The 456602-nt window shown below is 70.9% G+C and carries 412 protein-coding genes, 3 tRNA genes, 11 pseudogenes and 1 riboswitch (2 of these 427 only partly in view); of the genes and pseudogenes, 243 read left to right on the forward strand and 183 right to left on the reverse strand.

Translation table 11 applies throughout. The annotated features are described in order from the left end of the window. Positions 1 to 217: the 3' portion of a hypothetical protein gene (locus OO67_RS06105; protein WP_033297798.1), read on the forward strand. Its footprint begins 824 nt before the window's first position; only the last 217 of its 1041 coding nucleotides appear in the window; its start codon lies beyond the left edge, outside the window; the stop codon is at positions 215 to 217. 21 nt (positions 218 to 238) lie between these two features. Here the strand turns inward: OO67_RS06105 and OO67_RS06110 are convergent, their stop codons facing one another. Beyond that, a complete protein-coding gene (locus tag OO67_RS06110) occupies positions 239 to 1165 on the reverse strand; it encodes a LysR family transcriptional regulator (protein WP_051709171.1) in 927 nt (308 codons plus the stop codon). A gap of 169 nt (positions 1166 to 1334) precedes the next feature. On the opposite strand from OO67_RS06110, the gene OO67_RS06115 reads away from it, so the two are divergent. Together OO67_RS06115 and OO67_RS06120 are read left to right on the forward strand one after the other, a co-directional pair. Further along, on the forward strand, positions 1335 to 2486 hold the full coding sequence (locus OO67_RS06115; RefSeq protein WP_244300047.1) for a M20 family metallopeptidase: 1152 nt from the start codon (positions 1335 to 1337) through the stop codon (positions 2484 to 2486). Further along, a complete protein-coding gene (locus OO67_RS06120; RefSeq protein ID WP_033297799.1) occupies positions 2483 to 3088 on the forward strand; it encodes a hypothetical protein in 606 nt (201 codons plus the stop codon). Before OO67_RS06115 ends, OO67_RS06120 begins: the two co-directional genes overlap by 4 nt. Before the next feature lie 113 nt (positions 3089 to 3201). On the opposite strand, the gene OO67_RS06125 is transcribed toward OO67_RS06120, so the two are convergent. Beyond that, entirely contained in the window at positions 3202 to 3663 is a 462-nt protein-coding gene (locus OO67_RS06125) for a hypothetical protein (protein WP_033298729.1), read from the reverse strand. A gap of 705 nt (positions 3664 to 4368) precedes the next feature. On the opposite strand from OO67_RS06125, the gene OO67_RS06130 reads away from it, so the two are divergent. From OO67_RS06130 to OO67_RS06175, 10 genes are all read left to right on the forward strand, one after another. Continuing rightward, entirely contained in the window at positions 4369 to 5379 is a 1011-nt protein-coding gene (locus OO67_RS06130; protein WP_033297801.1) for a hypothetical protein, read from the forward strand. 166 nt (positions 5380 to 5545) lie between these two features. After that, positions 5546 to 6760, forward strand: a complete 1215-nt coding sequence (locus tag OO67_RS06135; protein ID WP_106972704.1) for an amidohydrolase — start codon at positions 5546 to 5548, stop codon at positions 6758 to 6760. Between the two features lie 206 nt (positions 6761 to 6966). After that, complete coding sequence (locus OO67_RS06140; protein WP_033297803.1) at positions 6967 to 8007, forward strand: BMP family lipoprotein; 1041 nt, start codon at positions 6967 to 6969, stop codon at positions 8005 to 8007. 254 nt (positions 8008 to 8261) lie between these two features. Further along, positions 8262 to 9872 carry an ABC transporter ATP-binding protein gene (locus OO67_RS06145; protein ID WP_033298730.1) on the forward strand — a complete coding sequence of 537 codons (1611 nt, stop codon included), beginning with the start codon at positions 8262 to 8264 and terminating at the stop codon, positions 9870 to 9872. Then, the gene (locus OO67_RS06150) at positions 9869 to 10984 is read left to right on the forward strand and encodes an ABC transporter permease (RefSeq protein ID WP_033297804.1); all 1116 of its coding nucleotides are present in this window, start codon (positions 9869 to 9871) and stop codon (positions 10982 to 10984) included. Before OO67_RS06145 ends, OO67_RS06150 begins: the two co-directional genes overlap by 4 nt. Continuing rightward, the gene (locus OO67_RS06155) at positions 10981 to 12270 is read left to right on the forward strand and encodes an ABC transporter permease (protein WP_033297805.1); all 1290 of its coding nucleotides are present in this window, start codon (positions 10981 to 10983) and stop codon (positions 12268 to 12270) included. The genes OO67_RS06150 and OO67_RS06155 overlap by 4 nt, the downstream gene beginning before the upstream one ends. Beyond that, complete coding sequence (locus OO67_RS06160) at positions 12267 to 12668, forward strand: cytidine deaminase (RefSeq protein WP_033297807.1); 402 nt, start codon at positions 12267 to 12269, stop codon at positions 12666 to 12668. The genes OO67_RS06155 and OO67_RS06160 overlap by 4 nt, the downstream gene beginning before the upstream one ends. A gap of 133 nt (positions 12669 to 12801) precedes the next feature. Then, positions 12802 to 14079: a thymidine phosphorylase gene (locus OO67_RS06165; protein WP_033297809.1), complete on the forward strand. Its 1278-nt coding sequence runs from the start codon at positions 12802 to 12804 to the stop codon at positions 14077 to 14079. Positions 14080 to 14177: 98 nt separating this feature from the next. After that, positions 14178 to 14768 carry a Uma2 family endonuclease gene (locus OO67_RS06170; protein ID WP_033297812.1) on the forward strand — a complete coding sequence of 197 codons (591 nt, stop codon included), beginning with the start codon at positions 14178 to 14180 and terminating at the stop codon, positions 14766 to 14768. Positions 14769 to 14788: 20 nt separating this feature from the next. After that, positions 14789 to 15133 (forward strand): STAS domain-containing protein, encoded by a 345-nt coding sequence (locus OO67_RS06175; RefSeq protein ID WP_033297814.1) that lies wholly within the window; start codon positions 14789 to 14791, stop codon positions 15131 to 15133. A 7-nt stretch (positions 15134 to 15140) separates the two neighbouring features. On the opposite strand, the gene OO67_RS06180 is transcribed toward OO67_RS06175, so the two are convergent. The 4 genes from OO67_RS06180 to OO67_RS06195 all read right to left on the reverse strand — a co-directional run bounded on the left by OO67_RS06180 (position 15141) and on the right by OO67_RS06195 (position 18646). Continuing rightward, complete coding sequence (locus tag OO67_RS06180; RefSeq protein WP_051709173.1) at positions 15141 to 15452, reverse strand: hypothetical protein; 312 nt, start codon at positions 15450 to 15452, stop codon at positions 15141 to 15143. Then, a complete protein-coding gene (locus tag OO67_RS06185; RefSeq protein ID WP_033297815.1) occupies positions 15449 to 16435 on the reverse strand; it encodes a sigma-70 family RNA polymerase sigma factor in 987 nt (328 codons plus the stop codon). Before OO67_RS06185 ends, OO67_RS06180 begins: the two co-directional genes overlap by 4 nt. Before the next feature lie 97 nt (positions 16436 to 16532). Then, on the reverse strand, positions 16533 to 17249 hold the full coding sequence (locus OO67_RS06190; protein WP_033297816.1) for a L,D-transpeptidase family protein: 717 nt from the start codon (positions 17247 to 17249) through the stop codon (positions 16533 to 16535). Positions 17250 to 17338: 89 nt separating this feature from the next. Beyond that, positions 17339 to 18646 (reverse strand): MFS transporter, encoded by a 1308-nt coding sequence (locus tag OO67_RS06195; protein WP_033297817.1) that lies wholly within the window; start codon positions 18644 to 18646, stop codon positions 17339 to 17341. A 62-nt stretch (positions 18647 to 18708) separates the two neighbouring features. On the opposite strand from OO67_RS06195, the gene OO67_RS06200 reads away from it, so the two are divergent. Next, positions 18709 to 19662 carry a LysR family transcriptional regulator gene (locus tag OO67_RS06200; RefSeq protein WP_033297818.1) on the forward strand — a complete coding sequence of 318 codons (954 nt, stop codon included), beginning with the start codon at positions 18709 to 18711 and terminating at the stop codon, positions 19660 to 19662. A gap of 29 nt (positions 19663 to 19691) precedes the next feature. Here the strand turns inward: OO67_RS06200 and OO67_RS06205 are convergent, their stop codons facing one another. Next, positions 19692 to 20450, reverse strand: coding sequence for an alpha/beta hydrolase (locus OO67_RS06205; protein ID WP_033297819.1), 759 nt, complete (start codon positions 20448 to 20450; stop codon positions 19692 to 19694). 103 nt (positions 20451 to 20553) lie between these two features. Between OO67_RS06205 and OO67_RS06210 the strand changes: the two genes are divergently transcribed. Together OO67_RS06210 and OO67_RS06215 are read left to right on the forward strand one after the other, a co-directional pair. After that, complete coding sequence (locus OO67_RS06210) at positions 20554 to 21708, forward strand: adenosine deaminase (RefSeq protein ID WP_033297821.1); 1155 nt, start codon at positions 20554 to 20556, stop codon at positions 21706 to 21708. A 134-nt stretch (positions 21709 to 21842) separates the two neighbouring features. Continuing rightward, positions 21843 to 22142 carry a hypothetical protein gene (locus tag OO67_RS06215; protein WP_033297823.1) on the forward strand — a complete coding sequence of 100 codons (300 nt, stop codon included), beginning with the start codon at positions 21843 to 21845 and terminating at the stop codon, positions 22140 to 22142. A gap of 74 nt (positions 22143 to 22216) precedes the next feature. Here OO67_RS06215 and OO67_RS06220 read toward each other — a convergent pair whose 3' ends face one another. The 5 genes from OO67_RS06220 to afsQ1 form a co-directional block, all read right to left on the reverse strand. After that, positions 22217 to 22420 carry a PspC domain-containing protein gene (locus tag OO67_RS06220; protein WP_033297825.1) on the reverse strand — a complete coding sequence of 68 codons (204 nt, stop codon included), beginning with the start codon at positions 22418 to 22420 and terminating at the stop codon, positions 22217 to 22219. 92 nt (positions 22421 to 22512) lie between these two features. Beyond that, on the reverse strand, positions 22513 to 23088 hold the full coding sequence (locus OO67_RS06225; protein ID WP_033297826.1) for a VanZ family protein: 576 nt from the start codon (positions 23086 to 23088) through the stop codon (positions 22513 to 22515). A 139-nt stretch (positions 23089 to 23227) separates the two neighbouring features. Then, the gene (locus OO67_RS06230; protein WP_051709175.1) at positions 23228 to 23872 is read right to left on the reverse strand and encodes a hypothetical protein; all 645 of its coding nucleotides are present in this window, start codon (positions 23870 to 23872) and stop codon (positions 23228 to 23230) included. Then, complete coding sequence (locus OO67_RS06235; protein WP_033297828.1) at positions 23872 to 25404, reverse strand: sensor histidine kinase; 1533 nt, start codon at positions 25402 to 25404, stop codon at positions 23872 to 23874. Before OO67_RS06235 ends, OO67_RS06230 begins: the two co-directional genes overlap by 1 nt. Next, positions 25401 to 26078 carry a two-component system response regulator AfsQ1 gene (afsQ1, locus tag OO67_RS06240; protein ID WP_078580519.1) on the reverse strand — a complete coding sequence of 226 codons (678 nt, stop codon included), beginning with the start codon at positions 26076 to 26078 and terminating at the stop codon, positions 25401 to 25403. The genes OO67_RS06235 and afsQ1 overlap by 4 nt, the downstream gene beginning before the upstream one ends. Before the next feature lie 169 nt (positions 26079 to 26247). Between afsQ1 and OO67_RS06245 the strand changes: the two genes are divergently transcribed. Then, complete coding sequence (locus tag OO67_RS06245; RefSeq protein ID WP_033297832.1) at positions 26248 to 26994, forward strand: SigE family RNA polymerase sigma factor; 747 nt, start codon at positions 26248 to 26250, stop codon at positions 26992 to 26994. Between the two features lie 266 nt (positions 26995 to 27260). Here OO67_RS06245 and OO67_RS06250 read toward each other — a convergent pair whose 3' ends face one another. Further along, positions 27261 to 27965, reverse strand: coding sequence for a uridine kinase family protein (locus tag OO67_RS06250; protein WP_078597665.1), 705 nt, complete (start codon positions 27963 to 27965; stop codon positions 27261 to 27263). A gap of 63 nt (positions 27966 to 28028) precedes the next feature. Here OO67_RS06250 and OO67_RS06255 point away from each other — a divergent pair, with 63 nt between their 5' ends. Then, positions 28029 to 28454, forward strand: a complete 426-nt coding sequence (locus OO67_RS06255) for a hypothetical protein (RefSeq protein WP_033297836.1) — start codon at positions 28029 to 28031, stop codon at positions 28452 to 28454. A 57-nt stretch (positions 28455 to 28511) separates the two neighbouring features. On the opposite strand, the gene OO67_RS06260 is transcribed toward OO67_RS06255, so the two are convergent. From OO67_RS06260 to deoC, 3 genes are read right to left on the reverse strand one after another with little or no spacing between them, the layout of a single operon-like run. After that, positions 28512 to 29414, reverse strand: a complete 903-nt coding sequence (locus OO67_RS06260) for an aldehyde dehydrogenase family protein (RefSeq protein ID WP_033297837.1) — start codon at positions 29412 to 29414, stop codon at positions 28512 to 28514. Continuing rightward, the gene (locus OO67_RS06265) at positions 29407 to 30843 is read right to left on the reverse strand and encodes an aldehyde dehydrogenase family protein (RefSeq protein WP_033297844.1); all 1437 of its coding nucleotides are present in this window, start codon (positions 30841 to 30843) and stop codon (positions 29407 to 29409) included. The genes OO67_RS06260 and OO67_RS06265 overlap by 8 nt, the downstream gene beginning before the upstream one ends. A 6-nt stretch (positions 30844 to 30849) precedes the next feature. Further along, positions 30850 to 31836, reverse strand: coding sequence for a deoxyribose-phosphate aldolase (gene deoC, locus OO67_RS06270; protein WP_033298733.1), 987 nt, complete (start codon positions 31834 to 31836; stop codon positions 30850 to 30852). A gap of 124 nt (positions 31837 to 31960) precedes the next feature. On the opposite strand from deoC, the gene OO67_RS06275 reads away from it, so the two are divergent. Then, positions 31961 to 32599: a PH domain-containing protein gene (locus tag OO67_RS06275; protein WP_033297846.1), complete on the forward strand. Its 639-nt coding sequence runs from the start codon at positions 31961 to 31963 to the stop codon at positions 32597 to 32599. Positions 32600 to 32881: 282 nt separating this feature from the next. Here the strand turns inward: OO67_RS06275 and OO67_RS06280 are convergent, their stop codons facing one another. The 3 genes from OO67_RS06280 to OO67_RS06290 form a co-directional block, all read right to left on the reverse strand. Continuing rightward, complete coding sequence (locus OO67_RS06280; protein ID WP_033297848.1) at positions 32882 to 34522, reverse strand: phospho-sugar mutase; 1641 nt, start codon at positions 34520 to 34522, stop codon at positions 32882 to 32884. Between the two features lie 183 nt (positions 34523 to 34705). Further along, entirely contained in the window at positions 34706 to 35530 is an 825-nt protein-coding gene (locus OO67_RS06285; protein ID WP_033297849.1) for a purine-nucleoside phosphorylase, read from the reverse strand. A gap of 104 nt (positions 35531 to 35634) precedes the next feature. Beyond that, positions 35635 to 36072 carry a gamma-glutamylcyclotransferase family protein gene (locus OO67_RS06290; RefSeq protein ID WP_033297850.1) on the reverse strand — a complete coding sequence of 146 codons (438 nt, stop codon included), beginning with the start codon at positions 36070 to 36072 and terminating at the stop codon, positions 35635 to 35637. Positions 36073 to 36324: 252 nt separating this feature from the next. Between OO67_RS06290 and OO67_RS06295 the strand changes: the two genes are divergently transcribed. Beyond that, positions 36325 to 37764: an NAD(P)H-quinone dehydrogenase gene (locus OO67_RS06295; RefSeq protein WP_033297851.1), complete on the forward strand. Its 1440-nt coding sequence runs from the start codon at positions 36325 to 36327 to the stop codon at positions 37762 to 37764. 123 nt (positions 37765 to 37887) lie between these two features. Continuing rightward, positions 37888 to 38859: a DeoR/GlpR family DNA-binding transcription regulator gene (locus OO67_RS06300; protein ID WP_078597667.1), complete on the forward strand. Its 972-nt coding sequence runs from the start codon at positions 37888 to 37890 to the stop codon at positions 38857 to 38859. Positions 38860 to 38886: 27 nt separating this feature from the next. Here OO67_RS06300 and OO67_RS06305 read toward each other — a convergent pair whose 3' ends face one another. Continuing rightward, the gene (locus OO67_RS06305) at positions 38887 to 39507 is read right to left on the reverse strand and encodes a TetR/AcrR family transcriptional regulator (RefSeq protein WP_208860967.1); all 621 of its coding nucleotides are present in this window, start codon (positions 39505 to 39507) and stop codon (positions 38887 to 38889) included. An 89-nt stretch (positions 39508 to 39596) separates the two neighbouring features. After that, positions 39597 to 41351: an acetyl/propionyl/methylcrotonyl-CoA carboxylase subunit alpha gene (locus OO67_RS06310; RefSeq protein WP_033297853.1), complete on the reverse strand. Its 1755-nt coding sequence runs from the start codon at positions 41349 to 41351 to the stop codon at positions 39597 to 39599. Between the two features lie 390 nt (positions 41352 to 41741). Here OO67_RS06310 and OO67_RS06315 point away from each other — a divergent pair, with 390 nt between their 5' ends. Beyond that, complete coding sequence (locus OO67_RS06315) at positions 41742 to 42182, forward strand: hypothetical protein (protein WP_208860968.1); 441 nt, start codon at positions 41742 to 41744, stop codon at positions 42180 to 42182. Between the two features lie 12 nt (positions 42183 to 42194). Here the strand turns inward: OO67_RS06315 and OO67_RS06320 are convergent, their stop codons facing one another. From OO67_RS06320 to OO67_RS06330, 4 genes are all read right to left on the reverse strand, one after another. After that, the gene (locus tag OO67_RS06320) at positions 42195 to 42806 is read right to left on the reverse strand and encodes a nucleoside triphosphate pyrophosphatase (RefSeq protein WP_208860969.1); all 612 of its coding nucleotides are present in this window, start codon (positions 42804 to 42806) and stop codon (positions 42195 to 42197) included. A 15-nt stretch (positions 42807 to 42821) separates the two neighbouring features. Further along, entirely contained in the window at positions 42822 to 42950 is a 129-nt protein-coding gene (mmpB, locus tag OO67_RS40435) for a morphogenic membrane protein MmpB (protein WP_279626891.1), read from the reverse strand. Positions 42951 to 43020: 70 nt separating this feature from the next. Further along, entirely contained in the window at positions 43021 to 43227 is a 207-nt protein-coding gene (locus OO67_RS06325) for an acyl-CoA carboxylase subunit epsilon (RefSeq protein WP_033297855.1), read from the reverse strand. Positions 43228 to 43241: 14 nt separating this feature from the next. Beyond that, the gene (locus OO67_RS06330; protein WP_033297856.1) at positions 43242 to 44831 is read right to left on the reverse strand and encodes an acyl-CoA carboxylase subunit beta; all 1590 of its coding nucleotides are present in this window, start codon (positions 44829 to 44831) and stop codon (positions 43242 to 43244) included. A 171-nt stretch (positions 44832 to 45002) separates the two neighbouring features. Between OO67_RS06330 and OO67_RS06335 the strand changes: the two genes are divergently transcribed. From OO67_RS06335 to hutH, 5 genes are all read left to right on the forward strand, one after another. After that, a complete protein-coding gene (locus tag OO67_RS06335; protein WP_033297857.1) occupies positions 45003 to 45872 on the forward strand; it encodes a biotin--[acetyl-CoA-carboxylase] ligase in 870 nt (289 codons plus the stop codon). A 153-nt stretch (positions 45873 to 46025) separates the two neighbouring features. Further along, positions 46026 to 47216: an adenylate/guanylate cyclase domain-containing protein gene (locus OO67_RS06340; RefSeq protein WP_033297858.1), complete on the forward strand. Its 1191-nt coding sequence runs from the start codon at positions 46026 to 46028 to the stop codon at positions 47214 to 47216. Positions 47217 to 47273: 57 nt separating this feature from the next. Continuing rightward, positions 47274 to 48086 (forward strand): enoyl-CoA hydratase/isomerase family protein, encoded by an 813-nt coding sequence (locus OO67_RS06345; protein WP_033297859.1) that lies wholly within the window; start codon positions 47274 to 47276, stop codon positions 48084 to 48086. A 74-nt stretch (positions 48087 to 48160) separates the two neighbouring features. Further along, positions 48161 to 49327: a GGDEF domain-containing protein gene (locus OO67_RS06350; protein WP_033297861.1), complete on the forward strand. Its 1167-nt coding sequence runs from the start codon at positions 48161 to 48163 to the stop codon at positions 49325 to 49327. A gap of 58 nt (positions 49328 to 49385) precedes the next feature. Then, positions 49386 to 50936 carry a histidine ammonia-lyase gene (gene hutH / locus OO67_RS06355; protein ID WP_078597669.1) on the forward strand — a complete coding sequence of 517 codons (1551 nt, stop codon included), beginning with the start codon at positions 49386 to 49388 and terminating at the stop codon, positions 50934 to 50936. A gap of 61 nt (positions 50937 to 50997) precedes the next feature. Here the strand turns inward: hutH and OO67_RS06360 are convergent, their stop codons facing one another. Continuing rightward, positions 50998 to 51318, reverse strand: coding sequence for a hypothetical protein (locus tag OO67_RS06360; RefSeq protein WP_033297863.1), 321 nt, complete (start codon positions 51316 to 51318; stop codon positions 50998 to 51000). Between the two features lie 108 nt (positions 51319 to 51426). On the opposite strand from OO67_RS06360, the gene OO67_RS06365 reads away from it, so the two are divergent. The 5 genes from OO67_RS06365 to gdhA all read left to right on the forward strand — a co-directional run bounded on the left by OO67_RS06365 (position 51427) and on the right by gdhA (position 57329). Next, on the forward strand, positions 51427 to 51828 hold the full coding sequence (locus OO67_RS06365) for a hypothetical protein (protein ID WP_033297864.1): 402 nt from the start codon (positions 51427 to 51429) through the stop codon (positions 51826 to 51828). A 181-nt stretch (positions 51829 to 52009) separates the two neighbouring features. Continuing rightward, positions 52010 to 53281, forward strand: coding sequence for a L,D-transpeptidase (locus OO67_RS06370; protein ID WP_033297866.1), 1272 nt, complete (start codon positions 52010 to 52012; stop codon positions 53279 to 53281). A gap of 177 nt (positions 53282 to 53458) precedes the next feature. Beyond that, on the forward strand, positions 53459 to 54928 hold the full coding sequence (locus tag OO67_RS06375; protein ID WP_033297869.1) for an ABC transporter permease: 1470 nt from the start codon (positions 53459 to 53461) through the stop codon (positions 54926 to 54928). Between the two features lie 45 nt (positions 54929 to 54973). Beyond that, the gene (locus tag OO67_RS06380; protein ID WP_033297871.1) at positions 54974 to 55657 is read left to right on the forward strand and encodes an ABC transporter ATP-binding protein; all 684 of its coding nucleotides are present in this window, start codon (positions 54974 to 54976) and stop codon (positions 55655 to 55657) included. Between the two features lie 292 nt (positions 55658 to 55949). Then, positions 55950 to 57329, forward strand: a complete 1380-nt coding sequence (gene gdhA, locus OO67_RS06385; protein WP_033297873.1) for an NADP-specific glutamate dehydrogenase — start codon at positions 55950 to 55952, stop codon at positions 57327 to 57329. Between the two features lie 163 nt (positions 57330 to 57492). Here gdhA and OO67_RS40440 read toward each other — a convergent pair whose 3' ends face one another. After that, complete coding sequence (locus OO67_RS40440; RefSeq protein WP_051709177.1) at positions 57493 to 59670, reverse strand: sigma-70 family RNA polymerase sigma factor; 2178 nt, start codon at positions 59668 to 59670, stop codon at positions 57493 to 57495. Positions 59671 to 59981: 311 nt separating this feature from the next. Between OO67_RS40440 and OO67_RS06395 the strand changes: the two genes are divergently transcribed. The 3 genes from OO67_RS06395 (at position 59982) to OO67_RS06405 (ending at position 62982) form a co-directional block, all read left to right on the forward strand. Continuing rightward, positions 59982 to 61202 (forward strand): pectinesterase family protein, encoded by a 1221-nt coding sequence (locus OO67_RS06395; protein WP_033297875.1) that lies wholly within the window; start codon positions 59982 to 59984, stop codon positions 61200 to 61202. Positions 61203 to 61250: 48 nt separating this feature from the next. Beyond that, complete coding sequence (locus tag OO67_RS06400) at positions 61251 to 62531, forward strand: RICIN domain-containing protein (RefSeq protein ID WP_051709180.1); 1281 nt, start codon at positions 61251 to 61253, stop codon at positions 62529 to 62531. A 100-nt stretch (positions 62532 to 62631) separates the two neighbouring features. Next, positions 62632 to 62982, forward strand: a complete 351-nt coding sequence (locus OO67_RS06405) for a helix-turn-helix domain-containing protein (RefSeq protein WP_033297876.1) — start codon at positions 62632 to 62634, stop codon at positions 62980 to 62982. Between the two features lie 16 nt (positions 62983 to 62998). Here OO67_RS06405 and OO67_RS06410 read toward each other — a convergent pair whose 3' ends face one another. The 4 genes from OO67_RS06410 to OO67_RS06420 all read right to left on the reverse strand — a co-directional run bounded on the left by OO67_RS06410 (position 62999) and on the right by OO67_RS06420 (position 66306). Next, positions 62999 to 64030 carry a hypothetical protein gene (locus OO67_RS06410; protein WP_033297877.1) on the reverse strand — a complete coding sequence of 344 codons (1032 nt, stop codon included), beginning with the start codon at positions 64028 to 64030 and terminating at the stop codon, positions 62999 to 63001. 191 nt (positions 64031 to 64221) lie between these two features. Further along, positions 64222 to 64932, reverse strand: coding sequence for a peptide-methionine (S)-S-oxide reductase MsrA (gene msrA / locus OO67_RS06415; protein ID WP_033297878.1), 711 nt, complete (start codon positions 64930 to 64932; stop codon positions 64222 to 64224). 69 nt (positions 64933 to 65001) lie between these two features. Next, on the reverse strand, positions 65002 to 65160 hold the full coding sequence (locus OO67_RS38910) for a hypothetical protein (protein ID WP_167748634.1): 159 nt from the start codon (positions 65158 to 65160) through the stop codon (positions 65002 to 65004). A gap of 42 nt (positions 65161 to 65202) precedes the next feature. After that, positions 65203 to 66306, reverse strand: coding sequence for a hypothetical protein (locus OO67_RS06420; protein WP_033297879.1), 1104 nt, complete (start codon positions 66304 to 66306; stop codon positions 65203 to 65205). Positions 66307 to 66385: 79 nt separating this feature from the next. Between OO67_RS06420 and OO67_RS06425 the strand changes: the two genes are divergently transcribed. Further along, positions 66386 to 67531 carry a cystathionine gamma-synthase gene (locus tag OO67_RS06425; protein ID WP_033297880.1) on the forward strand — a complete coding sequence of 382 codons (1146 nt, stop codon included), beginning with the start codon at positions 66386 to 66388 and terminating at the stop codon, positions 67529 to 67531. Between the two features lie 59 nt (positions 67532 to 67590). On the opposite strand, the gene OO67_RS06430 is transcribed toward OO67_RS06425, so the two are convergent. Together OO67_RS06430 and OO67_RS06435 are read right to left on the reverse strand one after the other, a co-directional pair. Then, positions 67591 to 67782, reverse strand: a complete 192-nt coding sequence (locus OO67_RS06430; RefSeq protein ID WP_033297881.1) for a DUF1059 domain-containing protein — start codon at positions 67780 to 67782, stop codon at positions 67591 to 67593. A gap of 70 nt (positions 67783 to 67852) precedes the next feature. Next, on the reverse strand, positions 67853 to 68383 hold the full coding sequence (locus OO67_RS06435) for a MarR family winged helix-turn-helix transcriptional regulator (protein ID WP_033297882.1): 531 nt from the start codon (positions 68381 to 68383) through the stop codon (positions 67853 to 67855). Between the two features lie 157 nt (positions 68384 to 68540). Between OO67_RS06435 and ilvA the strand changes: the two genes are divergently transcribed. The 3 genes from ilvA to OO67_RS06450 all read left to right on the forward strand — a co-directional run bounded on the left by ilvA (position 68541) and on the right by OO67_RS06450 (position 71776). Further along, complete coding sequence (gene ilvA / locus OO67_RS06440) at positions 68541 to 69770, forward strand: threonine ammonia-lyase (protein WP_033297883.1); 1230 nt, start codon at positions 68541 to 68543, stop codon at positions 69768 to 69770. 147 nt (positions 69771 to 69917) lie between these two features. Continuing rightward, the gene (locus tag OO67_RS06445; RefSeq protein WP_033297884.1) at positions 69918 to 70922 is read left to right on the forward strand and encodes a daunorubicin resistance protein DrrA family ABC transporter ATP-binding protein; all 1005 of its coding nucleotides are present in this window, start codon (positions 69918 to 69920) and stop codon (positions 70920 to 70922) included. Further along, positions 70919 to 71776, forward strand: coding sequence for an ABC transporter permease (locus OO67_RS06450; RefSeq protein ID WP_033297885.1), 858 nt, complete (start codon positions 70919 to 70921; stop codon positions 71774 to 71776). The genes OO67_RS06445 and OO67_RS06450 overlap by 4 nt, the downstream gene beginning before the upstream one ends. Positions 71777 to 71838: 62 nt before the next feature. On the opposite strand, the gene greA is transcribed toward OO67_RS06450, so the two are convergent. Further along, complete coding sequence (gene greA, locus OO67_RS06455) at positions 71839 to 72336, reverse strand: transcription elongation factor GreA (protein WP_033297886.1); 498 nt, start codon at positions 72334 to 72336, stop codon at positions 71839 to 71841. Positions 72337 to 72524: 188 nt separating this feature from the next. Continuing rightward, positions 72525 to 72929: a DUF4307 domain-containing protein gene (locus OO67_RS06460; RefSeq protein ID WP_033297888.1), complete on the reverse strand. Its 405-nt coding sequence runs from the start codon at positions 72927 to 72929 to the stop codon at positions 72525 to 72527. Positions 72930 to 73026: 97 nt separating this feature from the next. Here OO67_RS06460 and mca point away from each other — a divergent pair, with 97 nt between their 5' ends. Continuing rightward, entirely contained in the window at positions 73027 to 73908 is an 882-nt protein-coding gene (gene mca, locus OO67_RS06465) for a mycothiol conjugate amidase Mca (protein WP_033297889.1), read from the forward strand. A gap of 1 nt (position 73909) precedes the next feature. Beyond that, on the forward strand, positions 73910 to 74179 hold the full coding sequence (locus tag OO67_RS06470; protein WP_033297890.1) for a hypothetical protein: 270 nt from the start codon (positions 73910 to 73912) through the stop codon (positions 74177 to 74179). 44 nt (positions 74180 to 74223) lie between these two features. Here OO67_RS06470 and OO67_RS06475 read toward each other — a convergent pair whose 3' ends face one another. After that, positions 74224 to 77442: a tetratricopeptide repeat protein gene (locus tag OO67_RS06475; RefSeq protein ID WP_033297891.1), complete on the reverse strand. Its 3219-nt coding sequence runs from the start codon at positions 77440 to 77442 to the stop codon at positions 74224 to 74226. A 199-nt stretch (positions 77443 to 77641) separates the two neighbouring features. After that, positions 77642 to 77740: pseudogene (locus OO67_RS40770) on the reverse strand (Uma2 family endonuclease); the annotation flags it as partial. Between the two features lie 259 nt (positions 77741 to 77999). Between OO67_RS40770 and OO67_RS06485 the strand changes: the two are divergent. Continuing rightward, a complete protein-coding gene (locus tag OO67_RS06485) occupies positions 78000 to 80027 on the forward strand; it encodes a thioredoxin domain-containing protein (protein WP_033297895.1) in 2028 nt (675 codons plus the stop codon). A gap of 57 nt (positions 80028 to 80084) precedes the next feature. On the opposite strand, the gene trhA is transcribed toward OO67_RS06485, so the two are convergent. After that, the gene (gene trhA / locus OO67_RS06490) at positions 80085 to 80768 is read right to left on the reverse strand and encodes a PAQR family membrane homeostasis protein TrhA (RefSeq protein ID WP_033297897.1); all 684 of its coding nucleotides are present in this window, start codon (positions 80766 to 80768) and stop codon (positions 80085 to 80087) included. 206 nt (positions 80769 to 80974) lie between these two features. On the opposite strand from trhA, the gene OO67_RS06495 reads away from it, so the two are divergent. Next, positions 80975 to 82801 (forward strand): phosphoenolpyruvate carboxykinase (GTP), encoded by a 1827-nt coding sequence (locus tag OO67_RS06495; RefSeq protein WP_033297899.1) that lies wholly within the window; start codon positions 80975 to 80977, stop codon positions 82799 to 82801. A gap of 272 nt (positions 82802 to 83073) precedes the next feature. Beyond that, positions 83074 to 84810, forward strand: coding sequence for a hypothetical protein (locus OO67_RS06500; protein ID WP_051709181.1), 1737 nt, complete (start codon positions 83074 to 83076; stop codon positions 84808 to 84810). Between the two features lie 82 nt (positions 84811 to 84892). Here the strand turns inward: OO67_RS06500 and OO67_RS06505 are convergent, their stop codons facing one another. From OO67_RS06505 to OO67_RS06520, 4 genes are all read right to left on the reverse strand, one after another. Next, entirely contained in the window at positions 84893 to 85300 is a 408-nt protein-coding gene (locus OO67_RS06505; RefSeq protein ID WP_033297901.1) for an SCO4983 family protein, read from the reverse strand. Between the two features lie 83 nt (positions 85301 to 85383). After that, positions 85384 to 86595: a pyridoxal phosphate-dependent aminotransferase gene (locus OO67_RS06510; RefSeq protein ID WP_033297903.1), complete on the reverse strand. Its 1212-nt coding sequence runs from the start codon at positions 86593 to 86595 to the stop codon at positions 85384 to 85386. Between the two features lie 317 nt (positions 86596 to 86912). Further along, positions 86913 to 87725 (reverse strand): arylamine N-acetyltransferase family protein, encoded by an 813-nt coding sequence (locus OO67_RS06515; RefSeq protein WP_033297905.1) that lies wholly within the window; start codon positions 87723 to 87725, stop codon positions 86913 to 86915. A gap of 208 nt (positions 87726 to 87933) precedes the next feature. After that, a complete protein-coding gene (locus OO67_RS06520; RefSeq protein WP_033297907.1) occupies positions 87934 to 88782 on the reverse strand; it encodes a TetR/AcrR family transcriptional regulator in 849 nt (282 codons plus the stop codon). Between the two features lie 80 nt (positions 88783 to 88862). Here OO67_RS06520 and OO67_RS06525 point away from each other — a divergent pair, with 80 nt between their 5' ends. Further along, positions 88863 to 89699 (forward strand): siderophore-interacting protein, encoded by an 837-nt coding sequence (locus OO67_RS06525; protein WP_033297909.1) that lies wholly within the window; start codon positions 88863 to 88865, stop codon positions 89697 to 89699. A gap of 31 nt (positions 89700 to 89730) precedes the next feature. On the opposite strand, the gene OO67_RS06530 is transcribed toward OO67_RS06525, so the two are convergent. Both OO67_RS06530 and OO67_RS06535 read right to left on the reverse strand, forming a co-directional pair. Further along, positions 89731 to 91356 carry an N-acyl-D-amino-acid deacylase family protein gene (locus OO67_RS06530; protein WP_033297914.1) on the reverse strand — a complete coding sequence of 542 codons (1626 nt, stop codon included), beginning with the start codon at positions 91354 to 91356 and terminating at the stop codon, positions 89731 to 89733. 40 nt (positions 91357 to 91396) lie between these two features. Further along, entirely contained in the window at positions 91397 to 92698 is a 1302-nt protein-coding gene (locus OO67_RS06535; RefSeq protein ID WP_033297916.1) for a type III PLP-dependent enzyme domain-containing protein, read from the reverse strand. Positions 92699 to 92836: 138 nt separating this feature from the next. On the opposite strand from OO67_RS06535, the gene OO67_RS06540 reads away from it, so the two are divergent. The 4 genes from OO67_RS06540 (at position 92837) to OO67_RS06555 (ending at position 96694) form a co-directional block, all read left to right on the forward strand. Continuing rightward, a complete protein-coding gene (locus tag OO67_RS06540; RefSeq protein ID WP_033297917.1) occupies positions 92837 to 93895 on the forward strand; it encodes a sugar kinase in 1059 nt (352 codons plus the stop codon). After that, the gene (locus OO67_RS06545; RefSeq protein ID WP_033297918.1) at positions 93892 to 94650 is read left to right on the forward strand and encodes an IclR family transcriptional regulator; all 759 of its coding nucleotides are present in this window, start codon (positions 93892 to 93894) and stop codon (positions 94648 to 94650) included. The genes OO67_RS06540 and OO67_RS06545 overlap by 4 nt, the downstream gene beginning before the upstream one ends. 6 nt (positions 94651 to 94656) lie before the next feature. Then, complete coding sequence (locus OO67_RS06550; RefSeq protein WP_033297919.1) at positions 94657 to 95067, forward strand: RidA family protein; 411 nt, start codon at positions 94657 to 94659, stop codon at positions 95065 to 95067. 154 nt (positions 95068 to 95221) lie between these two features. Next, entirely contained in the window at positions 95222 to 96694 is a 1473-nt protein-coding gene (locus OO67_RS06555) for a GntP family permease (protein ID WP_033297920.1), read from the forward strand. Between the two features lie 144 nt (positions 96695 to 96838). Here the strand turns inward: OO67_RS06555 and OO67_RS06560 are convergent, their stop codons facing one another. Continuing rightward, on the reverse strand, positions 96839 to 98866 hold the full coding sequence (locus OO67_RS06560; RefSeq protein ID WP_078597671.1) for a serine/threonine-protein kinase: 2028 nt from the start codon (positions 98864 to 98866) through the stop codon (positions 96839 to 96841). Positions 98867 to 99036: 170 nt separating this feature from the next. On the opposite strand from OO67_RS06560, the gene OO67_RS06565 reads away from it, so the two are divergent. Continuing rightward, a complete protein-coding gene (locus OO67_RS06565; protein WP_033297921.1) occupies positions 99037 to 100341 on the forward strand; it encodes an Nramp family divalent metal transporter in 1305 nt (434 codons plus the stop codon). Positions 100342 to 100479: 138 nt separating this feature from the next. Here the strand turns inward: OO67_RS06565 and OO67_RS06570 are convergent, their stop codons facing one another. Beyond that, the gene (locus OO67_RS06570) at positions 100480 to 102210 is read right to left on the reverse strand and encodes a chitinase (protein WP_033297922.1); all 1731 of its coding nucleotides are present in this window, start codon (positions 102208 to 102210) and stop codon (positions 100480 to 100482) included. A 728-nt stretch (positions 102211 to 102938) separates the two neighbouring features. On the opposite strand from OO67_RS06570, the gene OO67_RS06575 reads away from it, so the two are divergent. The 14 genes from OO67_RS06575 to OO67_RS06640 all read left to right on the forward strand — a co-directional run bounded on the left by OO67_RS06575 (position 102939) and on the right by OO67_RS06640 (position 114984). After that, positions 102939 to 103799 (forward strand): hypothetical protein, encoded by an 861-nt coding sequence (locus OO67_RS06575; protein WP_033297925.1) that lies wholly within the window; start codon positions 102939 to 102941, stop codon positions 103797 to 103799. Positions 103800 to 103963: 164 nt separating this feature from the next. Then, on the forward strand, positions 103964 to 104674 hold the full coding sequence (gene cpaB, locus OO67_RS06580) for a Flp pilus assembly protein CpaB (protein WP_033297927.1): 711 nt from the start codon (positions 103964 to 103966) through the stop codon (positions 104672 to 104674). Between the two features lie 7 nt (positions 104675 to 104681). Beyond that, on the forward strand, positions 104682 to 105929 hold the full coding sequence (locus OO67_RS06585; RefSeq protein WP_033297929.1) for a CpaE/TadZ family protein: 1248 nt from the start codon (positions 104682 to 104684) through the stop codon (positions 105927 to 105929). 35 nt (positions 105930 to 105964) lie between these two features. After that, positions 105965 to 106381, forward strand: coding sequence for a TadE family protein (locus tag OO67_RS06590; RefSeq protein WP_051709183.1), 417 nt, complete (start codon positions 105965 to 105967; stop codon positions 106379 to 106381). After that, positions 106375 to 106773 carry a TadE family protein gene (locus OO67_RS06595; protein ID WP_051709186.1) on the forward strand — a complete coding sequence of 133 codons (399 nt, stop codon included), beginning with the start codon at positions 106375 to 106377 and terminating at the stop codon, positions 106771 to 106773. The genes OO67_RS06590 and OO67_RS06595 overlap by 7 nt, the downstream gene beginning before the upstream one ends. A gap of 37 nt (positions 106774 to 106810) precedes the next feature. Beyond that, positions 106811 to 108151 carry a TadA family conjugal transfer-associated ATPase gene (locus tag OO67_RS06600; RefSeq protein WP_033297931.1) on the forward strand — a complete coding sequence of 447 codons (1341 nt, stop codon included), beginning with the start codon at positions 106811 to 106813 and terminating at the stop codon, positions 108149 to 108151. A gap of 87 nt (positions 108152 to 108238) precedes the next feature. Then, entirely contained in the window at positions 108239 to 109177 is a 939-nt protein-coding gene (locus OO67_RS06605) for a type II secretion system F family protein (protein WP_033297933.1), read from the forward strand. Positions 109178 to 109193: 16 nt separating this feature from the next. Beyond that, entirely contained in the window at positions 109194 to 110081 is an 888-nt protein-coding gene (locus OO67_RS06610) for a DUF5936 domain-containing protein (protein ID WP_033297935.1), read from the forward strand. Between the two features lie 39 nt (positions 110082 to 110120). Next, positions 110121 to 111503 carry a sensor histidine kinase gene (locus OO67_RS06615; protein ID WP_033297937.1) on the forward strand — a complete coding sequence of 461 codons (1383 nt, stop codon included), beginning with the start codon at positions 110121 to 110123 and terminating at the stop codon, positions 111501 to 111503. Positions 111504 to 111560: 57 nt separating this feature from the next. Then, positions 111561 to 112652, forward strand: a complete 1092-nt coding sequence (locus tag OO67_RS06620) for a response regulator transcription factor (protein ID WP_033297939.1) — start codon at positions 111561 to 111563, stop codon at positions 112650 to 112652. Positions 112653 to 112855: 203 nt separating this feature from the next. Continuing rightward, entirely contained in the window at positions 112856 to 113092 is a 237-nt protein-coding gene (locus OO67_RS06625; protein ID WP_382055399.1) for a hypothetical protein, read from the forward strand. After that, on the forward strand, positions 113089 to 113733 hold the full coding sequence (locus tag OO67_RS06630) for a pilus assembly protein TadG-related protein (protein WP_033297941.1): 645 nt from the start codon (positions 113089 to 113091) through the stop codon (positions 113731 to 113733). The genes OO67_RS06625 and OO67_RS06630 overlap by 4 nt, the downstream gene beginning before the upstream one ends. A gap of 91 nt (positions 113734 to 113824) precedes the next feature. Continuing rightward, positions 113825 to 114349, forward strand: a complete 525-nt coding sequence (locus tag OO67_RS06635; RefSeq protein WP_078597673.1) for a hypothetical protein — start codon at positions 113825 to 113827, stop codon at positions 114347 to 114349. Beyond that, a complete protein-coding gene (locus tag OO67_RS06640; protein WP_033297945.1) occupies positions 114349 to 114984 on the forward strand; it encodes an OmpA family protein in 636 nt (211 codons plus the stop codon). The genes OO67_RS06635 and OO67_RS06640 overlap by 1 nt, the downstream gene beginning before the upstream one ends. Positions 114985 to 115084: 100 nt before the next feature. Here OO67_RS06640 and OO67_RS06645 read toward each other — a convergent pair whose 3' ends face one another. From OO67_RS06645 to OO67_RS06655, 3 genes are read right to left on the reverse strand one after another with little or no spacing between them, the layout of a single operon-like run. Continuing rightward, a complete protein-coding gene (locus OO67_RS06645) occupies positions 115085 to 115528 on the reverse strand; it encodes a DUF3592 domain-containing protein (protein ID WP_033297947.1) in 444 nt (147 codons plus the stop codon). Positions 115529 to 115548: 20 nt separating this feature from the next. Further along, on the reverse strand, positions 115549 to 116130 hold the full coding sequence (locus tag OO67_RS06650) for a hypothetical protein (RefSeq protein ID WP_033297949.1): 582 nt from the start codon (positions 116128 to 116130) through the stop codon (positions 115549 to 115551). A 20-nt stretch (positions 116131 to 116150) separates the two neighbouring features. Beyond that, positions 116151 to 118136, reverse strand: coding sequence for a TgpA N-terminal domain-containing protein (locus OO67_RS06655; RefSeq protein WP_033297951.1), 1986 nt, complete (start codon positions 118134 to 118136; stop codon positions 116151 to 116153). A 598-nt stretch (positions 118137 to 118734) separates the two neighbouring features. On the opposite strand from OO67_RS06655, the gene OO67_RS06660 reads away from it, so the two are divergent. From OO67_RS06660 to OO67_RS06680, 5 genes are all read left to right on the forward strand, one after another. Further along, on the forward strand, positions 118735 to 120201 hold the full coding sequence (locus OO67_RS06660) for a polymorphic toxin-type HINT domain-containing protein (protein ID WP_033297953.1): 1467 nt from the start codon (positions 118735 to 118737) through the stop codon (positions 120199 to 120201). Then, positions 120198 to 120611, forward strand: coding sequence for a hypothetical protein (locus tag OO67_RS06665; RefSeq protein ID WP_033297954.1), 414 nt, complete (start codon positions 120198 to 120200; stop codon positions 120609 to 120611). The genes OO67_RS06660 and OO67_RS06665 overlap by 4 nt, the downstream gene beginning before the upstream one ends. 331 nt (positions 120612 to 120942) lie before the next feature. After that, positions 120943 to 121386, forward strand: coding sequence for a hypothetical protein (locus OO67_RS06670; protein WP_244300050.1), 444 nt, complete (start codon positions 120943 to 120945; stop codon positions 121384 to 121386). 149 nt (positions 121387 to 121535) lie between these two features. Then, positions 121536 to 122723 carry a glycosyltransferase family protein gene (locus OO67_RS06675; protein WP_033297955.1) on the forward strand — a complete coding sequence of 396 codons (1188 nt, stop codon included), beginning with the start codon at positions 121536 to 121538 and terminating at the stop codon, positions 122721 to 122723. Between the two features lie 84 nt (positions 122724 to 122807). Beyond that, complete coding sequence (locus OO67_RS06680) at positions 122808 to 123581, forward strand: hypothetical protein (protein WP_033297956.1); 774 nt, start codon at positions 122808 to 122810, stop codon at positions 123579 to 123581. On the opposite strand, the gene OO67_RS06685 is transcribed toward OO67_RS06680, so the two are convergent. Next, a complete protein-coding gene (locus OO67_RS06685; protein ID WP_033297957.1) occupies positions 123553 to 123942 on the reverse strand; it encodes a DUF192 domain-containing protein in 390 nt (129 codons plus the stop codon). The genes OO67_RS06680 and OO67_RS06685 overlap by 29 nt on opposite strands. Positions 123943 to 124046: 104 nt before the next feature. Between OO67_RS06685 and OO67_RS06690 the strand changes: the two genes are divergently transcribed. The 3 genes from OO67_RS06690 (at position 124047) to OO67_RS06700 (ending at position 126299) form a co-directional block, all read left to right on the forward strand. Then, complete coding sequence (locus OO67_RS06690; protein WP_033297958.1) at positions 124047 to 124841, forward strand: prepilin peptidase; 795 nt, start codon at positions 124047 to 124049, stop codon at positions 124839 to 124841. A gap of 71 nt (positions 124842 to 124912) precedes the next feature. Continuing rightward, positions 124913 to 125740, forward strand: a complete 828-nt coding sequence (locus OO67_RS06695; protein WP_033297959.1) for a class I SAM-dependent methyltransferase — start codon at positions 124913 to 124915, stop codon at positions 125738 to 125740. A 103-nt stretch (positions 125741 to 125843) separates the two neighbouring features. Beyond that, entirely contained in the window at positions 125844 to 126299 is a 456-nt protein-coding gene (locus tag OO67_RS06700; RefSeq protein WP_033297961.1) for a hypothetical protein, read from the forward strand. A 36-nt stretch (positions 126300 to 126335) separates the two neighbouring features. On the opposite strand, the gene OO67_RS06705 is transcribed toward OO67_RS06700, so the two are convergent. Together OO67_RS06705 and mgrA are read right to left on the reverse strand one after the other, a co-directional pair. Next, complete coding sequence (locus OO67_RS06705) at positions 126336 to 127514, reverse strand: winged helix DNA-binding domain-containing protein (protein ID WP_033297962.1); 1179 nt, start codon at positions 127512 to 127514, stop codon at positions 126336 to 126338. A gap of 321 nt (positions 127515 to 127835) precedes the next feature. Further along, entirely contained in the window at positions 127836 to 128873 is a 1038-nt protein-coding gene (gene mgrA, locus OO67_RS06710) for an L-glyceraldehyde 3-phosphate reductase (RefSeq protein ID WP_033297963.1), read from the reverse strand. A 207-nt stretch (positions 128874 to 129080) separates the two neighbouring features. On the opposite strand from mgrA, the gene OO67_RS06715 reads away from it, so the two are divergent. The 5 genes from OO67_RS06715 to OO67_RS06735 all read left to right on the forward strand — a co-directional run bounded on the left by OO67_RS06715 (position 129081) and on the right by OO67_RS06735 (position 134945). Continuing rightward, the gene (locus tag OO67_RS06715; protein ID WP_033297964.1) at positions 129081 to 129842 is read left to right on the forward strand and encodes an isoprenyl transferase; all 762 of its coding nucleotides are present in this window, start codon (positions 129081 to 129083) and stop codon (positions 129840 to 129842) included. A 348-nt stretch (positions 129843 to 130190) separates the two neighbouring features. Beyond that, positions 130191 to 131513 carry an RNA 5'-3' helicase PhoH2 gene (gene phoH2, locus OO67_RS06720; protein ID WP_033297965.1) on the forward strand — a complete coding sequence of 441 codons (1323 nt, stop codon included), beginning with the start codon at positions 130191 to 130193 and terminating at the stop codon, positions 131511 to 131513. 390 nt (positions 131514 to 131903) lie between these two features. After that, positions 131904 to 132617, forward strand: a complete 714-nt coding sequence (locus tag OO67_RS06725) for an aggregation-promoting factor C-terminal-like domain-containing protein (protein WP_033297968.1) — start codon at positions 131904 to 131906, stop codon at positions 132615 to 132617. Positions 132618 to 132746: 129 nt separating this feature from the next. Next, a complete protein-coding gene (locus OO67_RS06730; protein WP_033297971.1) occupies positions 132747 to 134168 on the forward strand; it encodes an AI-2E family transporter in 1422 nt (473 codons plus the stop codon). Positions 134169 to 134240: 72 nt separating this feature from the next. Further along, on the forward strand, positions 134241 to 134945 hold the full coding sequence (locus tag OO67_RS06735; RefSeq protein ID WP_033297972.1) for a VOC family protein: 705 nt from the start codon (positions 134241 to 134243) through the stop codon (positions 134943 to 134945). A gap of 112 nt (positions 134946 to 135057) precedes the next feature. On the opposite strand, the gene OO67_RS06740 is transcribed toward OO67_RS06735, so the two are convergent. Continuing rightward, positions 135058 to 135594 carry an alkyl hydroperoxide reductase gene (locus OO67_RS06740; protein WP_033297974.1) on the reverse strand — a complete coding sequence of 179 codons (537 nt, stop codon included), beginning with the start codon at positions 135592 to 135594 and terminating at the stop codon, positions 135058 to 135060. 11 nt (positions 135595 to 135605) lie between these two features. Continuing rightward, positions 135606 to 136160 carry a peroxiredoxin gene (locus OO67_RS06745; RefSeq protein WP_033297976.1) on the reverse strand — a complete coding sequence of 185 codons (555 nt, stop codon included), beginning with the start codon at positions 136158 to 136160 and terminating at the stop codon, positions 135606 to 135608. A 132-nt stretch (positions 136161 to 136292) separates the two neighbouring features. Here OO67_RS06745 and OO67_RS06750 point away from each other — a divergent pair, with 132 nt between their 5' ends. Further along, complete coding sequence (locus OO67_RS06750; protein WP_078597677.1) at positions 136293 to 137252, forward strand: hydrogen peroxide-inducible genes activator; 960 nt, start codon at positions 136293 to 136295, stop codon at positions 137250 to 137252. Between the two features lie 33 nt (positions 137253 to 137285). On the opposite strand, the gene OO67_RS06755 is transcribed toward OO67_RS06750, so the two are convergent. From OO67_RS06755 to OO67_RS06775, 5 genes are all read right to left on the reverse strand, one after another. Next, positions 137286 to 139625: an ABC transporter permease gene (locus OO67_RS06755; protein WP_033297980.1), complete on the reverse strand. Its 2340-nt coding sequence runs from the start codon at positions 139623 to 139625 to the stop codon at positions 137286 to 137288. After that, on the reverse strand, positions 139622 to 140308 hold the full coding sequence (locus tag OO67_RS06760; RefSeq protein ID WP_033297982.1) for an ABC transporter ATP-binding protein: 687 nt from the start codon (positions 140306 to 140308) through the stop codon (positions 139622 to 139624). The genes OO67_RS06755 and OO67_RS06760 overlap by 4 nt, the downstream gene beginning before the upstream one ends. Continuing rightward, entirely contained in the window at positions 140305 to 140829 is a 525-nt protein-coding gene (locus OO67_RS06765) for a PadR family transcriptional regulator (protein ID WP_033297984.1), read from the reverse strand. The genes OO67_RS06760 and OO67_RS06765 overlap by 4 nt, the downstream gene beginning before the upstream one ends. A gap of 147 nt (positions 140830 to 140976) precedes the next feature. Beyond that, positions 140977 to 141246, reverse strand: a complete 270-nt coding sequence (locus OO67_RS06770) for a type II toxin-antitoxin system antitoxin (protein ID WP_033297985.1) — start codon at positions 141244 to 141246, stop codon at positions 140977 to 140979. Continuing rightward, a complete protein-coding gene (locus OO67_RS06775; RefSeq protein WP_033297986.1) occupies positions 141243 to 142214 on the reverse strand; it encodes an SPFH domain-containing protein in 972 nt (323 codons plus the stop codon). Before OO67_RS06775 ends, OO67_RS06770 begins: the two co-directional genes overlap by 4 nt. Before the next feature lie 223 nt (positions 142215 to 142437). Here OO67_RS06775 and OO67_RS06780 point away from each other — a divergent pair, with 223 nt between their 5' ends. Next, a complete protein-coding gene (locus tag OO67_RS06780) occupies positions 142438 to 144663 on the forward strand; it encodes a transglycosylase domain-containing protein (RefSeq protein WP_033297987.1) in 2226 nt (741 codons plus the stop codon). 32 nt (positions 144664 to 144695) lie between these two features. On the opposite strand, the pseudogene OO67_RS37805 reads toward OO67_RS06780, so the two are convergent. The 10 genes and pseudogenes from OO67_RS37805 to OO67_RS06820 all read right to left on the reverse strand — a co-directional run. Continuing rightward, positions 144696 to 144782 (reverse strand): annotated as a pseudogene (locus OO67_RS37805) (IS5/IS1182 family transposase); the annotation flags it as partial. A 4-nt stretch (positions 144783 to 144786) separates the two neighbouring features. Next, positions 144787 to 145161, reverse strand: a pseudogene (locus OO67_RS36270) (IS1380 family transposase); the annotation flags it as partial. Positions 145162 to 145227: 66 nt separating this feature from the next. After that, positions 145228 to 145983, reverse strand: a complete 756-nt coding sequence (locus OO67_RS06785) for a hypothetical protein (RefSeq protein WP_033297988.1) — start codon at positions 145981 to 145983, stop codon at positions 145228 to 145230. Between the two features lie 4 nt (positions 145984 to 145987). Further along, entirely contained in the window at positions 145988 to 146470 is a 483-nt protein-coding gene (locus OO67_RS06790) for a hypothetical protein (RefSeq protein WP_033297989.1), read from the reverse strand. Between the two features lie 6 nt (positions 146471 to 146476). Continuing rightward, positions 146477 to 148723, reverse strand: a complete 2247-nt coding sequence (locus tag OO67_RS06795; RefSeq protein ID WP_033297990.1) for a glycoside hydrolase domain-containing protein — start codon at positions 148721 to 148723, stop codon at positions 146477 to 146479. Positions 148724 to 149920: 1197 nt separating this feature from the next. Beyond that, entirely contained in the window at positions 149921 to 151870 is a 1950-nt protein-coding gene (locus OO67_RS06800) for an ATP-binding SpoIIE family protein phosphatase (RefSeq protein WP_033297991.1), read from the reverse strand. Positions 151871 to 152250: 380 nt separating this feature from the next. Further along, positions 152251 to 152970: a cytidylyl-2-hydroxypropylphosphonate hydrolase gene (gene fomD, locus OO67_RS06805; RefSeq protein WP_033297992.1), complete on the reverse strand. Its 720-nt coding sequence runs from the start codon at positions 152968 to 152970 to the stop codon at positions 152251 to 152253. Positions 152971 to 153014: 44 nt separating this feature from the next. Continuing rightward, a complete protein-coding gene (locus tag OO67_RS06810; protein WP_033297994.1) occupies positions 153015 to 154418 on the reverse strand; it encodes a class II fumarate hydratase in 1404 nt (467 codons plus the stop codon). Positions 154419 to 154582: 164 nt separating this feature from the next. Continuing rightward, positions 154583 to 155098, reverse strand: a complete 516-nt coding sequence (locus tag OO67_RS06815) for a hypothetical protein (protein ID WP_033297995.1) — start codon at positions 155096 to 155098, stop codon at positions 154583 to 154585. Positions 155099 to 155418: 320 nt separating this feature from the next. Beyond that, complete coding sequence (locus OO67_RS06820) at positions 155419 to 157086, reverse strand: fumarate hydratase (RefSeq protein ID WP_033297996.1); 1668 nt, start codon at positions 157084 to 157086, stop codon at positions 155419 to 155421. A 190-nt stretch (positions 157087 to 157276) separates the two neighbouring features. On the opposite strand from OO67_RS06820, the gene OO67_RS06825 reads away from it, so the two are divergent. Both OO67_RS06825 and OO67_RS06830 read left to right on the forward strand, forming a co-directional pair. Further along, positions 157277 to 157948 carry a DUF1707 SHOCT-like domain-containing protein gene (locus OO67_RS06825; protein ID WP_033297997.1) on the forward strand — a complete coding sequence of 224 codons (672 nt, stop codon included), beginning with the start codon at positions 157277 to 157279 and terminating at the stop codon, positions 157946 to 157948. A gap of 163 nt (positions 157949 to 158111) precedes the next feature. Continuing rightward, complete coding sequence (locus tag OO67_RS06830; protein WP_033297999.1) at positions 158112 to 158483, forward strand: WhiB family transcriptional regulator; 372 nt, start codon at positions 158112 to 158114, stop codon at positions 158481 to 158483. 64 nt (positions 158484 to 158547) lie between these two features. On the opposite strand, the gene glpX is transcribed toward OO67_RS06830, so the two are convergent. Continuing rightward, entirely contained in the window at positions 158548 to 159579 is a 1032-nt protein-coding gene (gene glpX, locus OO67_RS06835) for a class II fructose-bisphosphatase (protein ID WP_033298001.1), read from the reverse strand. Positions 159580 to 159722: 143 nt separating this feature from the next. Here glpX and OO67_RS06840 point away from each other — a divergent pair, with 143 nt between their 5' ends. Beyond that, positions 159723 to 160274, forward strand: coding sequence for a DUF4245 domain-containing protein (locus OO67_RS06840; RefSeq protein ID WP_033298003.1), 552 nt, complete (start codon positions 159723 to 159725; stop codon positions 160272 to 160274). A 105-nt stretch (positions 160275 to 160379) separates the two neighbouring features. Here the strand turns inward: OO67_RS06840 and OO67_RS06845 are convergent, their stop codons facing one another. From OO67_RS06845 to OO67_RS06860, 4 genes are all read right to left on the reverse strand, one after another. Then, positions 160380 to 160970 carry a malonic semialdehyde reductase gene (locus OO67_RS06845; RefSeq protein ID WP_033298005.1) on the reverse strand — a complete coding sequence of 197 codons (591 nt, stop codon included), beginning with the start codon at positions 160968 to 160970 and terminating at the stop codon, positions 160380 to 160382. Positions 160971 to 161101: 131 nt separating this feature from the next. Continuing rightward, positions 161102 to 161356 (reverse strand): exodeoxyribonuclease VII small subunit, encoded by a 255-nt coding sequence (locus tag OO67_RS06850; RefSeq protein WP_033298746.1) that lies wholly within the window; start codon positions 161354 to 161356, stop codon positions 161102 to 161104. A gap of 40 nt (positions 161357 to 161396) precedes the next feature. Then, the gene (xseA, locus tag OO67_RS06855) at positions 161397 to 162608 is read right to left on the reverse strand and encodes an exodeoxyribonuclease VII large subunit (RefSeq protein ID WP_033298747.1); all 1212 of its coding nucleotides are present in this window, start codon (positions 162606 to 162608) and stop codon (positions 161397 to 161399) included. Between the two features lie 30 nt (positions 162609 to 162638). After that, the gene (locus OO67_RS06860) at positions 162639 to 164018 is read right to left on the reverse strand and encodes an APC family permease (RefSeq protein ID WP_382055413.1); all 1380 of its coding nucleotides are present in this window, start codon (positions 164016 to 164018) and stop codon (positions 162639 to 162641) included. A gap of 48 nt (positions 164019 to 164066) precedes the next feature. Between OO67_RS06860 and OO67_RS06865 the strand changes: the two genes are divergently transcribed. Both OO67_RS06865 and ppgK read left to right on the forward strand, forming a co-directional pair. Continuing rightward, positions 164067 to 165053, forward strand: coding sequence for a 4-hydroxy-3-methylbut-2-enyl diphosphate reductase (locus tag OO67_RS06865; RefSeq protein WP_208860970.1), 987 nt, complete (start codon positions 164067 to 164069; stop codon positions 165051 to 165053). 145 nt (positions 165054 to 165198) lie between these two features. After that, a complete protein-coding gene (gene ppgK / locus OO67_RS06870; RefSeq protein WP_033298749.1) occupies positions 165199 to 165936 on the forward strand; it encodes a polyphosphate--glucose phosphotransferase in 738 nt (245 codons plus the stop codon). Positions 165937 to 165939: 3 nt separating this feature from the next. On the opposite strand, the gene OO67_RS06875 is transcribed toward ppgK, so the two are convergent. Beyond that, positions 165940 to 166557 (reverse strand): DUF6542 domain-containing protein, encoded by a 618-nt coding sequence (locus tag OO67_RS06875; RefSeq protein ID WP_033298010.1) that lies wholly within the window; start codon positions 166555 to 166557, stop codon positions 165940 to 165942. Positions 166558 to 166786: 229 nt separating this feature from the next. Between OO67_RS06875 and ychF the strand changes: the two genes are divergently transcribed. Further along, positions 166787 to 167875 carry a redox-regulated ATPase YchF gene (gene ychF / locus OO67_RS06880; RefSeq protein WP_033298011.1) on the forward strand — a complete coding sequence of 363 codons (1089 nt, stop codon included), beginning with the start codon at positions 166787 to 166789 and terminating at the stop codon, positions 167873 to 167875. A 132-nt stretch (positions 167876 to 168007) separates the two neighbouring features. On the opposite strand, the gene OO67_RS06885 is transcribed toward ychF, so the two are convergent. The 3 genes from OO67_RS06885 to OO67_RS36275 all read right to left on the reverse strand — a co-directional run bounded on the left by OO67_RS06885 (position 168008) and on the right by OO67_RS36275 (position 169242). Next, positions 168008 to 168400: a cupin domain-containing protein gene (locus OO67_RS06885; RefSeq protein ID WP_033298012.1), complete on the reverse strand. Its 393-nt coding sequence runs from the start codon at positions 168398 to 168400 to the stop codon at positions 168008 to 168010. Further along, positions 168400 to 168651, reverse strand: a complete 252-nt coding sequence (locus tag OO67_RS06890; protein WP_033298751.1) for a hypothetical protein — start codon at positions 168649 to 168651, stop codon at positions 168400 to 168402. The genes OO67_RS06885 and OO67_RS06890 overlap by 1 nt, the downstream gene beginning before the upstream one ends. Before the next feature lie 420 nt (positions 168652 to 169071). Next, positions 169072 to 169242, reverse strand: a complete 171-nt coding sequence (locus OO67_RS36275; protein ID WP_244300052.1) for a hypothetical protein — start codon at positions 169240 to 169242, stop codon at positions 169072 to 169074. Positions 169243 to 169280: 38 nt separating this feature from the next. Between OO67_RS36275 and OO67_RS39555 the strand changes: the two are divergent. Beyond that, positions 169281 to 169409 (forward strand): annotated as a pseudogene (locus OO67_RS39555) (IS256 family transposase); the annotation flags it as partial. Between the two features lie 98 nt (positions 169410 to 169507). Next, positions 169508 to 169984 (forward strand): annotated as a pseudogene (locus OO67_RS39560) (ATP-binding protein); the annotation flags it as partial. A gap of 70 nt (positions 169985 to 170054) precedes the next feature. On the opposite strand, the gene OO67_RS39255 reads toward OO67_RS39560, so the two are convergent. The 5 genes from OO67_RS39255 to OO67_RS06920 all read right to left on the reverse strand — a co-directional run bounded on the left by OO67_RS39255 (position 170055) and on the right by OO67_RS06920 (position 176530). Then, positions 170055 to 171122, reverse strand: a complete 1068-nt coding sequence (locus tag OO67_RS39255) for an RNA polymerase sigma factor (protein WP_051709189.1) — start codon at positions 171120 to 171122, stop codon at positions 170055 to 170057. 117 nt (positions 171123 to 171239) lie between these two features. Further along, the gene (locus OO67_RS06905) at positions 171240 to 171443 is read right to left on the reverse strand and encodes a hypothetical protein (RefSeq protein WP_033298013.1); all 204 of its coding nucleotides are present in this window, start codon (positions 171441 to 171443) and stop codon (positions 171240 to 171242) included. A gap of 635 nt (positions 171444 to 172078) precedes the next feature. After that, the gene (locus OO67_RS06910; protein ID WP_033298014.1) at positions 172079 to 172435 is read right to left on the reverse strand and encodes a DoxX family protein; all 357 of its coding nucleotides are present in this window, start codon (positions 172433 to 172435) and stop codon (positions 172079 to 172081) included. A 547-nt stretch (positions 172436 to 172982) separates the two neighbouring features. Next, positions 172983 to 173798: an alpha/beta fold hydrolase gene (locus tag OO67_RS06915; protein ID WP_033298015.1), complete on the reverse strand. Its 816-nt coding sequence runs from the start codon at positions 173796 to 173798 to the stop codon at positions 172983 to 172985. Positions 173799 to 173944: 146 nt separating this feature from the next. Continuing rightward, entirely contained in the window at positions 173945 to 176530 is a 2586-nt protein-coding gene (locus OO67_RS06920; protein WP_033298016.1) for a discoidin domain-containing protein, read from the reverse strand. 90 nt (positions 176531 to 176620) lie between these two features. Between OO67_RS06920 and OO67_RS06925 the strand changes: the two genes are divergently transcribed. Beyond that, entirely contained in the window at positions 176621 to 177103 is a 483-nt protein-coding gene (locus tag OO67_RS06925) for a cupin domain-containing protein (protein ID WP_033298017.1), read from the forward strand. A 39-nt stretch (positions 177104 to 177142) separates the two neighbouring features. On the opposite strand, the gene OO67_RS06930 is transcribed toward OO67_RS06925, so the two are convergent. Together OO67_RS06930 and OO67_RS06935 are read right to left on the reverse strand one after the other, a co-directional pair. Further along, on the reverse strand, positions 177143 to 178258 hold the full coding sequence (locus tag OO67_RS06930; protein ID WP_033298018.1) for a pyridoxal-phosphate dependent enzyme: 1116 nt from the start codon (positions 178256 to 178258) through the stop codon (positions 177143 to 177145). A gap of 90 nt (positions 178259 to 178348) precedes the next feature. After that, complete coding sequence (locus tag OO67_RS06935; protein ID WP_033298019.1) at positions 178349 to 179698, reverse strand: glycoside hydrolase family 18 protein; 1350 nt, start codon at positions 179696 to 179698, stop codon at positions 178349 to 178351. A 278-nt stretch (positions 179699 to 179976) separates the two neighbouring features. On the opposite strand from OO67_RS06935, the gene OO67_RS06940 reads away from it, so the two are divergent. The 5 genes from OO67_RS06940 (at position 179977) to OO67_RS06960 (ending at position 185428) form a co-directional block, all read left to right on the forward strand. Next, positions 179977 to 180729 (forward strand): GntR family transcriptional regulator, encoded by a 753-nt coding sequence (locus OO67_RS06940; RefSeq protein WP_033298021.1) that lies wholly within the window; start codon positions 179977 to 179979, stop codon positions 180727 to 180729. Between the two features lie 646 nt (positions 180730 to 181375). Next, on the forward strand, positions 181376 to 181558 hold the full coding sequence (locus OO67_RS06945; protein ID WP_033298025.1) for a hypothetical protein: 183 nt from the start codon (positions 181376 to 181378) through the stop codon (positions 181556 to 181558). A gap of 69 nt (positions 181559 to 181627) precedes the next feature. Then, positions 181628 to 182032, forward strand: coding sequence for a (deoxy)nucleoside triphosphate pyrophosphohydrolase (locus tag OO67_RS06950; RefSeq protein ID WP_033298027.1), 405 nt, complete (start codon positions 181628 to 181630; stop codon positions 182030 to 182032). Positions 182033 to 182217: 185 nt separating this feature from the next. After that, the gene (locus OO67_RS06955; RefSeq protein WP_033298029.1) at positions 182218 to 182652 is read left to right on the forward strand and encodes an ATP-binding protein; all 435 of its coding nucleotides are present in this window, start codon (positions 182218 to 182220) and stop codon (positions 182650 to 182652) included. Between the two features lie 193 nt (positions 182653 to 182845). Continuing rightward, positions 182846 to 185428 carry a SpoIIE family protein phosphatase gene (locus tag OO67_RS06960; RefSeq protein ID WP_033298753.1) on the forward strand — a complete coding sequence of 861 codons (2583 nt, stop codon included), beginning with the start codon at positions 182846 to 182848 and terminating at the stop codon, positions 185426 to 185428. Positions 185429 to 185457: 29 nt separating this feature from the next. Here OO67_RS06960 and OO67_RS06965 read toward each other — a convergent pair whose 3' ends face one another. Next, a complete protein-coding gene (locus OO67_RS06965; RefSeq protein WP_033298031.1) occupies positions 185458 to 186171 on the reverse strand; it encodes a PspA/IM30 family protein in 714 nt (237 codons plus the stop codon). Between the two features lie 66 nt (positions 186172 to 186237). After that, entirely contained in the window at positions 186238 to 188358 is a 2121-nt protein-coding gene (locus tag OO67_RS06970; protein ID WP_033298033.1) for a TPM domain-containing protein, read from the reverse strand. A gap of 245 nt (positions 188359 to 188603) precedes the next feature. Between OO67_RS06970 and OO67_RS06975 the strand changes: the two genes are divergently transcribed. The 15 genes and pseudogenes from OO67_RS06975 to OO67_RS39565 all read left to right on the forward strand — a co-directional run bounded on the left by OO67_RS06975 (position 188604) and on the right by OO67_RS39565 (position 207845). Continuing rightward, positions 188604 to 189611: an acetylxylan esterase gene (locus tag OO67_RS06975; protein WP_051709191.1), complete on the forward strand. Its 1008-nt coding sequence runs from the start codon at positions 188604 to 188606 to the stop codon at positions 189609 to 189611. A gap of 246 nt (positions 189612 to 189857) precedes the next feature. Then, a pseudogene (locus OO67_RS06980) lies at positions 189858 to 192076 on the forward strand (ABC transporter family substrate-binding protein). A 333-nt stretch (positions 192077 to 192409) separates the two neighbouring features. Continuing rightward, on the forward strand, positions 192410 to 194284 hold the full coding sequence (typA, locus tag OO67_RS06985) for a translational GTPase TypA (protein ID WP_033298037.1): 1875 nt from the start codon (positions 192410 to 192412) through the stop codon (positions 194282 to 194284). A 478-nt stretch (positions 194285 to 194762) separates the two neighbouring features. Then, the gene (locus OO67_RS06990; protein ID WP_033298039.1) at positions 194763 to 196385 is read left to right on the forward strand and encodes a peptide ABC transporter substrate-binding protein; all 1623 of its coding nucleotides are present in this window, start codon (positions 194763 to 194765) and stop codon (positions 196383 to 196385) included. Positions 196386 to 196505: 120 nt separating this feature from the next. Next, the gene (locus tag OO67_RS06995; protein ID WP_033298041.1) at positions 196506 to 197435 is read left to right on the forward strand and encodes an ABC transporter permease; all 930 of its coding nucleotides are present in this window, start codon (positions 196506 to 196508) and stop codon (positions 197433 to 197435) included. Further along, positions 197428 to 198369 carry an ABC transporter permease gene (locus OO67_RS07000; RefSeq protein ID WP_033298043.1) on the forward strand — a complete coding sequence of 314 codons (942 nt, stop codon included), beginning with the start codon at positions 197428 to 197430 and terminating at the stop codon, positions 198367 to 198369. Before OO67_RS06995 ends, OO67_RS07000 begins: the two co-directional genes overlap by 8 nt. 11 nt (positions 198370 to 198380) lie before the next feature. After that, positions 198381 to 199439 (forward strand): ABC transporter ATP-binding protein, encoded by a 1059-nt coding sequence (locus OO67_RS07005; RefSeq protein WP_033298044.1) that lies wholly within the window; start codon positions 198381 to 198383, stop codon positions 199437 to 199439. Next, on the forward strand, positions 199432 to 200574 hold the full coding sequence (locus OO67_RS07010; protein ID WP_033298045.1) for an ABC transporter ATP-binding protein: 1143 nt from the start codon (positions 199432 to 199434) through the stop codon (positions 200572 to 200574). Before OO67_RS07005 ends, OO67_RS07010 begins: the two co-directional genes overlap by 8 nt. A gap of 155 nt (positions 200575 to 200729) precedes the next feature. After that, positions 200730 to 202358: a peptide ABC transporter substrate-binding protein gene (locus tag OO67_RS07015; protein ID WP_033298046.1), complete on the forward strand. Its 1629-nt coding sequence runs from the start codon at positions 200730 to 200732 to the stop codon at positions 202356 to 202358. Between the two features lie 92 nt (positions 202359 to 202450). Continuing rightward, on the forward strand, positions 202451 to 203374 hold the full coding sequence (locus tag OO67_RS07020; protein ID WP_033298047.1) for an ABC transporter permease: 924 nt from the start codon (positions 202451 to 202453) through the stop codon (positions 203372 to 203374). Then, entirely contained in the window at positions 203367 to 204359 is a 993-nt protein-coding gene (locus OO67_RS07025) for an ABC transporter permease (protein WP_033298048.1), read from the forward strand. Before OO67_RS07020 ends, OO67_RS07025 begins: the two co-directional genes overlap by 8 nt. A 13-nt stretch (positions 204360 to 204372) precedes the next feature. Beyond that, the gene (locus tag OO67_RS07030; protein ID WP_033298049.1) at positions 204373 to 205350 is read left to right on the forward strand and encodes an ABC transporter ATP-binding protein; all 978 of its coding nucleotides are present in this window, start codon (positions 204373 to 204375) and stop codon (positions 205348 to 205350) included. Beyond that, on the forward strand, positions 205340 to 206575 hold the full coding sequence (locus tag OO67_RS07035) for an ABC transporter ATP-binding protein (protein ID WP_033298050.1): 1236 nt from the start codon (positions 205340 to 205342) through the stop codon (positions 206573 to 206575). Before OO67_RS07030 ends, OO67_RS07035 begins: the two co-directional genes overlap by 11 nt. A gap of 203 nt (positions 206576 to 206778) precedes the next feature. Next, complete coding sequence (locus OO67_RS07040; RefSeq protein ID WP_244300053.1) at positions 206779 to 207642, forward strand: hypothetical protein; 864 nt, start codon at positions 206779 to 206781, stop codon at positions 207640 to 207642. After that, positions 207606 to 207845, forward strand: a complete 240-nt coding sequence (locus OO67_RS39565) for a hypothetical protein (RefSeq protein WP_244300055.1) — start codon at positions 207606 to 207608, stop codon at positions 207843 to 207845. The genes OO67_RS07040 and OO67_RS39565 overlap by 37 nt, the downstream gene beginning before the upstream one ends. A 6-nt stretch (positions 207846 to 207851) precedes the next feature. On the opposite strand, the gene OO67_RS07045 is transcribed toward OO67_RS39565, so the two are convergent. Next, the gene (locus tag OO67_RS07045; protein ID WP_033298052.1) at positions 207852 to 209978 is read right to left on the reverse strand and encodes an alpha/beta fold hydrolase; all 2127 of its coding nucleotides are present in this window, start codon (positions 209976 to 209978) and stop codon (positions 207852 to 207854) included. Between the two features lie 166 nt (positions 209979 to 210144). Here OO67_RS07045 and OO67_RS07050 point away from each other — a divergent pair, with 166 nt between their 5' ends. The 4 genes from OO67_RS07050 (at position 210145) to OO67_RS07065 (ending at position 214058) form a co-directional block, all read left to right on the forward strand. Next, complete coding sequence (locus OO67_RS07050; protein ID WP_014154257.1) at positions 210145 to 210339, forward strand: hypothetical protein; 195 nt, start codon at positions 210145 to 210147, stop codon at positions 210337 to 210339. Positions 210340 to 210410: 71 nt separating this feature from the next. Then, a complete protein-coding gene (gene mshB / locus OO67_RS07055) occupies positions 210411 to 211328 on the forward strand; it encodes an N-acetyl-1-D-myo-inositol-2-amino-2-deoxy-alpha-D-glucopyranoside deacetylase (protein WP_033298054.1) in 918 nt (305 codons plus the stop codon). Next, positions 211325 to 211786 carry a DUF6113 family protein gene (locus OO67_RS07060; RefSeq protein ID WP_033298056.1) on the forward strand — a complete coding sequence of 154 codons (462 nt, stop codon included), beginning with the start codon at positions 211325 to 211327 and terminating at the stop codon, positions 211784 to 211786. Before mshB ends, OO67_RS07060 begins: the two co-directional genes overlap by 4 nt. A gap of 175 nt (positions 211787 to 211961) precedes the next feature. Further along, on the forward strand, positions 211962 to 214058 hold the full coding sequence (locus tag OO67_RS07065; protein ID WP_208860971.1) for a hypothetical protein: 2097 nt from the start codon (positions 211962 to 211964) through the stop codon (positions 214056 to 214058). Positions 214059 to 214155: 97 nt separating this feature from the next. Here OO67_RS07065 and OO67_RS36290 read toward each other — a convergent pair. The 3 genes and pseudogenes from OO67_RS36290 to OO67_RS07085 form a co-directional block, all read right to left on the reverse strand. After that, positions 214156 to 214750: pseudogene (locus OO67_RS36290) on the reverse strand (coagulation factor 5/8 type domain-containing protein); the annotation flags it as partial. Positions 214751 to 214964: 214 nt separating this feature from the next. Then, positions 214965 to 215816 (reverse strand): transglutaminase-like domain-containing protein, encoded by an 852-nt coding sequence (locus OO67_RS07080; protein WP_033298063.1) that lies wholly within the window; start codon positions 215814 to 215816, stop codon positions 214965 to 214967. A 30-nt stretch (positions 215817 to 215846) separates the two neighbouring features. Next, entirely contained in the window at positions 215847 to 216848 is a 1002-nt protein-coding gene (locus OO67_RS07085; protein WP_033298064.1) for a GNAT family N-acetyltransferase, read from the reverse strand. Between the two features lie 117 nt (positions 216849 to 216965). Here OO67_RS07085 and fdxA point away from each other — a divergent pair, with 117 nt between their 5' ends. Then, the gene (gene fdxA / locus OO67_RS07090) at positions 216966 to 217286 is read left to right on the forward strand and encodes a ferredoxin (RefSeq protein WP_014154250.1); all 321 of its coding nucleotides are present in this window, start codon (positions 216966 to 216968) and stop codon (positions 217284 to 217286) included. Positions 217287 to 217386: 100 nt separating this feature from the next. After that, complete coding sequence (gene dapC, locus OO67_RS07095) at positions 217387 to 218487, forward strand: succinyldiaminopimelate transaminase (RefSeq protein WP_033298065.1); 1101 nt, start codon at positions 217387 to 217389, stop codon at positions 218485 to 218487. A 94-nt stretch (positions 218488 to 218581) separates the two neighbouring features. Here dapC and OO67_RS07100 read toward each other — a convergent pair whose 3' ends face one another. Together OO67_RS07100 and OO67_RS07105 are read right to left on the reverse strand one after the other, a co-directional pair. Next, a complete protein-coding gene (locus OO67_RS07100) occupies positions 218582 to 218929 on the reverse strand; it encodes a hypothetical protein (RefSeq protein ID WP_033298066.1) in 348 nt (115 codons plus the stop codon). A 307-nt stretch (positions 218930 to 219236) separates the two neighbouring features. Next, the gene (locus OO67_RS07105) at positions 219237 to 220130 is read right to left on the reverse strand and encodes a VldE C-terminal domain-containing protein (RefSeq protein WP_033298758.1); all 894 of its coding nucleotides are present in this window, start codon (positions 220128 to 220130) and stop codon (positions 219237 to 219239) included. Between the two features lie 61 nt (positions 220131 to 220191). Here OO67_RS07105 and dapE point away from each other — a divergent pair, with 61 nt between their 5' ends. Beyond that, positions 220192 to 221271, forward strand: a complete 1080-nt coding sequence (dapE, locus tag OO67_RS07110; protein WP_033298759.1) for a succinyl-diaminopimelate desuccinylase — start codon at positions 220192 to 220194, stop codon at positions 221269 to 221271. A gap of 85 nt (positions 221272 to 221356) precedes the next feature. Then, complete coding sequence (locus OO67_RS07115) at positions 221357 to 222142, forward strand: LOG family protein (RefSeq protein WP_033298067.1); 786 nt, start codon at positions 221357 to 221359, stop codon at positions 222140 to 222142. Between the two features lie 203 nt (positions 222143 to 222345). Here the strand turns inward: OO67_RS07115 and folP are convergent, their stop codons facing one another. Beyond that, positions 222346 to 223218, reverse strand: coding sequence for a dihydropteroate synthase (gene folP, locus OO67_RS07120; protein ID WP_033298068.1), 873 nt, complete (start codon positions 223216 to 223218; stop codon positions 222346 to 222348). A 91-nt stretch (positions 223219 to 223309) separates the two neighbouring features. Between folP and OO67_RS07125 the strand changes: the two genes are divergently transcribed. Both OO67_RS07125 and OO67_RS07130 read left to right on the forward strand, forming a co-directional pair. After that, complete coding sequence (locus tag OO67_RS07125) at positions 223310 to 223699, forward strand: DivIVA domain-containing protein (RefSeq protein ID WP_208860987.1); 390 nt, start codon at positions 223310 to 223312, stop codon at positions 223697 to 223699. Further along, entirely contained in the window at positions 223696 to 224280 is a 585-nt protein-coding gene (locus OO67_RS07130; RefSeq protein ID WP_033298071.1) for a DNA-3-methyladenine glycosylase I, read from the forward strand. Before OO67_RS07125 ends, OO67_RS07130 begins: the two co-directional genes overlap by 4 nt. A 2-nt stretch (positions 224281 to 224282) precedes the next feature. On the opposite strand, the gene chcB is transcribed toward OO67_RS07130, so the two are convergent. Then, positions 224283 to 225092 carry a 2-cyclohexenylcarbonyl CoA isomerase gene (chcB, locus tag OO67_RS07135; protein WP_033298073.1) on the reverse strand — a complete coding sequence of 270 codons (810 nt, stop codon included), beginning with the start codon at positions 225090 to 225092 and terminating at the stop codon, positions 224283 to 224285. A gap of 314 nt (positions 225093 to 225406) precedes the next feature. Between chcB and OO67_RS36295 the strand changes: the two genes are divergently transcribed. After that, positions 225407 to 225574 carry a DUF3117 domain-containing protein gene (locus OO67_RS36295; RefSeq protein WP_003966491.1) on the forward strand — a complete coding sequence of 56 codons (168 nt, stop codon included), beginning with the start codon at positions 225407 to 225409 and terminating at the stop codon, positions 225572 to 225574. Between the two features lie 158 nt (positions 225575 to 225732). On the opposite strand, the gene OO67_RS07140 is transcribed toward OO67_RS36295, so the two are convergent. Further along, the gene (locus tag OO67_RS07140) at positions 225733 to 226398 is read right to left on the reverse strand and encodes an O-methyltransferase (RefSeq protein WP_078597687.1); all 666 of its coding nucleotides are present in this window, start codon (positions 226396 to 226398) and stop codon (positions 225733 to 225735) included. A gap of 176 nt (positions 226399 to 226574) precedes the next feature. Between OO67_RS07140 and sigE the strand changes: the two genes are divergently transcribed. The 5 genes from sigE (at position 226575) to OO67_RS07165 (ending at position 231616) form a co-directional block, all read left to right on the forward strand. Next, positions 226575 to 227336 (forward strand): RNA polymerase sigma factor SigE, encoded by a 762-nt coding sequence (gene sigE / locus OO67_RS07145; protein ID WP_208860988.1) that lies wholly within the window; start codon positions 226575 to 226577, stop codon positions 227334 to 227336. After that, complete coding sequence (locus OO67_RS07150; RefSeq protein ID WP_033298080.1) at positions 227333 to 228280, forward strand: anti-sigma factor family protein; 948 nt, start codon at positions 227333 to 227335, stop codon at positions 228278 to 228280. The genes sigE and OO67_RS07150 overlap by 4 nt, the downstream gene beginning before the upstream one ends. Before the next feature lie 90 nt (positions 228281 to 228370). Beyond that, the gene (locus OO67_RS07155; RefSeq protein ID WP_033298081.1) at positions 228371 to 230215 is read left to right on the forward strand and encodes a S1C family serine protease; all 1845 of its coding nucleotides are present in this window, start codon (positions 228371 to 228373) and stop codon (positions 230213 to 230215) included. Positions 230216 to 230335: 120 nt separating this feature from the next. Next, a complete protein-coding gene (locus OO67_RS07160) occupies positions 230336 to 230830 on the forward strand; it encodes a sec-independent translocase (RefSeq protein ID WP_033298082.1) in 495 nt (164 codons plus the stop codon). Between the two features lie 123 nt (positions 230831 to 230953). After that, entirely contained in the window at positions 230954 to 231616 is a 663-nt protein-coding gene (locus OO67_RS07165; RefSeq protein WP_033298083.1) for a hypothetical protein, read from the forward strand. A gap of 59 nt (positions 231617 to 231675) precedes the next feature. Here the strand turns inward: OO67_RS07165 and OO67_RS07170 are convergent, their stop codons facing one another. The 3 genes from OO67_RS07170 to OO67_RS07180 all read right to left on the reverse strand — a co-directional run bounded on the left by OO67_RS07170 (position 231676) and on the right by OO67_RS07180 (position 234731). Continuing rightward, positions 231676 to 232809, reverse strand: coding sequence for an Mrp/NBP35 family ATP-binding protein (locus tag OO67_RS07170; RefSeq protein ID WP_051709194.1), 1134 nt, complete (start codon positions 232807 to 232809; stop codon positions 231676 to 231678). 97 nt (positions 232810 to 232906) lie between these two features. Next, positions 232907 to 233467 carry a DUF1003 domain-containing protein gene (locus tag OO67_RS07175; RefSeq protein ID WP_033298085.1) on the reverse strand — a complete coding sequence of 187 codons (561 nt, stop codon included), beginning with the start codon at positions 233465 to 233467 and terminating at the stop codon, positions 232907 to 232909. Further along, positions 233457 to 234731 carry a magnesium transporter MgtE N-terminal domain-containing protein gene (locus OO67_RS07180; protein ID WP_033298087.1) on the reverse strand — a complete coding sequence of 425 codons (1275 nt, stop codon included), beginning with the start codon at positions 234729 to 234731 and terminating at the stop codon, positions 233457 to 233459. Before OO67_RS07180 ends, OO67_RS07175 begins: the two co-directional genes overlap by 11 nt. Before the next feature lie 173 nt (positions 234732 to 234904). On the opposite strand from OO67_RS07180, the gene OO67_RS07185 reads away from it, so the two are divergent. Further along, entirely contained in the window at positions 234905 to 235657 is a 753-nt protein-coding gene (locus OO67_RS07185; RefSeq protein WP_033298088.1) for a hypothetical protein, read from the forward strand. A gap of 37 nt (positions 235658 to 235694) precedes the next feature. Here the strand turns inward: OO67_RS07185 and OO67_RS07190 are convergent, their stop codons facing one another. Then, entirely contained in the window at positions 235695 to 236213 is a 519-nt protein-coding gene (locus tag OO67_RS07190) for a hypothetical protein (protein ID WP_033298089.1), read from the reverse strand. A 31-nt stretch (positions 236214 to 236244) separates the two neighbouring features. Further along, positions 236245 to 237360 (reverse strand): magnesium and cobalt transport protein CorA, encoded by a 1116-nt coding sequence (locus OO67_RS07195; RefSeq protein WP_033298090.1) that lies wholly within the window; start codon positions 237358 to 237360, stop codon positions 236245 to 236247. A gap of 410 nt (positions 237361 to 237770) precedes the next feature. On the opposite strand from OO67_RS07195, the gene OO67_RS07200 reads away from it, so the two are divergent. After that, on the forward strand, positions 237771 to 238355 hold the full coding sequence (locus OO67_RS07200; protein ID WP_033298091.1) for a suppressor of fused domain protein: 585 nt from the start codon (positions 237771 to 237773) through the stop codon (positions 238353 to 238355). Between the two features lie 67 nt (positions 238356 to 238422). Here the strand turns inward: OO67_RS07200 and OO67_RS07205 are convergent, their stop codons facing one another. Then, the gene (locus OO67_RS07205; protein ID WP_033298093.1) at positions 238423 to 239661 is read right to left on the reverse strand and encodes an MFS transporter; all 1239 of its coding nucleotides are present in this window, start codon (positions 239659 to 239661) and stop codon (positions 238423 to 238425) included. Between the two features lie 150 nt (positions 239662 to 239811). Here OO67_RS07205 and OO67_RS07210 point away from each other — a divergent pair, with 150 nt between their 5' ends. The 3 genes from OO67_RS07210 (at position 239812) to OO67_RS07220 (ending at position 242132) form a co-directional block, all read left to right on the forward strand. After that, positions 239812 to 240456 (forward strand): DUF6758 family protein, encoded by a 645-nt coding sequence (locus OO67_RS07210; RefSeq protein ID WP_078597689.1) that lies wholly within the window; start codon positions 239812 to 239814, stop codon positions 240454 to 240456. Between the two features lie 94 nt (positions 240457 to 240550). After that, the gene (locus tag OO67_RS07215) at positions 240551 to 241417 is read left to right on the forward strand and encodes a PHP domain-containing protein (protein ID WP_033298096.1); all 867 of its coding nucleotides are present in this window, start codon (positions 240551 to 240553) and stop codon (positions 241415 to 241417) included. 109 nt (positions 241418 to 241526) lie between these two features. Next, a complete protein-coding gene (locus OO67_RS07220; protein WP_033298098.1) occupies positions 241527 to 242132 on the forward strand; it encodes a MarC family protein in 606 nt (201 codons plus the stop codon). A 106-nt stretch (positions 242133 to 242238) separates the two neighbouring features. Here OO67_RS07220 and OO67_RS38915 read toward each other — a convergent pair whose 3' ends face one another. Then, complete coding sequence (locus tag OO67_RS38915) at positions 242239 to 242391, reverse strand: hypothetical protein (RefSeq protein ID WP_014154223.1); 153 nt, start codon at positions 242389 to 242391, stop codon at positions 242239 to 242241. Positions 242392 to 242602: 211 nt separating this feature from the next. On the opposite strand from OO67_RS38915, the gene OO67_RS07225 reads away from it, so the two are divergent. Then, positions 242603 to 243514: an NYN domain-containing protein gene (locus tag OO67_RS07225; RefSeq protein WP_033298100.1), complete on the forward strand. Its 912-nt coding sequence runs from the start codon at positions 242603 to 242605 to the stop codon at positions 243512 to 243514. A 39-nt stretch (positions 243515 to 243553) separates the two neighbouring features. On the opposite strand, the gene OO67_RS07230 is transcribed toward OO67_RS07225, so the two are convergent. Together OO67_RS07230 and OO67_RS07235 are read right to left on the reverse strand one after the other, a co-directional pair. Then, on the reverse strand, positions 243554 to 244420 hold the full coding sequence (locus OO67_RS07230; RefSeq protein WP_033298101.1) for an alpha/beta fold hydrolase: 867 nt from the start codon (positions 244418 to 244420) through the stop codon (positions 243554 to 243556). 108 nt (positions 244421 to 244528) lie between these two features. Then, the gene (locus tag OO67_RS07235) at positions 244529 to 246493 is read right to left on the reverse strand and encodes a DEAD/DEAH box helicase (RefSeq protein ID WP_033298102.1); all 1965 of its coding nucleotides are present in this window, start codon (positions 246491 to 246493) and stop codon (positions 244529 to 244531) included. Between the two features lie 473 nt (positions 246494 to 246966). Here OO67_RS07235 and OO67_RS07240 point away from each other — a divergent pair, with 473 nt between their 5' ends. Beyond that, entirely contained in the window at positions 246967 to 247713 is a 747-nt protein-coding gene (locus OO67_RS07240; protein WP_033298761.1) for a ferritin-like fold-containing protein, read from the forward strand. Between the two features lie 8 nt (positions 247714 to 247721). Here the strand turns inward: OO67_RS07240 and OO67_RS07245 are convergent, their stop codons facing one another. The 4 genes from OO67_RS07245 to OO67_RS07260 form a co-directional block, all read right to left on the reverse strand. Continuing rightward, on the reverse strand, positions 247722 to 247994 hold the full coding sequence (locus tag OO67_RS07245) for a hypothetical protein (RefSeq protein ID WP_033298103.1): 273 nt from the start codon (positions 247992 to 247994) through the stop codon (positions 247722 to 247724). A gap of 195 nt (positions 247995 to 248189) precedes the next feature. Next, on the reverse strand, positions 248190 to 248417 hold the full coding sequence (locus tag OO67_RS07250) for a DUF3107 domain-containing protein (protein ID WP_033298104.1): 228 nt from the start codon (positions 248415 to 248417) through the stop codon (positions 248190 to 248192). A 135-nt stretch (positions 248418 to 248552) separates the two neighbouring features. Then, complete coding sequence (locus OO67_RS07255; RefSeq protein ID WP_033298105.1) at positions 248553 to 249194, reverse strand: TetR/AcrR family transcriptional regulator; 642 nt, start codon at positions 249192 to 249194, stop codon at positions 248553 to 248555. Positions 249195 to 249362: 168 nt separating this feature from the next. After that, positions 249363 to 249578, reverse strand: a complete 216-nt coding sequence (locus OO67_RS07260) for a hypothetical protein (protein WP_033298107.1) — start codon at positions 249576 to 249578, stop codon at positions 249363 to 249365. Between the two features lie 110 nt (positions 249579 to 249688). Between OO67_RS07260 and OO67_RS07265 the strand changes: the two genes are divergently transcribed. The 12 genes from OO67_RS07265 (at position 249689) to moeZ (ending at position 264159) form a co-directional block, all read left to right on the forward strand. Further along, entirely contained in the window at positions 249689 to 250654 is a 966-nt protein-coding gene (locus tag OO67_RS07265; RefSeq protein WP_033298108.1) for an alpha/beta fold hydrolase, read from the forward strand. A gap of 8 nt (positions 250655 to 250662) precedes the next feature. Beyond that, positions 250663 to 251985 carry a DUF3152 domain-containing protein gene (locus OO67_RS07270; RefSeq protein WP_033298109.1) on the forward strand — a complete coding sequence of 441 codons (1323 nt, stop codon included), beginning with the start codon at positions 250663 to 250665 and terminating at the stop codon, positions 251983 to 251985. A 90-nt stretch (positions 251986 to 252075) separates the two neighbouring features. After that, positions 252076 to 252171, forward strand: coding sequence for an Ms4533A family Cys-rich leader peptide (locus OO67_RS40600; RefSeq protein WP_341864634.1), 96 nt, complete (start codon positions 252076 to 252078; stop codon positions 252169 to 252171). Positions 252172 to 252377: 206 nt separating this feature from the next. Next, a complete protein-coding gene (locus OO67_RS07275; RefSeq protein ID WP_033298111.1) occupies positions 252378 to 254114 on the forward strand; it encodes an ABC transporter substrate-binding protein in 1737 nt (578 codons plus the stop codon). 2 nt (positions 254115 to 254116) lie between these two features. Beyond that, the gene (locus OO67_RS07280; RefSeq protein WP_033298113.1) at positions 254117 to 255124 is read left to right on the forward strand and encodes an ABC transporter permease; all 1008 of its coding nucleotides are present in this window, start codon (positions 254117 to 254119) and stop codon (positions 255122 to 255124) included. After that, a complete protein-coding gene (locus OO67_RS07285; protein WP_033298115.1) occupies positions 255121 to 256110 on the forward strand; it encodes an ABC transporter permease in 990 nt (329 codons plus the stop codon). Before OO67_RS07280 ends, OO67_RS07285 begins: the two co-directional genes overlap by 4 nt. Next, positions 256107 to 257744 (forward strand): dipeptide ABC transporter ATP-binding protein, encoded by a 1638-nt coding sequence (locus tag OO67_RS07290; RefSeq protein ID WP_033298118.1) that lies wholly within the window; start codon positions 256107 to 256109, stop codon positions 257742 to 257744. Before OO67_RS07285 ends, OO67_RS07290 begins: the two co-directional genes overlap by 4 nt. Before the next feature lie 189 nt (positions 257745 to 257933). Beyond that, on the forward strand, positions 257934 to 259754 hold the full coding sequence (locus tag OO67_RS07295; protein WP_033298763.1) for a DUF3492 domain-containing protein: 1821 nt from the start codon (positions 257934 to 257936) through the stop codon (positions 259752 to 259754). 34 nt (positions 259755 to 259788) lie between these two features. Continuing rightward, entirely contained in the window at positions 259789 to 260985 is a 1197-nt protein-coding gene (locus OO67_RS07300) for a hypothetical protein (RefSeq protein ID WP_033298120.1), read from the forward strand. A gap of 133 nt (positions 260986 to 261118) precedes the next feature. Next, positions 261119 to 262084 (forward strand): NAD-dependent epimerase/dehydratase family protein, encoded by a 966-nt coding sequence (locus OO67_RS07305; RefSeq protein WP_033298122.1) that lies wholly within the window; start codon positions 261119 to 261121, stop codon positions 262082 to 262084. Continuing rightward, positions 262072 to 262896 carry a spherulation-specific family 4 protein gene (locus tag OO67_RS07310; protein ID WP_033298124.1) on the forward strand — a complete coding sequence of 275 codons (825 nt, stop codon included), beginning with the start codon at positions 262072 to 262074 and terminating at the stop codon, positions 262894 to 262896. Before OO67_RS07305 ends, OO67_RS07310 begins: the two co-directional genes overlap by 13 nt. Positions 262897 to 262980: 84 nt before the next feature. Further along, a complete protein-coding gene (moeZ, locus tag OO67_RS07315) occupies positions 262981 to 264159 on the forward strand; it encodes an adenylyltransferase/sulfurtransferase MoeZ (RefSeq protein ID WP_033298126.1) in 1179 nt (392 codons plus the stop codon). A gap of 80 nt (positions 264160 to 264239) precedes the next feature. Here the strand turns inward: moeZ and OO67_RS07320 are convergent, their stop codons facing one another. The 3 genes from OO67_RS07320 to OO67_RS07330 form a co-directional block, all read right to left on the reverse strand. Then, positions 264240 to 265739 (reverse strand): alpha/beta hydrolase, encoded by a 1500-nt coding sequence (locus OO67_RS07320; protein WP_033298128.1) that lies wholly within the window; start codon positions 265737 to 265739, stop codon positions 264240 to 264242. Between the two features lie 80 nt (positions 265740 to 265819). Further along, positions 265820 to 267415, reverse strand: coding sequence for an alpha/beta hydrolase (locus OO67_RS07325; protein ID WP_033298130.1), 1596 nt, complete (start codon positions 267413 to 267415; stop codon positions 265820 to 265822). A 76-nt stretch (positions 267416 to 267491) separates the two neighbouring features. Next, entirely contained in the window at positions 267492 to 270239 is a 2748-nt protein-coding gene (locus OO67_RS07330; protein WP_033298132.1) for a lysylphosphatidylglycerol synthase domain-containing protein, read from the reverse strand. A 216-nt stretch (positions 270240 to 270455) separates the two neighbouring features. Between OO67_RS07330 and OO67_RS07335 the strand changes: the two genes are divergently transcribed. From OO67_RS07335 to nudC, 5 genes are all read left to right on the forward strand, one after another. Then, positions 270456 to 270866 carry an MGMT family protein gene (locus OO67_RS07335; RefSeq protein ID WP_033298765.1) on the forward strand — a complete coding sequence of 137 codons (411 nt, stop codon included), beginning with the start codon at positions 270456 to 270458 and terminating at the stop codon, positions 270864 to 270866. 322 nt (positions 270867 to 271188) lie between these two features. Continuing rightward, positions 271189 to 274566 carry an ATP-dependent helicase gene (locus OO67_RS07340; RefSeq protein WP_033298133.1) on the forward strand — a complete coding sequence of 1126 codons (3378 nt, stop codon included), beginning with the start codon at positions 271189 to 271191 and terminating at the stop codon, positions 274564 to 274566. An 85-nt stretch (positions 274567 to 274651) separates the two neighbouring features. Continuing rightward, positions 274652 to 278248 (forward strand): ATP-dependent helicase, encoded by a 3597-nt coding sequence (locus OO67_RS07345; RefSeq protein ID WP_033298134.1) that lies wholly within the window; start codon positions 274652 to 274654, stop codon positions 278246 to 278248. 10 nt (positions 278249 to 278258) lie between these two features. Then, on the forward strand, positions 278259 to 279653 hold the full coding sequence (locus OO67_RS07350; protein ID WP_033298135.1) for a dipeptidase: 1395 nt from the start codon (positions 278259 to 278261) through the stop codon (positions 279651 to 279653). Positions 279654 to 279697: 44 nt separating this feature from the next. Then, the gene (gene nudC, locus OO67_RS07355) at positions 279698 to 280645 is read left to right on the forward strand and encodes an NAD(+) diphosphatase (protein WP_033298136.1); all 948 of its coding nucleotides are present in this window, start codon (positions 279698 to 279700) and stop codon (positions 280643 to 280645) included. Between the two features lie 83 nt (positions 280646 to 280728). Here nudC and OO67_RS07360 read toward each other — a convergent pair whose 3' ends face one another. Continuing rightward, positions 280729 to 280971: a mycoredoxin gene (locus tag OO67_RS07360; protein WP_014154194.1), complete on the reverse strand. Its 243-nt coding sequence runs from the start codon at positions 280969 to 280971 to the stop codon at positions 280729 to 280731. Positions 280972 to 281160: 189 nt separating this feature from the next. Between OO67_RS07360 and OO67_RS07365 the strand changes: the two genes are divergently transcribed. From OO67_RS07365 to OO67_RS07380, 4 genes are all read left to right on the forward strand, one after another. Then, entirely contained in the window at positions 281161 to 283383 is a 2223-nt protein-coding gene (locus OO67_RS07365; protein WP_033298137.1) for an ATP-dependent DNA helicase UvrD2, read from the forward strand. A 167-nt stretch (positions 283384 to 283550) separates the two neighbouring features. Continuing rightward, positions 283551 to 283880, forward strand: a complete 330-nt coding sequence (locus OO67_RS07370) for a hypothetical protein (protein ID WP_033298138.1) — start codon at positions 283551 to 283553, stop codon at positions 283878 to 283880. 170 nt (positions 283881 to 284050) lie between these two features. Next, on the forward strand, positions 284051 to 284419 hold the full coding sequence (locus OO67_RS07375) for a WhiB family transcriptional regulator (RefSeq protein WP_033298139.1): 369 nt from the start codon (positions 284051 to 284053) through the stop codon (positions 284417 to 284419). Further along, positions 284416 to 284775 (forward strand): hypothetical protein, encoded by a 360-nt coding sequence (locus OO67_RS07380; RefSeq protein WP_208860973.1) that lies wholly within the window; start codon positions 284416 to 284418, stop codon positions 284773 to 284775. Before OO67_RS07375 ends, OO67_RS07380 begins: the two co-directional genes overlap by 4 nt. A 386-nt stretch (positions 284776 to 285161) precedes the next feature. On the opposite strand, the gene OO67_RS07385 is transcribed toward OO67_RS07380, so the two are convergent. Continuing rightward, positions 285162 to 286574 (reverse strand): ABC1 kinase family protein, encoded by a 1413-nt coding sequence (locus OO67_RS07385; RefSeq protein ID WP_033298140.1) that lies wholly within the window; start codon positions 286572 to 286574, stop codon positions 285162 to 285164. 64 nt (positions 286575 to 286638) lie between these two features. Further along, the gene (locus OO67_RS07390) at positions 286639 to 287784 is read right to left on the reverse strand and encodes a ThiF family adenylyltransferase (protein ID WP_033298142.1); all 1146 of its coding nucleotides are present in this window, start codon (positions 287782 to 287784) and stop codon (positions 286639 to 286641) included. A gap of 182 nt (positions 287785 to 287966) precedes the next feature. Between OO67_RS07390 and OO67_RS07395 the strand changes: the two genes are divergently transcribed. From OO67_RS07395 to OO67_RS07410, 4 genes are all read left to right on the forward strand, one after another. Further along, positions 287967 to 288590, forward strand: coding sequence for a M48 metallopeptidase family protein (locus tag OO67_RS07395; protein WP_033298144.1), 624 nt, complete (start codon positions 287967 to 287969; stop codon positions 288588 to 288590). Between the two features lie 106 nt (positions 288591 to 288696). Continuing rightward, positions 288697 to 290343: a TerD family protein gene (locus tag OO67_RS07400; protein ID WP_033298146.1), complete on the forward strand. Its 1647-nt coding sequence runs from the start codon at positions 288697 to 288699 to the stop codon at positions 290341 to 290343. Positions 290344 to 290354: 11 nt separating this feature from the next. Then, a complete protein-coding gene (locus OO67_RS07405; protein WP_033298148.1) occupies positions 290355 to 291035 on the forward strand; it encodes an AIM24 family protein in 681 nt (226 codons plus the stop codon). 19 nt (positions 291036 to 291054) lie between these two features. Next, complete coding sequence (locus OO67_RS07410; RefSeq protein ID WP_033298150.1) at positions 291055 to 291810, forward strand: AIM24 family protein; 756 nt, start codon at positions 291055 to 291057, stop codon at positions 291808 to 291810. A gap of 70 nt (positions 291811 to 291880) precedes the next feature. Here the strand turns inward: OO67_RS07410 and OO67_RS07415 are convergent, their stop codons facing one another. After that, a complete protein-coding gene (locus OO67_RS07415; protein WP_033298152.1) occupies positions 291881 to 292426 on the reverse strand; it encodes an NUDIX hydrolase in 546 nt (181 codons plus the stop codon). Continuing rightward, positions 292423 to 293874, reverse strand: coding sequence for a zinc-dependent metalloprotease (locus tag OO67_RS07420; RefSeq protein WP_033298154.1), 1452 nt, complete (start codon positions 293872 to 293874; stop codon positions 292423 to 292425). Before OO67_RS07420 ends, OO67_RS07415 begins: the two co-directional genes overlap by 4 nt. A 191-nt stretch (positions 293875 to 294065) precedes the next feature. Here OO67_RS07420 and OO67_RS07425 point away from each other — a divergent pair, with 191 nt between their 5' ends. The 3 genes from OO67_RS07425 to OO67_RS07435 all read left to right on the forward strand — a co-directional run bounded on the left by OO67_RS07425 (position 294066) and on the right by OO67_RS07435 (position 297358). Then, positions 294066 to 295208, forward strand: a complete 1143-nt coding sequence (locus OO67_RS07425; RefSeq protein WP_033298156.1) for an SDR family oxidoreductase — start codon at positions 294066 to 294068, stop codon at positions 295206 to 295208. Between the two features lie 109 nt (positions 295209 to 295317). Beyond that, entirely contained in the window at positions 295318 to 295779 is a 462-nt protein-coding gene (locus OO67_RS07430) for a molybdenum cofactor biosynthesis protein MoaE (protein WP_033298158.1), read from the forward strand. Positions 295780 to 296251: 472 nt separating this feature from the next. Then, positions 296252 to 297358 carry a YlbL family protein gene (locus tag OO67_RS07435; RefSeq protein WP_033298159.1) on the forward strand — a complete coding sequence of 369 codons (1107 nt, stop codon included), beginning with the start codon at positions 296252 to 296254 and terminating at the stop codon, positions 297356 to 297358. A gap of 21 nt (positions 297359 to 297379) precedes the next feature. Here the strand turns inward: OO67_RS07435 and OO67_RS07440 are convergent, their stop codons facing one another. Continuing rightward, positions 297380 to 297949, reverse strand: coding sequence for a PPA1309 family protein (locus tag OO67_RS07440; protein ID WP_244300057.1), 570 nt, complete (start codon positions 297947 to 297949; stop codon positions 297380 to 297382). A 127-nt stretch (positions 297950 to 298076) separates the two neighbouring features. Here OO67_RS07440 and OO67_RS07445 point away from each other — a divergent pair, with 127 nt between their 5' ends. From OO67_RS07445 to OO67_RS07460, 4 genes are all read left to right on the forward strand, one after another. Next, positions 298077 to 301004: a UPF0182 family membrane protein gene (locus OO67_RS07445; protein ID WP_033298161.1), complete on the forward strand. Its 2928-nt coding sequence runs from the start codon at positions 298077 to 298079 to the stop codon at positions 301002 to 301004. 42 nt (positions 301005 to 301046) lie between these two features. Then, positions 301047 to 301120, forward strand: a tRNA-Met gene (locus tag OO67_RS07450). A gap of 211 nt (positions 301121 to 301331) precedes the next feature. Continuing rightward, entirely contained in the window at positions 301332 to 303371 is a 2040-nt protein-coding gene (locus OO67_RS07455; RefSeq protein WP_033298162.1) for a tetratricopeptide repeat protein, read from the forward strand. Between the two features lie 93 nt (positions 303372 to 303464). Beyond that, positions 303465 to 303538 (forward strand) — tRNA-Met (locus tag OO67_RS07460). 177 nt (positions 303539 to 303715) lie between these two features. Here OO67_RS07460 and OO67_RS07465 read toward each other — a convergent pair. After that, positions 303716 to 304135, reverse strand: a complete 420-nt coding sequence (locus tag OO67_RS07465; RefSeq protein ID WP_078597693.1) for a Fur family transcriptional regulator — start codon at positions 304133 to 304135, stop codon at positions 303716 to 303718. A gap of 174 nt (positions 304136 to 304309) precedes the next feature. On the opposite strand from OO67_RS07465, the gene OO67_RS07470 reads away from it, so the two are divergent. Further along, positions 304310 to 305761 carry a catalase gene (locus OO67_RS07470; RefSeq protein ID WP_208860974.1) on the forward strand — a complete coding sequence of 484 codons (1452 nt, stop codon included), beginning with the start codon at positions 304310 to 304312 and terminating at the stop codon, positions 305759 to 305761. A gap of 163 nt (positions 305762 to 305924) precedes the next feature. Here OO67_RS07470 and OO67_RS07475 read toward each other — a convergent pair whose 3' ends face one another. Beyond that, complete coding sequence (locus tag OO67_RS07475) at positions 305925 to 306326, reverse strand: CBS domain-containing protein (protein ID WP_033298165.1); 402 nt, start codon at positions 306324 to 306326, stop codon at positions 305925 to 305927. 353 nt (positions 306327 to 306679) lie between these two features. Then, a complete protein-coding gene (hisN, locus tag OO67_RS07480; RefSeq protein WP_033298167.1) occupies positions 306680 to 307480 on the reverse strand; it encodes a histidinol-phosphatase in 801 nt (266 codons plus the stop codon). A 135-nt stretch (positions 307481 to 307615) separates the two neighbouring features. Between hisN and OO67_RS07485 the strand changes: the two genes are divergently transcribed. Beyond that, positions 307616 to 308266 (forward strand): TetR/AcrR family transcriptional regulator, encoded by a 651-nt coding sequence (locus OO67_RS07485; RefSeq protein ID WP_033298168.1) that lies wholly within the window; start codon positions 307616 to 307618, stop codon positions 308264 to 308266. Here the strand turns inward: OO67_RS07485 and OO67_RS07490 are convergent. From OO67_RS07490 to OO67_RS07505, 4 genes are all read right to left on the reverse strand, one after another. Further along, entirely contained in the window at positions 308158 to 308481 is a 324-nt protein-coding gene (locus OO67_RS07490; protein WP_033298170.1) for a DMT family transporter, read from the reverse strand. The two genes, OO67_RS07485 and OO67_RS07490, sit on opposite strands and share 109 nt — an antisense overlap. A 109-nt stretch (positions 308482 to 308590) precedes the next feature. Further along, complete coding sequence (gene rsgA / locus OO67_RS07495; RefSeq protein WP_033298172.1) at positions 308591 to 309607, reverse strand: ribosome small subunit-dependent GTPase A; 1017 nt, start codon at positions 309605 to 309607, stop codon at positions 308591 to 308593. Between the two features lie 4 nt (positions 309608 to 309611). Continuing rightward, positions 309612 to 310988 carry a 3-phosphoshikimate 1-carboxyvinyltransferase gene (aroA, locus tag OO67_RS07500; RefSeq protein ID WP_033298173.1) on the reverse strand — a complete coding sequence of 459 codons (1377 nt, stop codon included), beginning with the start codon at positions 310986 to 310988 and terminating at the stop codon, positions 309612 to 309614. Positions 310989 to 311102: 114 nt separating this feature from the next. Next, on the reverse strand, positions 311103 to 311816 hold the full coding sequence (locus tag OO67_RS07505) for a M50 family metallopeptidase (RefSeq protein ID WP_033298175.1): 714 nt from the start codon (positions 311814 to 311816) through the stop codon (positions 311103 to 311105). Between the two features lie 73 nt (positions 311817 to 311889). On the opposite strand from OO67_RS07505, the gene OO67_RS07510 reads away from it, so the two are divergent. From OO67_RS07510 to OO67_RS07550, 9 genes are all read left to right on the forward strand, one after another. Beyond that, positions 311890 to 312705, forward strand: coding sequence for an SOS response-associated peptidase (locus OO67_RS07510; protein WP_033298176.1), 816 nt, complete (start codon positions 311890 to 311892; stop codon positions 312703 to 312705). Between the two features lie 9 nt (positions 312706 to 312714). Further along, positions 312715 to 313377, forward strand: coding sequence for an alpha/beta hydrolase family protein (locus tag OO67_RS07515; RefSeq protein ID WP_051709197.1), 663 nt, complete (start codon positions 312715 to 312717; stop codon positions 313375 to 313377). 304 nt (positions 313378 to 313681) lie between these two features. Next, complete coding sequence (locus OO67_RS07520; protein WP_033298180.1) at positions 313682 to 314338, forward strand: sigma-70 family RNA polymerase sigma factor; 657 nt, start codon at positions 313682 to 313684, stop codon at positions 314336 to 314338. Further along, positions 314335 to 314655 (forward strand): mycothiol system anti-sigma-R factor, encoded by a 321-nt coding sequence (rsrA, locus tag OO67_RS07525; protein WP_033298182.1) that lies wholly within the window; start codon positions 314335 to 314337, stop codon positions 314653 to 314655. The genes OO67_RS07520 and rsrA overlap by 4 nt, the downstream gene beginning before the upstream one ends. Before the next feature lie 245 nt (positions 314656 to 314900). Beyond that, positions 314901 to 316289 carry an HD-GYP domain-containing protein gene (locus OO67_RS07530; RefSeq protein WP_033298183.1) on the forward strand — a complete coding sequence of 463 codons (1389 nt, stop codon included), beginning with the start codon at positions 314901 to 314903 and terminating at the stop codon, positions 316287 to 316289. After that, positions 316286 to 317533: an HD-GYP domain-containing protein gene (locus OO67_RS07535; protein WP_033298184.1), complete on the forward strand. Its 1248-nt coding sequence runs from the start codon at positions 316286 to 316288 to the stop codon at positions 317531 to 317533. Before OO67_RS07530 ends, OO67_RS07535 begins: the two co-directional genes overlap by 4 nt. A 91-nt stretch (positions 317534 to 317624) precedes the next feature. Continuing rightward, entirely contained in the window at positions 317625 to 318617 is a 993-nt protein-coding gene (locus OO67_RS07540) for a tetratricopeptide repeat protein (RefSeq protein ID WP_033298769.1), read from the forward strand. Between the two features lie 80 nt (positions 318618 to 318697). Further along, positions 318698 to 319336, forward strand: a complete 639-nt coding sequence (gene def, locus OO67_RS07545; protein WP_033298185.1) for a peptide deformylase — start codon at positions 318698 to 318700, stop codon at positions 319334 to 319336. 217 nt (positions 319337 to 319553) lie between these two features. Next, positions 319554 to 320291: a D-Ala-D-Ala carboxypeptidase family metallohydrolase gene (locus OO67_RS07550; protein ID WP_033298186.1), complete on the forward strand. Its 738-nt coding sequence runs from the start codon at positions 319554 to 319556 to the stop codon at positions 320289 to 320291. Positions 320292 to 320357: 66 nt separating this feature from the next. Here the strand turns inward: OO67_RS07550 and OO67_RS07555 are convergent, their stop codons facing one another. Then, a complete protein-coding gene (locus OO67_RS07555; RefSeq protein ID WP_033298187.1) occupies positions 320358 to 321332 on the reverse strand; it encodes a GlxA family transcriptional regulator in 975 nt (324 codons plus the stop codon). A gap of 81 nt (positions 321333 to 321413) precedes the next feature. Here OO67_RS07555 and OO67_RS07560 point away from each other — a divergent pair, with 81 nt between their 5' ends. Beyond that, positions 321414 to 321626: a hypothetical protein gene (locus tag OO67_RS07560; RefSeq protein WP_033298188.1), complete on the forward strand. Its 213-nt coding sequence runs from the start codon at positions 321414 to 321416 to the stop codon at positions 321624 to 321626. On the opposite strand, the gene OO67_RS07565 is transcribed toward OO67_RS07560, so the two are convergent. From OO67_RS07565 to OO67_RS07590, 6 genes are all read right to left on the reverse strand, one after another. Next, positions 321623 to 322639 (reverse strand): ribonucleotide-diphosphate reductase subunit beta, encoded by a 1017-nt coding sequence (locus tag OO67_RS07565; RefSeq protein WP_033298190.1) that lies wholly within the window; start codon positions 322637 to 322639, stop codon positions 321623 to 321625. The genes OO67_RS07560 and OO67_RS07565 overlap by 4 nt on opposite strands. Next, positions 322639 to 325032 carry a ribonucleoside-diphosphate reductase subunit alpha gene (locus OO67_RS07570; protein ID WP_033298191.1) on the reverse strand — a complete coding sequence of 798 codons (2394 nt, stop codon included), beginning with the start codon at positions 325030 to 325032 and terminating at the stop codon, positions 322639 to 322641. Before OO67_RS07570 ends, OO67_RS07565 begins: the two co-directional genes overlap by 1 nt. A gap of 137 nt (positions 325033 to 325169) precedes the next feature. Further along, a riboswitch (cobalamin riboswitch) is annotated at positions 325170 to 325293 on the reverse strand. 53 nt (positions 325294 to 325346) lie between these two features. Beyond that, positions 325347 to 325847 (reverse strand): GNAT family N-acetyltransferase, encoded by a 501-nt coding sequence (locus tag OO67_RS07575; RefSeq protein WP_033298192.1) that lies wholly within the window; start codon positions 325845 to 325847, stop codon positions 325347 to 325349. A gap of 138 nt (positions 325848 to 325985) precedes the next feature. Next, entirely contained in the window at positions 325986 to 327620 is a 1635-nt protein-coding gene (gene mctP, locus OO67_RS07580) for a monocarboxylate uptake permease MctP (RefSeq protein WP_033298194.1), read from the reverse strand. After that, a complete protein-coding gene (locus tag OO67_RS07585) occupies positions 327617 to 327871 on the reverse strand; it encodes a DUF3311 domain-containing protein (protein ID WP_167748635.1) in 255 nt (84 codons plus the stop codon). The genes mctP and OO67_RS07585 overlap by 4 nt, the downstream gene beginning before the upstream one ends. 179 nt (positions 327872 to 328050) lie before the next feature. Next, positions 328051 to 328815, reverse strand: coding sequence for a GntR family transcriptional regulator (locus tag OO67_RS07590; RefSeq protein WP_033298198.1), 765 nt, complete (start codon positions 328813 to 328815; stop codon positions 328051 to 328053). A 286-nt stretch (positions 328816 to 329101) separates the two neighbouring features. On the opposite strand from OO67_RS07590, the gene OO67_RS07595 reads away from it, so the two are divergent. The 4 genes from OO67_RS07595 (at position 329102) to OO67_RS07610 (ending at position 333943) form a co-directional block, all read left to right on the forward strand. Beyond that, positions 329102 to 330400, forward strand: a complete 1299-nt coding sequence (locus OO67_RS07595) for a sugar ABC transporter substrate-binding protein (RefSeq protein WP_033298200.1) — start codon at positions 329102 to 329104, stop codon at positions 330398 to 330400. A gap of 124 nt (positions 330401 to 330524) precedes the next feature. Beyond that, positions 330525 to 331541, forward strand: coding sequence for a carbohydrate ABC transporter permease (locus tag OO67_RS07600; RefSeq protein ID WP_033298202.1), 1017 nt, complete (start codon positions 330525 to 330527; stop codon positions 331539 to 331541). Then, entirely contained in the window at positions 331538 to 332410 is an 873-nt protein-coding gene (locus OO67_RS07605; RefSeq protein ID WP_033298208.1) for a carbohydrate ABC transporter permease, read from the forward strand. Before OO67_RS07600 ends, OO67_RS07605 begins: the two co-directional genes overlap by 4 nt. A 9-nt stretch (positions 332411 to 332419) precedes the next feature. Beyond that, positions 332420 to 333943, forward strand: a complete 1524-nt coding sequence (locus OO67_RS07610) for a glycoside hydrolase family 3 protein (protein WP_033298210.1) — start codon at positions 332420 to 332422, stop codon at positions 333941 to 333943. Positions 333944 to 334011: 68 nt separating this feature from the next. On the opposite strand, the gene nagB is transcribed toward OO67_RS07610, so the two are convergent. After that, positions 334012 to 334797: a glucosamine-6-phosphate deaminase gene (gene nagB / locus OO67_RS07615; RefSeq protein WP_033298212.1), complete on the reverse strand. Its 786-nt coding sequence runs from the start codon at positions 334795 to 334797 to the stop codon at positions 334012 to 334014. A gap of 549 nt (positions 334798 to 335346) precedes the next feature. On the opposite strand from nagB, the gene OO67_RS07620 reads away from it, so the two are divergent. After that, positions 335347 to 336813 (forward strand): sensor histidine kinase, encoded by a 1467-nt coding sequence (locus OO67_RS07620; RefSeq protein ID WP_033298214.1) that lies wholly within the window; start codon positions 335347 to 335349, stop codon positions 336811 to 336813. 194 nt (positions 336814 to 337007) lie between these two features. Here OO67_RS07620 and OO67_RS07625 read toward each other — a convergent pair whose 3' ends face one another. Further along, positions 337008 to 337265 (reverse strand): WhiB family transcriptional regulator, encoded by a 258-nt coding sequence (locus OO67_RS07625; protein WP_003953983.1) that lies wholly within the window; start codon positions 337263 to 337265, stop codon positions 337008 to 337010. A 320-nt stretch (positions 337266 to 337585) separates the two neighbouring features. Then, positions 337586 to 338554, reverse strand: coding sequence for a diacylglycerol/lipid kinase family protein (locus OO67_RS07630; RefSeq protein WP_033298215.1), 969 nt, complete (start codon positions 338552 to 338554; stop codon positions 337586 to 337588). 149 nt (positions 338555 to 338703) lie between these two features. Here OO67_RS07630 and OO67_RS07635 point away from each other — a divergent pair, with 149 nt between their 5' ends. Next, positions 338704 to 339153 carry a hypothetical protein gene (locus OO67_RS07635; protein ID WP_208860975.1) on the forward strand — a complete coding sequence of 150 codons (450 nt, stop codon included), beginning with the start codon at positions 338704 to 338706 and terminating at the stop codon, positions 339151 to 339153. 28 nt (positions 339154 to 339181) lie between these two features. Here OO67_RS07635 and OO67_RS07640 read toward each other — a convergent pair whose 3' ends face one another. From OO67_RS07640 to OO67_RS07650, 3 genes are all read right to left on the reverse strand, one after another. After that, positions 339182 to 340147, reverse strand: a complete 966-nt coding sequence (locus OO67_RS07640; RefSeq protein WP_382055468.1) for an RNA polymerase sigma factor SigF — start codon at positions 340145 to 340147, stop codon at positions 339182 to 339184. After that, positions 340144 to 340557, reverse strand: coding sequence for an ATP-binding protein (locus OO67_RS07645; protein WP_033298218.1), 414 nt, complete (start codon positions 340555 to 340557; stop codon positions 340144 to 340146). The genes OO67_RS07640 and OO67_RS07645 overlap by 4 nt, the downstream gene beginning before the upstream one ends. 231 nt (positions 340558 to 340788) lie before the next feature. Then, complete coding sequence (locus tag OO67_RS07650; RefSeq protein WP_033298220.1) at positions 340789 to 341049, reverse strand: UBP-type zinc finger domain-containing protein; 261 nt, start codon at positions 341047 to 341049, stop codon at positions 340789 to 340791. Between the two features lie 35 nt (positions 341050 to 341084). Here OO67_RS07650 and OO67_RS07655 point away from each other — a divergent pair, with 35 nt between their 5' ends. Continuing rightward, a complete protein-coding gene (locus OO67_RS07655; RefSeq protein WP_033298222.1) occupies positions 341085 to 342686 on the forward strand; it encodes a Na+/H+ antiporter in 1602 nt (533 codons plus the stop codon). Here OO67_RS07655 and OO67_RS07660 read toward each other — a convergent pair. The 4 genes from OO67_RS07660 to OO67_RS07675 all read right to left on the reverse strand — a co-directional run bounded on the left by OO67_RS07660 (position 342662) and on the right by OO67_RS07675 (position 346145). Beyond that, a complete protein-coding gene (locus OO67_RS07660; RefSeq protein WP_033298224.1) occupies positions 342662 to 343597 on the reverse strand; it encodes a 1-aminocyclopropane-1-carboxylate deaminase/D-cysteine desulfhydrase in 936 nt (311 codons plus the stop codon). The genes OO67_RS07655 and OO67_RS07660 overlap by 25 nt on opposite strands. A gap of 29 nt (positions 343598 to 343626) precedes the next feature. Then, positions 343627 to 344217 carry an N-acetylmuramoyl-L-alanine amidase gene (locus OO67_RS07665; RefSeq protein WP_244300058.1) on the reverse strand — a complete coding sequence of 197 codons (591 nt, stop codon included), beginning with the start codon at positions 344215 to 344217 and terminating at the stop codon, positions 343627 to 343629. 141 nt (positions 344218 to 344358) lie between these two features. Continuing rightward, positions 344359 to 345564: a globin domain-containing protein gene (locus tag OO67_RS07670; protein ID WP_033298228.1), complete on the reverse strand. Its 1206-nt coding sequence runs from the start codon at positions 345562 to 345564 to the stop codon at positions 344359 to 344361. A 128-nt stretch (positions 345565 to 345692) separates the two neighbouring features. Further along, a complete protein-coding gene (locus tag OO67_RS07675) occupies positions 345693 to 346145 on the reverse strand; it encodes an RrF2 family transcriptional regulator (RefSeq protein WP_033298773.1) in 453 nt (150 codons plus the stop codon). A gap of 138 nt (positions 346146 to 346283) precedes the next feature. Here OO67_RS07675 and OO67_RS07680 point away from each other — a divergent pair, with 138 nt between their 5' ends. Next, entirely contained in the window at positions 346284 to 347669 is a 1386-nt protein-coding gene (locus tag OO67_RS07680) for an FAD-binding oxidoreductase (RefSeq protein ID WP_033298229.1), read from the forward strand. A 21-nt stretch (positions 347670 to 347690) separates the two neighbouring features. Here OO67_RS07680 and OO67_RS07685 read toward each other — a convergent pair whose 3' ends face one another. Beyond that, positions 347691 to 348701, reverse strand: a complete 1011-nt coding sequence (locus tag OO67_RS07685) for a questin oxidase family protein (protein ID WP_033298775.1) — start codon at positions 348699 to 348701, stop codon at positions 347691 to 347693. Positions 348702 to 348970: 269 nt separating this feature from the next. On the opposite strand from OO67_RS07685, the gene OO67_RS07690 reads away from it, so the two are divergent. The 9 genes and pseudogenes from OO67_RS07690 to OO67_RS38925 all read left to right on the forward strand — a co-directional run bounded on the left by OO67_RS07690 (position 348971) and on the right by OO67_RS38925 (position 357918). Next, on the forward strand, positions 348971 to 350374 hold the full coding sequence (locus OO67_RS07690; RefSeq protein ID WP_033298230.1) for a family 2B encapsulin nanocompartment shell protein: 1404 nt from the start codon (positions 348971 to 348973) through the stop codon (positions 350372 to 350374). A 98-nt stretch (positions 350375 to 350472) separates the two neighbouring features. After that, positions 350473 to 351516 carry a family 2 encapsulin nanocompartment cargo protein polyprenyl transferase gene (locus tag OO67_RS07695; protein WP_033298777.1) on the forward strand — a complete coding sequence of 348 codons (1044 nt, stop codon included), beginning with the start codon at positions 350473 to 350475 and terminating at the stop codon, positions 351514 to 351516. 92 nt (positions 351517 to 351608) lie between these two features. Then, complete coding sequence (locus tag OO67_RS07700) at positions 351609 to 352202, forward strand: GNAT family N-acetyltransferase (protein ID WP_033298231.1); 594 nt, start codon at positions 351609 to 351611, stop codon at positions 352200 to 352202. 78 nt (positions 352203 to 352280) lie between these two features. Continuing rightward, complete coding sequence (locus tag OO67_RS07705) at positions 352281 to 352949, forward strand: DUF6304 family protein (protein WP_033298232.1); 669 nt, start codon at positions 352281 to 352283, stop codon at positions 352947 to 352949. Between the two features lie 258 nt (positions 352950 to 353207). Continuing rightward, positions 353208 to 353611 (forward strand): annotated as a pseudogene (locus tag OO67_RS36305) (LysR substrate-binding domain-containing protein); the annotation flags it as partial. Between the two features lie 85 nt (positions 353612 to 353696). Further along, positions 353697 to 354689, forward strand: coding sequence for an NAD-dependent epimerase/dehydratase family protein (locus OO67_RS07710; RefSeq protein WP_033298779.1), 993 nt, complete (start codon positions 353697 to 353699; stop codon positions 354687 to 354689). 9 nt (positions 354690 to 354698) lie between these two features. Further along, positions 354699 to 355052 carry a DUF952 domain-containing protein gene (locus OO67_RS07715; protein ID WP_033298233.1) on the forward strand — a complete coding sequence of 118 codons (354 nt, stop codon included), beginning with the start codon at positions 354699 to 354701 and terminating at the stop codon, positions 355050 to 355052. Beyond that, positions 355049 to 355930, forward strand: coding sequence for an SDR family oxidoreductase (locus OO67_RS07720; protein ID WP_033298235.1), 882 nt, complete (start codon positions 355049 to 355051; stop codon positions 355928 to 355930). The genes OO67_RS07715 and OO67_RS07720 overlap by 4 nt, the downstream gene beginning before the upstream one ends. A 443-nt stretch (positions 355931 to 356373) precedes the next feature. Further along, positions 356374 to 357918 carry a hypothetical protein gene (locus tag OO67_RS38925; RefSeq protein ID WP_033298239.1) on the forward strand — a complete coding sequence of 515 codons (1545 nt, stop codon included), beginning with the start codon at positions 356374 to 356376 and terminating at the stop codon, positions 357916 to 357918. Positions 357919 to 357942: 24 nt separating this feature from the next. Here OO67_RS38925 and OO67_RS36310 read toward each other — a convergent pair. The 3 genes and pseudogenes from OO67_RS36310 to OO67_RS07740 all read right to left on the reverse strand — a co-directional run. Further along, positions 357943 to 358284 (reverse strand): annotated as a pseudogene (locus tag OO67_RS36310) (ASCH domain-containing protein); the annotation flags it as partial. Further along, positions 358281 to 359322, reverse strand: a pseudogene (locus tag OO67_RS07735) (hypothetical protein). The pseudogenes OO67_RS07735 and OO67_RS36310, both read right to left, overlap by 4 nt. Continuing rightward, on the reverse strand, positions 359319 to 359819 hold the full coding sequence (locus tag OO67_RS07740; protein WP_051709199.1) for an ATP-binding protein: 501 nt from the start codon (positions 359817 to 359819) through the stop codon (positions 359319 to 359321). Before OO67_RS07740 ends, OO67_RS07735 begins: the two are co-directional and overlap by 4 nt. 68 nt (positions 359820 to 359887) lie before the next feature. On the opposite strand from OO67_RS07740, the gene OO67_RS07745 reads away from it, so the two are divergent. From OO67_RS07745 to OO67_RS39585, 4 genes are all read left to right on the forward strand, one after another. After that, positions 359888 to 361261, forward strand: a complete 1374-nt coding sequence (locus OO67_RS07745; RefSeq protein ID WP_244300059.1) for a helix-turn-helix domain-containing protein — start codon at positions 359888 to 359890, stop codon at positions 361259 to 361261. Next, complete coding sequence (locus OO67_RS07750) at positions 361258 to 362076, forward strand: class I SAM-dependent methyltransferase (RefSeq protein WP_033298245.1); 819 nt, start codon at positions 361258 to 361260, stop codon at positions 362074 to 362076. Before OO67_RS07745 ends, OO67_RS07750 begins: the two co-directional genes overlap by 4 nt. 303 nt (positions 362077 to 362379) lie before the next feature. Further along, positions 362380 to 363426: a YaaC family protein gene (locus OO67_RS37825; RefSeq protein WP_106972708.1), complete on the forward strand. Its 1047-nt coding sequence runs from the start codon at positions 362380 to 362382 to the stop codon at positions 363424 to 363426. A gap of 127 nt (positions 363427 to 363553) precedes the next feature. Further along, entirely contained in the window at positions 363554 to 364555 is a 1002-nt protein-coding gene (locus OO67_RS39585; protein ID WP_244300060.1) for a HEAT repeat domain-containing protein, read from the forward strand. A gap of 82 nt (positions 364556 to 364637) precedes the next feature. Here the strand turns inward: OO67_RS39585 and OO67_RS07760 are convergent, their stop codons facing one another. From OO67_RS07760 to OO67_RS07775, 4 genes are all read right to left on the reverse strand, one after another. Further along, a complete protein-coding gene (locus OO67_RS07760; protein WP_033298250.1) occupies positions 364638 to 366341 on the reverse strand; it encodes a relaxase/mobilization nuclease domain-containing protein in 1704 nt (567 codons plus the stop codon). After that, a complete protein-coding gene (locus OO67_RS07765) occupies positions 366331 to 366900 on the reverse strand; it encodes a hypothetical protein (RefSeq protein ID WP_033298251.1) in 570 nt (189 codons plus the stop codon). The genes OO67_RS07760 and OO67_RS07765 overlap by 11 nt, the downstream gene beginning before the upstream one ends. Positions 366901 to 367213: 313 nt before the next feature. Further along, positions 367214 to 368653 carry a DUF3631 domain-containing protein gene (locus tag OO67_RS07770; protein WP_078597697.1) on the reverse strand — a complete coding sequence of 480 codons (1440 nt, stop codon included), beginning with the start codon at positions 368651 to 368653 and terminating at the stop codon, positions 367214 to 367216. Between the two features lie 143 nt (positions 368654 to 368796). Then, positions 368797 to 368991 carry a helix-turn-helix transcriptional regulator gene (locus OO67_RS07775; protein ID WP_033298252.1) on the reverse strand — a complete coding sequence of 65 codons (195 nt, stop codon included), beginning with the start codon at positions 368989 to 368991 and terminating at the stop codon, positions 368797 to 368799. A 120-nt stretch (positions 368992 to 369111) separates the two neighbouring features. On the opposite strand from OO67_RS07775, the gene OO67_RS07780 reads away from it, so the two are divergent. Continuing rightward, the gene (locus OO67_RS07780) at positions 369112 to 369612 is read left to right on the forward strand and encodes a helix-turn-helix transcriptional regulator (RefSeq protein WP_033298254.1); all 501 of its coding nucleotides are present in this window, start codon (positions 369112 to 369114) and stop codon (positions 369610 to 369612) included. 24 nt (positions 369613 to 369636) lie between these two features. Beyond that, on the forward strand, positions 369637 to 370791 hold the full coding sequence (locus tag OO67_RS07785; protein WP_033298257.1) for a tyrosine-type recombinase/integrase: 1155 nt from the start codon (positions 369637 to 369639) through the stop codon (positions 370789 to 370791). A 7-nt stretch (positions 370792 to 370798) separates the two neighbouring features. On the opposite strand, the gene sodN is transcribed toward OO67_RS07785, so the two are convergent. Next, positions 370799 to 371194, reverse strand: a complete 396-nt coding sequence (gene sodN / locus OO67_RS07790) for a superoxide dismutase, Ni (protein ID WP_033298259.1) — start codon at positions 371192 to 371194, stop codon at positions 370799 to 370801. Positions 371195 to 371373: 179 nt separating this feature from the next. Here sodN and sodX point away from each other — a divergent pair, with 179 nt between their 5' ends. After that, positions 371374 to 371811: a nickel-type superoxide dismutase maturation protease gene (gene sodX, locus OO67_RS07795; RefSeq protein ID WP_033298260.1), complete on the forward strand. Its 438-nt coding sequence runs from the start codon at positions 371374 to 371376 to the stop codon at positions 371809 to 371811. On the opposite strand, the gene OO67_RS07800 is transcribed toward sodX, so the two are convergent. Next, on the reverse strand, positions 371715 to 372344 hold the full coding sequence (locus tag OO67_RS07800; protein ID WP_033298262.1) for a CGNR zinc finger domain-containing protein: 630 nt from the start codon (positions 372342 to 372344) through the stop codon (positions 371715 to 371717). The genes sodX and OO67_RS07800 overlap by 97 nt on opposite strands. 116 nt (positions 372345 to 372460) lie before the next feature. Here OO67_RS07800 and OO67_RS07805 point away from each other — a divergent pair, with 116 nt between their 5' ends. The 3 genes from OO67_RS07805 to OO67_RS07815 all read left to right on the forward strand — a co-directional run bounded on the left by OO67_RS07805 (position 372461) and on the right by OO67_RS07815 (position 374646). After that, entirely contained in the window at positions 372461 to 373216 is a 756-nt protein-coding gene (locus tag OO67_RS07805; protein ID WP_051709201.1) for a class I SAM-dependent methyltransferase, read from the forward strand. A 135-nt stretch (positions 373217 to 373351) separates the two neighbouring features. Further along, positions 373352 to 373855 (forward strand): SigE family RNA polymerase sigma factor, encoded by a 504-nt coding sequence (locus tag OO67_RS07810; RefSeq protein WP_033298265.1) that lies wholly within the window; start codon positions 373352 to 373354, stop codon positions 373853 to 373855. Beyond that, on the forward strand, positions 373852 to 374646 hold the full coding sequence (locus tag OO67_RS07815; protein ID WP_033298266.1) for a hypothetical protein: 795 nt from the start codon (positions 373852 to 373854) through the stop codon (positions 374644 to 374646). Before OO67_RS07810 ends, OO67_RS07815 begins: the two co-directional genes overlap by 4 nt. Positions 374647 to 374706: 60 nt before the next feature. Here the strand turns inward: OO67_RS07815 and OO67_RS07820 are convergent, their stop codons facing one another. Genes OO67_RS07820 through OO67_RS07830 form a run of 3 tightly spaced genes read right to left on the reverse strand, consistent with a single transcriptional unit; the run spans position 374707 to position 377420 of the window. Beyond that, positions 374707 to 375468 (reverse strand): amino acid ABC transporter ATP-binding protein, encoded by a 762-nt coding sequence (locus OO67_RS07820; RefSeq protein WP_033298267.1) that lies wholly within the window; start codon positions 375466 to 375468, stop codon positions 374707 to 374709. Next, entirely contained in the window at positions 375465 to 376433 is a 969-nt protein-coding gene (locus OO67_RS07825) for an amino acid ABC transporter permease (protein ID WP_033298273.1), read from the reverse strand. The genes OO67_RS07820 and OO67_RS07825 overlap by 4 nt, the downstream gene beginning before the upstream one ends. Before the next feature lie 27 nt (positions 376434 to 376460). Further along, positions 376461 to 377420 carry an ABC transporter substrate-binding protein gene (locus OO67_RS07830; protein WP_033298274.1) on the reverse strand — a complete coding sequence of 320 codons (960 nt, stop codon included), beginning with the start codon at positions 377418 to 377420 and terminating at the stop codon, positions 376461 to 376463. 522 nt (positions 377421 to 377942) lie between these two features. Between OO67_RS07830 and OO67_RS07835 the strand changes: the two genes are divergently transcribed. The 5 genes from OO67_RS07835 to OO67_RS07855 all read left to right on the forward strand — a co-directional run bounded on the left by OO67_RS07835 (position 377943) and on the right by OO67_RS07855 (position 381677). Beyond that, positions 377943 to 379178 (forward strand): NAD(P)-dependent malic enzyme, encoded by a 1236-nt coding sequence (locus tag OO67_RS07835; RefSeq protein ID WP_033298276.1) that lies wholly within the window; start codon positions 377943 to 377945, stop codon positions 379176 to 379178. A gap of 178 nt (positions 379179 to 379356) precedes the next feature. Continuing rightward, positions 379357 to 380322, forward strand: coding sequence for a zinc-binding dehydrogenase (locus OO67_RS07840; RefSeq protein ID WP_033298784.1), 966 nt, complete (start codon positions 379357 to 379359; stop codon positions 380320 to 380322). Further along, positions 380319 to 380864, forward strand: a complete 546-nt coding sequence (locus tag OO67_RS07845; protein ID WP_051709202.1) for a GNAT family N-acetyltransferase — start codon at positions 380319 to 380321, stop codon at positions 380862 to 380864. Before OO67_RS07840 ends, OO67_RS07845 begins: the two co-directional genes overlap by 4 nt. Before the next feature lie 31 nt (positions 380865 to 380895). Beyond that, positions 380896 to 381105 carry a sigma factor-like helix-turn-helix DNA-binding protein gene (locus tag OO67_RS07850; protein WP_033298277.1) on the forward strand — a complete coding sequence of 70 codons (210 nt, stop codon included), beginning with the start codon at positions 380896 to 380898 and terminating at the stop codon, positions 381103 to 381105. Next, entirely contained in the window at positions 381105 to 381677 is a 573-nt protein-coding gene (locus tag OO67_RS07855; RefSeq protein WP_033298279.1) for a Clp protease N-terminal domain-containing protein, read from the forward strand. Before OO67_RS07850 ends, OO67_RS07855 begins: the two co-directional genes overlap by 1 nt. A gap of 49 nt (positions 381678 to 381726) precedes the next feature. Here OO67_RS07855 and OO67_RS07860 read toward each other — a convergent pair whose 3' ends face one another. After that, a complete protein-coding gene (locus tag OO67_RS07860) occupies positions 381727 to 382704 on the reverse strand; it encodes a PadR family transcriptional regulator (protein WP_033298282.1) in 978 nt (325 codons plus the stop codon). 1 nt (position 382705) lies between these two features. Next, positions 382706 to 383563 carry a DUF4097 family beta strand repeat-containing protein gene (locus OO67_RS07865; RefSeq protein WP_033298286.1) on the reverse strand — a complete coding sequence of 286 codons (858 nt, stop codon included), beginning with the start codon at positions 383561 to 383563 and terminating at the stop codon, positions 382706 to 382708. Positions 383564 to 383733: 170 nt separating this feature from the next. Between OO67_RS07865 and OO67_RS07870 the strand changes: the two genes are divergently transcribed. Then, on the forward strand, positions 383734 to 384597 hold the full coding sequence (locus tag OO67_RS07870; protein ID WP_033298289.1) for a hypothetical protein: 864 nt from the start codon (positions 383734 to 383736) through the stop codon (positions 384595 to 384597). Between the two features lie 8 nt (positions 384598 to 384605). Here OO67_RS07870 and OO67_RS07875 read toward each other — a convergent pair whose 3' ends face one another. The 6 genes from OO67_RS07875 to OO67_RS07900 form a co-directional block, all read right to left on the reverse strand. After that, positions 384606 to 384788 carry a DUF6104 family protein gene (locus tag OO67_RS07875; RefSeq protein WP_003961784.1) on the reverse strand — a complete coding sequence of 61 codons (183 nt, stop codon included), beginning with the start codon at positions 384786 to 384788 and terminating at the stop codon, positions 384606 to 384608. Between the two features lie 88 nt (positions 384789 to 384876). Further along, on the reverse strand, positions 384877 to 388692 hold the full coding sequence (locus tag OO67_RS07880; RefSeq protein ID WP_033298292.1) for a multifunctional oxoglutarate decarboxylase/oxoglutarate dehydrogenase thiamine pyrophosphate-binding subunit/dihydrolipoyllysine-residue succinyltransferase subunit: 3816 nt from the start codon (positions 388690 to 388692) through the stop codon (positions 384877 to 384879). 259 nt (positions 388693 to 388951) lie between these two features. Further along, complete coding sequence (locus OO67_RS07885) at positions 388952 to 390028, reverse strand: HAMP domain-containing sensor histidine kinase (protein WP_033298293.1); 1077 nt, start codon at positions 390026 to 390028, stop codon at positions 388952 to 388954. Beyond that, complete coding sequence (locus OO67_RS07890) at positions 390025 to 390762, reverse strand: response regulator transcription factor (RefSeq protein WP_014154105.1); 738 nt, start codon at positions 390760 to 390762, stop codon at positions 390025 to 390027. The genes OO67_RS07885 and OO67_RS07890 overlap by 4 nt, the downstream gene beginning before the upstream one ends. A 232-nt stretch (positions 390763 to 390994) precedes the next feature. After that, on the reverse strand, positions 390995 to 391678 hold the full coding sequence (locus OO67_RS07895) for a spermidine synthase family protein (protein WP_033298294.1): 684 nt from the start codon (positions 391676 to 391678) through the stop codon (positions 390995 to 390997). Between the two features lie 89 nt (positions 391679 to 391767). Continuing rightward, the gene (locus OO67_RS07900; RefSeq protein ID WP_033298295.1) at positions 391768 to 392607 is read right to left on the reverse strand and encodes a nucleotidyltransferase domain-containing protein; all 840 of its coding nucleotides are present in this window, start codon (positions 392605 to 392607) and stop codon (positions 391768 to 391770) included. Positions 392608 to 392737: 130 nt separating this feature from the next. Here OO67_RS07900 and lon point away from each other — a divergent pair, with 130 nt between their 5' ends. Further along, entirely contained in the window at positions 392738 to 395167 is a 2430-nt protein-coding gene (gene lon / locus OO67_RS07905) for an endopeptidase La (RefSeq protein ID WP_033298297.1), read from the forward strand. 94 nt (positions 395168 to 395261) lie between these two features. Here lon and OO67_RS07910 read toward each other — a convergent pair whose 3' ends face one another. Further along, positions 395262 to 396014, reverse strand: coding sequence for a polysaccharide deacetylase family protein (locus OO67_RS07910; RefSeq protein ID WP_106972710.1), 753 nt, complete (start codon positions 396012 to 396014; stop codon positions 395262 to 395264). A gap of 178 nt (positions 396015 to 396192) precedes the next feature. Further along, positions 396193 to 396327, reverse strand: a pseudogene (locus OO67_RS39590) (lysozyme); the annotation flags it as partial. 150 nt (positions 396328 to 396477) lie between these two features. On the opposite strand from OO67_RS39590, the gene OO67_RS07915 reads away from it, so the two are divergent. Next, a complete protein-coding gene (locus OO67_RS07915) occupies positions 396478 to 396975 on the forward strand; it encodes a MarR family winged helix-turn-helix transcriptional regulator (protein ID WP_382055485.1) in 498 nt (165 codons plus the stop codon). A gap of 74 nt (positions 396976 to 397049) precedes the next feature. On the opposite strand, the gene OO67_RS07920 is transcribed toward OO67_RS07915, so the two are convergent. Next, on the reverse strand, positions 397050 to 397835 hold the full coding sequence (locus OO67_RS07920; protein ID WP_033298302.1) for a protein phosphatase 2C domain-containing protein: 786 nt from the start codon (positions 397833 to 397835) through the stop codon (positions 397050 to 397052). A gap of 371 nt (positions 397836 to 398206) precedes the next feature. Between OO67_RS07920 and OO67_RS07925 the strand changes: the two genes are divergently transcribed. The 6 genes from OO67_RS07925 (at position 398207) to OO67_RS36325 (ending at position 404486) form a co-directional block, all read left to right on the forward strand. After that, the gene (locus OO67_RS07925) at positions 398207 to 401149 is read left to right on the forward strand and encodes a sensor histidine kinase (protein ID WP_033298304.1); all 2943 of its coding nucleotides are present in this window, start codon (positions 398207 to 398209) and stop codon (positions 401147 to 401149) included. Continuing rightward, positions 401146 to 401625: a roadblock/LC7 domain-containing protein gene (locus OO67_RS07930; protein ID WP_033298305.1), complete on the forward strand. Its 480-nt coding sequence runs from the start codon at positions 401146 to 401148 to the stop codon at positions 401623 to 401625. The genes OO67_RS07925 and OO67_RS07930 overlap by 4 nt, the downstream gene beginning before the upstream one ends. Continuing rightward, positions 401622 to 402035 carry a DUF742 domain-containing protein gene (locus OO67_RS07935; RefSeq protein ID WP_033298307.1) on the forward strand — a complete coding sequence of 138 codons (414 nt, stop codon included), beginning with the start codon at positions 401622 to 401624 and terminating at the stop codon, positions 402033 to 402035. Before OO67_RS07930 ends, OO67_RS07935 begins: the two co-directional genes overlap by 4 nt. Then, the gene (locus OO67_RS07940) at positions 402016 to 402666 is read left to right on the forward strand and encodes a GTP-binding protein (RefSeq protein WP_033298309.1); all 651 of its coding nucleotides are present in this window, start codon (positions 402016 to 402018) and stop codon (positions 402664 to 402666) included. Before OO67_RS07935 ends, OO67_RS07940 begins: the two co-directional genes overlap by 20 nt. A 37-nt stretch (positions 402667 to 402703) precedes the next feature. Further along, positions 402704 to 403939, forward strand: coding sequence for a styrene monooxygenase/indole monooxygenase family protein (locus OO67_RS07945; RefSeq protein WP_033298312.1), 1236 nt, complete (start codon positions 402704 to 402706; stop codon positions 403937 to 403939). Positions 403940 to 404264: 325 nt separating this feature from the next. Continuing rightward, positions 404265 to 404486 carry a YozE family protein gene (locus OO67_RS36325; protein ID WP_078597705.1) on the forward strand — a complete coding sequence of 74 codons (222 nt, stop codon included), beginning with the start codon at positions 404265 to 404267 and terminating at the stop codon, positions 404484 to 404486. 1034 nt (positions 404487 to 405520) lie between these two features. Here the strand turns inward: OO67_RS36325 and OO67_RS07950 are convergent. Together OO67_RS07950 and OO67_RS07955 are read right to left on the reverse strand one after the other, a co-directional pair. Next, positions 405521 to 406069 (reverse strand): P-loop nucleotide/nucleoside kinase family protein, encoded by a 549-nt coding sequence (locus OO67_RS07950; RefSeq protein WP_341864635.1) that lies wholly within the window; start codon positions 406067 to 406069, stop codon positions 405521 to 405523. Beyond that, positions 406066 to 406824, reverse strand: coding sequence for a GntR family transcriptional regulator (locus OO67_RS07955; RefSeq protein ID WP_033298314.1), 759 nt, complete (start codon positions 406822 to 406824; stop codon positions 406066 to 406068). The genes OO67_RS07950 and OO67_RS07955 overlap by 4 nt, the downstream gene beginning before the upstream one ends. A 236-nt stretch (positions 406825 to 407060) precedes the next feature. Here OO67_RS07955 and OO67_RS07960 point away from each other — a divergent pair, with 236 nt between their 5' ends. The 5 genes from OO67_RS07960 to OO67_RS07975 all read left to right on the forward strand — a co-directional run bounded on the left by OO67_RS07960 (position 407061) and on the right by OO67_RS07975 (position 412124). After that, positions 407061 to 407654, forward strand: coding sequence for a hypothetical protein (locus OO67_RS07960; RefSeq protein ID WP_244300061.1), 594 nt, complete (start codon positions 407061 to 407063; stop codon positions 407652 to 407654). After that, positions 407651 to 408331: an HNH endonuclease gene (locus OO67_RS36330; RefSeq protein ID WP_078597707.1), complete on the forward strand. Its 681-nt coding sequence runs from the start codon at positions 407651 to 407653 to the stop codon at positions 408329 to 408331. The genes OO67_RS07960 and OO67_RS36330 overlap by 4 nt, the downstream gene beginning before the upstream one ends. Continuing rightward, complete coding sequence (locus tag OO67_RS07965) at positions 408328 to 410004, forward strand: hypothetical protein (RefSeq protein ID WP_051709204.1); 1677 nt, start codon at positions 408328 to 408330, stop codon at positions 410002 to 410004. Before OO67_RS36330 ends, OO67_RS07965 begins: the two co-directional genes overlap by 4 nt. Positions 410005 to 410255: 251 nt before the next feature. Continuing rightward, on the forward strand, positions 410256 to 410477 hold the full coding sequence (locus OO67_RS07970; RefSeq protein WP_033298317.1) for a helix-turn-helix transcriptional regulator: 222 nt from the start codon (positions 410256 to 410258) through the stop codon (positions 410475 to 410477). 405 nt (positions 410478 to 410882) lie between these two features. Beyond that, positions 410883 to 412124, forward strand: coding sequence for a tyrosine-type recombinase/integrase (locus tag OO67_RS07975; RefSeq protein WP_033298319.1), 1242 nt, complete (start codon positions 410883 to 410885; stop codon positions 412122 to 412124). Between the two features lie 218 nt (positions 412125 to 412342). On the opposite strand, the gene OO67_RS07980 is transcribed toward OO67_RS07975, so the two are convergent. The 5 genes from OO67_RS07980 to OO67_RS08000 form a co-directional block, all read right to left on the reverse strand. Further along, positions 412343 to 413485, reverse strand: a complete 1143-nt coding sequence (locus OO67_RS07980) for a C40 family peptidase (protein ID WP_033298321.1) — start codon at positions 413483 to 413485, stop codon at positions 412343 to 412345. A 161-nt stretch (positions 413486 to 413646) separates the two neighbouring features. Next, positions 413647 to 416253: an outer membrane protein assembly factor BamB family protein gene (locus OO67_RS07985; RefSeq protein ID WP_033298323.1), complete on the reverse strand. Its 2607-nt coding sequence runs from the start codon at positions 416251 to 416253 to the stop codon at positions 413647 to 413649. 71 nt (positions 416254 to 416324) lie between these two features. Beyond that, the gene (locus OO67_RS07990) at positions 416325 to 416600 is read right to left on the reverse strand and encodes a hypothetical protein (RefSeq protein WP_033298324.1); all 276 of its coding nucleotides are present in this window, start codon (positions 416598 to 416600) and stop codon (positions 416325 to 416327) included. Positions 416601 to 416845: 245 nt separating this feature from the next. Then, on the reverse strand, positions 416846 to 417637 hold the full coding sequence (locus OO67_RS07995; protein ID WP_051709206.1) for a TetR/AcrR family transcriptional regulator: 792 nt from the start codon (positions 417635 to 417637) through the stop codon (positions 416846 to 416848). 83 nt (positions 417638 to 417720) lie between these two features. Further along, positions 417721 to 418656 carry an AurF N-oxygenase family protein gene (locus tag OO67_RS08000; RefSeq protein WP_033298325.1) on the reverse strand — a complete coding sequence of 312 codons (936 nt, stop codon included), beginning with the start codon at positions 418654 to 418656 and terminating at the stop codon, positions 417721 to 417723. Positions 418657 to 418845: 189 nt separating this feature from the next. Here OO67_RS08000 and OO67_RS08005 point away from each other — a divergent pair, with 189 nt between their 5' ends. Then, positions 418846 to 419955 carry a ferritin-like domain-containing protein gene (locus tag OO67_RS08005; protein ID WP_033298798.1) on the forward strand — a complete coding sequence of 370 codons (1110 nt, stop codon included), beginning with the start codon at positions 418846 to 418848 and terminating at the stop codon, positions 419953 to 419955. Between the two features lie 36 nt (positions 419956 to 419991). Here the strand turns inward: OO67_RS08005 and OO67_RS08010 are convergent, their stop codons facing one another. Further along, complete coding sequence (locus OO67_RS08010) at positions 419992 to 420306, reverse strand: SCO0607 family lipoprotein (RefSeq protein ID WP_033298326.1); 315 nt, start codon at positions 420304 to 420306, stop codon at positions 419992 to 419994. A gap of 122 nt (positions 420307 to 420428) precedes the next feature. Between OO67_RS08010 and OO67_RS08015 the strand changes: the two genes are divergently transcribed. Together OO67_RS08015 and OO67_RS08020 are read left to right on the forward strand one after the other, a co-directional pair. Further along, positions 420429 to 421319 (forward strand): ADP-ribosylglycohydrolase family protein, encoded by an 891-nt coding sequence (locus tag OO67_RS08015; protein WP_033298799.1) that lies wholly within the window; start codon positions 420429 to 420431, stop codon positions 421317 to 421319. A 76-nt stretch (positions 421320 to 421395) separates the two neighbouring features. After that, positions 421396 to 422286, forward strand: a complete 891-nt coding sequence (locus tag OO67_RS08020) for a hypothetical protein (protein WP_033298327.1) — start codon at positions 421396 to 421398, stop codon at positions 422284 to 422286. On the opposite strand, the gene OO67_RS08025 is transcribed toward OO67_RS08020, so the two are convergent. The 6 genes from OO67_RS08025 to ligD form a co-directional block, all read right to left on the reverse strand. Further along, a complete protein-coding gene (locus tag OO67_RS08025; RefSeq protein ID WP_033298328.1) occupies positions 422279 to 423349 on the reverse strand; it encodes an amidase family protein in 1071 nt (356 codons plus the stop codon). The two genes, OO67_RS08020 and OO67_RS08025, sit on opposite strands and share 8 nt — an antisense overlap. 44 nt (positions 423350 to 423393) lie before the next feature. Then, positions 423394 to 424851: a peptidoglycan D,D-transpeptidase FtsI family protein gene (locus tag OO67_RS08030; RefSeq protein ID WP_033298329.1), complete on the reverse strand. Its 1458-nt coding sequence runs from the start codon at positions 424849 to 424851 to the stop codon at positions 423394 to 423396. Beyond that, complete coding sequence (locus OO67_RS08035; RefSeq protein ID WP_033298330.1) at positions 424848 to 426212, reverse strand: FtsW/RodA/SpoVE family cell cycle protein; 1365 nt, start codon at positions 426210 to 426212, stop codon at positions 424848 to 424850. Before OO67_RS08035 ends, OO67_RS08030 begins: the two co-directional genes overlap by 4 nt. A gap of 82 nt (positions 426213 to 426294) precedes the next feature. Beyond that, entirely contained in the window at positions 426295 to 426615 is a 321-nt protein-coding gene (locus OO67_RS08040) for a zinc ribbon domain-containing protein (protein WP_033298331.1), read from the reverse strand. Then, a complete protein-coding gene (locus OO67_RS08045; protein ID WP_033298333.1) occupies positions 426612 to 428732 on the reverse strand; it encodes a HEAT repeat domain-containing protein in 2121 nt (706 codons plus the stop codon). Before OO67_RS08045 ends, OO67_RS08040 begins: the two co-directional genes overlap by 4 nt. 185 nt (positions 428733 to 428917) lie before the next feature. After that, a complete protein-coding gene (ligD, locus tag OO67_RS08050; protein WP_033298335.1) occupies positions 428918 to 429811 on the reverse strand; it encodes a non-homologous end-joining DNA ligase in 894 nt (297 codons plus the stop codon). 59 nt (positions 429812 to 429870) lie between these two features. Here ligD and ku point away from each other — a divergent pair, with 59 nt between their 5' ends. Beyond that, on the forward strand, positions 429871 to 430968 hold the full coding sequence (ku, locus tag OO67_RS08055) for a non-homologous end joining protein Ku (RefSeq protein WP_033298337.1): 1098 nt from the start codon (positions 429871 to 429873) through the stop codon (positions 430966 to 430968). A gap of 66 nt (positions 430969 to 431034) precedes the next feature. Here ku and OO67_RS08060 read toward each other — a convergent pair whose 3' ends face one another. Continuing rightward, complete coding sequence (locus tag OO67_RS08060) at positions 431035 to 432705, reverse strand: hypothetical protein (protein ID WP_208860976.1); 1671 nt, start codon at positions 432703 to 432705, stop codon at positions 431035 to 431037. A gap of 318 nt (positions 432706 to 433023) precedes the next feature. Here OO67_RS08060 and OO67_RS08065 point away from each other — a divergent pair, with 318 nt between their 5' ends. The 7 genes from OO67_RS08065 to OO67_RS08095 all read left to right on the forward strand — a co-directional run bounded on the left by OO67_RS08065 (position 433024) and on the right by OO67_RS08095 (position 440493). Next, on the forward strand, positions 433024 to 434304 hold the full coding sequence (locus OO67_RS08065) for a serine hydroxymethyltransferase (protein WP_033298341.1): 1281 nt from the start codon (positions 433024 to 433026) through the stop codon (positions 434302 to 434304). Positions 434305 to 434462: 158 nt separating this feature from the next. After that, positions 434463 to 435698 carry a nuclease-related domain-containing protein gene (locus OO67_RS08070; protein WP_033298342.1) on the forward strand — a complete coding sequence of 412 codons (1236 nt, stop codon included), beginning with the start codon at positions 434463 to 434465 and terminating at the stop codon, positions 435696 to 435698. Positions 435699 to 435792: 94 nt separating this feature from the next. After that, on the forward strand, positions 435793 to 436752 hold the full coding sequence (locus OO67_RS08075; RefSeq protein WP_033298801.1) for a D-2-hydroxyacid dehydrogenase family protein: 960 nt from the start codon (positions 435793 to 435795) through the stop codon (positions 436750 to 436752). Positions 436753 to 436866: 114 nt separating this feature from the next. Then, a complete protein-coding gene (locus tag OO67_RS08080; protein WP_033298343.1) occupies positions 436867 to 437547 on the forward strand; it encodes a formylglycine-generating enzyme family protein in 681 nt (226 codons plus the stop codon). A 53-nt stretch (positions 437548 to 437600) separates the two neighbouring features. After that, the gene (locus OO67_RS08085) at positions 437601 to 438137 is read left to right on the forward strand and encodes a DUF488 domain-containing protein (RefSeq protein ID WP_208860977.1); all 537 of its coding nucleotides are present in this window, start codon (positions 437601 to 437603) and stop codon (positions 438135 to 438137) included. A 75-nt stretch (positions 438138 to 438212) separates the two neighbouring features. Continuing rightward, entirely contained in the window at positions 438213 to 438944 is a 732-nt protein-coding gene (locus OO67_RS08090) for a DUF7873 family protein (protein WP_033298345.1), read from the forward strand. A 691-nt stretch (positions 438945 to 439635) separates the two neighbouring features. Next, the gene (locus OO67_RS08095; RefSeq protein WP_033298346.1) at positions 439636 to 440493 is read left to right on the forward strand and encodes a membrane protein; all 858 of its coding nucleotides are present in this window, start codon (positions 439636 to 439638) and stop codon (positions 440491 to 440493) included. A 1041-nt stretch (positions 440494 to 441534) separates the two neighbouring features. Here the strand turns inward: OO67_RS08095 and OO67_RS08100 are convergent. Together OO67_RS08100 and OO67_RS08105 are read right to left on the reverse strand one after the other, a co-directional pair. Beyond that, positions 441535 to 441954 carry a hypothetical protein gene (locus OO67_RS08100; RefSeq protein ID WP_033298347.1) on the reverse strand — a complete coding sequence of 140 codons (420 nt, stop codon included), beginning with the start codon at positions 441952 to 441954 and terminating at the stop codon, positions 441535 to 441537. 627 nt (positions 441955 to 442581) lie between these two features. After that, a tRNA-Arg gene (locus OO67_RS08105) sits at positions 442582 to 442653 on the reverse strand. 172 nt (positions 442654 to 442825) lie between these two features. Here OO67_RS08105 and OO67_RS08110 point away from each other — a divergent pair. The 11 genes from OO67_RS08110 to prfA all read left to right on the forward strand — a co-directional run. Next, complete coding sequence (locus OO67_RS08110) at positions 442826 to 443296, forward strand: response regulator (protein WP_078597709.1); 471 nt, start codon at positions 442826 to 442828, stop codon at positions 443294 to 443296. A gap of 91 nt (positions 443297 to 443387) precedes the next feature. After that, the gene (nrtL, locus tag OO67_RS08115; protein WP_033298352.1) at positions 443388 to 444452 is read left to right on the forward strand and encodes an ArgS-related anticodon-binding protein NrtL; all 1065 of its coding nucleotides are present in this window, start codon (positions 443388 to 443390) and stop codon (positions 444450 to 444452) included. A gap of 24 nt (positions 444453 to 444476) precedes the next feature. Then, complete coding sequence (gene lysA / locus OO67_RS08120) at positions 444477 to 445868, forward strand: diaminopimelate decarboxylase (protein WP_033298354.1); 1392 nt, start codon at positions 444477 to 444479, stop codon at positions 445866 to 445868. 95 nt (positions 445869 to 445963) lie between these two features. Beyond that, entirely contained in the window at positions 445964 to 447274 is a 1311-nt protein-coding gene (locus OO67_RS08125) for a homoserine dehydrogenase (RefSeq protein ID WP_208860978.1), read from the forward strand. A 6-nt stretch (positions 447275 to 447280) separates the two neighbouring features. Then, positions 447281 to 448351 carry a threonine synthase gene (gene thrC / locus OO67_RS08130; protein WP_033298356.1) on the forward strand — a complete coding sequence of 357 codons (1071 nt, stop codon included), beginning with the start codon at positions 447281 to 447283 and terminating at the stop codon, positions 448349 to 448351. 264 nt (positions 448352 to 448615) lie between these two features. Then, on the forward strand, positions 448616 to 449533 hold the full coding sequence (thrB, locus tag OO67_RS08135) for a homoserine kinase (RefSeq protein ID WP_033298358.1): 918 nt from the start codon (positions 448616 to 448618) through the stop codon (positions 449531 to 449533). A 388-nt stretch (positions 449534 to 449921) separates the two neighbouring features. Beyond that, a complete protein-coding gene (gene rho, locus OO67_RS08140) occupies positions 449922 to 452003 on the forward strand; it encodes a transcription termination factor Rho (RefSeq protein ID WP_033298804.1) in 2082 nt (693 codons plus the stop codon). A 209-nt stretch (positions 452004 to 452212) separates the two neighbouring features. Further along, the gene (locus OO67_RS08145) at positions 452213 to 454012 is read left to right on the forward strand and encodes a trypsin-like serine protease (RefSeq protein ID WP_051709207.1); all 1800 of its coding nucleotides are present in this window, start codon (positions 452213 to 452215) and stop codon (positions 454010 to 454012) included. A gap of 339 nt (positions 454013 to 454351) precedes the next feature. Continuing rightward, the gene (locus OO67_RS08150; RefSeq protein WP_033298359.1) at positions 454352 to 455455 is read left to right on the forward strand and encodes an LCP family protein; all 1104 of its coding nucleotides are present in this window, start codon (positions 454352 to 454354) and stop codon (positions 455453 to 455455) included. A 177-nt stretch (positions 455456 to 455632) separates the two neighbouring features. Then, the gene (rpmE, locus tag OO67_RS08155; RefSeq protein ID WP_033298361.1) at positions 455633 to 455857 is read left to right on the forward strand and encodes a 50S ribosomal protein L31; all 225 of its coding nucleotides are present in this window, start codon (positions 455633 to 455635) and stop codon (positions 455855 to 455857) included. 156 nt (positions 455858 to 456013) lie between these two features. Further along, a protein-coding gene (gene prfA, locus OO67_RS08160) for a peptide chain release factor 1 (protein WP_033298363.1) crosses the window boundary here: on the forward strand, positions 456014 to 456602 show its 5' portion. The gene runs 488 nt beyond the window's last position; 589 of the gene's 1077 nt are visible here — the first part of the coding sequence; the start codon lies at positions 456014 to 456016; its stop codon lies beyond the right edge, outside the window.

The following is a 456602-nucleotide window of genomic DNA, read 5'->3' on the forward strand; positions in this document are numbered from 1 at the left end:
TCACACGGTCCTCAGCTTCCCGTCCACGGTGGTCCACACCCTTCCGCTGGCCCTGGCGGGCACGGGCGTGAAGGTCGCGGTGTGCGACATAGCGCCGGACTGGCTCCGCGACACGGCGTCCCCGCGCGCCCAGGGCTTCCTGAGCGGCGTCACGGAGACGGCCAAGGACGTGCAGCGACTGGCGCCGTGGCGGGCCACAGCGGTCGCGGAAAGCTGAGCCGGCGGGCGCGGGCGGCCCTCATGCGGCGCCGGTACCCCGGTCGGCAGGTGTCGCCGACCGTGGACGGCCGCCGTCCAGGAGCAGATCGCGCAACGTCAGCGCCGACGGCAGCGGTGCGGCGGGCAGCGCGACGTGCACGGTCCGGCGCAGCGCGGGGTCGGTGAGCCGGACCAGCACCAGTCCGTCCGGTACCGCCCAGGCGGCCAGCGAGGGGATCAGCGCGACTCCGAGCCCCGCCGCCACATAACCGAACTTCCCCGTCCACTCCGCGATCCGGATGATCTTCCTCGGAGTGAAGCCCGCCCGCGCGCAGGCGTCGGCGAGCACCGTGGGGCGGTCCCCGTATGCGTGTTGCAGCCAGGCCTCGTCACGCAGTTCGCCCAGATCGATCACGTCGGCGCCGGCCAGACGGTGATCACGGGGGAGGGCGACCAGCAGCTCGTCCTCGCACAGCGGCGTCGTGGTGACACCGTCGGCGGAAGGCAGCCCGGACGGATAGTCGCTGACGACGGCCAGGTCCAGCGCCCCGTCGGCGAGCCGCGCCGTCAGCGTGCCGCTGCGGCCTTCGACCGCGATGACCTCGACAGCAGGCCGGGCCTGCCGGAACGCACGCAGGGCGGCGGGCACCAACGAGATGTTCGCGGTGGAGAACGCCCCTACGTGCAGCAGCCCACCGTCTCCCGTGTGGAGCACGGCCAGTTCCTGCTCGGCACGTGACAGGCGGTCGAGAACGTCCACGGCGTGGCGGTGCAGGGCACGGCCCGCCGGGTTCAGCCGTACGCCCCTCGGAAGCCTCTCGAAGAGTGGCCCGCCTGCTTCCTGCTCCAGCGTCGCGATGCGTCGGGAAACCGCTGACTGCGTGTAGTTGAGGCGGGCCGCCGCCCGGGTGAACGACCCCGTCCCGGCCACCGTCACCAGCAGCCGTAGCGCATCGATCTCGAACACCGGCCACTCTCCTCGCTCGATCCATTCCTGCGGCGCATGGCTCCCATGCAATGTAGTCGCTGGTGGAATGTATCGCCTCGTCCTAGCGTCGTTCGGGGCGGCCGCGCACGGGCCGTCCGGTCACTCCCCGGGGGTCCTGTTCCCCCATGCCGTCCGAGAGGGAACTGCGATGTTACGAAGACGATTCGACCCGGGCCCGGTATGCGCGTTGCCGACGATGCTGGCCGATCTGGAGGCGTTGGTGCGTTGCGAGTCCTTCTCGGCCGATCATGCCGCGCTCGCGCGGAGCGCCCGGGCGGTCGGCGCGATAGGGGCGAGGCTGCTGGGGGCCGGGCCCGAGACCATCGTGGTCGAGGGGGTGACCCATCTGCGCTGGGTCTTCGGCACACCGAGGGTGCTGCTGGTGGGGCACCACGACACGGTGTGGCCGGTGGGCTCGCTTCAGGCCCGCCCGTGGTCGGTGGCCGGAGGGGTCGCGCGGGGGCCTGGCGTGCTCGACATGAAGGCCGGGCTGGTCCAGATGTTCCACGCGCTGGCCTCCCTCCGCTCCCTGGACGGGGTGTGCGTACTGGTCAACGGGGACGAGGAGGTCGGCTCCCCGACCTCGCGCGAGCTGATCGAGGAGGCGGCGCGCGGGAGTGCGGCGGCGTTCGTGCTGGAGGCGTCCGGCGACGAGCACGGTGCCCTGAAAACCGCGCGCAAGGGGAGCTCGCGGTACGAGGTGACCGTGCACGGTCGGGCCGCGCATGCGGGGACGAGCCCTGAGAAGGGGGTCAACGCGGCGGTCGAGGCGGCCCACCAGGTGCTGGCCATCGACGGAATCGGAGCGACGGCGACAGGGAGTGCCGGGAGGGGCGCCACCGGTACCGGCCTGACCGTCACGCCCACACTGCTGGCGGCCGGCAGTACGCCCAACACGGTGCCGGCGCTGGCGCGGATAGCCGTGGACGTACGCGTGCCCTCCCTCGCCGCACAGGACGATGTGGACGCGCTCATGCGAGGGCTCTCACCCCGCACGCCCGGTGCCCGGCTGGAGGTGCGGGGCATCGGCGGACGCCCGCCCATGGAGGCGGGAGCCTCGGCCGAACTCTTCGCCCTCGCCTCCCGAATCGCCCTGGAGCTGGGACGGCGGCCTCTCCGCGGTGTCACCGTCGGCGGAGTCTCGGACGCCAACTTCACCGCCGCCGTGGGCTGTCCGACGCTCGACGGGCTGGGAGCGGTGGGCGGAGGTGCCCACGCGGACGACGAGTACGTGGAGGTCGCGGAGATGGTTCCCAGGGCCCGGCTGCTCGCCGGACTGATCAGCAGGACCCCGCGATGAACGGGGCCGAACGCCTCCGTGTACCGCTGCTCGTCGTCGTCTCCGCCGTGCTGTTCACCGGCTGCGCGGGAGCCGGATCCGAGCCGGCCCCGCCCGGCGCCACGCAGACCGTGCGACCGGCCCCCACTCCGTCGCCCCCCGCTCCGTCGCCGACCCCCTCGCCCACACCGAGTACGGCCGCCGAGATCGCCGAAGGCGTCACCCACTGGTACGAGTACGGAGGCGAGACAGCGATGGTCAGCCTGATCAACGAAGCCGCAGAGGTCCGAGCCGGCCGCCCCGACGAACCACTGGACCTCGTGACCCTCGACTTCGGAGATCTCATGAACGCGCTCGACACCGCCCGGATGCTGGGTTCCGTCCCCGACCCCGAGACCCGGACGGCCTGGTCGCTCGCTGTCGAACAGCTCGACGCCGGCGCGCGCGAGCTCCTCGGCTCGGCGCCGGAGAACAGCCTGTTCCAGTCGCCCGAGCAGGCCGGGCAGGCATGGCGCGGGTGGCACACGTTCGACGAAGGGATCAAGAGCCTCAAGGCGGCCGAGGCGCGGCTCCGCGACGCCTTCGGCCTGAAGCCGCCGTCGGACCCGTGGGCAGAGCGGTAGTCCTGGCACGGGCCGGTCTCGCCGGGAGGGGCTGAGAGACCGACGGCCGGATACCTGGGGGACTCCGGTCGGCGTGTTCCGCAAGTGCGGGCGGGGGGGCGTTCCGAGGCCCCTCATTCATCCCGGCGGGGGGCAGGATCGCCGACCGGCGCACCGGGGGTGCGAAGGCCGGAAGGGCGCAGGCTCCAGACCACGTCACGGACCGCCGGCACACCCTCGTCGTCCTGGTGCCGGTCGGCGATGACGCGCCCGCACTGCACGTAGCCCGTGCCGCTCCGGGACCTGAGCCGGACCACGAGGCGGGTGTCCCGCCATCGCTGCGGGACGCCGGATTCCTCGTAGACGCGTGCGAACTCGGAGTCGTCGACCGTGTGGAGTTCGAGGTCCTCGTACCGCGTCACGAGCCGCATGGAGTCGACCGCTTCGAAGTGGAGGTCCAGCCGGGTGTCCTCCACGCCGTCCTTACGGGAACGGAGCAACAGGTGGGAGTGGCCCACGCCGTAGTGCCAGACGCGGAAGGTCCGGTCGAAGCGGTGGAGGAGGGTGGACGGAGCGCTGCGGGAACCACTGGTCAACGGCTGTGCCACCTCTGTCGTCGATGCGTGTGGGTTCGTGAGGGGGTGCGCGGCGAAGCCGGCAGCGCCGGAGCGGCCGACTGCGCCGCCGGCGAGGCCGGACAGCCGCAGGTCAGCTGTTGCGGCATCCCGCCGGCGACTGACAGGCCGTCCGAGGCGGGAAGAAGCTGTACTCCAGGGCCCTGGGAGCATAGATCCCCCCGGTCCCCGCCCGCCGAGCAGGCCGGTGACGGTCCCGCGAGCAGCTTCCATCCGGCCGGCGCGTACAGCGGGAGGACCATGGAAGCGGTGGCGGTGACGCCGTACCGGTGCGGCGGACCTTCCCGGTCCTGGCTTGTCGAAGGTCTGGCACGAGGCCGCGTCCCGGGACTCGGGTCCCGGAGCTCGGCCCCCGAGCTCCGGAACCGCCGGTTCACTCCTTCGAGGGGTAGCCACGGGGTGTGGGCCCGACGCTCGAGCTTCGGGATCCGAGGGCCGGGAGCCGAGGTCCGGGAGTCGAGACGTGTAGTCGTCCGGGTGGGAAAAGAAGGATGGGAAAACCTCCCCGCCCTCCCGGACCCGTCATGGCCAGCAAGTATGACTAATCGTGACCGACTTGCGGCGCAGAGTCGCGGCTGCTTACGGTGCGCAGAACTGAACGACCCCGACGCGGTGTTCGAAGCACCGGGCCGGGGTCTCACCGCAAGATCGAGAAAAGGCGATCCAGTGGCTGTCCAGCACCCTAGCTCCGCCCCGTGCGCACCCGCACCCTCGCGCCCGTACGCGAAGGCCAACCCCGGCTACGGCAAGCGCTCCGCGCCGGACCAGCGCCCCTCCCGGCCGGACGACTTCGCCCTGCTGCCGGAGCGTGAGCGGTACGTCGCCGGTTACGTGGACCACCTGCCGGAGGGCGCGGCCATGGACATCAAGTCGCTGGCCAGGAGCTTGCCGCTGTACGGGCAGATGGCCGTCGGCAGCGCCCTGAGGGCTCTGGGGGTGGCCGGACACCTGCGCCACGTACGGATGCCCGCCGAGGCGGGCGGTGGCCAGGCCCGCTGGATCACCCGCACCTACTGGTCCCGCACGGCCCGTGACAACGCGTGGTGGACCGCGTTCCTCACCGGCGCGGCGGGCTGCGCGGCCCCCTCCGCACCCGCCCCCGCCCCCGCTCCTCCCGCCGTCCCCGAACCCCCCGCCCCGCCGCTGGTGCCGCAGCAGCGCACCCAGGAGCCGGGCCCCGTGCCCGCGGAGGCCTCCGGTGCCTCGCCCGCCTACCTCGCGCTCGCCCGGCTCGGCCGGACCGACGCCCGTCTCGCGCTCTCCGCCGCCGACTGCGCCGCCCTGGAGGACCTGGCCGCCGCCTGGCTCGCCCGGGGCGTGGGAGTGGAGTACATGGTCCAGGCCCTCGCGGCCGGGCTCCCCGCTGCCGTCGACTCCCCGGTCGGCTTCGTCAGGCGGCGGCTCCGCGACAGGATCCCGCCCGAGATGCCTGTCGCCCCCACACCCGGAGCGCCCGGTGCGCCCGTCCCCCGCCCGATGGTCGAATGCACGGAGTGCGGCGTCCCTGGCCGCCCCGAGGCGCTCCCCGACGGGCTCTGCCGTTCCTGCCGGGCCCCTGGCCCGACGTGCACGGCGACCACGGCGGCCACAGAGACGGCACCCACGCCCGCGCAGCCCGCCGAACGCGACGTGAAGGCGTACGTCGGTACGCTCCGTGAGCTGCTCAGGCTCCCCTGACGGACGGGGGTGCGGGCTCGCGCCTCACATCGCGGTGGAAAATGGGCGAGTTTACCCACCGACGCCATCCGTCACACGCCGCAGGCCCGTCTTTTGTTCCTCTAAGCGGCTGAACTTTTGTTGATCTGTGGCCAGTTGTGGGTACCGGGGGCCTACCCTTGACTGGGTGAACCAGTTGAAGTCCCGTGCGCCCCACGCCGAGGCCGTCCTGCCCGGCGCCCTGCCCGACGACCTGCGTGCCGAGCTCATCGCCTTCCGCCGTGATCTGCACATGCACCCCGAGCTCGGCAACCAGGAGTTCCGTACCACCGCCGCCATCAAGGCCCGGCTCGAGAAGGCCGGACTGGAGCCGCAGGTGCTGCCCGGCGGCACGGGACTCGTGTGTGACGTGGGGGAGTGGGACGGCGTGACGCCGATGCTGGCGCTGCGCGGCGACATCGACGCGCTGCCGATCCCGGACACCAAGGCGGGGGTCTCCTACCGGTCCACCGTGCCCGACCGGGCGCACGCCTGCGGGCACGACGTCCACACGAGCTGCGTCCTGGGGGCGGGACTCGTGCTGAGCGAGCTGGACCGGCAGGGGCTGCTGCCCCGTCCGGTGCGGCTGCTGTTCCAGCCCGCCGAGGAGGTGCTGCCCGGCGGCGCCGCGGACGCGGTAGCGGCCGGAGTGCTGGAAGGCGTGGGGCGGATCATCGGGGTGCACTGCGACCCCAAGGTGGACGTGGGCAAGATCGGACTGCGGATCGGGCCGATCACCTCGGCCTGTGACCGTGTGGAGGTCTCCCTCGACGGCCCGGGCGGCCACACCGCCCGGCCGCACCTCACCACCGACCTGGTCACGGCCGCCGCCCGGGTGGCCACCGACGTTCCCGCGCTGCTCGCCCGGCGGGTCGACGCGCGGGCAGGCCTGGCGGTCACCTGGGGACGGCTGCAGACGGGCCACGCGCCCAACGTCATCCCCCAGCACGCCGAGCTGTCCGGGACGGTGCGCTGCCTCGACCTGGAGAGCTGGCGGCAGGCGCCCGACCTGGTGCACGCGGCGATCGACGAGGTGGCCGGAATGTACCGGGCGAAGACGGTGATCGACTACGTCCGTGGTGTGCCGCCCGTGGTGAACGAGGCCGAGACGATCGGCCTCCTCGATGCCGCGATGACCATCCGCCGTGGTTCGTACGCGATCGAGGACACCGAACAGAGTCTGGGCGGCGAGGACTTCTCCTGGTACCTGGAGAAGATCCCGGGTGCCATGGCGAGGCTCGGCGTCCGTGCGCCGGGCGACACCCGTGGTCTGGACCTGCACCGGGGCAACTTCGACGTGGACGAGGAGGCGATCACGGTGGGGGTCGAACTCTTCACCGCCGCCGCACTCCTGGACGTCTGACCTGGGCCGGACAGGGAGGTGGCTGCCGTCCGGAACACACCATGTTCCGTGCTGGTAACGGCTCGTAACCGGACAGGACACCTCCTGTTCGCGACGATCCGATAACGGCTTCCGTAGGGGCCCTTATCTGACATCTACGCGCGTTACGATCGCCGCGAAACCAGCGCCGGAAGAGGCGCTTCGGTCAGGTTTGAAGGAGCCTTCCCTTGCGCCGCGTATCCAAGATCGCTGCTGCGTGTACCGTTTCCGCGGCTCTCGCCTTCACCGCTACCGCGTGCGGTGAAGCGTCCACCGAGAGCACCGGTTCCGACTCGGACCAGATGAAGATCGGCATGGCCTACGACGTCGGCGGCCGTGGCGACAACTCGTTCAACGACTCCGCCGCCCGCGGCCTGGACAAGGCCAAGGCCGAGTTCGACGCCGAGACCAAGGAGCTCACCGCCAAGAGCGGCGAGACCCCCGCCGACCGCGAGCAGCGCCTCGCGTCGCTGGCCGAGGGCGGCTACAACCCGGTGATCGGCGTCGGTTTCGCCTACTCGGACGCCATCGCCAAGGTGGCCAAGTCCCACCCCGACACCACGTTCGGCCTGATCGACTCGGTTTCCGACGCCAAGAACGTGTCGTCCATCGTCTTCACCGAGGAGCAGGGCTCGTACCTCGCCGGTGTCGCGGCGGCGCTGAAGTCCAAGGACGGTCAGGTCGGCTTCATCGGCGGCGTCGACCTCCCGCTGATCAAGAAGTTCGCGGCCGGTTTCCAGCAGGGCGTCACGGAGACGAACCCGAAGGCCAAGGTGCAGATCCAGTACCTGTCCACCGGCTCGGACCTGTCCGGTTTCGGCAGCCCGGACAAGGGTGAGGCCGCTGCCAAGGGCATGCTGGACAAGGGCGCCGACGTGATCTTCGCCGCGGCGGGCGGTTCCGGTGCCGGTGCGATCGAGGCCGTGGCCGGCAAGAAGGGCGCCTGGTCCATCGGCGTCGACTCCGACCAGGCCAAGGACCCGGCCCTGTCGAAGTACGCCGACACGATCATGACGTCGGTCGTGAAGAACGTCGACAGCGGTGTCTTCGACCTGGTGAAGTCCGTCAAGGACGGCAAGCCGATGACCGGTACGCAGACCTACTCGCTGGCCGAGGACGGTGTCAGCCTGACCACCACGGGCGACCACCTCAAGGACGTCCAGGCCAAGATCGACGAGGCGAAGAAGAAGATCGTCGACGGCTCGATCAAGGTCAAGACCACGACCTGATCCGCCCGCTGAACTCGGGGTCCGCAGGCGCGGTTTCCGCCGCGCCTGCGGACCCCGATTCACGTATACCTCCGGGCCGGGCCCCCTCCGTGTGTGCCGGTATCGTGCCCGTGGTTCGCCACCTGTCGCCGGGTGGCCGACGATTCGGCGGCGCTACGCGCGTAGTGTCCGCCGGGCACGGTATTTTTCGCCACCGGTCCCCGCGCTGTGTCCGTACATCGCCCGCCCTCCGCTCCTGCCAAGGAGAGTGCGCCATCAAAGCGTCCAGCAGTCCCCACGCCGTAGAGCTCCGCGGCATCACCAAACGATTTCCCGGCGTCGTGGCCAACCACGACATCGACATCACGGTGAGCCGCGGCACCGTCCATGCCCTCGTCGGTGAGAACGGCGCCGGCAAGTCCACCCTGATGAAGATCCTTTACGGGATGCAGAAGCCGGACGAGGGCACCATCTCCGTGGATGGTGAACAGGTCTCGTTCAGCAGCCCGGGTGACGCCATCAACCGCGGAATCGGCATGGTGCACCAGCACTTCATGCTCGCCGACTACCTCACGGTCCTCGAGAACGTCGTTCTCGGCTCCGAGAAGCTGCACGGCATCGGGGACAAGGCGCGGGCGAAGATCAAGGAGATCTCCGACGCGTACGGCCTCGGTATCCGCCCCGACGCCGTCGTCGAGGACCTCGGGGTCGCCGACCGCCAGCGCGTGGAGATCCTCAAGGTCCTCTACCGCGGCGCCCGCACCCTGATCCTCGACGAGCCGACAGCGGTCCTCGTGCCGCAGGAGGTCGACGCCCTCTTCGACAACCTGCGCGAGCTGAAGGCGGAGGGCCTCACCGTCATCTTCATCTCCCACAAGCTGGGCGAGGTGCTGTCGGTCGCGGACGAGATCACCGTGATCCGGCGCGGTACGACGGTGGGCACCGCCGATCCCGCGCACACCACCAGCAAGCAGCTCGCGGAGCTGATGGTGGGCAGTGAACTCCCCTCGCCCGAAACCCGGGAGTCGACCGTCACCGACATCCCGATGCTGGCCGTGGAGGACCTGCGGCTGACGGCCACCGACCCCGACGGCGTGGTGCGCGCGGTGCTCGACGGCATCACCTTCACGATCCACAAGGGCGAAGTCCTCGGGATCGCGGGCGTCGAGGGCAACGGCCAGTCCGAACTCGTCGACGCCATCATGGGCATGCGCCCCCTCGACACCGGGGCGCTCACCCTCGACGGCGCGGACATCTCCCGCGCGGCCACCCGCAAGCGCCGCGAGGACGGCATGGGCGTCATCCCCGAGGACCGGCACCGGCACGGCCTCCTCCTGGACGCGCCGCTCTGGGAGAACCGCATGCTGGGCCACGTCACCGAGAAGCCCAACAGCAAGGGCGCCTTCCTCGATCCCAAGGCGGCGCGCGCCGACACCGAGCGGATCGTGCGCGAGTACGACGTGCGCACCCCCGGCATCGAGGTCACCGCGGCCTCGCTCTCCGGCGGCAACCAGCAGAAGCTGATCGTCGGCCGCGAGATGAGCCACCACCCCAAGCTGCTGATCGCCGCGCACCCCACCCGGGGTGTCGACGTCGGTGCGCAGGCGCAGATCTGGGACCAGATCCGCGAGGCGCGCCATGAGGGCCTCGCGGTCCTGCTCATCTCCGCCGACCTGGACGAGCTCATCGGGCTCTCCGACACGCTGCGCGTCATGTACCGCGGCAAGCTCGTGGCCGACGCCGACCCGGCCACCGTCACCCCCGAGGAACTCGGCTCGGCGATGACCGGCGCGGCCGCCGGCCACCTGGAGGCACCGGGCGGCAGCGACCGCTCCGGGGCCGACAGCTCCGAAACCGACCCCCGGGACGGGGGAGAGGACCGATGAAGAAGTTCGACAAGGAGCGGCTGCTCCTGGGGATCGCCGCCCCGTTGCTCGCGATCGTGGTCGCGTTCCTGGTCACCGCTCTGGTGCTGGCCGCCACCGGCAAGGAACCGTTCAGCGCCTTCGGCATCATGTTCGACTACGGGCTCAAGTCGGACAGCCAGGTCTACATCCTCAACAAGGGGACGACCTACTACCTCGCAGGTCTCGCGGTCGCCATCGGCTTCCGCATGAACCTCTTCAACATCGGCGTCGACGGCCAGTACCGCCTGGCCGCGTTCTTCGCCGCCGCTCTCGGCGGGGCACTGACCCTCCCGGGCGCACTCCAGATCCCGCTGATCATCCTCACCGCGATGATCGTCGGCGCGATGTGGGCCGGTGTCGCCGGACTCCTGAAGGTCACCCGCGGAGTCAGCGAGGTCGTCTCGACGATCATGCTGAACTCCATCGCGACGGCGATCATCGGCTACCTCCTCCAGCAGGGCCGCCTGGGCCACCTGGACGAGGCGGGTACGAAGGTGTCCACCACCCCCATCCCGGAGTCCTCGCACTTCTTCGAGTTCCCGACCACGCCGACGCCCGTCTGGGGCTTCATCGTGATCGCCGTCGTCGCCGGGTTCGCGTACTGGTTCACGCTCGGCCGGACCCGGTTCGGCTTCGACCTCCGCACGGTCGGACAGTCCGGTTCGGCCGCCGAGGCCAGTGGTGTCGACGTCAAGAAGATGGTCGTCACCTCCATGCTGATCTCCGGCGGAATGGCCGGACTGATCGGGATGCCGACGCTGCTCAACGACAGCTACGAGTACAGCGGTGACTTCCCGGTCGGCATCGGCTTCACCGGGATCGCCATCGCGCTGCTCGGCCGTAACCACCCCATCGGCATCGCACTCGGCGCGCTGCTCTGGGGCTTCCTGGAGCGCGGCACGGGCAAGCTCGAATTCGAGGGCTACGACAAGGAGATCGTCGGCGTCATCCAGGGCGTCATCGTCCTGTGCGTCGTCATCGCCTACGAAGTCGTCCGCCGCTACGGCCTCAAGCGCCAGCAGAGCAAGGTCGGCGCGGAACTCGCCGCCAAGGCCGCACGTAACTCCGACCAGCAGGAGGTGTCGGCGTGAGCGCCACGGCGACTTCCACCCCGCCGCCCGCGGCCCCCAAGGTCTCCGGCGGCAAGGGCGGCCGCACCCGCCTCAGCTTTCCCGTCGTCCTGCTGATCATCGCGGGTGCCCTGCTCGCGCTGTCCGCCGTGCGGGCCGTCACCGGGGCACAGGACGTCACCTCGGCCGGTCAGATCAGCGCGGCGCTCGCGATGGCCGTACCGATCGGACTCGCCGGTCTCGGCGGACTGTGGGCCGAGCGGGCCGGCGTGGTCAACATCGGCCTCGAAGGCATGATGATCCTCGGCACCTTCTTCGGTGCCTGGGCCGGCTGGCAGACCGACCCCTGGATCGGCGTTCTCGCCGGTGTGGTGGGCGGCATGCTCGGCGGCCTGCTGCACGCGTTCGCCACCGTCACCTTCGGCGTCGACCACATCATCTCCGGCATCGCGATCAACATCCTGGCCCTCGGCTTCACGACGTACTTCGCCAAGCTCTGGTTCAACACCGGAGTCGCGGCGGAGAAGGGCGGCAGTCCCAAGCAGTCGCCGCCGGCCGACAGCATCACCACGGTCACGGTGCCCGGTCTCTCCGACTGGCTGCACTCGGTCGAGAAGCACCACTGGTTCTTCGTCTCCGACGTCGCGGGCATCCTCGGCGGACTCGTCACCCATGTCTCGCTGCTGACCCTCGTGGCCGTGGCGCTGTTCGTGGGCACGTTCTTCGTCCTGTGGAAGACCTCCTTCGGTCTGCGGCTGCGCTCCTGCGGTGAGAACCCCGTCGCCGCCGAGTCCCTGGGCGTGAACGTGTACCGCTACAAGTACATCGCCGTGATCATCTCCGGAGGCCTGGCCGGTCTCGGCGGCGCGTTCCTCTCGCTGGTCACCTCGCACATCTACAACGAGGGCCAGACCGGCGGCCGCGGGTACATCGGCCTCGCCGCGATGATCTTCGGTAACTGGCGGCCCGGCGGACTCGCCATGGGCGCCGGCCTGTTCGGCTTCGCCGACGCGCTCCAGCTGCGCAACGGCGGAGAGTCCGTCCACGCGCTGCTCCTCCTGCTCGTGGTGATGCTGGCCGTCCTCGCGGCCTGGAAGCTCTACCGCAAGCGCTTCGTGCCCGGTGTCATCAGCGCGGTCATCGCCGCCGCGGTGCTGGTCTGGTACCTCGCCACCGACACCGTGCCCACCGAGTTCGTCAGCGCCACCCCGTACATCGTCACCCTGCTCGTGCTCTCGCTCTCGGCTCAGCGCCTGCGCATGCCCAAGGCGGACGGCATGCGCTACCGGAAGGGGCAGGGGAAGTGACGGACGGCGCGGTACCCGTCGACTGGGACGTGCTGCGCGCGGCCGCCCGGGACGCGATGTCCCGGGCGTACGCCCCGTACTCGGGCTACCCCGTCGGCGTGGCGGCCCTCGTCGACGACGGCCGCCTCATCACCGGATGCAACGTCGAGAACGCCTCGTACGGCCTCAGCCTCTGCGCCGAGTGCGGGCTGGTCTCGCAGCTCGCCGCGACGGGCGGCGGCCGGCTGACCCACTTCACCTGCGTGGACGGCACGGGCGCGGTGCTCATGCCGTGCGGACGGTGCAGGCAGCTGCTGTACGAGTTCGGGGGACCCGCACTCGTCCTGGAGACGCCGGAAGGTCTCCGTACGCTCGACGAGATGCTGCCGCAGGCCTTCGGGCCGCAGCACCTGGGGTAGCACCCCGCAGCCGTTTCGCTTCCGGGCGGGCCCGACCGGCCCGCCCGGACGGCGTGGCGGAACGTCCGCCCTCTATGCGCGTAGAGTCAACGGGACTCTCGCCTACCCATCCGGCCGGAAGGACTCCCATCCCATGGACGCCATCTCCGTCATCCGCACCAAGCGGGACCGGGGCGAGCTCAGCCCCGAGCAGATCGACTGGGTCATCGACGCGTACACCCGCGGCGAGGTCGCGGACGAGCAGATGTCCGCACTGGCCATGGCGATCCTGCTGAACGGCATGAACCGCACCGAGATCGCCCGCTGGACCGCCGCGATGATCGCCTCCGGCGAGCGGATGGACTTCGGCGCCCTCTCCCGCCCCACCACCGACAAGCACTCCACCGGCGGCGTCGGCGACAAGATCACCCTGCCGCTCGCTCCGCTGGTCGCCGCCTGCGGCGCCGCCGTGCCGCAGCTCAGCGGCCGGGGACTCGGCCACACCGGGGGCACCCTCGACAAGCTGGAGTCCATCCCCGGCTGGCGCGCCCACCTCTCCAACGCCGAGATGCTGGACGTCCTGGACACCACCGGCGCGGTGATCTGCGCGGCCGGTGACGGGCTCGCCCCCGCCGACAAGAAGCTGTACGCGCTGCGCGACGTCACCGGCACCGTCGAGGCGATCCCGCTGATCGCCAGCTCGATCATGTCCAAGAAGATCGCCGAGGGGACCGGGGCGCTCGTCCTGGACGTCAAGGTGGGCTCCGGCGCCTTCATGAAGACGATCGAGGACGCCCGCGAACTGGCCTCCACCATGGTCGCACTGGGAACCGACAGCGGCGTACGGACCGTGGCGCTGCTCACCGACATGGCGACCCCGCTCGGCCTGACCGCGGGCAACGCCCTGGAGGTGCGGGAGTCCGTCGAGGTGCTGGCCGGCGGTGGCCCGAAGGACGTGATCGACCTGACCCTGGCCCTCGCCCGGGAGATGCTCGACGCCGCGGGACTGAAGGACGCCGACCCGGAGAAGGCCCTGGCCGACGGCTCCGCCATGGACGTCTGGCGCCGCATGATCTCCGCCCAGGGCGGCGACCCGGACGCCGAGCTCCCCGTCGCCCGTGAGCAGCACGTGATCAGCGCCCCGTCCTCGGGTGTCCTGACCCGCCTCGACGCCTACGACGTCGGCGTCGCCGCCTGGCGCCTCGGCGCGGGCCGCGCGCGCAAGGAGGACCCGGTGCAGGCGGGCGCGGGCGTCGAACTGCACGCCAAGCCGGGCGACACGGTGACCGAGGGACAGCCGCTGCTGACCCTGCACACGGACACCCCCGAGAAGTTCGAGTACGCCCTGAAGGCCCTGCCCGGCTCGTACGACATCGCCCCGGCCGGAACCCCCTTCACCGCCACGCCGGTGGTGCGGGAACGTATCGCCTGACCTGCGGCTTTCCCTTTCGGGTGAACGGGACCGGTGGACCGCCACCGGTCCCGTTCGGCATGCTGTTATCGGTGACGCACCGATAAGAGGAGACCGCCATGGGCGCACTCACCGTCGATCCCGGGCCGGGCCACGGTCAGGACTGGGACGACCTCGTCCGGATCTGGGAGGAGACGGACGCACCCGAGGGCTGCAAGGTGGAGATCATCGAGGGGATCGTCACCGTGTCGCCACCGCCGTCCAAGGACCACAACACCACTGCGGCGCTGCTCCAGCGCAGGCTCTACACCGTCATCCCGGAGGACTGGGAGATCTACCAGACGCTCGGCGTCTCCGTGCCCGGACGGGCCGGGCTCTACATCCCCGATCTCGTCGTCCTGCCGCGCGCGGTCGCGTCGGGCCCCGGCAATCGCGTACCGGCGGAGGACGTCCGGCTCGTCGTGGAGATCACCTCACCGGCCAACGCCAACCACGACCGCATCGGCAAGGCGCACGGGTACGCGAAGGCAGGGGTCGAGCTGTTCCTGCTGCTCGACCCCTGGCACACCGGCCGCCCGACCGCGACCCTGTACGGAGAGCCGAGCGACGGCACCTACCGGGTCCTGGAAGCGGTCGAGTACGGGCAGACGCTGACGCTGCCGAAGCCGTTCAAGCTGGATCTGGACACCGGGATCTTCCCGGTCAGCTGAGACACGAGCGCGCCCGGCCGATGAGTTCCGGGCATCCCACCGGTCTCCCTGGTGTGGATGCCATGACTCCGAACGCCCTCGTCCTCACCGGCCGGATCACCCGCGCCGATGTGCCGGCGCTCTGCGCCGAGCTGGAGGCACTGCTCAGTGGCCCCTCAGCGGTCGCCGTGGTGGACTGCGACGTGGGCGGGGTCGTGCGCCCGGATCTGGCCCTGGTCGAGGTGGTTGCCCGGCTGGGGCTCGTCGCACGCCGGGCCGGGGGCGTCGAGCTGCGGCTGCGCAACGTCCCGGCCGAACTCAGGGCGCTGCTCGACCTGGTGGGGCTGACCGACGTGGTGCGTAACATCCGGCCGGCCCCGGAGTGACCTATGCTCAGCGGGCCCTGGCGCTGTCGCGTGCCGTGACGTGTATGCAGGCGACCCCCTGCACGTACTCCTTGCTGTATTCGCCCGGCACCTTGGCGAGCACCGACGGATCGGCGCCGGCCGAGGGTGACGCACTCGGCGTCGGACACGAGCCGCCCTCCGGCTGCGGCCCCGGTTCGGGGTTGTCGCCCGTCACGCGGACCGCGGGTGAGGGGCCCGGCCCCGCCGTGGCGGCCGGCTCGCCCAGCCACAGCGTCGCCGCCCACCCACCGGCCGCCAGCAGGGCCCAGCCGATCACCACCGGACGACTCACCCTCACGCGTCGGCGTCCAGGTGGTCCGGAAGCCCGAACAGCGGGAACCAGCGCGGGGTGTCCAGGAAGCAGTGCATCCCGGTGATGGCGCCGTCCGAGATGTCGATGACCTGCACCGCCCACGGCACGAAGCCCGGGCCGTCCGGATCGGGTTTGTAGTGCGCGAAGGCCGGGGTGCCGTTGGCCTCAGTCGCCACCAGCCGCGAGCCGGCGCAGCTCGCGCCGATGCTGAGCATGAAGCCCGTGATGTCGTCGTGCCCCTGGAGCCAGAGGTCGAACGGCGGCATGGTCATCACGGCGTCCTCGTGGAGCAGCGCCGTCAGCGCCGCCATGTCGTACCCCTCGAAGGCCGCCACGTAGCGGTCCAGCAGCTTGCGCTGCTCGTCGTCCAGCGGGTTCGCGGTGTCCGGTGCCGTGTTCTCCGTGTCCGACAGGGTCGCCCGGGCACGCTGCAGGGCGCTGTTGACCGACGCGACCGTGGTGTCGAGCAGCTCGGCGACCTCGCTCGCCTTCCACGCCAGGACCTCGCGCAGGATCAGCACCGCGCGCTGCTTGGGAGGCAGGTGCTGGAGCGCGGCGACGAACGCGAGGCGCACCGACTCACGGGCCACGGCGGCCTCCGCCGGGTCGGCCACCGAGGGCAGGATGCGCCCGTCCGGCATCGGCTCCAGCCAGGTGTTCTCCGGAAGGGGGTTCAGCGCGGCCTGGGCCAGCGGAGTCGGGCCGGTCAGATCCACCGGCCTGGCCCGCTTGCTGCCCGCCTTCAGCATGTCCAGGCAGACGTTCGTCGCGATGCGGTAGAGCCAGGAGCGCAGCGAGGAACGGCCCTCGAACTTGTCGAAGTTGCGCCAGGCGCGCACCAGCGTGTCCTGGACCGCGTCCTCCGCCTCGAAGGCCGAGCCGAGCATCCGGTAGCAGTAACCCGTCAGCTCGACCCGGTGTCCCTCCAGACGGCTGTCGATGTCGGCCGCCGCTGTCAGATCACTCATCGCTCCACCCCTGTTGCGCTGTGACACCGCTCACTCAGCACTGTGGAAGCTACCGCAGGGCACTGACAACCGGGGCGGGAAGCGTGGAAACCGCTGCTCAGGTGCCGGGCTTGCGTCCGTAGACGTAGACGTCGTCGCCGTTCTTCAGCAGGTTCCAGTACGACTTCGCGTCCGCCGGGCGCATGTTGACGCAGCCCGCCGAGCCCGGGTTGTTGTACATGGACTTGGTGACCGAGTGGAACGCCTGCCCGCCGTCGAAGAACTGGGCGTACGGCATGCGGACGTCGTAGAGCGTCGACCAGTGGTTGATGCTGCGCCAGTAGATCTTCCTGGAGCCGGTCCGGGTCTCGTCGCCGTTGCGGCCCGTGCGCACCGGCACCGGGCCGAACTTCAGCTTGGAGCCGTCCTGGATCCAGCTCAGCTGCCTGGTCAGGTCCACGCACGCGATGCGCCCCTTGTTGGTGGGGCACTTCTTCGCGGCGTTGGGGTTCTTCCCCGCAGCCTTCTGGGCGGTGATCGTCTTCATCGTGCGCCAGGTGACCGGCCCCGCGTACCCGATGGCCGGGGTGAGGCCCTTCGAGACCTGGAACGAACGGATCGCCTTGCAGTCGGCCGCCGACTGCCGGCCGTCGGCCGTCCGGCCCAGCCACTTCTCGACCTGCTTCTGGTACGGACCCTTCGACGCCGTGCAGGACGCCGCCTGGGCGGCCGTCCCGGTGCCCAGGACCATGGCCGGAGCGGCCACCAGGCCGGCGACGGTCAGGACGGCCCCACGCCGCACCCGTACGCCGCGTATCTTCCCCATGTTCGTCATGTACGCCTGCTCCCCTTCGCGTTCGCCCGCGGTGTGTGACTCCGCTTGTTGGACGCGCTCAGGGGAGCAGCGGTTGTGCCGGGAAGGTCTCAGTTGTGCACCGGTGCCGGGGACGCGGCGCGGAGCCGCTCGGTCCGGGCGGCCCGGGTCCCGAACAGGGTGATCGACAGGACGCCGAGGACCGCCAGGACGCCCAGCACGACCGTGCCGGCCCAGCCCCCCGCGTGGAAGGCGACGGCGCCGAGCGTGCCACCCGCGCTGGAGCCCAGGTAGTAGGCGGACTGGTAGAGCGCGGACGCCTGGGCGCGGCCCGACGTCGCCGTACGGCTCACCGACGACGAGGCGACCGCGTGCCCGGCGAAGAAACCCGCCGTGATCAGGACGAGGCCGGCCAGGACGGCGGCCAGCTGGTCGGCCAGGGAGAGCAGCAGTCCCGCGGCCGTCGTGGAGACGGCGAGGTAGAGCGCGCCCCGGCGGCCCAGCCGGGCGACGAGCCGGCCCGCGGCTGCGGAGGAGAGCGTGCCGACGAGGTAGACCAGGAAGATCGAGCCGACGATGCCCTGGGGGAGGCCGAAGGGCTCCTCGACGAGCCGGTAGCCGATCACCGTGTAGACCGCGCCGAACACCGTCATGAACAGGGCGCCGATCGCGTACAGCCTGCGCAGCAGCGGGTTGGAGAGGTGGTCGCCGACGGTCTTCGCCAGGGCCTTCGGGTTGAGCGTGGAGGGGCTGAAGTGGCGGGCCTTCGGGATCATGAGGTGGAAGACCACCGCGCAGGCCACGGCGAGCAGCCCGATCGCGCCGAGCGCCATCCGCCAGCCCCACAGCTGGGCGATCCATCCGGCGAGGATGCGGCCGCTCATGCCGCCGATGCTGTTGCCCGCCACGAACAGTCCGATCGCGGCCACCAGGGCCTTGGGCCGTACCTCCTCGGCGAGGTAGGCCATCGCGGAGGCGGGCAGTCCGGCCAGTGCCGCGCCCTGGATCGCGCGCAGCGCGATCAGCCAGCCGAGCGACGGGGCGAAGGGGACGAGGAGGCCGATCACCACGGCGACCGCCAGGGAGGCCGTCATCATCTGGCGCCGCCCGAAGCGCTCGGAGAGCGCGCTGAGGGGCAGGACGCACAGGGCCAGCGCACCGGTCGCCGCTGAGACCGTCCAGCTCGCCTGGCCTGCCGTCGCGCCGAAGGAGGCGGAGACGGCGGGCAGCAGGGCCTGGGTCGAGTAGAGGAGGGCGAAGGTCGCGATCCCCGCCGCGAAGAGCGCGAAGCTCATCCTGCGGTAGCCGGGACCGCCGGGCGTGAGGCGGTCCGGGACGGCCGGGGAGACGGTGGCGGGGGATGACGGAACGGCGGCGCCCAGCACGATGGTGGACGCCCCGGTACTGGCAGGAGGCATACAGCGAACGTAGAGCGCGCGGTTTCATGCGTCCAATGCATGAAACGCTCATAATCGTTCCCATGGCGCATCAATACAGCTCACAGCAACGGCTGTCACCGGGCAGTTACGAAGAAGACATCCGAGCCGTGCTCGCGCCACGCCTCGCGTACTTCGAGGCGGTGGCCCGCCACGAGCACGTCACCCGCGCCGCGCACGAGCTCGGCGTCCCGCAGTCGACACTGTCGCGCGCCATGGTGAGGCTGGAACAGGACCTGGGGGTCGCCCTGTTCGCCCGCCGGGGCCGCACCGTCTCCCTCACCCCCGCGGGCCGCACGTTCCTCGGTTCCGCCGAACGCGCGCTGGCCGAGGTGGAGAAGGCGGCCGACTCGGTGCGCGCCGACGCCGACCCCACGGCGGGCAAGGTCGCCTTCGGCTTCCTGCACACCATGGGCTCCGAGACCGTGCCCGCCCTGATCCGCGCCTTCCGCGCCGACCACCCCCGTGTCCGCTTCCAGCTCGTGCAGAACTACGGCGAGGCGATGATCGACCGCCTGCGGGCCGGCGGCCTCGACCTCTGCCTCACCTCGCCCGTCCCCGACGCCCCGGACCTCGTGGCCCGGCGCCTGGACGAGCAGCGGCTGCGCCTGGTCGTCCCCGACGACCACCGGCTCGCGGGCCGTCGGCGCGTCCGCCTCGCCGAGGCCGCCGACGAAACGTTCGTCACCCTCGAACCCGGATACGGCCTGCGGCGGATCACGGACGACCTCTGTGCCGAGGCCGGCTTCACCCCGAGGGTCGCGTTCGAGGGCGAGGAGGCGGAGACGCTGCGCGGTCTGGTCGCGGCCGGGCTCGGGGTGGCGCTGCTGCCGCCGCCGGCCGTCGCCCGGCCCGGCGTGGTCGAGCTGACGGTGACGGCGCCGCGGGCGGCCCGCGAGATCGGGGTCGCCTGGCTGGACGGCCATCCCGACACACCGCCGGTGGCCGCCTTCAAGCGCTTCCTGCTGTCACGCCGGGGGAGCCTGCTGCCGGACTGAGGAACCGCCCCCGGCGCCGGCCGGCCCCCTCAGTGCCTCAGCGACCGCCCGAACCCCGCCGCCAGCGGCATCCGCAGTCCCAGCGGCGGGGGAGCGGCGAACGCGTCGGCGACCGGGCGCGCGTACGACCGGGCGAACAGCGAACCCCGGATGAAGTCCGAGGCCAGCGCCATCACTTCGGAGCGGTGCTGGCGCAGCGCGTGCCCGTCGGAGTGGACCTCGAAGCGGCAGGTGTCCCGGTTGGTCTTCTTGGCGCGCTCGGCAAGCCGGTAGGAGAGCTCCGGATTCGTCCGCGCGTCGTTCGTGCCGTGCACGATCAGGACCCGGCGCCCCGCCAGGTGCTTCACCGGTTCGGGTTCCGGCTCCGCGCCCTCCGGAAGGCTGGGGGCCATCGCCAGTACGGAGTTGACGGCGTCGTGCCCGGCGCCGCGCAGGGCGGCCCGGCCCCCCATGCCGTGCCCGACGAGGCACACGGGGATGTCGCCGTAGCGGCGTACGACCTCGTCGGCGGCCCAGTGGGCGTCGGCCGCCGGATCCGCGCCGGCGTTCCATCCCCGGCTGCGGTAGCGCACGACGTGCACCGCGAGCCCGTCGGTCCGGCCGGTGCGGGCCAGGGCGCGGGCGAACGGCAGCTGCGCCGCGTACGAGAAGAGGGAGGGGCGGCGTCTGGACTCCGTCTCGCCGTCCGGGAGCAGCAGGACGACGCCGCTGACCTCGGGTGCTGCTCCGGCCGTGAGGACGGCCCGTCCCAGCCTGGCGGCAGGCAGGGGAAGTGCGCGCTGTGCCATGACAGAACAGTGTCAGAAGGGCAGGTGTATTCCAGCTGGCTTCGCGGTCACTGTTACGTATCGACACCCAGCATTCTACGCGCGTAGGCGTTAGAGTGCCCGAATGACGAGCCAGACCCTGAACGTCCCCGGTCCCGACCAGATCCGCCGCGCGCCCAAGGTGCTGCTCCACGACCATCTCGACGGCGGCCTGCGCCCCGGCACGATCGTGGAACTGGCCCTGGCGCAGGGCTACGACGCCTTGCCCGAGACCGAACCCGACAAGCTCGGCATCTGGTTCCGCGAGGCGGCCGACTCCGGTTCGCTGGAGCGCTACCTGGAGACGTTCGCCCACACCTGCGCCGTCATGCAGACCCGTGACGCGCTGTTCCGGGTGGCCGCGGAGTGCGCCGAGGACCTCGCCGAGGACGGTGTCGTCTACGCCGAGGTGCGGTACGCGCCCGAGCAGCACCTCACCGCCGGCCTGTCGCTCGAAGAGGTCGTCGAGGCGGTCAACGAGGGCTTCCGCGAGGGCGAGCGCAGGGCCCGCGCGAACGGCCACCGCATCCGGGTCGGCGCCCTCCTCACCGCGATGCGGCACGCGGCCCGCGCGCTGGAGATCGCCGAACTCGCCAACCGCTACCGCGATCTGGGAGTGGTGGGTTTCGACATCGCCGGCGCCGAGGCGGGCTACCCGCCCACCCGCCACCTGGACGCCTTCGAGTACCTCAAGCGCGAGAACAACCACTTCACCATCCACGCGGGCGAGGCCTTCGGCCTGCCGTCGATCTGGCAGGCCCTGCAGTGGTGCGGCGCGGACCGGCTCGGTCACGGTGTGCGCATCATCGACGACATCGAGATCGCCGAGGACGGCAGCGTGACGCTGGGGCGCCTCGCCTCGTACGTGCGCGACAAGCGGATCCCGCTGGAGCTCTGCCCGACCTCCAACCTCCAGACCGGTGCCGCGGACTCGTACGCCGAGCACCCCATCGGACTGCTGAGGAAACTGCATTTCCGCGCCACCGTGAATACGGACAACCGGCTCATGAGCGGGACCAGCATGAGCGGGGAATTCGAGCGACTGACCGAGACCTTCGGATACACGCTCGATGACATGCAGTGGTTCACAGTCAATGCGATGAAATCAGCGTTCATTCCTTTCGATGAACGTCTGGCGATGATCAACGACGTCGTGAAGCCTGGATATGCGGAGCTGAAGTCCGAGTGGCTCTTCCGGCAGACGGCTGTGACCAGCGGGTCTTCATCCGTCGCGGGCTGAGTGAAACACAGGGGGAACGGCCGGGACCATCCGGTCCCGGCCGTTTTCCGTGTCCCGGCATGTTTGCGGGAGGGGTGCGGGGCTGATTACGTTGCGGAGCCGCTCACATCCCCTTCCCCAAGGATGAATTTCACATGAAGCAGTCAGCCGTCAGGACCCTCGGTGTCGCCGCTCTGGGCGCCGCTTTCGTCGCAGCCGGTGCGGGCAGTGCCTCCGCCGTCGCCGTGCCCGTCGACGCGGTGGCCGGCGCCCTGCCCGCCGGTGTCGCGCTCGACTCCGTCACCGACGCGCTGCCCGCCGTGCAGAAGGTGGCCGGCGGACTCCTCGACCAGCAGCAGCGCGGCAGCAGCAGCGACCTCTCGGCTCCCGGCACCAACCTGCTCGGCGGGCTGCCCGCCGGTGGCCTGACCGGTGTCCTGCCGCTCGGCGGCTGACCACCGCACCCGCATGTGGGGCGCACACCCGGACCGGGTGTGCGCCCCACGGCTTTCTCCCCGCGGCCCGGCGGTCACCAGGCCGTCGCGGCCTGGCTCTTCTCCGACGGCAGCAGAAGCCACAGCGCCAGGTAGAGCAGGAACTGAGGGCCGGGGAGCAGGCACGACACCAGGAAGATGACGCGCATGGTCCCTGCGGAAGTGCCGAAGCGCCGTGCGAGCGCTGCGCACACCCCACCGATCATGCGTCCCTCACGGGGGCGGACAAGTGCGGCCATGGTGAGCTCCTTCGCGAACCGTTTCGGGGAGCAGCTCCGTGGTGCTCCCGGTACCTCCATAGTGGCTCCGCGAAGGGGTACAAAGCATCGCTCTACGGGGCGATACCGACCCTGGTAATCGTCGGGGTCGCCCCCTGAGAGGCCTCGCCCAGGGACGCCCGGGTGCCGTTCCCGATCCGGGACAGGTCGCCGGCCCCCGCCCGGTTGCCACGGCGCAGCCGTGACCGCGACAGCGGGACGACCAGGAGGTGCGACAGCGCGACACCGGCGGTGTTCAGCAGCAGCGAGTCGACGTCGACGACCTGCCCCGGCACCCCCGTCTGCGCCAGTTCGATGGCCATCGAGATCAGTGCCCCGGCCGCGACCGTACGGGCGAGAGAGGCCCACGGGGAGACGAGCAGCCTGCCGCCGGCCATCGGCAGCAGTATGCCGAGCGGCGCGAGCAGCAGCAGGCCCTCCCCGATACGGCGCAACGCCTCGGCCCGGCCGAGGGCCAGATCCGCCCTGATCCCGGCGAACGGCTGGAAGTTCGCGGCCGTCACCCAGGGCACGTCGAGCGGGCGCAGCGTCAGCCAGCCGACGAACAGAAGATGCGCGAGGAGGAGGAAGACCCCCGCCGCACGGAAGCGGATGACGGCCGGGCCGTCCGGACTGTGACGCACGTGCACGAAGACGCCACGACCGGCAGGATCGGTTCCGCCCGGCTCCGGGAAGCTCTGTGACGAGCGGCACGGGGGCCCGGGCGCCCCGGGGCCCAGGGGTGAGCCCCGGGACCGTACCGGGCCTGCCGGCGGCTCCCCGGAGGCCTCAGGACAGTTCGACCGCGCCCAGCGTGGGCACCTCGGCGGGCCGGGTCTTAGTCTCCGACGTGCACAGATAGCCCCGGGGGGCGTAATTGCCCGGTCCGCCGAGCAGCACCGAACCTCCGGAGCCGAGCGGCTCGCTGTCCGCGTACGAGCACACCACCTGCGCGAGCGCCTCCGCCGGGAGGTCGTCCGGCTGCTCGCTGAGGCGCAGCGTGCCCTCCGGGTCCCCCTCGTGGGCGTCGGCCACCCGCAGCCCCGCCGGCACGTCGGTGGAGAAACCGGCGCGCCGCTCGTCGGCGTCCGGCTGCCGCTGCAGCTCGGTCAGGAGCGCCTGCGCGACCAGGAGGGGGTCCGACCGGGACTCGTCGACCTCGACCGTGCGCTCCACCGTCACCAGCTGCGACGCGCACACCAGGTAGACCCGCACCGAGACGCTCTCCGGCGGCGGCGACGCCTTTGCCGACGCCGTCCGGCACGGCATGCGGGACGGAGCCGCCCCGGCGTCGACCGGCACCGACGTGCTGCGGATGCCGCAGCCCGTGGCCAGCGCCGCACACGCCGCGACGGCGGCCAGCACGGCGACGGCCCTGCCGGGCCGCCCCGGCCCGCCCCCGCGCGGTGCGCCGTACGCCCGCTCACTGCGCATCACTTCGCGTCGCCCTTCTCGTTCCGGTCGGGGTCGTCGCTTCCCGGGGTGCCGGTCAGCCCTTCCGCGTCCCGGGGGAGCCGCAGTACGAACACCGCGCCCTCGCCGTCCGGGAGATTCGAGGCCGTGATGTCGCCGCCGTGGATGTGGGCGTTCTCCACGGCGATCGACAGGCCGAGACCGCTGCCCTCGGAACGCGGACGGGAGGCACTCGCCTTGTAGAAGCGGTCGAACACATGCGGCAGCACCTCCTCGGGGATGCCGGGGCCGTGGTCACGCACCTCGATGACCAGCTCGTCCTCGTCGGTCCGCACGGACACCCGGACGGGTGACCCGCCGTGCTTGAGGGCGTTGCCGATCAGATTCGCCAGGATCACGTCGAGCCGGCGCGGATCCAGCCGCACCATGATGCCGCGCTCCGCGTCCAGATCGACCGCGTCCAGCCAGGCGCGGGCGTCGATGCAGGCGGTCACCTGGTCCGCGACGTCGACCGTGTCCAGGACGAGGCGGGCCGTCCCGGCGTCGAAGCGGGTGACCTCCATGAGGTTCTCGACCAGGTCGTTCAGCCGCCGGGTCTCGCTCACCACCAGGTGCACGGCCGGTGCGATCATCGGGTCCAGGCTGTCCGCCTCGTCCTCCAGCACCTCGGCGACCGCGGTGATCGCGGTCAGAGGGGTGCGCAGCTCGTGCGACATGTCGGCGACGAACCTGCGGCTCGACTCCTCCCGCGCGCTCATGTCCGCGACCTTCTTCTCCAGGGAGCTCGCGGCCTTGTTGAACGTATGGGAGAGATCGGCGAGTTCATCGGTGCCGGAGACCACGAGACGGGTGTCCAGCTTGCCCTCGCCGAGCTTGCGGGCCGCGTCACCGAGCCGCTGCACCGGCCGCAGCACGGTCGTCGCCGCGGCCTGGGCGAGGAGCGCCGAGCCGAGGAGGGCCAGCGCGGTGGCGATCCCCAGGGACCACGCCAGGGAACTGAGGTCCTCGCGCTCCTGGTCGAGCGACTTCAGCATGTATCCGGCGGGGCCACCACCGATGATCTTCGTGCCGGCCACCAGGTAGGGGGTGCCGCCCAGGGTCGTGCGCTGCCAGAACAGGTGGTACTCAAAGGCGTTGGCCGACGTCAGCGGCTGCTTCTTGTTCACCTGCTTCTGCAGCGAGACGGGCACGTCCGCCTTGGTGAAGGAGTCGAGGTCGGACGTGCCGGTGACGGGTTTGCCGTCACGGGCGCCGATCAGCAGCACGTGGTAGCCCGGCCCGCTGCTCGCCATCTGCTCGGCGGCCTCCCGCAGATCGTCCGCGGTGGGCTCCAGCGGCAGCGAGGCCGCCCGGTTCTGCATCTGGCGGCGGAAGTCGCCCAGTGCCGTGTCCTGCGTACGCGTCAGGACGGCCTCCCGGTTGAGCCAGTACGCGATGCCCGACGCGGACACCGCCGCGGTGAGGGCCACCAGTGCGAACACGATCAGCAGCCGCAGCCGCAGGCTGGTCCAGCGAAGACCCGCGAGTATGGAACGCTTCGCGGAATCGCTCACTGAGGCGAGTCCAGCCGGTAGCCCACACCCCGCACGGTACGGATCAGGGTCGGCGAGGACGGCACGTCCTCCACCTTCGCCCGCAGCCGCTGTACACAGGCGTCCACCAGCCGTGAGTCACCGAGGTAGTCGTGCTCCCACACCAGGCGCAGCAACTGCTGCCGGGACAGGGCCTGTCCGGGGCGGCGGCTCAGCTCGAGCAGGAGCCGCAGCTCGGTCGGCGTGAGCTGCAGATCCTCCCCGTCCTTCGTGACGGTCATCGCCGAGCGGTCGATGACGACGCTCCCGAACGTCGCCGAGTCGGTGGACTCCCTCTCCCCGCGCCGCAGGACCGCGCGGATACGGGCATCGAGCACCCGGCCCTGCACGGGTTTCACGACATAGTCGTCCGCGCCGGACTCCAGTCCCACCACGACGTCGATGTCGTCGCTGCGCGCGGTCAGCAGAATGATCGGCAGCTGGTCGGTACGCCGGATCCTCCGGCAGACCTCGAAACCGTCGATCCCGGGCAGCATCACGTCCAGCACAACCAGGTCAGGCCGCTGCTCACGGAGCAGCTCCAGGCCGTCCTCTCCCGTCGCCGCGGTGGCCACACGGTGGCCCTGGCGTGACAGAGAGAGTTCGAGGGCTGTGCGGATGGCGTCGTCGTCCTCGATCAGCAACAGGAAAGGCACGGGGGTCATTCTGGCCCATGGTGGTGCCACGTTTCGACAATCCCCCCGACTTGATCCGCGGACATGCCCTGTGACAGCTCTGTGACAGTCGGGGGACAGCGCCATGAAACTGCCCCGGCAAGCTCGTTGACACACGGAACGAACGGACTCCACCGATGGGGGGCGCCAGATGAACGCACTGCACAGCACCACCTCAAGCGCAGTTGCCACGCGCCTTCACGACGTCGGGCGGAGCCAGGAGAAGTCCGGCGCCGGAGTACGGGGGTGCGTTCGTGGCGCCGGGCGTCAGCACGCGTCGTACCTGACGATGGTTGACGCGCCCACGGGGGAAAACGGGGGAAGCGCGTACGGGGAGGTCTCGGGGGAGCGGACGTCCCTGGACCGGGCGGAGGACGCCGAAGCGGCGTTCACCGCCTACGTCCAGGAGCGCCGCGCCTCCCTGTACGCCACCGCCTACCACCTGACCGGCGACCGGTTCGAGGCCGAGGACCTGCTGCAGAGCGCCCTCTTCTCGACGTACCGGGCGTGGGACAGGATCAGCGACAAGGCCGCGGTCGGCGGATACCTCCGCCGCACCATGACCAACCTGCACATCAGCGCGTGGCGCAGGCGCAAGCTCAACGAATACCCGACCGAGGAGCTGCCGGAGACGGTGGGCGACACGGACGCGATGCGGGGCACGGAACTGCGGGCGGTGCTCTGGCAGGCACTCGCGCGGCTGCCCGAACTCCAGCGCACGATGCTGGTCCTCCGCTACTACGAGGGCCGCACGGACCCGGAGATCGCGTCCATCCTCGACATCAGTGTCGGCACGGTGAAGTCGAGCATCTGGCGGTCGCTCCGCCGGCTGCGTGAGGACGAGGTCCTCAGCTTCGGACGTGACGAGGAAGAGTCCTTCGGCGAGCTGGTGGCCTGAGGTCTACGGGGGAACGGGGTAACGGGGAACGGGGGAAGGAACCGCCGCTTCGGGGGAGGCGGCGGTACGGGGGTGGTGTGCGGCGGGGGGGGACGGGCCGGGGGGTCCTGTCCGCCCCCGCCGCGCTTCTCCGGTTTACGGGGGCTCCGCACCCCCTCCTCCGCCGCGCCCGACAGGGCCTTGCCGACAGGCCGTGAGCCCCGCCGGCCGCCCCCACGACCTCTCGTGCGGATCATGCCGGGCTCGCGTGCCCCGGTGGACAGCCCTTAGTTCGGCACCCGGCTCCGAGGGGTCCGGCAGCGCCCCGCCGCCGCTGCGGCCAGGCGGCCCAGGGCCTCCTCCTTGGCGCAGGGGTACGCGCCCAGCGCCGTCTGGCGGGCCACGATGCGCCGCTCGGACCGCATCAGCCGCCAGCCGCGCCGCAGCAGGAACGGCACCGACTTCCGGCCCTCCCGCAGATCCCGCATCAGACGGCGGCGGAACGTCGTCGACGGCCGGCCGCGCAGGCACAGCGCGTCCGCGAGCAACCCCAGATCCTGGCAGCGCTCCACGATGTCCGCCGCGAAGATCCCCTCGGCGACGAACAGGGGCGTGCGCTCGATGTCGAGCGTCTCGCGGCCCGTCCGTGAACTCGTGGCGATGTCGTACAGGGGAACGGACGTACGCCCGGTGCCGCACAGCTCCTCTATGGCCGCGACCGCGCCGTCCGCGTCCCAGGACAGGGCGGAGTCCCAGTCGATGTCCGCGCTGCCGGTGACCCGCGGCAGTGTCGGATCGTTCGCCTCTTTGTAGAAGTCGTCCAGGCGTAGCACCGGGAGACCGCTGCGGGCCGCGAGGGACGACTTGCCGGAGCCGGACGGACCGGCGAGCAGCACGACACGCGTGGGGATCGGTTGGGAACTCACAGAACAGAAGTGTGAGGCATTGACCCGCGCAGGGGATCCCCGGGAGGTCCTGTTGGTATCGAGCATCACACCTCAACTACTCTGCGCGCACGGAAGATTACCCGACACGTCCCGATCAGGTGGGAAAACATGGCACGTCATGCACTGTCCAAGCCCCGGCACCGCGCTCTGCTGCGCGCAGGTCTGACCCTCACCGCGCTGGGCGCGGCGCTCGGTGCGGGGGGCGCGGCCGCCCAGGCCGCGCCTCTGCCCGTCCCGCCCGCCACCGGCGCGGACACCGCGGACAGCACCCTGGGGGCGGTCGGTGACGCGGCGGCGCCCGCGCTGACCAGCGCACTCGGCTACGGGCTCGCGGGAGCCGTCAAGCCCGTGACGGACCTTCAGCTCGACCCGCTGGCCGGGACGGGCGTGGACCCACTGGACAACGCGGTGGGCACCCAGGTCGCCGACTTCAAGCCGGTGACCACGGCTCTGGTCACCGACCCGCTCACCAGCGGTGCCGCGCTCGGTGATCTGCCCGTCATCGGAGAGGTCACCGGCCTGATCACCGGCTGATCCGGCGTACGCATGCGTGTGGGGCCGCCCATGAGGCGGCCCCACGCCGTGTCCGGGTCAGTACGAGGAGCCGGAGGCCCCCAGTGCACCCGTCGGGTGCCAGACCGTCTTGGTCTCCAGGAAGGCCGTCAGGCGCCGGGTGCCCGGCTCGGCGGACCAGTCCGCGCCGTCCACAGCCTGTGGACGGAGGACGCGCTTCAGGTTGTCCGCCGCCGCGACCTCCAGCTCCTTCGCCAGGGCCGGGTCGCCCGCCGCCCCCGTCAGGTCGATGGCGTTGACGTCCTGGTGGGACGCCAGCGGGGCCGCGAGCTCCGCCGTCCTCCCCGACAGGATGTTCACCACACCGCCCGGCAGGTCCGACGTGGCCAGCACCTCGCCCAGCGAGAGCGCGGGCAGCGGCGCGTCCGCCGAGGCGATCACGACCGCCGTGTTCCCCGTGGCGATCACCGGGGCGACCACCGACACCAGGCCCAGGAACGACGAGTCCTGCGGGGCGAGGACGGTCACGACACCCGTCGGCTCCGGGGTGGACAGGTTGAAGAACGGGCCCGCGACCGGGTTCGCGCCGCCCACGACCTGGCCGATCTTGTCCGTCCAGCCCGCGTACCAGACCCAGCGGTCGACCGCCGCGTCGACGAGGGCCGCGGCCCTGGCCTTCGACAGTCCCTCGGCGTCCGCCACCTCCCGTACGAACTGCTCCCTGCGGCCCTCCAGCATCTCCGCGACGCGGTAGAGGACCTGGCCACGGTTGTACGCGGTCGCGCCCGACCAGCCGCCGAACGCCTTTCGCGCGGCCACGACCGCGTCACGCGCGTCCTTGCGCGAGGACTGCGGGGCGTTCGCCAGCCACTTGCCCTTCGAGTCCGTCACCTCGTACACCCGGCCGCTCTCGGAGCGGGGGAACTTGCCCCCGACGTACAGCTTGTAGGTCTTGAAGACGCGTCGTCGCTCGTCAGACATCGAGGTAGGCCTCCAGACCGTGACGGCCGCCCTCGCGGCCGAAGCCCGACTCCTTGTATCCGCCGAACGGCGAGGTCGGGTCGAACTTGTTGAACGTGTTGGCCCAGATGACGCCCGCACGGAGCTTGTTCGCCACCGCGAGGATGCGGGAGCCCTTCTCCGTCCAGATGCCCGCCGAGAGGCCGTACTGGCTGTTGTTGGCCTTCGCGACGGCCTCGTCCGGCGTGCGGAAGGTCAGCACCGAGAGCACCGGGCCGAAGATCTCGTCGCGGGCGACGGCGTGCGCCTGGGTGACACCGGTGAAGAGCGTCGGCGCGAACCAGTATCCGGCGGACGGCAGTTCGCAGGGTGCCGACCAGCGCTCGGCACCCTCGGCCTCGCCCGTCTCGACCAGCGCGCTGATCCGGGAGAGCTGCTCAGCGGAGTTGATCGCGCCGATGTCGGTGTTCTTGTCCAGCGGATCGCCGAGCCGGAGCGTGGACAGCCGGCGCTTGAGGGAGTGCAGCACCTCGTCGTGCACGGACTCCTGGACGAGGAGGCGCGAGCCCGCGCAGCAGACCTGGCCCTGGTTGAAGAAGATGCCGGTCACGATGCCCTCGACGGCCTGGTCGACCGGGGCGTCGTCGAAGACGATGTTGGCGCCCTTGCCGCCCAGTTCGAGCGTGGCCTTCTTGTCCGTCCCGGCGATCTGCCGGGCGATGGCCTTGCCGACCGCGGTGGAGCCGGTGAAGGCGACCTTGTCGACGTCCGGGTGCTCGACGAGGGCCGCGCCCGCGTCCCCGTATCCCGTCAGGATGTTGACGACGCCCTTGGGCAGGCCCGCCTGGCGGCAGATGTCGGCGAAGAACAGCGCGGACAGCGGAGTGGTCTCCGCCGGCTTCAGCACCACGGTGTTGCCGGTGGCGAGCGCCGGGGCGATCTTCCACGCCAGCATCAGCAGCGGGAAGTTCCACGGGATCACCTGCCCGGCCACGCCGAGCGGACGGGGGTTCTGCCCGTAACCGGCGTGGTCGAGCTTGTCGGCCCAGCCCGCGTAGTAGAAGAAGTGCGCGGCGACGAGCGGGAGGTCCGCGTCCCGGGTCTCCTTGATCGGCTTGCCGTTGTCCAGGGTCTCCAGGACGGCCAGCTCGCGCGAGCGTTCCTGGATGATCCGGGCGATCCGGAACAGGTACTTGGCGCGCTCGGAGCCGGGCAGCGCCGACCACTTCTCGAAGGCCCTGCGGGCCGCCTTCACGGCCCGGTCGACGTCCTCCGTGCCCGCTCGCGCGACCTCGGAGAGCACCTCCTCGGTGGACGGGCTGACCGTCTTGAAGACCTTGCCGTCGGCCGCATCGGTGAACTCACCGTCGATGAACAGGCCGTACGAGGGTGCGATGTCGACGACGGAGCGGGACTCCGGAGCCGGTGCGTAGTCGAATGCGGATGCCATGGCGTATCAGTCCACCGTCACGTAATCGGGGCCGGAGTAACGGCCGGTGCTGAGCTTCTGGCGCTGCATCAGCAGGTCGTTCAGCAGGCTGGAGGCGCCGAAGCGGAACCAGTGGTTGTCCAGCCAGTCCTCGCCCGCGGTCTCGTTCACCAGGACGAGGAACTTGATCGCGTCCTTGGAGGTGCGGATGCCGCCCGCGGGCTTCACGCCGATCTGCACGCCCGTCTGCTCCCGGAAGTCGCGCACGGCCTCCAGCATCAGCAGGGTGTTCGCGGGGGTGGCGTTGGTGCCGACCTTCCCGGTCGACGTCTTGATGAAGTCCGCTCCGGCCAGCATCCCGAGCCAGGAGGCCCGCCGGATGTTGTCGTACGTGGACAGCTCGCCGGTCTCGAAGATCACCTTGAGCCGTGCGGAGCCGCACTCGGCCTTCACGGCGACGATCTCCTCGTGGACCTTGAGGTAGCGGCCGGAGAGGAAGGCGCCGCGGTCGATCACCATGTCGATCTCGTCGGCCCCGGCGGCCACCGCGTCGCGGACGTCCGCGAGCTTGACCTCCAGCGCGGCGCGACCGGCGGGGAATGCCGTCGCGACGGACGCGACCTTCACCCCCGAGCCGGCCAGCGCGGCCGCGGCCGTCGCCGCCATGTCGGGGTAGACACAGACGGCCGCCGTGCGCGGGGTCGTGCGGTCGGTGGGGTCGGGGTTGACCGCCTTGGCGGCGAGAGCCCGGACCTTGCCCGGGGTGTCCGCGCCTTCCAGCGTCGTCAGGTCGATCATCGAGATGGCGAGATCGATGGCGTAAGCCTTGGCGGTCGTCTTGATCGATCGGGTACCCAGGGAGGCGGCTCGCGCTTCGAGGCCGACGGTGTCGACGCCGGGCAGCCCGTGCAGGAAGCGGCGCAGCGCACTGTCGGACGCCGTCGCGTCGGCGAAGGAGGTGCCTCCCTGCCCGGACGGAGCTGAGGGCTCGGGGGAGGGTGCAGTGGTGGGCATGGTCACCACATGAGCATATCTACGCGCGTAGCGACCTGTACAGGGGCCTCCCCGTTTCGGCCCTTCCACGGGACGGACGAGGCCGCGCCCCGCGCACCGCGCCGCTTCAGGCAGAATCGGGACCATGACGAGCCCCACACCCCCCACCGAGCCCTCCTACGCCGACCGGACCTTCCGGTCGGGTGCCGGGCTGGTCAGCGGCGCGCTGCTGATCCTGCTGGCCGGCTGGATCGGCGGCGACGCGGTGGTCCGGGGAGCGGGATGGGTGCCGTGGCTGGCTCTGGCCACGCTGCTGACGGTGGTGCCGCTGATCGTGGCGTTCACGCTGCGCCCGGCCGTGTTCGCCGACGAGGAGCGGATCCGGATCCGCAACCCGTTCCGCACGATCGTGCTCCCCTGGTCGGACGTCTCCACCGTGCGCGCCGCGTACTCGAGCGAGATCTTCACCCACGGCGGCGCCAAGTACCAGCTGTGGGCCGTCCCCGTGTCGCTGCGCGAGCGCAAGCGTGCCGCCAGGAAGGCCACGCAGCAGGCGCACGACGATCCGTACGGCCGGACCTCCGTGCACGCGGACGTCCGCGACTCCCACGCCCGCGCGGCGGCTGCCGACCAGGCGGTGGGTGAGCTGAGGGAGCTGGCCGAGCGCGCCGCCGCCCGTAAGGAGCAGGGCACGACCACCGCGTCGGTGCGCTGGGCCTACGAGGTGATCGCCCCGGCCGCCGTCGGCGCCGTGCTGCTCGTGGTGCTGCTCGCGATCGCGTGACGGGCGGGCCCGACAGCACGATCGAGCCCTGGAACGGCGAGGACCAGGGCTGCCCGCGGCGGGTCTTGGGCGTACCGCTCGCGCTCCTCGACCTTGCCGACGGCGGCCTTGGGCTCCTCGGCACTCACCATGCCCACGGGCCCGTGGGAACGCCCTCGGCGCGCCGTGTGCTCGCGCCCCCGGCGGTCCGCCCCGCCGGTGGCGACGGCGGGGACGGCCGTGGTCCGCGGGCCATGCTGGACCGAGGAGCCCGGCCGTCGCGCCGTCGGACCACGGCCGCGGTCAGATGCCCGCCGCGGCTGACAGGTCCCGCGTGATGCCCGCCAGCAGCTCCGCGGCCCGCTCCCGCGCCCCGGGCAGCTCGTCCGCCGAGCCGACCGGGACGACGACCTCCAGGTAGCACTTGAGCTTGGGCTCGGTGCCGCTCGGGCGGACGATGACCCGGGCGCCCGTCAGGTGGTAGCGCAGGCCGTCGGTGGGCGGCAGGGAGTCCGTTCCCTGCGACAGGTCCTCGGCCGAGGTGACGGGGAGGCCGGCCAGAGAGGTCGGGGGAGTCTCCCGGAGGCGCCGCATGGCGTCCGCGATGACCGTCAGGTCCTCGACCCGGACCGACAGCTGGTCCGTGGCGTGCAGGCCGTGTTCGAGCGCGAGGTCGTCGAGCAGGCCGAGGAGGGTGCGGCCCTGCTCCTTGAGCGCGGACGCGAGTTCGGTGACCAGGAGGGCGGCCGTGATGCCGTCCTTGTCGCGGACCCCTTCCGGGTCGACGCAGTAGCCGAGCGCCTCCTCGTACCCGTACCGCAGGCCCTCCACGCGGGCGATCCACTTGAAGCCCGTCAGCGTCTCCTCGTGGCCGAGGCCCGCCTTGGCGGCGATCCGGCCCAGCAGGGACGACGACACGATCGACTCGGCGAACACGCCGCTCGCACCGCGGTCCACCAGATGGGCCGCGAGCAGCGCGCCCACCTCGTCGCCGCGCAGCATCCGCCAGCCGCCTCCGGCCGCCGGGTCGGGCACGGCGACGGCGCAGCGGTCGGCGTCCGGGTCGTTGGCGATGACGAGGTCCGGGCGGGCCCGGCGCGCGGTCGCGAACGCGAGATCCATGGCGCCGGGCTCTTCCGGGTTGGGGAAGGCGACGGTGGGGAAGGCCGGGTCGGGTTCGGCCTGTTCCGCCACGAGTACGGGCTCGGGGAAGCCTGCCCGGGCGAAGGCGGCCGTCAGGACGGAGGTGCCGACGCCGTGCATCGCGGTGTAGACGGTCCGGGCGGTGCGGGGCGAACCAGGGCTGAGGACGGCGTCCGTGCGTTCGAGATAGGAGTCCAGGACCTCGTCGCCGAGGGTCTCCCAGCCGGACTCCGGGCGCGGTACGCCGTCGAGCGGGCCCACCGCCGCGATCGCGGCGGCGATCTCCTCGTCGGCCGGCGGCACGATCTGCGAGCCGTCGCCGAGATAGACCTTGTAGCCGTTGTCACGCGGCGGGTTGTGGCTGGCCGTGACCTCCACGCCGGCGACGGCCCCCAGGTGCCGTATGGCGTACGCGAGGACGGGGGTGGGCAGCGGACGCGGCAGCACGGCCGCGCGCAGTCCGGCGCCGGTCATCACGGCCGCGGTGTCGCGGGCGAAGTCGGCGGACCTGTAGCGGGCGTCGTAGCCGATGACGACGAGCCCGCCGGAGCGGCCCTCCGCCTTGAGGTACGCCGCGAGTCCGGCGGCCGCGCGGATGACGACGGAGCGGTTCATCCGCATCGGGCCGGCGCCGATCTCGCCGCGCAGGCCGGCGGTGCCGAACTGCAGCGTGCCGGCGAAGCGGTCGGCGAGCGCGGTGAGGTCATCGGCGTCGATGAGCCCGGCGAGCTCCGCGCGGGTCTCGGGGTCCGGGTCCTCGGCCAGCCAGGTCCTGGCCTGCGTGATGAGGTCCTGCTGCACGGTGTCCGCCTTTCTGCGGGTACGGGTGCGGGGGTGGGGCCGCTGTTGCGGGGCTGCCGGGGGAGTGCCCCGGGCCCCCGCGCCCCGAACGCCGGCGGGGCCGATTCCGGTCGCCCGGCGCCGCGCACGGGGTGGGGACCGGTACCGCCCGGCCGGTGCCTCAGGCGAGGGGGCCGGCCACGCTCAGATCCGGTCCAGGACCCGCGCCAGCAGCGCGCCCATCCGGGTGGCCGAGTCGCGGCCCGCCTGGAGGACCTCCTCGTGGTTGAGGGGTTCGCCGCTCAGGCCGGCCGCGAGGTTCGTGACCAGGGAGATGCCCAGCACCTCGGCACCCGCCTCCCGTGCGGCGATGGCCTCCAGGACGGTGGACATGCCCACCAGGTCACCGCCCATGACACGGACCATGTTGATCTCGGCCGGAGTCTCGTAGTGCGGGCCGGGGAACTGCACGTACACGCCCTCCTCGAGCGTCTCGTCGATCTCCTTGCACAGGGCGCGCAGCCGCGGCGAGTACAGGTCGGTCAGGTCGACGAAGTTCGCGCCCACGATGGGCGAGGCCGCCGTGAGGTTGATGTGGTCGCTGATCAGGACCGGCTGGCCGGGGCGCATGCCCTCACGGAGGCCGCCGCACCCGTTCGTCAGGATGACGGTCCGGCAGCCCGCGGAGGCGGCCGTGCGGACGCCGTGGGCGACGGCGGCGACGCCGCGGCCCTCGTAGTGGTGGGTGCGGCCCAGGAAGACCAGGACGCGCTTCCCGCCGATCAGGTACGAGCGGATGGTGCCGCCGTGGCCCTCCACCGCCGGGGCAGGGAATCCGGGCAGCGCGGTGACCGGGAACTCGGCCTCCGGGATGCCGAGCGCATCGCCGGCGGGGGCCCACCCGGAGCCCATCACGAGAGCGACGTCGTGGGTCTCGGCGCCGGTCAGCTCGCGCAGGCGGGCGGCGGCGTCGGCGGCGGCGGCGTGCGGGTCGCCCTGGATGTGGTCCGGAATAACAGATGCGTTCACGCGGATGAGGGTAACCGCTGATTCCCTACGCGCGTAGATGCGGCCGTGCAGAGTGTGGCCGGTCGTGTTCGTACTTTCGTACAGAAGCGCCCCGGGGGCGGGGTTCAGCAGGGGCGCTTGCGGAGGTTCATCACATAGTCGTGCGGCGCGCCCGCGGACTCGGCGGCGTCCGCCACCTCGCCCAGGTAGCGGGCGGAGGGCAGCCCGCCCTCGTAGCCGTTGAGGACGTACATCCAGGCCGGTTCCTCGCCGTCCAGCGTGTGCACGCGCACCCGCATGCGCCGGTAGATGTCGAGGCCGACACCCTCCCAGCGGTCCATGGAGTCCTCGTCCATCGGAGCCAGGTCGTACAGCGCGACGAACACCTGGGAACGGGGCGCCTCCACCACCGTGGCCAGCGCGCCCTCCCAGCCCATCTGCTCCCCGCCGAACGTCAGCCGCCAGCCGTTGAGCCAGCCCGTGCCGCGCAGCGGGGAGTGCGGTGCGCGGCGCGTCATCAGCCGCGCGTCGAGGTTGCCAGCGTACGCGGCGTAGAGCGACATGGGGTCGAGGGTACGGGAGGTGGCGGGGAGTGTGCCGGTTCCGGAGAGGAAGCCGCCCGGTCGAGGGCGGTACGCGGCGCGCCGGAGGCCGTGCCCCGGCCAGGCCCGTTCCCGTATGGAGGGCCCCGGGGCGAAGCCGCTTGGCGCGTGCGGGACAATGAATTACGTACTGCATACGCCGGGGCGATCCCCCGGACCCCCGGCCGGGGCGGCAGACGGCCGCGGGATGACACCACGCGAGGCGGACTTTTCGTGACCCGGATCGTGATCATCGGCGGCGGCCCCGGCGGCTACGAGGCGGCACTGGTCGGCGCCCAGCTCGGCGCGGAGGTGACCGTCGTCGACTGCGACGGCCTCGGCGGCGCGTCGGTCCTCACCGACTGCGTGCCCTCCAAGACCCTGATCGCGACGGCCGAGGTGATGACCACCTTCGACTCCTCCTACGAGGAACTCGGCATCATCGTCGCCGACGACACCCCGCACGTCGAGCAGGCCGCCCGGGTGGTGGGTGTCGACCTCGGCAAGGTCAACCGACGGGTCAAGCGCCTGGCGCTCGCCCAGTCCCACGACATCACCGCCTCCGTCACGCGCGCGGGTGCCCGGGTCATGCGCGGCCGCGGCCGGCTGGACGGCCTCCAGGCCGCCGACGGGTCCCGCCAGGTCGTGGTGACCGCCGCGGACGGCACCGAGGAGCGGCTCACCGCCGACGCGGTGCTGATCGCGACCGGCGGACACCCCCGGGAGATCCCTGACGCCCAGCCCGACGGCGAGCGCATCCTGAACTGGACCCAGGTCTACGACCTGGACGAGCTCCCCGAGGAGCTCATCGTGGTCGGCTCGGGCGTCACCGGTGCCGAGTTCGCGGGCGCCTACCAGGCACTCGGCTCGCGTGTCACGCTCGTCTCCTCCCGCGACCGGGTGCTCCCGGGCGAGGACCCGGACGCCGCCGCCGTCCTGGAGGACGTCTTCCGGCGCCGCGGCATGAACGTCATGGCCCGCTCCCGCGCCCAGTCCGCCAAGCGCGTCGGCGACCGTGTCGAGGTCACGCTGGCCGACGGCCGTGTCATCTCCGGCACGCACTGCCTGATGGCGGTCGGCGCGATCCCCAACACCGCGGGCATGGGCCTGGAGGAGTCCGGGGTGCAGCTCAAGGAGACCGGGCACATCCGGACCGACCGGGTCTCCCGCACCAGCGCCCCCGGGGTGTACGCCGCCGGAGACGTCACCGGCGTCTTCGCCCTCGCCTCGGTCGCGGCGATGCAGGGCCGGATCGCGATGTACCACTTCCTCGGCGACGCGGTGGCGCCGCTGAACCTGAAGACCGTCTCCGCCAACGTCTTCACCGACCCCGAGATCGCCACCGTCGGTTACAGCCAGTCCGATGTCGACTCCGGCAAGATCGACGCCCGTGTCGTGAAGCTGCCCTTGCTGCGCAACCCGCGCGCCAAGATGCAGGGCATCCGGGACGGCTTCGTCAAGATCTTCTGCCGCCCGGGCACCGGCATCGTGGTCGGCGGTTGTGTCGTCGCGCCGAGGGCCAGCGAGCTGATCCACCCCATCTCGCTCGCCGTCGACAACAACCTGACGGTGGAGCAGATCGCCAACGCGTTCACCGTGTACCCGTCCCTGTCCGGCTCGATCGCCGAGGTCGCCCGGCAGTTGCACACCCGTAAGAGCACGGGCGAGGCGTAGCGCAACCTGCTCGTACCGTAGGCGGGGCCCTCTATACCACCGGGGGGCCCCGCCTGCGTACAACTTCTCTTATTCGGCGCAAACTGCTGAAAAGCAACCTACGGCCAGGTTACTGTCAGTTCCGTGTTCGCTGCAGAACGTCGTCAATTGATCCTCGAAATGGTGCGCGCCAACGGGGCGGTATCGCTCCGTGAGCTCGCCCGCGTCGTCCAGACCTCCGAAGTGACCGTACGGCGGGACGTGCGGGCACTGGAGGCAGAAGGACTCCTCGACCGCCGGCACGGCGGTGCGGTCTTGCCGGGCGGTTTTACGCGGGAGTCCGGCTTTCCGCAGAAATCCCATCTCTCCACCGCGGAGAAGACCGCCATCGCCGACCTGGCGGCCGGTCTGGTCGGTGAGGGCGAGGCCATCGTGGTCGGCGCCGGAACGACCACGCAGGAGCTGGCCCGCCGGCTCGCGCGGGTGCCCGGCCTGACGGTGGTCACCAACTCGCTGCTCGTCGCCCAGGCGCTGGCCCATGCCAACCGGGTGGAGGTGGTGATGACCGGCGGCACCCTGCGCGGGAGCAACTACGCGCTCGTCGGCAGCGGTGCCGAGCAGTCCCTGCAAGGGCTGCGGGTGAGCCGGGCCTTCCTCTCCGGGAGCGGTCTGACCGCGGAGCGCGGGCTGTCCACGTCCAACATGCTCTCGGCGAGCGTGGACCGGGCACTCGTACAGGCCGCGGCCGAGGTGGTGGTCCTGGCGGACCACACGAAGCTCGGCTCCGACACCATGTTCCAGACGGTGCCCACGGAGCTGATCACCCGTCTGGTGACGGACGAGCCGCCGGGCCACGACGAGCGCGCGGCCACGGAGCTCCAGGCCCTCGCCGACCAGGGCGTGGAGATCACGGTCGCGGGGCCCGACGCGGAGTCCGCGGCCGGTGACGCCCTGCCGCCCGGCCGGCAGTCGCGGCAGGACATGCCGCTGCCGGGCCAGCGGCGCACCACCCAGAGCGGCCACGGTGGGCCGGGAGGGCTCGGCCCGCAGCTGCGGAGCGCGGCCGCGATGGGGGAGGGGCCGGTGGGGCGGGTCGCGGATCTGCGGCGCCGGTAGGAGGAGCTGGGCCCGGGGGAGGGCCCGTCAGCCGGCGGGCTGGCTCGACGGCGCACGGTCGGCGGGGTCGGCCTTCAGTCCGCGGAGCGTCAGCCGCAGCAGGCGATCGGCCAGGGCGGGGTCGGCCGGGGTCTGTTCCGCGGCCAGCGCGATGGCGTTCGTCAGTTGCAGAAGGTCGTCGATCGACACGTCCTCCCGCACCGAGCCGCTCGACTGCGCGCGCGTCAGCAGTTGCGCGCCCGCCTGACGCAGCGGCACATGACACGACGTCAGGGCCGACGTCTCGTCCCCGGAAGCGGACATGAGCGCCTGCGCGAGACCTCGGTACTCACCCGCATGTGTCACGATCGCGCCCAGCCAGTCCACCAGCGCCGTGCACGGCCGGTCGGCCCGTGCCAGTTCGCGGGAGCGCGCGAGCAGCGCGGTCAGGGCCTCCTGGAACACGGCGTTCATCAGGGCCTGCCGGTTCGGGAAGTGCCGGTACAGGGTGCCGATGCCGACACCCGCCCGCCGGGCGATGTCCTCCAGGGAGGCGTCCGTGCCCTGGGCGGCGAAGGACGTACGGGCCTCGCTCAGCAGCCGGTCGTAGTTGCGGCGCGCGTCGGCGCGCATCGGCCGGGCCGGTGTCGGTGCCGTGCTCATCGCCATCGCCGTCTCCTCCTGGTGTCCGCTCCGCGTCCCAAGGATGCCACTGGGGGCCCGGCAGCCGCCGGGCCCCCAGTCGGGAGAACGAGCACTCAGTCCTTGATCTCGCAGATCGTCGCACCCGAGGAGATGGACGTGCCGACCTCTGCTGCCAGGCCCTTGACGGTGCCGGAGCGGTGGGCGTTGAGGGGCTGTTCCATCTTCATGGCCTCGAGGACGACGATGAGGTCGCCTTCCTTGACCTCCTGGCCCTCCTCGACGGCGATCTTGACGATCGTGCCCTGCATCGGGGATGCCAGGGTGTCTCCGGAGGCCGCCGAGCCGGTCTTCTTGGCCGCGCGGCGCTTGGGCTTCGCACCGGCCGCCAGGCCCGTACGAGCCAGGCTCATACCGAGCGAGGAGGGCAGAGAGACCTCGAGGCGCTTGCCGCCGACCTCGACGACGACGGTCTCGCGGCCGGACTCCTCATCGGTGTCCTGGTCGGCGGGGGCCGCGAACGGCTTGATGTCGTTGACGAACTCCGTCTCGATCCACCGGGTGTGGACCTGGAACGGGTCCGAGGTGAACGCCGGGTCGGCGACGACCGCGCGGTGGAAGGGGATGGCGGTGGCCATGCCCTCGACGTCGAACTCCGCCAGGGCACGCGCGGCGCGCTGCAGGGCCTGCTCACGGGTGGCGCCCGTGATGATCAGCTTCGCCAGCAGCGAGTCCCACGCCGGGCCGATGACACTGCCGGTCTCCACGCCCGCGTCCAGGCGGACACCGGGGCCGGTCGGCGGGGCGAAGAGGGTGACGGTGCCGGGGGCGGGCAGGAAGCCGCGGCCCGGGTCCTCGCCGTTGATGCGGAACTCGAAGGAGTGGCCGCGCACCGCCGGGTCGCCGTAGCCGAGCTCCTCGCCGTCGGCGATGCGGAACATCTCGCGTACGAGGTCGAGGCCGGTGACCTCCTCGGTGACCGGGTGCTCGACCTGGAGGCGCGTGTTGACCTCCAGGAAGGAGATCGTGCCGTCCACACCGACGAGGAACTCGACCGTGCCGGCACCCACGTAGCCGGCTTCCTTCAGGATCGCCTTCGACGCCGCGTACAGCTCGGCGTTCTGCGCCTCGGAGAGGAACGGCGCGGGCGCCTCCTCGACGAGCTTCTGGTGGCGGCGCTGCAGCGAGCAGTCACGGGTGGACACGACGACGACGTTGCCGTGGGTGTCGGCCAGGCACTGGGTCTCCACGTGCCGCGGCTTGTCGAGGTACCGCTCCACGAAGCACTCGCCGCGACCGAACGCCGCGACGGCCTCGCGCACCGCGGAGTCGTACAGCTCGGGGATCTCCTCCAGGGTGCGGGCCACCTTGAGACCGCGCCCGCCGCCGCCGAAGGCCGCCTTGATCGCGATCGGCAGACCGTTCTTCTCGGCGAACTCCACGACCTCCGCCGAGCCCGACACCGGGTCCGGCGTGCCGGCCACCAGCGGGGCACCCGCGCGCTGCGCGATGTGACGGGCCGCGACCTTGTCGCCGAGGTCCCGGATGGCCTGCGGCGGGGGGCCGATCCACGTCAGGCCGGCGTCCAGCACCGCCTGCGCGAACTCCGCGTTCTCCGAGAGGAAGCCGTAGCCGGGGTGGATCGCGTCCGCCCCCGAGTCCTTGGCCGCCTGGAGCACCTTGGCCATGTCCAGGTAGCTGGCGGCCGGGGTGTCACCGCCCAGAGCGAACGCCTCGTCTGCCGCGCGCACATGCAGGGCATCCCGGTCCGGATCGGCGTAGACGGCTACGCTCGCGATTCCGGCATCCCGGCAAGCCCGAGCAACACGGACAGCGATTTCGCCACGGTTGGCGATGAGCACCTTGCGCACGATGACTCCCTCCTTGAGAACAAGCTGAGTTTAGGGACTACCGACACGGCCGTACGACCCGTCCCCAATAGTGAACTTGCCCACACGGAGTGTGATTCGAGGCTTGCTCGAGTCGCGAAATCCCTTGTCGCACCACGGTACGCCGGGATCCTTAACCGCACAGTAGCCACGAAGTGTGGCTCAAGTCTCTGTTCGTACGGTCAACGCCGCGCGGCGTTTCTTTGTGGACTCCCTACGAACGGCCGAGAGAATCTTTGCCGCAGCCCCGGGACGGTGGCGCGGGGCGGCGCGTGGCGTTGCGAGGCGTGTGCGAACTCTTGTCCGGAGCATTACCGGTTAGTAGGGTCCGCGCTGTACCGGACGTACTACAGGTAACAGGGGGTGGGCGCCGTGGTGCGCAGACCAGTGGCCTTCGTGACCGCTGTCGTTCTGTTCGTGGAGGCCGTGGGCATCGTGATCGTCAACGGCGTCCTCGCGACGGTCGCCGGGAACCAGAGCATGTCCCTGGCCGGGATGGATCCGGACGCCATGGTCACCGGCACGTGGGTGATGGGCGCCCTCTCAGGGGTCCTGCTGGTGCTCTGCGGCCTGATCCCGCTGCTGGCCGGGATACGTGACCGGGCCCCGGGGCGTTTCGCCAGGATCGCCCTCATCGCGTGCGCGGTCGTCCACGGGGTGCTGGGCGCACTGGCGGTGGGGCTGATCGGCTGGGCGGCCTTCGCGTTCCTGATGGCCGTCCTGGCCCTGATCGTGCTGACCCTGGTGACGTTCGAGCGGCGTGAGCCGGAAGCGGGAAAGGCCGACGCCGGAAGGGCTCCGGCGCCGGTGTGAGGCCGGAGCCGCTCAGACCCACAAGTCGGTGACGGAGATGCCCAGTTCGCCGAGCAGGCGGCGCAGCAGCGGCAGCGACAGTCCGATGACGTTGCCGTGGCTGCCCTCGATCGCCTCGACGAACGGCGCCGAGCGGCCGTCCAGGGTGAACGCTCCGGCGACGTGGAGGGGCTCACCCGAGGCGACGTAGGCGGCCACCTCGGCGTCCGTCGGCTCACCGAACCTGACGACGGTGGACGCGGTCTCGGACGCCGTACGCCCGGTGGCGGTGTCGATGACGCTGTGACCCGTCTGCAGGATGCCCGAACGGCCGCGCATGGCCTTCCAGCGGGCGGTGGCCTCCTCGCCGTCGGCGGGCTTGCCGAGCGCCTCGCCGTCCAGCTCCAGCACCGAGTCGCAGCCGACGACGAGTGCGCCCGCGGCCTCGGGACGTGCCGCCACCGCGGCGGCCTTCGCCTCGGCCAGCACGAGTGCCAGCCGGCCCGGGGTCGGAGCGGTGAGCGCGTCCTCGTCCACACCGCTGACGATCACCTCGGGGGCGAAACCCGCCTGACGCAGGAGGCCGAGACGGGCGGGGGAGGCGGAGGCGAGCACGAGGCGGCGCTGATCAGTCATACCCGCCATCGTAGGCGGGGAGCCTCAACGGGTGCCCAGGACGAACATCGCCACGACCATGGCCAGGGCGAGCAGTGGTCCCGCGCGGCGCATCATGTCCTGGGCGTCGCGCAGTTCCTTCGGCGGCTTGTTCTCGGGATCGGACCACAGCATGGTTCCGATGGTGCGCCGGACACGGCGGCGGCGCCTGAGTACGCGTACTCAAGCGCCGCCCGGCCCGGCCTCAGGAGGGCCAGTACGTCCGTGCCCACGACCGGGGCCCCGGCCGGAGTGTGCCCCGGCGGGCTATCCGCTCCGGGTCCGACCACTGCTCGGGCGGCAGCGGCGCACCGGACGGCACCGCGGCCACCGCCGCCGCGCGCGCCCTGACCACGGCGAGGGCCGCGGCGAGCTCCTCGGGGGTCGGGTTGCCCCGTACGACCTTGATCATGGTGGCTCCCGTGGTTAGAGGGGGATGTTGCCGTGCTTCTTCGGCGGCAGGGACTCGCGCTTCGTACGGAGCTGGCGCAGGCCCTTCACGAGGTGGGCGCGGGTGTCGGACGGCATGATCACCGCGTCGACGTAGCCGCGCTCGGCCGCGACGTACGGGTTGAGGAGCGCGTCCTCGTAGTCGGCCATCAGCTCGGCGCGCGTGGCGTCGCGCTCGTCGGGGTCCGTGACTGCGGCGATCGTGCGGCGGTGCAGGATGTTCACCGCGCCCTGCGCGCCCATCACCGCGATCTGCGCGGTCGGCCAGGCCAGATTGAGGTCGGCGCCCAGGTGCTTGGACCCCATGACGTCGTACGCGCCGCCGAACGCCTTGCGCGTGATCACCGTGATCAGCGGGACGGTCGCCTCCGCGTACGCGTAGATCAGCTTGGCGCCGCGGCGGATGATGCCGCCGTACTCCTGGTCGACACCCGGCAGGAAGCCGGGCACGTCGACGAAGGTGATGACCGGCACGTTGAACGCGTCGCACGTGCGGACGAAGCGCGCGGCCTTCTCGCTCGCGTCGATGTCCAGACAGCCGGCGAACTGCATCGGCTGGTTGGCGACGATGCCGACCGGGTAACCCTCGACGCGCCCGAAGCCGGTGATGATGTTCGGCGCGAACAGGGCCTGTGTCTCCAGGAACTCGGCGTCGTCGAGCACGTGCTCGATGGCGGTGTGCATTTCGTACGGCTGGTTCGCCGAGTCCGGGATGAGGGTGTCGAGCTCGCGGTCCTCGTCCGTGGTCTCCAGGTCCGCCTCCTCCGGGAAGGCCGGGGCCTCGGAGAGGTTGTTCGACGGGAGGTAGGACAGCAGGGACTTGACGTACTCGATGGCGTCCTTCTCGTCGCCCGCCATGTGGTGGGCCACGCCCGACGTGGTGTTGTGCGTGCGGGCGCCGCCCAGCTCCTCGAAGCCGACGTCCTCACCGGTGACCGTCTTGATGACGTCGGGCCCGGTGATGAACATGTGCGAGGTCTGGTCGACCATGACCGTGAAGTCGGTGATCGCGGGGGAGTAGACCGCGCCGCCGGCGCACGGTCCGACGATCAGGGAGATCTGCGGGACGACACCGGAGGCGTGCACGTTGCGGCGGAAGATCTCGGCGAACAGCCCGAGGGCGACGACCCCCTCCTGGATGCGCGCGCCGCCGCCGTCGTTGATGCCGATGACCGGGCAGCCGGTCTTCATCGCGAAGTCCATGACCTTGACGATCTTCTCGCCGTAGACCTCGCCGAGCGAGCCGCCGAAGATGGTGAAGTCCTGCGAGTACACGCAGACGGGACGGCCGTCCACCGTGCCGTAACCGGTGACGACCCCGTCCCCGTAGGGGCGGTTCTTCTCGATCCCGAAATTGGTGGACCGGTGCCGTGCGAACTCGTCGAGCTCCACGAAAGAACCCTCGTCGAGGAGGAGATCGACCCGCTCCCGGGCGGTCAACTTGCCCTTGGCGTGCTGCTTTTCGACGGCGCGGGCGGAACCTGCGTGTGTGGCCTCTTCGATACGGCGCTGCAGGTCCGCGATCTTGCCCGCGGTGGTGTGGATGTCGCTCTGCGGCTCGGACATCGGGTGGCGGCTCCCTGCCTGGTCACGGGGACGGCTGGTACATCCAGTAGGTGGCTGGACCCATTGGTGCCCGACGGCTACCTGCTCGTCGGCTGTTGGCTACTGACCCGTAGCGTATCGGCGCGGATACCGTTCGGCAGTGCGTCGTTGGCCACACCTAATGTGGGTTGCATGACACCTCCGGATACGCCGCACAACCGCTGGTCGGACCTCGACAGGCCGCCTCTCAACGTCGCCGCGCTGCGCCGCGGGCTGCTGAGGCCCGGCGGCCTGTGGACCTCGCTGGACGTCGTCGACGAGACCGGCTCCACCAACTCCGACCTCGCGGCACGGGCCGCCGGCGGCGGGCAGGCCGAAGGCACGGTGCTGGTCGCCGAGGAGCAGACGGCGGGCCGCGGACGGCTCGACCGGAGCTGGACGGCTCCGCCCCGCTCGGGCCTCTTCCTCTCCGTCTACCTGACCCCCGGCGCCGTACCCGTCGAGCGGTGGGGATGGCTGCCCCTGCTGGCCGGTGTCGCGGCCGCCACGGGCCTCGCGCAGTCGGCGGGCGTCGACATGGCACTCAAATGGCCCAACGACCTGCTGGTGACGATCGCCGGTGAGGAACGCAAGACCGGCGGCATCCTCGCCGAGCGCGCCGGGGACGGCGTGGTCATCGGCATCGGCCTCAACGTGTCGCTCCGCGCGGCCGAGCTGCCCGCCCCGCACGCCGGTTCGCTGGCGCTCGCCGGAGCCGTCTCCACCGACCGTGAGACCTTGCTCCGGGCCGTGCTGCGTTCACTGGAACAGTGGTACGGGCAGTGGCGCGACGCGAACGGCGACGCCGCCGAGAGCGGGCTCCAGGCGGCCTACGCGGCGGGCTGCGCCACGCTCGACCGGACGGTGCGGGCCGAGTTGCCGGGCGACCGGTCGCTGGTCGGTGAGGCGGTCGCGATCGACGGCGACGGGCGGCTCGTACTGTCCACGGGCGACGGGCTCCAGGAGCCCGTCTCGGCCGGCGACATCGTCCACCTGCGGGGGGAACGGGGAGGTCTCACCTGATCCGGCCCTTCCGCACATTCGGGTGATGTCACGTATTCCGGACCCGCTACGGTGCGACCGGGGACGTGAGCCAGGGCACACCTGCCGTATCGTTGAGGCGATCCAGCGACAGATCGGCAGGGCAGTGCGCACGGAACGGGCAGGAGGCGGCCGGTGACCGTCGACGACACGAACTCCGACGACGGCGCGGAGCCCTCGTCGGGACCGTCGGTCCACTCGACACCGCATCATGAGGTCGACCACACGGCCGAACCGACCGACGACCCGCTGGCCATCAGGCTCGAGGCCTTGATCCTGGGGGCCGACCGGCGCTACACACCGTTCCAGGCGGCCAGGACCGCCGGGGTCTCCATGGACCTGGCGTCCCGGTTCTGGCGGGCCATGGGCTTCGCCGACATCGGGCAGGCCAAGGCGCTCACCGAGGCCGACGTCCTGGCGCTGCGCCGACTCGCCGGTCTCGTGGAGGCCGGGCTGCTCAGCGAGCCGATGGCGATCCAGGTGGCCCGCTCGACCGGGCAGACGACCGCCCGGCTCGCGGACTGGCAGATCGACTCCTTCCTGGAGGGCCTGACCGAGCCTCCCGAGCCCGGCATGACCCGGACCGAGGTCACCTACCCGCTGATCGAGCTGCTCCTGCCGGAGCTGCAGGAGTTCCTCGTCTACGTCTGGCGGCGCCAGCTCGCCGCCGCCACGGGCCGGGTCGTGCAGGCGACGGACGACGACGAGATGGTCGACCGGCGGCTCGCCGTGGGCTTCGCCGACCTCGTCGGCTTCACCCGGCTGACGCGGAGGCTGGAGGAGGAGGAGCTCGGCGAGCTGGTCGAGGCGTTCGAGACGACCTCGGCGGACCTGGTCGCCGCGCACGGGGGACGGCTCATCAAGACCCTGGGTGACGAGGTCCTCTTCGCCGCGGACGACGCGGGCACGGCGGGCGAGATAGCGCTCCGGCTGGTCGAGGTGATGGCCCAGGACTCGACGATGCCCGCGCTGCGGGTCGGCATCGCGTTCGGCACGGTCACCACACGCATGGGCGACGTGTTCGGTACGACGGTGAATCTGGCCAGCCGGCTCACCTCGATAGCGCCGAAGGACGCGGTGCTGGTCGACGGCGCCTTCGCCGAGGAGCTGATCAGGCACGGCGACGCCCCCGCCTCGGAGGCCGAGGAGGCCGCGGCGGCGGCCGAGCGGGCCCGGCTGGCGGAGAAGGAGGGCCACCGCCCGGACGAGCAGCCCGCGTCGTCGGGGTACCGCTTCGGGCTGCAGCCGATGTGGCAGCGGCCGGTGCGCGGTCTGGGCGTGGTGGAGCCGTGGCTGCTGGCCCGGCGGGGCAAGCCCTCGTCCTGAGCCGGACGGGGACCCTAGGATCCCCCGGTAACGCTCGTTAACCGGAGGGGTGCAGTCATGGGTGTCACGTCCGAGCAGAGGTTCGGGGAATTCGTCGTCGTACGGCGCCACGAGGGCCAGGACCACGTGGCCGAGCTGGTGCTCGACCGCCCCGAGGCGATGAACGCCGTGAGTACGGCGATGGCGGCGTCCATCGCCGAAGCCTGTGCCGCACTCGGCGCGGACCAGGGGGTGCGGGCGACCGTGCTCACGTCCAGCCATGGGCGGGCCTTCTGCGTGGGTGCGGACCTCAAGGAACGGAACTCCTTCACCGACGCCGAGCTCGTGCGGCAGCGGCCCACGGCGAGGGCCGCGTACACCGGCGTGCTGGAGCTGCCGATGCCGGTGGTCGCCGCCGTGCACGGCTTCGCCCTCGGCGGCGGTTTCGAGCTCGCGCTGGCCTGCGACGTGATCGTGGCCGACCGCACGGCCGTGGTCGGCCTGCCCGAGGTGTCCGTGGGTGTCATCCCGGGCGGCGGCGGTACGCAGCTGCTGCCCCGCCGGGTCGGCGCGGCGCGCGCCGCCGAGCTGGTCTTCACCGCCCGGAGGGTCGAGGCGGCCGAGGCGCGCGAGCTGGGCCTGGTCGACGAGCTGGTCGAAGCGGGCCGGGACCGGGAGGCGGCGCTGGCCCTCGGCGGCCGGATCGCGGCGAACTCGCCGGTGGGGCTCCGGGCCGCCAAGCGGGCGCTGCGCCTGGGGCAGGGGCTGGACCTGCGGGCCGGGCTGGAGGTGGAGGACGCCGCCTGGCGGTCCGTGGCCTTCTCCGGGGACCGGGCCGAGGGCGTGGCCGCGTTCAACGAGAAGCGGAAGCCGGAGTGGCCCGGCGAGTGAGACCGGACAGCGATCTGAAGATCATCAGCACTGCCAACTGATCAAAACGCCATAAACGTACCTAAGCTGGGGCGATGGGCGGTGATGATGCGCGGCTGCGCGCGGTGGTTGCGCTGGCACAGACGATGGCCGCGGCCTACACCCCGCGCGAGTCCTGGCACGCCGCGGCGGCGGGGGCGTGCACGGCACTGGCGGGCAGCTTCGCCGCCCTCTCCGTGTGGGAGAGGGAGCAGGGCAGGCTGCGCGTGCTGGTGAACGCGGGGGAGCGGGCCGAGGGGGAGGAGGAGTTCCCCGAGGCCGAGGCCTATCCCGTGCACCAGTTCCCGGAGATCACGGAGTTCCTGCACGAGCGCTGGGCCGGCGGTGGTGAGCCCGATGCCTGGGTGGAGACCGCCGACGGCGCCCCGGCCGCCGGCGCGCCGGCCCGGGGCGCCCGCCCGTACTGCCACCAGCGGGTCGCGGCGCTGCGCCGGCGCGGGCGGGGCTGCTGTGTGGTGGCGCCGGTCGTGCTGCACGGGCGGGCCTGGGGGGAGCTGTACGTGGCCCGCCCGGCGGGGTCCCCGGTCTTCGGCCGGGACGACGCGGACTTCGCGACCGTGCTGGCCGCCGTCGTCGCGGCGGGAATCGTGCAGACCGAGAGGCTCGAGGAGGTCCGCAAGCTGGCCTTCACGGACCCGCTCACCGGCCTGGCGAACCGCAGGGCCGTCGACCTCCGTCTCGACGAGGCCGTGGACCTGCACCGCACCGAGGGCGCGGTGGTCAGCCTGGTCGTCTGTGACCTGAACGGACTCAAGGCGGTCAACGACACCCATGGCCACGCGGTCGGTGACCGGCTGCTGGAACGTTTCGGCTCCGTACTCTCGCTCTGCGGCGCGATGCTTCCCGGTGCGTTGTCCGCACGTCTGGGCGGGGACGAGTTCTGTCTGCTGACCGTGGGCCCCCCGGCGGACGACGTCGTCCGGGTGTCCGAGGAGCTGTGTGCGCGGGCCGTGACCCTGGAGCCCGGTGACGGGGTCGCCTGCGGGGTCGCGTCCACGGGCGACGACATCGGACCGGTCCCGTCCGCGCGCAGGCTCTTCCGGCTGGCGGACGCCGCCCAGTACCAGGCGAAGGCCGCGCACTCCAGGAGGCCGGTGGTCGCGGGGCGGGACGGTGACGTGATCCGGCTCGCCGACTCCCCGCCCAGGTCCCCCCACGACCGTCGCCGGCTGCGCGGCAACCCGCCGGACGAGGGCCGGTAAGGGGCCAGGGGCACGACCACTGGTGACATGAAGGCTTTCAGTCCGTACGCTTCTGAATATGGATATGCATACAGTCGTGGTGGGGACGTCCGGTACCACCGCAGAGGACGTCATCGCCGTGGCCCGCCAGGGCGCCCGGGTCGAGCTCTCCGCGGCCGCCGTCGAGGCGCTCGCCGCCGCACGGGAGATCGTCGACGCCCTCGCCGCGAAGCCCGAGCCGGTCTACGGCGTCTCCACCGGCTTCGGCGCTCTGGCCAGCCGGCACATCGGCCCCGGCCTGCGGGCGCAGCTGCAGCGCAACATCGTCCGCTCGCACGCGGCGGGCATGGGCCCGCACGTCGAGCGCGAGGTCGTCCGCGCGCTGATGTTCCTGCGGCTGAAGACGCTCGCCTCCGGCCACACCGGCGTACGCCCCGAGGTCGCGCAGACCATGGCCGACGTGCTCAACGCGGGCATCACCCCCGTCGTCCACGAATACGGCTCGCTCGGCTGCTCCGGCGACCTCGCCCCGCTCTCGCACTGCGCGCTGACCCTGATGGGCGAGGGTGACGCCGAAGGCCCCGACGGCACCGTGCGGCCGGCCGGCGATCTCCTCGCCGCGCACGGCATCACCCCCGTCGAACTGCGCGAGAAGGAGGGGCTCGCCCTCCTCAACGGCACCGACGGCATGCTGGGCATGCTCGTGCTGGCCCTGGCCGACCTGGAGAACCTCTACACCGGCGCCGACATCACCGCCGCGCTCTCCCTGGAGGCACTCCTCGGCACGGACAAGGTCCTCGCCCCGGAGCTGCACGCCATCCGCCCGCACCCCGGCCAGGGCACCTCCGCCGGCAACATGCTGCGGGTGCTCGCCGGATCCGGCCTCACCGGCCACCATCAGGACGACGCCCCGCGCGTGCAGGACGCCTACTCGGTCCGCTGCGCACCCCAGGTCAACGGCGCCGGGCGCGACACCCTCGCGCACGGGCGGCTGGTCGCCGACCGCGAGCTGGCCTCGGCCGTGGACAACCCCGTGGTACTCGCGGACGGCAGGGTCGAGTCCAACGGCAACTTCCACGGCGCTCCCGTCGCCTACGTCCTCGACTTCCTGGCCATCGCCGCCGCCGACCTCGGGTCGATCACCGAGCGCCGCACGGACCGGCTGCTGGACAAGAACCGCTCGCACGGCCTTCCGCCGTTCCTCGCCGATGACGCGGGGGTGGACTCGGGGCTCATGATCGCCCAGTACACGCAGGCAGCGCTGGTCAGCGAGCTGAAGCGGCTCGCGGTCCCGGCCTCCGTCGACTCGATCCCGTCCTCCGCGATGCAGGAGGACCACGTCTCCATGGGCTGGTCGGCCGCACGGAAGCTCCGCACCGCCGTGACCGGCCTCGCGCGGATCGTGGCCGTCGAGCTGTACGCGGCCACGCGCGCCGTCGAGCTGCGCGCCGCCGAGGGGCTCACCCCCGCGCCCGCCTCGCAGGCCGTCATCGCGGCACTGCGGGCCGCCGGTGTCCAGGGGCCGGGTCCCGACCGTTTCCTCGCCCCGGACCTGGCCGCCGCCGACGCGTTCGTACGGGAGGGCAGGCTGGTCGCCGCCGTGGAGGCGGTGACCGGACCGCTGGCCTGAAGTCCCGCGCACGCGCGGGGGCCGCCGCATCCGTCACCGGACGCGGCGGCCCCCGCGTACCTCAGAGGCCGGTGCTCAGCGTTCCGCCCCGGCGTACCGAGTACACGACGAACCCGGCGCCGACGCACAGGGAGGCCGTGCCGCCGATCAGATAGGGAGTCGTGTCGATCCCCGCCCCTGTGTCGGCGAGCCTCTCGTCGGAGGTGAACTCCCCCGTGGCGGAGGCCTGCCGGGCCTCGGTGGAGGTGCCGGCGGACGAGCCGGTGGAACCGCTCTGCGTCTCTGCTTCGCCGGTCGCGTTGGCGGAGGGGACGAACCAGAGAGCACAGAGCAGGGTGCCTGCCGCTGTGGTGGTCAGCAGCGTGCGACGAGCCATGGACACAGAATCGATCCCCTTGCGACAACCATCGGTTAGCCCTGCGGGCCGATGCTAAGCAAAGCAGCGGGTCGGTGGAAAGTCACAGCTCCAGGGAGCCTTACGCTCCGGCATATGAGCACTTCGGAGACACCCTCATTTGTTCGGCTTCGTGTGGAGATGGTGCTGGAGATCAGCGACGCGGACGCCCTGACCGGTACCGCGCTGGAAAGCATCGCCGCCGATTTCACCGCCTCGGGAGCCTCCGCCGACGAGTCCGCGGAGGAACGCACGCATGCCGAGCAGACGGTCAGGGAAGACGCAGCGGAAGCCCTCGCCTCGCTGATCGACCCGTTCGATCTTGTCGGCCAGGTGCCCGGGGTCGAGCTCGCCCAGGCCTCCTGGAGCAGCGAGACGGTCGACTACGACCCCGACGCCGAGGACTGGGCCGCGGGAGAGGCCGGGGACGAGGCGTACTACGGGATCGAGGACAATGACACGGACGACGAAGAAGGCGGAGGGAACACGGAACGCTGACGCCCTCGGGCCCCTCCTCACAGGTGGCGGGAACCGCCGCGGTCCCGGGCGCGTCGATGAGTGGTGTTCCCCACATCTCCGGCGGATGTGGAACGGAAGACCCGGTCGCGGTGTTCTTGGAACATTGACGGGGAATCGCCGTCGGGCGACCCTGTCCGGGGATCTTGGGGAATCGGCAACGATGGAGAAGCGTGTGATGACGGACAGCAAGCGGCGCAGGGGCCTCGCGGCCGCGTCCGCACTGCTCGGCGGAGTGCTGGTGCTTTCGGCCTGCAGCGACGACGGCGGCAGCGGCACGGGGGCGAGCGCCGACAGCTCGAAGGCGTCACAGGCGCAGGTGGACGAGGCGGCCGCCAAGGACGCGTCCGAGGCGCAGATAACGATCGCGCCGAAGAACGGTGCGACCGACGCGAGCATCAACAACGCCGCGATGGTCACCGTCGCCAAGGGCAAGCTGACCGAGGTCACCATGACCACGGCCGACGGCGAAGCCGTCGAGGGCACCCTCGCGGCCGACGGCTCCAGCTGGAAGCCCAGCGGCCAGCTCGAGCGTTCGACGACGTACAAGATCAGCGCCACGGCCTCCGACTCCAAGGACCGCGCGGCGCACGCCAACAGCTCGTTCACCACGGTCTCGCCCGAGAACAGCTTCATCGGGAACTTCACCCCCGAGGACGGTTCGACCGTCGGCGTCGGCATGCCCGTCTCGATCAACTTCAACAAGGAGATCACCAACAAGAAGGCCGTCCAGGACGGCATCAAGGTGACGTCGAGCAGCGGTCAGGAAGTCGTCGGCCACTGGTTCAACAGCAAGCGCCTCGACCTGCGCCCCGACGACTACTGGCAGGGCGGCTCCACCGTCACGCTGAAGCTGGCCCTGGACGGCGTCGAGGGTGCGGACGGCGTCGTCGGTGTGCAGCAGAAGACGGTCACCTTCAAGGTCGGCCGCAACCAGGTCTCGACCGTTGACGCCAAGGCGCACACCATGACCGTCACCCGGGACGGGAAGACGATCAAGACCATCCCGATCTCCGCCGGCTCCTCGGAGAACCCGACCTACAACGGCCAGATGGTGATCTCCGAGAAGTTCAAGGAGACCCGCATGGACGGTTCGACGGTCGGCTTCACCGACGACGACGGCAAGGGTGAGTACGACATCAAGGACGTGCCGCACGCCATGCGGCTGTCCACGTCGGGCACCTTCATCCACGGCAACTACTGGGGCGCCAAGTCGATCTTCGGCAGCGCCAACACCAGTCATGGCTGCGTCGGACTCTCCGACACCAAGGGTGCGGACGACAAGGGCACGGCCGGTGCCTGGTTCTACGACAACTCCATGATCGGCGACGTGGTCATCGTCAAGAACTCCCCGGACAAGACCATCGCCCCCGACAACGGGCTCAACGGCTGGAACATGAGCTGGTCGGAGTGGACGGCCGGCTCCGAGGCCTGATCCCACACGCCCCTCCCCTTCCGACGGCGGCGGCACCCGGAATCCCCGGGTGCCGCCGCCTTCGGCGTATGCGGTCCGGTCCTGCCGAGGCGTGGGCGTATGCGGGCCCTGCCGGTTCTCATCCCGCTCTCATCGGAGACTTAACTCCTCATCACACCCGGTCCGTAGCTTCACGCCATGTTCTTCACCTACCTCCGGCGCGAGCTGCGCCGCCGCAGAAAGGCGGCGCTCGTCGTCGCCTCGGGGCTCGCCCTCGGCATTGCGCTCGTCATCATCGTCAGCTCGGTCTCCTCGGGCATGAGCAAGGCCCAGGACAAGGTCCTGGAATCGCTGTACGGCCTGGGCACGGACATGACGGTGACCAAGGCCGCGGCCGCCCAGGGCTCCGGCGGCACCGGGCGGCCCCGGTTCGAGTTCGACGCCCAGGACGACGAGGACGCGACCCAGAGCACCGACCGGGTCATGGTGCAGGGCTTCCAGACGCTGGCTGCCGGCATCGTCGGCAAGGTCGGGAAGCAGGACGGTGTCGCGGACGCCGTCGGCGGACTGAGCCTGACCGTCATGAAGGTCGACGGCCAGTTCCAGCGCGGCGAGTTCAAGCAGGACGAGAGCTCGGGCACGCAGGGCGGACCCGGCGGGGGCCAGGGCGGCGGCGGCCAGCCGCAGGGCCGGGTCGAGGGCGGCGGAGCATCCTTCGACGTCAACTCCTTCACCGTGTACGGCACCGACGTCACCCAGCAGGACCTCGGTCCGCTGACCTCCTCCACGATCACCGGGGGCCGTACGTTCAAGGCAGCCGAGACCGACGCCGAGGTCGCGGTCGTCGACGCCGCGTACGCCAAGGAGAAGGAACTCGCGGTCGACGAGACCGTCACGATCTCCGGCACCACGTACACGATCGTCGGCATCGCGACGGCGGACAGCGGGGACGCCTCCGCCAACGTCTACATCCCGCTGAAGCAGGCACAGACGGTCGCCGACTCCAAGGACAAGGTCACCACGGTCTACGTCAAGGCCGCGGACTCGCAGCAGATCGACACCGTCAAGGCCGCCATCCAGAAGAACATCTCCGGCACGACGGTCACCACCTCCGCCGACCTCGCCGAGACGGTCTCCGGCTCCCTCTCCACCGCCTCCGACCTGGCCTCCAGTGTGGGCAAGTGGCTCTCCATCGCCGTTCTGACCGCCGCGTTCCTCGTCGCGGGCCTGCTCACCTCCTCGGCGGTCAGCCGCCGCGTGAGGGAGTTCGGCACGCTCAAGGCGCTCGGCTGGAAGAGCGGACGCGTCACCCGCCAGGTCGTCGGCGAGGCCCTCGTCAACGGCCTGATGGGAGGAGTCCTCGGCATCGCGATCGGCCTCGCCGGTGCCTACGCCGTGACCGCCGTCAGCCCCACTCTCACCGCACAGCTCGGCGCCACGGGCGGCGGCGGAGGCATGGGCGGGGGCGGCGGTCCGATGGGCGGCGGCGGCCCCGGCCGCCAGACCGCGGCCAGGACCCTCGACATCGCGCTGACCGCACCGGTCTACCTCACCACCATCCTCGTCGCCGTCGGCCTCGCGGTGGCGGGCGGACTCGTCGCGGGGGCCTTCGGCGGCTGGCGGGCCTCCCGGCTGCGGCCGGCCGACGCGCTGCGCCGCGTCGCGTGACACCGCCCGCCCCTCCCTCTCCGTACGTACAGCAGGAGTCCACACGTGTACCAGCTCAAGGGCGTCACCAAGCGCTACATGCGCGGCAAGAACCCCGTCGACGCGCTCGCCGGGGTCGACCTGACCATCGAGGACGGCGGAAGGCTCGTCATCCAGGGCCCGACGGGCGGAGGCAAGTCCACCCTCCTGCAGATGCTCGGCGGTCTCGACCGGCCCACCTCCGGCACCATCGAGCTCGACGGTGTCGACCTGGCACGGCTCCCCGAGTCCCGGCTCACCAAGGTCCGGGCCGAGTCCATCGGATTCGTGTTCCAGAGCTTCAACCTGATCCCGACGCTCACCGCCCAGGAGAACGTCGAGACCGCCCTCGTCCCCCTCGGCCTCGGAGCGAAGGCCCGCCGCGAACGCGCCGCCGAGGCGCTGGAGTCGGTGGGCCTCGGAGACCGGCCCACCCATCTGCCGGGCGAGATGTCCGGCGGCCAGCAGCAGCGCGTCGCGATCGCCCGGGCACTGGTCAAGCGGCCGAAGGTGCTGCTCGCCGACGAACCGACCGGCAACCTCGACGAGTCCATGCGCGACGAGATCATGGACCTGCTCGACGGGCTGTGGAAGGAACACGGGCTGACCTTCGTGATGGTCACCCATGACAGCTCCCTCGCCCGCAAGGCACCCCGGGTGGCCACCATCCGCAAGGGGAAGGTCACCGTGACCGAGAACGCGGCGGCCTGATCCGGGGCCGGGCGAACCTCACGACCCCCCTCCTCCGGCTGTGAGGTTCGCCACCCGCACCGCCCCGCGACGCGGGGGCCGTGCGGCCCTTCGTCCCCGCGGGGACAGGTGTACGGGGGCAGAATCCCCCGTACCGGGACGAACAACCGTGGCCACTATGTGGATGTCGCCCCGGCGGGGCCGCGTCGCGCTGCGAGACTTGCCGGGTGCAACGGCCCCCACGGGCCGGTGGCGCCTCCGGGGACAGGGAGCGCCGACGCGCGACAGCCCACCCACGGAAGGTCTTGATCAGATGCCGGCCAGTTCCGACTCCCTCACCCCGCGCACCACCGAGAACCGTGTCATCGAGCCGCTCTACGCGGAGATCCTGCGGCGCAACCAGGGCGAGGGCGAGTTCCACCAGGCGGTGCGCGAGGTCCTCGACACCCTGGGCCCCGTGCTGGCTCAGCGGCCGGAGTTCGTCGACGCCCGCATCATCGAGCGGATCTGCGAGCCCGAGCGTCAGCTCATCTTCCGGGTGCCGTGGTCGGACGACGCCGGCGACATCCACGTCAACCGCGGCTTCCGCGTCGAGTTCTCCAGCTCGCTCGGCCCGTACAAGGGCGGTCTGCGCTTCCACCCCTCCGTCAACCTCGGCATCGTGAAGTTCCTCGGTTTCGAGCAGATCTTCAAGAACGCCCTCACCGGCATGCCGATCGGCGGAGGCAAGGGCGGCGCGGATTTCGACCCCAAGGGGCGGTCCGACGCCGAGGTCATGCGGTTCTGCCAGTCCTTCATGACCGAACTCCACCGTCACCTGGGTGAGTACACCGACGTGCCCGCCGGTGACATCGGCGTCGGCGGCCGGGAGATCGGCTACCTCTTCGGCCAGTACAAGCGGATCACCAACCGCTACGAGTCCGGCGTGCTCACCGGGAAGGGCCTCGGCTGGGGAGGCGCCCAGGCGCGCACCGAGGCGACGGGTTACGGCTGCGTCCTGTTCACCGCCGAAATGCTGCGCGTACGCGGTGAGTCCCTCGACGGCCAGCGCATCGCCGTATCCGGCTCCGGCAACGTGGCCATCTACGCCATCGAGAAGGCCCAGCAGCTCGGCGCGACCGTCGTGACCTGCTCCGACTCGGGCGGCTACGTCGTGGACGAGAAGGGCATCGACCTCGGCCTGCTCAAGGAGATCAAGGAGACGGGCCGCGGCCGGATCTCCGAGTACGCCGAGCGGCGCGGCGACCACGTGCGGTACGTCGAGGGCACGGGCGTCTGGAGCGTTCCCGTGGACGTGGCCCTGCCCTGCGCCACCCAGAACGAGCTCCACGAGGCCGACGCGCTCGCCCTCGTACGCAACGGGGTGAAGGCGGTCGCGGAGGGCGCCAACATGCCCACCACCCCCGAGGCCGTCCACATCTTCCAGGAGGCGGGCGTCGCCTTCGCCCCCGGCAAGGCGGCCAACGCCGGCGGCGTGGCCACCAGCGCCCTGGAGATGCAGCAGAACGCGTCCCGCGACTCCTGGACCTTCGCCCACACGGAGGAGCGCCTCGCGCAGATCATGCGCCACATCCACGACTCCTGCCACACCACGGCCGAGAAGTACGGCAGCCCGGGCAACTACGTCGTCGGCGCGAACATCGCGGGCTTCGAGCTCGTCGCGGAGGCGATGCTGGCCCAGGGCCTGATCTGACCCTGCCGCTCAGCGGGCCCGGGGCGGCGAGCTCCGGGCCTTCGCGCTGGGACGACTTCCGTGTGGTGAACGAGGTGCAGGGCGAGGTCCTGGTCATCCTCGTCGTCCACCTCGGTCGCGGGAGCGGCGTGGGCCGCAGGTTCTGACGGGTCTTCGCCGGGCGTCATCCGGGCTGCTTCTCCGGGGGCCCGTCGTCCACGGGCGTCATGCGAGCTCCCGGCGCGGACCCCGACGGGGCCAGGAACGAGGTCCTGGGCAGGGTCGCGTCGGCCGCGCGACGGGCCTCGGCGGTGGACGGGTCGGTGGTGGTGAACTCCGGCGGGCCGTCGCCCCCGCCGTCCCAGGTGTTGCCCTCGGACCGGGAGGACTCCGCGAGGACCGTGTCCGGGCCGTCGCCGCTGTCCGCCGCCGCGTTGGAGGTCAGTACGGCGGCCGCGGTGGGCAGGTAGAAGTTCGTGCCGTTGCGGAAAGCGGTGTTACGGGTGAGGCGGACCGCGCCGGAGTTCCCCTCGTCGTTGAAGCCGAGCCCGGCGTTGTCCCAGGCGGCGTCGTCGGTGAGCACATGCGCGACGGAGGCCGAGGTGTTGCCGCCGCCCAGGGTGAAGCCGTTGCCGTTGCGATAGGACCAGGTGGAGCGCACCGTCACCGGACTGGTGAAGCCGCCCAGATCGATCCCGTCCGCCCCGTTTCCGAAGGCGCGGCAGCCACGCACCGTGTTCCCGCCGCCCGAGCCGAATTTGACCGCCAGGCCGACCCCGCCCGCCGGCCCCGGCCCGTTCGCGTGGAAGTCGCTGTCCAGCACGGTGTTGTTCTCGGTGCCGGCGTCGCGCAGGGTGAGGCCCGACTCCGCGTTGTCGTGGAGGGACAGGCCGCGGAAGACGTTGTTCCGGCAGCTCCGGCAGACGTACGCGTGGCTGGCCGAGCCGTGGATCTCCAGACCCTGCACGGTCCAGTGGTCCGCCTCCTGGGTGACCGCCCAGGTGGAGCCCGGCAGCCCGGACGCGTCGATGACGGGCCGCTCGCCCTGGTAGTTGCTGAGGGTGATCCGCCGGGCCGCCGTGCCGTCGGTGGTGAGGGACGCGCCCTCGGCGGGGCGGTAGGTCCCGCCGCGCATCGCGATCGTCTGGCCGGGGCGGACCACGGAGACCGCCTTGTGCAGTGTGGCGTAGGGCCGGGCGCGGCTGCCGTCCCCGTCATCCGAACCGTCGGGCGCCAGATAGATGTCGGCGGTGAGCACACCGATCGCTCCCCCCGCCCGCCGGGCGGCGCCCGCGGTCGGCGGGGCGGACGGCGGGGCGGACGGCGAGGCGGTGGCGGCCGCCGCCCGGGAGGGCCTGGCGGCGGCCGTCGCGGCCGGCTCCGCGGGGCGGTGCGCGGCGGGCGGTGCCGAGGACGGCGCGGGGGCTGGGGTGTGCCACACCGGATAGGTCAGCGCCCCGGTCACGACGGCGAGCACCACCGCCGATGCCGCGACCGACCTGGCCGTGACGTGGTGCAGCAGACCGCCGGCCGTCTGCCCGGGCAGGGAAGCGGCCTCCACGGTGTGACGCACACCGTCGGCCAGCCCTCCGGGCACCGGTATGAGACCGAGTCCGGGCAACAGCTTCTCCGGGGCGACCAGGCCGGTCCCCTGCGCACCGCACTGCGGGCAGGCCCGCACATGGCGGGTGAGCCGCTTGCGCCACAGCGCGCCCGTGCCGCCGTCCCAGCCGTGCGCGGCATCGGCCAGCCCGGGGCAGCGGGGTGAGACGGCCAGGGCGCGGACCACCGTACGGGCTTCCTCCAGCCGCACCTTCATGCGCCGTACCCGGACCGCGGTGTGCCGGGCGTTCAGGCCGATGGCACGGGCCACGTCGGCCCGGGCGATGCGGCCCGCCTCCTCCTCCCACCACAGGGCCAGCAGCCGCCGGTCGTCCGCGTCCAGCCAGCGGGCAGCACGGGCCAGATCCCTGCGCTGGCCGGTGAGTTCGAGCTCGGCGACGGTGCGCTCGGCGAAGTCGGTCAGCGGATCGGCGGCGTCCTCCACCGCGTGTCCGTGGAACCGGTCGCGGGCCGTACGCCGCTGATGCTGCTGGATCTCGCGGTAGGTGATGGCCACCGCCCACGAGCGGAACCGCTCGGGCTCCCGCAGGGACGGCAGCGCGCGGACGATCCGCAGCATCACCTCCTGCGCCAGGTCGTCCACGTCGGCATGGCCGTTGAGCGCCCGGCCGACGATTCCGTATACCAGCGGCAGGTGCGTGGAGAGCAACTCCTCCATCGCACGGGGGTCGCCGCGCCGGGCCTCGGCCACGAGCGCCGCCGTGTCGCTCACGGACCGGCCGGTCCCGCTGTCCGTCATCCCGTCACGGCTCCTCATCGCTTCGGGGCCGGTCACCGGCGTCCCCGTGGAAGCGGCCGTACCGGCCAGGGGCCCAGAGGCACGCATCGTGGCACAAGGGAGGGGCCCCGTAAAGAAGTTGTCGCTCCCGCCCCTCGCGACCGCTGCGCCGCGCGCGCCCCACGGGCGCTCGTCCTCGGGCCCGGAAGAGTTTCTGGCCGGCCCCGGAAAAGTTTCTTCCGGATTTCTGTCATCCCCGCCCTGCCCACGCATCTACCTGGGCACTGCGGCCCACAGCACCTCACCTACCGGGCCATCCGAAGGAGCGAACGATGACCGAGAAACCGAACAGAAGGCGCCGCACCGTGGCCGTCGCGATGGCGGCGGGAGGTGTGCTGGCCGGCGGGCTGGTGTCCCCGGCGGGTGCGGCGACGCTGCCGGCGACGGGCGGTGTCTACCAGCTGGTGGTGAAGAAGAGCGGTAAGTGCATCGACGTGCCGGGGGCGTCGGCGGCTAACGGCGCGTTGTTGCAGCAGTGGGGGTGTACGGAGGGTGCGGCGTGGCAGCAGTTCACGCTGGCGGCCGACGGGTCGGGCAGGTACCGGCTGGTGAACAAGCAGAGCGGCAAGTGTGTGGACGTGCCCGACTACTCGAAGGTGAGCGGGGTGCAGCTCCAGCAGTGGGGGTGTGCGGGGCAGACGAACCAGCAGTGGACGCTGACGCCGAGCGGCACGGACACGTATCAGGCGAGCCGGGTCACCATCACCATCAAGCCCGGCACCTACCGCGAGCGGGTCGACATCCCCGCCGACAAGCCCTTCGTCACCCTGAAGGGGCTCGGCGACTCGCCGGACGACGTCGTCATCGTCAACAACCGCAACGCCGGCGACCACGGCCACGCCGGCTCCGCCACCCTCGTCGCGCTCGGCCGCGACTTCAGCGCCACCAACCTCACGCTGTCCAACGACTTCGACGAGAACAGCTCCGACACCGGTGACCAGGCCCTCGCTCTCTACCTGGACGCGGACAGGGCGGTGCTGGACGACGTACGGCTCCTCGGCGACCAGGACACCTTCCGGGTCAACGACAAGGCGCGTGCGTACATCGTCGACTCGTACATCGAAGGCACCGTGGACTTCATCTACGGCGGCGGCACCGCCGTCTTCCACGCGAGCACCGTCCACGAGAAGCGCAGCACGGGCGGCCCGATCACCGCTGCCAGCACCCCTGCCGACAAGACCTACGGCTTCCTCTTCTACCGGTCCACCGTGACGGGCGCGGCGTCGAAGAGCACCCAGCTCGGCCGTCCGTGGCGGCCCGACGCGCAGGTCCTGTACCGGGAGTCGACTCTCACCTCGGCGCTCGCGACCACTCAGCCGTGGACGGACATGTCCAGCAACTCCTGGAAGAACGCCCGGTTTTCCGAGTACCGCAACACCGGCGCCGGAGCGACCGTCAACGGCAACCGTCCGCAGCTGACGGACGCCCAGGCGGCGAACTACACACCGCAGAAGTACCTGGCCGGCACGGACGGCTGGAACCCGGTCCGCTGACCGGCCATCGCACCACGACCCGCACATTCGAGAGAGGGACGAGCACACATGCGCGAACACCGGAACAAGAGGAAAACCCTGGGCCTCGGAGCCCTGCTGACGGCTCTGCTCCTGGCCGTCGGCGGAATCCTGACCGGCGGTCTCGCCTCACCCGCGGGTGCGGCGACGCTCCCGGCGGCCGGCCAGACCTACCAGCTGGTGGTGAAGAAGAGCGGTAAGTGCATCGACGTGCCGGCTGCGTCGGCGGCGAACGGTGTGTTGTTGCAGCAGTGGGGGTGTACGGAGGGTGCGGCGTGGCAGCAGTTCACGCTGGTGGCCGACGGGTCGGGGAAGTACCGGCTGGTGAACCGGAGCAGCGGCAAGTGCGTGGATGTGCCCGGTTACTCGAAGGTGAGCGGGGTGCAGCTCCAGCAGTGGGGGTGTGCGGGGCAGACGAACCAGCAGTGGACGCTGACGCCGAGCGGCACGGACACGTATCAGACGGGCGGCGCGGCCGGCCCGACCGTCACCGTCAGGAACTACGCGGACCTGGCGAAGTACGTGACCGCCTCCGGGCCCTACGTCATCAAGGTCGCGGCCGCGATCACGGTCAGCCCGTACGGCCATGAGATACCGGTGAAGTCCGACAAGACGATCATCGGCGTCGGCACCTCGGGCCAGATCGTCGGTGGAGGCTTCTTCCTCGGCACCGGCGTCCACAACGTCATCATCCGCAACCTCACCATCCGCGACACCCGGATGACCGAGGACGACCCCGACGACAAGGACTACGACTACGACGGCATCCAGATGGACACCGCCGACCACGTCTGGATCGACCACAACCGCGTCGAGCGGATGAACGACGGGCTCATCGACAGCCGCAAGGACACCAGCTACCTCACCGTCTCCTGGAACGTCATGGGTGAGCAGAACAAGGCCTTCGGCATCGGCTGGACGGACAACGTCACCGCCCGGATGACCATCCACCACAACTGGATCCACGACACCAATCAGCGCAACCCGAGCATCGACAACGTCGCCTTCGCGCACCTCTACAACAACTACATGCAGAACGTGAAGTCGTACGGGAACCTCTCGCGCGGGGCCTCGAAGACCGTCATCGAGAACACCTACTACCAGAACGTGGCCAACCCGTACAACATCGACACCACCGCCGCGTCCCTGACCCAGACCGGCAGCATCTGCGTCTCCTGCACGGGCGAGCAGCGGACCAACGGGACGACCTTCAAGCCGTCCGACCACTACGGCTACACCCTGGACCCGGCCGCGGACGTCCCCGCCCTGCTCAAGCAGTACGCCGGCCCGCAGAGCAACATCGGCGGCTGACGCGGCACCTCCCGGCTGCCCTGTTCTGCCGACAGCAGATCCGCCCGGCGCGGAAGGCTTTCCCCTCCCGCGCCGGGCGCTTCCTTCCTACGCTGGGGCGATGAGCAGCCACGTGCCGAACCGCGCCCGCGTCATCCCCCTGCGTCCCGCGCCCGCCGCCAGGGAGCCCCTCTGGCGGGACGTCGTCGGGGACGTCCTGCGCCGCGAGCGGCTCGCCCAGGGGCGGACGCTCAAGGACGTGGCCCAGGACGCCCGGATCTCCATGCCGTACCTCTCCGAGGTCGAACGCGGCCGCAAGGAGGCGTCGTCGGAGGTGCTCGCGGCGGCTGCGCGTTCGCTCGGGCTCGGGCTGGCCGACGTACTGTCCCTGGCCCAGCGGGACCTCGCCCGGCAGAGCCGGACCGCACCGGCCCGGGCGGCCTCCATGGGCGAGGTGCGACTGGCCGCCTGAGCCGCCGGGAGAGCGCTCAGGCCCCGGCCCAGTACGCGGCCAGCACCTCCCCCTCCGCGAAGTCACGGCGCGGCAGACGCAGGCCGAGGGACTCCTCCAGGGCGTGGAAGTACAGCTCGAACGTGCTGGTCAGTTCGGGATGGTCCAGCTCGGCACGGCGCAGAGCCCGGTTGACGAAGTCCAGTTCACCGCCCCGCAGGAAGGGGGCGCGGCCGTGTTCGTACCAGATCAGCTCGACCGCGCCCATGTCGTCGGCGACGCGCCTGCCGTCCCGCACGTAGTCGAAGGTGTAGATGGCCTTCGCGGAGGTGGCGGTCAGCCACACGCTCTCCCTGATCCCGAGCGCCGCGTACGCCTCCTTGTCTGCGAAGGCCCCCGGCGGCGTTTCGTGGTGCAGCAGGAATGTCCACCCGCCCGCCTGCCCGAAACAGCAGCTCTTCCACTGCCTGTCCCAGTGGGCCCGGCCGCTGTCCACGGCCTTCAGGTCCTTCAGGCGTGTACCGGCCGCGACCTGCGCGGGATCGGCCCCGTAGAGCAGGGCGAGCCGCTCGGCGTCGACGGTTCGCCCGGGCGCCGTGCGGAAGAAGGCCAGCGTCGTGTACGGAGCCTGCTCACGCCAGGACCCGGCTATCCAGGCGAGACCCTCCAGCGGATCGCGCCCGCACGCCTCGAGCGTCCCCGGGTCGTCCAGGCCGCCGGCGCGGAACCGTCTGCCCCACCCCGGATCGATCCGGCCCAGGGCGTCGGCCACCTCCCCGAGGACGCCGCCGCGCTCCCGCATCGCGGCCTCGGCGATCAGGTACAGCACCTGTTCGAGGTCGCGGGTGGCGAAGGCCTCCTGGTAGGGACCGTGACGGCCGTGCACCGTGCCGTCCTCGTCCAACAGCAGGAACAGGCCACCTTCCCCCGCCTCCTCGGCGCGCTCGGCCCACTCCTCCAGCTCGTCCTCCGAGTACGTGACGGGCGGCAGCCCGACCCCGGCGAGCAGGGCGTGTCGTGCGGCTGCCCGCTGCCAGGCCTCTGCGAGCGTCCGCTTGGTGATCTCCATGGGCGGCAATATAGGAGGGGACACCGACAACCGGCCGACCCCGTCGGCCCGTCACCATGTCCTACGGGGCAGGCGTACCACTTCTTCGGTGCGGCCCGCCCGGCCCTGCGGGCGAACCCCGGCGCCGCCGTGGGCCCAGGAGCGACACCGGACGAGCCCACGCCCGCGCCGGGCGCGAGCTCGTCGGACGGCTACTCCGCAGCGGTCGGCGCAGGAGCGATCCCCGTCGGGCAGGCGCGGCCCCAGTTGGTCTCGGAGGGGGACTCCAGGGTGGCGCCCGTGCCGCCGATGCCGCAGTAGCCGTCGGGGTTCTTGTCCAGGTACTGCTGGTGGTACGCCTCGGCGGGCCAGAAGGTGCGGCCCTCCGCCGGGAGGATCTCCGTGCTGATCGTGCCGAAGCCGGCGCCCGTCAGCACCTGCTGGTAGGCCTCGCGGGACGCCTCGGCCGCCTCGGCCTGCTCGGGGGAGTGGGTGTAGAGCGCGGAGCGGTACTGCGTACCCACGTCGTTGCCCTGGCGGAAGCCCTGGGTCGGGTTGTGGGACTCCCAGAAGAGCTTCAGGAGCTCGGCGTAGCTGACGACCGCCGGGTCGAAGACGACGCGGACCGCCTCCGTGTGGCCGGTGAGGCCCGAGCAGGTCTCGTCGTACGACGGGTTCTCGGTGTAACCGCCCTGGTAGCCGACGAGAGTCGTCCAGACACCCTCCGTCTGCCAGAACTTGCGCTCGGCTCCCCAGAAACAGCCCAGTGCGAAGTCGGCGACCTCCAGGCCCTGCGGGTACGGGCCCGTCAGCGGGTTGCCGAGGACCGTGTGGCGGGACGGCACCGTGAATGCGGGGGTGGGGCGGCCGCGCAGCGCCTCCTCCGGGGTGGGGAGCTGCGGGGTGCGGTGGGTCAGGAACATGCGGGGCTCCTCCGGGGGGTCGGGGTTCGGTCCGTACAACGCCGAGGGGGCGCTGTGGATTCCGCGGTCTCAGGCCGCGGGTGCCGGGGGGTCGCGACGCTCGTCACCTTCACGGTTTCCGCCCGCCGGGTGCTCGTAGGAGGCCATGTACGCGGCGGTCTTCCTCCTCGCCCGCAGCCAGAAGTAGACGGCGAGGGCTATCAGGATGACGGGGATCAGTCGTGCCATGGGTGTGCCGGTCCAATCCGGAGGGGGCGGGGTCGTGCCGGGTCAGTGGAGCAGGGTCGCCGGGCTGCCGCCGTTCGCCTCGTAACCGGCGACGGCCAGCGCCCGGTACACCGTGTACTCGGCGGCCGGGTCCGGATTCTGGGTCCAGGGCAGCGCGCCCACGTGGCCGTCGATGTGGACGAGCTGGTGCATCGCCTCCGACCAGCGTTCCATGCGGACCAGGAAGAGGACCAGCAGGTGCCGGACATGGGCGAGCATCGGGTCGTCCGGGCGGGCCGCGTGCACGGCGAACATCGCGCCCTCGACCGCCTTCGACACGACGACGCCGCGGTAGAAGCCCTGCACCAGATTGACCTCGGGCAGGTGCTCGTACACGGCGAACAGCGGCAGCGCGGCGAGCAGCGAGCCCTGCGGGGCACGGGCGGCGGCGGTCGTCGCGAAGCGGTCGGCCTCCTCGCGGGAGCCGTGCCACTTCTCGCACCAGAAGTGCAGGGCCGCGATGTGCGCGCCCATGTGCGCGGGGGCGCGGTCGATGATCTTCACCCAGAGCTGGTCGAACTCCTCGTGGGAGTAACCCAGTCCACGGGCGACGGCCAGCTCCACGATGTACGGGATGGGGTCCCCCGGCGCCAGCAGGGCCGCCTCGCCGCAGACCGTGCGGGCCTCCTCCAGGATGATCCGGAAGTCGTCGGTGCCCACCGTGCCGGTGCGCCACGCCTGCTGCACCAGGAACTCCGCGTGCACCGCCGCGGCGCCCGCGTCCTTCGGGGCCTCGGCACGCCACGTCCTCAGCCACGCCCCTCCGGCGCCGGGCCGCTGGGCCAGCTCCAGGGAGGCGGCACCGGCGAACGCCTGCACCCGCTGCCAGCGGACCTCGCCCTCCTTGGGCGTCCCCGCGAGCAGCTGGGAGGCGGCTTTCCAGCTCTGGATGGCCTGGACGACATCGAGGACGTCGAGGAGGTCCTGGTCGGGACCCGGCATCCGGACGTCCAGCTCCTCCTGGCGGGCGAAGCCGTAGGTGTCCGGGTCGGCGGCGTCGGGCGAACCGGGCGCGACCTGGCGGATGCCGCCACGGCGTCGCAGCATGATCGGACCCACGACGGCGACGAGCATGCACACGGCGAGCAGGAACCACAGAATCTCCATGCGGTCCATTGTCCCCGGACGGGTATCCGGGCGGCGAGTGGCCTGTAAGTCCCCGCCCGACGAACTACGCTCGGGCCCCATGAGCGACCATCACAGCTTCGAGACCCTTGCGATCCATGCCGGCAACACGGCGGATCCCCTCACCGGCGCCGTGGTCCCGCCGATCTACCAGGTGTCCACGTACAAGCAGGACGGTGTCGGCGGCCTGCGCGGCGGTTACGAGTACAGCCGCAGCGCCAACCCCACCCGCACCGCACTGGAGGAGAACCTCGCCGCCCTGGAGGGCGGCCGCCGCGGGCTCGCCTTCGCGTCGGGCCTCGCCGCCGAGGACTGCCTCCTGCGTACGCTGCTGACGCCCGGGGACCACGTGGTCATCCCGAACGACGCCTACGGCGGCACCTTCCGGCTGTTCGCGAAGGTGGCCTCGCGCTGGGGCGTGGAGTTCTCGGTCGCGGACACCTCCGACGTGAGCGCGGTGCGGGCGGCCCTCACCCCGCGTACGAAGGCGATCTGGGTGGAGACACCGTCCAACCCGCTGCTCGGTATCACCGACATCGCGGCCGTCGCCGGAGTGGCCCGGCAGGCGGGCGCGCGGCTGGTCGTCGACAACACGTTCGCCAGCCCCTACCTGCAGCAGCCGCTCTCGCTCGGCGCCGACGTCGTCGTGCACTCCACCACGAAGTACATGGGCGGCCACTCGGACGTGGTCGGCGGCGCGCTCGTCGCCAGCGACCCGGAGCTGGCCGAGGAGCTGGCGTACCACCAGAACGCCATGGGCGCCGTGGCAGGGCCCTTCGACGCGTGGCTGGTCCTGCGCGGCATCAAGACCCTCGCTGTCCGCATGGACCGCCACGACGAGAACGCCACCAAGGTCGCCGACCTGCTGACCCGGCACCCCAAGGTGACTCAGGTCCTCTACCCGGGGCTGCCGGAGCACCCGGGCCACGAGGTGGCCGCCAAGCAGATGAAGGCGTTCGGCGGGATGGTGTCGTTCCGTGTCGCGGGCGGTGAGGAGGCGGCGGTCGAGGTCTGCAACCGCGCCGAGCTCTTCACGCTCGGAGAGTCGCTCGGCGGTGTGGAGTCGCTGATCGAGCACCCGGGCCGGATGACGCACGCCTCCACCGCCGGTTCCCTGCTGGAGGTGCCGTCCGACCTGGTCCGGCTGTCCGTCGGCATCGAGAACGCCGACGACCTGCTGGCCGACCTGACGCAGGCACTCGGCTGACGGCGCGCCGTCCCTGCGGGCCGGGACGGACCCGGCCGCGGGGACGGCGCGTACGACGCTCAGACCGCGACCTTCTCGTCCTCCAGGGAGGCGCGGACCTGCTCGCGCAGTTCCGGGCTGTCCGTGTGCTCGTGGACCGAGACGGCGTGCTCGGCGGCGGCGCGGACGACCTCGTCCTCCTCACCGGAAATGGTGAGCGTGCAGTTCGAGACGCTCGGGTACTTACGGCAGTCGGCGACCTTGCGTGTCATGGCGGGCCTCCTCGACTCGCGAGTGCAGGCCCTTCCAGGATAGATCCGGACGCTGGAGGAAGAAGGCCGGTCAGTTCTCCTGCACCGGCTGGTACGCCGCCTGCCGGGCGGCCAGCGAGGCGTTGAACCGGGTCAGCAGGGTGCAGAAGGTGTCGCGCTCGTCCTCGGTCCACTCGCCGGTGACCTGGGACATCAGCTCACGCCGCGAGGCGCGGACCTCCTCCAGGCGGGACTGGCCCCGCGGCGACAGCTGCAGTACGACGGCACGCCCGTCCTCCGGGTGGGAGGTGCGCTTGACCAGGCCCGTGTCGACCAGGGGCGCGACCTGGCGGGTCACGGTCGAGGAGTCGATCCCCATGCCGGCGGCCAGCGCCTTGACGCCCATGGGGCCTTCCACGTCGAGCCGGTTGAGCAGCAGGTAGGCCGCCCGGTCCATCGAGTTGCGGACCTGGCCGACACCGCCGAGGCGGGTCTGCTCGGCACGGCGGGCGAAGACGGCCACCTGGTGCTGGAGTGCGTCGAGCAGGTGGTCCGTTCCCGGATGTCCGGGGGTCGCGCCCCCGGAAGGAGACGCAGCAGTCGTCATGTCCTGAGGGGGCATGGCCGGGGGCTCTCTTCGTGCGGTGTCGGATGGGTGGGGGACAGAGTACGCGGCCCCGGGGCAACGTGTACCAGCGCTGCACAAACCTGTGGACACCACCGCAGGCCGCCATGAGATGCGACGGCCCCGACGGCTCCGAGCTGCAAGACTTGCTGTCATGACCTTCCGTACGTCAGGCCCCTTTCCGCCGCTGATCCTCGACGACGTCCGGGGCGCGCAGAAGATGCTGTCCGGGGTGGCAAGAACGACCGGGATGGAGGGAAGCCGCCATCTCAGCTCCCTCGTCGGTGCGCCGGTCCACTTCAAGTGCGAGAACCTCCAGCGCACCGGTTCGTTCAAACTGCGTGGCGCGTATGTGCGGATCGCCGGCCTCAGCCCCGTCGAACGGGCGTCCGGAGTAGTGGCCGCGAGTGCCGGAAACCATGCGCAGGGTGTAGCACTCGCGTCTTCTTTGCTCGGCGTACGCTCCACCGTCTTCATGCCGGTCGGCGCGCCCCTGCCGAAGGTCGCCGCGACCCGGGAGTACGGGGCGGAGGTCCGGCTGCACGGACATGTCGTCGACGAGACGCTGGCAGCCGCCCAGGAGTACGCGGAGGAGACCGGAGCCGTCTTCATCCACCCCTTCGACCACCCGGACATCATCGCGGGGCAGGGCACCGTCGGCCTGGAGATCCTCGAACAGTGCCCGGAGGTCCGCACCATCGTCGTCGGCGTCGGAGGGGGCGGTCTCGCCGCCGGGATCGCGGTCGCGGTGAAGGCGCTGCGCCCCGACGTGAAGATCGTCGGTGTCCAGGCGGCGGGCGCGGCCGCGTTCCCGCCCTCGCTGTCCGCCGGGTACCCGGTGGCGGTCGACCCGGTGCAGACCATGGCCGACGGGATCAAGGTGGGACGTCCCGGCGATCTCACGTTCCCGCTGGTCCAGGAGCTGGTGGACGAGGTCCGTACGGTCTCCGAGGACGAGCTGTCCAGTGCGCTGCTGCTGTGTCTGGAGCGGGCGAAGATGGTCGTCGAGCCGGCCGGGGCGAGCCCTGTCGCGGCGCTGCTGAGCGATCCGGAGTCGTTCCGGGGGCCCGTCGTCGCCGTGCTGTCGGGCGGCAACGTGGACCCCCTGCTGATGCAGCGCGTGCTGACACACGGCATGGTCGCGGCGGGCCGGTACCTGGGGCTGCGGCTGCGGCTCACCGACCGGCCGGGGGCGCTGGCCGCGATGCTCGCCACGCTCTCCGTCGCCGACGCCAACGTGCTCGACATCAGCCACGTACGGACCGATCCCCGGCTCGGGCTCACCGAAGCCGAGGTGGAGCTCCACCTGGAGACCAAGGGGCCGGAACACTGCGAGGAGGTCGCCTCCGCGCTGCGGGCCGCGGGCTATCTGGTGCGGTCCTGAGCGGCCGGGCCCCCGTAAAACCTGTTGTCGCTCGCGATGTATCGCGTTAACGTGCATCGCCGAACATTCCGGTGTTCCCGGTCCCGCGGGGCCGGAAACTCTACGATCCGCTCAGGAATTCACGCGAAGCAACTGGGGGAAGCCCGTATGCCAGGCGCCATCTATGCCGAAGGCCTGGTGAAGACCTTCGGCGATGTACGAGCACTGGGCGGCGTCGATCTCGACGTACCCGAAGGCACCGTCCTCGGCCTGCTGGGGCCCAACGGCGCCGGCAAGACGACAGCCGTACGTGTCCTGACCACCCTGCTCCAGCCGGACAGCGGGCGGGCTGTCGTGGCGGGCATCGACGTCCTGAAGAATCCCGACGAGGTTCGCCGCTCGATCGGCCTCTCCGGCCAGTTCGCGGCCGTCGACGAGTACCTCACAGGCCGCGAGAACCTCCAGATGGTCGGGCAGCTCTACCAGATGAGCGCGCGTGACGCGAAGAAACGGGCCGGTGAGCTCCTGGAGAAGTTCAACCTCGCCGACGCGGCCGACCGCACCGCGAAGACGTACTCCGGAGGCATGCGCCGCCGCCTCGACCTGGCTGCCGCCCTCGTCGTCTCCCCGCCGGTGATGTTCATGGACGAGCCCACCACCGGGCTCGACCCGCGCAACCGGCAGCAGCTGTGGGAGGTCATCGAGGAGCTCGTGGCGGGCGGTACGACACTGCTGCTGACCACGCAGTACCTGGAGGAGGCCGACCACCTCGCCCACGACATCTGCGTCATCGACCACGGCAAGGTCATCGCCCGCGGCACCTCCGACCAGCTCAAGGCCCGCACCGGCGGTGAGCGGGTCGAGGTCGTCGTCCACCAGCCCGACCAGATCGAGCCCGCCCGCTCGGTGCTCGCCGCGTACGGCAAGGGGGAGATCTCCGTCGCCGAACACACCCGCAAGCTGACCGTCCCGGTCACCGGCGGGGCCAAGCTGCTCGCCGAGGTCATCCGCGATCTCGACACCCGCGGCGTGGAGATCGACGACATCGGTCTGCGCCGCCCCACCCTCGACGACGTCTTCATCTCGCTCACCGGCCATGCCGCCGAGCTGGAGAGGAACGGCGGGAACGCATCGACCGAGGCCGCACAGGGCCGGAAGGAGGACGGCAAGTGAGTGCCGTCACGGACACGCCGAACCTGGCCCCGCTCAAATCACGCGGGGCGATCAGCCGGTCGGTGGCCGACTCGCTGGTCGTCGCCCGGCGGAACCTGATCCGGATGGCCAGGATCCCCGAGATGGTGATCTTCGGCCTGGTCCAGCCCATCATGTTCGTGGTGCTGTTCACCTATGTGTTCGGCGGTTCCATCAAGGTGGGCAGTTCCCTCTCGTCCACGGCCTACAAGGAATTCCTGATGGCCGGGATCTTCGCCCAGACCGTCACCTTCGCCACCGCCGGCGCCGGAGCGGGTATCGCGGACGACATGCACAAGGGGCTGATCGACCGCTTCAGGTCTCTGCCGATGGCCCGCGGCGCCGTCCTCACCGGACGTACCCTCGCCGACCTCGTGCAGACCGCGCTCACCCTCGTCGTGCTCGCCGGTGTGGCACTGATCATCGGCTGGCGGACCCACGAGAACATCGGCAAGGTGCTGCTCGGCTTCCTGCTGCTGCTCCTGCTCGGTTACGCGTTCTCCTGGATCGGTGCGCTGATCGGCCTCGTCGTGCGCACTCCGGAGGCGGCCACGTCCGGCGGACTGATCTGGCTCTTCCCCCTGACGTTCATCTCGAACGCCTTCGTGGACGCCAACCAGATGCCGACCGTCCTGCGCCACATCGCGGAATGGAACCCCTTCAGCGCCACCGTGGCGGCCTGCCGCGAACTGTTCGGGAACGTGCCGCCGGGCTTCGTCACCTCGGACGCCTGGCCGATGCAGCACCCGATCCTCGCCTCGGTGATCTGGTCGGTCCTGATCATCGTGGTCTTCCGCACCCTGGCGGTCCGCAGGTACCGCTCGGCCACCGCCTGAACCCGCACGACGACGGAGCCCCGGCCGCACGTGCGGCCGGGGCTCTCTGCGTGCTGGGGGGATCAGCCCTGGTACGGCTTCGCCGAGACGATCTTCACCGTGGCCTTCTTGCCGTTCGGCAGCTCGTACTCCGCGTCGTCCCCCACCCGCTTGCCGTTCACGCCCGTGCCGAGCGGGGACTGGGGGGAGTACGTCTCGATGTCCGTGCTCGCGTACTCGCGGGAGGCGAGCAGGAAGGTGACCGTGTCGTCCGGGTCGCCGTCGAAGGCGATGGTCACGACCATGCCGGGCTCGACCACGCCGTCGTCGGCGGGGGCCTCGCCGACCTTCGCGTGCTCCAGGAGTTGGGTCAGCTGGCGGACCCGGAGCTCCATCTTGCCCTGCTCCTCCTTGGCCGCGTGGTACCCGCCGTTCTCGCGGAGGTCACCCTCCTCGCGGGCCGCCGCGATCTTGACGGAGATCTCCGTGCGCGCGGGACCAGACAGGTACTCCAGCTCCGCCTTCAGCTGGTTGTACGCCTCCGGCGTGAGCCAGGTGACGTTATCGCTGGTCTGGGTCACAGGGTGCTCCTCGTCGGTGCTGGGAATACAAAGCAACGCCCTACCCCAAGCATGCGCTGCCACGGGTGGGCGAAACAACGAGCCTAACAATTCCGCGCGAAAAGGGGGAGAAGGTAAATCGTCACACGCGTATCCGCGCAGGTCGGTGCGGGAGCGTGGGCATCGGAGGCGGCGCGCGCCCTGCGCGGTCAGCCGCCCGCGGCGCACCCCTTCAGCTCGACCGCCGTCGCCCTGGAGGTGGTGCGCAGGGAGACGACCTCGTCGATCCGGCCGGTGCGCTCGTCGAACCGGAAGTCCGCCCGCCCGACCTCACCGCCGTCCTCGCTCAGGGCGCGGAGCGTGCAGTGCCCGTCGGCGTCCCGTTCCTTGCGGACCTCGAGATGGGCCTCGGCGAGGCCGTCCGAGACGATCCGTGACTTGATGACCTCGGCGCTGATGTCCTGGCCGGCCACGTAGTCGTAACCGAACCAGCCGACCATGGCGAGGAAGGCCACACCGAGCACCGAACCGATGATCTTCAGCTTGCGGTCCGCGCGCTCGTCCTGCGACCGGCCGTAGCGCCCTTCGGGCAAGGCCTCGCGGACCGCTGCCATGATCGTTCCTCCCGTGACGGAGATCGAGGAATTTTCCACCCCCCGGTTCAGTCACTATAGAAGCCGACCACTGCGACCAATCACTGAGGACCGAGTCTTGACCGAGCAGCTGAGACTGATGGCCGTTCACGCCCACCCCGACGACGAGTCGAGCAAGGGCGCGGCCACCATGGCCAAGTACGTGTCCGAGGGGGTGGACGTCCTCGTCGTCACCTGCACAGGGGGCGAGCGGGGATCCGTCCTCAACCCGAAGCTCCAGGGGGACGCGTACATCGAGGCGAACATCCACGAGGTGCGCCGTAAGGAGATGGACGAGGCCCGCGAGATCCTGGGCGTCAAGCAGGAGTGGCTCGGCTTCGTCGACTCGGGTCTGCCCGAGGGGGACCCGCTGCCTCCGCTGCCCGAGGGCTGCTTCGCGCTGGAGGACGACGAGACGGCGGCGGGGCGTCTCGTCGCGAAGATCCGCGCCTTCAGGCCGCAGGTGATCACCACCTACGACGAGAACGGCGGGTATCCGCACCCCGACCACATCAAGACCCACACGATCTCCATGATCGCGTTCGACGGCGCCGCGGACACCGAGAGGTTCCCCGAGGCGGAGTTCGGCCCGGCCTTCCAGCCGCAGAAGCTCTACTACAACCAGGGCTTCAACAAGCCGCGGACGGTCGCCCTGCACGAGGCACTCCTCGCCCGTGGGCTGGAGTCCCCGTACGGCGAGTGGCTGGAGCGCTGGAAGGAGTTCGAGCGCGCAGAACGCACGCTGACCACGCACATCCCGTGCGACGACTTCTTCGAGATCCGTGACAAGGCGCTGATCGCGCACGCGACGCAGATCGATCCGGACGGCGGCTGGTTCCGGGTGCCGATGGACGTCCAGCGGGAGGTCTGGCCGACCGAGGAGTACGAGCTCGCCAAGTCCCTGGTCGCTACTTCCCTCCCCGAGAGCGACCTCTTCGCGGGCATCCGCGACAATGCCTGATATGTACGCGACCCAGGCACTGACGCAGTTCGTTCCGCTCGCCGCCAAAGAGCTCGACGAGAACAAGGTGACTCCCGGCGTCCTCGGCTTCCTCGTCTTCGCGGCGCTCGCCGTCGGGGTGTGGCTGCTGATGAAGTCGATGAACCGCCACATGGGCAAGGTCGACTTCGAGGAGGCCCCCGACCCGGCGGCGGAGCCCGCGGGCACCGACGGGAAGGCGGAGGCGGCCACCTCGGGCACGGCGAGGACGACGGCCTCGGGCAAGAGCTGACGCGGCGGGGCCAGGCAGTCGTCCCGGCCCGCCACGGCCCTCTCTCAGGGCCGCACGCCCACCGGCACTCCCATCACCTCGCGGGCGTGCCGGGACGGCGTCAGTCCGAGGCGCCAGGCCTGCCAGCCGTCGTCCAGGTCCACCCCACGGTTCAGGACCACGCGGAAAGCCTCCGCGCAGTCCTGCAGCTCGGCGTCCCGCAGCGGGTGGGCGGCCTCCAGCAGGTCCGCGAGTTCCTGCTGGGCCACCGCCGTGCCCACCTCGCTGCCGCCCGGTGAGGCGTACGGCAGTAGCGTGCACCGCAGGAACGCCGCCCAGTCGCCGCCCCGGACGTCGCCGTACGACGCGAACAGGGTGACGGCTTCGCCGCAGAGTTCCAGCGCCTGCGCAGCGCGGTTGTTGCCGCCGTCGATCAGGGCCAGCTCCAGGCAGGCCCAGGCCTCGCCGTGGGCCACCCCGATCCGCTTGAAGTCCGCCCGGGCGTCCACCAGGAGCTGCCGGGCGAAACCGGAGTTGCGCAGGTTGCCCGTCTGCGTGGCCCGCTGGTCGCGTGTGACACGCCCCGAGTGGTGGCGGGCGCACGCCAGGCCGTACACGTCCCGCATCCGGGAGAACATCGTGCGCGCCCGCTCCAGCTCCCGTACCGCCTGGTCGGTGTCGCCGTCCTCCTCCAGCGCCTGCCCCAGGTAGTACCGCGTCCACGCCTCGCCGCGCGCGTCCTCGTTGCCCCGGTGCCGGGCGAGGGCCCCGCGCAGCTCCTCTACCGCCGGAGCGGCGTCGCCGTCCAGCAGCCGGGCGCGGGCCAGCTGGGTCAGGGCCCAGGCCTCGCCGCGCTCGTCCCGGGTGCGGCCGTACAGGTCGAGCGCGGTGGACAGCTCCTCCTCGGCCCTCGCGACCTCGCCCATCCGCAGGCAGACCTGGCCGAGCTGGAAGTGTGTCCAGGCCTCGCCGTGCAGCGACTCGCCCTCGCGGTGCAGGGCGAGCGCGGTGTCCAGCAGGGTCAGGGCCTCGGCGAGGTCGGCGCGGTCGCGTTCGACGGCGGCCAGGGCGTGCAGGGACCAGGCCCGGTCCTCCGCCAGTTCCGGCGATGCCTGCAGGGCGAGCGCCTCCCGGAGCCGCGCCGAGGCCTCACTCAGGTTCCCCTGGTGGTGCAGCGTGATGCCGAGCGAGCAGAGCGCGAGGGCGGCCCCCGCGTCGTTGTGGGCCTCGCGGTAGAGGCCGACGACGGAGGAGAGCGTGGTGCGGGCCTTGTCGAGCTCCCCGAGCTGCCGGGCCGCGATGCCGGTGCGCCACTGGACGGACCGCTCCAGGAGCCCCTGGTCGACGGCCTGCGTCAGCTCGCTGATCTCGCCGAGCCGGTAGAGGTCGCCGCGCAGCAGGCAGTAGTCGCACAGGGCGCCCAGGAGGTGGAGCACCGCCCCCTGGTCGACGCCCTCCGTGTGCCGCAGCGCCGAGGTGATGAAGCTCGACTCGTCGTCCAGCCAGCGCAGGGCGGCGTCCAGCGAGCTGAAGCCGTGCGAGCCGAACTGCCCGGCGCGGGTGGACATCTTGCCGTCCACCATGCGGATCACCGCGTCGGCCAGTTCCGCGTAGTTCTGGATGAGGCGCTCCTGCGCGGCCGTGCGGTCGGCCGCCGGTTCCTCGTCGAGCAGCCTCGCCAGGGCGAAGTCCCGTACGAGGTCGTGCAGCCGGTAGCGGGCCCCCCGCACGTGGACGAGGAGCCCGGCCCCGGCCAGGGCCTCCAGCAGGCGGCCGGCCTCCTGCTCGTCGGAGGAGAGCAGAGAGGCCGCCGCGGCCGCCCCCAGGCTGGCGCGTCCGGCAAGGGCGAGCCGCCGCAGCAGCCTGCGGGCCGCGTCGGACTGGTCGGTGTAGCGCAGCCACAGGGCACGCTCCACGGGTGCGACCGGACCGTAGGCACCGAGGGCGGCCGCGAGCTCGGCCCGCGTACGCGCGCCGAGGGCGGAGCCCGCGACCCGCAGGGCGAGTGGCAGCCCGCCGCACAGCTCGACGACGGTGTCGGTCGACGGGTAGTCGTACGGTCCGGCCTCCTCGTCGTGTGCCGACTCGCGCAGCAGCTCCTCCGCCCCCGCCGCGTCCAGACCGCCGACGGGCAGGTGGTACACCCGGGCCGGGGTGTCCTCGGGCAGCTCCAGGGGTTCGCGGGCGGTGACCAGGACGAGACTGTCGGAGCGCTCGGGCACGAGCGTGCGCACCTGGGCCGCGTCGGTGGCGTCGTCCAGGACGATCGTGACGGGCGTGCCCGCCAGATGCTGGTGGTAGAGCTCGCCCAGGCGCCGTACGTGCTGTTCGGCGGAGGACCTCTCCCGGAAGAGCAGCTGTTCGCGCGGCGCCCCCAGCCGGTTGAGCAGGTGCAGCAGGGCGTCCCGTGTCGGCAGCGGGGCCTCCCCGGCGACCTCGCCCCGCAGGTCCACCACGCATGCCCCGCGGAACTGGTCCTTCAGCGCGTGCGCGGCCCGCACGGCGAGTGTGGTGCGCCCGGAGCCCGGGGCGCCGTGCAGGACGACGACGGTCGGCCTGGTCTCGGTCGCGGCCCGGGCGGCGTGCACCCACCGGGCGATCTGCGCCAGTTCGGCGCGGCGGCCCGCGAACGGCCCGTCCACCGCGGGCAGATGACCGAAGGACTGTTCGAGGAGTGAGCGGGTGCGTGCGGCTCCACTGCGGTCGCCGCCGCGCAGCTGCGCCACGACGGAAGCGCCCGACTTCTTCGGCGGCCGGGTGGAGGCGGTCAGCATCCGCTGCTGGTCGAGGAACGGGCGGATGCCCCGCACCTCCAGGGCCGTCAGCCACGCCAGCCGCAGCTGTTCAGGGCCGCCGGGCTGGTTCCGTTCGCCCGCCCTGCGGTGGGCGGCCGGCCAGTGCGAGGCGGTCACCCGGGCCACCGTAGCGGTCGTCCCCGCGACGGCGACGACCGCGCCCGCGCCGAGGGCGAGACCGGTTTCGGTGCCGAGTGCGAGGTCCGCGCCGAACGCGGCCGCCGCGGCAACGCCCGTCACCAGCATCGGTGTTCCCAGCGACGCCCGGCTGAACCGTGCCGACAGCGGCTGCCGGCCGGCCCCCGCGGCGTCGAGCGCGCGGGTGTAGGTGGCGTACTCGTCGGCGGCGCCCGCCGCCATGGTGTCGAGCGCGCCCCGCGCACGCGCCAGCAGCGCGCCGGAGTCCGTCCGGCCTCCTGTCCGCCGTGCCTCTTCCTCCACGGCACGTACCAACAGCCGTTCGGCTTCCGCCCGATGGCTGTCCCGCATGCGTCCCCCTAGGTTCCGGCTGCTCCGCCCCGTCCGGCTGTCACGGGCGTCCAGTGTCCTGCGTACGGCCCGTCAGCGCGAGAGAGCGGGGCGATCGACCGGCGGGGGATCGGTGTGCGCAAGGAGCGCGTCGGAGGAGGCCCGCGGGGGCGGTGCCGCCTGCTCGGGTCGACCGCGCCGCCGGGCGGGATGCCGGTCGTCAGGTGGCTTGCAGGTCCACGGTGACGGAGAAGGGCGCGGCGGCCTTGATCACGCCGGTGAACATCTCGCCGTCCCGGTACGCCTTGGTGGCGGGGTCCTCCTCGGACCAGGAGTCGTACTGCTCCGCGCTGATCTGGAGGTGCATCCATGCGGGTGCGATCATCATGCCGGCGGTCATGAACGTGCCTCCTTCGAGGATGCTCGTCAGTTCCGGTGCTGCTCGGATCGGCCTACTGTTCCGTGCTGTCCAGGGGCTTGGTCCGCCGAGGCTCCGGGCGGGTGCCGGAGGCCCGAACCTCCTCACCCCGGTGAGCCCGTCCCCCCCGCCGTCACCCCCGGTGCGCAAGGATTGGGGTATGGCCAACCGACTTGCGCAGACCACTTCCCCGTACCTCCTCCAGCACGCCGACAATCCCGTCGACTGGTGGCCGTGGTCGCCCGAGGCGTTCGAGGAGGCCCGCCGCCGCGGCGTCCCCGTGCTGCTCAGCGTCGGCTACGCCAGCTGCCACTGGTGCCATGTGATGGCCCACGAGTCGTTCGAGGACGCGGCCACCGCCGACTATCTCAACGCGCACTTCGTGCCGGTGAAGGTCGACCGCGAGGAGCGGCCCGACGTCGACGCCGTGTACATGGAGGCCGTGCAGGCCGCGACCGGCCAGGGGGGATGGCCGATGACCGTCTTCCTGACCGCCGAGGCCGAGCCCTTCTACTTCGGCACGTACTTCCCGCCCGAGCCCCGCCACGGCATGCCCTCCTTCCAGCAGGTGCTCGAAGGGGTCGTGGCCGCCTGGTCCGACCGGCGCGAGGAGGTCGCGGAGGTGGCCGGGCGCATCGTCCGTGACCTGGCGGGCCGCTCCCTGACCACCGGGGAGGGGAACCTGCCGGGCGAGCCGGAGCTGGCGCAGGCGCTGCTGCGGCTGACGCGGGACTACGACGAGAAGCACGGCGGTTTCGGCGGCGCGCCCAAGTTCCCGCCGTCCATGGTCATCGAGTTCCTGCTGCGTCACCACGCCCGTACGGGCGCGGAGGGCGCCCTGCAGATGGCCGCCGACAGCTGTGCGGCCATGGCGCGCGGCGGGATCTACGACCAGCTCGGCGGTGGTTTCGCGCGCTACTCCGTGGACCGGGAATGGGTCGTCCCGCACTTCGAGAAGATGCTCTACGACAACGCCCTGCTGTGCCGCGTGTACGCCCATCTGTGGCGGGCCACGGGATCGGACCTGGCCCGCCGGGTGGCCCTGGAGACGGCCGACTTCATGGTGCGGGAGCTGCGGACCACCGAGGGCGGTTTCGCCTCGGCGCTGGACGCGGACAGCGAGGACGCGCAGGGGCGCCACGTCGAGGGCGCCTTCTACGTGTGGACGCCCGCGCAGCTGCGCGAGGTGCTGGGTGAGGAGGACGCCGCCTTCGCCGCCGAGCACTTCGGCGTGACCGAGGAGGGCACCTTCGAGGAGGGGTCCTCCGTCCTGCGGCTCGTGGGGGCCGGGGAGACGGACACCACCGACGCCGCGCGGGTCGACGACGTACGGGCCCGGCTGCTCGCCGCACGTGAGCTGCGGGTACGCCCCGAGCGCGACGACAAGATCGTCGCCGCCTGGAACGGACTGGCGATCGCCGCGCTCGCCGAGACCGGGGCCTATTTCGGCCGCCCGGACCTGGTCGAGCGGGCCACCGAGGCCGCGGACCTGCTGGTACGGGTGCACATGGGTGACGTCGCCCGGCTCTGCCGCACGTCGAAGGACGGCCGCGCCGGGGACAACTCGGGGGTCCTGGAGGACTACGGCGACGTCGCCGAAGGGTTCCTCGCGCTCGCCTCCGTGACGGGTGAGGGCGCGTGGCTGGAGTTCGCCGGCTTCCTGCTGGACATCGTGCTCCAGCACTTCACCGGGGAGGGCGGACAGATGTTCGATGCCGCCGACGACGCGGAGCAGCTCATCCGGCGTCCGCAGGACCCCACCGACAGTGCCACCCCGGCCGGCTGGACCGCCGCCGCGGGCGCGCTGCTCTCCTACGCCGCGCACACCGGATCCGAGGCGCACCGCACGGCGGCCGAGGGTGCCCTCGGGATCGTCGGGGCGCTCGGCCCGAAGGCACCCCGGTTCATCGGCTGGGGCCTGGCGGTCGCCGAGGCGCTGCTGGACGGCCCCCGGGAGGTCGCGGTGGCCGGTCCGGTCGCCGGGGAGCTGCACCGGGCGGCTCTGCTGGGGCGGGCGCCCGGTGCGGTCGTCGCGGCGGGCGAGGGGCCGGACGCCGGCTACGAGTTCCCGCTGCTGGTGGACCGGCCGCTGGTGGGCGGTGAGCCGACCGCGTACGTCTGCCGGCACTTCGTGTGCGACGCGCCGACGACGGACGCGGGGGAGCTCGCCGCCAAGCTGGGCGGCTGAGGCGAGGTGCGGCGAAGGGCCGGCCGTGGTGGCCCGGCCCTTCGCCGCACCGACGGCTCACTGCTGGTAGGCGACCAGGGAGATCCCGATGTAGTGCGCGACGAACGCCGCCAGTGTCAGTGAGTGGAAGACCTCGTGGAAGCCGAAGTAACGCGGTGAGGGGTTCGGGCGCTTGAGGCCGTAGATGACGCCTCCGGCGCTGTAGAGCAGCCCGCCGGCGACGACGAGGACCAGTACCGTGATGCCGCCGGTGCGCATGAAGTCCGGCAGGAAGAACACCGCGGCCCATCCCATGGCGATGTAGCACGGGGTGTAGAGCCAGCGCGGGGCGCCGACCCAGAACACGCGGAAGGCGATGCCGGCCGCCGCCGCGCCCCAGATCGCCCACAGGAGCGGGCGGCTCGTGGACTCCGGCAGCAGCAGGAGGGCCAGCGGCGTGTAGGTGCCCGCGATGATCAGGAAGATGTTCGCGTGGTCGAGCCGGCGCAGCACCGCTTCGCCGCGCGGCCCCCACGTACCCCGGTGGTAGACCCCGCTCACCCCGAACAGCAGGCAGGCGCTGAGCACGTACACGGCGCAGGCGACCCGCGCGCGTGAGCTGTCGGCCAGGGCGATCAGGGCGATTCCGGCGATGACCACCGCGGGGAACATTCCGGCGTGCAGCCAGCCGCGCATCCGTGGTTTGACCGGGACGGGGTCGGTGAGTTCGACGGGGCCGGACTCGGAGGCGGCAGAAGTCATATCCGCATGCTACCTACGCTCCCGTAGGTGCCGTCATGAGTGGCGATGCTCACGTGTGCGGCCCTCTGGACATATGGGCGGGATGGTCGGATGATCAAATGAGTGCGGTCGGCACCGGATGAGCGCCAGGGGAATTCGAAGGGGTCAGCATCCGGGTCGCAGCCCCCACGGGGCCTGACAACACACCCTCTCGACTAGGAGCGATCGTGGCGCGAGACATCGCGGCTCCCCTCACTGTTCCCACTCGTCACCAGGAGCTCGTCTCCTGGGTGGACGAGATCGCCGCCCTCACCCAGCCGGACCGCGTGGTCTGGTGCGACGGCTCGGAGGCCGAGTACGAGCGCCTGTGCGGGGAGCTCGTCGCCAAGGGCACCTTCACCGCGCTCGACCCGGTCAAGCGCCCCAACTCGTACTACGCGGCTTCCGACCCGAGCGACGTCGCCCGCGTCGAGGACCGCACCTTCATCTGTTCCGAGAAGGAGGAGGACGCGGGCCCGACCAACCACTGGAAGGCGCCCGCCGAGATGCGGGAGATCTTCGCGGGGGAGAAGGGCGTCTTCCGCGGCTCCATGCGCGGCCGCACGATGTACGTCGTCCCGTTCTGCATGGGCCCCGTCGGCTCGCCGCTCTCCGCGATCGGTGTCGAGATCACCGACTCCGCGTACGTCGCCGTGTCGATGCGCACGATGACGCGCATGGGCCAGGCGGTCCTGGAGGAGCTGGGCACCGACGGCTTCTTCGTCAAGGCCGTCCACACCCTCGGCGCTCCCCTCGCCGAGGGCGAGGCCGACGTCCCGTGGCCCTGCAACTCCACGAAGTACATCTCGCACTTCCCCGAGGACCGCGAGATCTGGTCCTACGGCTCCGGTTACGGCGGCAACGCCCTTCTCGGCAAGAAGTGCTACGCGCTGCGCATCGCCTCCGTCATGGCGCGGGACGAGGGCTGGCTCGCGGAGCACATGCTGATCCTCAAGCTCACTCCGCCCAGCGGCGGGAGCAAGTACGTCGCGGCCGCGTTCCCGAGCGCCTGCGGCAAGACCAACCTCGCCATGCTGGAGCCCACGATCCCCGGCTGGACCGTCGAGACCATCGGCGACGACATCGCCTGGATGCGGTTCGGCGAGGACGGCCAGCTGTACGCGATCAACCCGGAGGCCGGCTTCTTCGGTGTCGCGCCCGGCACCGGCGAGCACACCAACGCCAACGCCATGAAGACCATGTGGGGCAACTCCGTCTTCACCAACGTCGCGCTCACCGACGACGGCGACGTGTGGTGGGAGGGCATGACCGAGGAGCTCCCGGCGCACCTCACGGACTGGAAGGGCAACGACTGGACCCCCGAGTCCGGCACGCCCGCCGCGCACCCCAACGCCCGCTTCACCGTTCCGGCCGGCCAGTGCCCGATCATCGCGCCGGAGTGGGAGGACCCGAAGGGTGTTCCGATCTCGGCGATCCTCTTCGGCGGCCGCCGCGCCTCCGCGGTCCCGCTGGTCACCGAGTCCTTCACCTGGCAGCACGGCGTCTTCCTCGGGGCCAACGTCGCCTCCGAGAAGACCGCCGCGGCCGAGGGCAAGGTCGGTGAGCTGCGACGCGACCCGTTCGCCATGCTGCCGTTCTGCGGCTACAACATGGGCGACTACATGAAGCACTGGGTCGAGGTGGGCGCCGGCAAGGCGGACCAGTCGAAGCTTCCGAAGATCTACTACGTGAACTGGTTCCGCAAGAACGAGGCGGGCAAGTTCGTGTGGCCCGGCTTCGGTGAGAACAGCCGCGTGCTCAAGTGGATCGTCGAGCGCCTGGAGGGCAGGGCGGAGGGCGTCGAGACGCCGATCGGCATCCTGCCGGCCAAGGGATCCATGGACACGGACGGCCTGGATCTCTCCGAGTCCGACCTCGACTTCCTGCTGAACGTCGACAAGGAGGTCTGGCGCGAAGAGGCCGCGCTGATCCCCGAACACCTCAACACCTTCGGCGACCACACGCCGAAGGAGCTGTGGGACGAGTACCGCGCGCTGGTCCAGCGCCTGGGCTGATCCCCTTCGGCCCCGCGGCCGGGCTCTTCCGACATCCGCCCTGACCTGTGGGGTCAACGGCCCGCCGCGGCACGGCACCCGGAGCCCCCTCATGGTTCCGGGTGCCGCTCCCTTCCAGGAGACCGCCTCCGGCTGGGCGCCGCCCCGATTTCGGGGAGAACGTCCATGAATCACCAACAACTTGCGCACATAACCTTCACATCTGTTGCATGATGCCCACAGGGCGTCCGAGAGAGCCGTCGGATGCCGTCAACGCTTCTGTGGGGGAACAGTTGAACAGGTCAGGACAGAGGAAGCGCGGCCTCGCGACACTCCTCGCACTCACGCTCGGCGGTGCGGGTCTCACCGTGCTCGCGGCGCCGGCGGCCCACGCGGCGGACGACGACGTGGCGAAGCTGCCCATCTCGTCGTTCTCGTCCATGGTCGTGGACTCCGCGCACGAACGGGTCTACGTCAGTGACGACGCACGGTCCACGACGGTGAAGACCTCGGTGCACGTCTACAACTTCCAGGGCCAGAAGGTCGACGAGCTGCCCAGCACGTACGGCTCCGTCGGCGGCATGGCTCTCGCACACGACGGTTCGAAGCTGTACGTCTCCGAGATGAACCGGATCTCCGCGTACGACACCGAGACGTTCGAGAAGACCACCCACACCGGGACCAACTGGTCAGGTCAGTGCGGGCGTCAGGTCGCCTACGCGGGTGGCAAGGTGTGGCACACCGACATCGGCTACACCACCCTGTGCGACGAACGGCAGAGCTATCTGTACGGGAGCGCGAACGGCCTCCTCTCCTACACCGGCTGGGAGGGTGCGGGCAGGCTCCACTTCGCGACCACGCCCCAGACCCCGGACGTGCTCGCCGTGGGGCAGACGCTGAGCCCGGGCGGGACCGACCCCTACCTGACCGTCTTCGACAGCAGTGGCGACACCCTCGTGCGGGGACCGCAGCGCCGCTTCGCCGACAGCGCGGGCGCGGGCGCGCTCGACCTCAGGGACCTGGCCCTGTCGGGCGACGGCGCCAGGCTCGCCGTCGCCGACGCCGCGCACGGCACCCGCCTGCTCCGCACCGCCGATCTGTCGGACGCCCCGGTGCAGTACCAGCCGCTGCCGGAGGGGGCGAAGGCCTCGGCCGTCGCGTTCAGCGCCGAAGGCGGGTACGTCGCGCGAGGGGCCACCGCCACCGGGTCCACGGCGGACCTGCTGATCCAGAAGGCGGACCCGGCGGAGGGCACCACGGCGCTGGAGTTCGCCTTCGAGGGTGAACTCGACGGAGCCCGGGTCGCCCCGCGCGGCCTCGGGTGGTCCCAGGACGGCTCCCGGCTCTTCGCGGTGACCACCAACGCCTCGGGTACCGCCTACTGGCTGCACGTGATCCAGCCGCCCGCCGCCCAGTACGACTCCCGCTTCACGGGAGCGCTGTCCACCACCCCGGGCACGCCGGTCGTCGGTGAACCGCTCGGCATCCGGGGCCGGCTCGAACTCGACGGTCCCGCTCCGGCCGAGCCAGTCAAGGTCTCGGCGACGCGTCATGACGCCAACGGTGACCGCAAGCTGGCGGCCGTGGAGGTCGACCCGGACGGCACGTTCACGGTTCTCGACGTCCCGTCCCTGGTCGGAGAGGCCACGTACACCCTGTCCTTCCTCGGGGACGTGACCCACCGTCCCGCCGAGGACGTCTCACTCCAGGTCACGGTGGCCAAGGCGCCGACGGCCATCGCGCTCACGGCTCCGGCGGAGGCGACGAAGAACCAGAGCCTGGAGATCACCGGCACCCTGACCGGCCAGGGCCGCGCGCTGCCCTCGGGCATCACTCTGGCCGTGCAGCGGACGGACCGGAAGGGCACCGGCACGCTCACCTCGGCGGCGGTCGCGGCCGACGGCACCTTCAGGATCCACGACCTGCCGTCGGCGCGGGGCGAGGTCGTCTACACGGTCGCCTACGCGGGGGACGACCTGCACAGCGCCTCGACCGCGTCGGTCTCGGTGCGCGTCCGTCCCGCCTCGTAGGCGTCCGGGGCGGGGCGCGGTCCGCACCCCGCTCGTGTGTGGCACCCGGTCCACGTGTCTTCGCGACCGTGGACCGGGGCCGTCAGGGGGCGCCGACCAGTGCGGTCGGTGCGGTCGGTGCGGCAGGGGCGGCCAGGGCCGCGGCATGCGCGTCCATGGCTTCGGCCGCGAGAATCGCCACGGCGGTGTCGGCGCGGGACGCGGCCACCACGAGGGCCCGGCCGGCGAGGGCGTGGGCGCGGCGGTGCAGAGCGGCCGGGGAGGCCTCGCTCCGTCCGGCGTGCCGGGCGGGCGGCGCGGCGCGGAGCCTGGCCACCTGCTCCGCGATGCGGTCGCCCATGGCGGTGAGGCCCAGCTCGTCGGTGACGGCGAGCAGGGCGGCGAGGTGTCCGGCGAGCTGGATGTCCAGCGCGTCCTCGCGGCTGCGGTGCGGGAAATCGGCGTCGTCGGCCGATGTGTGGACCGACTTGGTGCGGATCGGCTCGTACATGGATGGCCTCCTGGCGTTGCAGTAAGGCCATCCTACATTGGATCGAGTCTAAAGTTGTGTCGGGTCCGAAAGATCTTCGTCGCTCAGGGCTGGCTGTACCCGTCCAGGAAGTTCCCGATCCGTGTCACCGCGTCGGTGAGATCCTTGGCGGGCGGCAGCGTCACCACCCGGAAGTGATCGGGTTCCGGCCAGTTGAAGCCCGTGCCCTGCACCACCATGATCTTCTCGGCCCGCAGCAGGTCGAGCACCATCTGCCGGTCGTCCTTGATCTTGAACACCTTGGGATCGAGCTTCGGGAAGAGGTACAGGGCCCCCTTCGGCTTCACGCAGGTCACGCCGGGAATCTGCGTCAGCAGGTCGTACGCGACGTCCCGCTGCTCCAGGATCCGCCCGCCCGGCAGCACCAGCTCGTTGATCGACTGCCGTCCTCCGAGCGCCGTGGCCACCGCGTGCTGCGCGGGCATGTTGGCACACAGGCGCATGTTGGCCAGGACGGTGAGACCCTCGATGTACGAGGACGCGTGCGCCTTCGGACCGCAGACGGCCATCCAGCCCGAGCGGTATCCCGCGATCCGGTAGTTCTTGGACAGCCCGTTGAAGGTGAGCACCATCAGATCCGGCGCGATGGCGGCGGTCGGGGTGTGCGTCGCGCCGTCGTAGAGGATCCGGTCGTAGATCTCGTCGGAGCAGACGACCAGGTTGTGGCGCCGGGCGATCTCCGTCAGCCCGCGCAGCATCTCGTCGTCGTAGACCGCCCCGGTCGGGTTGTTCGGGTTGATGATCACGAGCGCCTTGGTGCGGTCGGTGATCTTCCGCTCGATGTCGGCGAGGTCAGGCATCCAGTCGGCCTGCTCGTCGCACCTGTAGTGGACGGCCGTACCGCCGGCCAGCGAGACCGAGGCCGTCCACAGCGGGTAGTCCGGAGCGGGCACGAGGACCTCGTCGCCGTCGTCGAGCAGCGCCTGCATCGACATCTGGATCAGCTCGGAGACGCCGTTACCGAGGTAGACGTCCTCGACGTCGAGGTCGATCCCCTTGGTCTGGTAGTGCTGCATCACCGCACGGCGCGCGGACAGCAGGCCCTTCGCGTCGCCGTAGCCGTGCGCGCCCGACAGGTTGCGCAGGATGTCTTCGAGAATCTCCGGCGGGCACTCGAACCCGAACGCCGCGGGGTTGCCCGTGTTGAGCTTGAGGATGCGATGACCAGCGGCTTCGAGCCGCATCGCTTCCTCGAGCACGGGGCCGCGGATTTCGTAACAGACGCCGGAGAGCTTCGTGGACTGGATGACCTGCATGTCTGCGAGCTTACGACCGCGTTTCGCGGGGTGCGCCCAGTTCGCGCACCGGTTGCTCCCTCCGGGGCCGCGCGACCGTGCGCCGGGTCTTCCATCGGCATGCCGCCCCGGCCGTGAACCGTGGGAACGGCCGGTCGGGGCGGCGCCGCGGCTTGGAAAGCGGGCGTGAGGCGCCGGACCGGGTGAGATGCGCCACGCGGGGGCGCGTAACCGGCCGGACACGCCCCCGCCGGAGCCCGTCACGCCCTGCCCGCGTGCGCTCGCGCCGGGGCGCCGACGGGGAGCGGGCCCCGGGTCAGCCGGGAGCGGGTCCTGGGTCAGCCGGGCAGAACGGCCCCCTCGGGAGGGTGTACGCCGAAGTCATCGGCCAGCACGCGCAGCACCTCGGCGGAGTCGCTCAGCTCCCGCTCCTCGACCGTGCCGTCGTCGGCGGTCTCCACGAGCGTCCGCCCGGACAGCGACCGGTGCAGGCCCGGCAGGGTGCGCTGGGCGTACACCGCCTGCCGGAAGGGCGAACGCGGGTGCGTCGCGACGTACCAGTTGATGACCTCGTAGTCCGGGGACTCGAACGGCTCCAGGGTGAATTCGTACTGCGGCTCCCAGTAACCGCCCTTGTCCGTCTGCAGTTCCCACATCTCCAGCGGACCGTCGTGCGGGGCGTGCACGAGCCGGTGGCGGCGCGGGGTGTCGAGCAGCTCGGCGTCCGCCACCAGCGGGATCGGTTCCATCAGCGCGCCGTGCGCGCCGAAGCCGACGTCCGCCAGCCAGGGCGTGGAGTCCCCCTCGACGTCCACCTGCAGCAGCATGTGGGTGCGGGGCCGGATGTCACCGGGCGCGGCTCCCAGCACCACCCGCGCGGTCAGCAGCGTCACCCGGAATCCGAGCTGGGTCAGGGCTGCGGCGAGGAGGGTGTTGTGCTCGTAGCAGTACCCGCCACGCTCGCTGCGGACCAGCTTGCGCTCCAGGTCCGGGAGCGCGAGGGACGGGGCGGTGCCGAGGACGGGTTCCAGATTCTCGAACGGGATGCCCAGCGTGTGGGCGCGGTGCACTGACCGCAGCACCTCCACGGTGGGGCGGCGCTCCCCGGACCAGCCGATGCGGGCGAAGTAGGCGTCGAGGTCGAGTGTCATACCCCGACACTACGCAGACGCCTCAGGGGTTTCTCACATGCCCTGACGGTGCAGGAGACAAGGGGAACGCGGCCCGCGTGCGTCGAGTCGCGGCGTGCGCGCCGGGCTCCAGGGCCCCGATCTCGGCGTGCGCGACGGGCTCCATGGCCCCGATCTCGGCGTGCGCCGCCGTGCGTGCACACCGTCCACGCCGTCGGCCGGTGCGTCGTCACCGCGCCGGGGCGGTCCGTGCCGCGCCCGCTGCCGCGATGCCGTCGAGCAGTACGCCGAGACCGGTCGTGAACGTCCGCCTGGCCTCCCGCTCCAGATACGGGACGTGCTCCCCGGCGTCCGTGTCTGCGTCCGTGTCCGTGTCCGTGCCCTGGTCCTGGTACGGCTCGGGGGAGCTCTCGCTCTCCAGGCGGCTCACATGCGGGAAGCGGTCTTCGAAGTCGGGGGCCACCTCGGCGAGCAGCCCGGCGCGGTCCGTCCACCACTCCTCGTCCGACAGGCCGGTCGCCGCCGCGGCGCGACGCGCGTCGGCGACCGTCTGCGCGGCCCCGCGCACGAAGTGGAACAGGGTGCCGGTCAGCCGGCGCACGACGCGCGGGTCCAGCCCGGTCCCGTACAGCAGGCGTACGAGGGTGTCGAGGGCGGCGTACTCGTGGGGGCCCAGGACCGGCCGGGCCTGAGAGATCTGGAGGACCCACGGGTGGCGGACGTAGAAGTCCAGGGCCGACCCCGCCCAGGTGGTGAGGTCCTCCCGCCAGTCCCCGCTCCCCGCCGGGTCCGGCAGCTCGGCGTGCACCGCGTCGTACATCACGTCCAGCAGCTCGCTCTTGCCGGGGACGTAGGTGTAGAGCGCCATCGCCGTCCGGCCCAGCCGCTCGCCCACCGCGCGCATCGACAGCGCGGCCATGCCCTGCGTGTCGGCGATCGCGACGGCTGCGGCCACGATCGCGTCGACACTCAGGGCGGGCCGGGGGCCCGGACCGCCCTGGGAGGGCGGGTCGCCCTCCGTGCGCCACAGCAGATCCATGGAGCGGCGGGCGTCGCCCTGCCCGGCAAAAACCACCACTTGCGACTCCTTACGGCATAAAGTAATGTCTTCGAGGTAACTCCTTACGGCGTAAAGATATCAGGAGTGGGGGTCGTCCCATGAGTCAGGCGCTGCCTGTTTCGTATGTGCGGGTCACGGGTGTGGAGCGCCCTACACCCCGCACGGCGCGTGTCACCTTCACCGGAGAGGCGCTGCCCGAGCTGATGGAGGACCGGCCGGACCAGCAGATGAAGCTCTGCTTCCCGCGGTCGGGGCAGCGCGTTCCCCGCCTCCCCGAACAGGACGCCGACGACACGTACGGCATGCGGTGGTACGAGGCGTATCTCGCTATTCCGGAGGCGGAGCGTCCCTGGATGCGGGGGTTCACCGTGCGTGCCTACGACCGCGCACGGAACGCGATGACCGTGGACTTCGTGCTGCACGGCGACACGGGCCCCGCGGCACGCTGGGGGAGGGCGGCCCGGACCGGCGACGTGCTCGGCATGGTCGGCCCCTCCTCGGCGTACGCCAGACCGCTGCCCGCCTCCGAGTGGCTGCTGCTCGCAGGCGACGAGGCGGCCCTGCCCGCCGTGGCGACCCTGCTCGCCGACCTGCCGGCCGGGATGCGGGCGTATGTGTACGGCGAAGTCGCCGACGCCGATGAGGAGCAGGAGTTCGCGTCCGCCGCGGACCTGACCGTGCACTGGGTGCATCGTGACCAAGGCGGCTCACTGGTGGACGCTGTCCGCGCCGCGGCGCTCCCGGGGGACGGGGCCGGTGCGGCCTGGCTCGCCGGGGAGGCCGGGGCGATACGGGCGCTGCGCCGCCATCTCGTCGAGGACCGGCGACTCCCCAAGGAGGCCGTCGAGTTCAGCGGCTACTGGCGGCGCAGCCTCACCCAGGACGACGCCCCGACCGAGGAGGACCTCGCCTGGGCGGCGGAGCAGGCGGGGTAGGGGACCTCGGCCCTCGGCCTCTCGCCGGGCGTTATCGGTGTCGGGCGGCGCCTGTGCTCCGCACGGAGCGGCCGGCCAGGGTCGACGTCCGCCTGCCGTCCTCGATGACGAATCGGCCGTCGATCAGGACGTGCGGGATGCCCACCGGGAGGGTGCGCGGCTCGTCGAAGGTCGAGCCGGCAGCGACGGTGGCCGGGTCGAAGAGGACCAGGTCCGCGCGGTAGCCCTCGCGGACGTACCCGCGGTCCGGCAGGCGCAGGCGGGCGGCGGGGCGGGACGTGAGGTGGGCGACGCATTCCTCCAGCGTGAGGATGCCCAGCTCCCTCACGTACCGGCCGAGGTACTGGGGGAACGTGCCGTATGCGCGAGGGTGCGGCTTGTCGCCCTGGAGAATGCCGTCGCTGCCGCCGGTGTGCACCCGGTGGCGCATGATCTGCTGGACGTTCTCCTCATGGCCGACGTGCTGGAGGATCGTCGTACCCAGCCGGTCCTCGACGAGTAGTCGGCGGGCCGTCACCCAGGGCTCCTCGCCGCGCATCCGGGCGGACTCGGCCACCGTACGGCCGACGTAGCCGGACAGTTCGGGTGAGCCGACGCCGGAGATCTCGATCGTGTCCCACTCGATGGGCACGCCGTGGCAGCCGTCGGATCCGAGGACCTCCATGTGGTGGCGGATCCGTTCGGCCGTCGCCTCGTCCGCGAGCCGGGTCAGGATCGACTCGGGCCCGCCCTCGCTGGACCAACTGGGCAGCATGGCCACGAGGGTCGTGCAGCCGGGGGTGTACGGATAGGTGTCCAGGGAGATGTCCGCTCCTGTCGCGAGCGCGTCGTCCAGGAGGGAGAGGAGCTCGGGGGCCTTGCCCTTGTTCACGCCGAAATTCATGGTGGCGTGTGCCAGGTGAAGGGCGCAGCCCGCGTCGCGGGTGAGCTGCACCATCTCCTCGTACGCGGCGAGGGCTCCCGCGCCGTACGAGCGGTGGTGCGGGCAGTAGTAACCGTCGTGCGCCGCCACGACCCGGCACAGCTCGGTGAGTTCGGCGTCCTTCGCGTACATCCCGGGGGTGTAGGTGAGGCCCGAGGACATGCCGACCGCACCCTCGGCCATGCCCTGGGCGACCAGCTCCTTCATGCGGTCCAGCTCGGCGTCGGTGGCGGGGCGGTCGTCCCAGCCGACGGCGAGCATCCGGACCGTTCCCTGCGGGATGAGGTAGGCGGCGTTGACGGCGATGCCCTGGCCGCCGAAGTTGCGGTCGAGGCGGTCCAGGTAGCCGCCGACGGTGCGCCAGTCGAAGTCGATGTCGCTGCCGTCACCGTTCCAGCCGGCGATGGAGCGGCGCACCTCGGCGAGGGTGCGGTCGTCGGCGGGGGCGTACGAAAGGCCGTCCTGGCCGAGGACTTCCAGGGTGACGCCCTGGGCGGCCTTGGCGCTGTGGTCGGGGTCGCGCAGCAGAGCGAGGTCGCTGTGCGCGTGCATGTCTGTGAAGCCCGGCGAGAGCGCGAGGCCGTCCGCGTCCAGGGTGCGGGCGGCGGTGGGGCGGGGGCCGTCGCCCTCGGCGCGGATCTCGGTGATCCGGCCGTCTGTGATGCCCACGTCGGCGCGGTAGGAGGGGGCGCCGGTGCCGTCGACGACGCGGGCGTCGCGGATGACCAGGTCCATGGGGGTCGCCTTTCGGGGTGGGGGAGCGGTTCCGCCGGGATCAGAAGAAGGTGCGGATGTAGTCGGTGACGGTGCCGTCCGCCTCCACCAGCGGGATCAGCTGCCACTTGTCGAAGGAGGTGCAGGGATGCGAGAGGCCCATACCGATCCAGTCGCCCACCTCCAGCTCGGCGCCCGCCTCGGTGCGGACCCAGCCGTGCTGGTCGGACAGCCCGCTGACAGTGATGCCGGTGGCCGGACGCAGAGAGCCGTCGCGGCCGGAGCGGACGGCCTGCGCCTCGGGGAGGTCCAGGTCGTAGGCGGCGTCGCGCTTGCCGGCGTTGACGAAGGCCTGCTCGGGGGTGGGGCGGGAGACGACCTGGGCCCAGAGGCGGAAGGCGGGCTGGAGCGCGCCCTCTTCGGGGATGCGGTTGAAGGGGGTGAGGTGGCGGTAGTGGCCGTCGTCGTGGCTGACGTACGCGCCGGAGCGCAGTAGCTTGAGCACGGGCCGGCTCAGCGCGGGGATCTCGGCGAAGACGTCCGCGACCGCGTCGAACCACGCGCTCCCGCCCGCGCTGATCAGGATCTCCTCGTCGTCGGCCATCGCGGTGAAGCGGCCGGCCGCGTCGAAGTCGGCGGCCAGAGTGACGAGTCGGCGCAGCCACTCCCGTACCCGCTCGGGGGAGGCGTCCGGCACCTCGCCCTCGTAACCCGCGACGCCCACCAGGCGCAGGGTGGACACGGCGGCCACCGCGTCGGCGACCGCCGCGCAGTCGGCCTCCGTGCGGGCGCCGGTGCGGGCGGCCCGGCCGGCTCCCAGCTCCACCACGACGTCGACGGGGCGGACGGCACCCGCGGCGCGCAGGGCCTCGTCCATCAGCTCGACACCGCGCACGGAGTCCACGTAACAGGCGAACGTGAAGTCCGGGTCGGCGTCCAGCTCGCCGGCCAGCCAGCGCAGCGCGACCGAGTCGACGAGTTCGTTGGCCAGGAAGATCCGCCGGATGCCGTAGGCGCGGTACACCCGGGCCTGGTGGGGGACGGCGGCGGTGATGCCCCAGGCGCCGTACTCCAGCTGGCGGGCGAAGAGCTGCGGGGACATGGACGTCTTGCCGTGCGGCGCGAAGGCCAGGCCGTGCCGCTCGGCGTACGTCTCCAGCAGGGCGAGGTTGGCCTCGACCGACTCGGCGGACAGGGCCAGCACGGGCGTGGTGAAGCCGCCGGTGAAGAGGTTGCGGCGCTCGGCCGCCAGGGCGCCGACGGTCAGCCCCTCCGCGTCGGGCGGCAGCGCCTTGAAGCGGTGGTCGACCACTTCACCGGAGAGGGCCGTCACGGACTGTTCGGCGGACTGCTGGGCGGCCAAGGGATCCTCCTCGGGAACGTGATCGTTGCATTCTCCGCAACGGCCATTGCGCATATCGCTTAACGCTGTCTAACATCCGAGCCGATGCCGGGTCAATGGTGAGCACCGGCGCCCACGGCCGACCATGAGGAGCCCAGAGTGTCCGGACACGCAGCCAGGACAGCCACCGCGGACGTCGTCTGCCTCGGTGAGTCCATGGTGACGTTCCTGCCCTCGCAGCCGGGCCGCCTCGCCGACGTCCCCTCCTTCGGCCGGGGCATCGGCGGCGCCGAGTCCAACGTCGCCTGTGCGCTCGCAGCCGGGGGCCACCGGGCAAAATGGGTCGGCCGGGTCGGGGCCGACGGCTTCGGTGACCACCTCGTCGACACGATCGCCGACTACGGCGTCGACACCTCCGCGGTACGCCGTGACGCCGGACGCCCCACCGGTGTCTACTTCCGCACGGCGGCGGACCGGGCCACCGACACCCACGAGGTGGCGTACTACCGGGCAGGGTCCGCGGCCTCCGCGATGTCGCCGAGCAACGTCCCGTACGAGGACCTCTTCGCCACGCGCATCCTCCATCTGTCCGGCATCACCGCCGCACTCTCCGCCGACTGCCTGGCGCTCCTCCACGACCTCACCGCCCCCCGCGACGGCCGCCCGCTGATCTCCTTCGACGTCAACCACCGCCCCGGCCTGTGGCGCGACGGCGAGGCGGGTCCGGAGGTCCTGCTCGCCCTCGCCCGCCGCTGCGACCTCGTCTTCGTCGGCGAGGACGAGGCGGAAGAGGCCTGGGGCGTCCACGGCACCGAAGCGATCCGTGCGGTCCTCCCGGAGCCGGACGTCCTCGTCGTCAAGCGGGGCGCGGAGGGCGTCACGGTCTACGCGAGGACGGGCAGCGGCGCGGCGGACGACACCGTCACCACCGTGCCCTCCCTGCGCGTCGACGTCGTCGCCGCCGTCGGCGCGGGAGACGCGTTCGCCGCCGGGTTCCTCTCCGCCACCCTGCGCGACCTGCCCGTACGCGACCGGGCCCGGCACGGCCACCTCATGGCCGCCGCCGTCCTCACCGTCCCCGGCGACCTCACCGGCCCCCCGCCCCGCGCGTACGCCGACCGGCTCGCCGCCCTGGACGACGAGGCCTGGGGCACACTTCGTCTCGGCCCCGGCTGGACAGCCGCCCCCGGGGCGAACGAGGAGGTACGAGTCACATGAGCCAGACCGTCGACCGCGCGCTGAGCATCCTGCCGCTGCTCGCCCAGGGACCCGCCGACCTCGGCCAGGTCGCGATGCGGCTCGGCGTCCACAAGTCCACGGCGCTGCGCCTGCTCCGTACGCTCCACGAGCACGGGCTCGTCTACCGCCAGGAGGACCAGCGCTACCGCCTCGGCGCACGTCTCTTCGCTCTCGCGCAGGAAGCCGTCGAGAACCTCGACGTACGCGAGATCGCCCACAGCCACCTGGTCGCGCTCAACGAACAGTGCGGGCACACCGTCCACCTCGCGGTGTACGAGGAGAACGAGGTCCTCTACATCGACAAGGTCGAGAGCCGCTATCCCGTGCGGATGTACTCACGGATCGGCAAGCCCGTCGCGATCACGGTCGCCGCGGTCGCCAAGCTGCTCCTCGCCGACCTCGCCGAGCCCGAACGGCGCGCGATCGCCGAACGGCTCGACTACCCCATGTACACGTCCCGTTCGCTCCCGAACGCCGGTGCCTTCCTCAAGGAACTCGCCGTCGTGCGCGAACAGGGCTGGGCCACCGACCTCGGCGGCCACGAGGAGTCCATCAACTGCATCGGCGCCCCCATCCGGGGCGCGGACGGGCGGGTCGTCGCAGCCATGTCGGTGTCCGCACCGAACGTGGTCGTCACGGCCGAGGAACTCCTCACCCTGCTCCCGCTGGTGCGCCGCACCGCGGACACCATCAGCCGGGAGTACTCCGGCACCACCCCCACCAAGAAAGCCTGAACCGCCATGACCGAGAAGACCGCCCTCACCCCCAGCACCCACACCGCCCCGCCCGCCAAGTTCTCGCACGGCGTGAAGAAGGGGAACATCCTCCAGGTCGCCGGTCAGGTCGGCTTCCTGCCCGCCGTCGAGGGCCAGGCCCCCACCCCGGCCGGCCCGACGCTGCGCGAACAGACCCTCCAGACCTTCGCCAACGTCAAGGCGATCCTGGAGGAGGGCGGCGCGAGCTGGGACGACGTGATGATGATGCGCGTCTACCTCACGGACGTCGACCACTTCGCCGAGATGAACGCCATCTACAACGAGTACTTCGAGGAGCAGGGCCTCAAGGCCCCCGCCAGCGCCCGTACGACGGTGTACGTCGGCCTGCCCAAGGGACTGCTCATCGAGATCGACGCGCTCGCGGTCCTCGGCTGATCACCTGATCCGCCGGCCCGGCGATCCGCCCCCGGAGAGCCGGCCCACCTGAACCGCCCACCTCACGGCACGGCGCCCCACCCTTCCCCCGAGGGGCGCCGTGCCGCGCTCCCCCCTGCCCGAAGGGCCCCGTCACCAACGGAGTTGACCGCTCATGCTGCTCGCCGCCGCCCCCGCCCCCGAGGCGCCACCCCACACCGGTGGACTCCTCCTCCTGATCGGCGGTACGCCCGGTCTGCTGACCGTCGCCGCCCTCGGGATCGCGCTCCTGCTCTTCCTGATCATCAAGGTCCGGCTGCAGCCGTTCGTCGCGCTGCTCGCCGTGTCCATAGCCGTCGGCCTTGGTGCCGGTCTCTCCGTCACCGAACTCTTCGGCACGGTCCAGAAGTCGGCCGCCGTCTCGGTCATCGAGTCCGGCATGGGCGGCATCCTCGGGCACGTCGCGATCATCATCGGCCTCGGTACGATGCTCGGCGCGATCCTGGAGGTCTCGGGCGGTGCGGAGGTCCTGAGTGCCCGCCTGCTGAATCTCTTCGGCGAGAAGCGTGCCCCGCTCGCCATGGGCCTCACCGGTCTCATCTTCGGCATCCCGGTCTTCTTCGACGTCGGCATCTTCGTCCTCGCGCCGATCGTGTATGCCGCCGCCAAGCGCTCCGGCAAGTCGGTCGTCCTCTACGCGATGCCGCTGCTGGCCGGCCTCTCCATGACCCATGCGTTCCTGCCGCCGCACCCCGGACCGGTCGCCGCCGCGGGCCTCTTCAACGTCTCCCTCGGCTGGGTCATCCTGATGGGTGTCGTCGTCGGGATCCCGTCCGTCCTCGCAGCGTGGGGTTACGCCGCCTGGATCGGCAAGCGCGTCTTCGTCGAGGTACCGCAGGACATGGTCGAGGCGGCCGAGGAGTCCAAGGCCGCCGTCGTCGCCGAACAGCGCGCAGCCGGCGTCACCCCGCACGAGCAGCCCGTGGCGCTCGGCACCGTTCTCGCGATCATCGGCACCCCGCTGATCCTCATCCTGGCGGCGACGTTCTCGTCCATCGCGCTGGACCCCTCCACCCTGCGCTCCGTCATCGAGTTCTTCGGCAACCCCTTCGTCGCGCTGACGATCGCACTGTTCCTCGCCTACTACCTGCTGGGCATCCGGCGCGGCTGGTCCCGCAAGTCCCTCGAGTCGGTCTCCACGGCCTCGCTGAAGCCCGTCGGCAACATCCTGCTGGTCGTCGGTGCGGGCGGGATCTTCGGAGCGGTACTGAAGGGCAGCGGCATCGCCGACGCCCTCGCCGACACCTTCAACGACGTCGGCCTGCCGGTCATTCTGCTCGCCTGGCTGATCTCCGTCGTCCTGCGGGTGGCGCAGGGCTCGGCGACGGTCGCGATCGTCACCACCGCCGGCATCGTCGTCCCGCTCGTCGAGGGCCAGGACATGTCGCAGGCACACCTCGCGCTGATCATCATGGCGATCTCGGCGGGATCCATCTTCGCCTCGCACGTCAACGACGGCGGGTTCTGGATGGTCTCGAAGTACTTCGGCATCTCCGAGCGCGACACCCTGAAGACCTGGACGGTGCTGGAGACGGTCCTCTCGGTCGCCGGCTTCGTGGTCGCGGCGGCGCTGAGTCTGGTGATCTAGGGTCTCCTCTGCACCAGGCCAGCTCCCGCCCGGCCCGATCCGGGCGGGAGCCTGAGCCGGGCGGGGTCCTGGTCCGGGCGGGAGCCTGATCGGGCGGGAGCCTGGTCCGGGCGGGAGCCTGAGCCGGGCTGGGGTCCGTACGCCTCAGACCCACTTGGCGCAGAGCACCGTCCGGCCGTCGTCCACCTCGAAACGCCAGTACGACGTAGGGTCGTCCCGGTGCTGTGAGCAGTAGCCGGGCGGGTAGCTCGACTCCGCCCGCCAGCGGCCGGTGATCTGCAGGATCACGTCGTAGCCCTCGGGCACGGTGTCCTTGCCGCAGCTCCACACCGTCATGAGCCGGGCCCCCACCATCCGGTCGCCCTCGCGCTTGGACACGAAACACTGGCCCACGCGGAACTGGCGTTCCACACAGAGTGTGGTGCTGAACTCCGTCCTCGACCCGGAGTGGGTCCAGGACGACTCGCCGGAGCCGCTCGGGCAGTCGGAGGAGCTGATTCCGTCGTCCGTCGAGGTCACCCGGAGGTAGGCGTCGTCGGCATCGCAGCCCACGACCTGCGGGGTGTCGGTCGACCAGTCGCCGTACCCGTCGTCGTGGGCGGTGAGGCAGTCCCCTGACACCACCTCGCTGAAGGCCTGGTCCTCCGCGTCGGGCGTCGGCCCGAGGGTCGGTCCGGGCGCCTCGTAGCCGGAACCGGTGTCCGTGCCGGTGTGGGTGCCGGAGCCGCTCCCGGTGCCGGCGCTCGTGCCGGCACCGCTGCCGGAGCTCGGGTCGTTGTCGGACCCGCCGGTCTGCCAGAAGACCAGCGCGATGACGGCCAGGACCACCAGCCAGACCAGGGGGGAGGGCGTCTTCCCGGCCGGTGCGGGCGTGGGCCCGGGCGTCGGGGCCTGCGGCCTGCGGGACGCCGGGCGTGACGCCCCGGCCGGGGCGGAGGACGCTCTCGCTGCCTGCTGCCGTGCCATGGCCTGGGCGGCCCTGGTCCGGGCGGCCTGCTTCTCCGCCCGCTCCCGCTCCTTCCTCTCGGCCTTCTTCCGCTCCTTCTCCCGAAGCCGCTCCCGTTCGCGCTCGGCCTGCGCGCGCTCGGCCTGCGCGCGCTCGGCCTGCGCGCGCTGGGCTCGTTCCCGCTGGGCCTGCTCGCGCCCGGCCTGCTCGCGTTCCTGTGTGTACTCCCGGGTCAGGCCCGGCGACGGGACCACACCCGCGCGCTGGCCGACCGTGATCCCCTCGGGATCCGCGTCACCCGTACCGGTCCCGGCACCGCGCGCCAGGTCCCGCCCGTGACGCTCGTACGCGGTGATCAAATCCGTCCATCGCTGCGGCAGCCAACGGCCGCCGCCCTGAGTCACCGGGAGCCCGGCCGGCGACCGGTGGAAGCGTTCCAGCATCTCGGCCGGGACGGGCCGCTGCGCGGGATCGGCCGCCAGGCAGGGACGGATCAGCGTCGACAGTTCCTTGGGCAGGCCGTCGAGATCGAGCCGGCCCTGCTGCACCTGGGCCAGCAGGGCGAGCGTGTCGCTGTCCGCCCGGTACGGGGGCCTGCCGAGCGCCAGATGGAACAGGGTCGCCCCGAGCGAATACACGTCCGACGCCTCGGTCGACGGTTCGCCCCGGGCCTGCTCCGGCGAGGTGAACGCGATCGTGCCCAGGGTGACACTCGTCCGGGTGATGTCATTCGCGTGGGAAATGCCGAAGTCGATCACGCGTGGCCCCGGGAGCGGCAGCAGGATGTTCTGCGGCTTGAGGTCCCGGTGGATGATGCCCTCACGGTGCAGCGTGACCAGCGCCTCCGCGATGCCCGCGGCCAGCCACCGCACGGCCGAGGCAGGCAACACCCCCGCGGCGCGGACCAGCTCGGACAGGGACGGCGCGGCGATGTAGTCGATCGCCATCCACGGCCGCGCCGCCCGCGGGTCCGCCTCCCGCACCCGGGCCGTGAACGCGCTGTCGATGCGCTGGGCCAGTTCCACCTCGCGGGTGAACCGCCGCCGGTCCACCTCGCTGACCACACCCTCGGCGAGCAGCGTCTTCACGGCTGCCAGCCGCCCGTCGGCGCTCCGGGCGAGATAGATCCTCCCCATGCCCCCGGACGCCAGTCTCCCGAGCAGTTCGTATCTGCCGAGCGTTTCCGGATCCCCACTGCCCAGTGGATCAACTTGCGGGCCCGCCATGCCACTTCCCCCGTCCAGCGCCACACCGCCCAGCGTCCCACGGGGAGCCGTGCCGCGTACCGCCGCCTCCTGTCACGGAACGTCCACAGCTGTCCGCGACAGGAGAGGGCATGACGGCGGTATGCCGCGCCCCCTTGTGTGAACGGACACGATGCGCTTCGTTGATCGACATGGCGGACACAAGCGAAATCACAGAGGCGGGGGAGCAGGGCTCCCGGCCGCGCAAATCCAGCTGGCGCTACATCGGGCCCGGCATCGTCGTCGCGGCCACCGGCGTCGGAGCCGGGGACCTGGTCGCGACGCTCATCGCGGGAAGCAAGTTCGGCTACACCCTCATGTGGGCGGCCGTGATCGGCTGCCTCGTCAAGATCTCCCTCGCGGAGGCGGTGGGCCGCTGGCACCTCGCGACCGGCCGCACCCTCTTCGACGGCTGGCGCACCCTGGGCGGATGGACCACGGGGTATTTCGCGGTGTACGTGGTCATCTGGGGCTTCGTGTACGGCGCGACGGCCATGTCCTCCAGCGCCCTGCCCATCGTGGCGCTCTTCCCCGACGGGCCGGGCCTGAAGACCTGGGCGATCATCACCGGGCTGGTCGGTCTGGTCTTCGTCTGGTTCAACCAGTACGCCGTCTTCGAGAAGGTCATGACGGTCCTGATCGGCGTGATGTTCGTCGTGGTGGTCTACGTCGCCATCCGGGTGTCACCGGACGTCGGAGCCTCCTTCGCGGGACTGCTCCCCGTGCTCCCGGACGGCTCGCTGATCTACACGCTCGGGCTGATCGGCGGGGTCGGCGGCACCATCACCATGGCGGCCTACGGGTACTGGGTGAACGCCAAGGGGTGGTCCAACACCTCCTGGATGAAGGTGATGCGGATCGACAACCGGGTCGCCTACATCACGACCGGCATCTTCGTCGTCGCGATGCTCATCGTCGGCGCCGAGCTGCTGCACTCCTCACAGATCGCCCTGACCAAGGGTGACCAGGGGCTGATCGACCTCGGCCGGATCCTGGAGGACCGTTTCGGTGCGGGCACCGCGAAGCTGTTCCTGGTCGGATTCTTCGCGGCCTCGTTCTCGTCGCTCATCGGTGTGTGGCACGGCGTGAGCCTGATGTTCGCCGACTTCGTCGAGCGGATCCAGGCCGCCCGCAGCGGCGTGAGCGTGGAGAAGGCGAGCGGCGAGAAGGTCGGCCGGCAGCAGCGGTCCGTGCCCTTCCGCGCGTATCTGCTCTGGCTGACCTTCCCCCCGATGACGCTGCTGTGGCTGGACGAGCCGTTCGGGCTGGTCATCGGCTACGGGGTCCTGGGCGCGTTCTTCATGCCGTTCCTGGCCCTGACCCTGCTCTGGCTGCTCAACTCCGACCGCACGCCGCGCGAATGGCGCAACGGCTGGCTCAGCAACGGGATGCTGGGCGCGGCGGGACTGCTGTTCATCGTGCTGTGCGTCCAACAGGTGCGCGATCTGCCCTGGTGACGGCGGCGCACCCGTCCGTGACGCCGCAGCAGCGCCGCCGGGGGAGCGGCGGCGCTGCTGATCGTCGGCACGAAGGGGTCGCGCCCTACGGGGTCGCGGTCGAAGGGGCCACGGTCGAAGGGACCATGGTCGAAGGGACTACGGGAGTCCGTGGACGTGCGGGCCCACCGCGTTGGACCAGGCGTTGCCCGCGGTGGCGTCCCAGTTCGTGGACCAGGTCATGGCGCCGCGCAGGTCCGGGTAGGTCCTGGAGGGCTTGAAGGATCCACAGTTCGTGCCCTTGGTCAGGCAGTCCAGGGCGGCGTTCACGATGGACGGGGCGACGTAGCCGCTGCCCGCGCCGCGGGTGGAGGCGGGGACGCCGAGGCCGACCTGCGACGGGGCGAGGCCGCCCTCCAGCTGGATGCAGGCGAGCGCGGTGAGGAAGTCCACCGAGCCCTGCGAGTAGACCTTGCCGTCGCAGCCCAGCATGGAGCCACTGTTGTAGTACTGCATGTTGACGACGGTCAGGATGTCCTTGATGTTGAGCGCCGTCTTGAAGTACTCACCGGAGGTGGACTGCATGTCGATCGTCTGCGGAGCCATCGTGATGACGAGGCCGGGACCCGCCTTCGACGACAGGGAGCGCAGCGCCTTCGTCATGTAGGTGGAGTTGAGGCCGTTCTCGAGGTCGATGTCGACGCCGTTGAAGCCGTACTCCTGGATGAGCGCGTACACGGAGTCGGCGAAGGCGGTGGCGGAGGCGTCGTTGTTGACCGCGACGGAGCCCTTCTCGCCGCCCACGGAGATGATGACGTTCTTGCCGGCGGCCTGCTTGGCCTTGATGTCGGCCTTGAACCGGTCGACGGTGTAGCCGCCCAGCCCCGCCGAGTCCAGGTTGAAGGTGACGGCACCGGGCGTGGCCGTGGCGTCCGCGAAGGAGACGGCGATGATGTCGTAGTGCGCGGGCACGTCGCTGAGCTTCTGGACGGCGGCGCCGTTGTCGAAGTTCTGCCAGTAGCCGGTCACCGCGTGCTTGGGCACCGACGTCACCGGGCCGCCCGGGTCGGTGGCCTTCGCCGTGCGCCCGCTGACCGTGGCCGACTTGACGGACTCGCCGGCGGAGTTGGTCGCGCTGACCGCGAACTGGTACGCGGTGTCGGCGGCCAGGCCGGTCACCGTCGCCGAGGTGCCGGTGGCGGTGGTCGCCTTCGCGCCGTTCCGGTAGACGGTGTAGCCGGTGGCGCCGGAGACCGCGTTCCAGTTGAGGGTGACGGAGGACGTGGTCGTCGCTCCGACGGCCAGCCCGGCGGGGGTCCCGGGGATCGTGGGCTCCGGGTCCGTGCCGCCGCCGCCGTCCGGCCCGGTCACCTGGACGTCGTCCGCGACGTAGGCGGCCTGGCCGTACCAGCCGTGGGTGTAGACCGTCACCGAGGTGGTGGAGGGGCCGGTGGTGAAGCTGGTCCTCAACTGGGTCCAGCTGCTGGAGCCCGGCGACCAGGTGGAGACGTCGGTGGTGCCCGTGCCGCTCGCCCCGAGATAGGCGTAGCCGCCCTGCACCCAGGAGCTCAGGGTGTAGGTGGAGCCCGGTTTCACGGCCACGGTCTGCGTGCACCTGGCGTTGTCGTGCCCGGCCGGGGTGGCCTTGAGCGCGGAGGTGCCGCCGTGCACGGGGGAGGAGACCGTCGTGCCGCTGCCGCCGGAACAGGTCCAGTTGGCGAGGCCTGACTCGAATCCGGCGTTCTTGGCCACGTTGACGTCGGCCGCCTGTGCGGTTCCGACGAGTCCGGTGACGGCCAGTGCCGCGGCGGCGACGCCGGCGACGGCCCCGCCGAGGAGCGGCCGGACCCGGCGTCTTCTGTGCCTGATGCTGCCTGCGGAGCGTTCCACTTGCTGCCTCCGGTGGGGGAGTTGGGGGTGCTGGCGGGAACGGTGGCCACCGTTGGCCGATAAAACTGGTCCAGACCAATCAAGTTGTCAAGACCTCTGGTGGCAGCTCGTCGCATCCGCTCCCTGCGGCAGGCGATCCGGCGCCACGACTTCCGCCACCCGGACGCCAAGTCCCCTCGCGGCGGCGCCGCGCTCATCGAGCGGGGGCTGTACCCCGCGCTCATCGAGCGGGGGCTGTACCACCTCCTCCCGCCCTGCTGCCGGGAGTGCGGGAATATTCGCCCGATCCGGTCCGATCCGGAACCGGCCCGCGTGGCCGGCCGCAGCCGAGATCCGGGACCGGGTGGCCACGCAGCCGGCCGGGCGGCGGGTGTGCACCCGTGGTGGTGCGGGAGCCCCCGCCCGGACCCGCGGCTCCCCTTCCGCACGCGAATGCGCTGCCGCCTCTCCGGTGCGGGGTATCGAGAGGAGGCCGGACGAAACCAAGGGGTTTTCGATTAAACGTCTGCTGGTAAAGGATTTAACAACTGGTCGGCTCCGTCGATTCGGGGCCAAGGTTTTCGCGGGGACTCCTGTGTCCCGAACTACTGGGTGCCGAAAGGTGTTCTCTGCATCCGCGTACCTGGATAAAGTGCTCGAGCAGGAGCAGCACCGAGCAGGAGCGATTGCGGCCGGCGGTACGCGGCGGCCGGAGCCGAACGGGGAACAGCGTGCCGACCGCAATAGCAGTGACCAGCGCCGATCTGGTCCTACCGCCCACGGACCAGCAGACGCCGCCTGCGGCGCTCCTGCGGGCGCCCGGTGATCAGGGGCTGGACACGGCGCTGTCCGACATGCAGTTGCTGCTCGACCAGCACGGTTACGTGATCGCGGTGTATCCCGCCGGCATCGCTCCCGCCCACGAACGGCGCCTGCACACCATCCGATCCGTGCTGGAGAGCGACCGGATCGCCCTCCTCAAGGTGGACCTCCCGCCACTCGGGGTGGCCGTGCTGGTCCGGCAGCTGAGGCAGCTGTCCGTCTGCGACTTCAGCGCCGGTGTGGTGGCGTCGGCAGCCAGGCTGCTCTCGCACTACATCCACGCCGGAGCACTGCTGAACTCGGTGACCAGGCTCGACCGGGTCCCTGTCGGCCTGAAGGCCCACGCGAAGTCGTGGATGCCCGGCACGCAGTTCGGTGTGCTGGCCAACCCCAGCCCTCAGCTGATCAGGATCGGCCAGGGGGAACTGACCGGACCCGAGTTCGCGACACATCTGATCGTCGCCAAGGGGCAGTTGCAGTCGGACTGGGTGACCAGTACGGTCGCGCCGGCCTGGCAGGTCCAGGCGGTGCACGAAGTCGCGCCGCTCTCGGATTCACCGGGCTGGTGGGGAACCTCGAAGATGATCGAATTCGCCGCCTTCCTGCCCGATATCTCGGTCATCTACCAGCTGGTTTCCTCGGTCCGCAGGGAGGTCTGCACCTGGTGCGGAAATGAACTCATCGGTGACCGCTGCGGGTTGTGTTCCGCTCCGCTGAAGCCGCCGGAGAACCAAAGCAACGGTTCCGGTGTCCTGAACCAGGGAACGCCCATGGGGCACGGGTCGTAGATCACCGCACAGTGCTTCCCGGCCGAACTCCGCCGAGGCCGGACCCCGGCAGCCGGGCGAACGGCACACGCGTCCCGAGGCGGTTCGCCCTCCCGGCCCCCGGGACACAGTCCACCCGTCCACCCGCTCATCGGCCCCGACTCCCCAACGAGGTTGCTCCGCTCATGAACTCACGGCAACGCCGCGGCGTCATCCTTCTGCTCCTCTCGGTCCTCTGTGCCTTCGGTGCCTTCGCCGGTGTGCTGTCGGTGATCAGCGACGTCAATTCGAAGGTCGGGCCGGAGGTGACCGCCTACCAGGTGAAGACGGACATAGCGCCGTACACGGCTCTGAACCCGGGACAGTTCGAGAAGGTCGAGATGCCCAGGCGCTGGCTGTCCGAGAACGCGGTCACCGACCTCGCGGTCATCAACGGGAAGATCGCCGTCACCGCCCTCCGCCAGGGCTCCCTGCTCCAGGACGACATGGTCGTCCAGCGTCCCAGGGTGGAGAACGGCGAACAGGAGATAGCCATCATGATCGACGCTGCGACGGGTGTCGCGGGCAAGATCCGGCCGGGCAACCTCGTCAACATCTTCGCCACCTTCGCGGCCGAGGACGAGGGGGACAAAGCCACCTCCCGCGTCATCGTGCCCAACGCGAAGGTCATCGACGTCGGCCGGCTGACCGCTCTCGAGCCCCAGAAGGACGACCGTGGCGGCCCGACCGAGGCCGTGCCGATCACCTTCGCCCTCAACACCACCGACGCGCAGCGCGTCGCCTACGCCGAGTCGTTCGCCGAGCACGTGCGCCTGGCGCTCCTCCCCGAGAACAGCCCGACCACGCTCCGTCCGGGTGAGGGCAGCTACAACCTCGACGAAGACAAGAACAAGTGAGGGCCGGATGAGCACGAGAATCCTCCCGGCCGTCGGTGACGCCGACGCCGCCCGATCCATCACCACGCTGCTCAGCCAGCTCCCGGACGCGGAGCCGGCCGGACCGCTGGGTGACTCGACCTCGCTGCTCGACACCCTGGCGCGGCTCGCGTCCGAGTCGCTCGACGAACTGCCGGAGGTCGTGCTGGTCCACGAGCGGATAGGTCCGGTTCCGGCACTCGAGCTGATCCGGGAGGTGTCCCTCCGCTTCCCCGCGGTAGGGGTCGTGCTGGTCACCGCCGATGCGAGCCCCGGTCTGTATTCGGCCGCGATGGACTCGGGCGCCCGGGGCCTGGTGGGCCTGCCCCTCTCGTACGAGGAACTGGCGACCCGCGTGCAGGCGGCGGCGGGCTGGTCCGTGGGCGTCCGGCGGCATCTCGGTCAGGGAGCCGACGTCTTCACCGGGCCCGGCGGGACCGTGGTGACCGTGAGCGGGGCCAAGGGCGGTGTCGGGACGACCGTCACGGCCGTCCAGCTCGCGCTGGCCGCGAAGGCGTCCGGCCAGACGGTGGCGCTCGCCGACCTGGACCTGCAGTCCGGTGATGTCGCCTCGTACCTCGACGTGCAGTTCCGCAGGTCGATCGTCGACCTCTCCACCATCCAGGACATCTCGCCCCGCGTCCTCCAGGACGCCCTGTACAACCACGACACCGGGCTGGGGCTGCTGCTCGCGCCGGGGGAGGGCGAGCGCGGCGAGGAGGTCAGCGACCGGGTCGTACGTCAGATCATCAGCGCTCTGCGGCACCGCTTCGAGGTCGTGATCGTCGACTGCGGCACCCATATGAACGCGGCCAACGCCGCCGCCATCGAGATGGCCGACCGGACCCTGCTGGTCGTCACCCCGGACGTCGTCACGGTCCGGGCGGCGAAGCGCATGGTCCGGCTCTGGGACCGGTTGCAGATCCGCAAGGCGGAGGAGACCATCACGGTCGTCAACCGGTACACCCGCAACACGGAGATCCAGCCCCCGCTGATCGAGAAGATCACGTCCACGAAGGTGGCGCGCATCGCGATCCCCGCGAACTTCAAGGAGTTGCAGGGGGTCGTGGACGCGGGACGCATGCAGGATCTGGAGGCCAAGTCCACGGTGAAGCAGGCGATGTGGGGTCTCGCCGGGGACCTCGGTCTGGTGAAGAGTGCCGAAGGCGCGGACAAGCAGGGCAGGTTCAGAGGCGACCGGGGTGCGCTCGGTGGCCGCCGCGGACGTGCGAAGTAGGTCCGCTCACCGATGCCGAGGGGGACAGTTGAGTCATGAGACTTCCAGGAGAGGGACCCACCGCGACGGGCCGCCGTTACGGCCTTCGCGGTGACCGGGGGCAGACGGCCATCGAATTCGCCGGCACGCTCCCACTGATCCTGATCACGCTCGCCCTGATGTGGCAGGCCGCGGTGGTCGGCTACACCTTCATGCTCGCCGGGAACGCGGCGGACAAGGGCGTCGGTGCGGCGGCCTCCACCGACGGGGACCGGCAGGCGGCCTGCGCCCGGGCGGGCAGAGAGGACCTCCCCGGCGCGTGGGACGCGTCCTTCAGGTGCCGGCAGGAGGGCGACCTGGTCAAGGCGACGGTGGACCTGAAGGTGCCGCTGCTCTTTCCCGGAGCCTTCAGCCTGCCGATGACGCTGACGGGCGAGGCCGCGGCCGCCGTGGAGAGGCCAGGAGCATGGTGACGCACATACCGCCCGGCGCGACCGGGACTCCCGCACCTCGGCGCGGCACACGGCAGAGCGGCCAGGCCGCCATCGAGTACGTGGGTGTGCTGGTCATCCTTCTCTTCGTGGCCCTCGCCGCCGTCCAGCTCGGCATCGCCGTGTACGCCGCCCAGCAGGCCGGCACGGCGTCGCGGGCGGCAGCGCGCGCGGCCTCGTTCGACGGCAGGGCGGGGGCGTACGAGCAGGCCGGACGGGCGTCGATGAGCGGCTGGCTCGCGGACGGCGCCACCTTCACCCCGTCCGTGAGCAGTGAGGAGATGACCGTCACCACGAGGGTGGAGATCCCCGCCCTGCTTCCGTTGCTGGACTTCGGGTCGGTCACCAAGAGTGCCACCATGCCGCGCGACTGACCGGCGTACCACCGCACCACACCAGGGAGTTGAGAACATGAGCCTGCGGGCGCGCATCATCGGGCCCGAGCCGGCCGGTGGGCTGAGCGAGGAGAACCGGCTGGTCGGTGTCTACCGCGCCAAGCTGCTCGAGGAGATCGACCTCGCCGAGATGTCCGCCCTCGCGGCGGCCGAGCGCAGGGCACGTCTGGAGCGCGTTCTGGGCCACATCATCAGCCGTGAGGGCCCCGTCCTCTCCACCGTCGAGCGGTCGCAGCTCATCCGCAGGGTCGTCGACGAGGCCTTGGGGCTCGGCATTCTGGAGCCCCTGCTGGAGGACGCCTCCATCAGCGAGATCATGGTCAACGGGCCGGAACAGGTGTACGTGGAGCGAGGCGGCCGTCTCGAACTCCTCCCCATGCGCTTCTCGTCCACCGAGCAGCTGATGCAGACCATCGAGCGCATCGTCTCCACCGTCAACCGCCGTGTGGACGAGGCCAATCCCATGGTCGACGCCCGCCTCCCCTCCGGCGAACGTGTCAACGTGATCATCCCGCCCCTGTCCCTGACGGGCCCGATCCTCACCATCCGGCGCTTCCCCCGGGCCTTCACGCTCCAGGAGATGATCAGCCTCGGATCGCTCGACGAGCACATGCTGCTGCTGCTCGCCGGACTCGTGCGGGCGAAGTTCAACGTGATCGTCTCCGGCGCCACGGGCACGGGTAAGACCACCCTGCTCAACGCGCTGTCCGGGCTGATCCCTGACGGCGAGCGCATCGTCACCATCGAGGACTCCGCCGAGCTCCAGCTCCAGCAGACCCACGTGATCACGTTGGAGAGCCGCCCGTCCAACGTCGAGGGCAAGGGCCAGATCACCATCCGCGACCTGGTGCGCAACTCCCTGCGTATGCGACCCGACCGCATCATCGTCGGTGAGGTCCGTGGCGGTGAGACGCTTGACATGCTCCAGGCAATGTCTACCGGTCACGACGGCTCACTCGCCACCGTCCACGCCAACAGCGCGGAAGACGCCCTGATGCGCCTCCAGACACTCAGCTCCATGTCCGAGGTCGAGATCCCGTTCGCCGCGATCCACGACCAGATCAACAGCGCCGTGGACGTGATCGTGCAGCTCACCCGTCACGCAGACGGTTCCCGCCGGATCACCGAGATCGCCGTCGTCGACTCGCACGGCCGTGAGGACTACCGCATCGTCTCCGTCTGCCGGTTCGACGCCCGCCCGATGGCGGCCGACGGACGGGTCCACGGCAACTTCGCGTACTACCCGCTGCCCCGGCGCGTGGCGGAACGCCTCTACATGACGGGCGAGGCCATCCCCGCGGCCTTCGGCGTCGCCGCATCCGAGGAGCAGCTGGCCATGCGCAGATCGACCGCCTGACGTCACCGGAGGCCCGCCCGTCCGCCGCGCATCCGTCCGCCGCGCACCGTCCCCGTCCGCCGCCCACCGAGAAGGTCTTCGCCCGACATGGATAGTCTTCCGCTCCTGACGATCGGCGTCACGCTGCTCGCCGGCCTGTTCGCCGTCATCGGTGTGCACACGTACGCGTCCGGTCAGGCCCAGCGGCAGCTTCTGTTCGACCGGATGTCCCAGACGGGACAGATCACCATCGGCGGCCGCCGTCGGCGTTTCAGGAACGTCGACCGCCGTCTGCGCAGGACCCGTCTCGGCAAACGCATCGAGCGGAAGATCTCGGCCACGGGCCTGGACCTCACGCCCGGCGAGTACTTCGTGTACGTCCTCGCCGCCCTGGCCGGTCTGTACTTCGTCGCCGGGGCGGTCTTCGCACCGTTCTTCGGGCTGCTGGCGGCCCTCATCGGCCTGTGGGGCGGCAACGCGTTCCTCGACTGGCAACGCGCGAAGCGCACCGAGGCGTTCATCAACCAGCTCCCCGAGCTCACCCGCGTACTGGCCAACGCCACCCAGGCGGGCCTCGCCCTGCGCACGGCGATCGCCATGGCCGTGGAGGAACTCGACGATCCGGCCCACGAGGAGCTGCGCCAGGTCGCGGACCGTCTGGCAGTCGGCCATTCCCTCGACGACGCGCTCAACGAGCTCGTCGAACGGCTGCCCTCCCGCGAACTGACCGTGCTCGTCTCCACCCTGATCCTGTCCAGCCGGGCCGGCGGCGCGATCGTCTCCTCGCTGCGCAACCTCACGGAGACGCTCGAAGAGCGCAAGGAGACCAGGCGGGAGGTCACCACGGTGCTCTCCCAGGTGAAGGTGACGGCGGTCGCGGTCCCCATCCTCGGCCTGGGCTTCCTGCTCCTCATCAACGGGATGCGGGCCGGGGCGCTGGACGACATGACCAGCGCCTTCCCCGGCCGGGTCGCCGTGGTGGTCGCGGCAGGGCTCTACGCCCTCGGCTTCTTCCTGATCAACCGTCTGACCCGCGTACGAATCTGAAGGGGGAGAGTCCGACATGGAACTTCTGCTCGCACTGATCTTCGGGCTTGCCGTCTACGGAGTCTTCCAGGGCATCCGCATGTACCGTGCCGACGCCAAACTCCCCGGCGACCTCGCGATCGCCCTGGAGGTCGGCTCCAGCCGCACCACCGCCGCAGGTTCCGCGGTGGACCGGCTCGGGATGCGCTACGCCCCGAGGGTGCTGCGGCTGATGGGGCCGAAGCGGGTCGACAAGGTGCGCCGCAAGCTGGACATGGCGGGGAATCCCGGTGGCATGACCGTGGACCGCTACGCGGCGAGGCGGGCCGTCTACGGAGGGCTGGGGACCGTGGCCGCTCTGGCCATGCTGATGAACGGGCAGGTGGTCCTCGCGGTGCTGTTCTTCGTCTACGGCCTGTTCTGGACCGACGTGATCATCCGTTCCGCCATCGGCCGGCGCAAGGACGACATCGACCGGACCCTCCCCGACTTCCTCGACGTGCTCGCGGTCGTCGTGTCCGCCGGGCTCGGGTTCCGCCAGGCACTCGAGAGGGTGTCGGAGAAGTACTCCGGCCCCTGGGCCGACGAGCTGCGCATCACCCTGCGCCAGATGGACATGGGGATGAGCCGCAGAGAGGCCTTCGACCAGCTCCGCAAGCGGAACGAGTCGGAGCAGGTCTCCATGTTCGTCTCGGCGCTCCAGCAGGGCGAGGAGCTCGGTGCCCCCATCGTCGACACGCTGATCCAGATCGCCAACGACATGCGCCGCACCGACGCCCAGAACGCCCGGCGCAAGGCGTCCAAGGCGGTGCCGAAGGCGACGCTCATCGTGACCAGCTTCATGCTCCCCGGGACGATGATCCTGATCGGCGTGGGCTTCTACTACGCGGCCGACGTCAACATCGGCGACGTCTTCGGGGGCTGAGGGCATGGCGACGAGCGCGGACGAGGGGGTGAACCGCACATGGGGCCCAGGCCGGACGGCGCCGCACTGACCGGCGGCCCCGACGCCGTGACGGCGGGCAGCAGACCGGGACACGTCCCGCCGCTGCCCATCCAGGTCAACGCCCTGCAGGCCCTGTGCCGGCAGCTGTTCGGCTTCCGCCTGGCGATGACGGCCCTGGCCGCGCCTTTCGCCCTCGACGGCGTGGAGGACGAACTGGGCAGCTGGCTGGTCGGTGCGGCCGTCCTCGTCACGGTGATGGTGTCGTACCTCCTGATGCGGGACTGGGAGCGTTTCGGCCCGATCCTCCTGAGACACCCCGCGCTCCTCGGCGTCGACATGCTCTTCGGAGCCCTCCTGCTCTTCGCCGCGTCACCGGGATCCACCCTCTCCTACGTCACCGTCTGCACCCCGCTGCTCGCGGGCCTCGTCTACAGCTGGCGGGGCGGCGCCGTCTTCGCCGTCTTCCAGACCCTGCTCCTCGCCGCCGCCTACGGGATCAACGGGAAGGCCGAAGCCGACGCTTCGGCGCTGCTCATGGTCGGCCTCTGCATCATGGCCGGAGCGGTGGGGAGCAGCCTGCGCGGGCTCCTGCTCCGGTTCGGTGCCGCATCCCAGGCCCTCACCGAGACACGAGCCCGGCTGGCCGTGAACAGCGCGGTCGAGGAGGAACGGGCCCGTCTGGCCCGCGAGATGCACGACTCGGTGGCCAAGACGCTGCACGGTCTCGCCCTGGCCGCCGACGGCCTGGCCGGCACGGCCGACCGGATGGACCCGCTCACCGTCAAGCACCAGGCCGAGCTCGTCGCCCGGTCCGCCCGCCGGGCCGCCGCGGAGTCCCGGGAGCTGCTCTCCGACCTGCGGCGCGAGTCCGGCCTGGACGGCGGCGTGGACCTGCTGGACGAACTGCGCGCCCGTGCGGAGGACTTCGAGCGCCGCCACAGCGTGAGGACGGCGTTCCACCGGATCGGCGACGGCCCGGTCCCTCTCATCCCCCACGCCGTCGCCCGGCACGCACTCATCATCGCGACGGAGGCCATGGAGAACGCCCGACGTCATGCCCGCCCGCGCCACCTGGAGGTATCCGCGGGGCTGGTACGCGACGTGGTGCGGATCAGTGTGTACGACGACGGCGACGGCCTGCCTCCGGGTACCTCGCTCGCCGACCTGAGGAAGGCCGGGCACTTCGGTCTGGTCGGCATGGTCGAGCGGGCCGCCGCCGTCGGAGCCCGCATCCGGATCGGCAGAGGGAAGGCGACACGGGGAACCGAGGTCCGCCTGGACCTGTCCCTGTCTGCCATGAACCTGACACCGCCCGCACTCCCCGGCCCCTCCTCGTGCCCGCCGCCGTACCGGCCCCCGCTCGGGCAGGTACCAGGACCACCCGCAGGAACCCGCGAATGACGCCCGCGGTGCAGCCGTCACGCCACCGTCCCCACCTCCGAGAGAGGAGGCCGCACCATGCAGAACGAGTTCTCCCGTAACTCCGGAGAGCAGTGGACCCGGCATCCGCACGCCTCGCAGCACACGTCCTCGAATCCGAGTGACCTCAGCTCGAACCGCACCCCCGGTGCCACCACCCCCGCGACGTCCGGGGAGCCCGCCGGTTTCCCGGCCCTCCCTGGCCCCGCGCCCATGCCGGAGGCGATCCCCCTCCGGGTCGTCGTCGCGGACGACAACCCCGTCGTGCGGGCCGGGCTGACGGTCCTGCTCCAGGGCCGGGACGACATCGACGTGGTGGCGGAGGCCGGCGACGGCCGCGAGGCCTACGAGGTGTCCGTCAGGCATCGCCCGGACGTGATCCTGCTCGACGTACGCATGCCCGGCGTCGACGGCATCTCCGCCCTGCCGCACCTGGTGCGCCTCGCGCCCGTGCTGATGATGACCTACAGCCGCGAGAGCGAGATCGTCCACGAGGCGCTACGGCTGGGCGCCGGGGGGTATCTCGTGCACGGTGAGTTCACCGCCGACCAGCTGGTCGCGGCCGTCCGCGACACCAAGGAGGGCCGCGCGCACTTCACGTACTCCGCCACCAGCGCCCTGCTGCGGTCCGTACGCGGCGGGTCCGCGACCCCGGACCAGTCGGCCCGTCCACTGCCGGACGGGCTGGGAACGGCCTTCGACGGACCCGGCCGCGGGTCCGCCGGCGGGCAGCAGCATTCATCTGCATCCGCACACGCGCAGGAGCGGCAGGTGGGGGCGGGTCGAGGTCATGGCGGCGAGAGTGCCCAAGGCCAGGGCGAGTTGAGTCCGCCCCGGTTTGCTCAAAACTCTTCGCTTGAGCAATCCCCTGTGGGATATTCGTCCTCGGGGGTCCCCGCTGCGGCGCCCGAGGCGATGGTCGCCGAGCTGAGTGAACGGGAGGTGGAAGTGATGGATCTGATCGCGTCGGGCATGACGAACCAGCAGATCGCGGCCACCTGCTTCATCAGCCAGAAGACCGTCAAGAACCACATCAACCGCATCTTCGCCAAGTTGAACGCCGGTAGCCGGGGCGAAGCCATGGCCCTCTGGCACCGCATGTCGTCCGGGGGGTCGACGAGGCATGGCTGAGCCGCTGATGGGCCCGAAGGCCCAACTGGAGACATGGGCCCGGAGTTGGGCCCGGAGGCCCATGTGGGCGGGTGGCGATCCGACGTACGGTTCTCCTGTCGGAAGCGAGACCGGCCAGGAGGAAGCCGGAAGCGCGGACGACACGAGGACTTACGCAGCAGTGTCGGCCGGCCAGCGGTCGGCCGTACTCGGAGGGGATCACCATGATGAAGGACGCCGCACTCAAGGCCGCCGTCAACACCCGGGTGTACGTGAACAGCTGGGCGAACACCACGGTCGACCACATGAAGCGTCGCCGGGACAACGGTCAGGGTGCCCTCGAGTACGTAGGGATCACGATCCTCGTGGTGGCGATCGTCGTCGCGCTCCTGAACACGAAGATGGGCGACACCATCGCGAACAAGTTCAAGGAGAAGATCAACGAGGTCCTCAACAAGTGAGCCGACCGGCTCACCACGAGTCAGGGCAGGCCGCGCCGCTGTACATCACAGCGGTGGTCGGTCTGCTCTTTCTTGCGTTGGTCTTCTTCGTGTTCGGTGAGGCGGACGTCAAGCGAAACGGGGCGCAGAGCGCGGCAGACGCCGCTGCACTGGCGGCAGCGCAGGAATCCCGGGATCAGCTCGAGAACGACCTGCTGGGAAATCTCCTGGATGGCGATTATCTCCAGGACGTCTTCGGAGGCGATTTCCCGGGCACCTACAACGGCTGCGCCGAGGCATCCCGGTTCGCCGAGCGGAACGACGCGCGACGCGTGCGGTGCGACATGCTCCCAGGGCGCTGGGCGTTCGAGGTCGATGTCGAGTCGAACAAGGCGATGAGCGCGAACCTCGTGCCGGGCACCGAAGGGCAGCGTGCCGAAGCCTCAGCGGTGGCCGTCGTCGAACCGCGTTGCGCCTTCCGGGCGGCAGAGCCCTCCCCCGATGAGGGAAATCCGCCGTCCGATCCTGCGGAAGAGGACGAGTCGAAGCCCTCGCCTGGCAAACTCGTCTGCGACACCCGGGACTGGGTCATCGACCCCGAACACCTCGATGTCGTGCCTGACATGGCCGACCTCTTTGCCGTCCGACTGGCCGAAGACTGACCACGAACAAGACAAAGGATCTTTCATGACTTATCGGCACGCGAGGAATGGGCGCCGGGCTGGGGCTGCCGCCCTCCTGGCAGGGACGCTGATGTTCTCCGTTGCCGCATGCGGCGGCGAGGACGGCGGGAAGGACAAGGGGCCGGCAGCTTCGTCCGGCAACGCGAAGGACCAGGAGGACAAGTCCTCCGGTGGGCCGACGCTGCCGGACAGGAGCAAGACCCTGGCGACCCTGAAGAACGACGCGGGGATCGAGATGATCGTCCATGAAGCCAAGCGTGACAGCGGTGGTTTCCTGACGATCAGTGGTGACTTCAAGAACCCGGGCAGCGAAGGTTTCACGACGCCGGTCGAGTGGAGCGGGCAGGAGGAGGCGGTCAAGGGGGCCGGCCCCTCGTTGGCGGGCATGACGCTGGTGGACTCTGCCGGCAAGAAGCGCTACTACGTGCTGCGCGACACGGACAACCGGGCGCTGACGACGAGCAACTACACGTCAAGCATCGAAGGGGGCAAGAGCCTCAACTTCTTCGCGCAGTTCCCCGCCCCTCCGAACACGACGAGCAAGGTGGACCTCCAGTTCCCGGGTTTCCCGAACGCGACGATTGAGATTTCCTGATGAGAGGCGCTCTCACCCGTCCAGGACGGGCCGGTGCCCGCGTGGCAATGACTGTGATCGCGGGAGCGATCACCTTCGGGGTTGCCGGCAATCCCCAGGCTGCCGCCGACGACAGCCCCTACCCCTCGGCTTCAGCCGAGGCCCCGGTCGAGGTCGACGCCGGCGACTCCGATCTCAAGCTTCCGGAGGGGGCGACACTGGCCGCCCCCAAGGTCCTCGACATCAAGTCCGTCGTGGAGGACCTCGGAGGCGAGGAGCGTCGCGAGGACACCAACTCGGACATCAAGTTCGCGCTCCAGGCCGAGGTGCTGTTCGGTAAGGACAGTGCGAAGCTCAGCTCCGAGGCCAACTCGCGCATCCTCGCGATCGCCGCCGAGATCGAGAAGCAGAACGCCTCCAAGGTCCGTGTCTTCGGCTTCACCGACGACCTCGGCTCCTCCGCACACGGTGACGTGCTGTCCAGGCAGCGCGCCGAAGCGGTGAACGGGGTGCTGTCCAAGGAACTCGGTACGACGACCACCTTCGAGATCCGTGGCTACGGCGAGCAGTACCCCATCGCCGACAACAGCACGGAAGAGGGCCGGAAGAAGAACCGCCGCGTGGAGATCTCCTTCCCGCGCGGTGAGGGTTCCTGACTCCCGCCGCTGCGGGGGACCCGATGCCGCCGATACCGGGTGCCCCGCAGCGGTCGGAGCAGGTGTGTGCTGCCACGACTAGCCGTCCGCAGGTTGACGTTCACCCTGCCGTCGCCGCGAACGCGATCAGCAGCCCAAGGGAGAACAGCCCCAGCACCGCCGTGAAGGCCGCCGGCATCAGCACCGGCCCCCATACGCCCGGCCCCGCCACCGTGGCTCGCCGGTCCGGGGCCGAGGGGTCGAAGGAGACCCGCACCGGGGCCCCGACCTCGAAGCCGAACGGGCCGGGGGCGTGGTCGGTGAACTCCACCTCGCGGCCGTCCGGGGTGCGGAAGGCGAAGACGTACTCGGTGCGGTAGCGGTTCTCGGTCCCGGACCCACGGTCGACCACGCGCCGGTCCGCGCACCGGCCCTCGACGCGTTCGCCGTGCCGGACCAGCCGGAGCACCCGGACCAGCCGGAGGCCGGAGCGGACCGCGAACGCGCCGAGGAACAGTCCGAAGAGCAGCAGGAAGGTGGCCGTGCCACCGGGCAGTACGTCCATGAACCAGGCTCCGCTACGGGTTACTTGACGGTGATGGACTCGACGAAGGAGTCGAGGTCCGAAGGGCTCAGCGTGCCTTTCACCGCATTGATCCGGACGGCGAACGGTACGTCTCCCGAGTCGACCCCGGCCACCACGACGCCGGTCATCCGCGTCCCCTTCGCCGGGGTCGACTCCTCGCCCGTCGACGTGAACTCGTAGTCGATCCTGCGCGCGTCCCGGGCGCTCTCCTCACCCGCGAGGCGCACGTCCCGGGTGTCCTTGCGGGTCGCTCCGAGACCGATGCCGGCGCCTGCCGCCGCGGCGGCCTCACCGGCGTCGCCGACGCCCGTCGCGAAGTCCAGCTGGACGGACACCATGCCCGTGCGCAGCCCTCCCTCGCGCTTCAGCGCCACTGCCGCGTTGGCCTTGCCGCGTTCGGCGGACGGCTGCGGGGCGTACCCCTCGTCCGCGGGGTAGCCGACGGACACGCTCCTCGTGTCGAGCGTGCCCCAGCCGTCCGGAACCGCGGCGGCGTCCGTGCCGCCGCAGCCGCCGAGCAGGGTCAGGCCGAGCGTGGTGGAGACGGCCGCCCCGAGCGCCTTGGACTTCGTCAACGTCATCGCCTCTTCGTCGCGCGCGCTCACCGCGCGCAGTAGCTGTACGGGAGGTACGTGCGCTTGTCACCCTGCGGAGCTCCGAGGAACTGCGCGTTGGTCAGTGTCTCCTTCTTGTGCTCGTCGGAGACCGAGAAGCCGAGGCTCATGCCCAGCGACACCTCGAAGCCGAACTCCTGGGCATCCGTCTCACCGTGATAGCGCATCGTGCTGGACAGGCCGTCCTGGAACATCAACTGCTCGAAGGGGTCGGTCCCCGCCGGCTTCTCCTGCAGGGAATGGTCGCCGAACATGTACTCGAACGGGGCGGTGTTGTTGCCGGAGCCGTCGAGCCAGGCCTCGGCGAGGGAGCGCTTGGCCTCGGTGATCTTGTCGGTCTCCTTGCCGAAGACGAGCGAGTTCGTCCGGACCTCGATGCCCGTGTCCCCGGAGGAGTCGGTGACGCTGCCCTTGCCGCCGCGCTTGTCCGAGCCCTTCTCACCGTTGTCGCCGCCCACCTCACCCTTGTCGGACGTCGAGGTCTGCTCCACCGTCGTCGTCATGTCGATACGGACGATCCTCCCGGTCTCCTGGTCGCGGGTGACGGTGATGGCTCCGGTGCGTGAGTCCTTGGCGCCGGCGGTGCCGCCCAGCGGACCGGCGCTGCCGCCCACCTTGCCCTCGATCTCCAGCTTGGCGGTGTAGGTGTACGACTCGTTGCCGTTGACGTCGTCCTTGGTGATCGTCACGTCCGGCGAGAACTTGGCCTTGCCGCCCAGCTTGGCGCCGAGCGCGGTGTCGTCGCCCGGCTTGACGGAGAGACCGCCGTCCGCGTACACGTTGATGCCCAGGGTCGAGTAGGAGATCTTCTTGTCACCGATCTTCTTCTCGATGTCCTCCTTCTTGTCGGCCCACTTCATGCCGGAGTACCAGCCGCCGCCGTAGCCGCCGCTGTGCTTCATCGAGGTTTCCCACATCTTCATCTCCTCGATGTCGTCCCTCATCTTCTGGGCGTCCGCCTCACTCCTGAACACCCAGGTGTCACCGTTGGTGATCTTGATGCCGCCGCCTATGTCGACGTCCGCCTTGCCCAGGCTGCCCAGTTTGACGCCCGGCGTGCTGGCGTTGAGGCCCGCCGACGCGGCGTCGGTGAACGTCATGTAGACCAGCTTGTCGTTCTCGTCGACCTTGCCGTCCTCGTTCACGTCGGTGTTCGCCTGGGCGACCTTCTGCTGGAAGCCGTACTCCTCGCCCCATTCGAACCAGCCGACCTTGACCTTGCCGCCGGCGGTGTCGGAGACGTTGGAGACCTGGCAGAGCTTGGGCTCGTAGTCGGCGTCGGTCCTGGGCTTCGCCGTGCCGTCCCCGCCCGTCGTGCAACTGCCGCCGTCCCCGGTGAGCGCGCTGATGGCACAACGGAAGCGCTCGCTGATACGGCCGGCGACACCGGTCATGACGAGCGCGCCGACGAGCGCGACGATCAGGACGATGACCCCCGTGTACTCCAGGGCCGTGGCGCCGCCGTCACGCCAGTCGTAGGAGCGCGTGTACGTCGGAAGGGGCGCGGGCCCGGTGCGCCGTTCCTCCCACAGACGGTCGAGGCCGAGCCCCACGGCGCTGCCGGTGACCATCGCGGCCACCGGCATCAGGATGCCCTCGGCGTCCACCACGTCCCACGTGACGGCGTACCCGAAGGCGAGTCCGGCGACGGGGACGGCGAGTGTGGCGACGAGGTACCGGGGGCGCGAGTCGCGCTGCCGGCCGGGAAGGGTGCGGGCGGCGGCCAGGACCGTCAGCACGGTCACGAGGACGCCGGGCAGGTGCAGCAGGGCCAGTCGCCAGCCGAACAGCTCGAACCGTTCCTCGGTGGCGAGCGTCTCGACGAGCGCCCGCGCCACCAGGAACCCGGCTGCGGCGTAGACGAGGGCGCCGGATGCCCAGCTGCGGCACAGGGGGAGGAACCAGCCGCCCCCGGGCCCGGCGGTCGGTGCACGGCCCGCGCTTCTGTCTCCCCAGCCGCCGCCACCACTCACGGTTCTCCCTCTCGCCGACGCCTGCCCTGTTGCCTCTCGGGTGGTGAATGTACGGATGGGAAAGGCGGGTGACCTGGGCCCTCGGCCCCAAATACGGGCCCAACTTCGTCCGTCACCGGCCGGGTCGCGGGGCTGGGCCCGGGCCCGGGGAGGCAGGGGCGGCAGACGTTCTCGGAAAAGGGCGTCGGGAGCCGATGACCACCGGATGGCGCGGACACCCGCAGGCGAGGCCGCGGTCGCACGCGACCTGGATACGGCACGCCAGGACGGCGGAGGACGACGCGCGACCGTCGGCTCTCGAACCGGTGGTCGTCGGCCGGCGGTCCGGAGCCGAGCCAGGATGGCGCGGTCGATCTCGTCGAGTGATTCCGTCGTCGTCGCCCCGTCCTCTTCGCGATCGTTTGCGGGGCCGGTCGTTGCCGCTGGTCCGTCGCCGGCCGCCTCGGGTGCCGTCCACAGGACGGCCGGGCGGGCAGTTGGGTCCGTGGGCCCAAGACAGGTGTCGGGGGCGGTAGTTAGCGTCATTTGTATGTCTCGTCCGGGGGTTGTGCGTCGTCGGTTGCGCCGTTGGTCGCGGGGGAAGGTGCCGCGGACCGGGGTGCGTCTGCTCGGGCTGCGCCGGGGTCAGCGTGGTCAGGGAGCGATCGAGTACGTCGGTCTGGTCATGGTGGTGGTGGCGATCGTCGGCGCTCTGGTGGCGACGGGGATCGGCGCGGAGCTGTCGGAGAAGATCGGTGCGCAGGTGTGCCGGGTCACCGGGGGTGGTGACTGCGGCGACGGCGGTGCTCCTGAGGCGCAGGATTCGCCGGGGGACGGCACGCCGGCCTCTGACGAGGGGGCGCCGAAGTCGCAGGCTCAGATCGACTACGACGCCGCGCTGAAGGAGCTTCAGGACGCGCAGGCGGCGGAGAAGACCAGCTCGGACAAGGCGTTGGAGGCGGCGAAGGAGCTGGCGAAGATCCTGGCCGAGGAGCTGGGGATCACCGATGCGCTGGACTGCATCACCAAGGGCGACATGGGCGCCTGCACGGAGACGTTGATCAATGTGCTGCTGAGCCTGATCGGTGGTGCGGTCGGGAAGCTCGCCGCGAAGTACGGGGCACCGTGGAAGTGGAAGAAGGCCGCAGAGCTGATCAAGAAGCTCAAGAAGCACGGCGGGGACCTGTACGACGGGCTGAAGGGCCTGGTCAAGAACCGTAAGAGGGTCACGGACGCGGAGAAGGAGCTCGCGGACGCGAAGAAGAAGCTCGACACCGAGAAGAAGGATCCCCCCAAGAAGGACGACAAGCCGGTCACCTGCCCGGTGAAGCACAGCTTCCTTCCGGGCACTCCCGTCCTGCTCGCGGACGGCCGTCGCGTCGGGATCGAGAAGGTCACCGCCGGCTCCATGGTCTCCGCGACCGACCCGCTGACGGGGCGGCACGGACCGCGCGAGGTCGAGCGGCTGATCACGACCCACGAGGACGAGCACTTCACGCGCCTGGTGTTCCGGACGCCCACGGGCCCGGCGGTCCTCACCGCCACCGACACCCACCCGTTCTGGTCCGTGGACCGGCGGCGCTGGCTCGATGCCGGAGACATCCGCCCCGGCACCGGGCTCCGCACACCGGACGGCACCACGCTGACGGTGGGCTCCGTCTCCCGCTACACCCAGCGGCGGACGACGCACGACCTCACCGTCTCCGGCATCCACACGTACTACGTGCTGGCGGGCGGCACGCCCGTGCTGGTGCACAACAACAACTGCGGCTTCAGGCCTGGCGTCGCCGACGAGAAGTACGACAAGCACGTGCTGGGGCTCGATGACGCCGGCAACCCCACGCGCACGGCCGACATGCCGGAATACGACACGCCCGACGGGTTCGACAGGTACGTGGCGGATGCCGAAAGGCTGATGGACCCGGCGAGCCTGCCGGCCGGTGCGCGTGAGGCCGTCCGGAGTGACGGCGTCGTCATTCGGCTGGACGCCCAGGGGAGGATAGGCATGAGGAACGGGAACACCATCACGACCTACTTCCGACCGGACGATCCGGCCGCATACTTCGCGAACGAGGCAGCTCGATGACACAAGGTGACAGCGGTTTTCGCGACGAGTTCTCGCGCTTCGTCGCCGCGTCGGGACGGTGGCGTGACACCGAGCCCGAGGCGCTCCTGGCCCGCTGGTCGACGTTCGTCGACCAGTGCGAGCAGGGGTACCGAGGTGACGCCGAGGACTACTTCAACGACCTGACGTCAAGGAATTCGCTGGAGCGGGCCCTGGCCGCCGAGGAGCTGCAGCAGTTCCCCGAACTCGCCGGTCTCCGCCTGGAGGTGGAAGCGGTCGACGAGAGGTTCCGTGCGCTCATCAACCCGGACGCGTTCCCCAGGATCCCGGAGGAAACCTGGTGGGCCCGTGGTCTGGTGAGAGCGGGGAGGAAGCGTCTGGTGGAGGATCTGCGCCGGGAATACGGCGTCGAGGTGACGGAAGTGGGATAGGCAGGCGGCCGCACGCGGCCGGAGCGGAGCCCGCCGGGCATGCCCCCGGGGGGCTGCTTCGGGGGAGGCTTCGCATCACCGCCGAACCGCGGGCGACGCGGGATCAGCGGGCTCAGAGGGCTCCGCGGGATCAGCGGGCGCCACGGCGGAGGAGCGGTCCCGGCGGCCGGGGCGGCCGTCGAGCACGGGACGGCTGGGGGCCCGAGTTGGGCCCCTGGGCCCAAGACGACGGGCCCGCCGGGTCAATAGCGTCTGCGCTGCAGGTGATCGACGCCCGTCCCGGCGCACCCCCACGGCGCCGGGCCGGGCCGCAACCGGAAGGTGACGACGCGTGCCCACGGCCGAGCAACTGACCCTGACCGACGAGGAGTCCCGCCTCCTCCAGCAAGGGCTGACGGAATGGTGCGGCCCCGCCCGCTGCACCGAGGAGTTCGCCGTGGCCATGGGCTTCGACAGCGCCCAGGACCTGAGCCGCCGCGGCATGTCGATCCGGAGCGCCTTGGCGGAGAAGGGGGCGCTCGAGCCGATGGACTGGGCGCGGGCCCTGCTGGCGACGGAGCTGGCCTTCGTGAGCGAGGTGGTCGGCTCGGGGTACGAGTGGTCCACCACGACCGGCTGGGCCGACGACACCACGTTACGCATCCTGCGTTCGGCGCAGCTGAAGCTGATCCGCACGGTCGCTCCGCTGGTCGGCCGGGGGCTCGGCACACGGCAGGAGCCGCACACGGAGGTACTGCGGGCTGGAGGAGGGCTGCTGCCGGGCCTGGCTTGGTGACCCCGTGCGGACCCGTGCGTCATGGACGGGCCCGGCGAGGAGCCCCGGAGACCTCCGCTTCCCCACGGGCCCGGCGCGGACCCCGTACGCCTCTGCCTCCCGAGAGGCCCGGCCCGGTGGCCTCCCCGGCGGCGGACATAATCGGCCGTATGCCCGATCAGCAGCCGCGCTCCCGACCGGCGGCGTCCGAATCCCGAAGCACCCGGCACCGCGCCATGGCCCTGCTCACCGCAGCCGCCCCCGCGCTGGGCGCCTACGCGGCGGTCCGGGCCGTCGGGCTACTCGTCTTCTGGCTGTCCGCGTCCGCCGCCGGTAAGGACGCTCTGCACCTGCTGGGCGGACGCTGGGACTCCGTCTGGTACCAGCGGATCGCCGAGGACGGCTACGGCTACACCGTGACCCTCCCCGACGGCGGTGTCCATCCCGACCTGGCGTTCTTCCCGCTCCTGCCGGCCCTGGAACGCGGTCTCGCCGCGGTCACCCCGCTCACCGTGCAGGGCGCCGGGATCGCCGTCGCCTGGCTGGCGGGGCTGCTCGCGGCCTGGGGGATCTTCGCCGTCGGAGCCCGGCTGTACGGGCGGCGGACCGGGGTGGTGCTGGCCGCGCTGTGGGGCGCGTACCCGACCGCGTTCGTACAGTCGATGGCGTACACGGAGACCCTGTTCACCGCGCTCGCCGCATGGTCCCTGTACGCCGTCCTCAGGGACCGCTGGATCGCCGCGGGCGCGCTGTGCGTGCTCGCCGGGCTGACGCGGCCCTCGGCCGCCGCGCTCATCGCGGCACTCGCGCTCACCGCGGCCGTCGCCCTCGTACGGCAGTGGCGCGCGGGTGGCCGGCGGGGCCTGCCGCGCCGGAACGCGCGCATGCTGCTGGGCGTCTGCCTGGCGCCGCTGGGATGGCTGGCCTACGTGGTGTTCGTCGCCGTGCGGGAGGGCAGCCCCTTCGCGTACTTCGACGTCCAGGCGCAGTGGGGCAACAGCATCGACGGGGGCCGGGCACTGGCCGCGTTCATCGTCGGGCTGCCGCTTCCCGCCGCACTCGGGCTCTGCGCCGCGCTCGGGCTGCTGGGGTGGCTGGTGTACCTGTGCGTGCGGCAGCGGCAGCCGCTCCCCGTGCTGGTGTACGGCATCGCGGTCGTCGTGATCTCGCTCATCGGCTCCGGCTACTTCGGCTCCCGGCCCCGCCTGATGATGCCCGCCTTCCCCCTGCTCCTGCCCCCGGCCGTGGCGCTGGCACGGCTGCGTACGACGGTGCGCACGGGCGCGTTCGTCACCGTGCTGGCCCTGGGCTCCGCCGCGTACGGGGCGTGGACGCTGCTGGGGCCCGGGCCGCCGTGAGCTGGGCCCAGGGGCCCATGCGCGGGGGCGCCCCCGGTCGTTAGCATGCCGGTCCGGTGTACGGCGGGTCAGGAGCGGTGAGCGATGAAGGTACGTACCACTCTCGTGACGGCGAGCACGCTCGTCCTCTGTCTGGCGGCCGCCGGCTGCGGACCGGACGACGGTGGGGACAAGGGGGCCGGCGCGAAGGCCACCGCCTCGCGGACCCCGGTCTCCGGATCGGGCCCCACCGCCACGCCCGGGGCCGGTTCCGCTCCCGCCCCCACACCCACCAGCAACGGCAGGACCCTCACCGAGGCCGAGCTCGCGAAGGTGGTCCTCGCCACGGACGAGGTGCCGGGCTTCGAGATCGCGCCCCTGGAGGGCACCGACGAACGCGGCACCGAGGAGCCCGAGGACGAGGCCTGCCGGCCGATCACCGCGATCATCAACGGCTCGCCCGAACCGGCCCCGGCCGCCACCGTCTTCCGCACGGCGACGGACACGCGGGAGGAGGGCAAGGACGACCAGACGGTCGTCACCGAGATCCTCACCTCGCACCCGAAGGGCGGGGCGGAGGAACTGCTGCGTTCGGTCCGCGACGCGGCACGGAACTGCGCCGACGGGTTCCGTACGACGAGTGAGGACGGGCCGTCCACCTACACCGAGGTCAAGACGCTGCCCGTGGTCCAGGCCGGCCAGGAGTCGTTCGCCTACCAGGTGACGGGCAGCCTGGAGGGCGCGAGGGTCCCGCTCGTCTTCCACCTCGTACGGACCGGCTCGACGGTCGTCACCTTCTACGCGGCCGACTTCCTGACGGCGACGACACCGGAGGTCCCGGCCGCACTCGTCACCGCGCAGGCGGCGAAACTTCCGTGACGGGTGCGGAGACCCGCACCCGTGTCCCGGGCCGAAGGCCCCACCGCTCCATCGCCCCGGCCTCCGACTCCACCACGTGGCGGGCGCGGAGCCTGGGCAGGCCGAGCCGGCCGGGCTTCATGGTGCGGACCGCCAGGACGTTGAACCCGCGGTCCAGGTACGCCACATCGATGGTGAACCGCATCCGGAAGGTGTGCACGCTCCCGCACGGCGTGATCAGCAGCGCGCCGTCCACGCCGTCCACGCCGAGCAGCCCACGGGCCCGCGCCCGGTAGGAGGCGGCGATGCGCAGGGGCACCTCCCGCGCCCCGGAGTCCGTCCCGACCGTCAGTGTTCCGCCGCCGTCACGCCATTTCCCCATGGACCCGACCGTAGACCCGTCGGCCGGGGCGTGGGCCCGGAACGGCCGGAGGTGGGCCCCAGGGCCCAAGACCCCTCCGCGCGGGCCGGATTAGGGTCGGGTCCGTGGACGCCACACTGATTGCGGTCGCCGCGCTCTGGGGCGCTGCCGCCGGACTGCTGCTCCCGCGCGCCGCGTACCGCTTCTCCGTCGAGCCCGAGGAGCCCTGGAGGGACGCCTGCCCGGCCGGGCACGCCCTCACGGGGCTGGCCCGGGGCTGGCTGGGTTCGACCAGATGCGCGGCATGCGCCGTGACCGTCCCCTCGCTCCCGGGGGGCGCGGCGCCTTCGGCGGCCCCCTCGCCGGAGGGAGGGGGCCGTTACGCCCCCTCCGTCGTCGCCCCGGTGGTCACCGTGCTCGCCTGCGTGGCCCTCGCCGCCGCCACCGGCAACCGGCCCGAGGCCGTCGTCTGGCTGTTGCTGACCCCCGTCGCCGTCCTCCTCGCGGTCATCGACCGCCGCGTCCACCGGCTCCCCGACACCTTGACGCTGCCCCTCGCCGGTGCCGCGGCGGCGCTCCTCGGCGGTGCGGCCCTGCTGCCCGGGCACGGTGGATCCTGGATCTCCGCCCTGTTGGGCGGAGTGGCGCTCGGCGGCTTCTACTTCCTGCTCTTCCTGATCAACCCGAACGGCATGGGCTTCGGTGACGTGAAGCTCGCGCTCGCGCTGGGCGTGGCCCTCGGCTGGTACGGGTGGGCGGTGCTCTTCGCGGGCGGCTTCGCAGGCTTCCTGTTCGGCGCGGTGTACGGCGCGGGGCTGATGCTGGTGCGACGCGCCGGGCGCAAGACGGGCATCCCGTTCGGCCCGTTCATGATCGCGGGAGCGTTGTTCGGCCTGGTGTTCGGCGGCCTCGCCGCCTGAACTCCACCCGGCGCACTGACGTACGGAATATGAGGTCGCGCCGGGCCGTGCCCTGCTGACACCCTTCCCGTATGACCGGATCGTCCGTACCCTCCGTCCCCTCCGCCTCCGACGCCTCCGACGCGCGCTTCGACACCCTCGTCGCGGAGGCCGGCTCCGTCTCCGTGGACGGCTGGGACTTCTCCTGGCTCGACGGACGGGCCACCGAGCAGCGCCCCTCATGGGGATACGCGCGCGCCATGGCGGACAAGCTGGCACGTGCCGGGGCCGCACTCGACATCCAGACCGGCGGAGGGGAGGTGCTCGCCTCCGCGCCCGTGCTGGCACCGCTCACGGTGGCCACCGAGTCCTGGCCGCCGAACATCGCCCGCGCGACAGCCCTGCTCCACCCGCGCGGCGCCGCCGTCGTCGCGGACTCCGACGAACCGCCGCTGCCCTTCGCCGACCGCGCCTTCGACCTGGTCGTCAGCCGGCATCCGGTGACGGCCTGGTGGGACGAGATCGCCCGGGTGCTGGCTCCCGGAGGCACGTACTTCTCCCAACAGGTCGGGCCGGAGAGTGTGTTCGAACTCGTCGAGTACTTCCTCGGTCCGCGGGCCCCCGAGGAGCGCGGCGCCCGGGATCCGCGGCGCGCGCGGGACGACGCGGAGGCCGCCGGGCTCGAGGTGACGGACCTCCGTGCCGAGCGGCTGCGCATCGAGTTCCTCGACATCGGAGCCGTCGTCTACTTCCTGCGCAAGGTCATCTGGATGGTGCCGGGATTCACCGTCGGCGCCTACCTGCCCCAACTTCGCAGCCTCCACCGGGAGATCGAGGAGAAGGGTCCGTTCGTCGCCCACAGCTCCCGCTTCCTGATCGAGGCACGGAAGCCGGAACAGCCGCCGGCGGGCCTACGCTGAGGGCGGCCTCACGGGCCGCGGATGCAACGGCATCACCTGTCCCACCGTCCTACCCATGAGTAGTGCGACCCTAGTAGTTGAGCGCACAACGAAGGAGCAGGTCATGTCGGTGGGAAGGGAAATGACGGGCGGAGAGATCAGCCCGCCGGCCGGCAGGCCGCGCCATGGGAAGGCCGACTGGCTCACCGGGGCGCGGATCACCGCGGTCCACGGCCTGTTCTACCGGCCCGAGGGTCGTGCGGGGGAGCCGGAAGCCGTCGAATTCGTGCTGGAGGGCGGGCAGTCGGTCCTGCTGACCTGCGCCTCCGACCACACGCTGAACATCACCTCCGGAGCCTGGCCCCGTCTTCCCGACTGGTGCGTGCCCGCGGGGCAGTGGCAGTTCGAGCAGCTGAGGCACCTGCCGCCCCCTCCCTACGGCGGGGCCTGGACGGTCACCGGCACCCAGGAACGGCGCGACGAGCACGGCGAGGTGCGCGAGGCGGTGCTCCGGTGCGAGAACGGCGACTTCGTGGTCATCGGCGGCGACACGGTGACGATCCGCTTCGTGCCCTGCTGACCTCGCCCTGCCCCGCCGCCCCTCCCCGCCCCCACGTCACGCGTGACCGCCCACGGTCACCTTTCCCACCGTCAGCTCAGGGGTCCCCTCCAGCGCCTTGCCGAGCCCTTCCACCTGCTCCTCCAGCGCCCGGGTCCGCCCCGCGTCGAGAGGCTGCAGCGGCTCCACGGTCACCGCGATCCGCTTCCCCGACCGGCGCTGGTGCCACACGCCCGCGACCGCCCCGTCCACCAGCAGCACGGGGAAGTTGCCCGCCTGGCCGCCGGCCAGCGCGCGCTCGTAGGCCGCGCCGTGGAAGAGCCGCTCACGGGGCCGGGAGGCGATGGCGAACGCGTCGAAGTAGGGGAGCAGCCGCACACCTCGCGGCGCCCCCGACGGGAACCGGGTGTCGCCCGCCGCCACCCAGGCCGCCCCGCAGTCCTCGAACGTCACCTCCTCGATCTCGCCGGCCCCGGCCAGGTCCTCGAAGAGCCGCCCGGCCCAGCCGCGCGGCGCCGAGAGCCACTGGGCGAAGTGGACCGGCGTGGCGGGCCCGTACGCCCTCAGGTAGCGCCGGACGAGTGCGGCTGTCGCCTCGGGGCCGGGCATCGGCACGGTTCCCGGACTGGTGTACGTGGCCTTCCTGCCCCGGTTAGGCCCGTAGCACAGGGCGCCCCGGTGACCGGCCAGATGCAGCACCTGGCGCCAGCGGGGCCACATCCCCTGGAACGCGGGCATCACAAGGTCACCCGCCCAGGGGCCGGTGCGGCCGATCACCTCGTCGGAGAGCTCGTCGATCGTGAGCTCGGCACCCGCGAGCGCGTCGGCCACCGCGGCCACGACCGCTTCCACCTGGTCCGGCGTCATCCGTGCGGCCTTGGGGAACGGGCTGCTGCCCGCCGGCACGGCCGACAGGGCGCCGGTCCACATGGCCAGCTCCCCGGCGGGCAGCAGGTGCACGGTGCCGCGCGGGCCGAACGTCTTGACGAGGGTTCGGTCGGTCCACAGCGCCGTACGCACATCTGTACGTGTCACCCCCGGCGCGCGGAGGGCGACCGAGAGCTCGGCGGCGGACAGCACCTGGGCGTGTGCCCCGAGCATCGCGGCGACACCACCGGTGACGTCATGGGCGGCGTGACCCGCGGCTGCGGCACTTCCGGAGAGGGACTGCCGGTCCAGCCGCCGGGCGTTCGCCTCGGACCAGCTCACGGTCGTGCTGCGGGATCGTGTCGTCATGGGCCGAATCTAGGCCTCATGCAGGACAGAAACTGTCCTGCATGAGGTGCCCGGTGCGGGCGGAGCGGTGCCCCGGACGTGCCCGCAGCGCAGTCCGGCGAATTCGGAGAGTAATTATTCCGTGGCGTGGCACCCACCATCACTTACGAAGGGTTATGGTGGAAACCCCCCCTCGGGCCGGTCCGTAACCCCCCCCACGGACCGGCCCGTTTTTTGTGCCCGGACGATGTTCCTGACATGCGGCCCGTGTGCGGCACGGGCGGTTGCTCCGTGTCCGGTCCCGGAAACGGACACGAACCGGGCGGCGACAGGGCGGCGGTGTCAGCCCCGGTCAGCCCAGATGTTGGTGCGCGCGGTGTCCACGGCGAAGGTGTCGATCTCCTTCAGTTCGGCGGCCGTCAGCGCGGGGGCGGCGAGCGCGGCCACGTTCTCCTCCAGCTGCCGCACGCTCGACGCCCCGATCAGGGCCGAGGTCATACGGCTGTCGCGCAGGACCCAGTTGAGCGCCAGCTGCGCGAGGGACTGCCCCCGGCCCCGCGCGATGTCGTTCAGCCCGCGCAGCCGCCGCACCATCTCGTCGGACAGCAGATCCGGGTCCAGGGACTTGCCCTGGCTGGCCCGCGAACCCTCGGGGATGCCCGCCAGGTACTTGCCGGTGAGCAGCCCCTGGGCGAGCGGCGCGAAGGAGATGCAGCCCATGCCGGCCGTCTCCAGGGTGTCCAGCAGCCCGTCGCCCTCGATCCAGCGGTTGACCATCGAGTAGGACGGCTGGTGGATCAGCGCGGGTACGCCCATGTCCTGGAGGATCCGCGCCGCCTCGGCGGTCTGCGCCGCGTTGTAGGAGGACACGCCCGCGTACAGCGCCTTGCCCCGGTTCACGGCGGAGGCGAGCGCACCCATCGTCTCCTCGAGCGGGGTGGCGGGGTCGAAGCGGTGGGAGTAGAAGATGTCGACGTGATCGAGGCCCGTCCGCCGCAGGGAGGCGTCGAGCGAGGACAGCAGGTACTTACGGGATCCCCACTCGCCGTACGGGCCGGGGTGCATCCGGTAGCCGGCCTTGGTGGAGACGACGATCTCGTCCCTGTACGGGGCGAAGTCCTGGCGGAAGAGCTTGCCGAAGTTCAGTTCGGCGGAGCCCGGGGGCGGGCCGTAGTTGTTGGCGAGGTCGAAGTGGGTCACGCCGAGATCGAAGGCGCGGCGCAGGATCGCCCGCTGGGAACCCAGGGCGCGGTCGTCGCCGAAGTTGTGCCAGAGACCGAGCGAGACGGCCGGCAGCCTGAGCCCGCTGCGGCCGGTCCGGCGGTATTCCATGGAGTCGTAACGCGACTCGTCGGCGAGGTAGGAGAGGGAATCAGTCACGTTTCACTCCTTATCACGGAGTTGTGACAGACCGGGTTGGGCCCCTGTGACCCGTCCGCAGTAATGTGGCGGCTTCGGGACATGCCGGTCCGCGGCGCGAAAGCGCGGTGCGCGGACCGCACGGCGATCCCCCGGGGGGCGGCCCCGGACCCCCGGCGAGGGGGAGGGCGGGCCTCGGGCCCGTACGGAACCGAGAGGGTGAACTCAGTGAACTTGCGCGACCTGGTGTACGGGCTCTACGCACGCCGGGTGGAAGGCCGCCTGGATCACGACCAGGTGCCCAAGCACATCGGAGTCATCCTCGACGGCAACCGGCGGTGGGCGAAGGCATCCGGCGGCTCGGCCGTGCAGGGACACCAGGCCGGGGCGGACAAGATCTCGGAGCTGCTCGGCTGGTGCAGCGAGACCGATGTCGAGGTCGTCACCCTCTGGCTGCTCTCCACGGACAACTTCGACCGGCCGGAGGCGGAGCTCATCCCGCTGCTCGGCATCATCGAGAACACGGTGCGCCAGCTGGCTTCCGACGGGCGGTGGCGCGTCCACCACGTCGGCACGCTCGACCTCCTGCCGGCGCGGACCCAGACCGTCCTCAAGGAGGCGGAGGAGGCCACGGCGGGGGTCGACGGGATAATCGTCAACGTCGCCGTCGGCTACGGCGGCCGTCAGGAGATCGCGGACGCGGTCCGCTCCCTCCTCCTGGAACACTCCTCGCGGGGCACGACCTTCGAGGAACTCGCCGAGGTCGTCTCCACGGACCTGATCTCCGAGCACCTCTACACCCGCGGACAGCCCGACCCGGACCTGGTGATCCGTACCAGCGGGGAGCAGCGGCTGTCGGGCTTCATGCTCTGGCAGAGCGCCCATTCGGAGTACTACTTCTGCGAGGTCTTCTGGCCGGCCTTCCGCAAGGTCGACTTCCTGCGCGCCCTGCGTGACTACGCGGCGCGGCACCGGCGCTACGGGGCCTGAGAAACGCGGCGCGACCGGGCGGACGGCCGAAGGACGAGAGCGGCCCCGGAGGCCCGGCCGGACGCACCTTGTCGCAGGCGGGGGCATGGCTTCGCGTCCACGAGGGAATACAGCTCTCAGGTCGACGTCCGGTCAGCAACCAGGCGGACGTCGCAGCCAAGTGAGCGGCACCCAGCCCGCTCGCCCGGGAGGCCCTTTGCACACGAAGGACCGCACTCCGTGCGGCCGACGCGGAGGGCCGGCGTTCGGCCCGCGCACAGGGTCCGAACCCGGTCCGTCCTCTCCCTTCGGGAAGTTCCGCGACGCCCGTCGCACTCCCCGACCTCGTCCGAGGGGGTACGTCCTTCCGTGGTGACCAGCACTAAGCGCCGCATGCCCGACAGGCGCACCTATGTTCTCGACACCAGCGTCCTGCTGGCCGACCCCAAAGCCGTGACCCGGTTCGACGAGCACGAAGTCGTGCTGCCGATCGTCGTCGTCACGGAGCTGGAGGCCAAGAGGCACCACCCCGAGCTCGGGTACTTCGCCCGGCAGGCCCTGCGCCTGCTGGACGACTTCCGTGTCCGGTACGGCCGGCTGGACGCCCCGATCCCGCTCGGGGATCTGGGCGGGTCGCTCCGTGTCGAACTGAACCATTCCGACCCCGGCGTCCTGCCCGCCGGCTACCGGCTGGGGGACAACGACTCACGGATTCTCGCGGTCGCACGCAATCTGCAGGCCGAGGGGTACGACGTCACCGTCGTCTCCAAGGACCTTCCGCTCCGGATCAAGGCCTCCTCGGTCGGCCTCCTCGCCGAGGAGTACCGCGCCGAACTGGCCGTCACGGACTCCGGCTGGACCGGCATGGCGGAGCTTCCCGTCGCCGCGGAGCAGGTCGATCTGCTGTTCGGGGAGGAGAGCCTCTACATCCCCGAGGCCGCCGAGTACCCGGTGCACACCGGGCTGGTCCTCCAGTCCGAGCGGGGCAAGGCGCTGGGCAGGGTCACGGCCGAGGGCAACGTGCGTCTCGTACGCGGTGACCGGGAGGCCTTCGGGATCCACGGCCGCAGCGCCGAGCAGCGCATCGCGCTCGACCTGCTCCTCGACCCGGATGTGGGCATCGTGTCCATGGGCGGCCGGGCGGGTACGGGCAAGTCGGCACTGGCCCTCTGCGCGGGCCTGGAAGCCGTGCTGGAGCGCCGTCAGCACCAGAAGGTGATGGTCTTCCGGCCGTTGTACGCGGTCGGCGGGCAGGAGCTCGGCTATCTCCCCGGCAGTGAGGCCGAGAAGATGAGCCCCTGGGCGCAGGCCGTCTTCGACACGCTGTCGGCGGTCGCCGGGCGCGAGGTCATCGAAGAGGTGCTGGGGCGCGGGATGCTGGAGATCCTGCCGCTCACCCACATCCGGGGCCGTTCGCTCCACGACGCGTTCGTGATCGTGGACGAGGCACAGTCCCTCGAACGCAACGTCCTGCTGACCGTGTTGTCCCGTATCGGGGCGAACTCGCGAGTGGTGCTCACCCATGACGTGGCACAGCGGGACAACCTCAGGGTCGGCCGGTACGACGGAGTCGTCGCGGTGGTCGAGAAGCTGAAGGGGCATCCGCTCTTCGCGCACGTCACGCTCACCCGGTCGGAGCGCTCGCCGATCGCCGCGCTGGTGACCGAAATGCTGGAGGACGGCCACATCTGACCAGGAACACCCCATAGATGCCGCCCGGCGAGCCAAGGAGCTTAGCCGGGCGGCATTGTGCTGCGCCGTCATTTCCGAAAAAGTTGTGCGCCAAACGAGGTGTGAGCTTTCACACGCAACACAGAATTGCAACGCGCCGTGTCCTTCCGGCAGAGTCTTGCTTCCGTCAGGCCCCGCATACGGCACTTGGGCACCTCCAGAGGCGCCACGCACCACACAACTCAACAATCGCCGTCCGTATGCCGCCCGCGAGCACCACGCGGCGCTTCCGCAAGGGAGTCGCCCACCGGGCCCGTGCCTCCCCGTGACCCAAGCAGTAGGGAGGCCAGTGTCAGGGGCACGATTGCGCTCGCGAGGTCACCTAAGCGGGCGATGCTGGAAGGACACCGTGTGAGCCGGATCTCGGTCCGGGGGTTCGCCGTGGCATCTGCCACCGCGGTCACCACCGTAGGCGCCGTCGTAGGCGTTTCGTCGGGCGGCACTCCCGCTGTCGACGACAACAACTTCGAGGCGGCCGCAGCCGACACCACGCTGCTCGCAGACATCCCCGCGGGCCAGCAGGCCCAGGTCCAGACCGCTTCGCTGACGCAGCAGGCCGACGCTCAGGCGTCCGCGGCCGACGCGGCGGCGAAGAAGTCGGCCGAGGAGACGGCCCGCATCCAGGCCGCCAAGGACGCCAAGTCCAAGAAGCAGGCGGCCGAGGACAAGCTGGAGGCGGAGCGCGAGGCCAAGGAGAAGGCGAAGGAGGCCGAGCGTGCGAGCCGGTCCTCCGTCCGCGACGCCTCCTCGTTCTCGGCGCAGGGCTCCTACAGCGTGGCCGACGTCCAGGCGATGGCCCGCGCGATGATGCCGGCCGACCAGTTCCAGTGCTTCAGCAACATCGTGGAGCGCGAGTCGGGCTGGAACTACAAGGCGACCAACCCGTCCTCCGGTGCCTACGGCATCATGCAGGCGCTGCCGGGCTCCAAGATGGCGTCGGCGGGGGCCGACTGGCAGACCAACCCGGCCACCCAGATCAAGTGGGGCCTCAGCTACATGAACAGCGACCGCTACGGCAGCCCCTGCGCCGCCTGGTCGTTCTGGCAGGCCAACCACTGGTACTAGAGCCTCGCGAGGTTCCGCTCGCAACTCCGGGAAGCCCCGCACCGTCCTACGGTGCGGGGCTTCCGCGTGTACGGTCTTCCGGACAGTTCCGGGGGCGTGCGCGGGGCGTATGGGGGAAAGGGAAAGTCCATGTCGAAACTTCCGGGGTGGCTCGGTCGGCTGGGAGCCGAACTGACCGAGATCGGGGCGCGCCTGGAAGAGCGGCGCGCCGAGGACGAGCGTCGTGCCGAGGCGGATGCCGTGAGCGGCTCCTCGTCGACGCTCTCCACGGCCGTCGCCGAACAGGTGCCTCGCCCGCCCGCCTACGCCCCTTCCGTAGCCGCCAAACCCGATCCGGTGGCGGCCGTCCCCTGGGGGATGCGCGTCGCGGCCGAGGCGGGCTGGCGGCTGCTGGTCCTGGCCGGCACGCTCTGGGTGCTCATGCGGATCATCAGTGCCGTGCAGCTGGTCGTCCTGGCCTTCGTGGGCGCCCTGCTGGTGACCGCGATGCTCCAGCCGACCGTCGTACGGCTGAGGCGGCTCGGGCTGCCGCGAGGGCTGGCCACCGCGGTCACGGCGGTACTCGGCTTCGTCGTCATGGGCCTCGTCGGCTGGTTCGTCGTCTGGCAGGTGATGGACAATCTGGACACCCTGTCGGACCGGGTCCGTGACGGCATCGACGAGCTGAAGCGCTGGCTCCTGGACAGCCCGTTCCATGTCACCGAGTCGCAGATCAACGACATCGCCAAGAACCTCAGCGACACCATCGGCACCAACACCGAGGAGATCACCTCCGCCGGGCTCCAGGGCGTCACGGTGATGGTGGAGGTCCTCACCGGGCTGCTGCTGGCGATGTTCTCGACGCTCTTCCTGCTCTACGACGGGAAGCGCATCTGGCACTGGGTGCTCAAGCTGGTGCCCTCCCAGGCCCGGCCGGGCGTCGCGGGCGCCGGGCCGCGCGCCTGGCGGACACTGACCGCCTACGTCCGGGGCACGGTGATCGTGGCCCTGATCGACGCGATCTTCATCGGGCTCGGGATCTACTTCCTGGACGTGCCGATGGCCGTCCCGCTGGCCGTCTTCATCTTCCTCTTCGCCTTCATCCCCCTGGTCGGCGCGGTGATCTCCGGAGCCCTCGCCGTGGTCGTCGCGCTCGTCACCCATGGCGTGTTCACCGCCTTGATGGTGCTGATCGTGGTGCTGGCCGTGCAGCAGATCGAGGGCCACATCCTGCAGCCCTTCATCCTCGGCCGCGCCGTACGCGTCCATCCGCTGGCCGTGGTGCTCTCGGTCGCGGCGGGCGGCATGGTCGCCGGTATCGGCGGCGCGGTCGTCGCCGTGCCCCTGGTCGCGGTGACCAACACGGTGGTCGGCTATCTGCGCTCCTACGGGCCGGACGCGGCCGCGCTGCACGGGCCAGGGCCCCACGGGGCCACGGCGATCTCCGTGGCCCCGACGGAACCGCCCGCCCCCCAGCCCCTCCCCGCGGACGGTCCCGGCCCCGTGGAGGCGGACGAGGGCGGCGCCGACGGCGGAACCGGGGCCGGCTCGCCGGACGACGGGAAGCCGTAGGGGCGGAGTGCCGGCAGGGCGGGCGGCCGTGTCCGCGGCAGCCGTCCGACGGCCTGACCGATACGGAGTGCGATGACACCGCGTCAGCTCGGCGAGAGCGGCGAGTTCTGCTGGATGGACCTCAAGACGCATGACCCGCCCGGTACCGCGGCGTTCTTCTCCGCGGTGCTGGGCTGGGACTTCGCCGTGGACGGGAACGACTGGCGAAAGGCGGTCAAGGTCTCCGCGGGCGGCCACCGTATAGGCGGCGTCAGCGATCTGACGGGCCCGCTCTACCCGGCGGGGCTCCCCGCGCACATCGCCTTCTACCTCGCCGTCGAGGACGTCGACGCGGCCACGGACCGGGCCCTGGAGGCGGGCGCACGCCTGGTACTCGCTCCCTTCGACGCCGGTGACCAGGGCCGCATCGCGACGCTCATCGACCCCGTCGGGGCCGTCTTCTCCCTGTGGCAGACCGACGAGAGCAACCGGTGGTCCCCGGCGGCAGGCGTCCCGGAGGACATGATCCTCGCCTGTACGGACCCCGGGCAGGCGAGGGACTTCTACGCGGCGATGCTCGGCACGGCACCGGACCGTACCCGCTTCGTGCCGGCCCACGGGCCTGAGGCGTCAGCCCCGCGGTGGGAGCTCGCGATCGTCGCCGACGACCTGGACGTCGTCGCGGCCCTGGCTCTCGACCACGGCCGGGAGGCGCGCGGGGAGCGTGATCACGACGGCCGGCCGAGTCTCCGGCTGAGCAGTCCGGAAGGGCTGACGTTCCACGTCCGGAAGGGCTGACCTTCCACGTCCGGCCCCGCGCCCCGGGCCCCGTCACCGGGGTGGCGTGAAAGAAGGGCCCCGTCGACGGTCGGTCGTCGACGGGGCCCTTCTCGTACAAAGGTACTGCGGGTTACTGCTCGGCGAGCACGGCCTCGGATTCGAGGGTGACGCCGACCGCCTGGATCACCGAAGCGATCTTGACGGCTTCCTGAATGGTCTCACGGTCCACGCCGGCCTTGCGCAGCACCTGCTCGTGGGAGTCGAGGCACTGGCCGCAGCCGTTGATCGCGGAGACGGCGAGCGACCACAGCTCGAAGTCGACCTTCTCCACGCCCGGCTTGCCGATGACGTTCATCCGCAGACCCGCACGGAGGTTTCCGTACTCGGGGTCCGACAGCAGGTGCCGGGTGCGGTAGAAGACGTTGTTCATCGCCATGATGGCGGCGGCCGACTTCGCCGCGGTGTACGCCTCGGCGGAGAGGTTGGCCTTGGCCTCCGGCTCCAGCTCGCGCAGCACCTTCGGCGAGCGCGAGGCGATCGCGCAGGCCAGGACGGTGCCCCACAGCTGCTGCTGGGGGAGCTCGCTGTTGCCGATGACCGAACCGAGGTTCAGCTTCAGGTCCTTGGCGAAGTCCGGTATGGCCGACTTCAGTTCATCGAGTGCCATGTCGTATCAGCTCACTCGCCCGAGAGGAGCGCGACCGGGTCGAGGGTGTTCTCGCCCTTGGTCCAGTTGCAGGGGCAGAGCTCGTCGGTCTGCAGGGCGTCGAGGACCCGCAGGACCTCCTTGGGGTTACGGCCCACGGAGCCGGCGGTCACCATCGTGAACTGGATCTCGTTGTTCTGGTCGACGATGAAGACGGCGCGCTGGGCGAAGCCGTCCTCGCCCTCGATGCCGAGGTCACGCATGAGCTCGTGCTTCGAGTCGGCCAGCATCGGGAAGGGCAGGTCGGTCAGGTCCGGGTGGTCCTTGCGCCAGGCGTGGTGCACGAACTCGGAGTCGCCGGAGAAGCCGAGGACCTGCGCGTCACGGTCGGCGAACTCGTCGTTCAGCTTGCCGAAGGCGGCGATCTCGGTGGGGCACACGAAGGTGAAGTCCTTCGGCCACGCGAAGACGACCTTCCACTGACCCTCGTAGGTCTTGTGGTTGATCTGCTCGAACTCCTTGCCGCTCTCCAGCGACACGCAAGCGGTCAGGTCGAACTCGGGGAACTTGTCACCGACAGTGAGCACGCGCACTCCTTGCTGCGTAGGAAATCCCCTTTTGAGGGCGTTCCTGGGGGTTGGACGTTCCCCACCTTGGCACAGAGTGCATTGATCACGGAAATAGCTACACTCGGTCGGGATGATCGGAGGTGCCTATCAGTGGCGTATGTAAATCAGGCTATTAGGGTCAAGCAGCCCAGCCTCTCGCAGCTGCGCGCTTTCACGGCCGTGGCGGAGCATCTGCACTTCCGGGACGCGGCGGCAGCAATCGGGATGAGTCAGCCCGCGCTCTCCGGGGCGGTGTCCGCGCTGGAGGTGGCACTGGGTGTCCAGCTCATCGAGCGTACGACGCGCAGGGTGCTGCTCTCGCCCGCGGGGGAGCGCCTCGCGGTGCGGAGCCGGGCGGTGCTGGAGGCGGTCGGCGAGCTGATGGAGGAGGCCGAGGCGGTCCGCGCGCCGTTCACCGGGATACTCAGGCTCGGCGTGATCCCGACGGTCGCGCCGTATCTCCTGCCGGCCGTGCTCAGGCTGGTCCACGAGCGCTATCCGGACCTGGATCTCCAGGTGCACGAGGAGCAGACCTCCTCGCTGCTGGACGGGCTGGCGGCCGGGCGCCTGGACCTGCTGCTGCTCGCCGTGCCGCTCGGGGTGCCCGGCGTCACGGAAATGCCCCTGTTCGACGAGGACTTCGTGCTCGTCATGGAGAAGGGGCACCAGTTCGCCGGACGCACCGGTCTGCCGCGCGAGACCCTGCGCGACCTGCCGTTGCTGCTGCTCGACGAGGGCCACTGCCTGCGCGACCAGGCGCTGGACATCTGCCGCGAGGCGGGACGTACCCAGGGGGCGCCGGTGACGACGACCGCGGCCGGGCTCTCCACACTCGTACAGCTCGTCGCGGGCGGGCTCGGGGTGACGCTCCTGCCGCGTACGGCGGTGACGGTGGAGACCGGGCGGAACGAGGCGCTGTCCACCGGGTACTTCACGGATCCGGCCCCCTCGCGGCGGGTGGCGCTGGCGGTACGGACGGGCTCGGCGCGGCACGAGGAGTTCGAGGAGCTCGCGACCGCGCTGCGCGGTGCGATGGCGGAGCTGCCGGTGAGGGTGCCCGAAGAGGGGTGAGCGCGCGCCCCCGGCGCGCTCACCCCTCCGGTGTCACTCCGTCCGCAGGCCGTCCGGGCGCATCAGGCGCCACAGCAGCGGCAGGGACAGCAGGGTCACGGCCACGACGAGGGCCCCGCCCGCACCCGCCAGCGGCAGGAACAGCCACCACCGGGTCACCGTCTTGGCCAGCATCCAGGTCATGACGGCGCCGAGCCCGAGGCCGCCCGCGGTCGCGATCAGCAGGCTGATGACCACCGGCACGGCGGTCTGCCAGAGCACCGACCAGCCGAGGGTGACGCGCCTGGTGCCGAACGCGACCAGGACCGAGAGCAGCCTCCTCCGTTCCCGGAGCTGTTCCATCTGGGAGATCAGCATCGACGCGGCGATGAGCATCAGTGTCGCCACCGCGCCGAACCGCAGGCCTGTCTGCACACTCTCGTACTGACGGTCCCGCGTCACCGAGGTGAGGGCGGCGACCCGCATCGCCGGGTCGATCCTGGCGGCCGTGTTCCGTACGTGCTCCGCGACGTCCTTCACGTCCTCGTCGACCTTGATCTGCGCGACGGTACGGGCGGCCGGCAGTGTGCGCGGGTCCACGGCTCCGACCGTCGCCATGATGCCCCAGTGTTCCTCGCCGAGGGGGTCGGGGGCGGCGGTGACGGTCCTGGCATCCGCGGGAAGGGTCCAGCGCACGGACCTGGCGCCGGGGTTCGAGTCGATGGTGGGGTTGAGCTCGATCTCCTTGCCCTTGCGCGCCGTTTCGTCCATCCAGTCGCTCATCCTCTTGTTGTTCCTGGGGTGGACGACGAAGGCGTCACCCTCCTCGCAGGAACCGATCTCGGCGAGTTCCTTCAGGGTGGCGCAGTCCCCGATGCTGAGGGAGGTGGTGGGCGTGATCTCGCCCTCCTCGACCTTCCCCGGCCTGGTCACGTACGTCTCGACCGTGCCGATGACGCGTTCCACACCCTCGGTGGACCGGAAGGCCTCGATGGTCCGGGTCGCGGCGTCGCCGCCGACCGTCTCCGAATAGGTGTGGAACTGCGCCCGTGCCGGGTCCTGCCCCGTGATCTGCTTGAACTCGTCGCCCATCGCCGCGAACAGCATCTGCAGGGCCACGGCCCCCGCCACCGCGACGGCGATTCCGCTGACCGCGCGTGAGGCGGCCCCGCTGTCCAGCTGGAGCCGGCGGACGGCCAGTTGCCAGGACGGCGGGCCGCCGCGCAGAAGGTTCACGCAGGCTTCGACCAGCCAGGGGAGCAGCAGCGCGAGCCCGAAGAGGACCAGGACGGCGCCGACCGCGATCGGGTACGGGTCGACGGGCGTGAACTCGTCCACCCTGCCCGTCAGCCCCAGGACGGCCAGCCCCAGGGCCGGTACCAGCACACGCCACCAGAGGCGGCGCCTGCGGATGCCCGAGCCGCGCACGACGCCCAGAGGCTCGGCAGTCACCGAGCGCATGGCGACGAGCGTGACCAGCACGGCGGAGAGAGGCACCGCGACGGCGATCAGCGCCGCCGGCCAAGCGGCTGGCGTCAGGTCGGACGGGAAGGCGCTGTGGTTCCACACCTCGATGTGACCGACGAACCTGCGGCCCACGAGGAAGAACACCAGCCCGGCCAGCAGCCCGAGCAGCGAACCGAACAGGGCCTCGCCCGCCGCGATCCGGCGGGTCGTCCGGATGTCCGTACCGATCAGGCGCAGGGCTGCGAGCCGGCGGTCACGGCGGTCGCCGCCGAACCGTACGGCCGTGGCGATGAAGATCGCGACGGGCGCCAGCAGTACGACGCAGATCAGGATGACGAGGACGACCAGGACGGGCGTGAGCGGTGTGCCCGGGGTGTCGTCGCCGTAAGCGGCCAGCCGGTGTCCGCCGGTGGCGGGGGTCAGTGAGTCGCTGCCCGCGTAGAAGTACAGCTCGCCGGGGGAGCGCAGTCCCTCGTCGGCGATGGTCGCGGTGATCCCGTAGGGCAGGCGCTCCTTGAGGAGCCCGCCCTCGGGGGACGCCAGCAGGTCCCGGAGGGCGGGCGAGGCGGCCATCTCCCCCGGCGCCGGGAAGGCCGTGACGCCGGGTGGGAGGGCCGGGCGGGAGCCCTCCGCACGCATGAGGAAGCCCTCGACCTCGCGTCCGCGGTAGACGGTCGCGGCACCGGCCCGCAGGACCGTCGTCTCCGACTTCGGGACGCCGCCCTCGGTGCGCGACACCGCGGCTTCCTCCCGTGCCTGGTCGCGCAGGGAACGCTGCTCCAGCAGGTGCGGCACGGACGAGGCGACCAGCAGCATCGCCACGCCGAGTCCCACGCCGACCGCGGTGAGCGCGGTCCGAGCCCAGCCCTCGCGGCCGCCGGCGGCCGCGAAGCGTATGCCGAGGCCGAGGTCACGCAGCCAGGTCATACGGCGTACTCCGGGTCGCGGGACCGGCCGTCGCGTACGACGACGTCGCGGTCGGCGTACGCGGCGACGCGCGCCTCGTGCGTCACGAGCACGACGGCCGTTCCTGCGGTCCGGGCGGATTCGGTGAGCAGTTCCATGACCCGCTCGCCGTTCAGGGAGTCCAGCGCTCCGGTCGGCTCGTCCGCGAAGACCACCTTGGGGGAGGGGGCCAGGGCGCGGGCCACGGCGACGCGCTGTCCCTGACCGCCGGACACCTCGCCGGGGCGCTGGGCGGCGAGGTCCTCGACCTCGAGGCGCTCCATCCACTCCAGCGCGGTGCGTTCCGCCTGCTTGCGCTTCACGCCGTTGAGCCGGAGGGGCAGGGCGACGTTCTCCACGCAGGTCAACTCGGGGACGAGCTGGCCGAACTGGAAGACGAAGCCGAAATCGCTGCGGCGCAGGGCGCTGCGCTCGGCGTCGGACATCGCGGAGAGCTCGCGGCCGCCGTAGGTGACGGTGCCCGAGTCTGGGGTGATGATCCCGGCGAGGCAGTGCAGCAGGGTGGACTTGCCGGAGCCCGACGGGCCCATGACGGCGACGACCTCGCCGGGGTGGACGGAGAACGAGGCGCCGTCGAGCGCGGGGGTCGGGCCGTAGGTCTTGCGGAGGTCGTGGGCTTCGAGCAGGGAGCCGGCGGGGGTCACGGAGCGACCACCTCGGCGAGCCGGCCGAGGCGGGCGGAGGTGAGTTCCAGCCAGCGCAGATCGGCTTCGAGGTGGAAGAGGGCGTGGTCGCAGATCAGCTGGTCGGCGAGGTCGCCCTGGCGCTTGCGGTCGGTGAGGATGCGCATCAGGCGCAGATGCTCGGAGCGCTGGGCGTCCAGGAGGTCGGCGGCGTCGCGGCCGGTGAGCAGGGCGAGGACGACCTTCGTGTACAGGGTCGACTGGAGATACGGCTCAGGCTTCTCCGGCTGCGCCAGCCAGGCGGCGACATCGGTGATGCCGGCGTCGGTGATGGCGTACCGCTTGCGCTCGGGCCCGCCGTCCGTCTCCACCCCGTCGACTTCGACGAGCCCGTTCTTCAGCAGGCGGGACATGGTCGCGTAGACCTGGCCGTAGTGCAGGGGCCGGTCGTGGCCGAACTTCTCGTCGAAGGCGCGCTTGAGGTCGTAGCCGTGGCGGGGGCCGGACTCCAGGAGCCCGAGGAGGGTGTGACCGATTGACATGCGCCGCACTGTACACGGTGTGTATACCTCGCATGTATACGAGTCCTGGGCCTCGACCGCCGGTGGGGCTCGGGGTGCGGCCCCGCACCGGATGGCGCCGGGCGCGGGATCGGGTCCCTCCGGCGGTCGAGGCGGCCCCGGCCGGGGTCACCCCTCCGGTTCGGGCGGCTCCGGCGGCCCGGCCTTCGGGGGCCGGCCGCGGCGGGGGATCGGGGCCGCGCCGCCCGGCAGGCGGCCCGCCTCCGCCAGCGCCCGCCGCAGCAGGAACTCGATCTGCGCGTTCGCGCTGCGCAGCTCGTCCGAGGCCCAGCGGGCCAGTGCGTCGTGCACCGCGGGATCCAGCCGCAGCAGCATCTGCTTGCGGGCGGGGCCGCGCCGGGCCGGCCGTCCGGGCGGAGGGGCCGCGTCGCCGGTCACTGGTAGAGCGTGCCCGTGTTCAGGACCGGCTGCACCGCACGGTCACCGCACAGCACCACCATCAGGTTGCTGACCATCGCGGCCTTGCGCTCCGGGTCGAGCTCGACGATGTCCTGCTCCGCGATCCGGGTCAGCGCCATCTCGACCATGCCCACCGCGCCCTCGACGATCTGCTGGCGGGCCGCGACGACCGCGCCCGCCTGCTGCCGCTGGAGCATCGCCGAGGCGATCTCGGGGGCGTACGCGAGGTGGCTGAAGCGGGACTCGATGATGCGTACGCCGGCCGCCTGCACGCGGGCGGTGAGTTCGACCGCGAGCTTCTCGGTGATCTCCTCCGCGTTGCCCCGCAGCGAGAGGCCGCCCTCCTCGTGGGCGTCGTACGGGTACTCGATCGCGATGTGCCTGACGGCCGCCTCGGTCTGGGTGGCGACGAACTCCAGGAAGTCGTCGACCTCGAAGAGCGCCTGCGCGGTGTCCTCGACCTTCCAGACGACGATCGCCGCGAGCTCGATCGGGTTGCCGTACGCGTCGTTGACCTTGAGGACGGCCGTCTCGTGGTTCCGCACCCGGGTGGAGATCTTGCGGCTGGAGGTCAGCGGGTTGATCCAGCGCAGGCCGTCCGCGCGGATCGTGCCGACGTAGCGGCCGAAGAGCTGGATGACCCGGGCCTCGCCCGGGGCGACCATCTTCACACCGCTCATGCAGAAGAACGAGGTGACGACCAGGAGCAGCCCGAGGACGACGAGCGGGATGCCGACGCCGTTGTGGCCGTTGGATCCGAGGACGGCGCCGACGATGACCAGGGCCACGCCGAGGAGCACCCCGGCGACGGTCAGCAGGAGTCCCAGTCCGCCGGGGATGGAATGGGCGGTCGACTCCCTGACCTGGGGTGCGGGCATCTCGGGGGCGTCCGGTGTCAGGTCGGCGCCTGGGCCGGTGGGGCCGGGAAGGTCGTGCGGTGCGGACATGGGTCCCCCGTTTCGTGCGGCATAGCGCCGCGCTAGCAATGTGATTACACATTAACGCGATTCGCAACCTTGCGCATCCCTCGGGAGTCGGTTCCTTGGAGGGCGGGTGCTGATTCTCACGCCCGGAAAAGACCGGATCGCTTGCCTTTTGTCCGGGCTTTCAGTGTTAGCTGGCAGGTCTGACCGGAGCGGTTACGAGCAGAAGAACAGGAGCACCACAGCGATGGGTCGAGCAGACGCGCGGCGAGCCCAGGGGCGGGAAGCGCGCCGGGCCGGGAGCGGCGGTACACGCCGGCTCTTCACCTGGCGCAGGATTCTGGGCACGTTCTTCGGGCTCTGCCTGCTCGGGTTGGGTGCCTTCGCGGCGCTCTACGCGTACGTCGACGTGCCCGCGGCCAACGCCCAGGCCCAGAAGCAGAGCAACGTCTACAAGTACAGCGACGGCACGCTCCTGGCCCGCAGCAACTCCGAGGTCAACCGGGAGATAGTCGATCTCGGCGTCGTGCCCAAGAGCGTCCAGCACGCCTTCGTCGCCGCCGAGAACAAGTCCTTCTACCGCGACCAGGGCGTCGACCTGAAGGGCACGGCGCGCGGCGTGCTCAACACGCTCTCCGGCAAGGGCAAGCAGGGTGGCTCGACGATCACCCAGCAGTACGTGAAGAACTACTACCTCACGCAGGAGCAGACGGTCACCCGCAAGCTCAAGGAGCTGGTGATATCGCTCAAGGTCGACCGGAGCACGAAGAAGGACGACATCCTCGCCGGGTACCTCAACACGGTCTACTACGGGCGCGGCGCGAGCGGCATCCAGGCGGCGGCACAGGCCTACTACGGCGTCGACGCCAAGGACCTCGACACGTCCCAGGGCGCCTATCTCGCGGCGCTGCTCCAGGCCCCCAGCCAGTACGACTGGGCGAACGCCACGCCGTCCGGCAAGAAGCTGGTCAAGGAACGCTGGGGCTACACCCTGGACAACATGGTCGACGAGGGCTGGCTCGACCAGACCGAGCGGGACAAGATGACCTTCCCCGTCCCCGACTCGCCCAAGGCGGCGCCCGGCATGGAGGGCCAGACCGGCTACCTCGTCGAGGCGGCGAACGACGAGATGAAGCGGCAGGGCATCACCGACGAGATGCTGGACGCCGGCGGCTGGACGGTCACCCTCAACATCGACAAGAAGAAGCAGAAGCAGCTCGTGAAGTCGGTCGACCGTGAGCTGGAGAGCCAGCTGGACCGGAAGAACAGCAAGGTCGACGCGACTGTCCAGGCCGGCGCCACCTCGGTGGATCCGAAGACCGGCAAGGTCGTCGCGCTGTACGGCGGTGTCGGCGCCACCGAGCACTACATCTCCAACGCCACCAGGCGGGACTACCAGCCGGCCTCCACCTTCAAGCCCCTGGTGCTGGCCTCCGCGCTGGAGAACGGGTCGACCACCCAGGACGGCGACCTGATCGGCCTGGACACGGTCTACGACGGCACCAGCAAGCGCCCCGTGGTCGGCAGCGACATCCCGTTCAGCCCGCAGAACGAGGACGACATCAGCTACGACGACCCGACCGTACGGACGGCGATGGACAAGTCCATCAACTCCGTCTTCGCGCAGATGGTCGTGGACGTCGGCCCCGCCGCGGTGAAGAAGACCGCGCTGGCCATGGGCGTACCGGACAAGAACTTCCCCGAGACGCCCTCGCTGACCCTGGGGACCATGAACGCCTCGACGTGGGACATGGCCGGGGTGTACGCCACGCTCGACAACCACGGCAAGAAGGTCACCCCGACCATCGTCAAGACCGCCGAGCACCGCGACCGCACCATGGAGCCCGTCGACGGTGTGGGCGGACAGGTGATCAGCCGGGCCTCCGCCGACACCGTGACGGACGCGCTGACCGAGGTCGTCGACATCGGCTCCGGCCGCGAGGCCGACACCTCCGCGTACGACGCCGCGGGCAAGACCGGTACCTCCGAGAACAACAAGGCGGCGTGGTTCACGGCCTACACCCCGGAGCTCACCACGGCTGTGGCCCTCTTCGGCGAGTCCACCGCGGACGGGGGCGGCCAGGTCAGTCTCACCGGCACGGCCAACTCCGGCCGGGCCAACGGCGGCGGGTTCCCCGCGAGGATCTGGGCGGACTACACCCTGGGCGCGCTCGGGGGCGGCTCGGACGCCACCTTCGACCTGCGGGGGGTGGAGCGCGGTGAGACGGCGGTGACCGAGACCACCCCTCCGGCGACACCGTCGGAGACCCCGGAGCCGTCGGAGACCCCGTCCAAGGAGTCGGAGTCGCCCTCCGCCTCGCCGAGCGAGACGCCGAGCGAGGAGTCCCCGTCGGCCGAGACGCCGAGCGAGAGCCCCTCCTGGACGCCGAGCGGGACGCCCAGCACCACGAAGGACCCCGAGGACGAGGAAGAGCCGCCGGGCGAGCGCCCGGGCAGCGAGATCGATCAATAGGGAGATGAGCGCGGAGAGGGTCCGCCTACGGGGTGGGGCATGACGAGCTCGGTACCGGGGTAGCCGCCGTCGGCGATCGTCATGGTCGTGCCGACGGCGGCTTTGGCGCAGGATTCCTCTGACCGGCCGGAGCAGGCCGGGCCACCGGCTCCCCCTGCCACCGCTTCCGTGATCGACGAAGGCCATCAGCGGATGTTGTCCGAAGGTCTTCTTCCAGGTCGCGGTAGCACCCTGCTTTTCCTGCGCGGCCCGAATCGCGTGCAGGGCCTTCGGCCCGGCCACCGCGAGGGTGTCGATGGGACAGGAGACCGTCGGGTCGGAGGCCACCGGACCGAACACGGCCGGCTCGGCCCGCAGCATGGCGACATCCGCGAGGCAGTCCCCGCCCAGCGCGACCGCGAGGGCAACGTCCAGCAAGATCTTGCCTGGATCGCGCACCGCCCGAGGACGGCGTCAAGGTGTCAGCGCGCCGTTGTCGCCCTGGTCCAGCGCGGCTTTGCAACGCCTTCGCGAGAGGACGTACGCCGGCCCGGAGCAACGACTCCGGGCCGGCGTATGTCCGCGTCAGCTGTAGCGGGCGGCCCGTCGGCGTCGGGACGAGTCCGTCACGTCGGGTACGGCCCCGGCACCCGCACCCGGGGTCTCGCCCCAGGTCCGGATCTTGGTGGAGACCCGCCGCAGACGGGCGTCATCGGGCTTCACGGTGAGGTAGAACAGACCTTCGTAGGGGCGGTGGTCCTCGCCGCCCCAGCGCACGACGCCTTCGGTGTCCGCGACGATGTCCCGGATCGTGACCCGCTGCCACGAGTCGAAGCCCCCGCGGGCGCCGGGCGGATAGGAACCCGGCCGGATCACGACGGCCGTTCCGGACGCCTGGTTCGACTCCGGGAGGCTGCTGTCACGGACTGCGGAAGGAGGCACCCAGCCCTGCACAGGGTCAGGCTCGCCCTGGAGGCCGAGGGCGTCGACCTCGTAGTGGAAGCGGCGGACCACGTGGAGCAGGACCGTCTGCACGTCCCCCATGCGTACGGAGATCTTCAGACCTGTACCCGCGATGTCACGGGTCACGATGTCTCCGCCGTCGTCGACGGCCTTCTGCATCTCCCACCCGCCGGCCGACGGCCGGTCTGTGAGCAGGCGGCGGCGCCGGGCTTCGACGCGGCGCAGCGCCGCCTTCAGCTCGTCGTTCCGGAGGGGCTGGGGCCGGGGCGCCGCGGCGGCGGGCGTGGCCAGCAGTCCGGTCGAGGTGAGGCTCACCGCGGTTGTGACGCCGACAGCCGTGGTGAGTACGTGTCTGCGGTGGATCGGGGTGGGGCTCAACAGGTCAGCCTTTCTCGCGTGCGGTCGTGCGCTGTTTGAGGTGGAGAAGGGTGGAGACGGCGGCGCAGACGAGCGCCAGCAGCAGCAGGACGGCGATGGACGGATTGATGTAGTCAGGGATGACGACGGTGTAGTCGCGACCGTCGGACGCTTCGCACACGAGGCGGAGCGGGACGAAGTCGCCTCTTCGGCCGACCAGGGTCGGCGTTCCTTCGGGGCGGTGCTGTTCGCACTCCATGGCCTGGTCCTGTTGATCGAGGAAGAGGACATGGAGGCAGCCCCACATGTACAGGGAGAGCCCCAGCACGGCCGTCGTCAGACCCAGGTCCCGCCACACAGCGGGGGCTGTACGCCGCCGGCGGGCCCGGCGCGTGAACCTGGAGAACAGGAAGGCGGTCAGGCCCAGGGCGGTCGGCGCACCGGCGATCAGGACGGTGAACAGCACCGCGAAGTCGTGCCCCTGCCAGGGGTCGGATGCCATCACCATGACGTGTCAGCCGCCGCGGCTGATGCGGTTGAACTTCTCGAAGATCTCGTAGAGCGGCAACCGCAGCTTGGCGTGGGCCACGGCCTCGTCGCCGGACCCCTGGTACCTGCGCAGGATCTCGAGGGTCTCCCCGCTGCTGTAGTCGAGGGCGGGCCGGCGCATCGGAGTTTCCTCCTTGACGTCGCCGCTCTTTCCGTCCGCTCCCCAGATGTGCAGGATCGGCACCGTGTTCAGGTTGAAGAGGTTGTCCTGGTTGCACTTCTGCCACATCGTCCACCGGTCTCCGTCGGCCGCGGAGTCCATGGTCTCGCCCTCGATGAGACCGGCACGGATGGCGTTGTTGCGGGAGAGGATGCAGGTACGCCCCGAAATCTTGGCGACGCCCGTGCTGCTGTCGACGAGCCGGCTGACGCCCGGCAGGTCCTTGCCCCAGTCCGGGATGAGGTCGGTGTGGTACCAGACCACCCCGGCGTCCTGGGCGATGTCCGCGTAGCTGTAGTGGCAGAACTCCCAGAAGGCGGAGGTCTGGATGAGTGCTTTGCGCATGCGCCACCGTCGGGAGGCCGACGAGATGGCGGCGTCGAAGCTCATTATCGTCTCGAGGCACTCCTGCAGGGTGTAGACGTACCCGGTGCTGCCGGGCTTGCCGATCGACGTCATGTAGGTCTCGACCTCTGTCAGCAGGTCGTCCCAGTAGGAGATGTCGAAGCCGATGTCGAGTTTCTCGGCAGGAGGGGGATAGAAGGACCCCTGGCCGGTGTCGCGTCCTGAGGCGATGTTGTTGTCGATCTCGATCCGGCCGTCCCCGGAGCCGACCCACTTGGTGACGATCTGGTCGAAGGCCCAGTTCTCCGGCATCGCGTAGCCCAGGTTCCCGGAGAAGCCGGAGGACATGTTGGACACGAAACTGGTGCCCGCGTAGCCGGCTTCGGAGATCCGGGAGCACGCGTTTCTGGGGCCGTAGACCCCGATCTTGTAAGGGCTCCCCAGCGCGTCCATCTGCTCCTTGACCTTGCGGAAGTAGGGAAGGATGTGCGAGGTCACCTCCTCGTCCATCGCGTCGTAGTCGACCGCGAAGTAGATCCGGCTGCCCGGCTTGAACCCGTGCTCCTCGGCCTTGTATGCGGCGTTCATGCAGTCGGTGACGCCCTGGGCGGGGCTGTAGTAGTCGACCGAGCGCGCCCAGGTCTGGTAGATCGGGAAACAGCGAAGCCCGTACTCCTCGATCGTGGCGAGCTCTCCGGGCTGAATCTCCTTCTCCGGCAGGTCGGTGGTGGAGGGGTTGTACAGATAGCGGCCGATGTACTTGTATCCGGCGCTCTTCAGGGCCTGCGCGCGGGCCGGGGTGATCTTGGTGACGCCGTCGCAGGCCTCGCCCTGGCGGGTCTGGTCGCCGTAGGAGACCAGGAGAGAGGACCAAGTGCGGAAGTCGGCCTGCCCGTTGACGGCGAGTTTCATGAAGGACTGGAAGGTGCTGACGGCCGACGCCAGCGAGGAGGTGAACGAGGACGAGAAGGCCACCGGGCGCTTGTTCAGCACCATGCCCGCGGTGAAGAGCCGGACCCATACCCCGGAGCTGCCGGTGGCCAGCGTGTGACTCTTCAGCCCGGATTGCGTTCCGGGTCCGAAGACTCCGTTCGCCGTGCCGTCGGCCATGCCCAGTTCGTACTGGATGGCGTACAGCATGGACTTGGCGACGTCACGGGAGTGGTGGCCGTCGCAGGGGATGATGTAGAAGTCCTTGCGCAGGACGTACTGGCCGTTCAGCCATTGCTGGATGGAGCGGATGGTGTCCGACCCGGAATTGACCGTCACGTAGGCGTCCATGTTGAACAGCCCCTTGACCGTCTTGGGCCACAGAGCGCTGCCCGGGTAAGTCACGCTCACACCCATGTTCTGATGCAGCTTCTCCACTGCCGCCTGGACGCGGGAGTTGTATTTGCCGTCGATTTCACCTCCGTCATAACCCTTGCAGTACAGGGCGGACTGGATGATCCGGCAGAAGTTCGCCGAGGGAATCGTATTCGCGTCGAGCTTGCCGTATTTCTCGGCTATCGCCGCGAGAGTGCCGGCACCGAAGTTGTTGGAAAGCGAGCTGAGGCCCATCTCGTACTGCAGCGCACGGGTGAGGGCATACATGACGGTCCAGCTCGTCTGACCGTTCTCGACCAGTTTCGAGATGCCGAGAGTGGCTCCGTTACCGTACGTGGTGTTGATGAATCTCTGGGCGCGAAGCACCAGTTCGTCAGCCATGTGATTCCTTTTCTGCGGACGTGAGAACGGGACTGAGGGGGATAGTTGGGTGTGTTGTTCCGGCGCAGCCCGGAAACGGCCGGTAACGGGATGTGGCGCATTCCGGGGCGTACGGCGCCGAGCGTGGTGCTGGAATGGGCCGAAGCGTCGCTCGGTCACGGGAGCGGGCGCGCGGGCAGTCAGCCGATGTGGTCCGGCCGGGCTGAGGGTGGAGTCGACGCGGCGTCTCTCGGGCGGGGTTCGGATGGCGCTACGAGATGTGCCGGCAAGCCGGCCGCAGGTGAAGGGCGGTCCAATACACGGGGAGCGCGGGCGCCGGACTGCGGCGAGGCGCGGCACTCGGCGACGTCCTCGCGGTCGCCGAAATGGTCACCTTGGTCCGTGCTCATGCCTCAAGGCCCCCCGGAAGTGCGGCAATTTTCCCCCATGCACGAGTCGGCCTGCGCCGGACTCCCGTGCCATCGATGAACCTAGGTCAGCCGAGGCGCCGTTGAGAAGCCCTTTTGCCTGCCAGGGGCTTCCTGTGGGTGGCCCTCAGAGCGCCACGATGAGCGACATGGCGGTGGATTCGTCGGGTTCTGTGAGCGAATCGATCACCATCGGGCGTTCCGCTGAGTCTTTGTTGCTTCATACCTTTGATGAGGAGGCGATGTTCGGTCGATCGGGCAGGCAGATGTTTCTGCCTCGATCCATTGATCTTGAGGGGGGCGTCGGGGCAAGTGCGCGACGCCGTGCGGGGATCGGGGGTGCTTACTGCGTAGATCTGGGCCAGGAGTGAGGGGCGATATCCAGCCGATGTGCGCTGTGGCGCCGCGCTGATGGGGTGTCGGCAGCGAGGAAGGGGTGAAGGTGCTGCGCACACCGTGTGCGTTTGGTCACAGGTGGCGTGTCGCGGCGTGCCATCCACTCCGAAGGCCGACCCGAGGACCGTCGGTGTGCCGACGAGGCGCCGGTCGGGTCGGCTTCCGAGCAGCCCGGGGCGGATCTCGCGCATGCCGTTGCGACTGAGTCATGCCGGACCGCCGGCTGTCGGGCACCACACGCCGCCGAGAGGCATGCTGACACCCTGACACCCACAAGACGTCTTCACGGCACCGTCATCGCCGGCGGTGGACCTTCAGCGCAGCCGGCAGCAGAGGGCCCGAGCAACACCGCACAGCATGCGCAGCCGCTCGCCACCCCGGAGGCGCGGGTGTCTCAGGAGCCGGGCACGGTCATCTCGAACCAGACCACCTTGCCCGTCGACAGCCGGGTCGCTCCCCACCGCCGTGCCAGCCGGTTGACCAGGAAGAGTCCGCGTCCGCCCTCGTCCGTCTCCCGTGCACGCCGCTGCCGGGGCAGCTGCGGGGAGTCGTCTCCGACTTCGCAGCGCAGGATGTCCGTACGCAGCAGCCGCAGTGTCACCGGCCGCTCCGCGTAGCGCACGGCGTTGGTGACCACCTCGCTGACCAGGAGCTCCACCTCGTCCGAGAGGTCGTCCAGGCCCCACCGGCTCAGGGCCCTGCGGGCCAGCCTGCGGGCCCGGCCGGGTGCCGCGTCCTCCGGCTCCAGGAACCAGTACGCGACATCGCTCGGCGCGATTCCGTCGAAGCGGGCGGCCAGCAGGGCGATGTCGTCGTCCCGGTCGCCGGGGCCGAGCATGTCCAGCACGTCGTCGCAGAGCGCCTCCAGCGGCGGCGAATGGTCCGGCCCGGTCAGCTGGGCGGTGGCGGCGAGCCGCTCCCGCAGGATCTCGATGCCCGTCCAGACGTCCCGCATCCGGGACTCCACCAGGCCGTCCGTGTACAGCAGCAGCGTCGCTCCGGCCGGCGCGTCCAGCTCGACCGCCTCGAAGTCGACCCCTCCGACACCGATCGGCGCACCCGGCGGCACCCGCAGCACCTCGGCCCGTCCGCCCAGGTGGAGCAGCACGGGCGGCGGGTGACCCGCGTTGGCGATGGTGATGCGGTGGGCGACGGGGTCGTAGACCGCGTAGAGGCAGGTCGCCATGCGGTCGCTGCCGAGCCGCTGCGCCTGCTCGTCCAGATGGTGCAGGACCTCCTGCGGGGGCAGGTCGAGCCCGGCGAGGGTCTGCGCGGTGGTGCGCAGCTGGCCCATGATCGCCGCGGACGTCATGGAGTGTCCCATCACGTCGCCGACGACCAGGGCGACCCTGCTGCCGGGAAGCGGGATCGCGTCGTACCAGTCGCCGCCGACCCGGGCAGTCTCGGCAGCCGGGAGGTAGCGCGAGGCCAGACGCACGCCCGTCGGCTGGGGCAGCGAGTCGGGCAGCATGGTGCGCTGGAGCTCGTCGGCGATGTACGCCTCGCGGCCGTACAGCACGGCCTTGTCGATGCCGAGCGCGGTGTGCGTGGCCAGCTGGGCCGCGACCAGGAGGTCGTCGGCCTCGAACGGGGGACGGTCCGTGCCGCGCAGGAAGACGGCGGCACCGATCACCCGGCGACGGCCGCGCAACGGGGCCAGGATCGCGCGGTGCCCGGTCGGCACGGTCCGGCCGGCCCCCAGGAGCTCGGGCAGGGCGACACGGGCCGCCGCGGAGTCCCCGAAGACGGGCCGCACTCCGCGCAACACCTCGGCGAGCGCGCCGCCCGCCCGGATCTCGCACAGCTCGGCTGCGGGCAGCAGCCCGGCCTGGGCGTCGGTGACGGGCAGCCGCAGCCGCTCGCCCTCCGGGCCGCTCTCGCTCTCCTCGTCGGCCAGCCGCAGCCTGTCGGTGCGCCGCAGCCGCAGCACGAAGGGGTTGACGGGCCGCTCGTCGCCCACCGGGAGCGGGTCGCGGAGGTAGACGAGTATGGCGTCCGAGAACGTGGGTACGCTCGCCCGGCACAGGCCCAGCACGATCTCGTCCAGGTCGATGCCGCGCGCGATCCGGCGGGTGGCCGCGCCGACGAAACGCAGCCGGTCCCCTTCGCGGCGGGTGACCGTCTGGGTGTCGGCCACCGGTCCTGCCGCGTCCGCGCCGGGCACCGGATTCGGTACGGAATCGGGCGCGGGGGCCTTCGCCGCGTGCGGCACCGGGGAGGGGCCGGGGATCGCGGCGGTGGCAGCGGCGCCCGGCTGGGCCTCCTGCTGCCGGGGCCGGGCGCGTTCCTGATGCCGGGCGGCCAGGGGCTGCCGGCCTTCGTGGGAGGTGGGATGCTCCGTCACGCGTGGGATTCCGTCCGTCCGGGCCGGTTGTATGAGGCAATCACCTCGTGGGGCGCCACTGTGCCCCGGCAACAGCGGTGAGAACAACGGCTGTCACCGGATGCCCTCGGAAAACGGGCCGAAACCGTACGGCCGCCGGAGGGGCCGGTATGAGGTCTTCCGGTGGCCGGGCAGCGGTCAGCGAGCACGTCTCCACCCCCTCGAAGTGGTCGTGCGACCGCACGGTGCACCCGGCTCCGTGGACCGTGTGACTCATGCGACGCGTGCGGTGACTTGTGGTCAGGCCCTGTGCCGGCCACGCCGGTTGTGGCACATGCGTCCGGCGGAGCGGTTCATGGAAGGCGATCCTACGGTTGCCCCCCTGGGGTGCATCAAGGGTCTCACGACGGCGTGGGGGCAGGGGTGCGGTCCCAGTCATCGGGCAGCGGGGGGACCGGCCACCGCGAGTCGGGCCGCCAGTGCTCCCAGCCGTCACTGAACGGAGCGCCCCAGCGTTCGATCACCTCGACGGCCGCCAGCCCCGCCGCGCGAACCCGCCGGGCGGTGGCCCGGTCCATCAGCCCGACCCGCTGCGCCTGCGCGAACTCGTCCTCGTCGAGCCACTCCCAGCTGTGGTCGGGGCGGACCGAGATGTCGAGGAAGTGGTCCTGCGAATCGACCCCGCCGGCCCAGCGTGACCGCGGCTCCTCGAGGTTGACGTACCAGTTGCGGAAGAGCCAGCCGCGGTCCCAGAACAGCCACACCGACCAGGGGTCACCGGGGCGGGCGAGCTTCAGCACGCCCGAGCCGAACCACCGGGAGCGCACGGTCGTGCGCGGGCGCGTGTAACGGGTGGCGAGCGGTTCGGCGTGCACCTGGGTGCCGTCGGCGAGCACCGGCCGTACGCACTCCGTGCCGGAGGCCATCCACACCGCCAGCAGTTCGTCGGTGTCCTGGACGACGGTGACCGGGCGGCAGATGTGCACCGCCTGGCCGTCGCCGTCGCCGGGCGTTCCGTTGGCCCTGTAGCGCCAGAGGATCCGGTCCCCCGGTGACCAGCGCACGCCGTCCCCCGCACCCGCCCCGGTGCCTGCTCCCGTACCCGCTTCCGTCGCTGTCATGAAGAGATCTTAGGGACGCACACGCCGGCGCGGCGCGTTACGCGTCAAGGCCGGGTCATACGCAACACGTCCAAGGCCTCGTCGAGCTGTTCCGTGGTCAGGTCGCCGCGCTCCACGTACCCTCCGGCCAGCACCGTCTCCCGGATCGTCGTGCCGTCGGCCAGGGACTTCTTGGCGACCTTCGCCGCTTCCTCGTAACCGATGTACTTGTTCAGCGGGGTCACGACCGACGGCGAGGACTCCGCGTACCGACGCGCCCGCTCCACGTCCGCCGTGATGCCGTCGACCGTGCGGTCGGCGAGCAGCCGGGAGGCGTTGGTGAGCAGCCGCACCGACTCCAGCAGGTTCTTCGCGATCACCGGAAGCATCACGTTGAGCTCGAAGTTGCCGGCCGCTCCGGCGGCGGCGACCGTGGCGTCGTTGCCCGTGACCTGGGCCGCGACCATCAGCACGGCCTCCGGGATGACCGGATTGACCTTGCCCGGCATGATCGACGAGCCGGGCTGCAGATCGGGCAGACTGATCTCGGCGAGCCCGGTGCGGGGGCCGGAGGCCATCCAGCGCAGGTCGTTGGAGATCTTGGTGAGTGACACGGCGACCGTACGGAGCTGGCCCGACGCCTCGACGAGCCCGTCCCTGGCGCCCTGCGCCTCGAAGTGGTTCCGGGCCTCGGTGAGCGGCAGGCCGGTCGAGCGGGCGACCTCCGCGATCACCGCGGCGGAGAAGCCGGGCGGTGTGTTGATCCCGGTGCCCACCGCCGTACCGCCCAGGGGGAGTTCGGCGAGGCGGGGGAGCGAGGCGTGCAGCCGCTCGACGCCATGGCGGATCTGCGCCGCGTAACCGCCGAACTCCTGGCCCAGGGTGACGGGGGTGGCGTCCATCAGATGCGTACGGCCCGACTTCACGACCTCCGCGAATTCGGCCGATTTCCGCTCCAGGGCCGCGGCCAGGTGTTCGAGTGCCGGGATCAGGTCGGCGGTGACGGCCGCGGTCGCGGCGATGTGGATGGACGACGGGAACACGTCGTTCGACGACTGGGAGGCGTTGACATGGTCGTTGGGGTGCACCTCGCGCCCGAGGCGCTCGGTGGCGAGCGTGGCCACGACCTCGTTGGTGTTCATGTTGGACGAGGTGCCGGAACCCGTCTGGAACACGTCGACGGGGAAGTGCTCGTCCCAGCGGCCCGCCACCACCTCGGCGGCGGCCTCCTGGATGGCGCCCGCGATCTCCGGATCCAGCACCTTCAGCTCGGCGTTGACCTTGGCCGCCGCCGCCTTGATCCGGCCCAGGGCCTCGATGTGGGCCCGCTCCAGCCGTTGTCCGGAGATGGGGAAGTTCTCCACCGCGCGCTGTGTCTGGGCGCGCCACTTGGCGTGCGCGGGTACCTTCACCTCGCCCATCGAGTCGTGCTCGACGCGGTACGCCGTTTCCTCGGCCGATCCGTTCATGGTCTACAACCTCCTGATGCAGGTGAGCACGCGGGACGTTCCGCGTATTCCCCGGGTGCCGCCGCCCAGGAGCCGTCCGGAGAAGAACCGTCGACCGGGCCGTGCACGGCGGGGAGCGGGCGCGCCGTGAGGCGGCCGCTCCCCGCCGTCGAAGCGCCGGACGATCAGTTGCAGGGGAACAGGTAAGAGGACGAGTAGTTGATGAAGAGGCTGCTGGACGAGGTGCCCATCTTGGCCGTGACCTTGGCACAGGCGATGCTCGACACGTAGACGGGGCCCGCGTACTGGGAGAAGTTTCCGGTGTCGGTGTCGCAGCCGGTTCCGTCGACCTTGCAGATCTTCAGGGACATGTAGCGCGAGACGCCCACGTTGTTGTCCATGATCGCGCAGCCCTTGGCCCCGTTGGTGTAGGAGAAGAGGGTCGCGAGGCGCATGCCCGGGTCGGTCCCCTCCGGCAGGGGGACCGCTCTGCTCAGGGTGTACCCGGTGCCGCACACCGTCGCGGCGGCCGCCGCCGTCCGCGGGTCCTCATGGGCCAGGGCCCGTGTCATGGCGTCGGCCTCGCCGGAGACGGCCACCTCGGGGCGGTCCGCGGCGACGGCCTGGGGAGCGGTGAGGACGGCGGCGGCGAGGGCGGCGGCGGCGAGGGCGGCGCGCATGACGACTGCGGAACGAGACATGGCTGAGTCCATTTTCTGCGGAGGCGGATGCTGCCCGAGGGCGGGCTGACGGTCAGGTGGCCGGGTCGTCCGCAAGGACGTCCCGGCGCTCGCCCAATTTAGGTGTGGCCTGCATCCGAGGTCATGACCTGGACGAACTCTGGCGCGAATGCGCCTGGAGCGCCTTGGCAGGAGGGGCCTTGGCGGGCAGCGGGCCCGGAGCGCCGGGGGCGCGGTGGCCGATATGCGGCGCCCCGGTGCGCGCACGGACCGGAGCGGGAACGCCGCAGGGGGTGCCCGGCCGCCGGCCGGACACCCCCTGAAGCCCTGGGACGGGTAGGTCAGCCGAGGCCGGGGCCGCGGACCGGGATGCTCGTGAAGGTCGGCGCCGGGGCGGGCTCGGTGAAGAAGTCGTTGCCCTTGTCGTCGACCACGACGAACGCGGGGAAGTCCTCGACCTCGATGCGCCAGACCGCCTCCATGCCGAGCTCCTCGTACTCGACGACCTCGACCTTCTTGATGCAGTCCTGGGCGAGACGTGCGGCGGGGCCGCCGATCGAGCCGAGGTAGAAGCCGCCGTGCGCGCCGCACGCGTCCGTGACCTGCTTGGACCGGTTGCCCTTGGCGAGCATGACCTTGGAGCCGCCCGCCGCCTGGAACTGCGCGACGTAGCTGTCCATGCGGCCGGCCGTCGTCGGACCGAAGGAACCGGACGCGTAGCCCTCAGGGGTCTTCGCCGGGCCGGCGTAGTACACCGGGTGGTCCTTGAGGTACTGCGGCATCTCCTCGCCCGCGTCGAGCCGCTCCTTGATCTTGGCGTGCGCGATGTCGCGGGCCACGACCAGCGGGCCGGTCAGCGAGAGCCGGGTCTTGACCGGGTACTTGGTCAGCTCGGCGAGGATGTCGTCCATCGGCTGGTTCAGGTCGATCTTCACCACGTCCCCGGACTCGTCCAGGTGCTCGTCGGTGGTGTCCGGGAGGAAGCGCGCCGGGTCCTTCTCCAGCTGCTCCAGGAACACGCCCTCGGCGGTGATCTTCGCGGTCGCCTGGCGGTCGGCCGAGCAGGACACGGCGATCGCGACGGGCAGCGAGGCGCCGTGCCGGGGGAGGCGGACGACCCGGACGTCGTGGCAGAAGTACTTGCCGCCGAACTGGGCGCCGATGCCGATCTTCTGCGTCAGTTCGAAGACCTTCTGCTCCAGGTCCTCGTCCCGGAAGCCGTGGCCGGCCGGGGAACCCTCGGAGGGCAGCTCGTCCAGGTAGTGCGCGGAGGCGTACTTCGCGGTCTTCAGCGCGAACTCGGCCGACGTACCGCCGACGACGATCGCCAGGTGGTAGGGCGGGCAGGCCGCCGTGCCCAGTGAACGGATCTTCTCCTCCAGGAACTTCATCATGGAGGCCTCGTTGAGGACCGCCTTGGTCTCCTGGTAGAGGAAGGACTTGTTGGCCGAGCCGCCGCCCTTGGCCATGAAGAGGAACTTGTAGGCGCCGCCGTCCGTCGCGTACAGCTCGATCTGCGCCGGCAGGTTCGAGCCGGTGTTCTTCTCGTCCCACATGGTCAGCGGGGCCATCTGCGAGTAGCGCAGGTTGAGCTTCGTGTACGCGTCGAAGATGCCGTGCGACAGGGCCTCCTCGTCACCGCCCTCGGTGAGCACGTTCTGGCCGCGCTTGCCCATGACGATCGCCGTGCCGGTGTCCTGGCACATCGGCAGGACACCCGCGGCGGCGATGTTCGCGTTCTTCAGGAGGTCCAGCGCGACGAACTTGTCGTTGGACGAGGCCTCGGGGTCGTCCACGATGCGGCGCAGCTGTGCCAGGTGGGCGGGCCGCAGATAGTGCGAGATGTCGTGCATGGCCTCGGCCGCGAGGGTGCGCAGGGCCTCCGGAGCCACCTTGAGGAACGTACGGCCGTCGGCCTCGAAGGTCGAGACGCCCTCGGCGGTCACCAGCCGGTAGGGCGTGGTGTCCTCTCCCAGTGGGAGCAGATCGGAGTACGCAAACTCTGGCATTACGGCCATTCCTCACTCGGCGACAGCAGCTGACCACCCTTGGGCAGCGCATCCACCAGGGTAGGACCCCCCGGACCTCCCGGACCTGTGAGGTAAGGCTCACCCGGGATCCCCTGCGCCGGAGGCCGGATCGCGAGCAAGGCCGGTGAGGCACTGGTCGCGATCTATCGCGTTTCGGTAGGCTGGTTCGGTGGACCTCGAAAAGCAGCCCCAGCAGCCCGTCGCTCCGGCCGGTCCCGCGCCCGCCGGAATCCGCGCCTCCGACGCGGACCGCGACCGGATCGCGGATATCCTGCGGGAGGCCATGGCCGAGGGCCGGCTGACCGCCGAGGAGCACGCCGAGCGGGTCGACCTCGTCTACCGGGCCAAGACCGTCGGTGAACTCGAACCACTGGTCCAGGACCTGCCGGCGCCTGGCGGTACCGCCAGGCAGGCCGCCTCGTCCTACGGATACGGCCCCGAGGGGACCCCTGGGCCCGCCGAGAATCTGGTGGCGGTCTTCAGCAGCTCCACCCGTAAGGGCCGTTGGCGCGTGGGTGGCCGTACGAACGCCTTCGCCCTCTTCGGGAGTGTCGAGATGGACCTCACGGAGGCGCTGTTCGGCCAGCGGCTGACGGTCATCAACGCGACGTCCATCTTCGGCAGCGTCGAGGTCAGGGTGCCCGAGAACATCTCTCTGCGCGGCAGCGGAACGGGTGTTTTCGGCAATTTCGAGGTCGACACCCTGGAATCCGCCGACCCGGAAGCCCCGGTGGTCGTCGTGAACGGCTACTCCGTCTTCGGGAGCGTCGAGGCGAAGCCCAAGCGTGGCAAGCTCATCGCCAATCTGCACCGCCAGTTGCGCAAACACCTCGGCCACTGAGGCCGGACGGCTGGGCCACGGCGGATTCCGGCCAACCGGCGACGCGGTGTGGACGCGGCGGCCGCAAGGCGGCGCCACTCAGTGCATAGGCGTGCGTACAGCGGGTAGGGAGAGCTGCATCGCCTCTCGCTCACGAAGCCCAAGCCGTCGTCAGGAGTGGGCCGTGCTGCACATGCCGCATCAGCCCCTGCAGGTCGCCGCCGTACCGTCCCCACGCGCGCCCGCGCGCGAGGACCAGGCGGGGCCCTGGCACTCGGAGGCGGTGTGCCGCCGGGACGAAGCCGGACTGTTCTTCGCCCCGTCGAAGGAGCCGACTGCTGCCCGGCTGTCCCGTGAGGAAGCCGCCAAGCAGGTCTGTGCGAGGTGTCCGGTGATGGTGGAGTGCCGGGAGCACGCGCTCATACAGCCCGAGCCCTACGGGGTGTGGGGCGGTCTCACCGCAGCCGAACGCCGCGTGGTCCTCGCCCGGCGCCGGAGGCGCGACATGGAGCTCAAGGCGGCGGCCCCGACGGGGCACATAGCCGCGGCGGGCTGATCCCCGCGCGGACGGATGTGGGGGCCGCTCTGCCCGGGCGGCCCCCACATCCGTACCGACGGAGCTACTTGGCGCGGTCGAAGTCGATCGCGCTGTAGGCACGCAGCTTCGAGAGCCGGTGCGTCGAGTCGATCCGCCGGATCGTGCCCGACTTGGAGCGCATCACCAGGGACTCCGTGGTCGCCGTCTCCGCGCGGTACCGCACACCGCGCAGCAGTTCGCCGTCGGTGATCCCGGTGGCGACGAAGAACACGTTGTCCCCGCTGACGAGGTCATCCGTCGACAGGACCCGGTCCAGGTCGTGACCGGCGTCCAGCGCGCGCTGCCGCTCGGCCTCGTCCTTGGGCCAGAGCTTGCCCTGGATGACCCCGCCGAGGCACTTTATGGCGCAGGCCGAGATGATGCCCTCGGGGGTTCCGCCGATGCCCATGAGCAGGTCGACGCCGGTCCCCTCGCGGGCCGCCATGATCGATCCGGCGACGTCGCCGTCGGAGATGAACTTGATCCGGGCGCCGGTCTCCCGGATCTCCCGGACGACGCCCTCGTGCCGGGGCCGGTCCAGGATGACGACGGTGACGTCCTCGGGCGTCGAGCTCTTGGCCTTCGCGACGCGCCGGATGTTCACGGAAACGGGCGCGTTGATGTCGACGAAGTCGGCGGCCTCGGGGCCGGTGACCAGCTTGTCCATGTAGAAGACGGCGGACGGGTCGAACATCGCGCCTCGGTCCGCGGCGGCCAGGACGGCGATCGCGTTGGGCATGCCCTTGGCGTTCAGTGTGGTGCCGTCGATCGGGTCGACGGCGATGTCGACCTCGGCTCCGGTGCCGTCACCGACGCGCTCGCCGTTGAACAGCATGGGGGCTTCGTCCTTCTCGCCCTCGCCGATGACGACGATGCCGTTCATCGACACCGTGGAGACGAGCGTGCGCATGGCCTTCACCGCGGCGCCGTCGGCGCCGATCTTGTCGCCGCGGCCGACCCAGCGCCCGGCGGCCATGGCGGCGGCCTCGGTGACCCGCACCAGCTCCAGGGCCAGGTTGCGGTCGGGGGCCTCCGGGGAGACCTCGAGCTGGGACGGCAGATGATGCTCGGACATCGGAGCGCACCTTTCTGTACGACGACGACCGGAAAGAGGGTGCTGTGACTCTATCGGTAGGTCGATAAAATGAGCAGAGCGGGTCACGTTTGAGCGGGTGCCCGATGGCTGGGCCCCGGGCGGCGCATGCCACCATTGAGTCCGTGGCAAGCAAGCGAGGCAAGCAGACCGTCCGGGACATGATCCTGTCGATGCTCGTGATCACCGCTGTGGCGGGCGTCGTCTACATCTTCATCCCGCACGACGACAAGGCCGACCCGATCAAGGCGGTCGACTACCGGGTCGAGCTCGCGACGGCCCGTCGTGCCGCGCCGTACCCGGTGGCGGCCCCGGCCGGACTGCCGGAGGGCTGGAAGCCGACCTCCGTCTCGTACGAGGGACACAACGCCGCCGGCTGGCACCTCGGCTACCTCGACCCGGACGACCGGTACGTCGCCGTGGAGCAGTCGACGACCCCGGCGAAGAAGTACGTCCCCCAGGTCAGCCAGGCCGCCGAGAACACCGGCCGTACGCGCGAGGTCTCGGGCCGGGCGTGGGAGGTCTGGGAGGGCCCGAAGTACGACGCGCTGGTACTGCGCGCCGAGGGTGTGACGACGGTGGTCACCGGCTCGGCCCCGGCGGAGCGGCTGGCCGAGATGGCCGCCGCACTGAAGACCGCGCCCGTCGGAACCGCCTCCGCCCCGGCCGCCTCCTGACGGCGGCCACGCCGCCCGGCCGGGGGACCCGCTGGGCCGGAGGAACCGCGAAGAGCCCCTCGACGCCGAGCGTCGCGGGGCTCTTCCGCTGGTTCCGGGAGCGGGTCAGACGGTCGTGACGACCTCGTCGTAGGACAGGCGCGGCAGGCGCGGGAACCAGGCGTCCTCGCCCGGCTTGCCGATGTTGACGGCCATGAGCAGCTTGTGGTCGCCGTCCAGGAACTCCTTCTCGATGCCCGCGGCGTCGAAGCCGGTCATCGGGCCGGCGGCCAGGCCGGCGGCACGGACGCCGATGATGAAGTAGGCGGCCTGCAGCCCCGCGTTCAGCGCGGCGGACTGCTCGCGGACCGGGCGCTCGGAGAAGAACGCGTCCTTGGCCTGCGGGAAGTGCGGCAGGAGCGCCGGGAGTTCGTCGTGGAACTCGTGGTCAGCGACGAGGAGGGCGACCAGCGGGGCGGCCGCGGTCTTCGGGCGGTTGCCCTCCGCCATGTGCTTGACCAGACGCTCACGGCCCTCGGCCGAGCGGACCAGGACGACGCGCAGCGGCGACTGGTTGAAGGCGGTGGGGCCGTACTTGACCAGGTCGTAGATCGCCTGGACCTGCTCGTCGGTCACCGGCTCGTCGGTGAACGTGTTGGCGGTGCGGGCCTCGCGGAAGAGCAGGTCCTGGGCGGCGGGGTCAAGAACGAGGGACATCTGGAGCGGTACCTTCCGAACGGAACGGGTCAAGCGACGGAGTCACCGTAACCGGAAGATAGATTAAGCTTCAACTAAATCCGTCCCGGGGTGATCCACCGCACAAGCGCGCCCGAAGAGCCCCCGCCCGCTCAGTCCGTGCCGTCGCCCGCCCCGGAGGCCTCCTCGGGGCGCGCCAGCGCCGCGTCCAGCCGGGCCCGCGCACCCTCCAGCCAGTGCCGGCACACCTTCGCCAGCTCCTCGCCGCGCTCCCACAGGGCAAGCGACTCCTCCAGCGTCGTGCCGCCCGCCTCCAGGCGGCGTACGACCTCGATCAGCTCGTCCCGCGCCTGCTCGTACCCGAGCGTGCCCGTCGCGGCAGCCGTCGTCGTCCCGTCGTCCGTCATGCCGACCACCCTATGCGCGGGCTCCGACAAACCGGCCCGGTCACTCCGCGACCCGTACGGTGAACTCGCCCTCGGAGACCCGCGCCCGCAGCTCCTCGCCCGGCGCCCCGGCGTCCGCGGGGGAGCGCACCACATGACCGTCCGGCCGCTGCAGCACGGCGTAACCCCGCTCCAGCGTCGCCGCGGGCGACAGCGCCACGACCCGGGCACGGGTGTGCGCGAGCTCGGAGTCGGCGCGGTCCAGCAGGTGCCCGAGCACCCTGCGGCTCCGTCCCACCAGCGCGTCGATCTCCGCCTCCCGCTCGTCCACCATCCGCTGCGGCCGCTCCATGGAGGACCTGCCCAGCGCGTGCGCGAGCCCGCGCTCCTCCCGGTCGATCAGGCCCCGTACGGTCCGCAGCGCGCGGTCCCGGAGCTGCTGGACGCGGTCGAGCTCCTCGCCCACGTCCGGCACGACCTTCTTCGCCGCGTCGGTCGGTGTGGACGCCCGCAGATCGGCCACCAGGTCGAGCAGCGGCGAGTCCGGCTCGTGCCCGATGGCGGAGACCACCGGCGTGCGGCACGCGGCCACGGCACGGATCAGCGCCTCGTCGGAGAACGGCAGCAGGTCCTCGACGCTGCCGCCGCCGCGGGCGACGACGATCACGTCGACCGCGTCCAGCCCGTCCAGCTCCTGGACCGCCTGGACCACCTGATTCACCGCGTGCACCCCCTGCACCGCGGTGTTGCGCACCTCGAAGCGCACCGCCGGCCAGCGCCGCCTGGCGTTCTCCAGCACGTCGCGCTCCGCCGCCGACGCGCGCCCGGAGACCAGGCCGATCAACTGCGGCAGGAAGGGCAGCGGTTTCTTCCGGTCCAGTGCGAAGAGGCCCTCGGCGGCCAGTGACTTCTTCAGCTGCTCCAGCCGCACCAGCAACTCGCCGATGCCCACCGGCCGTATCTCCGTGGCCCGCAGCGACAGCTGCCCGCGCGGGGCGTACCACTCCGGCTTGGCGAGGACGACGACCCTCGCGCCCTCCGTCACTACATCGGCGATCCGGTCGAAGACCTGCCGGAAGCAGGTCACGCTCACCGAGATGTCGTGGGACGGGTCGCGCAGCGTCAGGAACACCACCCCGGCTCCCGGCCGGCGCGACAGCTGCGTGATCTGCCCCTCGACCCAGACCGCGCCGAGCCGGTCGATCCACCCGCCGATCAGCCGTGACACGTCGCCGACGGGCAGCGGGGCTTCCGGGGACGTAGTGAGAGCCATACGGGCGAGGGTATCGGCCGGTGCCGACAATCAGGCGGCCCGCCGCCCCCACTGCACGGCCAGCACCACCAGCCCGATCCCCAGCCAGCACAACCCCACCAGCTGGGCGCTCGTCGTCGCCTCCAGGATCACCGCGACCAGGATGGCCGCACCCACCACCGGCATCAGCACGTGGCGCCACCAGCTCGGCGTACCCTCCATCCGGCGTACCGCGAACCAGCCCACCACCGACGCGTGCAGCAGTACGAACGCCGTGAGCGCGCCGACGTCCACCACCGACACCAGATGGTCGAGCCCGTCGTCGCGCCGGGCCGCCCACACCGCCGCCACCAGCGTCACCACGGCGGCGCACATGATCGCCACGCGCGGCACCCCGGACCTGGCGTCGATCTGGGACAGGAACGTGGGGAGCCGCCGCTCCCGGGCCATCGCGAACACCAGACGGCCGGCGGCCGCCTGCCCCGCCAGCGCCGCGAAGGCGGCACCGATGGCCTTGCTGACGGCCACCAGATCGTGCAGCCAGCTCCCGACCGAGGCATCCACCGCGTCGTAGAACGCCGACCCCTGCTTCGCCGGATCCGCCGCCAGCTCCGCCGAACTCACCGGTTCCAGCAGCGCCGCAAGATAGGACTGCACCACGAACAGCGCCCCCGCGAGCACCAGGCAGAACAGCACCGCCCGCGCGACTTTGGCCGACCCCCCCGTCACCTCCTCCGCGAACGAGGCGATCGCGTCGAAGCCCAGATAGGACAGCACCGCGATGGACACCGCGCCCAGCACCGCGGCCATCGAGAACTCGGAATCCCCGGTGAGCGGCGTCAGCCAGCCACGCCGCGCCCCGTCCCTGACCAGCACCACCACGGCCGACACCACGAACACCAGCAGCACCACGATCTCCATGGCGAGCACCGCGAAGCCCACCCGGGCCGCGGCCCTCACACCCCAGAGGTTGAGCAGGGTCGTCACGACGACCGCGATGGCCGTCCACACCCACTGCGACACCTCGGGGACCAGCGCGTTCATCGCGATCCCGGAGAAGAGGTAGGCCACCGCCGGGATGAGCAGGTAATCGAGCATCGCCATCCACCCGGCGATGAACCCGGGCCCCTCCCCGAGCCCCTTGCGGGCGTACGCGAAGACAGACCCGGCGAGCGGCGCTACATGGACCATCTGGGCGTAGCTGAACGCCGTGAAGGCCATCACCACGGTCGCCACGAGGTACACGAGAGCCACGGCCCCGTCGGACCGGGCGTCCAGCGTGCCGAACACGCCGACCGGGGCCATGGGTGCGATGAACAGCAGCCCGTAGACCACCAGGTCCCGGAACCCGAGTGTGCGCCGCAGCTTTCCCTCTTCCGCGCTGCTGCCGCTGCCCGCCATGAAGCCTCCGTCGCTTGATTGCGTACGCATCAGTCTCGCGACCCCGCTGTCCCGGCGCCTGTTCGGTACGGCCTTACGATGGGACGCATGACTGCAACTCCTGCCCGCCGTGTCCTGCTCGCCGCACCCCGTGGCTACTGCGCGGGCGTGGACCGCGCCGTGATCGCCGTCGAGAAGGCCCTGGAGCAGTACGGTGCGCCGATCTACGTCCGTCACGAGATCGTGCACAACAAGTACGTCGTGCAAACGCTCGAGAAGAAGGGTGCGATCTTCGTCGACGTGACCGCGGAGGTGCCCGAGGGCTCCATCGTGATGTTCTCCGCGCACGGAGTCGCCCCGACCGTCCACGCGGAGGCCGCCGAGCGCAAGCTCGCCACCATCGACGCGACCTGCCCGCTGGTCACCAAGGTCCACAAGGAAGCCGTCCGCTACGCCAAGGAGGACTACGACATCCTCCTGATCGGCCACGAGGGCCACGAGGAAGTCATCGGCACGAGCGGTGAGGCGCCCGACCACATCACACTGGTCGACGGCCCGGAGGACGTGGCGAACGTCGAGGTCCGCGACGAGTCGAAGGTCGTCTGGCTCTCCCAGACCACACTCTCCGTCGACGAGACGATGGAGACCGTCGGCGCGCTCAAGCAGAAGTTCCCGAACCTTCTCTCCCCGCCGAGCGACGACATCTGCTACGCCACGCAGAACCGCCAGGTCGCGGTGAAGAAGCTGGCCGAGGACGCCGAGCTGGTCATCGTCGTCGGCTCGAAGAACTCCTCCAACTCGATCCGCATGGTCGAGGTCGCCCTGGACGCCGGTGCGCCCGCCGCCCATCTGGTGGACTTCGCCGACGAGATCGACGAGGCGTGGCTGCAGGGCGTCACCACGGTCGGCCTCACCTCGGGCGCCTCGGTGCCCGACGTACTGGTCGACGGCGTGCTGGAGTGGCTGGGCGAGCGGGGTTACGCGGACGTGGAGACGGTGAAGACCGCCGACGAGTCGATCACCTTCTCGCTCCCCAAGGAACTCCGCCGTGACCTTCGCGCGGAGGCCGCGGCGCTCTCCGAGTGACCCGGGTGGAGCCCGGTGCGCCCGCTCTGCGCGGAGTGACGCCGGGCGCCACCGCCGGTCCCACCGCCGCGGAGTGACCCGGGCGCTCCCACCGGATCCCCCCTCCGGGGAGTGATCCGCGCCACCTGCCCGTACCGTGGACGGCATGAAGATCTTCGGTGTGGACATCGGCGGTTCAGGGATCAAGGGTGCGCCCGTGGACCTGGACCGCGGAGAGCTGGCGCAGGAGCGCCACAAGGTACTGACACCTCACCCGGCCACGCCCGCGAGCGTGGCCGACGGTGTGGCCGAGGTCGTCGGGCACTTCGACTGGCAGGGGCCGGTCGGCATCACGTTCCCCGGAGTCGTCACCGGCGGCATCACCAGGACCGCGGCCAACGTGGACAAGGGCTGGATCGACACGGACGCCCGGGCGCTCCTCAGCGACCGCATCGGGCAGCCCGTGACGATCCTCAACGACGCGGACGCCGCCGGAGTCGCCGAGATGACCTTCGGCGCGGGCCGCGGCCGCAAGGGCACGGTGATCATGCTGACCCTCGGTACGGGCATCGGAAGCGCGGTCTTCACCGGCGGGCAGCTGGTACCCAACACCGAGCTCGGCCACCTGGAGCTGCACGGCCACGACGCCGAGAAGCGCGCCTCCACGAAGGCCAAGGAGGACGAGGACCTGAGCTGGCACCACTGGGCGCACCGGGTGCAGAAATACCTGGTCCACGTGGAGATGCTGTTCTCGCCCGAACTCTTCATCATCGGCGGGGGCGTCAGCCGCAAGGCGGAGAAGTTCCTGCCGCTCATCGAACACGTACGGGCCGAGATGGTCCCCGCCGAGCTGCAGAACAACGCGGGCATCGTCGGCGCGGCCATGGCGGCCGCAGGCAAGTAGGACCTACGCGCGGGGGCGGCGGGCGGCCCGGTCTGCCCGGTCGGCCCGGAGCAGGTGGCGCTGCCGCTCCCGCATCTGCCGGACCTTCCGTACGGTGGCGATGAGACCGGCGATGAGCGTGCCCCCGTACAGCCAGCCCGCGTGGACGGCGAGCGCGGTCACGACGGCCATCGCCTGTCCGCCGAAGCCGCCCGTGCCGCCCGCTACGGGGATCACGCCGACCGCGAAGGCGATGGGCACGATGATCGGGGCCGTGACCAGGTCGGCGGGCCGGACCCAGAGGGCGGTCAGGGCACTGACGGGCAGGAACAGCAGCCCGTACACGAGTTCGGAACCGCCGAGAAGAAGCCGGTCCAGGCACGCCAGCAGGAACATGGCCAGCGCCGCGAAGAGTCCGGCGCCGATGCCGGTCAGCCGGGGGTTGGGGAATCGGCGCAGCGCCCTGACCACAGGCGGAACGCCGCCGGGCCGGGAACCCGGCGCCGGGCTCGTCACCGGTGCGACCGCCACCGTCACCGGGTATGCGGCCGGGGCCGTGACCTCACCGAGGCCGCCGGGCTGGGCGGGCCGGCCCTGCGAGGGCTGCCTGCGCTGCGGGGTACGTGTCCTGTGCTGCTCCACCCCGACAACCTAGGTCGCCGGGTGCACTCTTTCGGGCGTTGGACACGCGCTTTGGGTGACCTTGGCGTTGCGTTCGATCCCACACGGCTGAAACAGGACCGTTCGGCCGTGGACGGGCCTCCGCCTCCGCACCCGTGACGGGCCGCCCGGCCCCGCCCGTAAACTGGAGAACCGGTCCACTCCCGGCCCGCCCGGACAGCCCCTCTCCTCACTCCAGGAAGTCGCCAAAGTGTCGCTCACGATCGGAATCGTCGGCCTGCCGAATGTCGGCAAGTCGACCCTGTTCAACGCCCTGACCAAGAACGACGTGCTGGCGGCCAACTACCCGTTCGCCACCATCGAGCCGAACGTCGGCGTCGTGGGCGTCCCCGACCCCCGGCTGAACAAGCTCGCAGAGATCTTCAACTCGCAGAAGCTGCTCCCCGCCACCGTCGACTTCGTGGACATCGCGGGGATCGTGCGGGGTGCGAGCGAGGGCGAGGGCCTGGGCAACAAGTTCCTCGCGAACATCCGCGAGTCCGATGCGATCTGCCAGGTCATCCGCGCCTTCAAGGACGAGAACGTCGTCCACGTCGACGGCAAGGTCTCGCCCAAGGACGACATCGAGACGATCAACACCGAGCTGATCCTGGCCGACCTCCAGTCCGTCGAGAAGGCCGTCCCGCGCCTGACGAAGGAGGCCCGCCTCCAGAAGGAGAAGGCCGCCGTCCTCGCCGCCGTCGAGGAGGCCCAGAAGATCCTCGAGGCGGGCGACACGCTCTTCTCGAAGGGCATCACGGCCGGTACCGAGAAGGGCCGGCTCCTGCACGAGCTGCACCTGCTCACGACGAAGCCCTTCCTGTACGTCTTCAACGTCGACGAGGACGAGCTGGTCGACGAGGACTTCAAGGCCGAGCAGCGCGCACTGGTCGCCCCGGCCGAGGCCATCTTCCTCAACGCCAAGATCGAGTCCGAGCTGATCGAGCTCGACGACGACGAGGCCCTCGAGCTCCTCCAGTCCATGGGCCAGGAAGAGCCCGGCCTGGCCACCCTCGGCCGCGTCGGCTTCGACACCCTGGGCCTCCAGACCTACCTCACGGCAGGCCCGAAGGAAGCCCGCGCCTGGACGATCAAGAAGGGCGCCACGGCCCCGGAGGCGGCCGGTGTGATCCACACCGACTTCGAGAAGGGCTTCATCAAGGCGGAGATCGTCTCCTTCGAGGACCTCGTCGAGACGGGCTCGGTGGCCGAGGCCCGCGCCAAGGGCAAGGCGCGCATGGAGGGCAAGGACTACGTGATGCAGGACGGCGACGTGGTGGAGTTCCGCTTCAACGTCTGACGACCAGTCAAGAAATGTGCCCGGCCCGCTTGTTGGTGGGTCGGGTGCAGGCGTACGTCCGCGTGGAGTCCTTGTGCCGCGAAGCGCTGAGGTGCTGGTGACGGGTCTGGTTGGTGCGACTGCGGTCGGCGTTCAGACTTTGACGACCTCTACGGCGGCGCCGCACAGGAGCGTCAGGTCCTCGGGGTCGGAGGTCAGGACGGTGACCGGCTGGGGTGCGGTGCGGGCGATGACGGCGAAGGCGGCGTCGACGGCGTACTTGTGGCCGTGGAGGCGGTGGCTGCGCAGGAGGGCTGCGGCCTGATCGGTGATCTCCTTGGTGACGTCGTGAACGTCGACGCGGGAGAGGACCCACTTGATCCGGGCGGGGTGGATGCGCTCGTAGTCGGCCTCGAGGGTGGTCATGGCGCTTGTGGCCACGCGGATGCCTTCCTCCGATGCCGCTTGGATCAGGGCCATGACGGTGCGGTCCTTGCGGTAGAGCTTGGAGAGGCCTTCGCTGTCGAGCAGCAGGGTGCCGGGCATCAGGCTGCGGCCCCGCCGACCTGCCGGTGGTCATGGCGCAGCAGCGCGCGGGCGGCTTCGACCTCCTCGCGGGTGAGCTCGTCATTGTCGGTCGCGAAGTCGGCGACGATCTCCCGGAGCTTGTCCATGGCGACCCGTTGTTCGAGGGCTTCGGCGACGTAGGAGGAGAAACCGCCGGGCCCGACGTGGGCGCGTGCGGCTTCGGCGAGGTCCTCGGGCAGGCTGATCGAGTACTTCTTGCTACTGCTCATGGTGCCCATGCTACCGGTGGTCGTAAGTCTCTGGGTGTAAATGGTCGTGGCCGCGCGGACTGTGCGGACGGGTATCCGTCCGGTCCGCAGAGAGTCCGCAGGACACCCGTAGGCGCCCGTCGCAGGCCAGCGCGAGCCAACGGGGAAATGGCTGGTCAGGGCCCTAGACAGGGCTCCGCCGCAGGTCAGGGTCAGTCCGCAGGCGTTCCGCTTCAACGTGTAGCGAGTAATTACCATCACGTCGATGACCTGGCAGACATGCAGATCAGAAGGGGTCCGACCTTTCGGGGTCGGGCCCCTGGTTCGTTTCCGTGCTGGGATGGTGCTGGGATGCCTGACCGTCGTCACCTGTCATCACCTCTGGTCAGCCCTACCGTGCTGGGACAGTGAGCGCGGGCCGATCACGGCGAGGAGCGCCTCTCACTCCTCCACCACCCTGACCAGTTCCACCGGGAAGCGGTGTCCGAACTCGATCGAGTTGCCGGCGAAGAAGATCCGCTCGCCGCCGAACCGCCGGGCGAGCTTCCGAGCGATCATGGTCGCTGCGGATTCCTCGTCGCCTGTGCGGTAGTTGACGAAGACGTCGGGCATGAAGGTTCCCTACGTGAGAGGAAGGCGGTGACGGTCGGCTGATCGACGCGTCGGTCGGCCGTGCTCAGGCCGACGGCCTCCGACTGACTGGCGAGGGTGGACTGCTTCAGCAGCTGGCCAAGCGGCTGCTGGAGTCCGCGCTCCAGGGTGAGATCGCCGGCCACCTCCTCGGCATCCACCTGGACGACGAAAAGCGTGAACCTCGCCAACGACGCCGGCACGGCCCTCGGTGACATCGTGTTCGTCAGGGATGCCGGCCTTGGCCCCTGCTCCCGTGCGACCGGCCCGGTGCCGCACTCGAAACGCAGGTCCGTGGCTCGTGATCGTGACAGATCCCTACCTGCGGTTTGGCTGCACCTGCTCGGCCCGTCCATGGAGGAGATCGAGCGGGGGCGGGGCGATCTGGCCTTGGCGCGCATCCGGGAGGACTGGACCAGCTGGCGCGGCCGAGCCGTCGAGCCCCTTGTCCGCGAGGCCCGGGACCCGTACCAACGACGTCGAGATCGATATCGTCGGGGCGGACCGCGCCCCCATTGCCAAGGAACTGCTCTTCGTCGGCTCCATCAAGTGGCTGGAGCAGTCGCCCTTCGATCGGCACGACCTGGCAGCTCTCCATCGACACCGGGCTGCCCTCACTGGGGAACCTGTTCCAGTCGTGGCGGTCTCGCGCAGCGGAGTCGACTGTCCGGGGCTCGATGCCGCCTACGGCCCTGGCGATTTGCTGACCGCCTGGCCGCTGTGAGTGGCGGGTGGCGGGCGACGCAAGGGAGGTGGGGAGCGCGATCAGATGCGGTAGCGCGTGCGACGGCCGGTCAGCGTGGGAGAGCGCCCCTGCGGTCCGGCCGCGGCAGATGCGAAAGTGCGGTCGCCGTGTCGGTCGCGATGCGGGACGGTGCCGAGGGCGCCTGCGTGAAGGAGGCGTGGGGCGCTTCCACGGGCAGGGGCGGTATCGACGTGGGCGTGGACGCCGACGGCAGTCCCGCTGTCAGCGTGACGGATCCGATCCGTATCCCCACCGCTGCCGCGGCCCCCGGCTCGTGGTTCCCCGGCGGGTTTCCCGGATCGGGCTGGGGGGCGTCCCGGGTCACGCGAGCGACGCGGTCCGGGGCCGGGGAGGGGGACGGTGCCTGCGGACGTTCCGGAGCCGGGCGGGGAGTGGAGAAGTCCGTGGCCGGGGCGGGGCGCAGCGCACCGGCGTCGGCCCTCGGAGGGTGGCCGTCCGGCCGGTCGGGGGGAGCGGCGGGCAGGGACAGTCCCACTGTGGCTGCCGTGACCGCGGCCGAGGCCGCCACTGCTGACCGGGTGGCCCCCGTGCGCGGGAACCTGCGTACGAACGTCCAGACGAGCATGGCCAGGACGAAGCTCCCGGCCAGGACATCACGCAACGACCTTCTGGCCCTGGCGAGCAGGGACTCGGTCGCCCGGTAGCTCAGCCCCATGGCCCGGGCGACCTCTGTGACGTCGAGGTCCTGGGACCGGAGCCGCAGTGCCTCCGCCTGGCGGGCGGGCAGCAGTTCGTCGCTGAGGTCTGCCAGCCACCGGGCCTCTGCCCGGTCGCATGCCACTTCCTCGACCGGAAGGGGCTCGGCGGGAGCAGTGGAAGGGCTCGTGCTCAACTCCGCGTCGCGGGCGAGCTGACGGTGCCGTTCGGCGCACGCGCGTACGGTCGCGTGCCTGAGCCATGAGCGCACCCGGCCGTACTGGACGTTCTTGTCCTCCACCGCGCGGAGCATCGCTTCCTGGACGGCGTCCTCGGCCTCATCGGCGCTCGACGAACGGCGGCGTGCGATCTCGAGCAGCTCGTCCCGGTGGCTCCAGACGAGCTCCCACCGGTTGCCCGGGCCGATCGGCCGACGAGTCGTGCGTGGGTGGTCCCTCACGTTCCAAGCTCCCCGGACTGTGGTCTCGGGCTCTGTCGTGCGCTGATCACGGCGCCACACGGCCCCTATGCCCCACGACCTGTCCGGCATCGGGGGGCATACGGGCACGGCGTCGGGTCAGGCCGAGAGCGTGGAGGCGGTCCCGAGCCCGGCGACACCCAGCCCGTCGGCGCCGACGGCGCCCGACAGCCCGGCGGAGAGCGAGGAGAGCGGCGTGTCGAGGGAGACCTCGCCTGCCAGGCCGGCGAAGACGCCACCGGACACGTTGTCCAGGTCCGCGTCGGTGATTTCCTGGGTCTGTATCTGGGGGGCGGAGCTCATGAGGTGAATTCCTTTCACGCTGATTCCGAACGGCCGAGGCCGACTCCGTCAGGACGGAGTGGCCTCGCCGTTGTCGCGGTCGGGGCCTCCGCGACGTGAAGGATGAAAGCACGTGGGCGCGTGGCGAGGCCACCCACCCGACGGCCCCTCACCATGCATTTCCCCATCGAAAAGCCGGTGCGGTCACATCGGTTCGTGGACCGGTACGTTTTCTTCACCTGAGCGGCCGACGGACGACGCGCCGGCCAGATCTTTACTCCGCCGCGAACGGGACATTCTGCGTGACGGGCACGAGGGGTTCGCTCCGCACATGGGGAGCCGTCGCAGGTGACGGGGCACCTGCGTGCGCCTTGTGGAGATCCGCCGCAGACAGCCGGGTCCGGCGCCCTGCGGGGGAGACCGGGCCCGGAATACCGGGCCCGCCGGCCCACGACCTCGCGTACCGGGCGGGACCGGAATACGGGGCCCGCCCGTCCTCGGCCTCGCGCCCCGGCTCCGCGTCGTGGTTGCTCATCGGCCGGAGGGCCGGAGTCGCCGTCCATTGCGCCGGGCGTGGGAATGCCCGTCACGCCTCCGCCGGAATCGGTACGGGAGCGGCAGCCCGGCCGGCCGCGGAGCCCGGCCGGCCCCGAGTGTCACCAGGCGCCGCGGTGCGGCACGCCCAGGACGAGGGCGGCCGACGCGGTGATCAGGAACGCGATACCGCCCACGATGTCGCGGGAGCCCACGCGCAGGTGGGCGATGATCGCGCCGGTGAAGTACAGCACGAGGCACGCGGCGGCGAGGGTTCCCAGCAGCGGCACGGCGAACCCGCCCAGCAGCCCGATGGTGCCCGCCGCGAGCAACGAGCCCAGTACCGGAACGTACTTCCTGGGTATGCCTTTCATGTCCGCTTGGGTCTTGGGGAATTCATGCCCGATCAAGTACGTGACGGCGGCGGCACCGATGAAGACCGCGCCGAGAATGGTGACCGTGACGTAGGCGATGTACACATTCTCCCCGCTCTGTTGGGGCAGTGCTGCTGGTGCCCGTCGTGGGATGCCGTCGTCCGGATGACAAGCCGGCGACGCTACAGGTGACATCGGCTGGCCGCCGGGTGGGGCAGTGACCCGAAATCCTGGTAGCTGCTGCTCGACACCGCTACTGCATAACGTTGTTGGGGTCAAAAACGCTGCATGTGCGCTGAGACCGTACGCGTCGGAACGGTGCGATATTCCGCCGTATTGCTTTTCTCGGCGGCATATCGCTTTGTGATCGATCCATGGAATGCGCCCTCGTGATGGCGACCGATCCGGTAAGCCGCCTTGCGCGGGCCGGGAGAAACCGGCCTGCCGTGAGCAGGTGTTGATCGGGCCGTTCGGGCCGTTCAGGCCGATCGGCGAGAACGGCCCGCACTCCGCGCCGCCGTGTCATTTGTTCGAGGTGAGAGCCGCCGGTCCGGGGCCTGCGGAAGTGGCGGGAAATTGGCTCAGGACTTCGGCACACGGCCGACGGCGCCCACCCACCGCTGCGGAGGGCGAGGGCAAGGGGCGGCACCACTCAGCCGTGGACGGCCACCCTCGTCCGGAGGAACGCCAGGAGCGCGTCGTTGAAGGCCGCGGGCTGTTCGGCACCGGGGAGGTGTCCTGCCTGCTCGATGACGACGAGCTCGGCGGACGGGATCAGGCGGTGCGTGGCCCGGGCGTCGCTCACCGGGGTGTAGAAGTCGTCGGCGCCGACCACGACGAGGACCGGCACCGAGGTCCTGGCGAGGGTGTCACGGTAGTCGGGCCGCTCGGCCCGTCCGCGCAGCGCGGCTGCGGCCCCCTCCGGGGCCGTGCCGCGCATCATGGCCAGGACGTGCTCGGCGACGTCGGGACGGGCCGTGACGTTGTACGGGGCGATCATCTTGTCGATGACCTCGTCCGCGTAGCCGCCCATGCCTTCGGCGAGGAGCCGGTCGGCGAGGGCGTTGCGGAAGGCCTTGCCCTCGTCGGTCTCGGCGACCGGGGAGGTGTCCGACAGGACGAGCGCGCGGACCCGCTCCGGGTGGGTGCGCTGGAACTCCATGGTGATCTGGCCGCCCATGGAGACACCGCCGACGACCACCCTGTCCAGGCCGATCGTGTCGAGGAGTGCGGCGATGTCGTCGGCGTGGTCGGAGAGGAGACAGGCCCCCGGCACGACTTCACTGCCGCCGTAGCCGCGGAGGTCCGGTGTCACGACCCGGTACCCGGCCGCCGTGAGTGCGGTGACCTGAGGGGCCCACAGGGTGTGGTCGAACGGATGGCCGTGCACGAGCACCACGGGTATGCCGTCCGACGGCCCCTGATCGTCGTACCGGATGGACACACCGTTGACCACTGACCTGATCATGTCGGCACTGTAACGCCGCCCACCGCTGACGCCTCGAGTTTTCGGCCATGCGGGACGACCGCACGTGCGCGCGCCCGCACCGGCGCCCGGTGAGGGCGCGGGTGAGGTCGGTGGGCCGGGCCGCCCGTCTCCGGTCCCGCGGCCGCCTATGCGCCGGCGACGACGGTCAGCGCGGTCACCCCCGTCGGTTTCTCCGCGTCCGCGGAGCGGACCGTCAGCCTGACCTGGCGGGCCACGTCGCCCGGTTCGTACGGACGCCAGGTACGGCCGTCCAGGGAGGTCTCCAGGGTGTGGGAGGCCGGTGCGGCGTCCGCCCAGCGGGGTGCGATCGACGCGATCCGGGTCACCTGGCGCAGCGTCACCGTCAGCGTGCCCGTCGCGCCGTCCGGCGACCAGGAGGTCGACGGGCTGCCGTCCACCGCCGCCTCGGCGTACAGGCCGGGGGCCTCGGAGGTGGCCGTCGCGGGGCGGCAGCGGGCGGCGTCGGGCGTCGGCGTGAGATCGGGGCGACGGGTGGGAAGCGTGAGGGTGCCGGAGAGGCGGCGCGGGCCCTCCGGGGTGTGGACGGTGAAGGGCTCGCCGTCCGTCAGCCGGACCGAAGTCGTCCTGGGGCCGATGGTGATGTCGTACGTACGGCCCCGGTAGCGCAGCCCCGTCAGCTCCACGCCCTCGCGGAGCTGCGGGGGCAGGAGCGGGTCGAGGCGTACGCCGTCCTCGCGCAGCCTGAGTCCCGTGAGGCCGTGCGTGAAGACCTGGAGGAAGCCGCCCTTGCCGGTGAGGAAGTCCTCGGCGGGGAAGCCCGAGAGCGGGTCCTGCGCGCCGGACTTCTCGCCCCGCGCCTCGGAGAAGAGGTCGTACGGACCGCGGACGAACGGGCGCACGGCGCGCTGGAGGTAGGTGTACGTGGCGCAGCCCGGCCCCCCGATCGCGGCGGCGTCGATCGCGTGCACCGAGTCGGTCATCGCGGGGCCGTCCGGGTCGGTGCGGGCGGCGTAGTGGTCGAGCGTCGCGGCGGCGGCTCCTTCCGCCATCGGCCACTCCAGCGGGTAGACGAGCAGCACCGTGTCGGCCTGCTTGATCGTCGAGCCGTTGTAGCCGGCGTACTGGAGGTACAGCTTCCGCTCGGCGTCGTAGGGGATGCGCAGCCCGTCGGCGACCCGGGTCCAGCCGGCGGGCGCCGGGTGGCCGAGGAGGCCGGCGGCACGGGTGGCGTTGCGCAGGGCGGTGGCGGCGACCGCGTTGGTGAAGACGCCGTCCGTGACCCCGTTGCTGTACTCGTCGGGGCCCGCGACGTCCTTCACCGAGTAGCTGCCGTCGGCGTTGGCCGTGGCCCGCGATTCCCAGAAGTCGGCGATCCCCTTCAGCAGCGGCCAGCCCCGGCCGGCCAGCCAGGCGCGGTCACCGGTGGCCAGGTAGTACTGCCAGACGGCGAGCGAGACATCGCCCTGGAGATGGATCTGGGTGAGGCAGTGCGGCGGGTCCCAGCTCTGGCACTCGGAGTCCAGCCGCCCCTTGCTCGCGCTCGTCCAGGGGTAGAACAGCCCTGCGTGGCCCAGCTTCCCGGCGTTGGCGCGCGCGGCGTCCCGGGTGCGGTAGCGGTACTCGACGACGGAGCGGGCCAGTTCGGGGCGGGTGGCCAGCAGCCCCGGATACATCCAGGTCTCGGCGTCCCAGAACACCATGCCCGCGTAGTTGTCGCTGGTCAGACCGGCCGGGGCGATGCTGTCCGAGGAACCGGGCCGGGTGTTGGCCAGCAGCCCGTACTGCGCCGCTCGCAGCCAGGCCTGCAGGTCCGCGCTGCCGGGTACCCGGACGTCGGACGCCCAGGCCACACGCCAGGCCGCCGCGTTGCCGGCGAGAACCCCGGACCATCCGCGCCGGGCCGCCCGGTCCGCCGCCGCCGTGGCGGAGGCGAGCGGGGTGCGGGAGGTGAGCGAGGTGTCGACGCCGACGTACTTCTCGAAGGTGTACGAACGGCCCGCCCTGACCGTCGCCGTGCGGGCGCCGTCGGTGCCCCGCTGGACGACCGCCCCCTCCGTGCCCGTGCCGAGTGTGCGGAACGTGCCGTCACCGGCGACCGTGACCCGGCGCGCCCCGCGCTCGTCCAGCCGGCCCGTCACCGTCGCGGTGCCGCTCCAGTGCGGGGTCATCCGCAGGCGTACGGCGCCGGTGTGCGTGTCGGAGCGGTCGGCCAGCACCTCGTAGACCAGGTCGGTCGCGCGGCCGTCGGCCGTGGTCCACCGCAGGGAGGTGACCACGACGCCGCAGCGCAGGTGGAGGGTCTGGCGGTAGCGCGAGATGCGGCCGGCGGGGGTGGTGGAGCCGTACGTCTCGGAACCGACGCGTACGTCGAGCGTGGTCCAGGACGGAAGCGCGGCGATCACCTCGCGGCCCTCGGCGAGGCTCTCGTCACGGGAGTAGAGCCCGGAGACGAAGGCACCGTCGTACCGTGGGGTGTAGAGGGGCCAGCCCGTCTTCCCGCCCGTGGCGGCGTATCCGGCGCCCGTGGCGGGGACGCGGTGACCCAGGTAGCCGTTGCCGACGTATGGGTCGTATCCCCCGGCCTCGCCGAAGGTGGTGGACGTGGGCGCCCACGAGGTGCCGGAGGGCGTGCCGGTCCTGCCGCACACGGGGGCGGGGGCGGGGCCGGCGGCGTGGGAGAGCGGTGGCAGGGGGGCGATCAGCGTGCCCGCGATCAGGGGCGCGAGGAGAGAGATGCGCGTGAGGCTCACCGTACGAAGGTAGGGAAGACGACGCCGCCGGTGCGGTACCGGCGCGCGGGACGAGCGGACCGGCCCCGGGCCGGAGACAGGGAGAGCGGCATGTCGTATCCGGAACCCGTCTACACGGGCGGCGCGGGCGAGATCAACGCGCAGTACCGGCCGGCCGGCACCACCCCGAACTTCCTGCCCCGCAGCGGAGGCAGCACCCACTACCTGGCCACGACGGAGTCGACCCACGGCGAGTTCGGGCTGTACCGGATCAACATGGGCCCCAGGGCGGGCGGGCCGGCCGAGCACTTCCACCGGTCCATCTCGGAGTCGTTCTTCATCCTCGACGGGACGGTGCGGATCTACGACGGCGAACGGTGGACCGACACCACGCCGGGTGACTTCCTGTACGTGCCCCAAGGCGGCCTGCACGCGTTCCGCAACGACTCCGACGAGCCCGCCTCGATGCTGTTGCTCTTCACCCCGGGGGCGCCCCGGGAGGAGTACTTCGAGACGGTGGGGCAGGTCTCCGACTGGCCGGAGAAGGAACGGGCGGAGTTCTTCATCAAGCACGACACGTACTGGACGGACTGAGCGCGCCGAGCCCGCGGGAACCCGGGGTGCGGGTCGCCCTCACGGCGCGAGGCCCGTCTTCAGGCCGGCGCCGCAGAGCGGGACGACGACGCTCCGGTCCGTCACGGCGCCCACAGCCGCCCAGCAGGCGACCCCGGTCGTCTCGACGAAGAAGCCGCGGGCGGCCAGGTCCTTCTGCGCCGTGCGGATCTGGTCCTCCGTCACCGTCAGGAAGGTGCCGCCCGACTCCCTCACGGCGGCGAGGATCTGCCGTGCGCGCGGTGGCCGGGGGATGGCGATCCCCTCGGCCAGTGTGGGCCGTGCCCCGGCCGGGGCGGCGGACAGCACGTCGGAGCCGGCCCGGAAAGCCGCCGCCAGCGGGGAGACCGCCTCGGCCTGTACGGCGATCAGGGCGGGGCGGCGGTCGATCAGGCCGTGGGCGAGGAGTTCGGCCGTGGCGAGCGCGGCGCCCAGGAGGAGCGTGCCGTTGCCGACCGGTACGGCGATGGCGTCGGGCAGGGTGCCGCCGAGCTCCTCCCAGATCTCGTAGACGTACGTCTTCGTGCCGTGCAGGAAGTACGGGTTGAAGACGTGCGAGGCGTAGAAGGTGCCGGGCGCGCCGGCGGCTGTCCGCGCGGCGGCTGCCGCGGCCTCGCGTCCGCCGGGCACGGTCTCCAGCGGGGCACCGTGGGCACGGATCTGCTCGGTCTTCTTGGGGGAGGTCCCCTCGGGGACGAAGACCGTGCACCGCAGCCCGGCCCGGGCGCAGTACGCGGCGACGGCCGTCCCCGCGTTGCCGCTGCTGTCCGCGACGACCCGTTCCGGGGAGAGTCTGCGGGCCAGTTCGGCCAGCATCACCGCGCCGCGGTCCTTGAAGGAGAGCGTGGGCATCAGGAAGTCGAGCTTGGCCGAGACCTGCTCCGTGAGGGGGACGAGGGGGGTCCGCCCCTCACCGAGGGAGACGGCGGGGGCGGCGAGAGGCAGGGCCTCGGCGTAACGCCACAGCGAATTGACGCGCCCGTTCAACGCGTCGAGCGGGACCGGTGCGGAGGTGCCGGTGTCGAGGTCCCAGGGGCCCCCGCAGACCGGGCAGCACCAGGCGAGAGTCGTGGAGTCGGCCCGGGATCCGTCCTGCGGGCAGAGGTATGACGCCGTGGGCACGCGGGTGTCGGTCATCCGCTGAACCTATTTCCCCCGCACGCCGGTGATCCACTCCGGGGAGGGCGCACGAGGGCCTGTTCCCCGCGCGCCCTCCCCGGACGGCCCTCAGCGCCGGCGCAGCCCCCGGTCGACCGCGGTCATCAGCTCGCCGTCGTCCGTGTCGCCGTCCAGCGACCAGAACATCGCGCCGCCGAGACCGTGGTCCCGGATGTACGAGGTCTTGGCGCGCAACACCTGGGGATCGTCGTACGTCCACAGGGTCGTGCCGTCGAAGAGCCAGGCGTGGCCGTTCCGGATGTCCCGGTGCACCGTGTACTGCCCGGATTCCGCGAGCTTCCTGAGCGCCTTGTAGTCCTCGTAGCCGGGGGCGTACGTGGCCGGGGCGGGGGAGGCCGCCGGCTGGCCGAGCCCGTCGCCGCCTCCGGTGACGCCGGTCCAGCCCTGGCCGTAGAACGGCATGCCCACCACCAGCTTGCGGGCCGGGGCGCCGCGTCCGATCCAGTCACGGACCGTCTGGTCGACGCTGAAGTCGCCCTTGGCCCGGAGCGCGGACTGCTGGGCGGTCGTCGTCTCGCCGGAGACGTGGAAGTCGTAGCCCTGGAGGTTGACGAAGTCGAAGTCCCGCATGATGCGGGGCACGTCGAACCCGGCGTCGATCTTGGCGGGAGCGGTGGGGACGAAGGCGGACAGCTCGTAGTGCTTAGGCTTCCCCTTCCGGCTGCTCTTCGCGTGGGCGTCGAGCTGGGTACGGAACTCGTGCACCAGGGCCGTGAAGTTCCGCTTGTCCTCCGGCCGGAAGACGGTGTCCGTGTCCCCGGCGGAGCCGGGCCACTCCCAGTCGAGGTCGATGCCGTCGAAGAGGCCGGCGGCGGCCCCCTCGCCTCCGCGTGCGCCGTCCACCGGCAGGTTGCCCTTGATGTACAGGTCGATGCAGGACGAGACGAGCGCCTTGCGGGAGGCGGCGGTGCGGGCCGCGTCCGAGAAGTGGGTGGACCAGCTCCAGCCGCCCAGGGAGATCATCACCTTGAGGCCGGGGTGCGCGGCCTTCAGCTCGCGCAGCTGGTTGAAGTTGCCCGCGAGAGGCTGCGTATCGGTGTCGGCGACGCCGTCGACCGATCCGGCGGCGTCCAGCGGGCGGGCGTAGTCCGCCCAGGCGTCGGCCTCGCCGGGCACGTTGCCCGTGAAGCACCGGCCTTCGGCGCTGACGTTGCCGAAGGCGTAGTTGATGTGGGTGAGCTTGGCCGCGGTGCCGCTGGTCTCCAGGTCCTTGACCTGGAAGTCGCGCCCGTAGACGCCCCACTGGGTGAAGTAGCCGACGGTCCGGTACGAGCGCTCGTGGTGGCCCGCACCTCGGTCGTGGCCGGCCCCGCCGGCCGTCGCGGCGGGGGCGAGGCCGGCCAGCAGGGCCAGGGCGCAGGCGGCTGTGGTCAGTCCGGTCAGGGTTCTTCGGCGCATGGGGCTCGTTCCTGTGCGTGGTCCGGGATGGGTGCCGGGTGCGGATGCCGGGGTGTTCCGGGTGCCGGCGGGGCAGCGGGAGCCGTGCTGTGCACAGGGAAGGTATTGGTCTGGACCAAACAGGGTCAAGAGTGCGCGCACGTCTGGCCCGCGTCCGGGTCAGGTATGCGCTGGTGAGCGGGGAATCATCACTTCGGGTGAAACTCTGGCCCGCGCTTGCGGTACTCAACCCACGGTTGCCACGCTGTTGCTGTCTGTCAACCTGTTGGGAGTGGCCTGTGCCTTTCGGTGAGCAGCCCGCCTATCTGCGCGTGGCGAGCGATCTCAGGGAGAAGATCGTCAACGGCGCGCTGCCTCCCCATACCCGCCTGCCGTCGCAGGCCCGGATCCGTGAGGAGTACGGGGTCTCGGACACCGTGGCGCTGGAGGCGCGCAAGGTGCTGATGGCCGAGGGGCTCGTCGAGGGGCGGTCGGGCTCGGGCACGTATGTGCGCGCGCGTCCGGTCCCGCGCCGGATCGCGCGCTCGGGCTACCGGTCGGGGGCCGGCGTCGATCCGTTCCGTCAGGAACAGACGGCGGAGGGGGCGCGGGGGACCTGGGAGTCCCGCAGCGAGCAGGAGGGGGCGAGCGCCGAGGTCGCCGAGCGGCTCGGGATCGAGCCGGGTGACCGGGTGATGCGCACGAGGTACGTCTTCCGGGAGGCGGGTGAGCCGATGATGCTGTCCACCTCCTGGGAGCCCCTGGCCGTCACGGGGCGCACGCCGGTGATGCTGCCGGAGGAGGGCCCGCTGGGCGGCTGCGGCGTCGTCGACCGCATGGCGGCGATCGACATCGTCGTGGACAACGTGGCGGAGGAGGTCGGCGCGCGCCCGGGGCTGGCGGAGGAGCTCCTGGCGCTCGGCGGCGTGCCGGGGCACGTGGTGATGGTGATCGGGCGGACGTACTACGCGTCGGGGCGGGCGGTGGAGACGGCCGACGTGGTCGTCCCCGCCGACCGCTACCGGGTCGCCTACCATCTGCCGGTCAAGTGACCGCCGGGGCGGCCGGGGGGAGCAGGGGGAGCGGGCGGCGGTGGTGACCGCCGCGGGGGCCCGGCCGGTCGTCTCCCGTGACGCGGAGACGACCGCGCGCCGTCGCGTGTGACCGGTGGGGAGCCCTCGGCCGTCTCAAATTGACATGTCCAGGACCTAGCTGCACGTTCGTCACCACGCACCGGACCGATGGGCGGGCGTCGCTCACCGCCGCCCTGGTCATCACCGGGCGGATCGGGCAGAGCGCCCGTCGCGCCGGGTTTCGAGCGCGCGCCCGCCCGCGCACCGCCGATCCGGCAGGTTCCGGGCCGGCGGCGCTCGCGTCGGCCGTCTCGGCCCTCGCCCCCGTCGGCCTGTCCGGCGGGCGCGCCGAGGGCTTGCGGCCGGACGGCGGGATCGCGGGCACGTCACCGCCGCCCCCACCGATGCCGGTCGTGCGGGCACCGCCTGATGGGGGCGAGGGAGGCGCATTGGGGGAGTGCGCCCCCCCATGGGTATGGCCGGATGCGTGTCTCTTTGTGTAAACACGCATCCGCTGAGTGAAGGTCAGGCGTACGCTCGGGCATATGCGTACTGCGGTTTCCCGGGGATCCTTAGAGACGTGCACGCCGGTGGGGAGAGGGGCGGGATGGTGGGGAGGAATGCCATGACGGACAGCGGCGCCGTGCTCCCCTGGCTGGTGATCAGGCAGGACGACAACGGCAACAGGTATCGCGTCGGGCGCTACGCGACGCAGGACGAGGCGCAGAAGATCGCTGACGGCCTGGACCGTCATGGGCACAAGCAGCTCTACTGGGTGGAGCGTACGAGCCGGAGCGCACGCCCGTAGGGCCTCTCGTCCCGGGCAGGCCCGGACGGGGAGCCGCGGGACGGCAGGCCACCGGCTACGCTCCGGCGCATGAGTGATTCCGTCGTGGTGGCCGGGGCCGTCTTCAGCGGTGGGCGGCTGCTGGCCGCCCGCCGCAGCGCTCCGCCGGAGCTGGCCGGGCGCTGGGAGCTGCCGGGCGGAAAGCGGGAGCCCGGGGAGAGCGGCGAGCAGGCGCTCGTACGAGAGCTCCGGGAGGAGCTCGGCGTCGAGACCGAGCCCCTGGAGCGCATCCCCGGGGAATGGCCGCTGAAGCCCGGCTACGTGCTCCGGGTGTGGACGGTCCGGCTGCTGTCGGGCGAGCCGAGTCCGCTGGAGGACCACGACGAGCTGCGCTGGCTCGCCCCGGAGGAGACGGGCACCGTCGACTGGCTGGACCAGGACCGCCCCGCCGTGGCCGAAGCCGTACGCCGTCTGCGGGAGGCCTCGCGGGCCTGAGCCGCACGGCCCGCGAGCTCTTCGGAGGAGGGGTGGCGCTCCGGTTCCGGCGTGAGGGCGCTCAGGGGGGTCGCTTACGCCCGTAGGCCCCATTGGTCACCTTCTGCGATATGTTGCGACAAATTTCGGGTATGTGCCGATGAGGCCCTTTGAACAGGGTGCGCCCCCGCTGCCGGCCCTGGGAAGTGATCGGCGTGACCGATACCGAAGGCGATCGTGCCGAGTGGAGCTTTCCGGCGGTTCCGGGCTCCGTACGCAGCGCCAGGCACGCGGTCCGTGACGCGTTGCACCACTGGGGGTTCGACGCGGCCGTGGGCGACGTCGCCGTGCTGCTCGTCAGTGAACTGGTGACGAACTCCCTGCGCTACGCCTCCGGCCCCATCGGTGTCAGGCTCGTGTGGCCGCATCCCGACGGTGACGATCCCGGGGAGTCCGACGGGCGGGGTCTGCTGGTGGAGGTCTCCGATCCGGTTCCGGATCCGCCCACCGAACGTAACGCCGGACCCGAGGACGAGGGCGGTCGTGGACTGCAGCTCGTGGCTTGTTCCGCACGCCGGTGGGGGACCCGGCGCGGAAATGGTGGCAAAACCGTGTGGTTCGAGCTCGCTCTGCCTGGTTAGGAGTGGGGAGGGACGCACAGCGATCACCGGAGGTCGGGCAGAACCTGGCTGAAAGGGACTGAGACCGTGCTGTGATCGTGAACGCCGTGCCGGTGAGGCCCGTAGTGCTGAATACTGCGGGCAGGACCGGTCCGGTGTGTGAGCTGGAGGGGACGGTCGCGTGAGCGAGATACCTGGGACGGCGGGCGACGTCATGTGGCAGAACAGCCCGCCCGGCTCGATCTATGACTACATCAGGGTCGCCTCTTTCTCGATCGGGCCCGACGGCCTGATCGAGCAGTGGAGCCGGAGGGCCGCCGGCCTCTTCGGCATGGCCTCCGAAGAGGTGGTGGGCAGGGACCCGGTCGAGGCGTTCATGCCCGCCGAGCTGCGCCCCGACGCCCACAGGCGGGTCGGCGAGATCCTGGACGGCAAGGAGTGGACGGGCCTCGTCCCGTTCCGGATCCCGGGCGAGAACGCGGTGCGTGGGCTGGCCGAGATCTACGTCATGCCGAGCGAGACGGAAACCGGGGAGCGTGCCGCGCTCTGCATCGTCGTGGACGTCAGAGCGCTGCGGCGCATCGAGACCGACCTTGCAGCCTCGCAGGCGATTTTCGGCCAATCTCCCTTCGGTTTCGTCCTTTTCGGTACCGACTTCACCGTCGTACGGGCCAACAGGCGTTTCGCCACCGTCTTCGGGGGCGAGGCAGACGATCACCGTGGCCGCACGGTGGACGACTACCTGGCCCGCCCCGAGGCCGAACGCCTCTCCATGACGCTCAAGCGCGTCCTGGAGACCGGTGACGCCGTGACCGACCTCCAGCTGGTCGGCACCCCGCCCGGGGCCGTGGGCCGGCGCCACTGGTCCATGAACCTCTACCGGGTGCACAGCGGCTCCGGGCGCCCCGTGGGCATCGCCGGTCTCGCCACCGATGTCACGCAACGGCACATCGCGGCCCGCGAGGCGGCCAGCGCCCGCCGCAATCTGGCCCTGCTCAACGAGGCCAGCGCGCGCATCGGCAACTCCCTCGACCTGGAGACCACGGCCCGGGAGCTGCTCGACGTCGCCGTGCCGGGTTTCTGCGACCTCGCCTCGGTCGACCTGTTCCAGGGACTGCTCACCGGTGAGGAGGCCTCGCCCGCCAGCTGGGGCAGGCACCACCAGGAGTCCGGTACGGGCACGGCCGACCTGCGCCGGGTGGCCCACGCCAGCGCCGTGTCCGACGCGCTCCCGGGAGTCCTCGGCGGCACCGGTGGCGGAAGCGGCGCGGAGACCCACGGGGACACGGGCCCGCCCGCTCTCGGCTCGGTCCACCGCTACCCGTTCCACTCGCCCTGTGCCGTCGCCCTGCGGACGGGCCGTGTCGAGGACGTGCCCGGCGACGGACTCGGTTTCGTCCACTCCACGCTCGCCGTGCCGATGGTCGCGCACGACATCGTCGTCGGCCTCGTCCAGTTCTCCCGCACCAAGGGCAGCGAGCCCTTCGGCGAGCGCGACCGGGCGCTGGCCACCGAACTGGCGGCCCGCGCCGCCGTCTGCATCGACAACGCCCGCCTCTACCGCCGGGAGCACGAGCGCGCGCTCATCCTCCAGCGCAGCCTGCTCCCGCCGGGCGACCCCGAGGCGGCGGGTCTGGACATCGCCTGCCGCTACCTGCCGGGCAACACGGCCACCGAGGTCGGCGGCGACTGGTTCGACGTGATCGAGCTGCCGGGCCACCGCACGGCCCTGGTCGTCGGCGACGTCATGGGCCGCGGGCTGCGGGCGGCCGTCGCCATGGGTGAACTGCGCACCGCCGTACGCACACTGGCACTGCTGGACCTGGAACCCGCCGAGGTCCTCTCCGCCCTGGACGAGGTCGCCCGGGGCCTCGGGACCCCGGGGGGCGGCGAACGGAGCGAGGGCTTCGGGGCGGGCGGCGGCGCCCAGTGGCCCTCACGGGCCGCCCACAAGTCCCGCGAGGCCGATCTCTCCGAGGTGTACCTGGCGACCTGCGTGTACGCGGTGTACGACCCGGTCACCCGGCGGTGCACCTTCGCCAACGCCGGGCACCTCCCCCCTGTCGTGGCCGAGCCGGGCGAACCCGCCCTGCTGCTCGACGTACCGCCGGGCATGCCGCTCGGCGTCGGGGGAGAACCCTTCGAGGAGGTCGAGGTGGAGCTCAGGGAGGGGTCCCTCCTCGCCCTCTACACCGACGGGCTCGTCGAGTCCCGCGACCATCCGCTCGACGAGGGGCTCGACTCCTTCCGGGAGGCCCTCACCGATCCGTCACAGCCCCTCGAAGACGTCTGCGACCACGTGCTGACGACGCTCGACACCCGGCACGGCGAGGACGACATCGCCCTGCTGATGGCCCGTATCCAGGGTCTCGCGCCGGACGCGGTGGGCGACTGGCGGCTTCCGCGTGAGCTGCGTTCGGTCGCCCTTGCCCGGGAACTGGCGCGCGAACAGCTCACCGCCTGGGGCCTGGACGACCTGGTGGACACCACCGAACTGCTCGTCAGCGAGCTCGTCACCAACGCCCTGCGCTACGGCGAGGGCGAGATACGGCTGAGGCTCCTCCGCGACCGCACGCTCGTGTGCGAGGTGTGGGACGCCGGCCTCGTCCAGCCGCGGCGCCGGCGCGCACGCGACACCGACGAGGGCGGCCGCGGGCTCCAACTGGTCGGGCTGCTCAGTGCGGCCTGGGGTTCGCGGCGTACCCCGCGCGGCAAGACGGTCTGGTTCGAACTGGCGCTGCCGCACGGGGAGCCGGCCGCCGAACTCTCCGTGGAGCAGCTGCTGAGCATGTACTGAGGGGGCGTACGTCCCGAGGCGGCGTCCCGTCACGCGGCTGACTTCAGAGCGGCGAGCCGGGCCTCGATCTCCGCGCTGTCCCCGAGGCTGTCCAGCTGCTCGAACTGGGCGTCCAGGGACGACGCGGCGAGTTCCTGCTTGCCCACCGCCCTCGCCTCCTCGCGCCGCACCTTGTCCTCGAAGCGGCCGAGCTCGCTCGTCGGGTCCATGACGTCGATGCTCCTGACGGCGTCCATCATCCGGTTCTGCGCCTGCGCGGACGCGGCGCGAGCGACCAGTTCGTCGCGCTTGGACTTCAGCTGGGTCAGCTTGGCCTTCATCTGGTCCAGGCCCGACTTCAGCTTGTCCACCACCACCGTCTGCGAGGCGATCGTCGGCTCCGCCGTCTTCGCCTCCTGCTCCGACTGGAGCTGCCGCCCCAGCGCCACCTTGGCGAGGTTGTCGAACTTGTCGGCGTCCACGCCCGACCCCCCGGCCCGCAGCTCGTCGGCCTTCCTGCTGGCGGCGAGCGCCTTCCGGCCCCACTCCCTGGCCGCGTCGACGTCCTCCCGGTGGTCCTCCTCCATCAGCCTGAGGTTGCCGATGGTGGCGGCCACCGCCTGCTCGGCCTCCACGATGTTGTCCGTGTAGTCGCGGATCAGCTGGTCCAGCATCTTCCGCGGGTCCTCGGCCTGGTCGATCAGGGCGTTGATGTTGGCCCGCGCCAGCTGAGTGACGCGGCCGAGGACGGTCTGCTTGGTCATGGCACCTCTCCTTGTGCGAGATCTCGTCGTACGCAACCCGGTGTCCGGGCTCGGCCCGTGCGGGCTTCAGAAGCGGCCGCCTCCGCCCCGCCGGCCACGGGTCCCTCCGCCGCCGAAGCTGCCCGGTCCGCCACCGAAGCCGCCGGAAGGGCCGAACCCGCCGCCGAACCCTCCTCCCATGCCGCCGCGCCCGCCGCCCAGCAGCCCGCCGAGGATGATGCCTCCGAGAACGGCGCCGCCCGTTCCGCCTCCGCCGCGCGGACCGCCGAAGCCGTTGCGGTCGCGATAGCCGCGTACGTCCTGCTCGGCCAGGCTCCGTGCCTGCGCGGCCAGTGCGTCCGCCTGCCGTGCCTCGGCCAGGGCCCCCTGGGGGTCGTTCCCGGCCGACAGCTCCCCTGCCCTCTCCCACCGGCGCTGGGCCTCCGCCAGCCGGGTCCGCGCCTGACTGCCGACCGCTCCCCGGTTGGTGGCGACGAAGTCCGCGGCGGCGCCGATCGCCGCCCGTGCGGTGAGCATCGCCTGATCGAGCAGCGAACGCGCCCGTCGGCCGCCGTGCTCCTGCTCCCGGGCTCCCGCCAGCGCCTCGTCCAGCGCCGCGTCGGCCTCCTCCACCCTGCGCAGCGCGTCGACGGGGTCGTACGGCCCGGAGGCGAGCTCCCCCCTCACATCGCCGACCACCGCCTCGGCACGGGCGACCCTGCCCCGCAGGTCCGCGGTCGGCACTCCCTCCGGGGTGCCGTCGAGCAGCCCTCTGGCGTCGGCCAGGTCCGTCTCCGTCTCCGTGAGCGCGCCCGGCAGCTTCTCCGCGGCCTCGGACAGCTCCCCGGCCCGCCGGCCGACCGCGTCCACGAGGGTGGACACCTGCCTGATCGCCCCCTCCGCGGCACGGACGTACACCGCGGCCCGGGAGTTGTCGCCGCTGTCCACGGCCTGCCGCGCCTGGTCGAGGGTGGACGTGGTGAAGTCCAGCCGGTCCTGCGCCTGTTCGATGTCCTCGGCGGCGGGTGCGGAGGCCGACTCGGCGTACCGGTCCCGCATCGCGCCGAGAGCCGTCTCCGAGGCGGAGACGCGTGCGACCAGGTCGCGGAGCGTGGTCTCGGCGGTGGCCACGGCCTCCGGGGCGGTCTGTTCGAGGGCGCGCAGCCGGTCGAAGTCCTCCGACATGGCGTCCAGCCGTCCGTTGGCGTCCGCGCAGCGGCTGATGATCTCGTCGAGCATGCGGCGACGCGTCGCGTCGTCCTCGGGAACGGCGTCGTCCACCTGCTGCCGCAGCCGGAAGGCGGCGGTCAGCCCGGCCTTGGAGTGCTGGACCGCCTCGGCGAACGGAGCTGCGGCCTCCTCGCCGAACTGGGCCGTGGCGAAGCCGAGTTCCTCCTCGCTGGTGCGCACGGCGTCGTCCGTGTCGACCAGGTCGGCCTTCGCCCGCGCGTCGAGTTCCGGCAGCGGAACCGGCGGCTCCGCCGCAGCTCCGGCCGCACCGCCCCAGCCGCCCGCCGCAGGTGTCGTCCTGGTTCTCGTACGGCGCCTGCGGCGGGTGAAGGCGAAGGCCGCGACGGCGAGGGCGACGACGAGCACCGCCACGGGCACGATCAGGCCGGCGGAGGCGCCGCTGTCGGAGCCGCCCCCGGGATCCGCGGCGCCCGGGGTGACGGCGGGGGCCGGGACCGGGTCGCCGGCGAGCACCGCGGCGTAGCCGTCGGCGGCGCCGACGGCAGCTCCCGCCCAGTCGTTCTGCCGGAGGGCCGGCTCGATCGCCGTGTTCGCCACGTCCTGGAGCTGGGCGTCGGTGAGGCGTGACCCCTGGTCGGCGGAGTAGGCGTACTGCCGGTCGTGCGTGGCCACCGCCAGCAGCACGTCCTCCTGGCCCAGGCCGTTGCGGTTCGCGGTCTCGTCGGTCCAGGTCCGGGCGTCGCGGCCGGAGAAGTCACGGACGTACGCCACGAACAGCTGCACCTGCCGTTCCTCGAACAAGCGGTCGAGGGCGGCTTCGACCTGGGGCTCCCGGTCTCCGAGCGCCCCCACCCGGTCGGTGACCTGTCCGTCGCGGGACAGGGTCAGGGGGTCCTCGGCCCGGACGCCCGGGCCGCCCGCCAGGGCGATCCAGAGCGCCGCTGTCAGGGCGGCGAGGAGGGCTCTGCCGGGTATCGAAGACCGGAGCGTCCCGGTACGACTCGCTGGCGGTGTCACATTTGGGAGGCTATGTCCGCCCAGTATCGCCCGCGACCCGGCACGTTCCGCCCGGTCGGCGGCACGCCCGCACCGGGCCGCGTCCGGGGCTTCCCGGAGCCGGGGGCCCGGGAAGCCCCGGACGGTCGGATGCTGGAGCGTTCCGCGGCGAGCGGCGGGCGCACCCGCGACCGGAAGCCGCCCGTCCGGAACGCCGCCGCAACACCGGGACCCGGGGCTTCCGGAGGACGGTTACCGTCCTGTTCATGGCCCCGTTCGCACACGACTTCCCCTTCGACCCCGCCTACGGCAGGACGCTCGACGACCTGCTTCGCATACCGGCGCCTGGCCCGCCCGAAGGCTTCGAGGTCTTCTGGAAGGCGCGTCACGACCAGGCCCGCGCGGTGGCGACCGCCCCCGAGGTGGGCCCGGTGGAAGGGGAGCGCGACGGGGTCCGGCTGCACGGCGTGACCTTCACCTCCGTGCGCGGCGTACGCCTGGGCGGCTGGCTCGCGCTGCCCGTCGAGGGTGCGGCGGAGCACGGTTTCGTCATCGGGCACGGGTACGGCGGCCGCCTGGGGCCCGGTCCCGACGTGCCGTTGCCGCTGCCCCGGTCCGCCGCGATCCTGCCCTGCGTGCGGGGCATGGGCTCCCGTGGTCTGCTGCCCGGCGTCCCGGGTGACGCCGCGGAGCACGTCCTGCACGGAATCCGGTCGCGCGACACCTACGTCATCGGCGACTGCGTGGCCGACCTGTGGTGTGCGGCCTCGGCGCTCCAGGAGCTGGCGCCCCAGCTCGCTGGTCCGGGTCGCCTCGGCTACCTGGGGGAGAGCTTCGGCGGCGGGCTCGGGGCCCTCGCGCTCCCCTGGGACGAACGGTTCGGAGCCGCGCAGCTCACCGTCCCGACCTTCGGCAACCACCCGCTCCGGCTCACCCTGCCCTGCGCCGGCAGCGGGGAGTCCGTACGCGCCCACCACCGCGAGCACCCCGAGGTGACGGAGGTGCTGCGGTACTTCGACGCGGCGACGGCCGCCGCACGGCTGGAGCTGCCGACGCTCGTCGCAGCGGCCCTGTTCGACCCGGCGGTGCCGCCGCCGGGGCAGTTCGCCGTGCACAACGCGCTGCCCGGCCCCCGGGAACTGATGGTGCTGCGGGCGGGCCACTTCGCGTACGAGGGTCTGGCCGAGGAGAGCGCCGGGCTCGCCCGGCGGCGCGCGCGCTTCTTCGGCGCGTGGCTCCGAGGCCCGCGCCGAGGGACCCCGGCGCGGCACTGAGGGAGTGCAGCATCGCCGCGTCGTCGGCCCCGCTGCGGCCTCCGCGTCCACTGCCGGGCCGGTGACGAGACCGGGGCCGCACGGGTGACTTCCGCGGCCCCGGCGGCCGTGTCTGCCCCCGCCCGCGCGTGCAGGTGCGTTCAGTGGGTCAGCGAATCAGTCTGATCAACTGCAAATGCCACCAGAACGCATCATCCGGTCCATTCCGGTACGGGGTGGGCCGGGCCGGCCCCGGAGGTATCAGCCATGGCCCACGTCGGCGTCCCACGCGGGACGGCCCGAAAGCGCCGCTCGGTCGCGCTCCTGGCGACAGGTGTGCTCACCATCCCGGTACTGGCGGGCTGCACCTCGCACAGCGAGGGCCCCACCCCGGTGGCCGCACCGCAGGACATCACCCCGGTGTCCCGGGAGCGGGTGAGCGAGGGCTCCACCCTCACCTGGGCGATCGACGCGGTCCCCGCCACCCTCAACACCTTCCAGGCCGACGCCGACGGTGCGACCACGCGTATCACCGGCGCCCTGCTGCCCTCCCTCTTCCCCATGGACGCGCGGGGGGAGCCGAGGCTGAACCCCGACTACCTGGAGTCGGCGAAGGTCATCGAGCAGGAACCCAAGCAGGTCGTCCTCTACAAGCTCAACCAGCAGGCCGTGTGGAGCGACGGCCGGGAGATCGGCGCCCCCGACTTCGTCGCCCAGTGGCGCGCGCTGAGCGGCAAGGACTCGGCGTTCTGGACCGCGCGCAACGCGGGGTACGAGCGGATCGAGAAGATCGAACGCGGTAAGGACGATCTGCAGGTCCGCGTCACGTTCTCCAAGCCGTACGCCGACTGGCGCTCGCTCTTCTCGCCGCTGTACCCGAAGGAGGTGACCGGTTCCCCCGGCACCTTCAACGACGGCGCCAGGACCACCCTCAAGAACACCGCCGGGCCGTTCCGGCTGCGCAGCGTGAGCAAGGCCAAGGGGACGGTCGTGCTCGACCGGAACCCGCGCTGGTGGGGGAACGAGGCCAGACTCGAATCCCTGGTCTTCCGCGCCGTCGAGCCCGAGGACCGCACCGAGGCGCTTACCGAGGGCACGGTGGACGTCGCCGACATCGATCCGGCGACGGCGGACAGCATCGCCCTCGCGGCCCGCTATCGCGACGGGAACGGCGCGCCGCCCGCCCACGGCCCGGGCGCCGGCATCACCCCGGCCGCCGCCCTGCGGTCCTGGGCGCTGGCCCACGGTTCCGACGAGGAGGCCGCCGAGACGGCGAAGGCCGCCCGCGCGAAGAACCGGGAGGCCGTCGCGGCGTACGCCGCCGAGCAGAAGTCGCTGCGCGAGTACGCCGTACGCAAGTCGCTGGAGCCCGCCTACACACAGCTCGCGCTGAACGGGGAGTCGGGGCCACTCTCCGACGACAGGGTGCGCCGCGCGGTCGCCCGCACCCTGGACCGGCAGGAGCTGGCCGACACCGTACTGAAGCCGCTCGGGCTGCCCGCGAAGCCGCCCGGCAGCCACCTGGCCCTGGCCGGGCAGCCCGCGTACAAGGACGGCAGCGGCGCGCTCGGCGAACAGGACACCAAGGAGGCGCAGGCGCTGCTGGCCGACGCGGGGTGGACCCGGGGTGGAGCCGCCAAGAAGCGCGAGGACACCAAGGCGGGCAGCGAGGCCGGGAAGACGGCAGCCGAGGAGAAGGCTGCGAAGGCGCCGGAGGAGAAGGCCGGGAAGGCGGCCGAGGAGAAGGACGGCGAGGCCTCGCGCGACGAGGGGATGTACGTCGTCGGCGACGGGAAGCCGGGTGACCGCCGCGCCGGCGACGCCGGGGTCACCGCGCAGGACAAGCAGCCCGGCGGTGCCGCTGGTGCCTATGCCCCCGCGGGGACCGCGGCACCGGCCCCCGTCTCGGTCAAGGACCGCCTCGGCAAGGGCGGCAAGCCGCTGACCCTCCGTTTCGTCCTGCCCTCGGGTCCCGGATCACAGTCGCTGCGCGCCGTCGGTGAGAAGATCGTCGAAATGCTGGACGCGGTGGGTATCAGCACCCAGATCACCAAGGTCGACGACGACAGCTACTTCAAGGACCACATCGCCTCGGGCGACTACGACCTGGCGCTGTACTCCTGGCCCGCCACCGCCTATCCGGCGACCGACGGACGTCCCATCTTCGCCAAGCCGGAGCCGGCCACCGACGGTTCGCTGCTCGTCGAGCAGAACTACACGAGGGTCGGTTCGGACCACATCGACCAGCTCTTCGACCGCGCGGTCGCCGAGCTCGACGCCAAGGCGTCGAGGGACCTGCTGAAGCAGGCCGACGCACGGATCTGGGCTGCCGCAGGATCGATTCCGCTTTATCAGAGGCCTCAGCTGGTCGCCGTCGACAAGAAGCTGGCGAACATCGGCGCCTTCGGCTTCGCGGACCCCCGCTACGAGGACATCGGATTCACCGGGCGCTAAGCGGCACGTTTCCCGCGAATCGTAAGAAGTAGCAGGTCAAGGCCCTGCGCGAAGCTCAGAAGGAGCTCAACTCCCTTGCCCGCCGGATCCCCGGCGGGCAAGGTGTTGTCCGACCCGACCCGGGCTGCTCGTCTTCTCACACCCCTTGCCGTCCGGCCGCTCACCGGCTGGATGATGACGTAATACCGGCTGAATATCGGCTGAATTGTGGCTGTGGTCCCGCCCTGGGGATCGGCCCGGGAAGCCCCGGACCCATCGGGCCCGTACCATTGGACTAGCCGTGGCGTGCCGCCCGGCGGGCGTACGAGGACTCGAGACCGACTGAGACGCCTGATCCCACGATCCGAGAGAAGCGCAAGCCACCCATGCCCACGCGCCACGACATCCGTAACGTAGCCATTGTCGCCCACGTCGACCACGGCAAGACCACGCTGGTCGACGCCATGCTCAAGCAGGCGGGCGCCTTCGCCGCGCACGCCGCCGAGAACCTCGACGAACGCATGATGGACTCGAACGACCTGGAGCGTGAGAAGGGCATCACGATCCTCGCCAAGAACACGGCGGTGAAGTATCACCCCAAGGACGGCGGGGACCCGATCACGATCAACATCATCGACACCCCCGGCCACGCCGACTTCGGCGGCGAGGTCGAGCGTGGTCTGTCGATGGTGGACGCGGTCGTCCTGCTGGTCGACGCCTCCGAGGGCCCGCTGCCCCAGACCCGCTTCGTCCTGCGCAAGGCCCTGACCGCCAAGCTGCCGGTCATCCTCTGCATCAACAAGACGGACCGCCCGGACTCCCGGATCTCCGAGGTCATCGACGAGACCTACGACCTCTTCCTGGACCTGGACGCGGACGAGGACCAGATCGAGTTCCCGATCGTCTACGCCTGCGCCCGTGACGGCGTCGCCTCGCTGACCAAGCCGGAGAACGGCACCGTCCCCGCGGACAGCGACAGCCTGGAGCCCTTCTTCACGACCATCCTCTCCACGGTCCCGGCACCGGAGTACGACGAGGACGCCCCGCTGCAGGCCCACGTCACCAACCTGGACGCCGACAACTTCCTCGGCCGTATCGCGCTGTGCCGCGTCGAGCAGGGCGAGCTGCGCAAGGGCCAGACGGTCGCCTGGATCAAGCGCGACGGCACGATCTCCAACGTGCGCATCACCGAGCTCCTGATGACCGAGGCGCTCACCCGCAAGCCCGCCGAGAAGGCGGGCCCGGGTGACATCTGCGCCGTGGCCGGTTTCCCGGACATCATGATCGGCGAGACCCTCGCCGACCCCGAGAACCCGATCGCGCTCCCGCTGATCACGGTCGACGAGCCGGCCATCTCCATGACCATCGGCACGAACACCTCGCCGCTCGTCGGCAAGGGCGGCAAGGGCCACAAGGTCACCGCCCGCCAGGTGAAGGACCGCCTGGACCGCGAGCTGATCGGTAACGTCTCCCTCCGTGTCCTGGACACCGAGCGCCCCGACGCCTGGGAGGTCCAGGGCCGTGGTGAGCTCGCGCTGGCGATCCTGGTCGAGCAGATGCGCCGTGAGGGCTTCGAGCTGACGGTCGGCAAGCCGGAGGTCGTCACCAAGCAGATCGACGGCAAGACGCACGAGCCGATCGAGCGCATGACCATCGACTCCCCCGAGGAGCACCTCGGTGCCATCACCCAGCTGATGGCGACCCGCAAGGGCCGCATGGAGACGATGACGAACCACGGTTCGGGCTGGGTCCGCATGGAGTGGATCGTCCCCTCCCGCGGTCTCATCGGCTTCCGCACGGAGTTCCTGACGCAGACCCGTGGCACGGGTATCGCGCACTCCATCTTCGAGGGCCACGAGCCGTGGTTCGGCGAGCTGCGCACCCGCCACAACGGCTCGCTGGTCGCCGACCGCTCGGGCACGGTGACGCCGTTCGCGATGGTCAACCTCCAGGAGCGCGGTGTCATCTTCACCGAGGCCGGCACGGAGGTCTACGAGGGCATGATCATCGGCGAGAACTCGCGCGCCGACGACATGGACGTGAACATCACCAAGGAGAAGAAGCTCACCAACATGCGTGCGGCTTCCGCGGACACCACCGAGAACGTGGTGCCCGCGCGCAAGCTCTCCCTGGAGCAGTCGCTGGAGTTCTGCCGCGAGGACGAGTGCATCGAGGTGACCCCGGAGACGGTCCGTATCCGCAAGGTCGTCCTGGACGCGAAGCAGCGTGGCCGCACGGCCTCGCGCGCGAAGAACGGCTGACCTGACGGATCAGGGCGGCCCGACGAGGAACGCCGGCCTGCCGGGGTTCGTCCGCCGCGGCCGGCGAACCGTCAGTACGAGCCATTGACATGAGGCCCGGACCCCCGCAGACACTGTGGGGGTCCGGGCCTTTCGTCAACTCGTTTTTCTGACCGAGGTGTCCGGATATCGTGCGTCGCTCTCCGGAACATGTGTTAACGGTCCGTTTCGGGGGTGTCTGTCTGGGATCACTTTGTCCGGATTTCGGGCAACCATGGCTTCTGGATGTTGTCAAACCGAGACCCTTTAAGTGTGGTTTACAGCCCGGTGTTACTTAATAGTTGGCTCCATTGAGCTCGGGTCAATGGGTCGGCGCACTGTGGGGAGTGCGGACTCACGAGCACACTCGGGGCACTGAAAACGATCACCGTCAGGGGTGTCGGTGGATCTCTCCAGTGCCCCTCTTGTAGTCAAAAGTGGACTCATGAGGAGGAAACCCATGCGCGGTGCCAAGAGCGCCAAGTGGGTCGCGGGAGCGGCAATCATCGCCCTGGCCGCGACTGCCTGTGGCGGCGGAGACAGTGACAGCGACTCGGCATCGAAGGAGAAGGGCAAGCCCGAGGGCTATGTGTCCATCGACGTCGGCGAGCCGCAGAAGCCGCTGATCCCGGCCGACACGAACGAGTCGCTCGGCAGCTACGTCATCCAGTCGATCTTCACCCAGCTGCTCGACTTCGATGCGGACGGCAAGATCGTCTACACGAACGCCGAGTCCGTCGAGACGACCGACTCCAAGACGTGGACCGTCAAGCTCAAGCCCGGCTGGAAGTTCCACGACGGCACCCCCGTCACGTCCGAGTCGTACATCAAGGCGTGGAACTGGTACGCCAACATCAAGAACGCCCAGCAGAACGCGTTCTGGTTCGAGGACATCAAGGGCTACGCGGACGTCCACCCCGAGAAGGGTGACCCGAAGGCCACGGAGATGTCCGGCCTGAAGGCCGTCGACGACACCACCTTCACCATCGAGCTCAACCAGGCCGTCCCGTACTTCGAGTACAAGCTCGGCTACGCGACCTTCGCGCCGCTGCCCGAGATGTTCTACAAGGACACCAAGGCGTTCGGCCAGGCCCCGGTCGGCAACGGTCCCTACGTCTTCGAGAAGTGGGACCACAAGAAGCTCATCCAGGTCAAGGCCAACCCTGACTACCAGGGCCCGAACAAGGCCAAGAACAAGGGTGTCCTCTTCAAGAACTACGCGACCGTCGAGGCCGCGTACCAGGACCTCCTCTCCGGCAACCTGGACATGATCCGCCAGGTCGGCCCGAAGGACCTCCCGAAGTACAAGTCCGACCTCGGCGACCGGGCGATCGACGAGCCGTACGCGGCGATCCAGTCGCTGGTCCCGACCTTCTACTCGAAGACCTTCAAGGACATCGACCCGAAGGTCCTCCAGGGTCTGTCGATGGGTATCGACCGCGACACGATCACCAAGACGGTGCTCAACAACACCCGCAAGCCCGCCACCAGCTTCACGCCTCCGGGCGTCGCCGGTAACCAGGACCTGGGCACCGACGTGTTCAAGTTCGACCCGGCCAAGGCGAAGCAGCTCGTCACCGAGGGCGGTGGCGTCCCGGAGAACAAGATCTGGATCCAGTACAACGCCGACGGTGGCCACAAGGAGTGGGTGACCGCGGTCTGCGAGTCCATCCGCAACTCGACCGGGGTCGACTGTGTCCCGGACGCCAAGCCGGACTTCCAGACCGACCTGGAAGCGCGTGACAACGACCAGGTCAAGTCGATGTACCGCGGCGGCTGGGTGGCCGACTACCCGCTGAACGTCAACTTCATGCGGGAGCTCTACGGCACCACCGCCGAGGCCAACAACGGCCGGTTCTCCGACAAGGAGGTCGACGCGGCCTTCAAGAAGGGCGACAACGCCAAGACCCTGGACGAGTCGATCAAGGCTTACCAGGAGGCCGAGAAGCTCGTCCTGACGAAGATGCCGGCGATCCCGCTCTGGGAGTACAAGACCAACGGTGGTTACTCCAAGGCTGTCGACAACGTGACGATCGACTTCCACGGTGACTACAACATCACCGAAGTCACCGTCGCCAAGTAGTAACGCCTGAGGGCCCCCACTCGGCCGTCAGCCGCCCACACCAGGCAGTAGGTCCCGGGGGGCCGCTCTCCGCATCCGGAGGGCGGCCCCTGGGCTGCTTTATCCCTATCGGAGGCAAACATGGGGCGTTACGTCGCGCGGCGACTGCTCCAGATGATCCCGGTCTTCCTCGGGTCAACGTTGCTGGTCTTCTCCATGATGTACGCGCTGCCCGGCGACCCCGTGCGCGCACTCGCAGGTGAACAGACCGTCGACCCGCAGCAGATCGCGGCAATGAAGAAGGAGCTCGGGCTCGACCTGCCGCTCTGGCACCAGTACTGGAACTATCTCGTCGGTCTCTTCCAAGGTGACTTCGGCACGCAGATCGCCAGCGGCCGGCCGGTCGCGGACATCATCTCGGAAGCGTTCCCGATCACGGTCCGGCTGGCCCTGTTTGCCTTCATCTTCACGGTCGTCGTCGGTATCTCCATGGGCGTCTTCGCAGGTCTGAAGGCCGACACCCTTCGCGACCGTGGTCTGCTCGTCCTGACGCTGCTGCTCATCTCGGTCCCCTCCTTCGTCCTGGGCTTCCTCGGCCAGTACTTCTTCGCCTTCCAGCTCGGCTGGGTCCAGCCCAACGTGAGTCTCGAAGCGAGCTCCGACGAGCTGATCCTGCCCGCTGTCGTCCTCGGGTCCCTGTCACTCGCCTACGTGGCACGACTGACCCGCACCTCGGTCGCGGAGAACCTCCGCTCCGACTACATGCGCACCGCCGTGGCCAAGGGGCTGCCGCGCCGTCGCATCGTCGGCGTCCACCTGATGCGCAACTCGATGATCCCCGTGGTCACCTTCCTCGGCACCGACCTCGGTGCCCTGCTCGGCGGGGCCGTCGTCACCGAGGGCATCTTCAACGTCAAGGGTGTCGGTTACAACGTCTTCGACGCGCTCCGGCACCGTGAGGGCGCCACCGTGGTCGGCATCGTGACCCTGATCGTCGTCGTCTATCTCGTCGCCAGCCTGGTCGTCGACCTGCTCTACGCGGTCCTGGACCCGAGGATCCGTTATGCCTGAGACGCTCAAGGAAACCCCCGCGGGCACCTCCGCCGAGGTCACCGCCCCGGCTCCCGCCGCCAAGGTGGGCAAGCCCCGCAGCCTGTGGTCGGACGCCTGGCACGACCTGCGGCGCAGCCCGCTGTTCGTCGTATCGGCCGTCCTGATCTTCTTCCTGCTGGTGATGGCGATAGCACCCGGCCTGTTCACCGGTGCCGACCCGCGCTACGCGGACCTGGCCAACCACTACCTGCAGAAGCCCAAGTGGGGGAACTTCTTCCAGGAGGACTGGTTCGGGTACGACATCCAGGGGCGCTCGATCTACGCGCGTGTCGTCTACGGCGCCCGTGCCTCGATCATGGTCGCCGTCATCGTCACCGCCCTGGTCACGATCCTGGGCACCGTGGTCGGCATGCTCGCCGGCTACTTCGGCGGCTGGATCGACACGATCCTGTCCCGGGTCACCGACATCTTCTTCGGCGTGCCCTTCATCCTCGGTGCGATGGTCGTCCTGACCTCGTTCGAGGAGCGCAAGATCTGGGTCGTCATCCTGGCCCTGGCCTTCCTCGGCTGGACCCAGATAGCCCGTGTCGCACGCGGCTCCGTCCTGACGATCAAGCAGGCCGACTACGTGATGGCGGCCAAGGCGCTGGGCGCCTCGACCACCCGCATCCTGCTCCGGCACATCCTGCCCAACGCGATCGCCCCGGTGATCGTCGTCGCGACCATCGCGCTCGGCGGCTACATCTCGGCCGAGGCCACCCTGTCCTTCCTGGGCATCGGCCTCGCCGAACCGACCGTGTCGTGGGGTGTCGACATCTCCTCCGGCCAGGAGCAGCTGCGTAACGCCGCGTTCGTTCTGATCATCCCGTCGGTCATGGTGTCGATCACCGTTCTGGCGTTCATCATGCTCGGCGATGCGGTACGCAACGCCCTCGATCCCAAGCTGCGCTGAGGGAGGCGTACATGACCATCATCGACAAGACGGCGGATGTTCCTGCTCCGCGTGGTTCGAACGACGAGAGCGGCCCGCTGCTCGAAGTCCGCGACCTGCACGTGGAGTTCCACACCCGCGACGGCGTCGCCAAGGCCGTCAACGGAGTCAACTACAGCGTCAGCGCGGGCGAGACCCTCGCCGTGCTCGGCGAGTCCGGCTCCGGCAAGTCCGTGACCGCTCAGGCGGTCATGGGCATCCTGGACATGCCCCCGGGCCGCATCCCCAAGGGGGAGATCTTCTTCCGCGGCCAGGACATGCTCAAGATGTCCAACGAGGAGCGCCGGCAGATCCGCGGCCAGAAGATCGCCATGATCTTCCAGGACGCGCTCTCCTCGCTGAACCCGGTCCTCTCCGTGGGCTACCAGCTCGGCGAGATGTTCCGCGTCCACCAGGGCCTCTCCAAGAAGGACGCCAAGGCCAAGGCCATCGCGCTGATGGACCGCGTGCGTATCCCGGCGGCCAAGGAGCGGGTCAACGACTACCCGCACATGTTCTCCGGCGGTATGCGCCAGCGCATCATGATCGCGATGGCACTCGCCCTGGAGCCCGACCTGATCATCGCGGACGAGCCCACCACGGCGCTCGACGTGACGGTCCAGGCCCAGGTCATGGACCTGCTCGCGGAGCTCCAGCGCGACTTCAACATGGGCCTGATCCTGATCACGCACGACCTGGGTGTCGTCGCGGACGTCGCCGACAAGATCGCCGTGATGTACGCGGGCCGGATCGTCGAGACCGCTCCGGTCCACGAGATCTACAAGCGCCCGGCGCACCCGTACACCAAGGGTCTGCTGGAGTCGATCCCGCGCCTGGACCAGAAGGGCCAGGAGCTCTACGCGATCAAGGGCCTGCCGCCCAACCTGCTGCACGTGCCGTCCGGCTGCGCCTTCAACCCGCGCTGCACGATGGCGCAGGACATCTGCCGTACCGAGGTCCCGGCGCTGCGCCCGGTGACCGAGCAGGACGGTACCGAGCTGGTCGGCCGCGGCAGCGCCTGCCACTTCTGGAAGGAGACGATCCATGGCTGAGCTCGACAAGGAGTCCGTGGACGCCACCCCGAACGTCACCGAAGTGGCGACGGTCAACGCGGCCACCGATACGGAGGCAGTGGCCGCCCTGGACGCGCCGGTCGCGCAGGGCGAGCCGATCCTCCAGGTCCGCAACCTGGTCAAGCACTTCCCGCTGACCCAGGGCATCCTGTTCAAGAAGCAGGTCGGCGCGGTCAAGGCCGTGGACGGGATCTCGTTCGACCTCTACCAGGGCGAGACCCTCGGCATCGTGGGCGAGTCCGGCTGTGGCAAGTCCACGGTCGCCAAGCTCCTGATGACGCTGGAGCGGGCCACCGCCGGTGAGGTCTTCTACAAGGGCCAGGACATCACCAAGCTGTCCGGCCGCGCGCTGAAGGCCGTGCGCCGCAACATCCAGATGGTGTTCCAGGACCCGTACACGTCGCTGAACCCGCGTATGACGGTCGGCGACATCATCGGGGAGACCTTCGAGATCCACCCCGAGGCCGCCCCGAAGGGCGAGCGGCGCCGCAAGGTGCAGGACCTCCTCGACGTCGTCGGTCTGAACCCGGAGTACATCAACCGGTATCCGCACCAGTTCTCCGGCGGTCAGCGCCAGCGCATCGGGATCGCCCGCGGCCTCGCGCTCAACCCGGAGATCATCATCTGCGACGAGCCGGTCTCCGCGCTCGACGTGTCGGTGCAGGCGCAGGTCATCAACCTGATGGAGAAGCTGCAGGACGAGTTCAACCTCTCCTACCTCTTCATCGCGCACGACCTGTCGATCGTCCGGCACATCTCGGACCGGGTCGGTGTCATGTACCTCGGCAAGATGGCCGAGATCGGTACGGACACGCAGATCTACGACCACCCGACGCACCCCTACACCCAGGCGCTGCTGTCGGCGGTCCCCGTTCCGGACCCCGACGCCCGTGAGGGCCGCGAGCGGATCATCCTCTCCGGTGACGTCCCGTCGCCGGCGAACCCGCCGTCCGGCTGCCGCTTCCGTACCCGGTGCTGGAAGGCGCAGGACAAGTGCGCCACCGAGGTGCCGCTGCTGGCGATCCCCGAGCGCTTCAAGGCCTCGGACACGCCGGCGGCGCACGAGTCGGCATGCCACTTCGCCGAGGAGAAGGACGTCGTGCACGCGGCGTAGCACTCGGATACGACCGACCAGGACGCCCGGCCCCCGAGGGGCCGGGCGTCCTGTCGTTCCGGCAGCCACGTACGGCGGACAAGGACATGCGACGGAGTGTCATATGGGGTGATATGGGGCATTGAGCCACTCAAGGGAACCCTAGGAGGCACTCCATGCGCGGAGCCACACAGGCCAGGTGGGCCGCATGCGCCGTCGCTGTCGTGCTGACGGCCACGGCCTGCGGCGGCGGCGACGACGGCGGCGGCAGTGGCGCCGACGGGATCGTGAGCTCGTCCTGGGGTGACCCGCAGAATCCCCTGGAGCCGGCGAACACCAACGAGGTGCAGGGCGGCAAGGTCCTCGACATGCTCTTCCGCGGGCTCGTGCGGTACGACCCGAAGACCGGCGAGGCCCAGAACGAGATCGCCGAGAAGATCGACACGACGGACTCGCAGAACTTCACCGTCACGATCAAGGACAACTGGACCTTCAGCAACGGCGAGAAGATCACCGCGAAGTCGTTCGTGGACGCCTGGAACTACGGCGCCGCGCTGAAGAACAACCAGAAGAACGCCTACTTCTTCCAGTACATCGACGGCTACGACAAGGTGCACCCGGAGTCCGGCAAGGCGTCCGCCGACACCCTGTCCGGTCTCAAGGTGGTCAACGGCACTACCTTCACGGTCAAGCTGTCCCAGAAGTTCTCGCTCTGGCCCGACACCCTCGGCTACGCGGCCTTCGTGCCGCTGCCCCAGGCCTTCTACACCGATCACGACGCCTGGCTCTCCAAGCCGGTCGGCAACGGCCCCTACACCGTCGACCAGTACGCCAAGGGCTCGTCCATGAACCTGCGCCGGTGGGACGGCTACCCCGGTGCGGACAAGGCGCAGAACGGCGGCATCGACCTCAAGGTCTACACCGACAACAACACCGCCTACACCGACCTGACGGCGGGCAACCTCGACCTGGTCGACGACGTGCCCGCCTCGCAGCTCAAGAACGTCGAGGCGGACCTGGGTGACCGGTACATCAACACGCCCGCCGGCATCATCCAGACGCTCGCCTTCCCGTTCTACGAGAAGGCCTGGAACACCCCGGGCGCGATCAAGGTCCGTCAGGGCCTGTCCATGGCGATCAACCGTGAGCAGATCACCAACCAGATCTTCCAGAAGACCCGCACTCCGGCCTCCGACTGGACCTCACCGGTCCTCGGCGAGGAGGGAGGCTTCAAGGAAGGCCTCTGCGGCCCCGCCTGCGAGTACGACAAGGCGGAGGCCAAGAAGCTGATCCAGGAGGGCGGCGGCATCCCCGGCGGCCAGCTCAAGATCTCGTACAACGCCGACACCGGCTCCCACAAGGAGTGGGTCGACGCGGTCTGCAACAGCATCAACAACGCCCTGGGCAACAACAAGGCGTGTGTCGGCGGGCCCGTCGGCACCTTCGCCGACTTCCGCAGCCAGGTCTCGACCCAGAAGCTGACCGGAGCCTGGCGTGCGGGCTGGCAGATGGACTACCCGCTGATCCAGAACTTCCTCCAGCCGCTCTACTACACCAACGCCCCGTCCAACGACGGCAAGTGGAGCAACCAGGAGTTCGACGACCTGGTCGACAAGGCCAACGCGGAGAGCGACAAGGCCAAGGCCGTCACGACCTTCCAGGACGCGGAGAAGGTCCTCGCCGAGCAGATGCCCGTCATCCCGCTCTGGTACCAGAACGGCAGCGCGGGCTACTCGGACAGGGTCGAGAACGTCTCGCTGAACCCCTTCAGCGTCCCGGTGTACGACCAGATCAAGGTCAAGTGACCCCCTGAAGCCGGGGGCCGGTGCGGCGTACCGCACCGGCCACCCGGCTTTCCGGTCCCTCCGCCCGTTCACCCCGACCCCCGGAGCCCCTCATGGGACGTTATGTGATCCGGCGGCTGCTGCAGATGATCCCCGTGTTCTTCGGCACCACGCTGTTGATCTTCCTCATGGTGAACGTGATGGGCGATCCCATCGCGGGCCTCTGCGGCGACCGCCAGTGCGACCCCGCGACCGCCGCCCGGCTGCGCACCGAGTTCGGCCTCGACAAGCCGGTCTGGCAGCAGTACCTGACCTACATGGGCAACATCTTCACCGGTGACTTCGGCACGGCCTTCAACGGGCAGAAGGTCACCGAGCTGATGGCCACCGCCTTCCCCATCACCATCCGGCTCACCATCGTCGCGATCGTGTTCGAGATCGTCATCGGGATCAGCCTCGGTGTCGTCACCGGACTGCGGCGCGGACGGCCCGTCGACACCGTGGTGCTGATCCTGACCCTGGTCGTCATCGCCGTACCGACGTTCGTCACCGGCCTCCTGCTCCAGCTCCTCCTGGGTGTGGAGTGGGGCGTCATCAAGCCGTCCGTCTCCTCCGAGGCGCCGGTCGACGAGCTCATCGTCCCCGGGCTCGTCCTGGCCTCCGTCTCCCTGGCCTACGTCACCCGGCTCACCCGGACCTCGATCGCCGAGAACGCCCGCGCCGACTACGTGCGTACCGCCGTGGCCAAGGGCCTCCCCAGGCGCCGGGTGGTCGTGCGGCACCTGCTGCGGAACTCCCTCATCCCGGTCATCACCTTCATCGGCACGGACGTGGGGGCGCTGATGGGAGGGGCGATCGTCACCGAGCGCATCTTCAACATCCACGGAGTCGGCTACCAGCTCTACCAGGGCATCCTCCGCCAGAACTCGCAGACCGTCGTCGGCTTCGTCACCGTCCTGGTCCTCGTCTTCCTGGCGGCGAACCTGATCGTCGACCTCCTGTACGCCGTACTCGACCCGAGGATCCGCTATGCCTGAGCAGAAGCCGTGGGACGGGACGACGGGCAGCGGAGCGATCTCGGGGGCCGGCGCGGGCGGGGCGATGGACCTCGCGATGGACGAGGGCACCACGCTGGAGAAGACACCGGGCGGCCCCGAGGGCACCGGGCCCGCGGGCAAGCCGCGCAGCCTGTGGTCGGACGCCTGGCGCGACCTGCGCCGGAACCCGGTCTTCATCATCTCCGGACTGATCATCCTGTTCCTGGTGATCATCTCGATCTGGCCGTCACTGATCGCCACCCAGGACCCGCTCGACTGCGACCTGGCCAGGGCACAGGAGGGCTCCCGGCCCGGACATCCCTTCGGCTTCGACGGGCAGGGCTGCGACGTCTACACCCGCACCGTCTACGGCGCCCGGACCTCGGTCACCGTCGGCGTCCTGTCCACCCTCGGGGTCTCGCTGCTCGGTGGCGTGCTGGGCGGCCTCGCCGGCTTCTTCGGCGGGGTGTGGGACGCCGTGCTCTCCCGCATCACCGACGTCTTCTTCGGCATCCCCGTGGTCCTCGGCGGACTGGTCTTCCTCTCCGTGGTCACCAGCTCCACCGTCTGGCCCGTGATCGGCTTCATCGTGCTGCTCGGCTGGCCCCAGATCGCCCGTATCGCACGCGGCTCCGTCATCACCGCCAAGCAGAACGACTACGTCCAGGCGGCCAGGGCGCTGGGTGCCTCGAACTCGCGGATGATGCTGCGCCACATCGCGCCCAACGCCATCGCTCCCGTCATCGTCGTCGCGACCATCGCCCTGGGGACGTACATCTCGCTGGAGGCGACCCTCTCGTACCTCGGCGTCGGCCTGAAACCGCCGGCCGTCTCCTGGGGCATCGACATCTCGGCCGCCTCCCAGTACGTCCGCAACGCGCCGCACATGCTGCTCTGGCCCGCCGGGGCGCTGGCCGTCACCGTGCTCGCCTTCATCATGCTCGGCGACGCGGTGCGCGACGCCCTCGACCCCAAGCTGCGCTGAGGAGTCCGCTGCCATGTTGCTCGAAGTGCGCGATCTGCACGTGGAGTTCCACACCCGGGACGGCGTGGCCAAGGCCGTCAACGGGGTCAACTACTCGGTGGCCGAGGGCGAGACCCTCGCCGTCCTCGGCGAGTCCGGCTCGGGCAAGTCCGTCACCGCCCAGGCGGTCATGGGCATCCTCGACACCCCGCCCGGGAGGATCAGCGGGGGAGAGATCCTCTTCCAGGGCCACGACCTGCTGAAGCTCAAACCCGAGCAACGGCGCAGGATCCGTGGCCAGGAGATGGCCATGATCTTCCAGGACGCACTGTCCTCGCTGAACCCGGTACTCAGCGTGGGGGAGCAGCTCGGCGAGATGTTCGTCGTGCACCGCGGTATGTCCCGCGGCGACGCCAAGGCCAAGGCCATCGAGCTGATGGACCGGGTGCGCATCCCGGCAGCGCGCGAGCGGGTGGGCAACTTCCCGCACCAGTTCTCCGGCGGCATGCGCCAGCGCATCATGATCGCCATGGCGCTGGCGCTGGAGCCCGACCTCATCATCGCCGACGAGCCCACCACCGCCCTCGACGTGACCGTCCAGGCGCAGGTGATGGAGCTGCTCGCGGAACTGCAGCGCGAGCTCAACATGGGGCTCATCCTCATCACGCACGACCTCGGCGTGGTCGCGGACGTCGCCGACAGGATCGCGGTGATGTACGCGGGCCGGATCGTCGAGACCGCTCCGGTCCACGAGATCTACGAGGCGCCCGCGCACCCGTACACCAAGGGGCTGCTGAGGTCGATCCCGCGCCTGGACCAGAAGGGCCAGGAGCTCTACGCGATCAAGGGCCTGCCGCCCAACCTGCTGCACATCCCGCCCGGCTGCGCCTTCCACCCGCGCTGCCCCATGGCCCAGGCCGTGTGCCGTACGGACGTGCCGCCGCTCCACACCGTGGACGAGGAACGCCGGAGCGCCTGCCACTTCTGGAAGGAGACGCTCGATGCGCGCTGAGGGCGCGGGACCTGAGGACACCGGGGGCGCAGGCTCCACCCTGCTCCCGGAGGCAGGGGAGGCGGGCCGAACGGCGCCGCACGCCGGGGGTGAGCCGATCCTGGAGGTGCGCGGCCTGGTCAAGCACTACCCGCTGACGCGGGGCATCCTCTTCAAGAAGCAGATCGGCGCCGTCAAGGCCGTCGACGGCGTCGACTTCGACCTGGCGGCGGGGGAGACGCTCGGCATCGTGGGGGAGTCCGGCTGCGGCAAGTCGACCGTCGCCAGGATGCTGGTGCACCTGGAGCCGCCGACCGGCGGCGTGATCCGCTACAAGGGCGAGGACGTCACCAAGCTGTCCGGCCGTGCGCTGAAGGCCGTGCGCCGCAACATCCAGATGGTGTTCCAGGACCCGTACACGTCGCTGAACCCGCGTATGACGGTCGGCGACATCATCGGGGAGCCCTATGAGATCCACCCCGAGGTGGCGCCCAAGGGGAGCCGCCGGCAGAAGGTGCAGGACCTGCTCGACGTCGTCGGTCTGAACCCGGAGTACATCAACCGCTACCCGCACCAGTTCTCCGGCGGTCAGCGCCAGCGCATCGGGATCGCCCGCGGCCTCGCGCTGAACCCCGAGATCATCGTCGCCGACGAGCCGGTCTCCGCGCTCGACGTGTCGGTCCAGGCGCAGGTCGTCAACCTGCTGGACCGGCTCCAGACCGAGTTCGACCTGAGCTTCCTCTTCATCGCGCACGACCTGTCGATCGTCCGGCACATCTCCGACCGGGTCGGCGTCATGTACCTGGGACGCATCGTCGAGATCGGCACGGACGAGGAGATCTACGACCACCCCACGCACCCGTACACGCAGGCTCTGCTCTCGGCCGTCCCGGTGCCCGACCCGACGGCCCGTGAGCACCGCGAGCGGATCATCCTGCACGGAGACGTCCCTTCCCCGGCGAACATCCCGTCCGGCTGCCGCTTCCGCACCCGCTGCTGGAAGGCGCAGGAGAGGTGCGAGCTGGAGGTGCCGCTGCTGGCGGTGCCGGCGGTCTTCCGGGAGGCGGACACCCCCGCCCGGCACGACTCGGCGTGCCACTTCGCCGAGGAGAAGCAGGTGGTGCCACAGGAAGACCTGCGGGAACAGCCCGGCGCCAGGCGGCCACCGGCGCTGCGCGAGGAGGACGGAGGCCCGGGTGGCCCGGAGCCGGGAGCGACCGGGGGCCCGGGTGACAAACAGGGATGAACAGGCCTCATGTTCGTTAACACGGAGGCAACTTGACCGTTGTCACACCGATATACGGACGTCCCACCATGGAGAACGTACGGCCGTGCGGGTGCCGTGAACCGGCCGGGGCGTTCATCACGTCGCCCCGGCCGGTTACCCGTCCCCGCCCACCCCCACAGGTCCCCTTGTCCATCGGCGCACCGCGGTGGAGTATCGCTGGGGTGATACTCACACGGGGAGCCAGGATCACCGGAGCGGTGCTGTGCGCCGTACTCGCGGCCCTGGCCGCGGGCTGGATCGTGCGGGATCTCCGGGCCGCCGGTGACGCGCCGGCCCTGCTGCGCTACTGGGCCGGTTACACCGGCGGGTGGCCGAGGGAGCTGCCCGCCACCGTGCAGGCCGATCCGGTGCTGCTCGTCGTGTACGTCCTCGCCCTGTCCGCCGCGCTGCGCTCCTCGGTCGCCGCGTCCACGCTGGTCGTCACCGGGCTGGTCACGCTCGCCCTGCGGCTGCCGGGCGTCTGGACCATCGGCTCGTCCTGGATGGACGGCAGGTTCGGTGACGAACTGCGCACCCGGGCCCTGATCGGCACCTTCGTCGCCCTGGCCGCCGGCCTCGCACTCGTCGTCGTCGGAGCCGCGGGCCGCAGACGGCCCGAGGACTCCCACGAACCGCTGCCGACCAGGCCCGGCAGCGGGGCCGGGGTCGCGGCCTTCCTGGTGCTCGGCGCCTCGGGAGCCGTCATGGCCGGGTGGGAGATCCGCCAGTTCTTCCGGCTCCCCGGCCTGCTCCACCCCGACTGGTTCCTCGGCGGGGAGGCCATCACGACCGGACTGACGGCCGCCCCGCCGGGCTGGAGCAGCGCGGTACTGGCGGGGCTCTGCATGGTGGTGGCGTGGACCGCGCTCTTCCGCGCCGTTCACGCCCGCCCGCTCGGCATGATCGTCGCCGGCTTCCTGCTGGTCTCCGGCGGATGCGGGATCGCCGGAACGTCGACAACGGATGGCTGGAACAGTTCGGGGAGGCGCCGGCCGAGCAGCAGCTCATCATGCTCACCTCGTTCCTCTTCGCCTTCGCCGGGGTGACGGCTCTCGTCGTCCTGGCGCGCGGGGGTTTCGAGAGCACCGACCGGCAGAACGAGGGCTACGGCCCTCCGTGGGAGGGGGCGCCGGGCCACGGCTACCCGCAGGGCGGGGCGCCCGGCTACGGCTACCCGCAGCCCGGCCACGGCTACCCGCGGGGCGGCGGCAACCCACCGCCGCCCGCGTCCCCGCCCCCCGGCTGGTGACAGTCCCTACACCACGGGCAGTCCCAGGGACCGCCTGAGGAAGTCCACCTGGAGCAGCAGCAGGTTCTCGGCGACCTGCTCCTGCGGGGTCATGTGCGTCACTCCGCTCAGCGGCAGCACCTCGTGCGGGCGTCCGGCCGACAGCAGTGCGGAAGAGAGCCGCAGCGCGTGGGCGACCACCACGTTGTCGTCGGCCAGGCCGTGGACGATCATCATCGGCCGCACCTCGTCGGCCGGCTCGGAGAGCCCCTCGTCGGTCACCAGGGAGTTGCGGGCGTACACCTCGGGCCGGCTCGCGGGGTCGCCGAGATAGCGCTCGGTGTAGTGGGTGTCGTACAGCCGCCAGTCCGTCACCGGTGCTCCGACCACGGCCGCGTGGAAGACGTCGGGGCGCCGCAGCACCGCCAGCGCCGAGAGGTAGCCGCCGAACGACCAGCCGCGCACAGCCACCTTCGAGAGGTCCAGCGGGAAGCGCCCGGCCAGGGCGTGCAGCGCCTCGACCTGGTCGTCGAGTGTCAGGGTGAGATCGTCTTTCACCGCCTTCTCCCAGCCCGGCGAACGGCCCGGTGCGCCCCGCCCGTCCGCGACGATCACGGCGAAACCGTGGTCCGCGAACCACTGGGACGTGAGGTGCGGATTGTGGGCGGCGACCACCCGGCGGCCGTGGGGGCCGCCGTAGGGGTCCATCAGGACCGGGAGCGGACCGTCCGATTCCTTGTACCCGGTGGGGAGCAGCACGGCGCACGGAATCCGCCGTGCGCCCCCCTCCGTCAGGCGCACCCTCGCGGCCAGGACCGGCTCCTGGGCGAGGTTCGCCACGGTGGCGACCCCCTTGCCGTCGCGCAGCACCCGTACGGCGGTTCCGGGGTGTTCCAGGGATGCCGACACGAGTACGGTCACACCGCCCCCGCGCACCGCGGAGTGCACTCCCGCGCCCTCACTGACACGTTCCACGCCCAGCTCGTTGACCCGGTACACATGGCTCTGTCCCGTCTCCGGGTCCGCCGCGCCCTCGCCCGCGGTCGCCTGCACCAGGATGTCCGACTCCCCGATGTCCAGTACCGCCTGGACGTGCAGCTGGCCGCCGGTCAGCGGCCGGTCGCCGACCGAGAGCACCCGTGCGCCCGCCTCGTCGGCGACCCGGACGAGCCGCCCGTCGGGCGCCCACGCGGGCACTCCGGCGAAAAGATCAAGCCACACGGCATCCTCGTCGACATGCACCGTACGGGTCGCGCCGCTCTCCGTGTCGACGGCCAGATACAGCTGGATGCGCTGGTCACGGGCCTGCACCAGCAGCAGCGGGGCGCCGTGCGACGACCAGTGCACCCGCGCGAGGTAGGGAAAGCGTGAACGGTCCCAGACAATCTCCGTGCGCCTCCCGTCCAGGCCCATCACGAAGAGCCTGACCTCGGCGTTCGCCGTCCCCGCCGCCGGATAACCCACCTCGGCGGGCTTGCTCCCGGGGTGCGCCGGATCGGCGATCCACCACCGCTGTACGGCGCTGTCGTCGACCCGGGCGACCAGCAGGCGGTCCGAATCCGGCGACCACCAGAACCCGCGGTAGCGGCTCATCTCCTCGGCCGCGACGAACTCCGCGACGCCGTACGAGACGTGCGCGTCCTCCGGCTCGGCGATCGCCCGGTCGCCGTCACCCTCCGCCCCCACGACGCGCAGCGCACCCCGGGCGGTATAGGCGACGTGCCGGCCGTCGGGGGAGGGGCGCGGGTCGATCACCGGGCCGGGCACCGGCAGGGCACGCGCCGTGCCCGCCCGCAACTCGGCTACGTACGCCTTCCCGGAGAGCGCGAAGGCGGCCAACTCGACCGCGTCGTCGACCGCGTAGCCCACGATGCCGGCCGAGCCCTCCCTGGTCCGTTCGCGCCGCGCCTTCTCCTGCGGTGACAGCTTCTCCGTCGAACCGCCCAGCAGGACGTCGGGGTCGGCGGCGATCCGCTCCTCGCCCGTCCCGGTGTCCAGTACCAGGAGCCGGTTCGTCCGGTCGGTGCCGGAGGCCGAGCGGAGGAAGAGCACCCGCGTCCCATCCGGTGAGACGGTGAAGGCCCGGGGTGCGCCGAGAGTGAACCGCTGGGTTCGGGCGTGCTGGCGGGGAAAAGACAGCTTCTGCGAGGTCATGGCCCTGAACCTAGCCCGCGGCGCCCGGTCCGTGCGCCCCTCGTGCTGCTGTGCCCCGATCAATGCGTCGGCACGGATAGTTATGATCCGTAGCGCTCGGTGGGTAAGAACCTGCTGGCTCCATGTGTGCTGCCCGTCCCGACCGTACTGATGGAGGTGAACCGCCGTGGCACTCTCGATTTCGGCGGTGGTGCTGCTGGCGATCGTCGTCTTCCTGCTGATCCGGAAATCCGGACTGAAGGGCGGACACGCGGTGGTCTGCATGTTGCTCGGGTTCTACCTCGCGAGCTCGTCGATCGCACCGACGATCTCCGAGGTGACGTCGAACGTGGCAGGCATGATCGGGGGGATCAAGTTCTGACGGGTGGGCCGGGAGCCCCGGACGCCGTGGGGCGTTCGGTCCGTGGGGCGGCCTGCTCGTAGGGTGGTCCCATGAAGGACGTTCCCGCCCGCCGTCTGCTCCTGGTGCACGCGCACCCCGACGACGAGTCGATCAACAACGGCGCCACCATGGCCAGGTACGCGGCCGAGGGCGCCCACGTGGCCCTGGTGACCTGCACCCTCGGCGAGGAGGGTGAGGTCATCCCACCGGGCCTCGCGCACCTCGCCGCGGACCGGGACGGCGGCCTGGGGGCCCACCGCATCGGCGAACTCGCCGCCGCGATGCGGGAACTCGGGGTCACCGACCACCGGTTCCTGGGCGGCCCCGGCCGGTTCCGCGACTCCGGGATGATGGGCACCGAGCAGAACCACCGGCCCGGCGCCTTCTGGGCCGCCGGGCTCGACGAGGCGGCCGGCCACCTCGTCGGAGTGATCCGCTCCCTGCGCCCCCAGGTCCTGATCACGTACGACCCCGACGGCGGCTACGGGCACCCCGACCACATCCAGGCGCACCGCGTCGCCATGCGCGCGGCGGACCTGGCCGCCGATCCCTCGTACGGCACCGGCGCCGGAGCCCCGCACACCATCGCCAAGGTCTACTGGAACCGGGTGCCCCGCTCCGTGGCCGAGGAGGCCTTCGCGCGGCTGCGTGACACCGCCTCCGGCGCCTTTCCGGGCATCGCCGCGGTCGACGACGTGCCCGGTGTCGTGGACGACGCGAGGATCACCACGGAGATCGACGGTTCGGCGTACGCCGCGGCGAAGACCGCGGCGATGCGGGCGCACGCCACCCAGATCGCCGTGGACGGACCGTTCTTCGCTCTTTCGAACGACCTGGGGCAGCCCGTCTTCACCACCGAGTACTACGAGTTGGTGCGTGGCGCCCCGGGCGGGGACGATGGTGTGCGGGAGCACGACCTCTTCGCGGGCGTGCCGGAGCCGGCACCCGCACCAGGAGCGCAGACATGAGCAGCAGGCAGAGGCCGCGAGCCTCGTCGCAGGCACCGCGTACCAACGCCCCGCCCAGGAGCCCCGCCCCGACCGGTCTCGCCGCGCCCCTCAACCCCGCACGGATCCCCCTGTACGTGGGCCTCGCGGTGCTGGGCGCGGCCGTCGGGCTCGCGGGCACCCTCCTCCAGGCGGCCCTGTTCCCGGGCGGGTTGCTGCTCGTGCTCGCGGCGTCGGCGGGGCTGTTCTACGGCGGCCGGGTGCTGACCGGCACACAGCTCGGCGCGCTGGTACCGGCGGTGGGCTGGTTCGTCGCCGTCATCGTCCTCCTCGGAGGGCGGCCCGAGGGCGACTACGTCTTCGGTGAGGAGATCGGCCTGGCCCTCTTCATGCTCGGAGGGATGGCCGTCGCTGTGATGTGTGCCACGATGTCGCGGCTGCCTCTTCCGGCCAACGACCCCGGTCGAAGCGGCACGTGATGTGGTATGTCCGCAGCCGGATTGCCACTCCGCGCGGTGATGGGTGCATCCTTGTTTCCCCCGGGGGCCGCGAGTCCCGCGGGGGCGGCCAGTATGGTGGTGCGCGCGCCGAGCCGTCCCCTGGCCTGCGGCATGGGGGAAGTACGGGCGGCGGAGCCAATCGGGAGAACCTGCTTTGAGTCGTGAAACTGACAGTTCGTCCTCCGGGCCCCAGGGGCGCGGAGGAGCCGCGTACCCCTCGGGTACGCCGCCGTACGGATCACGCCAGTATCCGTCGCTGCACCCGTCCCAGGACGGGCCGGAGGAGACTCCGGAGCCTGCGGACCCGCCTCAGCCCGAGGAGCCCAGAACAGAGACGACGCTGACGACGCGTATCCGGATCAACATCCCGGGCTCGCGGCCGATTCCGCCCGTCGTCATGCGTACGCCGATGAGTGACACGGACCCGTCCGGCGGCCGTCCGGACGCCGAGCGCACCGGCAGCACCCCGAGGCCCGGCGCACCCGCGCCGTCGCCCGGCGGGGCGCCCGGGGGCGGTCCGGACGCGCGTGACGGCGGCCCGGGGGCCGAGGCCCCGGCCGAGAAGCCGGCCAGGGAGAAGAGCGGCAGCGACTGGTTCGCCCCGCGCAAGGCCCCGGCCTCCGTGCCCGGTGCGGCTCCCGCCGCTTCTGCTCCGGGAGTGCCGGGCCCGGGGCAGGGTCCCGGCACCGGTCAGGGTCCGGGCCCGGGTCAGGGCCCGGGTCAGGGTCCCGGCGGCGGCCCCGGTGCGGGCCGTGACTCCGGGCCGACACCGCCGCGTACGGACTCGCCCTTCTTCCCGGACGGTCCGCAGCAGCCCGGCGACCGGGGCGGTGCCCCCCGACCGGGCCGCAGCGCCCTGGACGACCTCGACTCCGGTCCGCGGTCCGCGCCGCATCCCGGTGTGCGGCCGCCGGGCGGCCCGGGTCCCTCCGGGCCCACCACCGGTCCGGTCACCGGGACTTCGTCCCTGACGCCGGACCTCGACCGTCTGCCCGGCGGCCCGGCCGGGCCCCGGCCGGGCGGACCCGGTGCCGTACCTCCGCGGATGTCGGACGACACCGCGATCCTGACGCCGCAGGTTCCCGCTCCGGCCCCGGGGCCCGGATCCGGCGGCCACGTCTCGGGCGACACGCTCACCAGCGGTATCCCCGTCGTGCCTTCGGAGCCGCGCCCGCCGTTCCCGGGCGGACCCGGCGGGATCCGGCCGCCCGAGGGCCCCATGGGCGGCGGACCGGCGGATCCGGGTGCCCCGGCGCCCGCCCCCGCCCCCAGGCCCGCTCCGAAGGCCGCGCCGCCCGCCAAGAAGGGCCGCTCCAAGCTGGTCCTGCTGGGCGTGGCTGTCTTCGTGCTGTTCGGCGTGGCCTACGGTGCCGGACTGCTGATGAACCACTCCGAGGTGCCCAAGGGCACCACCGTGCTCGGCGTCGACATCGGCGGCGGCACGAAGGAGGAGGCGGTCACCAAGCTCGAGGCAGCCCTCGGCAAGCGGGCCCAGGCACCTCTCCAGCTGTCCGTGGACGGCAAGAAGGAGAAGCTCGCCCCCGAGAAGGCCGGTCTCACCCTGGACAGCCAGGAGACCGTCCGGGGCGCCGCCGGCAGCGACTACAACCCGGTCTCGGTGATCGGCTCCCTGTTCGGCGGGGCACGCCCCGCCGACCCGGTGATCCCGGTCGACGAGGAGAAGCTCGGGGTCGCGCTGACCGACCTGGCGGGCGTCTCCGGTTCCGCCGACGACGGCACGATCAGGTTCGAGCCGAACAAGGCCGTGGCCGTCCCGGGGAAGGCGGGGAAGTCGCTGGATGTCAGCCGGTCGATGATCTCCGTGCGCGATGCCTACCGTGCGCAGGTCCAGACCGGTGAGCCGGCCCTCGTCGAACTGCCCGTGGCCGCCACCGAGCCCACCATCACCAAGGCCGAACTGGACCGGGCGATGAAGGAGTTCGCCGAGCCGGCGATGTCCGGTCTGGTCACCATCAAGGCCGGGCCCAAGCAGATCGATTTCGGGCCCGCGAGGTCCCTGCCGCAGATCCTGTCCATGAAGCCGGTCGACGGCAAGCTGGTTCCCGTCTACGACAGGGAAGCGATCGACACCCTGCTGGACGGTGTCTTCGACGGCGTCATGATCACCAAGGGTGACGGGCAGAAGCACCAGGTCAGCTCGAGTGACGTGGCCCAGGCCATGCAGGGCGCGCTGCTCGGCAAGACCCCCGCCGAGCGCACGGTCGCGATCGACCTGAACGGCGAGGGCTGACCGGCCCCCGACGCATCCGCACGACCGCCCCCGCCCGGGTCTCCGGGCGGGGGCGGCGTCGTCCGGCCTCCGGCTCATCCACGGGCCCTCACGGTGGCTACGGGAAGGAGACCACCTGGGACGGGATGGTGTCCGTACCGGACGTGGGGGATCCGGTGTTGTTGACGACGTGGTCGTACCGGCCCTGGCCGCCGAGGGACACGACGAGCAGGTCGTGGAACTTGACCCCGGGTTTCACGGGGGCCTGGAAGCCGTGCTGCTGGCGGATGGCCGGACCGACGTCGTAGTAGCAGTGGCTGCCCATGCCTCAGCCCTCGTGGGTGGTGACGGAGTCGTCGACCTTGTAGGCGGCGTAGCCCTTGATGTCGCCGTTCTGGATGGCGGCCTGGTCCGGGGCGTCGTAGGCCTTCTCGTTCTGGAAGAAGATCGTCCTCCCGTCCCCCCCCCGACCACCGGACGTCGTACTTGTCGAAGTGCTCGACGGACAGGCCGGTGGCCAGCACGTCGTCGCCCTTGACGTGGACGCCGTGGTCGGCGCGGTTGGTCTCCCAGCCGACACCCTCGCCGTGGTCGGCGCGCCACACCCACGTGTGCCCGATGATCGTGTCGTCGCTGTTGACCACGATGCTGGTGGTCGCCTTGCCGGGGCCGGCGCCGCCGATGCGTACGGACACGTCCTGCAGGGACGTCGGTCGGCCGAGTTGTCGACCTGGACACGTCAAGAGGTGTGCATCAAGGGCCTCGACGGGCCGGCGCTCGGGCGACAAGTGGCGTCGCCGGTGCGGCATTCAGGGTGTTCCGTGCCTGGATCGCACGGCGGCCGGATTCACAGGATGACCGCTCGGTCCCGGGGCCGGGCGGGAGGAGCCGATCCCGGGCCACGGGACCAGGGCCGGCCTGACGCGTTCAGTTCAGCAGCGCCCTGGCGGCCTGGGCGCGGTGACGGATGGCCTCGGCCGCCGTCGGCTCGATGCCGTCGACGATCTCGGCGTACTCGTCCATCTCCGCCGCCCCGCGCAGGAACTCCCCGCGCTGCACGAGGAGCTGGGCCCGCTCGTAGCGGAGTCTGGCCGGGTGCGAAGGCAGCAGCAGGGAGAGCTCGAGTGCCCACAGTGCGACGTCCGTACGCTCCGGGCGGGCCGCGGCCCAGGCCCGGATGTTGTTGAGGATCCGTAGCACCGTCTCCAGTGGCCTCGCGGGCACGAGCATCGACGGCTCCAGCCGTTGTCCGGTCGCCCCCGTCACCATCAGCTCCGCGTCCTCGCCGCTCAGCGGGGCGCCACCGGTGAAGGGGTCGGCCAGCACCCGCTCGGCCGGGTCGCCGAAGCCGACCACGTAGTGGCCCGGGAGGGCCACCCCGAACACGGGCGCCCCGGCCCTCCGCGCGACCTCGATCCAGACCACGGAAAGCAGGATGGGCAGCCCTCTGCGGCGCCGCAGCACCTGCTGGAGCACGGAGGAGTCCAGCCGCTGGTAGTCGTGGGACGAGCCCGCGAAACCGCAGCGTTCGCCGAGCAGTTCGGCGAGCGCGGACGCCCATGAGCGGGCGTCGCGGGCCCCGTACGGGAGGAGCCCCGCCAGCCGGTCCAGCTCGATCTGCGCCGCGTCGACGCCGTACGGATCGGCCTCCCCGGGTGCGGGCGGGGACGCCTCCGCGCCCAGCAGCAGGCACAGCAGTGCGAGATCCGGCCGTTCGGCCCGCGCCTCCTCGGCGAACCGCTGCCGTCGTCCGGCCGTGACGGGATCCTCGGCGTTCATGTGTGACACGTACCCCTGCTGCTGTCTCCGCTACGCGGACCGGAAATGGTGGTAGTGGTGGTGGGTGGCGAAGCCCATGCCGTCGTACAGCGCACGGGCACCTTCATTGTCCGTCTCCGCCTGGAGCCACGCGGCCGAGGCGCCCTCGTCCAGAGCCGTGCGGGCGAGCGCCGTCATGACGGCCGTGGCGAGACCGCGGCGCCGGTACTCCGGGCCCACCTCCACGGCCATGAACCCCGCCCAGCGGCCGTCCACCACACAGCGTCCGATCGCGGCGGGGACTCCCGCCGGACCGTCGCCCGGCACCGAGGCGAACCACACCGAAGGGCCACTGCCCAGCACCTCCAGGACATGAGGCCCCGGTGCCTCGAAGCGCTGGTACCGGGAGAGCCACGCGTCGTCCGGCTCCCGGGACATCCGTACGGCGGAGACGTCCGCGGCCAGGTCGCCCACCGGCGCCAGGGCCGCGATCCGCACTTCCGCCGTCACCTCACGCCGCCACCCGTGCTCCTCCAGGTCCGCGCAGAGCCGCTCCTGCGTGCCCTCGGCGCCCGTGGCGGCCTGGACATAGGCGGGCAGGCCCCGCTCGCCGTACCAGCGCCCGACACGCCCGAGCGCCTCGCCGACCGGGAGGCCCGGATCGCCGAGCGGCAGCACGGAGTTGGCGCGGCGGGTGAATCCGCCGGCCGCACGCAGCCGCCAGTCGCCCAGGAGTTCGCTCTCCACGGGCTGCCAGGCACGCGCGGTGGCGCGGGCGAGTTCCTCGAAGGAGGCGGCGGGGCCACGTCGGCGGGCGGGGGCCGGGGGCACCACCTTGCCCGCCACCAGGGTGGATTCCGCGATGCGGACGGATTCGCCGCTCCTCGTCGTGACGGACAGCACTTCGTCGTCCCACGATGTGAGAACTCCGACCGTGTCGGTGAACTTCGGGCCCTCGCCGGGGTCACCGGTGACGCGCCGCAGGGAGACCCGTTTGCCCACGTCAGCGGGCGTCATGCGAACCTCGAGCCGTCCGCCCATAGTGAATTCCACAGCCTTGTCTGCCCCTCCTGTTCGGATCGTGCCCCGGAACGGAGATACTAGGGGCGGGCATCGACGACGCCGCGCTCCCGCGCGAGAGCCAACGCCCTACCGAGGAGGAACGACAGCGTGACCTACGTCATCGCGCAGCCTTGTGTCGACGTGAAGGACAAGGCCTGCATCGAAGAGTGCCCCGTCGACTGCATCTACGAGGGCTCCCGGTCCTTGTACATTCATCCGGACGAGTGCGTCGACTGCGGAGCCTGTGAGCCGGTCTGCCCGGTCGAGGCCATCTTCTACGAGGACGACACCCCGGAGGAGTGGAAGGACTACTACAAGGCGAACGTCGAGTTCTTCGACGACCTCGGCTCGCCGGGTGGCGCCTCCAAGCTGGGTCTCATCGAGCGCGACCACGCGTTCATCGCCGCGCTGCCGCCGCAGAACCAGTAAGCGGCCGCACGAGCGCCGCCCGGTCCCGTACGGCTCGTCACCGTGCGGGACCGAGGTGTTTCCGGGCCGCGACGTCCCCCGTACGAGAAAGCAGAGTTCCGTGTCCGCAGTTCCCGTCTCCTCCCGTCTCCCGGTCTTCCCCTGGGACAAGCTCGCGCCCTACAAGGCGACGGCCGTGGCCCACCCGGACGGCCTCGTGGACCTGTCGGTCGGCACGCCCGTCGACCCGGTGCCCGAGCTGATCCAGCAGGCGCTGATCGCCGCGGCGGACAGCCCCGGCTACCCGACGGTGTGGGGGACCGAGGCGCTGCGTGACGCCCTGACCGGCTGGGCGGAGCGCAGACTCGGCGCGGTGGGTGTGGAGCACGAGAACGTACTGCCGGTGGTCGGGTCCAAGGAACTGGTCGCCTGGCTGCCGACCCAGCTCGGTCTCGGCGCGGGTGACAAGGTCGCCTACCCGCGGCTCGCGTACCCGACGTACGAGGTCGGGGCGCGGCTGTGCGGCGCCGAGCCCGTCGTCTACGACGACCCGACGGAGCTGGACCCGGAGGGCCTGAAGCTGCTCTGGCTCAACTCGCCGTCCAACCCGACGGGCCGCGTGCTGCCGAAGGACGAGCTGATCCGGATCGTGGCCTGGGCGCGGGAGCACGGTGTGCTGGTCTTCAGCGACGAGTGCTACCTGGAGCTCGGCTGGGAGGCGGAGCCCGTCTCCGTGCTCCACGCGGACGTCTGCGGCGGTACGTACGAGGGCGTCGTCGCCGTCCACTCGCTCTCCAAGCGCTCCAACCTCGCCGGCTACCGCGCGGCCTTCGTCGCGGGCGACGCGGCCGTCCTCGGCGAGCTGCTCCAGATCCGTAAGCACGGCGGGATGATGACGCCGGCCCCGGTCCAGGCGGCGACGGTCGCGGCCCTGGGCGACGACGCGCACGTCGCGGAGCAGCGGGAGCGATACGCGCGGCGGCGCACGGTGCTGCGGGCGGCGCTGGAGGCCCACGGCTTCCGGATCGAGCACAGCGAGGCGAGCCTCTACCTCTGGGCCACGCGGGACGAGCCGTGCTGGGAGACCGTGGCGCACCTGTCGGAGCTCGGCGTCCTCGTGGCACCGGGCGACTTCTACGGGCCGGCCGGAGACCGCTTCGTACGGGTGGCGCTGACCGCCTCGGACGAGCGCGTGGACGCCGCGGTCGAGCGGCTGTCCTGAGCGGGGCGGCCGGCCCCGGATGTGACGAGGGGCCTCGGGAGTGCGCACTCCCGAGGCCCCTTCGCGCGTTCTCGAGGGCGCGTGTTCCGGCGGATCAGCCGATCGGGAGGCCCTTGGTGGGCAGGCCCTTGGTCGGCAGGGAGTCCTCGGAGAGCTCGCCGTCCGCAACGGTGCCGGCCTTCTCGAGGGCCTTGCCCGCGGCGGGAAGGGTCGTGCCGACCACCTTGCCGCCGGTCTCGTTCGCCACCGCGGAACCCTGCTTCGAGGCGGAGTCCAGCGTGCTGCTGACCCCGGCACCGTCGAGCGAGGTGAGGCCGCCGAGCGCGGGGGTCTGCGGGAGCCCCGCGGCACCCGCGGCACCGGCCGCGCCGACCACGGGGGCCGCACCTGCGGCGATCAGCAGCGCGGCACGGGCGATCCTGCGGGTCAGGGGGAGGGACATGATGCTCCTTCGACGGGACGTCAGCGGTTCGCGGCGGATGTGGAGTCCGCCTGTCCGGTGATCGGACGCACTGAACAACCGGTCGTGGGGCAGGGAAGGTTGCGGGCCACCGAGGTAAAGACTGGGTAATGCGTCAGATAATCCGCAACGGAGGAACCCGGGCGAACAGTGCATTCCCCGGACCCCTGATGAACCGTCACTTCACCTTGTAAGCATGGGAATTGAGGTGCACGGTGGGGGTGCGAGAAGGGTGCCGGGGGCAGGTGTCGGCGGGCGCCGAACCACCCCTACGGGATGACGGGCCGTACTACTGAGCGAGCCGCATTCGGACCGCGGTGGTGCCCGATTCCTTACGTTCCGTCCGCCAGCCGGTGTCGGTGGTCCATACCCGGCCCGCGTACGCGACCTCTTCGATCCGCAGGGTGCCGGCCTGTGCGACCGCCCAGTGGGCGAGCTCCCAGCCGCGCCGGGAGGTGGCGTCGCCCTCGGCCCGCACGGGCACCGACACCGTGCCCGCCGCGGAGGCGCCCGCCGACCCGGCGGAGGGCAGCACGTCCTTCCCGAAGGCGCGCACCAGGCCCGACCGCACCTCGGCCGCGTCCCCGGGGCCGTCGGCGGCCGCCGGCAGCGAGCAGGTCAGCGAGGCGGGGGCGCGTCCGGTCAGCGCGGCGGCCAGCAGCGCGGCATCCGGCTCGTGTTTGGCGTACGCCTGCGGGAATCCGCTCTTCTGCACGCGCTGGGCCGCGACCGTCAGCGGCAGCCGCGAGTAGCCCGGGACCTCGGCGAGGTGCTCGTAGAACTCGGCGGACGCATAGACGGGGTCCATGATCTGCGCGGGCGTCCCCCACCCCTGTGAGGGGCGCTGCTGGAAGAGCCCGAGCGAGTCCCGGTCGCCGTGGTCGATGTTGCGCAGCGCGGATTCCTGGAGTGCGGTCGCCAGCGCGATGGTCACCGCGCGTTCCGGCAGCCCGCGCGTGGTGCCCACGGCGGAGATCGTGGCGGCGTTCGCGGCCTGGGCGGGGCTCATCCCGTACGTACGCCCCTCGCCTCCGTCGGCGGAGGCCACGGTGCAGCGGGGCGCTCCCTCGTGGCCGGAGAGGTACTGCACGGCCAGATAACCGGCCAGGGCCACGAGCACGGTGAAGGCGGCCGCGGTGCGGAAGAGGCGGCTGCGGCGGGGGGAAGCGGTGGTCCGGGGCACGGAGCCCACCGTACTGGAGGGTACGACCGGGGTGGGGACGAAGTCGCTTAGGCTCGTGACCATGGATGGACACACGCTTGACCTCGCGCTGGACGGCCCGGAGCTCACCGCCCGGCTGGTCGACTTCCCGTCGGTCAGCGGGCAGGAGAAGGACCTCGCGGACGCCATCGAGGCGGCCCTGCGCCCCCTGCCGCATCTGACCGTCGACCGTCACGGGAACAACATCGTCGCCAGGACGCGGCTGGGCCGCGCCGAGCGCGTCGTCCTGGCGGGGCACATCGACACCGTCCCGATCGCGGACAACGTGCCGTCCAGGCTCGACGACGACGGCGTGCTGTGGGGCTGCGGGACCTCCGACATGAAGTCGGGCGTAGCCGTCCAGCTGCGGATCGCGGCGACGGTGCCGGAGCCCAACCGCGACCTCACCTTCATCTTCTACGACAACGAGGAGGTCGCCGCCCACCTCAACGGCCTCGGGCACGTGGCCGAGGCGCACCCGGAATGGCTCGACGCGGACTTCGCCGTCCTGCTGGAGGGCTCCAACGGTGAGGTCGAGGGCGGCTGCCAGGGAACGCTCCGGGTCCATCTGCGCTTCGCGGGCGAGCGCTCCCACTCCGCACGCGGCTGGATGGGGTCCAACGCGATCCACGCGGCCGCCCCGGCGCTGGCCCGGCTGGCCGCGTACGAGCCGCGCCGCCCGGTCATCGACGGACTGGAGTACCGGGAAGGGCTCAACGCCGTGGGCATCGAGGGAGGCGTCGCCACCAACGTCATCCCGGACGCCTGCACCCTGGTCGTCAACTACCGCTACGCCCCCGACCGGACGGCCGAGGAGGCCGAGGCGCACGTCCAGGAGGTCTTCGCGGACTGCGGCGTCGCCGAGTTCGTCGTGGACGACCACACCGGCGCCGCGATGCCCGGTCTCTCGCATCCGGCGGCCAAGGCGTTCATGGAGGCGGTCGGCGGCATCGCGCTGCCCAAGTTCGGCTGGACGGACGTGTCCCGCTTCGGCTCCCTGGGCATCCCCGCGGTGAACTACGGCCCCGGTGACCCCCTCTTCGCCCACAAGCGGGACGAGCACGTGCGGGTCGAGAGGATCACGCACTGCGAGGACCGTCTCCGCTCCTGGCTCACCAGCTGACTCACGGCATTCCCCTGCGCGTAACCTCCGCCGATCTACGCTGAAGCGACACACGCACATCGCAGGTCGGCGGAGGGAGCAGGTCATGGGCAACCCGGAGGACGCACGGATCCCCGAGGGCGCGCAGATTCCCGAGGGCGCGGTGAAGCCCGAGGAACAGCGACTGGGCCCGGTACTGCGCCGCAGGGACCAGGTCCAGCCGGGCACGACCGATCAGCGGCTGCTGGATACCGAGGGCGACTCCGAGTGGGTCCACACCGACCCCTGGCGGGTCATGCGGATCCAGTCCGAGTTCGTGGAGGGCTTCGGCGCGCTGGCGGAGCTGCCCAGCGCCATCAGCGTCTTCGGCTCGGCCCGCACTCCGGCAGGCGGACCGGAGTACGAGGCGGGCGTACGGATCGGGAAGGCGCTGGTCGAGGCGGGGTTCGCCGTCATCACGGGCGGCGGTCCCGGAGCGATGGAGGCGGCGAACAAGGGTGCCCGGGAGGCGAACGGGGTCTCCGTCGGACTCGGCATCGAGCTGCCCTTCGAGTCCGGGCTGAATCCACATGTCGACATCGGCGTCAACTTCCGCTACTTCTTCGTCCGCAAGACGATGTTCGTCAAGTACGCGCAGGGCTTCGTCGTCCTGCCCGGCGGGCTGGGCACCCTCGACGAGCTCTTCGAGGCACTGACCCTGGTGCAGACGGGCAAGGTGACGCGCTTCCCGATCGTCCTGTTCGGCACGGCGTACTGGGGCGGCCTGGTGGACTGGCTGCGGGACACGGTCGTCGCGGGCGGCAAGGCCTCCGAGCGCGACCTGATGCTCTTCCACGTCACGGACGACGTGGAAGAGGCGGTCCGGCTGGTGACGAAGGAAGTCGGCCGCTAGACGCCCGTGCCCGCCGGACGGGGCGAGGCGGGGCGGGACTGTGCGGAGCCTCCCGGGGCCGGGGTACCTCCCCCGGCCCCCCTGGGCGGCGGGTCACTTCCCCGGCCCCTCTGGGCGGCGGGTCACTCCCCCGGCCCCTCTGGGCGGCTTCCCCGGCCCCCCTGGGCGTCCGCCTGCGGGGGAGGGCGTAGGCGTACGGGCGCCTACGCCAGGCCTCGCCGTGCGACCGCCGGCGGCCTGTGGCCCGCGATGGACGCGACCATGTCCAGGACCTGCCGGGTCTCGGCCACTTCGTGCACCCTGTACACCTGCGCCCCGAGCCACGCCGACACGGCGGTCGTCGCGAGCGTACCGATCACACGTTCCTTGACCGGTCTGTCGAGCGTCTCCCCGACGAAGTCCTTGTTGGAGAGCGAGACCAGCACCGGCCACCCCGTGGCCGTCATCTCGTCGAGCCGGCGTGTGGCCTCCAGTGAATGCCTGGTGTTCTTCCCGAAGTCGTGACCCGGGTCGATCATGATTCCGTCCGCCCTGACACCGAGCTCCACGGCCCGCTCGGCGAGACCCAGGGTCACCCGCAGGATGTCCGCCATCACGTCGTCGTACGCGATCCGGTGCGGCCGTGTGCGGGGCTCGGCGCCGCCCGCGTGCGTGCACACGAGCCCCGCTCCGTACCGCGCGGCCACCTCCGCCAGCTTCGGGTCGACACCGCCCCACGCGTCGTTCAGCAGGTCCGCCCCGGCCTCGCAGACCGCCTCGCCCACGTCGTGCCGCCAGGTGTCCACGCTGATCACGACGTCCGGGTGACGGCGGCGCACCTCGGAGACGAAGCCGACCGTGCGGCGCGCCTCCTCCTGAGCCGTCACCTCCTCGCCGGGGCCTGCCTTCACCCCGCCGATGTCGATGATCGCGGCGCCCTCCGCGACGGCCTGCTCGACCCGGGAGAGGGCGGGTTCGTCGCGGAACGTCGCCCCCTGGTCGTAGAAGGAGTCGGGAGTCCGGTTCACGATCGCCATGATCACCGGCTCGTGCGGTCCGAACTCCCGCCGCCCCAGCCTGAGCGCCCCGCTTCGCATTCCTGGTTCCTCCCTGTAGCTCGCCTGCGACCCTAACTGTCGGTGCCGCATGGCACGATCTGACCTGGACAGGTATTCCGCTCGCTGGGAGATGCGCGTGTTCTGGTTCTTGCTGCTCACGATGGCCGTGGTCGTGGCCGCGGTCACCCTGGCGGTGGTCGGCGGAGGCGGAAGCGCGGTGCTGCAGGACGTCGAGCCCGAGCGGCTCACCGACCCGCTGCCCGCGAACCGCCCCGTCGGCCGCGCCGATGTCGAGGCCATGCGGCTGCCCATGGCCGTGCGCGGCTACCGCATGACGGACGTGGACGAGGCCCTCGGCAGGCTGGGTGCCGAGCTCGCGGAGCGGGACGCCCACATCGCCGAGCTGGAGTCGGCGCTCGCCGGGGCCCAGGCGACCGCGGTGAACGGCCCCGATCTGTTCAAGCGGCCGGGCGAGGGGCTCGCGGAGGACGGCCCGCAGGGCGAGGACGGCGAGCGGTGAGCGGCGCCGAACCGGCGGCCGACGGGCGCCTGCGCTGCCCGTGGGGCCTGTCCACGGACGACTACCTCGCGTACCACGACACCGAGTGGGGCCGTCCCGTCCACGGTGACGACGCCCTCTTCGAGCGTCTCTGCCTGGAGGCTTTCCAGTCCGGGCTCTCGTGGCTGACGATCCTGCGCCGCCGGGAAGGGTTCCGCAGCGCGTTCGCCGGATTCAAGATCGCCGCGGTCGCGGAGTTCACCGACGCCGACAGGGAGCGGCTGCTCGCCGACGCCGGAATCATCCGCAACCGCGCGAAGATCGACGCCACGCTCGCCAACGCCGAGGTGCTGGCCGGATGGGGCGTGGGCGAACTGGACGCCCTCATCTGGTCGTACGCACCCGATCCGGCCACGCGGCCGGTCCCGCGCGCCCTCGGCGACGTCCCGGCGGTCACCCCGGAGTCCACGGCGCTGGCCAAGGAGCTGAAGAAGCGGTCCATCCGCTTCGTCGGCCCCACGACCGCGTACGCGCTGATGCAGGCCTGCGGTCTGGTCGACGACCACCTGGCCGACTGCGTGGCCCGGGGCGGCGGCCGGTAGTCCTACCTGCCGAGATACTTCGGCGGCTGCTTGGCGAGGAAGGCATCGACCGCGATGGTGTGGTCCTGCGACGCGCCCGCCTTCGTCTGGAGTTCGTCCTCCTTCTCCAGCGTCTCGGCGAGCGAGTGCCCGGCGCCGTACGCCACGGACGCCTTCAGGGCCGCGTACGCCACCGTGGGGCCGTCCGCCAGGGCGCGGGCCACCGCGTGCGCCTCCTTCGCCAGGTCGGCCGCGGGCACCACCTTGTTCACGATGCCCAGCTCGTAGGCCTCCTGGGCGGAGAGCGAACGCGGGAAGAACAGCAGGTCCGTCGCGCGGCTCGCGCCGATCAGCCTGGGCAGGGTCCAGGAGACGCCCGAGTCGGCGGTCAGCGCGACACCGGCGAAGGACGTGTTGAAGGCGGCGGTGTCGGCGGCCACGCGGTAGTCGGCGGCGAGCGCGAATCCGAAGCCCGCCCCCGCCGCGACCCCGTTGACCCCCGCGACCACCGGCTTCTCCATCTCGGTGAGGGCGCGGACGATGGGGTTGTAGTGCTCCCGCACCGTGCTCAGGGCGTTGCCGCCGTCCGACTCGCGGGCCTCGGAGAGCTTGGCGACGTGCTCCTTGAGGTCCTGGCCCACGCAGAAGGCGCGCCCGGTGGCGGTGAGGAGAACCGCCCGCACGGCAGGGTCGTCCGCGACTGCCCGAAGAGCGTCACGGAGCGCGACCTTGGCCGCGGTGTTCATGGCGTTCATCGCGTCGGGGCGATTGATCGTGATCGTCGCGAGCCCGTCGCTCACGTCCGTGAGCACGGTGTCAGCCATGTCGGCCATTGCTGGGTCTCCCTACGGGTCCGGCGTCGTGCCTGTCCAGGCAAGCATGGCGGACTTCCGGCCGCCCGGACATGTGACCTGCGTCTAACGATTGGACCTCGGCTGAGGGCCGGAGGGGGCGCAGTATCGCAGCCGGATCGCCGAATTGAGTGGTTTTGAGAGAGCGCGTTGCGCAAGCGATGCCTACCGATGTTGGTCATCGGGGTCTCTGATGCGGGATAATGCGGAGGAAGCATTGTGTTCGACGCCGGTGAGGCAGCGCCTGTCATGGGGCCGCCGGCTGCGATGAGCTGGTTTCAGGAAGGGGAACGAGCATGGCGGCCATGAAGCCGCGGACGGGCGACGGCCCGCTCGAGGTGACAAAGGAGGGGCGGGGCATCGTCATGCGCGTTCCGCTCGAAGGCGGCGGTCGGCTTGTCGTCGAGCTGACTCCGGACGAGGCCGATGCACTCGGTGACGCGCTGAAGAAGGTCGTCGGCTGAGGCGGAGGCGCCCACACTTCACCACTGCCCCGGTACGGAGTCCGTGCCGGGGCAGTGGTGCGTCCGGGGCGGACCGGCAGAGCGTCAGGGCCGGATCCCGGCCGGACGGGCTGGCCCGGGGCCGTCTGCGGCCGCTCCCCTTCCTCGCGGCCGGGGAGTCAGCCGCGCCGTACCGCGCACAGCAGGCCGTCGCCCACCGGCAGCAACGTGGCCATGAGCTCCTGGCTCTCGCGGACGGCCCGCAGCAGTTCGCGCAGGCGCAGGACCTCGGCCGGCTGTGCGGCGGAGTCGATGGTGCGGCCGTCCGCGAAGACGCCCTCGAAACAGACGAGGCCGCCGGGCCGCAGAAGGCGCAACGATTCAGCGAGACAGTCCAGACTCTCGAGCCGGTCGCCGTCGCAGAAGACGAGGTCGTACCCGCCGTCCGCGAGCCGCGGCAGCACGTCGAGGGCGCGCCCCGGGATGAAGCGGGACCGGTTCGTGGCGAAGCCCGCGGCGCGGAAGGCCTCACGGGCGAACTGCTGGCGCTCGGGCTCAGGATCGACGGTGGTCAGGACGCCGTCGGGGCGCATGCCCTGCAGCAGGTAGATACCGGACACGCCGGTTCCGGTGCCGATCTCGGCCACCGCTTTGGCGTCCGCGGTGGCAGCGAGCAGGCGCAGTGCCGCGCCGGTGCCCGAGGACACCGGGCGGAGCCCTGTCTCGTGGGCCCGGTCCCGGGCCCAGAGCAGAGCTTCTTCCTCGGCGACAAAGGCGTCGGCGAATGCCCAGCTCGTCTGCCGGTTGGCGGTAATGACCCTCTCCTGTCCCCGTAGTTGGCGCAACGGTGACTGTATCCGCTGGACCCGGGAACCCGCAGATGGGACCAGGCGTTAGGTAGGGGCGGAGGGGAACAGGTGGGCCGGACCCCGCGGCCGGGCCCGGAATGTTCCTCTTGCTCCCGGGACACCGGGGAATCAGCAGGGAAAAGGCTTATCCGGAGCTAACGGGCGAGGTGGCTATGGTAGGGGCTCCACTGGACACCACCAGAGCCGATAGGGGAGGTGCGGCTGCGCCTGTGGATCGGAGACGTGCGCTGCGGCGCTTTCTCAGGTCGGCGGGTGAGCCGAAATCCGTGACCGACATTGCTGACCGTTCTTCCAACGTTTCCGCACCGACCGCGACCTTCGCATCAGATGCGGATTCCCAGGCGTGGACCCCGCCCTCATGGGAAGAGATCGTCAGCACGCACAGCGCTCGTGTGTACCGACTCGCCTACCGGCTGACGGGTAACCAGCACGACGCCGAGGACCTCACCCAGGAAGTCTTCGTCCGCGTATTCCGGTCGCTGTCGACCTACACGCCCGGCACCTTCGAGGGCTGGCTCCACAGGATCACGACGAATCTCTTCCTGGACATGGTCCGCCGCAAGCAGCGGATCCGCTTCGACTCCCTCGGCGACGACGCCGCCGAGCGGCTGCCGAGCCGTGAGCCGTCCCCGCAGCAGGTCTTCAACGACACGCACTTCGACGCGGACGTACAGCAGGCGCTGGACACCCTCGCGCCCGAGTTCCGTGCGGCGGTCGTGCTCTGTGACATCGAGGGCCTTTCGTACGAGGAGATCGCCGCCACGCTCGGCGTCAAGCTCGGGACGGTGCGCAGCCGTATCCACCGTGGCCGCTCGCACCTGCGCAAGGCTCTCAAGCACCGTTCGCCCGAGGCCCGCGCCGAGCAGCGTTCCCTTGCGGACGCGGTCCTGGCGGGGGAGGGCGGTACGGCGTGAGCGGCACAGGTCCGACCCCCGCGGAACAGCATCTGGGGGACCGGCTCGCCGCGCTTGTCGACGGCGAGCTCAAACACGACGCCCGGGAGCGGGTCCTGGCTCATCTGGCGACCTGCGCCAAATGCAAGGCCGAGGCCGACTCCCAGCGGCGGCTGAAGAGCGCCTTCGCGACATCCTCCTCCCCTTCGCCCTCCGAGGGGTTCCTCGCCCGTCTGCAGGGCCTCCCCGGCGGTCCCAGTGGCGGAGACGGCCCGGGCGACGGCTCGAGTGGTGGCCGGCGCTTCGGTGACGGGATCTTCCCCGTCATGCAGCCCGGTGGGCCGGCTGAGCCGGGGCGCTCGCCACTCGACTTCGGATATCTCCCCACCGCCCACGGTTCGACCGCCGTGCTGCCGGGAGGTGTGCCCGGTACGGGCTTCCGCATCCATGACGTGGGCCGGGAAGCCGACCGGTCGCCCTGGCGCGCCCGGCGCTTCGCGTTCGTCGCGGCCAGCGCGGTCTCGCTCGCGGCCATCGCTCTGGGAGGTTCCCTCCCGCTCGACTACGGCCCCGAGGCACCGTTCAGTGCCGAGGGCACGGGCCGCAACACCACCCCGCTCGACGCGGAGGACCGGACCGGCGGTGCCACCGCCGTGGCCAGCCGCGGTGGCGGCGGCGCGCTCGCCGTCGGAGGGGGCCAGGGGGCCGGGCGGAGCGCCGCGCCGTCCTCGTCCGCCCATCCGGTAGCCGTCTCCGCGCCCTCGTCGCTGAGCACCTCGGCGCTGACCGGGGGCACGTTCACCTTCCCGGTGCTGAACGTGACCGTGCCGCCGCTGATACGCCCGACCGACGCCGGCCCGCTGTACTCCGCCGCGCTCGGTGAGGCGGCGGCCCCGAAGCCGTCCGCGACCACCTCCGCCCCGCCGCTGCACGACCGCGCGATGCCGCTTTCTCCCCTGCGCTGACCCGGACACTGCGCGCGGATTCGCAAACCTGGTTGAATTCCGGGAGGGACGCCTCCGTGGGGGCGTGCAAGGGCCAGTGGCGGGGAGAGCATGGACGACGGGAAGCCCAGCGGGCCGAAGACGAAGTGGTGGAGCCGTCCCTCTACGGAACGGAGCCGCCCGGCCGGGCCGGAGGACGTGGCGCCCGCCGCCGACGCGGGCGTGCCCGCGGACGCCGGAGAGGCGCCCCCGCCCACGGATGGAGCGCCGCCCGCGTCGCCGGGCGGTGACTTCATCCCCGCGCCGCCGGCCGCCCCGGGCGGTGACTTCACCCCTCCGCCGCCGGCCGCCGAGCGGGAGACGCCCGCGACGCCGGACGGTGACTTCATCCCCGCGCCGCCCGCCGCCGAGGCGGCGGCACCCGCGCCGAGCGCGAGCCGTGCGCAGCCGCTGCACGCGCCCGACGAGTACAGCACCCCGCCCTACGGCGGCCCCGGGCCGTGGGCGCCCGCGCCGCCCGTTCAGCGCCCGGTGCAGACTCCCGCCCACGGAACCCCCGTACCGCCGCCGTACGCCGGGACGAACGGCCGCGGTGCGGCCGCGCCGCTCCCCGCCCAAGCCCCCGTACCGGGCGGCCAGGGGCACGCGGAGGCCTGGGCGCCCCCGCCCCCGCCGCACACCGTGTCGCAGCAGCACGCGGCGCCCCAGCCCTCCGCGCCGGCCCAGCAGACCCCTCAGGGCACGCAGCAGACCTCGCAGTGGCTGCGGTACGACCCGTGGGGCGCCCCCGGGCAGCAGCCGCTGAGCCACCCCGGTCCCGGCCAGGGCACGGACACCCGGCCCCGCAGGAGCCGCCGGGGGCAGATCCTCGTCGGAGCCGCGCTGCTGGCCCTCGTCGCCGGTGGCATCGGCGGCGGAATCGGAGCGTACGTCGAGCGCAACGGCGGCCTGACCACGGTCGAACTTCCCCAGTCCGGCAGGGACGACGGCGGCCGTGCACCCGACAGCATCGCCGGTATCGCCTCCAGCGCGCTGCCCAGCGTCGTCACCCTGCACGTCAGCGGCTCGGGGGAATCCGGCACGGGGACCGGCTTCGTCCTCGACGGCAAGGGCCACATCCTCACCAACAACCACGTGGTCGCCCCCGCGGGATCCAACGGCGACATCACGGTCACGTTCAGCAGCGGGGAGAGCGCGTCGGCCGAGATCATCGGCAAGGACAGCGGCTACGACCTGGCCGTCGTCAAGGTGACCGGCGTCTCGGGCCTCAAGCCGCTGCCGCTCGGCAACTCCGACAACGTGCGGGTGGGCGACCCCGTGGTGGCCATCGGCGCGCCCTTCGACCTGTCCAACACGGTCACTTCCGGCATCATCAGCGCCAAGCAGCGGCCCATCACCGCGGGTGGTGAGAAGGGCGACGGCACCGACGTCAGCTACGTCGACGCGCTGCAGACCGACGCGCCGATCAACCCGGGCAACTCCGGCGGCCCCCTGGTCGACGCCGAAGCCCGGGTCATCGGCATCAACAGCGCCATCCGCGCCGCCGACAGCGGGTCCGGTCTCGAAGGCGGCCAGTCCGGCTCGATCGGCCTCGGTTTCGCGATACCGATCAACCAGGGCAAGCGGGTGGCCGAGGAGCTGATCAACACCGGCAAGGCCACTCATCCGGTGATCGGCGTCACCCTGGACATGGAGTTCACCGGCGACGGGGCCAAGGTCGGGGGCAAGGCGGCCGACGGCGGAGCCGCGGTGACCGAAGGGGGCCCGGCCGACAAGGCGGGCATCCGGCCGGGCGACGTCATCACCGAGGTGGAGGGCCGTCGCGTGCACAGCGGGGAGGAGCTGATCGTCAAGATCCGTGCCCACCGGCCGGGTGACCGGCTCGGGCTCGTCCTGACCCGCGGTGGTGAAGAGCTCTCCATGACTTTGACGCTGGGTTCGGCGAGCGGCACCTGACGGACACCGGCAGGTACCGTCCGGACAGCTTCGCCGGGTACCGTGGAGCGGTCCGGGCCCCTGATGACCTGGCGGCGGAGAACACGCGGAGACCACGCAGAGAACACGAGGAGCAGCAAGGTGTTCAATGACATAGGCGCACTCGAGCTGCTGACGCTCGTGGTTCTCGCCGTGCTCGTATTCGGCCCCGAGAAGCTGCCGAAGGTCATCCAGGACGTCACGCGCACCATCCGCAAGATCCGTGAGTTCTCGGACAGCGCGAAGGAAGACATCCGCTCGGAGCTCGGACCGCAGTTCAAGGACTTCGAGTTCGAGGACCTCAACCCCAAGACGTTCGTCCGTAAGCAGCTCATGGACGGGAACGACGACCTGGGGATCAAGGAGATCCGCGAGAGCTTCGACCTGCGCAAGGAGATGGCCGAGGTCACCGACGCGGTCAACGGCCGCGAGAGCGCCTCCTCCGCCGCGGCAGAGTCCGGAGCCGCCGCGGCGTCCGGTGCCGCGGCCACGTCCGACCTCCTCAAGAAGCCCGCGTCGCCGGCCGACGACCTCCTCAAGAAGCCTGCGCAGCCCGTCAAGGACGAGCGTCCGCCCTTCGACGCAGACGCCACCTGAGACGTCAATCCCGACTCGTCCGGGCCGTATGGCTATTCTCCATCTGTCCGGTTGCGAGTTGCCCATGCCCATGGGGGGAGGGCCGCTCCGGATCAGTGAAAGATCGAGGAGGCGGCCGGGCAGATGGAGACGACGAGTCGGGTAGGGGCGGATGGTGCGCCCAGCACAGTCACCGCAGAGGGGGTGCCGGCGACCCGGCGTACTGTCGACGGCTATCTCAAGGCGCCGTTCCCCTGGTACGGGCTGGACGAGGCCTTCACGGGTCCGCGCTGGCTGATGCACGTCACCGCCGCGGCGGACGACACGGTGCAGCACGGTTCCACCGGGCACGGCGAGGAGCCCGTCGTACGGGCCGACGCGGGGGCGGAGAAGGCGCGTTTCGCGGTGGTCGTGACCGTGGGCAGCAGCCCCGTGCGGCACAGCGACGACGGTACGGGGGTGCTGGACGCCACCACGGTGTCGTCGGCGGCCTGGCTGGCGGGCTCGGGCCTGCTGGACTGCACCTGGCCCCCGCAGATGGATCACACCCTGCGTGGCGAATGGCTGAACCAGCAGACGGACACCGCGTTCGAGCTCGCGGACGACCTGGGCCGGGAGCCCTGGTCGACGCTGTCACTTCCGGTGGACGGCGTACCGGTGGACTTCCACTACCGTGAGTCCGAGTTCGGCTGGGTGCTCGCGGGCTCGGCCCCCGAGGGGGTGCACATCGGCGCGTACGGGCGCGGCATGAGCGCCTACGGCCTGGGGTTCGCGGTGATCGGGGACATCGCGTCGTACGAGAGCTGAGAGACACGCGTACGGGTGGGGTCAGCCTCCTCAGGAGGCCGCCCCCACCCGTACGGCGATCAGAACTTGTTGCGCGGGGTCAGCCCCAACGACATGCCGGACAGGCCACGCTGACGGCCGCTCAGCTTCTCCGCGATGGAGCGCAGCGCGGAACCCGCGGGGGAGTCCGGGTCGGACAGGACGACGGGCTTGCCCTCGTCGCCGCCCTCACGCAGGCGTACGTCGATCGGGATGGACCCGAGCACCGGCACCTCGGCGCCGACCGTCTTCGTCAGCCCCTCGGCCACCCGCTGCCCGCCGCCCGAACCGAACACGTCGACCATCTCGTCGCAGTGCGGGCACGGCATGCCCGACATGTTCTCGACGACCCCGACGATCTTCTGGTGGGTCTGAACGGCGATGGAGCCGGCCCGCTCGGCCACCTCGGCAGCGGCCTGCTGCGGGGTGGTGACGACCAGGATCTCGGCGTTCGGGACGAGCTGCGCCACGGAGATCGCGATGTCACCGGTGCCCGGCGGCAGGTCGAGCAGCAGGACGTCCAGGTCGCCCCAGTACACATCGGCGAGGAACTGCTGGAGCGCGCGGTGCAGCATGGGGCCGCGCCACACCACCGGGGCGTTGCCCGGGGTGAACATGCCGATGGAGATCACCTTCACGCCGTGCGCGGACGGCGGCATGATCATGTTCTCGACCTGGGTGGGCTTGCCGTCCGCACCGAGCATCCGGGGCACGCTGTGCCCGTAGATGTCCGCGTCGACCACACCGACCTTGAGCCCGTCGGCCGCCATCGCCGCCGCGAGGTTCACCGTCACCGAGGACTTGCCGACGCCGCCCTTGCCCGACGCGACCGCGTAGACGCGGGTCAGCGAGCCGGGCTTGGCGAACGGCACCTCGCGCTCGGCCGTGCCGCCGCGCAGCGACGAGGCCAGCTCCTTGCGCTGTTCGTCGCTCATCACGTCGAGCGTGACCTCGACCCGCGACACGCCCTCGACGCGGGCCACCGCGTCGGTCACGTTCTTGGTGATGGTCTCGCGCATCGGGCAGCCGGAAACCGTGAGATACACGGTGACAGAGACCACACCGTCAGGATCGATCTCGACCGACTTCACCATGCCCAGCTCGGTGATCGGTCGGTGGATCTCCGGGTCGTTCACTGTCGCCAGCGCTTCGCGCACCGCGTCTTCCGTAGCCATACCCCGATAGTACGGTGCGCGCGAAGCGCTCCTTGGAAGGGTGGCGGCGGGCGACGGGAGGGAGGTACGGCGCCGGGGGCTACGCGCGGGCAGCGCCTCAGCGGTCGCCTTCGTCACTCTCGGCCCGGGAGAGGAGCCGGCGCTCGTCCATGTCCTTCACCATGGCCTCGAGCTCCGAGCGGATCCAGTCCCGGGTGGCGACCTCGCCGAGGCCCATCCGGAGCGCGGCGATCTCCCTGCTGAGGTACTCGGTGTCCGCGATCGAGCGCTCGTTCTGCTTGCGGTCCTGCTCGTGGGTGACGCGGTCGCGGTCGTCCTGCCGGTTCTGCGCGAGCAGGATCAGCGGGGCCGCGTAGGAGGCCTGGAGGGACAGCATCAGGGTCAGGAAGATGAACGGGTACTCGTCGAAGCGCAGGTTCTCCGGCGCGAAGATGTTCCACACCACCCACAGGATGATGATCAGCGTCATCCAGACGATGAACCGTCCGGTGCCCAGGAAACGGGCGATGCGCTCGGAGAACCGGCCGAAGGCCTCGGGGTCGTACTCGGGCAGCAGCCGGCGCCGGGGCGCCTTGGGCTGGTCGAGCCGTGGCCGCGGGGGGCGCACGATGCCCGAGGCACCGGTGGGCACGGCCCTCGAACGGTCCTCAGCGGCCACCGGCGATCCCCTCCTCGCCCTGGAAGTCGGTCTCGCGCCAGTCCTCGGGGAGCAGGTGGTCCAGCACGTCGTCCACGGTCACCGCGCCCAGCAGCGATCCGCTCTCGTCGACCACGGGCACCGAGACCATGTTGTACGCGGCCAGGTAGCTGGTCACGGCGGGCAGCGGGGTGTCCGGCGTCAGGGGGACGAGATCGCTGTCGACGATCGAGCTGACCAGGGTGAACGGCGGATCCCGCAGCAGCCGCTGGAAGTGCACGGTGCCGAGGTACCTGCCGGTCGGGGTCTCGTCCGGCGAGCGGCAGACGTACACCTGGGCCGCCAGCGCCGGTGACAGGTCCTGCTGGCGGACCCTGGCCAGCGCGTCCGCGACCGTCGCGTCGGGCCGCAGGATGATCGGCTCGGTCGTCATGAGGCCACCCGCGGTCCGCTCCTCGTACGACAGCAGGCGGCGTACGTCGGCCGCGTCGTCCGGCCGCATCAGGGCGAGCAGCCGTTCCTTGTCCGCCTCCGGCAGCTCCGAGAGCAGGTCGGCCGCGTCGTCCGGGTCCATCGCCTCCAGCACGTCCGCGGCGCGGTCCTCCTTCAGCTTGCCGAGGATCTCCACCTGGTCGTCACCCGGGAGTTCCTCCAGGACGTCCGCGAGCCGGTCGTCGTCCAGGGCCGCGGCGACCTCGGCGCGGCGCTTGGGCGTCAGGTGGTGCATGGCGTTGGCGACATCGGTGGGGCGCAGCCGCTCGAAGGTGGCCACCAGGCTCTCGGCGCCCTGCCCGTGCTCCTCCAGTGAGAAGCCGCTGATCGCCGACCACTCCACGGTCAGCGTCTCGCCCTTGCGGCGCAGGGCCCCGCCGCGCCCCTTGCGTACGAAGAACTTGTCGATCTCCCAGTCGCGGCGGGCCGGGAGCTGCTGGATGGCGACGTCGAGGACGGTCACCTCCTCGTCCGTCTCCACGAGACGCACCCGCCGGTCAAGGAACTCACCGAGGACGAGTCGCTCGGTCGGGCGCTGCTCGAAGCGCCGCATGTTGACCACGCCGGTGGTGATGACCTGGCCCGACTCGACCCCCGTCACCCGGGTCATCGGCAGGAAGATGCGCCGTCGGCTCACGACCTCGACGACCATGCCGAGCAGCCGTGGCGGCTTGCCCCCGACGCGGAGCATCGCCACGAAATCGCGGACCCGGCCGACCTGATCACCGTTCGGGTCGAACACCGGTACGCCGGCGAGGTGCGAGACGAAGACCCTGGGAGTGACTGCCGCCATCCTGTACGCCTCCCTCTGCCCCTCGCGTCCTCGTTCGCCGTGATCAGGCTAGCCGGTGCCGGTCCGTGACGCTCTGGCGGACCGTCCGTGAGGCGCTCTGCCGAATGGCGTACCGGGCACAGGTACGCTGCCGTCTGCCAACCCCCGACAGACAGACGAGAGGCAGTGCGCCCGTGACCTCTTCCGCCCCGGCCGTCCGGGCCCGTCGCCGGACCGCCATCGCCGTGGTGCTCAGCGCGGGGCTGGCCGTCGCGCTCACGGCCTGCGCCGGAGAGGACCCGGACAAGGGGACCAACGGCGTCGGCAAGCTGACGGCGTCGCAGATCGACAAGAAGGCGCGGGCCGCCGCCGACGCCGCCGACGCGGTGCGGCTCACGGGCAAGCTGGTCAGCAAGGGCGGGACGTACGTCCTGAACATGCAGCTCAGCGGCAACGGCGGTACGGGATCGGTCACCTCGAGGCAGAACACGTTCGCGTTGCTGCGCGTCGGGGACGAGCTCTTCCTCAAGGCGGACGCGGCCTTCTGGAAGGACGAGAAGGCCGACGACGAGAGCGACCAGGCCGCCGACAAGCTCGGCGGCAAGTACGTGAAGGTCCCCGAGGACGATCCCACCTACCAGCAGTTGCGCGGCTTCACGGAGAAGAAGACGCTCCTCGACGGTGTGCTCGGACTGCACGGAAAGATCAACAAGGGTGACCGGGACACGATCGGCGGGGTGCGCACCGTGCAGATCATGGGCGGAAAGGGTGAGGGGGGCACACTGGACGTGTCCCTCAAGGGCACCCCGTACCCCCTGCGCGTGGCCCGCGGGGGAGGCGGCGGCACCCTGACCCTCGCGGACTGGGGTGAGGCCTTCGCCCTGGAGGCACCGGCCGAGCACGAGACCGTCGACTACGGCGGCGAGTTGCCCAGGTCCTCCGGCTGACGGAGCCGGCGCCGCGGGACCTCCGGCTGAGGGCCGGTCAGCGCTTCCCGCGGCGCTTCAGCAGCAGCCGGGGGAGTGCGGCGGGCGCCGTCCGCCGGGTGGTCGCCCCGGTGGGCAGCGGCCGCGCGGCCAGCGAGGAGTCCGGCAGGTCGGTGCTGGAGGCGCCGGGCGTCAGCCGCAGGACCCGGCATTCGCGGGCCCAGCGCTCCGTCATCCGCTCGGCGTCCGGGGCGTTCAGCCGTTTGCCCTTGAGTTCTCCGACCGCCGCCGCCCACTCCTCGGAGTGCGGCTCCAGCACGGTGACGGCGGCGGTCCAGGCCACGAGCCTGCCGCCCTTGTCCTTGCTGCGTACGGTCACCTCGGCGGCGGATCCGGCGTCCAGCCCGGCGGGGAGCGGCTGCTCCCCGGGGCCGTCCCCGACGAGCACGGCCGCACCCTCGTGCCACACGTGCCACAGCGCCCGGGAGGGGCCGGTGCCCCGTACCCAGATCAGGCCGGACTTCTTGGTGGCCTCCTCGACGAGAGCCCGGGCAAGCAACACGTCAGCAGCAGTCATGCCCGAACTCTATTGGGTCTGGCGACAGGGCCTAGAGCCAGCCGTTGCGCTTGAGGGTGCGGTGGATGGAGAAACAGACGACGCCGATGAGCGCCAGCACCATCGGATAGCCGTAGGTCCACCGGAGTTCGGGCATGTGCTTGAAGTTCATCCCGTAGACCCCGCAGATCATCGTCGGCACGGCGATGATGGCCGCCCAGGAGGTGATCTTGCGCATGTCCTCGTTCTGCGTCACGGTCGCCTGCGCCAGATTGGCCTGGAGGATCGAGTTGAGCAGTTCGTCGAAGCCGATGACCTCTTCGTGCACCCGGGCCAGGTGGTCGGCCACGTCGCGGAAGTACTTCTGGATGTCGGGGTCGATCAGCCGCATCGGGCGCTCGCTCAGCAGCTGCATCGGCCGCAGCAGCGGTGAGACGGCGCGCTTGAACTCCAGCACCTCGCGCTTCAGCTGGTAGATCCGGCCCGCGTCGGAGCCGCGCGGGCTTCCCTTGGAAGGGGTGGAGAACACGTCGATCTCCACCTCGTCGATGTCGTCCTGCACCGAGGAGGCCACCGCGATGTAGCCGTCGACGACATGGTCGGCGATGGAGTGCAGCACCGCGGACGGCCCCTTGGAGAGCAGCTCGGGGTCTTCCTGGAGCCGGTGACGCAGGGCGCGCAGTGACCCCTTCCCGCCGTGCCGGACGGTGATGACGAAGTCCCGGCCGGTGAAGCACATCACCTCACCGGTCTCGACGACCTCACTGGTCGCGGTCAGTTCCGTGTGCTCGACGTAGTGGATCGTCTTGAAGACGGTGAACAGCGTGTCGTCGTACCGCTCGAGCTTGGGCCGCTGGTGGGCGTGGACCGCGTCCTCGACGGCGAGCGGGTGGAGCCCGAACTCCCTTGCGATACCGGCGAATTCCTCCTCGGTCGGCTCGTGCAGCCCGATCCAGGCGAAGCCGCCCTCCTCCCGCACGCGCAGCATCGCCTCGCGCGGTGTCAGGCAGGAGGCCTCGGTGAGGCGGCGTCCGTCCCGGTAGACCGCGCAGTCGACGACGGCGCTGGAGGCGGAGGGGTCACGGGTGGCGTCGTAGCTGTTGTACGGGGTGCTGCTCTTGCGCAGGGACGGGCGCACGGCGGCGCGCAGGTCACGGATCATCGACATGGCTGGCTCCTCTTCACGGAGGGCCGTCGGCGGGCACGTGGAACTGCCCGGAATGAAGACGTGTGCTCACGTCCGCAAAGCGGGCGGCACCGCGCGGGCACGATGACGGCGTTCGCTACAGACAGGCAAAAACGCGGGGCTCTTCCGGTGCGCGAACTGCCGTGCTGAGGTCCGGGAAGGACGTCAGATCACAGAAGGAAGGCGTCGTGCGGAAGGGCGGTTGGTACTGCACGGTCGACTTGGATCCACCGCAGCCCCACCTCCTCCGGCCGGTCCCCCGTGGGGGATCACGTGTTGTCAGGACTGAGAGCGCGCTCCGCGTGCTGTCCCGACCGACGCCTCAGGCTATCAGCCAGGTGAGGAGCCAATCCCTTTCTGTTCCCATTCCTTACGCGTTCTATGCTCGCGGCATGGGAGAAATTCTTGATCTGGTCGAGGCCCGGCTGCGTACGGCGCTGGGCGAGCCGGACGCACGCGCCGATGTGACGTTCCTCGGCACGGACCGCATCGAGGTGCTCCGCTTCATCGACGGAGACGTGGTGCGTTACGCCACGCTCGGTATGTCCGCCCAGCCGATGGCCGATCCGACCTCGCCCCTCGCCGACCCGGTGAAGGGCCCGCGCGCCGAACTGCTCCTGTCCGTACGGGTGGGTCTCGCCGAGACCGACCAGGTGTTGCGACCCCTCGCGGTACTGGCGGCGTCCCCGCAGGTCGAGGGGTTGATCGTGGCCCCCGGGGCGTCGCTGGACCTCGGGCAGCCGCTGTGGGCCGGGGCTCCCTTCAGCTCCGTCCTGGTCGCCGAGCCGGGCGGCCTCGTCGAGGATCTGGAGCTGGACGCCCCGATGGACCCGGTGCGCTTCCTGCCGCTGCTGCCGATGACGCACAACGAGGCGGCGTGGAAGCGGGTCAGGGGCGCGCAGGAGCTCCAGGAACGCTGGCTCTCGCAGGGTACGGACCTGCGGGATCCGCTCCGCGCGTCCGTACCGCTGGACTGACCCACCGGCGCCGGAAGCCCCGCGCGCGGGGAGGTACGCGCGCGGGTCCGGGACGGGAGACCGTGCGTCAGTCGGCGAAGACCGTGACGCCGTCCTCCGTGGCGTGGCGGGGCTCCAGCACCTCGGCCTCGTGGGTGAGCGCCGTGCGCCTGGCCCCGACGATCACGGCGCCGGCCAGGGCCGCGACGGCGGCGACCACGAACGGGACGTGTACGTCGCTCCACTCCTCGATCTTCGGGGCGAAGTACGGGGCCGCGGCCGCGGCGAACCAGCGGACGAAGTTGTAGCCGGCGCTCGCCACCGGGCGGGGTGCGTCCGAGACGCCGAGGGCCAGCTCGGTGTAGACGGTGTTGTTCATGCCGATGAACGCGCCCGAGACGATGGTGCAGACGACGGCCGTCGTGTGGTCTCCGTAGCCGAGGACCACCAGGTCCGCGGCGAGCAGCACCAGGGAGCCGCCGACCACCTTCAGTGAGCCGAAGCGCCGCTGCAGGCGCGGGGCGACGACCACCGAGAAGACGGCGAGCAGCAGGCCCCAGGCGAAGAAGACCGCCCCCGACCTGTACGGCGACATGTCCAGCACGAACGGCGTGAAGGCCAGGATCGTGAAGAACGCGTAGTTGTAGAAGAACGCGGACGCGGCGACCGAGGCCAGTCCACCGTGACCGAGCGCCCTGACCGGGTCGAGCAGCGCGGTCTTCCGGGCGGGCTTGGGCTGTTCCCGGAGGAACGCGGTGATGCAGAGGAACCCGATCGCCATCAGGGCGGCGGTGCCGAAGAACGGGTAGCGCCAGCTGGCGTCACCGAGCAGAGCGCCGGCCAGCGGCCCGCACGCCATGCCGAGGCCGAGCGCCGATTCGTACAGCAGGATCGCCGCCGCACTGCCGCCGGCGGCGGCGCCGACGATCACGGCGAGCGCGGTGGACACGAACAGGGCGTTGCCCAGGCCCCAGCCCGCCCGGAAGCCGACCAGCTCGGCGACGGACGAGGAGGTGCCGGAGAGCGCGGCGAAGACGACGACCAGTGCCAGGCCGGCCAGCAGGGTCCTGCGTCCGCCGATGCGGCTGGAGACGAAGCCCGTCACCAGCATCGCGACGGCGGTGATCAGGAAGTACGAGGTGAACAGCAGCGACACCTGGCTGGGCGTGGCATCGAGCCCCTCGGCGATGGACGGCAGGATCGGGTCCACCAGGCCGATCCCCATGAAGGCCACGACCGAGGCGCCCGCCGTGGCCCAGACGGCCTTCGGCTGGCGCAGGATGCCGGTCGCCCCCTCGTCGGACGGATTTTCTCCGTTCAGGGTCATCTCGCCCTCCTCAAAGTAGTTGCGCTGTGCACAGAATAAGTTAGTCGTTCTAATAAGTGCAAGATGCATGTATTTTCACCGGCCGGAGCCGCGCTGCGGACGGGTGATCGTCCTTGACGCGGCGACGACCGGAGAGGACCGTGGGGCGTTATGAGGGGCGAACCCAGTTGCCCGAAATGCGGTGGCCGGGTCAGGGCGCCCGGTCTTTTCGCCGACGCCTGGCAGTGCTCCGCGCACGGCCAGGTGCACCCGATGCAGCCGGTGGTCCCGCCCAGCGTCGAGGCGCTGGGCGTGGTGGTGCACCGGGCCCGGGTGCCGGTGTGGATGCCCTGGCCGCTCCCGGTGGGCTGGCTGTTCACGGGCGCGGCGTACGCGGGTGACGACCGCAGCGGCGGCCGGGCCACCGCCGTCGCGTGCTCGGGCCCCGGGCCGCTCGGGGGGATGGGTGAACTCCTGCTCGTCGCCGAGGAGCTCGGCGTCGGGCTGGGCGCGCGCTATGCCGGCATCGACGGCCCCGACCCGGGCCCCGGCCTGCGCCTCGACGCGGCACCCGACGCCAAGCTGCTCGCGGCCGGACGCCCGACCGCGCTCTGGCACGTCAAGGACGCCCCCGGCGACCGTGCGGTCTTCGCGGGGGAGGCGCGTGGTCTCTGGCTGTGGGCGATCGTCTGGCCCGAACAGTCCGGGCTCCTGATGTACGACGAGCTGGTGCTGACGGATCTGCGCGACGCCGGCGGTGAAGTGGATCTGCTGCCGTGCGGAGCGCTCACCCCCCGGCTGCTCACGCCGCCCTGAGCCCGCCGGGGTGCCGGGACGGGGCCGGAAGGGTGGCGCCCGGCGGTTATCCTGGAGCGTCCCCTGTCCGCCCGCCAGCCATGGAGTACGCGTCGTGCGCATCGATCTGCACACCCACTCCACCGCGTCGGACGGCACGGACACCCCCGCCGAGCTGGTGGCCAACGCGGCAGCCGCGGGCCTCGACGTCGTCGCCCTGACCGACCACGACACGGTCGGGGGGCACGCGGAGGCGGCAGCCGCCCTCCCCGAAGGCCTCACACTCGTCACCGGCGCCGAACTCTCCTGCCGCCTCGACGGCGTCGGCCTGCACATGCTGGCCTACCTCTTCGACCCGGCCGAGCCCGAACTCGCCCGCGAGCGTGAGCTCGTCCGGGACGACCGGGTGCCGCGGGCGCAGGCCATGGTGCGAAGGCTCCAGGAGCTGGGCGTGCCGATCACCTGGGAACGGGTCGCGCGGATCGCCGGGAACGGTTCCGTCGGCCGCCCGCACGTCGCCACCGCGCTCGTGGAGCTCGGCGTCGTCGACACGGTCTCCGACGCCTTCACCTCGGCCTGGCTCGGAAACGGCGGACGCGCCTACGCGGACAAGCACGAGCTCGACCCGTTCGACGCGATCCGGCTGGTCAAGGCCGCGGGCGGCGTCACCGTCTTCGCGCACCCGCTCGCCGTGAAGCGCGGCGCGGTGGTCCCCGAAGCCGCGATCGCGCGACTGGCCGCCGCGGGCCTCGACGGCATCGAGGTCGACCACATGGACCACGACGAGCCCACCAGGGCCCGGCTGCGCGGGCTGGCCGCCGAGCTGGAGCTCCTTCCCACCGGGTCCAGCGACTACCACGGCTCCCGCAAGACCGTCCGGCTCGGGGAGTACACCACCGACCCCGAGATCTACGGCGAGATCACCCGGCGCGCCACGGGAGCCTTCCCCGTGCCGGGAGCCGGCGGACCGCTCCCCGCGTAACGGGGCGCCCACTCCTCCTCCGTCGTACCCCCGTGCGCCCGGACGTCGTCAGGACGTGCCGGCGCGCGACCCCTCCTGTTCGGCCCGCTCTTCTCTCGCAAGGCTCACCGTGTTCGACATCGCTGTCTTCGGATCACTTTTCCTCACCCTTTTCGTGATCATGGATCCGCCCGGAATCACCCCGATCTTCCTTGCCCTCACCGCGGGCCGTCCCGCCAAGGTGCAGCGCAGGATGGCCCTCCAGGCCGTCGCCGTCGCCTTCGGCGTGATCGCCGTCTTCGGCCTGCTCGGCCAGCAGATCCTGGACTACCTGCACGTCTCCGTACCCGCGCTGATGATCGCGGGCGGGCTCCTGCTGCTGCTCATCGCCCTGGACCTGCTCACCGGCAAGACGGACGAGCCGACGCAGACCAAGGACGTCAACGTGGCCCTCGTGCCGCTCGGCATGCCTCTGCTCGCCGGGCCGGGCGCGATCGTCTCGGTGATCCTCGCGGTGCAGGACGCCGAAGGGACGGCCGGTCAGTTCTCGGTCTGGGCGGCCATCGTGGCGATGCACGTCGTGCTCTGGGTGACCATGCGGTACTCGCTGCTGATCATCCGTGTGATCAAGGACGGCGGCGTGGTCCTGGTGACCCGGCTCGCCGGAATGATGCTCTCGGCCATCGCCGTACAGCAGATCATCAACGGCGTCACCCAGGTCATCCAGAACTCCTGAGGCGCGCCGGACACCACAGCGCCCCCGCACGGAGCATCCGTGCGGGGGCGCGTCGTCTTCAGCTCGTCATCCGCTCGACATCAGCGACTCGAAGCAGAGCAAGGTGTCACGAAGCCGACGTGTCGGCCGGCCGGATGTAGATGCGCTGGCCCATTGCCGCGGCCTGCTGCACGATCCGGTTGACGGAGGCGGCGTCCACGACGGTGCTGTCCACGGCGGTACCGTCGACATCGTCGAGTCGCATGATCTCGAAGCGCATATGGCTTCCCTTCGTCTGATCCTCCTGCTGGAGAACTACTGGGAGGACGGGCTTGCCGTCCGCAAGGATGGGGAGCGCAAGGCGTCCTGCCTCTCGCGCTCCACAGGGGGTACAACGGCTTGCCTACTGCAAACATTCCCTACGCTAAGGAAATTTTTTGGATGTCTAAGTACCCGTCGGTAATCAGCCATGCGCACACAATGAGGTCCGTATGAGTCACGCGGACGCGCGGACGGACGAAGGACCGGACATCCGCGAACAACTGGACCGCACCAACGCGCTGCTCCTGCGCGTACTCGCGGAGGTGTCGAAGACCCCTTCCACCCATGCGATCTTCGTGGACGCGGGTTACGTCTACGCGGCGGCCGGGCTGCTCGTCACGGGCACCGAGGACCGCCGGTCCTTCGACCTGGACGCGGAAGGGCTGATCGAGGCCTTCATCGACAAGGCCCGCACGATCTTCGCGGACAGCAGGCTGCTGCGCGTGTACTGGTACGACGGGGCCAGGCGCCGGATCCACACCGTCGAGCAGCAGTCCATCGCCGAACTCCCGGACGTCAAGGTCAGGCTCGGCAACCTCAACGCCAACAACCAGCAGAAGGGCGTCGACTCGCTCATCCGTACCGACCTCGAGTCGCTCGCCCGGCACCGCGCCATCAGCGACGCCGCACTCGTCGGCGGCGACGAGGACCTGGTCTCGGCCGTCGAGGCGGCCCAGGGATACGGCGCCCGCGTCCACCTCTGGGGCATCGAGGCGGGTGAAGGCCGTAACCAGGCGGAGCCACTGCTCTGGGAGGTCGACAGTCAGCGCACCTTCGACCTCGACTTCTGCCGCCCGTACGTGACCCGGCGTTCCGTCACGATGTACGAGGACGACAGTCCGGCACCCGCGCGCGAGGACGTGCGCTTCGTCGGCGCGCAGATCGCCGCCGGCTGGCTCTCCTCGCGCGGCCGTGAGGCACTCGCCGACCTGCTGCCGGGCCACCCCTATCTGCCGGGCTCCGTGGACCAGGACCTGCTCGTCGAGGCCGAACGGCTCCTCCAGCACTCGCTGCGCGGCCACGCCCATCTGCGCCGGGCGCTGCGCGACGGCTTCTGGCAGCACCTGCAGGCGCAGTACTGACCCGGGCCACCGGGGAGGAACGGACCGCACGGCGACCGGTCACACGGGTGAAGGCCGGACGCCGTTCCAGAACGAGACGAGGGCTGCCGCCGTCTCCTGCGGCCGGGCCGTGTTGGGGGAGTGTTCGGCGCCCGCGACAACGGTGCGGCGGGCGCCCAGCCGCCGGGCCATGAGGTCGAGCAGCGGTACCGGCCAGACGTCGTCCCGCTCGCCCGAGACCACGTGCACGGGGAGGGACAGCGCGGCCAGCTCGGACACCCGGTCCGGCTCGCACGAGAGCTGGGCGCCGGTGGCGATCAGCTGGGCGGGGTTGTGAAGTGTCCAGCGGCGGCGCAGATCCTCGCCGTCGCCCGTGTCCGCGTCCTCGGGCGGGTCCATCGCGCGCATCATCTGCCAGACCTCGGCCATGCTCCAGCGGCGCAGCGCGTCGCTGAGCAGTCGCGCCTTCTTCTGCTGTCCGGGGTCGATCTCCGCGGGTCCGGACGACATCAGGGTCAGTGAACGGAAGGGCGTGGCATCCAGCAGCACCGCCGCGCGGGCGATCTGGCCGCCCAGGGAGTGTCCGAGCAGATGGATGCCGCCGGACGGCGGGTCGTCGACGGCAGCGGCCTGGGCCAGTACATCGCGGGCCAACTCCGCCTGGGCGTAAGGCTCCTCAGTGTCCGGCCCCTCCGTCTCGTACTGCCCTCGGCCGTCGACGGACAGGACGCGGAACCCGGCTGCGGCGAGGGGGTCCAGCAGCGCGATGAAGTCCTCCTTGCTGCCGGTGTACCCGGGCAGCAGGAGGGCGGTGGAGTGCGCCCCGGCAGGCGGCGTGGCGTCCAGCACGGCGAAGTCCCCTCGCGCGGTACGCAGTACGCGGGCACGGGCACAGGGGGGCGGGGTGAAGGTGGGCGGCCGGCTCATGGGGCCGAGGGTATCGCCGGGCGCCCGGCCGCGCCCGGGCAGACGTACGGCCCCGGCCCCCGCAGCGCGGGGAACCGGGGCCGTACGAAAGCGCACCGCGGCCGGAGATCAGCCCTCGGTCGTCTCGGCGGTGGCGGCCGCCGTCGCGCGCGAACGGCGCCTGCGCGGCTTCGCGGGTGCCGCCTCGCCGTCCGGAGCGGCCTCGGTCACCGCTACGGTCTCCGCCTTCTCGGTGGCGGCGGCGCGCGGCCGGCGACGGCGCGGCTTGGTCTCCGCCGCGTCCTCGGCGGGGGCGGTCACCGTCTCGGTCTTCGGCTTGGCCGCGGCACGGGTGCGGCGGCGCGGCTTGGTCTCGGTCGCGGGCTCGGCGACCGGAGCGATCTGGAAGTCGACCTCGTCCGCCGGCTTCACGACCCGGGTGCGGCGGCGCGGCTTGGTCGCCACGGGCTCCGCCACCGGTGCGGCCATGGCCACGGTCTGGAAGTCGACGACGGGCTCCGCGGCGGGGGCCGGTGCCACGGGAGCCGCGACGGCCTCCTTGGCGGCCGTCGCACGCGTACGGCGACGACGGGGCTTCGCCTCCGCGGCCGGCTCGGCCTCGGCGACGGGCGCGGGCTCGGCGACCGGGGCCTCGGCCACGGCCACCGCGGTCTCGGTCACGGCCTCCGCGACGGCGGCGCGGGCGCGGCGGCGGCGGCGCGGGGTGCGCGGCTCCGCGTCGTCACCGGCCGTCTCCGCGGCGGGTGCGGGCGCGGGCACGGTGACCGCACCCTCTTCGAGGGTGCTGCCGCCCCGCGTGCGACGACGCTGGCGCGGCGTGCGCGGCGGGCGCTCCTCGCGGGGAGCCGGGGCGGAGGCGGCGGACTTGCGGCCACGGCCGCCGGTCTCGCCGAGGTCCTCGACCTGCTCGGCCCGCAGGCCCGCACGGGTCCGGTCGGCCCGCGGGAGGACACCCTTGGTGCCCGCGGGGATGTCGAGCTCCTCGTACAGGTGCGGAGACGTGGAGTACGTCTCGACCGGGTCCGGGAACTTGAGGTCCAGGGCCTTGTTGATCAGCTGCCAGCGCGGGATGTCGTCCCAGTCGACCAGGGTGATCGCGATGCCCTTGGCACCCGCCCGGCCGGTGCGGCCGATGCGGTGGAGGTAGGTCTTCTCGTCCTCCGGCGACTGGTAGTTGATGACATGGGTCACACCCTCGACGTCGATGCCGCGCGCGGCGACATCGGTGCAGACGAGGACGTCGACCTTGCCGTTGCGGAAGGCGCGCAGCGCCTGCTCACGGGCGCCCTGGCCGAGGTCGCCGTGGACCGCGCCGGACGCGAAACCGCGCTTCTCCAGCTGGTCGGCGATGTCGGCGGCCGTGCGCTTCGTACGGCAGAAGACCATGGCCAGTCCACGCCCGTCGGCCTGGAGAATGCGGGAGAGCATCTCCGGCTTGTCCATGTTGTGCGCGCGGTAGACGTGCTGGACCGTGTTCTTGACGGTCGTGCCCTCGTCGTCGGGCGAGGTGGCGTTGATGTGCGTCGGCTGCGACATGTAGCGGCGCGCGAGGCTGATGACGGCGCCGGGCATGGTCGCCGAGAACAGCATCGTCTGGCGCTTCGGCGGCAGCATGGTGATGATCCGCTCGACGTCGGGCAGGAAGCCCAGGTCGAGCATCTCGTCGGCCTCGTCCAGGACGAGGACACGGATGTGCGAGAGGTCGAGCTTGCGCTGGCCCGCCAGGTCGAGCAGTCGGCCCGGGGTGCCGACGATCACGTCGACGCCCTTCTTCAGGGCCTCGACCTGGGGCTCGTAGGCACGGCCGCCGTAGATCGCGAGAACGCGTACGTTACGGGCCTTGCCCGCGGTCAGCAGGTCGTTGGTGACCTGCTGGCAGAGCTCGCGGGTGGGGACGACGATCAGGGCCTGCGGCGCGTCCGTCAGCTTCTCGGGCGCCGCCCGGCCGGCCTCGACGTCGGCGGGGACGGTCACACGCTCCAGGAGCGGGAGACCGAAGCCCAGCGTCTTGCCGGTGCCGGTCTTGGCCTGGCCGATGACGTCGGAGCCGGAGAGCGCTACGGGGAGCGTCATCTCCTGGATGGGGAAGGGGGACGTGATGCCGACCGCCTCGAGGGCTTCGGCCGTCTCGGCAAGGATTCCGAGGTCGCGGAACGTAGTCAGGGTGCTGCCTCTTCTGTGAGACGCGGCCCGAGGCGAACGCTGGGGGTCGTACCGTGCCGGGGTTGGTCATCCGGCCGTGGATGGGCCGGGTGGCGCGGGACCACTGCCGTCGCTCGAGCGCTCGTGCCGCTGAGGGGGCCCCTCATCTGCGGTCGTACATGGCGTACGCCCCGCGTGGAGGGCTGTCGGGTCGGAGCCGATCGGGCCACCGACCGGGCATCCTCATTCAAGGTCGCGCTCCTGGCACAAGAAATGCTCAGTAAGCGCAATACCACTGTACCCCGGATTCCCGCATGCGTGTTGGGCGAATTCATCGGAACGGTGTGATGTCTCCCGTCGGCCAGGCCCTTCCGCCCCTGCCGGGGCGGGCTATTCTGCGCTCCATGGAGACGCCTGACAACGCCACTGAAACATCCGACGAAGCGCCCGTACCGACCGGAATCGCCGCCCAGGACTGGGCCACCGCGTCCGCCGAACCGCAGTACCGGGCCGCGGTCGTGGACCTGCTCGGCGCGCTCGCCTACGGGGAACTCGCGGCCTTCGAGCGCCTCGCCGAGGACGCCAAACTCGCGCCGACACTCGGTGACAAGGCGGCACTGGCAAGGATGGCGTCCGCCGAATTCCATCATTTCGAGCAGCTGACCGACCGGCTCACCGCCATCGAGGAGACGCCGACCGCGGCCATGGAGCCGTTCGCCAAGCCGCTGGACGACTTCCACCGCCAGACCGCCCCGTCGGACTGGCTGGAAGGCCTGGTCAAGGCGTACGTCGGTGACTCGATCGCCAGTGACTTCTACCGGGAGATCGCCGCGCGCCTGGACACGGACACCCGCTCCCTCGTCCTCTCCGTGCTCGACGACACGGGCCACGGGAACTTCGCGGTGGAGAAGGTGCGGGCCGCCATCGAGGCGGAACCCCGGGTCGGCGGCAGGCTCGCCCTGTGGGCGCGCCGGCTGATGGGTGAGGCGCTCTCGCAGGCGCAGCGGGTGGTCGCGGACCGCGACGCCCTGTCCACCATGCTCGTGGGAGGCGTGGCGGACGGCTTCGACCTGGCCGAGGTCGGCAGGATGTTCTCCCGGATCACCGAGGCCCACACCAAGCGGATGGCCGCGCTCGGTCTCGCTGCCTGACGGGGCCCCTACTGGGCAGCCGCCGATCGCACAGGCCTGCTGCCACGCGGCCGGATCAGCAGGGACAGCGTCACCGCCCCGACCAGCACGGCGCCGATGGGGGTCGCCAGGACATGGCCGGAGCCCAGCGTCGAGTGCGTCAGATACGCACCGAACAAGGCGCCCAGCCCGCCCGTGGCGAACACCACGCGGGAGGACGGGAGCCGGCCGGGCAGGGAGTGCAGCGCGACCCAGGACAGGGCGAGTCCGAGCACGACGGAGCTGATGGATTCCCAGAGCACAGAGGGGTCACCTCGCTTGTTGGCGCGGCGGGCGGTCGGTCGTAGGCCGTCCTACCCGTGGCCGGCGGAATACAACCCTCCTCGGCTCCCGTGAACCCCTCCGAGGGAAGGACCGGGAGTGGATCCGGAGGAGAAAAGGTGGAGGCCCGGCGGACGATTCCGCCGGGCCTCCACCTCTGCTGCCGCGTGCGCGGGCTACAGCGCGCCGAATCCCACCCGCCGGACGCTGGGCTCGCCGATCTCCACGTAGGCGATCCGGTCGGCCGGCACCAGGACCTTGCGGCCCTTGTCGTCCGTGAGGCTGAGCAGCTGCGCCTTGCCGTTGAGCGCCTCGCCGACCGCGCTCTCGACCTCTTCGGCGGAAAGTCCGCTCTCCAGAACGATCTCGCGGGGCGTGTGCTGCACCCCGATCTTGACCTCCACGGCTATGTCCCTCCGACGGTCCGTCTCTGCGCGGTGAACCGCGCCGTACGCAGCACACATTAGCCCGGTGAAGGGACGGAGCACGGGTCGACCGGCAACGCCCGCAGCGAACACAGGCTCCGGTCCCCGCCGGGCTCAGTGCTGATCGGCGCCGTGCAGCGGGAATCCGGCGATGCCCCGCCAGGCGAGCGAGGTGAGCAGCTGTACGGCGGTGTCACGCGGAATGCCCGAGCGGCTGGAGAGCCAGTAACGCGCCACGACCTGTGAGACGCCGCCGAGGCCGACCGCCAGCAGCATCGATTCGTCCTTGGACAGGCCCGTGTCGCCGGCGATCACGTCGGAGATGGCCTCCGCGCACTGCAGCGACACCCGGTCGACCCTCTCCCGGACCGCCGGTTCGTTGGTCAGGTCGGACTCGAACACCAGACGGAAGGCGCCACCCTCGTCCTCCACGTACGCGAAGTAGGCGTCCATGGTCGCCTCGACGCGCAGCTTGTTGTCCGTGGTCGAGGCGAGCGCCGTCCGGACCGCCTGCAGCAGTGATTCGCAGTGCTGGTCGAGCAGGGCGAGGTACAGCTCCAGCTTGCCGGGGAAGTGCTGGTAGAGCACCGGCTTGCTGACGCCGGCCCGCTCCGCGATGTCGTCCATCGCCGCGGCGTGGTAGCCCTGGGCGACGAAGACTTCCTGGGCGGCGCCCAGCAGCTGATTGCGTCGGGCACGGCGGGGCAGCCGGGTGCCCCGCGGGCGCGCCGCCTCTGTCTGCTCGATGGCTGTCACGCCGCCTCCCAAATTCGTGATCGAACACAGCCGTACCGTGCACGCTGCGCCGTCGGGCCATCGTACTTTTGAGTAACCCGGGTGTGCGCGGCGCGGACGCAGAATTTCACGGACCGGACGGCTGCGGTAGCCACAGATTGCTCGGCCCGTGCCGCAAAGCGGTACGTATTACCGGTAATCGTCCTCATCGTGTGCGACAAGGCGTGCCTGCTCCGTCGCGTCCGCCTCATCGACGGTGCTGCGGTCGATGCCGGTGAGCGGTTCGTCGCGCTCCGGCCGGACGGTGGCCTGCTGTTCGGCGCTGTCGGCCTCGGGGGCTTCGGGGTCCGGTTCGTCGGGCTGCGGATCCTCGAAGGTGTCCGGGTCGCTCGGGTCGACCGTCATGGTGGCTCCCTTCCTTCCCTTGCAGCCTAGGAGCAACCCTTCCGGGGCGCTATGCGGCCTGTGACGGCGAACACACGAACCATCGCGTGATCGTCTCGTAACATTGCCGCATGTCTTCGACCGAGCTGCCCGGAATCGAGGCCGCCGCCGCAGCGGTGGCGCCCACGGTCAGTGCCGTCCGGATCGCGGAGGGGGAGAAGCTGCGCTCCGTCGAGCTGCCCGGCCTCACCCTGACGGTCCGCTCCCGCCCGGCGGAGGCGGCCGGAACCGCTCCCGCTCTCTTCGTGCACGGCCTGGGCGGCTCCTCCCAGAACTGGTCGGCCATGATGCCGCTGCTTGCGGACACGCTCGACAGCGAGGCGGTCGATCTGCCCGGTTTCGGCGACTCCCCGCCGCCGGACGACGGAAACTACTCCGTCACCGGACACGCCCGGGCGGTCATCCGGCTGCTGGACGCCGGCGGGCGCGGGCCCGTTCACCTTTTCGGTAACTCTCTGGGCGGCGCGGTTGCCACCCGGGTGGCGGCCGTCCGGCCCGATCTGGTGCGTACGCTCACACTGATCTCCCCGGCCCTGCCCGAGATCCGGGTCCAGAGGCCTGCCGTGCCGACCGCCCTGCTCGCACTCCCGGGCGTCGCATCCCTGTTCGTCCGGCTCACCCAGGACTGGACCGCGGAACAGCGGACCCGTGGCGCCATGGCACTCTGTTACGGCGATCCGGCACGTATCTCCGACGAAGCCTTCCGTCACGCGGTGGCCGAGATGGAGCGCCGGCTGGAGCTGCCGTACTTCTGGGACGCCATGACGCGCTCGGCACGGGGCATCGTCGATGCCTACACGCTGGGAGGACAGCACGGGCTGTGGCGCCAGGCCCAGCGGGTGCTTTCACCGACCCTGCTGGTGTACGGCGGGCGGGACCAGCTCGTCTCGTACCGGATGGCACGCAGGGCGTCCGCGGCCTTCCGCGACTCGCGCCTGCTGACACTGCCCGACGCGGGGCACGTGGCGATGATGGAGTACCCGGAGGCGGTCGCCCAGGCGTTCCGGGAACTGCTCGACGAACGCGGCGGGAGCTGATCCGGGGCGTGGGACGACACAGTCGAAAAGGCCCCGGGGTCACCCGGCGTGAAACCGGGGCCGCGGCCGGCGCCGGCGCGGAGCGCGGTACCGGCCGGCGGGGGCGTGACTCCGCCACGCCCCCTTCCAGGGACGGCCACAGCCCGTTCCGCGAGGCCCCACAGGTGCGTGGCGGGCACCCCGAGCAGCATGAGCCCGGTGGCGGCTGGGGGAGCGGGCCGCAGCCGCAGTACGACAGCCGACGGGACCCGGCGGGCCCGGGCGGCCAGGAGATCTTCCGCGCCGGGCAGGCCGCCATGGCGCGGCAGCAGGAGGCACAGCAGGAGGCCGGGCGGCGCACGGCGGGTCCGCAGACCGGCAACGCCACCCTGATACCCGGCCCCCGCAGGGAGTTCCTGGAGGCGTTCGACACGTCGCCCTCGCGCCCCGCACCGCCGGCCCCGCCCGAGGTCACGGACCGGGCCTCCGCGGGCCCCGACGCGCCCGACGACGTGCCGGACGACAGGAGCGACCGGGGCCGGAAGGGGAGCAGGGGCCGTACGTTCACGGGTATCGCAGCCGCCGCCGTGACCACGGTGCTCGCGGTCGTGGTGGCCGGGCAGGTGGCTCAGGACGGTGGCGCGGTGGACGGCCCGCAGACCGGGGGCGTCGACCGGCAGGACTCCGAGGACGCCTCCCGCTCGGTGGACCGGCCGGATCCGCAGGTGCAGCGGCAGGAGGTCAAGCCGCTGTCGTACGCGCAGAAGATGGCCACCGCCTTTCCGCTGGCACCCGACCTGAAGGCGTCCGGGACCTTCGAGGCGGTACCGGGGCTGGCGAAGGCACCGGGCAAGGGCCACAAGTACCGCTACCGGATCGATGTCGAGCAGGGACTGGGCCTCGATTCCGGACTGTTCGCGGAAGCCGTGCAGAAGACGCTGAACGACGACCGCAGCTGGGCGCACAACGGCGCCATGACCTTCGAGCGGATCTCCTCCGGTGAACCCGACTTCGTCATCACCCTGGCGAGCCCGGGGACCACGGGCGTCTGGTGCGAGAAGTCCGGTCTGGACACCACCGAGGACAACGTCTCCTGCGATTCCGCCGCCACCGACCGCGTGATGATCAACGCCTACCGGTGGGCGCAGGGTGCCGCCACCTTCGGCCCGGACAAGCTCCTGTCCTACCGTCAGATGCTGATCAACCACGAGGTGGGCCACCGGCTGGGGCACAACCACGTGAGCTGCCGTACCCCGGGTGCCCTGGCGCCCGTGATGCAGCAGCAGACCAAGACTCTGGACCTCGACGGCATCAAATGCCGCCCCAACCCCTGGGTCCACCCGGGGAGTTGAGTGACCGGCAGGGCTGGTCGGTCCACATCGTGGGACGGCTGTCTCGCCGCGCGTTGACATCGGGGGGAGAGGTCGTTCATATTTCTCCGCATGTCACGCAGCCCCGCATTCCCCGAGCGCGCCGCCCTTGAGCTGGCGCTCCTCGGCGTGGCCGGGCACTGCGTAGCCGACGTTCTCTGTCGCTGACGCCTGCTCGAGCGCGCGTCGGCCCCCCCCCGAAGAGCCCTGTTTCCGGGCTCCTCGGCTCCTTCCTCCGCCGCGCCCGGGCGTATTCCGTCCGCGGGCGCGGCATTTCGGTACCCGGCCCCCTTCCCCGTCACGGGGCGGGGCCCGCTGCGCCGCACGGACATGTCTCCCGCTTCTGCCGCAGCACACCGAGAGGTCATCTTCCGATGAGTCAGCCGTCCGTCATACCGCGCCGCGTGGCAACCACAGCCGCCGTCATTCTCGTCCTGGTCGCCGGCCTCGCGGGCTGCGCAGGCCCCCGGAGCGACGACGGCGGGGGAAGCGGCGGCGGCTCCGGCGCTTCGGGCAAGCCGCGGAAGGGCGGCACGCTCACGGTGCTCAACAGCAACCCGCAGGAGGACTTCGACCCGGCGCGGCTCTACACCTCCGGCGGAGGCAACGTCCCCTCCCTGGTCTTCCGTACGCTCACCACCCGCAACCGCGAGGACGGCGCGGCGGGCGCCCAGGTCGTCCCCGACCTGGCCACGAGCCTGGGCACGCCCAGCAAGAACGCCACCGTCTGGACGTACACGCTCAAGGACGGGCTGAAGTACGAGGACGGCACCGCGATCACCAGCGCGGACATCAAGTACGGCATCGAGCGCTCCTTCGCCGCCGAACTGTCCGGCGGCGCGCCCTACCTGCGTGACTGGCTGATCGGCGGGGCCGACTACCAGGGCCCCTACAAGGACAAGAAGGGCCTCGACTCGATCGAGGTGCCGGACGACAGGACCATCGTCTTCCACCTGAACAAGCCCGAGGGCGAATTCCCGTTCCTCGCCACCCAGACCCAGACCACCCCGGTGCCGCGGGCCAAGGACACGGGCACCACGTACGAGGAGCACCCCGTCTCCTCGGGTCCGTACAAGGTCGTCTCGAACGAGAACGACGGCGAGCGGCTCGTCCTGGAGCGCAACCCGCACTGGTCGGCGAAGACCGACGAGGAGCGCAAGGCCTACCCGGACAGGATCGACGTACGCTCCGGCCTGGACTCCGCCGTCATCAACCAGCGGCTCTCCGCCTCGCAGGGCGCCGACGCCGCCGCCGTCACCACCGACACCAACCTCGGCCCGGCCGAGCTCGCCAAGGTCTCCAGCGACAAGAAGCTCGCCGCCCGCGTCGGCACCGGCCACTTCGGCTACACCAACTACATCGCCTTCAACCCGAAGGTGAAGCCCTTCGACAACCCGAAGGTGCGCCAGGCGATCTCCTACGCCGTCGACCGGTCCTCCGTGATCAACGCGGCGGGCGGCTCCTCGCTCGCCGAGCCCGCCACCACCTACCTGCCGAACCAGAAGTCCTTCGGTCACACGCCCTACGACCACTTCCCGGCGGGCGAGACCGGCAACGCCGCCAAGGCCAAGGAGCTGCTGAAGGAGGCCGGTTACGCCAAGGGGCTGACCGTCACCCTCACGCACTCCAACGACAAGGACTTCGAGACCAGCCCGGAGATCGCCACGGCGCTCCAGGCCGCTCTCAAGAAGGCCGGCATCACCGTCGAACTCAAGGGCCTGGAGGGTAACGACTACTCCGACACCATCCACAGCGCGGCCAAGGAGCCGGGCTTCTTCCTCGCACACTGGGGTGCCGACTGGCCCTCCGGAGGCCCGTTCCTCGCCCCGATCTTCGACGGCCGTCAGATCGTGAAGGACGGAGCCAACTTCAACACCGGCTTCCTGGACGACCCCTCGGTCAACAAGGAGATCGACGAGATCAACAAGCTCACCGACCTGGAGGCAGCCGCCCAGCGCTGGGGCGCGCTCGACAAGAAGATCGGTGAGAAGGCGCTGACGGTGCCGCTCTTCCACCCGGTCTACAAGCGGCTCTTCGGCCAGGACGTCAAGAACGTGGTCATCAGTGACTGGACCGGCGTTCTCGACATCTCGCAGGTCGCGGTCAAGTAACCATGTCGGAAGCACTTCTGGTCCAGGAGGCGGGTGCGGCACCGGCCGCCGCCCCCGCCTCGGGGGCCCGGCAGTTCTGGCGGCGGCTGCGCGCACAGCGCGCGGCCACCGTCGCTGCGGCCGTGGTCCTCCTGCTCTTCCTGGCCGCGCTCGCCGCGCCGCTGCTCGCCGCGCTCGCGGGCCAGGATCCCGACACCTATCACCCAGGACTCGTCGACTCGGCGGCCGGCGGGGTCCCCGTCGGCTCCTTCGGCGGCATCAGCGCCGACCACTGGTTCGGCGTCGAACCGCAGACCGGCCGCGACCTCTTCGCCCGCGTCGTGTACGGGGCCCGGGTCTCGCTCGGCGTGGCCGTCGTGGCCACCGTCCTCCAGGTCACCATCGGCGTGACCGTGGGGCTCGCCGCTGCCCTGGGCAGCCGCCTGCTCGACCAGGTCCTCAGCCGGATCACCGACATCAACGTCGCACTGCCGCTCATGGTCATCGCCCTCGGACTCCTCGCGATCGTGCCGTCCTCCTTCCCCCGGCCCGTCCTGATCGCCCTGGTCATCGGCGGCATCAACTGGGCGGGGACATCGAAGATCGTGCGCGCACAGGCGCTCGCCCTGAAGTCCCTCGACTTCGTCTCCGCGGCCAGGCTCAGCGGACGCGGCCGGTGGAGCATCGCCCGGCGCGAACTGCTGCCCTCGCTCGCCGCGCCCGTCATCACGTACGCGGCGCTGCTCTTCCCCGTCAACATCACCGTGGAGGCGGCCCTGTCCTTCCTCGGCGTCGGCATCAAACCGCCCACACCGTCCTGGGGCCAGATGCTCACCGAGGCGGACACCTGGTACCAGTCGGCACCCACCTATCTCCTGCTCCCCGCCGGGCTGCTCTTCGTCACCGTGCTCGCCCTCACCGTCCTGGGCGAGGGCGTCCGTACGGCACTCGACCCACGGGCCGCCTCCCGGCTGCGGATCGGCACCGGACGCGAGGAGCGCCAGGAACGTACGAAGGAGCGGGCGTCGTGACCGGATTCCTGCTGAGGCGGCTCGGCGGCGCCGTCTTCGTGCTCCTCTCCCTGACCGTCGTCCTGTACGCGGTCTTCTACGTGGCACCGGGCGACGTCGCCCAGATCGCCTGCGGCCCGCGCTGCTCACCCGCCCAGGTCGCCCAGGTCACGGCACAGCTCCGGCTCGACGACCCCGTGTACACGCAGTACCTGCACTTCCTCCAAGGCATCGTCGCCGGACGCGACTTCTCCACCGGCACGGGCGTGGAGCACTGCTCCGCACCCTGCCTCGGGGTCTCGTACCAGAGTGACCAGCAGGTCATGCGGCTCATCCTGACCAAGCTGCCGGTCACCGGCTCGCTCGTCATCGGCGCCTTCGCCCTCTGGATCCTGCTCGGCGTCGGTACGGGGGTGCTGTCCGCCTGGCGGCGGGGCCGGATCACCGAGCGGCTCCTCACCTGGCTGACCCTGGCAGGGACGGCCACGCCGGTCTTCGTCATCGGGCTTCTGCTCATCATCATCTTCTGCTCGACGCTGCAATGGCTGCCGTCGCCCACCTACGTGCCCTTCACCGAGAACCCCGAGCAGTGGGCCTGGGGCCTGCTGCTGCCCTGGGTGTCGCTGGCACTCATCGAGTCCGCCAAGTACGCCCGGCTGACCAGGAGCTCCATGCTGGAGACGCTCGCGGAGGACCACGTGCGCACCTTTCGCGCGTACGGCGTCAGCGAACGCGGCATCATCGGCCGGCACGCCCTGCGCGGCGCGCTCGCGCCCGTGATCGCGCTCAGCGCGCTGGACTTCGGCACCATGTTCGGCGGCGCGGTCCTGACCGAGTCCCTCTTCGGGATCCCGGGTATCGGGCGCGAACTGGTCCACGCTGTCAAGGTTGTCGACCTGCCCGTGGTCGTCGGCATGGTGCTGGTGACCGGCTTCTTCGTGGTGCTCGCCAATGCCGTCGCGGACATGCTGTACGCGCTGGCCGACCGACGGGTGGTCCTGTCATGACAACACCGCTGGTCCAGGTCGAGGACCTGACCATCGACTTCGGCACCGTCCGCGCCGTGGACCGGCTCTCCTTCACCCTGGAGGCGGGTGCCGCCCTCGGCGTCGTCGGTGAATCCGGCTCCGGCAAGAGCGCGTCCGCCTCCGCACTGCTCGGGCTGCACCGGGGCACCGGTGCCAGGGTCACCGGGACCGTCCGCGTCGCCGGTACGGATGTGGGCGCGGCGGACGACGCCGAACTGCGGCGGCTGCGGGGTGCCAAGGCCGCGATGGTCTTCCAGGACCCGCTCTCCTCGCTCGACCCGTACTACACGGTCGGCGACCAGATCGCCGAGGTGTACCGGGTGCACAACTCCGTGTCCCGGCGGGCGGCACGGGCCCGGGCCGTCGAGGTCCTGGACCGGGTCGGCATCCCGGACGCGGCCCGCCGCGCCCGGTCACGGCCGCACGAGTTCTCCGGCGGGATGCGGCAGCGGGCGCTCATCGCGATGGCCCTGGCCTGCGAACCCCGGCTGATCGTGGCGGACGAGCCGACCACCGCGCTCGACGTCACCGTGCAGGCCCAGATCCTGGACCTGCTGCACGACCTGCGCCGCGAGACGGGCATGGGGCTGCTGCTGGTCACCCACGACGTGGGCGTCGCCGCGGAGAGCGTGGACGACGTCCTGGTGATGCAGCACGGCCGTGCGGTGGAGCGCGGCCCCGTCGCCGAGGTGCTGGGCGCCCCCAGGCAGCCGTACACCCGCGAGCTCCTGGCATCGGTGCCACGGGTCGACGAGAAGCGGGCCGGTGTCCCGGGCCCGAGGACCGCGACGGAGGCCGGACCGCTCATCGAAGCCGTGGGCCTCCGGCGCGAGTTCGGCCGGGGCGCGGGCCGTGTCACCGCCGTGGACGGGGTGTCGCTCACCGTCCACGCCGGAGAGACCCTCGGCATCGTGGGGGAGAGCGGCAGCGGCAAGACGACGCTCGGCCGCATGCTCGTGCGGCTCATCGATCCGACGGCGGGCCGGCTCCGGTACGGGGGTACGGACATCGGCTCGCTGCCGGAGAGGGAACTGCGGCCGTTCCGCCGTGAGCTCCAGATGGTCTTCCAGGACCCCGTCGCCTCACTCAACCCGCGCCGCTCGATAGGCGAGTCCGTGGCCGACCCGCTCCGTGCCGCGGGGGAGACCGACGAGGCCCGGATCCGGGACCGCGTGCGCGAACTGCTCGAGAGGGTCGGGCTCGACGCGGGCCGGTACGAACGCCATCCGCACGAGTTCAGCGGTGGGCAGCGCCAGCGCATCGGCATCGCGCGTGTGCTCGCCGCCGAGCCGAAGCTGATCGTCTGTGACGAGCCGGTGTCCGCGCTCGACGTGACGACCCAGGCCCAGGTGATCTCTCTCCTCGCGGAGCTCCAGCGGGAGCTCGGCATCGGACTCGTCTTCATCGCCCACGACCTGGCGGTCGTCCGGCAGGTCAGCGACCGCGTAGCGGTGATGCGGCAGGGCCGGATCGTCGAGCAGGGCGTGGCCGACGACGTCTACGGGTCGCCGCGGGACCCGTACACGAGACAACTCCTGGCGGCGGTCCCCGCACTCGACCCCGTACGGGCCGCTGCACGCCGGGCGGCCCGTAGGGAGCTGGCCGCAGCCTGACTCCGCGTCACCGAACGCCCGGCTGTCGCAACAGAACGCGACTGGAGCGGGAAAGTTACGCCGGTTCACCCCTTTCGGTGGTGCGACGGACAACCGTCCGTCGCACCACCTGTGTATCCGCATACGGTCGTCCCGCTGCGAGTCGCCGGGCAACGGCGGCTGTCCACAAGGGAGATCGGGGGTGTGCTCGTGCGGATCGGACTCCTCACGGACGGTGGTTACCCGTATGCGACGGGTGAGTCCAGACTCTGGTGCGACCGTCTGGTGCGCGGCCTGCCCCGGCACCAGTTCGACCTCTTCGCGCTCAGCCGCTCCGCCGACCAGGAGCGACAGGGCTGGGTGAGGCTCCCCGACCGGATCGGGCGGGTGCGGACGGCGCCGCTGTGGGCGTACCCGGAGGACGCCCGGCACACCGGCCGCCCCAGAGGTCTGCCGGGCCGGCTCGCCACCGGCCTCGGGCGGTCGTACGGGCGGCGGGACCGACGGCGCTTCACGGCGCACGTGACCGCCCTCGTCAGCGGGGTCTGCGCCGGTACGGAGACCGGGCCGGGCTCCTTCGGCGCGGATGCCGGCGCGGCGGCCGGCCGCTTCACCGGCGGCCTCTACGGCCTCGCCGAACTGGCCCGCGAACGCGGCGGGCTGTACGACGCCCTGCGCTCCGAGGCGACCGTACGCATCGTGGAGACGGCCTGCCGTGCGCCGGGAACGGGGCGGACCGTCCACGGCGCGACCGTCCCCGACTACCTCGCCTTCGTGGCCGGGCTGGAGCGCGCCCTGCGTCCCCTCTCCCTCGACTGGTACGACGGGGACGGCCTCGGCGCGGTCGACCTCTGTCACGCGGCGTCCGGGGGCGCGGCGGCCCTCCCGGGGCTCTTGGCCAAACGCTTCTTCGGTGTGCCGCTGCTGGTGACGGAGCACGGTGTACCCCTGCGAAGCCACTACCTCGCGGCGCCCGAAGCCCCGCTCGGCGCGCCGGTGCGCGCTCTGCTGGCCAACTTCCACGGGCTGCTCGCCTCCGAGATCTACCGGCAGGCGGCGCTCATCACCCCCGGAAACACCCATGTCCGCCGGTGGCAGGAGCGGTTCGGCGCAGACCGGGCCAAGCTGCGCACGGTCTACCCGGGCATGGAGGCGGAGCGGTTCGGGTCCGTCGGCGAGGGTGAGGACGGGGGCGGGCCCGGCACGCTGGTGTGGATCGGGCGGATCGAACCCGCCAAGGACCTGACCGCCCTGCTCCACGCCTTCGCCGAGGTCCACAGGGCCGAGCCGGACGCCCGGCTGCGGATCTTCGGCGCGCCGGACCAGGGCCGCGACGGCGACAGCTATCTCGCCCACTGCCGGGCTCTCGCCGCCCAGCTCTTCCCCGACGAGGCCACGGACGCGCACGCCGTCGGCGACAACCCGGTGACCTTCGAGGAGATCGGCGGCCCCGAGGTGCCCGACCTGGCGGAGGCCTACGCCTCGGGCGGCATCGTCGTTCTGTCCAGCGTCGTCGAAGGTTTTCCCATCAGCCTGGTCGAGGCGATGTTCTGCGGCCGGGCCACCGTGTCGACGGACGTGGGCGCCGTGGTCGAGGTCGTCGGCGGAACGGGCCTGGTGGTGCCCCCGCGTAATCCGCGGGCGCTCGCCGACGCCTGTGTCGCGCTCCTGCGCGACCCGGAGCGCCGTGCGCGCCTGGGTGCGGCGGCGCGCGCCAGGGCGCTCGAACTCTTCACCGTCGAGCAGAATCTCGCGGCGTATCGCGGCATCTACCAGGACCTGGTAGGGCACGCCCCGACCCGTCGGGCGACGCCTGCGGAGCCCTTGGACCCGGACGGCCCCCCGCGCCCGTTCGCCACGCCCCCGGAGGCCCATGTGCTGGGCGCGCCGCCCCCCGGACCGGTTGCCGCGGGGGTCTCCGCCGACGCCTTCTCCCGTGCTCACGTCCGTGCCTCCCGGGTGCCGAGCTGGGCCGTCGGCGCGGAGGGCGTGTGCGCGGGCGCACACGGAGCGGGGGACGGCGATGCGTGACGAAGCGAGCGGCCTCGAGCACGGAGGAGTCCCGATGGGCAGACCGGCCGACGCCGCGGACGCCGGTGGCCGACAGCCGGCGGACGAGGGCTCGGGGGCGGTCCGTTCCGCCGTCCGGGCACCCGAGATCGCCTACCACCCCGCCCGCAGGTCCGTGGCCCGCCGCGGACCGGCGGACCCCGTGAAGGTGCTCATGCACCGGCACCGGGAGCTGTGCGAGCGCGCCGTCGACCCCTTGGAGATCGCGGCCGGTCTGGAGGCGCACGGACTCACCGACAGGACCGCCGCGCGCTACCGGCACCGTGACGTCTTCTCGCTCGCGGAGGAGCTCTACGCCCGTGTCCCCGGAGTGGGCAGGCCCGCTGCCCGGGCCCCGGGGTCGCAGCAGGACCCCGGCGACGGCGCGCGGTCCGGATGGGCGCTCCCGGCGCTGCTGCCCGGCGTCGCCTGTCTCGCGACGGCAGGGGTGCTCAGGGCCTCCGAGGGGGTGCTCGGCGGCGGGGCCCGTTTCGCGGTGACCGCCGTCGGAGCACTGCTCGTCGTCCTCTCGCTCCGGTTCTGCCTGCGCGGCGGCCCGCTGCGCACCCCGGACGGCGCCGAAGGCGTCACGCTGTACGTCTGCTGGCTCCTCGGCTACGTCGTGTACGGCGACGACCTGCTCGCCCAGGTCATCAGCGGCGGTCCCGACGGCGACTGGACCGCCGCGCCGGGCCCCCTGCTCGGGCTCGTGCCGGCCCTGGCGCCCGCAGCCTGGTGCGCCCACCTGTTCGCGGTGCACGCGCGCCACCGTCTCGCCGGGTCGCACGGCCTGTCGGAGTTCGGTGCCGGCGTACGCCCTCTGCTCTTCGGCGTGGTCGCGCTCTTCCTGGGTGCGCTGACCGCGCTGCTGTTCCTCGCCGACCTCGGCCACCCCGGTGCGGGCGGCGGCCTCGGCGGCCCGGTCGCCCTCGGCGCCCTGCTCTTCCTGGCTCGCCTGCTCGCCGTCCACGGCTTCCCGGAACCCGCCGCGACCGGACTCGCCGCCGCCTGCGCGGCAGAGGTGGCAGCCACCTTCCTGGTCCTCGCCGGGCGACTGCCGGGCCTGGGGCTCCTCGCCCGGCCGGTCGAGGCCGTCGTCGCCGCGGCGGGCACCGGCGGCGTACCCGTTCTCGCCTGTGGCGTCGCCGCCTTCGGGCTGCTGGTCCACGCATCGGTCACCCTCACCCGGGCATCCGCCCACGCCTCGGCCTAGCCGGGCCCGCCCACCCCGCGGAGCCGACGCCGCGGGTTTTCCGTACCGCACACACCTTCCTCAAGGAGAAACCGGACATGACCCCCCAATCCCCCGCCCCGGCAGCTTGCCGTCGGCACCGAGGGGGCGCGCGATGAGGGTTCTGCTGCTCGGAGCGAACGGATTCCTCGGCCGCTTCGTCGCCGACCGCCTGCTCGCCGACCCCGCCGTGCATCTCACGGCACTCGGCCGCGGCGACGACGCCGACGTGCGCTTCGACCTCGCGGGCGGCAGCCCCGGAGCGCTCACCCGCTTCCTGGACGCCGTCCATCCCGGGGTCGTCGTCAACTGCGCGGGTGCCACCCGCGGTGGCGCCCGGGACCTGACCCGCCACAACACCGTCGCGGTTGCCACCGTCTGCGAGGCCATGCGCCGCAGCGGCTGCAGCGCACGTCTCGTCCAGGTCGGCTGCGCGTCCGAGTACGGGCCCTCGCAGCCCGGCTCGTCCACCGCCGAGGACGCCGTGCCCCGCCCGGGCGGGCCGTACGGCGTGAGCAAGCTCGCCGCCACCGAGCTGGTCCTCGGCTCCGGTCTGGACGCTGTCGTCCTGCGGGTCTTCTCACCGGTGGGGCCCGGAACCCCGGCCGGCTCCCCGCTCGGCAGGCTCGCCGAGACCATGCGCCGCGCCATGCAGACCGGGGACCCCGAGCTCAAGCTCAGCGGCCTCGGGGTGCAGCGCGACTTCGTCGACGTACGCGACGTGGCGCGGGCCGTGCACGCCGCCTCGCTCTCCGCCGCCCAGGGCGTCGTCAACATCGGCACAGGCAGGGCCGTGCGGCTGCGGGACGCGGCGGCGGTGCTCGCCAGGGTCGCCGGATACGCGGGCGCACTCCACGAGCTCGACACGCCCCCCGGCCGGCTCCCCATCGGCGCCCCCCGCTCCTCCACCGAGTCGGTCGTGGAGCACCTCGCCGCGACTCCGTCCCCCTATCCCGACGGATGCGGTGCCTGGCAGCAGGCCGATGTGCGCACCGCGCGCGACCGGCTCGGCTGGCGTCCCCGCATCAACCTGGAGGAGTCCCTCGCGGACATCTGGATGGAGGCGGCGTGCCGTATCTGACCAGCACCGGCTCCACTCTGCGGACCGGCGGAGCGGAACAGCTCGGCGTCGGGGTGCCCGGATACGCCCATCCGCTGCTCGCGCCCGCCGAATGGGCCGGTCTCAACCGGCCGGGTACGCCGCTGCACTGGGCTGTGCTCAACATCGACGACGGGCCGGGCGCCCGGCCCGACCGGCACTGTCTCGAGGCCGCGGGCCGACTGCGCGACGCCCGCGAGCGGGCGCTGCACGGGGAGGCGCCCGAGGACACCGTCCGGGCCTCGGGGGGCAGGTTGCTGGGCCATCTCGACCTGGCCTTCGGCAGCCGCCCGTTCGGCGAGCTGGTCGCCGACGCCCAGTCCTATCTCGACTGGTACCGCGTCGGCGGCTTCTACCTGGACCACTGCCCGGCCGAACGCGACGGGCTTCCGGCGGTCCGTCGGCTGACCAGCACCCTCTCCGCGCTCCTGGCCGACAGCGACAGTGCGGACGAGGGCGGGCGGCTGGTCCTGGGGCACGGAACCCACCCGCACCCGGGCTACGCCGAGGCCGCCGACCAGTTGGTCACCTTCCGTGGGCCGTGGGTCGACTACCGCTGGTCTCAGGTGGCCGAGTGGACCGCCGTGTACGAACCGGGACGCTTCGCGCACTTCGTCCATGGCGTCCCGCGCACGCACCTGGAGGAGGCCATGCGCATCGCCCGCTGGCAGGGCGCCGGAACGATCTTCTTCACGGACCGGGACGGCACACACGGGCAAACCGACCCATTCGCGGCACTGCCCAGCTACTGGGACGAATTCGTCTCGCGGATCGGACCCGGTATCTCGGAATGAGGAGGGGCGTGGCAGTGTTACGGGAGAACAACCGTACGTAGATGAAGTACGTAGAATCCGACCACCTGCATTGTTGAGGTTCCTGTGTCGCTGCCACCCTTGGTCGAGCCAGCTGCTGAGCTCACCGTCGACGAGGTCCGCAGGTACTCCCGCCACCTGATCATCCCGGATGTCGGGATGGACGGACAGAAGCGGCTGAAGAACGCGAAGGTGCTCGCTGTCGGCGCCGGCGGCCTCGGCTCGCCGGCTCTGATGTACATGGCCGCGGCCGGCGTCGGCACGCTCGGCATCGTCGAGTTCGACGAGGTCGACGAGTCGAACCTGCAGCGGCAGGTCATCCACAGCCAGGCCGACATCGGCAAGTCCAAGGCCCAGTCGGCCAAGGAGACCGTGCAGGGGATCAACCCCCTGGTGAACGTGGTCCTTCACGAGGAGCGGCTCGAAGCCGAGAACGTGATGGACATCTTCGCCCAGTACGACCTGATCGTGGACGGCACGGACAACTTCGCCACCCGCTATCTCGTCAACGACGCCGCGGTCCTGCTGAACAAGCCGTACGTCTGGGGCTCGATCTACCGCTTCGACGGTCAGGCGTCCGTCTTCTGGGCCGAGCACGGTCCCTGCTACCGCTGCCTCTACCCGGAGCCGCCGCCCCCCGGCATGGTTCCCTCCTGCGCCGAGGGCGGTGTCCTCGGCGTGCTCTGCGCGTCCATCGGTTCCATCCAGGTCAACGAGGCCATCAAGCTGCTCGCCGGTATCGGTGACCCGCTGGTCGGCCGTCTGATGATCTACGACGCGCTGGAGATGCAGTACCGCCAGGTCAAGGTCCGCAAGGACCCCGACTGCGCGGTCTGCGGCGAGAACCCCACCGTCACCGAGCTCATCGACTACGAGGCCTTCTGCGGCGTCGTGTCCGAGGAGGCCCAGGAGGCGGCGGCCGGTTCCACGATCACTCCCAAGCAGCTCAAGGAGTGGATCGACGGCGACGAGAAGATCGAGATCATCGACGTCCGCGAGCCGAACGAGTACGAGATCGTCTCGATCCCGGGCTCCCGGCTGATCCCGAAGAACGAGTTCCTGATGGGCAACGCCCTCCAGGACCTGCCGCAGGACAGGCGCATCGTCCTGAACTGCAAGACCGGCGTCCGCAGTGCCGAGGTCCTCGCGGTCCTCAAGTCGGCGGGCTTCGCCGACGCGGTGCACGTCGGCGGTGGCGTCATCGGCTGGGTCAACCAGGTCGAGCCGGAGAAGCCGGTCTACTAGACCTGCGGTGTGACGTACGAAGGGGCCGGTTCCGCCGAGGAACCGGCCCCTTCGCGTGGGGTGGGACGTGTGGCCGGACCTCAGGAACAGGTGCGTTCGTCCGCCGGGACCTTCCCCTCGAGGAAGTAGGCGTCGACGAGCGAGGTCACGCAGGCGCTCTCGCCGTACGAGCCGTGTCCCTCGCCCTTGTTGGTCAGCATCACGCCGACCCCCTCACCGAGTTCGTCCGCCATCCGACGCGCGCCCTCGTACGGGGTGGCCGGGTCTCCCGTCGTGCCGATGACCAGGATCGGAGCGGCGCCCGGGGCGCTCGCCTCCGGGGTGTCGTGCTCCCCTTCGACCGGCCACCCCGCGCACCAGCCGGCCGTGTCCCAGGCGAGGAACGGGCCGAAGACCGGTGAGAGCTCGCGGAATTCGGGGAGCAGCGCCCGGGCTTCGGCAACCGTCGGCCTCGCCTTGGCGTCGGCGCAGGAGATCGCACGCTGCGAGTGGTTCCGGGTGTCGTAGTGCCCGTTCGCGTCACGGCCGTTGTACGAGTCGGCCAGCTGGAGGAGGCGGTCACCCCGGCCGCTGTTCTCGGCCTCGTCGAGAGCGGCCGTCAGCGTGGGCCAGTCGCTCCGCGAGTAGAGGGGCGTCACGATGCCGGTGACGGCGAGCGATTCGTTGAGCTCGCGGCCGGACGTGGTCGGCAGCGGCTCCTTGTCGATCCGCTCCAGCAGGTCCGCTATCCGCCGGGTGCCGGCGGCGGGGTCCTGGCCGCGGTCCCTCAGGTAGTTGTCGAGGGCGCGCTGGAAGCCCGTCGCCTGGTTGCGGGCATGGCCCACCGAGTCCGCCGTCGGGTCGACGACGGCGTCCAGGACGACTCTTCCCACGGTCTCCGGGAAGAGGTGCGCGTAGGTCCCGCCGAGCTCCGTACCGTACGAGATGCCGAAGTACGACAGCTTCCTGTCGCCGAGCGCCCGGCGGATCGCGTCCATGTCCCGGGCGGCGTTCGTCGTGCCGACGTGGGGGAGGACTGCGGGGGACAGGCGCTCGCACCCGGCCCCGAAGTCCGTGCCGTCCGCGACGAACGCGGTCTCCTCCGCCGCCGTGTCCGGGGTCATGTCGACCTCGCGGTAGGCGGTCTCCTGCTCCTCGTCGCCGCGGCAGCGGACCCCCGCACTGGCGGCGACCCCGCGCGGGTCGAAGCCCACCAGGTCGTAGCGGGTGTTGAGCTCCCGGTACGAGGCGGCGGCGCGCGGCAGGATGTCCACTCCCGAGCCACCGGGGCCGCCGAAGTTGAAGAGCATCGAACCGAGCCGCTCGCTCTTCCTCGTGGCCGCCTTGCGGATCAGTGCGATACCGATCGTCTCTCCGTCCGGCCGCGCGTAGTCCAGGGGCACGTCGAGAGTGGCGCACCGCCAGCCGGAGCCGGGTGCGGTGCCGCCCTCCGGGGCGTCACAGCGCTTCCAGTCCAGGGAGCGGGACTTCGACGACTGCGGGGGCGCCGGACCGTCGTCGCACCCGGCGAGGACCGCCGTCAAGAGCAGGACCGCGACGGCCGGTGCCGAGCCCCTCCGGGCCCGTCCCCGTACGCGCATGCGCGCTCCCCTCCCCGTGCCCGAAGGGCGCCACCCGGGGCGGCCCGGGCGTCACCGATGTCCGCCAGTCCAACGAGTGGTCACCCGCAGACCGTTCCCGACTTCGGGACCTTCCCTTCGAGGAGGTAGCCGTCCACCACCCTCTGCACGCAAGTGCTGCCGCCGTTGTACGCCCCGTGGCCCTCGCCCTTGTACGTCAGCTCGATCCCGACTCCCTTGCCGAGCTCGGCGGCCATCGCCTTCGCGCCGGCGTACGGCGTCGCCGGGTCCCCGGTGTTGCCGATGACCAGGATCGGGGCCGAACCGGGCGCGCTGACGTCCGGAGTGTCCCAGGCGCCCGCGACGGGCCAGCCGGTGCAGGACATCAGCCCCCAGGCCATATAGTCCCCGAACACGGGGGACGCCTCGCGGAACTCGGGGAGCGCCTTCCTGGTCTGTTCCAGGGTGAACCGCTGCTCGGAGTCCGCGCAGTTGATGGCCGCGTTGGCGGCGTTCGAGTTGTCGTAGTGCCCGTCCTCGGACCGGCCGTTCAGCGAGTCGGCGAGCGCGAGCAGCAGCCCGCCGTTCCTGCCGTCCGCCTCGTCGAGGCCCTGTTCGAGCAACGGCCAGGTCTCCTTGGAGTAGAGGGCCGACGCGATGCCGGTGGTGGCCTGGGTCCCGGTCAGCTGCCGTTCGCCGAGCCCGGGGACGGGCTTCTTCTCCAGCTGGTCCAGCAGCTCGGCGATCCAGTCCTGGACCTCCCGCGCGGTGGCCCCGGGGAGTCTGCAGTCGTCGCGCTCGGCACAGTCGGCGGTGAAGTTGTCCAGGGCGAGCTGGAATCCCTGGGCCTGGCCGAGCGAGGACTCCAGGGAGTCCTCCGTCGGGTCGACGACCGCGTCCAGGACGGCCCGGCCGACCTTTTCGGGATACAGGTGGGCGTAGACACCGCCCAGTTCGGTGCCGTACGAGATCCCGAAGTAGTAGAGCTTGTCGTCGCCGAGCACCTGGCGCATCAGATCCATGTCCCGGGCCGCGTTCGTCGTGCCGACATAGGGCAGCTCGTCCCCGGAGTTCTCCTCGCAGTCCGCGATGTAGGACTTCTGGTCCTCGACGAAGGCCTTCTCCTCCTCGGCGTCGTCCGGGGTGCCGTCCTGCTCGTACCGCGCGTCGAGCGCCTTGTCGTCCGAGCACTCGACGCCCTCGCTGCGCCCGACCCCGCGGGGGTCGAAGCTCACCAGGTCGTAGCGGGTGCGGAGGGTGTCGTAAGCGGTGCCGAAGGACGGCAGCGTGGCGACACCGGAGGCGCCCGGTCCGCCGAAGTTGAAGATCAGCGAACCGATCCGGCGGTCCTGGTTCCTGGCGGCGGCGCGGATCAGCGCCAGTTCGATGGTCCGGCCCCCCGGATCGGCGTAGTCGAGGGGGACGTCCATGAAGGAGCACTCCCAGGCCGCCCCGCCCGGCAGCGGCGAGGGGGACACGCCGCTGCCCTGGGCCTGGTTGGGGGCCGGGCAGGGCTCCCAGTCGAGCTTCTGGGACGTCAGCTCCTCCGTCGTCGCGGTGGGGGCCGCCGTCGACGCGGCCGACGGCGTCGACCTCTCCGTACCTCCGTCGTCGCCGTCGTCCGAGCAGGCGGCCAGCGGCAGCAGCACGGTGGCGGTGGCGAGGGCGGCGGCACGCAGAGCGGGAGAGGTCCTCATGAACCCATCGTGCGGCGGAGCGTGGGGGATCGCGCGGGGCGCGGTCCATGCGAGTGGCGCGCCCCGCGCATACGTTCTACAGCTCGCCCTTGCGGGTCAGCTGGTTGAAGCAGATCCAGCCTGGGAGCACCGGGAGCCAGAGCGTCATCACGCGGTAGAGCAGTACGGACGGCACCGCGGCCTCCGACGGCAGGCCCACCGCGATCAGACCCAGGGTCAGCGCACCCTCGACCGCGCCCATGCCGCCCGGGGTGGGCGCCGCGGACCCGAGGGCGTTGCCCGCGAGGAAGACCACCGCGATGCTCGCGTAGCTGAGCTCGGGGACGCCGGGGCCGCTGAAGGCGCGGATCGACGCGTCGAGGCACATGACGAACAGCCCGGTCAGCAGCAGCATGCCGCCGATGCCGGTGACCAGCTTCTGCGGCCGCTGCACCACGTCGAGCATGCGGGGCACGACGCCGGCGAACAGCGACCGCACCCGGGTGACGACGAACTTGCGCAGGAACGGGATCGCGGTCACCACCAGTACGAGGACGGCGACCGTGAGCAGGCCCGCGATGACCGTCCTCGACGGGGTGAGTGAATCCGGGGTCCTCTCCGTGCCGGTCAGGTAGCCGAACAGGGCGAGCAGCAGGATGTGGCAGCCGAGACCGAACAGCTGGGACGCGCCCACGCTCGCGACGGCGAGCCCCGGGCGCACCCCGGCGCGTTGCAGGAAGCGTGTGTTCAGAGCCACTCCGCCGATCGCAGCGGGGGCCACGATCTTCACGAACGACCCCGCGACCTGCGCCAGCACGGTCTTCCCGAAGGCCACCCGCTCGGGCACGAAGCCGAGCAGGCTCATGGCCGCGGCGACGTAGCTCAGGGCCGAGAAGCCCAGCGCCGCCGCCACCCACCCCCACTCCGCCTGCTCCACGACCGTGCTGAAGTCGGCCTTGGTGACCTGGGAGATCAGGTAGTAGGCGGCGATCGCGCCCGCGATGAAGCTCAGCAGGGTGCGCGGCTTGATGCGCTCCAGGCGGACCGGCTCGACCGGCGCCTGCGGCCTGATCAGCAGCACCTGGCGGCGGATCTGGGCCAGCATGTCCTCCTCGCGGGCCTCCTCCATGGCATCGTCGATCGCCCGCTTCTCGGCCTGCTTCTCGGTGCGCAGGGACTTGCGGACGGCCTTGCGGTCGTTGGCCGCCGAGGCGTCGGGCTCCTCGGCCTTCGCCTCCTTGGCCGCCTGCGAGGCCTCCAGCACCGCCTCACGCTCCCGCTGCGAACGCTCCCGGGCGAGTCTGCGGAGCGTCGCCCTGGTGGAGCGGCTCAGCGCGATCGGCTGGAGCAGCGGCAGGCAGTCGGCGACGGCGTCGGGCCCGAGCACGGCGAGTGCCCCGGCGACGGCCCGCTCGGCGCCTACCCGCAGACCGGTGGTGGTGAGCAGCTGGGCCACGTCCATGCGGAGGATCAGGTCACCGGCCGCGATCTCGCCGCCCCGCAGGTCCGTGACGAACACCGAACCGGAACGGTCCACCAGGATGGCGTCCCCGGTGAGCCTGCGGTGCGCGATCCGCCGCGACTGGAGCGCCTGTACCTGGCGCCAGGCGCCGCGCACCAGGTCGTCGGTGATCTCCTCGTCCTCCATCGCGTCCAGCGAGCGCCCGCCGATGTGCTCGTACACGAGCATCACGGCGTCGGGTCCGAGTTCGGACGTGGCGATCAGCTTGGGCGCGTTGGCGCCGGCGGCGATCGCCGCGTACGCGAGGAGCGCTTCCTGTTCCAGGGCCTGGCGCAGCGACTGGATGGAGCGGCGCTGGGTGATGCTGCGGAGGGTGAGCCTGCGCCACACCCGGTAGAAGAAGCCCTGGGCCTGCTGTTCGCGGTCGACGACCGTCACGTCCAGCGGTGGCCCCTCCTCCAGGGTGACCAGGTAGCGGCGCCCCTGGTCGCTCTGGTCGGTGTGGTCGGCGGCGTCCTCGGTGCGCATCGCGGCGACCGGCCGGAAGCCGACGTGGCGCAGACCGGCCATCAGGTGCTGGCCGGTCGGGCGGACGTTCGGCGAGCCGACCGCGTACAGCGTGCCGTACGCCACGGTCCAGCCGATCAGCACGGTGAGGACGATCGAGAACGGTGTGGTGTAGCCGCCGACCAGCATCGCGAAGGCGTCCAGGAGCAGCACCACCCACAGCACGACCCGCCAGCGCGGTCTGCGGGCCATCCCGACCGCCGTCATGTAGGCGATGACGGGCGCGAGGTATCCGTGCACGGGGTCGGTGAGCGAGTCCCCGGGCTGGAGCTGCGTCAGGGCCTCCCTGATCGTCCCGGGCGCCGACCGGGCGACCCAGAGATCGGTGGCCAGGGTCACCCCGTGGGCCAGCACGGCGGCGAGCACCCCGTCCGCGATCCGCAGCCCGTCGCGCTTCACCAGGCGCTCGATCGCGAAGGCGACCGGCACGAGGAGCACGGCGATGCTGGACACCAGGCCCGCGAGCTTGATCAGCAGATCGGGGGCCTGGTCGGTGCCCTTCGAGATGTCGTTCTCGAGGCCCGTGGTGGTCCCCTGGGCGAAGGCGGCGATGGAGAACAGCAGGGCGATCGCCAGGACGCCGACGAGGAGGCGCAGCAGATCGGAGGGGCGGTGGACCCGGGCCGGGAGCAGTGGCTCGTCCCCCGAGACGCGGTCGGTCAGGCTCGCGTCGGCCGACGCGAGCGTCGAGCCCGAGAGGTGCTCGCGGGAGCGCCCGGTGGCCTCCCCGGCACCGGGGGCACCGGTCTCCGGGGCGTCGGGCGCGTCCGGGCGCGGCTCGGCGTCAGAGGCGTCCGCCGCCTTCGGTGGCTGCACGCCCTGCTCCTTAGCCTCTGATGAATCTTCGTGTTCTCGTATCACCGGTCACCGCCCGCATGATGGTGGCACGGCCTGCAGACAGAGGGGGGCATCAGGGTGCATTGCGCGGGCGCGATGCGCAACATACGCTGCTTCGCCCGCGCGCGCACGGTGTGTGACCAGCACGACACCGTGCACGGCTCGTTGTCGGTGGCGTACGGCAGGATGGGACGGATGAGCGAAGACCGGACGAGCGGCAGCCGGACCGGGGCCGCGCCCGCCGACCCCGCGCCCGCCGAGCTGCCCGTCTACGCGGAGCGGGTCCTGGACGTGGCGGACCTCATTCCGCCCGGCCGCGTCATGACGTACGGCGACGTCGCGGAGTGGCTCGGTGACGGCGGCCCGAGGCAGGTCGGCCGGGTGATGGCTCTGTACGGCTCGGCGGTGCCCTGGTGGCGTGTGGTGCGCGCCGACGGAGTGCTCCTGCCGGGCCACGAACCGCGGGCGCTCGGCCACTACCGCGAGGAGGGCACGCCGCTGCGCGGGGCACCGCGCGACGCGGAGGGGCACGTACCGCGCCTCGACATGAAGCGCGCCAGATGGGACGGCGTGACCGGCAGTCCGGGCGAGAAAGCTCACATCTGACAGCTTCCGCCTTCGCGCCCCGCCGGGACAGGCGCCTGGCCGGTGAACGGGACGCACCGGTGCCGCGGCGGGCTCCACATGTGACGGGGGACGCCTCCCACCGCCTGATTTCCCTCTCACCGCTGGCGTAGCGTCGTCCACACGCGGCACCCTCGCTCCCTCATCCGTTTCCGTCACCGCCAACCGTTCCCGTCACCGCCGGGCCGCCGTACCGGGCTCTCGGCACCGTCCTCCACCACCAGGCGTCGGACCCGGGCCGTCACACCACCGACGGCCGGGCCACCGCGCAGACCCAGTACACCCACCAGGACCGGCGATCCACGTGAGCTCCTCCTCCACCACCCGGAACAGCCCGCACCGTCAGGCACGGCGGCGGGCTCCGGGCGCGTACCGGCTGGTGCGTACGCCGCCGGGCTCCGTGGACCCCCCTCTCCTGGACGCACCGCAACGCGCCGTGGTTGACCACCGGGACGGCCCGCTGCTGGTCCTCGCCGGACCGGGCACGGGCAAGACCACGACGCTGGTCGAGGCGGTCGCCCGGCGCGTCGCCCGGGGGACCGACCCCGCCCGCATCCTCGTCCTCACGTTCAGCCGCAAGGCGGCGGTCGAACTGCGCGACAGGATGGCGGCCCGGCTCGGCGGCACCCGGGGTCCGCAGGCCACCACCTTCCACTCGTACTGCTACGCACTGGTCCGTGCCCACCAGGACGCCGACCTCTTCGCCGATCCGCTGCGCCTGCTCTCCGGGCCGGAGCAGGACGTCGCCGTCCGTGAACTGCTCGCCGGGCAGCTCGGCCTCGAGAAGGCGGGGCTGGCCCACGTCCGCTGGCCCGACGAACTGCGCGCCTGCCTGACCACCCGGGGCTTCGCCGACGAGGTGCGAGCGGTGCTGGCCCGCAGCCGTGAACTGGGCCTCGGCCCGGACGCACTGGCCGCCTTCGCCCGCCGCACCGGCCGGCCGGACTGGAGCGCCGCCGCCCAGTTCCTCGCCGAGTACCTGGACGTCCTCGACGCCCAGGGTGTCCTCGACTACGCGGAGCTGGTCCACCGGGCGGTCCTGCTCGCCGAACGGCCGGAGGTGGCGGCCGCGCTGGCCCGGAGCTACGACGCCGTACTCGTCGACGAGTACCAGGACACCGACCCCGCCCAGGTCCGGCTGCTCCACGCACTGGCCGGGAACCGGGGGAGCGCCGCGCCGGGCGCGGGCGGCGGCCGGACGCTCATCGCCTTCGGCGACCCCGACCAGTCGATCTACGCCTTCCGGGGCGCCGACGTGAACGGCATCCTCGACTTCCCGGACACCTTCCGCCGCGCCGACGGCGCGCCCGCTCCCGTCGGCGTCCTCACCACGTCGCGCCGCTCCGGCGCACTGCTGCTCGAGGCCACCCGGATGCTCACGCGCCGGATGCCGCTCACCCGGCTGCCCTCGGCCAAGGTCCGCGCCCACCGTGAGCTGTCCGCCGTGCGCGGCGGCGGCCGCGTCGAGACGTACACCTATCCGACGCCCTCCACGGAGCTGGAGAACATCGCTGATCTGCTCCGGCGCGCGCACCTGGAAGAGGGGGTGCCCTGGAGGGACATGGCGGTACTCGTACGCGCCGGCGGACGTTCGATCCCGGCCGTGCGCCGAGCGCTCACCTCGGCCGGAGTCCCGCTGGAGGTCGACGGTGACGATCTTGCGCTGCGCCACGAGCCGGCGGTGGCACCGCTCCTGTCCGCCCTGCGCACCGTCGCCACGGCGGCGCTGCACCCCACAGCGGCCGACGACCCGGAACAGGACGGGGAACAGGACGGGGCCGGAGCCGAGGGAGACGGGGCGGCACCCGGCCGGATCGACACCGAGACCGCCCTCGCCCTCCTCACCTCGCCCCTCGGTTCCATGGACGCCGCCGACCTGCGGCGCCTCGGACGGGCCCTGCGCGACGAGGAGCGGGCCGCCGGGAACCGCGTACCGCCGCCGTCCGGAGCGCTGCTGGCCCGCGCACTCGCGGAGCCCGAGCGCCTGGTCACGCACGATCCGGCGTACGCCCGCGGAGCCCAGCGGCTCGGCGCGCTCCTGCGCGAGGCCCGTGAGCTCCTCGAGGGAGGCGGCACCGCCGAAGAGGCCCTGTGGACCTTGTGGAACGGCACCCCCTGGCCCGGCCGCCTGGAGCGGGCGGCGCTGCGCGGCGGCGCGGGAGGCCGGAACGCCGACCGGGATCTCGACGCCGTGTGCGCCCTCTTCGACACCGCGGCACGCGCCGAGGAACGCACCGGCGGGCGTGGCGCGCTCAACTTCCTGGAGGAGGTCGACGCCCAGGACATCGCCGCCGACACCCTGTCCCGGCGTGCCGTACGTCCCGACGCCGTACGCCTCATGACCGCGCACCGCTCCAAGGGCCTGGAGTGGCGTCTGGTGGTCGTCGCCGGGGTGCAGGAAGGGCTCTGGCCCGACCTGCGCCGCCGGGGTTCGCTCCTGGAGGCGGACCGGATCGGGCGCGACGGTCTGGCCGAGCCCCTCACCCCGGGGGCCCTTCTGGCCGAGGAGCGCCGGCTGTTCTACGTCGCCGCGACCCGGGCCCGTGAACGTCTCGTGGTCACCGCGGTCAAGGCACCCGCCGACGACGGTGACCAGCCCTCGCGCTTCCTCACCGAGCTCGGCACCGAGCCCCGGGACGTCACCGGACGCCCCCGCCGCCCGCTCGCGGTGGCCGCACTGGTCGCCGAGCTGCGGGCGACGACCGTCGACCCCGCCGCCTCGGACGCCCTGCGCGACGCCGCCGCCCACCGGCTCGCCCGGCTCGCGGCGCTCACCGACGACGAGGGGCAGCCGCTCGTGCCCGCGGCCCACCCCTACCGCTGGTGGGGGCTGAACGAACCCACCCGCTCCGAGGTCCCGCTGCGTGACCGCGACCGCCCCGTCACGCTCTCCGGCAGCGCGCTCGACCAGCTCGCCAACACCTGCGCCCTCCAGTGGTTCCTGGGCCGTGAGGTCAAGGCCGACGCCCCGGCGACGGCGGCGCAGGGCTTCGGCAACGTGGTGCACGTCCTCGCCGACGAGGTGGCCTCCGGACGTACCGCCGCCGACCTGGACGTCCTGATGGAACGCCTGGACTCCGTATGGGACGGCCTGGTCTTCGACGCCCCCTGGAAATCGGAGCAGGAGAAGGGCCAGGCCCGCGCCGCCCTGGAACGCTTCCTGCGCTGGCACGTCATGGACCGGGCCGGCCGCACCCCCGCCGCCAGCGAGCACGACTTCGACGTCACCCTCGAAGCGGGCGGGTACGCGGTACGCATCCGGGGCTCCATGGACCGGGTCGAACAGGACACCGAAGGCCGGGCGTACGTCGTGGACTTCAAGACCGGCAAGGGAGCACCGACCAAGGACGAGGTGGCCTCCCACCCCCAGCTCGCCGTGTACCAGCTGGCGGTCCGGGAGGGCGCCGTCGACGAGGTCTTCGACGGCCGCCGCCCCGACACCGGCGGCGCCGAGCTCGTCCAGCTGCGCCAGCCCGCCCCGAAGAAGGAGGGCGGCGACGCGCTTCCCAAGGTGCAGGCGCAGGAACCCCTCGCCGGGGAGTGGGTCTCCGGCCTGCTGGCCACGGCGGCCGGCAAGGTCCTGGACGAACGGTTCACCCCCACGACCGGGCAGCACTGCACCCACTGCACCTTCAGGGCCTCGTGCAGTGCGCAGCCCGAGGGCCGTCAGATCATCGACTGACCGGGCCCGCGGAACGCCGGACGACCGCCCCGGCACAATCCGGCGTGGCTCCGTGTTGTCGGTGCGTCCGGTTAGCCTCTCTGGGGTGTCCTCCCGAATCACCGACCCCGAGCAGCTCAAGGAGCTCCTGGGGATCCCCTTCACTCCGGAGCAGACGGCCTGCATCACCGCGCCGCCGGCCCCGCAGGTGATCGTGGCCGGAGCCGGTTCGGGGAAGACGACCGTGATGGCCGCCCGGGTGGTGTGGCTCGTCGGGACCGGACAGGTCGCCCCGGAACAGGTCCTCGGCCTGACGTTCACCAACAAGGCCGCCGGCGAACTCGCCGAACGGGTCCGCAAGGCCCTCGTCGCGGCCGGGGTCACCGATCCGGACGTCATCGATCCGGACAACCCCCCGGGCGAGCCGAGCATCTCCACCTACCACGCCTTCGCCGGCCGGCTCCTCACCGACCACGGCCTGCGGATAGGCCTCGAACCCACCACCCGCCTCCTGGCCGACGCCACCCGTTACCAGCTCGCGGCCCGGGTACTGCGCGAGGCGCCCGGCCCCTATCCGGCACTGACACGGTCCTTCCCCACCCTCGTCAGCGACCTGCTGGCCCTGGACGCCGAGCTCGCCGAACACCTGGTCCGCCCCGAGCAGCTCGACGAACACGACACCGGGCTTCTCCAGGACCTGGCGACGGCGAAACTCAGCAACGCCGAGCTGCGCAAGATCCCCGAGACGGCCGGGGCGCGCCGCGAACTCCTCGAACTGACCCGGCGCTACCGGGCCGCCAAGCGCAGCCGCGATCTCCTCGACTTCGGTGACCAGATCGCCCTCTCCGCCGAGCTGGCCCTCACCCGGCCCGAGGTCGGCGCCGTCCTGCGCGACGAGTTCCGGGTCGTCCTCCTCGACGAGTACCAGGACACCTCCGTGGCCCAGCGACTGCTCCTGGCCGCGCTGTTCGGCGGGGGAGGCGACAGCGGCACGGCAGGCCACGCCGTCACCGCCGTCGGCGACCCCTGCCAGGCCATCTACGGATGGCGCGGCGCCTCCGTGGCCAACCTCGACGACTTCCCGCACCACTTCCCGCACGCCGACGGCACCCCGGCCACCCGCTACTCCCTCAGCGAGAACCGGCGCAGCGGCGGCCGGCTCCTCCACCTCGCCAACGGCCTCGCCGAACCGCTGCGCGCCATGCACGAGGGGGTCGAGGCGCTGCGCCCAGCCCCCGGAGCCGAGAGGGACGGCCTGGTCCGGTGCGCCCTCCTGCGCACGCACGCCGAGGAGATCGACTGGCTCGGCGACTCGCTCGCCCACCTCGTACGGACCGGGAAGGCACCGGGGGAGATCGCCGTCCTGTGCCGGACCGCGGGGGACTTCCCCCGCATCCAGGCCGCTCTCGTCGCCCGGGACATTCCCGTCGAGGTCGTCGGTCTGTCCGGACTGCTCCACCTCCCCGAGGTCGCCGACCTCGTCGCCGTCTGCGAGGTCCTGCAGGACCCCGGGGCCAACGCCTCCCTCGTCCGGCTTCTCACGGGACCGCGCTGGCGCATCGGGCCGCGGGACCTCGCCCTCCTGGGGCGTCGCGCCCGCCTCCTCGTCCACCGGGCCGCCTCCGGTGACGACGCCGACCCGGACCGGCGTCTCGCCGAGGCCGTCGAGGGCATCGACCCCGCCGAGGTGATCTCGCTCGCCGACGCCCTCGACACCTTCCTGGAGTCCGGCGGGTCCGAGGACGACCAGCTGCCGTTCTCCGCGGAGGCGCGCGTCCGTTTCGCCCGCCTCGCCACCGAGCTCCGCGACCTCCGGCGCTCGCTGGCCGACCCCCTCATGGACGTACTGCACCGCGTCCTGGCGACCACCGGCCTCGAAGTGGAACTGTCCGCGTCGCCGCACGCCCTGGCCGCACGCCGCCGTGAGACCCTCGCCAACTTCCTGGACGTCGCGGCCGGTTTCGCCGCGGTGGACGGGGAAGCGACCCTGCTCGCCTTCCTCGGCTTCCTGCGCACCGCAGCGCAGTACGAGAAGGGCCTGGACAACGCCCTGCCCGGTGGCGAGAACACCGTGAAGGTCCTCACCGCCCACAAGTCCAAGGGCCTGGAATGGGACGTCGTGGCCGTCCCCGGCCTCGTCGGCGGCCAGTTCCCCAGCACGCAGTCCCGGGACGCGTGGACCTCGCAGTCCCAGGTCCTCCCGCACGCCCTGCGCGGCGACGCGGCCACACTCCCCGGCCTCCACTCCTTCGACGCCAAGGGCCTCAAGGCATTCAAGGAGGAGATGAAGGGGCATCAGCACACCGAGGAGCTCCGCCTCGGCTACGTCACCTTCACCCGCCCCCGCAGCCTGCTGCTCGGCTCCGGTCACTGGTGGGGCCCCTCCCAGAAGAAGCCCCGCGGCCCGTCCGCCTTCCTGGACGCGCTGTACGAGCACTGCGCGGCCGGGTACGGCGAGATCGAGGTCTGGGCGGACGAGCCGGGGGAGGACGAGGAGAACCCGGCGCTCCAGGAGAAGGACGCCGACCAGGCCTGGCCGCTCCCGCTCGACGACACGGCGATGGCCCGTCGCCGAGCCGCCCGGGACACGGTGCTGGCCCACCTGGAGGCCCTGGCGGCCACACCCGTACCAGACGTGTACGAGGCCGTACCGGACGTGTACGAGGCCGTACCGGACGTGTACGAGGAGTCCGGGCACGCCGGGAAGCCGCAGTACGAGCAGGAGCCTCCCTACGGGGACGAGCCTCCCTACAGCGACGAGCCGCCGTACGGGGACGAGCCGCTGTACGAGGACGAGGTGCCGCCGTACGACGAAGCGGACGCCCCGTACGACGACCCGTTCCCGGACGGCGCGCCCGCCACTTCCACCGAGGGGGCGTCGCCCTCCGGCGGTGCCCCTTCCCACGACGGTGGGCGGGGCACGCACGACGCCGTGCCGCCTCCGCCCCCGGCGGCCCCCACACCCCACGTCCCGGCCGCGCGTGCCCCCGCGGACGCCGGCCTCACCCCGGAGGAGTCCCGCGCCCTCGCCTCCTGGGACCGCGATCTCGACGCCCTCGCCGGTGAGCTGCGCCGTTCCCGCGCGGCCGTGCGGGACGTCGTCGTACCCGCCACGCTCTCCGCCACCCAGCTCCTGCACCTCGCCGACGACCCCGACGGCTTCGCGCGGGAGCTCGCCCGCCCCATGCCCCGCCCCCCGCAGCCCGCCGCACGCCGGGGAACCCGCTTCCACGCCTGGGTGGAGTCCCGGTTCGAGGAACTGCCGCTGCCCATGCTGGGCCCGGACGAACTCCCCGGGGGCGACGAGAACGACGCGGACATCGCCGACGAGCGCGATCTCGCCGAGCTCAAGGAGGCCTTCGAGCGCACCGCGTACGCCCGGCGCATCCCCTACCGCGTCGAGACACCGTTCCAGATCACGCTGGGAGGCAGGGTGATCCGCGGCCGGATCGACGCGGTCTACCGCACCGGTGACACGTACGAGATCGTCGACTGGAAGACCGGCCGGCACCGCACGGCCGACCCGCTCCAGCTGGCCGTCTACCGCCTGGCCTGGGCAGAGCTGCACGGCCTGCCGCTGGAGGCGGTCACGGCGACCTTCCTCTACGTACGCACCGGGGAGACGTCCCGTCCCGCCGGGCTGCCGGGCCGGGAGGAGCTGGAAAAGCTCCTGCTGGACGAGCCACCTCCGCGGGGCCGATAGGCTCATAAGCATGAGCGACACCCCGGACAGCGCCGTCCGTACGTACACCGAGCAGCACCGCACAGCCTTCCTCGACGACCTCGCCGAGTGGCTGCGCATCCCGTCGGTATCAGCTCAGCCGGAGCACGACGGGGACGTACGGCGCAGTGCCGAGTGGCTGTCGGGCAAGCTCGCGGAGACCGGCTTCCCGGTCACCGAGATCTGGGAGACGGCCGGAGCCCCGGCGGTCTTCGCCGAGTGGCCCTCGGAGGATCCGGACGCCCCCGTCGTCCTCGTCTACGGCCACCACGACGTGCAGCCCGCCTCCCGCGAGGACGGCTGGAACAGCGACCCGTTCGACCCGGTGATCCGCGACGGCAGGATGTACGGACGCGGCGCGGCCGACGACAAGGGCCAGGTGTTCTTCCACACGCTCGGCGTCCGGGCCCACCTCGCGACGACCGGCCGCGAGACCCCCGCCGTGCACCTCAAGCTCCTGGTCGAGGGCGAGGAGGAGTCCGGCTCGCCGCACTTCCGCGCACTGGCCGAAGAGCGGGCCGCCCGCCTCGCGGCCGACGTCGTGATCGTCTCCGACACCGGCATGTGGGACGAGAACACCCCCACCGTCTGCACCGGCATGCGCGGCCTCGCGGAGTGCGAGATCGAGCTGTTCGGCCCTGGCCAGGACATCCACTCCGGATCGTTCGGCGGTGCCGTTCCCAACCCCGCGACCGCGCTCGCCCGGCTCGTCGCCGCCCTCCACGACACGGAGGGCAGGGTCACGGTCCCCGGCTTCTACGACGGCGTCGCCGAACTCACCGAGACCGAGCGCGCCCTCTTCGCCGAACTGCCCTTCGACGAGGACACCTGGCTGCGTACGGCCGCTTCGCACGCCACCGCGGGCGAGGCCGGCTACTCCACCCTCGAGCGCATCTGGGCACGCCCCACCGCCGAGGTCAACGGCATCGGCGGCGGGTACCAGGGGGCGGGCAGCAAGACCGTCATCCCCTCGTCGGCCCTGGTCAAGCTGAGCTTCCGGCTGGTCGCGGGGCAGGACCCGGAGCGGATCCAGGACGCGGTCCGCACCTGGGCCGAGGCACGGGTCCCGGCCGGTGTCCGCCACCGGATCACGTTCGCCCCCGCCACCCGTCCCTGTCTGACGCCGCTGGACCACCCCGCCCTCCAGGCGGTGGCCCGCGCGATGGGACGGGCCTTCGGGACGAAGATCCTCTTCACGCGCGAGGGAGGCTCGGGCCCCGCCGCCGACCTGCAGGACGTGCTCGGCGCACCCGTGCTCTTCCTGGGCATCTCCGTACCGTCCGACGGCTGGCACGGCCCTGACGAGAAGGTCGAACTCGACCTCCTCCTCAAGGGCGTGGAGGCCACCGCCCACCTGTGGGGCGAGCTGGCCGACGCACTCCGCTGAATCTCTGAACGCCCGATCCGCCCCCGGGGGAGTAGGAAGCACCTGTGAGCACCTTCGACAACGCCACCGCAGACCGCCCGATCGGTCTCACCGCGCCCAGCGGCATCGACCGTGCCGCGCACCACCGGCTCGACGAGGCCTGGCTCGCCGCGGCCTGGAGCCACCCGACGACCAGGGTCTTCGTCGTCTCCGGGGGCCAGGCGCTCATCGACGACACCCCGGACGGCGGCACCGAGCTCGTCATGACACCCGCCTTCGAGGCGCCGGTCACCGAGACCCACCGCTACTTCCTGGGGACCGACGAGAACGGCGTGCGCTACTTCGCGCTCCAGAAGGACTCCCTCCCGGGCCGCATGGACCAGTCCGCACGGCCCGCCGGCCTGCGCGAGGCCGGGATGCTCCTCGGCCCCCGGGACGCCGGGCTGATGGTGCACGCGGTGGCGCTCGAGAACTGGCAGCGACTGCACCGCTTCTGTTCACGCTGCGGCGAGCGCACCGTGATCGCGGCGGCCGGGCACATCCGCCGCTGCCAGGCCTGCGGGGCGGAGCACTACCCGCGGACCGACCCCGCGGTGATCATGCTCGTCACGGACGACCAGGACCGTGCCCTTCTGGGGCGCCAGGTGCACTGGCCCGAGGGCCGCTTCTCGACCCTCGCCGGTTTCGTCGAACCGGGGGAGTCGATCGAGCAGTCCGTGGCCCGCGAGGTGTTCGAGGAGGCGGGCGTCACCGTCGGCGAGGTCGAGTACATCGCCAGTCAGCCCTGGCCCTTCCCGTCCAGCCTGATGCTCGGCTTCATGGCGCGCGCCACGTCCTTCGAGATCAACGTGGACGGTGAGGAGATCGAGGAGGCCCGCTGGTTCTCCCGCGAGGACCTGACGGCCGCCTTCGACTCGGGCGAGGTGCTGCCCCCGTTCGGCATCTCGATCGCCGCGCGTCTGATCGAGCTCTGGTACGGCAAGCCGCTCCCCAGGCCGGGCAGCGCGACCTGAAGGACCGGCCCCCGCGTACGACGAAGGCCCCGCCGTGGCGGGGCCTTCGTCGTACGCGGGGGCCTTGGCCGCAAAGGACGCGGTCAGGCGCCGATCTTCTGCTTGACCTGGGCCAGCGAGGGGTTGGTCAGCGTCGAACCGTCGGGGAAGAGCACGGTCGGAACCGTCTGGTTCCCGCCATTCGCCTTCTCGACAAAAGCTGCCGAATCCGGGTCGTGCTCGATGTTGACCTCGGTGTACGCGATGCCTTCGCGGTCCATCTGCCCCTTGAGCCGGCGGCAGTAGCCGCACCACGTGGTGCTGTACATCGTCACAGTGCCCGGCATGTCGTCGGCGCTCCTTCGTCTTCGTCCGTCTCGCTGAGGTGCGGGGCCGCACGCACGCGCACGCTCCCGCATGGAAGGAACGTACGAGACCCGACCACCATTCCCACCGGTCGCCCCACCGGTATGACGAACGGCACCCCCTGTGGACAACCGCCGCAGCGGCCACTCACGACCTGGCAGCATGGCAGGGTGACAGCAGCAACGCATTCCACCCTCTTCCCGCAGGTCCCCGACTCCGCGGACGCCGTGCTCGACGGGCTCGACCCGGAGCAGCGCGAGGTCGCGCTCGCCCTCGGCGGGCCGGTGTGCGTGCTGGCCGGAGCCGGTACGGGCAAGACGCGGGCGATCACGCACCGCATCGCCTACGGGGTGCGTGCCGGGATCCTCCAGCCGACGACCGTGCTCGCCGTCACCTTCACCAACCGGGCGGCCGGGGAGATGCGGGGCAGGCTCCGTCAGCTCGGCGCGACCGGGGTCCAGGCCCGGACCTTCCACTCCGCGGCTCTGCGCCAGCTCCAGTACTTCTGGCCGAAAGCAGTCGGTGGTGAGCTTCCGCGTCTGGTGGAGCGCAAGGTCCAGCTGGTCGCCGAGGCCGCGGCCCGTTGCGGGATCCGGCTCGACCGCAACGAGCTGCGGGACGCCACCAGCGAGATCGAGTGGGCCAAGGTCACCCAGACCGTCCCCGCCGACTACCCGGCCGCGGTCGTGAAGACCCAGCGGGACGCACCGCGCGACCCGGCCGAGCTCTCGCAGATCTACGCGATGTACGAACAGCTGAAGCGCGACCGGTCGGTGATCGACTTCGAGGACGTGCTGCTGCTCACCGTCGGCATCCTCCAGGACCGTCACGACATCGCCGAGCACGTGCGCCGTCAGTACCAGCACTTCGTCGTCGACGAGTACCAGGACGTCAGCCCGCTCCAGCAGCGGCTCCTCGATCTCTGGCTCGGCGAGCGGGACGATCTCTGTGTCGTGGGCGACGCCGGCCAGACGATCTACTCCTTCACCGGTGCGACCCCCGACCACCTGCTGCACTTCCGGACCCGTCACCCGGACGCGACGGTGGTCAAGCTGGTGCGGGACTACCGCTCCACGCCTCAGGTCGTCCACCTGGCCAACGGCCTGCTGAGCCAGGCCCGGGGCAAGGCCGCCGAGCACCGGCTCGAGCTGGTCTCGCAGCGGGACAAGGGGCCCGAACCCGTCTACACGGAGTACGCGGACGAACCCGCGGAGGCCGAGGGCACCGCTCGCCGGATCCGTGAACTGATCGCCGCGGGGGTCCCGGCCGGTGAGATCGCCGTGCTGTACCGGGTCAACTCCCAGTCCGAGGTCTACGAGCAGGCACTCGCGGACGCGGGCGTGCCCTACCAGCTGCGCGGTGCCGAGCGTTTCTTCGACCGCCCCGAGGTGCGGGAGGCAGGTGTCGCCCTGCGCGGCGCCGCCCGCGCGGGAGGCAACGACTCGCTGCTCGACGGTGCCGACGACCTGCCCTCCGAGGTGCGGGCCGTGCTCTCCACCAAGGGATGGACCTCCAAGCCGCCCGCCGGCTCGGGAGCGGTGCGTGACCGCTGGGAGTCCCTTGCCGCGCTGGTGCGGCTCGCGGAGGACTTCGAACAGGCCAGGCCGGGCGCGACACTGTCCGACCTCGTGGCCGAGCTGGACGAGCGGGCCGCCGCCCAGCACGCACCCACGGTCCAGGGCGTCACCCTGGCGTCGCTGCACTCGGCGAAGGGGCTGGAGTGGGACGCGGCGTTCCTCGTCGGGCTCACCGAGGGCATGATGCCGATCGCCTACGCCAAGACGGACGAACAGGTCGAGGAGGAACGCCGGCTGCTGTACGTCGGTGTCACCCGCGCCCGCTTCCACCTCTCGCTGTCCTGGGCCCTGTCCCGGTCGCCGGGTGGCCGCGGGAACCGAAGGGCGACCCGTTTCCTCAACGGCCTGCGGCCGGGCTCGGCCGCGCTCGGCACGCGGGGTGGGGCGGGAGGCGGTGGAGGCATCGACCGGGGCTCCCGCGCGGGTGCGGGCGCCGCCGGTACGCAGACGCCCGCCCGTCCCGGCCGTAGGGGCCCCGTGCGGTGCAGGGTCTGCGGCAAGACGCTCACCGAAGCCGGCGAGATGAAACTGATGCGCTGCGAGGACTGCCCCTCGGACATGGACGAGGCGCTGTACGAGCGGCTGCGCGAGTGGCGGGCGGACCGGGCGAAGGAGATCAGCCAGCCCGCCTACTGCGTCTTCACCGACAAGACGCTGATGGCGATCGCCGAGGCGGCGCCGGGAACCGAGGGCGAGCTCGTCGTCATCGCCGGGGTCGGCAACCGGAAACTGACCCGGTTCGGGGCCGACGTGCTGGCCATCTGCGCAGGCCGGACGCTGGGTCAGGAACCGGGGGAGGGCGACGGCGAGGTGTGAGAAAAACTCGTCGAAAAAATAGTTTGCGCGCGCAGCAGCAAGCACCATAGGTTCTTAACCACGGGAACAGCGACTTCTCTGAAGCCCTGACTCCGTGCTGTACTTATCCGAATACCGCAGGACCAGCCCCGGCCGGTCCCTTGAGACGCCGAGAGGAGGCGATTGTCGTGATCAGCATCATCAACACCATCAAAATGACCGATCCGTCGGTCGTCTCCGCCTGCTCGCTCGGCCTCACCCGCTCTTCCGAGCTCTCGCTTCGTGGCATCCGTGTGTCCGGCGCCGCAGTGGTCAGCCCGCTGTCCCCGGCGAGCCTGCCCGTGCGGGAGCGCAATGAGCGACCGACCGGGGCACCGGAAGCAGCAGTAGTGAAGGGACAGGCCTCGGCCTATGCCTTTGCGGCAGCCGCAGCCGGTGCCGGAGCCAAGAAGCAGACGACGCACCACCACACGATGTGGGCCTTCCGTGGGCCTGAACCCTGGAGTGATCCAGCCTGATCTCCATCAGGCCGGCGCCTTCAGGGCCGCGGAACCCCACTCGGGATCCGCGGCCCTTTTGTTTTGTCCGAACGGATGAGACGAGACGAAGGAGCCTCGGGACAGCAGGACCTGGTACCAGCCGCCAACCGGCCAACAGGCCGGCACGACCAGACGAGGACAACGCCACCGTGCAACTCGAGACGCACGCCCCGTCCGTACCGCCTTCCGACACGATCTCCCCGCCCGGCCTCACGGAGGACTCCACCTTGATCCCCCTCACCGCGCTCACCGCGCTCGACGACGCCATCGAGAACCTCGGCGTACCCGTCCCCTGCCGTTCCTACGACCCGGAGGTCTTCTTCGCCGAGTCGCCGGCCGACGTCGAGTACGCCAAGTCCCTCTGCCGGACCTGTCCGCTGGTCGAGGCCTGCCTCGCCGGAGCCAAGGAGCGGCGCGAGCCGTGGGGTGTCTGGGGCGGTGAGCTCTTCGTCCAGGGCGTCGTCGTCGCCCGCAAGCGTCCGCGGGGCCGTCCGCGTAAGAACCCGGTCGCGGCGTGACCGCCGGCCTGGGGGTCATGGCCCCCACACGAACGAAGCGCATCGGAACCATCGACCGTCCCCAGACCCATGACCCCCGGAATCAGGCACCAATGACCACCACCACGAGGGAGCCCGTCGGCTCCGCGACCCCGGACGTCACCATCATCGGCGCGAACGACTCGCGTCAGAACAGGACCCGCGAAATGCAACTCATCCCAGAAGCCCTGGCTCGTGCGCATATGCACGACCGCCTGAGGGAGGCCGAGGAGGGACGTCAGGCAGTCCGCCTGGTCGCCGCCCGGCGGATGCAGCGTCGTGCGGAGCGTGCCTCGATGCGCGCCCGCCGTGCGCTCGCCATGGCTGTCATGCACTGACAGATCCACCAGCAGTAAGGCGCACCACGGCTGCCGGGCCACCGCTCGGCCCCTCAGGCAGCCACCCTCCCCTTCCGCGGGGCCGGTCCGAACGGGCCGGCCCCGCGGTGCGTCACCCCGCGCGCCGTTCGACCGACGGCGTCGACGTCGCGAGGTGGACGAGGAGACTCATCACCCCGCGGAGCCCGATGCCGGCCACGTGACGTGCGCCCGCTGCGGCGTGGCCGCGGAGTCGGACGCCCCACCTTTGACATGGCTCCGCTCCGTCGGGAACGGCGGGCCGTCGGTACGTCTGCGACGACTGCGCCCGCAGTCGCATCAGGGCGATGGGGAGCCGGCTCGATCCCGAGTGGGGGTGACCCGAGGACGAAGGGGTGGAATGTCGCCTACACGTCGACGGCCGCACCCTCGTCGGCGCCGTCCTCGTCCGGTTCGGGTTCCGGCAGGAACCCCGGCAGCCAGGACTCGAGTTCGTCCCGCAGACGGACGGTCGCGCCCAGCTGGCACAGCACACCGATCGTGCTCAGCGTCACGCGGTGTATCAGCAGATAGGACGGGGGCAGATTCAGCTGCTTGCCCAACTGGTGTGCCGGGGAACGCGGATCAGCTATTCGCGCGGCCTGGCTGCGCAGCCAGGCACGGCTGAAGGTGAACTCGTCCACCTGCGCGGGCTCGATGATGGGAAGCAGGTATTCGAGCACGGCGTCCGGTTCGAGGTCGATCGAATCCCTGACGAAGCCGGCCTCCCGCAGCATGGCGTACACGGCGTCGGCGTCCCCGTCCAGTGTCATCCGCAGGGCGTCGCCGATGGTCCGGGGCAGGCCGCCGGGAAGCCGGTCGACCGTGCCGAAGTCCAGTACGCCCAGGCGCCACAGGCCGGAATCGCCTTCCTGCCCGTCCACGTCCGCGGCCGGCATGTCTGCCGGGGCGAGCAGCCGGAAGTTTCCCGGATGGGGATCCGCGTGCAGCAGACCGGTGCGCGCGGGCCCCGAGAACAGGAAACGCGCCAGCAGCTGGCCCGCCCGGTCCCGCTGCTCCGGCGTGCCGTCAGCGATCACCTCGGACAACGGGGTTCCTTCTATCCACTCCGTCACCAGAACCTGTTCGGACTGATGGACCACACCCGGAATCACCACATCCGGATCGTTCTCGAACTCCGCAGCGTGTTCGTGCTGCGCCTGGGCCTCGAGCTCGTAGTCCAGCTCCTCGGACACCCGGTCGCGCAGCTCCGTGATGAGTGGCTTGATGTCCATGCCGGGAACCAGCGGGCCGAACAGACGCGCGAAGCGGCTGAGTTGAGTGAGATCCGAGAGCAACGCCTCGCCTGCGCCCGGGTACTGGACCTTCACGGCGACGTCGCGTCCGTCGTGCCACACCGCGCGGTGGACCTGCCCGATCGAGGCGGCGGCAGAGGGCCGGTCCTCGAACTCGGCGAACAGCTCACGCCAGTCCTCTCCGAGCCGCTCCGCCAGCACCGCGTGGACCGTGCGGGTCGGCATGGGCGGGGCCGCCTCCTGAAGCTTGGTAAGTGCCGCCCGGTAGGGGCCCGCGACGTCTTCGGGGAGTGCGGACTCGAAGACGGACAGCGCCTGCCCCAGCTTCATGGCGCCGCCCTTCAACTCGCCGAGCACTTTGAAGAGCTGATCAGCCGTGCGCTGCTGGACCTCGCGTGCCACGATCTCGGCGGACTTCCCGCCGATCCGCTTGCCCAGGCCCCATGTGGCACGGCCTGCGAAGCCGAGGGGCAGAGCTGCCAGCTTCGCGGTACGGGTGACCGCCTTCCTTGGAAGATCAGACATGTGCCCCTCCAGTTCCCGGACCGCCGTGCCGCGTGCGTATCCGGCTCCGCTCCGTCGGCGGCGGTCACCCCGCCATTGTGTCCTGCGGGGCGCCGGCCGCGGAGGTGAGCTCCGCCTCAGTGTGCCCGGCGGCACCGCAGGGGCAGTCGAGGTGCGGGCCCAGGCGTTCCGACCGCCAGTCCAGGAGAGGCATGGCGGCCTCCCATCGTGCACCCGTGCTGGCGGGGAGCTCTCCGTCGAGAAAGGACAGCGCGTGGGCCGAGGCAAGGCCGGCCACCGCTGTCGCCAGACCCAGATCGCAGGCCTGCACATGAGCACGCCGGCCCGACCTCCACTGCGCGAGCATCCGAGGCCACTGGGGGTCCCCGTCCGCCCGCCGCAGCGCAAGGCAGCCCGCACAGCCGGTGCCCCCGGGCAGCACCAACGGCCCTACCACTCCGGTGGCTTCGATCACGCCCGCATAGAGATGCGGCGTACCCGAAGCGATCCACGGGGCGGCGGTGTCCGGATCGGGGGCGTAGACGGAGAGTCCGTCCCTGGGGGCCACCACGACCAGGGACAACGCGGGTTCGCAGCCCCCCGGAGCCGCGCCGGCCCCGCCCGGACGTGGAGGCCCGCCGACCGCGGACCTGCGCACCAGCTGCCGGGCCGCCGTGTCCCGGCGTTCCCCGACCGAGGAAGAAGGGAGTCCGCCCGGTGCCACGTCCCAGGGTTCGGCGCGACCCCCGTCGAGCACTTCGACGTGACCCACCCCTGACCCGGACAGCACTGCGGCGATGGCCGCTCCGACCCTCCCCGCGCCGCGCACCTGCACCCGTGTCGCGCGCCGTGCCGCAAGCCTGCGCAGCCCGCTGCCCGGAGCCGGATGGACCACGGAGAGGGCCGCCGCGTCCGGCCGCTGCCGCTCCAGGGTCTCGGCGTGGCGGCGTAAGGCGTCGGCCTCCGGGCCGCCCGCGTCGGAATCGTCCAGCAGGCCGGCTTCCATAAGGCGCGATACCAGAATGTCCACGTGGCGGTCCGACAGGTCCAGGGCCCTGGCCTCTTCGCGGAGCAGAGGAAGTCCGCGTGTTCCGTCCAGCAGTTCCAGAAAGGTGCCGGTGGCGATATCCATCGGCCCCAGCGTTACCGCGTGCGCGGGTGTCACACCGAATTGCACGGTGTTCCGTCCACGCCAGGCCCGGCGGAGCGCGGGCTTCAGCATCGGGTGCATGACTTCTCCCAGGTCGGTGTCGGTGGATCCGTTGCCAGAATGCAACGTGGCGGCGGAACGGGCCGAAAGTTATCCACAGGCTGGGGTATTAGTCGTTCAAATGGTGCGAGCCGAGAAGTGGATCAACGCCGAACCGTCGAGGAGGCGGGACTTCCCGCACCGCCAGCGGGTAACGTCGTGACGTGCCCGCAGACTCCTCTCCCGGTCTTGCCGGGGAGACCCCCGCACGCAGCGCCTCACGCCGGCAGCGCGGCCCAGCCACCCGGCAGCCCCGCGCGTCGGTGACGAGCGCGGTCGAGGTCCGCAGGAGCACCCGGCGCAACAGGACGGTCTCCGCGTACCGGGAGGGCGATCGCACGATCGTGCTGATCCCTGCCCGGATGTCGGAGGCCGAGGAACAGCGCTGGGTCGGCGTGATGCTCGACAAGCTCGCCGCGCAGGAGAGCAGGCGCGTCATCGGGGACAGTGCGCTCGCCGATCGCGCCGAGCGGCTGTCCGGCCAGTATCTCGGGGGCCGGGCGCGGCCCGCCTCCGTGCGGTGGGTGACCAATCAGAACACCCGCTGGGGCTCCTGCACCCCGGCCGAGGGCAGCATCCGCCTGTCGCACCGCCTGCAGGGTATGCCCGAGTACGTCCTCGACTACGTGCTCCTCCACGAGCTGGCCCATCTGCTGGTTCCGGGCCACGGGCCGCGCTTCTGGCGGCTCCTGGAGGCGTACCCCCGTACCGAGCGTGCGCGCGGCTACCTCGAAGGAGTCGTGGCGGCCGACCGGCTTCCGCATCTGCCTGCCGCACGCGAAGAGTGACGTCACCGGTTCTGTACCGGCTCTGTACCGGCTTGGCTCATTGTCGTCGTTTGCGGTTAGCCTGACGCGACGCATTCACCTTCGGGATGGGGGACGGTCGTTACGCATGGCCAGGGAATTTCAGCGCGGCCACAAGGCCAAGATCAGTGATCTCACGTCAGGGACGGATCTGTACGTAGGTGTGCAGATCGCCGGCCCGGGCCTGACGTTCGACATCAGCTGCTTCGGTCTCGACGCCAACGAGCAGCTCTCCGACGACCGGTATTTCATCTTCTTCAACCAGCCGAAATCGCCTGAGGAGTCCATTCAGCTTCTCGGCGCCCAGGCCGGTGACACCGAGTCGTTCCGCGTCACCCTCGACCGTATTCCGGCGAACATCCACAAGCTGTCCTTCACCGCTACTCTCGACGGTGCCGGGCAGATGTCCCAGGTCGGTCCCGGATACATCAGGATCGTGGCGGGCGGCGAGGAAGTGGTGAAGTACGCCTTCACCGGTTCGGAGTTCACCACCGAGCGCGCGGTCATGCTCGGCGACTTCTACCTCAAGGACGTCTGGCGGTTCGCAGCGGTCGGCCAGGGCTTCGACGGCGGGCTCGACGCGCTGCTCAAGAACTTCGGCGGTGAAGTCGCCGAGGAAGCTGCCGCCGAACCGCCCCAGGGTGCAGCGCCCTCGTTCGCGCCGCCTGCCCAGGCTTCAGCGCCTCCGGCCTTCGGTGCTCCCGCCGCCCCCCAGGCGCCGCAGCCCGCACCGGCATTCGGTGCGCCGGCTCCCGCGCCGCAGCAGCCGATGCATGCCGCGCCGACCATCGCGGCACCAGTGGCACCGGCGCCGCAGGCACCCGCTCCGTATGGTCAGCCGCCCCAGCAGCCGCAGTTCGGACAGGTCCCCGGCCAGGGCGCTCCGCCCGCCGCCCCGCCCTACGGACAGCAGTCCCCGGCCGTCCCGACCTTCGGCCAGCAGCCCCCGGCCCCGCCGTACGGACAGCAGCCTCCCGCCGCCGCCCCGCCCTTCGGTCAGCAGGCTCCGCCGCCGTTCGGTCAGCAGCCGCCAGGCATGCCGCAGGGCGTACCGCAAGGTGTTCCGGCGGGCGGCGCGGGCCTGCAGGCCGCTCTGCAGCCCTACAAGGAAGCGGCCACCGGACAGCGCTGGACCTCCCAGAACCAGCAGCTCATGCGGGTGGACCTCACGATGGGCGGAATGCCGGTGCTGGCCCGTCAGGGCAGCATGGTCATGTACCAGGGCAAGGTCGACTTCGGTTACAAGGGTGCCGGTTTCGCGGGCCGCATGGTCGGCAACGCGACCGGTCAGGAAATGCAGCTGATGCGCTGCACCGGCCGTGGCCAGGTCTTCCTCGCCGAGGAAGGGGCGCATCTGCATCCCATCGAGCTGCAGGGCGACGGCATCTGCGTCTCCGCCGAGAGCGTCCTCGCCTTCGACGAGTCCCTGCAGTACGAGGTCCGCAGGATCGAGGGGCACGGGATCCCCGGTGGAGCCCTGTTCACCATGCTGTTCCAGGGCACCGGCACGGTCGTCGTCAAGACCCACGGCGTGCCGGTCGTGCTTCCGGTCACGCCGACCACCTTCGCCGACTGCAACGCCGTGGTGGCCTGGTCGTCCGCGTCCCAGGTGATCATCTCCAGCCAGGTCCGGCTGCGCCGCAACGCGTACCCGGGGCACAGCGGGGAGACCGTGAACCTCCAGTTCCGGGGAGCACCCGGAAACTTCATCGTCGTCCAGCCCTACGAGGTCTGAGGGAGCCCGTCATGAATCAGCAGCTCGCGGGCTTCGCCCCGACCCCCGTCACGGCCCGCATGGAGAACCACGGCCGCACGATGCTCAAGGTCGCCATGGCCACCGGCCAGGACCTCTACGCGCGGACCGGCTCGATGGTGGCCTACGAGGGCTTCATCCAGTACGAACCCAATCCGCCCGCCGTCCGTCAGATCGCCTCCCAGTGGATCAGCGGCGAGGGTGCGCCCCTGATGAAATGCGCCGGCGACGGACTGCTCTACCTCGCCGACTACGGCGCCGACGTGGTCGTGATCAACCTCGACAACGACTCGCTCTCGGTCAACGGCACCAACCTCCTGGCCTTCGACGGTCACCTCACCTGGGGCGTCGAGCGGGTCAAGGGCCTGGCCAAGTTCGCAGGTCAGGGCCTGTGGAACGTCGGGATCCAGGGCACGGGGTGGGTCGCCATCACCTCGCGCGGCACCCCGATCGTCGTCGACTGCGGCCGTGGTGAGGACGAGACGTTCGTCGACCCCGACGCTCTCGTCGCGTGGTCCCCGAACCTCAAGGTGAAGGGCAAGCGCAGCTTCAAGGCGGGCTCGCTCATCGGGCGGGGCAGCGGAGAGGCCTACCAGATGGCCTTCTCGGGCCAGGGCATCGTCGTCGTCCAGCCGAGCGAGGACAGTACCGACCGCCTCCGGGTCCGGAACTGAGCGGGGGAAGAGACACATCATGCAGAGTCCGCTTTTCAGCCACATCGAACAGCAGTCGCAGGACCGCTACACCGTCCAGAATCCGCAGCTCCTGCGGGTCTCGCTGACCGGACACGACGACGTCCTCGCCCGCAAGGGCGCCATGGTCGCCTACCAGGGGCTCATGGAGTTCGACGGGGAATACCAGTCGCAGAGCCAGCGCCGCGCCCGCAGGAACACGGGCGAGGGCCTCGACCTCATGCGCTGCTCGGGTCAGGGGACGGTCTTTCTGGCCAACCTCGCGCAGTACATCCATGTGGTCGACGTCGATCACGAGGGCATGACGGTCGACAGCGCCTACGTCCTCGCGCTCGACTCGTCGCTGCACACCGAGGTCATCGCGGTCGACAGCCAGCACGGGGTCTCCGGCACCGGCAAGTACCAGCTCAGCATCTCGGGGAACGGCAAGGTCGCGCTGATGACCTCGGGCCAGCCGCTGATGATGCAGGTCACCCCGGACAAGTACGTCAATGTCGATGCCGACGCGATCGTCGCCTGGTCGAGCGGGCTCAGGGTGCAGATGCAGGCCCAGACCCACTCCACAGGCGTGCTGCGACGCCGGGGCAACACGGGGGAGGGCTGGGAACTGAGTTTCCTCGGCCAGGGCTTCGCCCTCGTCCAGCCGAGCGAGGTGATGCCGCCGCAGAACGCCCAGATCGGGCAGGGCGCCGCGGCCCAGTTCGGTGTGGGGCAGCACGGCGCTCACAGCCAGAACCAGAACAACGCCTGGAACTGAGCCGCTCCCGTGTCAGGCGGGCGTCGGCGGTGAGGGGCGGTTCCCCGCGGGAACCGCCCCTCACCGGTGTTCAGCGGCCTTGGTCCAGCCGTGCGCGGGTGTCCTCCAGCAGCCGTCCGACCGAGGCGTCCGCCACACCCGCCACCTCGTCGTAGGGGAACCAGCGCAGATCGAGGGACTCGTCGCTGATCTGCTCCACCGCCCCGGCCGTCGCCGTCGCCGCATACTGCACATCGAGGTGCCAGTGGCAGGGCGCCGGAATCGGGTGCCGGTCCAGCCGCACCGGCCCGCCGGGCAGCAGGGTGAGGCCGGAGATCCCCGACTCCTCCGTCGCCTCGCGCAGGGCAGCCGCCGCCAGGGTGGTGTCCTGGGGCTCGCAGTGACCGCCCATCTGCAGCCACATCCGCAGCTTCCTGTGCAGGGTCAGCAGGACCCTGCCCCTCTCCGGGTCGACCACCAGTGCGCTGGCCGTCAGATGCCCGGCTCCGCACCGCTTCCACATGCCGTCGGGGTGCCCGGCCAGATGCTCCAGGTACGCCAGGCGCAGCTCCGCCTGCTGGGCGTCAGCCCCGTCGTAACCCCGGAGCACCGAAACGGCGTCTTCATGCAGGCTCACCGGCCGGTGTCGTCCTTGCCGTCGCTCTTCGGGCCGTCGTCCCCGGGCCCGTCCTTGCCCTCGTCCTCGGAGGCAGGCTTCTGCGGGCCCTTCGCCGCCTCGCCGAGCATCTTGTCGAGCTCGGAGAAGTCCAGCTGCTCGTGGTGGACGAATCCGTCCGGGTCGTCCAGGTCCTGGGCCGTCGGCAGCATGTCAGGGTGCTCCCACAGGCCGTCACGGCCGTCGACGCCCCGGGCGTCCGTGAGCGAGGCCCACAGTCGAGAGGCGTCCCGCAGCCTGCGCGGCCGCAGCTGGAGTCCGATCAGCGTGGCGAAGGTCTGTTCGGCGGGACCGCCGGAGGCCCGGCGCCTGCGCATGGTCTCGCGCAGCGCGTCCGCGGAGGTCAGCCGGGACCTGGCGGCCTCGTGCACCACCGCGTCCACCCAGCCCTCGACGAGGGCGAGAGCGGTCTCCAGGCGGGCCAGCGACGCCTTCTGCTCGGGGGTGTCCTCAGGCTGGAACATGCCCTGCTGAAGAGCGTCCTGCAGCTGCTCGGGCTGCGAGGGGTCGAACTGGCCGACGACATCCTCGAGCTTGCTGGTGTCGACCTTGATGCCACGCGCATACGCCTCGACAGCGCCGAACAGGTGCGAGCGCAGCCACGGAACGTGGGCGAAGAGCCGCTGGTGGGCCGCCTCGCGCAGCGCCAGATACAGCCGCACCTCGTCCTGCGGCACGCTCAGGTCCTTGCCGAACCGCTCGACGTTCAGCGGAAGCAGCGCGGCCTTGCCCGCGGGCGCCAGCGGGAGGCCGATGTCGGTGGAGCCGACGACCTCACCGGCGAGCACGCCCACGGCCTGCCCGATCTGCTGGCCGAACATGGCACCGCCCATGGACCGCATCATGCCGATCAGCGGGCCGGCCATGGCCTGCATCTCCTCAGGCAGGACGTCGCCCATGGCCAGACCGACGCGCTCGGCCACCGGGTCCACCAGCTGCTGCCAGGCCGGCAGGGACGCCTCGACCCACTCGGCGCGGCTCCAGGCGACCGTCGAGACGGAACCCGAGGGCAGCGACGTCACGCCGTCGAGCCAGAGGTCGGCGAGACGCAGCGCCTCGTCGACGGAGGACCGCTCCGCGGGGCCGACGCTGGCGTCCTTGCTGCCGTCCGTGGTGCCCTGCGAAACCGTCTGGCGGGCGATCTGCTTGGCCATGTCCCAGTTGACCGGGCCGCCCTCGTAGCTCAGCATCTGGCCGAGCTGCTGGAAGGCCGCACCCAGGTCGTTCGGGTTCATCGAGCCGAACATCGCGGCGAACGGGTTGTCCCCGCCCGCGCCGGGCCCGAAGCCGAACGGGTTCGCCGGCCCGCCCGGGCCCTGCCCACCACCGGTGGGGTCCTTCTTCTTGCCTTCGTCGCCGTCTTCCGGCTCCTCCGGCGGAAAGCCGAATCCGAATGGGGTGTCACTCACGGGTTTCCTCGGCTCGTAGGGCCGCCGGCTCGAACCGACGGCGACTGCCCGACATCACCATCCAGCGTAGACACCGAAGCCCGCTCGGGGCCTCAGTGCTCCGCCGGCTCCCGGCCTGCGGCAGGATGGACGCCACCTGGTACGCACACGTCATTCGGGTACGTACTGAAGACAACCGCTGGAGACGCCCGGTGAGTTCCCCAGATCCGCAGGTTCGCGCAGCGCGAAACCTGGCCGACCCCTCGCCCGAAAGCAAGCCCACGAAAAATCATTCCCGGAGCCGCGGCCCTGTCGTCGCGGTCACCGGTGCCGCGACCGGTGTCGGTGAGCTGCTCACCGCCCACCTCGCCGCATCGGACGAGATCAAGCAGGTCATCGCCATCGACGAACGCCGGGGGGACGTCTCCGAGGCCACGTGGCACATCCTGGACGTCCGGGACCCGGCCATCACCGAGAAGCTGCGCGGCGCGGACGTCGTCGTGCACATGGCGCTCGACCTCGACCTGGAGACCGATCCCGCCGCCCGGACCGCGTACAACGTACGCGGTACCCAGACCGTGCTGACGGCAGCGGCGGCCGTGGGCGTCCATCGGGTGGTGCTGTGCACCTCGGCGATGGTCTACGGCGCGCTGCCCGACAACGACGTCCCCCTCTCCGAGGACGCGGAACTGCGGGCCACCGCTGAGGCCACCGGTGTCGGAGACCTGCTGGAGATCGAAAGGCTCGGCCGCCGCGCCCCCCGCGCCCACCCCGGCCTCAACGTCACGGTGGTGCGTCCCACGGTCCTGGTCGGCGGCACGGACACGGCGCTCACCCGGTACTTCGAGTCCCCCAGGCTCCTCGTCGTCGCCGGCTCACGCCCGGCCTGGCAGTTCTGCCACGTCGACGACCTGGTGAGCGCACTGGAGTACGCGGCTCTCGAAAAGATCGAGGGGGAGTTCGCGGTCGGCTGTGACGGCTGGCTGGAACAGGAGGAGGTGGAGGAGCTCTCCGGTGTGCGCCGTATGGAGCTGCCGTCCGCTGTCGCTCTCGGTGCCGCGGCCCGGCTGCACCGGATCGGTCTCACGCCGTCCCCCGCGGGCGACCTCGCTTACACCATGCACCCCTGGGTGGTCAGTGTGAGCCGGCTCCATGACGCGGGATGGCGCCCCCGGTGGACCAACGAGGAGGTCCTGGCCGCGCTCCTGGAAGAGGTGGAGGGGCGCCACACGGTCGCAGGCCGGCGACTCGGCCGCAAGGACGCCACCGCGGCGGGTGCAGCGGGGGCGACGGTCGCGTTGCTCGGCACGGCGGCGCTGGTCCGACGGGCCCGCAAGGCCCGCCGTCGCTTCTAGGCGGGCGGGGCCCGATCGTCCCGTCTGGTAGGAGGCTCCAAGGGGGCAGGCGTGCCACCGGTCGAAAAGGCTATTCCGAGATGTCGGTACGGTGCGGCACGATGGCCCCATGGCACGCACCCACGACCACCCCGGCGAGCAGGCCGCCCAGGACCCCATCCGGCTTCTGGACATCCGTGACACACCGCTCTCCGTCGACGAGATCTTCCGCGCGGTCGGGGACGACGCCGCCGGCGGCATGGCTCTCTTCGTCGGCACGGTGCGCAATCACGACGACGGTCAGGACGTCGGCTCCCTCGGATACTCCTGCCATCCGACGGCCGGCGACGAGCTCCGCAGAGTGGCCGAGAAGGTGGTGGCGGAGTTCCCGGTACGGGCGCTGGCCGCCGTCCACCGGGTGGGCGAACTGGGTGTGGGCGATCTGGCGGTGGTGGTCGCCGTGTCCTGCGCCCATCGGGGTGAGGCCTTCGACGCCTGCCGCAAGCTGATCGACGACCTCAAGCACGAGGTGCCGATCTGGAAGCACCAGCGTTTCTCCGACGGTACGGAGGAGTGGGTCGGATCCTGCTGAGCGCAAACCGACCCAGGGGGCATCAGCCCCGATTTGCGTAACCGCACCCCTGCCGTGAGCGTTGGTTCTGCAAGTGGTTAATCTTCTGATCGTCAGTTGCGGTCGCTCACGGGGCAGGGAGGTCGTGATGGCAGCACTCGCTTGGCTTTTGATTCCACTTATAGCTGCTCTCGGTGCGGCGATATGGGGCGGGTGGGCAGCCCGCAATCGAACGACCGGTGACGTCACCGAACTCGCCGGCTACGCCAGGTTCCGTGAAGCGATGGAGAAGTCGCACTCCGGTTCCGAGGCTCTCTGAAGACTCCGCAGCTGTACGCAGTTGCCAACTCCGCACCGCACCCGCTCCCCGTAGGCGCAGTCCGCGCAGCGAGCCGCACGCGATGCCCCCGGTCCTTCCGGCCACCCGGCCGTCCGGCCACGTACGGCCCGGCCCCGACGGTGCACTGACAGGCCGTTCCCGTACTGTCGTTCCATGCCACGCCGCACCGCGACGATGCTCGCCTCCACCCTCATCCTGATCGCGCTGCTCTGCGCAGGCGTGCTGATCCGCGTGCCGTATTCGGAGATGTCCCCCGGGCCGACCGTGAACACGCTCGGCGATGCTCGTGGCGAGCCGGTCCTGCACATCAGTGGGCGCAAGACGTACCCGACGTCCGGGAACCTCAACATGACCACGGTTCGTGTCACCGGCGCGGACTACGACATGAACATCGTCGAGGCCGTTTACGGCTGGCTGGCGCACGACAGCGTGATCGTGCCCCACGACACCCTCTACCCGGACGGCAAGACCGAGGAGGAGTCGACGCAGGAGAACGCCGAGGAGTTCAGCCAGTCCCAGGAGAGCGCCAAGGTCGCCGCCCTGGAGGAGCTGAAGATCCCCGTCACCTCGCGGGTGGTGGTCTCCACCGTCGTCAAGGACAGTGCCGCCGAAGGCGCGCTCCACGCGGGTGATGTGATCAAGGCCGTCGACGGCACGGCGGTCGGGAAGCCGGAGGACGTCGCGAAGCTCGTGACGAAGCACGAGCCGGGCGAGGACGTCGTCTTCACGGTCATCCCGGCCAAGACCGCGGCCGCCGCCGAGAAGGCGGGCAAGGAGCCCAAGGGCTCACGCGACGTCACCCTCACCACTCGCAAGGCCCCGGAGGACCCCTCGAACCCCTCGGAGGACCGGGCGATCGTCGGAATCCAGGCCGGGACCGACCACACCTTCCCGTTCGAGATCGACATCAAGCTGGCCGATGTGGGCGGCCCGAGTGCCGGGCTGATGTTCTCGCTCGGCATCATCGACAAGCTGACACCCGGAAATCTGACGGGCGGCGAGTTCGTCGCCGGCACCGGCACCATCGACGACGACGGCAAGGTCGGTCCCATCGGCGGGATCAACATGAAGCTGGTCGGCGCGCGCGACGCGGGGGCCCGGTACTTCCTGACTCCGGACGACAACTGCACCGCCGCGGCGTCCGACACCCCGAGCGGCCTCACCCTGGTGAAGGTGAAGACCCTCGACGACGCCAAGAAGTCCCTGGAGAAGATCCAGGCGGGGGACACGGCCGGCCTGCCGGCCTGCTCGACGGGCTGAGGCCGGCCCCCGCCGGGGAGATCAGGACTCGAAGGTGGCCGCGAGGGCCTCCGCCAGCCCGGGCACCAGCCCCGCTCCGGTCAGGACCTCGGTCGGCGAGTCCTTCTCCCGCAGTCGCACGGCGGAGTCCCGCGCCCCGTCCCGCAGCACCGCCACGGTCATCCGCACCTCCTGCCGGTCAGGGTGCTCGGCGACCCACTTGGTCAGCTGGGCGTCGCTCAGACCGTCCGGTACGGACGCCTCCGCGGAAGGCGGCAGCATCATGCGTTCCACGGTCATGGCACAGCCGACGACGGCGTCGGGCCAGGCGATCGTCGCGAGGAACTCGTCCAGGGCCGTGCCTTCGGGGAGCTCCTCCTGTTCGACAGGGGTGAGAGTGGCGGTCGTGGAAGCGGTCTCGTCGAGGCCGAGCTGTGCGGCGAGGCCCGGTTCATGGGCACGCAGCCGGGCGGTGTCGACCAGGGCGAACAGCCGGGCCGGCTGGTCCCAGCCGAGACCTGCCGCGTAGGCGTCGATTTCGAGGACGGCGACGGTGAGTGGGCTCGCGGCCATCGGAGGGCCTGAGGGGGAAACGTTGGGCATGCACAACATCCTGCCTCCTTCCGCCCCGGGAACGGGAACTAGGTAAAGCCTCAGTAAGTTGCATAGGTGGGCTCTACGATCGCTGGGCCTGCTTCACACGACCGCGAACTTCGAGGTGCGCACGTTGGCTTTCCAGATGCCGGACCGCGGCGGAGGCCCGACCGGGCCACGGATCAGAGTCGGCCGCCCGTCCCGGCGCGTCCGTACCCTGCTCATGACATTGGGGGTCCTGGCGATTCTCGCCATGGCCTTTGTCATGTTCGCGGGGTTCTGGACGGACTGGCTCTGGTACAGGTCGGTCGCGTTTTCGTCAGTTTTCACCACCACCCTGTGGACCAAGATCGGGCTGTTCCTCGTCTTCGGACTGCTGATGGCCGTCGCCATCGGTGTGAACATCTGGCTCGCGCACCGGCTCCGGCCGCCGCTGAGCGCGATGTCGCTGGAGCAGCAGAGCCTGGACCGCTACCGGATGAGCGTCGCCCCGTACAAGAAGTGGGTGCTGCTCGCGGTCACCGCGCTCGTCGGGCTGATCGCCGGCGCGTCCGCGTCGGGCCAGTGGCGTACCTGGCTGATGTACGTCAACGGCGTGTCGTTCGGGCAGAAGGACCCCCAGTTCAAGCTGGACGTCTCCTTCTACGCCTTCGACCTGCCGTGGTACCGCTTCATGCTCGGCTTCGGCTTCGCCGCTGTGGTCCTGTCGCTGATCGCGGCGGCGCTGACCCACTACCTCTACGGCGGACTGCGGATCACGAGCCCCGGCGCACGGGCCACGGGGGCGGCCACCGGTCATCTCTCCGTGCTGCTCGGCATCTTCGTGGCGCTGAAGGCCGTGGCGTACTGGCTCGACCGGTACGGCCTGGCCGTGAAGTCCAGTGACTTCAAGGCCACGGACAACTGGACGGGCCTGCGGTACGTCGACGCCAACGCCTACCTGCCGGCCAAGACGATCCTGTTCTGCATCGCCGTGATCTGCGCGCTGCTGTTCTTCGCGACCCTCTGGCGGCGCACCTGGCAGCTGCCGGTGATCGGCTTCGGCCTGATGGTGCTGTCGGCGATCCTGATCGGCGGCCTGTATCCGGCGATCGTGCAGAAGTTCCAGGTCCAGCCCAACGAGCAGGCCAAGGAAGCGCCGTTCATCCAGAAGAACATCGACGCGACGCGCGACGCCTACGACATCGACGACGCGAAGGTCGACGACTACTCGGGCACGAGCACGACCGATGACAGCACCAAGCTGAGGGCGAGTGCCGACACCGCCGCCAGCTACCGCGTGATGGACCCGAACGTCGTCTCCCCGGCCTTCCAGCAGCTCCAGCAGAAGAGGAACTACTACCAGTTCCCCCAGACGCTGGACGTGGACCGCTACAAGGGGGCCGACGGCAAGGAGCAGGACACCGTCATCGGTCTTCGGGAGCTGAACCTCGAGGGCCTCCCCAAGCGCAACTGGATCAACGACCACTTCACGTACACCCACGGCTACGGCGCCATCGCGGCCCGGGGCACCACGACGGGCACCAACCCGGCGGGCTCTCCGGACTTCACCGAGTCGGGTCTGCCGACCACCGGCGACCTGGACAAGGGGTACGAGCAGCGGATCTACTACGGCGAGAAGACCCAGCAGTACTCCATCGTCGGCGGGCCCCAGAAGGAGCTCGACTACGAGGAGGACGGCGAGAAGACCACGAGCTACAAGGGCGACAGCGGCGTCAGCCTCTCCAACGCCTTCAACCGGGCGGCCTACGCCGTGTCCTTCAGCGAGCCGCAGATCCTGTACTCGGGAGCTATCGGCGAGGGTTCGCGGGTCCTCTACAACCGCACGCCCAAGGAGCGCGTCGAGGCGGTCGCCCCCTGGCTGACCATCGACGGCGACGCCTACCCGGTGGTCGTCGGCAAGCGGATCCAGTGGGTCGTCGACGCGTACACCACCACCAACGGCTACCCGTACGCCTCGCGTACGACGCTGGGTGACACCACGGCCGACTCGCTCACCACCAACCAGCGCGCGGTCGTCGCCCAGCAGAACCAGGTCAACTACATCCGGAACTCGGTGAAGGCCACCGTCGACGCCTACGACGGCACGGTCAAGCTCTACGAGTGGGACACCAAGGACCCGGTGCTCAAGACCTGGCGCAAGGCGTTCCCCGGCACGGTGGAATCACGGTCGGACATCCCGCAGGACCTGATGGACCACCTGCGCTACCCGCAGGACCTGTTCAAGGTCCAGCGGGAGCTGCTCACGCGGTACCACGTCGAGGACCCCGCGCAGTTCTACAGCGGCAGTGACGCCTGGCAGGTTCCGGACGACCCCACCAACAAGGAACCCGGGGCCGTTCCGCCGTACTACCTGAGCATGAAGATGCCGGGACAGGACGCACAGACGTTCTCCCTGACCACGACCTTCACGCCGAAGGGGCGGCCCAACCTCGGGGCGTTCATGACGGTGGACGCGGACGCGGCCAGCAAGGACTACGGCACGATCAGACTGTTGAGAGTCACCAGTACGGTCAAGGGGCCGGGTCAGGTCCAGAGTGAGCTCAACGGTAACGACGACGTCGCCGAGTTCGTGAGAAACCTCAAGGGAACCGACTCGGACATCGAGTACGGCAATCTGCTGACCGTGCCGCTCGACGGAGGCTTCCTCTACATCGAACCGGTCTACACGCGCGGTGGCACGCAGAACTACCCGCTGCTGCGCAAGGTGGCCGCCTCGTACGGTTCGAAGATCGTCTTCGAGAACAGCCTCGGGGAGGCGCTCAACGCGGTCTTCGGGGTCGAGGGTTCCGATACGACCACCCCGCCGACGGAGCCGACCGATCCAGGTGACACGACCGAACCGCCGGCCACCGGGGAAGCCGCTCTGAAGAAGGCCATCGCGGACGCCCAGAAGGCGTACACGGCGGGCGAGGCGGCTCTCAAGGAGCAGGACTGGGAGGCCTACGGCAAGGCCCAGGCGGACCTGCAGGCTGCTCTCGAGCGGGCCGCGGCGGCCCAGCCCGACGGGGCCGGCAGCCCCCCGAGTGCCGAGGGCGCCAAGAAGCCCGAGGGCGACGACCAGGGCAGTTGAGAAAGGTCCACCCCGCGTCGTGGTACTGTTTGAACACAACGACGCGGGGTGGAGCAGCTCGGTAGCTCGCTGGGCTCATAACCCAGAGGTCGCAGGTTCAAATCCTGTCCCCGCTACTGAATGGTGAAGGCCCGGATCCTTTTGGATCCGGGCCTTCGTCGTGCCGTGAGGCTTTTTTCAAATTGTCGGAGTGAAGTGCGGTTTGCGGGGCATGAGTTGAACTCAACCGTGTTTCACTTGTCTCTCTGTGGGCATGTCGACAAAACGCTGAAGAGACCTCACTCGCCGCGGTATACCAGGTGTACGCGGGTTGCAGGTGGTGCGACGATGGTATTTATGGGGGACAGGGCAACTCTGTTGGAGACAGGGCGGTTTGTGCAGCGACGCGGCCGGAAGACGGAAAACGTGGCAGATGCGGCATTCGCCGCTGCCCTTGCCGGGACCGCTGACACCGCCGACGGCGACCGCGAGGCCGCCGTCCTCACTGCGGACTTCACCGATGTGACCGGCGCCGGCGAGATCGCCGACGCCGCCGAAGGTACGGACACCACGGACACCACCGATCACGCCGACGAGACCGAGGCGCGTCACCGGCGTGCCGCTGAGGCCGGTGACACGGCGTCGATGAGCGTTCTGGGCGCTCTCCTCCTGCGTCGCGGGGAGCTGGACGGCGCGGAGACCTACCTGCGCGCGGCCACCGCCGAGGGGGACCGGGCCGCCGCCAACAATCTCGGTGTGCTCCTCCATCAGAGGGGATACGCGGACGAGGCGGCCGGGTGGTGGCGGATCGCCGCCGTCGCCGGATCGGCGGCCGCCGCTCACGCCCTCGGGCGGCACTTCCGGGAGCGCGGGGACGAGCCCGGGGCCGAGTACTGGCTGCGCCAGTCCGCCGAGCAGGGGCACGCGCTGGGCGCGTACGCACTGGCCGACCTGCTGGAACACCGTGGTGACACCGGCGCCGAGCGCTGGCTGCGCGCCGCCGCGGAGCAGGGCCACAGGGAGGCGGCGTACCGCTTGGCGCGGACGATCGAGCGCACCGCCGTGGGTGACGCGCACGATGCCTTCGGCCTGGGCCGCGTCGTGGGCGAAGGCCGCCGGGGGCTGGACGCCGGGACGCCTGTGAAGCGGGACAGCCCCGTCGCGGGTCCCGACTCCCGGCGGGTCGGCGAGGCCGAGCAGTGGTACCGCCAGGCCGCGGCGCGTGGTCACCGCCGTGCCGCCCTCCATCTCGGGGCGATCCTGGAGCAGCGCGGTGAGCTGAAGGAGGCCGGCCGCTGGTACCTCACCGCCGCCAAGGACGGCGAGCCCCGGGCTGCCTGCGCCCTCGGTTTCCTGCTGCGCGACGCGGGTGACGAGGAGAGCGCGGCCGTGTGGTGGCTCCGGGCCGCTCAGGACGGTGACGGCAACGCGGCCAACGCGCTGGGCGCACTGCACGCGGCCAGGGGTGAGCAGCAGACCGCCGAGCGCTGGTACCGCGCCGCCATGGACGCGGGGGACGTCAACGGCGCGTACAACCTCGGCCTGCTCTGCGCAGCCCAGGACCGGATACCGCAGGCCGAGCAGTGGTACCGCCGCGCCGCGTACGCCGGGCACCGTGAGGCGGCGAACGCGCTGGCGGTGCTGCTGCTCCAGGCGGGGGACGCGACCGGGGCCGAGCCCTGGTTCTCCAAGGCGGCGGAGGCGGGCAGCGTGGACGCCGCCTTCAACCTCGGCATCCTGCACGCCGGACGGGACGAGGACCGCACGGCGCTCGGCTGGTACCAGCGCGCGGCGGCGGCCGGGCACACCGACGCCGCGCTCCAGGTCGGCATGGCGCTGCTGCGGGACGGTGACGAGCGGGAGGCCGAGCGCCATCTGCGCTGCGCGGCGGGCGGCGGCAGCGCCGAGGCGGCCTTCCGGCTGGCCGGCGTGCTCGACCTGCGCCAGCCGGCACCGGGGCCTCTCGCGCTGGGAGAGCCGATGCCGGAGAAGACCGAGTGCGAGGAGTGGTACGAAAGGGCGGCTGAGCAGGGTCATCGCCGTGCCCAGGTCAGGGCCGGGATGCTCGCTGCCGCGCGTGGTGACATGGCCGGCGCTGCGCGCTGGTACCGCGAGGCGGCCGAGTCGGGCAGCCGTAACGGGGCCTTCAACCTCGGCCTGCTGCTCGCCCGTGAGGGCAGTGAGCGCGAGGCGGCCCTGTGGTGGAGCCGTGCCGCCAACGACGGGCACGGACGGGCTGCCCTCCGTCTCGCGCTCCTCGCCGCACGCCGGGGCGAGCTCACCGAAGGGCAGCGCTGGTGTGCCCGGGCGGTCGAGCTGGGGCCTGCTGAGGTGGCCGAGCGGGCCGCGCGGCTGCTGGAGGCGCTGCACCAGGAGCTCACCGCGTGACGAGGAGCCGGTCGGCTCATGGCTTCGCGCGGGTGTCCGGCGAATGAATTTGCTCAGGTCGGTGGGGGTGCCGTACTGTTGCACTCACAACGACGCGGGGTGGAGCAGCTCGGTAGCTCGCTGGGCTCATAACCCAGAGGTCGCAGGTTCAAATCCTGTCCCCGCTACTGAAAGTCAGAGGCCCGGATCCTTCCAAGGATCCGGGCCTCTGACGTGTGCCCGCGCAAAGACTGCCCGCGCAAGGCCCGTGAACGCCAGGAGTGTCCGCGCGGGACAGTCTGCGCAAAGGCGGTCCGTGCCGCGCGAAGAGCGCCGGTGGGGTGCGGGGCAGGGTTCCTCGCCCGTCAGACCGTGGCGGCGCAGTTCGGGCAGGTACCGCGGTAGGTGACCTCGACGTCCGAGACGGTGAACCCGAAACGCTCGTCGTCCGGCAGGTCGGCCAGAGGGTTTCCGGACGGGTGTACGTCGCGGATCGCTCCGCAGCGCCCGCACACCAGGTGGTGGTGGGGGCGGTGGGCGTTCGGGTCGTACCGCTTCGCCCGGCGGTCGGTGGAGACCTCGATGACCTCTCCGAGGGACACCATCTCGCCCAGGGTGTTGTAGACGGTGGCCCGGGAGATCTCGGGCAGCCGCTCGACGGCCCTCGCGTGGACCTCATCCGCAGTCAGATGAACATGGTCCCCCTCGAGAACCTCGGCCACCACGCGCCGCTGTGCCGTCATGCGCCAGCCGCGTCCACGAAGTCGTTCCAAGAGGTCACTCATGGGGCCCAGCCTAACAGTGGGGAGGCCGAGTCCCGAATAGGTGTGACTTTAGATGGCAGCTTGACTTGGACAAAGTCCATTGTAGGATCGGTGAGGAATTGGCCAAGGACAGGCTGCGGCCGAGAACAGGCTGCACAGGACGACGCTGTGCAGGACATGACGCAGGAGGCGCGCGTGACTCAGGGACCGCTCACCACGGAGGCCGGCGCTCCGGTGGCCGACAATCAGAACAGCGAGACCGCTGGCCCGGGTGGACCGGTTCTCGTTCAGGACCAGGCTCTTCTCGAGAAGCTCGCGCACTTCAACCGCGAGCGCATCCCGGAGCGTGTCGTGCACGCCCGCGGCGCCGGTGCGTACGGCACCTTCACGCTGACCCGTGACGTCTCGCAGTGGACCCGGGCGAAGTTCCTCTCGGAGGTCGGCAAGCAGACCGAGACCTTCCTGCGCTTCTCCACCGTGGCGGGCAACCTCGGCTCCGCGGACGCGGCCAGGGACCCGCGTGGCTGGGCGCTGAAGTTCTACACCGAAGAGGGCAACTACGACCTGGTCGGCAACAACACCCCGGTGTTCTTCATCAAGGACGCCATCAAGTTCCCCGACTTCATCCACACCCAGAAGCGCGATCCGTACACCGGCTCGCAGGAGGCGGACAACGTCTGGGACTTCTGGGGGCTGTCTCCCGAGTCGACGCATCAGGTGACCTGGCTCTTCGGTGACCGCGGCATCCCCGCCTCCTACCGCCACATGGACGGCTTCGGCTCGCACACGTTCCAGTGGAACAACGAGGCCGGCGAGGTGTTCTGGGTCAAGTACCACTTCAAGACCGACCAGGGCATCAAGAACCTCACCACGGAGGAGGCCGTCCGCCTCTCCGGCGTCGATCCGGACAGTCATCAGCGCGACCTGCGCGAGTCCATCGAGCGCGGTGACTTCCCGTCCTGGACCGTGCAGGTGCAGATCATGCCGGCGGCCGAGGCGGCCACGTACCGCTTCAACCCGTTCGACCTGACCAAGGTGTGGCCGCACGCGGACTACCCGCCGATCGAGATCGGCAAGCTGGAGCTCAACCGGAACCCGGAGAACGTCTTCGCCGAGGTCGAGCAGTCGATCTTCAGCCCGGCGCACTTCGTCCCCGGTATCGGCCCGTCCCCCGACAAGATGCTCCAGGGCCGACTCTTCGCGTACGGCGACGCCCACCGCTACCGCGTCGGCATCAACGCCGACCACCTGCCGGTGAACCGCCCGCACGCCACCGAGGCGCGGACCAACAGCCGGGACGGCTACCTCTACGACGGCCGTCACAAGGGTGCGAAGAACTACGAGCCCAACAGCTTCGGCGGCCCGGCCCAGACGGGCCGGCCGCTCTGGCAGCCCGTTCCCGTGACGGGCGCCACGGGTAACCACGAGGCCCAGGTCCATGCCGAGGACAACGACTTCGTGCAGGCGGGCAACCTCTACCGGCTGATGTCCGAGGACGAGAAGGCCCGGCTGATCGACAACCTCGCCGGTTTCATCGCCAAGGTCTCGCGCGACGACATCGCCGAGCGCGCGATCAACAACTTCCGTCAGGCCGACGGAGACTTCGGCAAGAGGCTGGAAGCCGCGGTCCAGGCCCTCCGCGGTTAGGGCTCCTGGCCGGAACAGGCCGGGCTTCGTCTGCCGGCCTGACCGGCCGGAGACCCTGCGGTCCTTGTCGTCGACGGTGGGCCGGATCCCCCGGGTTGTCCCGGGAGGTCCGGCCCACCGGTGTTCCCGGGGGCCGGACCGTCCGTCGCGGACGGGTCCGGGGTCAGCGGGTCAGGCCGGCCGTCTGTCTCCTGGCCGGCGTCCAGCACCGGATGATGTCGCGTACCGAGACGATGCCGACGGGGCCGTCGCCGTCCAGCACGATCAGATGCCTGAAGCCGCCGTGCGTCATGGCCTCCGCGGCCTCCTCCAGGGTCCAGGCGGGAGAGGCGAAGACCACGTCGGTGGTGGTGTGGGTGGACGCGGTCTCGACGTCGGGATCCATTCCCGCGCCGACCGCGTCGAGGATGTCGCGCTCGGTGATGATTCCGAGACCGCAGGTGTCGGGATCGTGGACGACGGCCGCTCCGATACGGCGGGCCGACATCAGCCGGGCCGCCTGACGGAGCGTATGGGCCGGGCCGATGGTGAGGACCAGGGTGCTCATGGCGTCACGGACAAGCATCTAGGGAGCCACCTCCTTCGATAAGTGATCTGCGAAGCGGCCCTCGTGAGCCAATTCACAAGTTCACAAGTAGGGGGACTCTCAGAGTCGCACCCGAAGAGGGCTCCAACAAGGGGGCGGGCGGCCCCTGTCGGCGAATCTCCGGCTCGGGCCCCCGGCCCGCCGGGCGGGGCCCCTGGCGGACGCGGCGAAGGGCTGTCCCGTGATCCCGGGTGGGTCAGCGCGCGGCGTCGGATGCGGTGCATCGCAAGGCGGAGGGACGTCCGCATACCGGATGCATTCGGGCGTTCCGGCAACGCGGCGAGGTGCCGTAGCTGTCGTCGTGCGCCCGCCGGGGATTGCGGGTCAGCCCCTTAGTAGCGCTGGTTGAGGTAGCCGAGCAGCTCGTGGTGCAGCAGCCCGTTGGACGCCGCCGCGTTGCCGCCGCCCGGTCCGGAGACCCCGTCCAGGCTGGTGAACTGCCCGCCGGCCTCCTGGACGATGATCGCGTTCGCCGCCATGTCCCACAGGGAGAGCTCCGGCTCCGCGCAGATGTCCACCGACCCCTCGGCGACCATCATGTAGGGCCAGAAGTCCCCGTAGCCCCGGGTGCGCCAGCAGGCCCGTGTCAGATCCATGAAACCGTCGAGCCGGCCCTGCTCCTCCCAGCCGGTCATCGAGGCGTACGCGAACGAGGAGTCCGCGATCCTCTCGACCTTCGACACGTGCAGCCGCGTCGCGGAGGTCAGACTGCGGCCGGAGAAGGCGCCGGCCCCCTTCGCGGCCCACCAGCGGCGGTTCAGCGCGGGGGCCGACACCACGCCGACCACCGGCTGGAAACCGTCGGCACCCGCCTCCATCAGAGAGATCAGGGTCGCCCAGACGGGGACGCCCCGGACGTAGTTCTTGGTGCCGTCGATCGGGTCGACGACCCAGCGCCGTGGACCGCTGCCCTCGATCCCGTACTCCTCGCCCAGGATCGCGTCGCGCGGACGAGCCCGGTGCAGATGCCCGCGGATCAGCTCCTCCGCGTGTTTGTCGGCCTCGCTCACCGGGGTCATGTCCGGCTTGGTCTCGACCTTCAGGTCCAGAGCCTTGAACCGGTCCATCGTCGCCGCGTCGGCGGCGTCCGCCAGTACGTGGGCCAGGCGCAGATCATCGTGGTAATCGGGCATGCCGTCACAGTATCCACAGCCACCCGCCCGGGCTACACGGCCCCGCGCCGGGGCGGGGCGCGCGTTGCGCGGACCCTTGACAGGGGCCCCGGGCGCGCCGACGGTGAGGCCAGGTCCCCGGCGTGGGAGGCGACGATGCCGTCAGCGCGAGAAGCCCTGCTGGACTCCGCACAGTCGGCGCTCCGCACGCTGCCCTGGACATCCGTGCGCATGGTCGACGTGGCGGCCGGGGCACGGGTCTCCCGGCAGACCCTCTACAACGAGTTCGGCAGCAAGGACGGTCTGGCCCGCGCGTTGATCAGGCGCGCGGCCGACGGCTACCTGGCCGGGGTGGAACGGGCGCTGGGCCGCACCGGGGGAGAGGGGCCGCTGGAGCTCGCCCGCTGGACGGTCCGGGCGGCCCGTGGGGACGTACTGGTCAAGGCGCTGCTCACCGGTGTCCGGGGAGACCACCTGCCCGCACCGAAAGGCCCTGGCGCCGGGCGGCGGACCGGGACGGCGCTGCCCACGCCCTCCGAGGTGCTCAGGCTCGTACGCGACCGGGCCCTGGCCGCGCGGGAGGGCGAGTCGTCTCCACGCGACCCGGCGGAGCACGCGCTGACCTGCGAGATCGCGTTCCGTCTCGCCCTCTCGTACGCCTTGGTCCCGGCGGACCCGCCGTGCCCGTCCCGCAGGGCTCAGTGCGCCGAACCGGACAGCTGCAGACCGATCACACCGATGATCACCAACGAGATCGACACCAGCTTGAGCGTGGAGACCACGTCGTCGAGGAAGACCATCCCGTAGATCGCGGTTCCCGCGGCTCCGATGCCCGTCCACACCGCGTACGCCGGCCCGACGTCGAGCTTCTTGAGGGCCATGGTGAGCAGACCGAAGCTGCCGAGGGCGAACGCGCAGAACGCGATCGTCGGCCAGAGGCGGGTGAATCCGTGCGAAAGCTTCAGACACACGGCGAAGCCGGTCTCGAGCAGTCCAGCGACCACGACCAGCAACCACGCCATCGTCCGGTGCCTCCCACGTAGGTGACGCTTCGTCTCGCTTGCGCGATTATGCCCTTACCAACCGTGGGAGCCCGCAAACGTGCGCGAGTCGGGCGGCATCCGCCGTGTCTCAGTCGCCCTCGCGACGCTCCCGGGTCGAGAGCAGCCTCCGCAGTGAGTCGAGCCGCGCCGGATCGGCGTGCCCCTCCGTGACCCACGCGTCCAGTGCGCACTCGGGCTCCTGGCCGTCATGGGTGCAGCCGCGCGGGCAGTTCTCCGTGCCCGGCTGAAGGTCGGGGAAGGCGTTGATGACCCGCGACGGGTCGACGTGGTGCAGTCCGAACGACCTGACGCCCGGGGTGTCGACCACCCAGCCGCGGCCGTCCGGCAGCGGCAGGGCGAGCGCCGACGTGGTGGTGTGCCTGCCGCGGCCCGTCACCGCGTTGACCACCCCGGTCGTCCGCCTCCGGTCCTTCGGCACGAGGGCGTTGACCAGCGTCGTCTTGCCGACCCCGGAGTGCCCCACGAAGGCGGTCACCCGGTCGTTCAGCAGCTCACGGACCCGTCCGGCGGCGTCGCCGTTCTCGAGCTCCTCACGACTGGTCACGACGTAGGGGACACCCAGCGGGGTGTAGGCCTCCAGGAGTTTGTCCGCGGAGGCCAGATCGGACTTGGTCAGCACCAGGAGTGGGGTGAGCCCGCCGTCGTACGCCGCCACCAGGCAGCGGTCGATCATGCGCGGGCGGGGTTCGGGATCGGCGAGCGCGGTGACGATGGCCAGCTGGTCGGCGTTGGCGACGACCACCCGCTCGAACGGATCGTCGTCGTCCGCCGTGCGGCGGAGCACCGACGTGCGCGCGCCGATCCGCACGATGCGCGCCAGGGTGTCCTTCTCGCCTGAGAGGTCACCCACCAGAGAGACCCGGTCGCCGACCACGGCGGCCTTGCGGCCCAGCTCGCGGGCCTTCATGGCCGTCACCGCGCGGCCGTCGACGAGACAGGTGAGCCTGCCGCGGTCGACGGTGAGGACCATGCCGTCCTGGGCGTCCTCGTGCTTGGGGCGCGTGTGGGTGCGGGGCCGGTTGCCCTTGGGGTTGGGGCGGACGCGGATGTCGTCCTCGTCGGGGTTCTTCCCGTAGCGGCGCATGCCCTCAGACCCCGCGCCCCGGTGAGACACCGAGCGCACCGGGCGAGACGCCGACGGCCCCGGAGGGTTCCCCGAGCATCCCGGTCCACATGGCCGGGAAGTCGGGCAGGGTCTTGGCCGTCGTGCCGACGTTCTCGATCTCCACCCCCGCCACGGCGAGGCCGATGATCGCGCCCGCGGTCGCCATCCGGTGGTCGTCGTAGGTGTGGAAGGTGCCGCCGTGCAGCGGGCGGGGATTGATCCGCAGGCCGTCGGCGGTCTCGGTGACGTCGCCCCCGAGACCGTTGATCTCCTTGGTGAGCGCCGCCAGCCGGTCCGTCTCGTGCAGCCGCAGGTGGGCGACGCCGCTCAGGGTGGACGGGGAGTCCGCGAGGGCGGCGAGGGCCGCGATGCCCGGTGTCAGCTCACCGACCTCGCTCAGATCGACGTCGATGCCGTGGACCGTGCCAGAGCCGGTGAAGGTGAGGCCGCGCTCGGTCAGCTCGCACGAGCCACCCATCGCGGTGAAGATCTCGCGCAGCGCGTCACCCGGCTGGGTGGTCCGCAGCGGCCAGTCGGGGACCGTGACGCGCCCACCGGTCACCAGCGCGGCGGCCAGGAACGGCTGGGCGTTGGACAGGTCGGGCTCGACGGTCAGGTCGCGGCCGAGCAGTGCGGAGGGGGAGACCCGCCAGACGTTCGGCTCGCCGCCCGTCTCGGGCTCGTCGACCTGGGCGCCGACCGAACGCAGCATGTCCACGGTCATCCGGATGTGGGGCATGGACGGCAGGGCCGAGCCGGTGTGGCGTACCTCCACCCCCTGGTTGAACCGGGGCGCGGACAGCAGCAGCGCGGAGACGAACTGGGAGGACGAGGACGCGTCGATGGACACCGCGCCGCCGTCCAGTGCGCCCGCGCCGTGCACGGTCAGCGGCAGGGTTCCCCGGCCGTCGTCGTCGATCCGGGCTCCCAGGGACTTCAGCGCGCCGATCACACCGTGCAGGGGCCGCTCGTAGGACCGCGGGTCCCCGTCGAAGTGGACGGGACCGTCCGCGAGACAGGCCACGGGCGGCAGGAAACGCATCACCGTTCCCGCGTTACCGACGTCCACCCGGGCCGGGCCGTGCAGACCGGCGGGGATGACCCGCCAGGCCTCGCCCGAACCGTCCGGGCCCACGCCCTCCTCGATGCCGACGCCCATCGCGCGGAGCGCCTGGGCCATCAGCAGGGTGTCGCGGGAGCGCAGCGGGCGCCGCAGCCAGCCCGGCTCCGAGGAGAGGGAGGCGAGGACGAGGGCACGATTGGTGACCGACTTCGATCCGGGCACGGTGACGGTCGCGTCGACGGCCCCGGTCGCTCGGGGGGCGGGCCAGAGGGCGGGGTGCACGGAACTCTCGGTCATGCCCCTTACTTTAGTGGCTCAGCGCAAACCCAGATCCTGGGCAAATGGGCCGAAACCAGGACGTAATACAAGAGTGGTAAGAGCGGGCCTCCGCCCGCGACCGGTCGGGGGCCCTCACAGCCCGAGGAGCCAGCGTCCGCCGCCGATCAGCGAGCTGAGCGACACCGCGTGGAAGAGGAAGAGCCAGATCGCCGCCGGCGCGTGCGTCAGCCGGGCGAGCTGGTCGGCGTCGGAGTCGGGTGCGCCGCCGTGGCGGCGCTTGGACTGGAGCTCGAACGCCGGGCGCACGCCGCCGAGCAGCAGGAACCAGACCACGGTGTACGCGAACGCCGACTGGACGTCCGCCGAGGTGAGCCAGGACACCAGCAGGAAGGTCGCACCCGTGAGGATGACCGTCAGTGCCCCGTAGAGGTTGCGGATCATCACCAGCATGACCGCCAGGAGGGCGGTCGCCAGCCACAGGAGCAGCGTGATCCGGCCGTTGGTCAGCAGCCAGGCACCACCCAGCCCGAGCAGCGGTGGCGCCGTGTAGCCGGCCGCCGCGGTGAGGATCATGCCGATGCCGGTGGGCTTTCCGCGGCTGACGGTGAGGCCGCTGGTGTCCGAGTGCAGCCGGATGCCGGAGAGCTGCCGCCCGGTGAGCAGGGCGACCAGTCCGTGCCCTCCCTCGTGGGCGATGGTGATCGCGTTGCGCGAGAGCCGCCATATGAGGTTGGGCACCACCGCGACGAGCGCCGCCGTGGCCGTGACGACCACCAGCCACTGCTCGGGGGCGGGCTGGGTCCCGAAGACGCGATCCCACAGATCGCCCAGTTCGGTGCTGTCCATGGCGGGGCGGCTCCTTGAATCGCTCGAGGGATCGGCGTCCACTCGGGTGGTGGGTCGTGGCAGTCTGGCACTTATGTGCGGACGGTATGCAGCGAGTCGGCGGCCGGAAGATCTGACCGGGCTCTTCGGCGTGGAGAAGTGGGAACCCACGGAGACCCTGGAGCCCGACTGGAACGTCGCGCCGACCAAGGAGGTCTACGCGGTCCTGGACCGTCCTGTGAAGGACGCAGACGACCAGCGTCCGGTTCGCCAGCTGCGTGCCCTGAAATGGGGGCTGGTGCCGTCCTGGGCGAAGTCGCCGGAGGGCGGCGCCCGCATGATCAACGCCCGCGCGGAGACCGTCCACGAGAAGCCGTCCTTCCGCCGCCCCTTCGTGTCGAGGCGCTGCATCCTGCCCGCCGACGGCTACTACGAGTGGGTCACCGGAGCAGACGAGCGGCAGCTGGAGGAGAAGGGGAAGAAGAAGCGGCCCCGCAAGCAGCCGTACTTCGTGACGCCCGCCGACGGCTCCGTCTTCGCCATGGCCGGCCTGTACGAGTTCTGGCGCGACCGGACCCTCCCCGACGACCATCCGCAGGCCTGGTGGGTGACGTGCTCGGTCATCACCACCGAGGCGGAGACGGCCCCGCTCGCCGTGGCCCCCGCCGAGGGGCCCGCCTCGCTCGCCGACATCCACCCCCGGATGCCGCTGATGCTGACCCCGGACCGCTGGGACGACTGGCTCGATCCCTCGCGCACCGGCGTCGAGGAGCTCAAGGCGCTCCTGGAGCCGCCGCCCGGCGGACTGATGCGGGCCTATCCGGTGGCCACCGCCGTCAGCAACGTCCGCAACAACGGTCCGGAGCTCCTGGAGGAGCTGGCCGCGCCGGAGGTGAGCACGCTCTTCTGACCCGGCAGGATGGGCGCTGTGAGCCGTACTACAGGGACAGCGCAGAAGACCGAGAGCGTCGGCACGGACGCCGGAGAGGCCAGGATCACCTGGATCCCCGCGAAGGGGGCCCGTCTGGTGCTCGCCGTCAGCCACGGGGCGGGCGGCGGCATCGAAGCCCGGGACCTCCAGGCCCTGGCCGCGGTACTGCCGGGCCGCCGGGTGACCGTCGCCCTGGTGGAGCAGCCGTGGCGGGTGGCGGGGAAGAAGCTGGCGCCCGCGCCCCGGACCCTGGACACCGGCTGGCGGGGGCTGTGGCCCGCACTGACGGCCCCGGGGCTTCCCGTCGTCGCCGGGGGACGCAGCGCGGGGGCCCGGGTGGCCTGCCGTACGGCGGCGGAACTCGATGCCCGCGCGGTGCTCGCCCTGAGCTTTCCGCTGCATCCTCCGGGCAAGCCCGAGAAGTCCCGCGCGGACGAGCTGCTCGGCGCGGGCGTCCCCGCGCTCGTGGTGCAGGGCGGCAGGGACCCGTTCGGGCGGCCGGAGGAGTTCCCGCCCGGGGGGCACGGGCTCGTCGAGGTGCCGTACGCGGATCACGGCTTCGCCGTACCCAGGAAGGCGCCGCTGACCCAGGATCAGGCGATGGACCTCCTCTCCGGAGCTGTGGCCGAATGGCTGGACGGTCTCTCCTGACCACGTGGCTCCCCGCACACGCCGCCCCCTGGCCGAGCCCCGGGAATGCGCCGTGCGAGGCGGCTGTTGTGGGTGATGTCGGTACAACAACGTCGTACGTGGAGAGGGAGTCCGTCGCATGGGTTCGACCATCTGCCCGAGCCGCTCGAACGCCGCAGAGCTGGAGTGGACGGTGCTTCACGCGGCCAGGAGCACTCCGGCGCGCGCCCCGGGCGGAGCCGATCGACAGCCCGCGCAGAAGCAAGGTCGACTATTCTCCGATGCGAGTGGGTCCGGTTTCGGCCCCGCCACATCGTTGGAGGAGGTGGGTCCGGTCACTGGGACCGACACAGGGACCGACGACGGCCGCGCGCAGGAGACGACCGCGGAGCGCAACGCGCGCTTCGAGCGGGACGCCCTCGGATATCTGGACCAGATGTACTCGGCCGCGCTGCGCATGACGCGCAACCCCGCGGATGCCGAGGACCTGGTCCAGGAGACGTACGCCAAGGCGTACGGCTCCTTCCACCAGTTCCGTGAGGGCACGAACCTCAAGGCGTGGATGTACCGCATCCTCACGAATACCTTCATCAACTCGTACCGCAAGAAGCAGCGTGAACCCCAGCGGAGCGCCGCCGAGGAGATCGAGGACTGGCAGCTGGCGCGTGCGGAGTCGCACATGTCGACAGGGCTGCGCTCGGCGGAGTCACAGGCGCTCGACCACCTGCCGGACTCCGACGTGAAGTCCGCGCTGCAGTCGATCCCCGAAGAGTTCCGCATCGCCGTGTATCTCGCCGATGTGGAGGGCTTTGCCTACAAGGAGATCGCGGACATCATGGGGACACCCATCGGTACGGTGATGTCCCGGCTGCACCGGGGGCGCCGTCAGCTGCGCGGCATGCTGGAGGACTACGCGCGTGAGCGCGGGCTCGTCCCGGCCGGAGCCGGTGAGTCGGACGACAGGAAAGGCTCGGCCTCATGAGCTGCGGAGAGCCGCACGAGACGGACTGCTCAGAGGTTCTCGATCATCTCTACGAGTTCCTCGACCGGGAGATGCCCGAGGGCGACTGCACCAAATTCGAGGTGCACTTCGAGGAGTGCTCCCCGTGCCTGGAGAAGTACGGCCTGGAGCAGGCCGTGAAGAAGCTGGTCAAGCGCTGCTGCGGGCAGGACGACGTCCCGGCCGACCTGCGCTCGAAGGTCATGGGACGGATCGACCTGATCCGTTCGGGGCAGGCCGTGCCCGAGCAGGACGTGGCCGTGGGCGGCGCGGAACGTCCGGCCGCAGCCGCCGAATGACGGCCGTCGGCTCCGAGTGACGGTCGCCCGTCCGGCCGCGGCCGGACGGCGAATGACGGCCGCCGTTTCCGTCTGACGGTCGCCCGTCCGGCCGCCGCCACCTGGTGTCGGCCGCACTGCGTGCGCCGAGCACGAACCCCGGTCGCGTCACCCGAACGTGCTAATCCGGCCCGTTCGGGCCCTGGGCCACCTCCAACTCGCTAGCGTGGCGCCTCCATTGACCAGGCTGGGGGCGGGTGGCAGGGGTGAGCGGCACATCGGCGGCGGCGCGCGTCTACATCCTGTGCGCGGTGGTCTGCGCCGCGCTCGGCGCGGTTCCCGCGCTGTCCCCGGAGGCCGGCACCCCCTGGGGCACGCTCGGCCTGCTCGCCGCGCTCTACTCCGCCTGTGAACTCCCCGGCCGCTTCCGCGTCTTCGGCGGCTCCGTGCCGATCACCGCCGGATCGTTCTTTCCCCTGCTGCTCGCCGCGGCGTTCCTGCTGCCACCGTCCGCCGCCGTCCTCGTCGCCGTACCCGGCGCACTCGTGAGCCATGTGGACGGGCCGCCCGTCACGGCCCGCCGTGTCTGGCGGGCCGCTCAGCTCGCCCTGACCGTGGGTGCGGCCTCATGGGCCTACGCGCTATCGGGCGGCCCCGCCACGCTCGGCGGTGGCCCGGAAGGGGCCGTACCCGCCCTGCCCCACGCCCTCCTCCCGGCCTGCGCCGCCGCGCTCGTCTTCGGCCTGGTGCTTGCCGCGCTGGACGGCGGCATCATCGCCACCGCCGAGCGCGTGGCCGTCAGGCACGCCTGGCGCGGGCTGCCGGCCCGCTCCGTGGGGCCGCACCTGGTTCACGCGCTCGCGGGGCTGATGATGGCGGTCCTGTGGCGCAGCACCTACGGGCCGCTCTCCGCCCTGGTCGTCCTGCTGCCGATGTACATCTCCTGCTGGGTCTTCGCGCAGTACCACCGCCGGCACGCCGCCCACCGCGCCACCATCAGGGCGCTCGTCCAGGCGGTCGACATCAAGGACGGCTACACCCGCGGCCACAGCGAGCGGGTGGGCCGCGCCTCCGAGCTGATCGCCCGCGAACTCGGCATGGAGGAGAGCCGGACGGAAGCCCTCCGCTTCGCCGGCATCCTGCACGACGTCGGCAAGCTCGGCGTGCCGACCCGGGTCCTGCGCAAGGACGGGCCGCTCACCCCCGAGGAGCGCCGCGTCATCGAGCTGCATCCCGAGTACGGCCATGAGATCGTCCGCGGAATCGGCTTCCTGGACGAGGCGCGTGCCGCGATCCTGCACCACCACGAGCGGCTCGACGGCAGTGGCTATCCGTACGGGCTCACGGGTGACAGGATCCCCGAGTTCGCCAGGGTCGTCGCCGTCGCGGACGCGTTCGACGCGATGACGTCGACGCGCTCCTACCGGCGCGGGCGGCCCGTCCCCGCGGCTGTGGAGGAGCTGAGGCGCTGCGCCGGGAGCCAGTTCGATCCGCGCATGGTCCGGGCGCTGGCGCGAGCCCTGGACCGCCATGGCTGGTCCGCCGCGGCCAACACGGTCACCTCGGACGAGGATCCGGCCGGACTTCCTACGCAGCGGGCGGATGTACGGGCGCCCGCCGCCGGCACCCCGGACCGTCCGGGTCGGCACCGGTGACCCCGGTCCACCCGCCGCCGGCCGTCCTCGCGGTCCGTGGCGGCGCACTGGCCCTCGCGGTCGCCGCGCTGGGGCACACCCTGTGGAACGGCGTCGTCGAGCCCGGCCACGCCCTCGCCTTCGGGGTCCTGGTCACCGTCGGTGAGCTGGCCCGCTGGGGCGCTCTGCCCGGTGAGCGTGAGCCCGCGCCCCTCGGGGCGGCGGGCGCACTCGCTTACGCGCTGCTGGGGCGCAGCGGGGGACAGGACACCGCCCATGGTGTCCTGCAGGTGGTCACCGTCGTCGCCGCGGCACAGCTGCTCGCCTCCGTGCCCCACGTGGCGCGCGGAAGCGGCCCTGGCCCCGACCAGGCTGCCCGTCGCTTGCTGACAGTGGCCTTCGCCGCCGTGTGCTTCCAGCCGTTCCACCACGCGGGCCGGTCGGAACACTGGTTCGGCGAGGGGCCGTACTTCGCTCTCTTCCTGCTCGTGCTGCTGGTTCTCAGCGCCCTGTGCGACGCCGTTCTCGCGGCGCTCACGGCGGGTACGTCCCGTCGGTACGGGCCGCAGTTGCGCGACGAACTCCGGAGGCTCAGCGGCATCGGCTCGGCGGTCTGCGCGACCGGCGCCGTGATGGCGCTCGGGGTGGCCGTCGCGGGGCTGTGGGCCCTGCCGGTGCTGTGCGTACCGCTGCTGCTGACCCAGGTCTCGTACCGGCGGTACGCCGCCGTCCGTACGACGTACCGGCAGACCATCGCGTCGCTGGCCCGGTCCACGGAGATCGCGGGCTACACCCCGCACGGGCACGCCCGCAGGGTGGCCGAACTCTCGGCCGCCGTGGGGCGGGAGCTGGGGCTCGGCGGCCACGAGCTGACCGTCCTCGAATACGCGGCGCTGATGCACGACATCGGCCAGCTCTCGCTCGTCGATCCCGTGGCCGACGGGGCCACCGCCCTCCTCCCCGCCGAGGAGCAGCGCCGGATCGCCCTTCTCGGAGGGGCGGTCGTCCGTCAGACCGGAGTGGATCCGGCGGTCGCCGCGGTGGTGGAACAGCAGGCCGATCCGTACCGCGAACAGCAGACCGCCGCGAGGATCGTCCGTGCGGTGAACGCGTACGACGACCTGTGCGGGGAAGGCGTGAAAGGGCCCCTGGGTGCGCTGGAGCAGCTCAGGCTCGGCACCGGCCGCGACTACCAGCCGCAGGTGGTGGAAGCGCTGGCGAGGGTCCTGGCGCGGGGCGGTCCGACCCGGGTCGGGGCTGGGTAACCCATGGGTAATGAGCGAGTGTCCGGCCAGGCATGGTTGGATGCGAAGGAGAGCGGAAAACGTGGGTGTCCAGTCGGGACAGGCGGGAATCGTGAGGATCTTCGGGAAGGTACGGCATAGGCCGTCCGCCTCTTGGCGGCAGGCCACGGACCGCGCGTTCACGCTGATCGGCGACGGCCGGTACGAGGACGCGGGGGCGCTGCTGACGCGCGCGGCGGACCTGGAGCCCTGGCTCTCCGAGTCCTGGTTCAATCTCGCCCTGCTGCACAAGTTCCGGCACGACTGGGAACAGGCGAGGGCCGCCGGCCTGCGCGCCGTCGCCCTGCTCGACCGGGAGTCGGGCGCCCCGGACTGGTGGAACGTCGGGATCGCCGCCACCGCACTCCAGGACTGGCCACTGGCACGCCGGGCCTGGCAGGCCTACGGGCTGAGGGTGCCGGGCAGCGGCCAGCACAACGCGGCGGCCAACAGCGAGCCGACGGGCATGGAGCTGGGCAGCGCGGCCGTGCGGCTCTCGCCCGAGGGTGAGGCCGAGGTCGTCTGGGGCCGCAGGCTCGATCCGGCCCGGATGGAAGTGCTGTCGATCCCGCTGCCGTCCTCGGGGCGACGCTGGGGCGAGGTCGTGCTGCACGACGGGGTGCCGAACGGCGAGCGGGTCACGGCGGCCGGGCCGTCGTACCCGGTGTTCGACGAGATCGAGCTGTGGGCGCCCTCTCCCGTCCCCACCTGGGTGGTCCTGCTGGAGGCCGCGACCGAGGAGGACCGGGACGCCCTGGAGCAGCTCGCCTCCGATGCCGGGTTCGCCGCCGAGGACTGGTCGTCCTCCGTACGGCTGCTCTGCCGTGCCTGTTCGGAGAGCCGGATGGAGAGCGACGAGGGCGACGGCGAGCACCTGGATCCGCACGACCACAGCGAGCCCGGCCACCCCGGGCCCCTGGGCCACCGCACCGCCGGTGACCTGTGGGTCCCGGAGCGTGAGTGCGGCATAGCGGCCCCCGCCGGGCTGGTGCGCGGTCTGCTGGACGGCTGGGTGGCGGACAGCCCGGACAGCCGTGAGTGGCGGGATCTGGAAGAAGTCTGCTGAGTGGTGCCCGTAGGCTGTACGGGCACCGATTCCGGTGCGGGTACTCACGGGTTCAGGTTGCAGGAAGGCGTACGGCGGACATGTCGCAGCAGGAGACGGACGAGCAGACCGGTGTGGACGACGAGGGCTTCCTCGTGGACACCGAGGACTGCGAGGCGCGTGAGGCGGCGCACCGGGAGCGCGGCACCTCCCGCCCGATCACGGTGGTGGGCAACCCGGTCCTGCACAAGGAGTGCCGAGACGTCACGGAGTTCGACGACGAGCTCGCGCAGCTGATCGACGACATGTTCGCCAGCCAGCGGACGGCGGAGGGCGTCGGCCTGGCCGCGAACCAGATCGGTGTGGACCGCAAGGTCTTCGTCTACGACTGCCCTGACGACGACGGGGTGCGGCACGTCGGCGCGATCTGCAACCCGGTGCTGGAGGACCTCGCGCCGGAGCAGCGCAACCTCGACGACTCCAACGAGGGCTGCCTCTCCGTGCCCACGGCGTACGCCTCGCTGGCGCGCCCCGACTACGCCGTCGTGCGTGGCCAGGACGCCCTGGGCAACTTGGTGAAGGTGCGGGGCAGCGGCTACTTCGCGCGCTGCCTCCAGCACGAGACGGACCACCTGTACGGCTACCTGTACATCGACCGGCTCTCCAAGCGGGACCGCAAGGACGCGCTGAAGCAGATGGCGGAGGGCACGCCGCGCTACGAGGTCGTCCCGAACGAGTGAATCGCTCCGCACGGAGTGGGGCCCCGCCGCGGCGGGGCCCCACTCCGTGCCGCCCTCTCCGTGGCGGGTGGGGCGGGTGTTGTGTGCCGAAAGGTGCGGGCGGACGGAGAGGTTTCGCCGACAGGTGTTCTCCCGGGCGTAGTTGACGCGCGTCGACCCGTCCGCCAGGCTCGTCCTCACGCCTCACCTCTACGCCTCACCGTGCAGGGAGATCCCCATGCTCAGACGTACCGCACATATGCTGCTCGGCCTTGTCATGACCATGGCTTTCGCCATCGGAGGTGCCGTCGTCACGGCCGGCACCGCACACGCCGACGGCTGTTACACCTGGAGCCGCACCCTGTCGCCCGGCGCCACCGGCGCCGATGTCACCCAGCTCCAGATCCGGGTGGCCGGCTATCCCGGGTACAACTCCGTGCTGGCCATCGACGGCTCGTACGGGCCCGCCACCACGGCCGCGGTCAAGCGCTTCCAGTCCGCGTACGGCCTCGCCGCGGACGGTGTCGCCGGACCGGCCACGCAGTCCAAGCTCTACGCGCTCCAGGACGACGACTGCACCCCCGTCAACTTCACCTACCCCGAGCTCAACACGTGCAACAGCACCTGGGCAGGCGGAGCGGTCGCAGCGGGAACGGCCAAGGCCAACGCCCTGAGCAGCATGTGGAAGCTGCAGGCCCTGCGGCACGCGCTGGGCGACCAGCCCCTCCGCGTCACCAGCGGCTTCCGGTCCACCTCCTGCAACGCGGCGGTCGGCGGAGCCACGAACAGCCGCCATCTGTACGGTGACGCCGTCGACCTCGGCGCCGGACCGCACTCGCTGTGCACCATCGCCAAGCAGGCCCGCAACCACGGGTTCAACGGGATCCTCGGTCCGGGGTACGCCGGGCACGGCGACCACATCCACGTGAACCAGGGACCGAGCCACTTCTGGTCGGCCTCGCAGTGCGGCATCTGATCGCGCGCCCGCGGTAGTCCGGCCCCTGCCGGGTGATCACGTGATCACCCGGCAGGGGCCCTTCCGTCAGGCCGCCTCGGTCATGCCGGACGGCCCCCGGAAGGTGCGCCGGTAGGCGTGCGGAGTGGTGTCCAGCGAACGGACGAACTGATGACGCAGCGCGGCCGCGTTCCCGAAGCCGGTCTGCCCCGCGATCGTGTCCATGGTCGCGTCCGAGGTCTCCAGCAGGTGCTGGGCCAGCAGCACACGCTGCCGGAGCAGCCAGCGGTACGGAGTGGTGCCGGTCTCCTGCTGGAAACGGCGGGCGAAGGTCCGGGGCGACATGTGGGTCTGGGCGGCCAGCTGTTCGACGGTCATCTCCTGGTCGAGATGGCGCTCCATCCAGGCGAGCGTCTCACCGACCGTGTCGCACCGGGTGCGGGGGAGCGGGCGCTTGATGTACTGCGCCTGGCCGCCGTCCCTGTGCGGCGGGACGACCATGCGCCGGGCGATGGCGTTGGCGACGGCGGGGCCGTGTGCCTGGCGGAGCAGATGCAGCGCCGCGTCGATGCCCGCGGCCGTGCCCGCCGAGGTGATGACCGCCCCCTCGTCCACGTAGAGCACGTCCGGTTCCACGACTGCCTTCGGGAAGCGGCGTGCCAGCTCATCGGAGTGCCGCCAGTGGGTGGTGCAGCGGCGGCCGTCCAGCAGGCCTGCCTCACCGAGGACGAAGGCGCCGGAGCAGACGCTCAGCACCCGCGCGCCGCGTGCGACCGCCCGGCGCAGGGCGTCCAGGGCCTCCTCCGGGTACTTCCGCTCCACGAAGTGGCTCCCGGCGGGTACGGCGATGAGGTCGGCCTCCTCCAGGCGGTCCAGGCCGAAGGGGGTGCTGATGGAGAAACCGGCGTGTGTCCGCAGCACCGGACCCTCCGCCGAGACGACCGCGAAGTCATGGACCGGCAGACCGTCTTCGGAGCGATCGAGGCCGAACACCTCGCACAGCACGCCGAGTTCGAACGGATGGACATCGTCGAGCAGCAGAGCGGCGACATTCTTCAGCATGACGCCAGTGTGGCAGGAAATCGAGGGTGTGTGACAGTCCTGCCACTGCCGGAATCCGGCTGCGGGGACGACAGTAGAGCCATGAACACATTCCTGAACTACCTGGCCGTAGCCGTACTTTTCGCCCTCGTCCTGCTGCCCGCGGTCCTGGGACTGGCGCGGGAGCACCGGATCGACCGCGAGCTCCGGGACGCGGAACGGAGCAGGGAGGCCGCACCGCCGAAAACGGCGGGCGCCGCGCAGCCGGTCACGGCCACGCGGCGCCCGTACCTCAGGGCCTGGGCGCGGATCTAGAAGTCGTCGTCGAAGCCGACGGACCCCTCCACGGCCACCTGGTAGGCGGAGGGGCGGCGCTCGAAGAAGTTCGTCAGCTCCTGCACCCCCTGGAGCTCCATGAACGAGAACGGGTTCTCGGAACCGTAGAGCGGGGGGAAGCCGAGCCGGGTGAGGCGCTGGTCGGCGACGCACTCCAGGTACTGGCGCATCGACTCGGTGTTCATCCCCGGCAGACCCTCGCCGCACAGGTCACGGCCGAACTGCAGCTCCGCCTCGACGGCTTCCTTCAGCATGTCGGTGACCTGCTGCTGGAGCTCGTCGTCGAAGAGGTCCGGCTCCTCCTTGCGGACGGTGTCCACGACCTCGAAGGCGAAGTTCATGTGCATCGTCTCGTCACGGAACACCCAGTTGGTGCCCGTGGCGAGACCGTGCAGCAGACCGCGCGAGCGGAACCAGTAGACGTACGCGAACGCGCCGTAGAAGAACAGTCCCTCGATGCACGCGGCGAAGCAGATCAGGTTGAGCAGGAAGCGCCGGCGGTCGGCCTTCGTCTCCAGTCGCTCGATCTTCTCGACCGAGTCCATCCACCGGAAGCAGAACTGCGCCTTCTCGCGGATCGAGGGGATCTCCTCGACCGCGTCGAAGGCCGCCGCGCGGTCCTCCGGGTCGGGCAGATAGGTGTCGAGCAGCGTCAGGTAGAACTGGACGTGCACGGCCTCCTCGAACAGCTGACGCGACAGGTACAGCCGCGCCTCGGGGGAGTTGATGTGCTTGTAGAGCGTCAGCACCAGGTTGTTGGAGACGATCGAGTCGCCCGTCGCGAAGAAGGCGACCAGCCGGCCGATCATGTGCTGCTCGCCGGGCGAGAGCTTGGCGAGGTCGGCCACGTCGGAGTGGAGGTCGACCTCCTCCACGGTCCAGGTGTTCTTGATCGCGTCCCGGTAGCGTTCGTAGAAGTCCGGGTAGCGCATGGGACGCAGGGTCAGTTCGAAGCCCGGGTCGAGCAGGTTCTTGTTCTCGTGGGAGCTCATTACTGGCAGGCCTCGCAGGACTCGGGGTTTTCGAGGGAGCAGGCGATCGCGTCCGCGTCGGGAGCGGAGGCCTGCTGTACGGGGATCGGGGTGGCGGCGGCCGTCCCGGACGCCGCGCGCGCGATCCGGGTGGCCGGACGCGACCGCAGGTAGTACGTCGTCTTCAGCCCCTGCTTCCAGGCGTACGCGTACATGGAGGAGAGCTTGCCGATCGTCGGCGTCTCCAGGAACAGGTTCAGCGACTGGCTCTGGTCGAGGAACGGCGTACGGGCCGCCGCCATGTCGATCAGGCCGCGCTGCGGGATCTCCCACGCCGTGCGGTACAGCGCCCGCACGTCCTCGGGGATCCAGGCGAAGCCCTGTACGGAGCCGCTGGCCTCGCGGAGCGCCTCACGGGTCCGGGCGTCCCAGACGCCGAGCTTCTTCAGCTCGTCCACCAGGTAGGCGTTGACCTGGAGGAACTCCCCGCTGAGCGTCTCGCGCTTGAAGAGGTTGGAGACCTGCGGCTCGATGCACTCGTACACCCCGGCGATCGAGGCGATCGTCGCCGTCGGTGCGATGGCGAGCAGCAGGGAGTTGCGCATCCCGGTCTTCGCGACGCGGGCACGCAGCGCGTCCCAGCGCTCCGGCCAGTTCGGCTCGGTGTCGTAGTGGTCCGGGTGCAGCACTCCCCGGGCGGCGCGGGTCTCGGACCAGGCGGGCAGCGGGCCTGACCTTTCCGCGAGGTCGCAGGACGCCTCGTAGGCGGCGAGCATGATCCGCTCGGAGATCCGGGTGGACAGCGCGCGGGCCTCGGGGGAGTCGAACGGCAGGCGGAGCTTGAAGAAGACGTCCTGCAGGCCCATAGCGCCCAGGCCCACCGGGCGCCAGCGGGCGTTGGACCGGCCGGCCTGCTCGGTCGGGTAGAAGTTGATGTCCACGACGCGGTCGAGGAAGGTCACCGCGGTGCGGACCGTGGCGTCCAGCCGCTCCCAGTCGATGGTGCCGTCGGTGACGAAGGCGCCGAGGTTGACCGAGCCCAGGTTGCAGACGGCCGTCTCACCGTCGTCGGTGACCTCCAGGATCTCGGTGCAGAGATTCGAGGAGTGGACGACGCGGCCCGGCTCGGCGGTCTGGTTCGCCGTGCGGTTGGAGGCGTCCTTGAACGTCATCCAGCCCTGGCCGGTCTGCGCGAGGGTGCGCATCATGCGGCCGTACAGCTCACGCGCCGGCATGGTCTTGCGGGCCAGCCCCTTGGCCTCGGCGGCACGGTACGCGGCGTCGAACTCGTCGCCCCACAGGTCCACGAGCTCGGGGGCGTCGGCCGGGGAGAACAGCGACCACTCCGTGTCCGCGTCGACGCGGCGCATGAACTCGTCCGGGATCCAGTGCGCCAGGTTGAGGTTGTGCGTACGCCGCTGGTCCTCGCCGGTGTTGTCGCGCAGCTCCAAGAACTCCTCGATGTCCGCGTGCCAGGTCTCCAGGTAGACGGCGGCGGCGCCCTTGCGCCGGCCGCCCTGGTTGACCGCGGCGACCGAGGCGTCCAGCGTCTTCAGGAACGGGACGATGCCGTTGGAGTGCCCGTTGGTGCCACGGATGAGTGAACCCCGGGCGCGGATACGGGAGTACGAGAGTCCGATGCCGCCCGCGTGCTTGGAGAGGCGCGCCACCTGGTGGTAGCGGTCGTAGATCGAGTCGAGCTCGTCCAGCGGCGAGTCCAGCAGGTAGCAGGACGACATCTGCGGGTGACGGGTGCCGGAGTTGAAGAGGGTGGGGGAGGAGGGCAGGTAGTCGAGCCTGTTCATCAGGCCGTACAGCGCGGCCACTTCCTCGAGGGCGCGCTCGGAGGTGCCCTCGGCGAGTCCGGCGGCGACGCGCAGCATGAAGTGCTGCGGGGTCTCGACGACCTGGCGGGTGAGCGGGTGGCGCAACAGGTAGCGGCTGTGCAGGGTCCGCAGCCCGAAGTAGCCGAAGCGGTCGTCGGCGCCGTCGGCGAGCGCCCGGTCGACCAGCGCGTCGAGGGCGGCGGCGTGCAGCGTGACGAACTCGGCCGTACGGTCCGCGATCAGCCCCTCGCGATGCCCGACGGCGACCGATGCCGAGAAGGAGACAGCGCCCTGGCCGGCCGCCTCGTCGGCGATGGCCCGGGTGAGCAGCCGGGCGGCGAGCCGGGAGTAGGCCGGGTCCTCGGAGATCAGGCCGGCGGCGGCCTCGGTGGCCAGCGAGCGCAGCTCTGCCTCGTCCGACCGGGCGTTGCGGCCGCGCAGCGCGGCGGCGGCGACCCGCCCGGGGTCGGTGTCGGGCAGATCGGCGGTGAGGCCGGTCAGGGTCCGCAGCAGTGCGGTCCCGGGCGCGTCGGTCGTGCGGCCTTCGGATTCCGTGGCTGAAACCGGGTCGGCTGGCGCGATGGTCACTGGGGCTATCCCTCGCTCGGCTCAGGGCCTGCGGGAGCGGGGCAGCCGGGCACGGCCGCGCCCGGGGAGGGGCAGCGCGGTGCACGGCGTCCACCGGCCCTCCGCGGGGCCCGGACGTCTCGGCGTCCGGTTCGGTCGAACCGGACGCACTGTCGACAGGTCTTCGGACTTCGGGGTGCGGAAAAGCACACCGATCACACCGTTGCGGGACAGTTCCGGATTCGCACCGGATTCCCCTGCGGCGACAGCGAGGTCGAGCATACATGTGGGGGCTCCTGATTGAAGAAGCCCCCACATGTTGTGTCGGCGCTACGTCAGAGCTCCAGCCGGAATGTCAGGAGTGGAAGGTCCGGCAGAGGGCACCAGTCCCGCTCAGGGGTCCGTACGAAGCCCAGGCGCCGGTAGAGGCGGTGGGCCCCCGGCATGGACCGCTGCGTCGACAGGACGAGCCCGGAGAGCCCTTCGGCAGCTCGGGCCCGGTCGACGCAGGCCCGTACGAGCGCCTCGCCGGCACCCCGCCCACGGGCCTCGGGGGAGACGGCCAGCATCCGGAACTCGGCCTCGTCCTCCCCGGCGATGTCCGCCCACGGGCTGCCGGGTGCGACGTAGGTGACGCCGCCCAGCAGCCGGCCGTCGGCGTCCAGCGCGACCAGCACCTCGGCCTCGGCCGCCCGCCGCCCCACCGCGCGCAGCTGTTCCAGGTAGGGGTCGTCGGCGCCGAGGTCCAGGAGCCCGTCGCCCAGATACGCCTGGGCGGTGAGCTCGCCCAGCTCCTCGAACTCAGCGGGCCGGGCCTGCCTGATCGATACGTCCATGGGCGGCAGTCTGCCGCAGGCCGCGCGCCCGGCGCGCCCCGGTTTCCGGACCGGGCCTCCCGTCGGGCCCCGGACACGAAGCCGCCCCGGCAGGGCGGGCCCTGCCGGGGCGGCGACGTTCCGTGACTGCTGTGAGGGTCAGTGACCGCCCGGGGCGCCCGCCGTGGCCGGCGGGAGCTCGGCCTTCACGCCCGGGTCGCCGACGTCCGCCGTGTAGTCGGACGGAGAGGTCTCGTCCACACCGGCCGGGGCCTTCATCGCGTTGAGGACGAAGGTCAGCACGACCACGACGACGAGGTTCAGCACGAACGCGGTGAGACCGATGTAACCGATCTCGCCGATGCCCGGGATCTCCTTCGAGGACCCGCCGAAGTGCTTCTGGGTCGGGCTGGCGACGCCGTACGCGGCCACCGTGCCGTAGAGCATGCCGACCGCCCAGCCCGCGATCAGGGCCCAGCGGTGGAACCAGCGGGTGAACAGGCCACCCACCAGGGCGGGCATCGTCTGGAGGATCCAGATGCCGCCCAGCAGCTGGAAGTTGATCGCGACCGTCTTGTCCATGGTGAGGACGAAGAGGAGGGCGCCGACCTTGACGAAGAGCGAGACCAGCTTGGAGACCCTGGTCTCCTGGGCGGGGGTCGCGTCGGGCTTGATGAAGTCCTTGTAGATGTTGCGGGTGAAGAGGTTCGCCGCGGCGATCGACATGATCGCGGCCGGCACCAGGGCACCGATGCCGATCGCGGCGAAGGCCACGCCCGCGAACCAGTCGGGGAACATCGTCTCGAACAGCTGGGGGATGGCGAGCTGTCCGTTGTCCACCTTGATCCCGGCGGCGATCGCCATGAATCCGAGCAGCGCCAGCAGGCCCAGCATCAGCGAGTACAGCGGAAGGATCGTGGTGTTGCGCCGGATCACCTCACGGCTGCGGCTGGAGAGCGTCGCCGTGATCGAGTGCGGGTACATGAAGAGGGCCAGCGCCGAACCCAGGGCCAGCGTGGCGTAGCCCCACTGCCCCATGTCGCCGGGCACCAGCGAACCGCGCGGCTGGCCCGTCGCCGGGTTCGGCTGCGCGAACGCCTCGCTCGCCTTGGCGAAGATGTCGTCGAACCCGCCGAGCTTGATGGGGATGTAGATGATCGCCACGGCGATGACCAGGTAGATCAGGCCGTCCTTGACGAACGCGATGAGCGCCGGCGCGCGCAGACCCGAGGAGTAGGTGTACGCCGCGAGGACGGCGAACGCGATCAGCAGCGGCAGGTCCTTGATGAACCAGTGCGTGGTCTCGCCGCCACCGACGCCCATGACGTCCAGCACGGCCTGGATGCCGACCAGCTGGAGCGCGATGTACGGCATCGTGGCGAGGATGCCGGTGAGGGCGACCGCCAGCGAGAGCCCCTTCGAGCCGAAGCGGCCGCGGACGAAGTCCGAGGTGGTGACGTAGCCGTGCTTGTGCGAGACCGACCACAGGCGCGGCAGGAAGGTGAAGATCAGCGGGTAGACGAGGATCGTGTACGGGACGGCGAAGAATCCGGCCGCGCCTGCCGCGTAGATCGCCGCGGGCACGGCGACGAACGTGTACGCCGTGTAGAGGTCGCCGCCGAGCAGGAACCAGGTCACCCAGGTGCCGAACGACCGTCCGCCCAGCCCCCATTCGTCGAGGCTGGCCTCGTTCTCGGCCTTGCGCCAGCGCGAGGCCATGAAGCCGATGATCGTGACGGCCAGGAAGAAGAAGATGAATACGGCGAGTGCTACGCCGTTCACGCCGTCCTTCATGCGGACGCACCCCCCTTGCGGGAGCGCTGGTCACGCTGCCACAGCTTGTACGCGATCATGGTGAGAGCGGTGGAGATGAGCACCCAGAGCATCTGGTACCAGTAGAAGAACGGGATGCCGATGAAGGTCGGTTCGACCTTCGCGTACGAACTGACCCAGAGCATCGCCACGAACGGGGCTATCAGGCACACCGCGATGACCACCCTCATGGGTGTCACCGTCGGTGGTTTCGCATCGGTTTCTTCTGGCATGTGGCGACTCCGTCCCCTCGCTGATCACCTGGTGCAATGCGCCAGAAATCTAGGCGAGAGCTCCGCCCACCGTCACCCCCCGTCCGCATTGCGGTCCTGCAACGGTCCGGTGTCGCCTGAAATGACTGATCCCCCCGCGGACGCGGGGGGATCAGGGGCGCGGGGACCTCGGAAGGCCCTCAGTCAGTGGGACGCTTCAGGCGGGCCACGAACTTGTACCGGTCACCCCGGTAGACCGAACGCACCCACTCCACCGGTTCGCCGTCCCCGTCGATCGAGTGCCTGGACAGCATGAGCATCGGAAGGCCGACGTCCGTGCCGAGCAGCCCGGCCTCGCGCGGCGTGGCGAGCGAGGTCTCGATGGTCTCCTCGGCCTCGGCGAGCCGCACGTCGTACACCTCGGCCAGGGCGGTGTAGAGCGAGGTGTACTTCACCAGTGAACGGCGCAGCGCGGGGAAGCGTTTGGCCGAGAGGTGGGTGGTCTCGATGGCCATCGGTTCACCGCTGGCGAGCCGGAGCCGTTCGATCCGCAGCACCCGCCCGCCCGTCGTGATGTCCAGCAGCCCGGCGAGCGTGTCGTCCGCCGTGACGTAGCCGATGTCCAGCAGCTGGGAAGTGGGTTCCAGTCCCTGGGCCCGCATGTCCTCGGTGTACGAGGTGAGTTGCAGCGCCTGGGAGACCTTCGGCTTGGCGACGAAGGTGCCCTTGCCCTGGATGCGCTCCAGCCGGCCCTCGACCACCAGTTCCTGGAGGGCCTGGCGGACGGTGGTGCGCGAGGTGTCGAACTCCGCGGCCAGGGTCCGCTCGGGCGGCACCGGGGTGCCGGGCGGCATGGTGTCCGTCATCTCGAGGAGGTGGCGCTTGAGCCGGTAGTACTTCGGGACGCGTGCGGTGCGCGCACCCGCACCGGTCTCGCTCGTCACTCTGCCCCCGTCGGCGCCCATGGCCCGCCTTCCCGACTGCTGCGTTGCTGCCGTCACCGGCTCCTCCGTCTGTCGCGGCTCACATGGTGGCACGGTCCGGTCACGGGTCGTCGCCCTCCCTCAGGTGTCGGTCCGATAACGGACGCGAGTGCACTTCTTATACACCCTTGACACCCCTAAAGGTCTAGGCCAAGCTCCCGGTACTGGTCTAAACCATTAAAGACCAGGTCCCAGCCCCACAGGTAGCGCCAGGCGTACGTCTTCGCGGTGGGCGGGGGGTTGCTGGTATCCCTGAGGAGGGTGTGGCATGAAGCGCAAGCTCATTGCGGCAGTAGGCGTCGCAGCGATGATGACCGGAATCGCGGCGTGTGGTGGGGACAGTGACGACAACGCCTCGAAGGACCCGAAGGACCGCACCGAGAGCCTGACGGTCTGGCTGATGGTCGACGCGCAGAGCACCTGGCCGGAGCTGGTCAAGGACGTCAACGCGCAGTTCAACAAGAAATACCCGAAGGTCAAGGTCAACGTCCAGTACCAGCAGTGGGCGGACAAGGCCAAGAAGCTCGACACGGCCCTCGGTGGCGACAAGTTCCCGGATGTCGTCGAGCTCGGCAACACCGAGACGATGCAGTACATCCTCAACGGCGCCCTGGCCGAGATCGACCCCGAGAAGTACGACAACTCGGACACCTGGATCAAGGGCCTCAAGGACACCTGCACCTTCGAGGGCAAGCAGTTCTGCGTGCCCTACTACGCGGGCGCCCGTGTCGCGATCTACAACAAGGACATGCTCAAGAAGGGCACCGGCAGCGACGTCCTCCCGGAGACCGAGGCCGAGATGCTCACCGCACTCGACAAGGTCTCGGCGGAGTACAACAAGAAGGACAAGCGCTTCTCGTCCCTCTACCTGCCGGGACGTTACTGGTACGCGGCCATGTCCTACGTCGCGGGCTACGGCGGTTCCATCGCCGAGTACGACGAGGGTGCGAAGGAGTGGAAGGGCAACCTCTCCTCGCCCGAGTCCCAGAAGGGCATCGAGCACTTCGTCAACCTGGTCAAGAAGTACAACAAGGCCGACCAGACGAAGGACGAGCAGGACCACGCCAACGTCATGGCCAACGAGAAGGCCGCCGTCCTGTACGGCAACGGCTGGGAGGCCGGCTCCGTCGTCGACGGCGCCAACAACGGCAACCCGAAGCTCGAGGGCAAGATCGGCACGGCCGGTATGCCCGGCCCGAACGGCAAGGCCCTCCCGTCCTTCATCGGCGGTTCGGACCTCGCGGTGACCGCCAAGTCGAAGGTCACCGACCTGGGCGAGGAGTGGGTCTCCCTCTTCACCAGTGAGAAGTCGCAGGAGGTGCTCACCTCCAAGAACATCCTTCCGAACAACGAGAAGCAGCTCGAGCCGCTGAAGACCAAGCCGGAGACGGCCGCCGTCGCCAACGCCGTGCCGGACGCCTGGTTCACGCCGATCGCGCCGGGCTGGACCTCCATCGAGAAGGAGGAGGTCCTGGAGAACATGCTCCTGGAGATCCTCAAGGGCACCTCGGTGGCCGACGCCGCCAAGAAGGCCGACGCCAAGATCAACGAGCTGATCAACAAGTAGTCCCCGGGCTTCGGCTCTCCAGGCGGGGGTCCGGCCGACACCGGGCCCCCGCCTCCCTTTTCTCAGGTAGAACGCCGTGATTCCCGGGTGCAGATCCCCGGAATCCCGATGGAAGGTCAGTCACGTGACTGCTGCCGACACCAAGGCCGCCGGTCCACCGGTCCCCGTACCGCGTGCCCCGGAGAAGACCGGGACCTCGCCCTCCGAGCAGGGAGCCGCCGGGCCACGCCCCAAGAAGCGGCGGAAGAAGGGGGAACTCCTCCCCTACCTCCTGATCCTGCCGGCGATCCTGGCGATCGCCGCCGTCTACGTCTACCCGTTGATCAAGACCGTGATCATGTCCTTCCAGGACCTGGGACGGGCGGCCCTCTGGGGCAACGGCGAGACCCCGTGGGTCGGCTTCGAGCAGTTCACCAACATCCTCGGCGACCCCGAGTTCTGGTCGGTCGTCGGCCGCACGGTCGTCTTCATGACCATATGCGTCGTGCTGACCATGGGCATCGGCCTGCTGATCGCCCTGATGATGCTGAGGGTCTCCACCTGGGTGCGGATCGTCCTCACGGTGGCGCTGATCGCCGCCTGGTCCATGCCGCTCATGGTCGCCGCGTCGGTCTTCCGCTGGCTCTCCGACTCCGACTACGGCCTGATCAACACGCTGCTCGCCGACATCACGGGCAACGAGGACCGGTGGCTGGGCCACAACTGGTTCCTCGACCCCTGGCAGGGCTTCGGCATCATCACGCTCCTGGTGGTCTGGGGCGCCATCCCGTTCGTCGTGATCACGATGTACGCGGCCCTCACCCAGGTCCCCAAGGAACTGGAGGAGGCGGCAGCCCTGGACGGCGCCTCCGCGTTCGGCGTCTACCGCTACGTGACCTGGCCCGTCATCAAGCCGGTCTTCACGATGGTCGCCACGCTCTCGGTCATCTGGGACTTCAACGTGTTCGGCCAGATCTGGCTGCTGCGCGGCAACAAGCCGGAGCCCGAGTACGAGACCCTCGGCCTCTACTCCTTCTCCAAGGCGTTCGAGTCCACCTCCTTCAGCCAGGGCAGCGCGATCGCACTGATCACCGTCCTGATGCTCTCCGGCGTCGCCGTGTACTACCTGCGCCAGCTGATCAAGACGGGAGAGGTCGAATGAGCGCCTCCGCACCCACGAACGCACCGGCCCAGGTCCTGCGGCCCGACCGCAGGAGGAACCGCCTCGGCTACAACATCCTGGCGCTGGTCACGGCCGGGCTCATGGCCTTCCCCGTCTACTGGCTGATCGTCAGTTCGCTGCGCCCCAACCACGAGATCAGGTCCTACGACCAGACCCTGTGGCCGTCCTCGCTGACCTTCGACAACTTCGCGCGCGCCGTGAAGCAGGACAACTTCGCGACGGCGATCCAGTCGAGCCTCATTGTCTCAATCACCGCCGTCCTCGGCGGAATGATCATCGCCACCCTCGCGGCGCTCGCCATCGGGCGCTTCCGCTTCTTCGGGCGGAAGGCGCTGATGATGGTCATGATCCTCGTCCAGATGCTGCCGCCGACCGCGATGCTCATCCCGATCTACCTCCAGCTCAACGCGATGGGAGGCATCGACGAGTACTGGGGACTCATCGTCGTCTACCTGGTCTCCACGCTGCCCTTCGCGACCATCATGATCCGCGGGTTCGTGATCAACATCCCCGTGGAGCTCGAGGAGTCCGCGATGGTGGACGGCTGTACCCGCATGGGGGCGTTCCGCCGGGTCATCTTCCCGCTGCTGGCGCCGGGGCTCGCGGCCGCGTCCATCTTCGCCCTGGTCAACGCGTGGAACGAGTACCTCTTCGCGTACATCCTGATCAACGACAACTCCAAGTACACGCTCAACGTGTGGCTGATGACCTTCACGACGGAACGCGGTACGGACTACGGCGCGCTGATGGCGGCCTCCACGCTCATCTCCATCCCGGTCGTCATCTTCTTCATGATCATCCAGGGAAAGATGGCCACCGGGCTCACCTCCGGCGCCGTGAAGGGATAACGCAGCCTCATGACCACCCTCGTATCCACCACGGACACCGTCACCCGCGACGCCCTCGCCGTGCTCCAGCCCGGCTTCACCGGCACGGACGCCCCCGACTGGCTCCTGCGCAGGGTCGGCGAAGGCCTGGCCTCCGTCGGGCTGTTCGGCCGGAACATCCACTCACCCGAGCAGCTCGCCGCGCTCACCGCCCGGCTGCGGGCCGAGCGGGACGACGTACTCGTCGCGATAGACGAGGAGGGCGGCGACGTCACCCGGCTGGAGGTCCGCAGCGGCTCGTCCTTCCCCGGCAACCTCGCTCTCGGCGCCGTCGACGACGTCGACCTGACCAGGGCCGTGGCCCGGGAGCTCGGCCGCCGGCTCGCCGAGTGCGGGGTCAACCTCAACTGGGCGCCGTCCGCGGACGTCAACTCCGATCCGGGCAACCCGGTCATCGGCGTACGCTCCTTCGGCGCCGACACCGGACTCGTCGCCCGCCACACCGCGGCGTACGTCGAGGGCCTCCAGGCCGCCGGTGTCGCCGCGTGCACCAAGCACTTCCCGGGGCACGGCGACACGGCGGTCGACTCCCATCACTCGCTGCCCCGCATCGATGTGGACCTGGACACCCTGCACGCCCGTGAGCTGGTGCCCTTCCGGGCGGCCATCGCGGCGGGTTCCAAATCAGTGATGAGTGCACATATCCTGCTGCCTGCACTCGATCCGACCCGGCCCGCCACTCTGAGCCCGCGGATCCTCACCGGTCTGCTGCGCAAGGAGCTGGGCTACGACGGGCTGATCGTCACCGACGGCATGGAGATGGAGGCCATCGCCGGCACGTACGGCATCGAGCGCGGATCCGTCCTCGCCATCGCCGCGGGCGCCGACGCCATCTGTGTCGGCGGCGGTCTGGCCGACGAGGACACCGTGCTGCGGCTGCGCGACGCGCTGGTGGCGGCGGTGCGGACCGGTGAACTGCCCGAGGAGCGGCTGGCCGACGCGGCCGCACGTGTACGGGCCCTCGCGTCCTGGACGCAGAGGGCCAGGGGGGCTGCCTCGGAGCCGGGCGCGGACATGCAGGAGGGGACCGCGCCCGGCGCCGGAGCCGGCGTCGGACTGGTGGCGGCGCGCCGGGCCGTGACGGTCACGGGCACCTCCGAACCGCTGCGCGAGCCCGCGTACGTCGCGGCCTTCACCCCGGTCGCCAACATCGCGGTCGGCGACGAGACGCCTTGGGGCCTCGCGGCCGAGCTGGCCCGGATACTGCCCGGCACGGAGACGGACACCTACCGGAGCGGGAGCCCGTCACCGGCTGCCGAGGTGCTGAGGGCGGCAGGGGAGCGGCGCATCGTCGCCGTCGTCCGCGACGCCCACCGGCACGTGTGGATGAGCGAGGCGCTGGACGCCGTGCTGGCGGTACGTCCCGACACCATCGTGGTCGAGATGGGCCTGCCGGTGGCACCGCCCCGGGGTGTGCTGCACATCGCCACCCACGGCGCGGCACGGGTGTGCGGGGTCGCGGCCGCGGAGGCGATCACGGGCACGCCCTCCTGAGTGCCGGAGGGCGGAGCACGAGGGCCGGGTCACCGTCACAGGTGCCCGGCCCTCGTGCGCGGGGAGCTCTACAGGCCCTGCCACCGCGGCTTGGCCGCATAGGTGGCGCGGAAGTAGTCCGCCAGTTTCAGCTTCGACGCGGCCGCCTCGTCGACCACCACGGTGGCGTGCTGGTGCAGCTGCAGCGCCGAGGCCGGTACGACCGAGGCGACGGGGCCCTCGACGGTCCGGGCCACGGCGTCGGCCTTGCCCTCGCCGGTGGCCAGCAGGACGGGGTGGCGGGACTCCAGGATCGTGCCGATGCCCTGGGTGATGACGTGCCGGGGCACCTGGTCGATGTCGTCGTCGAAGAAGCGCGCGTTGTCGATCCGCGTCTGCTCGGTCAGCGTCTTGATGCGGGTGCGGGAGGCGAGCGAGGAGCACGGTTCGTTGAAGCCGATGTGTCCGTCGGTCCCGATGCCGAGCAGCTGGAGGTCCACGCCGCCCGCCTCGGTGAGCGCCTTGTCGTACGCCTCGCAGGCCGCCTGGACGTCGTCTGCGGTGCCGTCGGGACCCATGAAGGACTTCTCGGACAGGCCGAGCGGCTCGATGACCTCGCGCAGGACGACCGAGCGGTACGACTCGGGGTGGCCGGCGGGCAGCCCGACGTACTCGTCGAGCTGGCAGATGCGGGCGCGCGAGGCGTCCACGGCGCCGGAGCGGACCTTCGCCGTCAGGGCCTGGTAGATGGGCAGCGGGGTCGAGCCGGTGGCAACGCCGAGCAGGGCGTCGGGCTTGCGGCTCAGCAGGGCCGCGATGGCCTCCGCGATGAGTTCGCCGCCTGCCGTGGCGTCCGGGACGATGACAACTTCCACGCTGTGCCTGCCGATCTGAAGAGTGGCGTCATGTGGTATAGACCAATCGAGGATCCAATCTAGCAGAACGACGCGGCCCGGAGGTGAACCGGTCGCGTGTGCGTCGATGGTTGTCGCCCTGTCGGCGGAGGGCCCCGTCCCTGAAGGGGAGGCGCCGCTGTCCGCGAGGCGAACGCCCCCGGAAACACCCGCGGGCCGCGGCGCCGGGACGGGACCCTCAGCCCGTCCGGCACCGCAGCCCGGAGCTACCTGGCCGGCGGTGTGCGGTGCCTCCGGCCACTGGAGGCACCGGCGCAGTCAGGGCAGAGAGTGCCGGATACCTCGGTCCGCTCTCCTGTGCGGGGAGAGCGGAGGTCTGTCGCGCAAGGGGACTCGTCCTGCCTGTCGTACCCTCACGTGGTGCATTGTGGACTAGACCAATAGGCCCTGTCCATCCATGGGCACGGACATTCTTCCGCCCGGGCCGCACCCTCACAGTGTCACGTATCCGCGGGCCGATCGGTTCGGAACCTCTTCCCCTCCACGGGTACGCTCGCACATGTGCCCTCCATGAACGACCTCGTCCGTCAGCACACAGCCCTGAGTGACAAAGACCTCGAGTGGCTCCACCTGCTGGTCTCGGAGTGGCAGCTGCTCTCCGACCTGTCCTTCGCCGACCTCGTCCTGTGGGTGCCCACCCGCGACGGGACCCGCTACGTGTCCGTGGCGCAGATGCGGCCGAACACCGGCCCCACCTCCTACCAGGACGACATGGTCGGCCATCTCGTGCCGCGCGGCCGCCGGCCGCTGCTCGACGCCGCCCTCGACGAGGGGCGCATCGTGCGGGAGGGGGATCCGGAGTGGCGGGAGGAGGTGCCCGTCCGGGTCGAGTCGATCCCCGTACGGCGGGAGGGGAGGGTCCTCGGGGTCATCGCCCGCAACACCAACCTCCTCACCGTGCGCACGCCCTCCAGGCTGGAGCTCACCTACCTCCAGTCCGCCTCCGACCTGGCCCAGATGATCGCCGCCGGGTCCTTCCCGTTCCCCGGGCAGCAGGTCGACATGGACGCGTCGCCGCGCGTCGGCGACGGGCTGATCAGGCTCGACGCCGACGGTGTCGTGCAGTACGCCAGCCCCAACGGCCTCTCCGCCTATCACCGGCTCGGCCTCGCCTCGGACCTGGTCGGCCACAACCTCGGTGCGACGACCGCGGAACTCGCGCCGTCGCGCGGCCCGGTGGACGAGGCCCTGGTCAAGGTGGCGAGCGGGTACGCGCCCCGGGAGTTCGAGGTCGAGGGCGCGGGCGGGGTCATCCAGTTGCGTGCGATTCCGCTCAAGCCCAAGGGAGTGCGCATCGGTTCACTGGTGCTGCTCCGCGACGTCACGGAACTGCGGCGCCGCGAGCGGGAATTGATCACCAAGGACGCCACCATCCGGGAGATCCACCACCGGGTGAAGAACAACCTCCAGACCGTGGCCGCCCTGTTGCGCCTCCAGGCGCGCCGGATGGACTCGGAGCGGGGCCGTGAGGCGCTCAACGAGGCCGTACGGCGCGTGGGTTCGATCGCCATCGTCCATGAGACGCTGTCCCAGAATCTGGACGAGCGGGTCGAGTTCGACGAGATCGCCGACCGGGTGATCGCGATGGTCGCCGAGATCTCGCCCGGAAAGGTCACCTGCCGCCGTACGGGGCGCTTCGGGATTCTCGACGCGGAGGTGGCCACCCCGCTCTCGATGGTGCTCACCGAGGTGCTGCAGAACGCGCTGGAGCACGCGTTCACGGTGGCCGAGCACGGCACGGTGGAGGTGTCCGCGGTGCGCGGCGGCTCCCCGTCCGACGGCCGCCTGCTGATCACCGTGACGGACGACGGGCGCGGACTGCCCGAGGGGTTCGACCCCCAGCGGGCCGGCAATCTGGGGCTGCAGATCGTGCGGACCCTGGTGGAGGGCGAGCTGGGCGGCACGTTCGGCATGGTCCCGGCCCCGGTGCGCGGCACGCAGGTGCTGCTCGACATCCCCGTGCAGAGCGACAAGTAGCGGGACCGCGCGGCGGTCGCCGCGTCGTGTCACCACACAGCAGTGGGCCCGGACCGTGGTAACGGTCCGGGCCCACTGCGTGATGCTCACGGTGCGATGCGCTTCGGGGGTACTGCGCGCTGCGACTCGAAGGCGGGGCTGTGCGTACGCTCTGTACGCGCCGCCGGGCTGAGGCTTTGTGGGGGGGGCGTCGGTCAGGCGCTGGCGTTACGCGCCCGGTTGCGAGCGGCGCGGCGCTTCATTGCGCGGCGCTCGTCCTCGCTGAGGCCACCCCAGACGCCTGAGTCCTGGCCGGACTCGAGCGCCCACTGCAGGCACTGCTCCATGACGGGGCAGCGACGGCAGACGGCCTTGGCTTCCTCGATCTGCAGCAGCGCAGGACCGGTGTTGCCGATGGGGAAGAACAGCTCGGGGTCTTCCTCACGACAAACGGCGTTGTGACGCCAGTCCATGGCTGCTACCTCTCCTTGGTATTACATGCTGGTGCTTGTGAATGTGAACGCTTTCACGAATCCCCCCGCAGACGAAGGTCCGACGCCCAGATGAGCTGGATGTGGTCCTGTTGTGGTGAGGAGGGGTTCTGGCTCTCAGTGGAGGCCGATGTTGCGGGCCGTCCCGATCGCCATGTAGAGATTCCCAAACCTCGGCAGCGGATACAACCCCTTCTGGAAACTTTTTTTTGATTCCTCGGTGTCGACTAGGTCACAGCCGTACTTCTAAGGGGTGGGGGCCAGCCCAAACGTTCGAGTTAAAGGACTTTCGCCCCTTCCACTCACACAATCACACGCAGTGCACGGCGTACGCCTGTGAACGTCACGCTGGTACGCAGTCCCAGGTGGTCGCCGTCCATCTGGAAGGGCAGTGGGGCCTTCGAATGCAAGGTGAAGTCCGTGAGGTCGTGCAGCGACACGGCGTGCTTGCCGTGCGGGCCCTTCTCCGGGCTCGAAGTGAGTAGCTGGGTGGCGTACCGGGCCACCGCGGCGGTGGTGAGGCGCTTCAGCCCGAGGATGTCCAGGCCGGTGTCGAAGGACGCCTTGGGAGCGGCGTACATCGGACGATTCCCCAGGTAGGTCCAGGGTGCGGTGTTGCAGACGATGGACAGCGCGAGGTCCGTGACGGGATCGCGGCCGGGGACGTCGAGGGTGATCAGGCCGTTGCGCCGGTGCGGCTCCTCCAGGAACTGCCGGAGCACCTGGCGCACGTACAGGGGATGGGTCGACCGCTTGCCGCGTTCGCGCTTCTGCTCGACCCGGCCGAGGACGCCCGCGTCGAAACCGAGCCCGGCGCAGAAGGTGAACCAGCGTTCCGGCACCGCCTCGTCCGCCGTGCCCGGGGTGCCGGCCGCGAGGCCGAGGCCCACCGTGCGTTCGCTGCGGCCGGCGAGGGCGTCCAGGATGGCGCCCGTCGCCTCCACGGCGTCGTTGGGGATACCGAGGGCACGGGCGAAGACGTTGGTGGAACCACCGGGTACCACGGCGAGGCTCGGCAGCCCCTCGGGGTCCGGTCCCTTGTGCAGCAGCCCGTTGACCACCTCGTTGACGGTGCCGTCGCCGCCGAGGGCGACCACGAGGTCGATGTCGTCGGAGTCGGCGGCCCGGCGGCCCAGGTCCCGGGCGTGCCCGCGGTACTCCGTGGTCACGGCTTCGAGCTTCATCTCGCTCGCCAGGGCGTGGATCAGTACGTCACGGGTCCGCGCACTGGTAGTGGTGGCAGCTGGGTTGACCACGAGAAGTGCGCGCATGCCCGCCAGGGTACCTACCGCGCGGTACCGCCCCGAATCCCCTCTCCGGCGGGTTCCCGGGCGGTCACACAGCGTGACCGGGCTCCTGTGACGAGACCGCCGCGGCCCCGGCTTCGCGTTCTGCGGGCCGGGATGCGAATCTGAAGGGCGTGAGCACTCAGCAGAACGAGCCCTCTCCGCCGCCCTCGGCCGGCCCGGAGAAGCCGGGCCGCATCGCCGCCCTGGCCGCACTCAACGCGCTCGAGGGTGCGGCGCTCGCCATCGGCGGGATCTACATGCTGGCCGTCGGACTGTTCGGCCGGCCCGACAGCATCCAGCAGGCCGAGATGGGCGGGCTCACGCTGGTGGCGCTCGGCCTGGTCCCCCTGGCCGCCGCCCGCGGGCTGCTGCGACGTCGGAGCTGGAGCCGGGGCCCCGCGCTCATCACCCAGCTCATGGCGCTGCCGGTGGCCTGGACGCTGCTGCGGTCCCAGGGCGCACTGATTCCCGCAGGCATCGTCCTCGCCGCGGTCGCCGTGACGGCGCTCGTGCTGATCCTCAACCCCGCGACCACGCAGGCGCTGGGCATCCGGGGGCCGCGGACGACCCCCGACGCCTGATCCCCGGAGCGCAGCGCTTCCTGTCCGGCTACTCCTCCACGAGCAGCCGCTCCCGCAGCTGAGCCAGCGTGCGGGCCAGGAGCCGGGAGACGTGCATCTGGGAGATGCCGACCTCCTGGGCGATCTGCGACTGGGTCATGTTGCCGAAGAAGCGCAGCAGCAGGATCCGCTTCTCGCGCGGCGGGAGGTCCTCCAGCAGCGGCTTGAGCGACTCGCGGTACTCGACGCCCTCCAGCGCCTCGTCCTCGGAGCCCAGCGTGTCCGCGACGGCCGGCGACTCGTCGTCCGTGTCCGGGACGTCCAGGGAGAGCGTGCTGTAGGCATTGGCCGATTCCAGCCCCTCCAGGACCTCCTCCTCGGAGATGCCCAGGCGCTCCGCCAGCTCGTGCACGGTGGGGGAGCGCCCGTGCTGCTGGGAGAGTTCGGCCGTGGCCGTGGTCAGCGACAGCCGCAGCTCCTGCAGGCGCCGCGGCACCCGCACCGCCCAGCCCTTGTCCCGGAAGTGCCGCTTGATCTCGCCGACGACCGTGGGGGTCGCGTACGTCGAGAACTCGACACCCCGGTCCGGGTCGAACCGGTCCACCGACTTGATCAGGCCGATCGTGGCGACCTGCGTCAGGTCGTCCAGCGGCTCGCCGCGGTTGCGGAACCTGCGGGCCAGGTGCTCCACGAGCGGCAGATGCATCCGCACCAGCCGGTTGCGCAGCTCGGCCTTCTCGACCGAGCCGTCGGGAAGCTCCCGGAGCTCGATGAAGAGCGCCCTCGCTCCGCTGCGGTCGTGTGGATCGTGGTGACCGTGGTCGCTCATCCGGCCCGCCCGCTCCGCCTGCGACTGCTCCGCCGCGGCCGGACGGCCCTGCACGTCGTCCGTGCCGCCGTCCGCTCCGCCTTCCGGATGCGGCCGGGCCTGCTGCTCCGGAAGGGCTGCCGGGCGTACCGCCCCCGACCGGATCGTCTCGTCCCGCACAGGACCGTCCCCGTTCCCGTCGCTCACGCCGGCCCGGGTCCCGCGCCGCGCTGTTTGTAGAGGCTGATGCTGACCGTACGGTCGTCGGCGACCGTGGATTCGACCTTGCCGGCCAGTGCGGAGAGCACCGTCCAGGCGAAGGTGTCGCGCTCAGGGGCGCGACCGTCCGTCGTGGGGGCCGAGACGGTCACCTCGAGGGAATCGCCGACGAGTCGGAACACGCAGCTGAGGACGGAGCCCGGCACGGCCTGCTGAAGCAGGATCGCGCAGGCCTCGTCGACCGCGATGCGAAGATCCTCGATCTCGTCGAGAGTGAAGTCCAAGCGTGCTGCGAGGCCGGCCGTGGCCGTACGCAGCACGGACAGGTAGGCACCCGCAGCGGGCAGCCGGACCTCTACGAAGTCCTGGTTCCCGGGCTCGCCTGCGATCTGGGACACCCTCACCTCCAAGGTGGCACAAACTCGTTCGGGGCTCCGGGACGAGTGCCCGGGGCCGTGCGGTCCGTCGTCGGTTCTGCAGGTTCGGCGACGCTGTCGCGACCCATGATGCCGTGTCGCCGAGACCGCAACCCCATGATTACTCATGGTAGGCATATGAGTACACACAGTGGCTAGGGGTCTGCGGCGGTCAATTGCGAAGAACCGGCGCCGGTTTGACGTACCCAGGCGTCAGACGATCGAACCGTCCACGAAGCACCAGCGCCAGCTCTCCGCGCAGTCGAAGCTGCGCATCACCGCATGACCGGTCGCCTCGAAGTGTGCCGTGGCGTGCTTCAGGGGCGAGGAATCGCAGCACCCGACGTGTCCGCAGACCAGGCAGAGCCGCAGCTGTACGGGATGGGTTCCGGCCGCGAGGCACTCCGGACAGGTGTCTCCGAGCGGAGCGGGTTCGGGGCGCGGCAGTTCGGATACGTGGAGGCACTCACTCATGATTGCCACGTTACGTCGGATGTGAGGACTGTGAGATGGACGCATTGCCGCTGGTGGCGCTCGTCGCGGCAAGCGCGGCGGTGGCGGGGGCCGCCCGCCGGACGCCGGTGCCCGCACCGCTGCTGCTGGTCGCGGCCGGACTGCTGGCCTCGTACCTCCCGGGGGTGCCGAGCTACACGCTGGACGCGCACATCGTGCTGCCCCTGCTGCTGCCGCCGTTGCTGTACACGGCGGCGGTCGACAGCTCGTACCTCGACCTGAGGGCAAACCTGCGGCCGGTCGCCCTGCTCTCCGTGGGGTACGTGCTGTTCGCGACGGTCGCCGTGGGATGGCTGGCGTACCTCCTCGTGCCGGGCCTGCCCCTCACCGCCGCACTCGTACTCGGTGCGGTGGTCGCCCCGCCGGACGCCGTCACGGCCGCCGCGATCGCCCGTAGGGTGGGCCTGCCCGCCCGGGTCACCACGATCCTCCAGGGCGAGTCCCTGGTGAACGACGCCACCGCGATCACCGCCTTCAAGGTGGCCCTCGCCGCGGCCGTCGGTGCGGGGATGAGCTGGGGCGCCGGCATCGGTGAATTCGTGCTGGCGTCGGTCGGTGGCATCGGAGTCGGCCTGCTGCTGATGGTGCCGCTGCACTGGCTGCGCACGCACCTCAAGGAAGCGCTGCTCCAGAACACCCTGTCGCTGCTGATCCCTTTCGTCGCCTATGCGGCGGCGGAGCGGGTGCACGCCTCCGGGGTGCTCGCCGTGGTCGTCGTCGCGCTCTACCTGGGGCACCGCTCCTGGCAGGTCGATTTCGCGACGCGGCTCCAGGAGGCCGCCGTCTGGAAGATGGTCGCGTTCGTCCTGGAGTCCGCGGTCTTCGCGCTCATCGGGCTGCAGCTGCCCTTCGTGCTCAGGGGCCTGGGCTCGTACGGCGTGGCGGAGTCCTTCGGCTACGCGGCCCTCGTCTTCGTGGCCGTGGTCGTGGTGCGTTTCGTCTGGGTGTACCCCGCGAGCTACCTGCCGCCGTGGCTCTCCAGGCGCATCAGGGAGCGCGAGGGGGCACCGCCGTGGACCTCGCCCCTGATCATCGGCTGGGCCGGGATGAGGGGCGTGGTGTCGCTCGCCATCGCCTTCTCCATCCCCATGGTCACGCACGACGGGGAGGACTTCCCGGCGCGGAACCTGGTGCTCTTCCTGACCTTCACGACCGTCATCGGGACCCTGGTGGTCCAGGGGCTCAGCCTGCCCCTCCTGGTGCGCGTGCTGAGGATTCCCGGGCGCAGTGAGCGCGCCGAGACGCTGGCCGAGGCCCAGGCGCAGAGCGAGGCGTCCGCGGCAGCCGACGCGCGCCTGGAGGAGTTGCTCGCCGACCCGCGCAACGCCCTGCCCGACCCGCTCACCCAGCGGCTGCGCGCCGTCATGGAACGCCGCCGCAACGCGGTGTGGGAGAGGCTCGGCGCGGCCAACCCGGTCACGGGGGAGTCGGCGGACGACACCTACCGGCGGCTGGCGAGGAACATGATCGCCGCCGAGCGCGAGGTCTTCGTGCGCCTCAGGGACGAGCGGCGGATCGACGACGAGATGCTGCGTGCCCTGCTGCGGCGGCTGGACCTGGAGGAGGCCGCCGCCTACCGGGAGTCGGACGGCGCGTGACCGGGGCCGCGGTCGTCCCAGGGCCGGCCGGTGACGACCGCGGTGACCGTGGAGCCCGGGGCGAACGCGCCCTCGCCGGCCAGCACGGTCAGCCCGTACAGGAGTTTGGCCACATAGAGCCTCTCGACAGGCAGGCCGTGCCGGTCCTCGAAGTCGTCGGCGAAGGCGTGCAGCTCCGGTGTCGTACGGGCGTAGCCGCCGAAGTGGAAGCGTTCGTCCAGGGACCACCGCCCGGCGGGGGCACCGAAGGCCTCCCGCTGCAGGCCGCGCACCGCCTCTCCCAGGAAGCCGCCCCGCAGGACGGGTATCCCCAGGGCGTGCTGCCGGGGGCCGAGTCCGGCGGCCAGCCCTGCCAGGGTGCCGCCGGTGCCGCAGGCGACCGCCACCGTGCCGGTCCCGCCGAGCAGCTCGCGGCCGAGCTCTGTGCAGCCCTGTGCGGCGAGCGCGTTGCTGCCGCCTTCCGGGATGACCAGGCACTCCCCGAAGAGGCTCAGCAGGCCTTCCAGGACCTCCGGGGCGGTCTTCAGGCGGTAGGTGGCGCGGTCCACGAAGTGCAGACGCATCCCGTCGGCCGCGCACCGCGCGAGGGAGGGGTTCAGCGGCCGGTGGGCCAGCTCGTCGCCCCGTACGACGCCGACGGTGGGGAAGCCCAGCAGGCGTCCGGCGGCAGCCGTGGCGCGGAGGTGGTTCGAGTAGGCCCCGCCGAAGGTCAGCACGGTCCGGCCGGCGGCGGCGCGCAGGTTGAGGGCGAGTTTGCGCCACTTGTTGCCCGGCAGGTCCGGGTGGATCAGATCGTCGCGTTTGAGCAGCAGCGTCACGCCGTGCTGCGCGAAGCGCTCGTCCTCGGCCGGCTGCAGGGGTGAGGGGAGCACCGGCTGCAGCCGGGAGAGGTCGAGTGCTTCGTCGTCCATGCCTTCATTGTGAGCCGCCCCGTGCCGGCCTACTTCAGCCGGTCATGGACGCGGTTGCGCATGCCCGTCATCGAGAAGCCGCGCGGGTCGACCTTCCCCGGCTGCCACTCCCGGTGCCCGATGACCGAGGGGGCGTCCCAGCCGTGGAACCGGCAGACCGCCGCGGCCGCCTTCTCGATGGCCTCGAGCTGGACGGCGGGCCAGGGGTCCTTCCCGTCGCCGAGGTTCTCGCACTCGAAGCCGTAGAAGTGCCGGTTCCCGTCGGTGTTGGACTCGTTGTCCGAGGGCAGGCGCTTCTCGGCGACGACGGCACGCAGGACGTCGTCGTCACCGAGACCCGCGTGGTTGGCGCGGCCGTAGCCGACCAGATGGACCCTGCCGTCCTTGGCGATCACGCCGTGGCACAGCGGCCCCGGCAGTCCTGGGTGACCGTCGCGGCAGATCTCGACGGTGCGGGCCGTGCCCTTCGTGACGGTGTGGTGGAGCATCACGCCGTGCACCGGCCCCCACGGGCCCTTGTGGTTGCGGTTGTGCGTACGCCAGTCGCCCACCTGGACGACGGTGAGCCCCTCGTTCTTCAGGGCCTTGAGGAAGTTGCTGGCTGACATGGGTGAGGACATGCCGACTCCTTCGTTCGCGCGGGAGCGTGTCCGTACAGCGCTTGTACCGGAACACATGGCTCCGGCAAACCTGTTCGAGCATTGTTCGCGCCGTGTGCGATTCGATCCGGACAGTCCGCGCGGGCCCGTGGCAGGCCCTGTTCAGTCCTGGGCGAGCCACAGATCGGGGCCGAACACCTCGTAGTGGATGTCGGCCGCCGCCACCCCCTTCTCCAGGAGCTGCGAGCGGACGGCGCGCATGAAGGGCAGCGGACCGCAGAGGTAGGCCCGGGTGCCCGCGGCGACCGGCAGATCCCTCAGGTCGACCGTGCCGGTGCGCGCGGTGGTCCGTCCCGGCGTGCCGGGCTCCGGGTTCTCGTACCAGAAGTGGGCGGAGGCGTCGGGGAGCTCATGGGTGAGCGCCTCGTGATCCGCGCGCAGTGCGTGGTCGGCGGGTGACCGGTCACCGTGCACCACGATGACGGGCGAAGGGTGCTGCTCCTCCGCGAGGTGCTCCAGCATCGAGAGGATCGGGGTGCAGCCGATTCCGGCCGTGGCGAGGAGCAGCGGCGCGCCGGAGTCGTCGAGCACCAGGTCGCCGTACGGTGCCGAGACGCGCAGCCGGTCACCCGCGCGCAGTCGCGCGTGCAGGTGGGCGGAGACCTCGCCCTCCGGGCCGCCGCCGCCCCGCACCCGCTTGACCGAGAACGAGCGCGTGGCGGAGCCGGGCGCCCCGGTGAGGCTGTACTGGCGTATCTGGCGCGCGCCGTCGGTGAGTTCCACCTGGACGGAGACGTACTGGCCCGGCCGGAAGACGGGGGCCGGTGCGCCGTCGGAGGGGGCGATGCGGAAGGTGGCCACGTCGGGGGTGTCCTCGACGCGGGCCGTCACCGTCCATTCGCGCCAGACGTCGCCCGCCGTCACGTCCTGCTGCGCGTAGAGCCGTTCCTCGATCGCGATCAGTGCGTTGGCCATCAGCCAGTAGACCTCGTCCCAGGCCGCGGCGACTTCGGGGGTGACCGCGTCACCGAGTACCTCGGCGATCGCGGCGAGGAGGTGGGTGTGCACGATCTCGTACTGCGGGGCGGTGATGCCCAGTGAGGCGTGCTTGTTGGCGATGCGGTCCAGCATCACGTCGGGCCGCGTGTCCGGGTGTTCGACGAGGTGGGCGGCGAACGCCGCGATGGATCCGGCGAGCGCCTGACGCTGTGTGCCGGACGCCTGGTTTCCCCGGTTGAACAGGTCCCGGAGCAGCTCCGGGTGAGCGTCGAACAGCTTCCGGTAGAAGAGGTCCGCGATGTCCCCCATGGCCGCCCCTACGGCCGGGAGTGTGGCTCGGACGGTGGCGGTCGACGTCTCGGAGAGCATCGGGTGACTCCTTGGGTGATGGCGGGCCGCCCATGCGGCCGATCTAATTGGTATGCGAGATGCGTATTTTTGGCCGGGCGTGATCTGTCCACGCGCGGCGGGGTGCGCGCGGGCGGGGTGCGAGTGGATCAGCCGGTGGCCGGGCGGCCGCGGCTGATGCCGATCAGCAGCGGTCCGGTGGGGGAGGAGACGAGGTCGCGGACCGTGAGCGGGTCGAGCGAGGCGTAGAACGCCTCTTCGGCCTTGCGCAGGGCGGAGCGGAGCCGGCAGGCGGAGCGCAGCGGGCACGGGGTGCTGCCCTCGCAGTCGACGACCTCGCCCGGACCCTCCAGCTCCCTCACCAGGGCGCCGATCGACGCCGACCATCCGGAGGTGGTGAGGGAGAGGCCCCCGCCCCGCCCCCGCCGCGCGTCGACCAGGCCGAGGTGCTGGAGGCGTGCGACGACCTTCGCCGCGTGGGTGTAGGGCACCTGCATGGTGGCCGCCACCTCGCGGGTGGTCGGCGGGTCCCCGTCCTCCGCCGTGACGGTCAGGCGCATGAGGACCCGGAGCGCCACATCGGTGAATCGCGTCAGCCGCATGGCGGCAGCGTAGGTAAGTTGCATTGGATATGCAACTTAAGGCCCTCGTCCTCCGGCTGAGGGTGCGCGTCATCATGGAGGGACGCGGCCCCCTGACGGAGGTGGGGTGCGCGTGGGCAAGAGAGGTGGTCAGCGGCCGTGCCGAAGCCGAACGCAGCCGACGGGATACCGGCGGGCAAGGTCATCACCGACCCGGACAGCCTGGGCCGTTACGCGCACGACGAGGCGGAGTGGGCCCCCGCGGGGCTGCCCCTCGCCGTCGTGCGGCCCCAGGACACCGACGAGGTGCGGTCCGTCGTCGCGTACTGCGTCGAGCACCGGATCCCGGTGATCCCCCGTGGTGCGGGTACGGGCCTGTCGGGCGGTGCCAACGCGGTGGACGGCGCCGTGATCCTTTCCCTCGAGGACATGAACCGGATCCTCCGCATCGACCCGGTGGAGCGCCTCGCCGTCGTCCAGCCCGGCGTCGTCAACGACGACCTGCGCGCCGCGTGCGCCGGACAGGGCCTCTGGTACCCGCCCGACCCGGCGAGCTCACCCTGGTCCACCATCGGCGGCAACACGGCCACCAACGCGGGGGGCATGTGCTGCGTCAAGTACGGCGTGACCCGCGACTACGTCCTCGGGCTCGAGGTCGTCAACGGCCTCGGCGAGACCGTGCGGGTGGGCCGGCGGACCGCCAAGGGGGTGGCCGGTTACGACCTGTGCGGTCTGTTCGTCGGCTCCGAGGGCACTCTCGGCGTGATCACCGAGATCACCGTGAAGCTGCGTGGTGCCCGGCCACCGGAGCGCACGGTGGCAGGCTTCTTCGACTCCGTCGTCGCGGCCGGCGACGCGGTGAGCCGGGTGACGGCGGCCGGCATCGTGCCCTCGGCGCTCGAACTCCTCGACCGGCACTGCCTGAAGGCCGTCGACGAGTGGAAGAACATGGGCCTGTCGTCGGACGCGGACGCGATCCTGCTCGGCCGCGTGGACACCCCGGGAGCCGCGGGCGACGCCGAGGCCGAGGCGGTACGGGCCTGCTTCGCGGAGGCGGGCGCGGCCTGGGCCGAGGTCTCCACCGACCCGGTGGAGGCGGACGCCCTGTTCCAGGCCCGCAGGCTCGCCTACCCGGCGCTGGAGCGGCTGGGGCCGGTGCTCACCGAGGACGTGGTCGTGCCGCGGTCCCGGGTGCCGCGGATGCTGGCGCGCATCGAGGAGATCGCCGGGGAGCACGAGGTCCTCATCGCCAACATCGCCCACGCCGGCGACGGCAACCTCCACCCGCTGATCATCACCGAACCCGGCGACGACGCGGCCCGGGCACGGGCTCAGCTCGCCTTCGAGGACATCCTCGACGCGGCGATCTCCTTCGGCGGCACGGTCACCGGTGAACACGGTGTGGGCCTGCTGAAGATGGGCGGCATGGACCGCGAGGTGGGCCCCGTCAACCTCGCCATGCAACGAGCGGTCAAGGCCGCCCTGGACCCGTACGGCATCCTCAACCCGGGCAAGGTCGTCGTATCGGGGGCACCGCTGGTGTGACGCCGGATCCGGTGGCCGTCCCTACCTCAGCGGCTCGCTCAGCTCGATGGCGCGCAGGGCCGCCGCGAGCGCCTGTCCGTCGCCGACGTCGAGGGCCGTGTCGGTCAGCTTGATGACATGTTCGTCGCCGTGCGCCAGGGCCTGTTCGAAGACCTCTTCGGGCGTGACCGGCCCCGGCGGGACGTAGGCCACCGGGGCGTCCGGGGCGTACATGCCGGTCACCGCTGCGGAGGCCGTCCAGGCGGCCTGGACGCTGGGTGCCCACAGGGCCCGCGGGAGCGCGGGGAGGACCCGCAGAACGGCGTTCGGAGCAGTGGCCGCGTGGACCAGCATCGTGGCGTCGCCGTGGCCGTGGGTGGCGTACCGGTGGGTGGCCGCCCGGACCAGTTCGGTGAGCCGGCGGTGTGCCTCGGCCGGGTCCGTGACCGCGGCCGCCCACACCGGCAGGCTCCTGACCCGGCCCAGCCGGTCGGGGAAGCCTCCTGCCCGTTCCGCGAGGGGCGGCACGGCGTCCAGAGCCGCCGCGGCGCTGTCGGCACCGGGGACGGGGGCGAGGCCCGTGACGGGCCGGTGGCGGGCGGCCCAGTAACCGAGGCCGTGGGCGAGTTCGGTCAGCCGGGGCCCCGTGCTCTCGCCGGCCAGGAGAGTGCGCACGGCGTGGCCCACACGGATCACCGGATGCGTCGAGCCGCCGTACATGCCCGGCAGCAGACGGGGCCACCACTGGGCGAGTACGTCGAGCCAGGGGCGCTCCGCGAGTTGGCGCCCGAAGAAGCCGATCCAGTCGGCGGCGCGGCGCGGGTCGCCCAGCGCCGAAGGCCAGTTGGCGTCCGTCACCGGTTCGACACCGGCCGGGAACTCCTCGAGCCTGGAGGCGTACACGTCGAGCCATGAGTGAACGGCCGCCGCCCGACCGTTGACGGCGAGGGCCTCGACCGCCATCGGGGCGTGGTTGGTGAGCCGTCCCAGCCGCTCGGGGCCCGAGGTGTGCAGCCGCTGGAGCGCCTCGTCGAGGGTGCCTGTCGTATCCATGACGAGCACGCTAGGCGGCCGCCCGCGACGCCGTATCGGGCGGAAGTCCTGAGCGCCGGGAGGGCCGGAGTCCTAGGTCCAAGGGCCGGTTCCCGTTCTCCCGCCGACGCCTGACCCGGTGCCGTCCGGACCGACTACGAGTGCCTGAGTGCGGGCAACGTGCCCCGTCCCAGGCCCGAATAGTCACACTCTTTTGTGTAATAGCGCATGGTGTCCTCCGGATGCAAGTCTTCCTCTCGCAGGTCGGCCCATGATCGAGAGGATGTCGGATGTCCGTTGGTGAAGAGGTTCGCGACACGCAGCCGCCGCAGCAGAGTCTCGGCACAGCGGCTGCGCGGAACCTCGCGACGACGACCAAGTCCGCCCCGCAGATGCAGGAGATCAGCTCGCGGTGGCTGCTGCGCATGCTGCCGTGGGTGCAGGTGCAGGGCGGCACGTACAGGGTGAACCGCCGGCTGAGCTACTCGGTCGGGGACGGCAGGGTGACGTTCGTCCAGACCGGTGACCGGGTCGCGGTCATCCCCGCCGAGCTCGGTGAACTTCCCGCCCTGCGCGATTTCGGTGACGAAGAGGTACTGGCCGAGCTGGCGCGCAGGTGCGAACAGCGGGACGTCGCGGCCGGCGAGGTGCTCGCCGCGTCGGGCGACGCGGCGGACCGTGTCCACCTGCTGGCGCACGGCAAGGTCGAGAAGATCGGGACCGGGCCGTACGGCGACGAGACGGTACTCGGAGTCCTCGCCGACGGCGCCTACTTCGGTGACCAGGCCCTGATCGACGGCGACGCGACCTGGGAGTACACCGCCCGAGCGGTGACCGCCTGCACACTGCTGACCCTGCGCCGGTCGGACGTGCTCAACCTGGCGGCCCGCGCGGACTCGCTCCGTGACCATCTCGCCCGGCTGCTCGCCATCCCGCACCAGCGGACGAACCGCTACGGCGAGGCGGAGATCGACATGTCGGCGGGGCACGTGGGGGAGAGTGTCGTCCCGCACACCTTCGTCGACTACGAGTCGGCGCCCCGGGAGTACGAGCTGAGCGTCGCCCAGACCGTGCTGAAGGTACACAGCAGGGTGGCCGACCTCTACAACCAGCCGATGAACCAGACCGAGCAGCAGTTGCGGCTCACGGTCGAGGCGCTGCGCGAGCGCCAGGAGCACGAGCTGATCAACAACCGGGAGTTCGGCCTGCTCAACAACTGCGACTACGGGCAGCGGCTCCAGCCCCACGACGGAGCGCCGGGGCCCGACGACATGGACGAGCTCCTGTCGCGTCGGCGCGGGTCGAAGCTGTTCCTCGCCCATCCGAAGGCCATCGCCGCATTCGGCCGAGAGTGCAACAGGCGTGGTCTGGTACCGGAGAGCGTCGAGGTCGGGGGACACCACGTGCCCGCCTGGAGGGGGGTGCCGATCTTCCCGTGCAACAAGATCCCGGTCACGGACGCCCGCACCACGTCGATCATCTGCATGAGGACCGGTGAGGCGGACCAGGGCGTCATCGGGCTCCAGCAGAGCGGCATCCCGGACGAGATCGAGCCGAGCCTCTCGGTCCGCTTCATGGGCATCGACGAGCAGGCGATCATCTCGTACCTGGTCACGGCGTACTACTCCGCCGCCGTCCTGGTGCCGGACGCGCTCGGCGTCCTGGAGAACGTCGAGGTGAGCCGCTGGCGGTGACGCCCCCGGGCCCGGGCGGGCGAGTGACCGCCCGGGCCCCGGCAGGCCGAGGCCGCGACCAAGGTGCCCCGAGGCGCCCGGAAGGAGTGACCGTGACCATGACCAGTACGGATGCCGCGATGGAGGGGCGGAAAGCCGCCGCGCTCCTGGAGCACACCCGCGACGCCGTCGACCCGCACCTCCGAGCAGCCGTCGAGACGCTGCCCGGGGCGATACGCCGCGTCGCCATGTACCACTTCGGCTGGCAGAACGCGGACGGGACGCCCGCCTCCGGGCAGGCGGGCAAGGCCATCAGGCCGGCGCTCGTCCTGGCCGCCGCCCGTGCGCTGGGAGGGGACCCGGAGACGGCGATGCGGGCGGCCGTCGCCGTCGAGCTCGCGCACAACTTCACCCTGCTGCACGACGACGTCATCGACGAGGACACCACCCGGCGGCACCGGCCCACGGCCTGGGCGGTGTTCGGTGTGCCGGACGCGGTCATCACGGGAGACGCCATGCTCTCCCTCGCCCTGCGGCTGCTGGCGGACGACCCGCACCCGGCGTCCGCCCATGCCGCGGTACGGCTCTCCAGCTGTGTGATCGAGCTGTGCGCGGGACAGCAGGCCGACTGCGCCCTCGAGGACCGCGGCCCTGAGGACGTCACGCTGGACGAGTGCCTGGCCATGGCCATGGCCAAGACCGGTGCCCTGCTCGGCTGTGCCTGCGCCCTGGGTGCTCTCTACGCCGGAGCGGAGGAACGGGCGGTCCGCGCCATGGACGGCTTCGGCCGGGAAGCAGGTCTCGCCTTCCAGCTCATCGACGATCTGATCGGCATCTGGGGGGACACGGCCCGCACGGGCAAACCGGTCGGGGCGGACCTGACCGCCCACAAGAAGTCCCTGCCGGTCGTCGCCGCGCTCACCTCGGACACGCCGGCCGCCGCCGAGCTCGCCACGCTCTACCGCGGAGTCATGAACACACCTGGGGAGGTGCGGAGCGCCGCCGACGCGGTCGACCGGGCGGGCGGCCGCGACTGGGCGCAGGTCACCGCGGCGGACCGGATGGCCCGTGCAGTCCACCACCTGTCCCGCGCCGTGCCCGAACCGGCCGACGCCGGAGACCTGCTGGTCCTGGCCGAGTTCGTCACCCGCAGAACCCGCTGAGCCGGCCGCCCGTGGCCGGTGGTGACGCCCAACTCTAGGATTCCGTCCGTCGGTCGGGTCATCACCACGGGACGAAGGGGGCAGTGCGGGTCATGGGCGTACGCGTTCGGCAGGCGGACCAGCGGGACAGGGACCAGGTCGTGAGGATCCTGGACGAGGCGTTCCACGACGATCCGGTGAGCAGCTGGGTCTTTCCGGACGAGGAGCACCGGCGTGCGGTGCACGGGAAGTTCCTCGGCGTCTTCGCCGACATCACGCTGGAAGGAGGCCGCGTCGACCTGCTGGAGGACGGCACGGCGACGGCCCTCTGGCTCTCCGTGCCGGCGGGTGAGCCGGAGGAGGACGACACCCCCGCGCTCATGCGGGAGACCGCGGACCCCGACAACGAACGGGCCGAGCTGGTGGGGAGGCTGACGGGCGCCGTCCATCCCCACGACCGCGCGCACGAGTACCTCTTGATGATCGGTGTCTCGCCGGAGCGCCAGGGGGAGGGGATCGGCGAGGCGCTGATGAGGGGGGTCCTGGAGCGATGCGACCGGGAAGGGACCCCCGCCTATCTGGAGGCGAGCAGCGCGCGCAGCCGAGGTCTCTACGAGCGTCTCGGTTTCACCTTCATGGGGCAGACCGTGGATCTGCCTCATGGTCCGTCGATGTGGCCCATGTGGCGTGAACCCCAGGGCGGGTGAGTGTTCCTCAGCGAACGGGGGCGGGGAAGTGGAGGGTGCCACGGGGCGGCCCGGGGGCACGGGCTACAGTCCCTGCTCATGACAGATGAGTCGTGGGCAGGCTGGTACCGGGACCGCCGTGGTTCCGAGGCCGTCATTCTCACCACGGACGGACAGCAGCTCCGTATCCGCGTCCGGGGCACCGACTTCGAGGGCGGGAGCTTCGACGGTCTGCGGCCCGTGGCGGGTCTCCCCGTCCCGGAGGGGCAGTTCGACCTGGTGGACGGGGTGCTCGACGACTGCGTACTGGAGTGGGACCTCCCACTGCCGGTCCTGGTGTCCGGGACGGTCCGCCAGGCCACGCTCAGCTGCCTGCTGTCGTCGCGCAGGACGGATCCCGACCTGTACCTCGCCCTCCATCTGGACGGTGCGGTGTACGAGTCGAACCGCGCGGAGGGCGACTTCGCCGCCGCGCTGGCCACGGTCCAGAGGGTCCTGCCGCCGGACATACACCTGCAGACATGCATAGCCTGCGCCTTCTCCGACTACTTCCCGGTCCCGGAGCGCGGCCTGTCCGGCGGGCTCGCGTGCTTCCGCGGCGCGAAGGACGCCTACCGTGACGTGGCCGGCGGGGAGGACGTCGCCGGGCTCTGGGACCGGCGCACCGGCTTCGTCCAGGAGATATGGAGCTGCCGGGAGTTCGAGCCGCGCCCGGCGCACGGGGCGGGCACGGGCCATCGGGGTGCCTTCCCGCTCGAACTGGCCTGAGAGCTGTGCGGGGACGCTCCGGCCCGCCCCGGCGGCTTGCCGGGCGTGGCGGGCCCTCGCTCGAACCCGACCGGCCGCCTGAGCCGTTCCGCGGGGGCCGCTCCGTGGCGGCCGCTCCGTGGGGGCCGCTCCACTGCGGCGGCGGAGCGGAGCGGCCCCCGGTACCGGCTGTGACGCCGGATGGTGCCGTGGTGTCAGGACGTGGCGCGTGCCAGGACGGCCGCGAGCCCGTTCTGTCAGAGACTGTTCACCCGTGAAGCGGGCCGGCCGGTGGTCGACCTCGGCGACCTGGCGGACGACCGGTGGATGGTCGACCCCTCGGTGGACGGTGAGTGGGACGGGGTGCGCCGGGTTCTCGGCGCTGCGGGGATCGATCCGCCCGTCCTGCACGGCGACTACCTCACGGCGGCGTCCCTCGTCGTCCTCGGCGAGGCGGTCGCCCCCTGCCGGCCGACGTCCGGCCCGCGCGACGACATGGCGATCCGGCCCCTGCGCGGTCACCCGCCGGCGGTGGCGGCTGCTGCTGGTCTCGCGTTCGGGAACGGACACGGACGCCGTGTACGAGGAGCTGGAAGCGGCCTACCGCGACGCGGCCCGGCGGGCCGGGGGATCATCACCGGCGGCTGCTGCGCCACCGCAGCCCTCTCGCGCACACGCCGTGAACCGGAGAGTTCCCCGTTCTGCCGAGAGCGAGGTCCCGTTCCCGCCGTCCGCTCCGACGGGCACGATCACCCCATGAAGGTCTTGATGCTGGGCGGCACCGAATTCGTCGGACGCGCGGTCACCGACGCGGCTCTGGGCCGCGGATGGGAGGTCACCGTCTTCCACCGGGGCCGGCACGCGGCACCGGCCGGAGCCCGGACGCTGACCGGCGACCGGACGACGGGCGAGAAGGGCCTCGCGGCACTGGCGGACGGCACCTGGGACCTGGTGGTCGACACCTGGAGCGGCGCCCCCTCGGCCGTGAGGGACGCCGCCCGGCTGCTGGCGGGCAGGGCCGGCCACTTCAGCTACGTCTCCAGCAGGTCCGTGTACGCCTACCCCACTCCGGCGGGGCTCCCGGAAGACGGTCCGCTGGTGGCAGGCGCCTCTCCCGACGCCGGAGACGACGTCCCGTACGCCCTGGCCAAACGCGGCGGGGAGCTCGCGGCACTCGACGCCTTCGGCGACCGGGCGCTGCTGGCCAGAGCCGGGCTGATCCTCGGCCCCGGGGAGAACATCGGCCGCCTGCCGTGGTGGCTGAGCCGGACTGCCAGGGGCGGACCGGTCGTCGCGCCCGGGCCGCCGGACGCCGGCCTCCAGTACATCGATGCCCGCGACCTGGCGGACTGGCTCCTGGACGCCGCGGCGCGCGGCCTGTCCGGTGCGTACAACACCGTCAGCCGCCCGGGGCACACCACCATGGGCGAACTCCTGGACGCGTGCGTCCGTGCCACCGGCTCCCGCGCCCGACTGCGCTGGACCGACCCCGAGGTGCTCCTCGCGGCAGGAGTCGAGCCATGGACGGACCTGCCCGTCTGGCTGCCCGCGGGAGAGCTGTACGACACCCTGCACCAGGGCGATGTCGCCAAGGCACACGCCGCCGGTCTGCGCTGCAGGCCCGTAGGCGAGACCGTCGCCGACACATGGGCCTGGCTGTGCGAGCGGGGAGGCGTCGCCCCGCAGCGCCCGGACCGCCCGGCGGTCGGACTCGACGCGCGGACCGAGGCGAAGCTCCTCGCGGCGCCCGGCAGCCCTTAGCGTGGCCCGATGACCGAACAGCTGCTTCACCTCACGGAACAGCCCCTGTGGGAGGCCGCCCGCAGAACGGGGACGTACGAGATGTCGACCCGGGGCCGCACCCTCCGGGAAGAGGGGTTCATCCACTGCTCACTGCCCCATCAGCTCCCCGCTGTGGCCCGGGCCGTGTACGGATCGGACGACGAGGGTCTGGTGGTCCTCGTCATCGACACGGGCCGGCTCGCGGTGCCCGTCCGCTACGAGGCCGTGGAGCCCGGCGGCGAGGAGTTCCCGCACCTCTACGGACCGCTGCCGGCGAGCGCGGTCGTGGAGGTGCGCCCGTGGCCCGGGCACATGGTGCCGGAGGAAGGGGAGGCGGGATGATCAGCCCTCTCGTGGCGGTGACCGGTGCGAGCGGCGCGGTCGGCGGCCGGGTGGCCGCGCGACTGGCCAGGACCGGCGTCCCCGTGCGTCTCCTCGGCCGGGACCCCTCCCGGCTGCCCCAACTGCCGGGCGCGGTCTCCGCACCTCCTGCGGCGTACGGCGACGGCGAGGGCATGCGCCGAGCTCTCGACGGCGCGCACACCCTGTTCCTCGTGTCGGCGCACGAGAGTCCGGACCGCGTGCTGGAGCACACCACGGCGGTGGACGCGGCGCTCGCCGCGGGCGTCGAGCGCATCGTGTACGTGTCGTTCCTCGGTGCGGCGCCGGATGCGACGTTCACGTTCGCGCGTGACCACTGGCACACCGAGGCACACATCCGGATGACCGGCGTGCGCCACACCTTCCTCCGGGACGGCTGGTATCTCGCGGCGATCCCCGCGATGACGGGAACCGACGGCATCCTGCGCGGTCCCGGCGGCGAGGGACGGGTCTCGGCCGTTGCCCACGAGGACATCGCGGACTCGGCGTCAGCGGTCCTGCTGGACGAGGGGACCGGCCACGACGGTGCGACGTACGACCTCACGGGCCCCGAAGCGTTCACCCTGGCCGAGGCGGCCGCAGAGCTGAGCCGGTGCACCGGCCGAGAGGTCAGGTACGTGCCCGAGACGAGGGAGGAGGCCTACGCGTCCCGTGCCCACCACGGTGCCGGGGACTGGGAAGTGGCCGGCTGGGTCACGTCGTACGAGGCGATCGCGGCGGGCGAACTGGCCACCGTCTCGGACGCCGTCCCCACCCTCACGGGCCGCCCGGCCCAGAGCCTGGCAGTCTTCCTCCGGGAGAACCCGGACAGCTACCGGCACCTGCTGCCGGACTCCTGACCCCGGAGCGTTGCCGTACACCGGCGGAAGGCGCATCCGCTCGGGCCCGAGGTGTGCGGGAGACAGGACCGCACCCGGTCCGTGAAGGACGCCGTGAACGGCGGCCGACGGGCCGGGTGCGGGCAAGCAGGCGGCTCGACCGGCGGAAACGCAGGTCAGGCAGCCTGGGTGGAGATGCGGATCAGGCCTTCTTGGTCTCCTAGTAACGGGCCGGGTCGGTGACCTGCGGGGATCTTCCCTTTGGGGCGCTGACCTGGCCTTTTGGTGATGGCTGGCGATGGGGTGCGACGGTCCTGATCGGGTGTCCTGCGGACTGTGTGCGGACTGCAGCAGCATCGGCGTTTATGCAGCTGCACTTCGCTGGTGGCCCTGCGTAACTATCCTGGCCAGGGTCTGACGGCGAGCCGAGTACGCCCGTCGCGACACACTGGGAGGGAAGCCCCATGCAGCAGTTGTACGTCGTTGGTTTCGAGGTGGCGGTTGCGGATGACGGCAGTGGGCCCCCCGCCTTTGAGAGGTTGCTGGCCCACATGCTGCAGCACGTCTCCCCCGAGAAGAACGGCTTGTCTGTCTCGTCGTTCATGCTTGGCAAGGGCGAGGCTGTGGTCCCTGGCTACGGGCCGGGGCGTTCGGAGAAGCATGTGAGCTGGTTCCCGGTGGCTGCCGTTGACGGTCACCGCGGACTGCGCATGGAGATCGAAGAGGATCTCCCCCGGGGCGGCAGGTTTGTCTGCCAACTGACGGCTTCCGAGAGTGGTGGCACTACGGGCTTCCGCGTAGTGATGGGGCGGAAGAGCGACGGTCTCCTGGCCCCCGCGACTGTCGAGGACCTCAGGCCCCCGAGGGCACTGCAAGCGATCATGAAGGATTCGGCACTTCGGCGCACGGACGGCCACGACAGCATCACGGCTACCGTCACGCCTGCCTTGACTGCTCAGGTCCCCGCAGTTCGGGAGCGCCTTGGTGCTGCTGGACGCCGTCTCCCGATCCTGGTTGTCTCATCGATACGGACGATGGGGCCACCCGCCGCTTTTGCGCGCAAGGCCGCACAGCGCTTGGCCGGACTTGCTCATGTGGTGGTTGTCTCCGGTTGGCTTGCGTTCGACTCCTTCAACGCGGAACTGGAGAGGAACCTCTTGCCTCGGGATGGGGCACGTCTTTATTGGCCGACTGCTGATGCGCGGAATCCATGGTGGTCCTCGACCGAACTTTACGGAGATCATGAAGCGCTTCTCGGGAGACTGACCCGCCTCCTTGCCCCGCTTAGTGTGGTGGCGCGAGAGAGGGATCGTCTTTGGGATGCTGTTCGCTCGTCTGAGACCGATGCAATTCTTGAGGACTTGGCCGGGTCGGAGAGTGGGAAGATCACCCAGCTGAAGGAGAAGCTGGAAGAAGAGCGAAAGCAATCGGTCGACCTGTTCGAGCAGAATGAGCAGTTGGAGAGCCAGGTTGCGCGGCTGGAGATTCAGGTCGCCAACCTCACGGCCCAGCTGGAGACCGCGGTCCTATCGTCCACGGCAGAGCCCATCGTGGAGCAGAAGCGCCCGGTTGCGAACCCCGGCGACTTCTCGTCCGACTGGGATCGCTGGGAGCAGGAATCGGATGGGGGTCTCGTATTCACGCCTAACGCTAAAGAGCAGTGGCGGAAGTGCTCGTATCCGTATCCGGAGCGGATGAGGGAAGCGCTCGATACTTTGGCCGAGCTCGCCAAAGAGTGGAAGGCGCAGAGGGGTAAGGTTGGGACTTCGCTTGTCTCCTGGGTCGGAGACAGCACCCCCTTGGTTTATGCCCCCTCTGACGAGCCGTTGCGTAGGGCGAAGAAGCACGAGTTCAAATTCGAACGTGAGAAGCCCTGGGATCGGCAGTCGCACATCAAGCTTGACGACAATACGAGCCCTGACCGCGTTGGCCGGATCTACTTCGCCATCGATAATGCAGCGCATCGATGGATTGTTGATCATGTCGGGTTGAAGCTCTATGGCCTGTAGATCACCCTTCCTTGTGCATGAAAGTTTGATCTCGATGGCGAGGGCGCCGAGGGCTTCCTTCTCGGGGCCGTAGATCGTGCGGATGTTGGCAAGCTGCTGGTCGCGGGTGGCGGTCGGGTTGACGTTGGAGGGGCCTTCGCCGTCGAGGAGGGCCTCGAAGTCGGGGTACTCCGTGACGCGGAGGACCTCGACTTCGCAGGTCTCGTCGGTGTCCTTGATGCGGAAGCGGATGGTGTCGCCGGCGGCGAGGCCCGCGATGTGCGGGTACTTGACCCGCACCTCGATGGTCTTGGTGCCTGCGGCGACGAGCTCGAAGTACTGGCGGTAGAGGTTGAGCTCGCGGACGCGGGCGGTGCGGTCGGTCATCGGGAAGGAACGCTCCTGGGGGACGGTGCGGTGATCAGGCGGCCGATCTCGGCAGCCGAGTACGAGCGGAAGAAGTGGCGGGGGTCGAGCATCCAAGGGGCGGCGCCCTCCGGCAAGGGGGCACGGCCTTCTCGTATGAGGGATTTCGACAGCTTGGCGCCGGTGTCGGTGACGACCTGGGGGCAGAACAGGCGGGCCGGGAGCTGGGCGCGGGTGAGGCCCACGGCCTGGAGGGCCTCGTCGACGAGGTGGGAGCCGAAGACCCAGTCGCCGCCCTTGACCATGACGTGCAGGGTGCCCTGGGGGCAGGTCAGGGCGAGTTCCTTGACCAGGTTGCGGTAGAGCGTGGCCAGGTCGAGGTAGCCGCCGGCGGTGGGCGTGATCGTGACCTCGTACGGGCCGTGGTGAAGGCACGTCGCGGAGACTTCCGCCGACTCGGGGTCGGCGAGGGGGACCCGGGTGCGTTCGGCGTGCTCTTCCGTCCAGCCGCACCCGGGGCGCGGGCAGGGGACGCGGAGGTGCGGGGTGCCGGTGGAGGGGGCGAGCCACCAGCGGGCGGCGTCGATGCGGGGGAGGAGCCGGAGCCACGTGCGGCGGTAGTGCTAGCTGGCCTGCTGCTGGGTGTACGTCTCGATGCGGTGCGGGATGCCCAGGCGCCTGGACAGGGCCGTGAAGAGGGGCTGGTAGAGGGCGGTGACGAGGTCGTGCAGGGCCTGCTCGCCGAGGGCCTGGGCGTAGGCGCGTTGGTAGCGGTGTTCGCTGGCGGGATCGGTCGCCAGCTCGTGCGGGGCGTTTGTCGAGGGCGCTGAAGAGGACCTCGGTGGGGAGGCCGAAGCGGTCGCGCAGTCGGGCCGCCATGGCGAAGGCCAGGGACTGCACGAGCGAGGTGCCGATGTGCGGGGCGCCGTTGATCTGGGTGCCGACGACCAGCACGATCTGCTCGGGCGGGGAAGCCAGGATGCGCGGGGCCAGGACGTCCTCGGCGTGGTGGAGGGCGTTGGCCAGGACGGTGTTCGGCGAGACGGGGTGCGTCGTCACGAGGTGTCTCCCTGGGGGCCGGTGGTGTGGGGCGGCAGGGGAGCGGCCCCGTTCTTGGCACGGTCGAATGCGGCCCAGACGCACTTTCCGGGGCCCGTCCGCTCCTTTACGCCCCAGCTGTCGGCGGTCGCGGCGACGATCAGCAGACCGCGGCCGTCGACGGCGGACTCCTCGGGAACGCGCTTCGTCGGCCTCTTCTCGCCGCTGTCGTGGACCTCGATCCGCAGCTCCGCGTCAAGGGACTCGACGCGTACGAGGACGAGGCGGCCCACGGGCGCCCCGTGCAGTACCGCGTTGGTGACGAGCTCCGAGGTGCACAGCCGCATGTCGTCGAGGCGGCTTGTCTCACCCCATTCGGTCAGCGTGGTGGCGACGAAGTCGCGAGCAGTACGCGGCGTGGTCCGACGGCGGGGGAAGAGCATGGTGCGGTGCCGGCCCGTGCCCGGAAGGAGGTCCGGGGCGGCGTCGGTCGCCTGGTTGGTGAGTCTGCTTGCCATGGTCAACAGCAAAGCGACTTAACTCATTTGGGTCGGGAGCCAGCGTGGGGGCCAAGACGGGGGCCACTATGGGGGCCAGAGGTCACGTGTTCCTGGGGGACGGCATGGGCGACACCGGGATCGGCGCCTTGCTCGTCAGGCTGCGTACCGAGCGCGGCTGGAGCCAGCAGAGGGTTGCCGACGAGTACAACGCCCTGGAGGGGCGCTCCGCGAAGACCGGCAAGGAGATCGGGCGGTACGAGCGCGAAGCCCGAGTCCCTGTCCCCTACACCCGGAAGTACCTGGCGCAGGTCTTCGGTGTCGATGTCGCCGTGCTCGACCAAGCCGTTGCCGTCAGCAAGGGGCAGCGGGAGGGGGCTGGCGCCGCCGAGGTCGAGATCGCGCCGTCGGTACTGCCGGCCGAAGTCACTCACGTTCGTGGAGACTCACTCTCTGAGGACGCGGTGCGGTCGGCTGAGTTCGCCCGGTTCATCGCGCAGCGCAACGCCGACGAGTTCGTCGTCGAGCAGTTGGAGGCTGACGTCGGCCGGCTCGCCCGTACGTACGTCAGCCACCCGTTGATGGAGCAGTACGTCGAGATCAGGCGGTTACGGGACGGGGCCTTCGAGCTGCTGCGCGGGCGCCAGCACCCCCGGCAGACCACTGACCTCTACCTCTCTGCTGCTCGCCTCTGCGGCCTGTCCGCGCACGTCTGCCTCGACCTCGGCGACTATGACTCCGCCGCCACCCACGCCCGTACCGCGCGGGCCTGTGCCGAAGCGGCTGGGCACGAGGGGATGCTGGCTTGGGTACGGGCCGTGGAGTCGTTGATCGCGTACTGGACAGGGCGGTACGAGCAGGCGGCCCGGCTGGCGCAGGCCGGTCGGCGGCATAGGGCCAGCGGCAGCATCGGCGCACGGTTGGCGAGTCTGGAGGCGCGGGCGTTGGCGATAGTCGGCGACTCGGCGGGCGCGCTCGCCGCCCTGTCGGATGCCGAACGATCGCGCGAGGCGATCTCGGGCCGGGACGAGGTACTGGGAGTCTTCGACTTCCCCGCGGCCAAGCAGTTCGCGTACGCCGGAACGACCCTCTTGGCCGTAGGCAGGCAGGAGCATGTCCACCGGGCCATCGTCAGCGCGGAGATGGCGATCCGCCTCTACCGCAGCGCGGACGGAGATGACCAGTCGGTCGGTGACCTGTTCGCCGCGCACCTCGACCTCGCCAGCGGGCACCTGCTCCTGGGCGACCTGGAGGGCACGGAGGAGATGCTCGGCTTTGTTCTTCAGTCCTCGCCCGAGCGCATGTCGGCCAGTATCGTGCGCCGGCTCACCGTTCTCGGGCGGGAACTGGAAGGGCCGCAGTACGGTGGAGCCGCGCAGGCAGTGCACCTGCGCGAACGACTCCAGCACACGGCCGTCCGTGCGTCCCTGCCCGCCGCCCACCCACCGGAGTTGCTGACGTGACCGATCTGTCTGCCGCCCACGACGCCGCCGTTACCGATCGGGCCCGCCTGGCGGGCAGCGCGTACAACGGAGACCGGGACCTGGCCGCCCGGCAGTCGCTCTACCAGTGGCAGACACCGCGGTACGACCTCCCCGGCCTCGTCGCCGAGCGGCTGGGCGACGTACGCGGGCGCGTTGTCGACATCGGCTGCGGCAACGGCAAGTTCATCCAGCGGCTCCGTCAGGACCGACCGGACCTGTCCCTGCTCGGCTTCGACATCGCGCCCGGTATCCTCGCCGGCGTCCCCGGCCCGGTCGCCGTGGCGGACGCCACGCGGCTTCCGCTGGCGGCGGGCAGCGTCGACGTCGCCCTTGCGCTCCACATGCTCTACCACGTACCCGACATCCGCCAGGCGGTCAGGGAGCTGGCCCGCGTCGTCGCCCGTGACGGGCTGGTGGTCGTCTCCACCAACAGTGACCGCGACAAAGCTGAGATGGACGACCTCTGGCAGCGGGCCGCCGGCGACGTCCTCGGCGTCGAGCGCGGCCCGGCCCGGATCTCTCTCAGCGCCCGCTTCTCCCTGGAGGAGGCTCCGGCCTTCCTCGGAGAGGAGTTCGGACAGGTGGAGGTCACCGAACTGCCAGGGACCATCACGGTCCGCGACCCCGAGCCCGTCATTGCCCACATGGCCTCGTATCGAGCCTGGGCAGACCAGCACGACGTGCCCTTCGACGCGACCATCGAACGGGCCCGGGCCATCGTCGTCGAGGACATCGCACGCAATGGCGCGTACGAGATCACCTGCCTTGGCGGGATCCTCGTCTGTCGCAGGTGATTCGCCCGAGCTGACGCTGCGGCCAGCGCCTTGGGCAGCTGTCTCACGGCAAACGAAGACGTCCTCGGCGATGTCGCCCTGCCGGCGGCCAGTCCAAAACCGGATCTGGTTCACGATCTGCTGCAGCGGCAAAGGGGGAGCGACGCCCAGCTCCTCGGACAGATACTTCTCGCTAGTACCGTCTGAGGGCCGGGGCGAGGTGCCAGCATTGCTGACCATCGATCTTGTTCCGATTCGAGAGGGCTGCGTCTATAGCTTCCGTGTTCGAGGTTGATTAGTACAGGTTGTTTCCAGGGAGGGAAAATGGCCACATGGCGAGATCTAGCGATGCCGCGCTCGAAAGAGGTTTGGCGTGAGCTGAGGGGCTTGCGAACCGCAGTCGGCGGCCCTGTGCAGCATGATATGGATCGCAGGAATGTCTTCGTTTCATCCCTGGAGCAGGCCCAGCAATTCACCGAGGCGGCTGTGGGGGCGGGTGCCGCGACGCGTCCTGTGCAGATCTTCTACGCGCTGTCTCAGTTCGGAAGGGCGATTGCTGCGTCGTCAGGACTTCTCGGCAAGGGTGAATGGCGGCTGACGGGTCACGGAATTCAAACTCGCAATATCGATGCGAGTCAAGGATTGGCTCGCGTGGCGGTGACTCCGACGGCCAAGGGTTCCTTTCCTGGGGTTGCTCGCGCCTTGGGGGTCCAGCCAATGGAGGCGCAGCGATCTGTATCGTTGGGGGAATTGTGGCCTTTGATTCCTGAGGCTCAGAAAGTTCCCCTTCCGAACTCCTCTGGTCTTCCCGCCCTGTACTTCAGCCCCGGTGGCCTGGTTTACCGGGGGGACGACAGGTGGTGTCGGCTGTCCTTGTCTCCCGTTCCGCAAGATGTGAAAGTTCGCTCGCAGGTCGACCCGCTTTCGGTCGATGTGTTCCTTTCGAGGTACCCCTCGATGAGTGGTTGGTCGCATACGCCAGATGCTCCGGATTCGATTCAGTGGCGCCTTCAGGATAGCGGGGCGAATGAGCTTATGGTATTCCTGCCTTCAGGGCTCGACGTGCACGCGAGGGACGCGGATGGGCGTAGGGAAGCACTAGAACGGGCGACGTTCTATAGGGGTCCCAGTGATTCCTATGTATTCCCGGAGATCGGCGATATGAGTGGCCCAGTTCATCCGCTCCTGGCTTGGTGGGCAATCCTTTTCGGTCTGTCGATATTGGCGCGCTACGAGCCGGAATCCTGGGCCGGGATCATCGATATTGATGACTCCAGTGCGGCAAACGCAGTCGAGCATCTGCTGGAAGAGGCGATTGTGGTCATCCCGCACCTTGCGCTGCGTGCAATCAATGACGTATCGGTATGCTGAAAGAGAGTTTCGACTTGCCAGCCGAGTAGGGCGTTCGCAGTGGGTAGCGATTGGGAGGACGGCTGACCGCGATACTCCTTGGGGTGGTGCAGAGCGTAGTGCTTGAGTTTTCGGCGTGGAGGTTTGCGTGAGGTCGTGGGAGAACGACCCGGCGTATCAAGCAGTGGAGCGGGCGTTCATCAACGCAGATCCGTTTGAGCAGGTGGGAGGCCCCCTCGACGTTCGCGCGGTGGTGGCGGACATCCGCCAGGGCGCCAAGGACGGCTTTCTGCTTGAGGAGGTGCCATGGGACCGCTTCCCGGAGGGGGTCAGGGTCCGCGAGGCCATGGAGCGGTTGCACTCGGGCGACGCCGCCGTTGTTAGTGCGCTCGGCACGCTGATCGGCCTGTGCGCTAACGACATGAGGGCCGCGGTCGCGCCGGCGGTGCCTTTCCTGATTCGAATGGGTACCGATCCGGAGGGCCGCCACCATGCCGAGGCCCTGACCGTGGTGGGCGAGGTGGCGCGCATGTGGCACCAGGGCGTGTGCACACGTGCCGACATGCTGCGGTTCCACGACGATGACGAATGGTTCTTCGAGGTCACCGGCTACCTGCAGAACTGGTCGGTGCAGGCCGCCCGCGAGGCGATCGCGGCGGACACCGATCTTCTCCTGCCCCTGCTCGACGACCCCGACGCCGCAGTGCGCACCGCCACCGCATACGCACTGGCGGCCGCATCCGACCGCGCGCAGGGCATCCTCACCGCGTTCCGCTCCCGCCTGCTCTCCGAGCACAACCCAGCCGCACGCGCGGGCTTGATCCTGGCGATCGCGCAGCTGGCCCGGGCGCACCAGGACCAGGGGGCGGTGGCGTGGATGCGGGCCTGCTGGTCCGACCCGGCACGACCGCCAGAAGTACGCGTGAGCGCCGCGCTGGGGTGGATGTGCCTCACCGACCTGCCGGTCCCGGACGAACTGCGCGCCATGCTGGACACCCTCGCTACCGACGAGACAGCTCGGTTGATGTCACCGTTGCCGTGGATGCGCGCGGTCGAGACCGCCAAGGGCAGCGGCCTTCACAGTTGCCTGCGCACCATGCTGCACCCCGGCACGCCTGGCGTCGAAGACTGCGACGACCCGTGGTCCTGACAGCGAGTCGGGTGTTCCCCCGCCGAACCACGTCGGCTGTTCCTTCGGGGAACGTGTCGCACGGGGTGCGGCGGTCTCCGCATTACCGGCCCCTTCGTAGAGAGTCTGGCTGGGATCGATCGGCCACCGGTGTGGCTGGCAGGTTTGGCGTGGCGGACACGGACGACGTGCCGCTGACCGTACTTCGCTTGCGAGCCGCTTGCGTCCGCCTGTTCGGTTGAGCGGTGATGTGCCAGTTGAGGACCTCGGCGGGGTGCTCGGCGCTGTCGAGTTCCCGCTGGGTGCCCACCTCGGCCAGGAGACGTCGGGGGTTGTGGCCGTCGGTTTCGGCTTGGGCGAGGGTTGTGGTTAGGGCGGTCCAAGTGGGGTCGGTGAGAATCCGGTCGGCGTGGTCGGGGAGGGCCGCGCGCACGTCCTGCTCGAAGCGGCTGGCGGTGGCGGCTCGTGGTGCGCGGTGGGCAAGCTCCACCAAGGCCGGTGCGGCGGCCTGCTGGTAGCCGGCCTGGAGGTGGCGGAAGGCTTCGTCGGCTGCTGCGGCCTGCTGTTCGTGGCCTCGCTGCTCGTGCCACTTGGCGGCGGCGCGGGCCAAGTGCAAGGTGGCGAAGAGCAGGGCGATGGCGAGCCCGCCGGGCTCGTTGGAGGCGTAGGCGAGTTCCTTGCCGGCCTGGCGCAGGGCGGTGGCCGCGTCGTGGTCAGCGCGCATGGCGGAGCGGCGGGCGCGGTTGAAGGCTGAGGCGGCTGCGCGGAGCTCTGTGCGGTGTGGGCCGCTCGTGGAGCTGGCGAAGTTGTACAGGGCGTCACCGAAGGCGGCCAGGTGGCCTTGGGCGGCGGCACCGTCGTCGGAGTCGAGGACGGTGTGCGCCGCTTGTATCGCGGAGATGGTGTGCTGCCACGGCTCGGCAGGATCCGCCGCATACCGGGGGCGGTCGGCTATCTCCTGGTCGGGAAGGCGTTCGCGGAGGCGGTTGATGGAGAGGTCGGGTGCGAGTTTCGAGCCGCTGTACCAGACGGGTTCACCGACGCTGTTGGTGTCGCCGGGTGCAGCGAGGCTGTAGCCGATCACGTCGCCGCTCTCGGGGCCGAGACGCGTCTTGACCTTGATGCCGAGGGATTGGAGCACGGTGAAGTAGTCGGCCTCGGCGTGTACGGCGGCGGCGACCGCGTAGGCCCGCTCGCGCAGCCACTGTCGTGCCGTGATCGTCTGGCCTTGGCGCTCGGCCTTGGCGCGTTCGGCGCCGGTGGGGGTACGGGGAGCCGTGAGGTCACCGGACTTCAGGCGGCGCAGGCCGAACTCGGCTTCGATCCTGCGGCACTCCGCTTGTGCCCGACGGCCGTCCTGGTGGGTGCGCGGGCGGCGTCCGTCGGTGCGGACAGTGGTGGCCATGATGTGGATGTGGTCGTCGGCGTGACGGACTGCGATCCATCGGCACACCTTCTCGTCGCCAGCGGGGGCGATGCCCGTGGCGTGCACGACGCGTCGGGCGACCTCGGCCCACTCGGTGTCGGTGAGGTAGCGGTCGCCGGGCGCGGTGCGGACCGGGCAGTGCCAGACGTGCTGCGGTGGCTTCTTGCCGCCCAGCTCGCGGGTGCGGAGGTCGACGTGGTGGTCGAGTCGTTTGGCGAGCTGGGAGTAGGTGGCTGCCGGGTCGCGGCCGGGGTCGGGAGCGCCGGCCATGTCCCAGGCGGCGACGATGTGGGGGTTGGTGTGCTCGTCGCGGCGGCCAGGGCCGAAGAGGTAGGCGATCAGTCCGCGGCTGTCGGTGCCGGTGGAGACGTCAGGAACCATGAGCCGTGCCGTTCGTCAGGAGCTGGTCGATGAGGTGGAAGCTGTTCTGTGCTGCTTGCTCGACGCGGTCGAGAACCGTTTCGGCGCGCTCGGGCACGGTTCCTCGGTTGATGGCTGCCGTGATCTGGTTGAGGTTGCCGCCGATGCGGTTCAGCGCGACCGTGTGCGCCTCGACGGCCTCGATCAGCGGGCGCAGAGGATCGTCCTCCGGGCTGCCGACCATCCCCGCCTTGCCCTGCGCGACGGCCAGGGCGGCGTCTCCGACGAATCCGGCGAACCTCTGACCGCGCTGGTGAGCGGCGGCGCTGATCACCTGGACCGCGGTGCGCGTAAAGCGGATGGTCTTCTCCTGGTCGCGCTTCTCCACGGTGCGCTTGCGGTTCATCTGCGCGGGCAGGGCGGGGGCGTCGAGATCCCGCCAGGAGGGCTGCTCGACGAGCGGTGGGGCATCGGTCGGCGTACTGCGAGGAGCGGAGTCGGTTGCGGGCCGGCCAGAGTCCTCGGCCCTCCCCTCCTCCGGCTCGGGCGCCCCCTGGCGCTCGGCCTTGTCCTCCGCCACCCCTGGGGCGGGGGCAAGCGCGGACGAAGCCTCGTTAGAGGCTCGTTCGCTCCAGCTTGCTGCTGGTCGTCGGGTGAGGCTGAAGAGCTTCCTGCGGCGGCGGGAGGTGGTGTCGTCGATGCTTGATTCGGGCATGGTGGTGCTCCGTCAGTCGTGGGGTGGGGCTTCGTCGCATCCGTCGCATCCGTCGCGTGGCTGGTCAGCACAGGTACGGAGAGGGCCGCAGGTACGGATCGATCCGTAACGGCGAGGAGATCCGTCCCCGCGCTGACCTGCGCGGGGACGGATGCGACGGATTGATGCGGACCTGGTGTCAGCGGGTGTGCCGGGGGCCTGCGGGTCCGCTGAGTGGGCCGGTGGGCAGCGTCCCGGACGGAGGGGCAGGCGGCCTGCCCTGGGTCGGACGTGCCGGGACCCCGGCGGTGGGTCCCGAGGAGGCGAGGTCGGGGCAGTAGCGGGCCCAGGCATCCACGAACTGGTTGCGGGCGTACGCCTTGGCCTGCCTGCCGTTCTCGAAACGGTGGTTGGCCGGGCTGACGCCGAAGTCGCGCAGCAAGTTCGCCAGGTGGTAGGCGTTGAGCCCCTTCGTGCCGTACTCCGCCCACGGGGCCTCGGCGTCCTGAATGAGCACGGCGAGCAGGTCCTGACTGCGTAGCGCCTCCCTGCCGCCCTCCTGGTCGAAGACACGGCGGATGTCCCGCAGCAGCCGGGTCTTCAGCGTCGTCTGCTCGTCCTGGACCACCTCGTTGCGCGTCATCGCCAGACAGGCGGCACGTGCCCGCGCGGGCCAGTGCCCACCGGCGAGGTCGGCGACGATGACGAGCGGCTCCCAGGTATCGGCGGCGCGGTCCTCGACGGGCATCTTCGGCACTGCGCCCGCGACGGTGCCGCGCTGCGGGACCAGCCAGTCGGCGAGCCGGTCGCGCAGCGCGTGTAGTTCCGGTACGGAGTATCGCGATCGGAACGGGGTGATCCGCTCGCCCGGCTTGCGCTTCTGCATGCGGATGACGATCGCGCGGTCCATGATCGTGTCCGGCAGGTCGCCGATACCGGCCAGAGCCGCCATCGCGAAGGTGGGGAACGCGGTCGGCTTGTGCTCCGGCCCGGAGATCCGCCAGGCCGGCCGGTTGCGCTGATGCCCGGCGTTCAGCAGGCCGCGCAGGTCCTCCTTGTCGCCCGCCTTGGGGCCGAAAATGGTGTCGGCCTCGTCCACCAGCAGCGTCGGCGGGTTCTTGCCGATGACGCGGAAGACGACCGCGGGGGAGGTGTTCACCGTCATCATCGGCTGGTGGACGGTCTCGTAGAGAACGTCCAGGAGACGGGACTTGCCGCACCCCTTGGTAGGTCCCACCACGGCAAGCCGTGGCGCGTGCTGGAGGCCGGGCTGGATGTGGGAGGCCGCGACCCAGAGGGTGACGGCGGTCAGGGCCTCGTCGCTCGGCAGCACCACGTACCGCCCGATCGCCGTGCGGAGATCGTCCAGCAGCGCGCTGCCTTCGCCTGCCGGCCCGCCGCTATCTTGGGACTCTGGTCCGTCTGGAGCAGGAACGCCTGCGCTGTCCGACGCTGTTGTCGGGGCACTAGTTTCGGCAGGTCGCGAATCGCGTGAGCTCAGGCTCGGAGCATCGGAGGGCGGGCCTCCGATGGCGGGGCGTGCTTCTCGGTCGCGAGGCAGACCCTGGCCCGGGACCGCGATCGGTGGCCAGGCAACACCGGATGCCTTCGAGGTGGCGGGGGACGTAGGGTCCTTCATAGATGTTCCTCTCAGGTGGGGGCGAGACGGGCAAGGTCTCGCCCCCGACCAGTTCGTTCAGGGATGGGCGAGGTGCAAGGGGATCTCCGGCCCTCGGCGTAGGCGCGCCGAGGGCCGTTCCCGTGTCCGGGCGGTCCGGCGGCTCATGAGGCCAGGCCCCAGTCGTCCCCGCCGTCGATCAGCGCGCGCTCGTAGCGCAGCAGTTCGGCCTCGGGGTAGAGCACCCGCTTGCCGACCTTGATGCCGCGCGGCCCCTTCTTGAGCTGGCGCCAGTAGCGGACGGTGCTCTCGGCGGTGCGGTAGCGCTCGGCTACCTCGGCGGTGGTCAGGTATCGCATGCGTTCCCATTCGGCTAGGTGGTGATTCGATCTGCATAATCAGTACCTCATGATCGGCGGTTAGCCAAACCGGGAAGCCCATGTTTCAATTTGGATAGCGACGGTCGCGATGGAGGTCCGATGGCAAGCGAGAAGGCCGAGGGCGGCGAAGTGCCGCTGCTCTACAGCGAAGGCAACGTGGCGGGCCGAGTGGCCCTGGAGCGCGAGGTCAGGGGGTGGAGTACGACCGAGCTGGCCGAGCGGGTGACCAGAGCCGGCGTGAAGATGAACCAGACGGCTGTGTGGCGCATCGAGAACGGCTCACCCCGTCGCCGGATCAACCTCGATGAGGCGCTCGCCTTCTCCCGCGTCTTCGAACTCCCCCTCGAAGAGCTGATGTCCCCGCCCCTCGAAGGGCTCGACATCGACAGCCGACGGCTCGTCCAGGAAGCCGTCGAGGCGTTCTACGAGACCCGCGACGCCCGCGATCGCCTGCACCGCGCCGTGGTCGCCGTCGCCGGCCACATCAAGGCCCACCCCTACAGCTCGCGGGCGATCCACGAGCAGTGCCTCCGCCTCATGGGGGACGAGCGAGACGCCCGCGTCCTCAGCGGCGACATCGAGGACGGGGGCCACTACTGACAACCAGCACGAAGGAGAAGCCACTTGGCGAACGTACAGAAGCGCCCCAACGGCAAATGGCGCGCCCGCTACCGTGATCTTGACGGCAAGGAGCACGCTCGCCACTTCGACCGGAAGCTCGACGCCCAGCGCTGGCTCGACGAGGTCACAGCCAGCGTGGTCACTGGTCAGTACGTCGACCCGCGCGCCGGTCGCATCACCTTCGCGAAATACGCCGAGAGGTGGCAGGGCTCGCTCATCGCGAGCGAGGCGGGTGAGCGCATCACCGACAACGCGCTCCGACTCCACCTCGTACCGGCGCTGGGTGCCCGCTCCCTGGCGGCGATACGCCGCAACGACATACAAGTGCTGTTCAAGCACCTGTCCGGCCAGCTTGGCCCGGGCAGTGTCCGGAACGTCCACGACGTCCTCGTGCGCGTCATGACGGCGGCCGTGGACGACAAGGTTATCGCCTCCAGCCCGTGCCGCCGGATCACCCTTCCGGTCATGCCGGACGAGGAGGTCACCCCGCCCACCGTCGCTCAGGTCGAGGTCATGGCCCGTGTGATGCCGCCGTACATCCGCGCGGCCGTCGTCGTGCTCGCCGGGTCAGGCTTGCGCATAGGCGAGTTGCTGGGCCTGAAGGTGTCGGACATCGACTTCAAGGCCGGCAGCATTCGCGTGGAGCGGCAGCGGCTCCAGTCGGGGAAGGTCGGTCCGCCGAAGACGGCGAAGTCCCGGCGCACGGTTCCGGTCGGGGAGGTCGTCACCGACGCGCTCCTCGAACACCTCGCCGCGCGCCCCTCCACGGAGTGGCTGTTCACGATGGAGGAGGGGGAGCCGCTCAACTACCGCCGCTGGAAGACCGAGTGGAACTGCGCCCGTAGGGCGCTCCAGGCGGAGGAGAGCGAGGCGGCCAAGAACGAGGGCCGCAAGCCCGTCGAGCTGCCGCGCATGGTGACCCACGACCTGCGGCACTTCTACGCCTCCGCGCTCATCGCGGGCGGGGCGAGCGTCAAGCAGGTCCAGATGGTCCTCGGCCACGCGTCCGCCGTCATCACGCTGCGGATCTACGCGCACCTGTGGCCGGGGGAAGAAGACCGCACCCGGTCCGTGATGGACGCCGTTCTCGGCGGCCTGCGGACCGGGTGCGGACCGGTAGGCGACATGACCAGCGAAACCGCAGGTCAGACGGCCTAACCGTAGATCAAGCCTTCTTGGTCTCCCAGAAGATCTTGTCGATCTGGGCGATCAGGTCCAGAGCCTTCTGGCCCGTGGCCGGGTCGTTCGAGCCCTTGGCCGCGGAGAGCGCCTTCAGGGTGTCGTTGACCAGCTGGTGCAGCTCCGGGTACTTCTCGAAGTGCGGGGGCTTGAAGTAGTCGCTCCAGAGCACCGAGACGTGGTGCTTGGCGAGCTCGGCACGCTGTTCCTTGATCAGAACGGCGCGCGTGCGGAAGTCCGCGTCCTCGTTGGCCTGGTACTTCTCCTGGACGGCCTTGACGGACTCCGCCTCGATGCGGGCCTGGGCCGGGTCGTACACACCGCAGGGCAGGTCGCAGTGGGCGCTGACCTTCACCTTGGGGGCAAACAGGCGGGAAAGCATGGAGCTGTCCTTCCTCGTGATCGTCTTCTCAGGTGGGACATTACTCCGTGGGAAGCCGCTTTTTGCGGGTGCCCCCTGGGGCTTAGGCCAAAAGTCCGGGGTGAGGATGGGACCGCTGACCGAAATACGGAGCGGTGTGCGCAGCCGTGTGCTGGAGGATGGACCGGGAGGTGCCACAGATGCCGGAACCGGCGCAGGAGCCGTGGAGCGGGCGGACGGCGCGCAGGTCGTTCCAGGTGGTGGAGGTGACAGGGCCGTCGATGGTGCCCACGCTGTACCACGGGGACTGGCTGCTCGTGCAGCGTGGGGCGGCGGTGCGCCCCGGTGACGTGGTGATCCTGCGTCACCCGTTCCAGCAGGACCTGCTGGTCGTCAAGCGGGCCGCCGAGCGACGCGACGGCGGCTGGTGGGTGCTGGGCGACAACGCCTACGCGGGCGGGGACAGCACGGATTACGGGACGGTGCCCGAGGAGCTCGTGCTGGCCCGGGTGCGGGCCCGCTACCGGCCGCTGCGGAAGGATCAGCGGTCGGTGTTCGGGCTGCTGGGCTGGGCGGTGTCCGCGGTTCGCCGCGTCTCGACGGCGCGCTCCGTCTCCAGGCGCTTGCGGGCCCGGTAGGCCGCCACGTTGGCCCGGGTCGCGCAGCGGTCCGAGCAGTAGCGCCGCGAGCGGTTGGTCGAGGTGTCGAGGTAGGCGTTGCGGCAGGGCGGAGCCTCGCACAGGCCGAGCCGGTCCACGCCGTGCGAGGTGAGGTGGAAGGCGAGGCCCATCGCCGCGATCGCGGCGAAGCCCGCCGTCGCGTTCGACGGATGGTCTGCGAGGTGCATGTGCCAGTCAGGCTTGCCGTCCTCGTCCCGGGCGTCATGGCCGGAGATCTGCGGGCTCACGGGAAACTCCAGCAACAGGGAGTTGAGCAGGTCGACCGCGAGGGTCTCGTCGCCGCTGTCGGCCGCCTCGAAGACCGCGCGCAGCCGGGCCCGGACGGACCGGAAGCGGGTCACGTCGGCGTCGGTCGCGCGGCGGGCCGCCTGGGCGTTGGCGCCGAACAGTTCACGGACCGACTCGACCGTGGTGAGGGAGTCCGTGCCACGGGCCGGCTCCTCGGTGTTGACCAGACGCACGGCGTAGTCCGAGTAATAGGCCAGTTCCACTTGTAGTCCTTACGGCGTCGGTCTATGGTCGATGTGCCGACCAGTGTAATGGTTGGTCGGGCTTAAAGGGTCTTACGCAACCGGTCTGACCGGTACGGGTCGAGGTGGAGGTTCGAGTGACGGCGACGGGCACCGACTGGCGGTCCTGGCAGAAGAGCTGGGACCGGCAGCAGGAGTGGTACATGCCGGACCGCGAGGAGCGGTTCCGGGTGATGCTGGACATGGTCGAGGCCGTTGTGGGGCCCGAACCGAGAGTGCTCGACCTGGCGTGCGGTACGGGCAGTATCACGGACCGGCTCCTCGAGAGGTTCCCCGGCGCCGTCAGCACCGGCGTCGACCTCGACCCCGCGCTGCTCGCCATCGCACGTGGCACCTTCGAGGGGGACGACCGGGTCACCTTCGTGACCGCCGACCTCAAGGACGCCTCCTGGACCGGGAAGCTTCCGTATCCCTCCTACGACGCCGTGCTCACGGCCACCGCCCTGCACTGGCTGCATACCGGACCTCTCGCCGCCCTGTACGGGCAGATCGGCGGACTGGTCAGGGACGGCGGGGTGTTCATGAACGCGGACCACATGATCGACACCGACACTCCCCGCATCAATGCCGCCGAACGTGCCCACCGGCACGCCGCCATGGACCGGGCCCGGGCCGAAGGCGCCGTGGACTGGGCGGAGTGGTGGGCACTCGCGGCGAAGGACCCGGTGCTCGCGGCGCCCACCGCCGAGCGGTTCGCGATCTACGGGGAGCACGCGGACGGCGACATGCCGTCCGTCCACTGGCATGCCCGCACTCTCCGCGAGGCGGGCTTCGGCGAGGCCCGCGCGGTCTGGGCCTCGCCTTCGGACAGCATGGTGCTCGCGGTGAAGTAGGGCGTGAGCGAGAAACACGAGGGGCGGCTCCGGCCGCCCCCCGTGCCGTTTCTCCCCCTGCTGCAACCTCCGGTCCACCCCGGCGCACTGGAAGGGTGAGACGGTCCGCATCCGCGGGCCCGGAGAGGGGCGCCGATGACGCGGAGCAATGACGACGCCGCACTGCGCGCATTCGTGGAGAGCAGACGCACGGCGCTGTTCCGCAGCGCCTACCTGCTGTGCGGCGACCGGCACGAGGCCGAGGACCTGGTCCAGACGACGCTGGTCAAGGTCGTACTCGGCGGAAAGCGGCACGGGCGCCTCGACAACATCGAGGCCTACGCACGCAAGACCCTGGTCAACACCCACATCGCCGCCCGCCGCCGCTTCTGGCGGCGTGAGCGCCCGTACGGCGAACTGCCCGACAACGCCGGCGACCAGGCCGACGCGGACACCGGCCTGATGGTCCGGGCGGCGCTCGCCCGGCTCACGGCCAAGCAGCGAGCGGTGCTGGTGCTGCGCTACTGGGAGGACCTGAGCGTGGAGGCCACGGCGGAACTGCTCGGGATGCGGGAGAACACGGTCAAGAGCCATTCGGCTCGGGGGCTGGCGGCGCTGCGCGCCGAGATGGCGGCTGACATGGCGGAGGAACTCGTATGAACGACGTGCACGCACTGCTGGAGCGGGCCGTCGCGCCCGCCGGCCACCCCGCAGTCTCGCCCGAGGCGGTGTACGCCCGGGCAGCCAGGGTCCGGTCCGGGCGCCGGGCCGCGGTGTCGGCCGCCGCGCTCGCCGTGGTGGCCACCGGGGCCGTCACCCTGCCGGGATTCGTCGGTGGCGCGGAGAGGGAGCCGCTCCCGGTGGCGGCCGCTCCCGCACAGCCGGCCGAGGGGGGCGAGAAGGCCGAGAGGCTGTCCACGCTCCTGCCGTCCGAGGTGGGAGAGGTGAGGTACTCGGGCGGAAGCGTGCTGATGCTGCCGGGGAGGCCCTTCAAGCCCGGAACAGAGGGAGGGGTGGCGGTCCATTGGGCCACCGACGACACGGGCCCGCTGGACGGTGCGTACGCGGTCCCTGAGGGGGGCTCCATCACCCTGCACACCGTGGATGCCGAGTTCGTGGCCGACAAGCTCGGTCCGGACGCATCGGGTCCGGGACTCTGCGCGAGGCAGGAACGGGAGCAGTCGGTGACCGACTGCGTGAGCGAGGAACTGCCTGGGGGCGAGGTACTGACGACGTGGAGCACACCGCAGGACCGCCGGCACGAAGGCACGCAGCAGAGGGCTGCGACCGGCGGCCGGCTCCTGCTGAAGGACGGGGCCATGCTGGTGGCCGGTTCCACGGCCCGGCACACCGGCGACGCATCCGAAGAGGTACCGGACACGAGCCCGCCGCTCAGCCGTGAGCAGCTGCGCACCTTCCTGCTGCGACCGGAGCTGCTGCCGGAGAAGTAGGACGTGAGGGGGGCGGCACGGACCCCGTCCGTGCCGCCCCCCCTCACGTCCGCGTCGGTGTTACAGCACCTTCGACAGGAACGACTTCGTCCGGTCGTGCTGCGGATTCGTCAGTACGTCGCGCGGGTGGCCGGACTCGACCACGACGCCGTCGTCCATGAAGACCAGAGCGTCGCCGACTTCGCGGGCGAAGCCCATCTCGTGCGTGACGACGATCATCGTCATGCCGTCCTCGGCCAGGCCGCGCATGACGTCCAGGACGTCACCGACCAGTTCCGGGTCGAGCGCCGACGTCGGCTCGTCGAAGAGCATCAGCTTCGGCTCCATGGCCAGGGCGCGGGCGATGGCCACGCGCTGCTGCTGCCCGCCGGAGAGCTGCGAGGGGTAGTTCTTCGCCTTGTCCGACAGGCCGACCCGGTCCAGGAGCCGTTCGGCCCGGGCCCGGGCGACGGCCCTGGCCTCGCCCTTGACCTGGATCGGCGCTTCCATGACGTTCTCGAGCGCCGTCATGTGCGGGAACAGGTTGAAGCGCTGGAAGACCATGCCGATGTCCCGGCGCTGCAGCGCGACTTCGCTGTCCTTGAGCTCGTAGAGCCGGTCGCCCTTCTGCCGGTAGCCGACCAGGTCGCCGTCGACGTACAGCCGTCCGGCGTTGATCTGCTCCAGGTGGTTGATGCACCGCAGGAACGTCGACTTGCCGGAGCCGGACGGGCCGATCAGGCAGAAGACCTCACGCGGCGCGACCTCCAGGTCTATGCCCTTGAGGATGTGCGCGGCACCGAAGGACTTGTGGACGCCCTCGGCCTTCACCATGGCGGTCATGCGGAGACACCTCCCGAGGGGCGGTTGCTGAAGGAGGTGAGGGCGACCTTGGCCCGCTGGAACGGTGTGAGCGGCAGGCTCCGCAGGCTGCCCCGGGCGTAGCGGCGCTCCAGGTAGTACTGACCCACGCTGAACACACTGGTCATCACGATGTACCAGATCGAGGCGACGAAGAGCATCTCCATCACCGCGTAGCTGGTCGAGCCGATCTGCGACGTGGAGCGCAGCAACTCGTTGTAGGTGACCGCGTAGACCAGCGACGAGGTCTTCAGCATGTTGATGAACTCGTTGCCGGTCGGCGGGATGATCACGCGCAGGGCCTGCGGAAGAACGACGCGGCGCATGGTCTTCGCCTGGGTCATGCCGAGCGCGTGCGAGGCCTCGGTCTGGCCCTCGTCCACCGACTGGATGCCGGCCCGGACGATCTCCGCCATGTACGCGGCCTCGTTGAGGGCGAGCCCCAGCAGTGCGCACATGAACGGCGTCATCACGTCGGTCATCTCGTCCTTGTAGATGAACGGGATGTTGAGGACCGGGAAGATCAGGGCCAGGTTGAACCAGAGCAGCAGCTGCACGTAGACCGGGGTGCCGCGGAAGAACCAGATGTACAGCCACGCCACCCAGCTGGTCACCGGGTTCCTGGAGAGCCGCATGACGGCGAGCACCACACCCAGGATCACGCCGAGGACCATGGCGAGCACGCTGATCATCAGCGTGCGGCCGGCCCCGGCCAGGACGGTGTCGTCGAACAGCTTGTCCTGGACCGCCTGCCACTGGATGTCGCCCTGCGAGAAGGCGTACGCCAGGGCGGCGAGCAGAGCGAGGACGACCACGCCGCTGATCCAGCGGCCGTAGTGCCGTACGGGAATGGCTTTGATGGTCTCCGGTGCGACGGTGGTGGCCTTGGAGACGGGTGCGGCGGCGACGGATGGGCCGCCGGGCACCTTGTCGAACTTGTCAGTCACGGTGACTGCCCTTCGGTGGTGCGCCGGTCACTTGCCGCCGTTGATGGCGGCCTTGTCGATCGCGCCGGTACCGGCACCCCACTTGTCGAGCACCTTCTTGTAGGAGCCGTCGGCGATGATCGCGTCCACGGCCTCCTTGAGCACGTCGCGCAGCTCGGTGTTGTCCTTGTTCACGGCGATGCCGAACGGGCCGGCGTCGACCTGCTCACCGACGACCTCGAAGTCCTTGCCGCCGCCGGCCTTGCGGGCCAGGTCGACCGCGACCGGGTAGTCGTTGACACCGGCGACGGCGCCGCCCGACTTCACGCGGGTCTGGGCCTCGGTGTCGTTCTCGAAGGACTCGATCTTGACGGCCTTCTCGCCGGCGTCCGTGCAGGCCTTGGACTGCTTCTTCAGGGCTTCCTCGTACGTGGTGCCGCGCTGGACGGCCGCGACCTTGCCGCACAGGTCCTCGATGGACTTGATGCCCTCGGGGTTGCCCTTCTTCGTGTAGACGGCGGTGCCGGCCAGGAAGTAGTCGACGAAGTCGACTCCCTTGCCGAGCTTCTTGCCGCTGTCGTCCAGGCCCTCCTGGCGCTGCTTGTTGTCCGTGATCGACGACATGGCGATGTCGTGCCGGCCCGTGTTGAGGGCGGTGATCAGACCGTCGAAGGAGCCGGAGGTGAATTCGAACTTCACGCCCAGCTGCTTGCCGAGCGCCTCGGCGATGTCGGGGTCGACGCCGACGATCTTGCCGTTCTCGACGGACTCCATGGGGGCGTACTCGGCATTCGTGCCGACCTTGATGACGCCGGACTTCTGGTACTTCTCGGGAAGCTTGTCGAACAGCGGGGCACTGTTGGCGGACGCGCCGTCACCGGCCTTCGTCGAACCGCTGTCGGTCTGGTCGCCGCAGGCGGTCAGCAGCAGGGTGCCGGCGACCGCGACTGCGCAGACCGCGGCAATCCGGGACTTCGCGGTCGTACGACAGAGGGTGCTTGCGGTCATGATCGGAATCCTCCGGCGGTGAGGGAATGCTGGTCAGGTGGGCACGCACGCACCTTCGAGTGTCGCCACCTCGTGTGATTAGGGCATCTTGCCATTCGGACTAACCCAAACAGGGGGCCAGGCATGTCAAAATCGGGTAACGGGCGACCCCCGAACCTCAATGGGCCGGTACCGCAGGGCCGGACCATCTGCTGGAAAGTGCGTGCTCCTCCGGAGAATCTCCGGTGCGTCTCGACCTACGGACGGCCTTGGTAGCCCTTAGTGGACTTGTCCAGATATTCGGCTATGAGTCATGTCACCGAGTCGATACCGACTCGTAAGAGGCCCGGTCCGTCCGGTAAGAAAGACCTTTACACCCCTCATCCGGGGCTCAGGGCGCGTGTGCGGCGCGCCCGCGCGTATGTGTCTCCCCTGCCGGAGCGGTCCAACCGCTCAGTGCCGGGAACGTACGCGGTGCCCGCCCACCCCTCCTCAACCAGGAGTGGCCACCCTCAACTGATGAAGACTTAAGGGGTCAACACAATGGCAGCGGAGATCGTCAATCCTCGCAGCGACAGCAAGACGCACGACACGGCCGACGCGGCGGGACTCAGCAGTCCGGACGAGCCCTTCGACCCGGCTTTCGCCCTCCACCGCGGCGGGAAGATGGCCGTGCAGGCCACCGTTCCGATCCGCGACAAGGACGACCTGTCCCTCGCGTACACGCCCGGCGTGGCCAAGGTGTGCAGCGCCATCGCCGAGAATCCCGAGCTCGTCCACGACTACACCTGGAAGTCGCAGGTCGTGGCGGTCGTGACGGACGGCACCGCCGTCCTCGGCCTGGGGGACATCGGTCCCGAGGCCTCCCTCCCGGTGATGGAGGGCAAGGCGATTCTCTTCAAGCAGTTCGGCGGGGTCGACGCCGTGCCGATCGCGCTCGCCACGACCGACGCGGACGAGATCGTGGACACCGTCGTGCGCCTCGCGCCGTCCTTCGGCGGGGTGAACCTGGAGGACATCTCGGCGCCCCGGTGCTTCGAGATCGAGCGCAAGCTCCAGGAGCGTCTCGACATCCCGGTCTTCCACGACGACCAGCACGGCACCGCCGTGGTGACGCTCGCGGCCCTGCGCAATGCGGCGAAACTGTCCGGCCGGACCCTCGGTGATCTGCGCGCCGTCATCTCCGGCGCCGGCGCCGCGGGTGTGGCCATCGCGAAGTTCCTGCTGGAGGCGGGTATCGGTGACGTCGCAGTCGCCGACCGCAAGGGCATCGTCAGCGGCGACCGCACGGACCTCACGGACGTCAAGCGCGAGCTGGCGGAGATCACGAACCGGGCCGGCATCACCGGCTCCCTGGAGACGGCGCTGGCCGGCGCCGACGTCTTCATCGGAGTCTCCGGCGGTACGGTCCCCGAGCCCGCCGTGGCCTCGATGGCGCCCGGCGCGTTCGTGTTCGCCATGGCCAACCCGAACCCCGAGGTCCACCCCGACGTCGCCCACAAGTACGCGGCCGTCGTGGCGACCGGGCGGTCGGACTACCCGAACCAGATCAACAACGTGCTGGCGTTCCCCGGTATCTTCGCCGGTGCGCTGCAGGTGCGGGCCTCCCGGATCACCGAGGGTATGAAGATCGCGGCGGCGAACGCGCTGGCGGACGTCGTCGGTGACGAGCTGGCCGCGGACTACGTGATCCCGTCGCCGTTCGACGAGCGGGTCGCCCCCGCCGTCACCGCCGCGGTGGCGGCGGCCGCCCGTGCGGAGGGTGTCGCGCGGCGCTGAGACCGAGGGGCGGGGCGGGGGCCTGGTCGCGCGCCGAGCGAGACCGTTCCCCGGCCCGCCCCTTTCCGCTCCCCGGGGCGCCCCACCCGGCCGCCCTCCTCGGACGCCCGGGGCGTGGGGTGCGTGTCACACCTTCGAACAGTTACGTCACGGCGCGTCACGGCCTATCGTCATGGCCATGTTCGCCGCCTACGCAGCCCGCATCGACCGTGACCGGCCCCTCGACGGCCTCGAGCTGGGCGAGCGCCCGGCGCCCGAGGCGCGGCCCGGGTGGACCACCGTCAGGGTCCGGGCCGCCTCGCTCAATCATCACGACCTCTGGTCCCTGCGGGGGGTGGGCCTCCCCGAGGACAAGCTGCCCATGATCCTCGGCTGCGACGCCGCAGGCGTCGACCAGGACGGCAACGAAGTCGTCCTGCACTCCGTCATCGGCCAGACAGGACACGGTGTCGGCCCGGACGAGCCGCGCTCCATCCTCACCGAGCGCTACCAGGGGACCTTCGCCGAGCAGGTCACCGTCCCCAGCTGGAATGTGCTGCCCAAGCCGAAGGAACTCACCTTCGAGCAGGCCGCCTGCCTGCCGACCGCCTGGCTGACGGCGTATCGGATGCTGTTCACCAACGCCGGTGTACGGCCGGGCGATTCCGTTCTCGTCCAGGGGGCGGGAGGAGGCGTGGCCACCGCCGCGATCGTGCTGGGCAAGGCCGCCGGGCTCCGGATGTTCGCCACCAGCCGTGACGAGGCCAAGCGCGAGCGGGCCGTCGAACTGGGGGCGGTCGAGGCCTATGAGCCCGGCGCGCGGCTGCCGAAGCGTGTCGACGCCGTCATCGAGACGGTGGGGGCGGCGACCTGGTCCCACTCGGTCACATCACTTCGGCCCGGTGGCACCGTGGTCATCTCGGGTGCCACCAGTGGCGACCGGCCCTCCCACGCCGAGCTGACCCGCATCTTCTTCCTGGAACTCAAGGTCGTCGGCTCCACGATGGGTTCCAAGGACGAACTGGAGGACCTGCTGTCGTTCTGCGCGGCCACCGGTGTGCGGCCCGTCATCGACGAGACCCTGCCGTTGGACCGGGCCCGCGAGGGCTTCGAGCGGCTCGCAGCCGGAGACCTCTTCGGAAAGATCGTGCTCACCACCTCGTGAGCGCGGCCGCGGAACTGCTGACACCGGAAGGGCTGTTGCTGAGGCCCTGGCGGCCCGATGACGCTCCGGCCGTACTCCGTGCCTTCGGGCCCTTGGAGATGGCCCGACAGGCGGGCATGTCCGTCACCACCATGGCCGAGGCCCTGGACTGGATCGCCGCCCGCGAGAACGAACGGGCGGCCGGCACGGCGTACGCATGGGCCGTGGTCCGGGACGGGACCCCGCTCGGGTCCGTGACCGTGGCGGCGGTGAACCACGTGCACGACACCGGCTGGGTCTCCTACTGGACCGTCGAAGCGGCGCGAGGGGCGGGTGTCGCGGTGGCGGGCACACGGGCCACGGCCCGCTGGGCCTTCGGCGAACTCGGCCTCCACCGGCTCGAGCTCGGGCACCGGACGAACAATCCGGCCTCCTGCGCGGTCGCCCTGCGCGCCGGCTTCGCCAGGGAGGGCATCGACCGGGAGAAGCTCCGGTACGGCGATCTGCGGTACGACGTCGAGCGCCACGCACGCCTGGCCACCGATGTTGTCAATGATGGTTGACGGGGTTCGTCTGTCAATGTAGGTTGACATCATGACCGAAGCAACGGATCTCGCCGCACGTGCCGGTGACCATGACCCGCGCGTCGGGCTGCGTGCCGTCGCCGCGTTGCGGCGGCTGCTCGAGCAACTCGAAGCCGTCCAGGTGAGAAGCGCCCGCGTCCAGGGGTGGTCGTGGCAGGAAATCGCTGCCGAGCTGGGTGTCAGCAGGCAGGCCGTGCACAAGAAGTACGGGAGGCATTGATGTTCGAGCGATTCACCGAAGGCGCCCGGGCCACCGTGACCGGCGCGGTGGTCCACGCCGAGCGCGCCAGGGCGGAGTCGGTCACCGAGGAACACCTGTTGCTCTCCCTGATGGATCAGGAGGGCAGCCGGTCCTCCTTCGCCCTTGCCGTCCTCGGGCTGTCCGACCGCCGCGCTTCGGTGGAGGCGGCCCTCGGGGAGGCCCGCCGCCGAGGCGGGCTCACGAAGGCCGACACCGAAGCACTCGCCGGTATCGGTATCGACGTCACCGAGATCGTGGCACGGGTCGAGGGCGTCCATGGTGAGGGAGTCCTGGCGGGCGCTCGCGGGAACCGCCGATGGTGGTCCGGCCGCCGGCCCTTCACTGCCGGGGCCAAGGGCATCCTGGAGAAGTCCCTGCGCGTCGCCCTCGGAAGGCGCGACCGCTTCATCGGGGAGGAGCACCTTTTGCTGGCCCTGACCGCCTGCCCCGGTGTCGCCGCCGACGTCCTCGCCGAGCACGGCGCGACCTACGCGACGGTGGAACGTGCGCTGTACGGGGACGGAGAGCAGGGCCGGGCGCAGGCGAGCTGACCCTGCGCCGCTGCCCGGCCGGAGTCCTCCGGCCGGGCAGCGGCTGGAGTCAGGACGCGCCGGAGGCACCCTTGGCTTCGCCGGCCGCCCCCCGCAGAGCCGAGTCGATGTGTATCGCGGCTGCGGCCAGGTGGCGGCGGGCCTCCGAGAGCTGGGCCTCGGTGACGCCGTGGTCGCGGGCCGTGTCACGGATGTCGTCGCGGAAGCGGTCCAGCAGGCGGTCCAGGTCGCGGGCCGGATCACCCGTGGCCGTGGCGTCGGCAGCCCACTCGATGTCCGGCTCCTCGGGGGCCGGGCGGGTGTACGAGGGCCAGTTGCCGGTCTTGGCGAAGTTGCCGAGCTGGCCGGTGATCTCGGCCAGCCCGTCCCGTACGCCAGCGGGCCAGTCACCCCGCGCGAAGTGTTCCTGGACCTGGCGAGCAGCGTTCTGCATCTGCTCCCGCGCCTTCTCGTGGGCCTCCTGGGCCTGACGGCGGGCCTGCTCCGCGTCCTCGCGGGCCTTGCGGGACTCGTCCTTCGCCCTGCGGGCCTGCTCCTTCCACTCCTGCTTGGCCTTGCGCAGCTCCTCCTTCGCCGTGCGCCACGCCTCGTTGTCCCCGAAGCCGGGGTCCCAGCCGCTCCGGCCGTTACCTGAGGTGTGCCGGGACTCGGAGGCCGCCGCGCGCATCTCGCTGCGGAGCTGACCGGCCGCGCCTCGCACGTCGTCGCGGATCTCGGCGGCCAGCTCGGAGACGGAGTCGCGGATCTCCAACTCCAGATCGGCGAGTTCGCCGCCGCGGCCCGCCAGCTCGGCCCGTCCGGCGTCGGTGATGGAGTAGACCTTGCGGCCGCCCTCGGTGGCGTGGGTGACCAGGCCCTCGGCCTCCAGCTTGGCCAGCCGCGGATACACGGTGCCCGCCGACGGTGCGTACAGACCCTGGAAGCGCTCCTCCAGGAGCCTGATCACCTCGTACCCGTGTCGGGGAGCTTCGTCCAGCAGCTTGAGGAGATACAGGCGCAGGCGGCCATGGGCGAATACGGGAGCCATGTCAGAGCACCTTTCCGGTCGGCTCGGCGGCGTGCGCGTTGTCCTGGGCGGGTGGGCGGCGCAACAGGGCGATCGAGCCCGAGACGGTGGTCGCCTTCAGCTTCCCCGTGCCCGCCCCCAGTGTCCCGGTGATCTTCTTCGCCCCCCACTGGCCGCCCACGCGCAGGTCTTCGAAGGCATTCGAGACGGTACCGCTCGCGGTGTTCGCCTCGACCTTCGCGTCCGCCGGGTGCGGCAGCCGGATGGCGATCTCGCCGGACACCGAGGTCAGTCTGATGTCCGTCGGCTTGGGTGAGGTGTCGAGGTCGAGCGCCATGTCGCCGGTGACGGATTCCGCCCGGACCGAGCTCCCGGCGCCCTCGACGACCGTCAGATCACCCGACACGGACTGGAAGCGGAGGTCGCCGGTGACGGTCTGGGCCTCCAGGCTGCCCGACACGGTCTCGGCCCGGACGGCCCCGGAGAGGCCCACCAGGGTGCTGTCGCCGGAGATGCCCCGCAGCTCGGTGCGCCCCCGAATCCCCGACACGACCGCCTCGGCGCCGATCACGCCGACTTCCACCGCCGCGCCGGCAGGCACCGCGATCGAGACCGCGGCGCTGCGGCGGGGACTCCTGCGGTCGAGCCAGGTGAGGAGGCCCTGCCACGGCAGATCCTCGTAGGTGACGGTGAGGGTGCCGTCCTCCAGGGTCACGATCAGCGGTGGCCCGTCGATCGCGGACACCTCCAGCCGGGCAGTCGGCTCGTCGGTGCCGACGACATTGATCACGCCGTCGACGGTGCGCACGTTGAGTGCTGTCACCGGGGCGTCGAAATTGAGCTTCTGAGGCTCGGCGACGGTCCACGTCGACTCGGGCATGGTCTGACCTCCCGCTGGGTGGCGCGACGCAACATATCGCGTCTTCATCAAGAACACGATATATCGCGGATTCGAGAAGTCAAGGAGGAATCGAAAGGGTGCTCGCGCAGATATGGGACTGAATGTCTTTAATGGCTCATAAGTGGACGAATTGCCCTAGCGTGTGGGGCATGACCGCGACATCCGTGGGCGCCCTGCTCCTCTGCCGGGCCGACCCCGAGACCGTACGGCCCGTGGCCCGCCTGCTGCGGGAGCGCATGCTGCTCGTGCCCTCCGGGGACGGCTGGAGTGTGCTCGTCCCCGAAGGGAAGCCCTGGCGGAAGGACGGCCACGAAGGCAGCGGAGGAACCCCGGCCGAAGGTGGTGCGGAGCCCGTCGACCGCGTCGTCGGCGGCTGGGCCACCGCACTCGCGGTGGGCTCCACCTGGCCGGTGCTCGCCCTGTGGTGGGACGGCGACAGGTCCGGCTACACCCTCGCCTCGGGCTTCCGCCGCCCGGTCGGCTACATCTGGCTCGCCGACGGGACCCCGGCCGCCGAGGAGGAGGCCATGCGGACGTCCGCCGTCCGGCTCGGCCTCGATCCCGTCCTGGACGTGCAGGCGCTGGAGGCCCTCACGCGCGTGGACCCGGATGCGGATGCCGACGCCCGGCTGCGCGGACTGCTCGCCGTACTCACCAGGGCCGGGGTGGACCTGCCGACCGGTCTCGCGCCGGGCGAGCCCGCCGACAGGCTCCGCTCGGTCGCCGGGATCCATCCGGAGGCGGAACAGATCGAATGGGCCGGCCGGCTCGCTGCGGTGCGCGTCGAACTCGATGCCGTCGAGAGCGGCAGCCTCGGTCCCTGGGTGCGCGGCCCCAGGGCCCGCGCGGTGGCTGCGGCGCAGGTCGTCACGGGTCTGCCGCTGACCCTCTGGGGTGTCCGTCGGCGCAGCGGCGGCTGGATCGCCGCAGGCCTGGTCCTCCTCGTGCAGGGCCTGCTGGGGTTCGCGTACGACCGTGTCAGGGACACGGGCGAAGCAGGGGCCGGACGGTGACTACTCGACTACTCGTCTTCGTCTTCGTCGTCGAGCCGGGCCAGCCAGGTGGCGAGGCGCTCGACGGGAACCTCGAAGTCGGGGTTGAGGTCGACGAACGTACGGAGCTGCTCGGCGAGCCACTCGAAGGTGACCTCCTCCTCGCCGCGCCGCTTCTCCAGTTCCTCGATGCCACGGTCCGTGAAGTACATACGACCAGAATAACGACGGCGGAAAGCCGGAGAGCCCGGCCCCGCGACAATCGCGGGGCCGGGCTCTCCGGCTGCGTACAGACGCTGATCAGGCCTCGAAGACCTCGGCGACCAGCTGGGCCTGCTCGGCCTGGTGGCGCTTGGCCGAGCCGACCGCCGGGGACGAGCCGTGCGGACGCGAGATGCGCCGCAGGCGCTCACCGTGCGGGACGTCGGCGCCGACGGCCAGGTCCAGGTGGTCGATCAGGTTGAGCGCGATGAACGGCCACGCACCCTGGTTCGCCGGCTCCTCCTGGGCCCAGAGGTACTTCTCGGCGTTCGGGTACTTGGCGATCTCGGCCTGGATCTCCGTACCCGGAAGCGGGTACAGACGCTCCAGACGGATGATCGCGGTCTCCGTGTCGCCCCGCTTCTCGCGCTCGGCGTCCAGGTCGTAGTAGAGCTTGCCGGACACGAACACGACCTTGCGGACCGCCTCGGCCTTGACCGTCTCGTCGCCGATCACCGGGCGGAAGCCGCCGGTGGTGAACTCCTCGACCTTCGACGCCGCCGCCTTGAGACGGAGCATCGACTTCGGTGTGAAGACGATCAGCGGCTTGTGGTGCGGGTTGTGCACCTGCCACCGCAGGAGGTGGAAGTAGTTCGACGGGAGGGTCGGCATCGCGACCGTCATGTTGTCCTGCGCGCACATCTGCAGGAAACGCTCCGGACGGGCGGACGAGTGGTCCGGGCCCTGGCCCTCGTAACCGTGCGGGAGGAGCAGGGTGACGCCGGACGTCTGCCCCCACTTCTGCTCCGCCGAGGAGATGAACTCGTCGACCACGGTCTGGGCACCGTTGACGAAGTCGCCGAACTGGGCCTCCCAGATCACCAGGGACTCCGGGCGGGCCAGCGAGTAGCCGTACTCGAAGCCCATCGCCGCGTACTCGCTGAGGAGCGAGTCGTAGACGTTGTAGCGGGCCTGGTCGTCGGAGAGGTAGAGCAGCGGGGTGTAGTCCTCGCCGGTCTTCTGGTCGACGAGAACGGCGTGACGCTGGCCGAACGTGCCGCGGCGGGTGTCCTGGCCGGCGAGCCGGACCGGGGTGCCCTCCATCAGCAGCGAACCGATGGCGAGGGTCTCGCCCATGCCCCAGTCGATCGTGCCGTTCTCCACGGAGGCCGCACGGCGCTGCATCTGCGGCAGCAGACGCGGGTGCACGGTGATGCCGTCGGGGATGTTGACCTGCGACTCGGCGATCAGCTTCACGACCTCCGAGGTCACCGCGGTGGTCACGGCGACCGGGAACTCCGCCTGCACGTCCGGGACGTGCGGCTGGGACGGCGCCGAGGTGGCCTCGCGGACCTCCGCGAACACCTTCTCCAGCTGGCCCTGGAAGTCCTGGAGCGCCTGCTCGGCCTCTTCCAGCGTGATGTCACCGCGACCGATGAGGGACTCGGTGTACAGCTTGCGCACCGAGCGCTTCTTGTCGATCAGGGTGTACATCTGCGGGTTGGTGAACTCCGGGTTGTCGCCCTCGTTGTGACCGCGGCGGCGGTAGCAGATGAGGTCGATGACGACGTCCTTGTTGAACGTCTGCCGGTACTCGAAGGCGAGCCGCGCCACGCGGACCACGGCCTCCGGGTCGTCGCCGTTGACGTGGATGATCGGCGCCTCGATCATGCGTGCCACGTCGGTGGCGTACATCGAGGAGCGCGAGGACTCCGGGGCGGCGGTGAAGCCGACCTGGTTGTTGATCACCACGTGCACGGTGCCGCCGGTGCGGTAGCCGCGCAGCTGCGACATGTTGAGCGTCTCGGCGACGACGCCCTGGCCCGCGAAGGCCGCGTCGCCGTGGAGCGCGACGGGCAGGACCGTGAAGTCGGTGCCGCCCTTGTTGATGATGTCCTGCTTGGCGCGGGCGATGCCCTCCAGGACCGGGTCGACCGCCTCCAGGTGCGAGGGGTTGGCGGCCAGCGAGACCTTGATCTGCTCACCGTCCAGGCCCGTGAAGGTGCCCTCGGCGCCCAGGTGGTACTTGACGTCGCCGGAGCCGTGCATCGACCGCGGGTCGAGGTTGCCCTCGAACTCCCGGAAGATCTGCGCGTACGACTTGCCGACGATGTTCGCCAGCACGTTCAGCCGGCCGCGGTGGGCCATGCCGATGACGACCTCGTCGAGGCGGGCCTCGGCGGCGGAGTCGATGACCGCGTCGAGCAGCGGGATGACGGACTCGCCGCCCTCCAGCGAGAAGCGCTTCTGGCCGACGTACTTGGTCTGCAGGAACGTCTCGAACGCCTCGGCGGCGTTGAGGCGGCGCAGGATCCGCAGCTGCTCCTCGCGCTCCGGAGCCGGGCGCGGACGCTCCACCCGGTCCTGGAGCCACTTGCGCTCCTTCGGCTCCTGGATGTGCATGAACTCGATGCCGGTGGTGCGGCAGTACGACTCACGCAGGACGCCGAGGATGTCGCGGAGCTTCATCATCGTCTTGCCGGCGAAACCGCCGACCGCGAAGTCCCGCTCCAGGTCCCACAGGGTGAGGCCGTGCTCGGTGATGTCCAGGTCGGGGTGCTTGCGCTGGCGGTACTCCAGCGGGTCGGTGTCGGCCATCACGTGACCGCGGACCCGGTAGGAGTGGATCAGCTCGAAGACCCGCGCGGCCTTGGTGACGTCGTCGTCGTGCGAGGCGTCGATGTCCTTGAGCCAGCGGACCGGCTCGTAGGGGATGCGCAGCGCCTTGAAGATCTCGTCGTAGAAGTCGTTCTCGCCGAGCAGGAGCTGGGCCAGGACGCGGAGGAACTCTCCGGACGCGGCACCCTGGATGACCCGGTGGTCGTACGTCGAGGTCAGGGTCATGACCTTCGAGATGCCGAGCTTGTTCAGGGTGTCCTGCGAGGTGCCCTGGAACTCCGCCGGGTAGTCCATCGCGCCGACGCCCATGATGAGGCCCTGTCCGGGCATCAGGCGGGGCACCGAGTGAACGGTGCCGATGCCGCCGGGGTTGGTCAGCGAGGCGGTGACACCGGAGAAGTCGTCCATGCCGAGCTTGCCGACACGGGCACGGCGGACGATGTCCTCGTACGCCTGCCAGAACTCGAAGAAGTTGAGCGTCTCGGCCTTCTTGATGGCCGCGACGACGAGCTGGCGGTCGCCGTTCGGCTTCACCAGGTCGATGGCCAGACCCAGGTTGACGTGCTCCGGCTTGACCAGGGTCGGCTTGCCGTCCTTCACCGCGAAGGAGTAGTTCATCGACGGCATGGCCTTGAGGGCCTGCACCATCGCGTACCCGATGAGGTGCGTGAAGGAGATCTTCCCGCCGCGGGCGCGCTTGAGGTGGTTGTTGATGACGATGCGGTTGTCGAAGAGCAGCTTCACCGGCACGGCGCGGACCGACGTGGCCGTCGGCAGCTCCAGCGAGGCGTTCATGTTCTTCGCGACGGCGGCGGACGGGCCGCGCAGCGTCACGAACTCGGGGCCACCGGGGGCCTCGGCCGGCGCCTCCGCCTTCGCCTTCGCGGGAGCCGGGGCCGCCTTGGCGGGCTCGGCCTTCGCGGGGGCGGCGGGAGCCTTCGCGGGCGCTGCCGGGGCGGCGGCCGCGGGCTTGGCAGGGGCCGCGGGGGCCGCTGCCGGAGCCTGCGGCGCGGCCTGCGCCGGAGCGGTGTTGTTCGCGGCGGTGGCGGCCGGAGCCGGAGTCACCGCTCCCGCGGGTGCGGGGACGGGCTTGTCCGCCGTGCCGGACGTGCCCGGCTTGTAGTCGGCGAAGAAGTCCCACCAGGCACGGTCGACCGAATTGGGATCCTGGAGGTACTGCTGGTAGATCTCGTCGACGAGCCACTCATTGGGGCCGAAAGCGGCGGCCGGGTTGGACCCGGAGCCTGCTTCTTGATCGGTCGAGATGCTCGAGTTACTGGGGGACTGAGACGACACGGCGGCAACCGCCCTCTTCCGCTTCACAAGGTGATGGACAGCGGAAATCAAGGCTACGCCTCCCGAGCCGTTACGTGCAGGCCGGGCCGGTCTTCGTCGTGCACATCACATCGGAAGCCGGGTTTCGGCGCATGAAATGGCGGGAAACAAGCAGGGTTCCACTGCCCTTCGGTACGCGAGGCCAGTGCTACGGCCCCCTGGACCGTATCTCTTTCCCGGGCGCGAAGGAGAAACGGGGCCTTCCGCTTCGAACGCAGGGTCAACCGTGCATCTGCGCGATCCCCGGAAGAGTGACCTGGATTCGGCATCCCCGGGCGGATTCGGCCACCCCGATACGGCCGCCGTGCAGATCCACCGCCCAGCGGGCGATCGCGAGACCGAGCCCCGTGCCGCCGTCGCTGCCCGGGCCGTGCGGGGACGGCGCCTGGCCGCGGTTGAAGCGCTCGAAGACCCGGTGACGCTCCGCCTCCGGGATGCCGGGCCCCTCGTCGATGACCTCCAGCTCCAGCGACTCGGGGTGCTCCCCGCGCCGCGCCAGCACCGTGACCCGGCCGTGGGGAGGGCTGTGCTTGACGGCGTTGTCGATCAGGTTGGCGACCACCTGGTGCAGGCGTTCCGCGTCCGCGTGCGCCGTCAGCTCGGGCGGCGAGACGTCGAGATGCAGATGGACGTCGGTGCGGGAGTGGTTGCCCGAGCCGGAGGACAGCCGGCGCTGCGCGGACGCGAGGTTCGCTTCCTTCAGCACGCCCGACAGATACGGCCAGACCTCGAAGCGGCGCGCCTTGATCGTCACCACACCGTTGTCCAGCCGGGAGAGGTCCAGCAGGGTCTCCACCAGCCGGCCCAGGCGTTCGGTCTGTTTCAGTGCCGTACGCATCGTCTCGGGATCCGCGGCGGACACCCCGTCCACCACGTTCTCCAGTACGGCTCTGAGCGCCGCGATCGGGGTGCGCAGCTCATGGGAGACGTTGGCCACCAACTCCTTGCGGTGCCGGTCCTCCGCCTCCAGATCGTCCGCCATGCGGTTGATCGTCTGTGCCAGGTCGCCGAGCTCGTCCCGCCGCCCGGCGCCGCTCACCCGTCGCGTGTAGTCGCCGTGCGAGATGGACCGCGCGACGGCGCGCATCTCGTCCAGCGGCGCGGTCAGACCGTGAGCCACGAACTGGGTGATCAGCAGCGTGGCGATCACCGAGAAGACCGTGATGAACCGGAACTCGGTCCTGGTCCGCAGAGCGACGATCAGGAGTCCGGTCGTGATGAACACGGAGATCACCACGAGCGCGCCCAGTTTGGCCTTGATCGAGAAGGGCCGCAGTCCGGAGCCGGGCCGGGTCATGGCGCGGGTGTCTCCAAGGCATAGCCGACGCCGTGCACGGTACGGATCCGCTCGGCGCCGATCTTCCGGCGCAGGGCCTTGATGTGGCTGTCGACCGTGCGCGTCCCGGAGGCGTCCGCCCAGTCCCAGACCTCGGCCAGCAGCTGTTCCCGGGACAGCACCGCGCGCGGTGTGTTGGCCAGGCAGACCAGCAGGTCGAACTCGGTCGGGGTGAGGTGGACGTCGTCGGCGCGCACCCGCACGCGGCGCTGCGCGTGGTCGATCTCCAGCTCGCCGAGGCGCAGGATGCCGCTGCGCGGTGTGACCGCGGCCAGTGCGGCCCGCTCGACCCGGCGCAGCAGGACGTGCACCCGCGCCGCCAGTTCCCGCATGGAGAAGGGCTTGGTCATGTAGTCGTCGGCGCCGACCCCGAGTCCGACGAGCATGTCGGTCTCGTCGTCGCGTGCGGTGAGCATCAGCACCGGCACGGGGCGCTGAGCCTGCACACGACGGCAGACCTCCAGGCCGTCGAAGCCGGGAAGCATGATGTCGAGCACCATCAGGTCGGGCTGCCAGGCCTCGGCCGCGTCCACGGCCGCGGGCCCGTCCAGTGCGGTCTGCACCAGGAAGCCCTCCGCCCGAAGCCGGGCGGAAATGGCGTCGACGATTGTTGCGTCGTCCTCAACCACCAGCACCCGGCGCTGAGCCCCGGGGGTGGCCGCGACGCCGTTGTGGGTGGTGTGTGTCTGTTCCATCGCCCCGCCCCTGCCCGTTCTCACGGAGGCCATTCCCCCGGAGGCACGGTTATCGCTTGTGGATTTCGTCGGTGATCCCTTGTGCCGCTCAGCAGCGTAAAGGCAGAGGACGCCTCTCGGCTACGCAGGGTGTTGTCCGTCGTGAAGGAGTTACCCGCGGGAAGGAGACGGATCGGCGGACTTGTGGCACCTGATCCATGGTGGGGCAGAGATGTGCGTACCGGGTGGGGGTTCAGTGGTCCCGGAGTGCGAGATGGACCACGTCCGGAACACCTCGGGCAACCGCTACTTCTTCGGTCCTTACTGCGTGGAATCCGGCATTCCGCAACGCCGCCTCGAAGTCGGCGGAGGGTCGCGCGGACCATACGGCGAGGACTCCGCCGGGCGTCAGACGCGCGCGGCAGGCCGCGAGACCGGCGGGCGAATAGAGGCTCTCGTTGTCCTGGGTCACGGTCCAGTCGGGGCCGTTGTCGATGTCCAGGCACAGTGCGTCGTAACGCTCCGTGGTCGTGCGGAGGTGGGCGACGAGGTCCGCGCGGAGGATCCCGGTCCGCGGGTCGGCGAGCGCCGGCCCGGAGATCCGGCCGAGCGGTCCGGCGAGGTGCCAGTCCACGACGGCCTGCTCCCGCTCGACGACCTCGATCCTGCCCCAGCGCGGCTCGGTGGCGGCCCGCACCAGTGAGAACCCGACGCCGAGCCCGCCGATCAGCACCGACGGGTCCGGCCGTCCGGCGGGCAGGGCGGCGAGCGCCGCGTCGACCAGCAGCCGTTCGGACCGCCCGTCGGAGGTGTCCATCAGGAAGCAGCCGTTGGCGATGATCTCGAAGTGGTCGCCGCGCTCGCGCAGGACGACTTCACCGAACGGTCCTTCACGTCGGTCGAGAACGACGGGGAGGCGGGCATCTGTGGCGGTCATGAGCACGATCTCCGGTAGGCGGGGCGGTCTTTCACAGCCGTCCATTTTCCCCCGCCGCCGGGCACCGGTGCCAGTGGATTCCCGAGGTGTCACCCTCCGGGCCGGGGTGCCTTCGTCCCGTGGACACGAGTGTACTCGGCGGCCAGCCAGGGGCCCAGGTCCTCGATGAGCCCGGCGAGTCCGGCAGGATCCGGCGAGGGCGTCCGCGCCGTGTCCGCGGCCGCCCGGACCTGTGCGACGCGTTCCGGATGATCCGGGTAGAAGCGCGCGAACAGTTCGGCGGACCTGTGCAGATCACTCGTCCAGCCGCCCCAGCGCGGCATGACCAGCGTGAACGCCGACCGGACGAGGCGACGCGCGACGCGCCGGCTCAGCCGCAGGCGCGCCTCGTCGGTGGCGGCACCGGCCGCGAGGGCGCGCCAGTGGGGGAGCGTGGGCGTCAGGTCGCCGTTCGTCTCACGGGCGAGGAGCGACGTGGGGCGGTAGCGCGGCAGGTGCGCGGCGAGGTCCTCGCCCAGCAGCGGGGTACAGAGGCAGGCGACGAAGAACCCGAAGTCGTCGCGCTCCGCCTCGCTGAGCACGGCGCGGGCGGAGGAGAGGAGCAGGCCCACTCCGTCGATCACGCCGAAGGCGGCGTCCAGGGCGGCCCCCACCCCGTCCGCCGCCACCCGGTCCGCGTCGGTGGGCTCGTCGTGGAGGACCACCAGCAGGTCCAGGTCCGACCTGCCGGGAATGGCCGTGCCCCTCGGGATGCTGCCGTAGAGGTAGGCGCTGTGCAGCCGTGCGGGGCCGAAGGTGTCGGCGAGGCGGACACGGGCCGCCTCGACCACCGGGGCGAAGCCGGTCTGTACGAGGCCGGCCGCGCCCTCCCGTCTGATCGTCCCGTCCGCCGCGAGCCCCCGGTCCTCGGTGCCGGTCTCTGCGCTCATGGGGTGGAGTTTCGCAGGCGGGGGACCGGTGACGCCCTTGATCGCTGAGAGCGAACAGCAGGTGGGGAACATTCGAGGGCTCACAAGCATTGAGTCCACATAGCTCAACTTGCCTGCCGAAGGGGAGATCATGACTGCTGAGTCCAAGGCGTCCCAGGCGTTCACGCCGGTCGACCTGCCTGTGCTGCCGCTCGACGACGAGGTCGTGCTGCCCGGAATGGTGGTGCCGCTCGACCTGTCGGACGCGGAGGTGCGCGCCGCCGTGGAGGCCGCACAGGCCGTCGCGCGGACCGGGGGCGGCAAGCCCGAGGTCCTTCTCGTGCCGCGTGTCGACGGGAACTACACCGGGACCGGCGTCCTGGGCACCGTCGAGCAGGTCGGACGGCTGTCGGACGGAGATCCGGGCGCCCTCATCAGGGCCCGTGACCGGGTGCGGATCGGAGCCGGGACCAGTGGGCCCGGCAACGCGCTGTGGGTGGAGGGCACGCGGATCGACGTATCCCTGCCCGATCCCGTCCCCGGTGCCGCAGCCGAACTCGCCAAGGAGTACAAGGCCCTTGCGACGAGCTGGCTGAAGAAGCGCGGAGCCTGGCAGGTCGTGGACCGGGTCCAGCAGATCGAGGACATCTCCGCCCTCGCCGACAACTCCGGCTACTCGCCCTTCCTCACCACCGCCCAGAAGGTCCAGCTGCTGGAGACCGCCGACCCGGTCGCCCGCCTGAGGCTGGCCGTCCAGTGGCTCGGCGAGCACCTCGCCGAGCAGGACGTGGCCGAGTCGATCGCCAAGGACGTGCAGGAGGGCGTGGACAAGCAGCAGCGCGAATTCCTGCTGCGGCGCCAGCTCGACGCCGTCCGCAAGGAGCTCTCCGAGCTCAACGGCGACCCGGAGGACGAGTCCGACGACTACCGGGCCCGTGTCGAGGCCGCCGACCTGCCCGAGCACGTCCGCGAGGCCGCGCTCAAGGAGGTCGAGAAGCTGGAACGCGCCTCCGACCAGAGCCCCGAGGGGTCCTGGATCCGGACCTGGCTGGACACGGTCCTCGAACTGCCTTGGACCGAGCGGACCGAGGACGCCTACGACATCAAGGGCGCCCAGGAGATCCTCGACGCCGAACACGCGGGTCTGCAGGACGTGAAGGAACGCATCACCGAATACCTCGCGGTACGCAAGCGCCGTGCGGACCGGGGGCTCGGTGTGGTCGGTGGCCGGCGCGGCGGCGCCGTGCTGGCACTGGTCGGCCCGCCCGGAGTGGGCAAGACCTCGCTCGGCGAGTCCGTCGCGCACGCCATGGGGCGCAAGTTCGTCCGGGTGGCGCTCGGCGGCGTCCGGGACGAGGCGGAGATCCGGGGCCACCGGCGTACGTACGTCGGCGCGCTGCCGGGGCGCATCGTCCGGGCGATCAAGGAGGCCGGTTCGATGAACCCGGTCGTCCTGCTCGACGAGATCGACAAGGTCGGTTCGGACTTCCGGGGCGACCCGGCGGCCGCCCTGCTCGAAGTGCTCGACCCGGCCCAGAACCACACCTTCCGCGACCACTACCTGGAGGTCGAACTCGACCTCAGCGACGTCGTGTTCCTGGCCACGGCCAACGTCCTCGAAGCCATCCCGGAGGCCCTGCTCGACCGCATGGAGCTGGTCACTCTGGACGGCTACACCGAGGACGAGAAGGTCGTCATCGCCCGTGACCACCTGCTCCCGCGTCAGCTGGAGCGGGCCGGTCTGGAGAAGGACGAGGTAGGCCTCGACGAGTCGGCGCTGCGCAAGCTGGCCGGTGAGTACACCCGTGAGGCCGGGGTGCGGAACCTGGAGCGGTCCGTCGCGCGGCTGCTCCGCAAGGTCGCGGCCCAGCACGAACTCGGCGAGAGGGAGCTGCCGTTCACGGTTTCCGAACAGGACCTGCGGGGTCTGATCGGCCGGCCGCACCATGTGCCGGAGTCCGCCCAGGACCCGGCCGAGCGCCGCACCGCGGTGCCGGGTGTGGCCACCGGGCTCGCGGTGACCGGAGCGGGTGGTGACGTGCTGTTCGTGGAGGCGTCGCTGGCCGACCCGGAGACCGGGGCGTCCGGACTCACCCTCACCGGGCAGCTCGGCGACGTGATGAAGGAGTCCGCCCAGATCGCCCTGAGTTTCCTGCGCTCGCACGGCGCGGAGCTGGAGCTTCCGGTCGCGGACCTGAAGGACCGGGGCACGCACATCCACTTCCCTGCGGGCGCGGTCCCCAAGGACGGGCCGAGCGCGGGCATCACCATGACGACGGCGCTCGCCTCCCTGCTCTCGGGCCGGCTCGTCCGGACGGACGTGGCCATGACCGGGGAGGTGTCGCTGACCGGGCGGGTGCTCCCGATCGGCGGTCTGAAGCAGAAGCTGCTGGCCGCGCACCGGGCCGGCATCACCACCGTGGTGATCCCCAAGCGCAACGAGGCCGACCTGGACGATGTCCCGGCCGAGGTCCTCGACACGCTGGAGGTCCACCCGGTGACCGATGTCCGCCAGGTGCTGGAGATCGCGCTCGCCCCGGCCTCGGCCAGGGCGCAGGAAAGGATCCCGGCCGCCGCGTAGGCGTCATGCTGTGACGGGCGTGGCATCACGCCGACGGCCGGTAGGGCGGCCCGTCTTCCTCAGGGGAGGCGGGCCGTTCCGTGTGCGGGCCGGCTCAGGGACGGTAGACCGTGCCCGGCTCCGGTTCCGCGGGGGCCATCAGCTGGGGGACCGTCACAAAGGTGTAGCCGTCCTCCCGCAGTGCGTCGACGATGCCCGGCACCGCGGGCACCGTGCCCTCGTAGATGTCGTGCAGCAGGATGATCCCGTCCTTGCCCGCCTGGTCAAGAGTCCGTTTCCTGATCAGCGCGGAGTCGTTCGTCGAGTAGTCCTTCGCGGTCGTGCTCCAGAGGACCTGGGAGAGACCCAGCTCCTTGCTGATCTCGGTCACCGTGTCGTCGGTGCGGCCCTGCGGCGGACGCATCAGCCGCGGCTTCCTGCCCGTGATCTTCGCTATGGCGTCCTGGTTCTTCTCCAGCTCGGCACGTATCTCCCCGGGCTTCCTGTCGGTCAGGACCGCGTGCGACCACGTGTGGTTGGCGACCTCGTGACCTTCGGCCGCGATGCGCCGCACGGTGCCGGGGTGCTTGAGCACGTGGTTCCTGCCCAGCAGGAAGAACGTGGCCGGCACTTTCCTCTCCTTGAGGATGTCCAGGAGCCGGGGGGTGTCCTTCCCGGGCCCCGCGTCGAAGGTCAGCGCGATGCACTTCGCCTTCCGGCAGTCCACCGCCCCGAACGATCCCTTGGCGTCGGAAGCGGCGCCGGCGCGCGCCGTTCCGGGGGCCGTGGTCTCAATCGAGCATCCGCCGAGCGTGAGTGTGACCACCGTCACGAGAGCGGCGGTCAACCCCGTACCGAACGGCGTCATCTTTCCGGGCACAACAGGCACAGCGGGTCACTCCCCAGGGACGGCCGCACGCCGGTGGCGCGGCACGGCAGGACTATACATAGTGTGTATACGTGCAGTGCATAGTGGGCGGTGGCACAGCGTCGAACCCCGGTGACCTGGGGGCAGCCACCGGGGCTCGGTCCTGCGTCGTACGGGCTCAGCCGTTCGCGAGCGCCTTCACGCGGTCGTGCGCGCCGTCGAAACGGTCGTGGTCGCCGACCGCCGTGCCCGACGACGTGGACTGCCCCGGCGTGCAGCAGCTCCAGCCGGCCGGGGGTTCACCGACCGTTGCTGTCGTGACGGGTGCCCCGGAGCGGGCCGGTGGCGCTGAACAGGGCTCCGGAAGGGGGCCCGACGGCTGCCGGAGGTCTACGCCTGCGAAATACTGGCCGAGCTGCGGTGATGGCCGGAGCCGAAAGAAAACTTCGTCGGCGGGAAGCGTATGAGGGGTGCTGACGTGCACGGGAGCGGGAGCGGCGGTGAGCCCGGCGCGATGGCCGGAAATGGTGTGGACCACGAGTTCCTGGCGCTGGAGCGGGAGTTGGCGGTCTTCCTGCGCCGGGCGCGGGCCAATTCGGGAGAGATGGCGCGCGAGGTCCATCCGGATCTGGAAGCCGCGGCCTACGGGCTTCTCGTGCGGCTGGAATCGGCCGGGCGCCAGCGCGCCACGGACCTCGCCGCCTACTTCGGCGTGGGCAAGGCGACCATGAGCCGCCAGCTGCGGGCCCTTGAGGGCCTCGGCCTGGTGGCACGGGAGACCGATCCGGCGGACGGCCGTGCTTCGCTCGTCCACCTCACCGACGAAGGCCTCGCGCGCTTCCGCAGTGTTCGTGACGCCCGTCGAGGCCGTTACGCCCGCAAGCTCGCGGGATGGGACCGGACCGAGGTCGCGGAACTGGCTCGCCTGCTGCACCACCTGAACGAGCGCGCCGAGGGCTGAGGCGCCGGACCTCGGTGCCGGGCGGACAGCCGCCTCCGGACCCGTCGGGGCCCGGCCCCGGTGGCCGGCGCCCGCTACAGCTCGACGAGCACCGCTGTCGCGTCGTCATGCGTCTTGCCGCGGCGCAGATGCACACGGCCGGTGTCGGCTCGTTCCAGCTCCCTGACCCGGTCGATCAGCCCCTGCGGCCCCTCCTTGCGCAGCATCCCCAAGGTGGCTGTCCAGTCGCCTTCCCGGAACTTCTCCGTCCAGCGGCTCGCCCCGTCGGTCAGCGCGGCCAGGGCCCGGACGCCGGCCCGGGGGGTCTCCCCGGTCACCGCGCGCGACGACACCAGGGGGTCCGCGGCCGCGGTGAAGAAGCCGCCCTCCTTGTTCCTTGCGCGCGCGTCCGCGATCTCCTCCGAGGCGAGTGAGCCCGGCGGCAGCCGGTCGAGACGGTCGTCCAGCACCGGCCGGACCGTGCCGTCGGGAGCCTCGACGAGAAGGACGGAGTCGGAGAGCACGAGGTGCTCGATCCGCTGCTCGTCCCAACGCGCCAGGACCACGGTTGCCTGAGGCGTGCGGACGTGAGAAAGGTCACACAGGGAACGGTGTGTGTCGGCGGTGCGCCGGATGGACGTCGCCAGGATATCGGTCAGCGTCAGATCCCGTCTCGAAGCGGACAGTTCGGCCAGGGTGCTCCCGAGTCGCGCGGTGAACCACGGGACCGAGTGGACGCAGCCGTCACTGCCCACGGGTGGCGTGACGCCGTCGAGCAGAACGAGGACGCCGCCCTGGCCGGCCGCGGGTGCGGCGGCCGATACCCAGTCCTCGTTGGGGCGTTCGGGGCTGCCTGGCTCGGTGGCGAGTTCGATACGCATCCGTCCAGTCTGCACGCCCTCTTCACGGCGCCTGCACGATCCCGTGGTTGGACGGTACCAGCAGGTCATATGGCCCGCGGAGGCGGAATCCGCAGCTCCGTGCATATGCGGGCGGGCATACTGCCAAAGCCTGGCCCGAACTTCCACCCGGGGGCTCATGCATGCCCAGTGGCGCCTGTGGGGAGACTTGTTCGCCAACTCCGGAGTGATGTTCACTCGTTCGAGTGGCGGAGCGGTTGATGCACGGCCCCCTCTCAAAAGCGCTGGAATGGTCGGAAGCCGTACGGCGCACATCAGGGCAGGGTGCCCACTTCACGTGACCGTGCGTCACCTCTGCTTCAAGGGCGGACGAGTCAAGATTGCGAGCACCGGTGCAGAAGAAGCGGCCTCGGAGCAAGGACAGCACGCGCGAGGAGTCCGGGGCGACGCCTCAGGCAGCGGGCGCCTCCAAGCGGACCGTGCGGGTACGCAGCCGGCTCGTCGCCGGCGTCGCCGTCGTAGGGATCACCGTCATCGCGGCAGGTGCCCCGGCGGCCCTGGGCGCGTCCTCCGATCTCAACGAGTCCCAGCGGCTCGTGACGCTCGCAGAGCTGAATCAGCAGGCGATCACCCTCGCGCACTCCCTCGCGGACGAGAGGGACGAGGTCACCGCCCACATCGCGGGCGGCCGTGAGGAAGAGGACGGCAAGGGCGGCACCACGAGCCCCGCGGCCCGTGTCGACCAGCAGGTGGACGAGATCCGGGAGGCCGCCCCGGCCGCACTGCGCAGGGACCTCGCCGACATCCCCTCGCTGCGCCGGACCGCCCTCACCGGCAAGGGCTCGGCGATGGAGGCCTACCAGGCGTACTCCGACGTCATCGCCAAGCTCCACGACATCGCCGAGGAACTGGCCGAGAAGACCCCGCCGCGCGCCGCCGACGCCACCCGCGCGCCGCTGGCCCTCGGCAGCGCCGTGGAGCAGGCGTCCGCCACCCGGGGGCTGCTCCTTGCCGCGCTCGCCGTGCCCGGCAAGGAGCCCCAGCAGCAGATCGACCCGTTCACCGGTCTGCCCGTCCAGGGAGAGGACACGGGCGGAGGCGACGACGACCGCAACCGCGACGAGCTGAGCGCCGCCGCGCAGCAGTCGCGGGTGCGCGAGCTCGCCTCCCTCGCCGAGTTCGACCAGGCCGCCGGGCCCTCCGCGCGGGACAGGCTCGCCTCCACCGTCACCGGCCCCGAGGTCACCAGCGCGGAGAAGTACCTCACCCGGTTCACCGACCGCCCCGAGCTGTCGGACGCCGACCGGGAGGTCGACCCCGAGAAGGCCGGGGCTGCGCTCTCCGCCCGGATCGACCGCATGCGCGGGGTGGAGTCCGCCCTGGGCACGGCGCAGGTCAAGCGACTGGAGGGGCTGCGCGACGAGGACGTCACCGCGCTGGAGCTCCGCCTCGCCCTGCTCGGGGGCTGTCTGCTGGTCGCCGTCGGCGTCTCCACCGCCGTCGCGCGCACCCTCACCCAGCCGCTCGCCGTCCTGCGGATCGGGGCCGGCCGCATCGCCGCCGAGCCCGAGACCGCGGAGCCGGTCCGCTACACGGGGCGCAACGACGAATTCGCCCAGGTCGTACGGTCCATCAACGCCCTGCACGGCAAGCTGCACGGGTTGCACCACGATGTGACCGGCCAGCTCGAGAGCATGCAGACCGAGCGCGGCGAACTGATCGCGGGCCGTGAGGCCCTCACACTCCAACGGGCGGAGCTGCAGGTCCGGGTGGCGGAACTCACCGGCCAGCTCGAGCGGCTCCGGAACACGGTCCACCACACCTTCGTCAACCTGTCACTGCGCACGCTCGGCCTCGTCGAGCGTCAGCTCGGCGTCATCGAGGGCCTGGAGGAGCGCGAGCAGGACCCGGAGCGTCTGGCGACCCTCTTCAAGCTGGACCACATGGCCACGGTCATGCGGCGTCACAGCGAGAACATGCTGGTTCTCGCGGGTGCCGATCACAACCAGGGGCACGCGGGCCCGATCGCCCTCGTCGACGTCATGCGTGCAGCGGTCAGTGAGATCGAGCGGTACGAGCGGGTCACCATCCAGTCCCTGCCGCCGCACGCCCAGGTCGCGGGGTTCGCCGCCGACGACCTGAGCCACCTCGTCGCCGAACTCCTGGAGAACGCGACCTCCTTCTCCCCGCCCGACTCCCATGTCGAGCTCTCCGGCTGGCTGATGGAGACCGGGGAGGTGATGCTCTCCGTGCAGGACGAGGGCATCGGCATGTCGGCGGTCCGGATGGGCGAACTCAATGCCAGGCTGGCCGATCCGGCGTCCTTCGAGGCGGGCGAACAGGCCGCGGACGGAGCCGGTCTGGGTCTTCAGGTGACCTCGCTGCTGGCGGCCCGCCACGGTGTACGGGTGCAGTTGCGTGAGCAGAAGGGGAGTGGGGTGACCGCGGTCGTCGTCCTTCCGCAGACGCTGCTGCCCAAGGCGCCCCCCGTCTCCTCATCGCCGCCCGTACCGCTGCCCGGGGACGCGCCCACGCTGAATCTGCCGGGGTCGGTCGCCGAGGCCAACTCCAACGCGCTGCCGGCCCGTTCGGGCCTCCCGGACGGCGACCCGCTGATCGCGGCCGCCGAGCGCACCCTGCAGACGGCGGCCCCGCAGCCCGCGGCACCGGAGCCCACCGCGACGGAGCCCACCGCGACGGAGCCCACCGCCACGGAGGCGGCGGCGCCCGAGGCGGCCGCGCCCGTCTCCGAGCCCGGCCCCGTCTCCGAGCCCGGCCCCGTCTCCGAGCCCGGTCCCGTCTCCGAGACCGAGGCCCGGGAGGAGCCCGGGGTCCTGGAGGAGCCCGGGGCTCGGGACGGGTCCGAGACCGAGACCACGATGCAGGTCCGGCTGCCCGCGCAGCAGGACGCGCCGAGTCCGTACGCGATCGGGCCGGACAGCCACGAGCGGGCCGCCGACACGAGTCCGGCGACGGCCCCCGCCCCCGCCCCCGCTCCGGCCGCCGAGGCCCTCCCGGGCCCCCGGCAGCCGATGACCGGACTGGGCGAGGAGGTGCCCGACCCGGCACCCTCGCCCGAGCGCATCACGGACAAGGGACTGCCCAAGCGCACCCCCAGGATCACCGCGCCGCCGTCGGCCCCGGCCACCGAGCGCAAGAGCAGCCTGGACAAGGAAGCCCTGCGCCGTCGGCTCGGCGGTTTCCACCAGGGTGCGAAGGACGGCCGCCGGGATGTGGAGGCGGAGATCGGCGAGAGCGGCCCACAGACCGACCAGGACCGTACCGACGGTCGAATCGATGAGACGGGGGACACAGTCGAGGAGGCACGCAGTTGACTGCGCCCAGCACGTTCGGGCTGAGCACCGAGGCCCGGAACCTTCACTGGTTGCTGAGCAATCTCGTGGAGGAGGTGCCAGGGGTGCACTCGGTCACCGTCGTCTCGTCCGACGGACTGATGCTGCTCTCCTCGGACCCCGGTCTCGCGACGGCCAAGGAGTCAGGACGGCGGACGGGCCCCAGGGGTTCCAGCGCCGACCTCGCCACCATCGTCTCCGGTATCGGGTCCCTCACGATCGGCGCCGCCAAGCTGATGGACGGCGGTGGCGTCAAGCAGACGATGGTCGCGATGGAGGAGGGCAGCGTCTTCGTGATGTCGGTCAGTGACGGTTCCCTGCTCGGTGTGCACGCCACCGCCGACTGCGACATGAGCGTCGTCGCCTACCACATGGCGCTCTTCGTCGGCCGTGCCGGACACGTACTCACCCCCGAACTCCGCAGTGAGCTGCGCAAATCGATGGAGAGCACCCAGTGACGTCAGCTGCTGAACCCGTACGAAAACTCCCCGTCCGTGGTGCCGACCGCAAGGCCGCACGGGTCCGCCCGTACTCCCTCACCGGCGGCCGCACCCGCTTCGGCCACGTCCTGCTGGTCGAGACGTTCGTCGCCGCGCTGGAAGCCCCCGAGGAGCGCCGCGAGCTCACGAACGGCACTCTCGCCTCGCGGGTCATGCCGGAGCTCCGCGCCATCGTCGAACTCTGCCGCCGTATGCGTACGGTCGCGGAGATCTCCGCCCTGCTGAAGATGCCGCTCGGCGTGGTCCGGGTGCTGCTCAGCGACTTGGCAGACCAGGGAAAGATCCGCGTCTACGGAACCGGTCACGGCACCGGCCAGCCCGACCGCGCGCTGCTCGAAAGGGTGCTCAATGGACTCCGCCGTCTCTGAGGCTCCGCTCTTCACTCCGCGTCAGCGAAACCCGCAGGACCGGCCCGAGGAGTCGGTACAGGCCTGGCAGCTCGACCACACGCGGGCGCCCATCGCGACCAAGATCGTGGTCGCGGGCGGCTTCGGCGTGGGCAAGACGACCTTCGTCGGCTCGGTCTCCGAGATAACCCCGTTGCAGACCGAAGCGCTGATGACGCAGGCCAGCGAGGAGACCGACGACCTCACCGCCACGCCCGACAAGGTCACCACGACCGTCGCGATGGACTTCGGCCGCCTCACCCTGGACGACGACCTCGTCCTGTACGTCTTCGGGACCCCCGGTCAGCAGCGCTTCTGGTTCATGTGGGACGACCTGGTGCGCGGCGCGATCGGCGCGGTCGTCCTGGCCGACACCCGGCGTCTCGCCGACTGCTTCGCCGCGCTCGACTACTTCGAGAGCTGCGGCCTTCCCTACATCGTCGCCGTCAACCACTTCGAGGGAACGCCCGGTTACGAGCAGGACGACGTCAGGGAGGCCCTGACCATACCTCCGCACGTGCCTGTTGTGATCATGGACGCGCGTAACAGGATCACCGTCGTCGAGTCGCTGCTCGCTCTGGTGGGCCACGCACTCGACGTCGCTCCCGAGTAACGACAGACGCGCCCAGAACACGTAACGGAGAACCGCGATGCGGAAGATACTCATAGTCGGAGCCGGTCAGTCCGGTCTCCAGCTGGCCCTCGGACTTCAGTCCAGCGGGTACGAAGTCACCCTGATGTCCAACCGCACCGCCGACGAGATCCGGTCCGGCCGGGTCATGTCGACGCAGTGCATGTTCCACACGGCTCTCCAGCACGAGCGCGACCTCCAGCTCAACTTCTGGGAGTCGCAGGCTCCCCGCATCGAGGGTGTCGGCGTATCGGTCGCCGGGCCCGACTCCTCGCGCGTCATCGACTGGGTGGGGAAGCTCGACGGCTTCGCCCAGTCCGTCGACCAGCGCGTGAAGATGGCCGGCTGGATGGAGACCTTCGCCCAGCGTGGCGGACAGCTCGTCATCCACGGGGCCGCGGTCTCCGACCTGGACTACTTCTCCCGCACGTACGACCTGGTGATGGTCTCGGCCGGCAAGGGCGAGCTCGTCTCGATGTTCGGCCGGGACGCCTCCCGCTCGCCGTACGACGCCCCGCAGCGGGCACTGGCCGTCGCCTACGTCCACGGACTGGGCCCGCGTCCGGAGCACCCGGAGTTCGACGCGGTGCGGTGCAACCTGGTGCCCGGTGTCGGTGAACTCTTCATCATGCCGACCCTCACGACGTCGGGCCGTGCGGACATCCTGTTCTGGGAAGGCATCCCCGGCGGCCCGCTCGACGCCTTCCAGGGCATCAAGGACCCCTCGGAGCACCTGGCCAGGACGCTGGAGCTCATGGAGAAGTACACCCCGTGGGAATACGCACGCGCCACGAAGGTCGAACTGACCGATGCCAACGCCACGCTGGCGGGCCGTTACGCCCCGACGGTGCGCAAGCCCGTCGGGCGGCTGCCCGGGGGCGGTCTGGTCCTCGGAGTGGGCGACGTGGTCGTCGCCAACGACCCGATCACCGGCCAGGGCTCCAACACGGCGTCCAAGTGCGCCCACTCCTATCTGCACTCGATCCTCGATCACGGCGACCGGCCGTTCGACGAGGAGTGGATGGAGGCCACGTTCGAGCGGCACTGGGAGAAGACCCAGCACGTCGTGAAGTGGACGAACGCCATGCTCGGCCCGCCGCCGGAGCACGTCCTGAACCTGATCGGCGCGGCCGGTCAGCTCCAGCCGGCCGCGGACCGGTTCGCCAACGGGTTCAACGACCCGGCGGACTTCGACAACTTCTTCTTCGAGCCGGAGAAGACGAACGCCTACCTGGGCTCGCTGACCGGGGCCTGATCTACGGGCTGACCTGCGAAGTAGTGGTTGGCGTTGGTGAACGTTGGTGGCTGTGGGCCGTCCTCGGACGGCCCACAGACGGCCCAGACGTGAGCCGTCTTGAGGTCCCAAGCGGCTTGTCGTCTCACTTGTCGCTTGTCTTGTCTTGTCGCTTGTCGGCCCGCAGGTCAGGCGCGCTATCGGTCGCGTGGAGTCGTTGATGACGTGCCCCGCGACAAGCGACAAGCTGGAGAGACCGCCCTGCGGGCGGGCGACCCATACGTGCAGTCCTGGGGGTTCGAGCAAGAGGACCGTCCGGCCGGCGCATTGGTGAAACGATGTCTATATGACTCGAAACCCTGGCTTCACCACGTGGTTGAAGGCGCATGCGAAGGATGAGAGCGCCATCGGGGACTTGGCGCGTGATGTCGCAGCGGATCCGGACTGGCCGAGCCGAAGGCAGCTCAGCGGTCAACGGGAGTACCTGGAAGAGCGCGGTGCAATCCCGGCGGCGGTGGAGACCCTGGAACGTGCATGGGAACTCTATGAAGCTCGACAGGAGCGATGAAGAGACCACCTTGCGCGGGGACGTGGTCTCTCCCTGCGAAGCGTGCGGCCGGTCTGCGCCTCTGAAGAGCCGTCCAAGAGCTATGCAGGAGAGTCGGTGCTGGGAGCTCCCGAACCCCCCTCCCTGCGTGGCCTCCTTGGAAGGCTCTTCAGTGGAGAGAGCGGTTCCGGTTCTCTCTTCCTTTAACCCATCCTAGAGATTTGGTGTAAGACAGCGTCCGCAGCGTCCGCAAGGGGTTCGGGAGGGTGCCTGACCTGCGGGAATGGTGCGGACGCTAAACAAACTGTTTAGCGTCCGTTAGCGTCCGCAGCGTCCGCAAGCCCCCCCACCGCTTAAGAGCATTACCGCAGGTCAAGACGGCTCTTAAGGAGGAGACGTGCGGACGCTGACCTCTCCCTGCCGCATGGTTCTCTCCGGCAGTGAGCATTCCGCTTCCCGCTCACAAGCAAGAGGAGCACCCCCGGCGGCGCGGCGCGGGGTGCTCCTCTTGCTTGTCCAATGGCTCCCACTTGTAGCACTACAAAAGCTCCCCTCTTTTTCTTAAGTAGGAGAGGTCTGCGTCACCGCGTCACCCCGGTGGCGATAAAGGGGCTTTGACCTGCGGGAAAGCGGGGTGACGCAGAGCCAGAATCGTGCGTCATCGTGCGTCACCTGCGTCACCTGCGTCACCCCATGACGCGGCCCTGCGTCACCGATGACGCACCCCCGCACGCCTGCGTCACCCTGAAACCGCAGGTCAGGGGGTTCGGGTGACGTTGATGACGCGGTGACGCAGAACTCCGGCCCTCGGACAGGTCCCGTACAACCGGGCCCGCACCGCGCCACGGTGCCCCGAGTCGGCCGGCGGGCTGCGCGCGCTCGCGTAGCGAGCTGCCCAAAGTCGTGCGGCTCGCCGCTCGCTACATCGTCCTTTTTAGCGAGCAGAGCCCCGGATTGCCCTGCTAGACCTAGCACCCCCGGCTGCTAGGTCTAGCACCCCCGCTAGCAACCAAAACCCGCCCTGAGCTGCGGCCTAGCGTCTAGCGGCCCTGAACTTATGTCGATCCCTCCAGCGCCTTCAGTACGGACGCGGGGTCACCGTCGTAGACGATGTGGGGCTCGTCGGGCTGGGGTGGGACGAATCGGGCCCGGTAGCGGAGCAGGTCGCTTTCGGCGAAGTAGATCGAGTTCGGGTCCGCCTCGTGCTGCACATTCCGCCTGTTCACGCGCGCCCAGAGTTCTTCGTGACTTGCCTCCAAGTAGACGAGCAGTGAGATTGCGCCAGCGTCCGTCGCGATCGTCTGCCATCGAGCCCGGTCGTCCGGCGTCCAGAAGCCATGATCGACCACCACGTTCTGCCCGCCCTGAAGGATCACTCCCAGCTCTGCGGAGACGTCTTCGAGTACAGGGCGTTCGAGGGTCGGGAAAGTGCCTCGGGGGAAGTCGACGCCGTACACACCGTGTCGGCGATACATCTCCTCGTCCGGGCACAGCCTGGCGAAGCCGCGAGCCGTGAGCGCTCGGGAGAGAGTCGTCTTGCCTGAGCCAGGAAGCCCTGCCATCAGTACGCAGAACGGCCGGGCGCTGCTGTCGCTGTCGGTCACTGGGTGACCTCCGATTTCGTCTGCCACGTGCGGCCGGGACTCCCCAGGTCGACGCCGTACTCCACGACGCTCTCCCCGCTGTCCACGAACCTCGCCGTCATTACAACTACTGCCCCGGTCAGGGCCGTTGCAGGATCCACCTCCAGCAGCGAAGCATCTTCCGGGGTCAGCAGGCGCGCGGACGCGGTGTCGATCCGATGCGTGATCGGTCGGCCGGTTGCCTGAGCGATGAGCTGGAGTGATGTTCCCCCGGTCAGACGTTCGCTCTTTGTCAACTGTGGCACCAGCTTCCCGTACTGAGCAGGGATCCAGGAAGTGGAGTGGGCGACGATTCCGTGCCGGTCGCGGTACACGCGGCACCGCTTGACGACATCCGACCCAGGTTCGATGTCCAGGGCCCTGGCCACGTCGGCAGGCGCCGGCACTACTGAGGCTTGGTGAGAGTCGGACCGTTCTCCAGCCCCCCAGCTTGATCCGCTGCGGCGCCCCCGGTCCTGACGCTGAGATCCGGAGGACATGGGAGCAGGGCGGTCCAGTACTTCCGTCCCGATTCCGTGGATACCCCGGACGAGACCCTCGCTGCGCAGCTTTCGCAACGCCTTCTCGGCGGTCGCGGTACTGACCTGCCACTCCTGCGCGAGGTTCTTGATGCTCGGCAGAAGTGAGCCCGGCGGCAACTGGCCGGACGTGATCGCCTCGGTGTAGTGCGCGGCGATTTGCGCGTACGGCGCTCGGTTGTCGGCCTGATCCGACATTCCCTCAGCTCCCTCGTCTCCGTGGATGACATCCCTAGCGTACCGCTTGACACCCTAGGGTGCCCTAGGGAACCTTAGGGATGTGCCCGCCGGTCGATTCGATCGATCGAAGAGTGCTGTGCCCCGCTGTCTGGGGTGCGAATCCGAAAGAAGTCCTGGTTCGCCCAGGAACAGCAGGGAGCGGCTCCCTACCGCCAAGCAGAACGCCGCTCCCCGACCCACGAAGGGGTAAGTCCATGATGCCTGGAACCTTGGTGAAGCCGCTTGTCCGGGTGCCGGTCCAGTCCGGCCCGACGGTGCGAGTACAGGACCTGACCGGTGCGGAGAGGGCGGTGGCCCTGTACGCGTCGGACATGCCGTCGGGGCGCCGTCGCCACTCATCCGAGCAGGTCCGTGAGTGGATCGTGCAGGGCGTCGAGCGGTTGGGCGTGGAGGAGATCCGCCGCCGGGGAGAGTTCTTCTACGGACATCGACTGCTGGAGTTGCACGGCCTGGTCACCGCGCAGATTCAGCAGCGGCACGAACAGCGGTTCCCGAAGCGGGGCCGCCTGAACGTGGCCGACCAGCAGGCCGCCGACAACGTCTACGGCGACCGCATGAGCGAGGCGACCAGGCTCCGCAACGGAACCGCTGCCGTCGACGGCGACTGCCCGTGCAGGGGTACGCGCTACATCCCGGCGTTCTACGACGAGGACTGCGGGCCCGTCGACATGCTGTGCCCGGTCCATGCACGGGCAGAGATCCGGCGCCACCGCGCAGGGTACGGGCAGACCTTTGACCTGCGTGACGACGTGCGTCACACCCCGCGTCACACCGGGGAGCAGCGTTGAGTACTCGTCACCTGACCGCCTCCCGTCGGCGCCTGCGCAAGGAACAGCTTGCCCGGCGCCACGGGGCCCGGTGCACCTACTGCCTGCGGCCGTTCGCTTCTCTGCGGGAGGCGACGCTCGATCACGTCGTGCCGGTGTCCCTCTTCCGGACCTGGGCGGTGGTTCACCTGATGCTCGCCTGCCGGGCCTGCAACCACGCGAAGGCGGACCGGCTGCCATTGTCCATGGCCCTCCTGCTGGCCTGGTCGACGTCCTCGGACGGGCCGACCGTCCACCCGGTGGAAGAGGTGGAAGAGCGTGCCGCCCGCCCGGTGTTCACCGCCCCCGGGGACGTGTTCACCCCGATCACCCATCGCGCCCCCGGTCTGGATAGCGGAAGCGGAAAGCCGCCGGTCGGGTCGGGTGGAAGTCGGGTGGACGTTGGTGGAATCCACCCGGCTTCCACCCCCGGCCACCTCGCATTCTGGCTGCTGCTGACCCGACTCGCGCACACTCGCCAGTCGACGGCCGCGCCCCATGAACGGTGCGGTGAACGCCGTGAACAGTCGACCCCTGGCCAGGGGATTCACCGCCGGTCGGGGAGACGTGCGGTGCGCGTCGGTCGGCTCGAACACCAGCGCCGGACGCCCCGACTGAACACCTGTGAACAGCCGACCGATCGAGGGGTGAGCGCATGAACACCAGCACTCAGCACGTGAACGGGCAGGCCCGACCGATCGACCCGACCGGCCCGGCGGACCGACCGGACGTGAACAAGTCCGAACCGGCCGTGAACACCGGTCGGCCGACCGTGAACGCCCGACGGTCGGGTGGGAAGTCGGGCGGGGACGGGGGCAAGAAGCCGTCGGCAGCGACCCTCTTGGTGGCCCTGGCACGGGAGCGGTACACGTTCGTCATGTCGACAGACGCACGCCCCTACGCGGTCGCCATCGACGGCCCGAACCTCGCGCTTCCCCTCCGAGGAAAGACCGGCGTACGGCAGCGTCTGGCCCGCCTGTATGCCGACACGTTCGACGGGGACGTTGCCTCGCAGTCGGCCCTTGCGGACGCGATGACGGTTCTGGAAGGGATCGCGGAGGACAACGACCCCGTACCCGTACACCTGCGGGTCGGCTCCACCTCAGACGGGCGGATTGTGGTCGACCTCGGCACCGCCGACGGCCGCGCGGTCGTGGTGTCCGCCGGCCGCTGGGAGGTCGTGGACCGGGCGCCGGTTCTCTTCCGCCGCTCCGGCGCCATGGCACCCATGCCCGTGCCGGTCCGCAACCCGGACGGTCTGGCCCGCTTCCACTCCATGCTGAACATGGACGAGAGCGCGTTCCGTCAGATGGCGGCGTGGATGGCGGCGGCCTGGCTGCCCGACATCCCCCACCCGATCCTGACGTGCAAGGGCGAGCAGGGCACCGGCAAGTCCATGACGGCTCAGATGGCCATCAACCTCATCGACCCGTCCCCGGCCGCCAGGCGCAGCCAGCCGCGCGACGAGAAGGCGTGGTCCCGGCAGGCATTCACCTCGTGGGCCCTGTGCCTGGACAACATCAGCACGATCCCCCGATGGCTGTCAGACACCCTGTGCAAGGCCGTGACCGGGGACGGGGTCGTAGACCGGGCGCTGTTCACCGATGACGACGTGGTGGTGCTCTCCTTCCGCCGGGTGCTGGCCATGACGACCATCGACGCCGGAGCTCTCGCGGGGGACCTGGCCGAACGGGTCCTGATGGTGGAGCTGCAGCTCATCGACGGAGCCCGCCGCCGCTCGGAGGAAGAACTCGACGCGGCGTTCACGGAAGCCCGCCCCGCGGTTCTAGGTGCACTGCTGGACCTGCTGGCCGGGGTCCTGGAAGTGCTCCCCTCGGTGCGACTGGACTCCATGCCGCGCATGGCCGACTTCGCACGCGTCCTGGCCGCCGTCGACCAGGTCACCGGCTGGCAGACCCTCCCGGACTACCTGGCCGCATCCTCGAACGTCGCCAGCGACGCCTTGGAAGGCGATCCCTTCGGATCCGCTGTCGCCGCTTTGGTGGATGAGGCCGGGACGTGGAAGGGCACCGCCGCGCAACTCCTCGAACAGCTCCAACCCGCCAGCGGAGTACGACCTCCCGACTGGCCCAAGGACCCGACCCGGGCGAGCGGGAAGGTCAAGCGCCTAGCCCCGCTCCTGCGGTCCATCGGGATCACCGTGGACGACACGCAACGTAGTCGGGACCGGACCCGTCACAAGCTCCTCACCCTCACCCGAACCGACCCGGACGAGACGTCAGCGTCCGCACTCTCCGAGCCCGACCAAGCCCCCCTCTGGCCGGAGGAACCCCCGCCGGACCTGGACAACTTCCCGCCTGACCTGCACTGACACGACCGGAACACTTCCGGGCCGGGCCGCCGAACAGTGGCCCGGACGTGTCACCCGCTGCGGACGCTGAAGCCGTCCAGCGTCCGCAGCGTCCGCACCAGCGTCCGCATTTCTCACCTCGACTGACCTGCATAAACGTGAAAGTGCGGACGCTGGAACGCTGCGGACGCTGAGTTGCATCAACTCTCTAGTACGGCACCCCGGTACACCCTCCGCGCACCGCACCCCGGACACGAGGAGTCACCACCGCCATGCCCACCGACCCCCGCGCGACCCTCCGCGCCGGACTCCCGGACCGCTACCTCACCCCCGAAGACCTCGCCGCGATGCTCGCCGTCCCGATCGAGACCGTCTACCACTGGCGCAAGCAGCGCATCGGTCCGCCCGGTTTCCGCGTCGGTCGGCACGTCCGCTACGACCCCGCCGCCGTCCGCGCCTGGGTCGACCAGCAGACCGCCCGCGACACCGCCTGACCCGCCGGGGTAAAGCCCACCCCCTCTACCCGGGAGCTCCCGGCGACCCGCCCACCGAGGCGCCGCCGGAGCTCCGTCCACCCCTTGCCGGTAGAGGGCTCCCTTTACCCCGGTAGAGGGGGAGGTAAGGGCCTCCCACCTGGGAGGTAAGGCGGGTAAAGGGAGCCTCAGGCAGCCACCTGTACAGGCCGTTTCTCCAGGGAGGCAGAGCCATCCCGCCCAGGGAGGCAGGGAGAACTCCCTCACCGCCTCCCTGACCCGCCTCCCTCCGCCTGATCAGCGCAAACAGCCGTCAGGGAGGCAGGGAGGCGCCACCCCGCACGCCCAAAAACCCCCTCAGAACAGCGCACCGGGCGGCACCCGCCCGCCTCCCTGACTCGTACTCACCGAAGGGACTCAGCCCACATGGCTGGCCACATCCAAGACCGCTGGTTCAAGACCGAGACCACCTCCGGCGGCAAGACCGTCCGCACCAAGACCGACCGCCACGGCACCGGCCTCCGCTACCGCGCCCGCTACGTCGGCCCCGACGGCACCGAGAAGAGCAAGAGCTTCCGTGACGGTCAGAAGCGCCTCGCGGAACAGTGGCTTTCCCAGATCGAGGCGGACATGACGCGTGGGCAATACGTCGACCCGCGCGCCGGCCGACTGACCTTCCGGCAGTACGCCGAGAAGTGGCTCAAGACGCTGGGCTCTGAGCCGAGCACCGTGGACTCGATGACGTCTCAGCTCACGCTGCATGCCTTCCCGTACATCGGGGCCCGCCCTCTCGGGTCGTTCCAGCCGGAGCACATCCGAGAGTGGGTGGCGACGCTCGAACAGCGTGGCATTCCGGGGCCCTACGCCCGAGCGATCTACTCCAACGTCCGCGCCGTTCTGAGCGCCGCCGTCGACGACGGTTACCTGGCTCGCAACCCCTGTTCGGTGCGGTCGGTTCGGCAACCCGTGGTGGAGCCCAAGCGGGTCGTCCCGTGGTCCGCCTCGCGGGTGTTCGCCGTTCAGGATGCCTTGCCGGAGCGCTACCAGGCGATGGTCGACCTGGGGGCAGGCTGCGGCATGAGGCAGGGGGAGATCCTTGGGGTGGCGGTCGATGCCCTGGACTTCGAGGAGGACACCCTCCACGTGACGCAACAGCTCAAACTGAGCAGGAGCAAGCCTGTCTTCGCACTGCCGAAGGGCGGGAAGGTGCGAAGCGTTCCGCTTCCCGGCCCTGTGGCCGACGCCTTGAAGGCGCACATGAAGCGTTGGCCCCCGGTCGACGTCACGCTCCCGTGGCGTCGCGCCGACGGTCCGAAGGTGACCAAGCGCCTGATTCTTTCGGCTCCGAGGGGCAACCACGTGTGGCGGACTTCCCTCAACGAAGGAGCGTGGAAGCCCGCCCTCGTAGCGGCCGGCGTCATCCCCAAACCGGAGACGGCGGAAGACGACTATGCCGCAGCACGCGAGCACGGCATGCACGCTCTCCGGCACTTCTACGCGTCAGCCCTCCTCGACGGCGGGGAGAACATCAAGGCGGTGAGCGAGTACCTGGGACACAGTGACGCCGCCATGACGCTTCGGGTCTATGCCCACCTCATGCCGAGCAGCCAGGAGCGCACGCGCAAGGCCATCACGGCCGCCTACGACAGAGGTCTCCACCGGGCCTGACGGCCCCCAGACGGCCCAGAGCAAGACTTGTGCCCCTGAAATGCCGAGAGTTGGCAGGTCAGGGGCACAACGCTGTGTGGCGACTGCTTCTCCGAGCCGGAGAAGACGAACGCCTACCTCGCCGAGATCTCGGGCGCGCAGGGCTGACAGTCGCGCGTACGGAGACCGGGCCGCCACGTCCCGCCATGCAGGCACGGACGGATGCGACGGCCCGGTTCTCACGTTTCCGGGGCGTCGTACCCGGTGTCCGCCCCCGAGGTGGCGTCCTCCGGCAGCTCCGGCAGCGTGTACGCGCTCAGCGGCTCGCCGTCCGGGTCGGGGCGGACGGCCCCCAGCAGCGGGTTCGAGGCCAGCGGCGACACCTTCACCTCGGCGCCGGGCCTGGGCGCGTGCACGACGAGGCCGTCGCCGATGTAGAGCGCGACGTGCGTCGCCTTCGGGAAGTAGACGACCAGATCGCCGGGGCGCAGTGAGCCGACCGGCACCTTCGGCAGCTGACGCCACTGCTCCTGCGAGGTACGCGGGATGTCCCGGCCCGCAGCCGACCAGGCCTGCGACGTGAGCCCGGAGCAGTCGTACGCTTCGGGCCCCTCCGCACCCCACAGGTACGGCTTGCCGATCTGCTCGACGGCGTAGCGGACGGCCTCCCCGCCCTCCTCGGACGGCGGGCGTACCGAGCTGAGCGCCCCGGAGGCGGCCAGCGCGCTCTGGGCCTCGTCGATGTTCTTCTCCTCCAGCGCCGACAGTGCGGCGAGCTGCTCGGCCGACAGCGAGGCCAGCATCGCCTCGATGCTCTTCAGCCGGGACCGCACGGTGTCGTGCTGCTTCCTCTGCTGCGCGGCCAGTACCCGCTGCCGGTGCTGAGCCGAGCGGGACCTGGCCGCCAGTGCCTCGGCGTGCTTCTCCGCGCCGGTCAGCCGGTCGACCACGGCGGCCCGGCCGGCCTGGGCGCGCTCGATGACGTGGCCCTGCTCCAGGGCACGGGCCGGGTCCTCGGCGAGCAGAAGCCGCAGGTAGACGGAGAAGTCGGTGCGCCCCTGGTACTGGTCACGGGCCAGCCGCCCCGCGTCCCGGCGACCGGCGTCCAGTGCCGTCCGGGCCCTGGCGAGCTCGGCGCGCAGCTTCCTGGCCTCGGCGGCCTTCTTCTTCAGCTCCACCGCGGTGCCGTTGTACACCTCGCCTGCCTCCTCGGCCTGCCGGTAGAGCGTCTGCAGCTGCTTCAGCAGTCCGGCCACGCTCTGCGGAGCCGCTCCGGCGGCCGGTTCCGGTTCCGGTCCTGACGGCTCGGCGAAGGCGGGGGACACGGCGACGGCCGCGGCCAGCGCCGCCGTGCAGAGGGCGCGTGCGACTCGGCCCGACACGGCATCACCTCCGGGATCAGGGGTCAGGCCAATTAGTCGGACTACCCCACAAATGATCGGATGTCATCCATCCGGTCACCCGGTGCGAGGTGACGCAAGGACCGCCCGGCGTGCCGTCCGGTGCGTGCCCCGAACAGCGGACGCGCCCAGGGTCCGGGCCGTCACTCCACGGGGAAGGCGTAGAGGGCCCGCTCCCGCTGGACGACGGCGGCCCTGCCCGTGGCCAGCACCCGGTAGGGCGCGCTGACTGTGGCGCCCTTCGGGTCCTGGGCACCGATGTCCTGGAACTTCCACAGCCGGCGTCCGTCCGCCGCGGCGAAGGCGGTCACCTGGGAGGAGTCGGCGGCGAGCAGTGTCCTCCCGCCGCCGCTCACCGTGAGCGCGGGGGTGCCGGCACCGGGCGGAACCTCGGTGGACCGTCGCCAGCGGACCTTTCCGGTCGCCCGCTCGACCGCGCCGACCTCCTGGTTGCGGTTCGTGGTGTGGAGCAGGGCCCCGGCCGGGACGGGTGTGCCGAAGACGGACGACGCGGTCCCGTTCACCGTCCACACCGGCTTCCCGGTAGCCGTCTCGAAGGCCTGCAGATCATCCCCCACCGAGGCGTACAGCCGCCCCTCCTCGTCGCCGGCCGCGGCACCGGCCGGGGTGACCGTGCCGAACTGCCGGATCCACAGCTGCTTTCCCGTGGTGCGGTCGAAGCAGCGGAAGAACGCCTTGCCCCTGCCCGCCGCGACGTCGGCGGGAGTGAGCGTGCCCGGGTCCTGGCGTACGACGAGGTCGGCGTCCCTGACGGCGGTCAGCCGGTAGGCCGGGGTGCCGGGCGCACGGCCGGCGGGGACGGCGGTGCGCCAGAGTTCCCTGCGCCGCACGACGTCGTAGGCGAAGAAGTAGGCCTTGACGACCTGTGTGTCCCTGCCGGGTTTCCGGCCCTTCTCCGGCTTGGGCGCCTTGACCGTGACGGTGTGGGAGCCGGTGAACCAGAGGACGGACCCGGACAGGCCGGTGAGCGGGGCCACCTTCATGTTCGGTACGCCGTCGAACTGGTCGACGAAGCGCACCCGGTGCACCACCCGCCCGTCCTTCGGCGACAGCCAGAGGAACTCGGTCGGGCTCGCCAGGAAGCAGAGGCCGTCGCCGGCGGCCAGGACCGACTGGGCACCTGCGGCGTCGGCCCGCTCCCAGACCTTCCGCCCCGTCCGGAGGTCGACGGCGGTGGCCCCGGCCGTGTCCGTCAGCACCACCAGCTTGTCCTGCCAGACGCCCGCGGTGAGCGGTGCCGGGGCGGCGGCCGGGTGGGAGTACATCCAGAGTGCGTCCGGTACCCGGCCGGGCACGGCGGGGCGGGGATCCGGGGACGGTTTGTCGTCGGCGGCCGGGGCGGACCCGTCGGACCCGAGGGCGGACACGGTGACCCCGCCCAGAAGCAGGCCGGCCGCACCGGCGGCGACGGCGGTGAGGAGAGCCCGCCGGCCGGTCACCGGGGCCGTCGCGGCACCCCGCGGGCCGGCCGGGGCGGTCGGGGCGGCCGGGGGCAGGGCGTGGGGGAGCGGGGCGGGCGCTCCCTGGGGTGCGGGGGCGTGCGGGGAGGCGTACGGCTGCGGTGGTGCGGGTGCGGGTGCGGGTGCGGCTGCCGGTGGCAGGGCGGCGGCCGGGGGGTGCGGTGGGGCGGCGCCGGTCAGTTCCTGGGGGAGCGCGAGCTGGGTCGTCGACCGGTCGGGCCTCGGTGTGCGCGCCCCGGTGTTCAGGAACCGGGTGGTCCGGCTGTCCTCGCCGATGTCCCCGCTGCCCTGCGCCTCGTCCGTGGGTACGCGGTCCGTGGGCGTGCCGTTGTCCGGCACCAGGTCCGTCGTCACCTCGTCCTGGACCGGGCCCACCGGCGCCTCCAGCGCCCTGACCCGTGCCGCCTGGTCGGTCACGGCTGCGGCCAGTGTCCCGGGAAGCCAGCCGCCCTTGGCGAGGCCCGCCGCGCCCTCCAGTGCCAGTTCCGCGGCCACCGAGCCCGCCCCGGGCCGGCCGTCCGGGTCCTTCGCCAGGCAGCTCGCGATCAGCGTGCGCAACTCATCCGGGACGGCGCCCAGTTCGGCCGCCCCGTGCGCGATCCTCTCCGCCGCCTCCTCCGCGGGCCCGTCGGCCAGCGGAGTCGTCCCGGTCGCCGCGTACGCCAGCAGCAGGCCCAGGACGAACAGGTCGGACGCCGGGCCCACGTCCCGGCCCTCGACCTGCTCGGGCGTGAGGTAGCCCAGTCGCACGGACAACTGCCCGCCCTCGCGGGCCTCGGCGGAGGCCGCGGCCCCCAGAGGACCGAACGCGGTCAGCCTGGGGCCGTCCTCGGCCAGCAGCACCGTCTCCGGCGCCAGCCCCTGGAGCACGGCCCCGGTGGCGTGCACCCGGGAGAGGGTCTCGGCCAGGCCCGCGCCCAGTATCCGCACGGAGCGCTCCGGCAGGGGGCCGGAGACACCGATCGCCTCGGCGAGCGTCACCGCGGGCACGTAGGCCGTGGCCGTCCACAGGCTGTCGTCCTCCGGTGGGACGAGCGGCGGCTGCACCCAGCCACCGGCCAGCCGCTCGGCGGTGCGGGCCTCGGCCAGGAAGCGGCGCCGGAAGGCGGGTGCGGAGGCGAGAGCGGGCCGGGCCGCCGTCACCACGGCGAGATCGCCGGCGTCCACGCCCCGGGCCAGGAAGTGCACGGCGCTCGCGCTCTCGCGGAAGCGTGCCAGCGTGGTGTACGGACCGAAGCGGCGTGGATCGTCCTGACGCAGCGCCTCCATGGCGCACCCCCCTTGTGACCGTGCCCTCGGCACCGGACCGCCGATCCTAGTGGCGCGGTCGCGGATGAGGCTCAGGACCCGCTGCGGGGCTTGGTCCAGGGCCACTTGGGGGTGAAGGGCTCGCGGCCCTCGGGGGTGTACTCGTACACCCAGCCGCGTTGCAGCCCGAGCCGCTTCGTATGACCCGCCGGAGCGCGCCGGTAGGCGTACACGGTGTCGGGGCCGCCGCCGGCGTCCGGCACCGGGACCTCGTACCACTTGGGCGGATGACCGGTCGGGCCGAGCAGGACGGGCAGCACCCGGCCGTCCAGGGGGCCGCCGCGGAAAGGTGTGTTCTCGCTCTTCACGGTGCCAGTCTGACCCAGGGGCCCGGGTGCGGCCCCCCGGCCCGCAGGGTGCGGCGGATGCGTACGGCCCCGGCGGGGGCCGAAGGGTGACCGGTGCGACGGGGGCGGGGGCGACGCGGCGCTGGGCGAAGGTGTCGGTGGCGGTAGTTGTGGTCCTGGGCGTGGGCGGCCATGTCGCGTGGCCCCGCGTCCGGTCGCCTACCGGGCGGACCAGCGACCGCCGGCGGGCGGGGACCCGCCGGGGATCAGTCCGCCGGTCCGTTCCCGGACGCGGTGAGCCCACGGGCCAGCAGGTGGGTCGCGGCCTCGCCGGCCGGGACCACCAGTGCCGCGAGTCTTCCGACCGGGCCGTCGGCGGTCTCCTGGCCCAGCAGGTCCGCCACCACGGACGCGGTCTCCTCGTCCGTGGCCGCCGTCACCGCTATCAGGCCGATCAGATGGTCGACCAGCCAGCCCCGGAGGTCGGAGGCCGGCGGCTGCTTCTCCTCGTCCAGCCAGATCAGGGACGCCGCCTCCACGGCCGCGATCCAGGTGCGCACCATCATCCGGAGGCGTGGCCCGGCGGGTTCCTGTCCCGGGCCGTTGCCCCGGCCCAGGTGGAGCAGGATCTGCTCGGCCGCCGACCGGCGCACGCCGTCCACGATCGTGGTCGTACGCGAGGTCTCGGCGACGCTGCCCCCGCGCAGCAACGCGCTGAAGCCGGCGTCGTGCTGGTCGACGAAGCCGAGATAGCGGTCCAGGACCCGGCTGACCCGCTCGGTCGGCGGGCCGTCGGCGGGCTCGGCGAAGCAGAGCGTCAGCTGCTCGGCGGCCGACCCGAGGGCGGCCTCGTACAACTGCTGCCTGCCACCGGGGAAGTAGCGGTAGACCAGCGGACGGGAGACTCCGGCAGCGGCCGCCACCTCGTCGATCGACACGTCGTCCGGTGCCCGGTGGGCGAAGAGCGTGAGCGCCGCGCCGAGGAGCTGGGCGCGGCGCTCCTCGACACCGAGCCGTCGGTACGCGCGGGCCGGCGGTGCTGCGGGTGCGGAGGTCATACTCCGAAGCCTAAGGCCGGCCGGCACATCGGTGGCCGAGACCCGGATCCCGCCCGGCCCGGCCCGGCGCACCGGGGGCGGCCTCAGGCCAGCAGGCCCGAGCTCTTCCACAGCCTGCGTCCCACCCCGTTGAGCACGCCGATGTCGTCGAAGAAGTCCGTGAGCCGCTTCGCTCCCGTCTGCATGACCTCCGCCCGGTGCCCGCTCGCCTTCACCTGCGCGACGGCCTCGTGGCGGTCCAGGCCGACGTTGTCGTACACCTGCGGGTTGACGAAGCAGACGGAGAAGACGCGTGCCGCCTCCCCGCAGTTGAGCCGGGTCAGACGGCGCTCCCAGAGAGGTGCGGTCACCATCTGGCGGCGCAGCTCCTCGCGTGCGTAGCGCACGTGCCGGGCCTCCTCGACCACATGGATGCGGGTCACTCCGCGCACGAGCGACTGGACGCGCTCGTCGGGGAAGGTGAGCCGCTGCATCCAGTCCAGGATCTCCTCGCCGAGCAGGGTCGCGGCGAACGAACCGGGGGTGGTGGAGATGGTCTTCAGTACCCGCGCGAGGTTGTGGTAGCGCCGGGGAACCGGGTAGCTGGGTGCCCCGCCCCACTCGATCATGCGGGCGAACATCATCGAGTGCCGGCACTCGTCGGCTATCTCGGTGAGGGCGTAGCGGACGTGTTTGCTCGTCACGGACTTGTCGTAGATGTGCCGGACGAGCAGCTGCATGAGGATGATCTCGAACCAGATGCCGAGCGATGCCAGGGACGCGGCCTCGTGCCGCGCCAGTTCCATCCGCTGTTCCTCGGACATCTTCCGCCACAGCGGGGTGTCGTAGAGGGAGACCAGCTCGGGCGGCCAGAACCACTTGCCGTCCTCGACGGCGGAATCCCAGTCCAGCTCGGTGTCCGGGTCGAAGGAGTGCTTGGCCGAGGCTTCGAGCAGGCGCGCGGCTACCTGTTCGCGGTCCTTGAGGGGGCCGAGCGCATCGCGCAGCGCCTGGATGTCCTCGTCGGTCACTGTCGTCATGGCTGAACGCACCTCGCAGAGGGGTTACCGGCGGTCAAGTTCTTGCTCACGGATTATGAGACTGCCTGTCAGCAAGGCAGTCAATCCCTTGTGCGCGACTTGTTGACCGGGCGTCTACCAACGTGTGAACCTGCCAACTGACGTCAGCACCACGGAATGCACGATCCTCGCCAGGCGAAGGAGCTGTCCGTGTCGACACACGACCTCTACATCACCCCGCCCCCAGCGCCGACATGGCAGGTACCTGCCACAGGCGCAGCCCGGTTCAGCTGGGACTACGACGACGGCCGCGAGCGCCTCCTCGCCCTCTACCAGAAGGGCAAGGACAAGCAGTGGGACGGCAACAAGCGCATCGACTGGAGCCTGGAGGTCGACCCCGCCGACCCGCTCGGCACCCCGGACGAGGCCCTCACGCTCTACGGCACCCCGCACTGGGCGAAGATGACCGAGCGGGACCGGGGCGAACTGCGCAAGCACTACACCTCCTGGCAGTTCAGCCAGTTCCTGCACGGTGAGCAGGGCGCCATGGTCTGCGCCGCGCGGATCGTGGAGTCGGTGCCCGACCTCGACGCGAAGTTCTACTCCGCGACCCAGACGATGGACGAGGCGCGGCACGCGGAGATCTACGGCCGCTTCCTGCACGAGAAGGTCGGCATGCTCTACCCGGTCAACGACAACCTCCAGGGGCTGCTGGGCGACACCCTGCGTGACTCCCGCTGGGACATGCCCTACCTCGGCATGCAGGTCCTCATCGAAGGCCTGGCCCTCGCCGCTTTCGGCATGATCCGCGACACCACGACCAGACCGCTGCCCAAGCAGATCCTCGCCTACGTCATGCAGGACGAGGCCCGGCACGTGGCCTTCGGACGGATGGCGCTGCGCGACTACTACAAGCAGCTGAGCGCCGCCGAACTGCGCGAGCGCGAGGAGTTCGTCATCGAGGGCTGCTACCTGATGCGCGACCGCCTCAGCGGCGTGGAGGTCCTGGAGAACTTCGGCATAGGCAAGCAGGAGGCCAAGGACCTCTCCGAGCACTCGGAGTACCTGCAGCTCTTCCGCAAGCTGCTGTTCAGCCGGATCGTCCCCTGCGTCAAGGACATAGGCCTCTGGGGTGAACGGCTGCAGAAGGCCTACGTGGACATGGGCGTGTTCGATCTGGGTGACTCGAACCTGGACCTGCTGATGGCCCAGGACGAGGAGGTGGCCGAGCAGCTGGACCGGGACCGCTTCGCGGTGGAGGAGCAGGCGAGGGTGGCGGAGGTCGCGGACGCGATCGCCGAGGGCGGTGCGGGTGACTGACCCGCGGCCGCCCGTGCCGCCGCCTCCGGGGGCCGGCTAGTTCTCGTCGGGCAGCTCGACCGTCTCGCCCTGCGCGTCGAGCGTCCGGGTGTTCCAGTAGGTGTCCCACTTGTCGCCCTCGTGCTCGGGGACCTTGCCCTCCGGGTAGCGGGCGTAGCCCTTGGGCGGCTCCTCCCCGTCCGGCACGCACGCGCTCCCTGCGCTGCCCACGGCCAGGACCGGGTATTCGTCGCCCCCGCAGGTGGCCTGCTGGAGGGAGCAGGCGCCGGTGAGCAGGGCGACCGTGACGCCGGCCAGGGCGAGCCCGAGTGCGGTGCGTGACGGGGGACGGAGTCTGTTGGCCGTGCGCATGGTCGGGCTCCTTCTGGTGTGTGTCGGACGGGGTCCAGCCTGCCGTGGCCGGAGGCGCGGATCGTGAGTACGCGTGCTCATATCCGGTGTACGTGCCGGGCACACGGGCCGAGGATGAGGGCATGAACTCTCCTACCCCCGCGGGCGATTCCGCAGCCGCCCGTCGCAGCCTCGAAGCGCTCGCGCTCGGTGACGCCTTCGGGGAGCGCTGGTTCCCGCTCTTCCGGCCGCCCCGGCAGGCGTACGCAGAGGTCCGGGCGCGGCGCACTCCGCACGAGCCCGTGTGGCACTGGACCGACGACACCGCACTGGCGCTGGCCCTGCAGCGGGTCCTCGACGAGTACGGGCACGTCGACCAGGACCGGCTGGCCCTCCACTACGCCCTGGCCTTCGAGGCCGACCAGGCCCGTGGGTACGGGCACGGCATGCACATCCTGCTTCCGGAACTGCTGGCCTCGCCGGCAGCCTGGCGCACCCTCGCGCCCGGCCTGTTCGAGGGCGGCAGCCTCGGCAACGGCGCGGCCATGCGGGTCGCGCCGCTCGGGGCGCGCTTCCACCAGGACGTCGGCCGCGCCGCCGAGCAGGCCGTCCTGTCGGCGGAGGTCACCCACGCGCATCCGGAGGGGGTGGCGGGCGCGGTGGCGGTCGCGGTGGCCGCGGCCCTGTCCGTGCGGGGGGAGTTCACGCTGGAGGCGGTCGCCGCGCGGACGCCCGGTGGGCAGGTGCGGGAGGGTGTGCTGCGCGCCGCGCGGGTGCCGTTCTCCACGGAGCCGTGGCGGGCCGCCGATCTCCTGGGCAACGGGCAGCGGATCAGGGCCGACGACACGGTGCCCTTCGCGCTCTGGACCGCTGCCCGGCACTCCGGCGACCTGGAGGCGGCGCTCTGGGCGACCGCGGAGGGCTTCGGTGATGTGGACACGACTTGTGCGATCACCGGGGGCGTGGTCGGAGCGGTCACCGGGGTGGACGGGGTGCCGGCCGAGTGGCGCCTCCGGCTGGAACCGCTGAGCTGACGGGGCGGAGCCCTCGGCCCGGCACCGATGGCCGCGGGTCGAATTCCTGTTCGCCCCGGTGACGTAACGTGAGCGCATGAGCATGCCGCCGCATCCGCCGCAAGGTCCGTACGGGCCCCCTCCGCCGCAGCACGATCCGTACGGGCAACAGCCCCCGCCCGGCCCTTACGGACCGCAGCAGCCGGGCTACGCCCATCCGCCGCAGCAGCCTGGCTACGGCTACCCGCCGCAGCAGCCGGGCTACGCCTACCCGCCGCAGCAGCCCCAAGGGGCGCCCGGCCCGTGGGGACAGCCCGGTACGCAGCCCGGGATGCCCGGATGGCCGCCGCAGCAGCCGCGCAAGAGGCGGACGGGGCTCGTCGTCGGCATCGTCCTGGGGGCGCTCGTCCTGGTCGCGGGAATCGGGTTCGGCGCGTTCGAGCTGCTCTCCAAGGGTGCGGACGCCACGTTCCCCGCCGCCACGCACAAGATCGTCATCGAGAAGACGGTGCTGGGCGGGGAGTTCACCCTCACCCAGGATTTGTCGGACACGGAGGGCAAGGAGATCGAGGACACCTTCGACCCGAGCGTCCGGGACGGCAAGGCCGCGCTCGCGCAGTACGGCTCGGAGGAGAACGGCATGCTCGTGCTCTCCGGCATGTACGGGCGGTTCTCCAGCCCCGAGGTCATGCGGAGCAAGATCATGGAGGGGGCCGCCGAGGCGGATACCGCGACGGTCGTCGTGCAGCCCGAGGAGTTCACACCCGAGGGGTACGACATCACGATGGAGTGCCAGGTCGTGCAGACCAAGGAGATAGGACTGACCGTCAACACACCCATGTGCGCGTGGAGCGACGGGAACACCGCCGCCATGGTCGGCGTGCTCCGGACCGATGACCTCTACAAGGACGTGAAGTCGATCGACCTCGCGAAGACCGCCGAGGAGACCGCCGAGGTCCGCTCCGAGGTACGCCAGCCGATCAGCTGAACCGGTGCGGTCGCGGCGGCAGGGCGCGTTCCACCGCGCACGCGACGGCGAGCAGTTCCGCGTCCGTGCCCCGGTCGGTCACCAGCTGGAGGCCTGCCGGGCAGCCGTCCGGGGTGAATCCGGCCGGCGCGCTCGCCGCCGGATGGCCGCTGAGGTTGAACGCCCAGGTGAGGGCCGTGGAGTAGACGTCCCCCGGGCCCTCGTGGCCGTGCGGACGGTTCGGCGTCACCGGGCTGAGGAGCAGCGGCGCACGGGCGAAGAATGCGTCGAGCGTGCGGTCGTTGGCGGCACGGAGCGCCCCGGAGGCGGTGGTCGGCGATTTCCTCCGCACCGCCATCCACGTCTCCGCCGGGTCGAGCAGTGTGACGGGATCCCGGACGAGGCGGATCACCCCCGCCGCGGCCAGCCGGTCGACCGCGGCCCGCACCACCTCCGCCACGTCCGGGTCGACGGACGCGAAGCCCAGGTCGGGGCTGTACGCGGCGGGGACCGGGAGCCGCACGGGGCGGGGCGCGTACCCGGCCAGTACATGGCGCAGGTACGTCTCCGCCCGTGCCGCCGAAGCCGCGAGCACGCCGGGGGACGCCAGCCCGGTGCTGTCGGGCGAGGGGAGCAGGCCCCCGGTCGTCTTCAGGCCGAACACTCCGCACCATGACGCCGGGATCCGTACCGACCCCGCTCCGTCACTCCCCGTAGCCATCTCGACCATGTCCGCCGCGACCGCCACTGCCGATCCCGCCGACGATCCGCCCGGGGTCCTGTCGGGACGCCAGGGGTTGACCGTGCGGCCGTGAGCGCCCTGGCCCCAGGTCTGCCAGTGGGTACCGGGGCCGGGGACGGAGGTGGCGCCGACCGGGACGCCGCCGGCGGCGATCAGACGGCGGGCGGCGTACGAGCGGATACCGGCCCGGCCCTTCACGGCGAACGGCAGCCCTCCGAGCGGGAGACGGGACGCGGTCCGGGCGCGGGCCCGTGCCTCGTCGGGCCACACCTCGGTGAACGCGCACAGTTCCGGGTCGAACCGGCCGATCCGGGCGAGAGACGCTTCGAGAGCCGCTGTCATCGCACCAGTCTCCGTCCTCGTGCGCCGTCGCCCCCGGGCGGGCCTCAGCCCTCCAGCGCCGCCTCCATCACCGCCCGGGCGATCGGAGCCGCGTCACCGCCCCCGCTCACGTCGGCACGGTCGGCCGACGCGTCCTCCACGACCACCGCGACGGCGACCGCCGGCGGGCCCGAGTCCGGGGCCTGCGCCCAGGCGATGAACCAGGCGTACGGCGTACCGGAGTTGTCGACCCCGTGCTGGGCGGTGCCGGTCTTGCCGCCGACCGTGACCCCGTCGATCGCGGCGTTCGCGCCGGTGCCGTTCTCCACGACGTCGACCATCATCCGCTGGAGCTGCCGGGCCGTTGCCGGGTCCATGGCCTCGCGGTACGAGTCCGTGCCCTGTTCCCGGACCGTGCCGCCGTCGTCCGTGGTCACCCGGTCCACCAGGTGGGGGCGTCTGAGCTCGCCGCCGTTGGCGACCGCCGAGGCCACCATCGCCATCTGGAGCGGGGTCGCCGTCGTGTCGAACTGGCCGATCGAGGACTGGGCCAGCTGGTCGTCGCTCATGTCCGCGTCGAAATTGCTGCGGGCCACCCGGGAGGGGATCTTGAGGTCGTTGTCGTTGAAGCCGAACCTGCCCACCGCCTCCAGCATCCCGTCCAGCCCCACCTCGACGCCGAGATGGGCCATCACCGTGTTGCAGGAGACCCGGATCGCCTCGGCCAGGGACGCCCTCTCGCAGCCGCGGGCCTCGTCCGGCAGCGTGGTCGAGGTGCCCGGCAGGACGTACGGGGACGGGGTGTCCGTCGCCGCGTCCGGATCGGTGACCACGCCGGCGTCCAGCGCCGCCGCCGCGGTCACGATCTTGAAGGCCGAACCGGGCGGATAGGTCTGCCGGATGGCCCGGTTGAGCATCGGCAGGCTCTGCGCCCGGTTCAGCCGCTCCCACGCGCCGGTGACCGCGGAGCCGGTGCCGGAGAGGAGCTCCGGGTCGTACGAGGGGGAGGAGACCAGCGCCAGGATCCGGCCGGTGGAAGGGTCGAGGGCGGCCACCGCCCCACGCCGGCCGTCCAGGCCCTCGTACGCCGCGCGTTGCACGGGGGCCTCGATCGTGGTGACGACGTCGCCGCCGGGCTGCCGGCTGCGGGTGACGTCACCCCACAGCGGGAGCGGGGCCAGGAGCGGATCGGTGCCGGAGAGGACGCCGTCCTCGGCGTTCTCCAGCAGCGTGGTGCCGTACGTCTGCGAGGCGTACCCCGTCACCGGCGCGTACAGCGGTCCGTGGCGGTAGGTGCGCTCGTACGCGAGCTGCTCGCCGGTGTCCTTCGACCCGGTCACGGGCTCGTCGCCGACCAGGATGTCGCCGCGCGGCTGGTCGTAACGGTCGATGGTGGTACGGCGGTTGGCGGGGTTGGTGTTCAGTTCGCCGGCCTCGAAGAGCTGGACCCGGGCGGCGTTCGCCAGCAGGGCGAGGAGCAGGAGCAGGCAGAATCCGGCGGCTCGCCGGATGTAACGGGTCACCGGGCCTCCCCGGCCGGTGCGGTCGCGGTACCGGGGGCGGGGGTGCGGGCCAGGTCACTGACCCGGATGAGGAGTGCCACGATGATCCAGTTGGTGACCACGGACGAACCGCCCTGGGCCAGGAAGGGCATCGCCATACCGGTCAGCGGGATCAGTCCCATCACGCCGCCCGCGATCACGAAGACCTGGAGCGCCAGGATCGAGGCGAGACCGACCGACAGCAGCCGTCCGAAGGGGTCACGCAGGGCGAGGCCCGCACGGAAGCCGCGGGCCACCAGCAGGGCGTACAGCAGGAAGATCGCGGTGAGTCCGGCCAGGCCGAGTTCCTCGCCCGCGGTGGCCAGGATGAAGTCGGACTTGGCGGCGAAGCCGATGAGGATGGAGTGGCCGAGCCCCAGGCCCGTGCCGAGCATGCCGCCCGCGGCGAAGGCGAAGAGCGACTGGGCGAGCTGGCTGGGTCCCTGGCCCGCGTCGATCGTCGCGTACGGGTCCAGCCAGTCCTCCACCCTGCTGTGGACATGGGGTTCGAACGAGCCGACGGCGAAGGCTCCCGCCGCGGCGAGGAGGAGGCCGACGGCGATCCACCCGGTCCTGCCGGTGGCCACGTAGAGCAGGATGACGAAGAGGCCGAAGAAGAGCAGCGACGTGCCGAGGTCCCGTTCGAGGATGAGGACGCCGACGCTGAGCAGCCAGATCGCCACGATCGGCCCCAGCACGCGCCCGGTGGGGAACTGGAGCTTCCAGATCCTGCGGCCGGTGTACGCGAGCGCGTTGCGGTTCGCGGCGAGGTACGCGGCGAAGAAGACCGCGAGCAGGATCTTGGCGAACTCGCCCGGCTGGAAGGAAAGTCCGCCGAACCGGATCCAGATCTTGGCCCCGTTCACGGCCGGGAAGAAGATCGGCACGATCATCAGCACCAGCGCCGTGGCGACCGAGAGGTACGCGTAGCGCTGGAGCACCCGGTGATCGCGCAGCAGGACGACGACGGCGATGAAGAAGGCCACCCCGAGCGTGGACCAGATCAGCTGCGTCGTCGCCGCCCGGTCGCTCGGGGTCTCCAGGTCGAGCCGGTAGATCAGTACCAGGCCCAGTCCGTTGAGGAGGACGGCGATCGGCAGCATCAGCGGATCGGCGAACGGGGCGCGGAAGCGGACCGCGAGATGGGCGAGCAGGGCGAGAAGACCGAGACCGGCCCCGTATCCGGCCACGTCGGGGGGCACGGCGCCGCTCCGGGCGAGGCCGACGGCGGCATAGCCGTAGACGGAGACGATCACGGCCCCGATCAGGAGCGAGAGCTCGACCCCGCGCCGCTTGGGCAGGCGTAGCGCGGGCGGGGGTGCGTCCGCCGTCGTTGCGGTCATGCCCCGCAACGTAGCAAGAGGCGGGTGTTATTTCCCTTATGTCAGCTTCGTGGCACTCCTTGGCGGGCGCTTCCGGAGCCGCTCAGCGCTGGTACGGGTTCTGGCCGCCGGGAGGCGCGTAGCCGGGCTGCTGCTGCGCGCCGCCGTGCGGGCCGCCGTCCTGTCCGCCCTGGGCCTGCGCCAGCAGCTGGTCGGCCTCCTCCTTCGGTATCTGCCGCTCCCCGCCGCAGAAGGTGCACTGCGTCGTGTACTTCGTGGAGAAGGGGAACAGCGGCACGAAGAACAGGGTGAACTTGGTGACCCGCTTGCGCAGGGTGTGCGCCGCGGGGTTGCCGCACCAGCCGCACACCATCGTCAGGATCGCCAGCTGATGGAGATAGCCTCGCGTACCGAAAATGATCATGATGTGATTCCTTTCCCCGTGTCTTCCAGGAGAGCCCGCCGGCAGAGTGCCAGCAGCTTCTCGTCCTCATAAGTGTCGTGACTGCCGTAGCCGCCGTCCAACGCGTTGTGGCGGCGTACGGAGAGGAGCTCGGCGCGCAGCACTCGTGCCGCGTCAGACCCTGCCGCAGCAAGACCCGTCCGCGCCAGACATTCCGCGACCCGGACCCTGACGTGACGGTTCTTCTCCCACGCGGAGAGGAGCACCGGCACGGCCTCGTCGCTCCGTCCCGAGACCTCCAGGAGGGCGATCGCCGCGTCGACCCGCAGCCACGGCTCCTCGTGCGCCAGCAGGGCCCGCAGCCTCGGCGCCGCCGCCCCGGCCCGCCGTCCGAGCCCGCCCAGCGCGCTCGCCGCCGCCCGGCAGTCGTGTACCTGCTCCGCCCGCAGGCCCTCCACCAGCACCGGCAGCACGGCGTCGGCGTCACCCGTGACGGCCCACAGGGCCTCCGCCGCCTCCGTCGCCGCCGCCGTACCCGGGCGCCGGATCAGCCGTCGCAGCTCCGGGACGGCACAGAGCGCGGCCGGCCCGAACGCCCCCAGCGCCCGGAGGGCAGCCGTGCGGAGCCACTCGCCCCGGTACTCCGGCGCCCCCCGCAGCACCCGCAGCACCTCCGGCGCCGCCTCGCCCGCGCGCAGCGCCGTCAGCCCGGCGAGCAGCGGGCTCGCCCGGTCGTACGCGCCCTCGTCCAGGCCGACCTCGCCGAGCCTGCGCCGCAGCGCCCCGGCGAGCGGTGCCGCGCCGGCCCCGAGGCAGCGGATCGCGAATCCCACGTCGTGGGGCACCTCGGGCCGCTCCAGGGCCGTCGCCAGCGCCGGCAGCACCCGGACGTCGCCCAGCCTGGCCAGCGCCTTCACCGCCGAACCCAGACCGGGCGGCCCGCTCGCCCACTCCCTCACCCAGCCGTCGGGATCAGCGGCCACCCGCGCGGCCAGTGCGTCGGCCGCCGGTGCCGCCAGGCCGAACAGCTCCTCCAGCACGTGCGAGGCGGCCTCCGCGAGCCGCGGTTCCGGATCCGTGAGCTGTACGCCGACCAGTCGCACCAGGCCCTCGTACGAACCGCGCCAGGCCCGGATCAGCCCGCCGCTCATCCGTACGGCGTCGATGCGCTGCCAGGGGTCGGGACTGCACAGCTGGTCCGTCAGCAGCGCCGTGCGGTCCTCCACCCGGTCGTCCAGGCCGCTGTGCAGCGTGCGCAGCAGGTCGGCGGCCCACGGGGTGCTGCGGCCGGCGGACTCCTCGGCCGGCAGCTCCCGCAGCCGGCCCACCCGCGCCGGGGCGGTGGCACGGTCCGCCGTCGCGTCGTCACCCCCCGGCACCTTCGCGGCCGGGGCCTCACTCGGGCAGGGCCGGGAGCGCAGCTCCCGCAGCAGCCCCGAGACCATCCGCACGACGTCGACGGGCAGCGCGTCCGGGGCGCACCTGGCCAGCTGGGCGAGGGCGGCGAGCCGCAGCCCGGGCGGGTAGGCCTCCGCGGCGAGCCGGCTCAGCCAGTCGGCCGCCCGCCCCGCCAGCGGCCGGTGCCGCAGGGCGATCCGGCCGGCCGCCTCGACGAGGGCGAGCCGCACCTCGTCGTCCGCCTCCACCGGCAGCCGCTCCCGCAGCAGCGAGAGGACCCTGCCCGGCCGGCCGTGCAGCGTGGCCAGGGCCAGCGGTGCGGCGAGCCGGACCCCCGGGTCCTCGTCGGCGATCAGCTCGAAGAACACCGCGGACCCGGCGGAGACGGCGGACGCGGCCATCGCGTAGTTCGCCACGCCCTCGGCCTCGTCCTCGTCCAGGTCGTTCTCGTCGTCCTCGTCCAGATCGATACCGCCGATGCTGGTGAGCAGCTCGACTATGCCGCCCCGGTCCCGTATGTCCGGATCCACGGCCAGCTCGAAGAGGAACGGGATGCACGCGAGGGTGCACGCGTACACGTCGCCCTGGTGGTGCACCGCGCCGTACATCCCGTCGAGCGCGCTCTCCCGCTCCGCCGGATCGGCGGAGGCGAGTCCGTACAGGAGCCCCGGCACATCGTCGGCCGGTCCGTAGGCATGCTCCATCGAGGCCCAGTCGACCTCGTCGATCCCCGTGAACACGCCACACCCTCCCCGTGTCTTCCCCTGCTTCCCGGACTCGGCCGGAAACCGTGCCCGCGAAGCAGCGTCTGCGCAGAGTGTGCACCACGGCCAGGACAATCCACCCTCCACTTGCGGCCTTTCCTCACCGCACCCGCCCGTGGCTGTGAAGGTGCTGTGAGCACCCCGGCCTTCCGGCCCTTCTCTCAGATCCCGGGCAGGGGCCGGGCCTGCCCGGGATCTGTCAGCGGGCCGAGCAGATCCCCGTGCCGTTCGAGCCGCGCGGTCATGTCGCCGGCGAGGAAGAGGAGGTCGCCGGGTGCTCCGCACGCCTCGATCTCGTCCCAGGTGACGGGCGCGGAGACGGCCGGACTTCCCTTCGCGCGCAGGGTGTACGGCGCCGCGGTGGTCTTCGCCGCGGCGTTCTGGCTGAAGTCCACGAACACCTTGCCAGGCCGCAGCGCGCGGGTCATCCGGTACACGGCCAGGTCGGGCAGCGCTCCCTGCGCCTCCACCGCCAGTTTCCTCGCGTAGGCCATCACCTCCTCGGAGGGGGTGGGCTCCAGGGGGACGAGCAGATGCAGTCCCTTGGAGCCGGAGGTCTTCCCGTACGAGGACAGGCCGTCCTCCGCCAGCCGCTCCCGCAGCCAGAGGGCGACGACGCAGCACTCGACGGCGCTCGCGGGCGGTCCGGGATCCAGGTCGAACACCATCCGGTCGGCCACGGCGGGGGAGTCCTGCCGCCACTGATGGGTGTGGAACTCCACCACCAGGTTGGCCGCCCACATCAGCGAGGGCAGGTCCTGGGCGAGCACCTGCCGGGCATCGGGGTCGTCGCTGCGGGGGACCGGGGCCGTGCGCACCCAGTCGGGTGTACCGGGCGGCGGATTCTTGGTGAAGAAGCGCAGCCCCTCCGGGCCGTCCGGGTAGCGGAGGAAGGACAGCGGGCGGTCGCGAAGGTGCGGCAGCATCACATCCGCCGCCGTGGCCGCGTAGTAGTGCAGCACCTCGCCCTTGGTGGTGCCGGTGGCCGGGTACAGCACCTTGTCGAGATTGCTGAGCGCCAGGCGCCGCCCCTCCACCTCCGTGATCGGCGTCATACGATAAGAATCACATGAAATCGCATGAATAAGGCCATGACGGGCGTTAGGGGTGAACGGTGAGGTCCATCTGGAACGGCTCCGTCTCGTTCGGTCTGGTCAGCATCCCGGTCAAGCTCATGAACGCCACGGAGAGTCACGCGATCTCCTTCCGGCAGATCCACGTCGCGGACGGTGGCCGGATTCGCTACCGCAAGGTCTGTGAGCTGGACGAGGAGGAGGTGCCCGCCTCCGAGACCGTCAAGGCGTACGAGGACGCGGACGGCACGGTCATCCCCGTGACCGACGAGGATCTCGCCTCGCTCCCGCTCCCCACCGCCAAGACGATCGAGATCGAGGGATTCGTACCGGCGTCGGCGATCGACCCGCTCCAGCTCGACTCGGCGTACTACCTCTCGGCCGACGGCATCCCGGCAGCCAAGCCCTACGCCCTGCTGCGTGAAGCCCTCAGGCGCAGTGGCAAGGTCGCCGTCGCGAAGTACGCCCTGCGCGGGCGGGAACGGCTCGGCATGCTGCGGGTCGTCGACGACGTGATCGCGATGCACGGCCTGCTGTGGCCGGACGAGATCCGCGCCCCGGAAGGCGTCGCCCCGGAATCCGGCGTGAAGGTCCGCGACGCGGAGCTGGACCTGGCGGACGCGCTGATGAACACGCTCGGCGACGCCGACATGGACTCCCTCCACGACGACTACCGCGAGGCGGTCGAGGAGCTCGTCGCGGCGAAGGCGGCCGGCGAGCCCGTCGGGGAGGAGGAGGCCGAGAAGCCCGAGGGCAAGGTGCTCGACCTGATGGCGGCGCTGGAGAGCAGTGTGCGGGCGGCGAAGGAGTCCCACGGGGAGGGCGACGGCCACGGGGGCGATGTCGCGGACGTCCACCACATCGGCTCCGGCCGGGGCGGCGGCACGAGGAAGAGCGGGGCGTCCTCGAAGGGGGCCGGCGCCAAGAGGGCGGCGCCGAAGAAGGAAGCCGCGAAGAAGGCCGCCGTGAAGGGGGCGACGGCGAAGGAGAAACAGGGCGCGGGGGCGGAGAAGGCGACTGCGAAGAACACGACTGCGAAGAAGGCGGCCGCGAAGAAGCCTGCCGCCAAGAAGCCTGCCGCCAAGAAGACCGCGGCGAAGAAGACCGCCCGGGGCACGCGCAAGCGCACCTCGGCCTGACGGGAGGTCACGTCAGGCCGAGGCTCACACCCCGCCGGTGCGCGGACGCGGCCCGAGGCTCACACCTCAGGGCGCGTAGGCGGGCTTCAGCAGGTCGGGCAGGGTGGGGAGGGGGAGGTCCAGCCCGTACGGGTCCCTCTCGATGACGTAGGTGCAACTCGTGTACGAGTAACCGGACGTGACGCTGGAACCGGAGGCGTAGCTGTCCGCGGCCGCCGTCGCTCCGGTGCCGTGCTTGTACAGGAAGTGGTATTCGCCCGCCGGGAGCCGCACCCGCGCCTTCGGGTACGACGTGCCGCTCGCCCGGCAGGCGCGTGCGGCGCCGGTGGCCTCGCTGCTGAACCGCTCGCAGCTGCCGCAGGCCTTCAGTTTCACCGTGCCGGTCACCGGGCCCGTGTAGAGCACCTCGACGTCGTTGGGGGCACCGTTGCTGATGACGAGTTCCATGCGGGGGCCGCCCGGCTTGCCGCTCCCGGGCAGCCGCTTGCCGGCCGAGGGCCGGGCCTCGGCTATCTCGGCCGCGATGGCTATGTCCCGGGCGTGCCCCCTGCGCCCGTCCTCCTTGTAGGTGTCCGCGAAGTCCGTCAGGGTCTTCCTGGCGTCGGCGAACCGCTTGTCCCTGAACTCGTCCACACCGCAGGCGTACACACCGTCCCGCACACCGTCGTCGGCCTGCCGCCCCAGCGTCGGCACGGAGGTCTCGGGGAGCTCCGCGACCAGGGTGCTCGTCCGTCGCAGCTGTCCGGTCACGGTGCAGGGATCCGCGCCCTTCAGCCCGGCCACCTGCTGCCGTACCTTCCCGCTGACGGCGGGCCCCACCTGCCCGGCCTGCGTGGACTCGGGGAACGTGCGCAGCAGTGTGCCCAGCTCCTTGCCGCCGGAGTCCGGCCCCGTGCCGGCCAGCCGGGAGACACCGCAGCCGTACAGGGACTCCGCGAGCGGGGTGTCGGGCCAGCCGGCCAGGTCGCCGAGCAGCTCCGGGTCCACCGAGCCGGGAAGCGTCCGCAGATAGGTCAGGGGCTCTACCGCCGCACAGTGCTTCTTCGCGCGGTACGGCGTGGCGACGGCGGCGTAGTAGGCCTCCAGACGCTCGGGCACGAGGGCGGCGGCCCGCGACCCGGGATGGTCCTCGGCCAGTGACCGGTAGAGGGTGAGGGCGAACCGGTAGTCGGGTGCGGAGAGGAGGAACGAGCTCTTCGCCGCCTTGGCGACCAGGGCGTCGCCCTCCTCCAGACGGCCGAGCAGCTCCTCTTCCACGGCCTCGTCCCGCGCGGATCCGTAGGCGAGGGTGCCGCCGACCGGGACGGCCAGGAGCAACAGTCCGAGCAGCGCAGCCACAACAGGCCGGGGCCACCGGCCGAAGCCGGTGCGCAGAGCGATGCGCGCCGCGTCGGCTCCCACGAGGACGAGCAGCAGGAGGTAGCCGGCGACCAGGGCGGCGGGCACCCCGTCCGGGTCGGCGGGCAGTGCGACGAGCAGGAGCAGAGCCGTTGCCGCCCAGCTCACCGCGGCCCTGCCCCAGCGGCGCACCAGGACGTGGCCGAGTCCCAGACCGGAGAGGCTCAGCAGTCCGGCGGCGACGGCCCGCGGCACGGCCCCCGGGGGTGGCGGGCCGGCCGAAGGGGGCCGGGTGGGCGGCGGGGGCGGCTGTACGGCCCCCCAGGCGTGCTCGGGGCCGGGCTCCCGCCCGGAACCGGGTCTTGGCTCCGGTGTCTCCGACTGATCGCGTGATTCCATCACGGCCCCCCACCGCCGAAACCCGTCAGGTCGCCGGAAAGCTGCCCAGTTTCGTGCCCGTTCACGCATCCTTGCGGAAGTTCGGCCGTTATGGCGCGGGATGCCGTGCCGACGCGCGCCCGGCGCGCTGTCGGAACGGGCCGCCCCGCAGTAAGGTGCCGAGTGCCGCGACTGGCGCGCGCCCGGCAGGGTGCTCCGTGGAACCGACCACGAGGGAGCGGCACACTCCGGGCGTGCCCGGGGCGTCATCGCCGGAGGGCCGTCCGCCTGGGCATCCGGGTCCATGTCGCCCCCGTGCGACCGACCCGGGAGGACCCCGTGGCCGTACAGCCGTCCGATATCCGCCGTCCCGCCCTGACAGAGGCCGACCCGGAACTCGCCGCCCTGGTGAACGCCGAGGAGCGGCTCCAGGCGGACACCCTGCGCCTGATCCCCAGCGAGAACTACGTCTCCGCCGCCGTGCTGGAGGCCTCGGGCACCGTCCTGCAGAACAAGTACTCCGAGGGGTACCCCGGCAAGCGGTACTACGAGGGCCAGCAGGTCATCGACCAGGTGGAGACGCTCGCCGTCGAGCGCGCCAGGGCGCTGTTCGGGATGGAACACGCCAACGTCCAGCCCTACTCGGGCTCCCCGGCCAACCTCGCCGTCTACATGGCGTTCCTGGAGCCCGGCGACACCGTCCTCGGGATGTCGCTGCCGATGGGCGGCCACCTCACCCACGGCTGGGGCGTCTCCGCCACCGGCACGTGGTTCCGGGGCGTGCGCTACGGGGTGCGGCGGGACACCGGGCGTACCGACCTGGACGAGGTGCGCGACCTGGCGCGTGCCGAGCGGCCCAAGGTGATCTTCTGCGGCGGTACCGCCGTGCCCCGCGTGATCGACTTCGCCGGGTTCGCGGAGATCGCCCGTGAGGTGGGGGCGGTGCTGGTCGCCGACGTCGCCCATGTCGCGGGGCTGATCGCCGGAGGCGCGCATCCCTCGCCCGCTCCCTACGCCGACGTGGTGTCCACCACCACCCACAAGACCCTGCGCGGGCCGCGCGGAGCGATGCTGCTGACCAGGGCGGAGCACGCCAGGGCTGTGGACCGCGCCGTCTTCCCAGGACTCCAGGGGGGCCCGCACAACCAGACCACCGCCGCCATCGCGGTCGCGCTGAAGGAGGCCGCCGGGGCGGACTTCGCCGCGTACGCCCATCAGGTCGTGGCCAACGCCCGCGCGCTGGGCGAGGAACTGGCGGCACGCGGCTTCGACCTGGTGTCCGGCGGGACGGACAACCACCTGCTGCTGGCCGACCTCACGGGCAAGGGCGTCTCCGGGAAGACCGCGGCCAAGGCGCTCGACCGGGCCGGGATCGTCGTCAACCACAACGCCGTGCCGTACGACCCCCGTAAGCCCTTCGACCCTTCCGGCATCCGCATCGGCACCCCCGCCCTGACGTCGCGGGGCATCCCCGTCTCCGAGATGGGGGCGGTCGCGCAGTGGATCGATCTTGTGGTCGACGCCGCTCGTACAGGTGACGAAACGACCGTTTCCAAGGTCAGGGACGAAGTGAGGACCATGATGGACGCCTATCCGGCGCCGGGTCTTCCGCTGATCTGACCGGAACGCCGGAGCAGTCCGGGGCACACAGGGCCCGGACTGCTCCGGAACGCCGTGCTCCCGACTCCGCGCGCCCGCTCTGCGCCCTGTGCGGAGGCCGGGCCGCCGTACAGGCTGAGGGAGCAAGGATGGCCGGAGGGGTGAACAGAGGGGGCACGATGCAGGATCTCAAGGTCACGTCATGGCAGCTCTTCGGGCACGACCGGCTCTACGTGAACCTGCCCGACGGGACCGCGATCGGCTGGGCGGACCGGGGCAGCGGCACGATCACGGTCCTGCACCCGCGCTACCGCGACGCCGTGACCGACGCACTCGCGCGCCAGGTCCCGGACCTGCCGGCCCTCGTCGGTGAGGAGGCCCCGGCCGGGCCGCCGACACCGCGTATCCCGCCGCCGGTCCCGAGGATCCCGCCGATGAGGGGGATGCGGAAACGGAGGGCTGTGCAGGAGGCGGGGCTCGTGCCGGAGCCGGAGGCGGCACTCGTGCCTGCGCCCGCGCCTGTGCCTGCGGTGGAGTTGATCGCGGTGCCTGAGCCGGTGCAGGTGCAGGTGCCGGCTCCGAAGCCGGTCGCCACGACGGACTGCGTGACCGAGCCGGATTCCGCAGCCGCTCCGGCAACGGAGGAGGCGGCGGGGGCGGCAACGGAGGCGACGGCGGGAGAGGCGGCCGAGAAGGCGACCGAGGAGGCGGCCGAGGAGGCGGCCGAGGAGGCGGCCGAGGAGGCGGCCGGGAGTTCGACGGACCGGCGCCGACGGCCGGCCGTCCTGCCCGCGCTGACACCCGCGAGTGATCTCGCCTCGCGGCGGCCGGGCGCCAAGCTGCGGGAGCAGCTCGGCGAGACAGGGCCCGGCGCGCTCGTACGGGTGGCCACCGGGGCGCTGCGGCGGCACAAGGATCCGGACCCGCGACGCGGCGCCCTGACGGGGGAGCGGCGTGTCGGGGCCGAGCTCAAGCGGCTGACGCGTCACGGCTGGCGGGTCCTGCACTCCGTGCCGCTGCCGGACGGCTCGGAGATCGGGCACCTGCTCATCGGGCCGGGCGGGGTGTTCGCCGTGAGCACCGAACACCGTCCCGGCGCGTCGGTGCGCATCGGGGACGGCACCCTGCGGATCGACGACGGCGATCCGCAGCCGTACGTGCTCGACGGACGGCCCGGTGCCCGGCGGGCCCGGGCCGCGCTCGAGGCGTACTGCACCTTCGACGTCCCGGTGCAGACCGTGCTGGTGTTCACCGGCGTCACCGCCCTGGAAGTGGTCGCCACACCGGTCGGCGTCAGCGTCTACGGGGAGCGGCAGGTGTCCGCACTCGCCCCGCTGACGGGGGTGCTCACCGCCACCCAGGTGGAGCGCGTCTACGACGTCGCACGGAACGAGGAGGCCTGGCTGGACGCGTGAGCTCCCGGCCACGCCGGTAGATTTCGTGGTGCTGCGCGGTGCCGGGCGCCGTGTCACCGCCGTGTCGTCGCCGTGCCGCCGAAAGGAAGACGCCGTGAAACTCCGCTGTGCCGTGCTCGACGACTACCAGTCCGTGGCGGCCACCGCCGCGGACTGGTCACCCGTCGCCGGGGACATCGAGGTGGTCAGCTTTGCCGAGCACTGCGCCACCGAGGACGAACTGGCCGTACGCCTGGCGGAGTTCGACATGGTCGTCACCCTCCGGGAGCGTGTGCCGTTTCCCGCGACGCTGATCGAGCGGCTGCCCCGGCTCCGCCTGATCGTCGCCTCCGGCATGCGGAACACCTCCATCGACTACGCCGCCGCCGAACGGCACGGCGTCACCGTCTGCGGCACCGCCAGCACGGCCACCCCGCCCGTCGAACTCACCTGGGCACTGCTGCTCGGACTGGCCCGTGGGCTCGTGGACGAGGCCAACGCCCTGCGGAACGGCGGCCCCTGGCAGTCCACCGTCGGAGCCGATCTGCACGGGCGCACCCTCGGGATCCTCGGGCTGGGGAAGATCGGCAGCAGGGTCGCCGCGGTCGGCCGCGCCTTCGGCATGGACGTGGTGGCCTGGAGCGAGAACCTGACTCCGGAGCGGGCGGAGCAGGCCGGAGCGCGCCTCGCCGCGTCCAAGGAAGAGCTGCTGGGGGCCGGCGACTTCGTCTCCGTTCACCTGGTGCTGAGCGAGCGCACCCGTGGTCTGCTGGGTGCGAAGGAGCTCGGACTCATGCGGCCGGGCAGCTATCTGGTCAACACCTCCCGTGCGGCGATCGTCGACCAGGACGCGCTGCTCGACGCCCTGCGCCGGGGAGCCATCGCGGGTGCCGGCGTCGACGTGTTCGACGTCGAGCCGCTGCCGGCGGACCATCCCATGCGCAGTGCGCCGCGCCTCCTGGCCACACCGCACCTGGGGTACGTGTCGCAGGCCAACTACGCGGCGTACTACGGGGACGCGGTCGAGGACATCCGCGCCTATCTGGACGGCAGGCCCGTCCGCAGGCTCGGCTGAGGTGGCGCCGTACCCGGCCTCCACCGCGGGGCCCGGTTCACCGGCGGTGGATCGCGGATCGAAGTAGCCTGTATGCACGGGCACTTCGGCCCTCGGGACAGGGGAGGGCTCCGCGTGAGCACGCTCGACGACGAGACGGCCGCCGGCATGATTCCGATCCCCGCCGGTACGGTCGACCTCCGCGACGACCGCCGCGGAGCGCACTGGCAGGTGGACGTCGAGCCCTTCCTGCTCGCCCGCCTCCCCGTCACCCTCGGACAGTACTGGGCCCTCACGGATACGACCCCCGATCCCTCCGTGTCCCACGCCCTGCCCCTGACGAACGTCAGCTGGCTCGACGCCGTCGACCTGTGCAACCGTTTCTCGGCCCGCGTCGGACTGGCCCCGGCCTACTCCCGCGACGCACGGAGCGGTGAGGTGGTCCGCGACCCGGGCGCCGACGGCTACCGCCTGCCCACGGAGGCGGAGTGGCAGTACGCGTGCAAGGCGGGCACCACCGGCTACCGCTACGGCGAACTCGACCGCATCGCCTGGTACGAGGGGAACTCGGACGGCCGGGCCCACGACGTCGGCGGCAGGTCCCCGAACGCCTGGGGGCTGTACGACATGCTGGGCAACGTCTGGGAGTGGTGCTGGGACCTCTACGACGAGGAGGTCTACGGCGAGTACCGCACCTTCCGCGGCGGCGGCTGGGCCGAGGCGGAGCGCGGCTGTGGCTCGACGGTGCGCCGCCGCAGCCATCCCACGTTCGCGATCGACGACCTCGGCCTCCGGCTTGCCCGCAACGTGAGCTGACCTCCTTCGCATGTCGCCCTGGCCTTCGGGCGCGGCCGATGCATCATGTCGGGGTGCGTGAGATCTGGACGATCGGTCACTGGACGTACCCGGAGGCGACGTTCACCGGCTTCCTGGGCCGCCGGCACATCGACGTACTGGCCGACGTCCGGGCGCATCCCGGATCGCGCCGCAGCCCGCAGTTCTCCGGAGAGGCGATGCGCGGGTGGCTGGAGCGGGCCGGGGTCGACCACGTGTACCTGGCCGAGCTCGGCGGCCGGCGGCGCAAGCAGGACGTGGACCCCGCCGTCAACGCGGGCTGGCACAACCCGAGCTTCAAGAACTACGCCGACTACACGCTGCTCCCGGCGTACGAGCGGGGCATCGCCCGCCTGACCTCCCTCGCGGAGCGCGGCCGCGTCGCCGTCATGTGCGGCGAGCCGGTGCCGTGGCGCTGCCACCGCCTGCTGATCGCGAACACGCTCGCCGCCCGCGGCTGGACGGTCCGGCACATCATGGGTGCCGGCGAGCCGCGTGTGCACGAACTGGGCGCCTGGGGAGCGGAGCCACGGATCGACGAGCACGGCCGGGTGACGTACCCGGCGCCGTAGTCCGGCCCCGGCGGAAAACCGTACGGGTGGTCGAGGGTGTGTGAGGTACGTTGCTGTTCACTCGAAGGGGGCGAAGTGACGAAGCTCAACCAGATCATCGCCGTGGAGAAGGGTGTCAAGAGCAAGTCGCTCCAGGACATCACCGCGGCCCACCACAAGGTGCAGAAGCCGGCGCTGCTGGCAGGCATCTCGCGCACGTACCAGCCGAAGGACGAAGAGGGCGAGCAGCTTCCGCCCGAGTCCACGCGGGTGCAGGTCAAGGCCGAGGAGGCGCTGCGTGAGATGTCCGCGTCGCTCACCCGGCTGTTCGACGTGACCGCGACGAAGGACTGGGCCAACTGCTCCGCCCGCGCGGACGTCACCGTCGACGGACGCACGGTCGTCCGCGAAGTCCCGGTCAGCTACCTGCTCTTCCTGGAGAAGCAGCTCACCGACCTCCACACCTTCGTGAAGAAGCTTCCGGTCCTGGACGCTTCCGAGTCCTGGTCGCTCGACCCCTCGACGGACTGGTGGAAGACGGACCCGGTCCGCACGATCCGCACGAAGAAGGTCCCGCGCAACCACGTCAAGGCCGAGGCGACCGACAAGCACCCGGCCCAGGTCGACGTGTACTACGAGGACGTGCCCATCGGGTACTGGACGACCGTGAAGTTCTCCGGAGCGCTTCCGGCGCGGCGGGTGAACGAACTGCTGGAGCGCGTCGAGAAGCTGCAGCACGCGGTGAAGTTCGCCCGTGAGGAGGCCAACGGCGCCGAGGTCACCGACCAGCGGGTCGGAGACGCGGTGTTCGGCTACCTGTTCGGCTAGTGTCGGACGTGAGGCGGCACCCCCAGAACGCCCCCGCGCCATGTCGTGGGGGTGCGCACCCTGCACGAGGCGGAATTGAGGTCCGCCCCGTGTGACGAGCGCAAGCTGAAACTGACGTTCAGCCTGAAGACGCGGTAACGGTGGAGGTTCGAGTCCTCCCCCCGGCACCACACGCCGGGGTGGCCCAACATGGCAGAGGCAGCCGCGATCAATCTCAGACTCTCGCTCCAGCTTCAGTATCGCCGCCGATTGCCAGATCGACCGAGTACGGACGAACACCGTTGAATGCTGGTTCGAATCCGGCCTGCGCCTCTGCCGCGGCGCGGTAGTTCAAAGGCAGAACGCGACGGTATGACGACTGATCCGCACTCTTAAACGGCGCTGGCAAGCGCAATTGGGTGGCAACCCCAGGGGCCCGGGAGCTGGATACGACTCCCGGGCTCCGCCACGTCCGGCCACTCCGTACACCGGGTTCGTGAGTGCCTGGCCGCGCTGCCTCGGCCTGTCGCCTGGACTCGGCGAAGCCGGGGCGCCCGGATGGCCGGGCCTTCAGCCGCTGCACCAGGTCACCCCTGTGTGGCAGCGGGAATCCCCGCTTCGTCCGCTGCCTCCGGCTCCCGCAGTCCCGACCCGCGGCCACGATGACCGATTCGGGGGATACGCGTCGCCCGCCTGCTGTACGTTTCCTGGCATGGTCACGGGACAAGTGAGCGAGAACCCGGAGTCGCGCTTCTCCGCTCTTCTGGCTGGCGCAGCAAGGCTTCCGGGTGTGCGAGTCGACAGGGCGGCGTACCTCCGGACCGCGCTCGCCCGTCACTGCTCGGAAGATGATGTGCGCAGGGCGGTGGAGGAGACCCCCGCGGCGGCGGGTATCCCTCTTGAGGTTCTGGACAGGGTGGCCAACGAGTCCATCCGCTACGAGACCGCCAAGGTGAGCGCGCTCTCCGCGGCTGCCGGGATTCCCGGATTCATCGCCATGCCCGCCACGGTGCCGGCCGATCTGGCTCAGTACGTCGGCCACATGCTGCGCGTCGCGCAGAAGCTCGCCTATCTCTACAGCTGGCCCGATCTGTTCTCCACCGACAACGACGACCTTGATGACGCCACCAAAGGCGTGCTCACGCTCTTCTTCGGAGTGATGTTCGGGACCCAGTCCGCGAACGCCGCCGTGGGGAAGGTGGCGGAGGCGATGTCCAAGCAGGTGGCCAAGAAGCTGCCCCAGAAGGCACTGACCCAGGGTGTCGTCTACCCCATCGTGAAGAAGGTCGCCGGGTACCTCGGTGTCGAGATGACGAAGCAGACCTTCGCCAAGTCCGTCTCGAAGGCCATCCCCCTCGTCGGGGCCGCCGTGTCCGGCGGGCTCACCTTTGCGACCTTCCGCCCCATGTCCAGAAGGCTCAAGACGCACCTCTCCGGCCTGGAACTCGCAAAACCGGTCGGGGGCCAGGTCATCACGGGTGAAGTCATCGAAGACGAGGGCCTCCAGGCCGCAGACGAGGCGAAGATCCCGAAGCCGGGACGTGAATGGCGTGTCGTGAGGCGTCGGTAGGCAGTGGCTCGGGCGGTAGGCGAGGGCGATCGGGAGCCGTCGGGTTCGCTGCGATGGTGCCGTGTGGTGCGGCCGCCGCTCCGGCGCTCGGGTCTTGGATCTCGGGGTTCGAGCGTCGTGAAGCCCTCATTCACTCGTTCGGGGGCCGAGGAAGGGGCCCCGGGCCGACGCTTGAGCTTCGGGTTCCGAGGGCCTGGGTTCGGACGTCAAGTCGCTGGCCAAGGACCTGCCCCTGTACGGCCGGATGGCCATCGGCACCGCGTTGCGCGCGCTCGCCGTGGCCGGGCATCTGCGTCGTGTGCGTTGCCGGGTGGAAGGGGCCGGTCAGTGCCGGTGGGTGACGCTCACCTACTGGTCACGTGCCGCCCACGACAACGAATGGTGGGCCGAAAGGCTCGCGGGCGAAGCCACCGCCCCGGAGCGGGAGCCCGTAGCCTCCGTCCAGTCGGTCGTGCCCCAACAGCGCACCCCGCAGGCCGACATCACCGCGCTCCCCCTTCGATCCCGTCGCAGCCGTCCCCGGCGCCGGAGGACGAGCAGAGCGCAGGCGTCCCGAAGGTTGTCGCGGCCCCTTCCCCCGCCTACCTCGCCCTTGCCGAGCTCGGCCGCCGTGCACCCCGCCTGGCGCTCTCCGCCGCCGATTGCGCTGCCCTGGAGCCCTTTGCCGCCGCCTGGTTCGCACGAGGCGTGAGCGCCGACTACCTGACCCGGCGCTCACCGCCGGGCTTCCCGGGCGGGTCGGATCACCTATCGGTCTGGTACGCCGCCGCCCCGCCGACAAGGTGCCACCCCGGCTCCCCGCGGCACCCGCGCCGGCCCAGGGTCTGCCCGGCACTCCCGTGCGCGGTTTCCTGGTCGAATGCGGCCGACCCGGCCCGGCAGGCGCTCTTCCGGACGGCTTCTGCCGCCCCTGCCACACCGGGCACCGGAAGCCGGAGCTGTCCGACCAGGCGGCCCCGGAGCAAACGGAACGCGATGTCCCCGCCCTGGTCGCGGGTCTCCGTAACTTGATGCGTACTCCCTGAACCGCCGACAACGGCCTCACTGCGGGTCGCGGTGCCGGTGGAGGTCCACGGCGGTGTCGAGGATGCGATCGATGTCGGCTGCGACGGTACTGTCCGTGTTGTTCAGATACCGCACGATCGTCGCGCCTGCCGCCGATATGGTTCTGGGCGGTACAGCGGTCGCCAGGAAGAGCCGTGGCACTCCGTACACCTCGCGGAGGATCTCCTCCACGACGAACTCGTTGACCGGTCGTCGCTCGGCGCGGTGTGCGGCAGCGACCTCGTCGCTGAAGACCGCGAGTTCCTCGATGCCACACCGGTCGCCCAGCCTGGGCGCGAGGAGCACGGCGACGACCGACACCAGGAATCCGTTGAAGGCGACCCTGTCCCCGGGGGAGAGGGCCTCGTCGAGCGCCTTTGCCCTGCGGTCCTTGAGGACGAGGCATCGGGCCCGCACCCGGCCAGCAGGTCGCCCTCGGGCACCTCGCGGGAGGCGAGGCCGTCTTGGGGTCCTTGGGCCTGGCGAGGTCTTCGGTGATCTCCTTGGCGGCCCTCAGCAATGTGCGTTGGAGTTCGTCCGCGCCCTCGCAGCGCCAAGCCTGCCTGATCCGGGCTCCCGCCGAAGGTGGAGTCGAGGACAGCACGGCATTCGACGAAGAACAGGAGCAGCAATTCCGGAACGGCGTCCGGCAGGAGCACGCCACCCTCGGCCGGCAGTGCAAGGCCCTCCGGGCGGCTGGTCCGTCTCGAGACGCCGGAGCCCGCCGGCCGACCCGACCAACAACGCCGCGCCACTGGAGGCGCTGCCCCGTCTCAACGTGGATCCCGCGCTGGTCCCGGAAGACGTTCAACGACGTTCTCTACGCGGCATTCAGCTTCGAAGCCCGCTACAGCGCCCCCGCGAAGAGTTCGCCCTGAGCGGGGCGATCCCGGCGCACATGGTTGACGGGCTGGTGGCCGTCCCCCGTGAGCTGGAGCCACGGCACAAAAAAATCGGGTGTCCGTACCCAAGTACGGACACCCGATCTTGACACTTGACAGACGCAAACGGGAAAAGAACCCGATCCCGTTCCGATCTTTCAAGTGCCCCCGGCAGGATTCGAACCTGCGCACCCGGCTCCGGAGGCCGATGCTCTATCCCCTGAGCTACGGGGGCGAAACCGCCGCGTTCGGCGGCGACGAGTGAAACCCTACCAGCTCCCGCCGGGTGTCCGGGAACAGGTATTTCCGCGTCGTCGGGACCGGGGTGCGGCCCGCTGCGGGGTGGACGTGGAGCCGGCCGCCGACCGGGTTCCGGACACGCGCCCGCCACCCCTCCAGGGACGGAAGTGGGCAAAACCCGGACGCAGCTCCTCCGCTCGACCTACCCTCGAAGGGTGTCAGGGGCGTACGGCCGCGTGCTTGTTGTCGACGACAACAAGGTCATCCGGCAGCTGATCAGGGTCAACCTCGAGCTGGAGGGCTTCGAGGTCGTGACCGCGGCCGATGGCGTCGAGTGTCTGGACCTGGTGCACGAGGTCTGCCCGGATGTGATCACTCTTGATGTGGTGATGCCCAGGCTCGACGGAATAGAGACCGCGGCCCGGTTGCGCGCCGATCCGCGGACCGGGCATCTGCCGGTCGCCGTGATCAGCGCCTGCACGCCTCACGAGGTGGCCGCCGGGGTCGACGCCTTCCTGGCGAAGCCCTTCGAGCCGAGTGAGCTGGTACGCATGGTGAGGCGGCTCGCACACCGGGAGGATTCCGCGCCGTTCCATGGCCGGCGTGGTGCGGGGACGGCCGGGAGCACGGCGGGCTGACCGCATGGCTGAGGGTGCCGTCGGCCGGGTCGCTGCCCGTATGGCGAAACCGGTTGGCGAAGTGCCCCCCTTCCTCCCATACGCTTGTCCCGTGACCCCCGCAGATCTCTCCCGGACCGTGCTGCACGCTGTGCGCCGCGCGGTCGACGAGGACGCCCTGCGCGCGCCGGTGCCCGCGCGCGTGCGGGTGGAGCGGACACGCCCCGGCGGCAGCGGCGACTACGCCTGCGCCGTCGCCCTCCAGCTCTCCGGCCCCGCTGGGCTCCCGGCGCGGGAGGTCGCCGCGCTGCTGAGGGACCGGGTCGTCGGCGCGCCCGGGATCGGACGGGTCGAGATCACCGGCCCCGGTTTTCTGAACTTCACGGTCGACCCGGACTCGGACGGGGCCGCGCGTTCCCTACGCGTACGCCAAGTGCTGGAGCAGCGGCTCCGGTACGGGTGGGGTGCCGAGTGCGCCGGGCAGGTCCATCAGCTCCACCACCGGCGCGAGGTCCGGGCCGCGGTCGTGGCGGGCACGGTGATGAAGATGCTGCGCGCGCAGGGCGCCCTGGGGCGTGTCACCTGCGAGGAGGCGTCCGACCCCGACTGGGCGCGCCTCGGCGTCACCGTCGACGCGAACGGCCGGCCTCCCGTCCCGCTCGCTCAGACCCGGCCCGTTCCCGCAGGGGCCACGGCGGGGGAGCTGCTGGAGCGGCTGGGAGCCGACGCCACCCGCTGGGGCCTGCTGAGGCCCGCCGGGCACGACCGCGCCCACCTCGGGGACGACCTCCTCGTGCAGGGAGCGGCCAACCCGCTCTTCCTGGTCCGCTACGCCCATGCCCGCGCCCGCGCCCTCACCCGCGAGGCGGGGCGGCTCGGTTTCACCGGCGCGTACGAGCAGGACGTAGACGCGCCCGCGCTGCACGCCGCACTCGCCGACCACCCCGGCGTCCTCGCCGCCGCCGCGCACCACCACGCGCCGGACCGGCTCGCCCGCCACCTCGAAGCCGTCGCGCACGCCTTCTTCGACCTCCAGGACGCCTTGCCGCCGCTCCCCGTCGGCGACGAGAAACCCTCGGCCGCCCACCGTTCCCGGCTGGCCCTTGCCGAAGCCGCCGGGACGGTGCTCGCAGGCGGCCTGTCCCTGCTCGGCATCAGCGCGCCCGAACACCTCTGAGAACCGAGAGAGCAGAGCAGACCGATGAGCCGATCCGCACACCCCGCCGGGCCCCGTCACGCCGACGTCTACCCGGAAGGCCACTACACCGCCCCGGCCACCGACCTCAACGAACTGGACGCGAAGGTCTGGTCCCGAACCGTCACCCGTGACGAGGACGGCGCGCTCACCGTCGGCGGCATGGAAGTCGCCCGGCTGGCCGAGGAGTTCGGCACACCGGCCTACTTCCTGGACGAGTCCGACTTCCGGGCGCGCTGCCGCGCCTGGGCGGACGCCTTCGGGGCGGACGCCGACGTCTTCTACGCCGGGAAGGCCTTCCTCTCGCGTGCCGTCGTGCGCTGGCTCCAGGAGGAGGGGCTGAACCTCGACGTGTGCTCCGGCGGCGAGCTGGCGACCGCGCTGGACGCCGGGATGCCCGCCGAGCGCATCGCCTTCCACGGCAACAACAAGACCGTCGCCGAGATCGAGCGGGCCGTCGAGGCGGGAGTGGGGCGGATCGTGCTCGACTCCTTCCAGGAGATCGCCCGGGTCGCGCACATCGCCCAGCGGGCCGGCACGCGTCAGCGCGTACAGATCCGCGTCACCGTCGGTGTCGAGGCCCACACCCACGAGTTCATCGCCACCGCTCACGAGGACCAGAAGTTCGGCATCGCGCTGGCGGACGGGCAGGCTGCCGAGGCGGTCCGCAGGGCGCTGACCCTGGACGGCCTGGAGCTCATCGGCATCCACTCGCACATCGGCTCGCAGATCTTCGACATGGCCGGCTTCGAGGTCTCCGCGCGGCGCGTCGTGCAGCTGCTCGCCGAGATCCGTGACGAGCACGGCGTCGAGCTCCCCGAGATCGACCTCGGCGGCGGCCTCGGGATCGCGTACACCTCCGAGGACGACCCCCGCGAGCCGCACGAGATCGCCAAGGCGCTGTCCGACATCGTGACCCGGGAGTGCGAGTCGGCCGGCCTGCGGACCCCGCGCATCTCCGTCGAGCCGGGCCGTGCGATCGTCGGCCCCACCGCCTTCACGCTGTACGAGGTCGGCACCATCAAGCCCCTCGAAGGCCTGCGGACGTACGTCAGCGTCGACGGCGGCATGTCGGACAACATCCGCACCGCGCTGTACGACGCCGAGTACAGCGTCGCGCTCGTCTCGCGGAGCTCCGAGGCCGAGCCCATGCTCGTACGCGTCGTCGGCAAGCACTGCGAGAGCGGTGACATCGTGGTCAAGGACGCGTTCCTCCCCGCCGACCTGGCCCCGGGGGACCTGATCGCCGTGCCCGCCACCGGCGCGTACTGCCGCTCCATGGCGAGCAACTACAACCACGCCCTGCGCCCGCCGGTCGTCGCCGTGCGCGACGGACAGGCGCGGGTCATCGTCCGGCGCGAGACGGAGGAAGATCTCCTGCGTCTCGATGTCGGCTGATGAAATTCACATCTCAAAATCCGGACGGGTGGCAGAATCCCCCGTCCGGTGAGTGAGACTGGTCCACACATCAGAAGTATGAGAAACGAGGTCGGATGATGCGTACGCGTCCGCTGAAGGTGGCGCTGCTGGGCTGTGGAGTGGTCGGCTCAGAGGTGGCGCGCATCATGACGACGCACGCCGACGACCTCGCCGCGCGCATCGGCGCGCCGGTGGAGCTCGCCGGTGTCGCCGTCCGCCGGCCCTCCAAGGTTCGGGAGGGCATCGACCCCGCCCTGGTCACCACCGACGCGACCGCCCTGGTCAAACGGGGCGACATCGACGTCGTCGTCGAGGTCATCGGCGGCATCGAGCCCGCCCGCACGCTCATCACGACCGCCTTCGAGCACGGCGCGGGTGTCGTCTCGGCCAACAAGGCGCTGCTCGCCGAGGACGGCTCCGCGCTCCACGCCGCCGCCGAGAAGCACGGCAGGGACCTCTACTACGAGGCGGCCGTGGCCGGCGCCATCCCGCTCGTACGGCCGCTGCGCGAGTCCCTCGCGGGCGACAAGGTCAACCGGGTGCTCGGCATCGTCAACGGCACGACCAACTTCATCCTCGACAGGATGGACACGAGCGGCGCCGGGTACTCCGAGGCGCTCGACGAGGCCACCGCCCTCGGGTACGCCGAGGCCGACCCGACCGCCGACGTCGAGGGCTTCGACGCCGCCGCGAAGGCCGCCATCCTCGCCGGCATCGCCTTCCACACGCGGGTGAAGATCGGCGAGGTGCACCGCGAGGGCATCACCGAGGTCACCGCCGCCGACATCGCCTCCGCCCGGCGCATGGGCTGCACCGTCAAGCTCCTCGCCATCTGCGAGCGTGCCGCCGACGGCAGGTCCGTCACCGCCCGCGTGCATCCCGCGATGATCCCGCTCAGCCATCCGCTGGCCTCGGTCCGTGAGGCGTACAACGCGGTCTTCGTCGAGGCGGAGGCGGCCGGGCAGCTGATGTTCTACGGTCCCGGCGCCGGCGGCGCCCCGACCGCGTCCGCCGTGCTCGGCGACCTGGTCGCCGTGTGCCGCAACATCGTCGGAGCGACCACCGGTCCCGGTGAGTCCGCGTACACGCGTCTGCCGGTCAGCCCCATGGGCGACGTCGTCACGCGCTACCACATCAGTCTCGACGTGGCCGACAAGCCTGGCGTACTCGCCCAGGTCGCGACGGTCTTCGCCGAACAGGGCGTATCCATCGATACGGTCCGACAGCAGAGCCGGCCGGACAGTCAGGAAACCGGCGGCGAGGCATCCCTCGTCGTCGTCACCCACCGCGCGCCCGACGCCGCCCTCTCAGGGACCGTCGAAGCGCTGCGCAAGCTGGACACCGTGCGCGGTGTCGCCAGCATCATGCGTGTTGAAGGGGAGTAAGGACCCATGACCAGCAAGGGCACCCACCAGTGGCGCGGCATCATCGAGGAGTACCGGGACCGTCTTCCGGTCACGAGCACGACGCCGGTCGTCACACTCCGTGAGGGCGGTACGCCGCTCGTTCCGGCGCAGGTCCTCTCCGAGCGCACGGGCTGCGAGGTGCACCTCAAGGTCGAGGGCGCCAACCCCACCGGTTCGTTCAAGGACCGCGGCATGACCATGGCGATCACCCGGGCCAAGGAGGAGGGCGCGCAGGCCGTCATCTGCGCCTCCACCGGCAACACCTCCGCCTCCGCCGCCGCGTACGCCGTGCGCGCGGGCATGGTCTGCGCCGTGCTCGTGCCGCAGGGGAAGATCGCGCTCGGCAAGATGGGGCAGGCGCTCGTCCACGGCGCGAAGATCCTCCAGGTCGACGGCAACTTCGACGACTGCCTGACCCTGGCCCGCAGCCTCTCGGACAACTACCCGGTGGCGCTGGTCAACTCGGTCAACCCGGTCCGCATCGAGGGTCAGAAGACCGCCGCGTTCGAGATCGTCGACGCGCTCGGCGACGCCCCCGACATCCATGTCCTGCCGGTGGGCAACGCGGGCAACATCACGGCCTACTGGAGGGGTTACAGGGAGTACGCGGCGGACGGCATCTCGTCGCACGCTCCGCGCATGTGGGGCTTCCAGGCGTCCGGTTCCGCGCCGATCGTGCGCGGCGAGATCGTGAAGGACCCGGCGACCATCGCCACCGCGATCCGTATCGGCAACCCCGCGTCCTGGCAGTTCGCCCTGGACGCGCGGGACGAATCCGGCGGCTTCATCGACGATGTGACGGACCGTCAGATCCTGTCGGCGTACCGCCTGCTGGCCTCCCAGGAGGGCGTCTTCGTCGAGCCCGCGTCGGCGGCGTCCGTGGCGGGCCTGCTCAAGGCCGCCGAGGAGGGCAAGGTCGACCCCGGCCAGAAGATCGTCTGCACCGTCACCGGCAACGGGCTCAAGGACCCCGACTGGGCCGTCGCCGGCGCCCCGCAGCCGGTCACCGTCCCGGTCGACGCGGTGGCCGCGGCCGAGAAGCTGGGCCTCGCGTAGCGGGTCCTTGCCGCAGCTCAGCCGCCCTTCCGGGGCGGAGAGCGCATGGGAGGTGTGCGACACGCATCGTGCGCCTCCCGTGCGCCCTATGTCGCCACAGAACCTTCCTTCGATAAGCTGTACCCAACCCGCCCGCCGCATCCGCCGCGGTGCAGCGGCCGTCGTGTCTGCCGGGCCCCCCGTCCTCCGCACACCGGCACCCCGCGCACGTCGAAGTAGTCCGCACAACATCCCCGCCGCCGTACAGGAAGAGTCGTCCAACCGATGGCCGGTCCCGCGTTCCGAGCCGCCGCCGTCCGGGTGCGCGTCCCCGCAACCAGTGCCAATCTGGGCCCGGGTTTCGACGCCCTCGGCCTCTCGCTGGGGCTCTACGACGACGTAGTCGTCCGGGTCGCCGATTCCGGGCTGCACATCGACATCGCGGGTGAGGGCGCCGAGACGCTGCCCCGCGACGAGAACCACCTGCTCGTACGCTCCCTGCGCACGGCCTTCGACCTGCTCGGCGGACAGCCCCGCGGCCTGGAGATCGTCTGCGCCAACCGCATCCCGCACGGCCGTGGCCTGGGGTCCTCGTCCGCCGCCATCTGCGCCGGGATCGTCGCCGCCCGCGCCGTGACGACGGGCGGTGAGGCCCGTCTCGACGACGCCGCGCTGCTGGAGCTGGCGACCGAGATCGAGGGGCACCCCGACAACGTCGCCGCCTGTCTGCTCGGCGGCTTCACTCTCGCCTGGATGGACGGCGGATCCGCCCGAGCGATCCGGATGGACCCCGCCGGCTCCGTCGTTCCGGTGGTGTTCGTCCCCGCCACCGCGGTGCTCACGGAGACCGCCCGCGGCCTGCTGCCGCGCACCGTCCCCCACGTGGACGCCGCGGCCAACGCCGGCCGTGCGGCCCTGCTCGTCGAGGCCCTGACCCGGCGTCCCGAGCTGCTCCTCGCCGCCACGGAGGACCGGATCCACCAGGAGTACCGCGGACCCGCGATGCCTCGGAGCGTGGAGCTGGTGAACCGCCTGCGCGCCGACGGCGTCCCCGCCGTCATCTCGGGTGCGGGGCCCACCGTGCTCGCGCTGACGGAGGAGGGTTCCGCCGACAAGGTCGCCCGGCTGGCGGGCGAGGGCTGGGCCGCGAACCGGCTCGCTCTCGACGCCACGGGTGCGAGCGTGTTGCCGCTCGCCGCGTAGTCCCACGTGATTGCCGGTGCATGAGAGGGGGAATGTTTGTTGGAGCCGGTAGTGTTAACCTCAAGTCAGCAATCGACGTCTTCGTGGCGCGTTGCTTCGTGTCCCCCTCCGGGACCACCACTCTTCCGGGAGCCTCCCCGACTGCCTGAGCAGCCTGCCTGAGCTTTCGAGCACGCTCCGGAACCGGCACGACACCCTCTTGCTCATCCAGGAGTGGGCCGAGCAGGGGGATCTCGCGCCGGAACCCCGCACATTCATCTCTCCGCCGTACCCGGCGGACCACCGCCCCGGCAAGGTCCGCGATCGACACGATCAACAGACCGCAGTCGGACAGCACAACCGGTCGCCGAGCCAGAAGGCCGACGTCCGCTCCAGGGAAGGACCCTTCGTGAGCGACACCACCGATCTGATGGGCGTGACTGCCGACAAGAGCGTCGACAGCTCCGTGCCCGCCGAAGGTGCTGCCACTGGCACCACCGCACGGCGCCGCCGCTCCGGCACCGGCCTCGAGGGCATGGTCCTGGCCGAGCTGCAGCAGGTCGCGTCCGGCCTCGGCATCAGGGGGACTGCGCGGATGCGCAAGAGCCAGCTGATCGAGGTCATCAAGGAGGCGCAGGCCGGAGCATCCTCCGCGCCCGCCCCCAAGGCCGCCGCATCCGCCGGTACGGACACCGGGAGCAAGCCGAAGCGGCGTGCCACGTCCAAGACACGCACGGGTGACGAGGCCGCCGCAGCGCCGGCCGCCGACAAGGCGGCCGCCCAGCAGCAGATCGACATCCCCGGGCAGCCGGCCAGCGACGACCAGCCCACGGGCGAGCGTCGTCGCCGCCGGGCGACCGCGCAGGCGGGCAGCCCCGACACCAAGGCGGAGCCCAAGGCCGAGCCCAAGGCGGACGCCGAGCCGAAGACCGAGCCGAAGGGCGAGGGCCGCCAGGACCGCGCCGACGAGCGCGGCGAGGCCAGGACGGACGCGAAGGCGGAGTCCGCCACGGACACCGCCGAGGGCCGTCGCGGCGACCGCCAGGACGGCCGTCGCGGCGACCGCCAGGACCGTGACCGCGGAGACCGCGGTGACCGCCGGGACCGCCAGCGTGACCGGCGCGGCAAGGGCGACGACCAGGGCCAGGGCGGCGGCGGACGCCGTCAGGGCCAGCAGGGCGGCGGCCAGGGTCAGAGCCAGGGGCAGGGCCAGGGCCAGCAGGGCGGCGGCGGCCAGCAGGACGACGGTTTCGACGACGAGGGCGGCCGGCGTGGACGCCGGGGCCGCTACCGCGACCGCCGTGGCCGTCGCGGACGTGACGAGTTCGCGACCGACGTCCAGGTGGCCGACGACGACGTCCTGATCCCCGTCGCGGGCATCCTCGACATCCTCGACAACTACGCGTTCATCCGGACCTCCGGCTACCTGCCCGGCCCGAACGACGTGTACGTCTCGCTCGCCCAGGTCCGCAAGAACGGCCTGCGCAAGGGCGACCACGTCACGGGTGCGGTGCGCCAGCCCAAGGACGGCGAGCGCCGCGAGAAGTTCAACGCGCTGGTGCGTCTCGACTCCGTCAACGGCATGGCGCCGGAGACCGGCCGCGGACGTCCCGAGTTCCAGAAGCTGACCCCGCTGTACCCGCAGGACCGGCTCCGTCTGGAGACCGACTCCAACGTCCTGACCACCCGGATCATCGACCTGGTCGCACCGATCGGCAAGGGCCAGCGAGGCCTGATCGTGGCCCCGCCGAAGACCGGTAAGACCATGATCCTGCAGGCCATCGCCAACGCGATCACGGTCAACAGCCCCGAGTGCCACCTGATGGTCGTCCTGGTCGACGAGCGTCCGGAAGAGGTCACCGACATGCAGCGGTCGGTGAAGGGCGAGGTCATCTCCTCGACCTTCGACCGTCCCGCCGAGGACCACACCACGGTCGCCGAGCTCGCCATCGAGCGTGCGAAGCGCCTCGTGGAGCTGGGGCACGACGTGGTGGTCCTGCTGGACTCGATCACCCGTCTGGGCCGCGCCTACAACCTGGCGGCACCGGCCTCCGGCCGCATCCTGTCCGGTGGTGTCGACTCGACCGCGCTGTACCCGCCGAAGCGCTTCTTCGGTGCCGCGCGCAACATCGAGGACGGCGGCTCGCTGACCATCCTGGCCACCGCGCTCGTCGAGACCGGCTCGCGCATGGACGAGGTGATCTTCGAGGAGTTCAAGGGCACCGGCAACATGGAGCTCAAGCTCGACCGCAAGCTCTCGGACAAGCGCATCTTCCCCGCGGTGGACGTCGACGCGTCCAGCACCCGTAAGGAAGAGATCCTCCTCGGCACGGACGAACTGGCCGTGGTCTGGAAGCTGCGCCGGGTGCTGCACGCCCTGGACCAGCAGCAGGCCATCGAGCTGCTGCTGGACCGCATGAAGAAGACGCAGTCCAACGCGGAGTTCCTGCTCCAGATCCAGAAGACGACGCCGGGCAACGGCAACGACTGACGTCGCATCAGGAGCCACACGGAACTGCCCTCGTCACACCGGTGACGAGGGCAGTTCTGCGTTGTACCATCAGCAGGCTGTATGTGGGGGGGAACGTATTTTCTATACGCCCACTGTGTTGCGAATCCAGTGGGAGTTTCTCTCCCTTCGACTCCAACTACCCGGCGCTCCACTCGCGTTGCGCCGTGTCGATCGAAGGGATTTCTTGAGTGACATCCGGTAGACGGAAGGGATCCATCCCTTTCTCCGCGGCAGTTGCCGCGCTTGCTCTGGGGGCCGCGGCCCTGTCCGTCGTACCCGCGCAGGCCGACACGCCTCAGCCGGCGGGGAAGAAGAGCGTTCAGCAGCGCTCCACCGCCTCCCAGGCCGAGCTCCTCAAGACCGTCAAGCGCTCCACCGCCGAACTGCTGAGCGGTGAGACCGCCGCACCCACCGAGAAGCCGGACAGCGGCACGGATGCCGAAGCAGGCGGCGAGCCCGCACCGGAGACATCCGGGCCGTCCACCGATCCGAAGATCATCGGTGGCACCGCGGCCACGCTCGGGGAAGCCCCGTGGATGGTGCAGCTGCACTACTACGACGACAAGGGAACCACCGGCGAGGCCGACGACGAGGGCTACTTCTGCGGTGGCACACTCGTGGCCCCCGCGAAGGTCCTGACCGCCGCGCACTGCGTGGCCGGGCTCGACTGGGAGACGAACGGAGCCGTTCTCGGCGGCACCACCCAGCTTCCGGAGGCTGGTGACCTCCACGGGGGTACGGCGACCGGTGTCTGGCGCCAGTGGGTCCACCCCGACTACGACGACGCCGGGTACGACCACGACGTCGCCGTGCTGACGCTCGGCTCCGCGCTCCCGTACGAGACGCTGCAGCCCGCTGCGTCGGGTGACACGGCGCGTTACAAGACCGGTACCCCGGCGACCGTGTACGGCTGGGGGCGCACCAGCTCCACCAGTGACGACATCTCACCGGTCCTGCTCAAGGCGTCGGTGCCGGTAGGGGCAGACGCCGCTTGCTCCGGGTACTTCGGCGGCGACTTCGTCCCGGGGCACATGGTCTGCGCCGGGCAGCCGGCCAGCGGACAGGACACGGGCACGGTCTCGCCCTGCAACGGCGACTCGGGCGGGCCCCTCGTGGTCAACGGCCGGATCGCCGGTGTCGTCTCCTGGGGCGTCACCGACTGTGTGGAATCGGGTGCGTACGGGGTGTACGCCAAGACCGCCGCGTTCGCGGGTGCGGTGAACCCGCGGATCGACGACGCCAACCTCAATTTCGACGACAAGGCGGACCTGTTCGCCCGCGCGTCGACGGGCGAGGGCTTCGACTACTACTCGCGCGGCACCTCGGTCGGCGACCGCGAGTCGGTGGGCGACTGGCAGGGCGTCGACCTGGTCCGCCAGGCCGACGTCAACCGCGACGACTACCAGGACTACGTCTACCGCAACTCGGCCGGCGAGCTGTACTGGTGGGGATACGACAGCGCTGCCGAGACGTACTTGGACCACAAGATCGGGCCCGGCTGGGGCAGTCTGCGCAACATCACCCTCACGGGTGATGTGACGGGCGACGGCCTGGTGGACCTGACGGCGAACGACTCGGCGGGCAAGCTGTGGATGTGGACGGGCCGTGGCAACGGAACGTTCGCAGCCAAGGTGCAGATCGGTGTCGGCTGGAGCACGTACGCGGTGTACGGCAAGGGCGACTACAGCGGGGACGGCAAGCCGGACCTGATCGCCCGTGACGGGAGCGCGGTGCTCTGGATGTACAAGGGCACCGGTTCGGCCTCCGCGCCGTTCTCCGGCCGGGTCAAGGTGGGCAGCGGCTGGAACTTCACCGCTTACGCAACCACCGGTGACGTGACGGGCGACGGCCGCGCCGACTTCATCGTCCGCGACACCGCCGGCGTGCTGTGGGCGTACAAGAGCACGGGCTCCGAGACGGTGCCCTTCGCCACTGCGGCGAGGATCAAGCTCGGTGTGGGCTGGGGGTCGTACAGCCTGCTCGGCTGAGTGCACCCGTTCGACCGGACCGGCTCCGGACCCCGCCAACGGGTCCGGAGCCGGTCCGCTGTATGTGTGCGGGCCGGAGCGAGACCTTGCCCACAGTGACCGCCCCTGCGCACCCGCGTCCCCGGGTTGGCAAGGAACCGGCGAACCCGCAGGTGGGGACCTTGATCCGCAGCTACGGGAGGAAGAGCCGGGCGGCGTTCCCGGCCTCCGGCGCCCCCGTCGGTCCCGTCGGCCGCTGTGCCAGTCTTTTCCCTGCTTCGGCTCCGGCGCGGCGCCGGCAAGCCACGTACTGAATCTCCTGGCAGGGGACCAGGGAGCACCGCCGACCGAGGGAGCCGTATGAGCGAGCAGAGCAGGAGCACGGGCCGAATACGCGGCACCGGCAGCCGCCGGAGAAAGCCGTCCCGTGCCCGCCGGGTGAAGAGGGTCGCCCTGTGGGGCGTCGCCGCCCTGGTGGTCGTGGGGGGATCCGGGCTCGGCTACGCCTACTTCACGCTCAACGGCAATCTGAAGGGCGTCGACATCGACGCGGCCCTGGGAACCGACCGCCCCGAGGACGTCGACGACGGGTCGCAGGACATCCTGGTGCTGGGATCGGACTCCCGCTCCGGAGCCAACTCCGGGTACGGCGCCGACGAGGGCTCCGCGCGGGCCGACACCGCGATGATCGTCCACGTCAACGAGGGCCATACGTCCGCGAGCGTGGTCTCGGTCCCGAGGGACACCCTCGTCGACCGTCCGGCCTGCACGAGCGACACGACCGGTGAGCGGGTGGGCGCGGAGCACGAGACGATGTTCAACTCCGCCTACGAGGTCGGTGGGCCCGCCTGCGCGGTGAAGACGGTCGAGTCGATGTCCGGCATCCGCATGGACCACTACGTCGAGGTCGACTTCACGGGCTTCACGAAGCTCGTCGACGAGCTCGGCGGCGTGAAGATCACCACTTCGCAGGCGATCGACGACCCCGACAGCCACCTGGCGCTGAAGCCCGGCACCCACACGCTGGACGGCGAGCAGTCGCTCGGCCTCGTCCGCACGCGCCACAGTGTCGGTGACGGCAGTGACCTGGGGCGGATCCAGCTGCAGCAGGCGTTCGTGAAGGCGCTGATGGACCAGGCGAAGAGCGTCGGGGTGTTCTCCGACCCGAAGACCCTGTTCGGCCTCGCCGACACCGCCACCAAGGCCGTCACCACCGACTCCCAGCTGGCCTCCGTCAAGAAGCTCAGCGGCTTCGCGAACGGACTCAGGGGCCTCGGCTCGGAGAACGTCGACATGGTCACGCTGCCCGTGGAGTACGACCCGGCGGACCCGAACCGCGTGCTGCCCCAGAAGAAGGCCGGACAGCAGGTGTGGGCCGCGCTCAAGCAGGACAAGCCCGTCCCGGCGTCCGCCACGGCGAAGTCGGCCGGCGACAAGGGCGGGGCGGGGAAGGTCGTGCGCTGACCGCACCTTCCGTCACCCTACGGTCGCGGAACGTTCCCCGGACGCACGGGAATACACACGACCGGGTCCTCGTTTTGGGAGATACGGCCGGTCCTGGCAGACTGGTACGTCGGCCCCGGTTCACGGACGCGCAATCAGCGCGAACGACCCGGAGCCCTCCCGAATCTAGGAGACACCTTGAAGCGCGACATTCACCCCGAGTACGTCGAGACGCAGGTCAGCTGCACCTGCGGTGCGTCGTTCACCACCCGGAGCACCCTCGACGGCGGCGCCATCCGCGCCGACGTCTGCTCCGAGTGCCACCCGTTCTACACGGGCAAGCAGAAGATCCTCGACACCGGCGGCCGTGTGGCCCGCTTCGAGGCCCGCTTCGGCAAGGCTGCCGGCTCCGCCAGCAAGTAGCGAGCCACTGCGCCGGTTCCCGACGCCCTTCAGCGGGCGCCGGGACCGGCGTTTTTTCCGGCTGTGCGGCCGGGCGCGCCTCCGGGTGTGCGGTCACCGGCAGCACACCGTCCAGCAGGCCCGCAGACGTATGACGCAGAAACCAGGAGCCCGAAGATGTTCGAGGCGGTCGAGGAACTGATCGGCGAACAAGCCGATCTCGAGAAGAAGCTCGCCGACCCGTCGGTCCACGCCGACCAGGCGAACGCGCGCAAGCTCAACAAGCGCTACGCGGAGCTGACCCCGATCGTCTCCACCTACCGGGCCTGGAAGCAGACCGGCGACGACATCGGGACCGCCCGCGAGTTCGCCGCCGACGACCCGGACTTCGCCGCCGAGGTAAAGGTCCTGGAGAAGCAGCGCGAAGAGATCACCGAGAAGCTCCGTCTCCTCCTGGTCCCGCGCGACCCCAGCGACGACAAGGACGTGCTGCTGGAGATCAAGGCGGGCGCGGGCGGCGACGAGTCCGCCCTGTTCGCCGGCGATCTGCTCCGCATGTACCTGCGCTACGCCGAGCGCATCGGCTGGAAGACGGAGATCATCGACTCCACCGAGTCGGAGCTCGGCGGGTACAAGGACGTCCAGGTCGCCGTGAAGACCAAGGGCGGCAACGGAGCCACCGAGCCCGGCCAGGGCGTCTGGGCGCGGATGAAGTACGAGGGCGGTGTGCACCGCGTACAACGCGTGCCCTCCACCGAGTCGCAGG

Origin of the sequence: Streptomyces atroolivaceus (assembly GCF_000717025.1) — a bacterium.
In the GTDB taxonomy this organism is placed as follows: Bacteria; Actinomycetota; Actinomycetes; order Streptomycetales; family Streptomycetaceae; genus Streptomyces; species Streptomyces atroolivaceus.

What these genes read in the sequence shown, in the direction of transcription:
- hutH (WP_078597669.1), top strand. Translation starts at nt 49,386, where the DNA reads ATGGATATGCATACAGTCGTGGTGGGGACGTCCGGTACCACCGCAGAG.
- OO67_RS06420 (WP_033297879.1), bottom strand. Translation starts at nt 66,306, where the DNA reads ATGGAGATTCTGTGGTTCCTGCTCGCCGTGTGCATGCTCGTCGCCGTC.
- OO67_RS06885 (WP_033298012.1), bottom strand. Translation starts at nt 168,400, where the DNA reads ATGCCCGGCACCCTGCTGCTCGACAGCGAAGGCCTCTCCAAGCTCTAC.
- OO67_RS07970 (WP_033298317.1), top strand. Translation starts at nt 410,256, where the DNA reads ATGCCCACCGACCCCCGCGCGACCCTCCGCGCCGGACTCCCGGACCGC.
- OO67_RS07125 (WP_208860987.1), top strand. Translation starts at nt 223,310, where the DNA reads ATGCGCGTGTTCTGGTTCTTGCTGCTCACGATGGCCGTGGTCGTGGCC.
- OO67_RS06665 (WP_033297954.1), top strand. Translation starts at nt 120,198, where the DNA reads ATGACACAAGGTGACAGCGGTTTTCGCGACGAGTTCTCGCGCTTCGTC.
- OO67_RS07475 (WP_033298165.1), bottom strand. Translation starts at nt 306,326, where the DNA reads ATGCTTGTCCGTGACGCCATGAGCACCCTGGTCCTCACCATCGGCCCG.
- OO67_RS06700 (WP_033297961.1), top strand. Translation starts at nt 125,844, where the DNA reads ATGTCGGTGGGAAGGGAAATGACGGGCGGAGAGATCAGCCCGCCGGCC.
- OO67_RS06815 (WP_033297995.1), bottom strand. Translation starts at nt 155,098, where the DNA reads ATGTCTCGTTCCGCAGTCGTCATGCGCGCCGCCCTCGCCGCCGCCGCC.
- OO67_RS07485 (WP_033298168.1), top strand. Translation starts at nt 307,616, where the DNA reads ATGCCGTCAGCGCGAGAAGCCCTGCTGGACTCCGCACAGTCGGCGCTC.
- OO67_RS07655 (WP_033298222.1), top strand. Translation starts at nt 341,085, where the DNA reads ATGGACGCATTGCCGCTGGTGGCGCTCGTCGCGGCAAGCGCGGCGGTG.
- OO67_RS07965 (WP_051709204.1), top strand. Translation starts at nt 408,328, where the DNA reads ATGAACACCAGCACTCAGCACGTGAACGGGCAGGCCCGACCGATCGAC.
- OO67_RS07300 (WP_033298120.1), top strand. Translation starts at nt 259,789, where the DNA reads ATGGGCAGACCGGCCGACGCCGCGGACGCCGGTGGCCGACAGCCGGCG.
- OO67_RS07665 (WP_244300058.1), bottom strand. Translation starts at nt 344,217, where the DNA reads ATGTCCTCACCCATGTCAGCCAGCAACTTCCTCAAGGCCCTGAAGAAC.
- OO67_RS07165 (WP_033298083.1), top strand. Translation starts at nt 230,954, where the DNA reads ATGGAGACGACGAGTCGGGTAGGGGCGGATGGTGCGCCCAGCACAGTC.
- OO67_RS06705 (WP_033297962.1), bottom strand. Translation starts at nt 127,514, where the DNA reads ATGACGACACGATCCCGCAGCACGACCGTGAGCTGGTCCGAGGCGAAC.
- OO67_RS07985 (WP_033298323.1), bottom strand. Translation starts at nt 416,253, where the DNA reads ATGGAGGCGCTGCGTCAGGACGATCCACGCCGCTTCGGTCCGTACACC.
- OO67_RS07670 (WP_033298228.1), bottom strand. Translation starts at nt 345,564, where the DNA reads ATGCTCTCCGAGACGTCGACCGCCACCGTCCGAGCCACACTCCCGGCC.
- ilvA (WP_033297883.1), top strand. Translation starts at nt 68,541, where the DNA reads ATGACCTTCCGTACGTCAGGCCCCTTTCCGCCGCTGATCCTCGACGAC.
- OO67_RS07000 (WP_033298043.1), top strand. Translation starts at nt 197,428, where the DNA reads ATGCCTGAGACGCTCAAGGAAACCCCCGCGGGCACCTCCGCCGAGGTC.
- OO67_RS07770 (WP_078597697.1), bottom strand. Translation starts at nt 368,653, where the DNA reads ATGAAGGACCCTACGTCCCCCGCCACCTCGAAGGCATCCGGTGTTGCC.
- OO67_RS06945 (WP_033298025.1), top strand. Translation starts at nt 181,376, where the DNA reads ATGACGGACAGCGGCGCCGTGCTCCCCTGGCTGGTGATCAGGCAGGAC.
- OO67_RS08035 (WP_033298330.1), bottom strand. Translation starts at nt 426,212, where the DNA reads ATGACCGCAACGACGGCGGACGCACCCCCGCCCGCGCTACGCCTGCCC.
- OO67_RS08070 (WP_033298342.1), top strand. Translation starts at nt 434,463, where the DNA reads ATGCAGGATCTCAAGGTCACGTCATGGCAGCTCTTCGGGCACGACCGG.
- OO67_RS06185 (WP_033297815.1), bottom strand. Translation starts at nt 16,435, where the DNA reads ATGAGTGATCTGACAGCGGCGGCCGACATCGACAGCCGTCTGGAGGGA.
- OO67_RS07080 (WP_033298063.1), bottom strand. Translation starts at nt 215,816, where the DNA reads ATGAACGCCGAGGATCCCGTCACGGCCGGACGACGGCAGCGGTTCGCC.
- OO67_RS07715 (WP_033298233.1), top strand. Translation starts at nt 354,699, where the DNA reads ATGACCGAACAGCTGCTTCACCTCACGGAACAGCCCCTGTGGGAGGCC.
- OO67_RS06265 (WP_033297844.1), bottom strand. Translation starts at nt 30,843, where the DNA reads ATGGCATCCGCATTCGACTACGCACCGGCTCCGGAGTCCCGCTCCGTC.
- OO67_RS07060 (WP_033298056.1), top strand. Translation starts at nt 211,325, where the DNA reads ATGAGCAGCAGGCAGAGGCCGCGAGCCTCGTCGCAGGCACCGCGTACC.
- glpX (WP_033298001.1), bottom strand. Translation starts at nt 159,579, where the DNA reads ATGTCCGAGCATCATCTGCCGTCCCAGCTCGAGGTCTCCCCGGAGGCC.
- OO67_RS07325 (WP_033298130.1), bottom strand. Translation starts at nt 267,415, where the DNA reads ATGAGGACCTCTCCCGCTCTGCGTGCCGCCGCCCTCGCCACCGCCACC.
- OO67_RS07305 (WP_033298122.1), top strand. Translation starts at nt 261,119, where the DNA reads ATGAGGGTTCTGCTGCTCGGAGCGAACGGATTCCTCGGCCGCTTCGTC.
- OO67_RS07225 (WP_033298100.1), top strand. Translation starts at nt 242,603, where the DNA reads ATGAGTCACGCGGACGCGCGGACGGACGAAGGACCGGACATCCGCGAA.
- OO67_RS06405 (WP_033297876.1), top strand. Translation starts at nt 62,632, where the DNA reads ATGAGCAGCCACGTGCCGAACCGCGCCCGCGTCATCCCCCTGCGTCCC.
- OO67_RS06115 (WP_244300047.1), top strand. Translation starts at nt 1,335, where the DNA reads ATGTTACGAAGACGATTCGACCCGGGCCCGGTATGCGCGTTGCCGACG.
- OO67_RS07565 (WP_033298190.1), bottom strand. Translation starts at nt 322,639, where the DNA reads ATGAGCTCCCACGAGAACAAGAACCTGCTCGACCCGGGCTTCGAACTG.
- OO67_RS07205 (WP_033298093.1), bottom strand. Translation starts at nt 239,661, where the DNA reads ATGACCCTGAACGGAGAAAATCCGTCCGACGAGGGGGCGACCGGCATC.
- OO67_RS06685 (WP_033297957.1), bottom strand. Translation starts at nt 123,942, where the DNA reads ATGGGGAAATGGCGTGACGGCGGCGGAACACTGACGGTCGGGACGGAC.
- OO67_RS07030 (WP_033298049.1), top strand. Translation starts at nt 204,373, where the DNA reads ATGTTGCTCGAAGTGCGCGATCTGCACGTGGAGTTCCACACCCGGGAC.
- OO67_RS06430 (WP_033297881.1), bottom strand. Translation starts at nt 67,782, where the DNA reads ATGACACGCAAGGTCGCCGACTGCCGTAAGTACCCGAGCGTCTCGAAC.
- OO67_RS07490 (WP_033298170.1), bottom strand. Translation starts at nt 308,481, where the DNA reads ATGGCGTGGTTGCTGGTCGTGGTCGCTGGACTGCTCGAGACCGGCTTC.
- OO67_RS07555 (WP_033298187.1), bottom strand. Translation starts at nt 321,332, where the DNA reads ATGCTGAAGAATGTCGCCGCTCTGCTGCTCGACGATGTCCATCCGTTC.
- OO67_RS06890 (WP_033298751.1), bottom strand. Translation starts at nt 168,651, where the DNA reads ATGAGCAGTAGCAAGAAGTACTCGATCAGCCTGCCCGAGGACCTCGCC.
- OO67_RS08020 (WP_033298327.1), top strand. Translation starts at nt 421,396, where the DNA reads ATGAGCATGCCGCCGCATCCGCCGCAAGGTCCGTACGGGCCCCCTCCG.
- OO67_RS07360 (WP_014154194.1), bottom strand. Translation starts at nt 280,971, where the DNA reads ATGCCGGGCACTGTGACGATGTACAGCACCACGTGGTGCGGCTACTGC.
- OO67_RS07385 (WP_033298140.1), bottom strand. Translation starts at nt 286,574, where the DNA reads ATGTCTGATCTTCCAAGGAAGGCGGTCACCCGTACCGCGAAGCTGGCA.
- OO67_RS07920 (WP_033298302.1), bottom strand. Translation starts at nt 397,835, where the DNA reads ATGCGTATCGAACTCGCCACCGAGCCAGGCAGCCCCGAACGCCCCAAC.
- OO67_RS06165 (WP_033297809.1), top strand. Translation starts at nt 12,802, where the DNA reads ATGGACGCCATCTCCGTCATCCGCACCAAGCGGGACCGGGGCGAGCTC.
- OO67_RS07840 (WP_033298784.1), top strand. Translation starts at nt 379,357, where the DNA reads ATGTTCGCCGCCTACGCAGCCCGCATCGACCGTGACCGGCCCCTCGAC.
- OO67_RS39565 (WP_244300055.1), top strand. Translation starts at nt 207,606, where the DNA reads ATGCTCACCTCGTTCCTCTTCGCCTTCGCCGGGGTGACGGCTCTCGTC.
- OO67_RS06925 (WP_033298017.1), top strand. Translation starts at nt 176,621, where the DNA reads ATGTCGTATCCGGAACCCGTCTACACGGGCGGCGCGGGCGAGATCAAC.
- OO67_RS07860 (WP_033298282.1), bottom strand. Translation starts at nt 382,704, where the DNA reads ATGGCTCCCGTATTCGCCCATGGCCGCCTGCGCCTGTATCTCCTCAAG.
- OO67_RS07505 (WP_033298175.1), bottom strand. Translation starts at nt 311,816, where the DNA reads ATGGACAGCACCGAACTGGGCGATCTGTGGGATCGCGTCTTCGGGACC.
- OO67_RS06965 (WP_033298031.1), bottom strand. Translation starts at nt 186,171, where the DNA reads ATGACCAAGCAGACCGTCCTCGGCCGCGTCACTCAGCTGGCGCGGGCC.
- OO67_RS07320 (WP_033298128.1), bottom strand. Translation starts at nt 265,739, where the DNA reads ATGCGCGTACGGGGACGGGCCCGGAGGGGCTCGGCACCGGCCGTCGCG.
- OO67_RS07410 (WP_033298150.1), top strand. Translation starts at nt 291,055, where the DNA reads ATGCAGAGTCCGCTTTTCAGCCACATCGAACAGCAGTCGCAGGACCGC.
- OO67_RS06590 (WP_051709183.1), top strand. Translation starts at nt 105,965, where the DNA reads ATGAGACTTCCAGGAGAGGGACCCACCGCGACGGGCCGCCGTTACGGC.
- hisN (WP_033298167.1), bottom strand. Translation starts at nt 307,480, where the DNA reads ATGCCCGATTACCACGATGATCTGCGCCTGGCCCACGTACTGGCGGAC.
- OO67_RS06810 (WP_033297994.1), bottom strand. Translation starts at nt 154,418, where the DNA reads ATGAACGGATCGGCCGAGGAAACGGCGTACCGCGTCGAGCACGACTCG.
- OO67_RS06950 (WP_033298027.1), top strand. Translation starts at nt 181,628, where the DNA reads ATGAGTGATTCCGTCGTGGTGGCCGGGGCCGTCTTCAGCGGTGGGCGG.
- OO67_RS06485 (WP_033297895.1), top strand. Translation starts at nt 78,000, where the DNA reads ATGGCCAACCGACTTGCGCAGACCACTTCCCCGTACCTCCTCCAGCAC.
- OO67_RS07510 (WP_033298176.1), top strand. Translation starts at nt 311,890, where the DNA reads ATGTGCGGACGGTATGCAGCGAGTCGGCGGCCGGAAGATCTGACCGGG.
- OO67_RS07810 (WP_033298265.1), top strand. Translation starts at nt 373,352, where the DNA reads ATGACGCGGAGCAATGACGACGCCGCACTGCGCGCATTCGTGGAGAGC.
- OO67_RS07550 (WP_033298186.1), top strand. Translation starts at nt 319,554, where the DNA reads ATGCTCAGACGTACCGCACATATGCTGCTCGGCCTTGTCATGACCATG.
- OO67_RS07430 (WP_033298158.1), top strand. Translation starts at nt 295,318, where the DNA reads ATGGCACGCACCCACGACCACCCCGGCGAGCAGGCCGCCCAGGACCCC.
- OO67_RS07465 (WP_078597693.1), bottom strand. Translation starts at nt 304,135, where the DNA reads ATGAGTGACCTCTTGGAACGACTTCGTGGACGCGGCTGGCGCATGACG.
- OO67_RS06765 (WP_033297984.1), bottom strand. Translation starts at nt 140,829, where the DNA reads ATGTCAATCGGTCACACCCTCCTCGGGCTCCTGGAGTCCGGCCCCCGC.
- chcB (WP_033298073.1), bottom strand. Translation starts at nt 225,092, where the DNA reads ATGGCCGACATGGCTGACACCGTGCTCACGGACGTGAGCGACGGGCTC.
- OO67_RS07115 (WP_033298067.1), top strand. Translation starts at nt 221,357, where the DNA reads ATGGGCAACCCGGAGGACGCACGGATCCCCGAGGGCGCGCAGATTCCC.
- OO67_RS06510 (WP_033297903.1), bottom strand. Translation starts at nt 86,595, where the DNA reads ATGCAGGTCATCCAGTCCACGAAGCTCTCCGGCGTCTGTTACGAAATC.
- OO67_RS06845 (WP_033298005.1), bottom strand. Translation starts at nt 160,970, where the DNA reads ATGTCCCTCGTTCTTGACCCCGCCGCCCAGGACCTGCTCTTCCGCGAG.
- OO67_RS07610 (WP_033298210.1), top strand. Translation starts at nt 332,420, where the DNA reads ATGACCACCCTCGTATCCACCACGGACACCGTCACCCGCGACGCCCTC.
- OO67_RS06400 (WP_051709180.1), top strand. Translation starts at nt 61,251, where the DNA reads ATGCGCGAACACCGGAACAAGAGGAAAACCCTGGGCCTCGGAGCCCTG.
- OO67_RS06325 (WP_033297855.1), bottom strand. Translation starts at nt 43,227, where the DNA reads ATGATCAAGGTCGTACGGGGCAACCCGACCCCCGAGGAGCTCGCCGCG.
- OO67_RS06790 (WP_033297989.1), bottom strand. Translation starts at nt 146,470, where the DNA reads ATGGTGATGGCATCCGACCCCTGGCAGGGGCACGACTTCGCGGTGCTG.
- OO67_RS06505 (WP_033297901.1), bottom strand. Translation starts at nt 85,300, where the DNA reads ATGTACGAGCCGATCCGCACCAAGTCGGTCCACACATCGGCCGACGAC.
- OO67_RS08025 (WP_033298328.1), bottom strand. Translation starts at nt 423,349, where the DNA reads ATGACAGCGGCTCTCGAAGCGTCTCTCGCCCGGATCGGCCGGTTCGAC.
- OO67_RS07200 (WP_033298091.1), top strand. Translation starts at nt 237,771, where the DNA reads ATGGGAGAAATTCTTGATCTGGTCGAGGCCCGGCTGCGTACGGCGCTG.
- OO67_RS06365 (WP_033297864.1), top strand. Translation starts at nt 51,427, where the DNA reads ATGAGCACTTCGGAGACACCCTCATTTGTTCGGCTTCGTGTGGAGATG.
- OO67_RS07350 (WP_033298135.1), top strand. Translation starts at nt 278,259, where the DNA reads ATGAGCGACACCCCGGACAGCGCCGTCCGTACGTACACCGAGCAGCAC.
- OO67_RS06565 (WP_033297921.1), top strand. Translation starts at nt 99,037, where the DNA reads ATGGCGGACACAAGCGAAATCACAGAGGCGGGGGAGCAGGGCTCCCGG.
- OO67_RS07605 (WP_033298208.1), top strand. Translation starts at nt 331,538, where the DNA reads ATGAGCGCCTCCGCACCCACGAACGCACCGGCCCAGGTCCTGCGGCCC.
- OO67_RS06775 (WP_033297986.1), bottom strand. Translation starts at nt 142,214, where the DNA reads ATGTCCGCACCGCACGACCTTCCCGGCCCCACCGGCCCAGGCGCCGAC.
- OO67_RS07745 (WP_244300059.1), top strand. Translation starts at nt 359,888, where the DNA reads ATGGGGGCCAGAGGTCACGTGTTCCTGGGGGACGGCATGGGCGACACC.
- OO67_RS07180 (WP_033298087.1), bottom strand. Translation starts at nt 234,731, where the DNA reads ATGGCGGCAGTCACTCCCAGGGTCTTCGTCTCGCACCTCGCCGGCGTA.
- OO67_RS08000 (WP_033298325.1), bottom strand. Translation starts at nt 418,656, where the DNA reads ATGACGACAGTGACCGACGAGGACATCCAGGCGCTGCGCGATGCGCTC.
- OO67_RS06550 (WP_033297919.1), top strand. Translation starts at nt 94,657, where the DNA reads ATGACCGAGAAGACCGCCCTCACCCCCAGCACCCACACCGCCCCGCCC.
- OO67_RS06645 (WP_033297947.1), bottom strand. Translation starts at nt 115,528, where the DNA reads ATGGACGTACTGCCCGGTGGCACGGCCACCTTCCTGCTGCTCTTCGGA.
- OO67_RS08040 (WP_033298331.1), bottom strand. Translation starts at nt 426,615, where the DNA reads ATGATCATTTTCGGTACGCGAGGCTATCTCCATCAGCTGGCGATCCTG.
- OO67_RS07740 (WP_051709199.1), bottom strand. Translation starts at nt 359,819, where the DNA reads ATGGCAAGCAGACTCACCAACCAGGCGACCGACGCCGCCCCGGACCTC.
- OO67_RS07945 (WP_033298312.1), top strand. Translation starts at nt 402,704, where the DNA reads ATGCGGAAGATACTCATAGTCGGAGCCGGTCAGTCCGGTCTCCAGCTG.
- OO67_RS06335 (WP_033297857.1), top strand. Translation starts at nt 45,003, where the DNA reads ATGACACCTCCGGATACGCCGCACAACCGCTGGTCGGACCTCGACAGG.
- OO67_RS07010 (WP_033298045.1), top strand. Translation starts at nt 199,432, where the DNA reads ATGGCTGAGCTCGACAAGGAGTCCGTGGACGCCACCCCGAACGTCACC.
- OO67_RS07895 (WP_033298294.1), bottom strand. Translation starts at nt 391,678, where the DNA reads ATGACCGCCACAGATGCCCGCCTCCCCGTCGTTCTCGACCGACGTGAA.
- OO67_RS07720 (WP_033298235.1), top strand. Translation starts at nt 355,049, where the DNA reads ATGATCAGCCCTCTCGTGGCGGTGACCGGTGCGAGCGGCGCGGTCGGC.
- OO67_RS06620 (WP_033297939.1), top strand. Translation starts at nt 111,561, where the DNA reads ATGCAGAACGAGTTCTCCCGTAACTCCGGAGAGCAGTGGACCCGGCAT.
- OO67_RS06470 (WP_033297890.1), top strand. Translation starts at nt 73,910, where the DNA reads ATGTACGCGACCCAGGCACTGACGCAGTTCGTTCCGCTCGCCGCCAAA.
- OO67_RS06170 (WP_033297812.1), top strand. Translation starts at nt 14,178, where the DNA reads ATGGGCGCACTCACCGTCGATCCCGGGCCGGGCCACGGTCAGGACTGG.
- OO67_RS08060 (WP_208860976.1), bottom strand. Translation starts at nt 432,705, where the DNA reads ATGGAATCACGCGATCAGTCGGAGACACCGGAGCCAAGACCCGGTTCC.
- OO67_RS08125 (WP_208860978.1), top strand. Translation starts at nt 445,964, where the DNA reads ATGATGCGTACGCGTCCGCTGAAGGTGGCGCTGCTGGGCTGTGGAGTG.
- OO67_RS07275 (WP_033298111.1), top strand. Translation starts at nt 252,378, where the DNA reads ATGAGTCAGCCGTCCGTCATACCGCGCCGCGTGGCAACCACAGCCGCC.
- OO67_RS06230 (WP_051709175.1), bottom strand. Translation starts at nt 23,872, where the DNA reads ATGCGCAGTGAGCGGGCGTACGGCGCACCGCGCGGGGGCGGGCCGGGG.
- OO67_RS06370 (WP_033297866.1), top strand. Translation starts at nt 52,010, where the DNA reads ATGGAGAAGCGTGTGATGACGGACAGCAAGCGGCGCAGGGGCCTCGCG.
- OO67_RS07850 (WP_033298277.1), top strand. Translation starts at nt 380,896, where the DNA reads ATGACCGAAGCAACGGATCTCGCCGCACGTGCCGGTGACCATGACCCG.
- OO67_RS06305 (WP_208860967.1), bottom strand. Translation starts at nt 39,507, where the DNA reads ATGGCGATGAGCACGGCACCGACACCGGCCCGGCCGATGCGCGCCGAC.
- OO67_RS07435 (WP_033298159.1), top strand. Translation starts at nt 296,252, where the DNA reads ATGCCACGCCGCACCGCGACGATGCTCGCCTCCACCCTCATCCTGATC.
- OO67_RS06695 (WP_033297959.1), top strand. Translation starts at nt 124,913, where the DNA reads ATGACCGGATCGTCCGTACCCTCCGTCCCCTCCGCCTCCGACGCCTCC.
- OO67_RS07685 (WP_033298775.1), bottom strand. Translation starts at nt 348,701, where the DNA reads ATGGATACGACAGGCACCCTCGACGAGGCGCTCCAGCGGCTGCACACC.
- OO67_RS06735 (WP_033297972.1), top strand. Translation starts at nt 134,241, where the DNA reads ATGACACCGCGTCAGCTCGGCGAGAGCGGCGAGTTCTGCTGGATGGAC.
- OO67_RS38915 (WP_014154223.1), bottom strand. Translation starts at nt 242,391, where the DNA reads ATGCGCTTCGAGATCATGCGACTCGACGATGTCGACGGTACCGCCGTG.
- OO67_RS07760 (WP_033298250.1), bottom strand. Translation starts at nt 366,341, where the DNA reads ATGGTTCCTGACGTCTCCACCGGCACCGACAGCCGCGGACTGATCGCC.
- OO67_RS07170 (WP_051709194.1), bottom strand. Translation starts at nt 232,809, where the DNA reads ATGGCTACGGAAGACGCGGTGCGCGAAGCGCTGGCGACAGTGAACGAC.
- OO67_RS07875 (WP_003961784.1), bottom strand. Translation starts at nt 384,788, where the DNA reads ATGTACTTCACGGACCGTGGCATCGAGGAACTGGAGAAGCGGCGCGGC.
- OO67_RS36325 (WP_078597705.1), top strand. Translation starts at nt 404,265, where the DNA reads ATGACTCGAAACCCTGGCTTCACCACGTGGTTGAAGGCGCATGCGAAG.
- OO67_RS06605 (WP_033297933.1), top strand. Translation starts at nt 108,239, where the DNA reads ATGGATAGTCTTCCGCTCCTGACGATCGGCGTCACGCTGCTCGCCGGC.
- xseA (WP_033298747.1), bottom strand. Translation starts at nt 162,608, where the DNA reads ATGGCTCTCACTACGTCCCCGGAAGCCCCGCTGCCCGTCGGCGACGTG.
- OO67_RS07675 (WP_033298773.1), bottom strand. Translation starts at nt 346,145, where the DNA reads ATGCGGCTGACGCGATTCACCGATGTGGCGCTCCGGGTCCTCATGCGC.
- OO67_RS08015 (WP_033298799.1), top strand. Translation starts at nt 420,429, where the DNA reads ATGAACTCTCCTACCCCCGCGGGCGATTCCGCAGCCGCCCGTCGCAGC.
- OO67_RS07590 (WP_033298198.1), bottom strand. Translation starts at nt 328,815, where the DNA reads ATGGGCGCCGACGGGGGCAGAGTGACGAGCGAGACCGGTGCGGGTGCG.
- dapE (WP_033298759.1), top strand. Translation starts at nt 220,192, where the DNA reads ATGGATGGACACACGCTTGACCTCGCGCTGGACGGCCCGGAGCTCACC.
- OO67_RS06675 (WP_033297955.1), top strand. Translation starts at nt 121,536, where the DNA reads ATGCCCGATCAGCAGCCGCGCTCCCGACCGGCGGCGTCCGAATCCCGA.
- OO67_RS06475 (WP_033297891.1), bottom strand. Translation starts at nt 77,442, where the DNA reads ATGCGGGACAGCCATCGGGCGGAAGCCGAACGGCTGTTGGTACGTGCC.
- OO67_RS07775 (WP_033298252.1), bottom strand. Translation starts at nt 368,991, where the DNA reads ATGCGATACCTGACCACCGCCGAGGTAGCCGAGCGCTACCGCACCGCC.
- OO67_RS07025 (WP_033298048.1), top strand. Translation starts at nt 203,367, where the DNA reads ATGCCTGAGCAGAAGCCGTGGGACGGGACGACGGGCAGCGGAGCGATC.
- OO67_RS06935 (WP_033298019.1), bottom strand. Translation starts at nt 179,698, where the DNA reads ATGCGCCGAAGAACCCTGACCGGACTGACCACAGCCGCCTGCGCCCTG.
- OO67_RS06650 (WP_033297949.1), bottom strand. Translation starts at nt 116,130, where the DNA reads ATGACGTTGACGAAGTCCAAGGCGCTCGGGGCGGCCGTCTCCACCACG.
- OO67_RS07445 (WP_033298161.1), top strand. Translation starts at nt 298,077, where the DNA reads ATGCCGGACCGCGGCGGAGGCCCGACCGGGCCACGGATCAGAGTCGGC.
- OO67_RS38925 (WP_033298239.1), top strand. Translation starts at nt 356,374, where the DNA reads ATGCAGCAGTTGTACGTCGTTGGTTTCGAGGTGGCGGTTGCGGATGAC.
- OO67_RS06290 (WP_033297850.1), bottom strand. Translation starts at nt 36,072, where the DNA reads ATGTCGCTCTACGCCGCGTACGCTGGCAACCTCGACGCGCGGCTGATG.
- OO67_RS07585 (WP_167748635.1), bottom strand. Translation starts at nt 327,871, where the DNA reads ATGCCAGAAGAAACCGATGCGAAACCACCGACGGTGACACCCATGAGG.
- OO67_RS07855 (WP_033298279.1), top strand. Translation starts at nt 381,105, where the DNA reads ATGTTCGAGCGATTCACCGAAGGCGCCCGGGCCACCGTGACCGGCGCG.
- OO67_RS06530 (WP_033297914.1), bottom strand. Translation starts at nt 91,356, where the DNA reads ATGGACCTGGTCATCCGCGACGCCCGCGTCGTCGACGGCACCGGCGCC.
- OO67_RS06820 (WP_033297996.1), bottom strand. Translation starts at nt 157,086, where the DNA reads ATGCCAGAGTTTGCGTACTCCGATCTGCTCCCACTGGGAGAGGACACC.
- OO67_RS07705 (WP_033298232.1), top strand. Translation starts at nt 352,281, where the DNA reads ATGACAGATGAGTCGTGGGCAGGCTGGTACCGGGACCGCCGTGGTTCC.
- sigE (WP_208860988.1), top strand. Translation starts at nt 226,575, where the DNA reads ATGGTAGGGGCTCCACTGGACACCACCAGAGCCGATAGGGGAGGTGCG.
- OO67_RS07830 (WP_033298274.1), bottom strand. Translation starts at nt 377,420, where the DNA reads ATGACCGCAAGCACCCTCTGTCGTACGACCGCGAAGTCCCGGATTGCC.
- OO67_RS06615 (WP_033297937.1), top strand. Translation starts at nt 110,121, where the DNA reads ATGGGGCCCAGGCCGGACGGCGCCGCACTGACCGGCGGCCCCGACGCC.
- mshB (WP_033298054.1), top strand. Translation starts at nt 210,411, where the DNA reads ATGAAGGACGTTCCCGCCCGCCGTCTGCTCCTGGTGCACGCGCACCCC.
- OO67_RS07290 (WP_033298118.1), top strand. Translation starts at nt 256,107, where the DNA reads ATGACAACACCGCTGGTCCAGGTCGAGGACCTGACCATCGACTTCGGC.
- OO67_RS07900 (WP_033298295.1), bottom strand. Translation starts at nt 392,607, where the DNA reads ATGAGCGCAGAGACCGGCACCGAGGACCGGGGGCTCGCGGCGGACGGG.
- thrB (WP_033298358.1), top strand. Translation starts at nt 448,616, where the DNA reads ATGGCCGGTCCCGCGTTCCGAGCCGCCGCCGTCCGGGTGCGCGTCCCC.
- OO67_RS07710 (WP_033298779.1), top strand. Translation starts at nt 353,697, where the DNA reads ATGCTGGGCGGCACCGAATTCGTCGGACGCGCGGTCACCGACGCGGCT.
- OO67_RS07625 (WP_003953983.1), bottom strand. Translation starts at nt 337,265, where the DNA reads ATGGACTGGCGTCACAACGCCGTTTGTCGTGAGGAAGACCCCGAGCTG.
- OO67_RS06460 (WP_033297888.1), bottom strand. Translation starts at nt 72,929, where the DNA reads ATGGCAGCGGTCCGCGAGGCCTTGCCCGAAGGGCGCTACGGCCGGTCG.
- OO67_RS06395 (WP_033297875.1), top strand. Translation starts at nt 59,982, where the DNA reads ATGACCGAGAAACCGAACAGAAGGCGCCGCACCGTGGCCGTCGCGATG.
- OO67_RS36275 (WP_244300052.1), bottom strand. Translation starts at nt 169,242, where the DNA reads ATGCCCGACGTCTTCGTCAACTACCGCACAGGCGACGAGGAATCCGCA.
- OO67_RS06215 (WP_033297823.1), top strand. Translation starts at nt 21,843, where the DNA reads ATGAAGCAGTCAGCCGTCAGGACCCTCGGTGTCGCCGCTCTGGGCGCC.
- OO67_RS06995 (WP_033298041.1), top strand. Translation starts at nt 196,506, where the DNA reads ATGGGGCGTTACGTCGCGCGGCGACTGCTCCAGATGATCCCGGTCTTC.
- OO67_RS06975 (WP_051709191.1), top strand. Translation starts at nt 188,604, where the DNA reads ATGGCCCCGTTCGCACACGACTTCCCCTTCGACCCCGCCTACGGCAGG.
- OO67_RS07700 (WP_033298231.1), top strand. Translation starts at nt 351,609, where the DNA reads ATGGGCGTACGCGTTCGGCAGGCGGACCAGCGGGACAGGGACCAGGTC.
- OO67_RS06600 (WP_033297931.1), top strand. Translation starts at nt 106,811, where the DNA reads ATGAGCCTGCGGGCGCGCATCATCGGGCCCGAGCCGGCCGGTGGGCTG.
- lon (WP_033298297.1), top strand. Translation starts at nt 392,738, where the DNA reads ATGACTGCTGAGTCCAAGGCGTCCCAGGCGTTCACGCCGGTCGACCTG.
- OO67_RS06205 (WP_033297819.1), bottom strand. Translation starts at nt 20,450, where the DNA reads ATGGCACAGCGCGCACTTCCCCTGCCTGCCGCCAGGCTGGGACGGGCC.
- OO67_RS06410 (WP_033297877.1), bottom strand. Translation starts at nt 64,030, where the DNA reads ATGGAGATCACCAAGCGGACGCTCGCAGAGGCCTGGCAGCGGGCAGCC.
- OO67_RS07390 (WP_033298142.1), bottom strand. Translation starts at nt 287,784, where the DNA reads ATGCACCCGATGCTGAAGCCCGCGCTCCGCCGGGCCTGGCGTGGACGG.
- OO67_RS06755 (WP_033297980.1), bottom strand. Translation starts at nt 139,625, where the DNA reads ATGACCTGGCTGCGTGACCTCGGCCTCGGCATACGCTTCGCGGCCGCC.
- OO67_RS06635 (WP_078597673.1), top strand. Translation starts at nt 113,825, where the DNA reads ATGTTCTCCGTTGCCGCATGCGGCGGCGAGGACGGCGGGAAGGACAAG.
- OO67_RS07975 (WP_033298319.1), top strand. Translation starts at nt 410,883, where the DNA reads ATGGCTGGCCACATCCAAGACCGCTGGTTCAAGACCGAGACCACCTCC.
- OO67_RS06195 (WP_033297817.1), bottom strand. Translation starts at nt 18,646, where the DNA reads ATGCCTCCTGCCAGTACCGGGGCGTCCACCATCGTGCTGGGCGCCGCC.
- OO67_RS07915 (WP_382055485.1), top strand. Translation starts at nt 396,478, where the DNA reads ATGAGGGGTGCTGACGTGCACGGGAGCGGGAGCGGCGGTGAGCCCGGC.
- OO67_RS07195 (WP_033298090.1), bottom strand. Translation starts at nt 237,360, where the DNA reads ATGTCGATGATCCGTGACCTGCGCGCCGCCGTGCGCCCGTCCCTGCGC.
- trhA (WP_033297897.1), bottom strand. Translation starts at nt 80,768, where the DNA reads ATGACTTCTGCCGCCTCCGAGTCCGGCCCCGTCGAACTCACCGACCCC.
- OO67_RS07960 (WP_244300061.1), top strand. Translation starts at nt 407,061, where the DNA reads ATGATGCCTGGAACCTTGGTGAAGCCGCTTGTCCGGGTGCCGGTCCAG.
- OO67_RS06150 (WP_033297804.1), top strand. Translation starts at nt 9,869, where the DNA reads ATGAAGAAGTTCGACAAGGAGCGGCTGCTCCTGGGGATCGCCGCCCCG.
- OO67_RS06175 (WP_033297814.1), top strand. Translation starts at nt 14,789, where the DNA reads ATGAGTTCCGGGCATCCCACCGGTCTCCCTGGTGTGGATGCCATGACT.
- OO67_RS07595 (WP_033298200.1), top strand. Translation starts at nt 329,102, where the DNA reads ATGAAGCGCAAGCTCATTGCGGCAGTAGGCGTCGCAGCGATGATGACC.
- OO67_RS07015 (WP_033298046.1), top strand. Translation starts at nt 200,730, where the DNA reads ATGCGCGGAGCCACACAGGCCAGGTGGGCCGCATGCGCCGTCGCTGTC.
- deoC (WP_033298733.1), bottom strand. Translation starts at nt 31,836, where the DNA reads ATGCCCACCACTGCACCCTCCCCCGAGCCCTCAGCTCCGTCCGGGCAG.
- OO67_RS06930 (WP_033298018.1), bottom strand. Translation starts at nt 178,258, where the DNA reads ATGACCGACACCCGCGTGCCCACGGCGTCATACCTCTGCCCGCAGGAC.
- OO67_RS06780 (WP_033297987.1), top strand. Translation starts at nt 142,438, where the DNA reads ATGGGTCGAGCAGACGCGCGGCGAGCCCAGGGGCGGGAAGCGCGCCGG.
- OO67_RS06960 (WP_033298753.1), top strand. Translation starts at nt 182,846, where the DNA reads ATGTGGCAGAACAGCCCGCCCGGCTCGATCTATGACTACATCAGGGTC.
- OO67_RS07190 (WP_033298089.1), bottom strand. Translation starts at nt 236,213, where the DNA reads ATGACTGCTGCTGACGTGTTGCTTGCCCGGGCTCTCGTCGAGGAGGCC.
- OO67_RS06680 (WP_033297956.1), top strand. Translation starts at nt 122,808, where the DNA reads ATGAAGGTACGTACCACTCTCGTGACGGCGAGCACGCTCGTCCTCTGT.
- sodN (WP_033298259.1), bottom strand. Translation starts at nt 371,194, where the DNA reads ATGCTTTCCCGCCTGTTTGCCCCCAAGGTGAAGGTCAGCGCCCACTGC.
- OO67_RS08150 (WP_033298359.1), top strand. Translation starts at nt 454,352, where the DNA reads ATGAGCGAGCAGAGCAGGAGCACGGGCCGAATACGCGGCACCGGCAGC.
- OO67_RS06345 (WP_033297859.1), top strand. Translation starts at nt 47,274, where the DNA reads ATGGGTGTCACGTCCGAGCAGAGGTTCGGGGAATTCGTCGTCGTACGG.
- cpaB (WP_033297927.1), top strand. Translation starts at nt 103,964, where the DNA reads ATGAACTCACGGCAACGCCGCGGCGTCATCCTTCTGCTCCTCTCGGTC.
- OO67_RS07560 (WP_033298188.1), top strand. Translation starts at nt 321,414, where the DNA reads ATGAACACATTCCTGAACTACCTGGCCGTAGCCGTACTTTTCGCCCTC.
- OO67_RS06190 (WP_033297816.1), bottom strand. Translation starts at nt 17,249, where the DNA reads ATGACGAACATGGGGAAGATACGCGGCGTACGGGTGCGGCGTGGGGCC.
- OO67_RS07235 (WP_033298102.1), bottom strand. Translation starts at nt 246,493, where the DNA reads ATGACGCTCCCCGTAGCGCTCTCCGGCTCCGACGTCATCGGCCAGGCC.
- OO67_RS07940 (WP_033298309.1), top strand. Translation starts at nt 402,016, where the DNA reads ATGGACTCCGCCGTCTCTGAGGCTCCGCTCTTCACTCCGCGTCAGCGA.
- ppgK (WP_033298749.1), top strand. Translation starts at nt 165,199, where the DNA reads ATGAAGATCTTCGGTGTGGACATCGGCGGTTCAGGGATCAAGGGTGCG.
- OO67_RS06990 (WP_033298039.1), top strand. Translation starts at nt 194,763, where the DNA reads ATGCGCGGTGCCAAGAGCGCCAAGTGGGTCGCGGGAGCGGCAATCATC.
- OO67_RS07100 (WP_033298066.1), bottom strand. Translation starts at nt 218,929, where the DNA reads ATGTCCCTCCCCCTGACCCGCAGGATCGCCCGTGCCGCGCTGCTGATC.
- rsrA (WP_033298182.1), top strand. Translation starts at nt 314,335, where the DNA reads ATGAGCTGCGGAGAGCCGCACGAGACGGACTGCTCAGAGGTTCTCGAT.
- OO67_RS07020 (WP_033298047.1), top strand. Translation starts at nt 202,451, where the DNA reads ATGGGACGTTATGTGATCCGGCGGCTGCTGCAGATGATCCCCGTGTTC.
- OO67_RS06245 (WP_033297832.1), top strand. Translation starts at nt 26,248, where the DNA reads ATGAACGCACTGCACAGCACCACCTCAAGCGCAGTTGCCACGCGCCTT.
- OO67_RS07630 (WP_033298215.1), bottom strand. Translation starts at nt 338,554, where the DNA reads ATGCGCGCACTTCTCGTGGTCAACCCAGCTGCCACCACTACCAGTGCG.
- OO67_RS06730 (WP_033297971.1), top strand. Translation starts at nt 132,747, where the DNA reads ATGTCGAAACTTCCGGGGTGGCTCGGTCGGCTGGGAGCCGAACTGACC.
- OO67_RS07695 (WP_033298777.1), top strand. Translation starts at nt 350,473, where the DNA reads ATGACCAGTACGGATGCCGCGATGGAGGGGCGGAAAGCCGCCGCGCTC.
- ligD (WP_033298335.1), bottom strand. Translation starts at nt 429,811, where the DNA reads ATGACGCCGATCACGGAGGTGGAGGGGCGGCGCCTGGCGCTCAGCAAT.
- OO67_RS07995 (WP_051709206.1), bottom strand. Translation starts at nt 417,637, where the DNA reads ATGACCTCCGCACCCGCAGCACCGCCGGCCCGCGCGTACCGACGGCTC.
- OO67_RS06435 (WP_033297882.1), bottom strand. Translation starts at nt 68,383, where the DNA reads ATGCCCCCTCAGGACATGACGACTGCTGCGTCTCCTTCCGGGGGCGCG.
- thrC (WP_033298356.1), top strand. Translation starts at nt 447,281, where the DNA reads ATGACCAGCAAGGGCACCCACCAGTGGCGCGGCATCATCGAGGAGTAC.
- OO67_RS07400 (WP_033298146.1), top strand. Translation starts at nt 288,697, where the DNA reads ATGGCCAGGGAATTTCAGCGCGGCCACAAGGCCAAGATCAGTGATCTC.
- rsgA (WP_033298172.1), bottom strand. Translation starts at nt 309,607, where the DNA reads ATGCGCCGCTACGGGAAGAACCCCGACGAGGACGACATCCGCGTCCGC.
- OO67_RS07650 (WP_033298220.1), bottom strand. Translation starts at nt 341,049, where the DNA reads ATGAGTGAGTGCCTCCACGTATCCGAACTGCCGCGCCCCGAACCCGCT.
- gdhA (WP_033297873.1), top strand. Translation starts at nt 55,950, where the DNA reads ATGCCGGCCAGTTCCGACTCCCTCACCCCGCGCACCACCGAGAACCGT.
- msrA (WP_033297878.1), bottom strand. Translation starts at nt 64,932, where the DNA reads ATGTTCCTGACCCACCGCACCCCGCAGCTCCCCACCCCGGAGGAGGCG.
- OO67_RS07280 (WP_033298113.1), top strand. Translation starts at nt 254,117, where the DNA reads ATGTCGGAAGCACTTCTGGTCCAGGAGGCGGGTGCGGCACCGGCCGCC.
- OO67_RS06445 (WP_033297884.1), top strand. Translation starts at nt 69,918, where the DNA reads ATGCCAGGCGCCATCTATGCCGAAGGCCTGGTGAAGACCTTCGGCGAT.
- OO67_RS07240 (WP_033298761.1), top strand. Translation starts at nt 246,967, where the DNA reads ATGGAGACGCCTGACAACGCCACTGAAACATCCGACGAAGCGCCCGTA.
- OO67_RS06525 (WP_033297909.1), top strand. Translation starts at nt 88,863, where the DNA reads ATGAGTCAGGCGCTGCCTGTTTCGTATGTGCGGGTCACGGGTGTGGAG.
- OO67_RS07230 (WP_033298101.1), bottom strand. Translation starts at nt 244,420, where the DNA reads ATGAGCCGGCCGCCCACCTTCACCCCGCCCCCCTGTGCCCGTGCCCGC.
- OO67_RS36295 (WP_003966491.1), top strand. Translation starts at nt 225,407, where the DNA reads ATGGCGGCCATGAAGCCGCGGACGGGCGACGGCCCGCTCGAGGTGACA.
- OO67_RS06860 (WP_382055413.1), bottom strand. Translation starts at nt 164,018, where the DNA reads ATGCGTACGCAATCAAGCGACGGAGGCTTCATGGCGGGCAGCGGCAGC.
- OO67_RS06585 (WP_033297929.1), top strand. Translation starts at nt 104,682, where the DNA reads ATGAGCACGAGAATCCTCCCGGCCGTCGGTGACGCCGACGCCGCCCGA.
- OO67_RS38910 (WP_167748634.1), bottom strand. Translation starts at nt 65,160, where the DNA reads ATGGCACGACTGATCCCCGTCATCCTGATAGCCCTCGCCGTCTACTTC.
- OO67_RS06865 (WP_208860970.1), top strand. Translation starts at nt 164,067, where the DNA reads ATGGGACGCATGACTGCAACTCCTGCCCGCCGTGTCCTGCTCGCCGCA.
- aroA (WP_033298173.1), bottom strand. Translation starts at nt 310,988, where the DNA reads ATGACCGAGAGTTCCGTGCACCCCGCCCTCTGGCCCGCCCCCCGAGCG.
- fomD (WP_033297992.1), bottom strand. Translation starts at nt 152,970, where the DNA reads ATGACAGCGACGGAAGCGGGTACGGGAGCAGGCACCGGGGCGGGTGCG.
- OO67_RS40440 (WP_051709177.1), bottom strand. Translation starts at nt 59,670, where the DNA reads ATGACGGACAGCGGGACCGGCCGGTCCGTGAGCGACACGGCGGCGCTC.
- OO67_RS07440 (WP_244300057.1), bottom strand. Translation starts at nt 297,949, where the DNA reads ATGTTGTGCATGCCCAACGTTTCCCCCTCAGGCCCTCCGATGGCCGCG.
- OO67_RS37825 (WP_106972708.1), top strand. Translation starts at nt 362,380, where the DNA reads ATGGCCACATGGCGAGATCTAGCGATGCCGCGCTCGAAAGAGGTTTGG.
- OO67_RS07005 (WP_033298044.1), top strand. Translation starts at nt 198,381, where the DNA reads ATGACCATCATCGACAAGACGGCGGATGTTCCTGCTCCGCGTGGTTCG.
- OO67_RS07035 (WP_033298050.1), top strand. Translation starts at nt 205,340, where the DNA reads ATGCGCGCTGAGGGCGCGGGACCTGAGGACACCGGGGGCGCAGGCTCC.
- OO67_RS06555 (WP_033297920.1), top strand. Translation starts at nt 95,222, where the DNA reads ATGCTGCTCGCCGCCGCCCCCGCCCCCGAGGCGCCACCCCACACCGGT.
- OO67_RS06250 (WP_078597665.1), bottom strand. Translation starts at nt 27,965, where the DNA reads ATGCTCGATACCAACAGGACCTCCCGGGGATCCCCTGCGCGGGTCAAT.
- OO67_RS07815 (WP_033298266.1), top strand. Translation starts at nt 373,852, where the DNA reads ATGAACGACGTGCACGCACTGCTGGAGCGGGCCGTCGCGCCCGCCGGC.
- OO67_RS07955 (WP_033298314.1), bottom strand. Translation starts at nt 406,824, where the DNA reads ATGTCGGATCAGGCCGACAACCGAGCGCCGTACGCGCAAATCGCCGCG.
- OO67_RS07835 (WP_033298276.1), top strand. Translation starts at nt 377,943, where the DNA reads ATGGCAGCGGAGATCGTCAATCCTCGCAGCGACAGCAAGACGCACGAC.
- OO67_RS06260 (WP_033297837.1), bottom strand. Translation starts at nt 29,414, where the DNA reads ATGTCTGACGAGCGACGACGCGTCTTCAAGACCTACAAGCTGTACGTC.
- OO67_RS07660 (WP_033298224.1), bottom strand. Translation starts at nt 343,597, where the DNA reads ATGGACGACGAAGCACTCGACCTCTCCCGGCTGCAGCCGGTGCTCCCC.
- folP (WP_033298068.1), bottom strand. Translation starts at nt 223,218, where the DNA reads ATGCGAAGCGGGGCGCTCAGGCTGGGGCGGCGGGAGTTCGGACCGCAC.
- OO67_RS07870 (WP_033298289.1), top strand. Translation starts at nt 383,734, where the DNA reads ATGACCGCGACATCCGTGGGCGCCCTGCTCCTCTGCCGGGCCGACCCC.
- OO67_RS06625 (WP_382055399.1), top strand. Translation starts at nt 112,856, where the DNA reads ATGATGAAGGACGCCGCACTCAAGGCCGCCGTCAACACCCGGGTGTAC.
- OO67_RS06425 (WP_033297880.1), top strand. Translation starts at nt 66,386, where the DNA reads ATGAGCGACCATCACAGCTTCGAGACCCTTGCGATCCATGCCGGCAAC.
- OO67_RS07865 (WP_033298286.1), bottom strand. Translation starts at nt 383,563, where the DNA reads ATGCCCGAGTCGACGTGGACCGTCGCCGAGCCTCAGAAGCTCAATTTC.
- typA (WP_033298037.1), top strand. Translation starts at nt 192,410, where the DNA reads ATGCCCACGCGCCACGACATCCGTAACGTAGCCATTGTCGCCCACGTC.
- OO67_RS07045 (WP_033298052.1), bottom strand. Translation starts at nt 209,978, where the DNA reads ATGACCTCGCAGAAGCTGTCTTTTCCCCGCCAGCACGCCCGAACCCAG.
- OO67_RS06560 (WP_078597671.1), bottom strand. Translation starts at nt 98,866, where the DNA reads ATGGCGGGCCCGCAAGTTGATCCACTGGGCAGTGGGGATCCGGAAACG.
- OO67_RS07575 (WP_033298192.1), bottom strand. Translation starts at nt 325,847, where the DNA reads ATGGACGTATCGATCAGGCAGGCCCGGCCCGCTGAGTTCGAGGAGCTG.
- OO67_RS06515 (WP_033297905.1), bottom strand. Translation starts at nt 87,725, where the DNA reads ATGACACTCGACCTCGACGCCTACTTCGCCCGCATCGGCTGGTCCGGG.
- def (WP_033298185.1), top strand. Translation starts at nt 318,698, where the DNA reads ATGTCGCAGCAGGAGACGGACGAGCAGACCGGTGTGGACGACGAGGGC.
- OO67_RS07405 (WP_033298148.1), top strand. Translation starts at nt 290,355, where the DNA reads ATGAATCAGCAGCTCGCGGGCTTCGCCCCGACCCCCGTCACGGCCCGC.
- OO67_RS06275 (WP_033297846.1), top strand. Translation starts at nt 31,961, where the DNA reads ATGACGAGCCCCACACCCCCCACCGAGCCCTCCTACGCCGACCGGACC.
- mctP (WP_033298194.1), bottom strand. Translation starts at nt 327,620, where the DNA reads ATGAAGGACGGCGTGAACGGCGTAGCACTCGCCGTATTCATCTTCTTC.
- OO67_RS06350 (WP_033297861.1), top strand. Translation starts at nt 48,161, where the DNA reads ATGGGCGGTGATGATGCGCGGCTGCGCGCGGTGGTTGCGCTGGCACAG.
- OO67_RS06905 (WP_033298013.1), bottom strand. Translation starts at nt 171,443, where the DNA reads ATGAGCTCCGCCCCCCAGATACAGACCCAGGAAATCACCGACGCGGAC.
- OO67_RS06795 (WP_033297990.1), bottom strand. Translation starts at nt 148,723, where the DNA reads ATGGCTGACGAACTGGTGCTTCGCGCCCAGAGATTCATCAACACCACG.
- OO67_RS06610 (WP_033297935.1), top strand. Translation starts at nt 109,194, where the DNA reads ATGGAACTTCTGCTCGCACTGATCTTCGGGCTTGCCGTCTACGGAGTC.
- sodX (WP_033298260.1), top strand. Translation starts at nt 371,374, where the DNA reads ATGCCGGAACCGGCGCAGGAGCCGTGGAGCGGGCGGACGGCGCGCAGG.
- OO67_RS06595 (WP_051709186.1), top strand. Translation starts at nt 106,375, where the DNA reads ATGGTGACGCACATACCGCCCGGCGCGACCGGGACTCCCGCACCTCGG.
- OO67_RS06850 (WP_033298746.1), bottom strand. Translation starts at nt 161,356, where the DNA reads ATGACGGACGACGGGACGACGACGGCTGCCGCGACGGGCACGCTCGGG.
- OO67_RS07515 (WP_051709197.1), top strand. Translation starts at nt 312,715, where the DNA reads ATGGGCGCTGTGAGCCGTACTACAGGGACAGCGCAGAAGACCGAGAGC.
- OO67_RS07210 (WP_078597689.1), top strand. Translation starts at nt 239,812, where the DNA reads ATGAGGGGCGAACCCAGTTGCCCGAAATGCGGTGGCCGGGTCAGGGCG.
- OO67_RS07910 (WP_106972710.1), bottom strand. Translation starts at nt 396,014, where the DNA reads ATGACGCCGTTCGGTACGGGGTTGACCGCCGCTCTCGTGACGGTGGTC.
- OO67_RS06220 (WP_033297825.1), bottom strand. Translation starts at nt 22,420, where the DNA reads ATGGCCGCACTTGTCCGCCCCCGTGAGGGACGCATGATCGGTGGGGTG.
- OO67_RS07620 (WP_033298214.1), top strand. Translation starts at nt 335,347, where the DNA reads ATGAACGACCTCGTCCGTCAGCACACAGCCCTGAGTGACAAAGACCTC.
- OO67_RS07260 (WP_033298107.1), bottom strand. Translation starts at nt 249,578, where the DNA reads ATGACGGTCGACCCGAGCGACCCGGACACCTTCGAGGATCCGCAGCCC.
- OO67_RS07155 (WP_033298081.1), top strand. Translation starts at nt 228,371, where the DNA reads ATGGACGACGGGAAGCCCAGCGGGCCGAAGACGAAGTGGTGGAGCCGT.
- lysA (WP_033298354.1), top strand. Translation starts at nt 444,477, where the DNA reads ATGAGCCGATCCGCACACCCCGCCGGGCCCCGTCACGCCGACGTCTAC.
- OO67_RS07885 (WP_033298293.1), bottom strand. Translation starts at nt 390,028, where the DNA reads ATGACCCGGCCCGGCTCCGGACTGCGGCCCTTCTCGATCAAGGCCAAA.
- OO67_RS06545 (WP_033297918.1), top strand. Translation starts at nt 93,892, where the DNA reads ATGAGCCAGACCGTCGACCGCGCGCTGAGCATCCTGCCGCTGCTCGCC.
- OO67_RS07780 (WP_033298254.1), top strand. Translation starts at nt 369,112, where the DNA reads ATGGCAAGCGAGAAGGCCGAGGGCGGCGAAGTGCCGCTGCTCTACAGC.
- OO67_RS40600 (WP_341864634.1), top strand. Translation starts at nt 252,076, where the DNA reads ATGTCACGCAGCCCCGCATTCCCCGAGCGCGCCGCCCTTGAGCTGGCG.
- OO67_RS06740 (WP_033297974.1), bottom strand. Translation starts at nt 135,594, where the DNA reads ATGGCACTCGATGAACTGAAGTCGGCCATACCGGACTTCGCCAAGGAC.
- OO67_RS08010 (WP_033298326.1), bottom strand. Translation starts at nt 420,306, where the DNA reads ATGCGCACGGCCAACAGACTCCGTCCCCCGTCACGCACCGCACTCGGG.
- OO67_RS06200 (WP_033297818.1), top strand. Translation starts at nt 18,709, where the DNA reads ATGGCGCATCAATACAGCTCACAGCAACGGCTGTCACCGGGCAGTTAC.
- OO67_RS07335 (WP_033298765.1), top strand. Translation starts at nt 270,456, where the DNA reads ATGAGCGAAGACCGGACGAGCGGCAGCCGGACCGGGGCCGCGCCCGCC.
- OO67_RS07455 (WP_033298162.1), top strand. Translation starts at nt 301,332, where the DNA reads ATGGTATTTATGGGGGACAGGGCAACTCTGTTGGAGACAGGGCGGTTT.
- OO67_RS06120 (WP_033297799.1), top strand. Translation starts at nt 2,483, where the DNA reads ATGAACGGGGCCGAACGCCTCCGTGTACCGCTGCTCGTCGTCGTCTCC.
- OO67_RS06320 (WP_208860969.1), bottom strand. Translation starts at nt 42,806, where the DNA reads ATGGCGGGTATGACTGATCAGCGCCGCCTCGTGCTCGCCTCCGCCTCC.
- OO67_RS06330 (WP_033297856.1), bottom strand. Translation starts at nt 44,831, where the DNA reads ATGTCCGAGCCGCAGAGCGACATCCACACCACCGCGGGCAAGATCGCG.
- OO67_RS06375 (WP_033297869.1), top strand. Translation starts at nt 53,459, where the DNA reads ATGTTCTTCACCTACCTCCGGCGCGAGCTGCGCCGCCGCAGAAAGGCG.
- OO67_RS06210 (WP_033297821.1), top strand. Translation starts at nt 20,554, where the DNA reads ATGACGAGCCAGACCCTGAACGTCCCCGGTCCCGACCAGATCCGCCGC.
- OO67_RS07890 (WP_014154105.1), bottom strand. Translation starts at nt 390,762, where the DNA reads ATGGAACAGACACACACCACCCACAACGGCGTCGCGGCCACCCCCGGG.
- OO67_RS07265 (WP_033298108.1), top strand. Translation starts at nt 249,689, where the DNA reads ATGTCTTCGACCGAGCTGCCCGGAATCGAGGCCGCCGCCGCAGCGGTG.
- mmpB (WP_279626891.1), bottom strand. Translation starts at nt 42,950, where the DNA reads ATGCTGTGGTCCGATCCCGAGAACAAGCCGCCGAAGGAACTGCGCGAC.
- OO67_RS06640 (WP_033297945.1), top strand. Translation starts at nt 114,349, where the DNA reads ATGAGAGGCGCTCTCACCCGTCCAGGACGGGCCGGTGCCCGCGTGGCA.
- OO67_RS07820 (WP_033298267.1), bottom strand. Translation starts at nt 375,468, where the DNA reads ATGACCGCCATGGTGAAGGCCGAGGGCGTCCACAAGTCCTTCGGTGCC.
- OO67_RS06255 (WP_033297836.1), top strand. Translation starts at nt 28,029, where the DNA reads ATGGCACGTCATGCACTGTCCAAGCCCCGGCACCGCGCTCTGCTGCGC.
- OO67_RS08095 (WP_033298346.1), top strand. Translation starts at nt 439,636, where the DNA reads ATGGTCACGGGACAAGTGAGCGAGAACCCGGAGTCGCGCTTCTCCGCT.
- OO67_RS07690 (WP_033298230.1), top strand. Translation starts at nt 348,971, where the DNA reads ATGTCCGTTGGTGAAGAGGTTCGCGACACGCAGCCGCCGCAGCAGAGT.
- OO67_RS06915 (WP_033298015.1), bottom strand. Translation starts at nt 173,798, where the DNA reads ATGATCAGGTCAGTGGTCAACGGTGTGTCCATCCGGTACGACGATCAG.